The following is a 461373-nucleotide window of genomic DNA, read 5'->3' as shown; positions in this document are numbered from 1 at the left end:
ACTCCCGCACCTGTGCCGACGTCACCTGAGCCAACGAGCGAACCACTTCGAGCGGGTTGTCCAGGCGGTAATTACCGGTCACTGCCACCTGCTCGAGCTTCTTGTCGGTGTTGATGATCCACCCCGGGTAATAACGCCGAAGTTGGGCGAGTACCTCGCCTATGGGGCAATTCTCGAAGATCAAACGGCCCTGGACCCAGGCCAGATCCTTCTGTGGATCAAGCCGCTCACGCGTGCCGAATCCTTTGGGGCCTATGCGTATGCTGTCGCCGGCGTTCAGGCGCACCGTCTTGTCATGGCTGGCGCTGAGGTCGACATTGCCGCGCTGCACCCGCACTTGTGCCTGGCCATCGTGGTAGCTCACGGCGAAGGCACTGTCGAGCACATCGGCACGCACCGGGCCGGCTTGCACCTGCAAGGGTTGCCGACGGCTGGGGGGTACCTCGAAAAACGCCTCGCCTTCGTATAGGCGCGCGCTGCGTTGCCGGGTGTCGATGCGGCTGGAGAAGGCCGAATCGGTGTTGAGCAATACTTTGGAACCGTCTTCCAGCTGCAGGTGTTGCCGTTCGCCGACCTGGGTCAGATGAGCGGCCTGTACGCGCAGCGGCAGGTGGGTGAAATTCAATACGCCTACCACCAGTATTGCGGCGCTAGCCAGTGGTTTCCAATGCCGACGCCAGGCCGGCGGTTGGCGCCGCGTTTGCAGGGCGACGGCGGCCTGGTGAACCGGCGCGCCGTGCCACACCGCGCGGGCCTGCTCAAATGCCGCGGCATGTTCGGGGTCGGCCAGCAGCCAGTCCTCGAATGCCCTTTGCTCGGTGGGGTCGGTGCAGGGCTGGGCGATCAACCAATCGATGGCTTGCTCCATGGCAGGCGTCGGTGGCGCCCGCTCAGGTAGATGCTGCCGACTCACGAATCTTCCTCCAGGCGCTGCGCGACGCCGACGCAGATCGCCATGATCAATTTCAATTCCTTTTGCACGGTGCTTGCCGAGACGTGCAGCTCAAGGGCAATTTCCACATAACTGCTGCCATGCACTCGGCTCAGGATGAAAATCCGCTGCTGGCGCGGCGTCAGTCGGGCCAGGCTCACGGTCAGCCTGGCCAGAAGGCGCTCCGCATGGGCGACCTCGTCCGGACTACTGGCCACTGCTGCAATGCTTTGTAGCACGTCGAGGGGCACATCTTCGACCATGGTTCGCTCGTGCACCCGTCGTGAGCGCAGATAATCCAGGGCCAGATTGCGTGCTGTCTGAAACACGAAGGGTTCGAGGTGCTCGATGCGTCGCTCACCCAAGGCACGATTTACCCTCAGGTAGGTTTCCTGAAGCAGGTCTTCGGCGGTGCTGGGGTTGCGTACCATGCGCTGAAGGGTGCGCAGCAGACTCAAGCGTTGGGAGAGGAAAACGGAATTGAAGCGTGATTGACTCACGGAATTGCCCGACCGGAAAGCAGGAGATGATAATGCTTCTCATCTGCACGCCTGGTCAAGCCACGATCTTTGCAAGAAGTATCGCGGCTGGAGACGGTGCCTACCGTATCCAGCCGCTATGAGGCCTTACTTGGCGTTGATCAGCGCCAGGCAGTTGTCCAGCATGCGGTTCGAAAAGCCCCATTCGTTGTCGTACCAGGCCATCACCTTGACCAGTTTGCCGTTGACCTTGGTGTGGTTGGCATCGAAGATCGACGACAGCGGGTTGTGGTTAAAGTCGGTGGAAACCAGCGGCAGGGTGTTGTAGCCCAGCACCTTGGACTGCTCGGCAGCGGCGTGCATCAGCGCATTGATCTCGTCGCGGCTGGCTTCACGCGACAGGTTCAAGGTCAGGTCGACCAGCGAGACGTTGATCACCGGTACGCGCACGGCCATGCCGGTCAACTTGCCGGCCAGCTCCGGCAGCACCAGGCCAACGGCTTCGGCGGCGCCGGTCTTGCTGGGGATCATCGACTGGGTCGCCGAGCGGGCGCGGTAGGGGTCGCTGTGGTAGACGTCGATCAGGTTCTGGTCGTTGGTGTAGGCGTGGATGGTGGTCATCAGGCCCTGCTCGATGCCCAGCTCGCGGTGCAGCACCTGGGCCACCGGGGCCAGGCAGTTGGTGGTGCACGAGGCGTTGGAGATCACTTCGTGGGACTGGCGCAGCACGTCGTGGTTGACGCCATACACCACGGTGGCATCGGCGCCCTTGGCCGGTGCCGAGATGATCACCTTGCGAGCGCCGGCCGTCAGGTGCGCGGCAGCCTTTTCACGGTCGGTGAACAGGCCGGTGCACTCGAACACCACATCGATGTTCTCGGCCTTCCACGGCAGCTCGGCCGGGTTGCGGATGGCACTGACCGAGATGCGGTCGCCATTCACCGTGAGGCCTTCCTTGTCGTGCTCGACCGTGCCATCGAAGGTGCCGTGCACCGTGTCGTACTTGAGCAGATGGGCGTTGATCGCGCTGTCACCCAAGTCGTTGATGGCGACGACCTGCAGGTCCTGGCGGTAGCCTTGGGTATAGAGTGCCCGCAGGACATTGCGGCCGATGCGGCCAAAACCGTTGATTGCTATGCGAATGGTCATGAGTGATTCCTGTAATCAGATTGGGTGATTCCCCTTGGATCAGGTCCGGGCAAGCAGGTCACGTAATCTGTTTTGTTGTTGGAATTACAAGATTATTCGCATAGAAATAGAAAACAAGCCTTTTTAATGGCAATATTTTGTTCTATCTACAACGAGTGACCGGTACAACCCTTCCTTCACATCGATTCTTGCCTGCAGGGCTTTGAGCCCTGACACGGGTCGTAGTTCGGACAGAGTGTTGCAGAGGTCGCCCCCAAAGCCTGGAGTTCTTCACATGCATCCCCGCGTCCTTGAGGTCACCCAACGGCTGATTGCGCGTAGCCAAGCTACCCGCAAGCACTACCTGCAACTGATCGACAGCGCTGCCAGCGACGGGCCCATGCGCGGCAAGCTGCAATGTGCGAACTTTGCCCACGGCGTAGCGGGGTGCGGCACCGAAGACAAGCACCAACTGCGCATGATGAATGCGACCAACATCGCAATTGTTTCGTCATATAACGACATGCTCTCGGCGCACCAGCCTTACGAAACCTACCCCGAGCAGCTCAAGCAGGCGTTGCGCGAGATCGGCTCGGTCGGCCAGTTCGCGGGCGGCGTGCCGGCCATGTGCGATGGCGTGACCCAGGGCGAGGCCGGCATGGAGCTGAGCCTGGCCAGTCGCGAAACCATCGCCCTGTCCACGGCCGTGGCCTTGTCCCACAACATGTTCGACGGTGCCCTGATGCTCGGCATCTGCGACAAGATCGTCCCGGGCCTGATGATGGGCGCGCTGCGCTTCGGCCATCTGCCGATGGTTTTCGTCCCCGGCGGGCCAATGCCTTCGGGCATCTCCAACAAGGAGAAGGCCGATGTTCGCCAGCGTTATGCCGAGGGCAAGGCGAGCCGTGAAGAATTGCTCGAATCGGAGATGAAGTCCTACCACAGTCCGGGCACCTGTACGTTCTACGGCACGGCCAACACCAACCAGTTGCTCATGGAGGTGCTGGGGCTGCACCTGCCGGGGGCTTCTTTCGTCAATCCCAACACACCGCTACGCGATGCGCTGACCCACGAAGCGGCCCATCAGGTCACACGCCTGACCAAAGCCAACGGCGAGTTCACCCCCATCGGCCGCATCGTCGATGAAAAATCGCTGGTGAATTCGATCGTCGCCCTGCACGCAACGGGCGGCTCGACCAACCACACCCTGCACATGCCGGCGATCGCCATGGCAGCGGGCATCATTCTGACCTGGCAAGACATGGCCGACTTGTCCGAAGTGGTGCCAACCCTGTCCAACGTCTATCCAAACGGCAAGGCTGACATCAACCATTTCCAAGCAGCTGGCGGCATGGCTTTCCTGATTCGCGAGCTGCTCGCAGCAGGCCTGTTGCACGAGGACGTGAACACGGTGGCTGGTCACGGCCTGAGCCGCTATACCCGCGAACCATTTTTGCAAGAAGGTCGGCTGGTGTGGCGCGAAGGTCCCGAGGCGAGCCTCGACGAAACCATCCTGCGCCCCGTGGCGCGACCTTTTTCAGCCGAGGGTGGATTGCGCGTGATGGAAGGCAATCTGGGTCGTGGCGTCATGAAAGTGTCTGCCGTGGCTTTGGAGAACCAGGTAGTGGAAGCGCCTTGCCGCGTGTTCCAGGACCAGCAGGAGCTGGCCGATGCGTTCAAGGCCGGCGAACTGGAGAAGGATTTCGTCGCCGTCATGCGCTTCCAGGGACCGCGCTCCAACGGCATGCCGGAACTGCACAAGATGACGCCTTTTCTCGGCGTGCTGCAGGATCGCGGCTTCAAGGTCGCGCTGGTCACCGACGGGCGCATGTCCGGTGCGTCCGGCAAGATTCCCGCCGCGATCCACGTCAGTCCCGAGGCGGCCAGCGGTGGCCCGTTGGCCTTGGTGCGCGATGGCGATATCATCCGGGTCGACGGTGTCGAAGGTACCTTGCAGGTACGCGTCGATGCCCAGACGCTGGCCAGCCGTACCCCGGCGGTCGGCACCTTGGCCAATGGCGTAGGGTGCGGGCGTGAACTGTTCGGGTTCATGCGCCAAGCCTTCAGCTCGGCCGAGCAAGGCGCCAGTGCCTTCACTTCGGGGTTGGAGATTTTGCGATGACACTCGCCCTTATCGGCGACATCGGCGGTACCAACGCACGTTTCGCCCTCTGGGAAAACGATGCGCTGCATTCGGTTCGGGTCTTCCCCACGGCAGACTACACCAGCCCCGAGCACGCCATCGGCGTCTACATGGCCGACCTCAAGCTGCAGAAGGGCGACATCGGCGCCGCGTGCTTGGCGGTAGCAGGCCCGGTGGACGGTGACGAGTTCCGCTTCACCAACAGCCATTGGCGCCTGAGCCGCAAGGCATTCTGCGCAAGCCTGCAGATCGGGCACCTGCTGCTGATCAATGACTTCACCGCCATGGCGCTGGGCATGACCCGTCTGCAGCCCGATGAGTACCAGTTGGTCTGCGAGGGCGAAGCGGATCCCGCCCGTCCGGCAGTGGTCATCGGTCCGGGCACCGGGCTGGGCGTGGGCACGCTGATCGGCCTGCGCAACGGTTGGATGGCATTGCCGGGTGAGGGCGGCCATGTCGACCTGCCCGTCGGCAGCCCGCGCGAAGCTCAACTGCGCGCGCACATCGAAGCGCAGATCGGTCACGTCAGCGCCGAAACGATTCTCAGCGGCGGTGGATTGTTACGGTTGTATCAAACTGTGTGCGAAGTAGACGGCCATACGCCTTCCTGCACCTCGCCTGCGGAAGTCACCGACGCCGGCCTTGCCGGTGATCCCGTCGCTAGGGAAACCCTGGAGCAATTCTGCCGCTTCCTGGGCAGGGTGGCGGGCAATAACGTGCTGACCGTGGGCGGTCGGGGCGGCGTGTACATCGTCGGTGGCGTGATCCCGCGCTTTCTCGACATCTTCATGCAAAGCGGTTTCGCCGAGAGCTTCGCCGACAAGGGCTGCATGAGCGATTACTTCAAGGGCGTTCCTGTGTGGGTGGTCACGGCCGAGTTCTCCGGGCTGTTGGGCGCAGGCGTGGCCTTGCAACAGGCGCAGGCTTGAGCGTTTAATCAGCCCTTGAAAAAAGCCGGGCGTATCGACCCGGCAATGACAACAAGGACGCCCACGTGAGCACTGTCGGCAAATCGATCCTGCTGGTCGATGACGATCAGGACATCCGCGAACTGCTGGACACCTACCTCAGCCGGGCCGGTTTCGCCGTGCGCACCACGGCCGACGGCGCGGGCTTTCGCGAAGCGCTTGGCGCCGAGGTCGGCACCGACCTGGTGATTCTCGACGTCATGCTGCCCGACGAAGATGGCTTCAGCCTGTGCCGCTGGATCCGCCAGCATCCGCGCATGGCCCAGGTGCCGATCATCATGCTGACCGCCAGCTCCGACGAAGCCGACCGCGTGATCGGCCTCGAACTGGGGGCCGATGACTACCTGGGCAAGCCGTTCAGCCCACGCGAGCTGCAGGCGCGCATCAAGGCGTTGCTGCGACGCAGCCAGTTCGCCAGCGAGCGCAGTGGCGAGGTGCTCGGCTTCGACGACTGGCGGCTGGATACCGTCAGCCACCGCCTGTTTCACACCGACGGCGAGGAGGTGTTCCTCTCAGGTGCCGACTTCGCCTTGCTCAAGCTGTTCCTCGATCATCCCCAGCAGATTCTCGACCGCGACACCATCGGCAACGCCACCCGCGGACGCGAGCCAATGCCGCTGGATCGCATCGTCGACATGGCAGTCAGCCGCCTGCGCCAGCGCCTGCGCGACAATGACAAACCCCCGCGGCTGATCCGCACGGTGCGCGGTAGCGGCTACCTGCTGGCGGCTCACGTTGCGCCTGTTTAAGCCGCGCTCACTGCTGGGTCGCATGCTGTTGCTGACACTGCTGGCGGTGCTCCTGGCGCAGGGCTTGTCCAGCGTCATCTGGCTGTCGCAGCTGCGGGCCACGCAGCTCGAAGGGCTGGTGACCAGCGCCCGCAGCCTGGCCCACTCGATGGCGGCCAGCGTCAGCTATTTCCGTTCGTTGCCACTGGCCTATCGGCCACTGGTACTGGACCAACTGCGCAGCATGGGTGGTACGCGCTTTTTCGTTTCACTCAACGACAAGCCGCTGGGCATGCAACTGCTCGAGCCCACTGCGCGCAAGACTGCGGTGATCGACGCGGTTTCGGTTGTGCTCCGCACCCAACTGGGCAGCGACGCGGACATCTCGGTGGCCTTCGTCAGCCCCGACGATCTGCGCATCTTCAACAGCGGCCTCAAGCTCGACGAGCTACCGCGTTCCTGGGCGCACTACGCCTTGACCCTGGAACCGGTGAACCCACCGGTGCTGGTCACCCAGATTCGCCTGGGGCCCACTGAATGGCTGTACATTGCTTCGCTGTTGCCCGAACCCTATACCACGCTTGAGGAAGAGGGCCTGCCTGCCCAGCAGATCTGGTTCATCGCCCTGACCAGCGGTTTTTTGCTGCTGTTCATTGGCGTGCTCGTGCACTGGCAAAGCCGGCCCCTGAAACGCCTGGCCCGCGCCGCACGCGAGTTGTCGCTGGGCGAGGTGAGCAACGAACCGCCCATGGACGGTGGCGGCAGCGAGGTGATGGAAGTGGCGCGGGCGCTGAATGCCATGCGCGAGCGTATCAGTCGTTACCTGACCGAGCGCAGCCAGCTGTTCAGTGCGATTTCCCACGACTTGCGCACGCCCATCACACGCCTGCGTCTGCGTGTCGAACTGCTCGACGATCCAGCCCTGGAAGCCAAGTTCGGCCGTGACCTGGACGAGCTGGAATTGCTGGTCAAGGGCGCGCTGCAATGCGTCAAAGACACGGACATCCACGAAAATATCGAGCGGGTCGATCTCGATCAGGTGCTCGATTGCCTGGTGGAACCCTATCTGGCGCCGCACGGCAACGGCCGAGTGACCCTGGAAGGCAAGGCGCGCTGGCCCTACGCCGGCAAGCCGCTGGCCATCAAGCGCTGCATCGGCAATTTGATCGACAACGCCCTCAAGTACGGTGACCGCGCGCACCTGTCCATCCACGACGATGCACAGGCCTTCGTGCTGTACGTCGACGATGAGGGTCCAGGCGTACCCGAGCAACGGTTGCAGAAGGTCTTCGAGCCGCACTTCCGCCTGGCCAGCACCCAGCAGGGCTATGGGCTGGGCCTGGGCATCGCGCGCAACATCGCCCACAGCCATGGCGGTGAGGTGACGTTGCAGAATCTCCCGGCCGGCGGCTTGCGGGTGACATTGGTCTTGCCGCGCAAGACGGTCTGAGCGATCTACGTGTTTCTGCACACCGACCGTTCTGGTGATCATGAATGTCACCAGTCCGTGACATTTCCTTATCCCTTCGTTACCTGCACCCCACTTGGCGGTGTTTACACTCTCACGCAACGCAAGCATCAGACTTGCCTCTGCATAACAACAAAAAAGGATGTCCCATGAACTCGCTCTCGCGCCTCGCCATCGTCGTATCCCTCGCCTCCGTGTTCCCGCTCAGTGCCCTGGCTGCCGACTCCAAAGGTTCGGTGGAAGTTGTCCATTGGTGGACGTCAGGCGGTGAAAAAGCAGCGGTCGATGTGCTCAAGGCGCAGGTCGAGAAAGATGGCTTCACCTGGAAAGACGGAGCTGTTGCCGGTGGTGGCGGTGCCACTGCCATGACCGTGCTGAAAAGTCGTGCAGTCGCCGGTAACCCGCCTGGCGTTGCCCAGATCAAAGGCCCGGACATCCAGGAGTGGGCATCCACTGGCCTGCTCGACACCGACGTGCTGGAAGACGTCGCCAAGGCGGAAAAGTGGGACAGTCTGCTCGACAAGAAAGTCTCCGATACCGTGAAGTACGACGGTGATTACGTCGCCGTGCCGGTGAACATTCACCGCGTGAACTGGCTGTGGATCAACCCGGAAGTGTTCAAGAAAGCCGGTATCACCAAGAACCCGACCACCCTCGAAGAATTCTACGCCGCGGGCGACAAGCTCAAGGCTGCGGGCTTCATTCCTCTGGCCCATGGCGGTCAGCCTTGGCAGGACAGCACCGTGTTCGAAGCGGTAGTGCTTTCGGTCATGGGTGTCGATGGTTACAAAAAAGCCCTGGTGGACCTGGACAACGCCGCGCTCACTGGCCCGGAAATGGTCAAGGCGCTGACCGAACTGAAGAAAGTCGCGACCTACATGGACGCCGACGGCAAAGGTCAGGACTGGAACCTGGAAGCGGCCAAAGTCATCAACGGCAAGGCCGGCATGCAGATCATGGGTGACTGGGCCAAGTCCGAATGGACCGCCGCCAAGAAAGTCGCCGGCAAGGACTACGAGTGCGTCGCCTTCCCGGGCACCGACAAAGCGTTCACCTACAACATCGACTCGCTGGCCGTGTTCAAGCAGAAGGACGCAGGCACTGCGGCCGGTCAGCAGGACATCGCCAAAGTCGTGCTGGGTGAGAACTTCCAGAAAGTCTTCAGCATCAACAAAGGCTCGATCCCGGTTCGCAACGACATGTTGAACAACATGGAGCAACTGGGTTTCGATTCCTGCGCACAGACCGCTGCCAAGGACTTCCTGGCGGACGCCAAGTCCGGCGGCCTGCAACCAAGCATGGCGCACAACATGGCGACCACGCTGGCCGTGCAAGGCGCGTTCTTTGATGTCGTGACCAACTACATCAACGACCCGAAAGCCGACCCGGCCGACACTGCCAAGAAACTTGGCGCAGCGGTCAAGTCTTCCAAATAAGCCGTAGCGGCAAGCTGCAAGCTGCAATTCAGAGCACTGCCCTGCTTATCTTGCAGCTTGAAACTTGTAGCGTGTAGCTGCCCTTTTCTTTTTCGATGGATTTCCCCATGAGCTCTGTTGCTGCGTTCAGCAAAGCCTCGCCGTTCGATGCGTTGCAACGCTGGCTGCCAAAACTGGTGCTGGCGCCGAGCATGTTCATCGTGCTGGTGGGCTTCTATGGCTACATCCTGTGGACGTTCGTGCTGTCGTTCACCACTTCGACGTTCCTGCCGACTTACAAGTGGGCGGGCCTTGCGCAGTACGCGCGGTTGTTCGACAACGACCGCTGGTGGGTCGCGAGCAAAAACCTCGCCGTGTTCGGCGGCATGTTCATCGGCATCACTCTGGTGATCGGTGTGTTGCTGGCGGTGTTCCTCGACCAGCGCATCCGTCGCGAAGGCTTTATCCGCACCATTTACCTGTACCCGATGGCACTTTCGATGATCGTCACCGGTACCGCGTGGAAATGGCTGCTCAACCCGGGCATGGGCCTGGACAAATTGCTGCGTGACTGGGGCTGGGAAGGCTTCCGTCTCGACTGGCTGATCGACCCCGATCGCGTGGTCTACTGCCTTGTGATCGCGGCGGTGTGGCAAGCCTCGGGCTTCATCATGGCGATGTTCCTCGCTGGCCTGCGTGGTGTCGATCAATCGATCATTCGTGCCGCGCAGATCGATGGCGCGAGCATGCCGACAATCTATTGGAAGGTGGTGCTGCCAAGTCTGCGTCCGGTGTTCTTCAGTGCGGTGATGATTCTGGCGCACATCGCGATCAAGAGTTTCGACCTGGTCGCGGCGATGACCGCCGGTGGCCCGGGTTATTCCTCTGACCTGCCGGCGATGTTCATGTATTCCTTCACCTTCAGTCGCGGCCAGATGGGCATGGGCTCGGCCAGTGCGATTCTGATGCTCGGTGCGATCCTCGCGATCATCGTGCCTTACCTGTATTCCGAGCTGAGGACCAAGCGCAATGACTGATCTCGCTGCCAAACCCGCCATCAGCCTGAGTCGTATCGCGATCTATGCAGTACTGATCCTCGCCGTATTGCTTTATCTGGTGCCGCTGGTGGTCATGTTGCTGACCAGCTTCAAGACCCCGGAAGACATCAGCACCGGCAACCTGCTGAGCTGGCCGACCGTGGTCAGCGGCATCGGCTGGATCAAGGCCTGGGCCACGGTTGACGGGTATTTCTGGAACTCGATCAAGATCACCGTACCCGCCGTGATCATCTCCACCGCCATCGGGGCACTGAACGGCTACGTGCTGTCGATGTGGCGCTTCCGTGGTTCGCAGTTGTTCTTCGGTCTGCTGTTGTTCGGCTGCTTCCTGCCGTTCCAGACTGTGCTGCTGCCGGCCTCGTTTACGCTCGGCAAGATCGGGCTGGCGAACACTACCACCGGCCTGGTGTTTGTCCACGTGGTTTACGGTCTGGCGTTCACCACGCTGTTTTTCCGTAACTACTACGTGAGCATTCCCGATGCGCTGGTAAAAGCCGCACGTCTGGACGGCGCGGGTTTCTTCACGATTTTCCGCCGCATCATTCTGCCGATGTCGACGCCGATCATCATGGTTTGCCTGATCTGGCAATTCACCCAGATCTGGAACGACTTCCTGTTCGGTGTGGTGTTCTCCAGCGGGGATTCGCAACCGATCACGGTGGCGCTGAACAACCTGGTCAACACCAGCACCGGCGCCAAGGAATACAACGTGGACATGGCGGCGGCGATGATCGCCGGTTTGCCGACCCTGCTGGTCTATGTGGTCGCAGGCAAGTATTTCGTGCGCGGGCTGACAGCCGGCGCCGTCAAGGGGTAATCATGGCTACGCTCGAACTTTGCAACGTCAACAAGACCTACGGTCCCGGCCTGCCGGACACGCTGAAGAACATCGAACTGTCGATCAAGGACGGGGAGTTCCTGATCCTCGTCGGCCCGTCGGGATGCGGCAAGTCGACCCTGATGAACTGCATCGCCGGTCTGGAAAGCATCACTGGCGGCGCGATCATGATTGGTGATCAGGACGTCAGTGGCATGAGCCCGAAGGATCGTGACATCGCCATGGTGTTCCAGTCCTATGCGCTGTACCCGACCATGAGCGTGCGCGAGAACATCGAATTCGGCTTGAAGATCCGCAAGATGGCGCAGTCGGCGATCGATGAAGAAGTCGCTCGCGTGGCCAAGCTGCTGCAGATCGAACACCTGCTGAACCGCAAGCCGGGTCAGCTCTCCGGTGGTCAGCAACAGCGTGTGGCGATGGGCCGTGCCCTGGCACGTCGGCCGAAGATTTATCTGTTCGACGAACCGCTCTCCAACCTCGACGCCAAGCTGCGCGTCGAGATGCGCACTGAAATGAAACTGATGCACCAGCGCCTTAAAACCACCACGGTCTACGTGACCCATGACCAGATCGAAGCGATGACTCTGGGCGACAAAGTGGCGGTGATGAAGGACGGCATCATCCAGCAGTTCGGCACGCCGCAGCAGATCTACAACGATCCGGCCAACCTGTTCGTGGCCAGCTTCATCGGTTCGCCGCCGATGAACTTCATCCCGCTGCGCCTGACCCGTCAGGACGGCCGCCTGGTAGCGCTGCTCGACAGCGGCCAGGCACGTTGCGAGCTGCCGCTGGGCATTGCCGACGCGGGGCTGGAGGATCGCGAGATCATTCTCGGCATCCGCCCCGAACAGATCGCCCTGGCCAGCGAACAGGTCACGGGTTTGCCCACCCTGCGCGCCGAAGTGCAGATCACCGAGCCGACCGGGCCGGACACGCTGGTGTTCGTCACCGTGAACCAGACCAAGGTGTGCTGCCGCATGGCGCCGGACGCTGCGCCGGCCATAGGCGCCACCTTGAACCTGCTGCTGGACCCGAGCAAGGTCCTGATTTTCGATGCGGCCAGCGGTGAGCGCCTCGGCGCTACGCGAACCGTGCAGGAAGCTGCACCCTTGGGCAACGTGACCCAGTTCAAAGGACGCTGAATAGCGATATCGGCGGGCGGCCTGTCGCCTGTCATTGGCAAGACTGTACAACACGTCAATAACAATAAAAGAGGAAGAGGGATGAACAGCAGACTTATCACTAAACCCAGACTGATCGGCCAGTTGTCGATGCTTGGCGCCTTGAGTCTGGCCGGCAGCGTGCATGCCGCTGGGGCCTTTACAGAAGAGTCGCCGTGGATGACCGGTGATTGGGGTGGGGCGCGTACGGAGTTGCTGGAAAAGGGCTACGATTTTTCGCTGGAGTATGTAGGGGAGGTAGGCAGCAATCTCGACGGTGGTTACAACGACGACACCACCGCACGCTACAGCGATCAGTTCGCTCTGGGCGTGAAGATGGACCTGGAAAAGATCCTGGGTTGGAAGGACGCCGAGTTCAAGCTGGCCATCACCGAGCGCAGTGGCCGCAACATCTCCAATGACCGGATCGGCGATCCGCGTGCCGGCACCTTGAGTTCATCCCAGGAAGTCTGGGGCAGGGGCCAGACCTGGCGGCTTACCCAGATGTGGTACAAGCAGGGTTATTTCGACGACAAGCTCAACGTCAAGATCGGCCGCTTCGGCCCTGGCGAAGACTTCAACAGCTTTCCGTGCGACTTCCAGAACCTGGCGTTCTGCGGTTCGCAGGTCGGCAACTGGGTTGGCAATATCTGGTACAACTGGCCGGTCAGCCAGTGGGCCCTGCGTATCAAGTACAACATCACCCCGGAAGTGTATGCGCAGGTAGGCGTGTTCGAGCAGAACCCCTCGTACCTGGAAACCGGCAATGGCTTCAAGCTCAGCGGCAGCGGCACCAAGGGCATGATCCTGCCGGTTGAGCTGGTATGGACGCCCAAGCTCAACGACCTACCAGGCGAGTATCGCCTGGGCTATTACTACAGCACGGCCAAGGCCGACGATGTGTATGAAGATGGCAATGGCCAGGCGGCTGCGGTTTCCGGCGCCAGCTACAAATCCCACAGCAGCAAGCACGGCGCCTGGATCGTCGCCCAGCAGCAGCTGACCAGCCATAACGGCAGCGCCGCGCGTGGCCTGAGCATCTTTGCCAACGCCACCGTGCACGACAAGGACACCAACTTCGTCGACAACTACCAGCAGATCGGCCTGACCTACATGGGGCCCTTCGACGCCCGGCCCAAGGACGACATCGGTGTGGGCATCGCGCGCATCCACGTCAACGACGACGTGCGCAAGAATCGCCGTCTGGTCAACGATCTGAACAACATCGAAGACTACGACAATCCGTCATACCTGCCGATCCAGGACACCGAGTACAACGCCGAGATCTACTACGGCTTCCACGTGACCAACTGGCTGACGGTGCGGCCCAACGTGCAGTACATCAAGCATCCTGGCGGCGTGAACCAGGTGGATGATGCGCTGGTGGCCGGGCTGAAAATCCAGTCCAAGTTCTGATTTGTGGTGTGCTCTTTACGGGCGACTTCGGTCGCCCTTTTTTTTCGACCCAGTAACGGGCGCACCGTAGGAGCGGTCATCGGCCGCGAAAGCCGCGCCGCGGTGAAACTGGCACACTGCGGTGTTCTTTTCGCGGCCGCTGACCGCTCCTACGTGGGATCACGGGCTCATTCATACAATTACCTGCGGTTTGACTGTGGGAGCGGTCATCGGCCGCGAAAGGCTTGCTGCGGTGAATCTGATCCACCGCGGCGTTTTTTCGCGGCCACTGACCGCTCCTACAGATCCAGGTCCTTTACCTGCATTCAGTCCAGGCCATCCCCTGCCGGATAGCGACTCACGTTGAGGCTTTCCTTGATCTTCCTCAGGTGTGGCTGGAAATCCACGCCGCGCCGTAGCGTCATGCCCGTGGCCAACACGTCCAGCACGGTCAGTTGCACGATGCGCGATGTCATCGGCATGTAAATATCCGTGTCTTCGGGCAGGGGTATATTCAGACTCACGCTGCTGGCCTTGGCCAGGGGCGAGCCTGCCGCCGTCAGCCCCAGTACCGATGCACCGTTTTCCCGTGCCAGACGAGCGACTTCAACCAGTTCGCGCGTGCGCCCGGTGTAGGAGATGATCACGAACAGCTCGCCGGTATGGGCAACCGACGCCAACATTCGCTGCATGAGGACATCGGCATGCGCCGACACCGCCAGGTTGAAGCGGAAGAACTTGTGTTGCGCATCGAGCGCGACCGGCGCCGACGCGCCGAGACCGAAGAAGTGGATCTGCCGCGCCTGGATCAACATGTCCACGGCACGGCTGACCAGCGCCGGATCGAGTTGCTGGCAGGCGCTGTCCAACGAAGCGATGGCGCTGCCGAAAATCTTCTGGGTATAGGCAGCAGGATCGTCGTCGGCTTCCACCGCACGACTGACGTAGGCGGCACCGCTGGCCAGGCTTTGCGCCAGTTGCAGCTTGAGCTCGGGGTAGCCACTGACGCCGAAGGAACGACAGAAGCGGTTCACCGTCGGCTCGCTGACCTTGGCGGCCTGCGCCAGGGCGGCAATACTGAAGCGGGTCGCCTGCTGCGGATTGAGCAGAATGACCTCGGCCACCTTGCGCTTGGCCTTGTTCAGCTCATCGAGGCGGCTCTGGATCTGTTCCAGAAGATTTCGCACACGGTCCATGGTATGTCCTTGGGTCTACTGCAGCGCCAGCGAGCGTTTCTGGCCAGGCTGTCTTCACGGGTGGCTTATCCTACTGGGGGGCGCAGTGCGCCACCACCCGTATCTGTCTGAATGGGTAAATGTTGTGGTTATTACTACATTCTGCCTTGAATCGTGCCCTGAAAAAGGGTATTTCTACGTCAACTTGATAGAAGAACAAACATCATGCCCTCAATGACCGCAGGATCATGCACCTTTGCCCTCTTTGGCGCCCTGGGCGACCTGGCATTGCGCAAGCTGTTTCCGGCTCTATATCAACTCGATCGCGCGCAGTTGCTGCACGCCGATACACGCATTCTCGCCTTGGCCCGCGAGCCGGGTGACGAAGCCCACCACCTGGGTGTCATCGAGGCAGGACTGCGCAAGTTCGTCTCCGATGCACAGCTCGAGCCCGATGCGGTGCAGCGTTTTCTCGCGCGCCTGAGCTATGTACACGTGGACTTTCTGGATGCCGACACCTACGTCGCACTGGCCGAGAAAGTCGGTGACGCCGAACAACTGATCGCCTACTTCGCCACACCGGCGGCGGTCTACGGCGCCATCTGCGAAAACCTGCACAAGGTGGGCCTGACCGAGCGCACCCGCGCCGTACTGGAAAAGCCGATCGGCCACGACCTGGAATCCTCGCGCCGGGTCAACGATGCCGTCGCGCAGTACTTCCCGGAAAACCGGGTCTACCGCATCGACCATTATCTGGGCAAGGAGACGGTGCAGAACCTCATTGCCCTGCGCTTCGCCAACAGCCTGTTCGAAACCCAGTGGAACCAGAACTACATTTCCCACGTTGAAATCACCGTGGCGGAAAAAGTGGGTATCGAAGGGCGCTGGGGCTACTTCGACCAGGCCGGCCAGCTGCGCGACATGATCCAGAATCACCTGCTGCAGCTGCTTTGCCTGATCGCCATGGACCCACCGGCCGACCTGTCCGCCGACAGCATTCGCGACGAGAAGGTCAAGGTGCTCAAGGCGCTTGCGCCATTCACCGCCGACGGCTTGACCCAGCAGGTCGTGCGTGGCCAGTACATCGCGGGCTACAGCGAAGGCCGTCCGGTGCCGGGTTACCTGGAAGAAGAAAACTCCAACACCCAGAGTGACACCGAGACCTTCGTCGCGCTGCGCGCCGACATCCGCAACTGGCGCTGGGCCGGCGTGCCGTTCTACCTGCGCACCGGCAAGCGCATGCCTGAAAAGCTGTCGCAGATCGTCATCCACTTCAAGGAACCGCCGCACTATATCTTCGCGCCCGAGCAGCGCCTGCAGATCAGCAACAAGCTGATTATCCGCCTGCAACCGGACGAAGGCATATCGCTGCGCGTGATGACCAAGGAGCAGGGCCTGGACAAGGGCATGCAACTGCGCAGCGGGCCGCTGCAACTGAATTTCTCCGACACCTATCGCAGTGCGCGTATTCCAGACGCGTACGAGCGATTGCTGCTGGAGGTGATGCAGGGCAATCAGAACCTGTTTGTCCGTAAAGATGAAATCGAATATGCGTGGACATGGTGCGATCAGCTCATCGCCGGCTGGAAGAAATCCGGCGATGCTCCCAAGCCGTACGCGGCGGGTTCATGGGGGCCGATGAGCTCGATTGCCCTGATCACACGCGATGGGAGATCCTGGTATGGCGATATCTGATTTGCAGTTCCCCGACGGGGTCAAGGTTCACGACTGCGTGAGCGCGCCGCTGTTGGCCGAAGCACTGGCCGGCAAGGTCGCCGAGCAACTGCGCGAGGCGATCGAGCGCCAGAACGTGGCAACCCTGGTGGTTTCCGGCGGGCGCAGCCCGGTGGCTTTCCTGGAGTGCCTGGCGCGTCAGAGCCTGGACTGGTCACGGGTAGTGATCTCCCTGGCCGACGAGCGTTGGGTGCCCATCGAGCATGCCGACAGCAATGCCGGTCTGCTCAAGCGCCACCTGCTGGTAGGCGCGGTCGAGCAGGCACGTTTCGTCAGCCTGTACCAGACCACCTCGAGCCAAGAGGAAGCTGCCGCAGTGGCCGATGATCTGCTCGGCCAATTGCCGCCGATCGACGTGCTGGTACTGGGCATGGGTGATGACGGGCACACCGCTTCGTTGTTTCCCGATAGTCCCAACCTTGAACAGGCTCTGGCGCTGGACAGCGAGCGCCGCTGCTGGCCGATGCTGGCGCCGAGCGTGCCGCATCAACGCCTGAGCATGAGCCGTGCGTTGCTGGCCTCGGCCCGCTTCAAGGTGCTGTCGGTGCAGGGCGAAAGCAAGTTGACCACGCTGCGCACCGCACTGTCCGGCGACGACGTGGCGCAGATGCCTATCCGCGCCTTCCTGCACTCCGCGCTGGATATTTACTGGTGTCAATGAATCAAGGAACCGCCGCTATGATTACCACCGAACAACAGCAACGCATGGTCGACAAGGTTGCCCGGATCGACGCCTTGGCGGCGCGTGCGCGAATTCTGCCGGTCATCACCATTGCCCGTGAAGAAGACATTCTGCCCCTGGCCGATGCTTTAGCGGCCGGCGGCCTGACTGTGCTGGAAGTGACCCTGCGCTCGGCCTTGGGCCTGAGGGCGATTCAGGTGCTGCGCGAGCAACGCCCTGAACTGCTGGTCGGCGCTGGCACGGTGCTGACCCGCGAAATGCTCGCCGCAACGGAGCAGGCCGGTTCGCAGTTCACCGTCACTCCCGGCGTGACCCAAGACATGCTCGAGGCTGGTGTGGAAAGCTCGTTGCCGTTGCTGCCGGGCATCAGCAGCCCGTCCGAACTGATGATGGGTTATGCGCTGGGCTATCGTCGCTTCAAGCTGTTCCCGGCAGAGGTAAGCGGTGGCGTAGCTGCCATCAAGGCGCTCGGCGGCCCTTTCCCGGAGGTGCGTTTCTGCCCTACGGGCGGTGTCGGCCCGGGCAATATCAACAGCTACATGGCTCAATCCAATGTGATGTGCGTGGGCGGCTCGTGGATGCTCGACAGCCAATGGATTGAGAACCGCGATTGGGCACGTATCCAGGAGTGCAGCGCCCAGGCGCTGGCTTTGCTCGACTGATTCGACTTCGTTAGGCGCTTCACGGTTGTCTTTCAGTGCGCTCGGTCGGCGCACTTTTTTTTGCCTGAAAGAAAGTCGTCAGGCGATTCAGCGCCCATCGGCAATGCGCGGCTTGCCATGTTTGACCCGCAGCGGATCGAGCAGGTCGGACAGGCCGTTGTGATCGATTTCCTGCATCAGCGCCAGCAGGCCGCCCAGCTCCCCCTTGGGAAAGCCTTCGCGGGCGAACCAGTTCAGGTAATGCCCCGGCAGGTCGGCGATTACCCGGCCCTTGTACTTGCCGAAGGGCATGGCAAGCGTCACTAAAGATTCGAGTTTTTCGGGGTTCATGACTGAATATTCACAAGGGTGTGGGTCTGCGAGAACGGCTTGGGGCAAGGTTACATGCATTCTGCACGGTCCCAAAGCCGTCCATCATGCATAAAGACAGCTTCGCAAAATCCCAGTCCACGCTAACTGTTTGAAATATATAATTTTTCTCTGGAATGAAAGCTGGCACGAAGGCTGCTCTATCGACAGCATCCCAACGCGGTTTCCGATTTTCACAGGAATTCAAAAAGATGAATGATTCTGCCAAGACGGTTGTTTCCATCCTGAACAAGCTTATCGAGACCTGCAAGGACGGCGAGGAAGGCTTCAAGACCTGTGCCGAAGACATCAAGAATCCCGAACTCAAGGCGTTGTTCACCAAGCATTCCCAGGAATGCGCCGAAGCGGCTGGTGAACTGCAGGCCGAGGTCATCGCACTGGGTGGTACTCCGGAAGACTCCACCAGCGTGAGCGGTGACCTGCATCGTCGCTGGGTCGACGTCAAATCAATCTTCACCGGCAAGGATGAAGAAGCGGTACTGAACGAAGCCGAACGCGGCGAAGATGTGGCTTTGAAAGCCTACAAGGAAGCCTTGACTGAGGCGCTGCCTGCCAACATCTTCACCATCGTCGAGCGTCAGCTTGCCGGTGTGCAACGCAATCACGATCAGGTCAAAGCCCTGCGCAACATAGCTCGCGCCAGCAGCTGAGCAGTCACGCTGGCGCTGTAAAAAAAACGCCCGCATCGGGCGTTTTTTGTTGGTCGACGTTCAGTGGCTGGCCGGCAATGCGGGCGTTCTGGACCCGTCGGTGCGATGGAACAACCGCTCCAACTGCAGATAGATCACTGGAGTGGTGAACAGCGTCAGCATCTGGCTGATCAGCAGGCCTCCCACCACAGCGATGCCCAGCGGCTGGCGCAGTTCCGCGCCGGCGCCATAGCCGAACATCAGCGGTAATGCGCCCAGCAGTGCCGCCAGTGTGGTCATGATGATCGGGCGGAAGCGCGTCAGGCAGGCCTTGTGAATCGCTTCGCGCGCGTCCAGGCCTTCGCTGCGCTGCGCATGCAGGGCGAAGTCGATCATCAGAATGCCGTTCTTCTTGACGATACCGATCAGCAAGACCAGGCCGATCAAGGCCATTATGGAAAAATCCTGTCCCCAGAGCCATAGCAGCAACAAGGCGCCCAGCCCAGCCGATGGCAGGGTCGAGATGATTGTCAGTGGGTGAACGAAGCTTTCGTACAGCACGCCCAGAATGATGTAGACCGCCACCAGTGCAGCCAGAATCAGCCAGGGCTGGCTGGCCAGCGAACTCTGGAAAGCCTGGGCAGCGCCCTGAAAGCTGCCGGCGATGGAGGCAGGCATGGCCAATTCGGCTTGCGTGCGTTCAAGCAGGACGACGGCCTCGCCCAAGGCCACGCCGGGCGCCAGATTGAACGACAGGTTGGCCGCCGGAAACAGGCCGTCGTGGCTGATCGACAGCGGGCCCTGAGTGGGCGCCTCGACTTTGGCCACGGCCGACAGCGGCACCATTTCGTTGGTCAGGGGAGAGCGCAGATGGAAGTACTGCAAGCTCTGCGCCTTGCCACGCTGGTCCGCCTTGAGTTCGAGGATGACCTTGTACTGGTTGGTCTCGGTCTGGAACTCGTTGATCTGGCGCTGACCGAATGCATCGTACAGCGCCTGGTCGATGTCGCTGGTGGTCAGGCCGAAACGCGACGCCGCGACCCGATCGATGCTGATGTGGGTCACGCTGCCACCCAGCTGCAGGTCGTTGGACAGGTCGCGAAAGGCCGGGTTGGCGCGCAGTCGTTCGGTCAGGCGCTCGGTCCACAGGTTCAGGCTCGGCCCGTCGTTGCTCTTGAGCACGTACTGGTACTGGCTGCGGCTTGGCCCGGCGCTCAGGTTGATGTCCTGTCCGGCGCGCAGGTAAAGCACCACGCCAGGCACCTGGGCGAGCTGGGGCCGCAAGCGGTCGATGAATGCGCTGGCCGACACGTCGCGTTCGCGCTGTTCCTTGAGGCCGATCCAGAATCGCCCGGTAGCGATGGTCTGGTTGCTGCCGGTTACGCCCACGGCGTGGGAATAGGCCCTGACGGCTGGATCTGCGCCGACGATACGGGCCAGCGCAAGGTGTTTTTCCTGCATGTCTTTGTAGGAAATGTCGGCGGCCGCTTCGGTCGTGCCGAGAACGAAGCCGGTGTCCTGCACCGGGAAAAACCCCTTCGGAATGAGCACGTAGCCCGCCACCGACAATGCAACGGTCAAGCCGAACACGGCCAGAGTGATGCCCTGGTGAGCCAGTGCGCGGATCAGACCCTTGTCGTACCAGGCCAGCAGGCGCTCACTGAAGCCTGCGCGTGCGGTGTGTGCGGGTCGGCGCATGAACAGCGCGCACAGCGTCGGTGCCAGGGTCAGGGAAACCACCACCGAAATGAGGATGGTAGAGGTGGCCGTCAGCGCGAACTCCTTGAACAGCCGCCCGACCACGCCGCCCATGAACAGCAGCGGAATGAACGCGGCAATCAGCGAAAAGCTGATCGAGACCACCGTGAAGCTGATCTCGCTGGCGCCCTTGATCGCCGCTTCACGCATGCCATCACCGGCCTCCAGATGGCGATGGATGTTCTCCACCACCACGATTGCGTCGTCGACCACGAAACCGACACTGATGACAATGGCGACCAGGGTCAGGTTGTTCAGGCTGAAACCCATCAGGTACATCGCGGCGAACGTTGCGATCAGCGAAACCCCCAACACACTGGAGACGATCAGCGTGGCCGACAGCTGGCGCAGGAACAGCGCCATGACGGCCACCACCAACAGCACGGCGATCAGCAGCGTCAGTTCGACTTCGTGCAGTGATGCACGGATGGTCTGGGTGCGGTCATTGAGTACGGTGACATCCACGCTTGCCGGCAGCATCTCCTGCAGGCGGGGCATGGCCGCCAGTATGCGGTCGACCGTGTCGACGATGTTCGCACCGGGCTGGCGGAAGATCGTCAGGTTCAATCCTGGCTGGTCACCGGACCAGGATTGCACGTAGGCGTTCTCCGCACCCTTGATCACGGTCGCGACGTCCTTGAGTTGTACCGGGGCACCATCACGGTAGGCCACCACCAGCTGCGCGTACTCTTGGGCTTCGAAGAGCTGGTCGTTGGTGGCCAGTGTCGACACGCTGGTGTCACCGTACAAAGCACCCTTGGCCAGGTTCAGGCTTGTCTGCTGGATAGCACCGCGCAGGTCGGCAAGCGTCAGTTGCAATGCGGCCAGGCGCTCTGGGGCAGCCTGGACACGGATCGCCGGGCGTTGCTGGCCGGTGATGTAGACCTGGCCAACGCCCTCGATCTGGCTCAGTTGCCTGGCCAGCAGGGTTTCGGTGTAGTCGCTCAACACGTGAGTGGGCATTAGCGCCGAACTGACGCTGAGGATCAGCACCGGACTGTCACCCGGATTGACCTTGCGCCAGGTCGGCAGATTCGGCATGTCCTGCGGCAAGCGCCCGGCGGCCGTGTTGATCGCCGCCTGGACCTCTTGGGCGGCGGTGTCGATACTTTTGCTCAGGCTGAACTGCAGGATCAGGTTGGTCGAGCCCAGCGCGCTGCTGGAAGTCATCTGGGTCATGCCGGGAATGGCGCTGAACTGAACTTCCAGCGGCGTGGCCACCGAAGAGGCCATGGTCTGCGGACTGGCGCCGGGCAGTTGCGCGTTGACCTGGATGGTCGGGAAGTCCGCTTCGGGCAGTGGCGCGATCGCCAGTCGGGTGAAAGCCAGGCCCCCGAGCAACACCAGTGCCACTGTCAACAGGACGGAGGCGACCGGATGGTCGATGCACCAGGCGCTGATCGAGCGCCCGTTGCTCATCGCGGGGTCGCTGCGTTGTCTGCCGTTGGCTCGAGTACCTGTACGCGGGCGCCCGGCCTTAGCCGCGATTGCCCGTCACTGACCAGCACGTCACCTGCGGCCACACCGTCTATCAAGCTTTGGGTCGAGGTCTGGTAGCGCACCTGCACCGGGACCTGCTCGACTTTGGCATCCGTCACGCGGTACACGTAATGGCCCTCGATACCACGCTGCACCACGGCCAACGGTACCACCAAGGCGTTGCGTTCGACGCCGACCTGCAAGCCGACACTGACCAGTTGGCCAGGCCACAGGGTATGTCGGCCGTTGTGAAACTCGGCCTTGGCGCGGATGGTCCCGGTGCTTGCGGCAATCTGATTGTCGAGCAGCGTCAGATGACCCTCGCCGACCAGCTTGCCTGTTTCGGTATCGCCATCGATGTAGGCGCGAACCACTGCCGGCTGCGGTCGATCAAGCAAGGACTGCAACGTCGCCAGTTCCTGCTGGGGGAGCGAGAATTCCACGGCGATGGGGTCGATCTGGGTCACCGTGAACAAGCCTTCGGCATCGCTGACACGCAGGAAGTTGCCCGGATCCACACGGCGGATACCGACCCGACCGGTCACCGGAGAGTGAATCTGGGTGTAGGACAACTGCACCTGAGCGGCAGCAATGGCGGCCTGATTGCCTTGCAAGGTCGCGGTGAGCTGCTCGAACAGGGCCTGTTGTTCGTCGAGCAGCTGACGCGAAATGCCGTTGTCGCGGCTCAGGTCCTTGTAGCGGCGCAGATTGACCCCTGCCACCTGCAGCTGCGCCTGGCTCTGACTGGCTTGCGCCCGCGCTTGGGCAAGGCTGGCGCGAATGGCACGATCGTCGATGCTGGCCAGAGCATCACCCTTGTTGACCCACTGGCCTTCCTTCACGGCTACCTGCGCCAGAATCCCATCGACCTGCGCACGCACCGTCACGCTGTGCAGGGAAAGCACCGAGCCGATACCGGTGAGATAACGCGGCACATCGGCCTGCACCACGCTGACCACGCGCACCGGGACGGGCAGTGCCGGCACAGACTTGTTCGCTGCAGTGCGATTGAGCAGCAGCCAGGCCGCGCCAGACACGACGACAAGCAGCAGGCCTGCCAGTAACAGCGGTCGGATGGCTATGCGCATGTGTATCGGACACCGGCAGGAGGAAGAGCTGGCAGTTTGACCTTAGTCGCGCCGCCTTGCCAAGCCCAAGCCCCTGGACGATGGGTCTTGGGCCGCCCATGCCTGCGGCGCAGTGCTGATTCAGAAGGGGAAAAATCGTTCAGCTACAGAGGAAATGCGCCAACGGTGTCTATCGGGCTTTTCCTACAGGGTGCGCTGAATAGACCTATAGCGCCGCCCAGTTGATCACCAGAGACTTTCTTCCTTACAACAAGTCGATAAGTGAAGGAAGGCCAGTGATCGTTATGGACTGTGTGAAGTATGGCAAAGGATTGCTGCTGGCGAGTCTGATTCCCGTGATGCTGGCGTTGCTATACGTCAGCACGCTGCCGGCGGCGATCAAATGCTGCGCGTTTCAATTCGCCCTCGCCCTGGGCATGCTGTTGCTGCTGTCGACGCGCGTGCCCTGGGTGAGGGCGCTGGTGGTCGTGTCGTTCATGCTCAAGTTCGCGGCCCTGGAGGCCCTCGACGAGAGAGCCGGCAACATGCCGTTCATCAGTATTCTCTACGCATTCATCCTGCTGTGACGCTACTTGCCCTGGACCGAGTCCCATTGGGTCACGAACGCCTTGCGGCTCTGTTTGTGGTACAGGCAAAGTTCTGCGCCAGGCTGGTTCTTCATGTGCGCCTGCGGATAGCGGCCTTGAACCAGCACTGCGGTGTAGCCTACGCGGTCTTCGAACTCGGCGGGAGCACTGGCCACTCGGGCCTGTTTCAGCGTGGTGGCTTTCAGGCAGGCACTGGCAACGCGCTTGTCGTGTTCCGCCCAGGCCTGGTCGGTCGATGCCACCGCATGGGTGGTGACGCTGCCAAGTGCAAGCAACAGGGTCAGGTAGGTTTTCATGGTCGTGTTTCCTGCGCCTTGTGAACAGACCGCCATTATGCCCAAGTGGCGTTCATCCGCGTACCTGGATGCACGGCCTGCGCCAGACCACGGCTGTTTCAGTGTGCCTGTTCCTCGACGAAACGCGCTGCCGTGATCAGGCAGCCGGTGAGTTCCGGAGAAGAAAACTTGGTCAACACCGCGTTGGCACCGGCCTGGCGCGCCTTCTCGCTGTTCATCGTGCTGTCCAGCGAGGTGTGCAACAGGACGTAGAGGTCCTTGAAGTCCGGCGTGTCGCGCAACGTGCGGGTCAGCGCATAGCCGTCCATTTCCGACATCTCGATATCCGATACCAGCACATTGATCTGCGCATCGGTGCCCTGCAGCTCCAGCAGGCAATCGATCGCCTCGCGGGCGCTGCGCGCAGTGCGGCATTCGATGCCCAGTGTGCGCAGGGTGATGAGCGACTGCTGCAGCGCCACATGGCTGTCGTCCACAACCAGGATCTTGGCGTTGGCAAGGCAGCGCGCGTCGGCATCGCTCAAGCGTTGAGGGTCGCCCTGCAGCCGTGCCGGGGCGATACCGTGGATGACTTTCTCGATATCCAGCACCTGCACCAAGGCACCGTCTACCTGGGTAACGCCGGTGATGAACGATTTGGTACCCGAGCCGTAGGGCGGCGGGCGGATATCGGTGCTCAGGCAATGGACGATCCGGCTGACAGCCTGCACGTGCAGGCCCTGCTTGGAGCGGCTGACGTCGGTAACGATCAGGCAGCCGCCGGAAGGATCGAGCAAGGGCTGCTCACCGATCGCCCGGCTCAGGTCGATGACGGACAACGCCTGGCCACGCAGGGTTGCCACACCCTTGACGTGCGGGTGCGCTTCAGGGAGCCGGGTCAGGGCAGGGCAGGGGATGATCTCGCTGACCTTGAGCAGGTTGATGGCCATCAACTTGCCGCTGCGCAAGGTGAACAGCAACAGCGAAAGGGAATCTGCGCGGGCGTTCTGGGATGCCATGTGAACCTTCTTGATGGAACCGATGCAGGGCCGCGAACAGCCGGCCCAACGAGTGCGTTGCCTATGTATCGACTCGACGTGCGCAGGCTTTAACGCGATCGTCGCTAGGCCGTGAGCAGGGTCTTAACGCCGGTTTAATCGCCAGGGCATTACTGTAGCAAGGCTCGCAGAAATCTCTGGTTACACCCTATTACCGGAGTTTTCCTACAGTCGTCCGCACGAGTCAGCGTGTAGACTGGCGCGCATCGAAAACCCGCCCGTTTTGGCCTGTGAAGGGAAAGCTGCAATGAACGAAGTCAATTTGCGCCTCAACCGCGAACGCCGTTTCCTGGTGCTGCTGGGGGTGATCTGCCTGGCCCTGATCGGCGGCGCGCTGTACATGCAGATCGTGTTGGGCGAGGCGCCTTGTCCGCTGTGCATCCTGCAACGCTACGCCCTGTTGTTCATCGCCTTGTTCGCGTTCATCGGCGCAGCGATGCGTGGTCGTACCGGCGTGACCGTGTGCGAAGGGCTGGTGGTGCTCAGTGCGGTGGGTGGCATCGCGGCCGCCGGTCGCCATGCGTGGGTGCTGGCCAATCCAGCGGTCAGCTGCGGCATCGACACATTGCAACCCATCGTCGACGGCCTGCCTCTGGCCAACCTGATGCCCAGCGTGTTCCAGGTGCAGGGGTTCTGTTCCACGCCCTATCCACCGGTACTGGGCCTGTCCCTCGCGCAGTGGGCGCTGGTAGCATTCGTGATGACGGCTATTCTTGTACCTCTGGGCATCTATCGCAATCGGACCCGTCGCTGAGTAGCCAAGGCACCTGCGCTCGTCATTATTCGTGCCGGAATTTGATTCCGCGCTCCAGGTGGCATGGCGCAAGTGTGGCAATGTGCCGCCCTTGAATTCGCGATGGCCTTGTAAACACGGGCCTTTGCAAGGGTTTTCCAGGGTGCGACATCGTGTCGCAAGGCTTTGAAAGTGCGTCGGATTGTTGCATAATTTGGAAATACCTGTTGCCGGATTAGTCGTAGTCAATGGGTAATAGGCTCACTACAATCGCGGAAATTTCAGTAGGTCAGTGCCTCAAAAAGGGCAGGTCAGGTGCTCGCATGCACCAATGACAGGCACTTTTCGTACCGTTGGCACTGCCTGGCTGAACCCTTGGGTGGTCCGTGCACTCAAGGGAAAGAGTCTGCAACCCCTTCGGGTTGCGCACGTCATGACAGCTGCACCGCTCCAGACCGGTCTTGTCACCCCGCAGCAACTGCGAGTCTGGCATGTCCGTATTCAATCCCGATATAAATGCTGGCGCTTGGCAGGTCGAAGTGTTGGCTACCAAAACACAATTGCATTGAAGCAAGCTGCTCTAGAGGTCGTGAGATGAGTAAAAAGCGTTACCCCAGACTGTTTGGCATACTGCCCTTTTTAGGCATGCTTTTTCTCGGCGGGTGCAAGTGGACCCTGATCGACTCGAAAGGGCAGGTGGGCATCGACGAACGCAACCTGATCTACATCGCCACCGGGCTGATGTTGCTGGTGGTGATCCCGGTTATCGTCATGGCACTCGCGTTCGCCTGGAAGTACCGTGCCTCGAACAAGGAAGCGACCTACACGCCTGAATGGGCGCACTCCACCAAGATCGAACTGGTGGTGTGGGGCATCCCGTTGCTGATCATCATCGCGCTGGGTTACGTGACCTATGTGTCGACTCATCACCTCGACCCCTACCGTCCGCTGGAATCCGAGCACAAGCCGGTCACAATCCAGGTGGTGGCGCTGGACTGGAAGTGGTTGTTCATCTATCCGGAGCAAGGCATCGCCACGGTTAACAAAATCGTCTTCCCGGCGAATGTACCGGTCAACTTCCGCATCACTTCCGACTCGGTCATGAACTCGTTCTTCATCCCGCAGCTGGGTGGCCAGATCTACGCGATGGCCGGCATGCAGACGCAGCTGCACCTGATCGCCAATGAAAACGGCGAGTTCGACGGCATTTCCGCGAACTACAGTGGTGCAGGTTTCACCGGCATGAAGTTCAAAGCAGTCGCTACGACCCAGGCTGATTTCGATGCGTGGGTCAGTGAAGTGAAGAGCGCGCCTAAGCAGCTCGATGCAGCTACCTACGAAGCGCTGGCCAAACCTAGCGAGAAAAACCCGGTCGAGCTGTATTCCTCGTACGTTCCGAACCTGTTCCAGACCATCATCGACAAGTATGAAGGGATGAATCCAGGCAAAGGCGTCAGCCACGAGGGGAAGCAGGCCTCGAACGAAGGGATGGACATGGGCAAGAATTCAGCTGCTGGGGCAGAGGAGTAAAAGATGTTCGGTAAACTTAGTCTGGAAGCGGTGCCCTTCCACGAGCCGATAGTGATGGTGACACTTGCCGTCGTTGCGTTGCTCGGGGCGGTGGTGTTCGGTCTGATCACCTATCACAAGAAGTGGACGTACCTGTGGACCGAGTGGTTCACGTCGGTCGACCACAAGAAAATCGGCGTCATGTACATTGCCGTTGCCCTGGTCATGCTGTTGCGCGGCTTTGCCGACGCCATCATGATGCGCTCGCAACAGGCTGTGGCCACTGCTGGCTCGACGGGCTTCCTGCCGCCTGAGCACTATGACCAGATCTTCACCGCTCACGGTGTGATCATGATCATCTTCATGGCCATGCCATTCATGATCGGTCTGATGAACATCGTCGTGCCGCTGCAGATTGGCGCACGCGACGTGGCCTTTCCGTTCCTGAACTCGGTCAGCTTCTGGCTGTTCGTGGTCGGCGCGCTGCTGGTCAACATCTCCCTGGGGGTCGGCGAGTTCGGCAAGACGGGTTGGGTCGCGTATCCACCACTTGCGGGCATCCAATACAGTCCCGGAGTCGGTGTCGACTACTACATCTGGGCATTGCAGATATCCGGTCTGGGTACATTGCTGACGGGCGTCAACTTCATCGTTACCATCCTGAAGATGCGTGCGCCCGGCATGACCCTGATGAAAATGCCGGTGTTCACCTGGAACTGCCTGTGCACCGCCGTACTGATCGCTGCATCGTTCCCGATCCTCACCGCCGTACTGTTCATGCTGACGCTTGACCGTTATCTGGGCTTCCACTTCTTCACCAACGAGCTTGGTGGGAACCCGATGATGTACGTCAACCTGTTCTGGGCCTGGGGTCACCCCGAGGTGTACATCCTTATCCTGCCGGCATTCGGTGTGTTCTCGGAGGTCACTTCAACGTTCTGTCGCAAGCGCCTGTTCGGTTACGTATCGCTGGTATGGGCAACCATCGCCATCACCGTGCTGTCGTTCATCGTCTGGCTGCACCACTTCTTCACCATGGGTTCGGGTGCCAACGTCAACGCCTTCTTCGGCATCATGACGATGGTGATCGCGATCCCGACAGGCGTGAAGATCTTCACCTGGCTGTTCACCATGTACCGCGGCCGCATCGAGTTCACCACTCCGATGCTGTGGACCATCGGCTTCATCGTGACCTTCAGCATCGGCGGCATGACCGGCGTTCTGCTGGCGGTGCCTGGTGCCGACTTCGTGCTGCACAACAGTCTGTTCCTGATCGCTCACTTCCATAACGTGATCATCGGCGGTGCGGTATTCGGTTACCTGGCCGGCTTCACCTTCTGGTTCCCGAAAGCCTTCGGCTTCAAGCTCAACGAGCGCCTGGGCAAGTATTCCTTCTGGTGCTGGTTGGTAGGTTTCTACCTGGCGTTCATGCCGCTGTACGTGCTGGGCTTCATGGGCATGACCCGTCGCCTGAACCACACCGACAACCCAGACTGGACGCCGTGGCTGTACGTGGCTTTCGTCGGCGCGCTGTTCGTGGCTGCCGGTATCGGCTTCATGCTGCTGCAACTCTATGTCTCGATCCGCGATCGTCATCTGAACCAGGACGTCTCGGGCGACCCATGGGATGGCCGTACCCTGGAGTGGTCGACTTCGTCGCCACCACCGTTCTACAACTTCGCCGAGCAACCAGTGGTTTCCGATCTGGACGCTTACTGGGGCATGAAGGAACGTGGTGAAGCCACTGCCAACGCTGCGGACTACAAGCAGATCCACATGCCGCGCAACACCGGTATGGGCGTGCTGATGTCGTTCTTCGGTTTGATCCTGGGTTTCGCTGCCATCTGGCACATCTGGTGGGCGGCTGCGATCGGTCTGGCCGGCATGGTCATCACTTTGATCGTGCGCAGCTATGACGATGACATCGACTACTACGTACCGGCTGAAGAAGTCGCTCGTATCGAAGGTGAACGCATGGCTCGCCTGGCAAACGCCGCACGAGTTGATTCTCGTCTGAACTCCACGGTGGAGAAGGCTTAAACAATGTCTAACGCAACCTTAAACGCGGAAGTGGCTCACGAACACGAGCACGGTCACGACGATCATGATCATCACGATTCCGGGGGCATGACTGTCTTCGGTTTCTGGATCTACCTGATGACCGACTGCATCCTGTTCGCGTCGATCTTCGCCGCCTATGCAGTACTGGTTAACAACGTTGCCGGTGGCCCCTCGGGCCACGACATCTTCGAGCTGCCCTTCGTGGCAGCCGAAACCGCACTGCTGCTGTTCAGTTCCATTACCTATGGCTTCGCCATGCTGGCGCTGCACAGCAACGACAAGAGCGGTGTGATGAAGTGGCTGTTCGTCACTTTCCTGCTGGGCGCAGGCTTCATCGCGATGGAAATCTATGAGTTCCACAAGCTGATCGAAGAGGGCTTCGGCCCGCAGCGCAGCGGCTTCCTGACCGGGTTTTTCACCCTGGTCGGTACCCACGGCCTGCACGTGACCAGCGGTTTGATCTGGATGGCGGTACTGATCGCCCAGGTCAAATCCAAAGGCCTGACCGCAACCAACAACACGCGCATGAGCTGCCTCAGCCTGTTCTGGCACTTCCTGGACGTGGTCTGGATCTGCGTGTTCACCGTCGTCTATCTGATGGGAGCTCTGTAAATGGCAAACCCTCATACCACTTCGGCCGGTAGCAGCCACGGTAGCTACAAGTCGTACATGATCGGTTTCGTGCTGTCGGTCATCCTGACCGCGATTCCGTTCGGCCTGGTGATGTTTCCGAGCATGTCCAAGGAAGCTACCCTGTGGATCGTGATGATCTTCGCGGTGATTCAGGTGCTGGTTCACCTGGTGTACTTCCTGCACCTGGACCGCACGTCCGAACAGCGCTGGAACGTGATTGCCTTCGTGTTCTCGGCGTTGATCATCGCGTTCCTGGTTGGCCTGTCGCTGTGGATCATGTTCAGCATCCATCACTTCATGATGGCGAAGTAAGGAACCCGGACATGTCCGTAAAGCACTTTATCCAAATCACCAAACCGGGGATCATTTTCGGTAACGTGCTTTCCGTGGCAGGTGGGTTCTTCCTGGCCTCTCAAGGGCATGTCGACATCGGGCTGTTTCTGGCCACGGTGATCGGTACATCGCTGGTAGTGGCGTCGGGCTGTGCATTCAACAACTGCATCGACCGTGACATCGACGTGAAGATGGAGCGCACCAAGAATCGCGCGTTGGTTCAGGGGCAGATTTCGGTGAAGGTCGCCCTGGTCTTCGCCACGCTACTGGGGGTTGCCGGGATGGTCATGCTGTACGTATTGGCCAACCCGCTGGCTGCCCTGTGTGGCTTGATCGGCTTCGTTATCTACGTGGGCTTCTACAGCCTCTATCTGAAGCGCAAGTCGGTGCACGGCACCCTGGTCGGTAGCCTGTCCGGTGCCATGCCTCCGGTGATTGGTTACGTGGCGGTGAGCAACAGCTTCGATCTGGCGGCATTGACGCTGCTGGTGATGTTCAGCCTGTGGCAGATGCCCCATTCGTACGCGATCGCGATCTTCCGCTTCAACGATTACCTGGCGGCTTCGATTCCGGTACTCCCGGTCAAGCGCGGTATCGTGGTGGCGAAGAAGCACATCCTGATCTACATCCTGGCTTTCCTCCTGGCGACGCTGATGCTGACCCTGGGTGGCTATGCCGGCATGAGCTACCTTGCAGTCGCCGCTGCCATGGGCATGTACTGGTTGTACATGGCCTGGACGGGCTACAAGGCGGTGGATGACAAGGTCTGGGCGCGCAAGCTGTTCGTGTTCTCGATCTTCACCATCACCGCCCTGAGCGTGATGATGTCCCTGGATTTCAAGGCGCCGGGCGAGCTGTTGCTGACCTACGCGCATTGATCCTGCTGCAGCGATAAAAACGCCCCGGACCGAACAGTTCCGGGGCTTTTTTTTGGGGCAAAGGTTGGGGTCCGCAGTGCGGCCTTCGCGGGCAGAGCCCGCTCCCACAGATGGGGGGCGCAGCGCATATTGCGCTTTACATCCCCGCATCGGTCCCGTTATCTTTCGGGCTGGCCACCGCAGTGGCCAACGTCGCTCGGACGGTTCCGGGCGCTTACGTATCCGAGGAAGTCATGGCCGAACCTGTTCGCCCGCGCCGCTTTGCGCGCATCGATCGTCTCCCCCCCTATGTGTTCAATATCACCGCCGAGTTGAAGATGGCTGCGCGTCGGCGCGGCGAAGACATCATCGACCTGAGCATGGGCAATCCCGACGGCGCCACGCCACCCCATATCGTCGACAAGCTGGTGACCGTTGCCCAGCGCGAAGACACTCATGGCTACTCCACCTCCCGCGGTATCCCGCGGCTGCGCCGGGCCATTTCGCGCTGGTACAAGGACCGCTATCAGGTCGATATCGACCCTGAAGACGAAGCCATCGTTACCATTGGCTCGAAAGAGGGCCTGGCGCACCTGATGCTGGCCACGCTCGACCAGGGTGATACCGTGCTGGTGCCCAATCCCAGCTACCCGATCCATATCTACGGTGCGGTGATCGCCGGCGCCCAGGTGCGCTCGGTCCCGCTGGTGCCGGGTGTGGACTTCTTCAACGAGCTGGAGCGGGCGATCCGCGAATCCATTCCCAAGCCGAAGATGATGATTCTGGGCTTCCCGTCCAACCCGACCGCACAGTGTGTGGAGCTGGATTTCTTCGAGCGGGTGGTGGCCCTCGCCAAGCGCTACGACGTGTTGGTGGTGCACGACCTGGCCTATGCCGATATCGTCTACGACGGCTGGAAAGCGCCGTCGATCATGCAAGTGCCTGGCGCCAAGGACATCGCCGTCGAATTCTTCACGCTGTCCAAGAGCTACAACATGGCCGGATGGCGAATCGGCTTCATGGTCGGCAATCCCGAGCTGGTCAATGCTTTGGCACGCATCAAGAGCTATCACGACTACGGCACGTTCACCCCGTTGCAGGTCGCAGCCATCGCTGCGCTCGAAGGTGATCAGCAGTGTGTGAAAGACATCGCCGAGCAGTACCGCCAGCGCCGCAACGTGCTGGTCAAAGGCTTGCACGAACTGGGCTGGATGGTCGAGAACCCCAAGGCGTCGATGTATGTCTGGGCCAAGATTCCCGAGGCCTACGCGCACATGGGCTCGCTCGAGTTCGCCAAGAAGCTGCTGGCCGAAGCCAAGGTCTGCGTCTCGCCCGGCATCGGCTTCGGTGACTATGGCGATGACCATGTACGCTTTGCGCTGATCGAAAACCAGGATCGCATTCGGCAGGCCGTGCGTGGCATCCGCCAGATGTTCCGGGCCGACAAGGGCTGAGGTTCTAGCCTGGCGTGTCGTGCCATTCATACTGCATCTGGCGGGCGGTGATACGCGCCGCATCGGCACCGAGCAGGCGTGCCACCAGATGCAGGCTCATGTCGATGCCGGCCGAAATCCCGGCACTGGTGACCACGCTGCCAGCGTCGACATAGGGCACATTTTCCCGCACATCGAGGTCCGGGTAGCTGTCGCGCAGCTCCTGGATGTCGGCCCAATGGGTGGTGACGCTCTGCCCCTCCAGCAACCCCGCCTTGGCCAGGATCAATGCGCCGCTGCACACCGAAGTGAGCAATCCTGTCGTCGCTGCCATCCGACGTAGCCAGGCGAGCGTGTTCGGGTCGTTGACGGGTTGGTCGATCACGCCCCCCGGCACGATCAGCACATCACAGTGCAGGTCTTCATCGAACTGGGCGTCTGGCTGCACCCGCAGCTCGTAGCGGGCGGTGAGCAATTCGCGACTGGCTGCGACCGTGCTGACCACGAATGGCGCATGCTCACTCAGGCCGTCGCGCAGCGCAACGCGGGTGGCAACGCTGAACACTTCGTAGGGCCCGGCGAAGTCGAGAATCTCGATGCCGGGGTAGAGCAGGATGACGACTTGCAAAGGGCGGTCGAAAATCTGCAGTTCGGGGGGCAAGGCCTTGGACATGGGGTGACTCCAGTCTGGAGCACGCATCATCGAGCTGAACGGTTAAAGGGTAAATGACAGTTACCCCACAGATCTTGCCAAAATGTCGGTATTGCCTTCATCGCTCGTTCGCGCCACGAAGGTTGAAATTGTTTCTCTACGTTGCAATTGCCGAACATCACCTTTTTAAATGGCAACCTGATCCTGGCTTTTGGCCGATTGCGCGTAAACTGATCATTCTTCGCGAGGCGGTCTACCATCACCGCATTCGTCCGCTGTGCCTCTGGCCAGTCACCGGCCAGGCTTCATCTTCACTTTCAGGATCATATCGTCATGACCAAACGGCTCACCAGCGCACTGCTGGCTTGTGTATTGCTCGGCTCCAGCGCCGCCCACGCACAGAAGGCGCCACCACCGGTGCAGTTGTCCCTGCTCGGGTCCGGCGGCGTGGTCAGTGCCATGCAGACCATCGTCGTCGAATACGAAAAAGCCACCGGCATCAAGGTCACCGTGCTGCCTTCGCCTGCCATCGGCGACAACCCGATGGCGATCTCCAGCCGGCTGGAGCGCGGTGAGCGAGCCGATCTGGTGCTCACCGAAGACGCCGCGTTGAACAAACTCATTCAACTGGGTGAAGTGCAACGCGAACCTCGCGTGGATGTCGGCAAGTCTTTCATCGCCATGGCCGTCCGCCAAGGTGAGGCCAAGCCGGACATCGGCAGTGTCGACGCCTTCCGCAAGACCCTGCTCGACGCCCGCTCGCTGGCCTACTCCAACAGCACCAGCGGCCTGTACCTGTCGCACCTGCTGTTTCCGCGCATGAAACTCGCCGAACAGCTTCGCGACAAAAGCAGCCTGGTGGACAGCGAGCCCGTGGGGGCCGTGGTCGCTCGAGGCGATGTTCAGTTGGGTTTCCAGCAGCTGAGCGAACTCAAGGCAGTGCCGGGTATCGACATCGTCGGCCTGATTCCCGATGCGGTGCAGAAGATGACCCTGTATTCAGGTGGTGTCACGCGCACCAGCGCCCACCCTGAAGAGGCCGCTGCCTTGCTGCAGTACCTGAGCACACCGGCAGCCCGTCTCGCCATTCAGGAAAGCGGGCTTACGCCAGTGCACTGAGCCCGCTGGGCGCCAGGAGGGGTCTAGAGAATCTTCACGGTATGAAAGGCCACGGTGTCGTAGGGCACGGTGACCTCCTGCTTGTCCTTGAGCTGGGGGTGGGTGGCAATGATCTCGCGGACTTTCTGGAAAATCGGCTCCTGCTGTTCAGGGGAGAGGGTAGAGATGAAGCTGATGGAGCGTACCCGGTTGAGAATCACGTCTTCCGGCGTGCCGGTGTGAGAATGGGTGAAGTGCTTTTCCACCAGCGGATGCGCGAAGCCCTTGTGCGGGAACATTTCGCGCCACTGTTGGGTGTAGAACCGCGGGCTGTCACCGGCCACCGCGCTGACCACGTCAGCCACCTGACGTACCCAGTCCTCGCGGGTATCGCGCAGGTTCCAGATCATTCCCAAGCGTCCGCCGCGCTTGAGCACCCGGTGGATTTCCTTCATGGCCTCGGGTTTGGCAAACCAGTGGAACGAATGCGCGCAGATCACCGCATCCACTGATTCGTTTTTCAACGGGATCTCTTCGGCAGCACCCTCGAGTATTTTCACGTAGGGCTTGTCGCCCCAGTTGAGTTCCAGCTTCTCGCGCATGGCGGCAACCGGTTCCACCGCGAACACCTCGGCGCCGATGTCGACCAGCCGCGGAATGAACTTGCCAGTGCCCGAGCCCAGGTCGAGCACCGTTGTATGGGGTGGGTCCCATTTGCTGTGCGGCTTGATCTGCATGATCTCGCGCAGCCAGTTGTCCAGTTCCCTGGGGTAATCAGGGCGGCCCTTGTCGAACGAGCTGGCACCCTGCAGATAGCCTTTTACGGCCGTGGTGGGAAGGAAAGTCAGAAGTCTTTCGGTCAAGCTCTTGATGTTCTTGGAGCCACTGCCTTCGTCGAAATTGCTCATGTTCGCCCTCGCACGCTTGCTAGCGCGGTTGTTGTCGCCAGGCTGATTGCACAGCGCAACGCCCAACCAGCCGCGGCGGGCGTTATCAGACAAAGCGTAGCCCAAGGTCGTCGAGGTCACCTTTAATTCGTGCAGGGAGGGGTGAAATGCGGATCAGCGTCTGTGGGAAAGTGTCCGGGCGACCGATGCCTCTGCCTGCCCGTTCAACCACTGACTGAAGACGGCACATTTGGTGCTTTCTTCCGGCAATCGCGGGGACAGCACCACGTACTTCGAACCATCGCAAGTAAAGCCGAAGGGCGCTACCAGTTGCCCGGATGCCAGTTCCTCTTGAACCATCAACAGTGACGCCACGCTTACGCCCAACCCAGCAGTAGCGGCCTGCAGGCACAGGTAGAAATGCTCGTACTCGACCGTTGCCACTTCCCCTGGCACTTTCTTCGCCAGTCGCAGCCACTGCTCCCAGGCAGCCGGTCGTGTGCTGCTGCGCAGCACGTGCACGCCACTCAATCGCCTCACCGATTCCGCCAAGGCGGGTGCGCAAACCGGACCGACCCATTCAGGACACAACGCAGCACTTTCGACTGAATCGTCCCAGCGAAAATCGTCGCGTCGAATGCATGCTGCTGGTCAATCGAGTCAACGTGATGGAGGGCGAGACGTCCATCTACGACAATGACTTGCGGCTGCTGGCAAGGCACTCGATGATCCATTAACTGGAAGCCGCCCTGCTCAACGATGAGCAGGTTCGACACGGCGTCAGCGCCGTCATCCCCATACACCCCGATCGACCTGCCCACCGGGATGTCCTGGTCGTCACTTTCAAGAAACGTTGACGGGACGTGATCATCACTCAGTCGCCACTGTTGTTCATGGGCATGAAATGGCTGGGTGCCGGTTATCTCATCTACCTGGGCGTGCGCTCGTTGCTCAACACCTCCAAGTTGGCATTGGCCAACGTGGGAGGCGGGGCGCCGTCATTGTGGAGCGCGTTTCGGACAGGCTTCTTCACCAATGCCCTCAATCCCAAGACCATGTTGTTTGTGGTAGCCACTTACAGTCAGGTCGTACAGGCGGGCAGTTCGATAATGACGAACTTTGCCTATGGCTTGTTCATGTCGTTCTCGCACTGGGTGTGGTTCAGCATCGTGGCGCTGTTCTTCTCGTCCGGGCCGCTGCGTCGGCGGATGCTGGAGAAACAACACGTTGTCGATCGGGTGATCGGCACCGCCCTCATAGGGTTGGCCGCGTGCCTGGTACTGCCGGGCCTTGGCAGTTGAGCCATTGCACCGCCCCCGCCGCGGCTATTTGTCCGGATGTGTGCGGTGCAATGAGTGTCAAACCGGCTGCAGCTTCTTCTCGAACACCACCACGCCATCCAGATCACGCAGTTGCACGGTCATTTCTCCGCTCTGGCCCTCGATCTGTACTTCGCCGAAAAACTGGAAACCGGCGAACGGTGAGGTGTTCTGGGCCGGCGGTGCTTTCTGGAACACCACCTGCGGACCAAAGGTGGCATCCAGCGGGTTGGGGCCGAAGCTGCCGGCGTTCAGTGGCCCGGCGACGAATTCCCAGAACGGTTCGAAGTCCTGGAAGGCGGCGCGGTCGGGGTGGTAGTGATGCGCGGCGCAGTAGTGTACGTCGGCAGTCAGCCAGACCGTATTGACAACTTTTTGCTGGCGCACGAAGCCGAGCAGCTCGGCGATCTCCAGCTCGCGCCCCTTGGCGGCGCCATCATCGCCGTTGGCGATTGCCTCCCAGCGCCCGACGCCTGGACTCACCTCTCCATCCGGGACACCCAAGCCGATGGGCATATCGGCGGCAATGACTTTCCATTGAGCCTGCGACCCTTTGAGTCCGGACTTCAGCCAGTCCAGTTGCGCCTGTCCAAGAAACGCCGTCCGGGCCTCGGGGCTGGCCGCCAGATTGTCATCGTTGCCACTGCGGTAGCTGCGCATGTCCAATACGAAGATATCCAGCATCGGACCGTAGCTGAGCTTGCGGTAGATACGCCCGCCGTTGTCGGCGCGCTGCAGGCGCATGGGCGCGTACTCGAGCCACGCCTGACGCGCGTTGCCGACCAGATGGCGAATGTCGCGGTTCTGGTAGCGCGCGTCGAGTTGCTTGCTGGGTGACCAGTTGTTGGTCACCTCGTGGTCGTCCCACTGCCAGATCTGCGGCACCTCGGCATTGAAGCGCCGCACGTTTTCATCCATCAGGTTGTAGCGGTAGTTGCCGCGGTACTCGTCCAGAGTTTCCGCCACCTTGCTCTTGGCTTCGGTGGTGATGTTGCGCCATACGCGGCCATTCTCGGTGGTCACCGTGGCTGGCACCGGCCCGTCGGCGTAGATGGTATCGCCGCTGTGGATGAAGAAATCCGGCAGGCGTAGACGCATGGCTTCGTAGATGCGCATGCCGCCGATATCAGGGTTGATACCGAAGCCCTGGCCCACTGTGTCGCCGCTCCACACGAAGCGGATGTCGCGACGCTGCGAAGGCTCGCTGCGCAGATGGCCGAACCACGGCTCGCTGCTGACGCCGGTCTGCGCGTCTTCGAACTGCACGCGATAGAAGATCGCCTGGTCCACCGGCAGGCCGCTGAGTTCGACCCGCGCGGTGAAATCGCTGCCCGCGTCGGCCAGTGGCGATACCGAACGGCGAGGGTTGGTGAACATGCTGCGCGTATCCCATTCCACCACCATGCGTGCCGGGCGGTCGCAGCGGCTCCAGACCATGGCCCTGTCGCCCATCAGGTCGCCGGACTGCACGCCGTCAGTCAGTTGTGGCCGGTCCTTGACCGAGGCGATCACCGCTGGCGCCAGCCCAGGCAACAGAAAGCCTGCCCCCACGGCTTGCACGAGGCGACGGCGCTTGAGATCGAACATGGTCATGGCATAGCCCTTGGAAAGTGAAAGGGCTATGTAAGCGTGGGGATGTGACAGGGGCGTGTCAGCCAGGCACGATAACCTCGCTCGCCGAAGTTGCCTGCAGCGTACGCAGCCCTGTGAGCACGGCGGTCAGCATCAACAGCCCGGCACCGATGGCAACGGCGAATCCGGCGCGAGTACCGAAGTGGTCGATGACCATACCGGCGACTGCCCCACCCATCGCGATGCCGACACTGACCCCTGTACTCAGCCAGGTCAGCCCTTCGGTGATCTTGCCGGGCGGCAGGATTTTCGTGCCGATGTTCATCACCACGATCAGCGTCGGTGCGAACGACATGCCGGTGATGAACAGCAATCCGGTGAGCCAGTACACGTTGGACGCGAAAATCGGCAACGTCGTCGCCACGGCAGTGAATACCGCGCCGATCAGCAACTGAGTTTCGTACGCCAGCCCACTTCTCACTGTCCCGAACGTGATCCCGGCAACCATCGACCCTGCAGCGAACCCCGCGAGAATAAAGCTGGCGGCCGCTGCCCAGCCTTGCTCCTTGGCAAAAGCCACTACCGCCACATCGACCGAGCCGCCGAGCAACCCCAGCGCCAGCATCGCCACCACGATGATCCGCAAGGCAGGAATGCGCAGCGGGGAAGTGGAGGGACCCTTGACCGCCGGCACCGGCGGCGGCTCGGTTTCATGCTGGCGCAGAAAGGCAACCACGCCCACGGCCAACAACACGGCGGCCACCAGCGGGCCAGCTTGTGGAAACAGACCGCTGCTCAAGGCGATGGACAACGGTGGACCGACGATGAAGGTGAACTCCACCAGCACTGTATCCAGGGAGTACGCGGCGTGCAGTTGTGGTTTTCCGCGAAACAGGTAGGCCCAGCGTGCGCGGATCATTGCTCCGAAACTGGGGAGCACCCCCGCGAGGGCGGCCAGCGCGAACAACACCGGCAGCGGCGCATGCCAATGCACGGCGCCAATCAGGGCCAGGAGCATGCCGATACTGAACGCCGCGACGGGCGCCAGCACCCTGCGCTGGCCGCGCTGATCGACCAGCTTTGAAATCATCGGCCCGAGCACGGCGCTGGTCAGGGTAAAAGTACCCGCCACCGCACCTGCGACCCAATAGCGGCCGGTCTCATGCACCAGCATGGTGATGAGGCCCAGCCCGATCATGGTCTGCGGAAGGCGGGCCATGGAACCCGCCAGTAACAGAGCCACGACGCCTGGGGTTGCGAAGAATGTACGGTAGGCATTACTCATGTGAAGGGCGGAACTCCTTGTTCGCGGGGGTGAATCGGGCAGGCAGCTATAGAGCCAGTTGATCGGCCTTGATACCAAATGCTGCGGCAATCTTCTCACGAGTGAGCTTGCGTGGCTTGGCGGAGGTTTCCTGCTGAGCATAGGCCGATTGGGTGATTCCAAGGCGTTGAGAAACTTGCTCCTGGGTTAGATCCAGATACTCACGCCATGCTTTGATCGCGGATGCACCATCAACCATACGACTCACGACTTCGTGGGGAATCAGGCCGTTGCTGGCGTTGTGTTGCGCTACGTATTGGGCGTAGGGAATGACCACAAAGGCTGGCTTCCCGTCCGGGCCATTGATGACCTGAACTTCAGTAGGTGTGTTCATCGCGCTTCTTGACCTCTTGAATGCTGACAATCTCGATGGCACCGTCCCAGTCGAACAGGATGCGATAATTGCCAACGCGCAAACGGTAGCCGTAACCATGTGAAGTCAGAGCTTTGACATTTGTAACGTGTGGCATATTGGCGAGAAGTCCTGCTGCATCGCGAACCTGTTGCTGGTGCCGATGCTGAAGTTTCATGAGCTGTTTCACTGCTTTACGAAACCACGCAACCGAATTGACAGGCATTCTATAAGTCTTTTATAAGTAATATCCATAGATTTACTTATCAAGGACTTGTCCGCAACCTTCGCGTTGTGGCCGCATGTGTAGACCGATGAGAATCATATCGGCCGCTCCAGAAACAGAAGTCGTGCTGCCAGCGCTGTCATCACGCTCGCAAAGCCATAATTGGCCCAGCGCCGAGGCATGCTGTTCAACCGTCCGCGCAGCGTTCCCGCGCACAGTGCGAGCACACTGTGAAAAACCAGGGAGATCAGCATAAGCAGCACACCCAGCATGACCAGTTGAACCGTCACACTGGCGTTGCCGACAGTGACGAATTGCGGCAGAAACACCATGAAGAACAGCAGGCCCTTGGGATTCAGCAAGCTGTTGAGCGTGGCGCGAACGAAGATCTTGCGGATCGAACCCAGGGGGCGGGGTGTGGCGCTTTCGCCAGTCGGCGCCGTCAGCGCTTGCCAGGCCAGCCATAACAGATAGCACGCACCGGCCAGCCGTAACAAGTCGAAGGCAGGCGCCCAACTCATGACGACAGCGCCCATGCCGGCGCTGACCAACAGCGTCAGCAGCAAGTCTGCCAGCGAAATGCCCAGCGCAGCCGCCACCCCGGCTCGCCAGCCGTGGGCCAGCGCGTGGCTGGTGACGAAGGCCATGTTCGGTCCGGGAACGACCAACAGGAGCATCGCGGCGATAACGAACAGGTAGAGGTTGGCTGCATCCGGCATGACGAGCGCTCCTGTGGATTGAGTTCACAGGGTAGGCGCATCGAGCGAGTGGCGTGAGGTACAGTTCAAGAGAAGGTGGGGGCAACAGTGGTCGAGGCGGAGCCTGTCGAGCGATGGATGGGCGCGCAAGTGGCAGCGATTGGGCTGGCGCCTTCGCGGCCACTGGCCGCTCCTACAGGGGAGTGGGGAGAAATCGCAGGCGAAAAAAAAGACCTTCGCGAAGGTCTTTTTTCTGATTTGGTGCCCCGAGGGAGACTCGAACTCCCACTCCTTTCGAAAACGGATTTTGAATCCGCCGCGTCTACCAATTCCGCCATCAGGGCTTACAGGCGGCGAAGTATAGAGATGGCGCGACCACCGGTCAATCAGCTTTCATGGTCAATTTTGCAGATTTTTGCTAGAATTTTCAGCCCTATACAGCCGAACCCTATCATGCGCGTCGCCGATTTCTCTTTCGAGCTTCCTGATTCCCTGATCGCTCGCCATCCGTTGGCGGAGCGCCATGGCAGCCGCCTGTTGGTCCTCGATGGGCCATCCGGCGCGCTGGATCATCGTCAATTCACCGATCTGCCCGGTTTTCTCAGGCCGGGCGACCTGATGGTGTTCAACAATACCCGAGTGATTCCGGCGCGGGTGTTTGGCCAGAAGGCATCGGGCGGCAAGCTGGAAATTCTGGTGGAGCGCGTGCTGGACAGCCATCGCGTGCTGGCCCACGTGCGCTCCAGCAAGTCGCCCAAGCCGGGTTCGAAGATCTTGATCGACGGCGGCGGCGAGGCCGAGATGGTCGCGCGGCACGATGCGCTGTTCGAGCTGCGCTTCAATGAAGAGGTGCTGCCACTGCTCGATCGAGTGGGGCACATGCCGTTGCCGCCTTACATCGACCGTCCCGACGACAGCGCCGACCGCGAGCGCTATCAGACTGTGTACGCCGAGAAGGCCGGCGCGGTGGCGGCGCCGACGGCGGGGCTGCATTTCGACAAGGCGCTGCTGGCGCAGATCGAGGCGATGGGGGTCCAGACCGCGTTCGTGACGCTGCATGTCGGTGCCGGCACTTTCCAGCCGGTGCGGGTCGAGAAGCTCGAAGACCACCACATGCATAAAGAGTGGCTGGAGGTCAGCCAGGACGTGGTCGATGCGGTGCAGGCGTGCAAGGCCCGCGGTGGTCGCGTGGTGGCGGTAGGCACCACCAGCGTGCGCTCGCTGGAAAGCGCGGCGCGTGACGGCGTATTGAAGCCGTTCAGTGGCGATACCGACATCTTCATCTTTCCTGGGCGGCCGTTCCATGTGGTCGATGCCCTGGTCACCAATTTCCATTTGCCGGAGTCCACGCTGTTGATGCTGGTCTCGGCGTTCGCGGGTTATCCCGAAGCCATGGCGGCCTATGCGGCGGCGGTGGCCAACGAGTACCGCTTCTTCAGTTACGGTGATGCCATGTTCATCACCCGCAATCCGGCGCCTCGCGGTCCCAGCGAAGCCGCGCCAGGGGATCAAGCATGAGTCGCACCTGTCGTATGTCGTTCGAACTGCTGGCCACCGATGGCAAGGCCCGTCGTGGCCGCCTGACTTTCCCGCGTGGCGTGGTGGAAACCCCGGCGTTCATGCCGGTGGGCACCTATGGCACGGTCAAGGGCATGTTGCCGCGCGACATCGAGGCGATCGGTGCGCAGATGATTCTGGGCAATACCTTCCACCTGTGGTTGCGCCCGGGCACTGCGGTGATCAAGGCGCACGGTGACCTGCACGATTTCATGCAGTGGAAAGGGCCGATCCTGACCGACTCCGGTGGGTTCCAGGTGTTCAGCCTGGGCGCCATGCGCAAGATCAAGGAGGAGGGCGTTTATTTTGCGTCCCCCGTCGACGGTTCCAAGGTGTTCATGGGCCCGGAAGAGTCGATGCAGGTCCAGCGCGACCTGGGCTCGGACGTAGTGATGATTTTCGACGAGTGCACGCCTTATCCAGCCGATGAGCACACCGCGCGTACTTCCATGGAGTTGTCGCTGCGCTGGGCGCAACGCTCCAAGGACGCACATGGCGAGAGCACCGCGGCGCTGTTCGGCATCGTTCAGGGCGGCATGCACGAGAACCTGCGCATGCGTTCGCTCGAAGGCCTGGACAAGATCGGTTTCGATGGCCTGGCCATCGGCGGCCTGTCCGTGGGCGAGCCCAAGCATGAAATGATCAAGGTGCTCGACTACCTGCCGGGCCTGATGCCGGCTGACAAACCTCGTTACCTTATGGGGGTAGGCAAACCCGAAGACTTGGTCGAGGGTGTGCGCCGCGGCGTCGACATGTTCGACTGCGTGATGCCGACGCGCAATGCGCGCAACGGGCATCTGTTCATCGACACGGGCGTGCTGAAGATCCGCAATGCGTTCCATCGCCACGATGATTCGCCGCTGGACCCTACCTGCGATTGCTATACCTGCCGCAACTTCTCGCGCGCTTATCTGCATCACTTGGACAAGTGTGGCGAAATGCTCGGTAGCATGTTGAATACCATCCACAATTTGCGTCATTACCAGCTGCTGATGGCTGGTTTGCGCGAGGCTATTCAACAGGGTACATTGGCCGCCTTTGTCGATGCCTTCTATGCCAAGCGCGGGCTGCCCGTGCCGCCCTTGGACTGACCGTTTTATAAAGACTTTAAGTCAATAACTTCTAAGTAACTGGAGCGTTGAATGAGCTTTTTGATCCCCGCCGCTTTCGCGGACGCCGCTGCACCGGCTGCTGGCCCTGCCGGCTCTGGCTTCGAGTGGATTTTCCTGGTCGGTTTCCTGGTCATCTTCTACATGATGATCTGGCGTCCGCAGGCCAAGCGTGCCAAGGAACAGAAAAACCTGCTGGGCAACCTGCAGAAAGGTGACGAAGTGGTCACCAGTGGCGGCATCGCCGGCAAGATCAACAAGGTCACCGACGACTTCGTGGTCATCGAAGTGTCCGACACCGTCGAGCTGAAAATCCAGAAGGGCGCCATCGCCGCGACCCTGCCCAAAGGCACGCTCAAAGCGATCTAAGCTGCAGACTTTTACCCATGTCGGGGCGCGCAAGGCGCCCCGCGTCTTGAACGGGCGGCGTGATGCTGAACAAATACCCTCTGTGGAAATATGTACTGATCCTGGCGGTGCTGGCGATCGGTTTTATCTATTCCGCACCTAATCTCTATCCTGATGACGCGGCCATCCAGGTCAGCGGCGCGAGCACTTCGCTGCAGGTCAATCAGGCGGATCTGGATCGCGTCGGCACGGCACTCAATGCCGCCGGCATCCAGGTCAAATCCGCGACCCTGGCCGAAAACGGCAAGGGCGGTCTGCTGCGCCTGACCAAGGCCGAAGACCAGTTGCCGGCCAAGGATGTCGTGCGCAAGGCGCTGGGCGATGACTACGTAGTGGCCCTGAACCTGGCCCCGACCACGCCGCCGTGGTTGCGCAGCCTGGGTGCAAGCCCGATGAAGCTGGGCCTCGACCTGTCCGGTGGCGTGCACTTCCTGCTCGAAGTCGACATGGACAAGGCGCTCGACGCCCGCATGAAAGTCTACGAAGGCGAAGTCAAAACGCTGCTGCGCAAGGAGCGCGTGCGTTACCGCAGCCTGCCGCAGCAGGATGGCGCCATTCAGCTGGGCTTCAGCGACACCGCTACCCGCGACCAGGCACAAGCCCTGATCCGCAAGAGTTTCACCGATTTCGACCTGACTGCCAGCGAGCGCAGCGAGTTGTCGGTGCTGCGCCTGGCCATGACCCAGGCCAAGGTCGCGGAAATCCGCGAATACTCCATCAAGCAGAACCTGACCACGGTGCGTAACCGGGTCAACGAGCTGGGTGTGGCCGAGCCGCTGGTCCAGCGCCAGGGTGCCAACCGCATCGTGGTCGAGCTGCCGGGCGTGCAGGACACTGCCGAAGCCAAGCGTATCCTGGGCAAGACCGCCAACCTCGAGTTCCGTCTCGGTGCCGGTCCGGATGATTCCAAGGCCACCACCGAGACCTTCGAGTTCCGCGAGGGCAACCGTGCTCCCGCGGCAGTCGAGCGTGGCCTGATCATTACCGGTGACCAGGTTACCGATGCCCAGGCCAGCTTCGACGAACACGGCCAGCCACAGGTGAACATCAAGCTCGATGGCCACGGCGGCGACCTCATGAGCCGTGCCACGCGCAGCAACGTTGGCCGCAGCATGGCGGTGATCTTCATCGAGCAGCGCCCGACCACGCGCTACGTCAAGCAGACGGTCAATGGTGTCGAGAAGGACGTTGCGGTACAGACCTTCACCGAAGAGAAGAAGATCATCAGCCTGGCGACCATCCAGTCGCCGCTGGGCAGCCAGTTCCGCATCACCGGCCTCAATGGCCAGGGTGAATCCTCGGAATTGGCGCTGCTGTTGCGTGCCGGTGGTCTGGCTGCACCGATGTACTTCGCCGAAGAACGTACCATCGGCCCGAGCCTGGGCGCCGACAACATTACCAAGGGTGTCGATGCATCGCTGTGGGGCATGCTGTTCGTCTCGCTGTTCATCATCGCCATCTACCGCTTCTTCGGCGTGATCGCCACCGTGGCACTGGCCTTGAACATGGTCATGCTGCTGGCGCTGATGTCGTTGCTGGGGGCAACCCTGACGCTGCCGGGCATTGCCGGTATCGTGCTGACGATGGGTATGGCGGTGGACGCCAACGTGCTGATCTTCTCGCGCATACGCGAGGAAATCGCCAATGGCATGAGCATCCAGCGCGCCATTCACGAAGGTTTCGACCGCGCTTACACCGCGATCATCGACGCCAACCTGACGACGCTGCTGGTCGGCGGCATTCTCTTCGCCATGGGCACCGGCCCGGTCAAGGGCTTCGCCGTCACCATGTCCCTCGGGATCTTTACCTCGATGTTCACGGCCATCATGGTGACCCGCGCAATGGTCAACCTGATCTACGGCGGTCGGGACTTCAAGAAGTTGTGGATTTAAGGGGCTGCCATGTTACGTACCATCAACTTCATGGGCGTTCGCAATATTGCGTTCGCCATCACCGTGCTCCTTACCGTGCTGGCGTTGTTCAGCATGTTTCACAAGGGCATGAACTACGGGCTGGACTTCACCGGCGGTACGCTCATCGAGCTGACCTACGAAAAGCCGGCCGACCTGGGCCTGGTGCGTGAAGAACTGGTGAAAGCCGGTTATCACGATGCCGTGGTGCAGAACTTCGGTGCGACCACCGACCTGCTGGTGCGCATGCCGGGTGAAGACCCGCAATTGGGCAACCAGGTCGCGGCGGCGCTGCAGACGGTCGGTGGCGACAACCCTGCCACGGTCAAGCGTGTCGAGTTCGTCGGCCCACAGGTGGGTGAAGAACTGCGCGACCAGGGCGGCCTCGGCATGTTGCTGGCGCTGGGCGGCGTGCTCATCTATCTGGCGTTCCGCTTCCAGTGGAAGTTCGCAGTCGGCGCGATCCTGTCGTTGATCCACGACGTGATCGTCACCGTGGGCCTACTGTCGTTCTTCCAGATCACCTTCGACCTGACGGTGCTGGCGGCGGTACTGGCCATCATCGGTTACTCGCTCAACGACACCATCGTGGTATTCGACCGGGTTCGCGAGAACTTCAGGGTGATGCGCAAGGCGTCCTTGATCGAGAACATCAACGTGTCCACCACCCAGACGCTGCTGCGAACCGTGGCGACCTCGGTGTCGACCTTGCTGGCCATCGCCGCCCTGATGTTCTTCGGTGGCGACAACCTGTGGGGCTTCTCGCTGGCGCTGTTCATCGGCGTGATGGCCGGTACCTACTCGTCGATCTACATCGCCAACGTGGTACTGATCTGGCTGAACCTGAGCAGCGAGGATCTGATTCCTCCAGTGGCCAAGGACCAGGTCGACGACCGTCCATAAGACGTTCGACTGTCCCGGCGGCAAGGCCCGAAAGGCGCGAGTATTGAACTCGCGCCTTTTTTTATGCTCCAAGGCAGGGAAGCGTGGCTTCGTGCCATGAGTGTAGTCAGGAGGTTCAAAGTGAATAAATCGTTGCTGATTGGTGCAGTGCTCGGTGCAGTCGGTGTTACCGCCGGAGGCGCCGTTGCAACCTACAGCCTCGTGAACAAGGGCCCCGAGTACGCTGACGTATTGGCCGCAGAGCCAATCAAACAGCAGATCAAGACGCCTCGCGAAGTGTGCAAGGACGTCACCGTGACTCGGCAGAAGGCGGTTCAGGACCAGCATCAGATCGTTGGCAGCGTCCTTGGTGCAGTGGCAGGTGGTTTGCTCGGCAACCAGGTCGGCGGTGGCAATGGCAAGAAGATCGCGACCGTGGCCGGCGCCGTTGGCGGTGGCTATGCGGGCAACAAGGTGCAGGAAGGCATGCAAGGCCGTGACACCTACACCACCACCCAGACGCGCTGCAACACCGTCAACGACATCAGCGACAAGGTCGTCGGGTACAACGTGAAGTACCAGCTCGATGGCAAAGTCGGCCAGGTGCGCATGGATCGTGATCCCGGTTCGCAGATCCCTGTGAACAAGCAGGGTCAGTTGATTCTGGGCGAAAATCAGGCTGGGCAGTAAGCCTCTCGTTCTGCCTGGATTGCAGACGCCGCCGCCCCGGGCGGTGTCAGCTCCACACTCGAACAGTACTCCATGAACAGCCGGGTCGCCCGACTTGGCTGGTTGTTGCGCAGGTGCGCCATCACCAAGGTCGAGGCCGGCATGTCGTCTTCGATCTCCAAGTGAGCCAGCAGCTTGCCGTCGTATGTCATCTGCGTACACGGCCGCGTCACCAGCACTGAAAACCCCAGACCTTGCCCTACCATGCAGCGCACCATTTCAATGGAAGGGGAGCTGTAGGCCACAACTGGCGCATAGCCCTTCTCGGTGAAGATATCCATAAAGTAACTACGGCTGGGCACGGCATCGAGCAGGATCATCGGCTCGTGGCTCAGGGCCTGCAAGGTCACGGACGCCTGCTGCGCCAGGGGATGCTCGGCAGGCAACAGGGCGTAGGGTTTGTGCGGTGCGTTGAGGGCCTGTTTGTGTATGGTCGTGCCCAACTCCAGATCATAGAGAAAAGCCAGGTCGAAACGGCCCCGATGAAGGCCATGCATCAGTTCGTGCTGTTCGCCGTCATACAACTGAATGGAAACTTCCGGGTACAGGCTTTTGAATCCGGCCACTAACTTGGGCATGTATAAAGGCGCCGCCGATTCGAAACAGCCAATGGCAATGGTGCCTGAAACATTGCCATTCTCGGCACGTGAATCCTGTTCCAGCTCTTGCGACAGCCTCAGTAACTCCTTGGCCTTTTCATAGATCCGGCCGCCGCCAGCGGTGAGTGAAACACCTTGGGCATGATGGCGGACGAACAAAGGCTGATTGAAGGCTTCTTCCAGGTTCTTGATGGCGACGGAGATCGACGGCTGCGATATATGCAATTGTCTGGAGGCTTCGGCAATACTGTCTTGTTCGACGGCTGCCACGAAGTATTTGAGTTGCCGAAGGGTGAAGTGCATCAAGTTCAGCTCCTCGGCAGCGCCGTTCAGTCAGGCGCCGCCTGAATAGGTTTTGCCTATGTGTGCGAAGACCATGCCAGTGCGCAGCTGAGCCGGGACAACAAAGACTGGCGGGGCCCCCGAGCCCACGCTGCGCCTGACCCCGGCGGCCCGATGAAATGGACTCTTGCAGTGCGGCATTCCGGCGCAGCCAATGAATCAAGGCATGACAGGTGTTTCGCACCAAAAGGTCTCGTACCCGACAGGAACGCAAACAGGTTGCGCTAAAAGCGTGCAGTTGTTTTCAACGCTTTGCAGCAATGCCATCGAATGACGCGAAGGCGCCGCGAATGAAGTTCTCTGGAATGGAGACTGCTTAGGTTTTTCCTATGCAAGGGGCCCGAATTTACTAATTTCGGCACGACCTGGCATCAATCATGATGGTTTCAAGACGGGCAGAACGAGCAACGTTCGAAGTTCAGATCCGACAGGAAGTCACCCATCACTATTGACCTTGCCGAGCGAGCCGACGATGACGTTTGACTGGAAATACATGTTTGGTCTGCTCAGCGATACCGAGTTCTGGATGGCGGCCTGGACCGTGATTCAACTCAGCGTATTGACCTGGGTCATCAGTATCGTGCTGGGCTTTGTTCTGGCCCTGGCGAAGCAGTCCACCCGTCCATTGATCAATCTGCCAGCGCGCGGTTATATCTGGCTGTTTCGCAGTCTGCCGCTGTTGGTGCTGCTGATATTCGTCTACAACCTGCCGCAAGCAATGCCGTCCACATCGGCCGTGCTGGCCAATCCGTTCTGGGCCGGCCTGATCGCGTTGGTGCTCAGTGAAACCGCCTACGTCGCGGAGATCCATCGTGGTGGCCTGCTGTCCATCGCCAAGGGCCAGAGCGAGGCCGCGCGGGCCTTGGGCCTGCGCTTTGCGGGCACGCAATGGCGCATCGTCATTCCCCAGGCGTTGCGGGTGGCACTCCCTTCGCTCACCAATGAATTCATCTCCATCGTCAAGCTCAGCTCGCTGGTGTCGGTGATCTCGTTGACCGAGATCCTCATGGTGGGTCAGCGCCTGTACTCGCAGAATTTTCTGGTCATGGAAACCATGGCCGGGGTGGCGTTCTTCTACGTGCTGATCGTGACCGTGTTCGACTTTCTGCTCAAACGCCTGGAGCGGTATCTGGACGTGACCCAGGCCAAGGCCGCGCGCCTGCCCGATGCCGAAGTCCTGCGCCTGGCCACCGAGTACAAGGCTGCCGTGGCGCAGCCAGGCAGCGGCGCAACTGGCCCCGCGCTGCAGGCGACCAAACTGCACAAGGCCTATAACGACGTCGAAGTACTGGGCGCGGTGAGCTTGCAGATCCAGCCGGGTGAAGTGGTGTCGGTCATCGGCCCTTCGGGCTCGGGCAAGACCACGCTGATTCGCCTGCTCAACGGCCTGGAGCAGATCGACAACGGTGACATCAAGATCAACGGCAAGCCGTTCATTCACCTGGACCGACAGGGCGCGCAGCCGCAGCGCTATGTGGAGCACGCCGAGCATCGCCTGAACATCGGCATGGTGTTCCAGAGCTTCAACCTGTTCCCGCACATGACCGTGCTCAACAACCTGCTCATGGCTCCGCGTTATCACCGCCTGGCGCCGCTGGCCGATCTCCGGCAGCAGGCCTACGCCCTGCTGCATAAGGTCGGCATGCTCGACCATGCCTGGAAGTATCCGCATCAATTGTCCGGCGGCCAACAGCAACGCGTGGCGATTGCCCGTGCACTGATGATGCGCCCGCAGATCATGCTGTTCGACGAACCGACCTCGGCGCTCGACCCGGAGAAGGTCAACGAGGTGTTGCAGGTCATCGAAGCGCTGGCCAGCGAAGGCATCACCATGATCATCGTGACCCACGAAATGAATTTCGCCTTCAAGGTTTCCGACCGCATCGTCTTCATGGAGAAGGGCCGCGTGGTCTGCGATGACAGCCCGCAGGCGCTGCGTAGTGGGCACAACCCGCGGGTGGAAGCGTTCCTCAAAGATGTCTCGTTGGCCTGAATCCAACCTAACTGGTGCGAGTAGCAAACATGATCGAGCAATGGCAGATAGACCGGTTTCATCAAGATGGCTTTCTGGTCGTGGAGGACGTGCTGGCTGCGTCTGAAGTCGCCGCGCTGCAACAGGACTTCGACCAGTGGGTTCAGGACAGCCGCAGCCAGTCCCTGGCCTGGGGTAAAACGCTGGATGGACGACCACGTTTCGATGTGGAAAGCGATCACCGCGCGGACCATCCTTCGCTGCGCCGCGTGGCCTCGCCCACCGAGATTTCGCCGGCGTATCGCCAGGCCGCCTTCGCATCGCGCATGGCCGAGATTGCCGGGCAACTCATCGGCGGTACCGGCACGCGCTTCCACCACAGCAAGATCAACTCCAAGTTGCCGCACACCGCCACCCAGGTGAAATGGCACCAGGATTTCCTGTTCACCCCGCACAGCAACGATGACCTGGTGACGGCGCTGTTGATGGTCAGCGAAGTGACCACGCAGAACGGCCCGCTCAAGGTCATACCCGGCAGCCACACAGGCCCGCTGTGGTCGCACTGGCACGACGAGCGTTTTACCGGCGCGGTGGCCGATGCCGTGGTCGATGAGCACTGCCAGGCGCCGGTGGCGTGCTTCGGTCCGCCCGGTTCGGTGTGCTTCATGCACACCCGTCTGCTGCATGCCTCAAGCCCCAACCACACCGAAGATCCGCGAACCCTGTTCATCAGCGTCTACGCCGCCGAGGACGCTTTGCCGCTGGCCGACAACCCGCTGCCCAGCGAGCACGCCGGGCGCCTGGTGACCGGGCGCGAGAGCGGCCTGGTGCGCAGCACCGATCACCACGTTCGCCTGCCCCAGAAACCCAAGGGTGCATCGTTTTTCGTCCAGCAGGCCGGTACCGACCTGACGACAGCCTGACTCCATTGACTGCGAGGAATACCCCATGAAATTGCCAAGCCTGATCGTCCGTCCCGTTGCCATGGCCGTGTTCGGCGCCGTCCTGGCTGCCAGCTCGTTGAGCGCTTCGGCGTTCCAGCAGCCCGGCAAGATCGTCGCCGGTTCCGACATGACGTTCTTCCCCTACGAGTACATGGAGAAGAACAAACCCGCCGGCTTCGATATCGAATTTCTCGACGGTCTGGCCAAGGTCATGGGCATGACTGCGGAAAACATCGACACGCGCTTTCCCAACCTGATCAGCGGACTGCAGGCCGGACGGTTCGATATCACCAACTCGTCGATGTACATCACCGCCGACCGCTTGAAGGTGATCGACATGGTCCCTTACCTGAAAAGCGGCGAGTCGATTCTTGCGGTGAAGGGCAGTGACTATCAGCCCAAGACACCTGAAGAGTTCTGCGGCCGCAAGATCGGCTCCATGGGTGCCACGTCCTGGTTGCAGCAGTTGCAGAAGCTGTCTGCCGAGTACTGCGTGAAGAACGGTCTGCAACCGATCGCCATCAGCGAGTACGGCACCGATCCACAGGCCACCCAGGCCATGCTGGCGCACGCGGTCGAGGCGCAGATCACTGACGCGGCGGTCGCCCGTGGTGTGGTCGACAAGCTGGGCAATCGCGTGGTGATTTCCTCGCAGACCCTGATCTACCCGGTGCTCAACGGCTTCGGCGTGAAGAAGGGCAACGATGCGGTCAGGAATGCGCTGGTCGAAGGCCTGGAAAAGTACAGCAAGACCCCGGAGTACGCCGCCTTGCTGGCCAAGTACAAGTTCCAGGCGCCGACGGCCGATGACATCGCCACATTGATGCCCAAGCCCTGATATCGCGCATCAAGATCAGCCAACAGTGCCCGTGGATCGTCGCGGGTACGTGCCAACGGAGTGCCCAGCGCCATGGCCCTGAGTTTCGAAGAACAGACGCGCGTCGACCTGGCGGCGACGTTCCGTATCATCGCCCACCTGGGCATGCATGAGGCGGTCGCCAACCATTTCAGTGCGGCCATCAGCGCCGACGGCAAGCAGTTCCTGCTCAACCCCAAATGGGTGCATTTTTCCCGCCTGCGGGCCAGCGATCTGTTGCTGCTCGATGCCGACGATGCCGAAGCCGCGCAGCGCCCGGACGTGGACGCCACCGCCTGGTCGATCCATGGTCAGGTTCATCAGCGTCTACCCGATGCCCGTGTGGTACTGCATCTGCACCCGGTCTACACCACCGCCGTGGCCTGCCTGGCGCAGCCCAGGATCGTGCCGGTCGACCAGAACACGGCGCGCTATTTCAACCGCGTCGCGGTGGATGAACTGTATGGCGGCATGGCCGATACCAGCGCCGAGGGCGCGCGCCTGGCCAGCCTGCTGCAGGACAAGAGTCGGCTGCTGATGGGCAACCATGGTGTCATCGTCACTGCCCCCACGGTGGGCGAAGCGTTCGATGACATCTGGACCCTGGAGCGCGCCTGCCAGATTCTGGTGACAGCCTGGTCGACCGGTCAGCCACTCAAGGTGCTGGCCGACGACGTGGCGGAAAAGACCGCGCGGGACTGGGAGAAGATCAGCGATTTTTCACAGCGCCATTTCGAAGAAATGAAGCACCTGATGATTCAGGCGGATCCCTCGCTGGTGGACTGAGCACCCGACATCCACTGAGCGCTCTGCACAGCCTCGCGGGTGCCGCAGGACGCCGTGCGCCCGGCTTTCGAATTTTCATGAAGACAGCGGCAAGCCTCGACGGCCTGCCGAAGGATGCCAAGATGAACCAACAGATCACCGAAATAGACACCCTGGTAGTGGGTGCTGGCCAGGCCGGGGTGGCCATGAGCGAGCACCTGAGCCGTCTGGGCATCCCTCACCTGGTACTGGAGCGGGCTCGCATCGCCGAAGCCTGGCGCTCGGGCCGCTGGGACTCATTGGTGGCCAACGGCCCGGCCTGGCACGATCGGTTCCCCGGCCTGGAGTTCGACATGGACCCGGACGGCTTCGCCGGCAAGGAGCAGGTCGCCGATTATTTCGAAGCCTATGCGCGCACATTCGACGCGCCGATCAAGACCGGTGTGGAGGTCAAGCGAGTGACGCGCAACGTCGGTCGCGCCGGGTTCACCGTGGAAACCAGCACAGGTACCTATTCGGTCAAGCATCTGGTGTCGGCCACCGGGCCGTTCCAGAAACCGGTCATCCCAGCCATCGCGCCCACTGATTCAACCCTCCACCAGATCCATTCGGCACACTATTTCAACCCTGAGCAATTGCCCGCAGGCGCGGTGCTGGTGGTCGGTGCGGGGTCCTCCGGGGTGCAGATCGCCGAGGAACTGCTGCGCGCAGGGCGCAAGGTCTACCTGTCGGTTGGCCCGCACGATCGGCCACCGCGTGCTTATCGCGGACGGGATTTCTGCTGGTGGCTGGGTGTGCTCGGGCTGTGGGACAGCGAGACCGTGCAGGCGGGCCGCGAGCACGTCACCATTGCCGTCAGTGGCGCGCGTGGCGGGCATACCGTGGACTTTCGTCGGTTGGCGCAAGCCGGGATGGTGCTGGTCGGCCTGACCGAGCGTTTTGCCGATGGCACCGTCACCTTTGCCCAAGACCTGAATGAAAACCTCGACCGGGGTGACGAGAACTATCTGGCCCTGCTCGATGCGGCCGATGCCTATGCCGAGCGCAATGGCCTGGACTTGCCCCTGGAGCCGACTGCCCGCGAGCGCATAGCCGACGCGGCCTGCATCGCCCAGCCGCTGCAGGCGCTGGATCTGGCCAAGGCGGGCGTGTCCACGATCATCTGGGCCACCGGTTACTCGCAAGACTACAGCTGGCTGCAGGTGGACGCCTTCCACGCCAACGGCAAGCCGCGTCACCAGCGTGGTGTGAGCAGCGAGCAGGGCATCTATTTCGTCGGCCTGCCTTGGCTGTCACGGCGCGGTTCTGCCTTCATCTGGGGGGTATGGCACGACGCCCGGCATGTCGCCGACCAGATCGCCACCCAACGCAAATACCGCGCCTACGACGAGTCCAGGTCGGCCGCCGAGATGCCTACCCCAGTGCGCGCCAACGCTTGATCGAGGCTGTTGATCACTACTGTGTGGCGTCCGCTCGACGCACACGCCAAGGAGTTTTGTTCATGGTTACCCATACCCGTATTCGGATGTTCAACACCAAGGATACCTACCCCAATCAGAGCCTGGACAATGACCTGTGCCAAGCTGTGCGGGCCGGCAATACCGTCTATGTGCGTGGCCAGGTGGGCACCGATTTCGACGGCAACCTGGTGGGGCTCGGTGACCCGGCCGCGCAGGCCGAGCAGGCCATGAAAAACGTCAAGCAGTTGTTGGAAGAGGCGGGCAGCGACCTGTCGCACATCGTCAAGACCACCACCTACATCATTGACCCGCGCTATCGCGAGCCGGTCTATCACGTCGTAGGCCGCTGGCTCAAAGGCGTCTTCCCGATTTCCACGGGGCTGGTAGTCTCTGCCCTGGGCCAGCCGCAATGGTTGATGGAAATCGACGTGATCGCCGTTATCCCGGAATGAGGAGTGTTCTGCCATGACCTTTTCCATCGCAGCGCGTTGCGCCGAAACCGGCCAGTTGGGCATCGCCATCAGTTCTTCGAGCATCGCGGTGGGCGCCCGCTGCCCTTGGCTGCTGGCCGGTGTGGGGGCGGTGTCGTCGCAGAACATCACCCTGCCGGCGCTTGGCCCGCAGACGCTTGTGCTGCTCGAACGGCAGGTGACGCCCGCCGAGGCGTTGCAGCAGGTGCTGGGCCGCGACGGTTTCGGTGAGTACCGGCAGATCATCGCCATCGATGCGCAGGGGCGGAGCGCCCATGTCAGTGGTAGCCAGACCTTGGGCATTCACCATGCGCGCAGCGGTGAGCAATGCGTAGCGGCAGGCAACATGCTGGCCGCCACCACGGTGGTCGACGCTGTGGTCGAGGCGTTCGAAAAAGCCTCCGGGCACCTGGCCGAGCGCCTGCTGCAAGCCATGCTGGCCGGTCTGGCCGCCGGTGGCGAAGCCGGGCCGGTGCACTCTGCGGCGCTGAAAGTAGTGGGTGAACTGCCCTGGCCCATCGTCGACCTGCGTGTGGACTGGGCCAAGCACGATCCTTTGGGCGAGTTGCAGCAGCTGTGGCAGGCCTATCGACCGCAGATGCAGGACTATCTCGACCGCGCTCTGAATCCGGCGGTGGCGCCGGGTTACGGCGTGCCGGGAGACGCACGATGAGCGCCAGCCGTGATCTGCTGGCGCAGTTGGTGGCCTTCGACACTACCAGCCGCGAGTCGAACCTGGCGCTGATCGAATTCGTTCAGGGCTACCTGGCAGAGTACGGCGTGAGCAGCGAGCTGATCTACAACGAGGCTCGCAACAAAGCCAATCTGTTCGCCAGTATCGGTCCCGAGGATGTGCCGGGCATCGTCCTGTCAGGCCATACCGATGTGGTGCCGGTAGACGGCCAGGCTTGGACCCATCCGCCGTTTCAGTTGAGCGAAGCGGGCGGCCGGTTGTACGGCCGCGGCACCGCCGACATGAAAGGCTACATCGCCTGCGTGCTGGCGCAGGTACCGGCATGGGTCGAGGCACCACTGCGCAGGCCGCTGCACATCGCGCTGTCCTACGATGAGGAAGTCGGCTGCCTGGGCGTGCGCTCGCTGCTCGAAGCGTTGCGTCATCGGCCAGTGCAGCCAATGTTGTGCGTGATCGGCGAACCGACCGAACTGGCGCCCGTGCTCGGCCACAAGGGCAAGCTGGCGATGCGCTGCGAGGTGGAGGGGCTGGCTTGTCACTCGGCCCATGCGCCCAGCGGGGTCAATGCCATCGAGTACGCCGCGCGGCTGATTGCCGAACTGGGCCGGCTGGGCGATGCGCTGCAAACCCCGGATGCACGCAACGAGCGCTTCGATCCGCCGTTTTCCACGGTGCAGGTGGGGGTGATCGCGGGCGGTACGGCGCTCAACATCGTGCCCCAGCATTGTCGCTTCGATTTCGAGGTGCGCTCGCTGCCCGCCGAGGATCCGCGACAGTTGACCCAGGCCCTGCAACGTTACGCCGAGCACACGCTGCTGCCGGCCATGCGTGCGGTCGGTGGCCAGAGCGCCATTCGCTTCAGCGAGTTGTCCAGCTATCCGGGCCTGGACGTGAGCCATGCCAGCGAGGCCGCTGGCTGGATCGCACGGTTCAGCGGTTCGCGGGCGTTCTCCACAGTGGCGTTCGGCACCGAAGGCGGGCTGTTCGATCAGGCAGGTATCGCCACTGTGGTGTGCGGGCCGGGCAGCATGGCGCAGGGGCACAAGCCCGATGAGTTCGTCAGCGTCGCGCAGTTGGCCGGATGCGACGAGATGTTGGGTCGAATACTGGCCTTTGCCTGCGAAGAATAGCCCCTGTCGGCGTGAATCTCGGGCATGAAAAAAGCACCCATTAGGGTGCTTTTTTTGGTCGCGGCTCTTGTCCCGTCAGGACTCAGCGCTTGAGCGAAGCCGGCAGGTGCGGCTGGATGGCAGTCAGCACCGCCTTGAAGCACTTGGTGTTGCCGGCAACGATGTGGCCGTTTTCCAGGAAGTTGTGACCGCCGGTGAAATCGCTCACCAGACCGCCTGCTTCCTGAATCAGCAGCACGCCCGCAGCCATGTCCCATTCCGACAGGCCCGACTCCCAGAATGCGTCGAAGCGGCCCGCGGCGACGTAGGCCAGATCCAGGCTGGCGGAGCCGGCGCGGCGGATGCCGGCAGTCTGGCCCACCAGGCTGCGGAACATGCCCAGGTAGTTGTCGAGGTTGTCCATCTGGTTGTCGCGGAACGGAAAGCCGGTGCCTAGCAGGGCGCCGTCCAAACTGGTGCGACCGCTGACGCGCAGGCGGCGGCCGTTGAGCTGCGCACCGCGGCCACGGCTGGCGGTGAATTCTTCCTGGCGCACCGGGTCCAGAACCACCGCGTGCTCCAGGCGACCGCGGTATTTGCAGGCGATGCTGACGGCGAAATGCGGGACGCCGCGCAGGAAGTTGGTGGTGCCGTCCAGTGGGTCGATGATCCACAGGTAGTCTTCGCCTTCGCCGCTGCCAGCGTGGAAGCCGGTTTCTTCGCCACGGATACCGTGGGTCGGATAGGCCTTGCGCAGGGCGTCGATGATTTTCTGTTCGGCGGCGCGATCGACTTCGGACACGTAGTCCTTGGCATCTTTCTCGTCGACCTTGATGGTATCCAGGCGCTCGATGGAGCGGAAGATCAATTCACTGGCGCTGCGGGCGGCGCGCAGCGCGATATTCAGCATGGGCTGCATGGACGTTTCACCTAGGTCGTTAAAGAAAGCCGCGCATTCTAGCAGAAAAGTCGTGGACAAGAAGAGGGACATAGCCTTAGTTATAGGCCTTCTGTAATATTTGCCGCCCTTTCCCCGACACAGAGCCCTAGCCGTGCTGGATAACATCCGAGTCGTCCTGGTCAATACCAGCCATCCCGGCAACATCGGTGGAGCGGCGCGCGCCATGAAGAACATGGGCTTGTCGCGGCTGGTACTGGTCGAACCCCGCGATTTCCCCTCGCCCGAAGCCGAGGCGCGCGCTTCGGGTGCCAGTGACGTGCTGGAAAACGCCCAAGTGGTCGCCACCCTGGAAGAGGCGCTGGTGGGCTGCACCGTGGTGCTCGGCACCAGTGCCCGCGACCGCAGCCTGCCCTGGCCTTTGGTGGATCCCCGCGAGTGCGGCGAGAAAGTCATCGACGAAGCGGGGCAGGGCAAGCAGATCGCGCTGGTGTTCGGCCGCGAGCATGCCGGCCTGACCAACGACGAGCTGCAGCGCTGTCATTTCCATGTGCATATCCCGTCCAACCCCGATTTCAGCTCGCTGAACCTGGCGGCGGCGGTGCAGGTGCTCGGCTATGAAGTGCGTATGGCATGGCTGGCGGGAACGCGTCCGTCTGCTGCCATGGAGAAGGCCGAAGAGCTGGCGACCAGCGACGAGATGGAGCGCTTCTATGGCCATCTGCAGGACACGCTGGTCGACATCGCCTTTCTCGACCCGGAAAAACCGCGGCATTTGATGGCGCGCCTGCGCCGGCTGTTTGGCCGCAGCGCCGTGAACAAGTCGGAAATGAGTATTTTGCGCGGCATTCTCACCGAGACCCAGAAGGTCGCTCGGGGCGAGCCGCATAAGCGCAAGGATCAGTAAATGTTCGAACGTCTGCGGGAAGATATCCAAAGTGTTTTTCATCGCGATCCGGCTGCGCGCAATGCGTTCGAGGTATTGACCTGCTACCCCGGCATGCACGCCATTTGGCTGCATCGGGCGGCCCATGCCTTGTGGAAGCGGGATCTGAAATGGCTGGCGCGGGTGGTGTCGAATTTCGGTCGCTGGATGACCGGGGTCGAAATTCATCCCGGCGCCACGGTGGGCCGGCGCTTTTTCATCGACCACGGCATGGGCATCGTGATCGGCGAGACGGCCGAGATCGGCGATGATGTGACGATCTATCAGGGCGTGACCCTGGGCGGCACCAGCTGGAACAAGGGCAAGCGCCATCCGACCCTGGCCGATGGCGTGGTGGTGGGGGCGGGCGCCAAGGTGCTTGGGCCGTTCACGGTCGGCGCCGGGGCCAAGGTCGGCTCCAACGCAGTGGTGACCAAGGAAGTGCCGCCCGGCGCGACCGTCGTGGGGATCCCGGGCAAGATCATCGTCAAGAGCGATGACCAACTCGATGCGCGGCGCAAGGCCATGGCCGAAAAGATCGGCTTCGATGCCTACGGTGTCGGTGGCGAAGACATGCCTGACCCGGTGGCGCGTGCCATCGGCCAGTTGCTCGATCACCTGCATGCGGTGGATGGGCGCCTCGAGGGTATGTGCGGCGCGCTCAACCAGTTGGGCAGCGACTATCGCGCCAAGGACCTGCCGCCCCTGCGTGACGAGGATTTCGAATGCGTGCAGGGCGCGGAGCGCAAGACCAACCCCTGATCCGACGGATCCACCGCGGTGCCCGTTTCGCGGCCGATGACCGCTCCTACGCGCGCCCCGACCCCCTCTGTAGGAGCGGTCCGTGGCCGCGAAAGGCGCACCTCGGTCTATCAGATCCACCGCGGCGCCGGTTTCGCGGCCGATGACCGCTCCTACGCGTGCCCCGCCCCCCTCTGTAGGAGCGGTCCGTGGCCGCGAAAGGCGCACCTCGTTCTATCGGATCCACCGCGGTGCCCGTTTCGCAGCCGATGACCGCTCCTACGCGCGCCCCGACCCCCCTCTGTAGGAGCGGTCCGTGGCCGCGAAGGGCGCACCTCGTTCTATCAGATCCACCGCGGTGCCCGTTTCGCAGCCGATGACCGCTCCTACGCGCGCCCCGACCCCCCTCTGTAGGAGCGGTCCGTGGCCGCGAAGGGCGCACCTCGTTCTATCGGATCCACCGCGGTGCCCGTTTCGCAGCCGATGACCGCTCCTACGCGCGCCCCGACCCCCCTCTGTAGGAGCGGTCCGTGGCCGCGAAGGGCGCACCTCGTTCTATCAGATCCACCGCGGTGCCCGTTTCGCAGCCGATGACCGCTCCCGCGGGGCATGGCGCGCAGCGGGTGCTCCCTCCCGCATCATTAGTCTGCTATCATTGCGCCGCCGTTTTGCACTCAAGTCCTAGTAATTCAGTAGGACTTATAGTTGACAAATTTACTCGGAAATAGGATGATCGAACCTATTCCGAGAACCCGTGGTACTAGCCATGCGACTGACAACTAAAGGCCGATACGCCGTCACTGCCATGCTCGACCTGGCATTGCACGCGCAGCGTGGGCCGGTCTCATTGGCCGACATCTCCGAGCGCCAGGGCATTTCCCTGTCCTACCTGGAGCAACTGTTCGCCAAGCTGCGCCGGGGCAACCTGGTGTCCAGCGTGCGCGGCCCGGGCGGTGGTTACCAGCTTTCCCGCGAAATGGAAGGCATCCAGGTTGCACAGGTCATCGACGCGGTCAACGAATCGGTCGACGCTACCAAATGCCAGGGCCTGGGTGATTGCCACGCCGGAGACACCTGCCTGACCCATCACCTGTGGTGCGACCTCAGCCAGCAGATCCATGAATTTTTGAGCGGCATCAGTCTGTCCGACCTTGTCACTCGCCGTGAAGTGCAAGAAGTCGCCCAGCGCCAGGACCTGCGTCGTTGCAACAGCAACGGCCGCACGCAACGCCTGGACAAGATCGAAACGTCTGCCGTCGAATGAGAAAGCCAGGTTAGCCGCCTGATAGGAGATACCAATGAAGTTGCCGATTTACCTCGATTACTCCGCGACCACGCCAGTGGACCCACGCGTTGCACAGAAGATGATCGAATGCCTGCAGATGGACGGGAACTTCGGTAACCCGGCTTCCCGTTCGCACGTATTCGGCTGGAAGGCCGAAGAGGCCGTTGAAAACGCCCGTCGCCAAGTGGCCGACCTGGTCTGTGCCGACCCACGCGAAATCGTCTGGACCAGCGGTGCCACCGAGTCCGACAACCTCGCGATCAAAGGTGTGGCGCACTTCTACCAGACCAAGGGCAAGCACATCATCACCACCAAGATCGAGCACAAGGCGGTGTTGGACACCACCCGCCAGCTCGAGCGTGAAGGCTTTGACGTTACCTACCTCGAACCCGGCACCGATGGCCTGGTCACCCCGGCCATGATCGAAGCGGTGATGCGCGACGACACCATCCTGGTTTCGGTCATCCACGTGAACAACGAAATCGGCGTGATCAACGACATCGCGGCCATCGGCGAACTGACCCGTTCGCGCGGCGTGCTGTTCCATGTCGACGCTGCGCAGTCCACTGGTAAGGTCGAGATCGACCTGGCCGCGCTCAAGGTCGACCTGATGTCGTTCTCGGCGCACAAGACCTACGGCCCCAAGGGTATCGGCGCGCTGTACGTCAGCCGCAAGCCGCGTGTTCGTCTGGAAGCTGCCATGCACGGCGGTGGTCACGAGCGCGGCATGCGTTCGGGCACCCTGGCCACGCACCAGATCGTCGGCATGGGCGAAGCCTTCCGTATCGCCAAGGAAACCATGGCGGACGAGAACGCACGCATCAAGGCCCTCAGCGACCGCTTCTATCAGCAGGTCGAAAACCTGGAAGAGCTGTACGTCAACGGCAGCCTGACCGCCCGCGTACCGCACAACCTGAACCTGTCCTTCAACTATGTCGAAGGCGAGTCGCTGATCATGGCCCTCAAGGACCTGGCTGTGTCTTCCGGTTCCGCCTGCACCTCGGCCTCGCTCGAGCCCTCGTATGTACTGCGCGCCCTGGGCCGCAACGACGAGCTGGCACACAGCTCCATTCGTTTCACCTTCGGTCGCTTCACCACCGAGGAAGAAGTCGATTACGCTGCGCAGAAAGTCTGCGAGGCCGTCACCAAGCTGCGCGCGTTGTCGCCGCTGTGGGACATGTACAAAGACGGTGTCGATATCTCGAAGATCGAGTGGGCGGCGCACTAAGTAGCTGCCGACAAGAGCGGCTTACCTGATGAGTTTCAGTAAGGATCAATATCATGGCTTACAGTGAAAAGGTCATCGACCACTACGAAAACCCACGTAACGTGGGCAAGATGGACGCCGAAGATGCCGACGTTGGCACTGGCATGGTCGGCGCTCCGGCGTGCGGCGATGTGATGCGTCTGCAAATCCGCGTCAATGAGCAGGGCATCATCGAAGATGCCAAGTTCAAGACCTACGGTTGCGGTTCGGCCATTGCTTCCAGCTCCCTCGCCACCGAGTGGATGAAGGGCAAGACCCTGGACGAAGCCGAAACCATCAAGAACACCCAGCTGGCCGAAGAACTGGCATTGCCGCCGGTGAAGATTCACTGCTCGGTGCTCGCCGAGGACGCCATCAAGGCGGCCGTACGCGACTACAAGCAGAAGAAAGGTCTGCTCTGAGTCAGAGCGAAGCTGGACACAGTCGCAGGTTCGATACAGCGCGGTGCGGGTGACCGCTCGCGCGCAACCGTTTGCAGGTAAGGAGTCACGATGGCCATCAGCATGACAGAAGCCGCCGCCAACCACGTTCGCCGCTCCCTGGCAGGGCGTGGCAAGGGTGACGGCATTCGTTTGGGCGTACGCACCACCGGTTGCTCGGGGTTGGCCTACGTGCTGGAGTTCGTCGATGAAGCCGGCAGCGAAGACAAGGTCTTCGAGAACCATGGCGTCAAGGTGATCATCGATCCCAAGAGCCTGGTCTACCTGGACGGTACCGAGCTCGATTTCGTCAAGGAAGGGTTGAACGAAGGCTTCAAGTTCAACAACCCCAACGTACGCGGCGAATGTGGCTGCGGCGAAAGCTTCAATATCTGAGGCTGACCGTGGGTACTCCTTGTCATTTCGCCCTGTTCGACCTCAAGCCCGGCTTTCGTCTGGACCTCGACCAACTGGCTACCCGCTATCGCGAGTTGGCCCGTGAAGTCCATCCCGATCGCTTCGCCGACGCGTCCGAGCGCGAACAACGCCAGGCGCTTGAAAAGTCGGCAGGTTTGAACGATGCCTACCAGACGCTGAAGGCTGCGCCCAAGCGTGCGCGTTACTTGTTGTCCATCGGTGGGCGAGAAGTACCGCAGGAAGTCACGGTCCACGACCCGGACTTTCTTCTGCAGCAGATGCAGTGGCGCGAAGAGCTCGAAGACCTGCAGGACAGTGCCGACTTGCCCGGTGTGGCTGCCTTCAAGCGTCGGGTCAAGGCCGCGCAGGCTGAACTCGAAGACAGCTTCGCTGCCTGTTGGGATGACGCGGCGCAACGCGAACAGGCCGAACGCCTGATGCGGCGCATGCAGTTTCTCGACAAGCTTTCCTATGAAGTGCGCCAGCTCGAAGAGCGCCTCGACGATTAACCCAGTGTCGCTACGGCCGCACGCCTGAATTCCTGACCTGATAAGCATGGCCCTACTGCAGATCGCCGAACCTGGCCAGAGTCCTCAACCACACCAGCGTCGTCTGGCCGTGGGGATCGACCTGGGCACTACCAATTCGCTGGTCGCTGCGCTGCGCAGCGGTCTATCCGAACCCCTGGCGGACGCAGACGGGCAGGTCATCCTGCCGTCTGCCGTTCGCTACCACGCCGATCGTGTCGAGGTCGGTGCGGCTGCCAAGGCCGCCGCCGCCAGTGACCCCTTCAATACCGTGCTCTCGGTCAAGCGCCTGATGGGCCGTGGCCTGGCCGACGTCAAGCAGCTGGGCGAGCAATTGCCCTACCGCTTCGTCGGTGGCGAGTCGCACATGCCGTTCATCGAGACCGTTCAAGGGCCGAAGAGTCCGGTGGAAGTGTCTGCCGATATCCTCAAGGCCCTGCGTCAGCGGGCTGAAGATGTTCTGGGCGGCGACCTGGTCGGGGCGGTGATCACCGTTCCCGCCTATTTCGATGACGCCCAGCGTCAAGCCACCAAGGACGCCGCGCGTCTGGCCGGTCTGAACGTGCTGCGCCTGCTCAACGAGCCGACGGCCGCTGCCGTCGCCTATGGCCTGGATCAGCACGCCGAAGGGCTGGTGGCGATCTACGACCTGGGTGGCGGCACTTTCGATATCTCCATCCTGCGCCTGACCGGCGGGGTTTTCGAAGTGCTGGCCACCGGCGGCGACAGTGCACTGGGTGGCGACGATTTCGATCATGCCATCGCAGGCTGGGTCGTCGAGCAGGCGGGCGTATCCGCCAACCTCGACCCTGGTGCGCAGCGCCAATTGCTGCAGGCGGCCTGCGCTGCCAAGGAAGCCCTGAGTCAGTCGTACAGCACCACCATCGAATACGGCAGCTGGAGCGCGGAGCTCACTCGCGACGCCTTCCAGGCGCTGATCGAACCCATGGTCGCGCGCAGCCTCAAGGCCTGCCGACGTGCGGTGCGTGACGCCAACATCGAAATCGACGAGATTCTCGCCGTGGTCATGGTCGGTGGCTCCACCCGCGTGCCGCGGGTACGTGAAGCGGTGGGCGAGCTGTTCGGGCGCCAGCCGCTGACCGACATCGACCCCGATCAGGTGGTGGCGATAGGTGCTGCCATCCAGGCCGATACCCTGGCCGGCAACAAGCGCGACGGCGGCGAGCTGTTGCTGCTCGACGTCATCCCGTTGTCACTGGGGTTGGAGACCATGGGCGGGCTGATGGAGAAGGTGATTCCGCGCAACACCACCATTCCCGTTGCGCGTGCCCAGGATTTCACCACCTACAAGGACGGCCAGTCGGCCTTGCTCGTGCATGTGCTGCAGGGTGAGCGCGAATTGATCAGCGACTGCCGGTCGCTGGCCCGCTTCGAGCTGCGTGGCATTCCTGCCATGGTGGCCGGTGCGGCGAAGATCCGCGTGACCTTTCAGGTCGATGCCGATGGCCTGCTCAGCGTGTCCGCCCGCGAGTTGGGCTCGGGCGTCGAGGCGAGCATTCAGGTCAAGCCCTCCTATGGCCTGACCGACGGCGAGATCGCCAAAATGCTCACCGATTCCTTCCAGTACGCCGGTGACGACAAGGTCGCTCGCCAGCTGCGCGAGCACCAGGTCGACGGCGAGCGCCTGCTCGAAGCGGTACAGGCCGCGCTGGACGCCGATGGCGAGCGTCTGCTCGACGACGAAGAGCGCATGGTGATCGGCCTGCAGATGGACGAATTGCGCGCGCGGGTCAAAGGCGACGACGGTCCGGCCATCGAACAGCAGACCAAGCTGCTGTCGCAAGTGACCGATGCCTTCGCTGCGCGTCGCATGAACAATGCCGTGAAAGACGCCCTGTCGGGGCGCAACCTGAATGAAATTGAGGAATAACTGATGCCGAAGGTGACTTTTCTGCCCCACGCCGAGCATTGCCCGGACGGTATGGTGGTCGAAGCTGAAACTGGCCGGTCGCTGCTCGACGTCGCCCACGATCATCACATCGAGATCGAGAGTGCCTGTGGCGGCGTGTGCGCCTGCACCACCTGCCATTGTGTGATCCGTGCCGGTTTCGACACGCTGGAAGAAGCCGACGAGCTGGAAGAGGATTTCCTCGATCGCGCCTGGGGCCTGGAGCCGACGTCGCGCCTGAGTTGCCAGGCCAAGGTCGGCACCCAGGACATCACCGTCGAGATTCCCAAGTACTCGCTCAATCACGCTGCCGAAGCGCCGCACTGACCGAGGAATCGTCATGAGCTATGGTTGGAATGATGTACAGCGGATCGCCGAGGAGCTGGAAGAACAGCATCCGGAACTCGATCCGTACTCGGTTGGCTTCACCCGCCTGCAGCAGATGATCAAGGCGCTGCCGGATTTCGACGACGCCTCCGGTCGCGTCGGCGAGAAGGTGCTCGAAGCGGTGCAGACCCTCTGGGCTGCCGAAAAGGACTGATCGATTTGCAGGTTAGGCAATACCCCGGAACCCGCGTATAATTCGCGGGTTTAATTTTTCGCTTCAATCACTGTTTCTGGAGTTTCACATGGCTGTTCAACGTACTTTATCCATCATCAAGCCCGACGCCGTCGCCAAGAACGTCATCGGCGAGATCACCACTCGTTTCGAAAAAGCCGGCCTGCGCGTCGTTGCCTCGAAACTCAAGCAACTGTCCAAGGCCGAAGCCGAAGGCTTCTACGCCGAGCACAGCGCTCGTGGCTTCTTCGGTGAACTGGTTGCCTTCATGACTTCCGGCCCGGTCGTCGTTCAGGTTCTGGAAGGCGAAAACGCCATCGCTCTGAACCGCGAACTGATGGGTGCTACCAACCCTAAAGAAGCTGCTGCCGGTACCATCCGTGCCGACTTCGCCGAATCCATCGACGCCAACGCCGTCCACGGTTCGGACTCCGAAGCCGCTGCTGCCCGCGAAATCGCATACTTCTTCGCTACTACCGAAGTAACCACTCGCTAAGCTACGGCTCACGAGTGAAGGTGAATCCATGACTGATATGACTGGCAAGACGAACCTGTTGGGGCTGACTCAACCGGAAATGGAACAGTTCTTCGACTCGATCGGGGAGAAGCGCTTTCGTGCCGGTCAGGTCATGAAGTGGATTCACCATTTTGGCGTGGACGATTTCGATGCCATGACCAACGTCGGCAAGGCCCTGCGCGAGAAGCTCAAGGCCTGTGCCGAGATCCGCGGCCCCGAAGTGGTCAGCGAGGACATCTCCACCGACGGCACCCGCAAGTGGGTGGTGCGCGTGGCGTCCGGCAGCTGCGTCGAGACCGTCTACATCCCCCAGGGCAAGCGTGGCACCTTGTGTGTTTCGTCCCAGGCGGGCTGTGCCCTGGATTGCAGTTTCTGCTCCACCGGCAAGCAAGGCTTCAACAGCAACCTCACCGCCGCCGAAGTCATCGGCCAGGTGTGGATTGCCAACAAATCCTTCGGCAGCGTCCCGGCGACCGTCGACCGTGCCATCACCAACGTGGTGATGATGGGCATGGGCGAGCCGCTGCTGAACTTCGACAACGTCATCGCGGCCATGCGCCTGATGATGGATGACCTGGGCTATGGCATCTCCAAACGCCGGGTCACCCTGTCGACCTCGGGCGTGGTACCGATGATCGACGTGCTCGCCGATCACATCGACGTCTCCCTGGCCCTGTCGCTGCACGCGCCCAACGACGCGTTGCGCAACCAGTTGGTGCCGATCAACAAGAAGTACCCGCTCAAGATGCTGCTCGAGTCGTGCCAGCGCTACATGTCGCAACTGGGCGAGAAGCGCGTGCTGACCATCGAATACACCCTGCTCAAGGACGTCAACGACCAGCTCGAGCATGCCGTGGAAATGGTCGAGTTGCTCAAGAACGTGCCCTGCAAGGTCAACCTCATCCCGTTCAACCCGTTCCCGCATTCCGGTTACGAGCGCCCGAGCAACAATGCGATCCGTCGTTTCCAGGATCACCTGCATCAGGCGGGCTTCAACGTTACCGTACGCACCACCCGTGGCGAGGACATCGACGCCGCCTGTGGCCAGTTGGTGGGTCAGGTCATGGACCGCACGCGCCGCAGTGAACGCTACATCGCCGTACGCCAATTAGGCGCTGAGGCCGATATGCCGCAAACTGCCGCGAATCGGAACTGAACGAGAGGAACCCCATGACCCTGCGCGCTGCGCTGCTGATCGTATTCGCCTTGCTGACCGGCTGCGTCACCACGGGCAAGGTCAATCCGATGGACACCAGCAAGGGTCGGGACGAGGCGCGTCAGGCGTATGTGCAACTGGGCCTGGGCTACCTGCAGGAAGGCAGTACCGAACGGGCGAAGATTCCCTTGAAGAAGGCCCTGGAGCTGAACAGCTCCGACGCCGACGCCAATGCCGCACTGGCTTTGGTGTTCCAGGCAGAGATGGAACCGGAGCTCGCCGAGCAGCATTTTCGCAAGGCTTTGAACGCTCGCAGCGATGCCCGTATCCTGAACAACTACGGCAGTTTCCTGTACGAGCAGAAACGCTACAAAGAAGCCTATGAGCTGTTCGAGAAGGCCGCCGCCGATACGCTCTATCCAGAGCGTTCGCGGGTCTTCGAGAACCTCGGTATGACCGCCGTGGCCCTTGGGCAGCGCGAGGTGGCACAGCAGAACCTGGAGAAGGCCCTGCGGCTCAACCGTCAGCAGCCCCGTGCGTTGCTGGAAATGGCCGAGATGTCATACCAGGACATGCATTATGTGCCGGCCAAGGAGTATTTCGACCGGTTCACCCAGTTGAGCGAGCACACCGCGCGCAGCCTGCTGCTCGGCACGCGTCTGGCGAAAGTCTACGAAGACAAGAACAAGGCCGCCAGTTATGGCCTGCAACTCAAACGGCTTTATCCCGGTACGCCGGAATATCAGCAATACCTGTCGGAGCAAAGATGAAAGCGGCGCATCCCGAAGTAGCAGCAGGCTCTCGTGTAAACCCCGGCGATACCTTGCGTCAGGCCCGCGAAAGCAAAGAGTGGTCGTTGCCTGAGGTGGCCGCACGGCTCAATCTCACGCCCACCTCGCTGGCCAACCTGGAAGCGGGCGCGTTCGACAAGCTGCCCGGGCATACCTTTTCCCGTGGCTACATCCGCGCCTATGCCAAGCTCTTGGGCCTGGATCAGGCGGTGCTGGTGCAGGCGTTCGACCAGTACACGGGCACCAATGCGCAAGGCAGCAACGTGCATGGCCTGGGTCGCATCGAAGAGCCTTCGCGTCTGGCCCACAACCTGCTGCGCATCGTCAGCCTGATGCTGGTACTGGCGCTGGTCGGTGGCGGCTTCCTCTGGTGGCAGGACAAGACCACCGCACGGGGCACCGATCCGACCAACGTCGCGCTGGAGCACGTCGAAGTCGAAAGCGCCGATGGCACCACCCAGATCCATCCGCTGGACGAGCCTGAAGACCAGGCGGTCGTGGCTGCGCGCGAAGGCGAGCCGACGGCCTTGAGCCTGACCCAGGGCCAGGCCCCGGTCGACCCGGCCACCACCGGTACGCCTGCCGCCACGCCGGCACAGACGCCAGCGGTGCCGCCTCAGGCGCCTGTGGCCGTTGCCGCGCCAAGCCCGAGCACGGCTGCGAACACCAGTGCTGCCGACCCGGCTGCCGTCCCTGCGCCCGTAGAGGCTCCAGTTGCCGGGCAAGGCCAGGTCGGGATCAATTTCGTCGCCGACTGCTGGACTCAGGTCAGTGATGCCACCGGCAAGGTCCTGTACAGCGGTCTCAAGCGTTCCGGCGAGAATCTTCAGGTCGGCGGCAAGCCGCCGTTCGCCATACGCCTGGGCGTGGCCAATGCCGCCCAGGTGACTTACAACGGTCAAGCGGTGGATGTCGCACCCTTTACCAAGGGCAATACTGCTCGCATGAAGCTGGGGCAATAACATGCACGGTGAATCTCCGATCAAGCGCCGCGAATCGCGCAAAATATGGGTTGGCTCGGTGCCGGTAGGGGGCGATGCGCCCATTGCCGTGCAGAGCATGACCAACACCGATACCAATGACGTCGATGCCACCGTTGGGCAGATCCAGCGTCTGGTCGATGCCGGTGCCGACATCGTGCGCGTGTCGGTGCCCGACATGGACGCCGCCGAGGCGTTTGGCCGCATCAAGCAGCGGGTCAGCGTGCCGCTGGTGGCCGATATCCACTTCGACTACAAGATCGCCCTGCGCGTGGCCGAACTGGGCGTGGACTGCCTGCGTATCAACCCCGGCAACATCGGTCGCGAAGACCGCGTGCGCGCCGTGGTCGATGCCGCTCGCGACCGCGGTATCCCGATCCGTATCGGTGTCAACGCAGGCTCGCTGGAAAAGGACCTGCAGAAGAAGTACGGCGAGCCGACGCCCGAAGCGCTGGTCGAGTCGGCGCTGCGTCACGTCGAGCATCTGGTGCGCCTGGATTTCCACGACTTCAAGGTCAGCGTGAAAGCGTCCGACGTGTTCATGGCCGTCGATGCCTATCGCCTGCTGGCCAAGCAGATCATCCAGCCCTTGCACCTGGGCATCACCGAGGCCGGTGGCCTGCGCTCCGGCACGGTCAAGTCGGCGGTCGGCCTGGGCATGCTGCTAGCCGACGGTATCGGCGACACCATCCGCATTTCGCTGGCAGCCGATCCGGTGGAGGAGGTCAAGGTTGGTTACGACATCCTCAAGTCGTTGCGCCTGCGCTCGCGTGGCATCAACTTCATTGCCTGCCCCAGCTGTTCGCGGCAGAACTTCGACGTGGTCAAGACCATGAACGAACTGGAAGGGCGTCTCGAAGATCTGCTGGTGCCGCTGGACGTCGCGGTCATCGGTTGCGTGGTCAACGGACCGGGCGAGGCCAAGGAGGCCCATGTCGGCCTGACTGGCGGTACGCCGAACCTGATCTACATCGACGGCAAGCCGTCACAGAAACTGACCAATGACAATCTGGTGGATGAGCTCGAGCGGCTGATCCGGCAGAAGGCAGCGGAAAAGGTCGAAGCCGACGCGGCATTGATCATTCGCGGCTAACCCGGATTTCTAAGGATATTTTGTGAGCAAGACTCTGCAAGCCATTCGTGGCATGAACGACATCCTGCCCGAGCAGACGCCACTGTGGCGCTACTTCGAAGGCACCGTGGCCGGTTTGCTGGACGGCTACGGCTACCGCCAGATCCGCATGCCCATCGTCGAGTTCACCGACCTGTTCAAGCGCTCCATCGGCGAAGTCACCGATATCGTCGAAAAAGAGATGTACACCTTCGAGGATCGCAACGGCGATTCCCTCACCCTGCGCCCGGAAGGCACCGCAGCCTGTGTCCGCGCAGTGCTCGAGCATGGCTTGAGCGGTGGTGGCCAGGTGCAGAAGCTCTGGTACATGGGGCCGATGTTCCGCCATGAACGGCCGCAGAAAGGGCGCTATCGCCAGTTCCACCAGATCGGCCTGGAGGTGTTCAATCTCGACGGCCCGGACATCGATGCCGAGCTGATTGTGCTGACCTGGCGGCTGTGGAAGCTGCTGGGCATTCGTGACGCGGTCACCCTGGAACTCAACAGCCTGGGCACCAGCGAAGCGCGCGGTCGCTACCGCGAGGCGCTGGTGGAATTTCTCACCGCGCACCTGGACCAGATCGACGAGGACAGTCAGCGCCGTCTGAAAACCAACCCGCTGCGCGTGCTCGATACCAAGCATCCGGAAACCCAGGCGGTATTGGTCAACGCACCGAAGCTGGCAGATTATCTCGACGACGAGTCGCGCGTGCATTTCGACGGCCTGAAGGCGCGTCTGGACGCCGCCGGCATTCCCTACGTGATCAATCCCAAGCTGGTGCGTGGCCTGGACTACTACAGCAAGACCGTCTTCGAATGGGTCACCGACAAGCTGGGCGCGCAGGGCACTGTCTGTGCCGGCGGCCGCTATGACGGTCTGGTCGAACAGATGGGCGGCAAGCCGACACCTGGCGTGGGCTTTGCGATGGGCATCGAACGCCTGATACTGCTGCTCGAAACCCTGGAACAGGTGCCCGAGTCCATTTCCCGACAGGTCGATGTGTACCTGTGTGCCTTCGGCGAGCAGGCCGAGCTGGCAGGTCTGACCCTGGCCGAGCGGCTGCGCGACGAGGTGCCCGGCCTGCGCCTGATGGTCAATGCCGGCGCTGGCAGCTTCAAGAGCCAGTTCAAGAAAGCCGACAAGAGCGGTGCGTTGCATGCCTTGATCCTGGGGGACGACGAACTGGCCCAACAAGTGGTAGGTTTCAAACCCCTGCGCGGCCAGGGCGAACAACAGAACATTGCCTGGTCGGCATTGGCCGGCCATCTGGCGACCTGCGTTGTGCAGGGCTGAATCAAGCAAGCATCAAGCATTTGCGCGAATAGGAGCATTGGGGTGTCGAGTACCGAAGACGAACAAATGGGCGAACTCAAGGACTGGTGGCAGCGTAACGGCAAGCCCTTGGTGACCGGTGGCCTGCTGGCCCTGGTCATCGTGTTCGGCTGGCAAGCCTGGACCCGATACCAGAGCAACCAGTCGCAGAGCGCTTCCAACCTGTACCAGCAGTTGCTGGAAGCCAGCCTGACCCCGACTGGCAAGCCTGATACCGCCCAAGTGGCGGATCTGGCCGGCAAGCTCAAGAACGAGTTCGGCGGTACTGCCTACGCGCAGTACGCCAGTCTGTTCCTGGCCAAGGCCGCCGTCGATGCTGGCAAGCTCGACGACGCTGCAGCCGAACTCAAGACGGTGGTCGACAAGCCAGCCGACACGACCTTGGGTGAGGTTGCGCGTCAGCGTCTGGCACAGGTCATGGCCGCGCAGAACAAGGCTGAAGAGGCCTTGAAGCTGCTCGACGGCGACACCGACAAGGCCTTCCTGGCGGCCCGCGAAGAGCTCAAGGGCGACCTGCTGGTGCAACTGGGCCGCAGCGACGACGCCTATGCCGCGTATCAAAAAGCCAAGGCTGCGCTGTCCGATGAAGCGGCGGTCGGTGGCCTTCAAATCAAGCTCGACGACCTGGCCAAAGGGGATGCGTGACGTGATCCGTTGGAAACATGCAGCATTGCTGGCCCTGGCCTTGATGGCCGTGGGTTGCAGCAGCAACAGCAAGAAGGAACTGCCACCGGCCGAGCTCACCGACTTCAAGGAAGAAGTGTCCTTGCAGAAGGTCTGGAGCCGCGGGATCGGTGATGGCCAAGGCAAGACCTACAACATGCTCGTGCCGGCCGTCGAGAACGACCGTATCTACGCCGCCGATGTAACTGGCGAAGTGGTCGCGATGAACCGCATGACCGGTGACGTGTTGTGGAAAAAGGATCTGGACCAGCCGGTTTCCGGTGCCGTCGGTGTGGGCTACGGCCTGCTGACCCTGGGCACCTTGCGCGGCGACGTGATTGCACTCGACGCCGACACTGGCGAACAGCGCTGGAAAAAGCGGGTGAACAGCGAAGTGCTGGCGCCACCGGCCAACAACGGCAACGTCGTGGTAGTGCAGACCCAGGACGATCGTCTGATTGGTCTGGACGCCAGCACCGGTGATCAGCGCTGGCTGTACGACAGCACTCCTGCGGTCCTGACCCTGCGTGGCACCGGCGCGCCGCTGGTGACCAACCAGCTGGCGATCGCCGGTCTGTCGACTGGCAAGGTCGTGGCACTCGACATCTCCAACGGCGTGCCGGTCTGGGAAGCGCGGGTTGCCGTGCCGCAGGGCCGTTCCGAGCTGGATCGCGTGGTCGATATCGACGGCGGCCTGCTGCTGTCCGGCGGTACGCTGTATGTGACTACCTACCAGGGCCGCATGGCCGGCCTGGATCTGGAAAGCGGACGCGTGCTGTGGCAGCGCGATGCATCCAGCTACGCAGGTGTCGCGCAGGGCTTCGGCAACGTCTACACCAGCCTGGCCTCGGGAACCGTGGAGGGCGTCGACGAGCGTTCCACCACCGCCCTGTGGAGCAACGACCAGCTGGCCCGTCGTCAGCTGTCGGCGCCCGAAGTGTTTTCCAGCTACATCGCAGTGGGCGACCTGGAAGGTTATGTCCATCTGTTGAGCCAGGTAGACGGTCGTTTCGTCAGCCGCACCCGGGTCGACAGCGATGGCGTGCGGGCTCGCCCGCTGGTCGTCGGTGACATGCTTTATATTTTCGGCAACAGTGGCAAGCTGGAAGCCCTGACCGTCAAGCAGTGATTGACTATGCTTGCTGACACCCGCGGGTGTCGGGAAGCCGCTTCCTTTGAAGCGCCTCGAACTCCGGCCGCTGCCTGCAGCGGCCTTTGTATTTTCTGAATCAACGCAGTGGAGAGCCGCATGGTTCCCGTAATCGCCCTGGTGGGCCGACCCAACGTCGGCAAATCCACCATGTTCAACCGCCTGACCAAGAGCCGTGACGCCATTGTCGGCGACCTGTCTGGTCTTACCCGTGATCGCCAATACGGTGAGGCGCGCTGGCAAGGGCGTTCCTACATTCTGGTCGACACCGGTGGTATTTCCGGTGACGAGCACGGCATGGACGAAAAGATGGCCGAGCAGTCGCTGCTGGCCATCGAAGAAGCCGATGTCGTGATGTTCCTGGTCGACGCGCGCGCCGGTTTCACCGCCGCCGACCAGATGATTGCCGAACACCTGCGCAAGCGTAACAAGCGCTCGTTGCTGGTGGCCAACAAGGTCGACAACGTCGACCCGGAAATGGCCAAGGCCGAATTTGCCCCGTTGGGCATGGGCGACGCGATTCCCGTGGCCGGTGCTCAGGGCCGCGGCCTCAACACCTTGCTCGAGGCCGCCTTGGGCGAGTTTCCACGCGACGATGACGAAGTCGACCTCGAAGCCGATGTGGCCGAAGGCGAGGAAGCCGTGCGCATCCCGGGCCCGAGCGAGAAGGATGGCATCAAGATCGCCATCATCGGTCGGCCCAACGTCGGCAAGTCGACCCTGGTCAACCGCATGCTCGGTGAAGACCGGGTCATCGTCTATGACCAGCCGGGCACTACCCGGGACAGCATCTACATTCCCTTCGAGCGCAACGAAGAGAAATACACGCTGATCGACACGGCCGGTGTGCGCAAGCGCGGCAAGATCCACGAGGAAGTCGAGAAGTTCTCGGTGGTCAAGACGTTGCAGGCGATCAAGGACGCCAACGTGGTTATCTTCGTCATGGACGCCCGCGAAGGTGTGGTCGACCATGACTTGAACCTGCTGGGTTTCGCCCTGGAAACCGGTCGCGCCATCGTCATCGCGCTGAACAAGTGGGATGGCATGCAGCCCAGCGAGCGCGACTATGTGAAGGTCGAGCTGGAGCGGCGGTTGTTCTTCGTCGACTTTGCCGACATCCACTTCATCTCGGCGCTGCACGGCACCGGTGTGGGTAACTTGTATGCGTCGGTGCAGGCTTCGTTCAAGTCGGCGATCACGCGTTGGCCAACCAGCCGCCTGACGCAGATCCTCGAGGATGCGGTGCAGGAGCACCAGCCACCGATGGTCAACAGCCGTCGCATCAAGCTGCGCTACGCGCACTTGGGTGGGGCCAACCCACCGTTGATCGTGATCCACGGCAACCAGGTGGAGCGGGTGCCCAAGTCATATGTGCGTTACCTGGAAAACACCTATCGCCGGGTGCTCAAGCTGGTCGGTACGCCGATCCGTATCGAGTTCAAGGGTGGCGAGAACCCGTACGAGGGTAACAAGAACACCCTCACCGATCGCCAGGTCAACAAGAAGCGCCGCCTGATGTCGCACCACAAGAAGGCCGACAAGAAGCGCCGCGACAAGCGCTGATTGGTCTGACATGCGGCGCAAGCCGCGTCGGCGGTGGATGCGGTCTGCCTGCTACACTGGAGGACGTTTTTCCAGGGAGCGGCACATGATCAGCAGCAAGCTGCCGAATGTCGGCACCACCATCTTCACTACCATGTCGCAACTTGCCACCCAAACCGGCGCATTGAACCTGTCCCAGGGTTTTCCGGATTTCGACGGTCCGCCCGCCTTGCTCGAGGCGGTGGGTCGCCACGTGCTGGCAGGCCACAACCAGTACTCGCCCATGACCGGCCTACCGGCCTTGCGCGAACAGGTGGCGGCAAAGGTCGAGCGTCTGTACCGACGCTGCGTGAACGCCGAAACCGAGATCACCATCACACCCGGTGCAACCCAGGCAATTTTCTGCGCGATCCAGGCGGTCATTCGCCACGGCGATGAAGTCATCGTGTTCGATCCCTGCTACGACAGCTACGAACCCTCGGTCGAGCTGGCTGGCGGCACCTGCGTGCATGTGCAGTTGGATGCCGAGAACTTCACGATCGACTGGCAGCGGTTGAACGATGCGATTACCTCGCGCACCCGCATGATCGTCATCAACTCGCCGCATAATCCCAGCGGTGCCTTGATCAGTGCTGCGGAACTGGACCGATTGGCGGCACTGATCGCCGACCGCGACATCTACATGCTCAGCGACGAAGTCTATGAGCACCTGGTATTCGATGGTGCTGCCCACGCCAGCGTGCTCGCCCATGAACGCTTGTACGAGCGCGCGTTCGTGGTCAGTTCGTTCGGCAAGACCTACCACGTCACAGGTTGGAAAACTGGCTATGTGATCGCACCGCCCGCCCTGACCCGGGAACTGCGCAAGGTGCACCAGTACGTCAGCTTCTGCGGGGTCACGCCGCTGCAATACGCCTTGGCCGACTACATGGCCCAACAGCCGGGACACGTGGACGAGCTGCCGGCTTTCTATCAAGGCAAGCGTGATCTTCTCTGCGACCTGCTGGCGGATTCGCGATTCACGTTTACACCCACGCCTGGTACCTACTTCCAGCTGGTCGACTATGCAGCGATCCGGCCCGACCTGAACGACGTCGACATGGCGCAGTGGCTGACGCGCGAGCACGGGGTGGCGAGCATTCCGGTGTCGGTCTTCTATCGCACTCCGGTAGCGCAACAGCGCCTGATCCGATTGTGTTTCGCCAAACGCGAGGAGACGCTGCGCGAGGCAGCCTACAAACTATGCCGAATCTAAGCGAAGCCACGCCAAATCCAGATGAAGCGACCTTGGCCGCACAGGCTCCCGAGCTCAGGATCGCGTTGGTACAAACCCAGTTGGCCTGGCACGACCGCGAAGCCAATCTCGAGCACTTCGATGCCTTGCTCGAGCAGGCGCGGGGTGCGGATCTGGTGGTTCTGCCGGAGATGTTCACCACCGGGTTCTCGATGGAGTCCAAGAGCCTGTGCGAGCCGAAGAATGGAGTGACCCACGACTGGCTGTTGGCATGGGCCGCCAAGCTCGACGCGGTGGTGACCGGCAGCGTGATCGTTCAGGCTGCCGACGGCAGCTACCGCAATCGCCTGTTGTGGGCGTGCCCGGATGGCCAGATGCTGCATTACGACAAGCGTCATCTGTTTCGCATGGCTGGAGAGCACGAGCACTACAGTGCTGGTGAGCTTCAGGCGGTGTTTTCCGTTAAGGGCTGGCGCGTGCGTCCGTTGATCTGCTACGACCTGCGTTTTCCGGTGTGGAGCCGTGATGCCCAAGGCACCGATCTGCTGCTGTACACGGCCAATTGGCCAGGCGCGCGACGCATGCACTGGAACCGCCTGCTGCCGGCCCGGGCGATCGAGAACCTCTGCTACGTGGCGGCGGTGAACCGCGTGGGCACCGATGGCAAGGGCTTTGCGTACACGGGTGACAGCCAGGTGTTGGACTTCCAGGGCGAATCCTTGCTCTGCGCAGGAGAAGCCGATGGGGTGTTCCACATAGGTCTGAATGCTCAGGCACTGCATGCCTACCGAAGCAAGTTTCCAGCCGATCTGGATGCCGATGAGTTCGAGCTCCGCTAAGCAGGATTCACCGCAGCGACTTATTCGCGGCCAATGACCGCTCCCACGGAGGGCTGCGATCCCTTGTGGGAGCGGTCCGTGGCCGCGAAGGGTTCATGGCGTTATGCCTGACACACTGCGGTGTGTTTTTCGCGGCCGATGACCGCTCCTACGGGGTAGCGCAGGCATAAAAAAACCGGCCCTGAAGGGCCGGTTCTTGTGCGGCTGCCCGTATCAGGCCGCTTTCGCATCCTGCTGGCTCAGCGAGCGGTTCAGGGCGCTGAACAGCGCCTTGAAGCTTGCGGTGGTGATGTTTTCATCCACGCCCACGCCATGCACGGGACGACCACCGGCCACGCGCAGTTCGATGTAGGCAGCAGCCTTGGCGTTGGTACCTGCGCCGATGGCGTGTTCGTTGTAGTCCATGATCTCGACGGCGATTGGCATGGAGGCGACCAGCGCTTCCAGCGCGCCGTTGCCCTTGCCACGCCAGTGTTGGGTTTCTCCGTCACTGTGCACTTCGACGTCCACGGCGCTGTTGCCGTTTTCTTCCTGCAACCGATGACTGATCAGCGCATAAGGGGTGTTGGCCTGCAGATACTCTTTACGCAACAAGGCGTAGATCTGCTGGGCAGTCATCTCGAGGCCCAGGCGGTCGGTTTCACCCTGTACCACCTGGCTGAACTCGATCTGCATGCGGCGCGGCAGGCTGATGCCGTATTCCTGTTCGAGCAGGTAGGTGATACCACCCTTGCCCGACTGACTGTTCACGCGGATGACCGCCTCGTAGCTGCGACCGATGTCGGCCGGGTCGATCGGCAGGTAAGGCACTTCCCACAACGTGCCTTCCTTCTGCTGGGTGAACCCCTTGCGGATGGCATCCTGGTGCGAGCCGGAGAACGCGGTGTGAACCAGATCGCCCACGTACGGATGACGAGGATGCACCGGCAATTGGTTGCACTCTTCGACCACCTTGCGGATACCGTCGATGTCGGAAAAGTCCAGCTCGGGATCGACGCCCTGGGTGTACAGGTTCAAGCCGAGGGTCACCAGGTCGACGTTACCGGTACGTTCGCCGTTGCCGAACAGGCAGCCTTCGACGCGATCCGCACCGGCCATCAGGCCCAGCTCGGTCGCAGCCACGCCGGTGCCACGGTCGTTGTGCGTGTGCAGGCTCAACAGCACGCTGTCGCGGCGGTTGATATGGCGACCGAACCACTCGATCTGGTCGGCGTAGATGTTGGGCGTGGACACCTCTACGGTGGCCGGCAGGTTGAGGATGACCTTGTTCTGCGGGGTGGGATTCCACACCTCGATCACCGCATCGCAGACTTCCTTGGCGAACTCAAGCTCGGTGGCGCTGAAGGTCTCCGGCGAGTACTGGAAGGTCCACTGGGTTTCAGGCTGCTGGGCGGCGTATTTGACGAACAGCTTGGCGGCATTTACCGCGATGTCCTTGACACCCTGCTTGTCCTGGTTGAACACGATCTTGCGGAAAGACGGCGACGTGGCGTTGTACAGGTGAACGATGGCCTTCTTGGCGCCCTTGAGCGATTCGAAGGTACGCGCAATGAGGTCTTCGCGGGCCTGGGTCAACACCTGAATGGTCGTGTCGTCCGGGATGTGGCCCTCTTCGATCAGGCTGCGGACGAAATCGAAATCGGTCTGCGACGCGGAAGGGAAGGACGCTTCGATTTCCTTCACGCCAACGGCGACCAGGGTTTTCCAGAAGCGCAGCTTCTTGGCTGCGTCCATGGGCTCGATCAGCGACTGATTGCCGTCGCGCAGATCGGAGCTGCACCAGATGGGCGCCACGGTGATGGCTTTCGACGGCCAGGTGCGGTCGGGCAGGTCGATCGTCGGGAACGCACGGTACTTCTGCGACGGGTCTTTGAGCATGGACATGGTGGAAATCCTTGGTGAGCAGCCTGGGGAAAGGGCCTGCCGGTCATTCGAAAGGTGAAGGGGCGAGGCGACGCGTTTCAGCCAGGCAGTCGTGCACTGACCAGGCAGAGGCTGCGGTGTTGGCGGAGCTGGATGAGGGTGTGTGCAGTGTTCATGACCTCAACCCTAACCAGTGGGGTGAAAAATGGCAAGGGTGTTGAGAAAAATGGTAGGAGAGTTGGGTATCTTGGAGTAGGCGAGATTTTATTGCTGAATATTTGGAAAGAGGTGACAGAGATTGCGTGGCTTTAAGGGGCGGCGCGATGCGCTGGGTCGACGGTGCGACCTTCGCGGGCAGAGCCCGCTCCCACAGGTCAAGCAGTGCTGAGGGGATTTCCGGTGGATCAAGGCTGGAAGGCGTTGATGAAGATCGCCGGATCGACCCGTGCATCGTTGAGGCTGACATTCCAGTGCATGTGCGGTCCGGTGGCGCGGCCGGTGGAGCCGACCCGGCCGACCACGGCACCGCGCACCAGGCTTTGGCCAACCTTCACGTCGATCTTGGACATGTGACAGAACATGCTGATGAATCCCTGCCCATGGTCGACGAACACGGTGTTGCCATTGAAGAAGTAATCACCCACCAGAATCACCTTGCCATTGGCAGGGGTCTTGATCGGCGTGCCGGCCGGCACCGCGAAATCCAGCCCCGAGTGCGGATTGCGCTCCTCGCCGTTGAAGAACCGCCGCACGCCGAACTTGCTCGACAGCGGTCCGCTGACAGGCTTGTCCAGCAGCAGGTTGCTCGGCGTGCCGGCGCTGAAGCTGCGATAGGCGCGCAGCTGCTCGGCCAGTTCGCCGTCGATGCGTTTGAGGTCGGCCGGGTTGGGGTTCACCTGCCGGGTGTTTTTCAGGGTGATGCGTTGTTCCGGGTACTGTTTGCTACCCACCTGAAAAGCGACAGTGCGCCCGGCCACGCTCAACTGCGCCGCGCCCGGCTTGACCGTCAATGGAATACCAACGATGGCCCGCCAGGTGCCTTGCTCGTTGACCACGAGTACCTGCTTGCCGTCGTAGGTGGCCTTGGGCGCCTGGTTGGCGTTGCCCAGATCGACCACTGCCACGCCGCCGGGCACCGGTTTGTCCAACAGTCGGGTGATGTAGCTGTCCGCCTGGGCGAACGAAGACAGGCACAACAGCAGGGCGACAACGAGAAAACGCGGCATGGATCAATCCAGTAGGGAAAGGGTAACGGGCGTGAGGTGATTGTCCTCGACGCGCACGGCAAGCTCGCCTTCGCCGAGCCTTGCGATCAGGCATTGACCGCGCTGAGTCTGTTCGGCGCTGCGGATGGCCTGGCCCCGCTCATCGAGCAGGATGCTGTAGCCGCGTCCCAGGGTCGCCAATGGGCTGACCACGTGCAGGGTCTGCACCTGGCTCTGCAGCAACAGGCGACGCGCCTTGAGGGTGTCGCGCATGGCCCGCGGCAGACGCTCGGCCAGGCCATCCAGGCGCTGTTTGAGCAGCCGCAGGACTCGGTCCGGGTGCTGCCCCGCCAATCGCGTCTGCAACTGTGCCAGGCGGTGCCCGCGCGCGGTCATCTGCCGCTCGAAGGCACGGCGCATGCGCATGTCCAGGTCATCCAGGCGCTGTGCCTGTTGGCGCAGGCGCTCGCCGGGATGGCGCAGGCGACGAGTCAGTCCTTCCACACGCAGGCGTTCGTGGGCCAGGCGATTGTGCATGCGCAACACCAGGCGCCGCTGCAGGCTGTCGAGTCGGCGCTGCAGGTCGCCGGCATCCGGGGCCAGCAGTTCGGCGGCGGCCGAAGGTGTCGGGGCACGCACGTCGGCCACGAAGTCGCTGATGGACACATCGGTCTCGTGACCCACGGCGCTGACGATCGGCGTCACGCAGGCATCGACGGCGCGCGCCACGGCTTCTTCGTTGAAGCACCAGAGATCCTCCAGCGAACCGCCGCCACGGGCGAGGATGATCGCGTCGAACCCGCGCGCATCGGCCAGGCGCAGGGCGCGGACGATCTGCGCAGTGGCTTCGCGGCCCTGCACGGCGGTCGGGATCAGGGTCAGCTGGATCTGCGGGGCACGGCGACGGAACACGCTGATGATGTCGCGGATTACCGCGCCGGTCGGCGAGCTGACGATCCCGATACGTTGCGGGTGAGCCGGCAGCGCGACCTTGCGTTCGCTGCTGAACAGGCCTTCGGCATCGAGCTTGACCTTGAGCGCATCGAACGCCATGCGCAGCGCGCCGTCGCCGGCGGGCTCCACGGTGTCGAGGATCAGTTGATAGTCGCCACGGCCTTCGAACAGCGAGACCTTGCCACGCACCTTCACCGCTGCGCCGTCCTTGAGGACCTGGCGCACGCGTTGGGCGTTCTGCCTGAACAAGGCGCAACGTACCTGCGCGCCGCTGTCCTTCAGGGTGAAATAGACGTGGCCGGACGCCGGACGCGCCAGGTTGGAGATTTCACCTTCGACCCAGATGTTGCTGAAGACGTCTTCGAGCAATACGCGGGCGCGGCCATTGAGCTGGCTGACGGTGATGACCTCGCGATCGAGGTTCAGGCGGGCGAAGGGGTCTTTGATCATGTTTGGCATCATAGAGACATTCGTCTGCGGATGCACTGGGGGGAGGGGGAGGGAGAAGGCCTCTTCGACAGCGAGCGAAGAGGCCTTGAAGCGTTACAGGAACTGCTCGGCGTAATGACACGCCACTTGCCGCGTATCCACCGGCCGGAACGCCGGGATTTCCGTGCTGCAGCGTTCGGTGGCATACGGGCAACGCTTGTGGAACGCACAGCCCGACGGCGGATTCAACGGGTTGGGCAATTCGCCGACGATCTTGATCTTGGGCTTGAGCGGATCGGGCTTGATGGTCGGCGTTGCCGACAGCAGGGCCTGGGTGTAAGGGTGCAGAGGCCGGGTGTAGATGTCCTCCTTGGGCCCCATTTCCGCCGGCCGGCCCAGGTACATCACCAGCACCTGATCGGCCACGTGACGCACCACCGCCAGGTTGTGCGAGATGAACACGTAGGCCGTGTTGAACTCCTGTTGCAGGTCCATGAACAGGTTCAGCACCTGCGCCTGGATCGACACGTCGAGTGCCGAGGTCGGCTCATCGGCGACCAGCACCTTTGGCTGCAGCATCATGGCACGAGCCAGGGCAATACGTTGGCGCTGACCACCGGAAAACATGTGCGGGTAGCGCTGGTAGTGCTCGGGCCGCAGGCCGACCTGTTGCATCATGGCCTGGACCTTCTCGCGTCGCTCGGCCTTGCTCAGCGAGGTGTTGATCAACAATGGCTCACCCAGCTGATCGCCGATCTTCTGCCGCGGATTGAGCGAGGCATAGGGGCTCTGGAAGACCATCTGCACGTCCTTGCGCAATTGCTTGCGCTCGGCCTTGCTGGCGCCGGCGACTTCCTGGCCGGCGATCTGCAGCGACCCGGACGAAGGCTCTTCGATCAAGGTCAGCGCGCGGGCCAGGGTCGACTTGCCACAGCCCGATTCACCCACCACGGCAAGGGTCTTGCCGGCTTCGAGCTCGAAGGACACGCCATTGAGGGCGCGCACCACGGCATCAGGCTTGAACAGCCCGGCCGAGACGTTGTAGTGGCGAGTCAGGTCGCGGGCGGTCAGTACGACGCTCATTACGCCACCTCCTGATTGAGTGGATAGAAACAGCGCGCCAGGCTCTGGGTTTTCTGATCCAGGGCAGGGCGTTCGGTGCGGCAGTTTTCACGCACGTACGGGCAGCGTGGCGAAAGCAGGCAGCCCTGCGGACGGTCGTAGCGGCCCGGGACGATGCCAGGCAGGGTGGCCAGGCGTTCCGCGCCTTCGCTGTGCTCGGGGATGGCCATCAGCAGCGCTTCGCTGTAGGGATGCGCAGGGATATCGAACAGTTGCGGCACATGGCCCACTTCCACTGCCTGGCCGGCGTACATCACGCACACGCGCTGGGCGGTTTCGGCCACCACGGCCAGGTCATGGGTGATCAGGATCAGGCCCATGTTCTGCTCTTGCTGCAGGTTGAGGAGCAATTCCATGATCTGCGCCTGAATGGTCACATCCAGGGCAGTGGTCGGTTCGTCGGCGATCAGCAGCTTGGGTTCGCCGGCAATCGCCATGGCAATTGCCACGCGCTGGCTCATGCCACCGGACAGTTGATGGGGGTAGGCATCCAGACGGCTTTCGGCCGCAGGAATTTCCACCTTCTTGAGCAGTTCCAGCGCCCGCTGGCGCGCGGCCTTGCCGGACATGCCCAGATGCTGGCGCAAGACCTCCTCGATCTGGAAGCCCACGGTGTAGCTGGGGTTCAGGGCGGTCATCGGATCCTGGAAAATCATCGCCAGGTCCTTGCCGACCACCTTGCGCCGTTGCCGTGCGTTGAGCTTGAGCATGTCGTGGCCGTCGAACAGCAGCGAATCGGCCGTGACGATGCCGGGCGCGTCGATCAGGCCCATCAAGGCCATCATGGTCACCGACTTGCCCGAACCCGACTCGCCGACGATGGCCAGCACTTCGCCCTTGTCCACGCTGAGGTCCAGCCCGTCGACGACCGGCACAGCCTTGGCGTCGCCAAAGCGCACGTTGAGGTTGTTGATATTCAAAAGTGACATGGTCGGCTCCTCAGGCGGCGTTCTTGAGTTTGGGGTCCAGCGCATCGCGCAGCCCGTCGCCCATCAGGTTGATTGCCAGCACGCTGAGCAGAATGGTCAGGCCCGGCAGGCTCACCACCCACCAGGCGCGTTCGATGTAGTCCCGCGCCGAGGCCAGCATGGTCCCCCATTCCGGCGTCGGCGGTTGCACGCCCAGGCCCAGGAAGCCCAGCGCAGCGGCGTCGAGAATCGCCGAGGAGAAACTCAAGGTGGCCTGCACGATCAGCGGCGCCATGCAGTTGGGCAGCACGGTGATGAACATCAGCCGTGGCAGCGTTGCCCCGGCCAGCCGCGCGGCGGTCACGTAGTCGCGGTTCAGTTCACCCATCACCGCAGCGCGGGTCAGGCGCACGTAGGAAGGCAGCGACACCACGGCAATGGCGATCACGGTGTTGATCAGGCCAGGGCCGAGAATGGCGACGATGGCCACTGCCAGCAGCAGCGACGGCAGCGCCAGCATGACGTCCATCAGGCGCATGATCGACGGCCCGAGGATGCGTGGGAAAAAGCCGGCCAGCAGACCCATGAGAATGCCCGGGATCAGCGACATCACCACCGACGACAGGCCGATCAGCAGAGACAGCCGCGAACCCTGGATCAGGCGCGAAAGCAGATCGCGGCCCAGTTCGTCGGTGCCCAGAATGAACTGCCATTGGCCGCCTTCCAGCCATACCGGTGGGGTCAGGAGAAAGTCGCGGTACTGCTCGCTGGGATTGTGCGGTGCCACCCAGGGCGCGAACAGCGCGCAGAAGACGATGATCAGCATGAACACCAGGCCGGCCACGGCGCCCTTGTTCTTGGCAAAAGCCTGCCAGAATTCCTTGTACGGGGAGGGATAGAGCAGGCTCTGATCCACCGCTACCGTTTCGATTTTCGTAGTCATGGATAGGGTCTCAACGCTGATGACGGATGCGTGGGTTGGCCAGGCCGTAGAGGATATCCACGACGAAGTTGACCAGGATCACCAGGCAGGCGATCAACAGGATGCCGTTCTGCACGACAGGGTAGTCACGGGCGCCGATGGCCTCGATCAGCCACTTGCCGATGCCCGGCCAGGAGAAAATGGTTTCGGTCAGTACCGCACCGGCCAGCAGCGTGCCGACCTGCAGGCCGAACACCGTGAGCACCGGAATCAGCGCATTGCGCAGGCCGTGCACGAATACCACACGGGCCGGCGACAGGCCCTTGGCACGCGCCGTGCGCACGTAGTCCTCGCGCAGTACTTCGAGCATCGAGGAACGGGTCATGCGCGCGATCACCGCCAGGGGAATCGTGCCCAGTACGATGGCTGGCAGAATCAGGTGATGCAGGGCATCCCACCAGGCGCCTTCGTCTTCGCTGAACAGCGTGTCGATGAGCATGAAGCCGGTTTTCGGCTCGATGTCGTACAGCAGGTCGATGCGCCCGGAAACCGGCGTCCAGCCCAGGGTCACCGAGAAGAACATGATCAGGATCAGGCCCCACCAGAAGATCGGCATGGAATAGCCGGCCAGGGAGATGCCCATGACCCCGTGGTCGAACAGCGAGCCTCGCTTGAGTGCGGCGATCACCCCGGCGAGCAGGCCCAGAATGCCGGCGAAGATCAGCGCGGCGATGGACAGCTCCAGGGTGGCCGGAAACAGTGCGGTGAACTCGGTCCACACGCTTTCCCGAGTCCGCAGCGACTCGCCCAGGTTGCCCTGGGCAAGGTTGCCGATGTAGTCCAGGTACTGAGCATACAGGGGCTTGTTCAGACCCAGGCGTTCCATCGCCTGTGCGTGCATTTCGGGGTCGACCCGACGCTCGCCCATCATCACTTCGACAGGGTCACCGGGAATCAGGCGTATCAACGCGAAGGTCAATAGCGTGATGCCGAAGAAAGTGGGGATCAGCAATCCCACACGTCGGGCAATAAAACTAAACATCGTGCGTAGTACCTCATCAGCCGGTTAGGCATGCCCCGCGTCCGCCCGGGTGGGCGCCGAAACGGGGCGTCTTTTTCTACTTCACCTGGGTGGTGGCGAAGTTATTATTGGTCATCGGGCTTATGTGGAAGCCTTCGACGTTCTTGCGCATGGCCGAGAACAGGCGTGGATACGCCAGGCTCAACCAGGGTTGCTCTTTGAGAAAAATGACCTGTGCCTGTTCGTAGAACGCCGCGCGCGCTGCCGGTTCAGTGGCTTCGCGAGCCTTGTTCACCAGTGCATCGAACTCCGGGTTGCACCAGCGAGCGGCGTTTTCGCCGTTCTTCGCCGCTTCACACGTCAGGTTCGGGCTGAGAAAGTTGTCCGGGTCGCCGTTGTCGCCGGCCCAACCGTAGAAAGCCAGGTCATGTTCGCCCAGTTTCAGGCGCTTGATCAACTCACCCCACTCCAGCACGCGAATATCCAGTTTGATGCCTACCTTGGCCAGGTCCGCCTGGAGCAGTTGCGCCGCCAGGCTTGAATTGGGGTTGGTCGGGCTGCTGCCATTGCGCGCAAAGATGGTGAACGACGTACCTTCCGGAACGCCGGCTTCCTTGAGCAGCGCCCGGGCCTTGGCCGGATCGTAGGGCAAGTCCTTCAGGGAATGATTGTAGCCCAGCAGGGTGGTCGGGTAGGGGCCTACGCCCGGCGTTGCGTTGCCTTCGCCGAACAGCGTACGCACGAAGGTCTGCTTGTCGAAGGCCATCTGGATGGCCTGGCGCACGCGCACGTCGCTCAGGTACTTGTGGGTGGTGTTGATGGCCACGTAGCTGGTCATCAGGGCGTCCATTTCCGCGACCTTGAGCTGCGGGTCGGTCTTCATGCCAGGCACATCGTCCGGCTTGGGGTACACCGCAAGCTGGCATTCGTTGGCGCGCAGCTTCTGCGCCCGCACGTTGTTGTCCACGGTGATGGCGAAGATCAGCGGGTCGGCCGGTGGCTTGCCGTTGTAATAGTCGGGGTTGGCCTTGTAGCGAACCTGGGCGTCCTTGCTGTAGCGCACGAACACGAAGGGGCCGGTGCCGATCGGCTTGCTGTTCAGCTCGGCGGTCTTGCCGGTCTTGAGCAACTGGTCGGCATATTCGGCGGAGTAGATCGAGGTGAAGCCCATTGCCATGTCGCGCAGGAAGGGCGCCTCCGGGCGCTTGAGCACGAAACGCACGGTCAGCTCGTCGAGCTTGTCGATGCTCTGGATCAACTCACCCATGCCCATCGATTCGAAGTACGGATAGCCCATGGTCGACTTGTCATGCCAGGGGTGGTTGGCATCGAACTGGCGCATAAAGCTCCACAGCACGTCGTCGGCATTCAGGCTGCGGGTCGGCTTGAAGTAGTCCGTGGTATGGAACTTCACGCCCTCGCGCAGGTGGAAAGTGTAGGTCTTGCCGTCTTCGCTGATGTCCCAGCTTCGTGCCAGGCCGGGCTGGATATCGGTGCTGCCCGGCGCGAAGTCGACGAGGCGGTTGAATACCGTTTCGGCTGAGGCATCGGCCGTCACCGCACCGGTGTACTGAACGATATCGAAACCTTCGGGACTCGCTTCGGTGCAGACCACCAGCGGTTTGGCACTGGCGCCCAGGCTCATGCCGAGCAGGGCGGCGGCTACGGCAGCCTTGAGTGATAGCGTTTTCATCGTTGCCCTCGCAATCGCACGTAAGCGTAGCCGCTGCCCGTGATTCGTCGAACCACGGGCAGCGCTCGCCGATCAAAGAATCTGGAACGGAATGGTAGTGACGATGCGCAGCTCGTTGAGGCTGCCATCGACCTGATTGGCGCTGGCGCGGTGGGCACTGTAGGTCGCGCGGATGGTGCTGGCCTTCAATGGCCCACCCTGCACGGCGTACGAGGTGCCGAAGCCGTACTCGTAATGGCTTTCGCCGTCCTGAGCCTGAATGCCGTCATAGCCGCCACCCTTGTAGCGCGTGCCATCGATGCCCCAGCCGCGCGCGGTGTAGACGCTGAACTTGAGCCCCGGTACGCCATAGCTGGCCATGTCCAGCCCGTAGCCGACCTGGAAGGATTTTTCGTTCGGCCCGTTGTAGTCCGAGAACAACGAGTTGGCCAGGAAGATGGCGTTGGTTTCATGCAGATAGTCGAAGTATTCGTCGCCGTTCACTTCCTGGAAGGCCAGGGTCAGGCTGTGCGCCTTGTGCGTCGCGGTCAACGACAGGCTGTAGGTGTCGTTGTCGATGGCGCCCATCTTCGAGCTGCCGGCATCCTTGGTCTTGTAGTAGTTGAAACCGGTGGTCAGGCCCAGCACCGAGGCATCGCCCAGTTCATGGGAAGCGCCGAAGTAGTACTGGTTCCAGACATCCTTGACGTTGGACGCGTACAGGCTGGTGGTCAGGCTTTTCAGCGGCTGGTAATTGAGGCCGAAGATGTTGACCTGGTCGGTGGTTGTGCCGTTGCCGTACTCGGTCCTGAATTTGCTCAGGCTCTGCTCGGTGCGCGGCGAGACCCGGCTGAAGGTGCCGACGTCGAAATCGAGGTTGTCGAACTCGGCGCTGTGCACGCTGACACCCTCGAAGCTGGAGGGCAGGGCACGGTTGCCGATGAAGGCAAGAACGGGTGTGTTCAGCGATTGACGCCCGGCGGTTACTACCGTGTTTGAAACCCGTGCCTTGAGGTTGGCCAGGCCTGCCTTGGTCCATTGGTCGACCACTTCGCCGTCGTGGTCGGTCAGGGTGCGGTTGCCGCCGCCAGCCACGCGGCCTTTGCCTTGCTCCAGAGCCACGGTGTTGTAGGCCGCCACTTCGGTGCTGAAACCTACCGTGCCCTGGGTAAAGCCCGAGGTGTAGTTGACGATGGTGCCCTGCACCCAGGTGTCGCGGCTGCCGGTGCGTTCGGTGGCGCCGTTGCCTTTGTTGATGCCCCAGGTCAGGCCGCGCTTGCCTTTTTCCTTGGCGAACCAGTTGCGCGTCGAGCCGGTCAGGCTCGAGTCCTCGATGAAGCCCTGGGCTTCATCCTGGGCGCTGCTGGTCTTGACGGTGAGAGGGACGAAAGCCTGGCTGACTTCTTCGGCCAGGGCCAGGGGCGTGAAACCGCTCAAGGACAACGTGAGTACTGCTCTCTTGGTGATTTTCAACTGAAGCTCCTTACATTTTTTGGTTTTATTGCCGCTTTATCGAGTGCGGCTTGTGCCCAATCCATGGCGGGTGGTGACAGTTGCAAACGTTTGCTTGCTCTTTTTTGCCAAAAGCTCCCCAAACCCATGGCACTACCATGGGTTCGGGAAGGCTGGGCTTATCTAGTCGCGGACGCTTACGCCGCCGAAATCGTTACGCCCGAATGGGCTGACCTTGAAGCCGTCGACCTTGGCACTGACCGGCTGGTTGACCGTGGAGTGGGCGATCGGGGTGATCGGCACCTGCTGCTTGAGCAGCTGTTGGGCCTGGCGATAGAGCACGCTGCGCTCGTCGCGATCAGTCACGCGCTTGGCCTGCTGCACCAGCTTGTCGTAGTCCTGGTTGCACCACATCGAGTAGTTGTTGCTGCCAATTGCATCGCAGCTGTACAGCGTGCCCAACCAGTTGTCCGGATCACCGTTGTCGCCAGTCCAGCCAATCAGCGAAACGTCGTGTTCGCCGCGCTTGGTACGGTCCAGATACTCACCCCATTCGTAGCTGACGATCTTGACCTTGAGGCCGATCTTGCCCCAGTCGGCCTGCAGCATTTCAGCCATCAGCTTGGCGTTGGGGTTGTACGGCCGCTGCACGGGCATGGCCCAGAGAGTGATCTCGGTGCCGTCCTTGACCCCGGCGGCCTGCAGCATCTGCTTGGCTTTCTCCGGGTCGAAAGGCGCGTCCTTGATGCTCTCGTCGTAGGACCACTGGGTCGGCGGCATGGCATTGACTGCTTTTTGCCCGGCACCCTGGTAGACGGCCTTGAGGATGGCGTCCTTGTTCACCGCCATGTCCATCGCCTGGCGCACTTCCAGCTGGTCGAACGGCTTGTGGCGGACGTTGTAGGTGATGTAGCCCAGGTTGTAGCCGGCCTGCTCCATGACCTTGAGCTTGGGGTCTGCCTTGAGGCCCGCAAGGTCGGCGGGGCGTGGGTAGGCAGTCACCTGGCACTCGTTCTTCTTGAGCTTCTGCATGCGCACCGAAGCATCGGTGTTGATGGCGAAGATCAGTTGGTCGACCTTCACCTGGCTCATGTCCCAGTACTGCGGGTTGGCCTTGTAGCGGATCTGCGAGTCCTTCTGGTAACGCTGGAAGGCGAACGGACCGGTGCCGATCGGCTTCTGGTTGATGTCGCGCATGTTGCCGCTCTTGAGCAGCTGATCGGCGTACTCGGCGGACTGGATGGAGGCGAAGTTCATGGCGATGTTCTGCACGAACGCGGCATCCACGGCGTTGAGGGTGAACACCACGGTGTGGTCGTCGGCTTTCTCGACCTTGGCGATGTTCTTGTCCAGGCTCATGCTGACGAAGTAGGGAAACTCGGTGGGGTAGGCCTTGCGGAACGGCTGGTTGGGATCGAGCATGCGGTTGAAGGTGAACAGCACGTCGTCGGCGTTGAAGTCACGGGTCGGCTTGAACGCCTCGTTGCTGTGGAACTTGACCCCTTCGCGCAGGTGGAAGGTGTAGGTCAGGCCATCCTCTGAGATGTCCCATTTGGTGGCCAGTGCGGGAATGACACTGGTCCCGCCTTTTTCGAATTCGGTCAGGCGGTTGTAGATCGGTTGCGAAGCATCGTTGTCGGTGCCGCTGGTGTACTGGGCGATGTCGAAACCTGCGGGGCTGCCTTCAGAGCAGTACACCAGGCTGTTCGCGGCCTGGCTGAGGCCGACCTGGCCGAGCAGGCCCAGAGCGAGCATGGCGGAGCATAGCTTTGTGTGTCGCATGATAGTCCCTGTCTTGTTGTTTTCCGATCGTGGGTCGCCAGTCCCCTGGCAGGAATAGGACGGCCGTCGCCAAGGAAAGCTAGTTCCATTTGACTAAGGTGTATGTCGGCGTATTCCGGTAGTGCTGTAGGAAAAATCCTGGCGTTCGTGCAAGCGACGTGGACAACGGACCTTTCGGTCCGTCGTCCGCCTGCGTCAGGAGAGATGCCCGGGGTCAGTCCTTCAGGCCTACGCCATAGAACGAGTTCAAACCAAAGGGGCTGATCTTGAAGTCGGTGACCTTGGCGCTCATGGGCTGGTAGACCGTGGAGTGCGCGATCGGGGTGATCGGCACCTGTTCCTTGAGGCGCACCTGAGCCTGCTTGTACAGTTCGGTGCGCTTGGCCTGGTCGGGCGTGGCCTTGGCGGTCTTGATCAACTGGTCGTAGTCCTTGTCGCACCACTTCGAGAAGTTGTTGCCGTTCACCGCGTCGCAGCCGTACAGGGTGCCCAGCCAGTTGTCCGGGTCACCGTTGTCGCCGCTCCAGCCGATGAGCATGGCATCGGTCTCGCCGGCCTTGGCTCGCTTGAGGTACTCACCCCATTCGTAACTGACGATCTTGGCCTTGATACCCACCTTGGCCCAGTCCGATTGCAGCATCTCGGCCATCAGCTTGGCGTTGGGGTTGTAGGGACGCTGCACCGGCATCGCCCACAGGGTGATCTCGGTACCTTCCTTGACGCCAGCCTCCTTGAGCAGCTTCTTGGCCTCTTCCACGTTGTAGCCGGCGTCCTTGATGCTTTCGTCGTAGGACCACTGGGTCGGCGGCATGGCGTTCACTGCCAGCTGGCCGGCGCCCTGGTACACGGCCTCGATGATGCTTTTCTTGTTCACGGCCATGTCCAGCGCCTGGCGGACCTTGAGGTTGCCCAGCGGTTCATGGGTGACGTTGTAGGCGATGTAGCCCAGGTTGAAGCCGGCCTGGTCAGGCATCTGCAGCTTCTTGTCTTCCTTGAGCGGCTTGAGGTCGGCCGGGCGTGGGTAAACGCTGACCTGGCACTCATTCTTCTTGAGTTTCTGCATGCGCACCGATGCATCGGTGGTGATGGCGAAGATCAGGTTGTCGATCTTCACGTCAGCCGGGTTCCAGTAGTCCTTGTTGCCCTTGTAGCGAATCTGCGCGTCTTTCTGGTAGCGGTTGAACACGAACGGGCCAGTGCCGATCGGCTTCTGGTTGATGTCGGCAGCTTTGCCCTGCTTGAGCAACTGGGCGGCGTATTCAGCGGACTGGATCGAGGCGAAGCTCATTGCCATGTTCTGGATGAACGCGGCGTCGACGGTCTTCAAGGTGAAGCGCACGGTGTGCTCGTCGAGCTTCTCGATGTTGGTGATGTTCTCGTCCATGCCCATGTCGGTGAAATACGGGAACTCGGTCGGATAGGCTTTGCGGAACGGCATGTTCTTGTCGATCATGCGGTTGAACGTGAACAGCACGTCGTCGGCGTTGAATTCGCGGGACGGCTTGAAGTAGTCGGTGGTGTGGAACTTGACCCCTTCGCGCAGGTGGAAGGTATAGGTCAGCGCGTCTTCGGAGATGTCCCAGCTCGTCGCCAAGCCAGGAATGACTGCGGTGCCGCCACGCTCGAACTGGCTCAGACGGTTGAAGACGGTTTCTGCAGAAGCGTCGAAATCCGTGCCACTGGTATACAGCGCCGGGTCAAAACCCGCCGGACTGCCTTCGGAGCAGAATACAAGGTTGCTCGCAGCATGGGCGAAAGGGGCGCTGGCAAGCAGGCCGGCCCCGACGATGAACGGAATGACCGCGGTTTTGAGCATGGTGGCCTCAGTTGTTGTCATTTTAAGAATGAGGGCGACCTTGTGGGCCGACCCGGCCGATACTTATGCAGGCGGCATACCCAAATCAACTGTTTGCATCGAATCGGGGTTGAAACGGTGGGACGGGCGTACACGAATGTCGCATCGATATAATTTTTTCGATAGTTGAACGCACGATCAATAACGTTTTGCAGCAGAACGCACGTTTATCGACCCCACTGCACCACGCTGGCGCACTGCAATGGGGCGTTAGGTATCACTGCGAGAGGCTGACACCATAGAAAGGCGTCAGGCCGAAGGGGCTGATGCGGAAGTCCTGCACTTCCTTGCGCATGGGCTGGAACACCGTGGAGTTGGCGATGGGTGTGATCGGTACCTGTTGCTTGAGGATGCGCTGCGCCTGCTGGTACAGCTTCACACGCTCGTCGCGATCGCTGCTCAGCTTGGCCTGCTGGATCAGCTTGTCGTAGGCCGGGTCGCACCATTTGGCGTAGTTGCTGCCCTTGACCGCCGCACAGCTGTAGAGCACGCCGAGCCAGTTGTCAGGGTCGCCGTTGTCGCCGGTCCAGCCGTAGATCATGGTGTCGTGCTCGCCATTCTTGGCGCGCTTGATGTACTCGCCCCATTCGTAACTGACGATGTTGGCCTTGATGCCGACCTTGGCCCAATCGCTCTGGATCATCTGCGCCGACATGCGTGCGTTGGGGTTGGAAGCGCGCTGCACCGTCATGGCCCACAGGTCGATAGTCGTGCCTTCCTTGATCCCCGCCTCCTTGAGCAGCGCGCGGGCCTTGGTGACGTCGTGGGGTGCGTCCTTGATGCTCGTGTCGTACGACCATTGCGCGGGCGGCAGGGCGTTCTGCGCCAGTTGGCCGGCGCTCTGATACACCGCCTTGATGATGGCGGGCTTGTCGATCGCCATGTCCAGTGCCTGACGCACCTTGAGTTGATCGAGCGGCGGATGGGTCACGTTGTAGGCAAGAAAGCCCAGGTTGAAGCCGGGCTGGCTGAGCACACGCAGGTTGGGGTCCTGTTTCATCACCTCGATGTCGGCAGGCCGCGGATAGCCGCTGACCTGGCATTCGCCGGCCTTGAGTTTCTGCAGGCGCACGGCGGCATCGGTGTTGATGGCGAAGATCAGGTTGTCCAGCTTGACGTCTTCGGGCTTCCAGTACGCCTTGTTGGCAACGTAGCGGATCTGCGAATCCTTTTGATAGCGCTTGAACACGAACGGGCCGGTGCCGATCGGTTTTTGATTGATGTCGGCCGCCTTGCCCTGCTTGAGCAGCTGCGCGGCATATTCGGCGGACTGCACCGAGGCGAAACTCATGGCCAGGTTCTGCACGAACGCGGCATCGACCGTGGCGAGGGTGAAGACGACGGTGTGCTCGTCCTGTTTGCTGACCGATTTGATGTTGGTGTTCAGGCCCATGTCGGTGAAATAGGGCGATTCCGAAGGGTAGGCCTTGCGAAAGGGGTGCTCGGGATCGAGCAGGCGCTGGAAGGTGAACAGCACGTCGTCGGCGTTGAAATCGCGGCTGGGCGTGAAGTAGTCGGTGGTGTGGAACTTGACCCCTTCGCGCAGGTGAAAGGTGTAGCTCAGGCCATCTGCCGATACGTCCCAGGAGGTGGCCAGGCCAGGCTCGACTTCGGTGCCGCCGCGCTTGAACTGGGTCAGGCGATTGAAGACGGTTTCCGCCGAAGCGTCGAAATCGGTGCCGCTGGTGTATTGGCTGGGGTCGAAGCCGGCGGGGCTGGCTTCTGAGCAGTACACCAGCGTGCTCGCAGCTTGGGCCATGGGCATCCCGGCACAGAGGGCAGCGGTCAGGAGCAAGGGCTTGAAGGCGGGGATGTGCATGGGGGCCTCGGCAGATGAAGGGTAACAAGGGGTAGAGCCGCCCGATCAAGGGCGGCAGGGCATCAAGGCATCACGACTTCGATAACACCGTCTGCGTTGATGCTGACCTCGCTGGTGCCGGCTTCCACGTCCGGGGTTACCGGGGCAGCGTCGGAACGGGCGGCTTTCATCATCATCGGGGCAGACGCGTAGGGCCGCGGGTAGCCAGCGCTGTTGAGGTTGAGATTGACCACCTTGTAGCTCTTGCCACCCAAGGCGTCGGTGGCCAGTTGAGCACGGGCCTTGAACGCGGCGACGGCTTCCTTGAGCAGGGCGTCTTCGCTCTGCTTGCGGGTCTTGTCGGCGATCGAGAAGTCCATGGCGCCCATTTTCAGATTCTGCAGCAGTTCGCCGGTGAGTTTGGACAGCGCGGGGAAGTCGGCGCTTTCCAGGCGCACTTCCGCGCGCTCGCGCCAGCCGGTGATGGTCTGGCCTTTGTCGTCATAGATCGGGTAGCTGTTGCGGCTGCCCTGGCGCACGATCACGCCCTTGACTTCACGGGCCTGGGCGAGGGCCTTGTTCAAGGTGTCGGTGATGCCGGCGGCGAGCTTGGCCGGGTCGGCGTTCTGCTCTTCGCTGTAGAGGGTCACGAGCATCAGGTCGCGGGGCACTTCCTGGCTGACCTCGGCGCGCAGGGAAATCTGGTTGTAGCGGGCTTCGTCGGCCAGTGCTGGAAGGCTGGCCAACAGGCTCGCACCAAGGACCAAAGCGGCGCTGCGGGTGATGACGGGCATGGAAAACTCCTTGTTGTAGGTGCTGGGTAAGACTGGCCAGGCCGGATGCGGTTCCTGAACGATGCCTGGTTCATGCGTTTCGCGCGGTCATTTGCCGCAGTTTCCGCTGTCGGCGTGTCGAGTTGGTTATACTTGCACCGATCCGCCTGCAGCGCTCACTGGAGAGCAAATGCTCGCCCATCCTATGCCTCTTTCCGCTTCACGCCAGAACCTCTGGCGCCTGACCTTCATCCGCACCCTGGTACTGGCTGCTCAGGCCGGCTCGGTCGGTTTCGCCTACCTGACGCATCTACTGCCTTTACCTTGGCTGGCGCTGAGCACCACCCTGGCGGTGTCCGCCATACTCTGCGCGCTGACCGTCCTGCGCCTGCGCTTCTCGTTGCCGGTCACCGAGCTCGAGTACGCCCTGCAACTGGCCTGCGACCTGCTGATCCACAGCGTCCTGCTGTACTATTCCGGCGGCGGCGCCAACCCGTTCGTGTCCTATTATCTGGTGCCGCTGACGATTGCCGCCGTGACCCTGCCGTGGGTCTACTCCCTGGTGCTCTCAGGCATCGCGCTGGCTTGCTACACCTTCATGCTGGCGCACTTCTACCCCCTCGATACATTGCCGATCGGCCGTGAAAACCTGCAGATCTACGGCATGTGGCTGAGCTTCGCCCTGGCCGCTTCGGTGATTACCTTCTTCGCTGCCAAGATGGCCGAAGAATTGCGGCGCCAGGAGCAGCTGCGTGCCCAGCGCCGCGAAGAGGGCCTGCGTGACCAGCAACTGCTGGCCGTGGCCACCGAGGCGGCGGGCGCTGCCCATGAACTGGGCACGCCGCTGGCCACCATGAGTGTGCTGCTCAAGGAAATGCGCCAGGACCATCCCCAGCCTGAACTGCAGGAAGACCTGCAGGTGCTGCAGGATCAGGTCAAGCTGTGCAAGGAAACCCTCCAGCAACTGGTGCGGGCTGCCGAAGCCAACCGCCGCATGGCCGTGGTCGATCAGCCGGTCACCGCCTGGCTCGACGAAGCCCTCAATCGCTGGCACCTGATGCGCCCCGAGTCCAGCTACCGTTTCCACCGCCTGGGCCAAGGCGAGGTGCCGCACCTGTCGCCGCCTCCGGACCTCACCCAGGCGCTGCTCAACCTGCTCAACAACGCCGCCGATGCCTGCCCCGACAACCTCGAGGTCAAGCTGGACTGGGACAGTGAAGACATCTTCATCGTCATCCGCGACCACGGCGCGGGTGTTCCCCTGGCCATTGCCGAGCAGATCGGCAAACCGTTCTTCACTACCAAGGGCAAGGGCTTCGGCCTTGGCCTGTTCTTGAGCAAGGCCAGCGTGACTCGCGCCGGCGGCTCGGTAAAACTCTATAGTCATGAAGAGGGCGGCACGCTCACCGAGCTGCGCCTGCCCCGTGGCGTCCCAGGAGATGATCGATGACTGATGAAAACCAAGTCGAAGGCGAAGAGCTGCCGCACCTGTTGCTGGTGGACGACGACGCCACGTTTACCCGCGTAATGGCCCGTGCCATGACCCGCCGAGGCTTTCGCGTAAGTACTGCAGGCAGCGCCGAGGAAGGCTTGAAGCTGGCCCAGGACGATGTACCCGACTACGCCGCCCTGGACCTGAAGATGGAAGGCGATTCGGGCCTGGTGCTGCTGCCCAAGCTGCTGGAACTCGATCCGGAAATGCGCGTGGTGATCCTCACCGGCTATTCGAGCATTGCCACGGCGGTGGAGGCGATCAAGCGTGGCGCCTGCAACTACCTGTGCAAGCCCGCCGACGCCGATGACGTGCTGGCGGCGCTGTCGGCCGAACATGCCGACCTCGACACGCTGGTGCCGGAAAATCCGATGTCGGTCGACCGCCTGCAATGGGAGCACATCCAGCGGGTGCTCACCGAGCATGCTGGCAACATTTCTGCCACGGCGCGGGCGTTGGGTATGCATCGGCGTACCCTGCAACGCAAATTGCAGAAACGCCCCGTGCGTCGGTAAATTCGCGTGGAGCGCTCTGGCTGGCGCCCTGCGCCCCCGGGTAGGCGGCATTCGCCCGCCCGCCGGGCCCTGCGGCGGCTCATGCCATGATCGTACAACCCGCTTTAGGCTATGATTGCTTCAATCACCGACCGTTTCGAGAATGACTTTCACTATGGATACTCAGAGCGCCGCCCCACGCGCCCGTCGCAAACCGCGTAGCCTGGCCCAGGAACTGGTGGCCGTGCTGACCCAGCGCATCCTCGATGGTGACCTCAAGCGTGGCGACAAGCTGCCTACCGAGTCGGCCATCATGGAAGAGCAGGGTGTCAGCCGGACCGTGGTGCGTGAAGCCATTTCCCGGCTGCAGGCGGCAGGTCAGGTCGAAACCCGCCACGGCATCGGCACCTTCGTGCTGGATACGCCCAGCCCGAGCGGTTTTCGCATTGATCCGGCGACCATCGTGACCTTGCGCGATGTGCTCGCCGTGCTCGAGCTGCGCATCAGCCTGGAAGTGGAATCCGCCGGGCTGGCCGCCAGCCGCCGCTCGCCCGAGCAACTGGCAGCGATGCGCGCTGCCCTCGATGCGCTGAACGAAAGCGCGGCCCATGCCAGCGATGCCGTGGCGTCCGATTTTCAGTTTCATCTGCAGATTGCCTTGTCCACCGGCAACCGCTATTTCACCGACATCATGACGCACCTGGGCACCAGCATCATTCCTCGCACCCGCCTGAACTCGGCACGTCTGGCACATGACGACCAGCAGCACTACATGACCCGGCTCAGTCGCGAGCACGAGGAAATCTACGACGCCATCGCCCGCCAGGATTCCGATGCCGCGCGCGCCGCCATGCGCCTGCATCTGACCAACAGCCGCGAGCGCTTGCGCCAGGCGCACCAGGAAGCCGAAGCGGGCAGGGGCTGACCGCCCCGTAGCAGCGGCACAAGCCGCGTCGGCGGTTGGCGCGGTGTATCTGGCAGAACACGGTGCCACCGGACGCGGCTTACACCGCTGCTACAGAAACACCGCGCTCCCTGTAGCAGCGGCGCAAGCCGCGTCGGCGATTGGCGCGGTGCATCTGGCAGACCGCAGCGAGGCCGGACGCGGCTTGCACCGCTGCTACAGAAACACCGCAATCCTTGTAGCAGCGGCGCAAGCCGCGTCGGCGGACAAGGTGATCCATCTGATACCACGCAGTGAAGCCTGACGCGGCTTGCGCCGCTGCTACAGGGATTGCGTGTGTCGTGTCGGCGTTCGGTGCGGCATTCTGGACCATCTGAAAATACTTCGTTCCACCTATTGAGGAACTGCTTGAGTAGTTGTACGATGACGTACGACATCAGCCAGCCATGGCTGTTTGGTTGTTCAATTTTCCATGCGACTCAGGGTGTTCAAACAATGAATCCACAAGAACTAAAGTCCATCCTCAATCACGGCCTGCTGTCTTTTCCAGTAACCGATTTCACTGCCCAGGGCGACTTCCATCGCGAAGGCTACATCAAGCGCCTGGAGTGGCTTGCCCCCTACGGCGCCAGCGCCCTGTTCGCCGCCGGCGGCACCGGTGAGTTCTTCTCCCTGGCCGCCAGCGAATACTCGCAAGTGATCAAGACTGCCGTCGACACCTGCGCTACCAGCGTGCCTATCCTCGCCGGCGTCGGCGGTTCCACTCGCCAGGCCATCGAGTATGCACAGGAAGCCGAGCGCCTGGGCGCCAAGGGTCTGCTGCTGCTGCCGCACTACCTGACCGAAGCCAGCCAGGACGGCGTGGCCGCCCACGTCGAGGCCGTGTGCAAATCGGTCAACATCGGCGTCATCGTCTACAACCGCAATGTCTGCCGTCTGAACGCGCCATTGCTGGAACGCCTGGCCGAAAGCTGCCCGAACCTGATCGGCTACAAGGACGGTCTGGGCGATATCGAACTGATGGTTTCGATCCGTCGCCGCCTGGGCGATCGCTTCAGCTACCTGGGCGGCCTGCCGACCGCCGAAGTCTATGCAGCGGCCTACAAGGCTCTGGGTGTGCCGGTGTATTCGTCCGCCGTGTTCAACTTCATTCCCAAGACCGCGATGGACTTCTACCACGCCATCGCCGCTGAAGACCACGTCACCGTGGGCAAGCTGATCGACGACTTCTTCCTGCCTTACCTGGACATTCGCAACCGTAAATCCGGCTACGCGGTCAGCATCGTCAAGGCGGGCGCGAAGATTGCCGGCTACGATGCAGGGCCGGTGCGCACCCCGCTGACCGACTTGACTGGCGAAGAGTACGAAATGCTCGCTGCCCTGATGGACAAGATGGGTCCGCAGTAAGCCTCGAGACCGCGGTGCGGCTTTCGCGGCCGCTGACCGCTCCTACGGGGATCCTGCATACGCTGCGGATCTCTGTGGGAGCGGGGCGGTCGGCGAGCCCTCCGCCCGCGAAGGGGCCCTGCCTGCCATACCCTTCCAGAATTTCCCCGCCTGCCCCCTACATCCTCGCTATCATTGTCGCCTGACTCCAGGCAACAGGTTCCCCGGCATGCTAGCCCTATTTCTGCAGACCCTGAACGTGACCGCTCCGGTGTTCGCCATGCTGTTTCTCGGCTACGGGCTGAGGCGAATCGACTGGATCAACGACAACTTCATCAAGACCGCTTCGGCGCTGGTGTTCAACGTCTGCATGCCGTCGCTACTGTTTCTGGGCATCTACCATGCCGACCTGCGCTCCGCACTCAAGCCGGGCCTGCTGGTGTACTTCGTGGTGGCCACGGTGGGCAGCTTCGCCATCGCCTGGTGGATCGCCACCAAGCGATGCCCGCAAGTGGACCGTGGCGTGTTCACCCAGGGCGCCTTTCGCGGCAACAACGGTGTCATCGGCCTGGCCCTGGCAGGCAGCATGTATGGCGACTACGGCATCTCCCTGGGCTCGATCCTCGCCGGTTTGGTGATCGTGCTCTACAACTCGCTGTCGGTGGTGGTGCTTGCGATCTACAGCCCGAACATCAAGTCCGACCCGCTGAGCATCTGCAAGAGCATCCTGGTCAACCCGTTGATCATCAGCGTGGTCATGGCCGTGCCCTTCGCCTGGTTGCAGGTGCCCATTCCCAATTGGGTCCTGACCTCGGCCGACTACGTCGCGCAGATGAGCCTGCCGCTGGCGCTGATCTGCATCGGCGGGACCCTGTCGCTGGCCGCATTGCGCAGCAGTGGTTCGGTGGCGCTGAGTGCCAGCGCGGTGAAAATGATCCTGCTGCCCATCGTCGGTACCTTCGGTGCCTGGCTGTTGGGCTTTCGCGGGGCGGAACTGGGCATTCTGTTCCTGTATATTGGCGCTCCTTCGGCCTCGGTCGGTTATGTCATGGTGCGGGCCAGCGGCGGCAACTATTCGCTCGCCGCCGCCATCATTGTCATCACCACCCTGGCGGCAGCCATCACCACCAATATCGGAATATTCCTGTTGCAGTGGGGCGGCTGGATCTAGACGCTGCTTGCACACCTGCGAGCATTCACCCGCTAAGGAACCGCAATGGATGATCAATCCACCCCCGAAGGTCTGCATCGGGGTCTGAAAAACAGGCACATCCAGCTCATTGCCCTGGGCGGGGCGATCGGCACCGGCCTGTTCCTGGGCATCGCCCAGACCATCGGCATGGCCGGCCCGTCGGTCATCCTGGGTTACGCCATCGGCGGCCTGATCGCCTTCTTCATCATGCGCCAGCTGGGTGAAATGGTCGTTGAAGAGCCGGTCACCGGTACCTTCAGCCATTTCGCCAACCGCTACTGGAGCGGCCTGGCCGGCTTCATGTCCGGTTGGAACTATTGGGTGCTGTATGTGCTGGTAGGCATGGCCGAGTTGACCGCCGTGGGCATCTACATCAAGTACTGGTGGCCGGACGTGCCGACCTGGGCCTCGGCCGCGGTGTTCTTCGTACTGATCAACGCGATCAACATGTTCCAGGTGAAGATCTACGGCGAGATGGAGTTCTGGTTTTCGCTGATCAAGGTGGCCGCCATCGTCAGCATGATCGGCTTCGGTGCCTGGATGCTGGCCACCGGCAGCGGCGGGCCGGATGCCAGCATCGCCAACCTGTGGCAATACGGCGGCTTCTTCCCCAACGGCATCGGTGGATTGACCCTGGCCATGGCGGTCATCATGTTCTCCTTCGGTGGCCTGGAGCTGGTCGGCATCACCGCCGCCGAAGCCGATGACCCCAGGCGCAGCATCCCAAAGGCCACCAATCAGGTGATCTACCGGATCCTGCTGTTCTACGTGGGCGCCTTGACCATCCTGCTCTCGCTGTATCCGTGGCAGAAAGTGGTCGAGGGTGGCAGCCCGTTCGTGATGATCTTCCATGCGCTGGACAGCAACGTGGTCGCCACCGTGCTCAACGTGGTGGTGCTGACCGCGGCGCTGTCGGTGTACAACAGCTGCGTCTATTGCAACAGCCGCATGCTGTTCGGCCTGGCGGTGCAGGGCGATGCGCCCAAGACCCTGCTCGAAGTCAACCGCCGTGGCGTGCCCATGAAAGCGTTGGGGATTTCCGCCCTGGCAACCGGATTGAGCGTGGTCATCAACTACCTGATGCCGGGCGAAGCATTCGGCCTGCTGATGGCGTTGGCCGTGTCCGCACTGGTCATCAATTGGGGCATCATCAGCATCACTCACCTGAAGTTTCGCAAGGCCATGCGCGCCAACGGTCAGACGACGTTCTTCCCGAGCTGGGGCTACCCGATCACCAACTGGGTGTGCCTGCTGTTCCTGGCAGGCATTCTGGTGATCATGTACATGACGCCGGGAATCCGCATTTCGGTGCTGTTGATTCCCTTGTGGCTTGGGGTGCTCGCCGTGGCCTGGATGTTCAAGAAGCGTCGGGCGGGGTAAGCGGGTTCAGTGCTGTCGACGCCAGGCGCGCAGGGTGCCCCACAGCACCACTGCCGCCAGCACCGGCAGTACGTAGAACAGCATCAGCTCTTCCAGCCTGGCCGCCAATGGCATGCCCGTGGTGAACGCCACCACGTGCAGGCCATACGCCACGTACAACCCCAGCAGCACCAGCCCTTCGATCCGCGTGACCCGGTAGCCGGAGTAGAACAGCGGCAGGCACAGCAGGGTGACGCCAAGCATCACCGGCAGGTCGAAGTCCAGCGCGTTGGGTGAAACGCTCAGGGGCGCGGGTGCCAGCACGGCGGTCAGGCCGAGTACACCGAGCAGGTTGAACAGGTTGCTGCCGATGACGTTGCCCACTGCGATCTCGCGGTGACCACGAAAGGCGGCGACCAACGATGTTGCCAGTTCCGGCAGTGAGGTGCCGACGGCCACGATGGTCAACCCGATCACCCGGTCCGACAAGCCGAAATCGGTGGCCAGCTCCAGCGCCGCTTCCAGCAGCCAGTGGCTGCCCGCGCCCAGCAGCAGCAAGCCTGCGAGCATCATGCCCAGGCACTTGAGCCAGGGCGCAGTGCCTTGGGCTGCCGCCACCCGCCCCGGGTGCCGCGACTGGCGCCACAGTATGCCCAGATAGCCGATCAGCGCCAGAAGCAGGACGCCGCCTTCAAGGCGTCCCAGCTGCTCGTTCAGGGCCAGCCCGAACACCAGCGCACTGGCTGCGATCAGCAGCGGAATATCGAGCCGCAGCAGTTGCCGCGAAACCCGTAGCGGAATGATCAGCGCGGACAGCCCCAGGGTCACCAGCAAACTGAAGATGTTGCTGCCCACCAGGCTGCCAACGGCGATGTCCGGGGTACCAACGAACGTCGCCTGCAGGCTGACGGCCAGCTGGGGCACACTGCTGCCCAGCGCGACCACGCCCAGGCCCACCACCAGCGGCCTGATCTTGAGCGCGGCTGCGAGGCGCACGGCGCCGCGCACCAGCGATTCGGCGCCGGCAATCAGCATCAGCAGTCCTGCGAACAGCTGCAGCAAGGTCGGGCCGGGCAGGGTGGCGAGATCGGGGATAACGGTGGCTCCAGGTCAGTCTTGCAGGGTTTGCACGCGCACTCGGGCCGTACCACTGCGCAGCATGCCCAGTTCTTCGGCAGCGCCTTTTGACACATCGATCAGGCGACCGCGCGAGTGTGGACCGCGATCGTTGATCCGCACCACTACATTGCGCTTGTTGGACAGATTGGTCACCACTACCCGGGTACCGAATGGCAGCTGGCGATGGGCTGCGGTGAGACCGTGCTGATCGAAGCGTTCGCCACTGGCAGTGCGAGCGCCATGGTGGCGTGCGCCGTAGTAGGAAGCGACCCCCTCGCGGTTGTAGCCGCGCGGGTCGATGATACCGTTCTGGCCGGCGCAGCCCGCCAGCACGGCAATCGCACCGACACAGCACACACGCAACGCCTGTAGCAGCGGCGCAAGCCGCGTCGGCGGTATTCGCGGTCCGTTTGCTTCACCGCGTTGAAGCCGGACGCGGCTTGCGCCGCTGCTACAGGGGAGGCGTCGGCGCATCAACCGGCCAGCTTGCTCTTGAGCAGTTCGTTGACCTGCTGCGGGTTGGCCTTGCCCTTGGAGGCTTTCATCGCCTGGCCGACGAAGAATCCGAACATCTTGCCGCGCTTGGCTTCGTCTGCGGCGCGGTACTGTTCGACCTGCTCGGCGTTGGCAGCCAGCACTTCGTCGAGCACCTTCTCGATCGCCCCGCTGTCGGTGACCTGTTTCAGGCCACGCGCCTCGATGATCTGGTCGGCATCGCCTTCACCGTTGGCCATGGCTTCGAAAACCATCTTGGCGATCTTGCCGGAGATGGTGTTGTCCTTGATGCGCTGCAGCATGCCACCCAGTTGTGCGGCGCTGACCGGCGAATCCTCGATTTCCAGCCCCTGCTTGTTCAACAGGCTACCCAACTCGACCATGACCCAGTTGGCGGCCAGCTTGGCATCGGCGCAGCCGGCCACGACCTGCTCGAAGAAGTCCGCCTGCTCGCGGCTCGAGGCCAGCACGCTGGCATCGTAGGCAGACAGGCCGAACTCGCTCTTGAAGCGCTCGCGCTTGGCAGGCGGCAACTCGGGCAGGGTGGCCCGGGTCGTTTCCAGGAACGAATCCTCGATCACCACCGGCAGCAGATCGGGGTCGGGGAAGTAACGGTAGTCGTTGGCCTCCTCCTTGCTGCGCATGGCGCGTGTCTCGTCCTTGTTCGGATCGTACAGGCGGGTCTGCTGGATGACCTTGCCGCCGTCTTCGATCAGTTCGATCTGGCGCGCGATCTCGCTGTTGATGGCGCGCTCGATGAAGCGGAACGAGTTGACGTTCTTGATCTCGCAGCGGGTGCCGAACTCGACCTGGCCCTTGGGCCGGATCGACACGTTGCAGTCACAGCGCAACGAGCCTTCGGCCATGTTGCCGTCACAGATGCCCAGATAACGGACCAGCGAGTGCATGGCCTTGACGTAGGCCACCGCCTCCTTGGCACTGCGCATGTCGGGCTCGGAAACGATTTCCAGCAGCGGCGTACCGGCACGGTTGAGGTCGATGCCGGTGCTGCCGCTGAAGTCCTCGTGCAGGCTCTTGCCGGCGTCTTCTTCCAGGTGCGCGCGTGTCACGCCGATACGCTTGACCGTACCGTCTTCCAGGGTGATGTCCAGGTGGCCCTTGCCGACGATCGGCAGTTCCATCTGGCTGATCTGGTAGCCCTTGGGCAGGTCGGGATAGAAGTAGTTCTTGCGCGCGAACACGTTGTGCTGGCCGATTTCGGCGTCGATCGCCAGGCCGAACATCACGGCCATGCGCACGGCTTCCTGGTTCAGCACCGGCAGTACGCCGGGCATGCCCAGATCGACCAGGCTGGCCTGGGTGTTCGGCTCGGAGCCGAAGGTGGTGGAGCTGCCGGAGAAAATCTTCGACTGGGTGGCGAGCTGGGTATGAATCTCCAGCCCGATCACGACTTCCCATTGCATGATGTTTCTCCTTAGAAGCCTTCAGGCGCGCGAGTGTGCCAGTCGGTGACTTGCTGGTACTGGTGCGCCGCATTGAGCAGGCGGCCTTCCTGGAAGTAGGGGGCCAGCAGCTGCACGCCGACCGGCAGGCCATCGACGAAACCGGCCGGCATCGACAGGCCGGGCAGGCCGGCGAGGTTGGCGGTGATCGTGTAGATGTCTTCGAGGTAGGCGGCAACCGGGTCGGCATTCTTGGCGCCCAGCTTCCAGGCCGGGTTCGGCGTGGTCGGGCTGAGGATCATGTCGACGTCTTCGAAGGCGGCCATGAAATCGTTCTTGATCAAGCGGCGGATCTTCTGCGCCTGCAGGTAATAGGCGTCGTAGTAGCCCGCCGAAAGAGCATAGGCGCCGACCATGATGCGGCGTTGCACTTCCGGGCCGAAACCCTCGGCGCGCGAACGCTTGTACAGGTCGGTGAGATCCTTGGGGTTTTCGCAGCGATAGCCGAAGCGTACGCCGTCGAAGCGCGACAGGTTCGAAGAAGCCTCGGCCGGCGCGATCACATAGTAGGCGGCAATCGCCTGCTGCATGTTCGGCAGGCTGATGTCCTTGATGGTTGCGCCCAGCTTCTGCAGTTGCTCGATGCTGGCGTGAATCAGGTCGGCGATGCGCGGATCGAGGCCGGCGCCGAAATATTCCTTCGGCACGCCGATGCGCAGGCCTTGCAGCGAGCCGCCCAGGGTGGCGCTGTAGTCGGGGACGGGTTCATCGATGCTGGTGGAGTCCTGCGGGTCGAAGCCTGCCATGCCTTGCAGCAACAGGGCGCAGTCCTCGGCGTTGCGCGCCAGCACGCCGGCCTGGTCGAGGCTGGAAGCGTAGGCGATCATGCCCCAGCGTGATACCCGGCCATAGGTCGGCTTGATGCCGGTGAGGTTGGTGAAGGCCGCCGGTTGGCGGATCGAGCCGCCGGTGTCGGTACCTGTTGCCACCGGCAACAAGCGCGCCGCCACGGCCGCCGCCGAGCCACCCGAGGAACCGCCGGGCACGTGGGCCAGGTTCCAGGGGTTTTTCACCGGGCCGTAGTGGCTGTTCTCGTTGGCCGAACCCATGGCGAATTCGTCCATGTTCAGCTTGCCCAGGGTCACCGCGCCCGCTGCATTGAGCTTGGCCACCACGGTGGCGTCATAGGGCGCCTGGAAGTTGTCGAGCATCTTCGACCCGCAGCTGGTGCGGATGCCCTGGGTGCAGAACAGGTCCTTGTGGGCCAGCGGTGCACCCAGCAGGGCACCGCCTTCGCCATTGGCGCGCCGCGCATCGGCGGCCTGCGCCTGGGCGATGGCGTGCTCGGGGGTGATGGTGATGAAGCTGTTGAGCTGAGGATCCAGCTGGGCGATACGCGCCAGCAGGGTACGGGTCAGCTCTTCGGCGGAAAATTTCTTGTCGGCGAGTCCGCGGGCGATCTCGGCCAGTGTCAGTTGATGCATGGCAGGCTCTTTCCCTTTACTCGATGACTTTCGGAACCAGATACAGGCCGTTTTCCACCGCCGGTGCGATGGCCTGGTAGGCGTCGCGCTGGTTGCGTTCGGTCACCTGGTCGGCGCGCAGCCGCTGGCTGGCTTCCAGTGGGTGGGCCAGGGGTTCGATGCCGCTGGTGTCGACCGCTTGCATCTGGTCGACGAGGCCCAGAATGCTGTTCAGTGCTTCGATGGTGCGTGGCATATCGGCTTCATTCAGGCCCAGGCGGGCCAGGTGAGCGATTTTTTCCACGTCGCAGCGTTCAAGCGCCATGGGGATCTCCAGTGGAAAATGAAATACGGCAAAGCCGTGGTTTTGGGGAACACTATCGCACTTCTGTGGTCATATGGCCGCGATCGAGTGCAGGCGTGCCCGGAAAAACAGCCAATTTAACATATTGGCGCCTTGCCCAAAATCCCCGCCGTTGTTAGAGTTTGCCGCACTTTTTTACCCACGCGTTGCCTAGGGTCCTTTTCCCATGTTCAAGAAACTGCGTGGCATGTTTTCCAGCGATCTTTCCATTGACCTGGGCACTGCCAACACCCTTATTTACGTGCGTGAGCGCGGTATTGTCCTGAATGAGCCATCAGTTGTGGCCATTCGGACCCACGGTAATCAGAAAAGTGTCGTTGCGGTCGGTACCGAAGCCAAGCGCATGCTCGGCCGTACCCCCGGCAACATCGCCGCCATTCGCCCGATGAAGGACGGCGTGATCGCCGACTTCAGCGTCTGCGAAAAGATGCTGCAATATTTCATCAACAAGGTGCACGAGAACAGCTTCCTGCAGCCCAGCCCGCGCGTGCTGATCTGTGTGCCTTGCAAATCCACCCAGGTGGAGCGCCGTGCCATCCGTGAATCGGCGCTGGGCGCCGGTGCCCGCGAAGTGTTCCTGATCGAAGAGCCCATGGCGGCCGCCATCGGCGCCGGCCTGCCGGTCGAGGAAGCCCGCGGTTCGATGGTCGTCGACATCGGCGGTGGTACCACCGAAATCGCCTTGATCTCGCTCAATGGCGTGGTCTATGCCGAATCCGTCCGTGTGGGCGGCGACCGCTTCGACGAAGCCATCGTCACCTACGTGCGTCGCAACTACGGCAGCCTGATCGGCGAATCCACCGCCGAGCGCATCAAGCAGGAAATCGGCACTGCCTACCCAGGCGGCGAAGTGCGTGAAGTCGATGTGCGTGGCCGCAACCTCGCCGAAGGCGTTCCACGTGCCTTCACGCTGAACTCCAACGAGGTGCTCGAAGCCCTGCAGGAGTCGCTCGCGACCATCGTGCAGGCCGTCAAGAGCGCGCTTGAACAGTCGCCTCCCGAGCTGGCCTCGGACATCGCCGAACGCGGCCTGGTGCTGACTGGCGGTGGCGCGCTGCTGCGCGACCTCGACAAGCTGCTGGCCCAGGAAACCGGCCTGCCGGTGATCGTCGCCGAAGACCCGCTGACGTGCGTGGCTCGGGGTGGCGGTCGCGCCCTGGAAATGATGGACAAGCACACCATGGATCTGCTCTCCAGCGAATAACTTCGCGGGAAAGATTCCTGGGGTCGTTTACAGGTAGCGTCTTCGATGCTACCTGTATGCGTCCTGTACTTTCGATCCGGGCCGGTTTGCCGTCACATGAATGACCACATGAACATTTGCCTGGGAGGAGCGGCCTATTAAACCGCTTTTCACCAAGGGCCCCTCACTGGGCGTGCGCCTGTTGGTGCTGGTCGTGCTGTCGGTCGCGCTGATGGTCGTCGACGCGCGCTTTACCTTGCTCAAACCCGTGCGCAGCGAAATGTCGCTGGTGCTGATGCGTGCCTATTGGGTCACCGATCTGCCGCAACGCTTGTTCGAAGGCGTTGCCAGCCAGTTCGGCAGCCGCACCGAGCTGCTGGCCGAAAACGAGAAACTCAAGACCGAAGGCCTGTTGCTGCAAGGTCGCCTGCAGAAACTGGCGGCGTTGACCGAGCAGAACGTACGTCTGCGCGAGCTGCTCAACTCTTCGGCGCTGGTGAACGAAAAGGTCGAGGTAGCCGAGTTGATCGGCATGGACCCGAACCCGTTCACCCATCGCATCCTGATCAACAAGGGCGAGCGCGATGGCGTGGTGCTCGGCCAGCCCGTGCTCGACGCCCGTGGGTTGATGGGCCAGGTGGTCGAATTGATGCCCTACACCTCGCGTGTGCTGCTGCTCACCGACACCACCCACAGCATTCCTGTGCAAGTCAACCGCAACGGGCTGCGTGCCATCGCCAGCGGCACGGGCAATCCCGAGCGGCTCGAGCTGCGCCACGTCGCCGACACCGCCGACATCAAGGAAGGCGACCTGCTGGTCAGTTCTGGCCTGGGCCAGCGGTTCCCGGCGGGTTACCCGGTGGCCACGGTCAAGGAAGTCATCCACGATTCCGGTCAGCCCTTCGCCATCGTCCGCGCCGTGCCGACCGCCGCCCTGAACCGCAGCCGCTATCTGCTGCTGGTGTTCAGCGACAGTCGCTCGCCGGAGCAGCGCGCCACCGAAGCCGCGCAAGCCCAGGAGGCGGCCGATCGCCAAGGGGCCGCGCCCCAGGACGGCACCCCGGCGACGCCGGTCCCTGCAGCAACCTCCGCGCCAGCCACTGCTGCGCCCGCTGTGGCACCGGCAACGCCTGCCCACACCACGACGCCGGCAGCCACCACCCCAGCGCGTGCCAGCTCGGCCCCGGCCGCCACCCCTGCGCGCACCCCGCCGGCGACACCTTCGCGCGCTGCGCCGGCCACCACACGGGAGAGGCAATAATGGTTGGTACGCGCTCGCGCAATGGCTGGGTCATCTGGCTGACCTTCGTCGTCGGCCTGCTGCTGTGCGTATCGCCCATGCCGCAGTTCATGGAAGTGCTGCGGCCGTTGTGGCTGGCCCTGCTGCTGGCCTACTGGACGCTCTCGGTGCCGCACAAGGTGGGCATGACCACCGCCTGGATCCTGGGCCTGGCGCAAGACGTGCTGTTCGGCACCCTGCTGGGGCAGAACGCACTCATCCTCAGCCTCATCACCTTCCTCATCCTGTCCCTGGCCCAGCGCATGCGCATCTTTCCAATGTGGCAGCAGAGCCTGGTCATTCTGGTGGTCTTCGGTCTGGCGCAGCTGGTTCAGCTATGGCTGAGCGCGCTGACCGGCAACCGCCAACCCACTCTGGCCCTGCTGTTGCCCGCGCTGATGAGCGCCTTGCTCTGGCCGTGGGTCAGCTACCTGCTGCGTGGCTTGCGCAAGCGCCTGGGCATCAACTGACGGGCCCGCGCGGCCCGACGCGGAGACGCCTTGCATGTCTACCCTGTACCTGGCTTCCAGCTCGCCCAGGCGTCGTGAACTGCTGACGCAGATCGGCGTACCCTTCACCGTGATCAGTGCTGCCATCGACGAAACGCCCAGGCCCGGCGAAGAAAGTCGTGCATACGTGCAGCGCATGGCCGAAGAAAAGGCCCGCGCCGGCTGGCAGTCGCGGCCGCAGCCGGGGGCCGCGCACGTGCTGGGCGCGGACACTGCAGTCATCGCGCACGGACGCATTCTCGGCAAGCCGCGCGACGAAGCCGATGCCTTGGCAATGCTGGCTCTGTTATCCGGCAGCACCCATGAAGTGATCACCACCGCGGCACTGTTCGATGGCACGCAGATGGACATCGGCACGGCTTCGGCACAGGTCACGTTCCGCCCGATCGACGAAGCCGAGGCCCGTGCCTACTGGGCTTCCGGCGAACCGGCGGACAAGGCGGGCGGCTACGGCATCCAGGGGCTGGGCGCAATATTCGTAGAAAAGCTCGAAGGCAGTTATTCTGCCGTCGTCGGCCTGGGTTTGTACGAAACCGCGGCGCTGCTGCAACGCAATGGCATCGCCTGCTGGCAAGTGTCCTGAGAGGGGCCGGCCGGCAGTGCCATCGCCATTACAACAAAAGACACCAGGAACGAGACCCAGCCATGAGCGAAGAGATTCTGATCAACATCACGCCGATGGAATCGCGCGTGGCCGTGGTGGAAAACGGTGTCCTGCAAGAGGTCCACGTCGAGCGTACCCAGCGTCGCGGTATCGTCGGCAATATCTATAAAGGCAAGGTAGTGCGGGTGCTGCCCGGCATGCAGGCCGCCTTCATCGACATCGGCCTGGACCGCGCCGCGTTCATCCATGCGTCGGAAATCTCACTGCGTGAAGGCTCGACCCTGGAAACCATCAGCGCCCTGGTGCATGAAGGGCAAAGCCTGGTGGTGCAGGTCACCAAGGACCCGATCGGCTCCAAAGGCGCGCGCCTGACCACCCAGCTGTCGATCCCGTCGCGCTACCTGGTGTATATGCCGCGCACCCGGCACGTCGGCATCTCCCTGAAGATCGAGGACGAGGGCGAGCGTGAACGCCTGAAGAAGGTGGTGGCCGACTGCGTCGAGAAAGAGGGTATCCAGGAGGTCGGCGGGTTCATCCTGCGCACCGCCGCCGAAGGGGCGGGCGCCGAGGAAATCCTCATGGATATCCGCTATTTGCGGCGCCTGTGGGACCAGATCAACGCGCAGATCCAGACCGTCGGGGCGCCGACCGAAATCTACGAAGACCTGGGTCTGGCGCTGCGTACCCTGCGCGATCTGGTCAACCCGAAGATCGAGAAGATCCGCATCGACTCACGGGAGACCTTCCAGAAGACCACGCAGTTCGTGGCCGAACTGATGCCCGAAATTGCCGACCGCCTGGAGCATTACCCTGGCGAGCGGCCCATCTTCGATCTGTACGGTGTCGAAGACGAGATCCAGCGGGCGCTGGACCGCAAGGTGCCGCTCAAGTCCGGCGGCTATCTGGTCGTCGATCCGGCCGAAGCGATGACCACCATCGACGTCAACACCGGGGCCTTCGTCGGCCACCGCAACCTCGAAGAGACCATCTTCAAGACCAACCTGGAAGCGGCCACCGCCATTGCCCGGCAGCTGCGTCTGCGCAACATCGGTGGCATCATCATCATCGACTTCATCGACATGGAAGATGAAGAGCACCAGCGACAGGTGCTGCGCACGCTGGAAAAGCAGCTCGAACGCGACCATGCCAAGACCAACATCATCGGCATCACCGAGCTGGGCCTGGTGCAGATGACCCGCAAGCGCACCCGCGAAAGTCTGGAACAGGTCCTGTGCGAGCCGTGCATCTGTTGCCAGGGCCGTGGCAAGCTGAAAACCCCGGAAACAGTGTGCTACGAGATTTTCCGCGAGATCCTGCGCGAGGCGCGTGCCTATCAGGCCGTGGGCTATCGTGTGTTGGCCAATCAAAAAGTGGTCGACCGGCTGCTCGATGAAGAATCCGGCAATGTGGCCGAACTGGAAGCGTTCATCGGACGAACCATTCGCTTCCAGGTCGAGTCCATGTATTCCCAGGAACAATATGATGTGGTGCTGCTCTGAAACGGCCAGTGAAACGATTGTCGAGTCCCCAGGCTTCGAGCTTTCAGGCTGACGCTGCCTGTGGCGGGAGCATGCCTGCATGGTCCGCTTGAATGCCGTGCTCGGTGGGGTGACGCGCTGGGCGCTGACGCTGTGTGCGGTACTGCTGGTGTTGCTGGCGCTGTACGTCAGCCTGGGTCGGCAACTGGTGCCCCTGGTGGCCGAATACGACGCGCAGATCGAGGCACGTGCCAGCCAGGCGCTGGGCATGCCGGTGCGCATCGGTAGTCTGGAGGGGCGCTGGAGTCGTCTGGCGCCGGTACTGCTGATTCACGATGTGCAAGTGGGCGAGGGCAGCGATGCGCTGCGCCTGGATCAGGTCAGGGTGGTGCCGGACCTGTGGGGCAGTCTGTTGGCGCGGTCGGTGCGCATTGCCCATCTCGAGCTGGGCGGCGTACAGCTCAGCGCGGTCGAGGACGCCGCCGGCAAGTGGTCGCTCAAGGGTCTGCCGCAGCGGCAGGACCAGGCCTTCGACCTGCAGCGCACCTTGCAGCAGATGCAGCAGGTCGAGCGGCTGTCGGTGCTCGACAGCCAGCTGACCCTGCAACCGTTCGAGCACGACCCACTGACCTTGACCTATGTAGAGCTTAGCCTGCGTACCGGTGAAGAGCACCAGCGCCTGGATCTGCGCCTGCATCTGCCTGACGGTCAGCCGCTGGCGCTGAACGTGCAGGCGCAAGTGCGCGCCGAACGATGGCGCCAGGGCCGCGCCCAGGTATATCTGAACCTGCCGCAAAGCGACTGGGCGCAATGGCTGCCGAGTCGCTATACCCAGGCCTGGAAGCTTGCGCAACTCAAGGCGGGCGGCGAGTTCTGGCTGGACTGGGCGGATGCCGACGTTCAGCGAGCGGTGGTCAAGCTCGAAGCGCCATCGTTCAAAGGTGCCCGTGCCGAGCACAAGCCTTACACCATCGCCGATCTCAAGCTGCAGGCTTGGCTGCAACGCAGCGCCGAAGGCCTCGACGTCAACCTGGGGACTTTGGCCATGACCCTGGATGGCAAACCCTGGCAAACCCAGGTGGCGCTGCAGCAGCGCGTCGCCACGCCCTCGAGCCAGGAGCAGTGGCACATTCAGGCCGACCGTCTCGACCTGACGCCGATCACGCCGTTGCTCGACGCGCTGGTGCCCCTGCCCAAGCAAGTGGCGGCCATCGCCAACGGCCTGAACCTCACTGGGGTGCTGCGCAATGTCTCGCTCGACATTCGACCCAAGGCTACCGGCGCCGATCGCCTTGGCTACGCGGCCAACCTGGAGAACGTCGGCTTCGATGCCTACTACGGCGCACCCGCAGCGGACAACGTCAGCGGCAGTCTGATCGGCGATATCGGCCAGGGTGAGCTGCGCCTGGACAGCGAAAAGTTCATGCTGCACCTGAGCCCGATCTTCGAGAAACCCTGGCATTACCTCAAGGCCAACGCTCGCCTGAATTTCAAGCTCGATGAGCACGCGTTCACCCTGATCGCACCGGCCATCAAGGTCCTGGGCGAAGAGGGCAATATTGCCGCCGACTTTCTCATTCGCCTGCCGTTGCACCACGAGGCCGAACCCTACATGGACCTGCGGGTCGGCCTGGTCGATGGTGATGGTGCCTACACCAGCAAATACCTGCCCAAGGTGCTCAGCCCGTCGATCGACCAGTGGCTGCGTACGGCGATCAAGCGCGGCGCGGTCGATCAGGGCTACTTCCAGTACCAGGGTTCGCTGGCCGGCGCTGCCGAGGCGCATTCGCGCAGTATCACGCTGTTCTTCAAGGTCCACGACGTGACACTGGCGTTCCAGCCCGGTTGGCCGGAGGCACGCAAGGTCGCCGGCAATGTCTATGTCCAGGACGGTGACGTGCGCATCCTGGCCGACCGCGGGCAGATCCTCGACACCAAGGTCAGCGATGTTGCCGTCACTGTGCCCCACGTGCCGCTGGGCGAGGACAGCCACCTGTACGTGAAGGGCAACTTCGACGGTGGTCTGGCCGACGGTTTGAAGATCCTGCAGACCGCGCCCATCGGCACCGCCGATATCTTCGCCGGCTGGCAGGGTGAAGGCCCGCTCAAGGGCAGGCTCGACCTCGACATTCCACTGGTCAAAGGCCATGAGCCCAAAGTCGTGGTGGATTTCAGCACCCGCGCGGCGCGCCTGAAGATCAAGTCCCCGGAGCTTGCGCTCAGCCAGTTGGGCGGGACGTTTCGCTTCGACTTCGACAAGGGCCTGAGCGGCGAGGGCATCACTGCCCAGGCTTTCGATCAGCCGGTAACGGCGCAGATTGCTGCCGAAGGCAAGCCAGGCGCGCCGTTGACGCGCATCGTCGCGCACAGCCAGATCCCGGTGAAGCGCCTGGCCGACTGGTTGCAGGTCAAGCAGGCCGTACCGGCGTCCGGTGATATTGCCTACCAGTTGCAGCTCAAGCTGGGTGCCGACAGCCAGCTTCGCGTCGATTCCGACCTCAAGGGTGTCGACATCGATCTGCCCGCGCCCTTTGGCAAGACACGGGCTGTGGCGCGCCCGACAGTATTCGTGATGAACCTACAGGGTCAGGAGCGCCGATTCGACGTCACCTATGCCGATCTGGCCAGCTTTGCCTATGCAGCCGCGGCCAATGACCTGGCCAGGGGTCGGGGCGAGTTGCTGATCGGCTCGGGTACGCCGCAACTTCCCACCACGCAGGGGCTGCGGGTTCGCGGCGCGTTGCAGGCACTGGATCTGGAACCGTGGCAGCAGCAGGCCGAGCAGTACACCGGCGGTGATCCGAGCGGCGCTGCCAGCCAGCTCGTCAATGCGGTCGACCTGCAGATCGGCACGCTCAAGGGCTTCGGTCAGCAACTCGACCAGGCGCATGTGCAGCTCAACCGCAGCCCCAGTGCCTGGCACCTTGCCCTGGCCAGCCAACAGATCACCGGCAAGGTCGATGTGCCCGATGGCAAGGCGACTCCGATCAACGTCGACCTCGATACCGTGCGCCTGCCGCCGGTCGATCCGAACGCGGTCAAGGCCGACAACCCGGTGGAAGCGCCGGACCCCTTGGCCAATGTCGATCCACGCAAGATACCCGCGGTCAATGTCAGGATCCGCCAGCTGTTGCAGGGCGAAGAGCTGCTCGGCAGCTGGTCGCTGAAACTGCGTCCGACCGCCAAGGGTGTCGCCCTCAACGATCTCGACCTGGGGCTCAAAGGCTTGATGCTGCACGGCGCGGCGACCTGGGAAGGCGCGCCGGGTGCGTCCAGCACGTGGTTCCGCGGGCGCTTGCAAGGCAAGAACCTGGCCGATGTGCTGCAGGCCTGGAAGTTTGCCCCGACCGTGACCAGCGAGTCGTTCCACCTGGACGCCGATGGTCGTTGGCCGGGTTCACCGGCCTGGGTCGGGCTCAAGCGCTTTTCCGGCAACCTGGACGCCACCTTGCGTGATGGCCAGTTCGTCGAGGTCGAGGGGGGCGCCCAGGCCCTGCGCGTGTTCGGCCTGCTCAACTTCAATGCCATCGGTCGTCGCCTGCGTCTGGATTTCTCCGATGTGCTGGGCAAGGGCTTGAGCTACGATCGAGTCAAAGGTCTGCTGGTGGCCAGCGAAGGGGTCTACGTGACACGTACCCCGATCACCCTGCGCGGTCCCTCCACCGACATCGATCTGGACGGTACCCTGGACATGGTCCGCGACGGCGTTAACGCCAAGGTGCAGGTTGCCCTGCCAATTACCAACAGCCTGCCGCTGGCGGCGGTTCTGGTGGGCGCGCCGGTGGTGGGCGGCGCGTTGTTCGTGGTGAACAAGCTGCTGGGCGACCGCGTGGCGCGCTTCGCCAGCGTGCAGTACCGCATCGAGGGTTCCTGGAAGGATCCGCAGATGACCCTGGTCAAGCCATTCGGCGGCTGATCGCGCAGCGACCGTCGCCCGGTATCGGACTGCCGGCCGGGCCCCGGTATTGAAAAAGTGTCCGGGCGGACGCATGTATTGATCATCCGTCACCGACACCCGAATTGCGCGGGCCGCTTCCGGCCACCCGCGCGCAGTCATTTGCGCATTACGCCAAGCGTCCTGCGAGCATTTTCCCACGCAGTACGCCAAGCGTCCTGCGAATAGCGCGGAGTAAATATGAGCCAGATGTTATCCACCGTCAGCGAACACCTGCTGGCACCCGGCGGCCTCACGCTAGACAGTCTGCAGTCGGTGTTGGGCGAGTTGGCCGGCCCCGGCATAGACGCTGCCGATCTGTATTTCCAGGGTCAGATTTCCGAGTCCTGGGCGCTGGAAGACGGCATCGTCAAGGAAGGCAGCTTCAATCTCGATCAGGGCGTGGGCGTGCGTGCTCAATCCGGTGAGAAGACCGGATTTGCCTATAGCAACGCCATCACCCAGGACGCCCTGGTGCAGGCCGCGCGTGCGGCACGCTCGATTTCCCGCGCCGGCCAGAACGGCCGCGTGCAGGCGTTCAGCAGTCCGGTAGTCAGCCAGTTGTACGGTCCTGACAACCCACTGGAAGTGCTGACCCGCGCCGAGAAGGTCGACCTGCTCAAGCGCGTCGACGCCGCCACCCGCGCGCTGGACCCGCGTATCCAGCAAGTCACCGTGAGCATGGCCGGTGTCTGGGAACGAATCCTCGTCGCCGCAGCCGATGGCAGCCTGGCTGCGGACGTGCGTCCACTGGTGCGTTTCAACGTCAGTGTCATCGTCGAGCACAACGGTCGTCGCGAGCGCGGTGGGCACGGTGGCGGTGGTCGCACCGATTACCGTTACTTCCTTGCCGAAGACCGCGCCATGGGCTACGCCCGTGAAGCGCTGCGCCAGGCCTTGGTCAACGTCGAGGCAGTGGCGGCACCGGCCGGTACCATGCCGGTGGTGATGGGCGCGGGTTGGTCCGGCGTGCTGTTGCACGAAGCGGTCGGGCATGGCCTGGAAGGTGATTTCAACCGCAAGGGCAGCTCGGCCTACAGCGGCCGCGTGGGCGAGAAAGTCGCCTCCAGCCTGTGCACCATCGTCGACGATGGCACCCTGGCCGGGCGTCGTGGTTCGCTGAGCGTCGACGACGAAGGCACGCCTACCCAGTGCACCACCCTGATCGAAAACGGCGTGCTCAAGGGCTACATGCAGGACAAGCTCAACGCGCGTCTGATGGGCGTGGCGGCAACCGGCAACGGTCGCCGCGAATCCTATGCGCACCTGCCCATGCCGCGGATGACCAACACCTACATGCTGGCGGGCGAAAGCGACCCGGCCGAAATCATCGCCTCGGTGAAGAAGGGTATCTATTGCGCCAACCTCGGTGGTGGGCAAGTGGACATCACCAGCGGCAAGTTCGTCTTCTCGACCAGCGAAGCCTACCTTATCGAAGACGGCAAGATCACCACGCCGGTCAAGGGCGCCACGCTGATTGGCAACGGCCCGGAGGCGATGAGCAGGGTTTCCATGGTCGGCAACGACCTGTCGCTCGACAGCGGCGTGGGTACCTGCGGCAAGGATGGGCAGTCACTGCCCGTAGGCGTGGGCCAGCCGACCTTGAAGATCGATGCGATCACCGTGGGCGGTACCGGCGCCTGAAAGGGATGACAGGCAGGCCGGGCGGCCTGCCTTCAGGCGTCTCAGCGCAAGCCGCGTTGAGTTTCGTCCAGCTCGCGGATGTACTTGAAGATCTTGCGCGTAGTAGCAGGCGGTTTGTTGTGCGCCGTCTCGTGCTGGGCCTGGCGAACCAGGTTGCGCAGGTGCTGGCGATCGGTTTCCGGGTACTCGGCGAAAAACGCCTCGAGCACCTGGTCCGGGCCGGCTACCAGCCGATCACGCCAGCGCTCCAGGTTGTGGAAGCGTTCGTTGTATTGCCGGGTGGAAGCGTCCACTTGGTCGAGCAGCACCAGAATGGCGTCGATGTCCTGATCGCGCATCAGTTTGCCGATGAACTGGATGTGGCGTTTGCGCGCGATGTTGGCAGTGTGCTTGGAGGCATCGGCCAGCGCCCGGCGCAGGCCATCGGTCAAGGGCAGGCGATTGAGCATGTCCGGCTTGAGCGTGATAAGGCGCTCGCCAAGATCGGTCAGCGCATGCAGCTCGCGTTTGACCTGAGTTTTGCTTTTTCCCTCGTCGAGGGAGTCGTCGTAAGAATCAACCATGGGGGCAGTCCGCAAATAAACGCCGCCATGATAACCAGTCGGGGGCCGCTTGTCTGGCCCGGCCGTAGATCGGCCCGCCCCGAACCCGAATTTGATTGGAGAACACCATGAACGCACCCCAGAGCGTCGGCCCGCAGGCATTGCCAGTCCTGCAGGAGCAAGTGCAGCAGATCATCGATGAAGCCAAGCGTCAGGGGGCCAGCGCCTGTGAGGTGGCCGTGTCGCTGGAGCAGGGCTTGTCCACATCGGTGCGCCAGCGCGAAGTCGAGACCGTCGAATTCAACCGCGACCAAGGTTTCGGCATCACCTTGTACGTCGGTCAGCGCAAAGGCTCGGCCAGCACCTCGGCGAGCGGCCCCCAAGCCATTCGCGAAACCGTCGCTGCAGCCCTGGCGATCGCCAAGCACACCTCCGAGGATGAAAGCTCGGGCTTGGCCGACGCGGCCTTGATGGCCCGCGAGCAGCCCGATTTCGACCTGTATCATGCCTGGGACATCACGCCCGAGCAGGCCATCGAGAAGGCCCTGGCCTGCGAAGCCGCAGCCTTCGATGCCGAGCCCTTGATCAAGAACGCCGACGGCACCACGCTCAACACTCATCAGGGCTGCCGCGTGTATGGCAACAGCCACGGTTTCATCGGCGGCTATGCATCGACGCGGCACAGCTTGAGCTGCGTGATGATTGCCGAGGCCAATGGGCAGATGCAGCGCGACTACTGGTACGACGTAAGTCGCCAGGGCGAGTTGCTGGCTGATGCCGCCTCCATCGGTCAGCGGGCCGCGCAACGCGCTGCCGCTCGCCTGGGCGCACGACCGGTGCCGACCTGCGAGGTGCCGGTATTGTTCTCGGCGGAACTGGCCGGGGGGCTTTTCGGAAATTTCCTCGCAGCGATCTCCGGTGGCAACCTGTACCGCAAATCTTCTTTCCTGGAAGGGGCGATGGGCCAGCGGCTGTTCCCCGAGTGGCTGACCCTGGACGAGCGTCCGCACCTGATGCGCGCCATGGGCAGCGCGGCATTCGACGGCGACGGTCTGGCGACCTATGCCAAGCCGTTCGTGGAGAATGGTGAACTGGTGTCCTACGTGTTGAGCACCTATTCGGGCCGCAAACTGGGCTTGCCCAGCACGGCCAATTCCGGCGGTGTGCACAACCTGTTCGTGACCCATGGCGACGAAGACCAGAACGCGCTGCTGCGGCGCATGGGCCGTGGCTTGCTGGTGACCGAACTGATGGGCCATGGCCTGAACATGGTGACCGGGGACTACTCGCGTGGTGCCGCAGGGTTCTGGGTCGAGAATGGCGAGATCCAGTTTCCGGTCCAGGAAGTGACCATCGCCGGCAACATGCGCGACATGTTCAAGCAGATCGTTGCCGTGGGCAATGATCTGGAACTGCGCAGCAACATCCGCACCGGCTCGGTGCTGATCGAACGCATGACGGTCGCTGGGAGCTGATGTCGATGCCCGGCCCTCCGGGTCGGGCAATCTCCGCTGCGGTACTTGTGTTGATTCTCGATATCAATCAATAATGAAACTCATTCCGGCTATTGGGTGCGCCGATGAGTTCTGCTGTACACGAATCCGCCTATCTAGAGAATTGGCATTGGCTGGGCCTGCAGATTCGCTGCGCGCTGCTGCCCAACGAGCCGCGACTCATCGACCACTACCTGGCCGAGGGGCGCTACCTGGCGCGTTTCACCCCCACCTCCCCGAAATCCGTAGCACACGGCACCTTCCGCCTGCTGCTGGCGACCGCCCTCGACCAGGCGTTGCCCTTGCACTGGCGCAGCCTTTGCCTGGATCAGGCCTGGCGCCCCCTGCGCGACTTGCGTAACTGCGCGGCAGACCCTGCCCACATCCGCCAATGGCAGGACTGCGCCCATCAATTGGCGCGCTGTGAGTTGCTGCCTTCGATCCCACTCACTGATCTGCTGCAAGGATATTGCGATGAGTAACACCCGTATCGAGCGTGACAGCATGGGCGAGCTGCAAGTGCCGGAGGCCGCCCTGTATGGCGCCCAGACCCAGCGTGCAGTCGACAACTTTCCCATCAGCCACCAACGCATGCCGACCCAGTTCATCCGCGCATTGGTTCTGGCCAAGGCGGCGGCGGCCAAGGCCAACGTCGAGCTTGAACAGTTGAGCGCGGCCCAGGGCGATGCCATCGTGCGTGCCTGCGAACAGTTGCTGGCGAGCGACTTCATGCAGCACTTCCCGGTCGACATCTACCAGACCGGCTCGGGCACCAGTTCCAACATGAATGCCAACGAGGTCATCGCAACCCTGGCCAGTCGGATCTTGAACGAGCCGATCAATCCCAACGATCATGTCAATTGTGGTCAGAGCAGCAACGACATCATCCCCACCAGCATTCACGTAAGCGCCGCTCTGGCGTTGCATGAGCACCTGCTGCCTGCGCTGCAGCACCTGGTGCAGGCCATCCAGGCCAAGGCCGAGCAGGTCCATGGGTTCGTCAAGACCGGCCGTACCCATCTGATGGACGCCATGCCGGTGCGCATGAGTCAGGTCCTCAATGGCTGGGCGGCCCAGGTCCAGGCCAATATCGGTCACCTGCAGGCTTTGCAACCAGCCTTGCAGGCCTTGGCACAAGGTGGCACTGCCGTGGGTACCGGGATCAACGCCCATCCCCAGTTCGCCCAGCGCTTCAGCGAGCATTTGGGCGAACTTACCGGCGTCGCCTTCAGGCCCGGTGACAACCTGTTTGCTCTGATCGGTTCGCAAGACACCGCTGTGGCGCTGTCCGGCCAACTCAAGGGCACGGCCGTCACGTTGATGAAAATCGCCAACGACTTGCGCTGGATGAACTCAGGGCCTTTGGCAGGCTTGGGCGAAATCGAGCTTGAAGCCCTGCAACCTGGCTCCTCGATCATGCCGGGCAAGGTCAATCCGGTGATTCCCGAGGCGACTGCCATGGTGGCCGCGCAAGTCATCGGCAATGACGCAGCCATCGTGATAGCCGGTCAGTCGGGCAATTTCGAGCTCAATGTGATGCTGCCGATCATCGCCAACAACCTTCTTTCAAGCATCGAACTGATGGCCAATGCCAGCCGTCTACTGGCTGACAGGGCGATCGCGACGTTCAAGGTCAACGAAGCCAAGCTCAAGGAAGCGTTGGCGCGCAACCCGATTCTGGTGACCGCACTCAACCCGATCATCGGATATCAGCAGGCTGCCCAGATTGCCAAGCTAGCCTACAAGGAGGGTCGGCCTATCATCGATGTGGCACTGGAACACACAGACCTGAGTCGCGAACAGCTCAGCGACCTGCTCGACCCGGAAAAGCTCACTGCCGGCGGTATCTGACCGCCAGGCAACCGCTGGGAGACGTCCGCCATGCAGCACTGGAAACGTATCACGGAGACGGCCAACGCCTGCTTTGTCCGGGGCGAGCTGATCGATGCGCGCGAGCATTACCTGCAGGCCCTGGCGTGGGCTCAGGTGCTGCTCGAGCGTTGGCCGGATGTCGACGAAGCGGTGGCCGCCTGTGTCATCTCCCACCACAACCTGGCCGACCTGCACCTGCAGTTGCATCAACCCGAAGAAAGCGCCGAGTACCTGTGCGCCATTCATGAACGCTTGCTGCGTGCGGCCGAGGATCCTCGGCTGCCGTCTGCACTGCGCGATGCGGCCCTGCGCCACGCCAGCAAGACCTACGCCGAGTTGCTCGGCTTCACTCGCCAGCATGGCGAATACCCCCGTACCCACCGGTTGCTGTGTAGCGCCGCCGAAACCGACGTTGCGCCAGTCGTCACGCAACCCGATAACCTTCCCTACGGAGTTCACTGAAAATGCCTTATACCCTGCCTGCCTTGTCCTATGCCTACGATGCCCTGGAGCCGCACATCGATGCCGCGACCATGGAGATCCACCACACCAAGCACCACCAGACCTACATCACCAACGTCAACGCTGCCATCGAAGGCACCGAATACGCCGAATGGCCCGTGGAAAAGCTGGTTGCCTCGGTCAAGCAGCTGCCGGAGAACCTGCGCGGCGCCGTCACCAACCACGGTGGTGGCCATGCCAACCACAGCCTGTTCTGGGAAGTCATGTCGCCCAATGGTGGCGGCCAGCCGCAGGGCAGCGTTGCCCAGGCCATCGAAACCGAGCTCGGCGGGTTCGATGCGTTCAAGGAAGCATTCACCAAGGCCGCGCTGAGTCGTTTCGGCAGTGGCTGGGCCTGGCTCAGCGTCACGCCGGAAAAGAAGCTGGTGGTGGAAAGCAGCGGCAACCAGGACAGCCCCTTGATGAATGGCAACACGCCGATTCTGGGTCTCGACGTCTGGGAGCACGCCTACTACCTCAAGTACCAGAACCGTCGGCCTGAATACATCAACGCGTTCTACAACGTGGTCGACTGGGCCAACGTCGAGAAGCGCTACCAAGCCGCCGTGAACTGAGCCTCGCGCCATGGGATCGCAGACCTTTGCGCTGGTCAGTGTCCGCCGCTTTCGCCTGGCGCTGGGCACAGTGCTGCTGTTGGCAGGGGCCGCCTTGCTGGTGGGTGAACTGCTGGCCTGGCTCGATCTCGATCCGCGCATCCTGCGCGCGCTCGAAGGTGGTGCCATCTGCGCCCTGGGCACTGCTCTGGGCGCGGTTCCCGTACTGGTCATCCGCAGCATGCCGGTCGCCGTGGCTGATACATTGCTGGGCTTCGGCGCGGGCGTGATGCTGGCGGCCACTGCGTTCTCGCTGATCATTCCCGGCCTGGATGCGGCAGCGGCCATCGGTTTCTCACGCTGGGGCGCTGGTGGCCTGATGAGCCTGGGCATCATGTCCGGAGCGTTCTGCCTGTATCTGGTGGACCGGAGGGTTTCCGGGGTCACACCCGACTATCTGGTGGGCAGCACGCAGCAGCCTGTGATTCCTGCACGTATCTGGATCTTCGTGATCGCCATCATCGCTCACAACATCCCGGAGGGCATGGCCATCGGCGTGTCGGCGGGCGGCGGCATGCACGACGCCGACAGCCTGGCGATGGGCATTGCCCTGCAGGACGTCCCCGAGGGTCTGGTGATCGCACTGGTTCTGGCAGGGGCGGGCATGGCCCGGTACAAGGCCTTCCTGATCGGCGCAGCATCCGGGTTGGTCGAGCCGGTGTTCGCAGTGCTCTGTGCCTGGCTGGTGCGTATGGGCGAGCTGTTGCTACCGCTGGGCCTGGCCTTTGCAGCCGGTGCAATGCTGCTGGTGGTGACTCACGAGATCATTCCGGAATCGCGCAGCAATGGTCATAACAAGTTGGCGAGCCTGGGCCTGTGCCTAGGTTTTTGCCTGATGATGGTCATGGATACTGCGTTATCTTGACCCCTGACCCCAGAGCTCAGAACCTGACGTAGCGCAGTACTGGATTGCCGCTACCGGGTTCTGTCTCTCGACCGCTGGTTCGCTTCACTCGCCTTCGTCGAATTTGTCATTGATCAGTTTGACGATGGCATCCAGCGCCTGCTGATCCTGCTCGCCTTCGGTGTGCAAGTGAATGGTGGTGCCTTTTCCGGCTGCCAACATCATCACACCCATGATGCTCTTGCCATCGACCAGAGCTTCTGGTGTGCGGCCGACGCGTACCTGGCAGGGAAAGCGTCCCGCCACGCCGACGAATTTCGCTGCGGCACGGGCGTGCAGGCCGAGCTTGTTGATGATTTCTACTTGGAGGGCGGGCATTGCGCGGGGGATCCTTTCAGCTGAGGTCGCGATGGCGAACCTGGACGTTCTTGAGCGACTGCTGCAGCAATCGGCCCAGGCGCTCGGTCAAGTATACCGAGCGATGATGCCCGCCTGTACAGCCGATGGCGATGGTGACATAGGCACGACTGCTGGCGGCGAAGCGCGGCAACCATTTGAGCAGGTAGGAGGAGATGTCCTGATACATCTCTTCGACGTCCGGCTGGGCCGCCAGGTATTCGGCGACCGGGGCGTCGAGCCCGGACTGCTCGCGCAGTTCCGGCTTCCAGTAGGGATTGGGCAGGCAGCGCACGTCGAACACCAGGTCGGCGTCTATCGGCATGCCACGCTTGAACCCGAATGACTCCACCAGAAAGGCGGTACCCGGTTCGGGCTTGTTCAGCAGCCGGACCTTGATGGCATCGCGCAGTTGGTAAAGGTTCAGGTTGGTCGTGTTGATCTTGAGATCGGCCAGATCGACGATAGGCCCGAGCAGATCGCTCTCGACGCGGATGGCCTCGGCCAGCGAGCGGCTTTCATTGCTCAGCGGATGCCGGCGACGTGTTTCGGAAAAACGCTTGAGCAGTGTTTCTTCGTCGGCGTCCAGATACAGCACATCGCAATTGATATGCTTGGCACGTACTTCGGCCAGCAGTTGGGGGAAACGCGACAAGTGGCTGGGAAGGTTGCGCGCATCGATCGACACCGCCACCTGCGGCTGCGCCAGCTCGGTATGGATCAGGGCACGCTCGGCCAGTTCGGGCAGCAAGCCTGCCGGCAAATTGTCGATGCAATAGAAACCGTTGTCTTCGAGAACATCCAGGGCAGTGCTCTTGCCTGAGCCTGAGCGGCCACTGACGATGATCAAACGCATGGTTAATGACCGCTCTGCTCGTCCAGTACCACTTGGTACAAGGCTTGATTGCTGGGCGCCGAACGCAGTCTTTCGCGCACTTCCTTGCGATCGAGCATGCTGGCGATCTGGCGAAGCAACTCCAGGTGCGCATCGGTGGCCGCTTCGGGCACCAGAAGCACGAACAGCAGATCCACGGGCGCGCCGTCGATGGCGTCGTAGTCGATCGGGGCGCTGAGGTGGATGAGGGCGCTGACGGGGGTGTCGCACCCCTTGAGGCGACAATGCGGGATGGCAATGCCGTTGCCGAATCCGGTCGAACCCAGTTTTTCACGGGCAATGAGCGCTTCGAACACGGTTTGGGTGTCGAGCGATGGCACTTCACGACCGATCAGGTTGGCGATCTCTTCGAGTGCTTTCTTCTTGCTGCCGCCCGGCACGTTCACGCAGGAACGGCCGGGGGTCAGGATGGTTTCTAGTCGGATCATGGGTGGGGAGTGTCAGCGAGCAGTCGCGCCTTGCAGCAGACTTTGCTGTTTTTCCTTATGCTTTTTGAGTTGGCGATCCAGCTTGTCGGTAAGCAGGTCGATGGCCGCGTACATGTCGTCATGTTCGGCATTGGCGACCACCTCACCACCGGGTATGCGCAGGGTGGCTTCGATTTTCTGTTTGAGCTTCTCGACTTCCATGATCACCTGAACATTGGTGATCTTGTCGAAATGACGTTCGAGACGCTCGAGTTTTTCCCCGATGTAGGTTCGCAGGGGTTCGGTCACATCTAGTTGGTGTCCACTGATGTTGACTTGCATACCGCTTCTCCTTATTGCCATTGCATAAAGAAGCAGGCTTGGGTGCCTGCCACTGGAACGCTGTGGCACATCGCAGGGCTACATCAACCGCTTGCGTTCGCTGGACGGCGCAATCCCTAGGGATTCGCGATACTTGGCGACCGTTCGACGGGCTACCTGGATGCCTTGTGCCTCCAGTAAACCAGCGATCTTGCTGTCACTCAACGGCTTTTTCTGATTTTCGGCCGCAACCAGTTTCTTGATGATCGCGCGGATCGCCGTGGAGGAGCATTCGCCACCTTCCGAGGTACTGACATGGCTCGAGAAAAAGTATTTCAGCTCGTATATGCCACGCGGCGTATGCATGTATTTCTGCGTAGTCACCCTGGAAATGGTCGACTCGTGCATGCCTACCGCCTCGGCGATGTCGTGCAGCACCAGAGGCTTCATGGCCTCGTCGCCATAGTCGAGGAAGCCGCGCTGATGTTCGACGATCTGCGTCGCCACCTTCATCAGGGTTTCGTTGCGGCTCTGCAGGCTCTTGATGAACCAGCGCGCTTCCTGCAGCTGATTGCGCATGAAGGTGTTGTCGGCGCTGGTGTCGGCGCGCCGCACGAAGCCTGCGTACTGCGGATTGACCCGCAGGCGTGGCACGGACTCTTGATTGAGCTCGACCAGCCAGCGGTCGCTGTCCTTGCGCACGATGACATCGGGCACGACGTATTCCGGCTCGCTGGACTCGATCTGCGAGCCGGGCCGCGGGTTGAGGCTCTGCACCAGTTCGATGACCTGGCGCAGCTCGTCTTCCTTGAGCTTCATGCGGCGCATCAACTGGCTGTAGTCGCGCGAGCCGAGCATGTCGATGAAGTCGCTGACCAGGCGCTGGGCTTCGGCCAGCCAGCGGGTCCTGGGCGGCAGCTGGCGCAGTTGCAGCATCAGGCATTCGCTCAGGTTGCGGGCGCCAATGCCGGCGGGCTCGAACTGCTGGATGCGGTGAAGCACCGCTTCGATCTCATCCAGCTCGATGTCCAGTTCAGGATCGAAAGACTCGCAGATTTCCTGCAGCGTCTCGTCCAGGTAACCCTGGTTGTTGATGCAGTCGATGATGGTCACGGCGATCAGCCGATCAGTGTCGGACATGGGCGCCAGGTTCAGCTGCCACAACAGGTGCGTCTGCAGGCTCTCGCCGACCGATGTGCGCGTGGTGAAGTCCCACTCGTCGTCATCGTTGCTTGGCAGGCTGCTGGCGCTGGTCTGGTAGACATCTTCCCAGGCGGTATCCACGGGCAGTTCGCTGGGGATGCGCTCGTTCCAGTCGCCTTCCTCGAGGTTGTCGACCGTGGGCGCGGATTCCTGGAAGCTCGGCTCCTGGATTTCCTGGGGGGGAGTCTGCTCGATCTTGTCGGCCAGCGGGTCGCTGTTGTCGAAGTCGTCGCCTTCTTCCTGGCGTTCGAGCATGGGATTGGATTCCAGCGCTTCCTGAATCTCCTGTTGGAGGTCCAGGGTCGATAGCTGGAGAAGGCGGATGGCCTGTTGCAACTGCGGTGTCATCGTCAGTTGCTGGCCCATACGTAGGACGAGCGATGGTTTCATGGCAGGAACTTAACACCTTGGTCGCCGGCGCGAAGCGCCTTCTACTACGGGTACCGAAATACCCGGCTTATGTCGTAAGCAAATTATATGCCTGAAACCTGAGTGTTTGCCTAGGGCGCCATGAAAATTAATGCCCGCTGGAGGGCGCTGGCGCCCTCGGGCCTTACAAGCGGAACTCGTGGCCCAGATAGACTTCGCGCACCAGATCGTTGGCCAGGATAGTCTGGGCATCGCCCTCGGCGATCAGCTGCCCGTCGTTGACGATGTAGGCCGTTTCGCAGATGTCCAGCGTCTCGCGGACGTTGTGGTCGGTGATCAGTACGCCGATGCCCTTGGTCTTGAGGTGATGGATGATCTGCTTGATGTCGCCGACCGAAATCGGGTCGACACCGGCGAAGGGTTCGTCGAGCAGGATGAACTTGGGCGCGGTGGCCAGTGCCCGGGCGATCTCCACGCGGCGGCGTTCACCCCCCGAAAGGCTCATGCCCAGGTTGTCGCGAATGTGCGTGATGTGGAACTCCTGCAGCAGGCCTTCGAGCTCGGCCAGCCGGGCCGTGGCATCGAGTTCCTTGCGGGTTTCCAGAATGGCCATGATGTTGTCGGCCACCGACAGCTTGCGGAAGATCGAGGCTTCCTGCGGCAGGTAACCGATACCGGAGCGGGCGCGGCCGTGCATCGGCTGGTGGCTGACGTCCAGGTCGTCGATGAGTACGCGGCCCTGATCGGCCTGCACCAGCCCGACAATCATGTAGAAACAGGTGGTCTTGCCTGCGCCGTTGGGGCCCAGCAGGCCGACGATCTGCCCGCTCTCGATGGACAGGCTGACGTCACGGACGACTTGCCGGCTCTTGTAGCTCTTGGCCAGGTGCTGCGCTTTCAGAACTGCCATTACTGGGCCTTCTGCGGTGCGTCGGATTTCTTCTTCGGCTGGATCACCATGTCGATGCGCGGACGAGGCGTGGTGACCTTGCTGCCCGTGGCGCGGCCAGCGTTGACCACCTGGCGCACGGTGTCGTAGACGATCTTCTCGCCTTCGGACGTGTTGCCGTCGTTGATGACCTTGGCCTTGTCGATCAGCACGATACGGTTCTGCGCCGCGAAGTACTGGATGGTCATGCCATAGGCCTGCACGATGGGCTTGTCGGCGGCAGGTTTCTGCTCGTAGTAGGCCAGGTTGCCGACGGCAGTGAACACGTCCACGTCGCCCGTGGCATTGCGGGTGATGGTCACGGTGTTGCCGGTGATCTTCATCGACCCCTGGGTAATGATCACATTGCCCTTGTAGGTCGCCACGCCCTGTTTGTCGTCGAGCTGGGCATCGTCGGACTGGATATGAATGGGCTGATCGCGGTCAGTGGGCAGTGCCCAGGCGCTCGCGCTTCCCAGTGCTGCGCTCAGGCTGAGCAAAAAGGGGAGGGTTTTAACGAGCCTCATACTGTCCTCTTACGTTGGACAGCAAGTTGATCTTGCTGTCATTCAGATACGCTTTCATGCCCTTGGCCGTCGACACGCCACCGGCGCCGTCGATTCTAACGTCTTGGTCGGTCTGCGCATATTGCTTCTGTGGGAAAATGGTCATGCGCGAGCTGGTGATCAGCGTAGCGCGGCTTTTCTGATCGGTACGCGCGATGCGCACCGAATCGATCAGCTCGACTTCGCTGCCATCGGGATTGACTTCGCCACGGTCGCTGGTCACGTGCCATGGATAGACGGTGCCGCGGTACAGCTGCATGTCGGGCTTGGTCAGCAAGGTGACCTGCGACGTCTTGACGTGCTCGACCTTGTCGGCGGTCATGTCGTACTGCACGCCGCCATCGGGCAGGTACTGCCGCGCCTTCGCGTTGATAGCGTAGTAATCGATCTGGCTTTCGTCGACGGCCGCCGTGGGCTGGTCGAGGAAGCGCTCCGGGCTGATGTCCCAGTAGCCGATGGCGGCGAACAGCAGCCCCAGCACACCCAGGATGACGATATTGCGGATTTTCTTGTTCAGCATGTCAGGCCCTACAGGTAGGCGGCGCGGGCCGCTTCGAGATTGCCTTGGGCATCGAGGATCAGCTCGCAGAACTCGCGTGCCGCACCGAAGCCGCCACTGGCCTGGGTCACGCCGTCGGCATGCTGACGCACGAAGGCGTTGGCATTGGCCACTGCCATGCCCAGGCCCACTCGGCGGATCACCGGCAGGTCGGGCAGGTCGTCGCCCAGGTAGGCCACTTGTTCATAGCTCAGGCCGAGTTCGGCGAGCAGTCCGTCGAGCACCACGAGTTTGTCTTCGCGGCCCTGGAAGAGATGCGCGATGCCGAGGTTCCTGGCGCGCCGCTCGACCACCGGGCTCTTGCGGCCGGTGATGATCGCCGTGGTCACGCCGCTGTTGATGAGCATCTTGATGCCCTGGCCATCCAGCGTGCTGAAGCTCTTGAATTCGCTGCCGTCTTCGAGGAAATAAAGACGGCCATCGGTCAGTACGCCGTCGACGTCGAATACGGCCAGCTTGATGGCCTTGCCTCGCTGCAGGAGGTCGTTGCTGCCAGTCTCGGGCATTGCACCATTCTCGGTCATTACATGACTCCCGCGCGCAGCAGGTCGCCAAGGTTGAAGGCGCCTACCGGACAGTCTTGATCGTCAACCACGATCAGTGAGTTGATCTTGTTGTCTTCCATGATCTTCAGCGCTTCGGCAGCCAGCATGTCGGCGCGAGCGGTCTTGCCGTGGGAAGTCATGACGTCTTCGATTCGAGTGCTGTGGACATCGATGGTGCGATCCAATGTGCGTCGCAGATCGCCGTCGGTGAAGATCCCGGCGAGGCGGCCGTCGGCTTCCAGGATCGCGGTCATGCCCAGGCCCTTGCGGGTCATTTCCATCAGCGCATCGCGCAGCAGTGTACCGCGCGCCACTTGTGGCAGCGCGGTGCCGGTGTGCATCACGTGCTCCACCTTGAGCAGCAGGCGTCGGCCCAGTGCTCCGCCGGGATGGGAGAAGGCGAAGTCTTCGGCCGTGAAGCCGCGCGCCTCGAGTAGGGCAATGGCCAGCGCATCGCCCAGCACCAGGGTAGCGGTGGTGGAGGAGGTCGGCGCCAGGTTCAGCGGGCAGGCCTCCTGGGCGACGCGCGCGTCGAGATTGACCTCGGCAGCCTGGGCCAGGGGTGAGTCGGGGTTGCCGGTCATGCTGATCAGCGGAATGCCCATGCGCTTTATCAAAGGCAGCAAAGTGACGATCTCCGCTGTCGAACCGGAGTTGGACAGGGCCAGGATGACGTCCCGGCGAGTGATCATGCCCATGTCGCCATGGCTGGCCTCGGCAGGATGCACGAAGAACGCCGGAGTACCGGTGCTCGCCAGGGTCGCGGCGATCTTGTTGCCGATATGGCCGGACTTGCCCATGCCCAGCACGATCACGCGGCCGTCGCTTTCGAGGATCAATTCGCAGGCGCGCACGAAATCGGCGTCGATATGGGCGAGCAGGCCCTCCACCGCTTCGATTTCGAGACGTATGGTGCGGTGCGCGGATTGGATCAGGTCGCTGGTCTGGCTCATGGCGAAAATCGGTAGGCCCGGTGAAAAGGCGGCGATTATAGCGGGAATGGACGTGCGACTCACCTGCCTATTTCGTCGCCTCGGTAAATCGGCGGTACACCACGCCAATGGATCAATCTTGGGCGGCGCGTGTCTGCAATGCTATAGTTCGCCGCTTGTTCGGCCTGTCCGCGCCAAGTGTCTTCGGTCAGAAGATGAGCGTCCGAGGGTAAGGTTGCACTGCAAGGAGTTTAAATGAGTGCCGATAGCGCCTACGCGGTCGAGCTGAAAGGGGTTTCCTTCAAGCGCGGTGCGCGGAGCATTTTCAACGACGTCGATATCCGCATTCCTCGCGGCAAGGTCACCGGTATCATGGGGCCTTCAGGTAGCGGCAAGACCACGCTCCTGCGTTTGATGGGCGCACAACTGCGGCCCACCGGCGGCGAAGTATGGGTCAATGGCCAGAACCTGCCCAAGCTCTCGCGCAGCGATCTGTTCGACGCGCGCAAGCACATGGGCGTGCTGTTCCAGAGCGGCGCCTTGTTCACCGACCTGGACGTGTTCGAAAACGTGGCTTTCCCGCTGCGGGTGCACACCGACCTGCCCGAGGACATGATCCGCGACATCGTTCTGATGAAACTGCAGGCCGTTGGCCTTCGCGGTGCCATCGAATTGATGCCGGACGAGCTGTCCGGCGGTATGAAGCGCCGCGTCGCGCTGGCCCGTGCCATTGCCATGGACCCGCAGATATTGATGTACGACGAGCCGTTCGTCGGTCAGGACCCGATTGCCATGGGCGTGCTGGTCCGGTTGATCCGCCTGCTCAACGATGCCCTGGGTATCACCAGTATCGTGGTGTCCCACGACCTGGCGGAAACCGCGAGCATCGCCGACTACATCTATGTCGTAGGTGACGGCCAGGTGCTTGGTCACGGTACGCCCGAAGCCTTGATGGGGTCGGACAATCCGCGCGTCCGCCAATTCATGAAAGGCGATCCAGACGGCCCCGTGCCTTTTCATTTTTCCGCGCCCGATTACCGCGCCGATCTGCTGGGGAAGCGTTGATGCGCAAGAAATCAATCATGGAGCGGGTGCGCCTGTTCGGTCGTTCGGCCATCGACATGGTCGGCATCCTGGGGCGTTCCGGGTTGTTCCTGGGCCATGCGCTGGTGGGCCGCGGTGGCATCGGTGGCGGTTTCCAGCTGCTGATCAAGCAATTGTATTCAGTGGGTGTCATGTCCCTGTTGATCATCGTTGTGTCCGGCGTGTTCATCGGCATGGTTCTGGCCCTGCAGGGCTTCAGCATCCTGGCCAAGTACGGTTCGGAACAGGCGGTCGGGCAAATGGTCGCGCTGACACTGCTGCGTGAACTCGGACCGGTGGTCACCGCTCTATTGTTCGCCGGCCGCGCCGGTTCGGCATTGACGGCCGAGATCGGCAACATGAAGTCGACCGAGCAACTGTCGAGTCTGGAGATGATCGGCGTCGACCCGCTCAAGTACATCGTTGCGCCAAGGCTGTGGGCCGGTTTCATTTCCCTGCCGTTGCTGGCGATGATTTTCAGCGTCGTCGGTATCTGGGGTGGCTCCTGGGTTGCCGTCGACTGGCTGGGCGTCTATGAAGGATCGTTCTGGGCCAACATGCAGAACAGCGTGAGCTTCACCGATGATGTGCTCAACGGTGTGATCAAGAGCCTGGTATTCGCTTTCGTCGTCACCTGGATCGCCGTGTTCCAGGGTTATGACTGTGAACCCACGTCCGAGGGCATCAGCCGTGCTACCACCAAGACTGTGGTCTACGCGTCGCTGGCCGTTCTGGGCCTGGACTTTATTCTGACCGCCCTGATGTTTGGAGATTTCTGATGCAAAACCGATCAATGGAAGTCGGAGTTGGCCTGTTTCTTCTGGCCGGCATCCTGGCTTTGCTGCTGTTGGCCTTGCGTGTCAGTGGTCTGTCCACCAGCGCGAACACCGAGAGCTACAAACTTTATGCCTATTTCGACAATATCGCCGGTTTGACTGTCAGAGCGAAGGTGACCATGGCCGGTGTGACCATCGGCAAGGTCACGGCTATCGATCTGGATCGCGACACCTTCACGGGGCGGGTGACCCTGCAGCTGGACAAGAAAGTGGACAATCTGCCCACCGACTCCACTGCTTCCATCCTGACCGCGGGCCTGCTGGGCGAGAAGTACATTGGTATCAGCGTGGGTGGCGAGGAAGCCTTGCTCACCGACGGCGGTACCATCCACGACACCCAGTCGTCCCTGGTGCTCGAAGACCTGATCGGCAAGTTCCTGCTCAACACAGTCAGCAAAGATGCCAAATAAGGAGTTATCCATGTTTTCGATCATGCGACGCAGCCTGCTGGTTCTGGTGGCTCTGCTACCGATGTGGGCCAATGCAGCCCCTGCGGTATCCGCACATCAGGTGGTACAGGGCGTCACCGACCGACTGCTGTCGGATCTGGAAAAGAACCGCGAAACCTACCGCAGCAACCCTCAGGCTTTCTACGACGCGTTGAATTCCATCGTCGGTCCGGTCGTCGATGCCGAGGGCATATCGCGCAGCATCATGACCGTGAAGTACGCGAACCGGGCAACACCGGCGCAGAAAGCGCGCTTCCAGGAAAACTTCAAGCGCAGCCTGATGCAGTTTTATGGCAACGCGTTGCTCGAATACAACAACCAGGGCATCACTGTCGGCCCGGCCAAGGATGAGAGCGGCACTCGTACCAGCGTCGACATGCAGGTCAAGGGCACCGGCGGAGCTGTGTATCCAGTCTCCTACACCCTGGAAAACCTGAACAACGAGTGGAAGGTGCGTAACGTCATCATCAATGGCATCAACATCGGCAAGCTGTTCCGCGACCAGTTCGCCGACAGCATGCAGCGCAACGGCAACGACCTGGACAAGACCATCGATGGTTGGGCAGGCGAAGTTGCCAAGGCCAAGGAAGTCACCGACAAAGCTGCTCCGACGAGCGCCCAGTGATGGATCAGGCTCGCGTCGAACTGGCCGGCGACCAGCTCAGCCTGGCCGGCGTGCTGGACTACCGCTCCGGCGCCGCCCTGCGCAAGCAGGGTCAGGCGTTGATCCAGTCCAGCCCGGCTACGGCGCTGGTCATCGACTGCACCGCAGTCGAGAAATCCAGCAGCGTTGGCTTGTCCCTGCTGCTGGGCTTCATGCGCGATGCCGAAGCAGCGGGCAAGACCGTCCGCGTTCAGGCATTGCCTCACGATATGCGTCAGATCGCTCAGGTCACCGGCATGAGCGAATTCTTTTCACAGATTTGAGCGGCCATCATCGAGGCCCTCTGGCCTGATCCCGTCGATACGGGGTTCGCAGCCGGAGGGCTTTTTTGTATGATGGCCGACCCGCGCGCACAGGGCGCCGATCGAGGTTGAGCATGCAGGCTGTAGAAGTGAAAGGTTTCCTGGAAGCCAAGCTGCCGGGAGTGCAGGTGGAAGTCGAAGGCGAAGGCTGCAATTTCCAGCTGAACGTCATCAGTGACGAGCTGACCGCACTCAGTCCGGTCAAGCGCCAGCAACAGATCTATGCTCATTTGAACCCATGGATCGCCGATGGCAGCATCCATGCGATCACCATGAAATTCTTCAGCAGCGCAGCCTGGGCTGAGCGTTCCTGAGCCATTCCGCGTCGAGACTCCAATGGACAAACTGATTATTACTGGCGGCGTTCGCCTTGATGGCGAAATCCGCATTTCCGGAGCGAAGAACTCCGCTCTGCCGATTCTGGCTGCCACCTTGCTGGCCGATGGGCCGGTGACGGTCGCCAACCTGCCGCACCTGCACGACATCACTACCATGATCGAGCTGTTCGGCCGCATGGGTATCGAGCCGGTGATCGACGAGAAGCTGGCAGTCGAGATCGATCCGCGCACCATCAAGACACTGGTGGCGCCGTACGAGCTGGTCAAGACCATGCGCGCCTCGATCCTGGTGCTGGGCCCGATGGTCGCCCGTTTCGGCGAAGCCGAAGTGGCGCTGCCGGGCGGTTGCGCGATTGGTTCGCGTCCGGTCGACCTGCACATCCGTGGCCTCGAAGCCATGGGTGCGGTCATCGACGTGGAAGCTGGTTACATCAAGGCCAAGGCTCCCGAGGGTGGCCTGCGCGGGGCCAACTTTTTCTTCGATACCGTCAGTGTGACCGGTACCGAGAACATCATGATGGCCGCAGCCCTCGCCAACGGCCGCAGCGTGCTGCAGAACGCTGCGCGCGAGCCGGAAGTGGTCGATCTGGCCAACTTCATCAATGCCATGGGCGGCAATGTCCAGGGCGCCGGCACCGATACCATCACCATCGATGGGGTGAAGCGCCTGCACTCGGCGACCTACAAGGTCATGCCTGATCGCATCGAGACCGGTACCTACCTGGTGGCCGCTGCTTGCACTGGCGGCCGGGTCAAGGTCAAGGACACCGATCCGACCATTCTCGAAGCCGTGCTGGAAAAGCTTCGCGAAGCGGGCGCCGAGATCACCACCGGTGCCGATTGGATCGAATTGAACATGCACGGCAAGCGGCCCAAGGCGGTCAACGTGCGGACCGCGCCGTACCCGGCGTTCCCCACCGACATGCAGGCGCAGTTCATATCGCTCAACGCCATTGCCGAAGGCACCGGCGCGGTCATCGAGACGATCTTCGAAAACCGTTTCATGCACGTCTACGAGATGCACCGCATGGGCGCGCAGATCCAGGTCGAAGGCAACACGGCCATCGTCACCGGTACCGAGAAGCTCAAGGGCGCACCGGTCATGGCAACTGATCTGCGGGCGTCGGCCAGCCTGGTCATTTCGGCTCTGACCGCCGAAGGCGACACCTTGATCGACCGCATCTACCACATTGACCGTGGCTACGAGTGCATCGAAGAAAAACTGCAGATGCTGGGCGCCAAGATCCGTCGCGTACCGGGCTGATGTGCGTGCAGGGCGCAGGGATGCGCCCGGTCGTTGCCAGAAACTTTCCTGTAAGGACTGACGTTTCCCATGTTGACCATTGCGCTGTCCAAAGGCCGCATTCTTGACGATACATTGCCGCTCCTGGCTGAGGCGGGCATCGTGCCCACCGAGAACCCGGACAAGAGCCGCAAGCTGATCATTCCCACGACCCAGGACGATGTGCGCCTGCTGATCGTGCGCGCCACCGATGTGCCGACCTATGTCGAACACGGTGCCGCCGACCTGGGCGTTGCCGGCAAGGACGTTCTGCTCGAATACAGTGGCCAGGGTCTTTACGAACCCCTCGATCTGCAGATTGCCCAGTGCAAGCTCATGACCGCCGGCGCCATCGGCGCGGCCGAGCCCACCGGTCGCCTGCGTGTGGCCACCAAGTTCGTCAACGTTGCCAAGCGCTACTACGCCGAGCAGGGCCGCCAGGTCGATATCATCAAACTGTACGGTTCCATGGAGCTTGCGCCGCTGGTGGGCTTGGCCGACAAGATCATCGACGTGGTCGACACCGGCAATACCCTGCGCGCCAATGGCCTGGAACCTCAGGAACTGATCGCCCACATCAGCTCCCGGCTGGTGGTGAACAAAGCCTCCATGAAAATGCAGCACGCCCGCATCCAGGCGTTGATCGACACCCTGCGCAAGGCAGTGGAGTCGCGACACCGCGGCTGATGCACCTGCGCAGGTCTGCAACCTGCGCCCATCTATCCGCATCATAGCCAAATAACTCAAGTGCCCATGCGGATCGATTGGTAATCTATCGGCGCTTGAGCAATTGCTATTATTTGAGGCCCGCCATGACCGTTTCCACTGCTATTCGCCGACTCGATGCCACTGATCCGGACTTCGCCCGCCATCTGGACCATCTGTTGAGCTGGGAAAGTGTGTCAGATGACTCGGTCAATCAGCGCGTGCTGGACATCATCAAGGCCGTGCGCGAGCGGGGCGACGCCGCGCTGGTCGAATTCACCGAGTGCTTCGATGGCCTGCAGGTCGCCTCGATGGCTGATCTGATCCTGCCGCGCGAGCGACTCGAACTGGCACTTACGCGCATTACCGATGTGCAGCGCAGAGCTCTGGAAACCGCCGCCGAGCGGGTGCGGCTCTACCACGAGAAGCAGAAGCAGGATTCCTGGAGCTACACCGAAGCCGACGGCACGGTGCTCGGCCAGAAGGTTACCCCACTGGACCGCGCCGGCCTGTACGTGCCCGGTGGCAAGGCGTCGTACCCGTCATCGGTGCTGATGAACGCCATTCCAGCGAAAGTGGCGGGCGTTACCGAGGTGGTCATGGTCGTGCCCACGCCGCGGGGCGAGGTCAACGAGCTGGTGTTGGCAGCGGCCTGCATTGCCGGCGTCGACCGCGTGTTCACTATCGGCGGCGCCCAGGCCGTTGCGGCCCTGGCCTATGGCACCGAAAGCGTACCGCGGGTAGACAAGGTCGTCGGCCCGGGCAATATCTACGTGGCGACTGCCAAGCGCCATGTATTCGGTCAGGTCGGCATCGACATGATCGCCGGTCCTTCGGAAATTCTCGTGGTCTGCGACGGTGGTACCGATCCCGACTGGATCGCCATGGACCTGTTCTCCCAGGCCGAACACGACGAAGACGCCCAGGCCATTCTGGTCAGCCCCGATGCCGAGTTCCTCGACAAGGTCGCGGCGAGTATCGACAAGCTGCTGCCGACCATGGAGCGCGCCGAGATCATCAATACCTCGATCAATGGCCGGGGTGCACTGATCAAGGTCCGCGACATGCAGCAGGCCATCGAAGTGGCCAACCGAATTGCTCCGGAACACTTGGAGTTGTCGGTCGAAGACCCGCAGGCCTGGCTGCCGCATATCCGCCATGCGGGTGCCATCTTCATGGGGCGTCACACCAGCGAAGCGCTGGGCGATTACTGCGCCGGACCCAACCACGTGCTGCCGACTTCGGGTACCGCGCGCTTTTCCTCACCCTTGGGTGTCTACGATTTCCAGAAGCGTTCGTCGATCATCTTCTGCTCCGAGCAGGGCGCTTCCGAGCTGGGCAAGACCGCTTCCGTGCTGGCTCGCGGCGAGTCCCTGAGCGCCCATGCCCGCAGCGCCGAATACCGTATCCAACCTGACCTGGTAAAAGGGGAGTGAGCATGAGCAGATTCTGGAGCCCTTTCGTCAAGAACCTGGTGCCCTATGTGCCCGGCGAGCAGCCCAAGGTTGCCAACCTGGTCAAGCTCAACACCAACGAGAACCCCTACGGTCCATCGCCCAAGGCGATCGAGGCCATGCGCGCCGAGCTGGGCGACGCCCTGCGTCTGTACCCGGACCCCAATAGCGACCTGCTCAAGCAAGCCGTCGCGGACTATTACGGGGTGCAAACCAACCAGGTGTTCCTCGGCAACGGCTCGGACGAAGTGCTGGCGCACATCTTCCACGGCCTGTTCCAGCATGACCAGCCGCTGTTGTTCCCGGACATCAGCTACAGCTTCTATCCGGTCTATTGCGGCTTGTACGGTATTCCCTTCGAGGCCGTGCCGCTGGATGAGCAGTTCCAAATCCGTGCGCAGGACTATGCCAGGCCCAACGCCGGGATCATCTTCCCCAACCCGAACGCTCCCACTGGCTGCCTGTTGCCGCTCGAAGCGGTCGAGCAGATCGTCCAGGCCAGCCCGGACTCGGTGGTGGTGGTGGATGAAGCCTACGTCGACTTCGGCGGTGAAACCGCGATCACCCTGGTCGACCGCTATCCGAACCTGCTGGTCACCCAGACCGTGTCCAAATCCCGTTCGCTGGCCGGCCTGCGGGTAGGGCTCGCGGTAGGCCACCCGGATTTGATCGAAGCGTTGGAGCGTATCAAGAACAGCTTCAACTCCTATCCGATCGACCGAGTGGCGGTCGCCGGCGCCGCCGCAGCGTTTGCCGACAAGGCCTACTTCGAAGACACCTGCGCCAAGGTGATCGCCAGTCGCGAAAAACTGGTGCAAGGGCTGAATGAACATGGATTCGAGGTACTGCCCTCGGCAGCCAACTTCATCTTCGCCCGCCACCCCGACCAGGACGCTGCAGCCATAGCCGCCCGCTTGCGCGAGAAGGGCGTGATCGTGCGCCATTTCAAGCAGGAACGCATCGCACAATTCCTGCGCATCAGCATCGGCACGCCAGAACAGAACCAAGTGTTGCTCGACGCGCTGTAAGCCACGCAGGGGCTCTGCGTTGTCCCTGGCCCCCTCCGGAAAGGAGGGGCCATAGGACGGTAACGCGACCTCAGCGATCCGTTTTAATCTGACATCTATCTCCAGCCGACCCCGAAACCGGGATGTCCCACAACCCTACTTCTCCTCTTGCTTCACCGCCGCCGGCGCCGGTGGCGGGCGCAAGCCTACTTCGGCGTTCAAGGTGATTTCCTTGCCCTTGCGCATCACCTGGATGGCGATCCGGTCGCCGGGCTTGGTGCGGGCGACCTGGTTCATCGAGCGGCGACCATCGCCGGCCGGCTCGCCATCGATGCTGAGAATGACATCGCCCAACTGCAGGCCGGCCTTGTACGCCGGGCCGCCCTGAAACACTCCGGCAACGACGATGCCTGGCCGGTCCTTGATGCCGAACGACTCGGCCAGTTCCTCGGTCATCGGCTGCACTTCGATGCCCAGCCAGCCGCGAATCACCTGGCCATGTTCGATGATCGACTTCATCACCTCCAGCGCCAGCTTGGTCGGGATGGCGAAGCCGATGCCCTGCGAACCGCCGGACTTGGAGAAGATGGCCGTGTTGATACCGGTCAGGTTGCCGTTGGCATCCACCAGCGCGCCGCCGGAGTTGCCGGGGTTGATGGCCGCATCGGTCTGGATGAAGTCTTCGTAGGTATTGAGGCCCAGCTGGTTGCGGCCGGTGGCGCTGATGATGCCCATGGTCACGGTCTGGCCGACGCCGAACGGGTTGCCGATGGCCAGCGCGACGTCGCCGATGCGGATGCCGTCGGAGCGTCCGATGGTGATTGCCGGAACGTTCTTCAGATCGATCTTGAGCACCGCCAGGTCCGTTTCCGGATCGCTGCCGATTACCCGGGCCAGGGTCTCCCGGCCGTCTTTCAGGGCCACCACGATCTGGTCGGCGCCGGCGGTCACATGGTTGTTGGTGAGCAGGTAGCCTTCGGGGCTCATGATCACCGCCGAGCCCAGGCTCGACTCCCAGCGCCGCTGCTTGGGCAGGTTGTCGCCGAAGAACCGGCGGAATTGTGGATCTTCGAACAGCGGGTGGGCACCTTTGTTGACCGCCTTGGTGGTGTACAGGTTGGCCACGGCGGGCGCTGCGATGGCTACGGCGTCGGCGTAGGACACCGGACCCTGGATGACGCTGGCGCTTTGCGGCGCCTGCTGCAGGTTGACGTCCTGGCTGGGCAGGCCGACCCATTGCGGAAAGCGCAGGATCACCAGCAGGGCGATCAATATGCCGGTCAACAGTGGCCAACCGAAGAAGCGCAAGGCCTTGAACATGGGAACGATCCTGAAGGGTAGCGGGGGGCTGTTTCTTCGGCGCGCAGGGGCGCCATAATGGCCGGCATTATACGGGCGCTCGCGCCGCGCTGAACTGCCTTTGTGGAGACTTTCATGGCTGTAGCACTGAACACGTTGGTCGAAGAAGCCGACCGTTATCTGGGCAGCACCAAGGTCCAGGATTACTGCCCCAATGGTTTGCAGGTGGAAGGCCGCCCGCAGGTCATGCGTATCGTCAGTGGCGTGACGGCGAGCCAGGCGTTGCTCGATGCCGCAGTGGACGCCAGGGCCGATCTGGTGCTGGTGCACCATGGTTATTTCTGGAAGGGCGAGAACCCCTGCGTGGTGGGCATGAAACAGCGGCGCCTGAAGACTTTGCTCAAGCATGACATCAGCCTGTTGGCCTACCACCTGCCGCTGGATCTGCACGTCGAAGTGGGCAACAACGTGCAGCTGGCGCGGCAGTTGGAAATCACCGTGGAAGGGCCGCTGGATCCGGCGGACAGCCGGGTCGTGGGGCTGATCGGTTCATTGCCCGAGCCAATGCATCCGCGCGACTTCGCCCGTCGCGTGCAGGAAGTGCTGGGCCGCGAACCGTTGCTGATCGAAGGCAGCGAAAAGATCCGCCGCGTGGGCTGGTGCACCGGCGGCGGTCAGGGTTACATCGATCGGGCGATCGCGGCCGGTGTGGACCTGTTCATCAGCGGTGAGGCTTCCGAACAGACCGTTCACAGTGCGCGGGAGAACGACATCAGCTTCATCGCCGCGGGCCATCACGCGACCGAACGCTACGGCGTGCAGGCGCTGGGTGATTACCTGGCACGGCGCTTCGCGCTCGAGCATGTGTTCATCGACTGTCCCAATCCGGTCTGATCATTGGACCGTGGTGCCCGATTCGCGGGCAGAGCCCGCTCCCACACTCTGCCCGCGAGGCGGCCGGAAGTCATGCCGGAACCTCCAAACCGCAAGGCATATTGATATACCCCTTCGATCTAACCACTCCCGATGACCAAACCGGACGCCGTGTTAAAGTGCCCGGCTCGAACACGGCCCGCAGGCCGTCCATAAAGACTGTATTCCGTGAGTAGCCATGGTCGACAAACTGACGCATCTGAAACAGCTGGAGGCGGAAAGCATCCACATCATTCGTGAGGTGGCCGCTGAGTTCGATAACCCGGTGATGTTGTATTCCATCGGCAAGGACTCGGCCGTGATGCTGCATCTGGCGCGCAAGGCGTTCTTCCCGGGCAAGCTGCCGTTCCCGGTGATGCACGTCGACACCCAGTGGAAGTTCCAGGAGATGTACAAGTTCCGCGACCGCATGGTCGAGGAGCTGGGCCTGGACCTGCTGGTACACGTCAACCCCGAAGGTGTGGCGCAGGGCATCAACCCCTTCACCCACGGCAGCTCCAAGCACACCGACATCATGAAGACCCAGGGCCTCAAGCAGGCGCTGGACAAGTATGGCTTCGACGCTGCCTTCGGCGGCGCTCGCCGCGACGAAGAAAAGTCGCGGGCCAAGGAGCGGGTCTACTCGTTCCGTGACAGCAAGCATCGCTGGGACCCTAAGAACCAGCGTCCGGAGTTGTGGAACGTCTACAACGGCAAGGTCAACAAGGGCGAATCGATCCGCGTATTCCCCTTGTCGAACTGGACCGAGCTCGACATCTGGCAGTACATCTACCTGGAAGGCATCCCGATCGTGCCGCTGTACTTCGCCGCCGAACGCGAAGTGATCGAGAAGAACGGCACGCTGATCATGATCGACGACGAGCGCATTCTCGAGCACCTCAGCGAGGAAGAGAAAGCCAGCATCGTCAAGAAGAAGGTGCGTTTCCGTACCCTTGGCTGCTACCCGTTGACGGGCGCGGTGGAGTCCGAGGCGCAGAGCCTCACCGACATCATTCAGGAAATGCTCCTGACGCGAACGTCCGAACGCCAGGGCCGGGTCATCGATCATGATGGCGCCGGTTCCATGGAAGACAAGAAACGTCAGGGCTACTTCTAGAGCAGGGTCAGAACATGTCGCACCAATCCGAATTGATCAGCGAGGACATCCTCGCCTACCTGGCCCAGCACGAACGCAAGGAACTGCTGCGCTTCCTCACCTGTGGCAACGTCGACGACGGCAAGAGCACGCTGATCGGGCGCCTGCTGCACGACTCCAAGATGATCTACGAAGATCACCTGGAAGCCATCACCCGCGACTCGAAGAAATCCGGCACCACAGGCGAAGAAGTCGACCTGGCGTTGCTGGTCGACGGCCTGCAGGCCGAACGCGAGCAGGGCATCACCATCGATGTCGCCTACCGTTATTTTTCCACGGCCAAGCGCAAGTTCATCATCGCCGACACCCCGGGCCATGAGCAGTACACGCGCAACATGGCCACGGGTGCGTCCACCTGCGACCTGGCGATCATCCTCGTCGATGCCCGCTACGGTGTGCAGACCCAGACCCGTCGGCACAGCTACATCGCGTCCCTGCTGGGCATCAAGCACATCGTCGTGGCCATCAACAAGATGGACCTCAAGGGCTTCGATGAGGGCGTGTTCGAGCAGATCAAGGCCGATTACCTGAAGTTTGCCGAAGCCATCAGCCTGCAGCCGACCACTTTGGCCTTCGTGCCGATGTCGGCGCTCAAGGGCGACAACGTGGTCAACCGCAGCGAGCAGTCGCCGTGGTACACCGGCCAGACGCTGATGGAAATCCTCGAAACCGTGGAAGTGGCAGCCGACCGCAACTTCAACGACCTGCGCTTCCCGGTGCAGTACGTCAATCGGCCGAACCTGAACTTCCGCGGCTTCGCCGGTACCCTGGCCAGCGGTATCGTGCACAAGGGTGATGAAGTGGTCGTCCTGCCATCGGGCAAGAGCAGCCGGGTCAAGTCCATCGTCACCTTCGAAGGTGAGCTGGAGCACGCCGGCCCCGGCCAGGCGGTCACCCTGACCATGGAAGACGAGATCGACATCTCCCGCGGCGATCTGCTGGTGCATGCCGCCAACGTGCCGACCGTCTCCGACAGCTTCGAAGCCATGCTGGTATGGATGGCCGAAGAGCCGATGCTGCCCGGCAAGAAATACGACATCAAGCGGGCCACCAGCTATGTGCCGGGCTCGATCGCCAGCATCGTCCACAAGGTCGACGTGAACACCCTGGCCGAAGGGCCGGGCAGTGCGCTGCAGCTCAACGAGATCGGCAAGGTCAAGGTGTCGCTGGACAGCGCCATCGCTCTGGACGGCTACGACAGCAACCGCACCACCGGCGCGTTCATCATCATCGACCGCCTCACCAACGGCACCGTCGGCGCGGGGATGATCATCGCGCCGGCAGCCGTCAGCCAGGGTGGCAAGGCGCACGGTCGTTTCGCTCACGTGACCACCGATGAACGCGCCCAGCGCTTCGGCCAGCAACCGGCGACCGTGCTGTTCAGCGGTCTTTCGGGTGCCGGCAAGAGCACCTTGGCCTACGCCGTGGAGCGCAAGCTGTTCGACATGGGCCGTGCGGTATTCGTGCTCGATGGGCAGAACCTGCGACATGATCTGAACAAGGGGCTGCCACAGGACCGCGCCGGGCGCACCGAGAACTGGCGTCGTGCCGCTCACGTGGCGCGGCAGTTCAACGAAGCGGGCCTGGTGACCCTGGCCGCCTTCGTTGCACCGGATGCTGCCGGCCGCGAGCAGGCACGCGATCTGATCGGTGCCGATCGCCTGGTGACCGTCTACGTTCAGGCCTCGCCTCTGGTCTGTCGCGAACGTGATCCTCAGGGCCTGTACGCCGCCGACCAGGACAACATCCCTGGCGAGTCCTTCCCGTACGATGTGCCGTTGAATGCCGACCTGGTGATCGACACCCAGGCCTCGTCGGTGGATGAGGGCGTCAAGCAGGTGCTCGATCTGCTGCGTAGCCGCGGGGCGATCTAAGCCGCTGCGGGAGCGGGCCGAGTCCGCTCCTGCATAGGGATTCCGGTATTTCGCCTGCCCTATCTGTCTACCCCCCTTCGAGGCCAGAGATGGCGCCTGCTAGGCGCTCATTTTCCTCGAAGGACCCACCCATGTTTGAACTCCTTTCCCTGAGTGGCGAAGTGGCCAGGGCAGCGCCGCTGGCCAGCAGCGTCAGCAAGCATTTCTGCTCTCGCCCCACCTTACGTCAAGTCGCCCGTAACATCCTTGCCAGCGAGCTGGCGACGCGCTACCCCACCCTGACGATGGATGGCGATCAACTGCAGTTGCTCGAGCCTCTGCCAGCTCAAGGTGCCAACGTTGGCCAGGCCACTCGAAACGCCCAGCGCTACCGTCGGCTGGCGCTGGTCGACGTACTGATCGATCGCTACATACATGCCGAGCCCATCCAGTTGGTTCAAGGCTATCACCTGCTCACCCAGGATTCGGCGGGCGCGTCTGCTGCGGCTTTGCCGGTGGCCATGGCGCAGCTGCAGGGCATCGTCAATGAATGGGGGCCCCAGATCATGTGCGCCTACAGCCAGGCGCTGTGTGATTACTGGAGTCAGGTCCAGGCGGACGGCAGCAACCGCTGGCAGTGGCTGACGCAAGCGCTGCAAGCACGCTTGAAGGCCAGCATCGAGCGTGAAAAAGCTGCCGGGCGGCTGGACAGCGAGCAAGAGGCCACCGCCCTGTTGCTGGTGTCGACGCCTACCGCCAGTCAGCGCGCGGAGCATGACGCAGACCCGATCGAAGCCAGCCTGATCCGCGTGCAAGCCATGGGCACACCCTCGCAGCCAAATGCCGAACTGACTCATGCCTTGGTGATCCGCCGTCACCTCAGCGTGCGCGGGCGCGATGAGGTGTTGCTGTACACACCGGTCAATGGCCTGGAAAGCTTCGCCACGTTGCAGGCTCTGGCGCAGGCTTTTGCGGATCACATGGGCCGCGAACTCACTGGCTCGGCCCTGGAACTGGCGCTCTATGCGCCCAGCGGCAATGTCTTCGAAGTCCAGGCACAGGCGATTCTCGAGCAGCAACTCAATGCGCTGCAGACCATGGGTGCCTATTGCCAGCAGCACCGACTGGGTGCCCGAGCGATGACCGAGGGCTGCGAAAGCATCACCAGCCTGTTCGACCTCGATACTGCACAGGAGCGCGCCCGGCTGCAGGCCCTTGACGATGCACTGCCGCAGTGGCTTAGAACGGCCAGTCTGGCGCAGCGTCGCGCCTTTTCCCTGTACCTGGCAACGCTGGCGCTGGTGCGCGAAGAGCAGAGGGGCGCCTCTTTCCTCGACGGCATTCCCACCCTCGCGTGCTTTGCCCAGATGAGGCTGATCGAACAGATAGAGACTGATCACCCTGGTCAGCCGCTGGCCGATCTCGACGATGTCGAGGTGCACATTCTCACTGTGCCCAATGCGCAACTGAGTCTGGTCAATGCCGGTGACATGGCCATGGAAGACCAGCAGATCAGCCTTGTCGAGCTGGCTCTGTTCAACTTGTCGGGCCGGCCCCGCGGGCACCTGTCGGTCAAGCCCCGCGCCGGAGCGGTGCTGCCGGACTGGGCGGACGACACGACCGTCCAGGCGTTGGTCACCCGAGCCGATGCAGGCGGGCGTTACCTGCAGTTGCTGAAACGGCAACTGCTCCAGGATCCTGCGCAGGCTCCACGTCGACAGAAGCTGTTCACTCGCCAACTGGGATGCCAGCTGCCACTGCTGGCTTTGGAAAACAGCATCCGCGGCCAGGAGGGGTTTACCGAGCGCGGATGGCGTTACGTCGAACAGGTCATGAACGGCTTGGGCGATCTTGAAGTCGACGGTCGTCCTATCGGCCTTCGCGGCCTGGGGTTCCTGTCGGCGCCGGGCATGAAGGTCGACGCTGCGTGCAACATGTATGTGTTCGGCGCACTGGACGGCAGTGGGGTGCAGGTGCTCTATCGCCCGCTGTTCAAGCCCTGCCTGAGTGAATACGCCAGCGCCAACGCGCTCATGGAGGCCATCAGCGAACCCGGCGAGCTGCAGCGCAGCGTGCTGGATTGGTTGGACGAAGGCGCTCGGGCGCGCTATGCCAACGGGGGCTTTCGCGAACCCCATCTGGTGCGCTTCGGACAGGGCTCGGACTTTGCCCCGATCAGCACGCCGGCTCCGGCGGCATTGCAACTCATCGACATCGGCATGCCGCTGCTCGATCATCTGTATCGCACGAATGTGCAGGCATTGATCACTCTGGCGGACCGCCAGTCGGTATCCAGCGCTGAAAGTCGCTGGATCGGCTTTCAGGCGCTTGGCTGGACGCTGTTCAACGCCTTGCTGCCCATCCTTCCCGGACCGCTGGCCACGGCGGGCTGGCTGGTCGAGGCAATGGCCGCGATGAACGTCACGCTCACTGCGCAGGCGGCGGGCGATCCTGCGCTGGTCGACGATCAGATGTTCGATCTGCTGTTCAACATTGCCCTGGTCCTGCTGGCGCATGGCGCCAGCCGCGCGCCGGGCGGCCGCGGCCTCGGCCAGCCCTTGGCAGGTGGGCACAACGATGCGCCGGTCCGCAGCACCTGGACCGCGCCGCTCAGTGTCATCGACCCTGCCAACGCTACGCTGAGTTTTTCCTGGGCAAACGCACAGCACCGGCTTGGGCCTGATCAGCTCGAGGCGTTGGCCACCTATCGCACTACGCCGGGGCCGCGCCTGACGTCGCCATTGGCGCATGGCCGCTTTCAGGGTCTGCAGTTGGACGGCGAGCGTTGGTTGCTGTCCCTGGACGGCCATTTCTATGAAGTGACCGCCGAAGAAGAACAGCTGCGTATCGTCGACGCCAAGCGCCCGGAGAGCCCAGGGCCGTGGCTTGCGCGGGATGAAGTGGGGCGCTGGCGCCTGGACCTGCGTCTGCGTTTGCGCGGCGGCGGGCCAAAGCGTCGCATCGCGGCGCTGCGCGCGAGCAATCAGGCGCTGATGGTGGCGTACAACGCTGAAGTGGCAGCGTTCAACCAGAAGCGTGCAGGTTTGCACAAGCGTGTCGATCTGGTGCTTGGCAAGCTCGGCCGTGCGATACAGGCTGGGGATACCGAACGTCTGGCCGGCCTGCGCCAGGCCCTCAGCGAGGCCACCGAAAGCTACCTCGGCGCCCTGCGTAGGGTGCTGCGTGCCAGCAGGAAACTCAGCGAGCTGGACCCCTACGCCGATCGCTCGAAAGAGCAGGCCGGCGCGTTGTTTCAGCTATGCGAGATCGCCCAGGAAGAAATCATCAACCTACGCTACAAAAGCATCGCCTACCGAGAACAGGCAGACGGGTTGCCGTCGAGTCTGGACGCTCCCGAACTCGATGCCACGCAATCCAAAGCGTTCTTCGACTTCGTCGCCGACAGCACCGAGGTGATGGACCAGCAGATACAGCTGAGCAAGGAGCTGGCGGACTGGAAGCGTCAGCTTCAGCGTATGCCGCTGGAAGGTGAAGCGGCGCTGAAAAAACTCAAGGCCAATTGGATAGAGGCGTTGTCGATACAACGCTGGATCGGTCTGCTGGTCGACGGTCTGGCGCTGACCTGCATCCGCAAGATTCCCGGCCTGCAGGAGGCTGAGCGGATCATGCAGTCGGTGGCCGAACCTGTGCGGCTGGCCGCGCAAACCCACGCAGCGCTCGAAGAGAGCGCCAGCTACACCCTCAATGACCGCGTCGAAGTGCTCAACAGTTTGGACTTGCAGTATGAAGGGGCCCAGCAGGCGCTGGCCTTGCACGGCGAGCTGCTGGCAGAGCAGTTGCATCGTCCGGCGTTCGATCGTTTGACGGCCCTGATCGCCGAGCTGCGCGACAATGCCCAGGCGTCACTGGTGCCACTGGTCCGCGAGCAGCTCAGGATGACGCGCAAACAGCGCCAGCAGGTGCGCCATAAAAACCTGTATATGACCCACCGTCGAGGCCTGGTGGTCGGTCAGCGACGGCCCAAGCTCAAACCTTCGGACAGCGATATCATCGATGTTATCGACCCGATCGAGAAAACGGTGGTTGCCTCCTTTGGCAAGGACCTGGCCGAAGGCAACTGGCGCGAGCTCGAGGTGGCGCACGCGCCCAGGCCACGCGCGGTGCCGACGTCCGTCAATGCCGCGGTTCGTCGCGGCAACCGGCTGTTGCAGGGCGCCGGCAGTGCGGTAAAGGAAGCCTGGAAACAGGCCGAAAAAGACTACCTGCCGGGCGAAGTCGAAGACCAGCTCGCTCTTTATGCTCGTCAGTTGAACGAGAGTGCCGACGCCGTCGAACAACAGCTCACCCGCCATAACGCGGTGGACCAGGCCACCAGCCAGCACGCGTCTGCCCACGGCCGCGCGCAGTTGTTCCGCGACAAGGCCGGACAACTCATCAAGGATGGCAGGCTGATTCGTATCCACATGATCAAGCGCCAGCCGCCCACGGCTGCGCGGGTCGACTACCTCTACCGCGAACAGGCGGTGCGCATCAGCCGCGTGGGCGCGCGCAGCAAGCTCAAGCGATCTCCGGGCTATCTGGAGGAGTACCTGATTGCCGATACCACGGGAACGCCGTTGTGGTACGCGCACTTTCACTACCGAGAGCTTCGCTCGCCGCGCGATCAATACACCACGGCGCATCTGAAAACCGTGGAACAGCGCTTCGATGGCGTAGAGCGGCAGAAGGCCGACGAAGCCGCCGGGCGCGAGGTGATCGGCATTCTGCGCCGGGAAATCAAGGCGCCTTTCGACGAGGTGTACCTGAGCCGGTAGAAGCACATTGCCTCGGCACAGGCAAAAAAAAAGCGGGACCTGAAAGCAGGGCCCGCTTCTTGACCGGCGACCGTGAAACTTACTTGCGCTTCAACCCATACTGCTCGTCGAGCATGCCAGGCGAGTTCGCTGCCTTGGGCGCATAGTCGCGAGGCGGCTCGGCATCGCGTGGTGGCGTGAGGCGCTCGCGATGAGGCTGCGGGGCGTCCGAATGCAGGGCGGCGAGCAGGCGCTGGCGGGTCAGCTCGTCCAGGGCCAGACGGTCGGCGCCTTCGGCCAGATGATCCTGCACTTCCTGATAGCTCTGGGTGAGTTTCTTGACCAGGATCGCGGTGCTGTTGAAGTGGGTGACCACTTCGTTCTGGTAGGTGTCGAAACGTTCCTGGATGTCATCGAGCTGACGTTGTGTGCCATTGGGCACGGCGCGGGGTGCCAGACGCGCGACGGCAAAACCGATGATCACACCGACCACCAGGGCCAGGGTTGGCAACAACCAAACTAAGAGCGAGAGTTCCACGAGTCCTTCCTCTATAAACGGCTTTGCTTTACGTTAACGGCTCGGACCTGCGCTGTATACCGCGCGCTTGCGCAATTTCACAGGCCACAATCTTCCAGCTAGACGAGTCGACCCCTCTTGGGGTCACGGAGTTCATCCATTGCTCATCCGCGAAACCGCAGTTTTCATCGACGGCCCGCTGGGCCAACTCGAAGCGTTGTACCTCGACACCGCCGACGCCACCGGCATCGCCTTGATCTGCCATCCCAATCCGGTGCAGGGCGGGACCATGCTCAACAAGGTGGTGTCCACCTTGCAGCGCACTGCCTGCGATGCCGGGCTGCTGACGTTGCGCTTCAACTACCGCGGCGTGGGCGCCAGCGACGGCAGCCATGATATGGGCAGCGGCGAGGTCGACGATGCCTGGGCCGTGGCCCAATGGCTTCGAGCGAAACACCCCGAACTGCCGCTGACGATTCTGGGCTTTTCCTTTGGCGGTTTCGTTGCAGCAACCCTCGCCGGTCGTCTGGAGGCCGGGAACATGGCGGTGGCGCAACTGTTCATGGTGGCCCCGGCGGTGATGCGCTTGACCGAAAGCCTGCCGCAACGGACGACGTTGACCGTGATCCAGCCGGACGCCGACGAAGTGGTTGATCCGCAGTTGGTCTACGACTGGTCCGACAACCTCGATCGCCCCCATGAGCTGCTGAAAGTGGCAGAATGCGGGCACTTTTTCCACGGCAAGCTGACCGACCTCAAGGATCTGCTGCTGCCGCGCCTTTCGAACTGATGCCTGTCCACGGCCCCTGAACAAGAACCGACCCATGACCACTCGTATCCTGACCGGTATCACCACCACCGGCACGCCTCACCTGGGCAACTATGCCGGGGCCATCCGCCCGGCGATCGTTGCCAGTCGTCAGAGTGACGCCGACTCGTTCTATTTCCTGGCCGACTATCATGCCTTGATCAAATGCGATGACCCGCTGCGCATTCAGCGCTCGCGTCTGGAGATCGCGGCCACCTGGCTGGCGTCGGGCCTGGACGTGGAGCGGGTGACGTTCTACCGGCAGTCCGATATTCCGGAAATCCCCGAGCTGACCTGGCTGCTGACCTGCGTCGCTGCCAAGGGCCTGCTCAACCGCGCTCACGCCTACAAGGCCTCGGTCGACCACAACGTGGCAGCTGGGGAAGACCCGGATGCCGGCATTTCCATGGGCTTGTACAGCTATCCGGTACTGATGGCCGCCGACATCCTGATGTTCAACGCACATAAGGTGCCAGTTGGCCGTGACCAGATCCAGCATGTGGAAATGGCCCGTGACATCGGTCAGCGCTTCAACCACCTGTTCGGCAAAGGCCGCGAGTTCTTCGTCATGCCCCAGGCCTTGATCGAGGAGAGCGTTGCCACTCTGCCGGGCCTGGACGGGCGCAAGATGTCCAAGAGCTACGACAACACCATCCCGTTGTTCACCAGCGCCAAGGACATGAAAGACGCCATCTCGCGCATCGTCACCGACTCGCGCGCGCCGGGCGAAGCCAAGGATCCGGACAACTCGCACCTGTTCACCCTGTTTCAGGCGTTCGCAACGCCCGAGCAGAGCGCCGAGTTTCATGCCGCGCTGCGTGAAGGGCTGGGTTGGGGCGAGGCCAAGACGCGCCTGTTCAACCTGCTCGACGCAGAGCTGGGTGAGGCCCGCGAGCGTTATCACCACTTCATCGAACGCCCGGCCGAACTGGAGGACATTCTTCTGGCGGGCGCCGCGAAAGCGCGTGCCGTCGCTACGCCGTTCCTCGGTGAGCTGCGCGAGGCGGTGGGCCTGCGTTCATTCCGCGAGCAGGTCCAGGTGACCACGGCAGGCAAGAAGAAAGCCGCCAAGACCGCACGTTTCGTCAGTTTTCGTGACGACGATGGCAGCTTCCGCTTCCGCCTGCTCGATGCCGGCGGCGAACAACTGCTGCTGTCCCGCAGCTTCCCCGACGGCAAGGCGGCCGGGCAGGTCAGCAAGCAATTGCAACAAGGCGGTGAACTGGACATCCGCAGCGATGCCGAAAGCTTCACGCTGTGGCTGGGCGACACCTGCGTGGCCGACGGTCCGTCGTTCACTACGGCAGAGGCTCGCGATACCGCCGTCCAGGCGTTGCGCCAGGCACTGCAACCTCAAGGGGAGTGATGCGACACCCTGTCGCAAAGCTCATTGCCATTATCCTGGGCCGTCGCTACAGTGACGGCCCGTTTTTGTTGCCTTGCTAACGAATATGACGCCCCTAGAACGATACCAAGCCGATCTCAAACGTCCCGAATTCTTCCACGACGCCGCCCAGGAAAATGCCGTCCGCCACCTGCAGCGTCTGTACGACGACCTGGTCGCTGCCGGCACCAGCAAGCCAGGCGTGTTCGGCAAGCTGTTCGGCAAGAAGGAACCCAAGCTGGTCAAGGGGATTTACTTCTGGGGCGGCGTGGGCCGTGGCAAGACCTACCTGGTCGACACTTTCTTTGATGCCTTGCCGTTCGAGCAGAAAGTGCGCACGCACTTCCACCGGTTCATGAAGCGTGTGCACGAGGAATTGAAAACCCTCAAGGACGTGAAGAATCCGCTGACGGTGATCGCCAAGCGCTTCTCCGACGAGGCGCGGGTGATCTGCTTCGATGAATTCTTCGTTTCCGACATCACCGATGCAATGATTCTCGGCACCTTGATGGAAGAGCTGTTCAAGAACGGCGTGACGCTGGTGGCGACCTCCAACATCGTGCCCGATGGCTTGTACAAGGATGGCCTGCAGCGAGCGCGTTTCCTGCCGGCGATCGCGCTGATCAAGGAACACACCGAGATCGTCAACGTCGACAGCGGCGTCGACTATCGCTTGCGCCATCTCGAACAGGCCGAGCTGTTCCATTCGCCGCTCGATGAGGCCGCTCAGGCCAGCATGCGCGAAAGCTTCAAGGCGTTGACGCACAACAGCACCAAGGTGGTCGAGAACGACCCTTTGATGATCGAGAACCGCGAGATCCGGGCACTGCGCACCTGCGATGACGTGGCCTGGTTCGAATTCCGCGAGTTGTGCGATGGCCCGCGCAGTCAGAACGACTACATCGAGTTGGGCAAGATCTTCAACGCCGTGCTGCTCAGCGGTGTCGAGCAGATGAGCGTGACCACCGACGATATCGCTCGCCGTTTCATCAACATGGTCGACGAGTTCTACGACCGTAACGTGAAGCTGATCATCTCGGCCGAAGTGGAACTCAAGGACCTATACACCGGCGGCCGCCTGAACTTCGAGTTCCAGCGCACCTTGAGCCGGCTGTTGGAGATGCAGTCCCACGAGTTCCTGTCGCGCGCGCACAAGCCCTGATATCGGTGTTGCGCCCTTCGCGGCCACTGACCGCTCCTACAAGATCTCTGCCTGGCACGGACTTGTGTGGGAGCGCCCTTCGCGGCCGCTGACCGCTCCTACAAGATCTCTGCTTGGCACGGACTTGTGTGGGAGCGGTCATCGGCCGCGAAGGGCGCGACGCGGGCGTTCAGGCCTCCTGCATGAATTGCTGGCGATAGCCGTTGGGCGACAGTTCGGTGTGCTGGCGGAACAACCTGGCAAAGAAACTCGCGTCGTCATAGCCCACCTCGTAGCTGATGGTCTTGACGCTCTTGCGGGTACCCGACAACAGCCCCTTGGCGGTTTCGATGCGCAATCGCTGCAGGTAGTGCAGCGGCTTGTCGCCGGTGGCGGCATGGAAGCGGCGCATGAAGTTGCGAATGCTCATGCCGCGCTCACGGGCAACGTCCTCGAAGCGGAATTTCTCGGCGAAATGTTCTTCCAGCCATTGCTGGATATGCAGGATCGGCACGTCTCGATGCAGCTTCTGCCCGCCAAAACCGATGCGCCCTGGGGTATAGGTGCGTTGCACTTCGTACAGCGTATCGCGCGAAACCGCCTGGGCCACGTGGGCGCCACAGAATCGCTCGATCAGATGAATGTACAAGTCACAGGCTGATACCGGTCCGCCGGCGCAGAACAGGTTGTCGGCGTCGGTCAAATGCTTGTCCTGATTGAGCCGAACCTGCGGAAAGCGCTGCTTGAATTCCTCGAAGAAACGCCAGTAGGTGGTTGCCTCCTTGCCATCGAGCAGGCCACTGGCGGCCAGCCAGAACACGCCGCTCGCTTCGCCACACAGCACGGCGCCGCGCGCGTGCTGTGCACATAGCCAAGGCAACACCTGGGGGTAGCGCGCGGCAGCGCTGTCGAAGTCGCCCCAGCAGGCAGGCAGGATGATCAGGTCGGCATCTTCGAGGCCACCGTCCACGGGCAGCATGACCTCACTGAAACTGCGCACCGGTAGCGCGTCCGGGCTGACCAGGCGTGTTTCGAACAGGGCGTGGCGTTCCAGGCCCATCTGCTTGCCATAACGCAGGCTGGCCATGTGGAAGAAGTCCTTGGCCTGCATCAGGGTCGAGGCCATGACCTGGTCGGTGGCCAGAATGCAGACGCGCCGCAGCGCGGGCGTGTGGGGCGTGAAGATCATGATTTTATTCTTGTGGGGTGAAAGCGGTCAGGATATGGCCGAAGCGTCGTCGGGTTCAAGCGAGGTCGAGAATGGGGGATCGGCGTTGATGGTTTCGCGGCCGCTGACCGCTCCTACGCAAGATCCATACGATCCCGTAGGAGCGGCCAGTGGCCGCGAACGGGCCCCCAAAAACAGCAACGATCAAATCAGGGCGCCGGATTCGGCTGCGCCTTATGGATCGCCTCGATACCCGCCAGCACGTCTTCGGACAGCACCAGGTCGATGCTTGCCAGGTTGCTGTCCAGTTGCTCCAGCGAGGTCGCGCCAATGATGTTGCTGGTCACGAACGGCTGCGCGGTGACGAAGGCCAGTGCCATTTGCGCCGGGTCCAGGCCATGCTCGCGGGCCAGCTCTACGTAGCGGGTAGTGGCAGCGACCGCCTGCTCGTTGGCATAGCGGGTAAACCGGCTGAACAGCGCCAGACGACTGCCTGCCGGCCGCGCGCCGTTCTCGAACTTGCCCGAGAGCATGCCGAACGCCAGGGGCGAGTAGGCCAGCAGCCCGCACTGCTCGCGGATTGCAACTTCGGCCAGGCCCACTTCGAATGTACGGTTGAGCAGGTTGTAGGGGTTCTGGATGGACACCGGGCGGGGCAGGGTGCCGCTGTCGGCCAGGCCCAGGAACTTCATCGTGCCCCAGGGCGTTTCGTTGGACAGCCCAACATGCCTGATCTTGCCGGCCTTGACCTGCTCGTCGAGCACCTGCAGGGTTTCCTGCAGTGGGGTATCGAGCTGATCCTGGGTGTGCTGGTAGCCCAGCTTGCCGAAGAAATTGGTGCTGCGCTCCGGCCAGTGCAACTGATAGAGATCGATCCAGTCGGTCTGCAGCCGCTGCAGGCTGGCGTCGAGCGCGGCAACGATATGCTCGCGGTTGAATTTGAGCTGGCCGTCGCGGATATGGCTGATGCCATTGCCGGGGCCGGCGATCTTGCTGGCCAGGATCCAGTCGGACCGGTCGCCCTGGCGCTTGAACCAGTTGCCGATCACCCGCTCGGTGGCCGCATAGGTTTCGGGGCGCGGGGGCACGGGGTACATTTCCGCCGTGTCGATGAAATTGATGCCGGCCGCCTTGGCCCTTTCTATCTGCGCGAAGCCTTGCTCCTCGGTGTTCTGCTCGCCCCAGGTCATGGTGCCCAGGCACAGCGCGCTCACGTTCAGATCGGTACGTCCCAGCTGGCGATAGTGCATCGGTGAATCCTCTTGGCAAAGGAATCATAAAAGCAGGTTGATATTTTTTTCGCAATCTGGATAATTCGGCCCCTCTCTGTGAAGTGGAAGTGATGCCCCGCCTCCCGGAAGAATTTTGCCGTGTATGTGACGCGAAGACCCGAGCCCCCCAAAAGCGTCCTGTGCCCGGCTGCCTTTGACTTGTCAAAGTAAGCACTATTCAGTAAGATCCGCCGTCTCTTTTTGCTGGGCGGCCCCTGAGGCTATAAAGAATGAAAACTTTTACTGCTAAACCGGAAACAGTAAAGCGCGACTGGTTCGTCGTTGATGCTGCTGGTCAGACCCTGGGTCGTCTGGCTACAGAAATCGCGAGCCGTCTGCGTGGCAAGCACAAGCCTGAGTACACTCCTCACGTTGACACCGGCGACTACATCGTCGTCATCAACGCCGAGCAGGTGCGTGTCACTGGTGCCAAGACCACTGACAAGATCTACTACTCCCACTCCGGTTTCCCGGGCGGTATCAAGTCGATCAACTTTGAAAAGCTGATCGCCAAGGCGCCTGAGCGCGTGCTCGAGACCGCGGTCAAGGGCATGCTGCCCAAGAACCCGCTGGGTCGCGACATGTACCGTAAGCTGAAAGTCTATGCGGGCGCTGCTCACCCTCATACTGCTCAGCAGCCCCAAGAACTGAAGTTTTAACGGAATAGTTCATTATGTCGGCGACTCAAAATTACGGCACTGGCCGTCGCAAGACCGCAACCGCTCGCGTTTTCCTGCGTCCGGGCACCGGTAAGATCTCCATCAACAACCGCACTCTGGAAACCTTCTTCGGTCGCGAAACTGCCCGCATGGTAGTTCGTCAACCGCTGGAGCTGACCGAGAACACTGAAAAGTTCGACATCTACGTCACCGTTATCGGTGGTGGTGTCAGCGGTCAGGCCGGTGCGATCCGTCACGGTATCACTCGTGCACTGATGGACTACGACGAAGCACTGCGTCCGGCCCTGCGTAAAGCAGGCTTCGTGACTCGCGATGCTCGTGAAGTTGAACGTAAGAAAGTCGGTCTGCGTAAAGCGCGTAAGCGTCCGCAGTACTCGAAGCGTTAATTCGCGTCTTCGTTCCAGAAAAAACCCGGTTCTCGCGAGCCGGGTTTTTTTTCGCCCGTCAATCCTTGGGAGGCGCTGGTACACTGCCCGCAAGACAATGCAGACGCCTGTTGCAGCAGGCTAAGGTAAACGATGACAGAGGAGCAGGGCGGCGCGTGTGACATCGACCAGGGTCGCCGACGCTTTCTGGTCAGAACCACGGCGCTGGTAGGCGCTGCCGGCGCGGTGGGTGCGGCAGTGCCTTTCGTGGCGTCATGGCAGCCCAGTGCCAAGGCCCGCGCCGCGGCCGCTCCGGTCAAGGTGAACATCGCCAAGATCGAACCGGGGCAGCAGCTGGTCGTGCAGTGGCGCGGCCAACCCGTGTTCATCTGCCGACGCACGCCGCAGATTCTCGAAAGCCTGTCCCGTGACACCGAGCATCTGGCCGATCCCCAATCGCGCGATTCGGATCAGCCGGGCTATGTCGATGCAGCGCTGCGAGCCATCAAACCCGACGTGCTGGTGGTGGTCGGCATCTGCACGCACCTGGGGTGCTCGCCGACCTTTCGTCCCGAGGTCGCCGCCGTCGATCTCGGGCCGGACTGGCAGGGAGGGTATTTTTGCCCGTGCCATGGCTCGCGCTACGATCTGGCCGGACGTGTATACAAGGCGCAGCCCGCGCCCTTGAACCTTGCGGTCCCACCGCACTTTTACGAAAGTGCCGATGTGCTCGTACTGGGTATCGACGGGGAGGGTGCCTGATGCGTGGCCTGCTGCATTGGATCGAGGCGCGTCTGCCGGTGGGCAGGGTATGGCGTGATCATCTGAGCCATTACTACGTCCCGAAGAACCTGAATTTTTTCTATATCTTCGGCTCGCTGGCGCTGTTGATGCTGCTCAATCAGTTGCTTACCGGCATCTGGTTGACCATGAGCTACACCCCCACGGCCGAAGGCGCCTTCGCTTCCATCGAATACATCATGCGCGACGTCGAATACGGCTGGCTCCTGCGCTACCTGCATTCGACCGGCGCGTCTGCATTCTTCATCGTGATCTACCTGCACATGTTTCGCGGGCTGCTGTATGGCTCCTATCAAAAGCCGCGCGAGCTGGTGTGGGTCTTCGGCATGTCGATCTATCTGCTGCTGATGGCGGAAGCGTTCATGGGCTACCTGCTGCCGTGGGGGCAGATGTCCTATTGGGGCGCGCAGGTGATCATTTCCCTGTTCGGGGCGATTCCGATCGTGGGTGCGGACCTGGCCCAATGGATCCGCGGCGACTATCTGGTTTCCGGTGTTACCTTAAACCGCTTCTTCGCGCTGCATGTGGTGGCATTGCCGTTGCTGATCGTCGGACTGGTGGTGCTGCACATTCTGGCATTGCACCAGGTTGGCTCGAACAATCCCGAGGGCATTGATATCAAGCAACGCCTGGATGCCAATGGCAAGCCGTTGGATGGCATTGCCTTCCATCCCTACTACACGGTCAAGGACCTGCTCGGGGTGGCGATCTTTCTCTTTGTGTTCAGCGCCGTGGTGTTCTTCTTTCCGCAGATGGGCGGTTACTTTCTGGAACCTGCCAATTTCGAGCCTGCCGACATGCTCAAGACGCCCGAACATATCGCGCCGGTCTGGTACTTCACTCCGTTCTACGCGATCCTGCGCGCCGTTCCCGACAAGCTCATGGGCGTGCTGGCCATGGCTTTCGCGATTGCCATCCTGTTCGTGCTGCCGTGGCTTGACCGCAGCCCGGTCAAGTCGATGCGCTACAAGGGCTGGTTCAGCCGCACAGCCCTGGCGCTGTTCTGCGTGGCGTTGGTGACGCTGGGCTACGTCGGCATGCACCCGGCCACAGCCACCACTACCTGGGTGGCGCGGGTATGCGTAGTGCTCTACTTCGGCTATTTCCTGGCCATGCCCCTGTACACGCGACGGGAGATCACGCGGCCGGTACCCGATCGGATCCCGCGCCGATGAAAATATGGATTGCAGTCTTGCTGTTGCTGGCTCTGCCGCTGGCCTGGGCGGACCCGGCGACGCCGCTGGTGCGCCCGGTGGCGATAGACGTGTCCGACAAGGCGGCCCTGCGAGACGGTGCGAGCACCTTCGTCGGCTATTGCATGGGCTGCCATGGGGCCAGGTTTCAGCGTTACCAGACGGTGGCCGACGACCTGGGCATACCCTATGAGCAGATGCTGCAGACCTTGGCACCGGCCGGCGCGGCCATTGCCGATCACATGCAGACGCGTCTGCAGCCGGCCGATGCCAAGGCCTGGTTCGGCGCCGAGGTGCCCGACCTGACCCTGGTGGCTCGTGTGCGCGGCACCGATTGGCTGTACGCCTATCTGCAGGGCTTCCACGCCGACGCCAACCGGCCCTGGGGGGTGAACAATATCGTCTACCCCAACGTCGGCATGCCCAATGTGCTGGAAAGCCTGCAGGGGCGTCAGGTGCTCGACTGTGCAGAGCCTGCGGCGCAGCCGTGCACCCGCCTGCGCGTGATACCAGGTACCGGTAGCCTGGACGCGGCGCAATTCGACGACAAGGTCAGGAATCTGGTGGCGTTCCTGGCGTACTCGGCCGAGCCGGTCAAGGCACGGAGCCAACGGATTGGTCTGTACGTATTGCTGTACCTGGCGCTGCTGATCGTTCTCGCTTACTTGCTGAAACGCGAATACTGGAAGGACGTGGGTTGAAAGTGCGGTAAACTGCGCGGCTTGCTTGCGTCTCCTGTGGGTGGCGCTCGTTTTTGCATTCATACATACGCGAGGAGGACCGCCATGGGCGTGACCAATCGGTTGGCCTGTTACTCCGACCCCGCCGACCACTATTCTCATCGGGTGCGCATCGTTCTCGCCGAGAAAGGCGTCAGCGCAGAGATCATCAACGTGGAGGGCGGTCGCCTGCCACCCAGGCTGATCGAAGTGAACCCCTACGGCAGCACGCCGACGCTGGTCGACCGCGATCTGGCCCTGTTCGAATCGACCGTGGTGATGGAATACCTCGACGAACGCTATCCGCATCCGCCGCTGCTGCCGGTGTACCCGGTAGCGCGGGCCAACAGCCGGTTGCTGATCCATCGCATCCAGCGCGACTGGTGTGGCCTGGCCGACCTCATCCTCGACCCGCGCAGCAAGGAAGCCGCCCGCGTTCAGGCGCGCAAGGAACTGCGCGAAAGCCTGACCGGCGTTTCGGCCTTGTTCGCCGACAAGCCCTGCTTTCTCAGCGATGAGCAAAGTCTGGTCGACTGCTGTCTACTGCCGATACTCTGGCGCTTGCCGATCATGGGTATCGAACTGCCGCGGCCTGCCAAGCCGCTGCTCGACTATATGGAACGTCAGTTCGCGCGGGAGGCCTTCAAGGCCAGCCTGTCCGCCGCTGAACGTGAAATGCGCTAGGTTTTGAGGAGCCGTTGATGAACTCCAGTCGTCCCTATTTGATCCGCGCCCTGTACGAGTGGATCGTCGACAATGACTGCACCCCGCACATGCTGGTCAATGCCGAGTATCCCTCGGTCCAGGTCCCGCAAGGTTTCGCCAGCGATGGCCAGATCGTTCTGAACGTGTCACCCAGCGCGGTGCGCAACCTGCACATGGATAACGAGGCGGTCAGTTTCGACGGTCGCTTCGGCGGCGTATCGCACACCCTGTTCGTGCCTTCGGGTGCCATCCTCGGTATCTACGCCAGGGAGAATGGCCAGGGCATGGTCTTCGATCTGGAGTCGCCCGGGTTGGACGAGGAAGAAGCCGAGTTCGAGGATATCATCGAATCCGATGACGACACCCCGCCGCCAGGCAACCCGCCACCGCGGCCATCCGGTCGGCCGAGTCTGAAAGTGGTGAAATGAAAAGGGCGATCCGCAAGGATCGCCTTTTTCATTTGAAGGTGACGGTAAAATTCACCGTCGCGTCGGCGGTACCCCCGGTGGGAGGGTTGTCGCCCACTTGGACGTATCGGGCATTGAACGCCAGGTTCGTGATCCCGTCGCTCACATGGGTGATCTGCACTTCCTCACCGAGTCGAACAGGTGTCATGTCCTGCTTGAGGATCTGTACACCTATCCCGGTTGCGCTGGACTCCGGCCTGAGCCCGACGATACCGGCCGGGCCGTCCAGCAGCGTGGAGCCGCGAGAAGGCTCAAAGCGCACATTGGCATAGTTGCCCTGAAAGTAGTTCCACGGATAGTAGGTGGAGTAATTGCCCTTCACGCAGCTTAGCAGTGGGATCGAGAACTCTTTGACCGGGCCGCCGGAGCCATTCCCGTTGAAATCGCCGACGCTGCCAGACAGCTCGACCTCCAGCGGATTGCTCCCCGTGGCTGGCATCGAGCAGCCGGCAACGATAATGGTTTGATTGAGGGTCAGGGAGGATTGCACGGCGCCGTTGAACAGCACTTGCAGCCCCGGCTGATTCAATGTGTGTGCCCCGGCCGCAATGTCTCCGGTCTTGTAGAGGTAGTAGTACACCCGGGTCTGGTAGCGGTTGGAACAACTGACGGCGGAAAACGGAAAATGAAGCTGGTTGGCGGGTATCTGGGCTCCGCTTGCGTCGCAGTGAAGGCCATCGGATTTGATTGCGGCGAACGCGACGCCCGGCACACCGGTCTGGTACAGGTGCTGACCGATATCGGTCGTCCCGACGCTGCCGCTGTTGGCCGCCGCGATCGCGGGCATGCGCGGCCCCGCGAGCATCTGGGCGACGACCGAGCGGTTGGCGCAGGTATGGTCGCGGGTGCCGTCGTAGTTCACCAGGCCAGAGCCGATCAACGAGCCGACGGGCGCATCGCGCGGGATGAAATAGGTTGAACTGTGCGTGACCATGTCCACCGGCGGCGGGCAGGCCGCATGGGCGACCGTGCAACCCAGCAACCATCCGAGCGGGCTGAGCGACAACTTGACGAAAGGGCTCATGTCGACGCCTCCTGAACGGGTTGGGTCGATTCATCGGAGCGCTCGGCGGTCATCGGTTCGCAGAGCAGTTGGTGGGTGGTGTAGCGGGTGTCAGGCAACGGTTCGGCCTCTGGCAGGCGCAATGCGCACTGTCCGTCCGGCCCGGTTCCCCACGAGGTGGTCAGCAGCGTCTGCTGCTGCGCGACGCCCAGCAGCACTTGTCCGCCAGGGCCAACCACCCCCACCAGCGTGCCATCGGCATCGGTCACCTGGCTGCCGAAGGGCGGCGCCTTGCCGCCCGCCATGAGCAGATGGGCGATGATCTTGCGCGAGCGCGTTGCGTTGAAGCGCGCCTTGATGACCGCACCTCGTCGAGGCACGACCAGCGCCACGCTGTTGTCGATATCGATTTCGGCGCCCAGGTGATCGGTGTTGAGCACGATGCGGTTGGAGCGATAGGGCGTCAGGTAGGGCACCAGTGCATAGCCGTGCCGGTTGGTGCGCATGGTCGGTGTATTCTGCACGCCGACTTCGGCAACGCCGTTCACGTCTACCAGAGCGACGGTATCGCCCAGCACATGGCCCAACTCGATGCCATCGGCATGGGCCAGCAGGGCGCCGGCTGCAGTGGCAGTGATCTGGCGGTAATCAGGACCGGCGGTGAGCGAGGTGCCCAGCATGGCGAAGGGAGCACGGTAGGTCGCCGACGCCGTCGCGCTCCTGTCACCGTTGTCCGAGCGACTCGCGTCCAGGCCATAGCGCCAGCGCTGGTCGTCGGACAGCTGTCCCATCAGGCTGGCGCGATGGCCCACCCCCCCTTGCCCAGTGCTCGAAGCCGAATAAGTGGCGCTGCTGCTGTTCCCCAATGGTGCCGACACGGTCAAGGTAATCTGCGTGTTCTGTCGATAGGCGTCGCTGAGACTGCGGCTGGCGTACATGCCATAGTTGACGCCACGGTAGTAGGTGCTGGCGCCGAATTGAACCTCGCGATCCTGCCGGTTGCTGTTCCAGTAGGTCTGCTGGTGCACACTCATGTGCAGCGAGCCGAATGCCGTGGTCTGGGCCAGGTTGGCTTCAATGCGGTTGCGTTTGCTGCCGCGCGGGGCAGCGGTGGGTGTCTGTTGCCAGACCGCCTCGCCGAAATCGCGGTAGCCTTGGGTGGAATAGCGATAGCCGGCAAAGCGCAACGACGTACCGATGTCGAAAGACTTGCCATAGCGCCAGCCAACGCTGCGCCCCTGGTCCTGACCACCCGCCGGGCGCGCCGTGCGTGCGTCACTGAGGTCCAGTGAAACGGCACCCAGTGCGCCGAGGCTGAGACCCAGTCCGATCTGGCCCGCCTGATAGAAGCTGGCACTCTGCACGCCACCGTAGACGGTCAGGTCACGAGGCAAGCCGTAGGCCAGGGTGGCCTCGACAAAGGACGGCTGTTCGGCACCGTCGGCAGTGTTGTAGCGGCCAAGCGTCAAGCCATGCCGCCAGACACCGGGGCGCAGCATGTTGCTCAAGGTCGCGTAAGGCTGGATGGTACGGCGCTCGCGTCCGTCGGCCTCGGTCACGATGATTTCCAGCTCGCCGCTGCCGCCGGCGGCGGTGAGGTCTTCGATCACGAAGGGGCCGGCCGGTACATAGGTGGTGTACAGCGAGTAGCCGTTCTGGCGCACCTCGACCTTGGCCTGGGTCTCGGCGATGCCTCTGACCACCGGCGCGTAGCCTTGCAGAGAGTCGGGCAGCATGCCGATGTCGCTGGTGAGCTGGATACCTTGGTACGGCAAACTGCTGAAGACATTGCCGGAGGTGAAGTACTCGCCCAGCGTCAGTGTGCCCAAATGCCTGGACAGGTCGCGCTGGGCGAAGGTGCTGCTGCGCTGCCAGCGCCCGGGGCTGTCCTGGCTGCGGCTGAACGAAGAGCTCGAACGCAGGCGCCAGTCGGCGACGTTGACCCCGGCCTGTAGGTAAAGACTGGCTTGGGAACTGGAGCCTGAGCCCTGGCGGTGACCCTGGCTGCCGGCGAACTGATAGTTCAAGGTAGCCGCGTCAATTCCGCTGTCCCATTGCTGCTCGTCGATGAAATCGATGGGAGTGCGCCGCAGGGCAGCCTGGGGAATGTTCAATTCGAGCGTCAAGGTGTCTTCATGCAAGGTCTGCGCTGCGCCGGGGATCGCGACGGCGAGGTCCACGCAGGTGTCGTCCGGCTTGCCCAGCGGCAATGTTCCTGCATCTTGCAGCCACTGCGCAGTCAGGCATGCGCTCAGCTGGCTGCTGCCTTCGAGCTGCTGGAACGTCAAGGTTTGTTTGCCCACGCTCGTACCGTTGAGGTAGACGTTGACGGGGTACTTGCCCGGTGCCCACTGCCGCTGACCCTGCAACGCCTGCAGGCCATGCGGTGTGCGATGTTCGTCGCCGCCCAGGGTGCGGAAGAAGCTCTCATCGAAGCGCTCTTCGCCCGCGTGTGTCAGAGGAACCGATACTGCGCCGATCAACAGTACTGCGGCCTTGATCAGCCGAAAGCGCGCTTGCAGGTTGCATGGGCTCATGGTTGACCGCGCGTCCCGGCCGAGGCTGGCAGGGATCGAGGTGAACCGTCGCTGTCGACCGGCAGTTGAAACTGGATCGGCGTGGAATATCCACCGTAGTCGTTGATGATGGAGAACACCACGCTCAACGGCCGCACGGCGGCGCTGTCGAGGGGGTACAGCCGACTGCTGAACGGCTCGACCATCAATGGCGCAGCGACCTCTTCGCTGTGGTCGAAGGCTATGGCCTTGATGCCGATGAACGACACATGGAACGGCGAAGGATTGTGCACGCGCAGCGCATGCTTGCCGTCCTGCCGCTCCAGCGTCCATCGCAGGCGCTCGCCGCTGTCGTTGGCATTGCCCAGTCCCGGCGGGCGATAGAGCAGCTTGACCCGTGTGCGCAGGGCTACCTTCAGCACGTTCTCGGGAGTGTCGTTAGCGGTGGGTATCTCCTGAACATTGAAATAGAACAGCGATTCTCTGTCCTTGGGCAGGGCGTCGGTGGCCGTCGAGATGATCCTGACGGTCTGCGCCTTGCGGCTGTCCAGGCGAAAAAGCGGAGGCGTGGCGATAAAGGGGGCCAGGCGGGTGTCGTCGTCCGTGGCGTCGTTGACCCACGTCTGAATGGCATAGGCACGGCGGGTGGGGTTGTTGACGATCATTGAGCTCTCGCGCTTGCTGGCGTCGAACACCACGCGCGTGTTGTCCAGTACCACTGCCGCCTGCGCGATGCTGGCAAGGGCTGCGAAGGGAATGATCAGCGCTGTCCATAGCCTGCGTCGGTGTGTTCTGCGGGGGATGTGCATGGCGATGTCGGTTCCGGCACGCGCGAGGCAGGGCCTCGCGCGCAGGGGCAGGTCAGTGGATGTCTACGGTGAAGGCAGCTTTGCCGTTCGCCGGGCCGGCCGTAGCGCCACCCAGCGAGATGTAGTTGGCCGTGAACTCGAGCGGTTGCTTGGGGTTCAGATACTCGGCGGACGCCTGGCTCAGTGGTACTTCAGCGCCCGTGGCATCACGAATCTGAATGGCAACATTGGTGGCGTAGCCGGTCACGCTGCGGTCGATACCCAGCCACTGCGCGCTGGTGCCGGCAGAGCCACTCAGGCCCAGGAAGGTGACCGACGCGGCCTTGCCGGTGAGATCGCACTGGGAGTCGCTGTCATCGATGCGCAGCGAGAAGCGCCCGCCACCGGCTACCGCACCGGCGTTGCTCAGCGCGCTGGTGGGTACGCTCCCCAGATAGGCAACGCCCGGTGCGCCGCCGGAGGTGTCGCCGACTTCGATGACGCAGGTGCTGGTCTTGATCTCGCCACGGAAGTTGATTTCTCCGTCGGCGGCCATGGCGCTGCTGGCCAGCGTGGCCAGGCCGAGTGCGCCGATGAAGGGAATGAGACGAGCGGTTTTCATTGGATTTCCTTTTTGCAATGTGGAGTGTCATCTATCCGTTTGAATGCATGGGTTGAATGACCATGCCTTCGATAGGGAGTCGATTTTCCGCACCCGGCGCAGTCGCGCCTATAGGAAATTTCCTTCGGAAAAATGAAAACGCGGGCAAAAAAAACGGCCCATTCCTGGGCCGCCTTTTGCTGCTCGGGAAGGTCAGTCGATGTACTCGAACAGCTTCACGATCTTCTGCACGCCGGAGACACCCTGCACCAGGTTGGTGGCGCGGGTGGCCTCGGCCTGGGTCAGCAGGCCCAGCAGGTAGACGATGCCGTTCTCGGTCACGACTTTGATGCGCGAGCCGGGGATGGCGCTGTCGGCCAGCATCTGGGTCTTGATCTTGGTGGTCAGCCAGGCGTCGTTGTTGCGTGCCAGCAACGAGGAGGGCGCCAGCACCTGGATCTCGTTGTGGACCTTCTTGACGCGCTGCACTTCGCTGGCGGCCTGCTCGGCCAGGGCCTTGAGGTCGGCACGCGGCGTCTGCCCGGCGAGCAGGACCACACCGTTGTAGCTGGTCACGACCACATGGGAATTCTTGTCCAGATCGATGTTGGCCTTGGCAATGTTCACCGATACCTTGGTTTCGATCAGCGAATCGTCGATCTTGCTGCCCAGGGTCCGGGTGCCGCGGTCATCGTCGATCGGGTTGTCTCGCGTGGCGGTCAGGACCGAGCTGCAGCCGGTGACGCTCAAGGCCAGGCTCAGGGCCACTAGGGCAAGGCGGTTACGCTTCATTCTTCACTCCCGAACAGTTGGCTGTCGATCAAGTCGCAGAGGCAGTGGATCGCCAGCAGGTGAACTTCCTGGATGCGTGCCGTGACATTGGCAGGCACGCGGATCTCGACGTCTTCGGGCAACAGCAGCGAGGCCATGCCGCCCCCGTCGCGGCCGGTCAGGGCCACCACGACCATGTCGCGGTCGTGGGCGGCCTGGATGGCCTGGATGATGTTGGCCGAGTTGCCGCTGGTGGAAATGGCCAGCAAGACGTCGCCCGGCTGGCCCAGCGCGCGGATCTGCTTGGAGAATACCTCGTTGAAGCTGTAGTCGTTGGCGATCGAGGTAATCGTCGAGCTGTCGGTGGTCAGCGCGATGGCAGGCAGGCTGGGGCGTTCGCGTTCGAAGCGGTTGAGCAGCTCGGACGAGAAGTGCTGGGCATCGCCAGCGGAGCCACCGTTGCCGCAAGCAAGCATCTTGCCATCGCTGAGCAAGGCACCCACCATGACCTGGCTGGCTTGTTCGATGTACGGTGCAAGGACTTCCATCGCCTGTTGTTTGGTATCGATACTGGCCTGGAAAAGCTGGCGAATTCGGGATTGCATGTCCATCAAGGTGACCTTAAGTAGGGCGGCTGGTCGGGCAAGACCGCAACGCGGCGGCGGTTCCCGGCACAAGAATGTGCAGCCCGCAAAGCAAAGAGCAAAAACCGGTGGCAAGGGTGTCGTATGTCAGCTGTCGAAGGCATTGCGGATCCAGTTCAGGCGCGTGGCCCGAGTGCCGGTGCCTTCCAGGGCAACCACGTCGAAACGGCATGGATGCTGGGCCCAGCGCGCTTCCTTGATGAGGAAAAACTGTGCGGCCAGCACCAGCTTTTCGCGCTTGCGGGCATCGATGCTGGCCAATGCTCCGCCCCATTGTGCGTGCAGGCGATAGCGGACTTCGACGAATACTACTGTATCGCCATCTAGCATGACCAGATCAAGCTCGCCCCGTTTGCACAGCCAGTTCTGCGCCAGCAGCGTCAAGCCCTGTGCACACAAGTGCTCCAGGGCCTGCTGCTCGGCATCGCGACCCGCCTGCTGGCGGGGACTGAGCGACATTACGGCGTGGTGTTGGGCAGGCGCTGGACCTGGCCACCGACGAACTGCGCCCACGGCAGTTGGCGTTCGATGCGTTGACTGGCGCTCATGCCGAGGTTGCCGGACAGCCCTTCGATGCGGCTATCAGGCAGGGCCTTGAGCTGACCCAGCCGCGCCGCCAGCGTGTAGGCATCGACACCCATGGCGTACAGCCGACCCATGCTGCCATTGGCCTGCGGCCACTGCCGCGTGACTTGCTGGCGCAATGGATTGCTGGTGTCGAGCAGCCAGGGCGTCTCGCAGAAGCGGATGCCGGTCATGTCGTTGTACTGGGCCTGGTCGCCACTGGCGCTGAACACGTGCGAGGTGGCGTAGACAGGCAGGTCGCCGGCGTACTGGAAGTTCAGGGTCGGCTTGATCTGCTGGGCCTGCTGCGGTGTAGCGGCGAGGAAGATGAAATCGATGTCCTGACGACGCGAGGCCTGCGCCTCGGTGCTGCTCTGCAGGCCGCTGCCGGCGTTGCGCACCTTGAGCATGTCGGCAATCTGTTGGGCCAGTTGTACCGGCTGGTCGACGCGTTCGGCAGCAACCAGCGTACCGCCGTTGGCTTCCCAGTCCTGACGGAAGGCATTGAGCACACGGTCGCCCCACTCACCCTTGGGGATCATTGCCGCAGCGCTGTGCAAGCCGTCGGCACGAGCACGGCGGGATACTTCGCGCGCTTCGTCTTCGGCGGCCAGGCCGAATTGGAACAACTGGGGTGGGCCGAGCTGGTTGTTGTCGCTGTAGTTCAACGCCAGGGTTGGCAGGGGCAATTGGGTGCGTGCCGCCAGTTGCTTGACCAGAGGTTTCTCCAGCGGGCCGATCACCAGTTGCACACCTTGCGCCTGCGCCTGGCGGTAGAAGTCGTCGAGCGAGCTCAGGCGCGAGCTGTCGATCACGTCGATCACCGGCGGCTTTTGCCCGGCTTGCTGGGCTTGGTAGTACGCCGCCATGAAGCCTTCGCGCAAGGCGCGGGCCACGCCTGCCAACTGGCCTTCCTGAGGCAGCAGCAGGGCGATCCGGGTCAGCGGCTGGCTGGCCAGGGCCTTGAGTTTGACCAAGGGGGTCGGCAGTTGTCTGGCGGCGGGATGAGCCGCGTGCTGGGCCACCCAGGTATCGATGGCGGCCTGCTGTTGTTCCAGGGTGCCGGCCGATTTGACGGCCAGGGCCAGGCTCAGCCAGCCGGCGAAGTCATCGGTGCCCTGATTTTGCAGCTGCTCGACAGGCAGTGAACCCACCAGTGCCCAGATGGCCTCGTGATTCTGGCCGGCGACCTCGCCACTGAGCAGAGGGGCGACGAACACCCGCTCGCGCGCCGCAGCCAGGATCTGTCCGTCGGCTTCCAGGGCACGGGCGCGAACCAGATGCGCGCGTACCTGCTGATCTGCAGACAGCTCGCCCAAGCGCTGCATGCTCGGATGATCGAGGGCGGCAAGCGCGGCCTTGGCATCGTTGCGGGTCAGTGCGAGTTCTGCGCCCAGGGTGCTGGCCAATATCTGCAGGCCCGGCTTGAGCAGTTCGATTCGGACTTGCTGGAGTATCTGCGTCGCGCGGGCTGGATCGCCCTGGCGAGCAGCCTGATCTGCCGCGCTCAAGCGCAAGGCCGCCGCTTCTTCCGGCGACTTGCTGGCAGTGGCGCGTTCGAGCAACTGCTCGACGGTGGCGTCCGGCGTGCGCGGCAGCTCACCGAGATTGGATGAAGGCGAACTGGCGCACGCAGCCAGCAAGGCGGCGAGGCATAGGGCAGATAGAAGCCGCAGGCAGGCTGTCATGGATATCTTCCTGATTTACTCGATCAATAGACGGGCAAGTGTACCCAAGCATCGGCCGGGGTGCGACGAGGATGGCAAGCCTGCCCTTATATAGGACAAGCAAATGTTTCCCGTCGGCCGTGCCGGATCGCTGGGCGAGCACTGGCTGGCCTGGAGCCTGTACAATGCGGGTTTGGCCGAACGACAAGGTGTGTGCTGTGACTGCTTCGAGCGCTTCTAATTCCACCCCAGGCACACTTTATGTAGTGGCTACGCCGATCGGCAATCTGGACGACATGAGCGCGCGCGCGTTGAAGATCCTGGGCGAAGTAGCGTTGATCGCGGCCGAGGATACGCGCCATTCGGTGCGCCTGATGCAGCACTTCGGGCTGAATACGCCACTGGCCGCCTGCCACGAGCACAACGAGCGGGACGAGGGCAGTCGTTTCATCCAGCGGCTGCTGGCAGGCGACGACATTGCGCTGATTTCCGATGCGGGCACACCGCTGATTTCCGACCCCGGCTATCACCTCGTGCGTCAGGCGCGTGCGGCGGGCGTGCAGGTAGTGCCGGTCCCCGGTCCCTGCGCCTTGATCGCGGCGCTGTCGGCCGCTGGTCTGCCGTCGGACCGTTTCATCTTCGAAGGTTTCCTGCCCGCCAAGACCGCCGGTCGCTGTGCGCGTCTGGAGCAGGTCAGGGAAGAGCCGCGCACCTTGATCTTCTATGAAGCGCCGCACCGCATACTCGAATGCCTGCAGGACATGGAGAAGGTCTTCGGCGGCGAGCGCTCCGCACTGCTGGCGCGCGAATTGACGAAAACCTTTGAAACCCTCAAAGGCCTGCCGCTGTCCGAGTTGCGTGCGTTCGTGGAAGCCGACAGCAACCAGCAGCGCGGTGAGTGTGTGGTACTGGTAGCGGGATGGACTGCGCCGGTCAGTGATGAAGCCGTCAGCACCGAAGTGATGCGCGTTCTGGACCTGCTGCTGGCAGAAATGCCGCTCAAGCGCGCTGCGGCGGTGGCGGCCGAGATCACCGGCGTGCGCAAGAATCTGCTCTATCAGGTGGCCCTGGAAAAGCAGAAGGCCTGAGCTTGATTCGGCTCTAGGTCGATCGGTGCGATAAAAGCTTGTCCTGGCCGATGCATGTCGTTAACCTGCGCGCCGGAGAGTCGATCGGACAGTCGCTGCCTGTTTTTGTTCCGCAACCCAGGTTGCTGGGCAGAGCGGGGGGAGGAAAGTCCGGGCTCCATAGGGCAGAGTGCCAGGTAATGCCTGGGAGGCGCGAGCCTACGGAAAGTGCCACAGAAAATAACCGCCTAAGCGCGCAAGCGCCGGTAAGGGTGAAAAGGTGCGGTAAGAGCGCACCGCACGTCTGGCAACAGTTCGTGGCTAGGTAAACCCCACTCGGAGCAAGACCAAATAGGGTTCCATATGGCGCGGCCCGCGTTGGAACCGGGTAGGTTGCTAGAGGTGTCCAGCGATGGCCATCGTAGAGGAATGACTGTCCTCGACAAAACCCGGCTTACAGATCGACTCTCCACCTTTTTCCTTCGCGTCCCTTCGCTGTCCATTGCGCTGTTTCGCAGAAAAAAACGGCTACCAAACCCCCTTTGGTAATGTCGAAAAAATCTTAGTCTTGAGACTCTACTTTAAGTTCAAGACGCAGATGCTTGAACTCAAACGGCTTTGTTTCTCCCTGACGTGTCTCAAATACCGTCTTCCCTTCATTTTGCGTTCTAAATCTCCGATCTATAAGGCTTTTCCCTACAGACGCGCCTTGACGGTGTGGTGGGGGGGTTCCTATAGTGTGCGCGAGTGGCGGGAAGTGGCGAAAAGTGGGTTTTTCGAGTGTAAAAGTCTGAGTTCAGGGGAAGCGCGACGTGTTTCGTGGAGCAAATCCGATCAACCTCGATGCCAAGGGACGGCTCGCAATGCCGAGTCGGTATCGTGACGAGTTGGATTTCAAATGCTCCGGTCAGCTGATCATCACGGTCGACACCATCGACCCCTGCCTGTGCGTCTACCCAATGGATGAGTGGGAACTCATCGAGGCCAAGCTTCGCGCCTTGCCATCTTTGGTGGAAAGCAACCGGCGCCTGCAGCGTTTGCTGATCGGCAATGCCGTCGACCTCGAGCTCGACGGCAGCGGACGTTTTCTGGTGCCCCCGCGACTGCGCGAGTACGCCCGGCTGGACAAGCACGCGATGCTTGTCGGCCAGCTGAACAAGTTTCAACTGTGGGACGAGGGTGCGTGGAACGCCGTAAGTGCGGCTGACCTTGCAGCTATACAACAACCGGGCGCCATGCCTGAAGAATTGCGTGATTTGATCTTGTGACTATTGATAGCGGCTTCAACCACATCACCGTGCTGCTCGACGAGGCTGTCGAGGCTCTGGCCGTGCGCGACGATGGTTGCTATCTGGACGGCACCTTCGGCCGTGGTGGCCATAGCCGCCTGATCCTGCGCCACCTGGGGGGCGATGGCCGCCTGTTGGGGTTCGACAAGGACCCTCAAGCGATTGCCACGGGGCAAGCGCTGGCGGCCGAAGACGGCCGCTTTGTCATTGTACAGCGCAGCTTTGCCGAGCTTGGCGCCGAAGTGCGCGAGCGCGGCATGCATGGCAAGGTCAGCGGCATCCTGCTCGACCTGGGTGTTTCCTCGCCGCAGCTCGACGATGCCGAGCGTGGCTTCAGCTTCCTGCATGACGGCCCGCTGGACATGCGCATGGACCCTTCGCGTGGCATGAGTGCAGCCCAGTTCATCGCAACCGCTGCAGAAGAAGAAATCGCCCGCGTCTTCAAGGAGTACGGCGAGGAGCGCTTCGCCCGGCGCATGGCGCGTGCGGTCGTGCAGCGTCGCGAAGTGCAGCCGTTCGAGCGTACCGCCGACCTGGCCGAGGTGCTCAAGGTCGCCAACCCTGCCTGGGAGAAGGGCAAGAACCCGGCCACTCGCGCCTTTCAGGGTCTGCGCATTCACGTCAACAATGAACTGGCCGACCTCGAGGCAGGCCTCGAAGCCGCGCTCGATGCGCTGGAAATCGGCGGCCGTCTGGTGGTGATCAGCTTTCATTCCCTGGAAGATCGCATCGTCAAACTGTTCATGCGCAAACTGACCAAAGGCGAAGCCGACAACCTGCCGCGCAACCTGCCGGTGCGTTTCGAAGCCTTCGTGCCCAAGGCCAAGCTGCACGGCAAGGCGCAGTTTGCCTCCGAAACCGAACTCAAGGCCAACCCGCGTTCGCGCAGCGCGGTCATGCGTGTTGCGGAGAAGCTGCGATGAGCAAGCTCCTCAACAAGCCGCTGCCCGGCGGCAGTTTCCTCATGCTGCTGCTGTTCATCGCCGTGCTGGTGTCGGCCATTGGCGTTTCCTACAGCGCACACATCAATCGTCAGTTGCTCAATACGCTGTACGGCGAGCTCAGCGACCGTGACAAGGCGCAGGCCGAGTGGGGTCGCCTGATCCTGGAGCAAAGCACCTGGACCGCGCACAGCCGTATTGAAACCCTGGCTGCCGAACAGCTGAAAATGCGCATCCCGGATGCCGCCGAAATTCGCATGGTGTCGCCATGATGAAGCTCGACGGGGCTCTGTTCCCGTGGCGGTTCCGCCTGATGGTCGGCCTGCTCTTGCTGTTGGTCGCCGGTATCGTTGCGCAGATCGTCTATCTGCAGGTCATCAACCGTGACTTCCTGATCGGTCAGGGCGATGCGCGCAGCATGCGCCACATCCCCATTCCAGCCCACCGCGGCCTGATCACCGACCGCAACGGCGAGCCGTTGGCCGTGAGTACACCGGTGACCACCCTGTGGGCCAATCCCAAGGAAATGCAGCTGTCCAAAGACAAGTGGCCCGAACTGGCGCGGGCGCTTGGGCAGGAGCCCAAGGCTCTGGCCGCGCGTCTCGAGGCACAGGCGAGCAAGGAATTCATCTACCTGGTGCGTGGCCTTACGCCTGAACAAGGCGCCTCGGTGCTCGACCTGAAAACCCCGGGCGTCTATGGCATCGAGGAATTCCGCCGGTTCTATCCGGCCGGCGATGTCACCGCGCACATGGTCGGTTTTACCGACCTCGACGATCACGGCCGTGAAGGCGTCGAGCTGGCCTATGACGAGTGGCTCGCCGGCGTGCCCGGCAAGCGTCAGGTCATCAAGGACCGGCGCGGTCGGCTGATCAAGGACGTGCAGGTGACCAAGAATGCCAAGGCCGGAAAGACCTTGGCATTGTCCATTGACCTGCGCCTGCAATACCTGGCCAGCCGCGAGCTGCGCAACGCCATCAACGAGAACGAAGCCAAGGCCGGCAGCATGGTCATCATGGACGTGAAGACCGGCGAAGTGCTGGCCATGGTCAACCAGCCCACCTACAACCCCAACAACCGCCGCACCATGTTGCCGGCGGCCATGCGCAACCGGGCGATCATCGACGTGTTCGAGCCGGGCTCGACCATGAAGCCGATCTCGATGAGTGCTGCGCTGGAAACCGGCCGCTGGAAACCCACCGACAAGGTGGACGTCTATCCCGGTACCTTGCAGATCGGCCGTTACACCATCAAGGACGTGACCAAGACCGAAGGCCCGGTGCTCGACCTGACCGGCATCCTGATCAACTCCAGTAACGTGGGCATGAGCAAGGTCGCCTTCGACATCGGCGGTGAAAGCATCTACCGCGTGATGTCGGCGGTCGGCCTGGGCCAGTACACCGGCCTGGGCTTCCCGGGCGAGCGCGTCGGCAACCTGCCCAACCATCGCGAATGGCGCAAGGCCGAGACCGCGACGCTGTCCTACGGCTACGGTCTGTCGGTGACGGCGCTGCAGCTGGTGCATGCCTATGCGGCGATTGCCAATAACGGCCGCATCGTGCCGCTGACCATCCTCAAGAGCGACCAGCCGCCGACTGCGGCGCAGGTCATTCCCGAGAAGGTCGCCAAGACCGTGCAGGGCATGCTGCAACAGGTCATCGAAGACACCCGCGGCGTGTACCGCGCACGGGTGCCCTCGTATCACGTGGCCGGCAAATCGGGTACTGCGCGCAAGGCCACCATCGGTTCGCGCGGGTATACCGAGAACGCCTATCGCTCGCTCTTTGCGGGCTTCGGTCCGATGAGCGATCCGCGCTATGCCATCGTGGTGGTGATCGACGAACCCAGCAAGGGCGGTTACTACGGTGGTCTGGTCAGCGCGCCGGTATTCAGCAAGGTAATGTCCGGCACGCTGCGCCTGATGAACGTGCAACCCGACAACCTGCCACCGCCCGTGCCGCTACAGCAGGTGAACGCCGCACCGGCGACCCCATTGATAAAAGGAGGGCGCGGCTGATGACCATGCCCCTGAGCAAGCTTTTTCCCGAAGCCAGCCGCGATCCGCTGATTCGCGAGTTGACCCTGGACAGCCGCAACGTTCGCCCCGGCGACCTGTTCCTGGCTGTGCCTGGAAGCAAGGTCGATGGCCGCGCGCACATCGCCGACGCCCTCAAGCTGGGTGCTGCCGCCGTGGCCTACGAAGTGGATGGCACCATTGTGCTGCCGCTCACCGATGTGCCACTGATTCCCGTGAAAGGCCTGATCGCGCAATTGTCGAGCATCGCCGGGCGTTTCTATGGCGAGCCGAGCCGTCTGGTCAACCTGGTCGGCGTGACCGGCACCAACGGCAAGACCAGCATCACCCAACTGGTCGCCCAGGCACTCGATGCGCTGGGCGAGCACTGCGGCCTGATCGGCACCCTGGGCACCGGTTTCTACGGCGCCCTGCAGAGCGGACGGCTGACCACTCCCGACCCGATCGCCGTGCAGTCCACCCTGTATGACCTGAAGAAGGGCGGTGCCCACGCCGTGGCCATGGAAGTGTCGTCGCATGCGCTCGATCAAGGCCGCGTGGCCGCGCTGGATTTCGACATCGCGGTGCTGAGCAACCTGTCTCGCGACCATCTTGACTACCACGGCAGCATGCAGGCCTATGCAGCGGCCAAGGCGCGACTGTTCGCCTGGCCGGGGCTCAAGTGCCGCGTGCTCAACCTGGACGACGAATTCGGTCGGCAGTTGGCCGAGCAGGAACACGACTCGCGCTTGATCACCTATAGCCTCGCCGACAGCGCCGCGACGCTGTTCTGCCGCGACACTCGCTTCGACGACCATGGCGTGCGTGCCACCCTGGTCACCGCACAGGGTGAATACAGCCTGAACAGCCGCCTGCTCGGCCGCTTCAACCTGAGCAACGTATTGGCGGCGGTGGGCGTGCTGATGGGCATGGCCTGTCCGCTCGACGACATTCTCAAGGTCATGCGTAACGTCGAAGGGCCGGTTGGTCGCATGCAGCGCCTGGGCGGCGGAACCAAGCCGCTGGTGGTGGTCGACTACGCCCATACGCCCGATGCTCTGGAGCAGGTTCTGCAAGCGTTGCGTCCCCATGCCGAGGGCCAGTTGCTGTGCCTGTTCGGCTGCGGCGGTGATCGCGACAGTGGCAAGCGTCCACTGATGGCCGAAGTCGCCGAGCGCCTCGCCGACCGTGTGCTGGTGACCGACGACAATCCTCGTAGCGAAGATCCACTGCGCATCTTCGACGACATTCGTGCCGGCTTCTCCAGTGCCGCCAACGCGACGTTCGTGGCTGGGCGTGGTGCGGCCATCGCTCAATTGATCAACGCGGCATCGCTCAAGGACGTCATCGTGCTGGCCGGCAAGGGCCACGAAGACTATCAAGAGATAAACGGTGAACGTCAGCCGTTCTCCGACCTGCAGCAGGCCGAACTGGCCCTGGCCGCATGGGAGGCCGTCGATGCTTGACGCCATGACCCTCAGCCAACTGGCCGACGCCTTGCAGGGCCACGTGCGCGGCGCCGATGCGCGCTTCGCAGGCGTCAGCATCGACAGCCGTGCCATCGTTGCGCGCGACCTGTTCGTCGCGCTGGCCGGTCCGCGTTTCGATGGCCATGACTATCTCGACGAGGTGGCTGCCAAGGGAGCAGTAGCCGCGTTGGTGCAACGCGAAGTTGCAGGCGCGACGCTGCCCCAGCTGGTGGTGGCCGACACGCGCCTGGCGCTCGGGCAGCTCGGTGCATTGAACCGCGCGGCGTTCACCCGTCCCGTGGCAGCCATCACCGGCTCGAGCGGCAAGACCACGGTCAAGGAAATGCTCGCCAGCATTCTGCGTACGCAAGGTGAGGTGCTGGCCACCCGTGGCAATCTGAACAATGACCTGGGCGCGCCCCTGACGCTGCTCGAGCTGGCGCCACAGCACACGGCAGCGGTGATCGAGCTGGGCGCATCGCGCCTGGGCGAAATCGCCTACACCGTGGGCCTCACGCGTCCACAGGTGGCACTCATTACCAATGCGGGCACTGCCCACGTCGGCGAATTCGGCGGCCCGGAAAAAATCGTCGAAGCCAAGGGCGAGATTCTCGAAGGGCTGGGCGAGGGCGGTACGGCCGTTCTCAATCTCGACGACAAGGCATTTCCGATCTGGCAGGCACGGGCCGGCCAGCATGCCGTGCTGACCTTCTCGCTGGACAACGCCAAGGCTGACTTTCATTCCAGCGCCCGCCACAGCGATGCGCGCGGCTGCCCGTCCTTCACCCTGCACGGGCCTGACGGCGAGGTACCAGTCCAGCTCAACCTGCTCGGTACCCATAACGTGCTCAACGCCCTGGCGGCGGCAGCGGCGGCGCATGCTCTGGGCGTGACGCTGGCCGGCATCCAGGCAGGCTTGAACGCAGTGCAGCCCGTCAAGGGCCGCACCGTGGCGCAGCTCGCCGTCAACGGTGCGCGGGTGATCGACGATACCTACAACGCCAACCCGACCTCGATGTGTGCGGCAATCGATATACTGGCCGGCTTTTGCGGGCGCACCGTTCTGGTTCTGGGCGATATCGGCGAACTGGGCGCCTGGGCCGAAGCGGGCCATCGTCAGGTCGGTGAGTACGCGGTCGGCAAGGTCGACGCGCTGTACGCGGTGGGTCCATTGATGAGCCACGCAGTCGCTGCGTTCGGTGCTCAGGGCCGACACTTTGCCAACCAGGCAGACCTGATCGCGGCGCTGGCCGCCGAGCAGGGTTCCAATACCACTATTTTGATCAAGGGATCACGCAGCGCGGCGATGGAAAACATCGTGGCGGCACTGTGCGGTCCTGGCGGGGAGAAACACTGATGCTGCTGCTGCTGGCGGAATTTCTGCAACAGTTCTACAAAGGCTTCGCGGTCTTTCAGTACCTGACCCTTCGCGGGATTCTGGGCGTACTGACCGCGCTGTCGCTGGCCCTCTGGTTGGGCCCCTGGATGATCCGCACCCTGCAGATTCGTCAGATTGGCCAAGCGGTCCGCAACGATGGCCCACAATCGCACCTGTCCAAATCCGGCACGCCGACCATGGGCGGTGCCCTGATTCTGTCGGCCATCGCCATCAGCACGCTGCTGTGGGCCGACCTGTCCAATCGCTACGTCTGGGTCGTGCTGATCGTCACCCTGCTGTTCGGCGGTATTGGCTGGGTTGACGACTACCGCAAGGTGATCGAGAAAAACTCGCGCGGCCTGCCCAGCCGCTGGAAGTACTTCTGGCAATCGGTATTCGGCCTGGGTGCCGCTGTGTTCCTGTTCATGACCGCGAACAGCCCGGTGGAAACCACCCTGATCATCCCGATGCTCAAGGACGCCAGCATTCCATTGGGTGCCGGCTTCATCGTGCTGACCTACTTTGTCATCGTCGGCTCCAGCAATGCGGTCAACCTCACCGACGGCCTCGACGGCCTGGCGATTCTGCCGACGGTGATGGTCGGCGGCGCGCTGGGGATCTTCTGCTACCTGTCGGGCAACATCAAGTTCGCCGAATACCTGTTGATTCCCTACGTGCCGGGCGCGGGCGAACTGATCGTCTTCTGCGGCGCGCTGATCGGTGCCGGGCTGGGCTTCCTGTGGTTCAACACCTATCCGGCCCAGGTCTTCATGGGTGACGTCGGCGCGCTGGCGCTGGGCGCCGCGCTGGGCACCATCGCGGTGATCGTGCGTCAGGAGATCGTCCTGTTCATCATGGGCGGCATCTTCGTCGTCGAGACGCTGTCGGTGGTGATCCAGGTTGCCTCGTTCAAGCTCACCGGTCGCCGCGTGTTCCGCATGGCACCGATCCATCACCATTTCGAACTCAAGGGCTGGCCCGAACCTCGGGTCATCGTGCGTTTCTGGATCATCACCGTGATTCTGGTGTTGATCGGCCTTGCCACCCTGAAGCTGAGGTAGAACGAGTGTCTCTGATCGCTTCTTCCCACTTCCGCATCGTTGTCGGCCTCGGCAAGAGCGGCATGTCGCTGGTGCGCTTCCTGGCGCGCCAGGGCGTGGCGTTTGCCGTGGCCGATACGCGAGAAGCGCCGCCGGAACTGGCGACGCTGCAGCGTGACTATCCCCAGGTGGAAGTGCGTTGCGGGGAGCTGGACGTGGAGTTTCTGTGCCGCGCCGACGAGCTCTACGTGAGCCCCGGCCTGGCGCTGGCGACACCCGCTCTGCAACAGGCCGCAGCGCGGGGCGTGCACCTGTCCGGCGACATTGACCTGTTCGCCCGTCATGCCAAGGCGCCGATCGTGGCGATCACCGGCTCCAATGCCAAGAGCACCGTGACCACCCTGGTTGGCGAGATGGCGGTTGCGGCTGGCAAGCGCGTGGCCGTGGGCGGCAACCTCGGCGAGCCGGCGCTCGATCTGCTCGCTGACGATGTCGAGCTGTACGTGCTGGAGTTGTCGAGCTTTCAGCTGGAAACCACCCATCAGCTCAATGCCGAAGTGGCCACAGTGCTCAACGTCAGTGAAGACCACATGGATCGCTACAGCGGCCTGCCGTCCTATCACCTGGCCAAGCACCGGATTTTTCGGGGGGCGCGCAAGTTCGTCTTCAATCGCCAGGACGCCCTGAGCCGGCCGCTGATCGGCGAAGGCATGCCGTGCTGGACCTTCGGCTTGAACAAGCCGGATTTCAAGGCCTTCGGTCTGCGCGAGGAAGACGGGCAGAAGTGCCTGGCCTACGAGTTCGAGAACCTGATGCCGGTCAGCGCGCTCAAGGTGCGCGGCGCACACAACCAGGCCAATGCCCTGGCCGCGCTCGCCCTGGGGCACGCGGTGGGTCTGCCGTTCGACGCCATGCTGGCCAGCCTGCGTGAATTCACCGGGCTGACGCACCGTTGCCAGTGGCTGCGCGAGCGCGATGGCGTGGCCTGGTACGACGATTCCAAGGCCACCAACGTCGGCGCCGCCATCGCCGCCATCGAAGGCCTGGGCGCCGATATCGACGGCCAGTTGGTGCTGATCGCCGGGGGCGATGGCAAGGGCGCCGATTTCACCGCGCTGGGCAAGCCGATCCAGCGTCATTGCCGGGCGCTGGTGCTGCTGGGCCGCGATGCCGCGCGCATCGCCGCCGTGACCGGGCCGGGCGTTCAACAAGTCACCGTCGCCTCGATCGAGGAAGCGGTTCAGCGGTGTGCCGAACTGGCGCAGCCCGGCGATGCCGTGCTGCTTTCACCGGCCTGCGCGAGTCTGGACATGTTCAAGAATTACGAAGAGCGCGGGCGTCGGTTCGCCCAGGCAGTGGAGGGCTTGTCATGATCTTTGGTGTCATCAAGCCATTTCCCTCGCCGCTGATCAGTGGTCGCGGTATCGACATCGACTTTGCCATGCTCGCGGGCTGCCTGGCATTGCTCGGCCTGGGCCTGGTGATGATCACCTCGGCCTCCTCGGAAGTGGCCGCGGTCAATTCGGGCAACTCGTTGTCAATGATGATCCGGCACCTGGTCTACCTGGTGATCGGCATCGGTACCTGCATCGTCACCATGATGGTGCCCATCGCCACCTGGCAGCGCCTGGGCGGTACGCTGCTGATCGCCGCCTTCGGCCTGCTGGTCATGGTGCTGTTGCCCGGCATTGGCCGCGAAGTGAACGGTTCGATGCGCTGGATCGGCTTCGGCATGTTCAACGTGCAGCCTTCGGAAATCGCCAAGGTGTTCGTGGTGATCTTCCTGGCCGGCTATCTGGTGCGTCGCCAACAGGAAGTCCGTGACAGCTGGATGGGCTTCTTCAAGCCCTTCTTCGTACTGTTGCCGATGGCCGGTCTGCTGTTGATGGAGCCCGACTTCGGCGCCACGGTGGTGATGATGGGCGCGGCGGCGGCGATGCTGTTCCTCGGCGGCGTGGGCCTGTTCCGCTTCGCCCTGATGGTGGCCCTGGCGGTCGGTGCGGTGTTCGTGCTGGTCCAGGCCCAGCCGTACCGCATGGCGCGCCTGATCACCTTCACCGACCCGTGGAGCGACCAGTTCGGCTCGGGCTATCAATTGACCCAGGCACTGATCGCCTTTGGCCGTGGCCAGTGGTTCGGTGTCGGCCTTGGCAACAGCGTGCAGAAGCAGTTCTACCTGCCCGAGGCGCACACCGACTTCGTGTTCTCGGTGCTGGCCGAGGAGCTGGGGGTGATCGGTTCACTGTGCACCGTGGCCCTGTTCGTGTTCGTCTGTATCCGCGGCATGTACATCGGTTACTGGGCCGAGCGGGCCAAACAGTATTTCGCCGCGTACGTGGCCTATGGGCTGTCGTTCCTGTGGATCGGCCAGTTCCTGATCAACATCGGCGTGAACGTCGGCCTGCTGCCGACCAAGGGTCTGACCTTGCCGTTTCTCAGCTACGGCGGCAGCTCGCTGGTGATCTGCTGTGCCTGTCTGGGGCTGCTGCTGCGCATCGAATGGGAAAGCCGTTCGCACCTGGGCAGCGAAGAGGTCGAGTTCAGCGAGAGCGATTTCGCCGAGGAGACGCCCCATGGCCGGTAAAGGCAACGTGCTGATCATGGCGGGCGGCACCGGGGGCCATGTGTTCCCGGCGCTGGCCTGCGCACGTGAATTCCAGGCGCGCGGTTTCAGCGTGCACTGGCTGGGTACGCCGCGCGGGATCGAGAACGAGCTGGTGCCGGCCAACGGCCTGCCATTGCACCTGATCGATGTCAGCGGCGTGCGCGGCAAGAGCCGGCTGGCCCTGCTCAAGGCGCCGTTTGCCATTTGCAAGGCGGTGTTCCAGGCGCGCCGCATCATTGCCCGGCTGCAGCCGGTGTGCGTGGTCGGCTTCGGTGGTTACCTGACCGGCCCCGGTGGCGTCGCGGCGCGGCTGGCCGGCGTGCCGGTGATCGTGCACGAGCAGAACGCCGTGGCCGGTACCGCCAATCGCCTGCTGGTGCCTTTCGCCAGCCGGGTCTGCGAAGCTTTCCCCGACACCTTCGCCGCCTCGGCCAAGCGTCGGACCACCGGCAACCCGGTGCGTACCGAACTGTTCATGGAAACGCCGCGCCAGGCCCTCATCGGTCGCCAGCCACGGCTGCTGGTACTGGGTGGCAGCCTGGGCGCCGAGCCGCTGAACAAGCTGCTGCCCGAAGCCCTGGCTCAGGTGCCTGCGCAGTACCGGCCAGAGGTGTTCCACCAGGCCGGCAAGCAACACGATGAAATCACCGCCGAGCGTTACCGCACTGCCGGTGTCGAGGCGCAGGTCGCCCCGTTCATCAAGGACATGGCCCAGGCGTATGGCTGGGCCGACCTGGTGGTCTGCCGCGCGGGTGCGTTGACCATCAGCGAGTTGGCGGCCGCCGGCCTGCCGTCGTTGCTGGTGCCGTTGCCCCACGCGATCGACGACCACCAGACTCGCAATGCCGATTATCTGGCTCGCGAAGGCGCTGCCTTCCTGATGCCACAAGCGACAACCGGCGCGGCACAGCTTGCCGAGCGCCTGAAAGAGGTTTTGATGCAACCCGAAAAACTCCTGAGCATGGCGAGCACTGCTCGCCGCCTGGCCAAACCCGATGCCACGCGCAATGTGGTCGACGTCTGCTTGGAGGTGGCCCATGGTTGAGAACCAGAGAGCCATTCCGCAACCGGAAATGCGCCGCATCCGTCGTATCCACTTCGTCGGTATCGGTGGCGTGGGCATGTGCGGCATCGCCGAGGTGCTGTTGAACCTGGGCTACGATGTGTCCGGTTCCGACCTCAAGGCTTCGCCCGTGACCGAGCGACTGACGTCGTTCGGCGCGCAGATTTTCATTGGCCACCGTGCCGAGAACGCCGCCAGTGCCGACGTGCTGGTGGTGTCGAGCGCCGTCAACACCAGCAACCCGGAAGTCGCCACTGCGCTGGAGCGGCGGATTCCAGTGGTGCCACGTGCCGAGATGCTGGCCGAGCTGATGCGTTATCGGCACGGCATCGCCGTGGCCGGGACCCATGGCAAGACCACTACCACCAGCCTGATCGCCTCGGTGTTCGCGGCCGGTGGCCTGGACCCGACATTCGTCATCGGCGGTCGGCTCAATGCGGCCGGTACCAACGCGCAGTTGGGCACCAGCCGCTACCTGATCGCCGAGGCCGACGAGTCCGATGCCAGCTTCCTGCACCTGCAGCCGCTGGTGGCCGTGGTCACCAACATCGACGCCGATCACATGGCGACCTACGGTAACGACTTCAACGTTCTGAAGAAAACCTTCGTCGAGTTCCTGCACAACCTGCCGTTCTACGGACTGGCCGTGGTGTGCCTGGATGACCCGGTAGTGCGCGAGATTCTCCCGCAGATCGCGCGGCCGACCTTGACCTATGGCATCAGCGAAGAAGCCGACGTGCGTGCCATCAATGTGCGTCAGCAAGGCATGCTGACCCACTTCACGGTGCTGCGCCGCGACCGCGAGCCGCTCAACGTGTCGGTCAACATGCCGGGCAACCACAACGTGCTCAACGCCTTGGCGACGATCGCCATTGCCACCGACGAAGGCATCAGCGACAGCGCCATCGTCCAGGGCCTGTCCGGCTTCCAGGGCGTCGGTCGACGTTTCCAGGTGTATGGCGAATTGCCGGTCGAAGGCGGCAGCGTGATGCTGGTCGACGACTACGGTCATCACCCCCGCGAAGTGGCGGCAGTGATCAGCGCCGTGCGCGGTGGCTGGCCCGATAAACGTCTGGTGATGGTATATCAGCCGCATCGTTTCAGCCGCACGCGTGACCTGTACGACGATTTCGTACAGGTGCTTGCCGACGCCAATGTGCTGCTGCTGATGGAAGTCTACCCGGCAGGCGAAGAGCCCATCCCGGGCGCCGACAGCCGTCAGCTTTGCCACAGCATCCGCCAGCGTGGCCAGTTGGACCCTATCTACATCGAACGCGGCGTCGAGCTGGCGCCACTGGTCAAGCCGCTGCTGCGCGCAGGCGACATTCTGCTGTGCCAGGGTGCCGGTGACATCGGTGGTCTCGCCCCGCAGTTGCTCAAAAGCCCGCTGTTCGCGCAGGCCTCGGAGAAATCGCAATGAACATTCTGGATCCCAACACCCTGCGCTCGCAGATCATGCCCAGTGACTTCGGTCGCGTGGCCGTGCTCTACGGCGGCAAGAGCGCCGAGCGCGAGGTGTCGCTGAAATCGGGCGCCGCGTGCCTGCAGGCCTTGCAGAGCGCCGGGGTGGACGCGTTCGGCATCGACGTGGGCGACGATCTGCTGGCCCGCCTGCAAGCGGAGAAGATCGACCGGGCGTTCATCATTCTTCATGGCCGCGGCGGCGAAGACGGCAGCATGCAAGGGTTGCTCGAGTGCCTGGACATCCCCTATACCGGCAGCGGCATCCTTGCCAGCGCGTTGGCGATGGACAAATTGCGCACCAAGCAGGTGTGGCAGAGCCTCGGCTTGCCGACCCCGTCGCACGCCGTGCTGGCCAGCGAGCAGGATTGTATTTTTGCCGCTGGGGAACTGGGCTTCCCTTTGATCGTCAAACCCGCCCATGAAGGTTCAAGCATCGGGATGGCGAAGGTGAACAGCGTCGACGAACTGGTCGTCGCCTGGAAAGCCGCCAGCACCTACGATTCGCAAGTGCTGGTCGAACAATGGATCCAAGGTCCCGAGTTCACCGTCGCGACGCTGCGTGGCCAGATGCTGCCTGCGATTGCGCTGGGCACGCCCCACACGTTCTACGACTACGACGCCAAGTACGTCGCCAACGATACCCAGTACCGCATCCCCTGCGGCCTTGGTCCCGCCAAGGAACAGGAACTCACCGAACTCTGCGCCCGCGCCTGCGATGCCATCGGCATCCAGGGTTGGGGGCGTGTGGATGTGATGCAGGACCAGCAGGGCCGTTTCTGGCTGCTGGAAGTCAACACCGCTCCAGGCATGACCGATCACAGCCTGGTGCCCATGGCGGCGAACGCGGCTGGCCTGGATTTCCAGCAGTTGGTGCTGGCGATTCTGGCCGCCAGTTGCAAGGCGCGAGGTTAAGACCATGCACGGCCCAATGATTCGCCATCAGTCACCCGCCATCGGCCGCAACAAGCCGGTGCCGCGTGGCGCCAGCCGCATGGTGGCCAAGGAGCCACTGTCGGTGCGCCTGCCCAAGGCCAATTTCAGCATCTTCAGAAAGCTGATGTGGCCGGTGCTGTTGGTGGGTCTGGGCTTCGGCACCTACGAAGGTGCCCAGTACCTGATGCCCTACGCCGATCGCCCGATCACCAAGGTGTCGGTACAGGGCGACCTGGCCTACATCAACCAGCAGTCGGTGCAGGAGCGCATCCAGCCTTATGTGGGCATGACGTTCTTCAGCATCGACCTGACCCGCATGCGCACCGAGCTGGAAACCATGCCCTGGATCGCCCATGCCGAAGTGCGTCGGGTGTGGCCTGACCAGGTGGTGATCCGCCTGGAAGAGCAACTGCCGGTCGCGCGCTGGGGCAACGAATCGCTGCTCAACAACCAGGGCCAGGCGTTCGCGCCTCGCGAACTGGGCAACTACGAACACTTGCCGCAGTTGTTCGGCCCGGTACGGGCCCAACAGCAGGTGATGCAGCAATACCAGGTGCTGAGTCAGATGTTGCGTCCACTGGGCTATTCGGTTGCCCGGCTGGAACTGACCGAACGCGGCAGCTGGTTTCTCACCACAGGCGCAGGAAGCGCCGGCCCGGGCATCGAGTTGTTGCTGGGACGTGACCACTTGCTGGAAAAAATGCGCCGCTTTATCGCCATTTACGACAAGACACTCAAAGACCAGATCACGAATATCGCGCGTATCGACCTGCGCTATGCCAACGGCCTGGCCGTGGGCTGGCGTGAACCGAGCGCCCCGACTGCGGACAAGCCCGCCGTCGCGAAGAATTGACAAGAGGCAGGACCATGGCAAACGTTCAAAGCGGCAAAATGATCGTCGGGCTGGACATCGGCACCTCCAAGGTGGTGGCGCTGGTGGGCGAGGTGGCAGCCGACGGTACGCTGGACATCGTCGGGATCGGTACCCACCCCTCGCGCGGCCTGAAGAAGGGCGTGGTGGTGAACATCGAGTCGACCGTGGCGTCGATCCAGCGCGCGGTCGAGGAAGCCCAGCTGATGGCCGGTTGCCGCATTCACTCGGCGTTCGTCGGCGTTGCCGGTAACCACATCCGCAGCCTGAACTCCCATGGTATCGTGGCCATTCGCGACCGCGAGGTCAGCACGGCTGACCTGGAGCGGGTTCTGGACGCGGCCCAGGCCGTGGCGATTCCGGCCGACCAGCGCGTGTTGCACACCCTGCCGCAGGACTACGTGATCGACAACCAGGAGGGCGTTCGCGAACCCCTGGGCATGTCCGGCGTGCGCCTTGAAGCCAAGGTCCATGTAGTGACCTGTGCCGTCAACGCTGCGCAGAACATCGAGAAGTGCGTACGCCGCTGTGGCCTGGAAATCGACGACATCATTCTCGAGCAGCTGGCCTCGGCCTATTCGGTGCTGACCGATGACGAGAAGGAGCTGGGCGTCTGCCTGGTCGACATCGGCGGCGGCACCACCGATATCGCCATCTTCACCGAAGGCGCCATTCGCCACACAGCGGTCATTCCCATCGCGGGCGATCAGGTCACCAACGACATCGCCATGGCCCTGCGCACACCGACGCAGTACGCCGAAGAAATCAAGATCCGTTACGCCTGCGCCCTGGCAAAGCTGGCCGGCGCCGGCGAAACCATCAAGGTGCCCAGTGTCGGCGACCGTCCTCCGCGCGAGCTGTCGCGCCAGGCGCTGGCCGAAGTCGTCGAGCCACGCTACGACGAGCTGTTCACTCTGATTCAGGCCGAACTGCGTCGCAGCGGCTACGAAGACCTCATCCCGGCCGGCATCGTGCTGACCGGTGGTACGGCAAAAATGGAAGGCGCGGTCGAGTTGGCCGAAGAAATCTTCCACATGCCGGTGCGCCTGGGCGTACCGCATAGCGTGCGGGGGCTGAGCGACGTCATCAGCAACCCGATCTATTCCACCGGCGTGGGCCTGCTGATGTATGGCCTGCAGAAACAGTCCGATGGCTTGAACCTGTCAGGTATCAGCAACAGCGGCAATTACAGCGATGACACCAAGGCTCCGGTGCTGGAACGGCTGAAGCGTTGGGTGCAAGGCAATTTCTGATTCAAAACGGCAGTAGCGGTAGGCGCACACAAATAGAGAAAGGAGAGGGCACATGTTCGAACTCGTAGACAACATCCCGCAAAGCCCGGTAATCAAGGTTATCGGTGTCGGCGGTGGCGGCGGCAACGCCGTCAACCACATGGTCAAGAGCAACATCGAAGGCGTTGAGTTCATCTGCGCCAACACCGATGCTCAGGCACTCAAGAACATCGGCGCGCGCACCATCCTGCAACTGGGCACGGGCGTGACCAAGGGCCTGGGCGCAGGCGCGAACCCTGAAGTCGGCCGTCAGGCCGCGATGGAAGACCGCGAGCGTATCGCCGAAGTGCTGCAAGGCACCAACATGGTCTTCATCACCACCGGCATGGGCGGTGGTACCGGTACCGGTGCTGCCCCGATCATCGCCGAAGTGGCCAAGGAAATGGGCATCCTGACTGTTGCGGTCGTGACCCGTCCGTTCCCGTTCGAAGGCCGCAAGCGCATGCAGATCGCCGACGAGGGCATTCGCATGCTGTCCGAAAGCGTCGACTCGTTGATCACCATTCCCAACGAGAAGCTGCTGACCATCCTGGGCAAGGACGCCAGCCTGCTGTCGGCGTTCGCCAAGGCCGACGACGTGCTGGCCGGTGCCGTTCGCGGTATCTCCGACATCATCAAGCGTCCGGGCATGATCAACGTCGACTTCGCCGACGTACGTACCGTGATGAGCGAAATGGGCATGGCGATGATGGGTACTGGTTGCGCCAGTGGCCCGAACCGCGCGCGCGAGGCCACCGAAGCGGCCATTCGCAACCCGCTGCTCGAAGACGTCAACCTGCAGGGCGCTCGCGGCATCCTGGTCAACATCACTGCAGGTCCCGATCTGTCGCTGGGTGAATACTCCGACGTGGGTAGCATCATCGAAGCGTTCGCCTCCGACCACGCGATGGTCAAGGTCGGCACCGTCATCGACCCAGACATGCGCGACGAACTGCACGTGACCGTCGTGGCCACCGGCCTGGGCGCGAAAATCGAAAAGCCTGTGAAGGTCATCGACAACACCATGCAGACCGCAGCGCAGACGCCTCCACCGTCGCAGCAGCCGGCTCGCCAGGACGCACCGTCGGTGAACTACCGCGACCTGGATCGTCCGACCGTGATGCGCAACCAGGCTCACGCCGGTGCTGCCGCCGCGGCCAAGCTGAACCCACAGGATGACCTGGATTATCTGGACATCCCGGCCTTCCTGCGTCGTCAGGCCGATTGATGCAATTTATCAGGGGTATTAGGGTGATTGGTGTTCAGCAAAGGTTCGGTCTGCTATCATCGCCAGCCTTTGTTGATACCAGTTCGCAATTTGCGCTGAAGCGGCCAATGCCATGATTAAACAACGCACCCTGAAGAATATTATCCGTGCCACAGGCGTCGGTCTGCACTCCGGTGAGAAGGTCTACCTGACTTTGAAGCCTGCGCCCGTGGATACCGGCATCGTGTTCTGTCGTGTCGACCTTGACCCGGTCGTGCAGATTCCTGCGCGCGCCCACAATGTCGGCGCCACCACGATGTCCACCACTTTGGTCAATGGCGATGTCAAGGTCGATACCGTAGAGCATCTACTGTCGGCCATGGCGGGCCTGGGAATCGATAACGCCTACGTCGAGCTCTCCGCGTCCGAAGTGCCGATCATGGATGGCAGCGCCGGACCCTTCGTATTCCTGATTCAATCGGCTGGCCTGGAAGAACAGGACGCGCCGAAGAAATTCATCCGCATCCTGCGTGAAGTGACAGTGACGGAGGGCGACAAGCGCGCCACCTTCCTGCCTTTCGAAGGTTTCAAGGTGAGCTTCGAGATAGATTTCGATCATCCTGTCTTCAAGGATCGCACCCAGAGTGCCAGTGTCGACTTCTCCAGCACGTCTTTCGTGAAGGAAGTCAGTCGCGCCCGCACGTTTGGTTTCATGAGCGACCTTGAGTACCTGCGCAAGCACAATCGTGCACTGGGCGGCAGCGTCGAGAACGCTATCGTGGTGGACGAGGCAGGCGTCATGAACGAGGACGGTCTTCGCTACGAAGACGAGTTCGTCAAGCACAAGATCCTCGATGCAATCGGCGATCTCTATCAGCTGGGCAACAGCCTGATTGGCGAATTCCGTGGCTACAAGTCTGGCCATGCACTGAACAACCAGCTTCTGCGTCGTCTGCTCGAGCAGGATGATGCCTGGGAAGTGGTCACGTTCGAAGATGCCAGCACGGTACCGATCTCCTACATGCGGCCAGCTGCGTTGGGTTGATACAACCTCTCTTTTCTGGTTACACATTTATAGGCCACCCCTTGGGTGGCTTTTTTTTGCGTGGCGTTCAGGGAGGGCAGGGCATTGCCGGCGGGTTCAGCGCACGCGCTTGGCGTGGGCTGCGAGACGCTCCAGCGCTGCGCGCAGATTCGGATCGCTGATGCCGTCGGCGGTCGCCTGAATGTTCTCGCCCGCGCTGATGGACAGATCGATGCTGCGCTCGCCGGCCTTGCTTTGCACCGTGGGCGGCTGCACCTTGAACGCGATGCGCGTCAGGCTGGCGAATTCCTCCAGAGCCTGCAGGTCGCGCTGCAGGCGCTTTTGCTGGTAGCGCAGGCGCGTGGCCCAGTGGCCGTCGGTGACGATCAGCAACAGGCTGCCCTCGCGCCACGAGGCAACGTAGCAATGCTCGCGCGCTGCAGGCTGCAGCTGGCTCTCGAGCAGGCGCTGCAGGTGCGACAGGCGCTGGGCATGGCTGAACAAGGCCTTGAGCGGCTTGGCTTCGCGCAGCAGCACCGCTGGTGCCCGGGCGGGCAGGGGGCGAAAGACCATGGGGATACACCTGAGGTTACAGAGTCGGCATCTTAACAGAATCCCTTGCCGTCACCGTTTTACGTGGGTACACCGGCGGGTCTGTGCACGTTCGAATGGATGACATCTGCACCTTGCGGGTTGAAGTTGGCGAAAAAGCCCTTATTGTAAAACCGCCCCGTCACAACGCTGTGCCAGCATCGTGGACATCGCGCCACTTTCCTCTCCATCGTTTCCGGGTAGAATGCTCGTTCGCATGCGGCCATGAGGGCTGCACGGGCGACTCACGGGGCCGCCCTCCATCCCTATGTGTGGAAGATCCTGCCAATATGTTTGCGCCTTTGTTAAAGAAACTTTTTGGAAGCAAGAACGAGCGTGAAGTACGACGCATGCTCAAGACGGTACAAGCCGTCAATGCCTTCGAAGAGCAGATGGTGGCCCTTTCGGACGAGCAGCTGCGCGCCAAGACCGCAGAGTTCAAGGCCCGCCTGGCAAAAGGCGAGACCCTCGACCAGTTGCTGCCAGAAGCGTTCGCCGTCTGCCGCGAAGCCGGCAAGCGCGTCATGGGCATGCGGCACTTCGATGTCCAGCTGATCGGCGGCCTTACCCTGCACGAAGGCATGATCGCCGAAATGCGTACAGGTGAAGGCAAGACCCTGGTGGCGACCCTGGGCGTCTACCTCAATGCGCTGTCCGGCAAGGGCGTGCATGTGGTCACGGTCAACGACTACCTGGCCCGTCGCGACGCCAACTGGATGCGTCCTCTGTACGAGTACCTGGGCCTGACCGTAGGCGTGGTCACGCCGTTCGCGCCGCCGGACGAGAAGCGTCTGGCCTATGCCGCCGACATCACCTACGGCACCAACAACGAATTCGGTTTCGACTATTTGCGCGACAACATGGCGTTCAGCATGGAAGAGAAATTCCAGCGCGAGCTGAATTTCGCCGTGATCGACGAAGTCGACTCCATCCTCATCGACGAAGCCCGCACGCCGCTGATCATTTCCGGCCAGGCCGAGGACAGCTCCAAGCTGTACACCGAAATCAACCGTCTGATCCCGCAGCTCGAGCAGCACATCGAGGAAGTCGAGGGTCAGGTCACCAAGGAAGGCCACTACAGCATCGACGAGAAGACCCGCCAGGTCGAACTCAACGAAGCCGGTCACCAGTACATCGAGGAAATGCTCACCCGCGCCGGTCTGCTGGCCGAGGGCGAGAGCCTTTATTCGGCGCACAACCTGGGCCTGCTGACCCACGTCTATGCCGGCCTGCGCGCGCACAAGCTGTTCAACCGCAACGTCGAGTACATCGTCCAGGACGGCCAGATCCTGCTGGTCGACGAACACACCGGTCGTACCATGCCGGGCCGTCGCCTGTCCGAGGGCCTGCACCAGGCCATCGAGGCCAAGGAAAACCTGAACATCCAGGCCGAAAGCCAGACGCTCGCCTCGACCACGTTCCAGAACTACTTCCGCCTGTACAACAAGCTGTCGGGCATGACCGGTACGGCCGACACCGAAGCGTTCGAATTCGCCCAGATCTACCAGCTCAACGTGATGGTGATCCCGCCGAACAAGCCGCTGGCGCGTAAAGACTTCAACGACCTGGTGTACCTGACCGCGGACGAGAAGTACGCTGCCATCGTCACCGACATCAAGGAAAGCATGGCCCAGGGCCGGCCGGTGCTGGTGGGTACGGCAACCATCGAAACCTCCGAGCACATGTCGCGCCTGCTCAACCAGGAAGGCATCGAGCACAAGGTACTCAACGCCAAGTTCCACGAGAAGGAAGCCGAGATCATCGCGCAGGCCGGTCGTCCAGGTGCGCTGACCATCGCCACCAACATGGCCGGCCGTGGTACCGACATTCTCCTGGGCGGCAACTGGGAAGTCGAAGTGGCTTCCCTAGAGGACCCATCGCCGGAGCAGATCGCGCAGATCAAGGCCGACTGGCAGAAGCGTCACCAGCAGGTGCTCGAATCCGGTGGTCTGCATGTGATCGCCTCCGAGCGTCACGAATCACGCCGCATCGACAACCAGCTGCGTGGCCGCGCCGGTCGCCAGGGTGACGCCGGCTCCAGCCGTTTCTACCTGTCGCTGGAAGACAGCCTGATGCGTATCTTCGCCTCCGACCGGGTGAAGAACTTCATGAAGGCGCTGGGCATGCAGTCCGGTGAAGCCATCGAACATCGCATGGTGACCAACGCCATCGAAAAGGCCCAGCGCAAGGTCGAAGGTCGCAACTTCGATATCCGCAAGCAACTGCTCGAGTTCGACGACGTCGCCAACGAGCAGCGCAAGGTCATCTACCACATGCGCAACAGTCTGCTGGCGTCCGACAACGTCGGTGACACCATTGCCGATTTCCGCCAGGAGGTGCTGGGCCAGCTATTCGCCCAGCACATTCCGCCACAGTCGCTGCCCGAGCAGTGGGACGTGGCCGGGCTGGAAGCGGCGCTGCAGACCGATTTCGGTGTGAGCCTGCCGATCCAGCAGTGGCTCGACGCCGACGACAAGCTGTACGAAGAAACCCTGCGCGAGAAAGTCATGGCCGAGCTGTTGGCGGCCTACACCGAGAAGGAAGACCAGGCCAGCGCCGATGCCCTGCGTACCTTCGAGAAGCAGATTCTGCTGCGTGTGCTCGACGACCTGTGGAAAGATCACTTGTCGACCATGGATCACCTGCGTCACGGTATTCACCTGCGCGGCTACGCCCAGAAGAACCCGAAGCAGGAATACAAGCGCGAGTCGTTCAGCCTGTTCCAGGAGCTGCTGGATTCGATCAAGCGCGACACCATCCGTGTGCTTTCCCACGTTCAGGTGCGCCGCGAAGATCCGGTCGAGGAAGAAGCGCGTCTGCGTCGCGATGCCGAGGAATTGGCTGCGCGCATGCAGTTCGAACACGCTCCGGCTCCAGGCCTGGATCAACCCGAAGCGTTGGTAGAGGGTGCCGAAGTCGTTGCCGCTACAGTGTCGGAGCCGGTGCGCAATGACCAGAAGCTGGGTCGCAACGAACTGTGCTGGTGTGGTTCAGGCAAGAAATTCAAGCATTGCCACGGCAAGATCGACTGATCGCCACACACTGCTTCAAGCAATAGCACGCCGCGACTGACGCCGGCTCCCCGTAGGAGCGGTCAGTGGCCGCGAAACGTACGACACGGTGTGGCAGGTATACCGCGTCGTCTCTTTCGCGGCCGCTGACCGCTCCTACCGCGGATTTCGGTGATCCTATCGCGGCGTTCGTCCATTCAATGGCGGCGTCGACGATACGCCGCACAGTCTTCAAAGGAGTGCTCACATGGCTGTTGGTCTTGGTCCATTGCCCACGCTGCATCCGGTTCCCGGTTTCGAGCTGGGCATTTCCAGCGCCGGCATCAAACGCCCCGGCCGCAAAGACGTGGTGGTGATGCGCTGCGCCGAGGGTTCCAGCGTCGCTGGCGTGTTCACCCTGAATGCGTTCTGTGCGGCACCGGTCATCGTCTCCAGGCAGCGCGTGGGCGGCAACGTGCGTTACCTGCTGACCAACACCGGCAATGCCAACGCCGGTACCGGTGAACCCGGCCTGGCCGCGGCCGAGCGCACGACGGCGCGGCTTGCCGAATTGGCCGGGGTAGACGCCAGCGCCGTGCTGCCGTTTTCCACCGGAGTGATCGGCGAGCCATTGCCCGTGGAAAAGATCGAGGGCGCCTTGCAGGCCGCGCTCGATGACCTGTCGGTCGACAACTGGGCAGCGGCTGCCACTGGCATCATGACCACCGATACCTTGCCCAAAGGCGCCAGCCGCCAGTTCCAGCACGAGGGCGTGACCGTCACCGTGACCGGAATCAGCAAGGGCGCGGGCATGATCCGGCCAAACATGGCGACCATGCTCGGCTACCTTGCCACCGACGCCAAGGTCGCGCCCCACGTACTGCAGGATCTACTGCGCGACGGCGCCAACAAGTCGTTCAACCGCATCACCATCGACGGCGACACTTCGACCAACGACTGCTGCATGCTGGTGGCTACCGGGCAGGCAGCATTGCCAGAGATCAGCGAGGCCAGCGGCCCGTTGTTCGCGGCGCTGAAGCAGGCGGTCTTCGAGGTGTGCATGGAAGTGGCCCAGGCCATCGTGCGCGACGGTGAAGGGGCGACCAAGTTCGTCACCGTCCAGGTCAACGGCGGCGGCAACCACCAGGAGTGCCTGGATGTGGCCTACACCGTGGCTCACTCGCCGCTGATCAAGACCGCATTGTTCGCCTCCGATCCGAACTGGGGCCGCATCCTGGCGGCCGTCGGCCGCGCAGGCGTGGCGGAACTGGATGTCAGCAAGATTGATGTGTTTCTGGGCGAGGTGTGCATTGCCAGCCGTGGCGCACGTGCGACCACCTACACCGAAGAGCAGGGCTCGGCGGTGATGGCACAGGCAGAGATCGGCATTCGTATCGAGCTGGGCCGCGGCGATTGCAGCGAGACCATCTGGACCACCGACCTGTCCCACGAATATGTGAAGATCAACGCCGAATACCGTACCTGAAGGCCAGGCCCGGGTGTGCTCGATGGTGCACCTGGGCGTTGGCAGCTCAGTGCGGCCTGGAGAATGCGTGAAACGAGTGCATGTAGCCGCTGCGGTGATCCGTGGCGCAGATAACCGTATCCTGATTGCCCGGCGTGCCGATGCCCAGCACCAGGGCGGCTTGTGGGAGTTTCCCGGCGGCAAGGTCGAGGCAGGCGAGACAGTGCAGACAGCGCTGGCGCGGGAGTTGCGTGAAGAACTGGGGATCGAGGTCGGCCAGGCGCGGCCATTGATCAAGGTGCATCACGACTATGCCGACAAGCAGGTGCTGCTGGATGTGTGGGAGGTGACCGAGTTCACTGGCCAGCCGCATGGCGTCGAAGGTCAGCCCGTGGCCTGGGTCAAGGCACGCGAGCTGCCGGGCTATGAGTTCCCGGCGGCCAACCGTCCCATCGTCGCGGCAGCGAGTCTGCCGGGTGAATATCTCATCACTCCGGATGGGCTGGATAACCCGACCTTGTTGCGCGGGATGCAGAAGGCGATTGCCGGTGGCATCAAGCTGCTGCAGCTGCGCGCACCCAATGGCTACGATCCGCAGTACCGCGACCTGGCGGTGGATGCCGTGGGGTTGTGCGCAGGCAAGGCCCAGTTGATGCTCAAGGGGCCGCTGGAATGGCTGGGCGATTTCCCTTCGGCCGGGTGGCACCTGACGTCTGCGCAGCTGCGCAAGTACGCCAGCAAGGGCCGGCCGTTTCCGCTAGAGCGTTGGCTGGCGGCCTCCTGTCACGACGCCGAGGAGCTGGCGCTGGCGCAGCAGATGGGTGTGGATTTCGTCACGCTGTCGCCGGTGCAACCGACCCTTACTCATCCCGATGCCCAGCCGTTGGGATGGGATCGGGCGCATGGTTTGATCGAGGGTTTCAACCAGCCGGTGTTCCTGTTGGGCGGGCTCGGTCCGCAGGATCAGTCGAAGGCTTGGGAGATCGGCGCGCAGGGCGTCGCAGGCATCCGCGCGTTCTGGCCAAGCCTGTAGCCACCCTGGCCCCTGTAGCAGCGGCGCAAGCCGCGTCAGCGGTCCCTCAAGATCCATTGCCTGACGCGGTACTGGCAACCTGCGGCCTGCGCCATTCTCACGGCTTGGCAGGCTGCCAAAGGATCTCGGCAATAGCCTGACGTCGAGCGATGATCCGCGCCGCCACGAACAGCAGATCCGAAAGCCGATTGATGTACGCCAGGCTCACCACCGACAACGGCTCCACGGCATTGAGCTGCTGACAGCGACGTTCGGCACTACGCGCCAGGCTACGGCACACATGGGCCTGGGCGATCAGCATCGAACCGCCTGGCAGGATGAAATTCTCCAGCGCGCCGACTTCGTCGTTCCAGGTATCGATGGCCGTTTCCAGGCGCTCCACTTCGCCAGCATCGAGTGCCTGGTACGCGGGCATGGCCAACTCGCCACCCAGATCGAACAGCCGATGCTGGCAGGGCGCAAGCACCTCACTCACCTCGTTCAGGCGAGCATCCTCCGTCAGTCCCGCCAGCAGCACGCCCAACTGACTGTTCAAGGTGTCCACTTCACCGATGGCCTCCACGCGCGGGTGGTCCTTGGGTACCCGACGTCCATCGCCAAGCCCGGTTTCGCCCTGGTCGCCGGTGCGCGTGTAAATCTTCGTCAGGCGAAAGCCCATGCTCATATCTCCGTGGTGGTGAGGGGCAGCGGGTTGCCGGCCAACGGCAGGCGCAGGGTGAAGCAGGTGCCCTGGCCAGGGCTGGATTGCACTTCCATCTGGCCCTTGTGATTGTTGGTGATGATGAAGTAGGACACCGACAGGCCCAAGCCGGTGCCCTGGCCGATTTCCTTGGTGGTGAAGAAGGGCTCGAACGTACGCTTGCGCACGCTTTCGGGCATGCCTACGCCGTTGTCCTCGACCTGGATTTCCGCCCACGGCGGGCTCAGCCGTGTGCGCAGGATGATGCGTCCCGGCTCGTGCTCGTCGTTGCGCTGATGAATGGCCTGCGCCGCGTTTTTCAGCAGGTTGAGCAGCACTTGCTCCAGCTCGTTGGCGGTGCCCGGTACCGGCCCCAGCGCGGGGTCGAACTGGCGCACGATGTTTTGCCCCTTGAAGTCGAAACCGATCGCCAGATCAAAGTCGTTGCCGGCGATCTCCACCGCCTGGTCGATCAGGGCGGGCAGGTCGCACGGTGCCATTTCCCGGGTGCTGCGGCGGCTGAAGCTGAGCATGTGGGTGACGATCTTCGCGGCCCGTGCACCGGCCTGTTGAATGCCGTCGAGCAGCTGCGGGATTTCCCGCCCTTGCAAGTAGGCGTTCACCGCTGCCAGATCGACACCGGCGTCGCTGGCCTGTTCGAGGTTCTTCGACAGGTCTGCCGACAGGCGGCGCCTGACGTTCTGCACGTTGTGCAGAATCGCGCCCAAGGGGTTGTTGATTTCGTGGGCCATGCCGGCGGCCAGTCCCCCCACCGAGAGCATCTTTTCCGACTGCACCATCATCTCTTCCAGGGACAGGCGCTGGGTGATGTCGTCGATGCGGATCACCACGCCGCGACCGGCACCGCCCATCAGCGGATAGAAGGTCAGCGCGTAATGATGTGGGGTGTCGTCCTTGATCCAGGTGACCCGTTCGATCTTGGCCACCGTGTGCTGTTCGACCGTGGTCTTGAGCTGCGGCAGGAACGGTTTGAGCGGGGCGAATGCGAGGAAGATCGGTTGATTGAGCGCCTCGTCCAGCGGCGTTCCGGAAAGTGCGCTGGCTTCCTGGTTCCATTGGGTGACGTACAGCTGCTCGTCCAGGGCAATGAGTGCCGAAGGCATGGAGTCGATGATGCTGTTGAGGTAATTCTGAAAACCGGTGAGCTTCTTTTCGATCTTGCTGCGCACCTGGACTTCGAGTTCGAGCTTGCGGTTGGTGTGGCGAGTTTCTTCGGCCAGCCCCTGGGCCTGGTCATAGGCGGCCTGGGACTCGTCGCGGGCACGCTTGAGTTGCTGTTCGCGAGCCTCGATGCGCGAGAGCATGGTGTTGAAGGCCTCCGCCAGGCTGCCGATCTCGTCGTGATTGCCGCGCCCGGCACGCAGGGCGTAGTTTTCTTCGCGGGTGACCTGACGCGACAGCTCTTCCAAGCGGTAGATGGGCTGGGTGATCAGGCGTTTGATCTGCCGCGCGATGATCATCCACAACAGCACGCTGAACACCAGAATGCCGAGGCTGGCAGTCAGGGTGCCGGTGTAAAACGCCACGGGCAATTCGCTGCTGGCCACCAGCAGCAGATGGCCGGCATCGGGGAGAGGCACCAACTGGGTGCTGCGGAATTCAGTGGAGCGCCAGGCTTCGATGCTGGCGAAGCGGGCTGGCATCTTCAGCCGGTCGCCGTGCTGCAGCTGGGCCAGACGCTCGCCCTGGGCGTCGTAGATGGCGGCGGCGCGCAGCGGCGAATAGCTGTTGAGCTCTTCGAGCAGCGCTTCGGCGTCCTGCGGCGAGCGTACTGCCCGCTGCGCAAGGCCAGGGTTGGCCAGCAGTCGGCCGATGGTCTGCAGGGCCTGGGGCGCCATGCTCTCCTGGGAAATCCAGTAGGCGGCACTGATGAACGTGAGATTGGCGACCAGCAGCACCGTGGTCAACAGCACCAGCAGGGCGGCCAGCAGTTTCTGGCCAACCGGCAGGTTTTCAAGTCTCTGGCGCAAGGGCATTGGGGGGATCGCTTCCACGACAGGGCAGAGCGTCAGTGTAGCAAACCTGCCTTGCAAATCCCGCGGTTCGCCGGACACAACGCGGCGCCTGTTTCGCGGCCGATGACCGCTCCCACGGGGTACCGCGGGCCTATGTGGGAGCGGTCCGTGGCCGCGAAGGGCGCGCTGCGGTATGCCTGATTCACCGCAGCGCTTGTTTCGCGGCCGATGACCGCTCCTACGGGGTACCGCGGGCCTATGTGGGAGCGGTCCGTGGCCGCGAAAGGCGCGCTGCGGTATGCCTGATTCACCGCGGCGCCTGTTTCGCGGCCGATGACCGCTCCTACGGGGTACCGCGGGCTTATGTGGGAGCGGTCCGTGGCCGCGAAAGGCGCGCTGCGGTATGCCTGATTCACCGCGGCGCCTGGTTCGCGGCCGATGACCGCTCCTACGGAGATCGTGCGCCCCACCGTAGGAGCGGTCCGTGGCCGCGAAGGGCGCGCTGCGGTATGCCTGATTCACCGCGGCGCCTGGTTCGCGGCCGATGACCGCTCCCACGGGGTACCGCGGGCCTATGTAGGAGCGGTCCGTGGCCGCGAAGGGCGCGCTGCGGTATGCCTGATTCACCGCGGCGCCTGGTTCGCGGCCGATGACCGCTCCCACGGGGTACCGCGGGCTTATGTGGGAGCGGTCCGTGGCCGCGAAGGGTGCGGTCTCAGGGTTTGTTCAAGGCCCGCACCAGTCGCGCCTGCAGCGCTTGCAGATGTGGCACCTCGCAGTGCCGCTCCAGCGCGGCTTGGCAGGCGTAGCCCAGCAGATAGTCGATCTCGGTGCGGCGACCCTGTTCGACGTCCTGGTACATCGAAGAGTAATTGGCAGCGGTCGCCTGGATGACCCTTTGTACCTCCTGGTGCAGGCCCAGTGCCGCGTCCGCCTGCCCACAGGCGCCCAGCAGCCGTGCCAGCTCGGCGCAGAGGGTCGCCACTTCGTCGTGATGATCCGCCAGCCCGCCATTGCGGCAGCCGTACAGCACGGTCAGCGGATTGATTGCGCAATTGAGCGCCAACTTGCGCCACAGGCGCGAATGGACATTGGCTGTCCATTGATGAGCGATGCCGGCACGCTCCAGATCGGCAAGCAAGGCTGTGGGTTCGGCAAGTCCCACTGGGCCGGCATCGCCCAGCCAGGTAAAGCCCTGCCCAGCGAAAACCGCCTGGAAATCAGCGGGCCGATACGCGCCCTCGGTGCTCGAGGCATAGATGCAACGCGCCTGCGGCAGCATTTCGGCCACCGCCTGCTGACTGCCCATGCCATTCTGCAGAAGGATCACTTCGGCGCCGGGTGCCAGCCGCGCGGCGACACTGGCAATGGCCGCTTGCGCATCGTAGGCCTTGCACGCCAGCAACAGGCGGGCGATCGGGCCGTCGGCGGCCACGTCTGTGGCCGGCAGGCAGTGAAGGCTGGCCTGGCCGTCTTCGATCAAGCGCAAGCCGCCGGCTTCGCGGTAGGCCTGCAGGCGTGCGGCATTGCGCAGCAGCAGGTGCACCGGCAAGCCCGCGCGGGCCAGGCGGCACGCCCACAACGTACCCAAGCTACCCGCGCCCAGCACATGCCAGGATCCGGCTGCCGATGGTTCTGCGACGACCCGCGCAGGTTCGTCGGCAGGCGCATTACTAAAGGGGAGGTGGCGCATGTCAGGCTCGTGTGGAAAGTGATGACCCACGCCTGAATTCAAGCGGTGGGGTGGCATTTCACGTTGCCGGCTCCCTTATAATGAGCGGGCATTTCAATCGTCAAGCCAGGCGTGCTCCTTCTTTCAACGAGCCGCCGATCAATTCTGGAGGAAACACATGCCCTCGTTCGACGTAGTGTCCGAGTTGGACAAGCACGAAGTCACCAACGCGGTCGACAACGCCATCAAGGAGCTGGATCGCCGTTACGATCTCAAGGGAAAAGGCAGTTTCGCATTCAAGGAGCTGACGGTCACCCTGACCGCCGAAGCCGAGTACCAGCTGGAAGCCATGATCGAGATTCTCAAGCTGACACTGGTCAAGCGCAAGATCGACGTGCAATGCCTCGAGGTCAAGGATGCCTACGCCTCAGGCAAGGAAATGAAACAGGAAGCGGTCCTGCGCGAAGGGATCGAGAAAGAACTGGCGAAGAAGATCGTCGCTCACGTCAAGGATGCCAAGCTCAAGGTGCAGGCCGCCATCCAGGGTGAGCAGGTGCGCATCACCGGCAAGAAGCGTGATGACTTGCAGGAGGCAATCGCTGCCCTGCGCGCGAAGGAATTCGGCATGCCGCTGCAGTTCAACAACTTTCGCGATTGATGAAGAACGGCGGGCCGGGCTGAACCTTGCCAGACGACCGGCGTCGGAGCATCAGTGCGGCGGGAGCCTCTGGCGCCGGGTTGGCCGAGGCCTTACAGGCCACGGGGCCGGTGCGCCAGCCTCGGTCTTTCCAGGTTGCCGCACGCTTTTCTTGAACGAAGCTTGAACGAAGGTGGTAGGAGAACCCCATGGATTTGAACGCGGAAGTCAATCATCTGGTCCAGGCCTCGCAGGCCTGGATTCCGATGGTCATGCAGTACGGCAGCAAGGTGATCCTCGCTTTGGTGGTGCTGTGCGTGGGTTGGTGGCTGATCAACCGAGTCACTGCCAACCTGCAGAAACTGCTGGCCCTGCGTCACATCGATCTGGCGCTGCAGAACTTCATCGGCACGATAGCCAACATCATTCTCAAGATCCTGCTGATGGTCAGCGTGGCCTCGATGATCGGCATCGAGACGACCTCGTTCGTTGCTGCCATCGGTGGTGCGACCCTGGCCATCGGCCTGGCCCTGCAAGGCAGCCTGGCGAACTTCGCCGGCGGCGTGCTGATTCTGCTGTTCCGGCCCTTTCGCATCGGCGACTGGATCGAAGCACAGGGCGTCAGCGGCACGGTCGACTCCATCCAGATCTTCCATACCGTATTGCGTACCGGCGACAACCGCACGGTGATCCTGCCCAACGGCAACCTGTCCAACGGCATCATCACCAACACCAACCGTCAGCCTACGCGCAAGATCACCTTCGATATCGGCGTGGACTACGACGCCGATCTGCAAAAGGCCCGCGAGATCCTGCTGGACCTGGCCAAGGACCCACGCGTGTTGCAGACCCCGGCACCCGAGGCCGTCGTGGCGGCGTTGGGCGACAGCTCGATCACCGTGTCCCTGCGGGCCTGGGTCAACACCGGCGACTTCGGCGGGGTGACCAATATGCTCAACGGCGAGATCCGCGATCGCTTGCGTGCCGAAGGCATCGACATTCCGTTCCCGCAGCGCGTGATTCGGGTGATGCAGGAAGGCGAAGCCAAGTAGGTTCGCAGCCTGCAACGAAAAAGCCCCGGTCATCATGGCCGGGGCTTTTTTTGTCAGGCGTCTTCTTCGTCGGGTCCGTCGCGCGCGATGCGCGCGTTCTCCTGCTTCCAGTGCAGGGCGATCAGCAGCAGGGTCGGCACACCGAGCAGGGCAGTGATGAGGAAGAAGTTGTGGTAGCCGAACTTTTCGACCATGACCCCTGAGTAGCCCCCGATCAGGCGCGGCAGCAAGAGCATGATCGAACTCAGCAGGGCGTATTGGGTTGCCGAGAACTTGAGGTTGGTCAGGCTCGACAGGTAAGCGACGAAGGCCGAGGTGGCCAGCCCGGAACTGAAGTTGTCCAGCGAGATGGTCAGCACCAGCATCTGCAGATTGGGCCCCATGTCGGCCAGCATCAGGAACAGCAGGTTGGTCCCCGCCGAGGTGATGCCACCGATGAAGAGGATGGGCAGGATGCCGAAGCGCACGATCAGCAGACCGCCGAAGCCGGCGCCGAGCAGGGTCATGATCAGGCCGAAGATCTTGCTGACGCTGGCGATCTGGTCCTTGGTGAAGCCCTGGTCGATGTAGAAGACGTTGGCCATGACACCCATCACTGTATCGGACATCCTGTAGGTCGCGATCAGGCCCAGCAACAACAATGCCTGCCAGCGGTAGCGCAGGATGAAGTCGTTGATCGGCGTGAGCACAGGTGCCAACCCGCGGCGACCGACCGAAGACAGGCACAGCGCAGTCAGAATGATATAGAGCAGCGCACGCAGAAATGCCCGGTCCTCGAGCAGCAGGTCGATCAGGCTCTGCGTGCCGAACAGTACGCTGGCAAAATCGGTGTTGTACAACTGGGTGAACATCGCCGGTACCGACACCAGCAGCACGATCAGTACGAACACCGACATCAGTTGGTGGCTGAAGCCGTAGCGCGCTGCCGACAATTGCGTGCGCAGCGCTACCGAGGGTTCGCGCATGATCAGGGTTGTGATCAGCGCCGGCACCATCAGAACACCGAACAGCAGGTAGGTATTGGCCCAGGCCTGGTGCAGATAGGCGAACCCGGTGGAACCGAAGCCTTCGGCGAAATACAGTGCACCGGCGGTGGCCAGCAGCGCGGCCACGCGGTAGCCGGCCATGTAGCTGGCGGCGAGGGCGGCCTGACGCTGGTCCTCGGCGATTTCCAGGCGGTAGGCGTCTACCGCGATGTCCTGAGTGGCCGAGGCGAACGCGACCACCACGGCAATTGCGATCAACCACGACAGATGCTTCTGCGGATCGCAGAAACTCATGCCCACCAGGCCGAGAATCACCAGTGCCTGGGCCAGCACCAGCCAGGAGCGACGCCGACCCAGCTTTCCGAGCAGCGGCAGCCGCCACTGGTCGAGCAGCGGCGACCATACCCATTTGAAGGCATAGGCCAGGCCGATGAGGCTGGCATAACCGATGGTTTCACGGGCGACGCCCGCTTCACGCAACCACACCGAAAGGGTTGAAAACACCAGCATGTACGGCAGGCCGGCAGCGAAACCGAGCAGCAGAAGCACAACGGTGGAAGGGCTGGCATAAGCGGCGAGCGCGGCGCGCCAGGTTTTACGGGGCATGGGCTGGAATCTGCCTCAGTTTGCGAAACAAAGCGCGCACTCTAACCGCATGCCTGCTCCGGACGCCAGCCATGGCGTGCCATATCCACGCGATTCTTCATGATCAGCACGCCTTCGCCCCGCAGGCGTGCGCGTTGTTCGGCCCCGCTGCACGTGCCTGCCGCGAGGCTCAGCCGCCCACCGGCGGCGACCACGCGGTGCCAGGGCAGGCGGGTACCGTCCGGCAGTTGACTCAGCGTGCGCCCGACCCAACGGGCTGCGCGCCCGAGCATGGCCAGTTCGGCCAGCTGCCCATAGGTCACCACTTTGCCCTCCGGGACCTGGGCCAGCACGGTGTACAGCGCCGTGCGGCGAACGGTCGCAGCATCGTCCGGGGTATTTTGCAGTTGAGAATTGAACTCGTCTGTCATCTGGGGGTCTGTCCTTGCTCGGATCTTATCCTACCGAATAATGCCGCATTTCCTACACTTCAGAGCACCCAGAATCCGCCTATGTTGCCTAGAACCCTGCTGTGCCTTGCCTTGGCTTCCACCTCCACCGTGACGTTTGCCGATACTGTCTGGTTGAAGAACGGCGACCGTATCTCCGGCAAGATTACCGTGTTCGACGGTGGCAAGTTGATGGTGAAGACTGAATACGGCGGTTCGATTCCTCTGGACTGGAAACAGATCAAGACCATGGAAAGCGACCAGGAATTGCTGGTCAAGCAGGATGACTATATCGGCGAGAAAACCAAGTCGTTCAAGGCCGCCGAGGACGGCAAGGTCATCCTGCAGAACGGTGACGCGCCCAAGACCGTCGAGCTGGCCAGCATCCAGCAGATCATCAAGCCCAAGCCTGTAGTGACTGATCTGCAGATCAAGGGCAATGTCGACCTGGGCCTGGACTACAAGCGCGCCGAAACCGATACCGACGACTACAACGTCGCCTTCAAGACCACCGCCAGGCACGGCAAGTGGCGTCACATCGGCTCTGGCGAGTACAACCGCGAGTCCCAGGACAGCATCGTCACCACCGACAACTTCGACCTCGAATACTCCCTCGACCGCTTCCTCACCGATCAGTGGTTCTGGCAGGGCCGGGTGGACTACAAGCGTGACAAGATCGAGGACCTGGAGCGTCAGCGCACCGTGGGTACCGGTCCGGGCTACCAGTTCTGGGACGACGAGCTGGGTGCTTTCTCCCTTGGCGGCTTGATCAACCGCACCGACTACCAGTATGCCGACGGCGACAAGGACAACTTCTATTCGCTGGCCATGAAGTGGGACTACAACCGCTACCTGATCGGCAAGACGGTCGAGTTCTTCACCCGTGGCGAACTCGGCAAGCCAATCGGCAACGTCGCCGACTACAGTCTGGATGCCGAAATGGGGCTGCGCTACAAGGTCACCGAATGGGCGTCGCTGAACCTCAAGGCCGAGAAGGACCTGGTCAGCGGCACCAGCGGCGCGGACCTCGACACCACCCGCTACACCGCAGGTTTCGGTGTCGCCTGGTAACATTGCAATACGCCGATACATGTCCGTGAGGCCCGCCTGGCGCGGGTTTCGCGGGGATGGACGAAGCGACCGATTGTTCACCTCCTTGAATTAACGATTTATTGACGTCATCTAGGGTCTACTGGAAGGCATTCTTCCGTAGAGGAAACCATTTGATGCGCGCTTTTCTATTGCTGTTCCTGTTGTTCCCCGTGCTGGAACTGTATGTCTTCTTCAAGGTGAGCACCGCGATCGGGTTCTTTCCCGCGCTGCTGCTGATCATTGCCGGCTCGGCATTGGGTGTGCTGGTCATGCGCGTCGCCGGGCTGGCCACGGTCCTGCGTACCCGGGCCAGCCTGCAGCGTGGCGAGTTGCCCGCCGAGCAGATGTTCAATGGCCTGGTCACCGCGGTCGGCGGCGTGCTGCTGATCGTGCCCGGCTTCATCAGCGATTTGCTGGCCGTGCTGTGCCTGCTGCCCTTCACTCGGCACTTCCTGATTCGCAAGGTGCGCGAGCGTGCCCAGGCGCAGGCCATGCGCCAGCGCGCGTTCGCCGACGACATGCCGCCACCGGGTGGCCCGGCTCAGGCGTACCGTGCTCACGTCATCGAAGGCGAGGTGATCGAAGGCGAAGTGGTCGGTCGCGACACGCCGCGTCCGGACCGCTGAAAACCTGCTGCAACGTCTCGACGGCGCCCTCGGGCGCCGTTTCTTTTGCAGGTTCGCCTGCAAATTTTTTCGCCCCAGCCCTTGTAATCGCCCGCGCCGACCTCATGTATGGGTCACCGCAAGGTTTGTGGCATTTGCGCCACACATGTTCCCGCGTCTTGCGGTGCAAGACGCGACCGGTTACGCCGGAAGATCCACACCGCCGGTACACGCCGGCCGATGAAAACCATAATTAGGAGAGATCGACAATGAAGCTTCGTCCTCTGCATGACCGCGTCGTTATCCGTCGCAGCGAAGAAGAGTCCAAAACCGCTGGCGGTATCGTTCTGCCAGGTTCGGCCGCTGAAAAACCCAACCGTGGCGAAATCGTCGCAGTGGGCACCGGCAAGATCCTGGATAGCGGCGAAGTGCGTGCGCTGGCCGTCAAAGTGGGTGACAAGGTGGTATTCGGGCCTTACTCGGGCAGCAACACCGTCAAGGTCGACGGTGAAGACCTGCTGGTGATGAGCGAGAGCGAGATCCTCGCCGTCGTCGAAGGCTGAAACCACTGAACTCCCGTTACTACCCAGTATTCAAGGAAATCGATCATGGCTGCTAAAGAAGTTAAATTCGGCGACTCCGCCCGCAAGAAAATGCTGACTGGTGTCAACGTCCTGGCTGACGCGGTAAAAGCGACCCTGGGCCCGAAAGGCCGTAACGTGATCATCGAGAAGAGCTTCGGCGCTCCGACCATCACCAAGGACGGCGTTTCCGTTGCCAAGGAAATCGAGCTCGAAGACCGTTTCGAAAACATGGGCGCGCAGCTGGTCAAAGACGTTGCCTCCCGTGCCAACGATGACGCAGGCGACGGCACCACTACCGCTACCGTTCTGGCCCAGGCCATCGTCAACGAAGGCTACAAGGCCGTCGCTGCCGGCATGAACCCGATGGACCTCAAGCGCGGCATCGACAAGGCGACCATCGCCGTCGTTGCAGAGCTGAAGAACCTGTCCAAGCCATGCGCTGATACCAAGGCCATCGCTCAGGTGGGTACTATCTCCGCCAACTCCGACAGCTCCATCGGCGACATCATTGCCGAAGCCATGGAAAAAGTCGGTAAAGAAGGCGTGATCACCGTTGAAGAAGGCAGCGGCCTGGAAAACGAACTGTCGGTTGTAGAAGGCATGCAGTTCGACCGTGGCTACCTGTCCCCGTACTTCGTCAACAAGCCTGAAACCATGGTCGCCGAGCTGGACAGCCCGCTGATCCTGCTGGTCGACAAGAAAATCTCCAACATCCGCGAAATGCTGCCGGTGCTGGAAGCTGTTGCCAAGGCGGGCCGCCCGCTGCTGATCGTTTCCGAAGACGTCGAAGGCGAAGCCCTGGCGACTCTGGTCGTGAACAACATGCGCGGTATCGTCAAAGTCGCCGCCGTCAAGGCGCCGGGCTTCGGTGACCGTCGCAAGTCCATGCTGCAGGACATCGCCGTATTGACTGGCGGTACCGTCATCTCCGAAGAGATCGGCCTGAGCCTGGAAAGTGCCACCCTGGAAAACCTGGGTAGCGCCAAGCGCGTGACCATTTCCAAGGAAAACACCATCATCGTCGACGGTGCTGGCGTTGAAGGCGACATCCAGTCCCGTATCAACCAGATCCGTGCCCAGGTTGCCGAAACTTCCTCGGACTACGACCGTGAAAAACTGCAGGAGCGTCTGGCCAAGCTGTCCGGCGGCGTTGCAGTGATCAAGGTTGGCGCTGGCTCCGAAGTTGAAATGAAAGAGAAGAAAGCCCGCGTTGAAGACGCCCTGCACGCAACCCGTGCAGCCGTCGAAGAAGGCGTGGTACCTGGCGGTGGCGTAGCGCTGATCCGTGCTCTGGAAGCGCTGACCAACCTGACCGGCGACAACGCCGACCAGAACGTAGGCATCGCTGTGCTGCGTCGCGCAGTCGAAGCACCGCTGCGCCAGATCGCTGCCAACTCCGGCGACGAGCCAAGCGTCGTGGTCAACGAAGTCAAGAACGGCCAAGGTAACTACGGTTACAACGCTGCAACTGGCGTCTACGGCGACATGATCGAAATGGGCATCCTGGATCCTACCAAGGTGACCCGTTCGGCATTGCAGGCAGCCGCTTCCATCGGTGGCCTGATCCTGACTACCGAAGCAGCCATTGCCGACAAGCCGAAAGCCGAAGGCTCGGCTGGCGGCGGTATGCCAGACATGGGTGGCATGGGTGGCATGGGCGGCATGATGTAAGCGAGCCCTGCGCTCTACCTGTCTTCAGGTAAGAAAAACCCCGGCCAGCGATGGCCGGGGTTTTTTTATGCCTGCCCAGCCTATAAGCTGCGCGAGCCCCGCCGGGGCGACAGCAGCACACGGAGACCTGCCCATGCGAATCCTACTGGTTGAAGACAACCGCGACATCCTGGCCAACCTGGCCGATTACCTGGGTATGAAGGGCTACACCGTCGACTGCGCCCAGGACGGCCTGTCCGGACTGCACCTGGCGGCGACCGAGCACTACGACCTCATCGTGCTCGACATCATGCTCCCGGGCATCGACGGCTATACGCTGTGCAAGCGCCTGCGCGAAGACGCCCGACGCGATACACCGGTGATCATGCTCACCGCCCGCGACCAACTGGACGATCGCCTGCAGGGCTTTCGTTCCGGTGCCGACGACTACCTTCTCAAGCCGTTCGCCCTGTCGGAACTGGCGGCACGCATCGAAGCGGTCCTGCGCCGCGCTCAGGGCGGCGGTCGTCGCTCGCTGCAGGTGGGCGATCTGATCTACGACCTCGACACCCTCGAAGTCACCCGCGAAGGCCGTCTGCTCAAGCTCAACCCGGTAGGCCTCAAACTGCTCGCCGTGCTGATGCAGAAGAGCCCCCACGTGCTGCGCCGCGAAGTGCTCGAAGAAGCCTTGTGGGGCGACGACTGCCCCGACAGCGACAGCCTGCGCAGCCACGTCCACCAGCTGCGCCAGGTGATCGACAAGCCGTTCGAGAAACCTTTGCTGCATACCGTGCACGGCGTCGGTTACCGTCTTGCCGAAGGCCGTGATGGAGTTTAAGCAGAGCCTTGCGCAACGCATCATCATCGCGTTTGCCTTGATGAGTGCCTTGGTCGCCGGAGCGTTCGCGGTCGGTATCGTGGCCACCGTGCACCTGGTGGAAGAGCGGTTGATATCCGCAGGCCTGGGCGGCGATCTGCAGCGCCTGTTGCTGATGGACAACGCTGCCGATTGGAGCCATCGCCCCGAACCCGATCAGCTGTTCTACTACGACGACGGTCCGGGCGACTTCGAGCTGACTGCCGACGTAAGGCATCTGCCACGTGGCTTCCACGAAGTGTTTCGCGGCAACCTGTCCTACCACGCGATGGTCGAAATAGTCGACGGTCGTCGTTACGCCTTGCTGCAGGATCAGAGCGATTTTGAGGAGCGCGAACGGGTGCTGTTCGCCGTGGTGCTGGTGGGCTTCGTGCTCAGCCTGGCCCTGGCGATCTTTCTTGGCTGGGTTCTGGCACGCAAGGTCATGGCGCCTGTGGTGCGCTTGGCCCGTCAGGTGCGCCATCGTGACCAGATCCTCGGCCTGGCGCCGCCACTGGCACCGGACTACACGGCCGACGAAGTTGGCGAGCTGGCCGTGGCCTTCGATGCCACCCTTGGCCGCCTGCGCGATGCCTTGACCCGCGAGCGGCTGTTCACCAGCGACGTGAGCCATGAACTGCGCACGCCGTTGATGGTGCTGGCCAGCTCCTGTGAGCTGCTGCTGGAAAATCCGGCGCTGCCGGAACGCTCGCGTGCACAGGTGCTGCGCATCGCCCGAGCCTGCGAAGACATGCGTGACCTGGTGCAGACCTTCCTGATGCTGGCGCGTGCCCAACGTGACGACAGCGGCCGAGTCACTCCGGCCACTTTGGGGCAGGTGGCCGAAGCGCTGCTGACCCAGTGGCGGCCAGCCATCGAAAAGAAAGGCCTGACGCTTGAGTTCGTCGCTGGCGCGCCCTTGGCGCAGACCTACAACGGTACCTTTCTACACGCCGTGATGGGCAACCTGCTGCGCAATGCCCTGCACTACACCGATCAGGGCTTCATTCGTCTGACGCTGGGAGCGAGCAGCTTCCATGTGGAAGACAGCGGTGTGGGGATTCCCGAGGCCCAGCGCGAGGCCATGTTCCAGCCGTTCGTGCGTGGCCCCGAGAAACGCGGAGAAGGGCTGGGACTGGGGTTGTCGTTGGTCCAGCGGATCTGCGAGGACCAGGGTTGGCAGGTCCGTCTGGAGCCTGTCGAGCCTCATGGCTGTCGCTTCACCGTTGAGCTCGGCCTTGGCAAGCAACCCATGGCGTGATGCTTGCGTCGCACCCCAGGGGCAATTATTGTAGGAAATATCCTGTATCACCTCGGAAATTTCTGACAAATTTTTCACAATGACATGACCTAGCCATGACGGTTGGATGAATAAGGTGTGCGCCACTGTCCTGGAGGCGTGCCCATGTCCGATCCCGTGAAGCTGGAATTTTCCGATAAGTACGATCGCGCCCACGCGCAGAAGTACTTCGACAAACATCGCAACAGTTTTGCTCGACGCATGTCGCACAGGCGCGACGAACAACTGGCCCGCAAGGCCCTGGCCCTGGTCGGCGAACCCGGATTGGTGCTGGACCTGCCGTGCGGCGCCGGTCGTTTCTGGCCGCTCCTGGCAGAGAAGCAGAACCGGGTGATCATCGGTGCGGACAACTCGGCGGCCATGGTGGAAACCGCCTGCGCTTCACAGCCGGCGCACATCGTGGGACGGGTGCAACCGCTGCAGACCTCGGCATTCGATGTCGCCCTGCCGGACAATTCGGTAGACAGCATTTTCTGCATGCGGTTGCTGCACCACATCGGTGAAGCCGAGCACCGCATGACGATTCTCAGGCAGTTTCATCGGGTGACGCGTGACAGCGTGGTGTTGTCGCTGTGGGTCGATGGCAACTTCAAGGCCTGGAAGCGTGAGCGGGCCGAGCAGCGTCGACGCCTGCACAACGAGCAGGATGGGTATCAGAACCGCTTCGTGTTGCCGGCGGCAACGGTTGAAGCGGAGTTCATCCAGGCCGGCTTCCGTATCCAGGAACGCCTGGATTTTTTGCCGATGTACGCCATGTGGCGAGTATACGTTCTACGTAAGGGGTAAGCAGGATGGCGGTTGAGGGCATGACGGCAGGTGCGGCGAGTGGGGATGCCGGCTTCGATCACTACTGGCAGCAGCAGGGTGCCTGGGTGGAAGAGCCCAATGTCAGGCGCGGCGGCGAAAGCGGCGTGCAACGCCTGTTCGCGGCCGACGGGCAGATGATCTACGTCAAGCGTCAGGTCGGGCATATCTACCGCAGCTGGCTGCACCCGTTCGGTCGTCCCACGGTGCTGCGCGAACGTGATGCGTTGACCGCGCTCTACCAGCTCGACGTCAATGTGCCGAAGATGATTTTCTGCGGCACCCAGCGCGACGAGAACAACCAGTGGCGCGCACTGCTGGTGACCCGTTCACTGGACGGTTTCGAGGAGTACGAGCACTGGCTGCAGGGCGGGGGTCGCGAACGCCATGGCGAAGCGGTCCACGAGCAGATTCTGCAGAGCCTGGCGACCAATCTGGCGCGCATGCACCGCGGACGCTGGCAGCACAGTTGCATCTATATCAAGCATGTGTTCGTGCGCGTGACAGGCGAGGGCAGCAATGCACGCGGTGAGGTAGCACTGCTGGATCTGGAGAAGTGCCGCCAACGCATGACCGCCCAGCAAGCTGCCTCCCACGACATGAAACAGCTGCGTCGCCATTCGTCGTTCAGTGCGCCAGACTGGCAGAAGTTGATCTACCTTTATGAAGCGGCATTCGGCAGCTCCATCAAAGGTTTAGCATGATGAAACTAGAAATGGCACGAGGTTTGTTTCTGGTGGCAGCCCTGGGGGTGGCCACTGCGGCAGCGGCGGCGTGGGAACAACCTCGCTCGGCCATTGTCAGTACCGCCCACGGCGAGGGCAATTGCCCGTTGCCGCGGTCGCAGAAAGCGCACATCGCAGTGACCCCGGACAAGGACTTCATCCTGTTCATGCTGGGCCTGAGCCAAGGCGTGCGCACCCAAGGCTGAATTTTCGAGCCAGTCCACTGGCTCACCTCGCATTGGCTCAAGCCAGGTACAGGTGGTTGTCCCAAAGCCCCGACGGCAATTGCAGCGGTGTGCCCACCAGTTGCGCAGCGCGGCAGTCGTAATGTCGGCAACGGCCTTGCCCCGAGGTCACCACGAAACCGTCGTCCACTGCCCCCACGCCCGCGCAATCGGGCAAGGTGCCGTCATGCCTGACTGCACCGCTGTCCATGTCCCAGATGAAGAAACGGTTGGCCCTTGGCGCAGTCAGCGCCACCAGTCTCAGTTCGCTGTGCACCGCAACGCTGGCCGTGTAGTGCCCCATGGATTGCAATTGCGCCACTGACACGGGAAAGGCCTCGAAGGGCTGGCCGGGACGCTTGACTGCCAACAGCGGTGCGCTTTCATGGGTGGGCCCCATGAATTGCTGGCAGGCGAAGACGGTATCGTCGCTGCCAATGGCCAGGTGCCGCACGCTGTTCATCGGCTGCTCCAGGCACTCCTTGCTCAGCAGGGTGCCATCGCGCTGCATCATCACCAGGCTCGGCTGCATGGCATCCAGATTCATCTCGATCCGGCTTTCGGCTTCGGTACGAATACCGCCGTTGGCCACTACCAGGGTTTCTCCGTCCGGCATCCAGGAAACCTGGTGTGGGCCGATGCCATGGGTGGACAGTTCGCCACTGTGCACCAGGCGGGCGTCGACGAAGCGGTAGACCCCCAGCACGCCACGGCCTGGATCGGTGGTGTCGTTCTCGGTGGCGTACAGCCACTCACCGTCCTTGTGCACCACTGCGTGGCCGTAGAAGTGCCGGTCGGCCTGGGATACCAAGGTCTGCAGCAACACGCCGTCGCGTAGATCGATCAGGTAGCTTTCGGTGCCGGGACGGCGAGCCACGAACAGCGCCACGGGCAGCGTTGGGTGCGCGACGATGTCATGGCAGCGTTGGCCTACCTGCGTGGCGAACACTTCACGGCCGTCCAGCCGATAACCCACGGCGTAATGGCCGCCATCGGCATCATCGCGGGCAGACAACAGCAACGATTCGCGCTGCGGATGCCGGGCCAGCGTCCAGCTGCCCAGGGTCAGCGCCTTGAGCAGTACGTGGGTCAGCTTCTGCGCCGAGCGTGCAATCATCGTCAGTCACCGTCGTTGGCATTGAAGCCCAGCTGGATGTTCAGGGCGCGGGCCAGTTCGCCTTCGTGCAGGCGGTGGACCACGTTGAGGCTGTCGTAGAGGGTGTTGAGGAACTGTTTGCCGGCATCGTCGCCGAGCAGTTCGCCGAGGTTGCGGGTGTTGCCGTCGAGCAATTTCATGGACGCGGCGTAGGCGGCGTCGATCTTGTCGGCCAGCGGTTTCTGCTCGCTGGGCAACAGGCCGCGCAGACCCTTGCCGTCGACGCCGACCCAGACGGTCTGCGCGGCCGCCAGGCTTGCCCGCACGCTGTGCATCGATTGCGCGCTGCGCCAGGCCTCGGCCTGGTAGGGCTGGGCAATACCCTTGCTGAGGCGGCCCATGGGCGCGCCGAGCTTTTTCTTCAAGGTGTCGAGTGCGGTGACCTGAGCACGCAGCACGTCGGCAATGGCTTCGTGGGAGTCGGCATAGCGCTGGTTGGGAAACTTGGTCATCTGCGCAAGCATGCCGTCGGCGCTGTTCCAGCTGGCGAGGATTTCTTCGGCCAGCGCTTTCTGGCGTTCGCCAATGGCGCTGAGCAGTGGGCAGTAACGCGCTTTCTGCGCGGCGTCGGCAATTTCCGGCTTGCTGTCGAACAGGATGTACTCGTAGGCCGACAGCCCCTGCACCACCACACTGGCCTTGGCCAGACCCTGTGCGTCGATGGGTTGCTCGGCATTGGCCAACTGCTCGACCTGACGGCCGACCAGGTTCTTCTTGTCCGGCCAGAACTGCACCGACCAGGCTTTGTTGCCCTCGGCCAGAGGGCCGATCAGCAACGGTTGCAGCTCGGCCCAGGCTCTTTGTGCCTTGAGAAAGTCGGCGCGCGCGGCATCCAGTGGCTGCGTGCCCTGGCAGAACGCCAGGGCGCTGGCAGCCAGTTGCCGATCAGCCTCGACCCAGCGGCTATACGTCGGCAGGATGACCTGCTTGGCGATGGCCGCACTGGTAACGGCTTGCCGGTCTTGCGGCGAGCAGGCACCCAGTGCCAGGGCGGCGAGGCCGGTGAAGAGCAGCTTGGGACGGAACATGTAGGCTCCTGAAACGTGTGTTCATCTAGAGAGAGTTCAAGAACGCCAGCAGGGCAGCGCGCTGCTGGGCGTCGAATTGCAATACCTGTCGCCTGGCTGCTTCAGCTTCGCCGCCATGCCACAGCACGGCTTCGAGCAGGTTGCGCGCGCGACCGTCGTGGAGAAACTGGCTATGCCCGCTGACCGTTTCGCTCAGGCCGATGCCCCACAGCGGCGGCGTCCGCCAGTCCTGTGCGCCGGCCTTGAACTCGCTGCGCCCGTCGGCCAGGCCGGGGCCCATGTCGTGCAGCAGCAGGTCGGTGTAGGGGCGAATCACCTGGCTGCGCAATTCGGGCTCCGCCGCGTCGCTGGCCGTGGTGTATTGCGCCACATGGCAACCCTGGCAGCCGGCCTGATAGAACAGATTCTTGCCGGCCAGTACCTGCGGCGAGTCGACGTCGCGACGCGCAGGCACACCCAGGTTGCGGGTGTAGAACAGCACCAGGCGCAGAATGTTATCACTGACTTCAGGTTCGCCGCCCGGGCCATTGCCGTTGACCGCTCGACGACATTCGGTTTGCGCCGCCGTACAGTCATCGAAGGGACGCAGCGAGGTGGTCAGCCCCATGTCGCCGGAAAAGGCGTGGACATTCTGCTGATTCAGATTGGGCTGTCCGGCTTTCCAGCCGAAGCGGCCAGGCACGCTGCGGCCCTGGGCGTCGTCCCATACCTGGTTGGGCCGACCCTTGATCGGCCCGGCGCTGTCGGCCTGGTTGCGGGCATTGGCGAGGATGTCCGTTTCGCTGATGGCCTCGAGCAGGCCCAGGCCGATCATCGGTGGTGCAACCCGCGCAGAGAAACGCGTGTCGGGATGCAGCGCACCGTAGCCCAGCTGGCTGATCTGCAACTGCGGCTGACGCAGCTCGACCAGAGTGCCGTCCTTGAAGCGCACCGGCATGCTTTGATAGGTGACCCTCACCTTGCCTTCGGACACATGGCCGGGGATGGCCATGTCCTGCAATTGCGTGCCATAGACAGGCTCGGGCACCACGCCCAGGCGTTCGATCTCGCGCAGGTAGTGCGGGCTGTCGGGCAGCGATAGCCGAACCAGCATGGAGACAGCGCTGAGTGCGTTGTCTTCGGGCGGATGGCCACGGCCATCCTTGATGTGGCAGTTCTGGCAGGCATTGGTATTGAACAGCGGCCCCAGGCCGTCACGCGCCGTGGTGGTAGACGGTGCGATGACCCAGGGGCTGCGGAAGAAACTGTTGCCCACGCTGAAGTCCAGGCGCCGGAGCGGCGACAGGTTGGCCGAGGGCATGGAGTAGGCGTTGACATCGAATTTGCGCACGGTGGCCTGGCCTGCGCTCTGTGCTTCGCCCGGCTCTGCCTGGGTGAAACGCGGGGCGTCGTCGCACCCGACCAGGCCGCAGGCCAGGAGCAGGAAGACGATACGGAGCAGGGATGGGCGCATGGGTGAAAAGCTGTGCTGAAGGAAGCGGATGTTCGGCCGACGCGCGGGGCTGCAACTGGTGTCGGCGTAGCCTTCTCCAGTGCAGCCCCGGTTGAATCAGAACTCGTGATCGGCAGTGTCCGGGTTCAGATCGGTGATGCCCAGTTTGCCGGCGGCCTGTTCGATTGCGCCGGTCTGCTTGACCAGGGCGGCGATGGCATCGCGCACCACCTGCTGGCCGGCGGCGTTGTCGGCGCTGATCAGCTGGTCGAAGTGCTCGCCCTTGTTGGCGCGGTCGACGATGGCCTGCATCTTCGCTTCGGTGTCGGCCAGATCGGCCTTGAGCGCGGTATCGGCAGCCGGGTCGGCCTTGGCCACCAGTGAGGACAGGCTGGCGCCGGTCAGCTTGGTGCCGTCGGTACGGGTGTACTCGCCCAGGTACACGTTGCGGATGCCCTTGGCATTGTAGAACGCGGAATTGTGCGTGTTGTCGCTGAAGCAGTCGTGCTCGTCTTCCGGCGAGTTGGCTTCGAGTGCGACCTTCATGCGTTCGCCGGCCAGTTCGCCGAGCGACAGGCTGCCCATGCCGAAAAGCATCTTGCGCAGGCCGCTGTCGACCGGTTCACCGACCAGCGTGGCGCGGTAGTTGTCGGCCACGTTGGGCTTCCAGTTGGCGAGCATCTCTTCGAGGTCGCTGACCAGCAGGTCGGTGACAGCCTTGAGGTAGGCGCGCCGGCGATCGTTGTGGCCGCCGGTGGCGCCTGCGCCGTCCAGGTAGTCGGAGGCAGGGCGGTTGCCGGCGCCAGGGCCGGTACCGTTGAGATCCTGGCCCCAGAGCAGGAATTCGATGGCGTGGTAGCCAGTGGCGACGTTGGCTTCCGAGCCGCCCAGTTCGTTCAGGCTGGCGAGCTTCTCGGGAGTGATTTCGCTGACGTCGACCTTGTCTTCACCGACCTGGATTTCCTTGTTGGCGATGATGTTGGCGGTTGCGCCGGGGTTGCCCAGAGCGTGCTCGTAACTCTTGTCGGTGTAGTCGATCAGGCCTTCGTCCAGCGGCCAGGCGTTGACCTGGCCTTCCCAATCGTCGATCAGGGTGTTGCCGAAGCGAAAGGTCTCGGTCTGCAGATAGGCCGGACGGGAGGCTACCCACGCGTCGCGGGCGGCCTTGAGCGTAGCGTCACTGGGCGCAGCGAGGAAGGCGTCCACGGCTTTCTGCAGCGTCTGGGCAGTGCTCAGCGCGTCTTCGAAGGTGGCGTGCACGATGTCGGCGTAATGGGCGACCACGGCCTTGGCAGCCGCTTCGTCCAATGTCCCGGAGGCCGTGGGCACCGCAGCTGGGGCCGCCGGGGCGGATGCAGCCGGGGCTGGGGTCTGGGCAGCGGTGGTGGTTTGCTTGTCCTTGCTGTCGCAGCCGGCAAGAGCGATGGCGATGGCCAGCAGACTGGCGGTGGCCAGGGGCGTACGAATCATGGCGAAATCCTGCGTCAAGAGTGGCGAGCGGGCGCGCCAACGGCGCGCAAAACTGCGCCATAATGCGAAAGATTTGCATTTTCTGTAAAGGGTTAATGTGAAAAAACCTTCAGGCTGGCACGTTTGCCGCTAGGTTTGCGACGGTGTCCGCGCCAGGCTGGTACGGCTGCGCTCGGATTGCTTGAGCAGGGCCGTCAGTTCGCGAGCAGCCAGCGGCTTGCTGTACAGGTAGCCTTGGCCTTCGTGACAGCCTTGAGCGACGATGTACGCTTCCTGCTCCAGGGTTTCCACGCCTTCGGCAATCACCTGCATGTTCAGGCTCTTGCCCAACTGGATAATCGCCCGAACGATGGTCGCGTCGTCCTCGTCGTTGAGCACGTCCTGCACGAAGCTCTTGTCGATCTTGATCTTGTCCAGAGGCAGCGACTTCAGGTAACTGAGCGAAGAATAGCCCGTGCCGAAGTCGTCGATGGCAATCAGCGCACCCGAGCGTCGCAGACTCAGCAGGTGCTGCGCTGCGGTGCTGATGTCTTCCATCAGGCCGGTTTCGGTCACTTCCAGTTCGAGGCTGCGCGGTGGTAGACGGTACATTTGCAGGATGTTGCTCACGACCCGCGGCAATTCGTTGTGGTGCAGCTGTACCGTCGACAGATTGACCGCCATGCGCAGGCCGCTGAAGCCCTGGTCGTGCCATTCGCGCAGTTGGCTGCAGGCCTCGTTGAGCACCCACTCGCCGATGGCAATGATGCTGCGGTTCTGCTCGGCCAGCGGAATGAACTGATCGGGCGGCACCAGGCCGTGCTCGGGATGCTGCCACCTCAGCAGCGCCTCGACGCCGACGATCCGGTGGTCGCGGTAGCTGATCTGCGGCTGATACACGAGATGCAGCTGATTGCGTACCAGTGCCTCGCGCAGGTCTTTCTCCAGCTCGCGACGCCGGCGCATCTCGGTGTCGACGCTGGCAATGTAGAACTGGTAGCGATTGCGCGAGCGGACCTTGGCCAGGGTCATGGTCTGCTCGGCTTTCTGCAGCAGGTTTTCGGTGCTGTCGCCGTCTTCGGGAAACAGGGTGATGCCGATGGTGGCGCGCAGGCGAATGGAGTGCGGGTCGAGCGGGAAGGCGGCATCGAGGTCGTCGAGGATGCGCTGAGCCAGTTCCGCCGCCTCGTAGGGTTGTTCGATGTCGGCCTGGACCAGCGCGAACTGATCGCCGCCCAGGCGTGCCAGGGTGCCGAACCTGCCGCTGTGGGCCCGCAGGCGATCGGCCAGGGCGCGCAGCAACTGGTCACCGGTCTGGTAGCCGAACTGCTCGTTGATGCCCTTGAAGTCGTCGAGGCCGACGCACAGCACCGCCACCCGTCGCTGCAGGCGGTGGGCGTCGAGCAGGACCTTGTCCAGTTGCTGCTGCAATTGCACACGGTTGGCCAGACCGGTCAGGAAATCATGCTGGGCCATGTGCAGCATGCTGTCTTCGGCTTCGTGGCGCAGTTGGGTATTGCGCTCGATGGAGGCCAGGAGCTGGTTGGCGGTGTTCACCCACAGGCCCAGCTCGTTGTGTTCATGGCCGCGCGGCAATGGCAATTGGTACTCGCCGGGGCGGTCGGGATTGATCTGCAGGAGGTGTTTGATGATCCGCGACAACGGCTTGGTCAGCAGCCAGTGATAGATCAGGTACAGCAACAAGCCCAGGGCGAGCGCGCGCAAGGTGCCGGAGATGAAGATGATCACCGAGCTGACGATGAAATCCTCGCCATAGGTGGCGGTGTCCAGGGTGATGTGCAGGTCGCCGTAGTATTCGCTGTAGGGCCCGCGGCCGATCAGGCGGGTACTGAAGCTGCGCTCCTGGCCCAGGATGCGATCGGTCAGCCAGCGGCTGGTCAGGTTCTGCAGCGGGCGCGAACGTTCGGCGAGCATCGGTTCGTCGGGATGGCCGATGGAAGCCTGGCGCACGGCATCGTCCTGGAACAACCCTTCGATGACCTGCATGCCCATTTCCCGGTCCAGGCTGTAGACCGCCTGGGTCGACGGATCGCGGAACATGGCCAGGATCCGCTCGGCATCGGCGGAGATGGCCTGTCGGGTCTTGTAGCCATCGAAGACGATCTGCGCACAGCTGAGCACCATGCCCACGACCAGTGCCGACATCAGTACCACGCGAAGCAACTTGACGGACAAGCTGTTCCTGACTTCCAGCTTCAATGGCAATTCCTTGTTTCGAACGCTTGGCATCAAGATGCCATGAGTATTGGCAACTTACCGTGAGCCGTAAAGCCACAAATGTACACGAGCCATACCGATGGTCTTGAATACCGGGGGACGCGTTAGTGTATCGGCCGACCTGAACGCATTCTTGAGCGGCAATGTAGCAACAAGGTAAACGAGGCGGGCCTTCGGCGTTTGCCGGCGGGCACAAAAAAGCCCGGCGCAAAGGCCGGGCTTTTCAAGCACGCTGTGGCTCAGGCCGTGAATGCCTTGCCTTCGTACTGCTGGGCAACGAAGTCCCAGTTCACCAGGTTCCAGAACGCCTCGACGTACTTGGGACGGACGTTGCGGTAGTCGATGTAGTAGGCGTGTTCCCAGACATCGCAGGTCAGCAGCGGGGTATCGCCATTGGTCAGCGGGTTGCCGGCGCCGATGGTGCTGGCCAGGGCCAGGGAGCCATCAGCCTTCTTCACCAGCCAGCCCCAGCCGGAACCGAAGGTGCCGACCGACGTCTTGGTGAATTCTTCCTTGAAGGTGTCGAACGAGCCGAATGCGGTGTTGATCGCTTCGGCCAAGGCACCGGTAGGCTGGCCGCCGGCGTTGGGCGCCAGGCAGTTCCAGTAGAAAGTGTGGTTCCAGACCTGGGCGGCGTTGTTGAAGATGCCACCGGAAGACGACTTGACGATCTCTTCGAGGGTCTTGCCTTCGAACTCGGTGCCGGGCACCAGGTTGTTCAGGTTCACGACATAGGTGTTGTGGTGCTTGTCGTGGTGATACTCCAGGGTTTCCTTGGAGATGTGCGGCTGCAGGGCATCGTGGGCGTAGGGCAGCGGCGGCAATTCGAAAGCCATGGTGATTCTCCTAATCAGGTCTGTTGCGGTTTGCGCAAGGCCGATCACGGGCGGCCTGAGAAACGTCGGCGAGTTTTTACTCTTTGCGACGCAGTGCCGGATCATAGCATCGGCATAGTGGCTTAACCACGCAACAACTGTGTGGAATAGAGGTTCCAGAGCCTTTGCGCGGCCAGACTGACGGTTTCAGGCAAACACCAGCTGTGCCGCCACGGCGAACATCATGACCGCCACCATCAGATCGAGCAGGCGCCAGGTGTTGGGCCGTGCCAGCCAGGGTGCCAGCCACGCCGCAGCCAGCGCCAGGCCGAAGAACCACAGCAGCGATGCGCTGGTGGCGCCGGCGACATAGGCGGCAGGCACGCTTTGCTGAGCGCCGAGCGAGCCGATCAGCAGGACTGTGTCCAGATACACGTGGGGGTTGAGCAGGGTCACCGCCAGCGCGCTGAGCAGCACCGCCTTGCGCGAGCGCAACCCGGCGGTGCCGGCCTGTTCCAGGCTCTGCCGCGAGCAGGCACGGCGCAGGGCCTTGACGCCGTACCAGAGCAGAAACAACGCGCCGCCCCAGCGTGCCACCGCCAGCAAGGTCGGATTGTGCGCCAGGACCGTGGCCAGGCCGAACACACCCGCAGCCACCAGCAGCGCATCGCATACCACGCACAGCAGCGCCACGGGCAGGTGATGCTCACGGCGCAGGCTCTGCGCCAGAACGAAAGCGTTCTGCGTGCCGATCGCCATGATCAGGCCGAACGCGACCAGCAAACCGTTCAAATAACTCTGCCACATCGCTGTATCTCCCATTGGATACTGGCCATTGTGAGTGACGGTGCGCTATAAGAAAAAGCAATAGTGCTGATCACTCATTAGGAAATCTGATGTTCGATTACAAGTTGCTCGCCGCGCTGGCCGCCGTCGTGGAGCAGGCAGGCTTCGAGCGCGCTGCGCAGGTGCTGGGCTTGTCGCAGTCGGCCGTGTCGCAGCGGATCAAGCTGCTCGAGGCGCGGGTGGGTCAGCCCGTGCTGATTCGCGCTACGCCGCCGGCACCCACCGATATCGGCCGGCGCCTGCTCAACCACGTGCAGCAGGTGCGATTGCTCGAACGTGACCTGCAGGGTCAGGTGCCGGCGCTGGACGAACAGGGCATGCCCGAGCGCCTGCGCATTGCCTTGAACGCCGACAGCCTGGGCACTTGGTGGGCCGGTGCGGTCGCAGATTTCTGCATTCGTGAGCAGTTGCTGCTGGACCACGTGGTGGAGGATCAGGACGTCGGGCTCAAGCGCATGCGCGCCGGTGAAGTGGCCGCGTGCCTGTGTGCCAGCGAGCGGCCCCTGGCCGGGGCGCGCAGTCTGTTGCTGGGGGCTATGCGCTATCGTGCGCTGGCCAGCCCCGGCTTCATGGCTAGGCATTTTCCCACAGGCTTCGAACCTGCCCATCTGCCCCGCACGCCCGCGCTGGTGTTCGGCCCCGACGACTATCTGCAGCATCGCTTTCTGGCGTCGCTGGGGCTGGCGGAAGGTTTTCTCCATCACCTGTGCCCGTCGTCGGAAGGGTTCAACCGGTTGGCCAAGGCCGGGATGGGCTGGGGCATGGTCCCGGAGCTGCAGGTCGAGGACGCACTGGCCGATGGCAGCCTGATCGAGATCATCACCGGTCATCCGGTGGATGTACCGTTGTACTGGCATCACTGGCGCAACGGCGGGCAACTGCTCGAGCGCCTCACCCGGCATCTGCGCGAGGGCGCGGGAAGCTGGTTGGTGCCGCTGTGAGCCCTGCGTGCGTCTACCGCTAGCGGCCCGGTCGCCCACAGCCAGGGTGCCGGGTAGCGAGTGACCTCGAAGAACGCTGCAGGACCTTCCCGAGGTCGTACGGCGGCAACACATTGAACGATGCACAGCGGAGCAATTCATGAAGATTCTGGTTACCGGCGCAAGCGGCTTCATCGGCGGACGCTTCACGCGCCTGGCGTTGGAGCAGGGGCTTGAAGTGCGCATCAACGGTCGCCGGGCCGAAGGGGTGGAGCATCTGGTACGACGCGGCGCCCAGTTCATGCAAGGTGACCTGCTCGACCCCGACCTGGCCAAGCGCCTGTGCATCGGCGTCGACGCCGTGGTCCATTGCGCCGGTGCGGCAGGTACCTGGGGTCGCGCTCAGCTGTTCCAGCAGGCCAATGTCGAGGTCACCGAGAACGTCGTCGAGGCCTGTCTCAAGGAGCACGTGCAGCGGCTGGTGTACCTGTCTTCGGCAGCGGTCTGTTTCGACGGTCGCAGCCACCTGGCGGTCAAGGAAGAGCAGGTACCGGGACGTCTGCGCGGGCATGCCGCGCAGAGCAAATGGCTGGCCGAGCGCAAGGTGCTCGGCGCTGCCGAGTTCGGTCTGGAAACCGTTGTGCTGCGAGCACATCGGGTGACCGGTGCGGGTGACGGGCAGCAATTCGCGCGGTTGATCGAGATGCAGCGCAAGAATCGCCTACGGATCATCGGCGACGGCTTGAACAAGGTCGATTTCACCAGCGTGCAGAACCTCAACCAGGCACTGCTGGGTGCTCTGACGGCGGGCGATACCGCACTCAATCAGGTCTACAACATCAGCAATGGCGCGCCGATTCCGTTATGGGACGTGATCAACTACGTGATGCGTCAGCTGGAGTTGCCCCAGGTGCGGCGCTACCGCGACTTCGGTCTGGCCCACGGCACCGCTGCGGCCTGCGAAGCGGCCTGCCTGCTCTGGCCCGGCCAACCCCGACCGCGCCTGTCGCGTCTGGAAGTGCAGGCCCTGCACGAGCATTTCACCCTGGATATCAATCGTGCCCGGCATTATCTGGGCTACGACCCACGCACTTCCTTGTGGGCATCGCTGGATGAATTCTGTGGCTGGTGGCGGGCCCAGGTCACGCCCGGCGGTTGAGCCAATCGCCCGGGTGGTCGGCCAGTGCCCGTCGTTGCAAGGGTATACTCGCGGTCCTGGCCATTACCCGTGACACAAAGGTTTCTCACATGCGCAAAGATGCTCCCGACGACTTCGACGACAATCTGCCCAGCCTGCGCGGCGATACCCGCGACGACCACGAGTTTGCCCCAGTGGGCGGCGGGCGCGATCGCGAGGCGCTGTACTCGCGCAACATGCCGGTGGTGCGCGTCAAGGCGCCCAGCACGGGTGCGCTGTGGGCACTGATCGGTGCGTTGTTCATCGCCCTGGGCGGCCTGGGCTGGTGGAGTTTCCAGCAGATCAACCTGATGGAGCAGCAGTTGGTCGCGACTCAGGAGAGTTTTGCGCGCATCAGCGAAGAAGCGGCGGGGCGCCTGCAGGACATCAGCGGCAAAGTGGCCAACACCCAGTCCACTGCCGTATCAGGTAGCGAAGCGATGCGGGCCGAAATCAAGCAGTTGCAGGACCAGCTGGCGCAACAGACTCAGCAACAAAGTGGTGTGGCCGGCCAGCAGAGCACGCTGCAGACTCGTCTGGAACAGGCGGCGTCCCAGGTGGCTGCGCAGCAGACGCTCAACGAGCAATTGCAGGCGCAGTTGAAGGCCATGGCGGCCGAGCTTGTGACGTTGAAGCAGGCGCAGCCGGACACCGGCAAGCTGCAGGCACGTCTGGATAGCGTGGACGGCGAGTTGGCCGCATTGAAGAAGAGCAATCCAGGCGCACAGCTCGAGCGCCTGGAGCAGGACCTCATCGTGCTCAAGAGCGAGCAGGACAATCGCCCGGCGGCCACCAGTGGGCCGAGCGTCAGCGAGTTCGATGCCTTTCGCGGGCAGGCCACGCGCAGCCTGAACACGCTGCAGAATCAGGTGCAGAACCTGCAGCAGCAGATCAGCCAGCTGCGTCGCTGAACGGCCGGGCACGCCAGGTGGCGGCCCGGCCTGGCGCTTACATGCGCGGGTAGTCCAGATAGCCGGCAGCGCCCTTGGCGTAGAACGTTTCAGGGTGCGGCTCGTTCAACGGTGCGTCGGCCTGCAGGCGCTCCGGCAGGTCAGGGTTGGCGATGTACGGCACGCCGAAGGCCACGGCGTCGGCGATGCCATTGGCCAGGGCGGCGTTGGCCGACGCCTTGTCGAAGCGCTCGTTGACGATGTACGGACCGCCAAACGCATCACGCAATTGCGCGGCCAGGCTGTCCTCGCCTTCTTTCTCGCGGGCACAGATGAACGCGATGCCGCGCTTGCCCAGTTCGCGTGCAACATAGGTGAAGGTCTCGGCACGGTTGGCGTCGCCCATGTCATGCAAGTCGGCACGTGGCGAGAGGTGCATGCCGACACGGTCGGCGCCCCAGACGTCGATGGCCGCATCGGTCACTTCCAGCAGCAGCCGTGCACGGTTTTCCAGCGAGCCGCCGTAGGCGTCGGTGCGCTGGTTGGTGCTGCTCTGCAGGAACTGGTCGAGCAGATAACCATTGGCGCCGTGGATTTCCACGCCATCGAAGCCCGCAGCCTTGGCGTTCTCCGCGCCCACGCGATAAGCCTCGACGATGTCGGCAATTTCAGCGGTTTCCAGCGCCCGTGGGGTTTCGAAACCAGTGATTGGACGCACCAGGCTGACGTGGCCGTCGGCGGCGATTGCGCTGGGGGCTACCGGCAACTCGCCGTCCAGGTATTGCGAATGCGAGATCCGGCCCACGTGCCACAGCTGCAACATGATCCGCCCACCGGCAGCGTGCACGGCCTGGGTGACATTGGCCCAGCCGCGAACCTGATCGTTGGACCAGATCCCAGGGGTGTCCGGGTAGCCGACGCCCATGGGCGTCACCGAGGTCGCTTCGCTGAGGATCAGCCCGGCGCTGGCGCGTTGCACATAGTAGTCGGCCATCATCTGGTTGGGCACGCGGCCCTCGTCGGCGCGGCAACGGGTCAGCGGTGCCATGATGATGCGGTTCGGCAGTTCCAGTGCGCCGAGCTTGATCGGGTCGAAAAGTGTAGTCATGAAGAACAGCCTCTATCAGTGAGTGGCGGGTGCCAGGTCCGGCGTCCGGGTCTGGCGAAAAGTGATCAGGGTGACGATCAGGGCAAGCACGGCCAGCGCTGCTGCGGCCAGTGGCACGCTGGTCAGGCCGAGGCCGCCGGCGATGACGGCGCCGCCGATCCAGGCGCCCAGGGCATTGCCGACGTTGAAGGCACTGATGTTCAGGGTCGACACCAGGTTGGGCGCAGACTTGCCGAAGGTCACCACGTTGATCTGCAGCGCAGGCACGGCGGCGAATGCCGCGGCGGCCCAGAGAAATAACGTGATTTCGGTCGGGACGACGGCCACTGCGGTCCAGCTCAGCGCGGTGGACACCACGGCCATGGCCGCGAAGACCCCGATCAGGGTGGCACCCAGGCGTCGATCGGCCAGCTTGCCGCCGATGATGTTGCCCACGGTCAGGCCCAGGCCGATCAGCAGCAGGGTGTAGGTGACCCCGCGCGGGGAGATGCCGGTGACGTCACCCAGCAACGGCGCGATGTAGGTGAACAGGGTGAACATGGACGCGGCGAACAGCGCCGTCATGCTCAGCGACAGCCAGATCCCGGCGCCCTTGAGGGCCGACAGTTCGGCGACCATGTCCAGCTTGGCTTCGTCGCGATTGCCTGGCAGAAAACGCAGCAGACCGATCAGCGCGACAACGCCGATCAGCGTCACCACCCAGAAGGTCGAACGCCAGCCCGCGGCCTGGCCCAATGCGGTGCCCAGCGGCACGCCAAGCACGTTGGCCAGGGTCAGGCCGGTGAACATCAAGGCCACTGCCGAGGCGCGCTTGTTGGGTGCTACCAGCCCGGCCGCTACCACCGAGCCGATGCCGAAAAAGGCACCGTGGGACAGCGCGGTGACCACGCGAGCGAACATCAGCACGTTGTAGTCGCTGGCGATGGCGCAGAGCAGGTTGCCGACGATGAAAATGCCCATCAGCACCACCAGCGCCGCCTTTCGCGGCAGGCATGCGGTGGCCAGGGCCATGAACGGCGCGCCGATGGCCACGCCCAGGGCGTAGCCGGTGACCAGCCAGCCGGCGCTGGGAATGCTGACGCCCAGGTCGCCCGCCACATCAGGCAGCAGGCCCATGATGACGAACTCGGTGGTGCCGATGGCGAAGGAACTCAGCGCCAGAATCAGCAGGGGTAAGGGCATGGGAAAATCCTTGTCAGAGCTGTGCGCTCATTTGCGCGAGAAACGCCTGGATGACGTCCTCGTTGCGTTTGAAAAAGTGCCACTGGCCAACCTTCTTGCTGCTGATCAGGCCGGCCCGTTGCAGGGTGGCCAGATGCGCCGAGACGGTCGACTGCGAGAGGCCGCAGCGTTGGTCGATCTGCCCGGCACATACACCGTTTTCGGTGCTGTGGTGCTGATCGGGAAACTGCCCCTGGGGATCCTTGAGCCACGCCAGGATTTCCCTGCGCACGGGGTGGGAGAGGGCTTTTATTATTTCGTCGAGATCGAGGGACATGACGTACTCGGCTTATATCGGGACGAGGCGAAATATATATCTGTATTTCGCGATATACAAATATGAATGTGTGCTAACCAGTGGCCGTTCGATCATATCGGGTTATAACGATACAGCCGCAATGGTGCTAAGCTGCGCGGCATGAACTACCTGGCACACCTTCATCTCGGCGGTCCTGCACCTGAGCAACTGCTCGGCAGTCTCTATGGCGATTTCGTCAAGGGCCCGCTGGCAGGGCGCTTCAGCGCACCCATGGAGGCCGGCATTCGACTGCATCGGCAGATCGATGCATTCACCGACAGTCACCCGCTGGTACTGCGCGCCATCGGCCGCTTCCCGGCGCAGCGACGGCGCTATGCCGGCATCATCGTCGATGTGTTCTTCGATCACTGCCTGGCGCTGCACTGGGCGGATTATTCCCGGCAGCCGCTGGCGGCGTGTACNAGCCGCTGGCGGCGTTTACCGACCATGTCTATCAGGCGTTGGCAGCCGAAGCAGAGCTGCCGGGGCGGCTGGCGGCCATGGCGCCGCACATGATCGCCGAGGATTGGTTGGGGTCGTACCGGGATTTCCAGATCATCGAGCGGGTGCTGCAGGGGATTTCCCGGCGTTTGTCCAAGCCTGAAGGGCTGGTTGGAGGGTTCGAGGAAGTACAAGCCTTGTACGCGCCGCTGACCGAGGATTTCCGCGCGTTCTATCCGGTGGTGCAGGGGTTTGCGCGGGATAATCACTGACCGCGCCGACACCTTCGCGGCCACTGATCACTCCCACCACATGCTGCGGTTTGTTTGTGGGAGCGGTTCGTGGCCGCGAAAGGGTCGACTCAATCTCCCAGACTCACGCCGCCCGCCGCACCTCCTCAACCTCCCCGAACAACGCGAACCGTACTGCCTCCTGAGCCTCGTAGGCCAGCGCCGCGCGTTCCTTGCCCAGGCTGGCGATCGGCGCCAGCACCTGAATCAATACCTGCCCGCGAGGCTGAGCAAAAATGCGCAGCAAGTGCGACAACAGATCGTCATCGCCCACAAACGGCGCGATCGGATCCAGCTCGCCATCACGCTGATAGCGGATCGCGATCGGCTGCACCGGCACGCCGGCGTCGATGGCGCTGGACATCAGCCGCCCATGGAACGTACGCAGGCTGTGGCCATCGGTAGTCGTGCCCTCGGGGAAGATCATCAGGTCCAGATCGTTGCGCAGGTGCTGGGTCATCTGCCGCCGGATCAACTGGCTGTCGCCCGCGCCGCGGCGGATGAACAACGTGCCGGCCTTGAGTGCCAGCCAGCCGGCCACCGGCCAGGTGCGAACTTCGGCCTTGGACAGGAACGAAAGCGGCGCCAGCATGCCGAGCAGGGGAATGTCGGTCCAGGAGACATGGTTGCCGACCCACAGCATGGGCTTGCGCGGCAACTCGCCCTGCACGGTCACCTCGAACGGCAGCGCGTTGCTCAGGCGCACCATGAACCAGCGCGACCAACGCTGGCGACGGCCCATGCAGTCGGGCACGCGCAGGCGTTCCAGCAGGCTGAACATCGCCGCCAGCGCCAGGCCCAGGCCAATCACCCAGAGCAGTCGCAGGATGCGCGCGTACACGCGCCAGCGCGGCATCACACGGCCGCCTTGAAGTGGCGGGCGTAGCGCGGGCAGAGATCGTCGCGCTTTAGCAGGATGAACACGTCGGCAACCTGGAAATCCGGGTCCCAGCACGGCTCGCCGCAGATCTTCGCCCCCAGGCGCATGTAGGCCTTGAGCAGCGGCGGCATCTCGGCAATGACGTTGCCTGGAATGTCCAGGCTGGGCAGCGGCGTCTTTGGCTCGGCGCGCAGGTGTTCGGTGCACAGGTAGCGCTCGCGCAGGCGCTGCATGATTGCCTTGGCCTGAATGCCGCCGTCCTGCATCGGAATGCTGGCACAGCCCATCAGGTAGTCGTAGCCACCCTCGTTGAGCACTTCCGCCAGCTCGCCCCACAGAACTGCGATGGTGCCACCATTGCGGTAGGCCGGCGCGACGCAGGTACGACCGATTTCCAGGATCGAGCCTTGCAGGTGCCGCAAGCCATGCAGGCTGAACTCTTCTTCGCTGTAGAAGCGCCCCAGCCGGTCGGCAGCGCGGTGGTCGAGCAGGCGTGTGGTTGCCACCAGTCGCCCGGTGGCCAGGTCGCGCACCCCGATGTGCTGGCAATGGGCATCGTAGTCGTCGACGTCCAGACCCTGCTCGGCGCTCTTGAGTTTGGCGTTGAGCTCTGTGCTGAAGACGGCGAAGCGCAGGGCCTGGGCCTCGTGCAGAGCTTGCGGGCCGACAAGTCGTTCGGCGTGCAGACGGCGTTCGGTACGGGTGTCGCCAGAGCGTGCGATCTGAGTCATTGCAAGTCTCCAAAAGCCGGCCGGTGAGTGCGGCAGGTCGATTTTGCTAGGCATGGCCAGCCTAGGAAGACCCGGTGTCATCACCATGAAGCTTTGGTGATGCTTGCGTGACAGCCCTCGGCTGCCACATGCCACACAACTCTTGCAGCGAACGGCTGTCATACCCGCACTGCACACTCGCTCCAACCTCGATCACGAGCCTTCCCCGCATGCCGCGTCTGCTTATCCTGTCGATCTCCCTGCTGTGCGCGTTACCGGTGTGTGCGCAGAATTGGCCGTCCGAGCACTGGGGCCAGGCACTGGCACCGGCGTCGCCGGCCATTGCCGCCCTTGAGCAGTACGCGTTCGTCGCCCGCGATGACGTCGTGCGCCAAGGCGTGCGCACCGATGCGTTGCTGGTGGTGCGCGACGGCGAGATCGTCTACGAGCGCTACGCCGGCCCCGGTGCTGCCGACCGTGTGCATGCCACCTGGTCGATCAGCAAGAGCCTGCTGGCCACGGTAATGGGCGTGGCCTATGGCGAAGGGCGTTTCGCCCTGCAGGATGCCGCCGCCGACTACTTCCAGCCCCTCGCCCAGCACCGCGACATACGCGTGCAAGACCTGTTTCACTGGGCGTCGGGGCTGGACTGGCAGGAAGACTACGAATATGCGCCGCTCAATTCTTCGGTGGTGGCGATGCTCTACACCCGTGGTCATCGCGACATGGCCAGCTATGCCGCCAGCCACGGGCGTGCCTACGCGCCCGGCGAACATTTCCGCTACTCCAGTGGCGACAGCAATCTGCTCGCCGCAGCGCTGCGCAACATGGTCGGCCTGCACGAGTACCCGGACTATCCCTGGCAGGCCTTGTTCACCCCTCTGGGTATCGACCAGGCGGTGTGGGAAACCGATGCCAGCGGCACATTCGTCGCCTCGTCCTATGCCTACCTGACCGCGCGCGATCTGGCCCGCGTGGGCCTGCTGATGCAGCGCGACGGCCAATGGCGTGGCCGGCAATTGCTGCCGCAGGCGTGGGTGGCCTTCAACCGCGCGCCGTTCGCGCCAAGTCAGGACGTTGCAGGAGAACCCGCTGCGGGTGCTCATTGGTGGCTCAACAGCAATATGGCCTGGCCCCACGCCCCGCGCAGCACGATGGCGGCGCTGGGGCACTGGGGGCAGGCCCTGTACGTGCTGCCCGAGCAACGCCTGGTGGTGGTGCGCTATGCCGACGACCGCGATGGCAGCTTCAGCCATGATGCGCTATTGCAGCGGATCATGGCCGCCTTCGCCGCACCAGGTGGCCAATGAGCACTGGCAAGCGCGCCTGGGCGGCGCTCGGCCTGTTGCTCTCGCTGGCAGCGGCGACCTGGCTGTGGCACGAACGCACGCAGTTGCTGGCCTTTCCCGACATCCTCAGCGCCTTTTCGGCAAAGGAATACTGTTCGTGCCGCTATGTGCTGCAAAACAGTGCCGACTACTGTCAGAGCTACATCAAGCAGTATCTTCCGCTCAGCAGCCTGAGCGAAGACGCTGGCCAGCGGCGGGTTCTGGCCAGCGGCCTGGGGCGCAGCAATACGGCGGCCTGGGTTGGGCCACGGCAAGGCTGCCGCTTGATTCCCGGGAGCGACGGATGAACCGGCCCGAACCTGGTCTGCCTGCACCCGCCACCGATGTCTCCATCCACCTGGTTACAGGACTGCCCATGCGTGAATCGAACGGCTTGCAAGCGACCCTATCTGTCATGCAGGGGCGCTGACATGGGCGGGCCGGTGTTTCCGTGGCGCGAGAGCAGCGAATTCGAGTTGCTGATCGACGGGCCGCAGTTCTTCCCGCGCATGCTCGAGCGCATCGGCCAGGCCGAGCACGCGATCGATCTGGAACTGTACCTGGTGGAGGCAGGCGCCTGTGCCCAGGCCGTGGTCCAGGCACTGCACGCGGCGGCCGCACGGGGCGTGCATGTACGCTGCCTGTTCGACCACTACGGCTCGCTGGCCTTCACCGCAGAACTGCGCGCGCACTTGACCGACGTTGGGGTGGAGCTGCGTTTCTACAACCCGATCAGTTGGCGCCGGGGCGTGCGCAACCTCTACCGCGACCATCGCAAACTGTTGCTGGTGGACCAGCAATGGGCGATGGTCGGCGGCACTGGTGTCACCGACGAGTTCTGGCAGCCAAATGAAAGTGTCAGCGAATGGCATGAGGTGATGGTGGCCATGACGGGCACCTTGGTCGCTGACTGGCAGATGCTGTTCGACCGCCAATGGCGCGCCAACCTCAGGCGCACCGCGTGGCGTCCGCCGACCCACTTTGGCCTGGCACGCGTACCGCCCATGCCCGACGGCGGCCAGGGGCTGGGTCGGGTTGCCTACGCCGATGCCCGGCAACATCGCGACATCCTGCAGTCGCTGGTGCGCGCACTGAACAGCGGGCAGCGTCGCATCTGGCTGGCGACACCGTATTTTCTGCCCACCTGGAAGGTGCGCCGCTCGCTGCGCCGCGCCGCCAGTCGTGGCATTGACGTCAGACTGTTGCTCACCGGCCCGCGCACCGACCACCCATCGGTGCGGTACGCCGGGCACAACTATTACCCGAAGTTGCTCAAGGCAGGGGTCAAGATCTACGAGTACCAGCCCTGTTTTCTGCACTTGAAAATGGTCTTGATCGACGACTGGGTCAGCGTGGGCTCGTGCAACTTCGACCATTGGAACCTGCGCTTCAATCTGGAAGCCAACCTCGAAGCGCTGGACCCCAGCCTGACCGAGGCGGTGCAGCGCAGCTTCATCACCGACTTCGCCGCCAGCCATGAAGTCAGCCTGACCGACTGGCGCCGTCGACCGTTCTGGGGGCGCGTCCAGCAACGCATTTTCGGCTGGATGGATCGCCTGAGCGTGGCAGTGTTTCGGCGCCGGGGCTGACGCTGCCCGACAACCGTGGCCTCATGCGGGGCAGGGCTCTACACTGTTGCGCTACTGCGCACAGGACACTTCAGTGACTTCCAGCATTTTCTGGTACGACTACGAAACCACCGGTATCAATCCGCGGTGTGATCGGCCCTTGCAGGTTGCCGGCATCCGCACCGATGCAGACCTCAACGAGATCGCGCCGCCGGTCAATCTGTACTGCCAGCCCAGTGACGACATTCTGCCGCATCCGGCAGCCTGCATGATCACCGGCATCACTCCGGAGCGCCTCGCCGATCGCGGCCTGAGCGAGGCCGATTTCATGACCCGGGTCCACGCGCAGTTGGCGATGCCCGGTACCTGCGGGGCCGGCTACAACAGCTTGCGCTTCGATGATGAAATGACCCGCTACAGCCTCTATCGCAATTTCTTCGACCCTTACGGTCGCGAGTGGCAAGGTGGCAACAGCCGTTGGGACTTGATCGACGTGGTCCGCGCTGCCTATGCGCTGCGCCCCGAGGGCATCCACTGGCCGCAGGTAGACGGACGGGCGAGCATGCGCCTGGAGTTGCTCACGGCCGCCAACGGCATTGACCATGGCCAGGCGCATGACGCCTTGTCCGACGTTCGTGCCACCATTGCCCTGGCACGCTTGATCCGTCAGCGCCAACCCCGGCTCTACGACTGGCTGTTCCAATTGCGTGGCAAACAACGGGTGCAGGAAAACATCCAGTTGTTGCAGCCTCTGGTACATGTTTCCGGGCAATTCGGCGCAGCGCGACGCTATGCCGCAGTGGTGATGCCGTTGGCTTGGCATCCAAAGAATCGCAATGCCTTGATTGTCTATGACTTGGCTCACGATCCGCAGCCGTTGATCGAGCAAAGTATCGAAATATTGCAAGAGCGTCTCTACAAACGCTGGCAGGACCTGGCTGAAGGCGAGGCGCCATTGCCTTTGAAACTTCTGCACATCAATCGCTGCCCGGTAATAGCCCCGCTCGGCGTATTGCGTGAGGAGGATTGGCAACGCCTGAATCTCGACAAACCGCTCTATCAAGCTCGGGCAATGCGCTTGTGCGACGCTCAACCGCAATGGCAATACAAATTGCCGCCGTTGTATCAAGCGCAAGCGTTTTCCGAGAGTGTCGATCCGGAACAACAGTTGTACGACGGGTTCATCGGTGACCGTGACCGGTTATTGTGCGAACGGATTCGTACATTGGATCCAGAACAGTTGGCCACTGCGCAATGGATATTCGATGACGAGCGACTGCCTGAACTGTTGTTTCGCTACAGGGCGCGCAACTTTCCGCATACCCTGAATCCTCTTGAAACACAGCGTTGGTTGCAATTCTGTCAACAGCGCTTGAGTGATCGACAATTGGGCGCGCCCAATACTTTGCAAGGCTTCAATGTCGCGCTGGCCGAATGCATGGCCAAGGCCGACCCGCTGCAGACCCAGGTGTTGCGTCACTGGCAGGCCTACGCACAGGCACTGGCGGTGCGCCTGGGCCTACAGCCGACTTGAATTGAAGTCGCGGCCATAAAAAACGCCAGTCACAGGACTGGCGTTTTTTTATCTACAGGCTGTGATCTACAGGCTGCGATGCAAACGATGTAACGATCAGCCGAGGAAACTGGCCCAGCTCTCGACCACATCACCACCCCATTTGGCTTTCCATTCTTTCAGGGTCTTGTGGTTGCCACCCTTGGTTTCGATGACTTCACCGTTGTGCGGGTTCTTGTATTGTTTGACCTTGCGCGCGCGCTTGGTACCGGTAACTTTGCCAGTGGTGGGGCGCGGTGCCTTGTTCAACTTGGCTTCCGGATCCAGCAGGGCAATGATGTCGCGCAGCGATTTCTGGTATTCGCCCATCAGGGTGCGCAGTTTGCCTTCGAATTCCAGTTCGGTCTGCAATTTGTCGTCTTCGGACAGATTCTTCAAGCGTGCCTGGAGCTCTTTGATGGCTTCTTCGGTCGCGCGATATTCGTTGATCAGGGACATGGTCATACCTCGGTAATGCAAGTGTCAGTGGAAACAGTGTCGTGATAATAAGCATCCCCCGAAGCCAAGTAAACATTTAACGCAAACACTGCGTTGATGCCGGCGTCGCCTGTAACATCCAGGTGAATGATTTTTCATGTCATTACCGGCGAGCTCTATTTAATACCTGTGAACGCATCGACAGTGCGCTGGCGGTTCGCCGCGTCAAGCGCGGCGGGTTTGCGCCAGGCTTGAAAGGCTGCAATCAATACTGCAGGTTTGCCCGTCAGCCGCTAGAATGGCGCCCTTTGCGAAGTTTCTGGAGTTTGAATACATGCGCACTTTTCGGCTGGTGACCGCTTGCCCGGACCGCGTTGGCATCGTTGCCAAAGTCAGCCATTTCCTGGCGTCCCACAATGGCTGGATCACCGAATCGAACCACCACTCCGATGACCAGAACGGTTGGTTCTTCATGCGCCACGAAATTCGTGCCGACACCCTGCCGTTCGACATCGACGCCTTCCGCGAAGCCTTCGCGCCCATCGCCGAAGAGTTCGGCATGGAATGGCGGGTCACCGACACCGCACAGAAGAAGCGCGTGGTGCTCATGGCCAGCCGCGAATCCCACTGCCTGGCCGACCTGCTGCACCGCTGGCACAGCAACGAACTGGACTGCGACATCGCCTGCGTGGTGTCCAACCACGACGACCTGCGCAGCATGGTCGAATGGCACGGCATTCCCTACTACCACGTACCGGTCGACCCCCAGGACAAGCAGCCGGCGTTCGCCGAAGTCTCGCGCCTGGTCGATCAGCACCAGGCCGACGTGGTAGTACTGGCGCGCTACATGCAGATTCTGCCGCCGCAGTTGTGCCAGGCCTATGCCGGCAAGATCATCAACATCCATCACAGCTTCCTGCCGTCTTTCGTCGGCGCCAAGCCTTATCACCAGGCCTCGCTGCGCGGCGTGAAGCTGATCGGTGCCACCTGTCACTATGTCACCGAAGAGCTGGACGCCGGCCCGATCATCGAGCAGGACGTGGTACGCGTCAGCCACAGCGACAGCATCGACGACATGGTGCGCTTCGGTCGCGATGTCGAGAAGATGGTCCTGGCCCGTGGCCTGCGCTATCACCTGGAAGACCGTGTGATGGTGCACGGCAACAAGACCGTGGTGTTCAGCTGAGCATGGGCGAGCCGCGCGACAAGGCCAGTGCCAAGCCGTTGCCGGTGCTCGGTGCGGGCTGTGCGAGCCGCTACGATCCCGAGGCACTGAGCGAGGAGCACGGCACCGATTTTCCGGGTGCCGAGGCGTTGTGGGCGCAGCAGTTGCGGGAACAGCAGCAGGCCAAGCCTGCCAGCGACGTCGACACGCCCGCTGCGGTCAAGCCTGGCGGGCCCGCAGCAGCTTGTTGAGCAAGGGCTTGCCCAGCAGCGCGACGAATACCGGGCCGCCGGCGATCAGGTAGAAGTAGTAGGTGACCAGCCGCCAGATCAGAATCGCGGCGGCAGCGGTCGACTTGCCCACCATGGGCGCCAGCAGAGCAGCCGAGGCCAGCTCGGCGGCGCCCGCACCGCCGGGCAACAGGCTGAACTGGCCGGCGCTCAGGGCCAGCATCTGGATCAGGAAGCTCCATGCCCAGTCCACCTCACTGCCCAACCCCTGCAAAGTGAAATACAGCACGCTGTAGCGCAGCGTCCAGTGCACGCAGGTCAAGGCGAACACCTGGGCAAGCACGCGGCGCGGCAGGCGGAAGTTGTCAGCGAAGGCGTCGAGAAAATGCAGCAGCTTGCGCGCCCAGCGCCGTCGTGTGGCGGGCTTGATGCGCAGCAGTTGCAGGAGCCGCCCGTTGATCTTGATCACCGGGCGGTGATAGCGCGCCAGTACTGCGCATGCTATCAACGCGCCCGTCATCAGAATCCCACTGGCCAGCAGCATGCTTTCCAGTGCCTGGCTGAGGTTGTGAAACAGCGCGTAGACCAGAATGCACAGCAGGGCGAAGAAGAAGAACATCAGGTCGTTGAGCTGGTCCATGGCGAACACGGCACTGGTCTTGGCCGCGCCGATGCCCTGGCGTCCCAGCAAGGCCAGCAGGGTCAGTGGTGCGCCGCTGCCGCCTGGGGTCGCGCAATAGGCGAACTCGGCCGCCATCACTACGGCAACCGTCTTCAGCCGACCGATGCGTGCCGCCTGCTCGGCCAGCAGCAAGCGCAGGCGCATGGCATTCACCACCCAGCCGACGCAGATCATGCCGAACATGCCCAGCAGCAGGAGCAGCGAGAACCCGCGCAGGCGCTGGAGCATTTCGCTGCCGCCCATGAGCACGGGAATCAGCACGGCTACGACGATGATCAGAACCAGCCACAGCATTCGACTCATGGTTGGCGATTCGTCGCGAGGTTCGCGGGAGGGGAAAGGCGAGTGCATTGCATAGAAGAGTCCGTGTGGGCCGGCGTCGGGCCGTCGTGGGCGAGATGATAGCCGCGTCGCAGCGATTCGTCAGCGACTTGGATTCACCCAGGATTTTTTCCTGCACACTGGCCGATTTGGCATTACGCTGGGCCATGCTTCATTGAATAACAGCAGAGGTGCAAGATGACGGATGCCCGACACGTATTGTTCGGTGCCGATTCCAGCGGTGAGCCAGTGGGCCTGGACCTGCGCCTGGCCAACCGCCACGGTTTGATCGCCGGCGCCACCGGCACCGGCAAGACGGTCACCCTGCAGCGCCTAGCGGAGGCTTTCAGCGAGGCCGGGGTGGCGGTCTTTGCCGCCGATATCAAAGGCGATCTGTGCGGCCTCGGCGCCAGCGGCAATCCGCAGGGCAAGATCGCCGAGCGGATTGCGCAGATGCCATGGCTGGATTACCGCGCTCAGGCCTGTCCGGTCACCCTCTGGGACATCCATGGGCAATCCGGCCATCCGTTGCGTACCACGCTGAGCGAAATGGGACCGCTGCTGCTGGGCAGCTTGCTGGAACTCACCGACAGCCAACAGTCCGCGCTGTACGCCGCCTTCAAGGTAGCCGACCGCGAAGGCTTGCTGCTGCTCGACCTCAAGGATCTCAAGGCGCTGCTCAACCACCTCCGGGACAACCCAGAGCTGCTCGGTGACGACAGCGCGCTGATGACCACGGGCTCGAGCCAGGCCCTGTTGCGCCGCCTTGCCACGCTGGAGCAGCAGGGCGCCGAAGCGCTGTTCGGTGAGCCGGCGTTGCGCCTGGAAGACATTCTGCACCCCGACGCCGACGGCCGTGGTCGCATCCATTTGCTCGACGCCAGCCGCCTGGTGCACGAGGCGCCGAAAGTCTACGCCACGTTCCTGCTGTGGCTGCTGGCCGAGCTGTTCGAGCAGTTGCCCGAGCGCGGCGATGCCGACAAGCCGTTGCTGGCGCTGTTTTTCGACGAAGCCCATTTGTTGTTCAACGGCACACCCAAAGCCCTGCAGGATCGCCTGGGGCAAGTGGTGCGACTGATCCGCTCCAAGGGCGTCGGCGTGTACTTCGTCACCCAGTCCCCCAGCGACCTGCCCGATGCGGTACTGGCCCAGCTCGGCCTGCGCATCCAGCACGGTCTGCGGGCGTTCACCGCTCGAGAGCAGAAAGCGCTCAAGGCGGTTGCCGAAGGTTTCCGCCCCAACCCCGAGTTCGACACCCTGGCGGTGCTCACCGAACTGGGCACTGGCGAGGCCTTGGTCGGAACGCTGGAAGAGAAAGGCACCCCGGCGATGGTCCGGCGCGTCTCGATCGCGCCGCCGCAGTCGCGTATCGGTCCGCTGACGGACACCGAGCGTGCCGCCGTGGTCCGCGGCTCTGCACTGGCCGGGCGCTACGATCAGCCAGTGGATCGCGAGTCCGCCTATGAACTGCTGACCGCGCGCAAACTGGCGCCCGCCGCCGACCCCGTACAGCCGCCCGCGCCAAGCCTGGCCGACAAGGCCGGTGAGTTTCTCAGTGGCGCTGCGGGACAGGCATTGAAGTCGGCGATGCGCCAGGCTGCCAACCAGTTCGGTCGCCAGTTGGTCCGCGGCCTGATGGGGTCTTTGCTGGGCGGCAGCAAGCGCAAATAGCGTTCAGTGTTTTCCCACCCATGCAAAAAGGCGCCCGCGGGCGCCTTTTCTGCAACTGTCGCTCAGTACCTAGCCGACCAGTTGGCTCGCCAACCAGAACAGCCCGGCCGCCAGGCCCATGGAGGCGGGCAGAGTCAACACCCATGCCAGCATGATCGTGCGGACCGTGCCACCTTGCAGCCCACTCTTGTTGGCTACCATGGTGCCGGCCACGCCTGAAGACAGGATATGCGTGGTCGACACGGGCAGGCTGAACACGTTGGCCGCGCCGATGGCGCAAGCGGTAACGATCTGCGCCGACATGCCCTGGGCGTAGGTCATGCCCTGCTTGCCGATTTTTTCGCCGATGGTCAGCACTACGCGTTTCCAGCCGACCATGGTGCCGGTGCCCAAGGCCAGGGCCACCGCCAGGATTACCCAGAACGGCGAATATTCGGTAGTGGCGGTCAGGTCTTTGCGCAGCTTCTCGAGATCGGATTTCTCGCGAGGTTCCAGCGCTGGCAGCTTGCCAACCTTTTTCGCCGTGTCATCCAGGCAGAGCAGGTAGCGACGCACTTCGATGCGACGTTCGGCTGCCAGCGAATGGTAGTCGGCAACACCTTCAAGCGTGCTCAGCAGCGCTGCGATGGTAGGTTCGGTCTGCTGCGGGTTGCAGCTGAATTTCTCCGGCAGATCGCCTTGCTGAGCCTTGCCCAACGCCAGGAACTCACCGAGGGTGGCCTGGTTGCGCTGGTAGAACTGGCTCAGGTGCTGGGTAGCGTCGCGAGTCCGCTCGATCTGGTAAGTGGTCGAGTTCAAGTCAAGTACGAATTGCTGCGGGACTATACCGATCAATACCAGCATGATCAGGCCGATGCCCTTTTGGCCATCGTTGGAGCCGTGCACGAAACTCACCGCCATGGCCGACAACACCAGCACCAGCCGATTCCAGAACGGCGGATGCTTCTTGTCGTCCAGCTTGCGACGCTGCTCGGGAGTCTTGTGCATCTTGGACGCCGGACGCCACCATTTCAGGCCGATCAGCACCAGGGCCGCGGCCACGAAGCCGGCAATGGGCGAGAACACCAGCGAGGCGCCGATATCGATTGCCTTCTGCCAGTTGACGCCATCGCCCAAGGGGATGTCGTTGATCAAGGCATTGGCCAGGCCCACGCCCAGGATCGAGCCGATCAGGGTGTGCGAGCTCGAGGCCGGAATGCCGAAATACCAGGTGCCCAGGTTCCAGGTAATGGCCGCGGCCAGCAGCGAGAACACCATGGCCAGGCCATGTCCGGTGTTGACGTTGATCAGCAACTCCACCGGTAGCAGGTGGACGATCGCGTAGGCCACGCCGACGCCGCCCAGCAGAACGCCGAGGAAGTTGAAGATACCGGACAGGAACACGGCCAGATGCGGCGGCATCGCTTTGGTGTAGATGACTGTGGCCACCGCGTTGGCGGTGTCATGAAAGCCGTTGATGAATTCGAAGGTGAGGACAAACGCCAGCGCTAAGAACAGGCTGACCAACACCCACGCATCCAGTGCGCTGAATAATTCGATCATGAAGGTTTTGTGACCGGGCCATTGAGGGGGCGCGATTATGCCAGAAATCGACGCGTTATGACCCCCCAGGCGCTGACCGGTGGGTCCGCTTTTCCAGTGCGCGGCAGGTAGTGGCAGAGGCTGGCGCCTTTGTAGCAAGTACCTCAGCCCCGAAAATTCGGGCTATCACTCAAGCGAAGGGTCTTGCACATTGCCTGGAATCATTCAAACGGGCGTATGAAATCTGTCGTCGAATGACGCATTTTTGAAGGCAATTGACGTGGCCTGCCGTGTACGGCACATCGGCCACGTCAGTGTCAGGCGTTGTGTTGCTGCAGGTCTTTTTCGATCTTCTGGATCTCTTCCTGAAACGCCAGGTCGACAATACTGGCGCGTTTGCGCCAAGGCTTGCGTTCGGGTTCCGGCTGAGCGGCGTAGGTGGTGATCTCGCCGCCATAGACTTCCTTGTAACGTTGTTCCTGGCGCTCCAGTTGCGCGCGCAGTTCGTCTTTCGTCACATTCATTACTCTGATAATTGGAAAGTTGAAACCCGCGGATAGGGCTTCATAAGCAACATGCCGGTCGGCGACCGCATTGTAGCGGCTCGCGGAGTCAACGGGACACGTAGGCCTGTCATCGAATGTGTATCGCGTCACTCGACACACATTGAGAAAGCGTAAACAGCGATAAGTTTCAGAACTGCCCACGAAGCGCCCGTGCCGCAGGTTTGCGATTATCGCCCGGTGGTTCGATAATCGCCCTCGATCGGTTCCGAAGAATCCCGAGGGCAGTACGATGAACGAACACACTCCACCGGCAGGCTCGACAGCGCCTCAGCGAACGGCTTTCAGCTCTCTGGCTCCGCCGATCGTCGCATCGCCGGCCAAGCGCATCCAGGCGTTTACCGGCGATCCCGACTTCATGACCTCGTTGGCCCGTGGGCTTGCGGTGGTTCAGGCGTTCCAGGAGCGCAAGCGACACCTGACCATTGCGCAGATCAGCCACCGCACCGAAATTCCGCGCGCCGCTGTAAGGCGCTGCCTGCATACGCTGATCAAGTTGGGCTACGCCACCACCGATGGGCGCACCTACTCGCTGCTGCCCAAGGTCCTGACCCTGGGGCATGCCTACCTGTCATCCACGCCCCTGGCGGTGTCGGCGCAACCGTACCTGGATCGCATGAGCGAGCAGTTGCACGAAGCCTGCAACATGGCCACCCTCGAAGGCGACGACATTCTCTACATCGCGCGCTCGGCCACGACCCAACGGCTGATCTCCGTGGACCTGTCGGTGGGCGGCCGGCTGCCGGCGTATTGCACCTCCATGGGCCGCATATTGCTCGCCGCGCTCGACGACGCCTCTTTGCACGAATACCTGCAGCACACCGACCTTGCACCCAAGACCAGCCGTACCTTGACCAGCAAGGTGACCCTGCTCGAATGCCTGGAGCGGGTCCGCCAGCAGGGGTGGTGCATCGTCGATCAGGAGCTGGAGCAGGGCCTGCGCTCGATTGCTGTGCCGGTGTACGACGCGTCGGGGCAGGTGCTGGCCGCGCTCAACGTCAGCACCCACGCCGGGCGGGTGACGCGGGCGGAACTGGAGCAACGCTTCCTGCCGATCATGCTGGCGGCAAGTCGCGACTTGAGTGCGCAACTGTTCGCTTGAACCGTCGTGGCCAGCGTAGGCATTGCAGTGTGCGGTGACCGCACACATCTGCAGGCGTCCGATTGACCGGGCCGGGGCGGGCTGACTAATGTCCATCGCATCGACTGCTCAGGCATGTGTCGATGTGCCCGTCTTTCCCCAATAACTACAATGACAAGAACAATAATGAACAGACCTGCCAACGCTGCAGGGGTGTGCCTGGATGTGCAGACCCTGATCAACGACCGACCGCTGTCGCGCTACCAATGGCGTGTGGTCATCCTGTGTTTCCTGATCGTCTTCCTGGATGGCCTGGACACCGCCGCCATGGGCTTCATCGCGCCCGCGCTGTCGCAGGAGTGGGGCATCGACCGGGCCAGCCTGGGGCCGGTGATGAGTGCCGCGCTGATTGGCATGGTGTTCGGCGCGCTGGGCTCCGGGCCCTTGGCCGACCGCTTCGGGCGCAAGCTGGTGCTGGTTGGGGCGGTGCTGGTGTTTGGCGGGTTCAGCCTGGCATCGGCCTACAGCAGCGACGTCGATCAACTGCTGATCCTGCGCTTTCTCACCGGCTTGGGGCTGGGCGCGGGTATGCCCAACGCCACAACGCTGTTGTCCGAATACACCCCTGAACGCTTTCGCTCGCTGCTGGTGACCAGCATGTTCTGCGGTTTCAACCTGGGCATGGCCGGTGGCGGGTTCATGTCCGCCAAGCTGATTCCTGCCTTCGGTTGGCACAGCCTGCTGTTGCTCGGCGGGGTGCTGCCGCTGCTGCTGGCAGTGGTGTTGATGGTCTGGCTGCCCGAGTCGGCGCGGTACCTGGTGGTACGCAACAAAAGCGTGGAAAAAATCCGTCGCACCCTTGCACCGATCGACCCGGACCAAGTGGCGCGGGCCGAGCGTTTCAGCGTTCCCGAGCAGAAAACCGTCAAGGCGAGCAACGTCCTGGCGGTGATCTTTTCGGGCACCTACCGTGCCGGCACCCTGCTGCTGTGGCTGACTTACTTCATGGGTCTGGTGATCGTCTACCTGTTGACTAGCTGGCTGCCGACGCTGATGCGCGACAGCGGCGCGAGCCTCGAGCAGGCCGCCTTCATCGGCGCGCTGTTCCAGTTCGGCGGCGTACTGAGTGCCGTGGGCGTGGGCTGGGCGATGGACCGTTTCAACCCGCACAAGGTCATCGCCACGTTCTACCTGCTGGCTGGCGTATTCGCCTACGCGGTAGGGCAAAGCCTGGGCAACATCACAGTGCTGGCGACGCTGGTGCTGATCGCCGGGATGTGCGTCAACGGCGCGCAGTCGGCGATGCCGTCACTGGCCGCGCGGTTCTACCCGACGCAGGGGCGCGCCACCGGTGTGTCGTGGATGCTGGGCATCGGCCGTTTCGGCGCGATCCTGGGCGCCTGGATGGGCGCGACACTGCTTGGCCTGGGCTGGGATTTCGAACAGGTACTGACGGCGCTGGTGGTCCCCGCCGTGCTGGCCACCGTGGCCTTGTTGATCAAGAGTCGGGTCAGTCACGCCGACGCTACCTGAAGCACGCCGCTGTATTGTTCGATTATCGAACGAATAGTCGATAATCGGATTGTTCGTGAGAGGCTGGCGTCCTAACCTGTACGCCAGCTTCATTCAAACAAGATGGCTCACAGTATCGAGGAGTCCTGCCCACATGGCTGCAATCCTGTCGCTTACCGATGCGGTGAAGCAATTCGTCAACGATGGCGACACCATCGCGCTCGAAGGCTTCACCCACCTGATTCCAACCGCTGCAGGTCACGAGATCATTCGTCAAGGCAAGAAAGACCTGACGCTGGTCCGCATGACCCCCGACCTGATCTACGATCAGTTGATCGGCGCCGGTTGCGCTCGCAAATTGATCTTCTCGTGGGGCGGCAACCCCGGTGTCGGTTCGCTGCATCGGCTGCGCGATGCCGTCGAGAAGCAGTGGCCGCAAGTGCTGGAGATCGAAGAACACAGCCATGCCGACCTCGCCAACGCCTATGTGGCGGGTGCCTCGGGGCTTCCATTCGCGGTCCTGCGGGCCTACGCCGGTTCCGATCTGCCCAAGGTCAACCCGCTGATCAAGACGGTTACCTGCCCCTTCACCGGCGAAGTGCTGGCAGCGGTGCCGTCGGTGCGCCCCGACGTCACGGTGATCCATGCGCAGAAAGCCGACCGCAAGGGCAACGTACTGCTGTGGGGCATCCTCGGCGTGCAGAAGGAGGCCGCCTTGGCCGCCAAGCGCTGCATCGTCACGGTGGAAGAAATCGTCGACGACCTGCAGGCCCCCATGAACGCCTGCGTACTGCCAACCTGGGCACTGACTGCGGTCTGCCACGTACCGGGCGGGGCACATCCGTCCTACGCCCATGGTTACACCGAGCGCGACAACGTGTTCTACCAGGCCTGGGACCCCATTGCGCGAGACCGGCAGACGTTTACCGCCTGGATCGACACCTACATCCGCGGCACACAGGACTTCAGCGAATACCGGGCCAAACTGGCCAGCGCAGCGCAGGTGACCCCATGACTTATTCCACCAATGAAATGATGACCGTCGCCGCGGCGCGGCGCCTGCGCAACGGCGCGGTCTGCTTCGTCGGCATCGGCTTGCCGTCCAAGGCCGCCAACCTGGCCCGTCTGACCTCCTCGCCGGACGTGGTGCTGATCTACGAATCCGGTCCGATTGGCGCTAAACCCACTGTGCTGCCCTTGTCCATCGGCGATGGCGAACTGGCGGAAACTGCCGACACGGTGGTACCGACGGGTGAGATCTTTCGCTACTGGCTGCAGGGTGGGCGTATCGATGTCGGCTTCCTCGGCGCCGCCCAGGTCGACCGTTTCGGCAACATCAACACCACGGTGGTGGGCGACTACCACCAGCCCAAGGTACGCCTGCCAGGCGCTGGCGGCGCGCCGGAAATCGCAGGTTCCGCCAAGAGCGTGTTGATCATCCTCAAGCAGTCGCACCGCAGCTTCGTCGAGAAGCTCGATTTCGTCACCTCGGTGGGCCACGGTGACGGCGGCGACTCACGTAAGCGCCTGGGTCTGCCGGGACAGGGGCCGGTGGGGATCATCACCGACCTGTGCATCATGGAGCCTGAAGCCGGTTCCAACGAATTCGTGGTCACCTCCATTCACCCCGGCGTGACCCGCGAGCAGATCAGCGCGGCCACTGGCTGGCCGGTCCGCTTCGCCGACGACGTGCAGACCACGGCCGAACCCGACGCCACCGAACTGGACGCCCTGCGCGCGTTGGAGGCCCGCACCGCGGCCGCCCACGGCCAGGCACCGGGAGAAGCATGATGCGCGACGTATTCATTTGCGATGCTGTGCGTACACCGATTGGCCGCTTCGGCGGCAGCCTGGCCAACGTTCGCGCCGACGACCTTGCCGCCGTACCGCTCAAGGCGTTGCTCGAGCGCAACCCGACGGTGGATTGGGCGCAGGTCGACGAAGTGTTCATGGGCTGCGCCAACCAGGCCGGCGAAGACAACCGCAACGTTGCGCGCATGGCACTGCTGCTGGCCGGTTTGCCCGAGGGCGTACCCGGCGTGACCCTCAACCGCTTGTGCGCCTCGGGCATGGACGCAGTGGGCACAGCGTTCCGCGCCATCGCCAGTGGTGAAATGGAGCTGGCGATTGCTGGTGGCGTTGAATCGATGTCACGCGCACCCTTCGTCATGGGCAAGGCCGATGCCGGGTTCTCCCGCAACATGAAGCTGGAAGACACCACCATTGGTTGGCGCTTCATCAATCCTCTGATGAAGGCCCAGTACGGCGTCGATGCGATGCCGCAGACGGCGGATAACGTGGCCGACGATTGCCAGGTCTCCCGTGAGGACCAGGATGCCTTCGCCGTGCGCAGCCAGCAGCGCACCGCTGCCGCACAGGCTGCGGGTTTCTTCGCCGAAGAAATCGTGCCGGTACGTATTCCCGGCAAGAAGGGCGAAACCGTGGTCGAGCAGGACGAGCATCCACGTGCCGATACCACCTTGGAAACCCTTGCCAGGCTCAAGCCGGTCAACGGCGCCGACAAGACCGTAACGGCGGGCAACGCTTCGGGTGTCAACGACGGCGCCGCCGCCATGATTCTCGCCAGTGCCGAGGCAGTGCAGAAGCATGGCCTGACGGCGCGTGGCCGGGTGCTGGGCATGGCCAGTGCCGGCGTAGCACCGCGGGTCATGGGCGTCGGTCCGGTTCCGGCGGTGCGCAAATTGCTCGAACGCCTGAACCTGACCGTCGAGGACTTCGACGTGATCGAGCTCAACGAGGCGTTCGCCAGCCAGGGCCTGGCCGTGCTGCGCGAGCTGGGGCTGGCGGACGACGCTGCGCAGGTCAATCCCAACGGTGGGGCGATTGCCTTGGGCCACCCGCTGGGCATGAGCGGCGCGCGGCTGGTGCTGACCGCGCTGCACCAGTTGGAAAAAAGTGGCGGCAAGCGCGGGCTGGCGACAATGTGCGTGGGGGTAGGGCAGGGGCTGGCGTTGGCGATCGAGCGGGTTTGATAGCCTTCACCGGCCTCTTCGCGGGCAGAGGGCTCGCCGCCCGCCCGCTCCCACAAGAACATTTGATCTATGTGGGAGAGGGCTTTTCTGTGGGAGCGGGGCGGGCGGCGAGCCCTCTGCCCGCGAAGAGGCCATCAAGCCATCCTCCATGTATCAAGCAGCCACCTGACTTGTGCCTGGGGTTGTAACAGGTTATGTCTAGCCTTTACCGACCTCAATGAGAACTAAAACATGACAACAGTTCATTACACCGGTGAGGAGCGCAAGAAGCGCATATTTGCCATCGTCGGCGCTTCATCGGGCAACCTGGTGGAGTGGTTCGACTTTTATGTCTACGCCTTCTGCGCCATCTATTTCGCGCCAGCCTTCTTTCCTTCCGACGATCCAACTGTGCAGCTGGTCAACACCGCCGGGGTGTTCGCCGCGGGCTTTCTGATGCGGCCGATCGGTGGTTGGTTGTTCGGCCGCGTGGCCGACAAGCATGGCCGCAAGAACTCCATGATGATCTCGGTACTGATGATGTGCGCCGGCTCGCTGGTGATCGCCTGCCTGCCGACCTACGCCACCATCGGCGTCTGGGCGCCGATCATCCTGCTGCTGGCCCGGCTGTTCCAGGGGTTGTCGGTAGGCGGTGAATACGGCACCACGGCGACCTACATGTCTGAAGTTGCCCTGCGTGGTCAGCGTGGTTTCTTCGCGTCGTTCCAGTACGTGACGTTGATCGGCGGGCAACTGCTGGCCGTGCTGACCGTGGTCATTCTTCAGCAGTTTCTCGACGAGCAGGAACTGCGGGCCTGGGGCTGGCGCATTCCGTTTTTCGTCGGTGCCGTGGCTGCGATCATCTCGCTGTTGTTGCGCCGTACACTGAAGGAAACCAGCACCGCCGAAACACGCAACGACAAGGACGCCGGTAGCATCGCCGGGTTGTTCAAGAACCACAGCGCGGCCTTCATCACCGTATTGGGTTACACCGCCGGCGGCTCGCTGATTTTCTACACCTTCACCACCTACATGCAGAAATACCTGGTCAACACGGCGGGCATGCACGCCAAGACTGCCAGCCTGATCATGACCGGCGCGCTGTTCCTGTACATGTGCATGCAGCCGCTGTTCGGCATGCTCGCCGACCGCATCGGCCGGCGCACCTCGATGCTCTGGTTCGCCGGGCTCGGCACCTTGTGCACCCTGCCGATCCTCATGGCATTGAAAACCGTCACCAGCCCGTTCCTGGCCTTCGTGCTGATCACCCTGGCCCTGGCCATCGTCAGCTTCTACACCTCGATCAGTGGCCTGGTCAAAGCCGAGATGTTCCCGCCGCAAGTGCGCGCCCTGGGCGTCGGCCTGGCCTACGCGGTGGCCAACGCGGTGTTTGGCGGATCGGCGGAATTCGTCGCCTTGAACCTGAAGAACATGGGCAACGAAAATGCCTTCTACTGGTACGTCACGGTGATGATGGCCATCGCCTTCCTGTTCAGCCTGCGTCTGCCCAAGCAGCCCAAGTACCTGCATACCGACCATTAAGCCCAGGGGCGCGCCATCGCTGGCGCGCCCTTGCAGGGGAGTTCCATGAACCAACCGCCGAACAATCAGTTGTTCGATGTCTATTTCACCGCCCCGGCCATGCGCCAGATCTTCTGCGACCACGGCCGGGTGCAGGGCATGCTCGATTTCGAAGCCGCGCTGGCTCGTGCCCAGGCCCGGGTCGGCGTGATCCCCGGCACGGCAGTCGCCCCCATAGAGGCCGCGTGCAAGGCCCAGCTATACGACTTCCAGGCCTTGGCGCAGGCCATTGCCAGCGCTGGTAATTCAGCCATTCCCTTGGTCAAGATGCTCGGCAAGGCCATCGCCGCCAGCGATGCCGATGCCGAACGTTACGTGCATCTGGGGGCGACCAGTCAGGATGTGATGGACACCGGTCTGGTCCTGCAGCTGTTGGCGGCAGCCGATCTGATCGAAGCCGACCTGCAACGTCTGAGCGAGGCGCTTAGCCAGCAGGCCCGTCGCCATGCCGCCACGGTCATGCCCGGACGCACCTGGCTGCAACACGCCACGCCCGTCACCCTGGGCATGAAGATCGCTGGCTGGCTCGGCGCCCTGACCCGCAGCCGGCAACGCCTGCGCGAGCTCAGGCCGCGGTTGGCCTGCCTGCAGTTCGGCGGTGCCTCGGGGACCCTGGCCGCCCTCGGCGAAAAGGCAATGCCGGTGGCTCAAGCCCTGGCCGAGGAATTGCACCTGAACCTGCCCGACCAGCCCTGGCATACCCAGCGCGACCGGCTGGTGGAGCTGGCCTCAGTGCTTGGTCTGTTGGCCGGCAGCCTGGGCAAGCTGGGCCGGGACATCAGCCTGCTGATGCAGACCGAGGCGGCGGAAGTGTTCGAGCCGTCCGCACCGGGCAAGGGCGGGTCCTCGACCATGCCGCACAAGCGCAACCCGGTCGGTGCGGCGGTGCTCATCGGCGCCGCCACCCGGGTGCCGGGCCTGCTGGCCACGCTGTTCAGCGCCATGCCGCAGGAACACGAGCGCAGCCTGGGGCTGTGGCATGCCGAATGGGAGACCCTGCCGGAGATCTGTTGCCTGGTGTCCGGCGCGCTGCAGCAGGCCCTGGCCATTGCCGATGGCATGCAGGTCGACGCTGAGCGCATGTTGGCAAACCTGGACCTGACCCAGGGCCTGGTGCTGGCCGAAGCCGTCAGCATTGTGCTGGCCCAGCGGATCGGTCGTGACCGCGCCCATCATGTGCTGGAACAGTGCTGCAAGCAGGCCGTCGCCCAGGGCCGGCATCTGCGCGCGGTGCTCGGCGACGAGCCGCAGGTCACCGAGCACTTGGACGCCAATGAACTGGACCGTCTGCTGGACCCTTCGCACTACCTGGGCCAGGCCCAGGTCTGGGTCGAACGGGCGGTGGCCGAACACGATCTTTTGAATGCGTGAGGAGATGAGCGTGGCACAGGTACAACTCGCCGACGGCGAACTCGATTACAGTCTGGAAGGCCCCAAGGACAAGCCCGTACTGGTGCTGTCCAACTCGCTGGGCACCGACCGGCACATGTGGGACGGCCAGGTGGCCGCCTTCACCGAACATTTCCAGGTGCTGCGCTACGACACCCGCGGCCATGGCCGATCCCTGGTGACCCCGGGCACCTACACCATCGAACAGCTGGGTGGCGACGTGCTCGCGCTGCTCGATGCCCTGCAACTGGACAAGGTGCACTTCTGCGGCCTGTCCATGGGCGGCTTGATCGGCCAATGGCTGGGGATCAACGCTGGCGAGCGCCTGCACAAGCTGGTGATCTGCAACACGGCGGCGAAAATCGGTACCCAGGACGTCTGGAACCCTCGGATCGAAATGGTTCTTGGGCAGGGCGAGGCGGCCATGCAGTCGTTGCGCGACGCCTCCATCGCGCGCTGGTTCACCCCGGCGTTCGCCGACGCCAACCCGGACGAAACCCGGCGCGTCACCGACATGCTCGCCGCCACCTCGCCCCAAGGCTACGCCGCCAACTGCGCCGCCGTGCGCGACGCCGATTTCCGCGAGCAGTTGGGCGCTATCCAGGTGCCGCTACTGGTGATCGCTGGCACCGAGGACGCTGTAACCACGCCTGCCGACGCGCAATTCATCGTCGAGCAGGTGGCCGGTGCGCAGTACGCCGAGTTTGCCGCGGCGCACCTGTCCAACGTCGAAATCGGTGCGCCGTTCAGCCACCGGGTCATCGAATTTCTATTGCGCTGAAGGAGCACGCCCGTGGACGAAAAAGAACGCTACAACGAAGGGTTGAAGGTCAGGCGAGCGGTGTTGGGCGAGGCGCACGTGGAGCGCAGCCTGAACAACCTGACCGAGTTCAACAGCGAGTTCCAGGAGATGATCACCCGCCATGCGTGGGGCGATATCTGGACCCGTCCGGGCCTGCCGCGGCACACCCGCAGCCTGGTCACCATCGCCATGCTGATCGGCATGAACCGCAACGAGGAGCTCAAGCTGCACTTGCGTGCGGCTGCCAGCAATGGCGTTACCCGTGAAGAGATCAAGGAGGTGTTGATGCAGAGTGCCATCTATTGTGGCATTCCCGCGGCCAACGCAACGTTTCACCTAGCCGAATCGGTCTGGGATGAGCTGGGTGTCGAATCGCGCCAGTGACGCCCGAGCGGGCCGGTGCGGGCGGCATGCCCGTCACCGGCGCGAGGGTTACAGAATGCTCAACGGATAGCTGACGATCACGCGGTTTTCGTCGAACTCGCTGGTGCTGTAGTCACGACGCATGGTCGAGTTGCGCCAGCGCATGTTCAGGCTCTTGAAGGTGCCCGACTGCACGGTGTAGGCCAGCTCGGTTTCGCGGCCCCATTCCTTGCCGTCGGTGACGGTGGCGGTGTGCACGTTGTCGCCACTGATGTAGCGGTTCATCAGGGTCAGCCCCGGTACACCGACGCCGGCGAAGTTGAAGTCATGGCGCAACTGCCAGGATTTCTCCTTGGCGTTCTCGTAGCTGGAGTTGTAGCTGTCGTTGGCCAGGGTGCCGCCACTGGTGCCGTTGACGCGCATCCAGCCATTGTCGCCGGTGACTTTCTGCAAACCGACATAGAAGGTGTTGCTGCCGTACTTGGCCGATAGCAGCGCCGACCAGGTCTTGTTGTCCAGATCGCCGGCGCGTGCGCTGCCGTCCTCCTTGCCATGGAAGAAGCCCAGGTTGGCACCCAGGGTCCAGTCGCCCAAGGGCTGGCTGTGGAGAATCTGCAGGTACTGCTGCTGGTAGATGTCCTTGAGCTCGGCGTTCCACAGGCCGACCAAGGTGTTCTTGTTGTTGAAGGTGTATTCGCCACCGACGAAGTTGAAGCGGTCGGAGGTGATGCCGGCGCGCCCCTGCAGGAACATGTCCTCCATGCTGGCATCGTTGCGCGGGCTGTTCTTGCGGAACTGACCGCCGTACAGGGTCAGGCCGTCGATTTCCTGAGAGGTGACCTGTCCGCCCTGGAAAGTCTGCGGCAGCGAGCGCCCGTCATCCGAGCGCAGGATAGGCAGCACCGGCATCCATTCGCCGACCTTGAGCACGGTCTTGGATATCTTGGCCTTGGCGGCCACACCCAGCCGACCGAAATCGTCGGCCGGGTCATTGCCGTCATGCACAGGCAACAACTGCGTGCCATAGGTACCACGGCCACCATCGAGCTTGACCGAGTACATGCCCAGCACGTCCACACCGAACCCGACCATGCCTTGGGTATAGCCGGACTTGGCGTCGAGAATGAAGCTCTGGGTCCATTCCTCGGACTTGCTCTGAGGGAAAGCCGGGTTGGTGTGATTGCGGTTGAAGTAGAAGTTGCGCAGGTTCAGACCTACCTTGGCGTCTTCCAGGAAGCCGGATTCGGCTGCAAGGGAGGGCAGGGCGGCCGTGGCAACGGTCAACGCGATCAGGTTGGGCAACAGACGGGGTGAACGACGGAAGTGCTGGCGCATGGGGGTAAACCTATTGTTATTGATTTTATGATTGACGCACGCTTGTACGAGCTGGTCATGCATGTTTCCAAGTGTTGCGCGGATGGTGCGTTGGGGTAGCGCCCGATTCAACCGACCACACAGGAATACGTGCGATAACCGAACACTAACTAACTGGTTAATAACAAGTCAGTTATCTGGTCATCAGACCACTATTGCTCAAGATTGAACTTTCGGCCAGTCCCGTGTGACATTTTCTTCAGGGGCTAGCGGCGTCGACACGTAGTTACCGCCTGCCTGGCATAAAAAAACCACCGCAGGCGGTGGTTTTTCTTGCAACGTTGCGCTTCAGCTTTTCGGAGCCTGCGCCGGCTGGGCCAACTGGGCCTGGCCCGTACGCTCATACCAGCCGCCACCCAAAGCCTTGTACAGATTGACTTCGCTGGTCAGTTGCGAAAGCCGGTCGGTGATCAGCGATTGCTGGGCACTGAACAGCGAGCGCTGCGCATCGAGGAAGGTCAGGTTGCTGTCGATGCCGATCCGATAGCGACGTTCAGCCAAGCGGTAGTAATCCTGGTTGGCCTGCACCGAGTCACGCTGGGCCTGCAACTGCTCGTTGTAGGTCTTGCGCGCCGCCAGGCCGTCGGACACTTCCTGGAAGGCCGTTTGAATGACCTTCTCGTAATTGGCCACGTTGATGTCTTTCTGGATCTTCGAATAGTCCAGGCTTGCACGCAGCGCACCGGCGTTGAAGATCGGCAGGCTGATGCTGGGCGAGAACAACCAGCTGCCGGAGCCGGCGTCGAACAGACCGGACAGCTGGCGGCTCGACGTGCCGGCGTTGGCGGTCAGGCTGATGCTGGGGAAGAATGCCGCGCGAGCCGCGCCGATGTTGGCGTTGGCGGCCAGCAAGGCGTGCTCGGCTTCAAGGATGTCCGGGCGCCGGGTCAGCAGCTGGGACGGCATGCCTGCAGGTACTTCGCTGAGCAGGTCGGCATCCAGGCCACGGCCCTCGGGCAGGTCCACCGGAATGCGCGTGCCCAGCAGCATGGTCAGGCTGTTGCGGTCCTGGGCCACCTGGCGCTGGTAACGGGCCAGGCTGACACGTGCGGTTTCCACCGCAGTGCGCGCCTGGCTCAGGTCCAGGGCCGAGGACACGCCCACTTCGGTGCTGCGGCTGGTCAGCTTGAGGCTCTGTTCGAAGGCGCCCAGGGTGTCCTGGGTCAGCTTCAGCAGCGCCTGGTCGGCTTGCCAGGTCAGGTAGGCATTGGCCACGTTGGCCACCAGGCTGATCTGGGTGGAACGACGTGCCTCTTCGCTGGACAGGTAGGTTTGCAGCGCCTGTTCGTTGAGGCTGCGAATGCGGCCCCACAGGTCCAGTTCATAGGCGCTGACGCCCAAGGTCACCCCGTACTGGCTGGAGATGCCCGACTCGCCAAGTTGTGACAGGTCGGCCGGCGTGCGCTGACGCGTACCGGTGCCGTCGGCGTTGATGGCCGGGAACAGATCGGCGCGCTGGATGCGGTACTGCGCCCGGTAGGCCTCGATGTTCAGGGCCGCCACGCGCAGGTCGCGGTTGTTCTGCAGCGCCACCTGCACCAGGCGCTCGAGCGCCGGGTCGGTGAAGAACTGCCGCCAGCCTTGTTCGGCCGCAGCCACTTCGGCCGCATCGGCGGGCGCGTAGGCCTCGCCTTGCGGGAACTGCTCGGCCACTGGCAGGGCAGGCTGCTGGTACTCGGGGATCATCGAGCAGCCGCCGAGCACGAAGGCGGCGACAGCGATGGATATCAGTGACTTGCTCATTGGCCAGCCTCTTCGTGTGTAATGGCTTTGTCGTTGCCCTTGTCTTTCTCGTGTTCCTTGTCGTATTTGCTCTTGAACATCGACGACACGGCCACGTAGAACATCGGCACCCAGAAGATTGCCAGGACGGTGGCGGTGATCATACCGCCGATCACCCCGGTACCGATGGCATGTTGGCTGCCTGAACCTGCGCCGCTGGAAATCGCCAGCGGAACAACGCCGAGGATGAACGCCAGGGACGTCATGATGATCGGCCGCAGACGCATGCGGCACGCCTCGGCTGCTGCATCGACCAGGCTCTTGCCCTGTTCGTGCAGTTCCTTGGCGAACTCGACGATCAGAATGGCGTTCTTCGCCGCCAACCCCACCGTCACCAGCAGGCCCACCTGGAAGAACACGTCGTTGGACAAGCCGCGCATACTGGTGGCGATCAACGCACCGATGACACCGAGCGGCACCACCAGAAGCACTGCGATCGGGATCGACCAGCTTTCATACAGGGCTGCCAGACAGAGGAACACGAACAGCAGCGAGATCGCATAGAGCGCTGGGGCCTGAGAGCCGGACAGACGTTCTTCGTACGACAGACCGGTGAACGAATAGCCGATGCCATCCGGCAGCTTCTTCGCCAGCGCCTCGACCTCGGCCATGGCGTCACCCGAGCTGTAGCCCGGTGCCGGCGTACCCAGGATTTCCATCGCCGCGACGCCGTTGTAGCGCGACAGTTTGGGCGAACCGTAGATCCACTCGCCGGTAGCGATGGCCGACAGCGGAACCATGGTGCCGGAGTCGTTGCGTACGTACCACTTGTTCAAGTCTTCGGGGGTCATCCGCGCTGCCGCTTCGCCCTGTACATAGACTTTCTTCACCCGACCACGGTCGATGAAGTCGTTGACGTAGCTACCGCCCAAAGCGATGGATAGGGTCTGGTTGATGGTCGACAAGGTGATGCCCAAGGCACTGGCCTTCTCGTCATCCACGGTGAGCTGGTACTGCGGCTCGTCGTTCAGACCGTTGGGACGCACGCCAGCCAGGATCTTGCTCTGGGCGGCCATGCCGAGGAACTGGTTGCGTGCCTCGAGCAGTTTTTCGTGGCCAACCCCACCCTGATCCTGCAGGTAGAAGTCGAAGCCCGAGGCGTTACCCAGTTCCAATACCGAAGGCGGGACAACAGCGAACACCATGGCATCGCGGAAGCTGGCGAAATGTTTCTGCGCACGCTCGGCGATCTTGAACACGGTCGTCTCGGCGTCGCGCTCACCCCAGGGTTTGAGCATGACGAACGCCAGGCCCGAACTCTGGCCACGACCGGCGAAGTTGAAGCCGTTGACACTGAATACCGACTTCACACCGGCGCCTTCGCCATTTTCCCCGTCGAGCAGGAAGGTGCGCATCTCGTCGATGACCTTCTGCGTCCGCTCGGCCGAGGAGCCTGCAGGCGTCTGCACCTGGGCGAAAATCACGCCCTGGTCTTCTTCCGGCAGGAACGCCGAAGGGATGCGGGTGAACAGGAAGATCATGCCAGCGAAAATGATCAGATAAACGATGAACGCCGGCAGCTTGTGCGTGACCATGCGCTTCACGCCGTTTTCGTAGCTGACCACGCTGCGGTCGAAGGTTCGGTTGAACCAGCCGAAGAACCCGCGCTTGGGCTGGCCGTGCTTTTCCGGATCGATCGGCTTGAGCATGGTGGCGCACAATGCCGGGGTGAAGATCAGCGCGACCAGTACCGACAGCGCCATGGCCGAAACGATGGTGATCGAGAACTGTTTGTAGATCACACCGGTGGAGCCGCCGAAGAAGGCCATCGGCAGCAATACCGCCGAGAGCACCATGGCGATACCGACCAGCGCGCCCTGGATCTGCTCCATGGACTTCTTGGTCGCCTCCTTGGGCGACAAGTGCTCCTCGGCCATGACCCGCTCGACGTTCTCCACCACCACGATCGCATCGTCCACCAATAGTCCGATGGCCAGGATCATGCCGAACATGGTCAAGGTATTGATGGTGAAACCGAACGCGGCGAGGATGCCGAAAGTGCCGAGCAGTACCACCGGTACCGTCATGGTCGTGATGACCGTGGCGCGGAAGTTCTGCAGGAACAGGTACATCACCAGGAACACCAGCACGATCGCTTCGATCAGCGTGTGCACAACGCCGGAAATCGACTCGGTCACGGTCGGCGTGGTGTCGTACGGGTAAACCACTTTCATGCCAGGCGGAAAGAACGGCTCCAGGTTGGCCACGGTGGCACGAATCGCCTTGGCCGTGTCCAGCGCGTTGGCGCCCGAGGCCAGCTTGATCGCCATGCCCGAGGCCGGCTTGCCGTTGAACTGGGCGTCGATGCTGTAGCTCTGGCCGCCCAAAGCGATGCGCGCGACGTCCTTGAGACGTACCTGCGAACCGTCAGCGTCGACCTTGAGCAGAATGTTGCCGAACTGCTCGGCGGTCTGCAGGCGGGTCTTGCCGATGATGGTGGCGTTGAGCTGGGTGCCAGGCACGGCTGGCAAGCCGCCGAGCTGACCGGTGGCGATCTGCACGTTCTGCGCGCTGATCGCGGCGCTGATTTCTACCGGTGTCAGTTGATACTTGTTCAACTTGGCCGGGTCCAGCCAGATGCGCATGGCGTACTGCGAACCGAACACCTGGAAGTCGCCCACGCCCGAGGTCCGCGAGATCGGGTCCTGGATGTTGGAAACGATGTAGTTGGACAAGTCTTCCCGGGTCAACGTGTCGTCTTCGGCCACCAGGCCGATCACCAACAGGAAGTTTTTCACCGACTTGGTCACGCGCAGGCCCTGTTGCTGCACTTCCTGCGGCAACAGTGGGGTGGCCAGGTTGAGCTTGTTCTGCACCTGCACCTGGGCAATGTCGGGGTTGGTGCCCTGGTTGAAGGTCACGCTGATGGTCATGCTGCCGTCGGAGTTGCTTTCCGAGGAAACGTAACGCAGGTTGTCGATACCGTTGAGCTGCTGCTCGATGATCTGTACCACGGTGTCCTGCACGGTCTGTGCGGACGCACCTGGGTAGGTGACCTGGATGTCGATGGCGGTCGGCGCGATGGCCGGGTATTGGTTGATGGGCAGCTTGAGAATGGCCAGCCCACCCACCAGCATGATCACCAGGGCAAGAACCCAGGCGAAAATGGGGCGGTCGATAAAGAATTTAGACATCGATCATTCACCTTTGCCGTTGGCGGCAGGGGCGGACTGTTCAGGAGTCAGGTTGCCAGCATCCTTGACGGTCACATCGGCACCTGGCTTGACGTATTGCAGACCTTCGGTGATCAAGCGATCGCCAGCGTTCAGGCCTTTCTCGATCACCCAATAGGCGCCATCGGTGCGATTGGCCACCAGTTGACGCTGCTCGACCTTGTTGTCCTTGTTGACGATCAAGGCGGTCGGGGTGCCCTTCAGGTCGCGCGTCACACCTTGCTGAGGTGCCAGGATGGCTTCGCTGCGCACACCGGCCTGCAGCTTGGCATGCACGAACATGCCGGGCAGCAGCACGTGTTCCGGGTTGGGGAACACGGCGCGCAGAGTCACCGAGCCGGTAGCCTGATCGACCGAGACTTCGGAGAACTCCAGCTTGCCGGTCTGGGCGTACTCGCTGCCATCTTCCAAGGTCAGCTTGACCGAGGCGGCGTTGTCGCCGGCCTTTTGCAGCTTGCCGCTGTCGAGGTCGCGTCGCAGCCTGAGCATTTCGGCGGACGACTGCGTCACGTCGACGTAGATCGGGTCCAGTTGCTGGATGGTCGCCAGGGCGTTGGTCTGGCCATTGGTCACCAGTGCGCCTTCGGTCACGTCGGAACGGCCGATGCGGCCCGAGATCGGCGCCATCACCTTGGTGTAGCGCAAGTCGATCTGCGCGCTCTTCACCGACGCCTCTGCCTGCAGCTGCTGGGAGCGGGCATTGTCGTATTCCTGGCGGCTGACGGCCTGCTCGTCGATCAACTGTTTGTAGCGCCCTGCCAGTGACTTGGCCGACTCCAGCGTCGCCTGGGAGCTGCCCAGCGTCGCCTCGTATACCGACGGGTCGATCTGGTAGAGCTGCTGCCCGGCCTTGACCTCGGTACCTTCCTTGAACAGACGCTTGAGGATGATCCCGTTGACCTGCGGCCGCACTTCGGCCACGCGGTACGCGGTGGTCCGACCCGGCAGTTCGCTGGTCAAGGTATAGGGTTGGGTTTTCAGGGTAACCACGCCGACCTGAGGAGCTTGCTGAGCCTGTTGCGGGGCTGCTTCTTCCTTCTTGTCACAGCCGCTGAGCAGGGTGGCCAGGGCGACGGCGGATACCAGAGCGGTAACAACTGGCTTGAATTGCATGAAGATCCTCGGGTCGTGAGCGCGGGGGAGGGCTCAAGAATAGTGGAAAGGTAAAAAAATGTTACGACTGGATTAATAGCTTACTAACGAATATACTTACATTCGTGGTTGTTTGTAAACAACTTGATGGCCTGATGCCCGCGACGTTGCGGCGCACCCATCGACATTCGGGACAAGCCCAGCACAAAAGGGATTTCCGGCCTGAGCACGCGCTGCGTTACGCATTGCGCGTGCATTGAAGATTGAGGTTCTACTGCCATGGTTCGCCGTACCAAAGAGGAAGCCCAGGAAACCCGCAGCCAGATTCTCGAGGCGGCCGAGCAGGCGTTCTACGAGCGTGGCGTGGCACGCACGACCCTGGCCGACATCGCGACCCTGGCAGGCGTGACGCGCGGCGCCATCTATTGGCACTTCAGCAACAAGGCCGATCTGGTGCAGGCCATGCTCGACAGCCTGCAGGAGCCGCTCGAGGAGCTTGCCCAGGCCAGCGAAAGCGAGGACGAGCCCGACCCGCTGGGTTGCATGCGTCAGTTGCTGATCCGCCTCTTTCAGCAGATTGCCGTGGACCCCAAGACCCGCCGCCTCAACGAAATTCTGCACCATAAATGCGAGTTCACCGATGAAATGTGTGACATGCGCCGCCAGCGCCAGTCGGTCAGCATCGACTGCAATGTGCGCATCGAGCGGTCGTTGCGCAACGCGGTGAACCGCGAGCAGTTGCCGCGCGATCTGGATACCGTCAGGGCGGCCATCGCCTTGCACGCCTATATAGATGGCATGATTGGCCAATGGTTGCTCGTCCCCGACAGTTTCGATCTGTACCAGGAGGCGGAGCGTTGGGTGGACCTGAGCCTGCAGACGCTGAGCCTGACACCGGCGTTGCGCAAATAAAGTTCTGAATCAAGTTGTAACAGCGCCCTTGCTCGCGCCATCATCGACCCGACACCATCCAGCCGCTGCCCGAATACCTGCGTGCGGCGGACAGGTCACGGCCGGTACCCTTTCATCATCCTGTTGCGAGCGTGTGAATGAGCGTGCAAAACCCGTTGCTCTCTGGGACCAACCAGCCGCTGCGCGGTATCGCGCTGATTTGTCTGGCAACGTTGCTGTTCGCCAGCCACGATGCTTTGTCCAAGTACCTCTCCGGGCTGTTCCCCATCGTCGTGGTGGTATGGGCGCGCTACGTGGTGCACACCCTGTTGATGCTGGTCATATTCGTGCCGCAGACCGGGCTGTCCACGGTAATCCGCACCAAGCGGCCGGGGCTGCAGCTGTTGCGCGCGCTGTGCCTGATCGCCACCAGCCTGTTCTTCACCACCAGCCTGCGCTACATACCGCTGGCCGAAGCCACGGCGGTCAACTTCCTGGCGCCGCTGCTGGTGACGGCGCTGTCGGTGCCGCTGCTCAAGGAAGTGGTGACCCGTGCGCAATGGGCGGCGGTGATCACCGGTTTCATTGGTGTGCTTATCGTGATCCGCCCCGGCGGTGCCCTGTTCACGCCGGCCATTCTGCTGCCGTTGATATCGGCGTTCTTCTTCGGCCTGTACCAATTGCTGACGCGCAAGCTCAGCAGCATCGACAGCCCGACCACCAGCAATTTTCTCGCCGGTATCTTCAATACGCTGATCATGAGCGCTGCGTTGCCGTTCTTCTGGCAGGCGCCGGGGTGGATCGATGCATTGTTCATGGTCGGCCTGGGCACCTGCGGGATGCTCGGGCATCTGTTGCTGACCCAGGCCTTTCGCCATGCCGCGCCGGCGCTGCTGGCACCGTTCAGTTACGGGCAGATCCTCTTCGCCGGGATGTACGGCTACCTGATCTTCGACCACACCCCTGACATCTTCGGGGTGGTGGGCATCAGCGTCATCTGTCTCAGCGGCCTGGCCGTAGCCTGGGCCCAACGCAAGAAGCGCCCGGCTGTCTGATCGGGCCCCTTCGCGGGTAGAACCTGCTCCCACAGTTCCCGCGAAGAGGCCAGGCCTGCCTTGCGCACAAGCTACTTCTCACCATGCCCACGGCCGCGCAATTCCAGGTTAGGCAGCGCCAATGCCACCGCCAGTCCCAGCAGCGAAATACCGGCACTGGCCCACAGCAGGTGCTGGAAGGTCTGCGCCAGTTCCATGCGCAAGGCATCGCGGGCGGGGCCTGCCGTAGCGTTGAGCCCGGTCAGCAGCACGTTGTCGGTCATTACCTCTAGCCCATGGCCGTTCAAGGCACCGTCCGCCAGTTGCACACCGTGCAGCATGGCCAACAGCAGCGCCGACAAACAAGCCACTCCAACAGCGCCGCCCAACGAACGAAACAAGGCCAGGGTACTGGTGGCCACACCGATGTCCCTGGCCTGCACCGAGTTCTGCGCGCCCACCAGCGAGGTGGGAAACTGCAGGCCGCAGGCGAAGCCCGTCAACAGCATGAAGGTCACGCTGAGCGGCAGATTGTCCGGCGGACTGAACGCCATGCCCAGAATGCCCAGCGGAGCGAGCAACGCCCCGGTCAGAATGATCGGTTTGTAGCGCCCGGTCTGCGACGTGCGACGCCCGCCCAGGAAAGCCCCGATCGGCAGCCCCAGCGCGAGCGGCAGCAGGTACAGCGCCGCCTGGTCCGCGCCCGCTCCGGTGACGGTCTGGAAGCGCAGGGGCATCATCACGCTCAAGCCGATGGCCTGGAAGCTGGTGAAGAACACCGTGCACCAGCACAGCACCGCTGCGCGGTTGGCAAACAGATGCATCGGCAGCAGCGGTTCGCGAAAGCGTCGTTCATGCCAGACAAAGCCCAGCAGCGCTGCCGCGGCAATCACCAGCAGGGCCCAGACCTGCGTGTCGTCCACTCCATGTCCTTGGCCGATGCGGGTGATGCTCATGAGCAAGGTGCTCAAGCCGATGATCATCAGCGCCGTCCCCAGGTAATCGATGATCGGCGTACGCTGCGGTATGGGCAGCCCCGCCAGCTTGCGGTGGGCGTACCAGCACGCGAACGCGCCCAGCGGCAGGTTGATCAAAAACACCCAGCGCCACGACAGGTACTGGGTCATGTAGCCGCCCAGGACCGGGCCCAGCACACTGGCGGCAGCGTACATGCTGCTGAAATAGCCCTGGTATCGGCCACGTTCGCGCGGTGGCACGACATCGCCGATGATCGCCTGGCTGACCGAAACCATGCCGCCGGCGCCGACGCCCTGCAGCAGGCGGGCCAGCACCAGTTGCTCCATGCTCTGCGCCATGCCGCAGAACAGCGACGCCAGGGTAAACAATCCCGTGCCGATCAGGATCATGCGTCGGCGTCCGTACAGGTCTCCCAGCTTGCCGTAGATCGGCGTGGCCACGGTCATGGCCACCATGTACCCGGAGATCACCCACGCCAGGCGGTCGACGTCGTTGAACTGGGCCGAGATCGCCGGCAGCGAGACCGCGACGATGGTCTGGTCCAGGGCCCCCAGGAAAATGGCCAGCATCAAGGCCACCAGAATGCTCTTGATGGCCGGTGGGGAGTGGCTGAGATCGGTCACAGGTAGGCCTGCAAAAAGACGCCCAGGCAAGATGGCCGCGGGCTGCTGTCTTCGAGTGTACTTGATAGCTAGCTATCGGTTCTATCGGTGACCTCGGGTTTTTTGCAAACCCTGCCGGCTTGACATCAGAGGCTGATGCGCAGGCGCGCCAGGTCACGCACCGGCGGTGCGCCGAAATGCCGGCTGTATTCGCGGCTGAACTGCGAAGGACTCTCGTAGCCCACGCGATACCCGGCGGCCGACGCATCGAGATCTTCGCTGAGCATCAGTCGACGAGCCTCTTGCAGGCGCAGCTGTTTCTGGTACTGCAGCGGGCTCATGGACGTCACGGCCTTGAAGCGGTGGTGCAGGGTCGACACGCTCAGGTTGACCTCGCGAGCCAGGTCTTCGATGCGCAGGCTGCGCTGAAAATGCCGATTGATCCAGGCGATGGCCTGGCTGACCCGGTGGGTCTGGCTGTGCGCTACGGCGATTTCATACAAGCGGTGACCCTGTTGTCCGCCCAGCAGGCGATAGAGGATCTCCCGCCGCACCAGTGGTGCCAGCACGGCAATGTCCTTCGGTGTTTCCAGCAGCCGCACCAGGCGCAGCACGGCGTCGAGAAACGCGGTGTCCATCTGCTCCACGTACAGGCCGCGCTGGGTCGAACGCGAAGGCACGCCCAGCGGCCCGGCGTCGGCGATCACTGCGTTGATTTCGTCGGGGTCGATGTCCAGCCGCAAAGACAGACTCGGGTCGCCGGGGCTGGCATCCAGGATCCGTCCCGAGATCGGCATGGCCACCGACACCACCATGAAATTCAGCGGGTCGTAGATATAGCGCTCTTCCCCCAGGCGCACCTCCTTGCTGCCATGGGCAAGGATGCACAGCGCCGGTTGCACCAACGCAGGGAACGACTGCACGCATTCTTCATAGCGCACCAGATGCAAGCCGCTGATCGCGGTGCCATGGCAGCCGGGTGCCTGCGCGCCGCGGGCAATGCGTTCGGCAAGTTCGCAGCGGCTTCGTTCCAGGGCAGGGTGCAGGGGCAGGGCAGCAGGTGCGGCGGGTTTCATGCAGGCTCCATGATCTGTGCATCACATGACTAAGAGGATAATCCGCGCTTAATGCCAAGGGTAGACGATAGCTGCAGGATGCTTGCCCAATCCTGCCAAGTTGCCTGTGGGTCTTGTCCGAACCAGTGCGCGCATCCTGCGTGTGGGCATGAAAACCGCCACACAAGGCCCCATGGATTGATCGAAACTGCAACCCTGCAGGATCGGGCAAGACCTTGACAGGAAACGGCTAACCCCTGTGGTCCGGGGTTGCGTAACGTTGTCGCTGCAACCTTGTTCACCGCAGACCGTTCAATCAGGGAGAGTCGAGCATGAACTCATTATCTACCGTCAGTCACTGTGCCTTGGTCACCGCCCGGCACGGGCATTCCGAACAGGTCGGGCTGGGCTTGTCGGCACTGGTGCGGCCTGCGCTGGGAATGCCGGGCTGCCTGCATTTTGCAGTCCAGCGCAGCCACGGCGACGAGCGATTGTGGCAAGTGGCCGGCGTCTGGCGCGATCACGCCGCGATGACGGCCTGGTTCAAGTCGCCCGGGATGCAGGTGTTCTCCGACCTGGTCCAGGGCCTGCTGGTCACCAGCCTCGATCTGCACACTTTCGAGGATGCCGCGATCGAACAGGCCAGCGCGGCCTGAGCTGCGTACAATCGTGGCTTTTGCATAGCTGCGAGGTACGTCATGGCACGCAAGGTATTCGAACATCACGAAGCGGTTTCAGCGGTAGTGCCGAATGAGGGCAGTTACCGTGCCGCCATCGCCATCAAAGCCCTGCAGGGCGGTGGTGCGCCGCAGTTTCACAAGGTGCTCGACGGCCAGTCGTTCGGCACTGCGCACGAGGCCGATAGCGCCGCCGCCGAGGTGTTGTCGACACTGGTCAATGTCGACGACGACGGCGAACCCGTCTTCGACCTTACTTGACCTGTGGCCGGTGCATCCTGAACAGTGCCTGCGGACCGATCTCGAAGTAATCGGCCGGACCGCCACCGCGCAGGATCGGACCGGCAGCCGCCGTGTCGTAGACCCCGTCCTTGAGCAATGACTTGGCGATGTGCACCGCCACCACTTCACCCAGGATCAGCCAGGTGGGCACTTCCTGCTGGTCGACGCCCTTGAGCTGAATGATCTGGGTCACCTTGCATTCGAACGACACCGGCGCTGCGAGCACCCGCGGTACGCTGACGATTGTCGACGGTGCATGGTGCAGACCACTGAGTTCGAACTCGTCGACTTCGGGGCCGACTGCGGCGCAGCTCTGGTTCATCTGCTCGGCCAGAGCTCGGGTAGACAGGTTCCAGACGAATTCGCCGGTCTGTTCGATGTTGTTCAGGCTGTCCTTGCGTCCCACACTGGCGAAACCGATGATCGGCGGCGTGTAGTTGAAGGCGTTGAAGAAGCTGTACGGCGCCAGGTTCAGGCGACCTTCACGGTCGTGGGAAGAGATCCAGCCAATGGGCCGCGGGCCGACGATGGCGTTGAACGGATCGTGCGGCAAACCATGGCCCTTGGCCGGCTCGTAGTAGTAGGTGTCATCCGACATCAGGGGCAATCCTCAGCGTTCAGGTGCCCCCAGTGTGCGTCGGCCATGGCGGCCAGTGCAACTGCCCCCGCCTTGGCGGCGGAGGCATGCTGAGCTTCAGTCCGTTTCGATCCGTGAGTGCGTCTTGGTGTCCTTCATGAACACGTACACCAGCAGCGAGCAGGCGATGCAGGCGGTCACGTACCAGTAGTAACCGGTTTCCATGCCGATCTGCTTGAACCACAGGGCGATCAGTTCGGCGGTTCCACCGAAGATCGATACGGTCAGTGCATACGGCAGGCCCACGCCTAGCGCGCGGATCTCGGTGGGGAACAGCTCTGCCTTCACCACGGCATTGATCGAGGTATAGCCGCTGACGATGATCAGTGCCGCCATGATCAGGAAGAACGCACCCCACCAGGTTTGAATGGTGTGCAGCGTGGTCAGGATGGGAACGGTACACACCGTGCCCAGTACCCCGAATGCGATCAGGATGGGGCGTCGGCCGATCTTGTCGGAGAGGGCGCCGACCACCGGTTGCAGGCACATGAACAGAAACAGCGTGGCCGCCGAGATGGCCGTCGAGTCCGCCTTGCTGAAGCCCACCGTGTTGACCAGGTATTTCTGCATGTAGGTAGTGTAGGTATAGAAGGCCAGGGTACCGCCCATGGTCAGGCCGACCACGGTCAGCAGTTCCTTGGGATGGCGCAGCAGGGTGCGCATCGTGCTTTCCTTGGATTCCTTTTTCTGGGTGAAGGAGTCGGTCTCTTCCATGCCACGGCGCAACCACAGCGCCACCACTGCGCACAGAGCGCCGATCACGAACGGTACACGCCAGCCCCAACTGAGCAGCTGTTCTTCGGTGAGAGTCTGCTGCAGCACGATCAGCACCGCCAGCGCGATCAACTGGCCAGAGATCAGGGTCACGTACTGGAAGCTGGAGAAGAAGCCGCGCCGTTCCTTGGTGGCCATCTCGCTCAGGTAGGTGGCGGACGTACCGTACTCGCCACCGACCGAGAGGCCCTGCATCAGCCGCGCCAGTACCAGCAGCACAGGCGCCCAGATGCCGATGGTCTCGTAGCTCGGCGTCAGCGCAATGACCAGCGAGCCAAAGCACATCAGCAGCACCGAAGCCATCAGCGCTGCCTTGCGGCCCTTGCGGTCGGCGTACAGGCCCATCAGCCAGCCGCCGATGGGCCGCATCAGAAAGCCGACGGCGAAGATCGCGGCGGTGTTGAGCAGTTGCGCGTTGAGGCTGTCCTTGGGAAAGAATACCTGGGCGAAATACAGCGAGAATGCCGCGTAGACGTACCAGTCGTACCATTCGACCATGTTGCCGACCGAGCCACTGAAGATCGACTTGACGCGGCTGGCGGTGGTGCGAGGCGGGGCGGTTGCAGCGGTTGCCCCGGCGGGCAGGGTGTTGGAGTTATCCATGATGGATCCTTCTCATTATTGTTGGTAGCGCGTTGGTTCGCGCTTGCCAAGGCAATAGCAGGAGCCGTGCCAGCCGCTGCATCCCCGCTTTCAGAGGGGCACGCGCAAAAAACCGGCGGATTCTTGCCGATGCGAGAAGTGGAGTGAGCGGATTCTTGCCTAGTCGCGAAAATCTTCACGGGCCAGGCCGTGACGCTGCATCTTTTCGTTGAGGGTGCGCCGGGGCAGTTGCAGTTCCTCCATCACCGATTTGATGTCGCCCCGGTGACGCGCAAGCGCGGCGCGCAGGCACTGGGCTTCGAAGGCTTCCTGTTGTGCCGCCAGGGACAGCCGGGCGCTGGCCGTTTCAGCCGCAGGCGCGGCCAGCCCCAGCACATGGCGTTCGGCAGCATTGGCCAGCTCGCGGACATTGCCCGGCCAGTCGTGGCTGAGCAATTGGGCCAGTTGGGCCGAATTGACCGGCGGCGCCTGTCGCGCCAGACGCTTCGCGGTTGCCGCGGTGAAGTGATCGAACAGCCGCACGATGTCTTCGCGTCGCTCGCGCAATGGCGGCAGGCGCAGTTCGGCGACATTCAGCCGATAGGCCAGGTCTTCGCGAAACAGCCCGGCCCGTGCCTGCTCCAGCAGGTCGGGCTTGCTCGCCGCGACCAGCCGCAGGTCCACCGCAATGCTCTGGTTGGAGCCCAGGCGCTCGAGCTTCTGCTCCTGCAGCACACGCAGCAGCTTGGCCTGTTGAGCCATGGGCAGGCTTTCCACTTCGTCGAGAAACAGGGTCCCGCCGTGGGCGTACTCCAATTTGCCGATACGCTTGCCCTGGGCGCCGGTGAACGCACCGCTCTCGTGGCCGAACAGTTCGGCCTCGAACAATGCCTCGGGAATGGCGGCACAGTTGAGCGCAACGAACGGTTTGCCAGCCCGTGGGCCGAAGTCGTGCAGGCAGCGCGCAACCAGCTCCTTGCCACTGCCGGTTTCGCCACGAATCACCACGTTGACCGGCAACTGCGCCAGATCCAGTACCTGGCGCCGCAGCTGCGCGATGGCCGGCGCAGCACCGAGCAGGGTCGCCTGCAGTTGCTCGCTGAAATCGGCCCGGCTGTGCAGGCGACGGTTTTCCAGAACCAGCCGACGCTTGTCCTGGGCGCGCTGCAGGCTGGTCAACAGGCTTTGCGGGCTGAAAGGCTTCTCGAGAAAATCGTAGGCACCCTCGCGCATGGCCTGCACCGCCATCGGCACGTCACCGTGCCCGGTCAACAGAATCACCGGCAACTCGGGGTCGCGAGCCTGGACCTGTGCGAGCAGGCCGAGCCCGCCCATGCCCGGCATGCGCACATCGCTGAGTATGACCCCGGCGAAGTCTGCCGGCAGCTGCGCCAGGCAGTCTTCGGCCTGGCTGAAACGCTGCACCGAAAAGCCGCTGAGGCCCAGCCATTGTTCAACGGCGTCGCGAATGCTCGCTTCGTCGTCGATGACCATCACTTGATTGCTCATGCAGGCTCCGTATCGATGGGCAGGGCAAGGGTGAAACGTGCGCCGCGTGCCAGATTTTCCGCGCTCAACTGGCCGCCATGTTCGTGGGCGATAGCCAGGGAAACGGCCAACCCCAGGCCGAGGCCTTCGCCGATGGGTTTGGTGGTGAAGAACGGGTCGAACAAGTGTTCGATGTGCTCGCTGGCAATGCCGCCACCGCTGTCGGCAATATCCAGCTGCCACTGCTCGCCATGAAGCTGCAGGCTGATATGCATATCCTTCGCCGGCAGACCGGTCATGGCGTCCAGCGCATTGCGCAACAGGTTGATCAGCACCTGTTCGAGGCGAATCACGTCGCCGCGAACATAAGCCGGCCGCCGGACCTGCAAGTGCAGGCGTACATCCGCCGCCTGCAGAGGCGTTTCCAGCAATTGCAGGGCCTGGTCGAGCACCTGCGCCAGGTCGAGTCGTTCACGCACGCCGGCCGGGCTCTTGCGCGCGAAGGTCTTCAAATGGGTGGTCAAGGCCGCCATGCGTATCAACATCTGTTCCAGCGGTGCCAGGGCCTGGCGCGCCGCGTCGATGCGATCCTGATCGAGCAACAGCCGCAGGCTCGCCAGCTGCATGCGCTGCGCAGTAAGCGGCTGGCTGATCTCGTGGGCCAGGGCCGCCGACATCTGCCCCAATGCCGCCAGTTTGGCCGCCTGGACCAAGCCCTCCTGGGCATCGCGCAACTCCCGGGTGCGTGCCCTCACCAGAGATTCCAGCTGCTCGCGACCACGCTGGCGCAGGGCGGCCAGGCGCCGCCGCTGATTCAGCCAGAGGCCGCCGAAGACCAGGCTCAACCACAGGCCGGCCGCTGCCAGCGCGGCATTGCGGCTGTCCTCGGTACTCGCCATGGGAGGCTTGAGCAAGTGCAGGGTCCAGCCTTCGCTGGCCATCGGCAACGATGCCCACAGGTAGTCGGCCGTGCCTTGAGGGCCGTTGACACGCACCTGCCGGGCCGCTCCATCGAGGTTGCCCAGCACCTGGTGGTCCAGCGGCTGCAAGGCTTGATCGTGATACTGACGGGTACGCTGCAGTTCGGCGCGGTCGGCCTCGCTCAAGGGGTGCAAGGTGCGGTACCGCCATCCCGGTCGGTTGGCGATGAACACCACCCCGCGCGCGTCGCTGACCAGCAGGGTATCGGGCCCCTGCGCCCATTCCTGTTCCAGTTCGGGCAGCTCGAGCTTGACCACCATGGCACCGAGAAAGCCGTCCCGAGCGTCCTTGATCGCGCTGGACAAGAAGTAGCCGGGAATGCCGCTGGTCACGCCTACCGCATAGAAACGCCCGCTGCCCTGGCTGATCGATTGGCTGAAATAGGGGCGGAAGGCGTAGTTGTGGCCTACATAGCTGGTCGGCAGACGCCAGTTGCTGGCCGCCACCGCCAGGCCCTGGCGGTCGAGCAGTTCCAGGGTCGATGACCGCGCCGCCGCGTTGATGCGTTCAAGTTTGCGGTTGAGCATGTTCTGAGTGGCGGGATCGATAGGCTCGCGCAGCGACTGCTGCAGTTCGGGGTCCAGCGCCAGTACGGCAGGCAGGGTGCGATAGCGCTCGATCAGGGTGTGCAGGCCGTTGGCGTACAGCGCCAATTGGCCATTGCTGCGCGCCGCCTCTTCATTCTGTGCCAGCTGCTGTGCGTGGCGGCCTGCCCAGACGCCGGACAGCAACGTGCCGGCCACGATGACCAGCACGATGACGGCCAGGCGCAGGGCGCGCGAACCGATCACGGGCGCTATCTAACCGTTGCCGGCCTACAACAGCTCGAAATTCGCCTCTTTGACGTCCTCGGAGTCCAGCCCGATCATCACGGTGAATTGCCCGGCCTCGGCAGCCCGAACCAGTTGCTGGTTATAGAACTTCAAATCACCCTCGACGATATCGAATGTCAGGGTCTGGCTTTCGCCCGGCTTGAGCATCACCTTGCGGAAATGCTTGAGCTCCTTGACCGGTCGGGCCATGGAAGCAGCGACATCGCGCAGGTACAGCTGAACCACGGTCTCGCCGGCGACCTTGCCGACGTTGCGCACGTTGATGCTGGCTGTCACCTTGCCGTCGCGGCTCAGGCGCTTGCTCGACAGGCTGACGTCCGACAGGCTGAAATCGGTGTAGCTCAAACCGTAGCCGAAGGGGTACAACGGGCCCTGCTCGCTGTCGAAATACTGCGAGGTGTAGTTGCCTGGATGCCCCGGCGTGAACGGTCGACCGATGCTCAAGTGGCTGTAGTACAGCGGCACCTGGCCAACCGAGCGTGGGAAAGTGACCGGCAGTTTGCCGGACGGGTTGTAGTCGCCGAACAACACGTCGGCAATGGCATTGCCGCCTTCGGTGCCGCTGTACCAGGTTTCCAGCACGGCATCGGCCTGGCGCTGTTGTTCGCCAATGGTCAGCGGGCGGCCATTCATGAGCACCAGCACCAGCGGCTTGCCCGTGGCGCGCAGCGCGGTGATCAGGGCCTGCTGGGTACGCGGCAGGTCGAGGGCGACACGGCTGGCCGATTCATGGGTCATGGCGCGCCATTCGCCCACTGCGGCAACGATCACATCGGCATCGCGTGCGGCTGCCAGCGCTTCGTCGATCAAGGCCTGGCCGGAGCGTGGATCGATCGCCTGCTTGATGTGCTCGGGGTTGAAATGGGCGATGAAGTCCAGCGTCGCACGGTCATCGGTCAGATTCGCGCCCTTGGCGTAAGTCACTTTGGCAGGGTCGGCCACGGCATTGCGCAGCCCGCTGAGCAATGTCACTGATTGCCCGGCGACGCCGGCCGCCGACCAACTGCCGAGCATGTCGTCCGGCGCGTCCGCCAGGGGGCCGACCAAGGCAATACGGGCGTCCTTTTTCAACGGCAGCGTGTGCTTCTGGTTCTTCAGCAAGACCAAGGTCTTGCGCGCTACATCACGCGCTTCGGCGCGATGCAGGCGGCTTTCCGCATTGACATCGGCCGGGTCGTCCTGGGCCTTGCCTATGCGCAGGTACGGGTTGGCGAACAGGCCCATGTCGTACTTGGCACCAAGCACCTCGCGCACCGCATTATCGATGTCGGTCTGGCCGATCTGGCCGCTTTTGAGCAGCCCCGGCAGGTATTCGCCGTAGGCCTGGTCGTTCATGCTCATGTCGATGCCGGCCTTGATGGCCAGCTTGGCCGCCTCGCGGTCGTCTTTGGCCACGCCATGCCTGATCAGTTCGTGGATGGCGCCGTGGTCACTGATGGTGACGCCCTTGAACCCCCACTGCTTGCGCAACACATCCTGCATCAACCAGGTGTTGGAGGTCGCCGGCACACCGTTGATGGAATTCAAGGCGACCATCATGCCACCCGCGCCCGCTTCGACCGTGGCGCGATAGGGGGGCAGGTAGTCCTGGACCATGCGTTGCGGGCTCATGTCGACGGTGTTGTAGTCGCGACCGCCCTCGATCGCGCCGTACAGGGCGAAGTGCTTGGCGCTGGCCATCATTCGATCCGGGTTGGCCGGGCTGGGGCCCTGTATGTTCTCCACCATCACCCGGGCGATCTTCGACACCAGGTGGGTGTCTTCGCCAAACCCCTCGCTGATGCGGCCCCAGCGCGGATCGCGGGAAATGTCGACCATCGGCCCGAAGGTCATGTCGATACCGTCGGCCGCTGCCTCGGCTGTCGAGGTCCTGGCACTCAGTGCAATGGCGTCCATGTCCCAGCTCGCGGCCAGGCCCAGGCTGATCGGAAACTGCGTCCGGTGACCGTGGATCACGTCGTAGGCGAAAAACATGGGAATCTTCAGGCGACTGCGCTGCGCGGCATCCTGCATGGGCCTGTTGTCGGCGCGAGTGACCGAATTGAAAGTGCCGCCGATGCGCCCTGCGGCGATCTCCGCCTCGATGCGCTGGTGAGTCATTTCCCCACCGATGGCGATCAGGCGCAGTTGGCCGATCTTCTCGTCCAGGGTCATGCGTGCGAGCAGGTCGGCAACGAATGCATCCTTGTTTTGCGGACCTTGGGAAGGGCTATCGGCATACGCGGTTTGCAAGGCCAGGCCGACGACGACACCCAGCAGACACAGCTTGTTCATTGAGTTCTTCTCTCTGGCCTACCGCAGGGATGCCGCAGCCGATTACGGGTGACAGTGTTTTTATAGTTTGCCGGAGGTGTTTTAACGTATCGGAGCGCTTCAATCCAGTCGGGTGCCGGGATTGATACAAATGCATCCGCGCAAGCGGCATCCAATCAAATCCCCCAAGTCGATCCACAGCCACTAAAATGCCCGCCTGAATAGACCCGAGATCCGTTTCGCCATGCCCGTCACCGACCCCCGCGCCGAATTCCTTGCCCTGCTCGACACCAGCCTGGCGCAGAACGCTTTCATCAAGCTGGTGCTGGCTCGCTATGTCGGCCAGGAGCCGGACCTGCAGCGGCTGATCGTCAAGTTGGCGACCATCAAGGGCGAAGCGTGCCTGTCGTTCGTGTACCGCTACAAGACGCGTGACATCACCAAGAACTTCAGCCAGGTCGATGGCCAGCAGTTCATTGCCGACGCCTTGCCCGACACCTTCAAGAACGCCCATCTGCTGACCTTGACCGACGAATTGCAGCTCGAATTCAGCAAGAAGAACAAGGCCAGCCTGCACCGCAACAAGCAACAGCAGGAGCGGGCCGCGCCGGAGTTGGGTCACGATCGGGAAAAGAAGCGCTACCTGGAGCTGAGCCGGCCGTTTCTGCAGGACCTGGGTGTGACCGACAGGCAGCAGCAGTTGATCCCGGCGATGTCGCGCAAGTGGAAACAGATCAACAAGTTCATCGAGGTGTTTTCCCACGCCTTCGCTTCGTCGGTGCTGGCCAGGACGGATGCGCCCGTACGGGTCGCCGATTTCGGCTCGGGCAAGGGCTACCTGACGTTTGCCATCCATGACTATCTGGCCAACTCGCTGCAGCGTCAGGCCCAGGTCACGGGCGTCGAACTGCGTCCGGACATGGTCGAGTTGTGCAACGCGGCTGCCACCTCCTTGGAACATCCGGGGCTGGTGTTCGAGTGCGGCGACGTGCGTTCGGTGGTGCCCAGCGAGATCGACGTGATGATCGCCCTGCATGCCTGCGACATCGCCACCGACTACGCCATTCACACCGGTATCCGCTGTGGCGCGGCGATCATCATGTGCTCACCGTGCTGCCACAAGGAAATCCGCCTGCAGATTCAGAGCCCGGGCCTGCTCAAGCCCATGCTGCAATATGGCCTGCATCTGGGCCAGCAGGCCGAGATGGTCACCGACAGCCTGCGCGCGCTGTTGCTGGACGCCTGCGGCTACGAGACCAAGGTGTTCGAGTTCATTTCCCTGGAGCACACCAACAAGAACAAGATGATTCTGGCGGTCAAGCGCGACACGTCCGGGCCGTCCGCCGAAGCGCTGGTCAAGATCGAGGAACTGAAAGCCTTCTACGGCATCCGCGAACAGCGTCTGCAGACCCTGCTGCAGGAAGACGGCCTGCTGGGCTAGGCGCTGTGAGGCATCGGGACTACAAGTCGCCGGCATTGTTACCCATCCTTGGCGAGCGCCACCATGAGCGCTCAAGCCAAGGGTTGGAGTTCGCAGTGACGCTCGACATCAAGCTGACGCCGCGCGAGCAGGAAGTGCTCGTCTGGAGTGGCAGAGGCAAATCCTCGTGGGAAATCTCGCGCATACTGGCCTGCTCCGAGGCCACGGTGAATTTCCATTTCGCCAATATTCGTCGCAAATTCGCCGTGGGCTCACGCAGCGTGGCCGTGCTGCTGGCACTGGAGAAAGGGTTGATATCGCTGTGGTGAGCGCTTGGTTGCGCTCGAGTCTTCAACGTTTCTTCTTCAACGCCGCAGGCACGGCCACGTTCAATTGCGCACTGCCCAGGCCATGGCTGGTCGCGTCGAAGAAATACAGTGTCTTGCCGTAGCCGGCGAACAGTTCTTCGAAGCGCTGTTTCTGGCTGATGATCCAGGCATCGCTGAGCGGGAAGATCGACACATACAGGGTCTGTGCAGGCGCCAGACGCAGCGCCTGAAGGATGTGCGCATCGTCGCTGTCCAGGTTGTGGCCGAAGATGCACAGCGTGCCGTCTTGCCGGCTCAACTCGCCGTGGCACCAGCTCAGGTAGTCCGAATCACGGATGGTGCGCAGCTTCTGCGCACTGGGGCCTTCGTTGACCAGCAACGGCACATCGCCAGGCGTGTTGATCGCAAACCCGTCGAGCAAGGCTTCGCCCTCGGCGGTACGTTGGCGGGTCGTGCCGTCGCTGTTCTTGATCAGGTGCAGACCGCCGTGCAGGTACAGCACGCGGCAGCCTGTGGCGGCGGTCTGGCGAATATCGAAACCGGTGTCCACGTCCATTAGCTCGGCAAAACCCTGCGGGTCGTGCTGCACGGCCCAGGGGCAGAGCAGGTCATAGTTGCTGCTGTACACCGTATCGAACGCGCGCAGTGCAAGGTTGAGCGCGGTCAGGCGCTGTTCATCGAGCAGGCGAAAGGGAATGTGCACGCTGCGCACCGCATGGATCAACGCTTCCTTGATCGCATAGTAGCGATTGAGCGGGGCGGTGGAACTGATCGCCAGGGCGGCATTGACCCGAACGGTGCTGTTGAGCACCGCCAGCACCTGCTCGAAGCTGTGGGTCTGCAGCGATTTGAACAACGCCAGGTCGGTCAGGCTCAAGGGTTTGTTGCGCACCTTTTGCGCGCGCTCGAACAACCCATCGTAGGCGAAGCCGCGCCATACCGCGCGGCTGGCGCCGTTGCCCAGCAACAGGCTTTGTGCAGGCTGACGGGTATGCAGGGTTTGCCAATCGCCGAGGTGGGCGTCGAAGGTGTCATGTGCCATGGTGATGATTCGTTCTACTCGTGTCTTGGGCAAGGGCGCGACTCTATCACGCCATGTCCTGTCATCCGACGCCGTCTATGCTGGGTCGGTTCACCGGCATCAAGCCGCGCCGTTTTCGATCATCCGTGGAAGGACTACACATGTTGGCACACCTGTACAAAACGCTCTGCCTCACTGCTGCCATGGGCGCAGCTGCCTCGGCCCATGGGCAAACCCCCGAACAATTGGCCCGCGCCGCCGACATTCCCCACCCTGCGGTCATTGCCCATCGGGGGGCTTCGTTCGATGCGCCGGAATCGACGCTGCCGGCCTACCTGCTGGCCCGTGACCTGGGCGCCGACTATCTGGAACTCGATGTGCAGCGCACTCGCGACGGGCAACTGATCGCACTGCACGACGATACCTTGCTGCGCACCACCGACATCGCCAGCAAGTTTCCCGAGCGCAAGGACAAGCCGGCCAGCGACTTCACCCTGGCGGAGCTGAAAACCCTGGATGCCGGTAGCTGGTTCAACGCAGCGCACCCCGAGCGCGCCCGTGACAGTTACAAAGGCTTGAAGATTCTCACCCTGGATGAGGTACTCGACGTGGCGCAAGGCGGTACGCACACGCCTGGGGTGTACATCGAAACCAAGGTACCGCAGCAGTTTCCTGGTATCGAGCATGACCTCAAGGCCAAACTCGAGCAGCGTGGCTGGCTCGACGGTCAGCACCGGGTCGTGTTGCAGACGTTCGAAAAGGGCAGCCTGGAACTGCTGGCCAAGGAAATGCCGCAGGTACCCAAGGTGCTGCTGCTATGGGTCGGCGAGGGCAGCATCGAAGCCGAATCCAAGGTGACGTTCGCAGCGTCCGGCATCAAGGACAAAGCGGCTTACTACGCTCAGCAACGACCCCGCGACCGTGCCGAGTTCGAGCGCTGGCTGGACATTGCCAAAGCCAACGGTGCGGTGGGCACCGGCCCTTCGGCCGCTTTGAGCGAGGGAGGAGAGCAGAGCTACATGGACCTGGTCCAGCCGTGGATGAACAAGCTGACCCACGACAAAGGCCTGTTGGTGCACGTGTATACAGTGGACGAGGCGGTCGACTTCAAGAAGGTCAGTGACGCAGGCGTGGATGGCATCTTCACCAACCGGACCAGCGAATTGCTGAAGTTCTACAAACGTCCCGCCGCTGAGTCCGTGATCGAGGTTCTTCAACGCAACGGTTACTGACCTGCAGAAACGCCAACGGCGCGATTCCGGTGACTTTGCAATTGCGCTTGGCAATTTAAAGGACGGAGTTCGCGCCGCTGCAGAGGGTGCGGTGGGCTTATTTGCCGGCGCCGCTGCCGTTGCCGCCACTGTTGCCCGAGCTGCCATCGCCTTTGGTCGCGCCCATCGGGGTAGGGCCACCGTCGGTGGTGCCGGCGTCTGCGCCTTGGCTCATGGAACCGGTCTTGCCGTCAATACCGGTGGCGTTGCCATTGTCGGGCGATTTGTCGGTGCCTGGAATGACCTGCTTGCCCGATGGTGCTTCCGGCGTGGCAGTAGGGTTGCTGTCATTGGATGCCGCAATCGCCGCGAACGACGAGGCCGACAGAAGACCGGCCAGAGCCAGCGAGGCAAGCTTTTTGCTAATCATCATGGTGCATCTCCGCAGTGATTGGGGGTACAAGCATTGGGCCAGCGTCTTGCGCGCAAGGTGCCGTCGAGGCGACGAGCGGCACGTCGCCGTGGCACCTCTTCTCAGCGGTACTGGCGATGAAATCCCGGTGGATGGCTTCGGGCCGAATCAATGGAAATCGGCTGCCCGCGCTTCAGCCAGGCATCCAGGGTCTGGCCAAAGGTGTGATCACTGCAGTCGCGCAGCAGCATCAGTGGAATGTCCAGATGGCGCGCCACCGCTCGCGCGCTGTTACGCTCCTGGTGCTGGAACACCTCGACCTCGGTCGGCGAAGCGTGGCTGGCCGGCAACCGCTTCAACACCGTCCACGGATCGCTCTCCAGCAACACAATCGCCCCCAGGGAAAGCCGCTCGAACGCTGTCAGATCAATGCCCGGTGACCGCGGTCGCTTGCCCATCAACGCAGCGTTTCCCTCCAGCAGCAGTGACTTGCCGCTGGCGGCAATACTGGTGACAGCCAGTTCGAGCGCCTGGCGGTTGCGGTCTCGATTGGTCGCGTAGCGATCATCGCTCCATTTCACACAGGCCAGCACCTGCCTGACCAAGCCCGCCACACTGCTGTGCAACACGCCCCGACGGTGCGCGTAATGCTCGCAATGCCAGGTTTTTCCCACGCCATGAATACCGGCTACCAGGATGATCATGATGGATGTCCTTATCAAGTAAGAGGGTATTACTTGAAAGGATGGGTAACTGGACCGTCAACGTAAGTGTCAGAAATTTCTTCGCAATGTAGGGTAGTTGTCTGATTGAGTTGGGGTAACTCGCTGTTTGATCGAGAAATGAGGGGCACTGGCTGGGAGAGCTTCGCAAGGTTGCGGGCAACGAATCTGTGCTGATAACTGCGCCGTGTCTGCATCTTGTTTATCTGTATAGCTGGTGCTAATGGAACGGTTTGCACACTATGCGCTGCAGCAAAGCTGGTATCTGCTTTGAAACCCGCGAGCTGTTGCGGATATCCCTCATATGAAGCATTCAACCCACCACCAGGCCTGCTACGTGAGATGACAAAGTGTTCGAACTGACCAGCTATGCGAGCCTTTTCATCGTCGCGTTCGGTGCCGCCACGCTGCTGCCTTTGCAATCCGAAGCGGTATTGGTGGGCATGCTTGTTTCGCAACACTACGCAACGGTGTCGCTCGTACTGATCGCCACGGCGGGCAACGTGCTGGGTTCTGTCGTGAACTGGTACCTGGGCCGCTCTATCGAGCGTTTTCGGCACTGCCGTTGGTTTCCCATCAGTGAGCGCCACTTGGATAAAGCACAGAATGCCTACCTGCGCTACGGACACTGGGCACTCTTGTTCAGCTGGGTGCCAGTCATTGGTGACCCCATCACTATGATCGCTGGCGTCATGCGTGAGCCGCTCTGGCGTTTTCTGATCGTGGTCACGCTGGCCAAGGCGTTCCGCTATCTGGCACTGACCGCGATCACGCTTGGCTGGGCGATATGAATGCCTTCAGTCGAGCGCCTGGGAAAGGCGAATTAAATACATCCCAGTCAACGAGTATCAGATGGGTAGGATCGGCATCAGCCTTTGCTGTGTTTATCCGATGTTGGCGCAATGGCAACACCCCTCGGCCCCGCGACGCCCCAGATAGCGAGTCCGACAAGAGGCAATACAAAGATCAGCACCGTCCAGCCCAGCTTCGTGCCGGAGCTTTTGGTGCTTCGCCAGACACTGGTCAGTACCCAAGCGTCCAGCAACAGAACGATCACGGCGGACGCCGCCCAGAAAATCGAGGTTTCCATGGTTTATCACTCTTGAGGAATCACCTACAGGAGAGGGATACCGGTCTGCGCAAGTTCCCGATCATTTCCAGCTGGCGATTGACCGTACGCTTCCGTGCTCGATTTGCATGATGTAGGGGGTGGCGAATCGGCGCCTGTGCATTGGCTGATGATATCCATGAACTGTCGAAGCAGATGGCCCAAGAGTAGTTACGCCGGAGGCGGTGTTCTGCGGAGTATGGCGTTCGGCGTTCGGCGGATAAGAGGCTGAGCGGGGAGAGGGGGGGGAAATCAAAATACTGATCTGCTTCGCTACCCGACTTAGGGCTGAACGAAAAAACCGGCATCCCGCGAGAAATGCCGGTTTTCTTGTTTCCAGCGGATCACCTGAATAGTCAGACGATGAAGTTCACCAACCGGTTAGGTACTACGATCATCCTTCCAGCCCCTTCCAGATGTTTGCTTAACACCGCATGGGACAGCGCCTGGGCACGTATCGTGTCATGGTCGGCGTCGGCCTGGATCAGAATTTCCCCACGCAGCCTGCCATTGACCTGCACCATCATCTTCATTTCGTCCCGCTTCAGGGCGTTGCTATCCGGGGTCGCAGATCGCTCAAAGGAGCGCGAGGGGGCCGCCGCTCGGCCCCTAGTTGCGAAATCAAGGTGGAGCTGTAGGCAGCGCACTGGGGAAGATTGGCGTCTGACTATGCTTCACTTTGCCACTGCAACGTGCAACATCTTGCCAAGTGCCCTCCTCACATCGCTGTTGCTTTGCTCTGTAACGGCCCCTGGGTACTGATCGAACATATGAGGTACGCCGGGGTAGACGTGCATCTCCACCGGAACGCCGGATCGTGACAATTTCAGACCAAACTCTACGTCTTCTTCCAAAAACAGATCCAGCGCGCCAACACCGATGAAGCTTGGTGGAAGGCCCTCAAGATGCGGAGCGAGCGAGGGAGACAATAAATACGCTCGTTCATCATTGGCGTCGTATTCACCTTGCATGCACTGCCAACAGAAATGATTCGCTGCTCGCGACCAACTCACCCTGCCCGTCGACGGGTTATTCATGAGCGATGATGCAGAGCCCGTTCGATGATCAAGCATGGGGTAAATCATGACCAGACCTGCAGCCTTGCGTTGCTCCCTGTCTCTTGCCAACAGCGCCAAAGCGGCAGCGAGCCCGCCCCCTGCGCTGTGGCCCATGATGACTACTTTATGCTCGTCTATCCCTTGAGAAAGTGAGTTGAGATAGATCCAGGTCAGTGCCCTGTAGCAATCCTCGAGGGGCGCCGGAAAAGGATGTTCCGGCGCCAGGCGATAGTCGACTGCAACCACGACGACCTGAAGATCGGCGGCAAGGTCGGCCAGATAGCCGTCCGCCATCTCCGGACAACCCAGAACAAAGCCACCCCCGTGGATGTACAGGATGGCCGGCAATGGTGGGTTCTGGGTCGTTTCGGATCTTGGTCGATGAATGCGCAAACGCACAGGTGGACAGTCGGCATCACTCTCAGTCCATTGTTGCTGACCTTGGGCCGTGTCGGCTGAGGGATAGTCGTTGTGGATATCATCCCGGATGCTTGCAAGGGTTTCTCGAGTCCACTGCCTGGAGGGCTCGGTCAGGAAGAATTCATAGGACGGATCAAGGAGCCTATCTGTGTCCATCAGGCCGTTCCTTCTTTGAATCGGGGGCATACAGCCCCCGAGAAATGAGTCAAAGCCAGCTCTTGATCCGAGCGCATACGGCTCGAGTGGAAATGCCATAACGGTCGTGCAGTGTAGGCAGAGCGCCAGCGTCGAGAAAGGCGTCGGGCAGTGCAATTTGCCGGAATGCGGGCGTCACACCATTGCGCAGCAGGGCAGTCGCCACTGCTTCACCCAGACCACCGATGATCGAATGGTTCTCTGCCGACACGACCAGCCTGCCTGGCTTTCGAGCTTCCGCCAGAATCGTTTGTTCGTCCAACGGCTTGATGGTGGGTACGTGAAGTACCGCCACATCAATACCATCGGCTTGAAGCGCCTTGGCCGCCTCCAGAGCTCGCATGGTCATCAAGCCGGTCGAGACGATCAGAACGTCATTGCCTGTGCGCAGGGTCTTGGCTTTTCCAATCTCGAAGGTGTAGCCATATTCATCCAAAACCAGTGGAACGTTACCGCGCAGCAAACGCATGTACACCGGGCCGTTGTGAGCGGCAATGGCGGGAACGGCTTGCTCGATTTCAAGTGCATCGCAGGGATCGACAATCATCAGGTTCGGCATCGCGCGGAAGATGGCCAGATCATCGGTGGCTTGATGGCTCGGGCCATAACCGGTCGTTAAACCTGGCAACCCGCAGACGATCTTGACGTTGAGATTCTCTTCGGCGATTGCCATGCAGATGAAATCATAGGCACGGCGTGAGGCAAACACTGCATAGGTAGTGGCAAAGGGAACAAAGCCTTCGCGCGCCATGCCTGCAGCGGCACTCATCAGCAGTTGCTCAGCCATGCCCATCTGGTAGAACCGGTCAGGATGCGCCTGCGCGAAGATATGCAGATCGGTGTATTTGGCCAGGTCGGCGGAGAGCCCAACGATATCAGGCCGGTCTGCAGCGAGGGCCGCCAGGGCGTGGCCAAAAGGGGCCGATCGGGTTGCCTGACCTTCAGAAGCAATCGACGCAATCATTGCAGAGGTGGTGAGTTTCTTCTTGGCGGCCACTGGAGCCTGGGCAGTGTCGTTCTTCAAGTCGTTCATACAGTGTCTCCTTCTTCGAGGTGGTTCAAGGCCAGGTTCCACTCATGCTCATCCACGCGAATGAAATGGGCCTTCTCCCGAGTTTCCAGAAACGGCACGCCTCTACCCATTTTGGTATCGCAGATGATCACTCGCGGTTGAGCTTGCGAATGACTGCGTGCGGCATCGAAAGCCTCGACTAACGCGTCCAGATCATTGCCATCCACTCGCTGCGTGAACCAACCAAACGCCTGCCAACGGTCAACGATGGGTTCGAACGCCAGAACTTCGCTGGAGCGGCCATCCGCTTGTTGGTTGTTGACATCCACAATGGCGATCAGATTATCGAGCTTCCAGTGAGAGGCTGACATCACCGCTTCCCAGGTCGACCCTTCGTTCAGTTCGCCGTCGGACAGCAGGTTGTAGATGAACGAGTCAGAACCTTTACGTTTGAGCCCCAGGCACGCACCGACGGCAATGCCCAGACCCTGGCCCAGCGAGCCGCCTGTGATCTCCATTCCAGGGGTGTAGGTTGCCATCCCGGACATCGGCAGGCGGCTGTCATCGGAGCCGTAGGTTTCGAGCTCGTCTAGCGGGATGATTTCCGCTTCGATCAGTGCCGCATACAGCGCAATGGCATAGTGGCCAATGGAGAGATAGAAGCGGTCACGTTGTTCCCATTCGGGGTCGTGGGGCTTGTAGTTCAACGCGTGAAAGTAGGCCACAGCGAGCAAGTCAGCCGCTCCCAATGCCTGACCGACGTAGCCTTGACCTTGAACCTGGCCCATGCGCAGCGCATGACGACGGATATTGAGGGCGCGTTGTGCCAGTGATGTTTCAGAAACCTTGGATGAAATAGCAGTCATTGCATGTACTCCGTTGACTCAACGATTGACCGAAGCGGCGGGGATTCGCAGTACCAGGCAAGCACCCATGCACAGCACGCCGGTGATGAGGTACATCCCTATCGCGCTTGATCCGGTCGTGGTGGTGATCCAGCCAATCAGGTAGGGCGAGCAGAAGCCGGCGAGGTTGGCGAAGCTGTTGATGCCGGCGATTCCCGCAGCGGCAGAAACCCCGCCCAGCAGTGTGGTCGGTAGCATCCAGAACAAGGAGGAGGCAGACAGAACCCCTGCCGCCGCCAGGCAGAGACTCAGGACAGAGACGACCAGGTTTCCACCGAAGATGGCTGCCAACGTAAGGCCCAAGGCCCCTGCGATCATGGGTGCAATCAAGTGCCACCGACGTTCGCGGTGCTTGTCGCCACTTCGGCCCATCAACAGCATTGCCACGATTGCGCACATGTAAGGCAAGCTGGTGACCAAGCCAATGTGCAGGGGGTCGGAAACCCCGGCATTGCGGATCAAGGTAGGTAGCCAGAAGGTGATCGCGTACTGACCCATCACGACACAAAAGTAGATGCACGCCAGCATCCACAGGCGACGGTCGCGCAAAAAATCACGTACCGAACCGTGAGTGACCTTACGACTGTTGTCCTCCGCCAGTTCCTTGTTCACAAGCTCCTTTTCTTCATCGGTGAGCCAAGTGGCCTGGTGTACGCCATCCTTCAGATACGCCAGTACGAAAAAGCCAACAATGACCGTAGGTATCGCTTCGATGACGAACATCCACTGCCAGCCGGCCCATCCATGAAAGCCTGCAAACTTGGCCATGATCAAGCCGGAAAGAGGTCCGCCGATCATTCCTGAAAGTGGAATCGCAATGAACCAGAGCACGGTCATCTTGGCTCGGCGATACGAGGGAAACCAGTAGGTGAGGTAAAGCAGCAACCCCGGCGCCAAGCCTGCTTCAGCAATGCCCAAGAGGAAGCGCAGCAAATAGAATTGCCAGGCCGTTTCCACAAAAGCGAAGAGGGCAGAGATGATGCCCCACGAGATCATGATGCGGGCGATCCATCGACGCGCCCCAACTTTGTGAAGAATCAGATTGCTGGGAACTTCGCAGAGAAAGTAGCCAAGAAAGAACATGCCGGCACCGAGGCCGTACACAGTTTCACTGAGCGACAAGTCGCTCATCATTTGCAGTTTGGCGAAGCCTACGTTCACACGATCCAGATACGCACACAGATAACAGAGCATCAAGAAAGGCATCAGCCGCCAGGCGGTTTTGCGATAAGCGTTCGAGCGCACGGTCGAAACCGCTTCGAGCGTCATGGAAGTCATCATGATTGTCCGATCTCTTGTTTTTATAGACGGCCAGGCGCAGTTGCCCAGCGTGCCATCGATCTAGAACAACACGGGTCAGTGTCGACCCGGTTACCTGTCCTCAGTGGATCAGCATGCCGCCATTGACATCCAGCGTGATGCCGGTGAGGTATGAAGACAGATCGCTTCCAAGGAACAGCGCAGCGTTGGCGACATCTTGAGCCGCGCCGAGGCGACCTAGCGGGATGCCATCGATAATCGCGTGACGACACTCGTCCTGCATCAAGCCCCCAGTGATATCGGTGTGAATCAAGCCGGGAGCAATGGAGTTGACGCGAATGTTGTCCGGCCCGAATTCTCTGGCCATCGCTTTGCCAAGGCCCAATACCCCCGCCTTGGCCGCGCTGTAGTGCGGCCCGCCGAATATGCCGCCGCCGCGTTGAGCCGATACCGACGACATGCAGACGATGCTTCCGCAGGCCTGACTCTTCATGAACGGAATGACGGCTTGAGACATGAGCAAAGTGCCGCGCAAACTTACATCCAACACTCTGTCGTAGTCGGAAGGGCTGATGTCAAGGGTCTTGATCGGCTGGGTGATGCCCGCGTTGTTGACCAGAATGTCTATTCGACCGAAGCGCGCGATGACCTTGTCGACCGCTTGTTTAACTTGATGTTGGTCTGCGACGTTGGCGGCCACTCCCAGATGGCCTTCACCCAACGCCGAAGCGGCGTCGCGCGCGGCAGATTCATCGAGGTCCAGGATGACGACATGGGCACCCTGCTGGGCGAACGTGATGGCAGTGGCTCGACCGATTCCGCGTTCTGATGCAGCACCGGTGATGATTGCAACTTTGCCTTGAAGAAGCATGGAGGAATTCCTGTGATTGTTTTTATGATTCGATTCGAAAATCGATGGTTCAGGGTGTTCCTCGCACGCGCATCCAGCAATATTGCAAGCCTCACTGCTAGCTGAGGAAAATTCACTTCTCGTCACCAGACACGCAGGATGATTGAATAAGACTCGCCCAGAAAATCTCAACAATAAGAGCCGAGTACTTATGCGCGTTCACGACAGTGCGCCCCGGGACCTGCCACCGCTGAGGGCCATTCAAGCCTTCGAGCAAACGGCCCGCTTTGGCAATCTCGCCAGGGCAGCCGAAGTATTGAATCTGACACCCTCAGCTGTCAGCCATCAGTTGGCGAATCTGGAAGCGATGATCGGCCGCCAGCTTTTCGTGCGCGCTGCCCGTGGCGTCACCCTCACCCCGGTGGGCGAGCAGTACCTCAAGGATATTTCCGGTTTGCTGCACAGCCTCGAGGTGGCGACCGAAAGAGCCGCCAGTGACGTGAGTCTCGACTGCCTGCGACTGCACTCGTCTCCAAGCTTCGGCCTGCTTTGGCTGATGCCGCGCCTGGAAGCATTCCGCGTGAGTCACCCCGATATCCAGATCAACCTGTCGTGTTCCTACGAGTCACTGCACTTCAGCCGGGACAAGATCGACGTCGACATACGTCATGGCCTGCCCAACTGGCCCAGCTATGAAGTGCGAACGGTGCGCAACGAAGCCTTTGCGGTGCTGGCTTCTCCACAGTTGTTGGCAAAACGTCCAGTCGCAAGCGCTGGTGACTTGCTGAACAAGGAACTGATCCTCTCGGAAGCGACGCTGCTCCAATGGCCCGAATGGTTCGCACAGCACGGCCTGGCCCGCCCCGAGCATCCCTATGCGTTGAGCTTCGATCGTTCCTACATGACATTGGAGGCTGCAAGCCACGGCCTTGGTTTTGCACTGGAAAGTACGCTGCTGGCACAGAAATATCTCTCGTCGGGCGCACTTGTGGAAGTTGCGCCTGAATCGTTGAGTGCCGCTGTTGCTGCTCACCACTTGGTGTTTCCCAAAGCCCATTCGTCCTTTCCCAGGGTCAGGCGGTTTCTGACGTGGATGGAGGGGGAGATGGGGCATCGGTTTGTGTTTTGAGACTTCGTTTGTGAGTGGCGGATTGAGAGTGGCGTAGGCGGCGTAGAGTGGTCTGGTTCAGTGAACTGGAGCTGAGCAGAGTGGGACGCGCAATGCGCTAATAGGCTTCGCAGTGGGGGATTGTGAGGTTTGGAGGGTCATGAAAACTGGAGCGGGTAGAGGGAATCGAACCCTCAACTAAAGCTTGGGAAGCTTTCGTTTTACCACTAAACTATACCCGCATGACGCGTTGTTTCCGTGCCGCTGGCAGTTCATTGCGAACTCGATTGCCAGCTTGACGACCTCGGTGCGCTGCGTCTTTCGACACCTGCTCCGGGCGGCTGACTTTGTACCAGAAGTGCCTGGCAATTTGAAGCGATAATTTTTGTTTCTCTGCGCGATCCCTCTCAAACCAAACCGATCTCCTCTGCGCTCAAGCTGCGGTACTGGCCGGGTCGCAGGCTGTCATCGAGCATCAGCGCGCCGATGCGCTCGCGGTGCAGCGTGAGCACCTTGTTCTGGAAGTGCCCGAACATCCGCTTCACCTGGTGGTAACGCCCTTCGACGATGCTCAGGCGCGCCAGGCGCGGGCCGAGGATGTCGAGGTGGGCGGGCAGGGTGGTGAGGTCTTCGAAGGCGAAGTAGATGCCCCTGGCGAACGTCTCGACGTAATGGGGTTCGATGACCTGCTCGGTTTCGACCAAGTACACCTTGGGCAGCTTGGTGGCCGGGTGGGTCAGGCGGCGTGACCATTGCCCATCGTTGGTCAGGATCATCAGTCCGGTGGTGTTGAAATCCAGTCGCCCGGCGATGTGCAACTGGTGCTTGTCGGGCACCTCGAGCAGGTCAAGAACGGTGCGATGCTGCGGATCCTGCGTGGCGCTGACGCAACCAGGCGGTTTGTGCAGCATCAGGTAGCGAGCAGGATAGCCGGCCTGCAACAACGCCTGGTCAAGCCGTACTTCGCTGAACTCTGAGACAGCGTGCAGCGGGTCGCGGACCACGCTGCCATCCACCTGTACCCGTCCTGCGATCAAGGCCAGGCGCACCTGCTGCCGGTTGAAACGTTCGAAATTGGAAAGGAATCTGTCCAGACGCATCGCTGCGCTATGCCCCCGATTCAGACAGTTGCTCATTCACCCGAGCGCAGCGCGGACACAAGCAGGCGGCGTTGCGCAGATGCTCGGGCAAAGCCCGCAGCACGGCGGGGTCGATTCTGACCGTGTAGCACCAGCACGGCTGCGCGGCCGTCTTGGCATCGGCCAATGTGCAGTCGTTGCGGCCGCCGCAGGCTGGGCAAAGGCGGCTGTCGGTCAGCGCGAGCGTGGTCATGAGCGATCCGTGAAGGTATGAACGTGGCATTCTACTTCAGCGCCCTGCAGGTCGGCGAAAAGCGTCAACGCAGAACGCTTTGTATCAATTTATTGCCGAGTGAAATGCAGTATCTTTCCTGCTGTCTGAGTTATGCCCAGAACCACCGTTCCGGGTAACGACCAGTCGTGCTGGTTCGATCCCTCTCGCGGTCCAGGAGGCCGCTTATGTCCCCTAGAGCTCTTTTGATCGTGGTATTGGGCTTGTTGACAAGTGCCTGTGTGCCCTATGGAGGGGGAGGTTACTACCGCACCGAAGTCTATTCCGTGGACAGCTCGCCGAGAGGCGGCTACTACCCCTACAGCCAGCCCTATGGTAGCGGTTACTACGTGACGCCGGCGCCGCGCTACTACGAGGGGCCGCGCTACTTTTCTTCGCCACGGTATTACGCGGTGCCGCCACCGCGCTACTACGGTCCGCCGGCGCCGCACTACCGGCCGGGGTTCAGGCCAGGACGCGGACCCGACCCACGTTGGCGCGACGGGCCGGCGCGGCATTACGGCCAGGATTGGAACCGGGGTCGAGGCTCCGACCGCGGCCCGGGCCGTGGCGGTCGACACTAGCCAGCAACGGCGCCCTCAGGGCGCCGTTTTCGTTTTTCACCTGCATTCAGTAATCGCAAAGGTCGGCCAACGGATGACGGCCTTCCCAGGCCTTGCTGAAATGCGCCTCGACCACCGCCTGCGGTACATGGTCGACGTCGGGCCAATGCCAGTGTGGCTGGTTGTCCTTGTCGATCAGGCGCGCACGCACGCCTTCGCTGAATTCGGGATGACGGCAGCAGTTCAGGCTCAGGCTGTATTCCATCTGGAACACCTGAGCCAGCGACAAGTGGCGGGCGCGGGCCAATTGCGCCCAGATCAAGTGCGCTGTCAGTGGACAGCCCTTGGCAAGGTTGCCTGCGGCCTTGGCCAGCAAGGGGTCGTCGTGCCGTTGCCATTGCACCAGTGCATGCCAGGCCCCCGGCGCATCGCTGACGTCCAGCTGGGCGTCGATGGCGGCCCGCCGCGGCAGCCATTGCGCTGCTGGGGCACTGTCGCGCGCATCGTGTTCGAGGGCCTTGAGCAAGCTGTTCAACTGCATGGCTGTCTGCTCCTGCCAGTTCAGCTGCAGCAGGCCGTCGAGCAGGTCCTCGTATTGGTCGTCGCGCATGCAGCGGTCGGCCAGGCCCAGGTCGAGGGCATCGCGGGCGTTGATCTGCGCGCCGGTCATGCCCAGAAACAGACCGAGCTTGCCGGGCATGCGCGAGAGGAATCCGCTGGCGCCGACATCCGGGTACAGGCCGATGGTGATTTCGGGCATGGCCAGGCGGCTGCTCGGCGTGACGATGCGAATGCTCGACGCCTGCAGCAAGCCCATGCCACCGCCCAGTACGTAGCCGTGCCCCCAGCAGATCACTGGTTTGGGGTAGGTGTGCAGGCGGTAGTCGAAGCGGTATTCGGCGGCGAAGAAACGCGCTGCCAGCGGCGGCACTTCGCCGGGGTGGGCGCGGCAGGCCTGGACCAGGCTGCGTACGTCGCCACCGGCGCAAAAGGCTTTCTCGCCTTCGCCGCGCAGCACCACACAGACTACCCGGTCATCCTGCGCCCACTCATCGAATTTTCCCGCGAGCGCTTCGAGCATCGGCAAGGTCAGAGCATTGAGGGTTTTCTCCGCATTGAGGGAGGCGACGCCGATCCGCGCGCCATTGCCGGCGCTGAGTTCTTCGAAATTCAAATCCATCCTGACCTCGCATCAAAAGGGGCGGTCGCTGCGCAGCGATGACCGCGAAGGGCCGGTGTAGGGTTGCAGTGCGCTATCCAGTCTGGATTTGACATTCCGTGTCCGCATTCCTACCGTCCGCCCACTGATTTCCGGTGCCTACTGTTTTCGGGGTGCCTGCTTCTTTTTGGGGAACATATGAGCACAGACGACCGCATCAAACTCGAGCCTAGCTGGAAAGCTGCACTGCGTGAGGAATTCGACAAGCCTTACATGGCCCAGTTGCGCGAATTCCTGCGTCAGGAGCACGCGCTGGGCAAAGAAATCTATCCGCCCGGGCCGATGATCTTCAACGCGCTCAACACCACGCCGTTGGATCAGGTGAAAGTCGTGATTCTCGGTCAGGACCCCTACCACGGTCCGGGCCAGGCGCATGGCTTGTGTTTCTCGGTGCAGCCGGGCATCCCCACGCCGCCTTCGCTGGTGAACATCTACAAGGAGCTCAAGCGCGACCTCAACATCGACATCCCCAAGCATGGCTATCTGCAGAGCTGGGCGGAGCAGGGTGTATTGCTGCTCAACACCACCATGACGGTGGAGAGGGCAAACGCCGCCGCCCATGCCAAGAAAGGCTGGCAGCCGTTCACCGACCGCATCATCGAAGTGGTCAGCGAGCAACAGTCCAGCGTGGTGTTCATGCTGTGGGGCGCGCATGCGCAGAGCAAGCAGAAGCTGATCGACAACAGCAAGCACCTGCTGCTGACCTCTGTGCACCCCTCGCCGCTGTCGGCGCACAAGGGCTTCATCGGCAACGGCCACTTCAGCCGCGCCAACAAATTTCTCGAGCAGAACGGTCTGACCGCCATCGACTGGCGCCTGCCCTAAGGCACCGGCCGACGCTTCTGCCACTGGCGAAACAGCGGTTCAGCCAGAAACAGCACGAACAGCAGGCGCATTACCTGCATCGCTGTCACCAGCGGTACCGACAGCTGCAGCACCTCGGCGGTCAGGCTCATCTCGGCAATGCCACCGGGCATCATGCCCAGGGTCAGCGAGCGCAGGTCGAGGTTGGTCAGGGCACTCAGGGCCAGTGCGCAGCCGCCGGCAATGGCCATGGTCAGAGCGGTGCTGACCAGCGTACGCGCGAGAAACGATGGCGCGCGGCGGAAAAACGCGCGATTGAAGTGACAGCCCAGTCCGCTGCCGATCAGCCACTGGCCGATCTGGCTGCCACCGTCCGGCAGGCCGATGTGCAGATCGAAGCTTACGCTCATGGCAGCGCTGACCAGCAGGGGGCCGAACAGCCAGGGGTTGGGCTGGTCCAGTCGCTGCCAGATCCAGGCCGCCACCCCGGCGAGGGGGAAGATCAACGCCAGCCAGGCCCAGTCGACGCCGCCTTCATGGCTGATGGGTGTGCCGTCGCCCATCAGGAATTTGAACAGCGCCGGCACGCACAGCACCACTGCCAGCACCCGCAGGCTCTGCCCTGCGGCGACGCGGCTGAGGTCGGCGCCGTTGCGCGCGCCCAGGTTGACCATTTCGCCGGAACCGCCGGGCATGCTGGAAAAAAAAGCCGTGGCCCGGTCCTCACCGGTGCGCAGCATCAGCCACACGCCCACGGCACTGGAAACGCTGGTGATCAGCGCTCCGAAAAAAATCAGGCCGAAATGGCCGCCGACCTGCTCCATCACCAAGGGGGTGAAGTGCAGGCCAATCCCTATGCCGACAATCCACTGGCCCAGCTTGCGGCCATTGGGTATTTCCGCCAATTGCCAGGGTGTCAGGCAGCGCACCAGGATGATCGCCAGCAACGAGCCGATCATCCAGGGCAGCGGCCAGCCGATCAGGCTGGCGAGGTAGCCGCCAGCCAGACCGACAAAGGGTGTACCCCACCAGCTGTGCAGGAACCGATCAAACATCGGCAGCGGCACGACGCATGGCAGCGCGCTTGCGCCAGATACGAACCACCGGCAGCAGCAGCATCAGAATGGTCAGGATCCAGACACCTGCGGTGATCGGGCTGCCCCAGAGAATCTGCAGCTCACCGTTGGAAATCGACAGCGCGCGACGCAGGTTCTGCTCCATCAGGCCGCCCAGGATGAAACCGAGCAGGACGGGCGACAGCGGGAAATCCAGCTTGCGCAGGATGTAGCCGAAGATGCCGATACCGATCATCAGGAACAGGTCGAAGGTGGTCGCGTGGACCGCGTAGACGCCGATGCCGGTGATGATGGCGATGACCGGTACCAGTGCCCAGTTCGGCACGGCGAGGATCTTGGTGAAGATGCGGATCATCGGGATGTTCAGGATCACCAGCATGATGTTGGCAATGAACAGCGAGGCGATCAGGCCCCAGACGATGTCCGGTTGCTGTTGGAACAGCAGCGGGCCTGGAGTGATGTTGTACAGCGACAGGGCGCCGATCATCACTGCAGTGGTACCCGAACCCGGTACGCCAAGGGTCAGCATCGGTACCAAAGCGCCGCAGGCGGTGGCGCCAATGGCGGTTTCCGGCGCGGCCAGGCCACGCTTGTCACCTTGGCCGAACTTGCCGCTGGCACCCGCCAGGCGCTTCTCGGTGGTGTAGGCCACGGCGCTGGCCAGGGTGGCGCCTGCACCAGGCAATACGCCCATGATGAAGCCCAGCACGCCGCAGCGGATGTTCACCCAGAACACCGAAGCGGCTTCCTTGAGGTTGAACATCATGCGCCCGGTGGCCGTGACGGCCACGCTGCCGTGGTGAGTCTTTTCCAGCAGCAGGAGGATTTCACTGATCGAGAAAAGGCCCAGCACCAGCACCACGAATTGGATACCGTCGGCCAGATGGATGTTGTCGCCGGTGAACCGGTACACGCCGCTGTTGGCGTCGATGCCGACACTGGACAGGAACAGGCCGATCAGCGCCGCGATGAACGTCTTCAACGGCCTGTCGCCGGCCATGCCGCCCAGGCAGACGATGGCGAACACCATCAGCACGAAGTATTCCGCAGGGCCGAAGGCAATCGCCCATTTGGCCAGGATCGGGGCAAACATGACCATGCCGCAGGTGGCGATGAATGCACCGATGAACGAGCTCCACGCGGACAACGACAGCGCAACGCCGGCCAGACCCTGGCGGGCCATCGGGTAGCCGTCCAGAGTGGTCATCACGGTCGATGCTTCGCCAGGGATGTTGAGCAGGATCGAGCTGATGCGACCGCCGTATTCGCAGCCCAGGTACACCGCCGCCAGCAGGATCAGTGCCGATTCCGGCGGCAGGCCCAGGGCGAAGGCGATCGGGATGAGCAGGGCGACACCGTTGATCGGTCCCAGGCCCGGCAGCAGGCCGACCACGGTGCCGATCAGGGTGCCCGACAGAGCGGTGATCAGGTTGTAAGGGGTCAGTGCAACGCCGAAGCCCTGACCCAGGTAGCCAAGAGTATCCATGTCAGTTCTCCAGAACGCTGAGCAGGCCCAGGGGCAGCGGCACGTCCATGACTTTATCGAAGAGCACGTACAGGCCGATGCTCATCAAGGTGATGATGATCACGCTGGGCACTGCGCGGCCGCCGTACAGCAGGGCCATCGGAATGCCGATCAGGATGCTGCTGAGAATGAAGCCCAGGGGTTCGAACATCCCGGCGAACACCAGCAACAGGCCGATGCACATGGCGATCTTCTTCAGGGTCGGACGGTCCAGCGGCGGTTCTTCCTCGCTGTGCACGATCGGAGTGGGACGAAACACCAGGTACAGCAAGGCCAGGCTCATCAGGCCCAGCATCAGCAACGGGTAGGCGCGTGGGCCTACCGGCTCATAGGAAAAGGGTGCCTGGTAGGGCCAGGCCATCAGTGCCAGACCGGCACAGACAAGCAGCAACAGCAGGGCGAAAAGCCGTTGAACGATCATGATCATGGTCATGTTCCTTCGTGAAGGAGGACGATGGTGGTGTCGGCAGGGAAGCCTTCGCGGGCAGAGATCCGCTCTCACAGTGGACGTGTCTATCCAACCCTGTGGGAGCGGGTCTCTGCCCGCGAATGGCCCCCCGCGGACCCAGGCCGATTACTGAACCAGCCCGAATTCCTTGGCCAGGGTCTTGTACTCGGCGACCTGTTTCTTCACGTAGGTGTCCAGCTCCTGCCCGGTCATGGCGAACGGGAACAGCTCGCGCTGGTCGCGCAGCTTGGCGAATTCTTCGGATGCCAGCAGTTTGTCGAACGCCGCTTTCCACCAGTCGTATTCGGCGTCGGTCACCTTCGGCCCCAGGTAGAAGCCGCGCACCACAGGCCAGACGATGTCGTAGCCCTGCTCCTTGGCAGTGGGGATGTCCTTCATTTCCGGCTCGTCCAGACGCTTGTCGGAGAACACCGCGAGCAGGCGCATGTCACCGCTGAGGATGTGCGGCATGGAGTCGGAGATGTCCGTGCTGCCGACCTGGATGTGGCCGCCGAGCAGGGCCGTGGCGATTTCGCCGCCACCTTCCAGGGCGACATAGCGCAGGTCACGCGGGTTGATCCCGGCGGCCTTGGCGATCAGCGCGGTCTGCATCCAGTCCTGGCTGCCGACGGTGCCGCCTGAGCCGATCACGACTTTGCTCGGGTCAGCCTTGAGTGCCTTGACCAGGTCATCCAGGGTCTTGTAGGGCGAGTCGCTCTTGACCGCGATGGCACCATAGCTGGTGCCTACCGCGGCCAGCCAGCGTACGGCGCTTTCGTCGAAACGGCCGAACTTGCCTTGCGCCAGGTTGAGCAGCGAGCCGCTGGACCATGCCACCAGGGTGCCTGCGTCGGCTGGACGCTGGGCGACCACCGCGTTGTAGGCCACCGCGCCGACGCCGCCGGGCATGTAGGTGACGCGCATGGGTTTGGACAGCAGTTTCTCGTTGACCAGTGCGCTTTGGGCAAGTTTGCAGGTCAGGTCGAAGCCACCGCCAGGCGAGGCTGGGGCAATGCATTCAGGACGTTTGGGTTCTTCCTGGGCAAGCAGCGGGGCACTGATGAACAGGCAGCTGACAGCCAGGGCAAGCGGACGCATGGCGCGGATCATGGGTATTTCTCCATTGTTGTTCTTGTTATCGAAAACGTATCGTGACGTTTGCGTGGCAGGTCTCTACGGACTCGCCTTGCTGAAACCTTATGTTGCGAACCTTTCACCAAGCTTTCAGTGGCGGTCAATCTGCCAAGACTGCTTCACAGTCCGGCACGGGCCTGTAAACTCGGGCACATAAAGCGGTTGATGAGCCTTTCGCAGCTGGCGCTGACAGCAGCGAATACCGTACTACGGCAACATCATCCCGACATAGAAAAGATTGGCCGTGAGGAATACCGATGCGTGTCCTGCTTGTAGAAGATCACCTGCAGTTGGCCGAAAGTGTCGCCCAGGCGCTGAAGGCCACCGGCTTGACCGTCGATGTGCTGCACGACGGGGTGGCGGCAGATCTGGCCCTGGCCAGCGAGGAATACGCCGCCGCGATACTCGATGTCGGCCTGCCCAGGCTCGATGGTTTCGAGGTGCTGGCGCGCCTGCGAGCGCGAGGCAAGAACCTGCCGGTGCTGATGCTCACGGCGCGCAGCGACGTCAAGGACCGCGTCCATGGCTTGAACCTGGGCGCCGACGACTACCTGGCCAAACCGTTCGAACTCACCGAGCTGGAAGCCCGGGTCAAGGCCCTGCTGCGGCGCACCGTACTCGGTGGCGAGCGCCAGCAGCGCTGTGGTCCGCTGGCCTATGACCTGGATACGCGACGCTTCACCCTGGGCAAGGAGCTGCTGACCCTGACCTCGCGCGAACAGGCCGTGCTCGAGGCGCTGATTGCCCGTCCGGGTCGGGTGATGAGCAAGGAGCAGTTGGCGGCCCAGGTATTCGGCCTGGACGAGGAGGCCAGCGCCGACGCCATCGAGATCTATGTGCACCGCCTGCGCAAGAAGCTCGACAAACAACCGATCGCCATCGTCACCTTCCGCGGTCTGGGCTACCTGCTGGAAAGCCGCGATGCGTGAAGTCAGCAGCCTGCGTTGGCGGCTGCTGTGGAACCTCGCCATGCTGCTGGTCTTCCTCATGCTGGCCAGCGGCTTGAGTGCCTACTGGAATGGCCGCGAAGCAGCCGACACGGCTTATGACCGGACCCTGCTGGCCTCGGCGCGCACCATCGCCGCCGGGCTTTCCCAGCGCGACGGCACGCTCAGTGCCGACGTGCCCTACGTGGCCCTGGATACCTTCGCCTACGACAGCGCCGGGCGCATCTACTATCAGGTCAACGACATCGACCACAAGCTGATCTCCGGCTACGAAAACCTGCCGGCGCCGCCGCGCGGCACCCCGCGCACGGACGACTACCCGGCCCTGGCCACATTCTACAGCGGCCGTTATCTGGGGCAGGACGTACGCGTGGTGAGCCTGCTCAAGGCGGTCAGCGAACCAAACATGATCGGCATGGCGGAGATTCGCGTGGCCGAGACCGAAGAGGCGCGGGTGTCGATGGCGCGCAGCCTGATGGCCGACACCTTGTTGCGCCTGGGCATGCTCGGCGGCGGCGCCTTGTTGCTGGTGTGGGTCACGGTCAGCGCTGCCCTGCGGCCCCTGGAGCGCCTGCGCGACGAAGTCGAAGACCGTCAGCCCGACGACCTGCGCCCTCTGCCGCTGGTCGAGGTCCAGCGCGAACTGTGGCCACTGGTGCAGGCCCTCAACCATTTCACCGAGCGCCTGCGTGTCCAGTTCGAACGTCAGGCGCAGTTCATTGCCGATGCTGCCCACGAGCTGCGCACGCCGCTGGCAGCGCTCAAGGCGAGGGTGGAGTTGGGCCTGCGCGCCGAACAGCCGGAAGTCTGGCGCACCACCCTGCAGCAGGCGGTGGAAGGTACCGACAAACTCACCCACCTGGCCAATCAGTTACTGTCGCTGGCCCGCGTCGAGAACGGCGCGCGGGCCATTGCCGAGGGCGGCGCCCAGCGCCTGGACCTGAGCCAGCTGGCCCGCGAACTGGGCATGGCCATGGCCCCTCTGGCCCATGGACGAGGTGTGGCGCTGGCGCTGGAGGCCGACGAGCCCATCTGGCTGCGCGGCGAGCCGACGCTGCTCAACGAGCTGCTCAGCAACCTGGTGGACAACGCCCTCGCGCATACCCCAGCCGGCGGCAACGTCATTCTGCGCGTGCTGGCCCCCGGAGTGCTTGAGGTCGAGGACGACGGGCCAGGCATTCCGGCGGACGAACGCGATCGAGTCTTCGAGCGCTTCTACCGGCGCAATGCGCAGAGCAGCGGAACCGGGTTGGGGCTGGCCATCGTCGGTGAAATCTGCCGCGCACACATGGCGCGCATCAGCCTGCACGATGGCGCCAGGGGCGGCTTGAAGGTGCGCGTCGACTTCGCGCTCTAGTTCAGCAGCGACTGTGCCTGCAGCAGATCGCTGGCCAGCAGCACCGGGCTTTGCTTGATTTCCAGGCGTTGATACGCCGGATGCTCGACCAGGGTCGGCAGGCCCGTATTGTGCGGCAGGCGCAACAGCGTGACGATCATCACCAGATCGCCATAATCGGTTTCCGTGTTATGCCGGTTCAGGTCCAGGAACTGACCGGGCACCTGCGCGAGCATGGCTGGAAAGTCCCACTTGTGCAGAATGTGGTCGCCTATCTGCGGATGGATATGCTCGATCACATGGGTGAGGCTCACCGGGTCCGCGAGCAGCTCGTTGTGCTCCTGGGCATAGGTCAGGATCGGCAATACGCCGATCTGGTGCACCAGGCCGGCGAGGGCGGCGCGGTCGGGCTTGAGCGTGGTGAATCGTCGCGCCAGCTCGGTGCACATGCCGGCCACCTCCAGGCTGGTCCGCCAGGCCTCGCGCATGCGGCTCTGCACAGCAGGCGCGCGGGCGTGGAAGATCTGTTCGATGACCAGGCCGATGGCCAGGTTGCTGCTGTAGTTGACGCCCAGTCGATTGATCGCCGTACGCACGTCGGTGACCTCGAAACTGGCGCGCAGCAGTGGGCTGTTGACTACCTTGAGCAAGCGCGCCGACAACGCTGCGTCCTGAGCGATGACCTGACTCAGACGATTGACGCTGACGTTGTCGTCCTCGGCCGCTTCACGAATTTTCAGGGCGACTTCCGGCATGGTCGGCAAGACCAGCTCGTCACGGTCGATGGCGGCCAGCAAATCCCTTTGTACTGTATCGGCCAGCTGGTTCATTCGACGCCTCGGCATAGCGGGAGAGGGGTGCGCAGGCCCTGCGGCGGGCGATGTCAGCGCTGTATTTCACGGTCTCGATCAAGTGTATAGGGCAAGGTGAGAAGTGCCAGCGCAGGACCTTCGAGACTGCCCAGATGAATGCGACCATCCTCGACCGCGTTGTCCTGCAATACGACCAGAGCCTCGTAGCCCTCGGCCGTCGGTGCGGCCAGGGCAATCTCGCCGATGGCGCTGCCATGCACCGGCGAGAACAGCGCAGTACCCGGTTCCGGGCGTGTCGGGCCGGCCAGTTGCGCGTGGTAGAGGCGTCGCTTGAGTTTGCCCAGGTACTGCATGCGCGCCACGATTTCCTGGCCGGTGTAGCAACCCTTCTTGAAACTCACGCCGCCCACCGCCTGCAGGTTGAGCATCTGCGGGATGAACAGCTCGCGAGTCGGCTCCAGCACCTGGCCGATGCCGGCGCGTATCTGCCCCAGCAGCCAGTCGTCGAGCGAGCCCTGGGCCAGCTGTTCGGCCAGCCGGGCGGCCAGATTCTCGGCCTGCTCGGCAGGCGCCCACAGCTCGGCCCGCGCCGGCGACACGCGCACCGCGATCAGCGCGCCGTGACGTACCACGGCATCGGTGTCCAGGGGCAGGTCCAGGCCCAGCGCGTTCAGCGCGCCATCGCCATGCTGCACGCCGAAGCGCACCCAGGCGTCGCTCTCGTCGGTGAGCTTGGACTTGGAGAACACCGCGTACTTCTTCAGGTCCGCCAATTGTGCTTCGAGCAGGCCGCGGGCCATGGCCAGAACACAGCCATCGCCCTGCAAAAGAATGCGAAAGCTGGACTGCATGCGGCCTTTCTGCGTGCAGCGCGCGCCGAGACTGGCCGTGTGCTCGTCCAGGTAGTTGAGGTTGCAGGTGAGCTGGCCCTGCAGGAACTTGCCGGCGTCCGAGCCGCGAACGGCAAGGACGCCCTCGTGGGTCAGGGTGCAGAACATAGCGCTATCGGACATGGGTCATCGCTGAGTTGAAGGGACTGGACATCATCATAGAGCCCCGCGCCGGGGGAATGCTATCCCCGCCGCCCTGACACCCCACCGACGCCTCTGTATACTGCGCGCCTATTCAAGGAGCCCCCCATGGTCGAAAACGTTGAACTCAACCGGCTTTACTGGCACAGCCGCCGCGGCATGCTGGAGCTGGACGTGTTGCTGGTGCCTTTCGTCAAGGAAGTCTATCCCCACTTGAATCAGGTGGATCGCGACGTCTACGTACGCCTGCTCGAATGCGAAGATCAGGACATGTTCGGCTGGTTCATGGAGCGCAACGAGTCCGATGACCCCGAGTTGCAACGCATGGTTCGGATGATCCTGGATCGTGTCCAGCCCAAGTAACCGCTTCGAATGCCGTTGGCAGCCCTCGCGGCGGCTGCTGGCCGTCTACGTGCTGGCGCAGGCCACGGCGTGGCTGGCAAACCTGCTGATGGATGCACCTATCCTCGTGCACCTGGCGGCCGCCGCGCTGTGCATCGTGCATGCGCTTCACGTATTGCCGCGGCACGTGTTGCTCGTCAGCCCCCACGCCGTGACCGGCCTGCGCCGCGACCGCAGTGGCTGGGCAGTATGGACCGTGGCGGATGGCTGGCAAGCGGCGCAGCTGCGCCCCGACAGCATGGCGCTGCCGCAGGTGGTCGTGCTGCGCTTCCGTCTGGTTGGTCAGCGACGGGTGCGCAGCGCCTGTGTCTTGCCTGACTGCCTGGATGCAGACACCCATCGACGCCTGCGCCTGCGCCTCAAGTTCAGTCGGCGAAGGTGGGCGGTTCCAGGATAGTGTCGTGCGCCTCTGGCAGCAGGTCTGGATAGTCGAGCGTGTAGTGCAGGCCTCGGCTTTCCTTGCGCTGCATGGCTGAAGCGATCATCAGCTCGGCCACCTGCGCCAGGTTGCGCAGTTCGATCAGGTCGCGGCTCACCTTATAGTTGCTGTAGAACTCGTCGATCTCGTCGAGCAGCAGGCGCACTCGGTGCTGTGCGCGCTGCAGGCGCTTGGTGGTGCGCACGATGCCCACGTAGTCCCACATGAAGCGCCGCAGCTCGTCCCAGTTGTGGGCGATGATCACGTCCTCGTCCGAATCGGTCACCTGGCTGGCGTCCCACTGCGGCAACGCTCCGGGCATTGCGACATCGGCCAGGCACGAAACGATGTGCTCGGCGGCGGAGCGCGCGTAGACGATGCACTCGAGCAGTGAATTGCTGGCCATGCGGTTGGCGCCGTGCAGGCCAGTGCAACTGGTTTCGCCAATGGCATACAGACAGGGGACGTCGGTGCGGCCGTGCCGGTCCACCTGCACGCCGCCACAGGTGTAGTGGGCGGCTGGCACCACCGGAATCGGCTGGCGGGTGATGTCGATGCCGAACGTGAGGCAGCGTTGATACACCGTCGGGAAATGGCTGCGGATGAAGTCCGCCGGTTTGTGGCTGATGTCCAGGTACACACACTCGGCGCCCAGCCGCTTCATTTCGTGGTCGATGGCGCGTGCCACGATATCGCGCGGGGCAAGCTCGGCGCGCGAGTCGAAGCGGGGCATGAAACGCTCGCCGTTGGCCAGCTTGAGCAGGGCGCCCTCGCCACGCAGCGCTTCGGTGATGAGAAAGCTCTTGGCCTGGGGGTGATACAGGCAGGTCGGGTGGAACTGGTTGAATTCCAGATTGGCGACCCGGCAGCCCGCGCGCCATGCCATGGCAATGCCATCGCCGCAGGCACCGTCGGGGTTGCTGGTGTACAGGTAGACCTTGGCGGCGCCACCGGTTGCCAGTACGGTGAAGCGCGCCGCGTGAGTGTTCACCGCGCCGCTGCGATGATCCAGCACGTAGGCACCGAGACAGCGGTCCTCCACGCGGCCCAGGCGCCGTTCGGTAATCAGGTCGATGGCCGCGCACTGCTCCATGAGTTCGATGTTGGGCCGCAGGCGCGCCGCTGCCAACAGCGTGTCGAACATCGCCGCGCCGGTGGCATCCGCCGCATGAATGATGCGGCGCTGGCTGTGCCCGCCTTCACGGGTCAGGTGAAAGGGGAAGCCGGTGTGCTCGGGATCCGATTCGTGTTCACGGGTAAACGGCACGCCCAACTCGACCAACCACTGAATCGCCGTCCGGCTGTGCTCTACGGTGAAGCGCACTCCCTCTTCATCGCATAGGCCGGCGCCCGCTTCGAGAGTGTCCTGTACGTGAGCCTCGACGGTATCGGTGTCGGCCAGTACGGCCGCCACGCCGCCTTGTGCCCAAGGCGTCGAGCCATCGCCGAGCCCGCCCTTGCTGATGACCGCAATGCGCAGCGTGTCGGGCAACGCCAGTGCAAGGCTCAAGCCTGCGGCTCCGCTACCGATCACCAGAACATCGTGTTGCAGTTGCTTGCCCATTCGAAGGTCGTCCGCAGGTCGAAATTGAAGTTGCGTGAAGCGCTATCCAGTGTGCCGTTCGTGCCTGTTGTGCACGTCCCGCTGGTATATCCAAGGGGGTAGCGGCACAATAGCGGCACCTTCGACGCACGGCATCCAGCATTTCCCGCTGGTACAGCGCGGCATTTATAGCAGCCGTATCAACGCTTGCGCTATGTGCACAGACAGCTCGACCAGGGCAGCTAAAGCTGAATCACTTCAGTTTTGGGAGCTAACAAGCCGTGCGTGTAGGCCTAAACCTTCGTTTTTGTGGGAACTTTCCAAGAAACCCCGCAATCAATAGAAGGTTGCCTATAAGAAGGAAACAGTGTCGATCAATGGTTGCACCAGCAATGCCTGGATGCGGCGATCGGCGGAAAGATTATCGGCGCAGCCCGGCATGTTCGGGCTGCGCTTTCCGTGCAGGCTTGATCCGGGCCTGCGGGAAACTTGCCTGGAGGGGAGAACTTTTGCGAATAGCCCGAGTCTATGGTTGCAAGCCTGAACGATGGCCTGAGCAGCGCTCCTTCCGGACCCATGAGGAGTGTTCATGCTAACCCAGGAAGAGGATCGGCAGCTGGTCGAGCGTGTACAACGCGGTGATCGGCGAGCGTTTGATCTGTTGGTGCTGAAGTATCAGCACAAGATTCTCGGGTTGATCGTGCGGTTCGTGCACGACACCCATGAAGCCCAGGACGTGGCGCAGGAAGCCTTTATCAAGGCTTACCGCGCGTTGGGCAATTTTCGCGGGGACAGCGCGTTCTACACGTGGCTGTACCGCATCGCCATCAACACGGCGAAGAACTATCTGGTGTCCCGCGGACGCAGGCCACCAGACAGCGACGTAAGTTCCGAGGACGCGGAGTTCTATGACGGCGATCATGGCCTGAAGGATCTCGAGTCACCGGAACGTTCATTGCTGCGCGATGAGATCGAAGGCACCGTCCATCGAACCATTCAGCAGTTGCCCGAAGACCTGCGCACGGCGTTGACCCTGCGTGAGTTCGACGGCTTGAGTTACGAAGACATTGCCAGTGTCATGCAGTGTCCGGTGGGGACCGTGCGGTCGCGGATTTTTCGTGCCCGGGAAGCCATCGACAAAGCCCTGCAGCCGTTGTTGCAGGAATCCTGAGACAGCGGCGATAGCCAAGAGAGGAACGCCATGAGTCGTGAAGCCCTGCAGGAATCGCTGTCCGCAGTGATGGATAACGAAGCGGACGAATTGGAACTGCGTCGGGTACTGACCGCATTGGACGATGCCGAAACCCGTGCCACCTGGGCACGCTTTCAGGTCGCCCGTGCCGTCATGCACAAGGATCTTCTGGATCCGCGCCTGGATCTGTCGGCTGCAGTATCAGCAGCCATTGCCGAAGATGTTGCGCCTGCAGCAGCTGCTCGCGGCCCATGGCGCAGCCTCGGTCGTCTGGCCGTGGCTGCTTCGGTGACGGTCGCAGTGCTGGCAGGTGTACGCCTGTACAATCAGGACGACATTACCGGTGCCGAACTGGCGCAGCAGCAGCCTGCACTGCAGGCACCGTCGACGCCGATGGTACAAGGTCCGGCCGTTCTGGCAGGCTACACGCCTGACAGTTCCGACGCTCCAGGGCCCATGGCCAATGGCGTGCTGAAGGGTGAGGAAGGCTTGAACGACCAGCGTCTGCCGGGCTACCTGCGTCAGCACTCGCAAGAAGCGGCTGCCAAGGGTTCCGAAAGCGCTCTGCCCTATGCCCGCTCCGCGAGCATGGAAAACCGTTAATCCCGATCATGCGTGCGGCTCTATTCCTGCCATTTCTCCTTGGCTTGGCCGCACCGGTCGCTGCGGCTCCTGATGCAGCGCAGTGGCTTGAAAGCATGACGCGCGCCGAGCGCACGCAGAATTTCGAAGGTACGTTCGTTTACGAACGCGACGGCGACTTCTCCACCTATCAGGTTTGGCACCGTGCCGGCGACGGCGGGGTGCACGAGCGTGTGCTCAAGCTCGACGGTGTTGCTTCCGAACGTGTCCAGGTCGGTGGTCGTACGTCCTGTGCGACGGGCAATCCAATGCTCAGCGTGGGGCAAGGGCCTGCCGGCCACGATGGCGTTGTCGATCCGCTCAAACTGATGTCGTGGTACGAGCTGCGCGTTGCCGGAGCATCCAGGGTCGCCGGGCGCGATGCGGTGGTGGTGACTCTGGTTCCCAAGGATCGCGATCGCTATGCCTTCGAAATGCATCTGGATACACGCACCGGCCTGTTGCTCAAGTCTCTGCTGATCGACGCACAGGGGCGATTGCTCGAACGCTTGCAGTACACGCGTCTGGAACCAGGAGCGCCCGCGTCGGCTGACTTGAAAGCGACACCAAATTGTAAGCCTGTATTGCATACCGTCGCCGGGCCCGCACCACGCGACGTGTCCGCTTGGCGCTCCAAATGGATTCCGGCTGGCTTCGAACTGGCCCAGACTGGTCTGCGCAAATCCTCTGCGAGCAATGCCAGTGTGACCAGCCTGCTGTATGCCGATGGCCTTGCGCATTTTTCTGTATTTCTCGAACCGCTCAATGGCGCTTCGGCGCGTGATACCCGCGTACAGCTTGGCCCGACGGCGGCCGTGTCGCGGCGACTGAAGACTGCAGACGGAGAAATGATGATCACGGTGGTGGGTGAAATTCCGCTGGGCACCGCAGAGCGAATAGCCCTGTCGATGCAACGGCAGGATGGTCAAGCTCGCCGTTGAACGGTGCGCGCCTGGAGGTGTTGCCATGCCTGGTGACACTCCTTCATGTTCGATTAATCGTCGCAACGTAACGTGAAAGCTGTTTCATGCAGGTTGCAAACCGCCGGTTTTTTTCTTATAGGTCTGTGCTTCGGGGGCGAGTCATTTCTGCAGTCACAGGCTCGCTGCCGTGCGCCACAGCAAAACGCGGGATTGCCAGAGGGCTGAATCCTGGTTTTGTCGGTCGCACAACCCTATTGCTCAACCACGCTCGTTACGAACGGGAGCCGTATGTCGATAACACGTTTCAACCCCTTTCTTTCACTGTTCGCGGCAGTGCTGATGCTGGGCAACGTTGCCAGCGTCCAAGCTGAAGCGTTGCCTGATTTCACCACGCTGGTCGAGCAGGCTTCGCCCGCCGTGGTGAACATCAGTACCACGCAGAAGCTGCCGGATCGCGGGGTGGCTGCGAGCCAGATGCCAGATCTGGAAGGCTTGCCGCCGATGTTTCGCGAGTTCTTCGAACGCAACATGCCGCGCGGTGGGCCGCGGTCCCCGCAACGCGGAGATCGTCAGCGCGAAGCGCAGTCACTGGGCTCGGGCTTCATCGTGTCGGCTGATGGCTATGTGCTCACCAACAATCACGTGATTGCCGACGCCGACGAAATCATCGTGCGTTTGTCCGATCGCAGTGAGCTGAAGGCCAAGCTGGTCGGCACCGATCCACGCACCGACGTGGCGCTGTTGAAAATCGACGGCAAGAACCTGCCCACGGTCAAGCTGGGCGATTCGGCCAAGTTGAAAGTAGGCGAGTGGGTATTGGCCATCGGTTCGCCGTTCGGCTTCGACCATTCCGTCACCAAGGGTATCGTCAGTGCCAAGGGCCGGACGCTGCCCAATGACGCCTACGTACCGTTCATTCAAACGGATGTGGCTATCAACCCGGGCAACTCGGGTGGCCCGCTGTTCAACATGAACGGTGAAGTGGTGGGTATCAACTCGCAGATATTCACCCGTTCCGGCGGCTTCATGGGCTTGTCCTTCGCCATCCCGATCGACGTCGCCCTGGACGTTTCGGACCAGCTCAAGAAGGACGGCAAGGTCAGTCGCGGCTGGCTGGGTGTGGTCATTCAAGAGGTCAACAAGGACCTGGCCGAGTCGTTCGGCCTGGACAAGCCGGCCGGTGCACTGGTTGCACAGGTGCTCGAAGAGGGCCCTGCAGCCAAGGGCGGCCTGCAGGTGGGTGATGTGATCCTGAGCATGAATGGCCAGCCGATCGATATGTCGGCCGACCTGCCGCATCTGGTCGGGGGACTCAAGGCCGGAGCCAAGGCCAGCCTGGAAGTGATTCGGGAAGGCAAGCGCCGTACGGTCGACGTAACCGTCGGTGCGATGCCGGATGACGATCAGGACCTGGATGCAGGTGCCAAGGCCCAGACCGAGCGCAGCAGCAATCGTTTGGGTGTGTCGGTGGCAGAGCTGACCACCGAGCAGAAAAAGGCACTGGAGCTCAAGGGCGGTGTGGTCATCAAGGAAGTGCAGGACGGTCCGGCGGCGCTGATCGGCCTGCAGCCCGGCGACGTCATCACGCACCTGAACAACCAGGCCATCGAGTCGTCGAAGCAGTTCGCCGATATCGCCAAGGGCCTGCCGAAGAATCGTTCGGTGTCCATGCGCGTGCTGCGTCAGGGCAGGGCGAGCTTCATCACCTTCAAGCTGGCTGAGTAAGCAGGTTGGGTGTGTGAGCGAGAGGCGGCCTTCGGGTCGCCTTTTTTGTGAGCGGTGGTGTGGCCCTCTGCCCGCGAAGACGTCCGGACAACCACCCCTCGACCCACCGCTCCCACACCCCAACGTAATTCAGGTACAATTCCCGGCTATTTTTCGTTGGGCGTCCGGCCCGCAGCCTTTTTGAGTGTTGACCCGTGAGTGATTTGAGTCATATCCGCAATTTCTCCATCATCGCCCACATCGATCACGGCAAGTCGACCCTCGCCGATCGGTTCATCCAGATGTGCGGCGGCCTGGCCGACCGTGAAATGGAGGCCCAGGTGCTGGACTCCATGGACCTGGAGCGTGAGCGCGGGATCACCATCAAGGCGCACAGCGTTACGCTGCACTACAAGGCGCAGGACGGCAAAACCTATCAGCTGAACTTCATCGACACCCCGGGCCACGTCGACTTCACCTACGAAGTCAGCCGTTCTCTGGCGGCCTGCGAAGGTGCGCTGCTGGTGGTGGATGCGGGGCAGGGCGTCGAAGCCCAGTCCGTGGCCAACTGTTACACGGCCATCGAGCAAGGCCTGGAAGTGATGCCGGTGCTGAACAAGATGGACCTGCCCCAGGCCGACCCGGACAAGGTCAAGGACGAGATCGAGAAGATCATCGGCATCGACGCCACCGACGCCGTGGCCTGCAGCGCCAAGAGCGGCATGGGCGTGATCGACGTGCTCGAGCGCCTGGTGCAGACCATTCCAGCCCCTACCGGCGATATCGAAGCACCGTTGCAGGCGTTGATCATCGACTCCTGGTTCGACAACTACCTGGGTGTTGTCTCGCTGGTACGCGTGCGCCATGGCCGGGTGAAGAAGGGCGACAAGATTCTGGTCAAGTCCACCGGCAAGGTGCACCTGGTCGACAGCGTCGGCGTCTTCACGCCCAAGCACACCGCCACCGCCGACCTCAAGGCGGGCGAGGTGGGCTTCATCATCGGCAGCATCAAGGACATTCACGGCGCGCCGGTCGGCGACACCCTGACTCTGAGCAGCACGCCCGATGTCGCCGTACTGCCGGGCTTCAAGCGCATTCAGCCGCAGGTCTACGCCGGGCTGTTCCCGGTTAGCTCGGAAGACTTCGAGGATTTCCGCGACGCCCTGCAGAAGCTGACCCTCAACGATTCCTCGCTGCAATACCTGCCGGAAAGCTCCGACGCCCTGGGCTTCGGTTTCCGCTGCGGGTTCCTCGGCATGCTGCACATGGAGATCATCCAGGAGCGCCTGGAGCGCGAGTACGACCTGGACCTGATCACCACCGCGCCGAGCGTGATCTTCGAAGTGGTCATGAAGACCGGTGAAACCATTTATGTCGACAACCCGTCGAAGCTTCCGGATGCGTCATCCGTCGAAGACTTCCGCGAGCCGATCGTGTCGGCGACGATTCTTGTGCCTCAAGAGCACCTGGGCAACGTCATTACCCTGTGCATCGAGAAGCGCGGCGTGCAGCGCGACATGCAATTCCTCGGCAGCCAGGTTCAGGTTCGCTACGACCTGCCGATGAATGAAGTGGTGCTGGACTTCTTCGACCGCCTGAAATCCACCAGCCGTGGCTATGCCTCGCTGGACTACCATTTCGAGCGTTACCAGTCGGCCAACCTGGTCAAGCTGGATGTGTTGATCAACGGTGACAAGGTCGACGCCCTGGCGCTGATCGTGCACCGAGACAACGCGGCCTACAAGGGCCGTGCATTGACCGAAAAAATGAAGGAGCTGATCCCTCGGCAGATGTTCGATGTGGCAATCCAGGCCGCCATTGGCGGACAGGTCATTGCCCGGACCACTGTCAAGGCGCTCAGAAAGAACGTACTGGCCAAGTGCTACGGTGGCGACGTGAGTCGTAAACGCAAGCTGTTGGAGAAACAGAAGGCCGGTAAGAAACGCATGAAGCAGGTCGGCAACGTGGAAATTCCACAGGAAGCCTTCCTTGCTGTGCTCAGGTTGGAATAGTCGAGTCCTATGTCACTAAATTTCCCGCTGTTGCTGGTCATCGCCGTAGCCGTTTGCGGTCTGCTGGCCTTGCTTGATCTGGTCGTCCTGGCGCCGCGACGACGGGCTGCGATCGCCACCTACGAGGGCAGCGTCAGCCAGCCCGAGCCGGCGGTGGTCGAGCGCCTGGACAAGGAACCGTTGCTGGTCGAGTACGGCAAGTCGTTCTTTCCGGTGTTGTTCATCGTGCTGGTATTGCGCTCGTTTCTGGTCGAGCCGTTCCAGATTCCTTCGGGCTCGATGATCCCGACTCTGGAAGTGGGCGATTTCATCCTCGTGAACAAGTTCTCCTATGGCATTCGCCTGCCGGTGGTGGACAAGAAGGTCATCGAGGTCAACGATCCCAAGCGCGGCGACGTCATGGTGTTCCGCTACCCCAGCGATCCCAACGTCAATTACATCAAGCGCGTGATCGGCTTGCCGGGCGACCAGATTCGCTACACCTCGGACAAGCAGCTGTACGTCAACGGCGAATTGATCGCCCGGCAACTGGTCGGCAGCGAGCCGGGCAGCCTGGGCAGCGCCGAGTTGTACAAGGAAAAGCTGGGCGAAGTCGAGCACGTGATTCGCCAGGAGATGTCTCGCTATCGCGCGCCGCCCGACAGCCAGTGGACGGTGCCTGCCGGGCACTACTTCATGATGGGCGACAACCGCGACAACTCGAACGACAGCCGCTACTGGGACGATCCGTCGATTCCCAAGGAGCTGCTGGGCATGGTCCCCGACCAGAACATCGTCGGCAAGGCCTTTGCCATCTGGATGAGCTGGCCCGAACCCAAGCTCAGCCACCTGCCCAACTTCTCGCGAGTCGGGCTGATCAAGTAGCGCCGCCGGCGCCGTCCACGGACGGCGCCGATCGTTTTCCGAGGTGTCCAGCATGAACGCAGTGAAGTCTCAGCAAGGCATGTCCATCGTTGGCTGGTTGCTGACTTTGGCGGTGATCGCGTTCGTGGCCAGCACGGCTTTCAAGCTGGTGCCGCACTACATGGACTACCGGACGCTGAGCCAGGCCATCGAGTCGGCGGGCGCGGACAAGTCCACCCGGGTCGATACGGTGGGTGAATTCTATGGCCACGTCAGCCGGGCCATGCAGGTCAACAATATTCAGGATCTGGATTTGAACAAGGTTTTAAGCATCACCGAGGCGGGCAACGCATTCAAGGCGCACCTCAAGTACGAAAAGCGTGAGCCACTGATCCAGAATTTGGACGTGGTGGTGAAGTTCGATCGTGAGTTCAGCGTGGTCAAGCCGTGACCGCTTCCCTGGGCCGCCTCGAACGCCAGCTGGGCTACACTTTCAAGGACCAGGACCTGATGGTGCTGGCGCTGACTCATCGCAGCTTCGCCGGGCGAAATAACGAGCGCCTCGAGTTTCTCGGCGACGCCATCCTCAATTTCGTCGCTGGCGAGGCGCTTTTCGAGCGCTTTCCGCAAGCCCGTGAAGGCCAGCTTTCACGCTTGCGCGCACGCCTGGTCAAGGGTGAAACCCTGGCCATACTGGCCCGCGGCTTCGATCTAGGCGATTACCTGCGCCTGGGCTCGGGCGAATTGAAGAGTGGTGGTTTCCGCCGCGAATCGATTCTGGCCGATGCCCTCGAAGCACTGATCGGGGCCATCTACCTGGACACCGGCATGGATGCAGCGCGTGATCGCGTGCTGGCCTGGCTGGAAGGGCAGTTCGAAGGGCTGACGCTGGTCGATACCAACAAAGATCCCAAGACCCGCCTGCAGGAGTTCCTGCAGTCGCGCGGTGCTGAGCTGCCGCGCTATGAAGTGGTGGATATCCAGGGCGACCCACACTGCCGACAGTTCTTCGTCGAGTGTGAAGTCGTCCTTCTGAATGAGAAAAGCCGGGGCCAGGGCGTCAGCCGTCGCATCGCCGAACAGGTGGCCGCCGCGTCTGCCCTGATCGCTCTGGGCGTGGAGAATGGCAATGACTGATGCACCCGTTACCCGTTGTGGCTATGTAGCCATCGTCGGCCGCCCGAATGTCGGCAAGTCGACGTTGCTCAACCACATTCTGGGGCAGAAGCTGGCGATCACGTCGCGCAAGCCGCAGACCACTCGCCACAACATGCTGGGCATCAAGACCGAGGGCGAGATCCAGGCCGTCTATGTCGACACCCCGGGCATGCACAAGGGCAATGAAAAAGCCCTCAACCGCTACATGAACAAGACCGCCTCGGCAGCGTTGAAAGACGTCGACGTGGTGATCTTCGTGGTCGACCGCACCAAGTGGACGGACGAAGATCAACTGGTTCTGGAGCGAGTGCAGTACGTCCAGGGGCCGGTGATCCTGGCCATCAACAAGACCGACCGCATCGAGGACAAGGCTGAGCTGATGCCGCACCTGGCGTGGCTGCAGGAGCAGCTGCCGAACGCCGAGATCGTGCCGATTTCCGCGCAGCACGGGCACAACCTGGAAGCGCTGGAAAAAGTCATTGCCGGGCATCTGCCGGAGAATGAGCACTTCTTCCCCGAAGACCAGATCACCGACCGCAGCAGCCGCTTCCTGGCCGCCGAACTGGTGCGCGAGAAGATCATGCGCCAGCTGGGTGCCGAGCTGCCGTACCAGATCACCGTCGAGATCGAGGAATTCAAGCAGCAGGGCAAGACGCTGCATATCCATGCCTTGATCCTCGTCGAGCGTGATGGCCAGAAGAAAATCATCATTGGCGACAAGGGCGAGCGTATCAAGCGCATCGGCATGGAAGCGCGCAAGGACATGGAGGTGCTGTTCGACTCCAAGGTCATGCTCAATCTGTGGGTGAAGGTGAAGGGCGGCTGGTCCGATGACGAGCGGGCGTTGCGTTCGCTGGGGTATAACGACCAGTAATTTCACATCGCGGACGACACCCTGTAGCAGCGGCGCAAGCCGCGTCAAAGGGCGCAGCAGATCTTCTGTTGGTTCGCGAGGGTTCGTGACGCGGCTTGCGCCGCTGCTACAGGTTTGCGTAAGCCATGTCCAATACCCCAACGCCACAACCCGCCTACGTCCTGCACTCGCGTGCCTATCGCGAAACCAGTGCCCTCGTCGATTTCCTCACCCCCCAGGGCCGCCTGCGCGCCGTGTTGCGTAACGCGCGCGGCAAGGCGGGCACCCTGGCGCGTCCGTTCGTGCCGCTGGAGGTCGAGTTTCGCGGCAAGGGCGAACTCAAGAACGTTTCGCGCATGGAGTCCGCTGGGGTGGCGGTGTGGATGCTCGGTGACGCGCTGTTCAGCGGCCTGTACCTCAACGAGCTGATCATCCGTCTGTTGCCCAGTGAAGACCCCCACCCCCAGCTGTTCGATCATTATGCTGCCACCCTTCAGGCACTCGGCGCAGGGCGGGCGCTGGAGCCTTTGCTGCGCTCCTTCGAGTGGCGTCTGCTGGATCAGCTGGGGTATGGCTTCGCGTTGGACGTCGACGTCAATGGTGAGCCTGTGGCGGTCGATGGCTTGTACCGCTTGCTGGTGGATGCTGGCCTGGAACGGGTCGAGCTGTTGCAGCCAGGGCTGTTCCAGGGCGCCGAGTTGCTGGCAATGGCCCAGGCCAGTTGGGAAACACCCGGTGCGCTGGCCGCAGCCAAGCGCCTGATGCGCCAGGCCCTGGCGGTGCACCTGGGCGGCCGCCCGCTGGTCAGCCGCGAGCTGTTTCGCAAGCCCTGACCAACACGTATGCTGTGGGCCTGGATTTATCGGAGAGTTCTCGTGAATACCTGTAACCGCATTCTGCTGGGCGTCAACATCGACCACGTGGCGACCCTGCGTCAGGCCCGTGGCACGCGCTATCCCGATCCGGTCAAGGCCGCGCTCGACGCCGAGGAAGCCGGAGCCGACGGCATCACTGTGCACCTGCGTGAAGACCGCCGGCACATCCAGCCGCGCGACGTGCTGCTGCTCAAGGACGTGTTGCAGACGCGGATGAATTTTGAAATGGGCGTCACCGAGGCCATGCTGACCTTTGCCGAGCAGATTCGCCCGGCTCACGTCTGCCTGGTGCCCGAAACCCGCGAGGAGCTGACCACCGAGGGTGGTCTGGACGTCGCCGGTCAGGAAGCCAAGATCAAGGCCGCAGTCGAGCGGTTGAGCAAGCTGGGCTGCGAGGTGTCGCTGTTCATCGATGCCGACGAGCGCCAGATCGAGGCTTCGAAGCGCATCGGTGCGCCGGCGATCGAACTGCATACCGGCCGCTACGCCGACGCCCAGACCCCGACCGATGTCGCCGGTGAACTGCAGCGCATCGTCGATGGCGTAGGCTTCGGTCTGGGCCACGGGCTGATCGTCAATGCCGGCCATGGTCTGCACTATCACAACGTCGAGCCGGTGGCCGCGATTCGCGGGGTCAACGAGCTGAACATCGGTCACGCGCTGGTGGCCCACGCGTTGTTCGTGGGCTTCAAGGCCGCGGTGGCAGAGATGAAGGCGTTGATTCAGGCGGCAAGCAAGCGCTAGTCGCACAGTGGTTGCAGATAGTCTTCCACCAGCCTCGCCCAGCACGCGGCGCCCAAGGGAATCACGGCGTCGTTGAAGTCATAGTGGTCGTTGTGCACCGAGCAGCCATTGAACGACCCAGTGCCGTTCCCCAGGACGAAATAGCAGCCTGGACGCTGATTCAGCATCCAGGCGAAGTCTTCGCTGCCCATCAGGCGCACCGGCATCTGTTCCAGCACATTGTCCGCACCCAGCACCGCGCAGGCTGCGGCATGCATACGTGCGGTTTCTTCGGGCGCATTGACCAGCACGGGTGCCAGCAACCGGTATTCGATGGCTGCGGTCACGCCGAAGCTGGCTGCCTGCCCCTGAACGATTTCGCGGATACGCTGCTCTACCTTCTCGCGTACGGCAGGCGTTGCGGTACGCACACCCAGCATCAAGGTGGCGGTCTCTGGAATGATGTTGTAGACGGTGCCGGCGCGGACTTTACCGACACTCACCACCGCAGCGTCGCTGGTCGAAAGGTTGCGCGAAACGACGGTTTGCAATGCGCTGATGATGCCTGCCAGAGCTGGTATCGGATCAATGGCGCGTTCCGGCATGGCTCCATGGCCACCTCGGCCTGTCAGGGTAATCCGCACTTCTTCCGAAGACGCCATGAAGGCGCCGGGCTGAACCACGGCCACGCCGACCGGCAAGCCGGGCATGTTGTGAAAGGCATAGACGGCGTCGCACGCAAACCTGTCGAACAGACCTGCATCCAGCATCATCCGCGCGCCCGTCAATCCTTCCTCGTCAGGCTGGAAAATCAAGTTCAAGGTGCCGTCGAATCGACCCTGGGTCGCCAAGTGCTCTGCCGCCGCCAGCAGGGTGGCGGTGTGGCCATCGTGCCCGCAGGCATGCATGCGACCCGGCCGCTCGCTCGCCCACGGCAGGCCGTTGCGCTCCATGATGGGCAATGCATCCATGTCCGCTCGGATGCCCAACGTACGTGCTGATCGCCCGCGCCTGAGTACGCCCACGACGCCTTTACCCACGTCGGTATGGACTTCATAACCCCATGCGACGAGCCGCTCGGCCACTATTGCCGCCGTGCGACAGGTGTCGGTTCCCAGCTCGGGGTGGCGGTGAATGTCCTGGCGCAGTGCCGCAAACCGTATGGCAGTGTCGAGCAGGTGCGGGTGAACCGTGGGCTCGCTCATGGGCATTTTCCTCTGTGTTGCAGTGTATTGAACGGTCAGTCGCGGCCGGGGTGCTCTGGCAGCAGACGCAGGGCGCACAGGCTGAGCGCCACAGTGGCCACCAGGTACAGCGCCGGGGTCAATGGGTTGCCGGTGACGTTGATCAGCCATGTCACCAGCAGCGGAGAAAATCCGCCGAACAGCGTCACGCTGACGCTGTAGATGATCGACATTCCGGTCACCCGCTGTTGCCGGGGGAATGCTTCGAGCAGCATGGCCATGCTCGGCGCCAGTCCGATTGCCATCGGCAGAATCAACAGGATGATGGCCACGATGCAAAGCAGAATGTTCGCGTGGCTCAAGAGCATGAATGCCGGGTAAACCGTCAGCAGTGCCATCCAGGAAATTCCATAAAGCAACGGTTTGCGACGGATGAAACCGTCGGCATAACGGCCGGCGATCGGCGTGATCACGACGAGCAGGGCGCTGGCCAGGCCGACCAGCGCAAACCCCAGGCTCTGCGGGCGGCCAAGTGTCTGGGTCAGGTAGGTGGGCATGTAATAGACCACCATGTACATGGTCACGGTGGTCGCCGACATCCAGGCAATACCCAGCAGCAGGGTGCGACTCTGCCCCTTGAGCAATTGCCCCAGCGAGGGTGTATCGGCGGTGGCGGTATGGGTTTCATCCAGGTGCTGACGGATGAACCAGCCGACCGGGCCGATCAGCAGCCCGATCACGAAGGGGACTCGCCAGCCCCAATCGAGCAACGACTCCTCGCTGAGACTACTGGTCAGCAGCAAGCCCGTGCCCGCACCCAGTAGTGCCGCAGCGCCTTGACTGGCGCCCTGCCAACTGACCACGAAGCAACGGTTGTCGGTTCGGCCCGACTCCATCATGAACGCCGATGCGCAACCCACTTCACCGCCAACCGAGAGCCCCTGCAGCAGCCTGGCGATCACCAGCAAGACACTGGCACTGATGCCGATACTGGCGTAGGTCGGTGTAAAGGCAATGATTCCGGTACCCACCGTCATCAGGGCAATGGTCAGCGACAGCGCAGCCTTGCGTCCTCGGCGGTCGGCGACTCGACCGATGAGCAACGCACCCAAGGGCCGCATGACGAAGCCGACGGCGAACGTCGCCAGAGACATGAGCAGCGAGGCCATGGGTGAAGAGCCAGGAAAGAACAACTGTCCGATGATGACGGCGAAAAAGCTGTACACCGTGAAGTCATAGATCTCCAGGCCATTACCCAGAGAAGACGCGATGATGACCCGGCGCATCTTGTTTGGCTGCGGCGCGGTCGTTGCATCGCTGGCGGTGAGAAGGGAGTCGCTGGCAAGAGTGCTCTTCATGGCTGAGGCCTGTACCCGGAATCGTGGTGCGGGCCAGTGTCGGGGATGGGCTCACCCACTGCACATCACATTTAATCAAGGGCTTATGGGTTGGTTTCGATGGGGTTGGCTGTCGATATCGAGGCCAGGGGCGAATGGGGAAGGACTGACCCAGAACAATCCGAATGAGTGACACGGGATGGGAATGTCAGTAACCATCGGAGGTCGTTACGAAGGTGTTCAGGCCGTCTGGTCAATTAGATAAAGGCTCTGGCACGGGCATCGAGCGATATCGAGTGACATCGATTGCACGCGTTGCAATGGGTTGAGCATCGCTCAAGTCCGGGGGTCGAAAAAAGTCTTTTTGGACGCTCGCCGGGTGTGGTTTTGGCACTGATGGCCGTTCATGCAAAGTTCGCCTGCAGTTGACTGAACAGCACACTCGCGGTCCTGGTCAGGTAGGCCTGGTTCACACACACGACATTGACCGAGAAATCGGGAACCGACTCCTGCAGTTGCAGGGTGTGCAGGTACTGGCCCATGTCAGTCATGCCGGCCCAGCACGGTCCGAGCGCGCTTTCGCTCACCACCATCACTGCATCGCTTTCGATCAGCATCTTCAGCGCCAGATTCATTGCGGTGCACTCGAACACCTTTGGCGGGCGGCCAAGCGCACTTGCGGTGAACAGTTGATTGAACTGAGACTGGCTGTCTGCGAGCGGGTCGACACTGATCCATTGGGCCTGCTGCAACAGCCGCAGCGATTTGACATTACGTAGCGGGTGATCCTTGCGCACTGCCACACTGCCGGGAATGCGACACAGCGGCTGCCAGTCCAGCCCTACGGCATGGCTCGGCACTTGGGAAGTCAGGGCAAAATCCAGCAGGCCATCGCGCAGATGCTGCAGCAACTGGGCAGGGCGCATCTCCAGCACCTTCAGCGCGGCGTTTGGACAGGTTTGCTGGAAACGCAGAAGGGTCTGTTGCAGCGGCGGCAGCAAGGCCGTGACGGGCGTCACCCCCAGAGTGACTTCACTCACCGTCAGACCCTTCATGTCTTCGATTTCCTGACGCGCTCGCCGTACGCTTTCCAGGGCCTGGCGGGCGTGGGTCAGCATGCGCTGGCCATGCTCGGTGAGGCTCATGCCTTTGTTGGACCGAACCAGAAGCGTCACCCCCAGTTCATGTTCCAGTTCCTTCATCGCCCGGCTCAATGCAGATTGCGTGAGGTGCAGTACGTGCGAGGCGTCTTGCAGGCTCCCGGTTTCATGAATACAGACCAGTGCGCGCAGTTGATGCAATTTCATTGTGGGTTGATCTCCCTGACCTGCTCAGATGATCAACCGCACATTGAAGGGAAATCAAGGCGAAAACGGCAGCACACGTTTGTGATGCGTCTGGTCGTACGCCTTGACGATAATCGCGTAGGCTTCGTCGCCCACCGGCTCGCCGTGCAGGAACGCATCGATCTGCTGGTAGCTCACGCCATGGGCGTCTTCGTCCGGCTTGCCGGGCCGCAGTTCTTCGAGGTCGGCCGTTGGCACTTTCATCACCAGATTGTCCGGTGCCCCGAGGCGGCGAGCGATGGCGCGCACCTGGTTTTTCACCAGCCCGCTGAGCGGCGCGAGGTCGCACGCCCCGTCACCGAATTTGGTGAAGAAGCCCATGACGGCCTCGGCGGCGTGGTCGGTGCCGATCACCAGGCCATTGTTGGCATTGGCAATGGTGTACTGCGCGACCATGCGGATCCGCGCCTTGACGTTGCCCATGACGAAGTCGCGGCGAGCGTCGCTCAGCTCATGCAGCTGGGTAGTCTGCTGAGCCAGGCCCTGCACGGCACTGGCGATGTTGACGGTTTCTTCGACATCCGCCTTGATGAAGCGCAACGAGGCGGCGGCGTCGTCCTCGTCGTGCTGGACGTTGTAGGGCAGGCGCACTGCGATGAATCGGTAGTCGGTTTCACCCGTGCCCTCGCGCAGTTCTTCGATGGCCAGCTGTGCCAGGCGTCCGGCCGTGAGCGAATCGACCCCGCCGCTGATGCCCAGCACCAGGACCTTCAAGCCGGCCGTGGTCAGGCACTGCTTGATGAACGCCTTGCGGCGTTCTATTTCCTGGTCGATGGCGTGGTCGTCGGCGAACGGGGGGACCACGGCCAGGGCGGCGGCGATCTCGCTTTGGCGGTTGCTCATGGGCGGACTCCTTGAAGGTGGGGTTCGAGCGGGGAGGATTGAAAGCTTACATCGAAATGGCCGGCGCTACCGGCCGAGCTTTCGAATCACTTCTTATGCTTCTTGACCCATGTCTCCATCTGATCGATTTCCGCCTGCTGGGCCTTGATGATGTTCTCGGCCAGCTTGCGCATTTCCGCATCCTTGCCGTATTTCAACTCGATCTTGGCCATGTCCAGTGCGGCCTTGTGGTGGGCCAGCATGCCTTTGGCGAACGCCACGTCGGCGTCGGTTTCCATGCCGCCTTCGTGCATGGATTTCTGCATGGTCTCCATGCTCATCATGTATTCGTGCTGCATCGGCGTCATCTCGCTGTTGCTGTGCGACATTTCGGCGGCAAAGGCTGGGGCGGCCATACAGGCCAGAAGCAAGGCGGCAATGGTTTTCATGGTGGTGACCATCCGGAAGTGGGTTCGATGGGTTGACGGGTAACCGTTGGGAAGGTTCCGCCTACGGTGTTTCGGGATGTGCGAACAGCGTCCAGGCGCCGAGCACAAAAAAGCCCGCTTCACGTTACCGTGAGGCGGGCTTCAGGGTCTAGCGGTCGTAGGCTGACGAATTCTATTCTCGTCGTAACCGTGCCTCTGCAATGACCGGCGATCGCTGAAGCCTGAATCATCAAGTCTTGGCACTGGGCAGTTGTGCAAGCGCGCAGAGTGTGTTCATATCTGTATATTCGGTTATCCACATATTAAGGTTGATTGCTTATGAACCTTCCACCACACACCTTTTTCAAGTGCCTCGGGGACGAAACCCGCGCTCGGATCATGCTCATGCTTTCGGCTGAGGGTGAGCTGTGCGTGTGCGAGTTGATCTGGGCACTGGAGGACAACCAGTCCAAGGTTTCGAGGCACCTGGCCCAGCTGCGTGCCTGCGGATTACTCGCGGATCGCAGGCAGGGTCAGTGGGTTTACTACCGCCTGCATCCCGAACTTGAACAGTGGGCGCTGGATGTTCTGACCGTCACTACACAGGCCCACCAGTCCTGGGTTAACGACCATCAAGGGCGGCTGGCTTCCATGGAAGACAGACCCGTGCGCCAAGCCTCCTGCTGCTGACCTCCTGATCTGGAACACACCCATGCTCATCGCTGCGTCGATTTTCGTAGTTACGCTCGTGCTCGTTATCTGGCAACCAAGGGGCTTAGGCGTCGGCTGGAGCGCAGCAGCGGGTGCCGTTCTGGCATTGTTGACCGGCGTGGTGAGCCTGGGGGATGTGCCGGTTGTATGGCACATCGTCTGGAACGCTACCGCGACCTTCATTGCCGTGATCATCATCAGTTTGCTGCTCGATGAAGCGGGGTTCTTCAAATGGGCGGCGCTACATGTGGCTCGTTGGGGTCAGGGCAAAGGTGGACGCCTGTTTGCGCTGATGATCCTGCTCGGTGCAGCCGTTTCGGCACTGTTCGCCAATGATGGAGCCGCACTGATTCTGACCCCGATCGTCATCGCGATGCTGACGGCGCTGCGCTTTAGTCCAGCATCGACTTTAGCGTTCGTGATGGCCGCAGGCTTTATCGCGGATACCGCCAGTCTGCCCATGGTGGTGTCCAATCTGGTCAACATCGTTTCGGCAGACTTTTTTGGCGTGGGTTTCGGTAAGTATGCATCGGTGATGTGGCCAGTAAACCTGGTAGCGGTGGCCGCGACGCTGTTCATGCTCTGGATGTTCTATCGCAAGGATATTCCCGCCCAATACGACGTGGATCAGCTTGAGGTTCCAGAGTCGGTGATTCGTGATCGGTCGACCTTCATTGCTGGCTGGTGGGTACTTGGCCTGCTGCTGGTTGGTCTGTTCGCACTGGAGCCGTTAGGTATCCCCATCAGCGCCGTTGCTGCTGCGTGTGCGATGATCCTGCTGGTCATTGCAGGTAAAGGCCACATCATCTCCACGAGAAAGGTCATCAAGCACGCGCCTTGGCAAATTGTCGTGTTTTCGCTGGGCATGTATCTCGTGGTCTATGGCCTGCGTAATGCCGGCCTAACCGACTCGCTCTCGGGGCTGCTGAACATATTTGCCGAGCATGGCCTATGGGCCGCTACCTTGGGCACCGGTATCACCGCTGCGCTGTTGTCCTCGATCATGAACAACATGCCGAGTGTGCTTATCGGCGCTCTGTCCATTCAGGGCAGCGACGCTACGGGACTGGTACGTGAGGCCATGATCTACGCCAACGTCATCGGTTGCGATCTCGGCCCCAAGATCACGCCAATCGGAAGCCTGGCCACGTTGCTGTGGCTGCATGTGCTGGCGCAGAAGAATATCCGCATTACCTGGGGCTACTACTTCAAAGTCGGCAGCATCCTCACCCTTCCTATCTTGCTTGTAACGCTGGTGGCACTGGCGTTGCGGCTGAGCACCCCTGTCTAGGAGAAACTCATGAAAGTGCTATTTATGTGTACGGCAAACAGCTGCCGGAGCGTTCTCTCGGAGGGGGTGTTCAACCACTTGGCCCCGAGCGGTTTTACTGCCGTCAGTTCGGGCAGCTTCCCGAGCGGACAGCTGAATCTGCGTGCCGTTAGCACGCTGCAAGCGCTCGGTATCGGCACAACAGATCTCTACAGCAAAGGCTCAGAGGTTTTTTCGGACTCACCACCGGATGTGGTGATCACCGTGTGTGATAAGGCTGGAGGCGAACCATGCCCGGTCTATTTTGGGCCTGCTGTCAAAAGCCGCTGGGGTCTTGCCGATCCTTCCGATGTTGAAGGAACAGACAGCGAAATCCAGGCCGCATTTGACGCAACCGTCGTCCAGATTAAAAGGCGTTTCGAGGCATTCTTCAGTCTGGATCATTCGACGCTTACACCGCAGGAACTGAAGCGCGAACTAGATCGAATAGGTGAACTGTAATGGACGAATTCTCCTCGGAAAGCAGTCTAGATCTACCTAACCTGGATCAGTCGCTAATCGACGTCGCCACACTGGATCGCCTGCAAGGCAACGAGCAACAGACGCACAAGCCACGCATCTTGTTGCTGTATGGCTCAACCCGTGAGCGCTCTTTCAGCAGGCTACTGACCCAAGAGGCCGCGCGCATCCTGACTCTAATGGGAGCCGAGGCCTTCATCTTTGATCCCTCGGGCTTGCCTCTCCCTGATGACGCTCCGGAAGACCATCCAAAGGTTAAAGAGTTGCGGGATCTGGTTCTGTGGTCAGAGGGACAGGTATGGTGTTCGCCAGAGCGTCACGGTGCAATGTCTGCTGTATTCAAAGCCCAGATCGACTGGATTCCTCTCACGATGGGCGCTGTCCGGCCTAGCCAGGGCAAGACGCTCGCCGTCATGCAGGTCTGCGGGGGATCACAGTCCTTCAACACGGTAAACCAGTTGCGGATCCTCGGGCGCTGGATGCGGATGATCACCATCCCAAACCAGTCTTCAGTACCCAAGGCCTTCCTGGAGTTCGACGACGTAGGGCGTATGAAGCCATCTGCCTATTACGACCGTGTTGTGGACGTGATGGAGGAACTGGTGAAGTTCACGCTGATGGTTCGGGGCCGGGAAACGTATCTGGTAGATCGCTACTCGGAGCGCAAGGAAAGCGCCGAGGCACTCTCGAAACGAGTCAATCAAAGATCGATTTGAGCCACCAAGGGGATAAAGGATGAGCAACACTATTGTAAGGATTGCGCAGGTTTCGGACGCTCAAGCCATCCAAGCAATCTACGCACCGATGGTTGAGAGTACTGCGATTTCGTTCGAGATTGAGCCTCCTTCAGTCGAAGAAATGGCCATGCGAATTGAGTCGACTTTGCCGACTTACCCGTACTTGGTTGCGGTGCGAGACGGCTAGGTCATCGGCTATGCATATGCCAGTCAGCACCGTGCTCGTGAAGCCTATCGCTGGTCGGTCGACGTCACCCTTTATATATCGCCAGAAGCGCACCGTAGCGGTGTCGGTCGGGCACTGTATGACGTGTTGCTGCCGACATTGAAGAGGCAAGGTTTTCACGCAGCTTATGCCGGGATTGCTCTGCCCAATGGTAGCAGCGTAGGGCTGCACGAAGCCTTTGGCTTCGCTCACATCGGCACGTATCCAGAAGTAGGGTTCAAGCATGGCGCCTGGCATGACGTCGGGTATTGGCGAATTGCGCTGGATGTGAGGAGTCCCCCCAAACCGCTCGTGTCTTTCACTAAGAGCAGTCCGAAACACTAAATGGGCGCACTTCCTGATCGACCAGCACGGTCATCGGAAAGTCGTCTAATTCAGTGAAAGATCTGATGGGGAAAGTGAGCAATGTATACGATCCCGACCTATGAGCTAGATAGGGCGGCAAGTATAGAGAGGGTGTACGAGAAGTGGACTCTCCAACCCCTTGTATCTAGTGGGGTTGGAGATTTAGCTAAGTATACGTTTAAAACTTATGAACCCTACTGACAGGCTTCGCAATCCGGCTCGTCAATAGCACACGCCTTGGGCACCGGCGCCGGGCCTGCTGGCGCGGCCTGCATCGGGGCGCTGTTGCCGCCGCTCGACACTGCATTGAGGTTGCTGGTGCTGATGGTCGACTTCTCGGTGCTGGTCGCGGCCAGGGCACGGAGGTAGTAGGTGGTCTTCAGGCCACGGTACCAGGCCATGCGGTAGGTCACGTCGAGCTTCTTGCCCGAAGCGCCGGCGATGTACAGGTTCAGCGACTGGGCCTGGTCGATCCACTTCTGGCGACGGCTGGCTGCATCGACGATCCACTTGGTGTCCACTTCGAACGCGGTCGCATAGAGGTCTTTCAATTCCTGCGGGATGCGCTCGATCTGCTGCACCGAACCATCGTAGTACTTCAGGTCGTTGATCATGACCGAGTCCCACAGGCCGCGCGCTTTCAGGTCGCGAACCAGGTAGGGGTTGATCACGGTGAATTCGCCCGACAGGTTCGATTTCACGTACAGGTTCTGGTAGGTCGGTTCGATCGACTGCGATACGCCGGTGATGTTGGCGATGGTCGCGGTCGGCGCGATGGCCATGATGTTCGAGTTGCGAATGCCTTTCTGCACGCGGGCACGGACCGGCGCCCAGTCCAGCGATTCGTTGAGGTCGACATCGATGTACTTCTGGCCACGGGCCTCGATCAGGATCTGTTGCGAATCCAGCGGCAGGATGCCCTTGGACCACAGCGAGCCCTGGAACGTCTCGTAGGCGCCACGCTCGTCGGCGAGGTCGCAGGACGCCTGGATGGCGTAGTAGCTGACTGCTTCCATCGACTTGTCGGCGAACTCAACGGCGGCATCGGAACCGTACGGGATGTGCTGTTTGTACAGCGCATCCTGGAAGCCCATGATGCCCAGGCCGACCGGGCGGTGCTTGAAGTTGGAGTTGCGCGCCTGCGGCACCGAGTAGTAGTTGATGTCGATCACGTTGTCGAGCATGCGCACGGCGGTGTTGATGGTGCGCTCGAGCTTGGCGGTGTCCAGCTTGCCGTCGGCAATGTGGTTCGGCAGGTTGATCGAGCCCAGGTTGCAGACTGCGATTTCATCCTTGTTGGTGTTCAGGGTGATCTCGGTGCACAGGTTCGAACTGTGGACCACGCCCACGTGCTGCTGCGGCGAGCGCAGGTTGCACGGGTCCTTGAAGGTCAGCCATGGGTGACCGGTTTCGAACAGCATCGAGAGCATCTTGCGCCACAGGTCTTTGGCCTGGACGGTCTTGAACACCTTGATCTTGTTGTACTCGGTCAGCGCTTCGTAGTACTCGTAGCGCTCCTCGAAGGCCTTGCCGGTCAGGTCGTGCAGGTCCGGCACTTCGTTGGGCGAGAACAGGGTCCACTTGCCGTCGTCGAAGACGCGCTTCATGAACAGGTCGGGAATCCAGTTGGCGGTGTTCATGTCGTGGGTACGACGACGGTCATCACCGGTGTTCTTGCGCAGCTCGATGAATTCTTCGATGTCCAGGTGCCAGGTTTCCAGGTACGCACAGACCGCGCCCTTGCGCTTGCCGCCCTGGTTCACTGCCACGGCGGTGTCGTTGACTACCTTCAGGAAAGGTACGACGCCCTGGGATTTACCGTTGGTGCCCTTGATGTACGAGCCCAGCGCGCGCACGGGCGTCCAGTCGTTGCCCAGGCCGCCGGCGAATTTGGACAGCATGGCGTTGTCGTGGATCGCGCCGTAGATGCCCGACAGGTCGTCCGGTACGGTGGTCAGGTAGCAGCTCGACAGCTGCGGACGCAAGGTGCCGGCGTTGAACAGGGTCGGGGTCGAGGCCATGTAGTCGAACGACGACAACAGGTTGTAGAACTCGATCGCACGGTCTTCCTTGTTCTTCTCTTCGATCGCCAGGCCCATGGCCACACGCATGAAGAAGATCTGCGGCAGTTCGAAACGCACGCCATCCTTGTGGATGAAGTAACGGTCGTACAGGGTCTGCAGGCCCAGGTAGGTGAATTGCTGGTCGCGCTCGTGGTTGATCGCCCGGCCCAGTTTTTCCAGGTCGAAGGTGGCCAGCACGGGGTTCAGCAGTTCGAACTCGATACCCTTGGCGATGTAGGAAGGCAGCGCTTTGGCGTACAGGTCGACCATCTCGTGGTGAGTGGCGCTTTCGGCCACTTCCAGAAAGCTCAGGCCTTCGGCGCGCAGGGTGTCCATCAGCAGGCGGGCGGTGACGAACGAGTAGTTCGGCTCGCGCTCGACCAGGGTACGCGAGGTCATCACCAGAGCGGTGTTGACGTCGGTGAGGGCCACGCCGTCGTACAGGTTCTTCAGGGTTTCTTTCTGGATCAGGCCGCCGTCGACTTCGGCCAGGCCTTCGCACGCTTCGTTGATGATGGTGTTCAGGCGACCCATATCCAGCGGCGCCAGGCTGCCGTCGGCCTTGGTGATGCGGATGCTGGGGTGCGCTTCGACCGGTGCATCGGCGGGCGTACGGGTGGCGCGCTCCTTGGAGCGCTCGTTGCGGTAGATCACGTAGTCGCGCGCGACCTTCTGCTCGCCAGCGCGCATCAGGGCCAGTTCGACCTGGTCCTGGATCTCTTCGATGTGGATGGTGCCACCCGATGGCATGCGCCGCTTGAAGGTGGCGGTGACCTGTTCGGTCAGGCGCGCGACGGTGTCGTGGATGCGCGACGAGGCGGCGGCGTTGCCGCCTTCAACTGCAAGGAACGCCTTGGTGATGGCCACGGTGATCTTGTCGTCGGTATAGCCGACCACGGTACCGTTGCGCTTGATCACGCGCAGTTGGCCTGGAGCGGTCGCGGCCAGATCCAGATTGGCATCGGTGGCCTGCGGCGCCTTGGCCGGCGAGTTCTCGCGAGTTGTGTCGGTTTGCATGGGGTGAGTATCTCCACGTTCAAAAATTCGAGCGGACGCCAATCATTGGGTCCGTCACCAAAGAGCTGTCAGCGGAAGGCCGAGGCCTTCAACGCTTGGATGTAGGAAAGAGCTGGAAATGCTGCCGTCCGCAGGCAGCGGTAGGCGGGGAATTCTTTAGTGCAAAACAAGGAAAAAGCACACTGCAGGGGCTTGAGTTCAGGCTTTGACTTATGCTTGGATTTTTTCGGCCAAACCCTACATGTAGTGGTTTTGCGCGCCGGGGATACAAGATAATGCGGTCTGGGGGTCATTGCAAGGTGCCAGACTGTGGATAACATGTGGGTATTGTGTGGGTGACGGCGCCAGCCCGCGCCGTGTCTGGACTGGAGACAAATGACCGTTTGTCCCCAGACTTTTGCTGAACGTCGCCACAGGCCCAGTAGACAACTGACGCTCACCGGGCTTGGCGAGCGACGCTATCGCTTCCTGGCTCGACAGGTTGGCGACATGCCTCCCTGCGAGCAGTGTCCGCCGGGCTAGCGGCGGCAGGTATCAAGCGCTGGCAGCGCGCATCGCCAACACCTCCTCGGCCGTGTCGTTCTCGTCCTCGCTGACCCCGTACCACGGCGTGTAGCGCTGGCGGCGCAACCAGCCCGCTGCGGTCCAGGTTTCCGTCGGCCGTCCCAACGCGTCATAGCACTGCAGGTCATGGTAGCTGTGCTCGGCATCGCGATGGCTGGCGTCGTCGATATAGCGATCACTGTTGGCGAAGTACGGCCGGTACAGGCGAATCACCTGTCCCTTGGTGTCGTACTCCACGCGCTGGCTGACCCGCCAGCGCGGATCGGCATGGGCATCGTCGGCCAGCAGCATGCCGTCATCGTCCACCTGGTGAGCCATGCCGGGCTCGACCCGCTGCTTGCTTTGCAGGTTGCGCCCGAAGCCGTCGAAACTCTCGATGCTCATGCGTACCTGGCGCTCGGGGTCGCCGGGGTAGCGATCGGCCTGGAACACGGCCACGCGCACCGGCTGGCGAGGATAGCTGGCCAGTGGCGCCAGGGTCTCGGCGACCGCGTCGGCCAGCAGGCCCTGCTGCCATCCCTGGCGAGCGGAGGCACGCAACTGCCCACTCAGGGTGACGCGACCGGCCATTACCTGCTCGCCCAGCGCGTAGCTGTCAGTCACACCAACGGCGGGCAGCTCGCCCATCCAGGTATCGCTTTCATGGATATAGGCCATGGCCCAGTCGCCCAGGCCGGCGGCGTTGTCGGCAATCGCTTCGGCAATGCTGCCGGCCATGGTCTGGCCCTGCAACGGTGCAAAGCCCACCGGCTCGCCCATCTCGGTGCCGAAGAAGCTGCTCAGCGACAGGCGTCCGAAGGCGTCATAGCTGGCTTGCTGGCGATTGTCGTTGGGGTCGACCACGTCCACTGGCTGCAAGTGCCGGTAGTCGTACAGCGCCTGGGTGGTGCAGCCATCGGCGGCAATCACCTTCACCGGCAGCAATTGGTAGGCATCGTATTGCACCCGTGTTTCACCCACCGCCGGGCTCTGCCGATAGGCCTGGACCTTGTAGAACGCCTGGGCATCACCGTAGGTGGCATACCCCTGGCGCACCGACCACAGCACGCGGTCCGGCTCTTCTGGCAGAAACGCCGGCATGGGTTGATAACCCAGTTCCACCAGCTTGGCGTCCAGCGCCTGCGGTTCCAATACCTCTGCATAGGCTTGCAGCGCCGCGTCGTCCAGCTCGGCCGCCTCGGCGAAGTCGGGCAGGGCGACGAAGCTGGCGTTGCCGTCGCTGCACCCTTGGTAACGTTGCATACTCAAGGCGGTCAGGGTCCGGGGCGCCGTATTGCCCAGCAAACCATCGTCACGCAGCAGCGCTTCGTAGCTGAGCTGGGCCAGTGTCACGTCGGCCTTGGGCAGCGACCAGGCATTGCCACGCGCTCGGTAGGGCAGGTGCAAACGCCAGTACTGCGGGTCATCGGCCAAGTGAATGGCTTGAGCGCGGCTTTCGCTGAAGTAATAGCGATGCTGGGCCGGGTCGAATGCGTCTCGCCACCAGGTCCGCTCGTGTTCATCGCTGTAGGGTGGGGTGTCGATCTCGTGCTTGCGCCGGGCATAGGCGATGCTGACTGCGTGGGTCACTGCGCCGAACGCATCGGCGCGCAATTGCACGGCGTGGCTGCATTGCGGGTCGTCGGCGATACGCTCGTACTGATAGCTCAGGGTTTCCAGCGTCATGGGCAGCAGGGTGGCGTAACGCTGCTGGGCGCTGCGCGGCTGCAGCAGGCGCAGGGCAGGGCGCTGTACCTGCACCGAATAGGGCACCGCCGCGCAGGCTTGACCATCCAGGCCGAACACTTCGGTGCGCAGCACCTGACCGCTGAGCGCCCGGGCCATGTCATGGCGCAAGGCTTCGTCCCGCTCCGTGACGATGTTGTCATTACCGGTCTGGGCGTCGTGGCGCAGCAGCAGGATCGGGCCCAGCGTTCTCGCCTGCGGGTCATGCTCGGCGATGCCACGCAGGACTTCGTCCACTGCTCGGCCAGTGTGGTACCAAGTCTTGGTCAGCAGGGTTGGCGAGGTCGACTCGGCACTGGCCGACGCAGCTTCGGAGTCCGTGGCGATCACCAGGCCGAAACCACGCATCTCGCGCTCGCGGCCATCGTAATGGCCGCGGCGATACTGCACGCGCTGGCTCAAGGTATTGCCGGTGATCTCGTCGTGCTGGGTTTGGCACACGACTACGTGTACCGCAAACGGCAGCTCGGCAACCGGCGCGAATCCTGCGGCCAGTTGTTCGGCTTTTTCATCCAGCCATTCCTGTGCCGAACTGCGGTAGCGGGCCTGGGTGTCGGCGCCCATGTTGTTGTTCGAACCCACCAGCAGGTAGGGCTTGCGGCCCGAGGTGAAATCCAGCCGCCAATGCTGCCCCGGCAGGTGCGGCACGCTGATCACCAGGCTCGAACAGCCCAGCCCTTGCAGGTCGGCGACACTGACAAGCCAGGTGTTGTCGTAACGCAGGCCCTGGGGCCAGGCCTGCAGTACCGGTTCGGCGAAGCCGTTGCCGCTCTGGTTCAGGAACACCTGCGCATGCTCGCTGCTCAGGTAGATCAGGTCCGCGGCGCCGGAGCCATCCAGGTCGGCCAGGCGTACCCGCGACGCATCGAACTCACCGAAGGCAAACGGCAGGCTGGCCATCTTGAAGCTTTTGCCGAACATGCCGCGGCCCAGGTTGGGCCAGCAGCGCAGCTCGTCGTGACGAATACGGATCAAGTGTTGCTGACCGCTGCCCAATACGTCGCTGAACGCCACCAACTCATGCTGGCTGTTGCTGGCCAATGGCAGCGCGTCGTCGGCGTGGGCAACGTCACGGGGCAGGGCAAAGCCTTTGTCGCGGGCGCTGGGGTACAGCCGCACGCTGCGGCTGCCGATCATCGCGAAGTCGCGCAAGCCATCGCCAACGAGGTCGGCCATCTGCCCTTCGGCATTGAAGAACTCCAATGGAAAGGCATCGAACGGATGGAAATTGGACCAGGCCCGATCGTTGCCCAAGGTGAAGAAGCCGCTGTAGCCAGGCTGGGCGACGATCCAGTCCAGGCGGCCGTCGCCTGTCAGGTCACTGAGGAACTGGCGCGCGGGTTTGCGCGCATCGGCTACCGGTTGCTTGGGCAGTTGTTGCCACGCTGCGTAGACCACGGCATCGGGGTCTTGCTGGGCGGGGTCGCGTACCGGTTCCCGGTAGAGCCAGCTGTTGTCCTGGCGGTAAAGCACGCCAGGCAGGCCCTCGCCGTAGAGGTCGACCAGCTGATAGGCCTGGCCATCATCGAGGCCCTGCATCGGCTCGAACTCGCGGTAACGGGCGTCTTCGAAGCTGAAGTGCTCGTAGCGAAATTCCAGCGGCGGCTGCTCGACCATCTCGGTGCTTTCACAGGCCTGAGCGATGGCGGCCGTGAGCAGGCTGTAGCCGTGACACTGGCGATATTCCAGCCACAAGCGGTTGACCAGCACGGGCGCGCCGCCCAGTTCGTCGAACCGATGGAACATCAGCACCTGATGGCATCGGCGCAATGTGCGCAGTTCGAAACCGTAGGCGAAGTTGGCAATGGGGTCGGGCCGCAGCGGCCAAGGCTGGCTGGCGGCATAGGTGGGGACGCTGCCTTGCTCGAAGGCGCGTTCGCCATAGTCCAGCACCAGATCGAAATGCCAATGCTCTGGCAGGCTGTTTTCATCCCACAGGTAAAGCGCTGCATGGGCACTGAGGTTGCCGTAACGCACGCGGCTCAAGTAGCGCTGGGCGCTGTGATCGCGTTCATCGTCTTCGGGAAGGCCGATACCGTCTTCGGCGCGGTACTCGTAGAGGATGTGATCGCCGCTGGGTGTTACCGACTCTTCCAGCAGCCATTCGCCGACCTGCTGCGGCGCGTGGGCTGGGAAGACGCGTGCACGGGCACGTTTGCCATAAAGATGCAGACCGCCATCGCCGCCATGCACCAGCCAGAAGCCGGCGTCGGCATCGTCCAGCTGCCAGCGTTCGATACGCGCGAAGCTGCCTTCGACCCTGGGGAAGTGACGAGTCACTCGATAACTGGCCCCCAGCGCCTGGCCACGAAAGGTATGGACGGTGGTGCTGACGATGGCGCCCTGGGCATTGCGCTCGGGCAGCAGGACATCGCCGCCCGGGCCGACCATCTCGTCGTCGGCGGTGTACGCCGGCACGCCTTTTTGCGTGCGCCGGGCGATGCTCTCGCGGCTCAGGCCCCAGCCCATGCCGCAGGGGCCGTTACCGGCGCCGCTGCTGTAGCTCAGGCCCAGTTGTGGGGTGGCGCCGCGTCCTGCTGACAGCGGCAGCGCGATGCTGAACGAAGCAGCGCCGCTGGCGCCCACCGAGCCCCAGCCCTTGCCGATGCTCTGGATGGCGCCGCCACCCTTGGGAAGTGAAGGCGTGTTGATCGCCAGTGGGGTGTCGTGGTGTGTATTCATGAGTAGGTATCACTGAAAATGGCACAGAGACCGGGCGCCAGGCCCGGTCGTTGAATGCTGAGTCGCCTTTGTCGCGGGCAGAGGGCTCTGCCCGCGAAGGCGGTCGCCCGACCTACGCCGACTTGGCGGTGTAGCTCACTCGCACGATCACATCGCTCAACGCCGCCAACAGCTCGGGTGTGGAACGGGTGAAGCGCAGGTTCCAGGTCGATACCGCCCCGGTGCCCTCGAACGGCAGGTAGCGCTCGTCGTCGAAGTTCAGGGTGAACATGCCATCGTCATCGACCCCGCTGGACAGGGCGATCTGCTGGCTGGCACGCATGTTTTCCCAGACGTTGGCGCCCACTGTGTCGCCCATTTCGACCTTGCTGTAGGTCTGGGTAAGCATGGCCGCCAGGTCTTCGTACGGGCCAAGCACTGCGGGCAAGGTCACGCTCACACGCTTGATGCGGCGCAGGTACTGGCCTGGGTAGTCGCGGTCGAACAGGTCTTGGTCCAGACTGATCTGCAACCCGCTGGGCTTGCCCAGATCCTCGACAATCGTTGCCCATTTTCTGTCGTCGGTTTCCTGCAGGCTGCGCACCGATACGGTCTTGGTGATTTCCAGCGAGCGCGCATTGCGCTGCAGGTAAGCCGCTTCCATTTTCATCAGGTTGAGCTTGAGCGACTCACCAGCGGTGAGGCCGCGGTAGCTGTCCTTCCAGGCTCCCGGCTGAATGAAGCGGGTCTTCAGGTCGGCGATCTCGTACTGCCAGCAGGCTTCGGCCGCCAGGCACAGCGACAGGGTGGTGTCGTAGGCCTGGTAGTAGAACGTGGCGAACTGGCCGTTGAGCCACTGGTAGAGCTGGGCATTGGTGAAGCGCTTGTTGAGGAACTGGAAGGTGGTAGCCGCTTGGTCAACCATCAGCTCGGTCTGACGCAGTTGCTCGGCAGTGACCTTGGCCTGCTCGTCGTGCACTGCCAGCTGCGCATCGATCTGCTCGATCTCGCGCTGGGCCTGCTCTTCGGCGTGCATCCATTCCTGATGGCGACGACGGTATTGCTCGGTGCGGTCCAGGGCTTCAGCCGCGCCATGGAAAGCAGTGGCCATGCCCTGGGCCACGGCGGTGGCAATGCCGGTGACGCCTTCCAGGCGCCAGCCGCCCGTGGTGGCGCCGACGATTGCGCCACCGGCCATGCCAGCGATCACGCCGCCCACTGCACCGACCTGGTTGGGCGCTACCTTGAGGCCCTCGCCGATAGCCTGGGAGACGAAGCCCACCCCTTCGGCGACTCGACCTTGCAGGTGCAAGGCGCCGGCAGACACTTCCCCGGCGCTCACGACTTCAGAAGCCATGGTGGCGTAATGGCTCAAACGGTTTTCAGCGATTGCACGGCTGGCCAACAGCGCCTTGCGCCCTTCGGCCTCCACACCCTGCACCAGTTGCTGCAAAACGATAGCCTGCTTGGCCATGTCCCAGGCTTGCTGCTGTTGCATTTCCTGCAGTTGAGCGTTGTCCTTGCGTTCGAGCAACGAGAGCAGGGTAGTGCCGAACTGGATCAGGTTTTCTACTGCAGCGCTGGCACGGTTGTGCATGACGCTGAAGCGGTAGTGCGGGATTTCCTGGCCCAGCAAGCGACCCGCGCCACCACCGGCGGCACCGGTGCCGAATGCCGACATCAAGGCACGCGGATCCAGCGGCGCAGCGAACAGCGGCAGTTGCAACGGCTTGCCGTCCAGGGTGCGGTTGTGGCGCAGGTTGCGCAGGCGCGCTTCGGCGGTGTCCCAGTTCTGCACCAGCTCGCGGTTCAGCGCTACACGGAAATGCGGGCTGTCCAGTTCCGGCACGGTCGCGTCAGTACTGAACGGCATCAGCGCGAGCGGTGGTTGCTGAAAGATGACCAAAGAACGGCCATCGTTTTCGGCGGCGCTCTCGGCGACCTGGCGCTCTTGTTCGATCAAGCGCTGTTCGAAAGCCCGCAGGTTCAGGTTGACGGAGTCGGCCAAGGTCCTCAGGGTTAGCGGGCTCCAGCCACTGACCAGGCGCTTGTCCGGGCGTGGCCCGAGCAAATCCAGCACGCGCACGTACCAAAGCTTCGCTTCGTTCAAGGCATCCGGGTTCAGCTGGCGGTACGCCGCATCACCGCGGTCCAGCAGGTTCTTGATGAAGTGGCTGTACACCGCCTTGCGGTAATGCACGGGGTTGTCGCTGGCAATGCCGTCGGGGTCGATCGGAGCGCGGGTCGAGCGCTCGCGGCTCAGCTCGTCCACCAGGGGCCGCACGTTCCAGTAGTCCGGCCGGCCGCTGCTGTCGCTGCGGCGGCCGGGGTCGAAGATGAAGCTGAGCCAGTATTCGGCTTCGCTGAACTGTTGCTCGGTGTTCAGGCGGTGGCTGATGAGGAATGGCAGGTGGAAAAACAGTTCCCAGAAGTACAGGCCATTGGCGCCTTTGAAGTCCATCATGGGCTGTTCGCCGACGCCGCCCAGTGCAGGCTCTCTAAGCGTCTGGGTGTCCCACGACAGCAGATTTTCCAGCGCAACGTTGGCCCGCTCGATCAAATTTCGAGCGAAGAGGGTATTCATTCGGATCGGTTTACGATCGGCATTGTTCTGATCGTTCTTGACGATGGTCGAGCCGGTAAAGTCAATGAACTCAGCGGTACCCAAAGTGGGGTTGGTACTGAGCGATACTTTAGGTGATCTTAATGTGGAACCTGCGCTTATAACCTCCAGCTCTATCTTGGTGGCTTTCGCACAGTGGCCGAGGCCCTTTAGGCTCGTACCTGCCCGACTCATCACATAGACGCCGTGAATGATGGTGAATTCCTTTTGCGCACCGGGCCATTCGACCGCCCAATCAGGACGCAATGTTTCTGGGTTGATGTTGATCCTGATTGTTTGAGAATGCTGGTTGGGATAAAGGACCTCATAAGCTGGACCCAGCTTGAGATTCACTTTCTGTGCCATGCTATCAGGGGTAGGTACGCTCATCGAGGCCGGGCGCGCAATGTACTGCGCGAAGGAAAGGTCGTTGTGGGCCAGAGTACCCTCTGTGCCATAGGTCTGGCCTGTTGAAAATCGCACTGCATTCATCACGAAACGATCGCTATGCGTAGCTTTCAGTTGGCGAATGAGTGACATGTTCACCCTCTTGCCACGCAAGTTGGCACTGCCACCGCTGGCGTTGAAGCTCACCGTCGGGATGTTGACGGCATCTTGAATGAAGTTGTCGATCGGCACAGCTGAACCCATGACTCCCAATTGCCCCCAAAAAATCGTCTTGATAAATCCGCTGGTGGCCGAGACGGTGGACCCTTCTGCAAGCGTCACCCAATCCGCACCATCGTCCGGGGGGAGTTTGAGCGTGAATACGTAGTTGTTGGTCCCTACGGCGCTGAAGGTCAGGTTGGTCGATCCCTCGAAGACATGGTCTATATGAGTGGTCAAGCTGATCTGCCGACTGGCCTCGTTGTAGGTGATCTCTGTCCCATTGGCGATTTGCTTGATACGAGGCTGCCAACCGGCATAGTTCCAACCGTTCAGGCCGACGCTCTGTGGATGCGGTGAAGTCGTGCTGCTGGGCTGCTTAAGGCGAACCGATGCGGCCGATACGGGGAATTGGAATCTGCCTTTGTTGGCATCGGCGAACAGCACCCCGGTGCGCATCACTAACGTTCTGTTGGCGCCTGGATCCGAGGCATCTGTGTTGTCCACCAGGCCGCGCTGCGGAAACATGGGCAGGCTGTTGAAGTTCTTGTCGATCTTCAACGTCTTCAGCATTTTATACGTGTCCCTGCCGCCATCAGCAGAACTGGCATCCCGTGTGTACCCGCTGTACAAAGCAAGTAACAGCGCGTCCGGGTTGGTGGAGTTATCAACCACAGCGATGCTTTCAACGACGACTTTGCCTTCGCTGTCGGTAATGGCAGCCAAGGGCGCGTGGATTTCGATGTAGCACTGAGGCGCGCTCCAGCTGTCATCGTATTTCTTGTAGGTCAGGTGAAGCCGGAGTTTGGATGCCACTGCGGGTTTGGCGACGCCCAACGTTCTGGGGGGATAGGTGCCATTCTGAGGCGACTCGGTTTCCAGCGTGCCTGTGGATGAGGCGTCCACGGTGTCGGCCAATTCCACCCATACCACGAACAGTCGATTGTTGAAGTACACCGGCCGGATAGTTTTCTCGATCGCGTTGTCGGAAATTGGCAGATTGGCCCGCTTCCAATCCGACCATGCGCCAGGACTTGGGTTATCGACCTTCGGCCCTTGGGTTCCGCGGACGTAGGTGCGTTCGGCCATGTTCACCGACCGCCAATAGTAGGCCCCCTCCGCGCGGGACTTGCCGATGAAGTAGTAGGTGGACTCCTTGAAATCCGTGCCGGCGATGTAGCCGTTGATGATGCTCAGGTTTGCCACTTCCTCGAAGCTGGCAAGGTAGTTCTGCACGGCCTCCTGAGTGGTGTCCACGCTAATACGGTTCTGGTTGATGTCATTTTCCAGCTGCTGGAAATACGCCGACTTTTTCATCCGCAGCGACGGATCAATGTACAGCGACGGGTACCAGGCCAACTGCTGGTTGGCCGCCCACAGCGGGTACTGGCTGCGCTGATCGCGCCATTCGCTGAGCAGTGCTTCGCTGAAGCGTACGTCGTCGTAGCCCGGCTCCATGCCCAGCATGGCGCCGTTTACGTACTGCTGAACGCTGGCGATGGCGCTGGCCACCGGGCTGGTTTCCACGGCCTGGGTGACCTGGGTGTCCAGCAGCAGATATTCGTAGAGGTCGTTTTCGGTTTTCAGTTTGCTGGTCAGGCCAAGTTCGGCCAGCTTGGCATCATTGGGTACGACTTCGCCCAGGTAGTAGGCCACGAGGGCGTCGCGAAAGCTTTCGTTGAGTGTGGCTGCGATGGTCATGCAATGAGTTCCGTTATTGAGGATGTATGAATGGGTGTCAGGCCCGGCCCCTTCGCGGGCAGAGGGCTCAGCCGCCCGCCCCGTTCCCACAAGGGGGCTGCGGTGCAGCGAAGATCCTTGTGGGAGCGGGGTGCCCGCGAAGAGGCCGGCCTGGACACCCAGTGACTCAGCGGTTTACAGCCGCCATGGCAGCCTGCCCCACCGCCTGCCAGTCAGCCTCGGGGCTGTCGGCATTCAGGGTGCAGGCTTTGAGCAGGGTCGCGGCGTCGAGGCCGGTCTCCAGCGAAAGGGCCTGTGCGCGGCGCACCCAGTCGATATGGGCAACGGTCTTGGCGGTTTGCTGGGGCAGCAGCGCGGTGAGCACCGCCACTTCGCTTTCGCTCCAGCCCAACAAGCTGGCCAGGGCGGCGTTGCAGGTTTGCGACTGGACCGCCAGTTGGCGTTTGCCGGGGCGTTTGGAGACCTGTGCATTGGCCTGCTGCAAGTAGCCGAGCAGGCGCTCTTCGGGCTGGCCCAGGGTGTTGAACAAGGTGTTGTAGGCCTTGAGCGACTGCAGGTTTTTCAAGGTCAGCGGCCATAGGCTGCCGTCACCTAGCCAGGACGGGTTCACGACGAAGTGGCGCAGCGCGGTGGCGCCCACATTCGCCCAGCTGATGGCGCGGGCGCAGGTGCTGACCGTGGTTAGATTGGCCACTACGAGGTCGATTGCTGCCTCATCCTGCTCGGCATCCACGGGCCATGCCAGGTTGACGCGTTCGAGCAATTGATAGGGCGAAACCTGCGCGCACCGGCTGACCCACAGGGCCAATTCGGGAATCAGGCCGGTATGTTCCTGCAACAGGCCTTCAACCAGGCGTTGCTGGCGACTCAAGGCGCTGAACAAGTAGTCTGTCAGCGTCGTCACGGTGGCGGCCACTGCGTCGGCAGCCGGGCCCACCGCATTGACCAGAGTGCTGACCTTGGCCATGAGTTGTTCGCGATCAGTATCAGTCACTGTCATCGACAGGGCTTTGACCAGGCCCGCGGTATCGACGATAGCCTGTTCCCCGCGCGCTAGTTCAGCGTGCCAATCGATGGGTGCGCCGTCAGCTTTGCCTGGCAAGCCCAATCCAGCCACGGCCGTTGGCGTGACGGCTGTACCGCGGCTGTCGTTGGCCAGTCGTTGCAGGCGCTCGACCAGCGGCGATGCGGGAGCAGGGGTACCGTCTGCATCCATCAAGGCGCGCAGCCCAGTCACCGTCGTTTTGTGAGTGTTCAGCCAGTGAACGGCCTCATCCAGCTCCATCAGGATGTCGAGGATGTCCTTGTTGTTGGAATCCAGAGGTTTCAACTGGCCATTGGCAAGTGAGCGGTGATACGGGTTACCCCCCAGCAATGAGATAAGTGCCAGGCATTCGTCGACCGAGAGCCCGAACATCCCTGCGATGCGGGCTTGTCGGTACAGCGATGACACCACCGGTAACGAGCGCGACAGCGGACGCGTCGGGGTGATCGTATGGGCGGCGATGGCGGCGAATGTCTCGGGCGATACGCCGAGTCCTGCGCACAACTGATTCACGGTGGTTTGTTGAGCGGGCTCCGTGCTGGTATGGCTGAAGGTAACTTGATCCAGCACCAGTGGGGCGCCGAACAACACTGGACTGTTGAATATCCGATCGAACAAGGGTATGCGGGCACCGCAGGCAAACGGCGTGATGTCGTGAACGAACGCGGCAAACTCTTCGGCACCGATGGCGTAGTGTCGGTTGAAGTAACGATACGCACCGAGGACGCGCAGGGTGTTCTGGTTGGTATTGAGGCCGTGGTTTCTGTCACCTTCCGCACGCATGGCCGAGACGATCAGCGTATCCAGTTCGGCGAAAGGCAGGCCTGTCCAGCGCTGCAAACGCACCATGCGTTGCAGGCGATCGAGGCGATCGGGCGACGTGTGCAGCAGGCGAACCGTGGCTTGCCCGGTAGTGCTCGGGTGCAGATTGATGGCATTGGCAAACAGGTGATGCCTGTCCGTCTGCTCGGCATCCAGGCCGCCGTTGCCGTTGATGAAGCAGGCCCCGTAGTTCATCGGACCGGGGGATCGACGTTCGATCCGTATATTGGCCAGGCTGTGCTTCATGGGGCAATTGGGGGACAGCTTCGGGTAGGCGCCTTTTTGACACAGAAGTGCTTCCAGTTGGTCTGCATCCAGCTCGGTTTTGCCGCACAATGTGTTGAATGACGCCAGCGACATGCCCCGAGCTTCCGGTTCCGCAGTCCCCAGGTGATCCTTCATGAACTGCGCTTCTGACTCGCTCAAGGGGCAGCTACCCACTCCGTTCTGGCGAGTGTAGAGATCCAGCCGCCACTGACGGGCCAGGTAGTTGCCGCGATCTGTCTCGACTCTTACATTGATCAGCAGGCGCGCCCGGAAATCCCCTGAAAGGTCCACGCCGGGATTCTCTGCCGGATCAAAATACAAGGCCATGCAGTGGCCCTGATTGGAATTGCTGTGGGAATTGATGTTGGAGTTCAGGAGTTTTCTCTGTGCGGCACTTGTTCCGAGATAGAGGACATAGGCTTGCAGCTTGAGAGTCTTGCTCTCGGTGCCGTTGCTGAAGACTACTGTCAGTGTTGTCTGTCCATCCTTTTTGGCAACGGGGGTTTCTGCCTGAGGTGTGCAATTCAATAATCCGGGTTGAGTTGGCAACAACAAAGAAACATTGTGGTTAGCCCACATGTAGGTGGTGCTGAACACCGGAGACATCCACAAGCGGGAGGCCTCTTGAGTGCGATCCAACTCTTCCATGGAAATATTGAACGTGGCGAAGTCCAGCGGCTGGGTCAACAGCTGTTGCTGGCGAGGGCTGAGCCCAGACATCAACGGCAGGGCCGCTGAGTTGATCTGAGCAAGGGGGCTGTCGACAGCCGACGCACCGGCCAGGCTCAACGCATGATTGATCTCCCCCAGCCCCGGCTTCTTCCCACCCAGCGCCAAGCTCACCTGCTGATGCGCAAAGTGATACGGAAACACGAACGGATGTTTCTTATCCGCCAGCAACTGATCAATCGGGCGCGTGTCGCCTTTCACCCTTTGATATTCGGCAATGCCCTGGCTCAACACGTTATTCACCAGGTCCAGCATCGGCACGCTTTGGTAGGTGCTCTGCTCATCGATCACCAGTGTGTCCAGATCGGGCCGGCGCACGGCCAGCGGGATGCGCTTGGGCGACGTGGACGCGCCTTCGATTTTCTCGGCGGCAAAGCGGCGCAGCGAGCCCAGGTAGGCCACTGGCCCATCCATGGCTTCGATGGCGCCCACCTTGCAGAACTGGTCCCAGTTCTCCTTGAACAGGTTTGGGTAGCTCGGGCCGATGTCGACCAGTGCGCGCACGCCGGTCTGCGGGGCGATCAGTGGCAGGTCGCGGCCTGAGGACACGACGTCTTCGCGGTAGGAACGGGCGATCTGGGTGGCGTAGCACATGGCATTGTCGTAGGCCAGGTCGCCATCGGCATCGCTGAGGGTGCGCAGCTGACGGGTGAATTCGGCCTTGGGCTGGCGGATGATGTCGAACACCGAGCTCATGCCCATTGCCGGCATCGCGTCCGCAAAGCTCATTTGGTCCAACGCGCGAGTGTGCGGGGTGGCCGGTACCAGGTTGTCGAACAACGGGTTCGGCGTGGTGTTCGGTTGCACCGGTAGCAGGTTATCGGCAGGCGGTTCGTTGTCGTGTTCAGAAACCAGATCTGGACGTTCAGGGGTGGTCATCAGGTATCTCGCTCATCGGAGTAATCAGAGGCCGACTTTTTAGCGGGCATGCCGAGAGCGGGGTATCCACAGAACTGATAGGTAGGCAAAGCCAGACAACGCCGCTATGGTCGCGGGATGCGGCTCGCAAAAGCAAAAAGCCCGGCACTGGGCCGGGCTTTTCAACGTAACGCAACGACCGTTACTGCACTTCCACCGCCAGGCTTTCGGCGATCCTGGCTTGCCAGATGGCCGGCCCGGTGATGTGCACCGACTCACCCTTGCTATCGACGGCCACGGTGACCGGCATGTCCTTCACGTCGAACTCGTAGATGGCTTCCATGCCCAGTTCTTCGAAGGCCACGACGCGCGACTTCTTGATGGCCTGAGCCACCAGGTAGGCGGCGCCACCGACGGCCATCAGGTACACGGCCTTGTGGTCCTTGATCGCCTCGATGGCGGTAGGGCCACGCTCGGACTTGCCGATCATGCCCAGCAGGCCGGTCTGGTCGAGGATCTGCCGGGTGAACTTGTCCATCCGCGTGGCGGTGGTCGGGCCCGCTGGGCCGACCACTTCTTCGCGTACGGGGTCGACCGGGCCGACGTAGTAGATGAAACGGCCCTTGAGGTCCACCGGCAGGGTCTCACCCCTGTTCAGCATCTCGACCATGCGCTTGTGCGCAGCATCGCGGCCGGTGAGCATCTTGCCGTTGAGCAGGATGGTCTCGCCGGGCTGCCAGCTTTGCACCTCTTCAGGCGTCAGCGTGTCGAGGTTCACGCGGCGAGCCGACGGGCCGGCTTCCCAGACGATTTCCGGGTAGGCGTCCAGGTCCGGCGCTTCCAACTCTGCCGGGCCGGAGCCGTCGAGCACGAAGTGGGCGTGGCGAGTGGCGGCGCAGTTGGGGATCATGCACACCGGCAGCGAGGCGGCGTGGGTCGGGTAGTCCATGATCTTGACGTCGAGCACGGTGGTCAGGCCGCCCAGTCCCTGGGCACCGATGCCCAGCTGGTTGACCTTGTCGAACAGCTCCAGACGGATCTCCTCGATACGGTTCTGCGGGCCGCGGGCCTTGAGTTCGTGGATGTCGATGGACTCCATCAACACTTCCTTGGCCATTACCGCAGCCTTTTCGGCCGTGCCGCCGATACCGATGCCGAGCATGCCGGGTGGGCACCAGCCGGCACCCATGGTCGGCACGGTCTTGAGCACCCAGTCGACGATCGAGTCGGACGGGTTGAGCATGGCCATCTTCGACTTGTTCTCGGAGCCACCGCCCTTGGCCGCCACGTCCACTTCCACGGTGTTGCCGGGAACGATGGAGTAGTGGATCACGGCCGGGGTGTTGTCCTTGGTGTTTCGGCGAGCGCCTGCCGGGTCGGCCAGGATGGAGGCGCGCAGCACGTTTTCCGGCAGGTTATAGGCGCGCCGCACGCCCTCGTTGATCATGTCGTCCAGGCCCATGGTGGCGCCGTCCCAACGTACATCCATGCCTACGCGCACGAATACGGTGACGATGCCGGTGTCCTGGCAGATCGGCCGGTGGCCGGTGGCGCACATGCGCGAGTTGATCAGGATCTGGGCGATGGAGTCGCGCGCCGCCGGGGATTCTTCACGCAGGTAGGCCTGGTGCATGGCCTGGATGAAATCCACGGGGTGGTAATAGGAAATGAATTGCAGGGCGTCGGCGACGCTCTGAATCAGGTCGTCTTGTTTGATCACGGTCATGGGGCGCGCTCCTCTTGTTGGGGAACATTCGTTGAAAAAGCGGGTCAGGTCTTGCCTGGCGCATGGCTTTCGAGGTGCGTCAACTTGTAGCAGGTCGGCGCGAAAAAGGCGCGGCAGTATAGCGCGGCTGGATCGAGCTGACACTCTGGATTGGCGGGTTGGCGTGGTGTCCAGGCGGATACGCCGTTGGTCCGGTAGCCAGTAGACTTCGTCGAGCAATCCAAAATTGAATAGTTATTTCACCCCTTGGCCATTACTATGGCATCACGCCTTTGCACTATTACGGTGCAATCAGGGGAGGGATTCCCATTCAGCACAGCGAGCCTGCGAGTGACCGAGTCCACCCTGCAACATCTACTGATCAAGCGTTTCTCACTGGCCGCCGGCACTTACGCTTTGGTAGTGGCGCTGGTGTGGGTGGCGGTCCTGACGCAGTATTGCCGTGTGTCCCTGGTGACGGCGGTAAGCACTACCTGCCTGGTTGCGATCAGCCAGGGCGCGCTGTACTGGGTTTTCCGCAGCGGTGCCAATCAACGCTTTAGCGATCCCAGCCTTACCGAGTTTCAGGTGCTGCTTGCCGTGGCCTGGCACACTTGGTTGATCGGCAACCTTGAAGTGGCGCGCGGCACTTTCATGGTGGTGTATGTGTTGATCCTGCTGTTCGGTGTTTTCCACCTGCCGCGTCTAGCTTTCGTGCGCTGTGCGCTGGTGGTGTTCGTCGCTTTCGGCGGGGTCAACCTGTGGGAAGCCTACCGCATGGCCTTGCCGGACCCGGGCCTGGCCACCCTGCAAATCTGCGCCATGCTGGTAGTGCTGCTGTGGTTGTGCATGTATGCAAGCTATGTACAGACCTCGCGCCAACGCATGCGCCAACGCCGTTATGCCTTGCAGGCCCACCAGGACACCCTGCGGGGCATGATGCGCCAGCTCGAAGACCTGGTCGCCACCGATGAGCTGACAGGCTTGTTCAACCGTCGACACTTCCTGCGCCTGGCCTCGCGCGAACTGGCCACACTCAAGCCCGGTGTCGAGCATGGCCTGGCGCTGATCGACCTCGATCATTTCAAGCGCATAAACGATATTTACGGCCACGCGGCCGGTGACCAGGTGCTGCAGGCGTTTGCGGCCTTGACCCAAAACTGCCTGCGCGACGGCGACGTACTGGCGCGGTACGGCGGTGAAGAATTCGTGCTGCTCATGCCCGAAGTCGACGCAGACCAGCTGGTGCGTTGTTGCGAGCGGCTGCGCAGCGCCTTTGCCGACGCCGATCCGCAAGGGCTGGGCGCAGCCAATCTGAGCCTGTCGGTGGGCATGACGATGCTGGTGCCGGGCGACGACTTGGACGACGCGTTGCAGCGTGCCGACCAGGCGCTTTATCGCGCCAAGGGCGAAGGCCGCAATCGCTGCGCGGCGGCGTGGGACATGGCCGATGCCTGAGCTGGACGTCGGTGGCAAGCGCTGGACGGTGGCGGCAGGCAGCAATCTGCTCGACGCACTCAACCAGGCCGGCCTGCAGGTGCCCTTCAGTTGTCGCGCCGGCAGTTGCCACGCTTGCCTGGTGCGCTGCGTTGGCGGCGAACCACAGGACCGCAAGCCCGATGCCTTGAATTCCACCAAGCGTGAGCAGGGCTGGCGCCTGGCCTGTCAGTGTCACGTTGTCGAGGATTTGCAGGTGGCGGTGTTCGATCCACAGGGCGACGGTGTGACGGCGCAAGTGATCGGCTGTGACTGGCCTTCGACGAACGTGCTGCGCCTGCGGCTACGGGCGGAACGGCCGCTGCGCTATCACGCTGGCCAGCATATGGTGCTGTGGACGACCGCACCCGACGGTGGGCAAATCGCGCGGCCCTATTCCATTGCGAGCATCGCCCAGGCCGATGACTTTCTGGAGTTTCATCTGGACTGTCGACGCGCCGGTGCCTTCATCGACCAGGCTCGTCGTTTCAAGGTTGGCGATGCCCTGCAGCTGGGCGAGGTGCGCGGTGGAGCCTTGCACTACGACCCTGAATGGCAGGCTCGGCCATTGTGGTTGTTCGCCGCCGGTACGGGTCTGGCACCCTTGTGGGCGGTACTGCGCGAGGCGTTGCGGCAAGATCATCACGGCCCCATCCGGTTGTTGCACATGGCCAACGAGCATTACCTGGATGAACCTCTGCGCGCACTTGCCCAGCTTCATCCCAATCTTGCGGTAGAGCAGTTTCCGGCAGGCGAGCCACCGCCGTTGCGCCTGCTGTCGCGCCAGACCATCGCCCTGGTGTGTGGCTCGCCGATCAGCGTGGAAGAGTTTTCCCGACGGCTGTTCCTGGCGGGTTTGCCCAGAAGTCAGCTTTACAGCGATGTTTTCGTCGGCCGCGGCTGAGGCGATGACCGTCCCCTGTAGGAGCGGTCATCGGCCGCGAAAAGAGCCCCAGGCTATACCTGACCTACCGCAGCGCACCCTTCGCGGCCACAGACCGCTCCTACAGAAATGCAAAAGGCCCCGAGGTGTTCACCCCGGGGCCTTTGGTCTTTCAACGATCAATCATCAATCGACCAACTGATCACCCACGTGCAGGATCTTCATCCCGTTCGTGCCACCCGTTTGCGCGTAGCTATCACCCTTGGTCAGGATGACCCAGTCGCCCTGTTGCACGATGCCCATCTCGAGCAGCTTGTCGATGGCAGCCTTGCTCACTTCGCTCGGCGGCAGAACGGCCGGATCGAAGTCCACCGGGTAGACCCCGCGGAACATCGCGGCACGGGCTTGGGTAGCCCGCTGTGGCGAGAAGGCGAAGATCGGCACCGAAGAACGCAGGCGCGACATGATCAGCGAGGTGTAGCCGGTTTCCGTGAGCGCGATGATTGCCTTCACGCCCGGGAAATGGTTCGCGGTGTACATGGCGGCCAGCGCGATGCTTTCGTCGCACCGCTGGAACTGCGTGTACAGACGATGGCTGGACTTCTTGCTGGTCGGATGCTTTTCCGCGCCGACGATGATCCGCGCCATGGCCTGCACGGCTTCGATCGGGTAGGAGCCGGCAGCACTTTCGGCAGACAGCATCACGGCGTCGGTGTAGTCGAGCACGGCGTTGGCCACGTCGGACACTTCGGCGCGAGTCGGCATCGGGTTCTGGATCATCGACTCCATCATCTGGGTCGCCACGATCACCGCCTTGTTGTTGCGGCGAGCGTGCTGGATGATCTTTTTCTGAATGCCGATCAGCTCGGCGTCGCCGATCTCCACACCCAGGTCACCGCGCGCCACCATGACAGCGTCGCTGGCGCGGATCAGACCGTCGAGGGTCTCGTCGTCGGCGACTGCTTCGGCGCGTTCGATCTTGGCCACCAGCCAGGCGGTGCCGCCCGACTCGTCGCGCAACTGGCGCGCGTATTCCATGTCCGACGCATCACGCGGGAAAGACACGGCCAGATAGTCCAGGTCCATCTCGGCGGCAAGCTTGATGTCCGCCTTGTCTTTCTCGGTCAGGGCCGGCGCGGTCAGGCCACCACCGCGGCGGTTGATGCCCTTGTGGTCGGACAGCGGACCGCCGATCAGTACCGAGCAGTGCAGCGAGTCGGCGGTGGCGGTTTCCACGCGCATGACCACGCGGCCATCGTCGAGCAACAGTTCGTCGCCCACGCCGCAATCCTTGACCAGGTCCGGGTAGTCGATACCCACGACCTCCTGGTTGCCGTCGGTGAGCGGGTGACTGGTAGAGAAGGTGAAGCGGTCGCCGACCTTCAGTTCGATGCGTTTGTTGGCGAACTTGGCGATGCGGATCTTCGGACCTTGCAGGTCGCCGAGCAGGGCGACGTGACGCCCCAGACGCGCAGCGATCTCGCGGATCAGACGGGCGCGAGCCTTGTGCTCATCCGGTGTACCGTGGGAAAAGTTCAGGCGAGCGACATCCAGACCGGCCTTGATCAGTTGTTCGATCACTTCCGGCGAGTTGGAGGCGGGGCCCAGGGTGGCAACGATTTTGGTACGGCGAACGGTCATGCACTGACTCCTTTATTGAAGCGCTGCCAAAGGCTACTCCTCAATTGCGCTGTAGTCATCGTTCCTCTGCACAACATGAAGAGGAATTGGCCGGGAGGATTCGCGTACACCGGCATCCAACCCTTGGGTATTGAAGATTCCCGGCAACGGGTCGATAAACCCTGATACCCCCCTGCGGCAGGAGAATCCCATGCGCGCGCTTGTATTGATTGCCCTGGCCATCGCCGTGTCAGGCTGCACCCGCTGGTCGATGGACCAGCACTTGAACAGCGCCTACCGCGCCTACGACGACGGCAACTGCGAGAAGGTCGTGCTGGAACTGTCCCAGGTCGACCGCAAGAGCCGGTCGCGACCCTATGTGCAACCGGAAGTCTCGATGCTGCGCGGCCAGTGCCTGGAGCGCCAGAAGCTATACGTCGACGCCGCCCAGACCTACCAGTACATCATCAACCGCTATCCTTCCAGCGAGTATGCCTACCGCGCCCAGGCGCGTCTGCAGACACTCGATCAACTGGGCCACGTGCGTCCGGGTGTGCCCGCGCAGCCACGGCCGGCGGCATTCTGAGGTAAATTTCCTGTACCCTGAAACGGCCTTGCAGAAGGCCTGGGCTACGCTGGACGAGTAGACCTACGAAACGACAGAGGATGAGCACGACACATATGCCGGATATCTACAGCAGGCCCATCATGTACACCGAGCGTCGGATCGAGCGGCATCAACTGCCGTACTACCTCAAGGTCTACAACCGTCACACCGGTCGTGCCATGGGCTACATGGGCAACGTTTCGGATGTAGGGCTGATGTTGATCAGCGAGCTGCCGCTGCTGGTCGGGCCGGTGTTCGAGCTGCAGGTGAAAATCCCGTCGGTCGAAGGCGAGCCCAAGCTCATAGACCTTTCCGCTCATTGCCTGTGGTGTCATGAAGACGCCACGCCGGGGCACTACGATTCAGGCTTCGAACTGCAGGGCCAGGCGCCCACCGAGTTTCTCAAGCTGGTCGACGCCCTGCGCCACTATTTCACCTTCCATCCCCATGGCACGTCGGCCTGAGGGGCTTTCGCGGTTCAGGTGCGCGGCTGACTCAGGCTTCGATAACGCATCAGCAACTCCGCCGCGATCTCCCCAGGCCATGCGTCCACGACATTGACGCTGCCTGCGGCCAGCCGATCGTGCAGGCGCTGACGCAACAGCAGGTGTTGCATCGCGCCACAGTAGAGCAGAGCGTCGCGGTGGGTGCGGACCGGCTGTTGACGCAGCCGCTCGAGCCCCTCATCGCGCAGGCTGGCCAGCAACACCGGGTGGTGCGATGTGACCCTGCTCAGTGCATGGGGCAGCGTCGACTCGATGCCGGCATGAAAGCCGGTCACCATCACCGCCAGCGCGCAGTCGTACCCCTCGCCGTGCAAGACATCCATGATCGCGGCAGGATCGCCGGTTACCGAGCAGGGCTCGAGTTGCGCGAGCGCTTCACCCATGCGCTGCAACTGCTCGGCGCCGGATCGAGGCATCAGGTACACGGGCGGTTCGCTGGAAGATACGTACAGGCCGACGGCGAATCCGTCAGCCAGTACCGCCTCGCCCAGTTGCAGGCACGCGTGCATGGCATGCTTCAGGTCGCTGGAATGCGCCCCTCGGTGACCGGACCAGGCGCCGCACTCGAGGAGGATCATCACCGCTCGGCCGGCCGGCCCCCCTGACGGCTCGACCGCCCCCACTGCAGCACCGATCGAATGGCCGGTACGTGCTGCGGCTGAAATCGGGCCCAGGCTGTCACGCAGGCTCTGCAGTTGCGCCACGGTACCGGTGAACACTCGAGCGGGCATCCGCCGACCGCGCACGGGCATCAGCGCGGCACCAATGCTGCGGGTCGATTGCTGCGAAAGTTGAGCCAGCACCTGCCATTGCTCGGCTACCGCGAGCGTCTCGAAGCCCGGATGATGCAGGCAGGCACGCTGCAACAGGTCGCGCTGCAGGGCGCCCAGTACTTCCCCCGGCCCCAACTCGCGCAGGGACCGACGTCCCTGCTCACGAACGACCCGCAGCTGACCCCGGTCCAGCAGGGTCGGCGCACGATGTGGACGCTGTCGCGTCCTGATCCACCACAGGCCCGGCACGGCTGCCAGCAGCAGCGCGGCAAATACCCACGGCGCGTATCGCCGGCGCGGCTCAGGCACCGGCTCGAACAGCCAGGTCACCTCGCTGCCCTGATTCAGGTACCACAGCAACCAGGCGTTGTCGTAGCGTTGGATCTGCTCGTCGGTCCACAACCGCGCGTCGCTGACCAGCGTGATGAGGCCCTCGCCGTAGGTCATCTGCATCAAATGCGTGGCGCCGTTGCTGTTGGCCCAGGACTGAACCTTGCCGGTCGGGTCATCGAGATGGCGTTGCGTGTCGAAACCCATGTAGGCCGGCGCCGATTCGTCTTCCAGATAAAGCTTGGTCAGCGAGGGGTAGTCGTCGCCCGCGGCCGGCGGCAATTGCGGCAACTGCGAGCTCGACTGCACGCGAATCTGCAGACGGTCGAGCAGCGCATCCCCGCTGCTGGCATTGGCCTCGTTCCACAAGGCGTCGGCGACCGCCAGCACGCGGCCGCCACGCTGCACCCAGCCCAGCAGTCGGTCGACTTGCTGGGCCGACATCGGCGTCTTCCGGTCCAGCAGCATCAAGCTGTGGCCGCGTGCAGGCAGCGTATCCAGTTCGTCCCAAGAGGTTGTCGTATGGCTGGCCAGCCCTTGTCCCTGCAGGAAGTCCTGGGCGCGTTGATAGGGCGTAGTCACCGACGGATGCGAGGCGAGAATTCGGGCGATGGAGTGCCGGGAGTCCTGGCTGTTCAGCGTCTGATCCAGCAGGCGCGGGCTGTCGAGATCAACGGCGGCGGTCAGACTGACCCACAGCCCCAGCGCGATGAGCAAGGCCGCAGGACGCCGAGCGCGCAGCCATCGGGGTGGCCTCAACGGACCGCCACCAGGCTCAACAGATGTCCATCGAGCCAGGCGAACTGCCCGTCGATTTCGAATCCACTGCCGAACTGCGGCGACAGGTCGATCAGCAGGCGCAAGCGTGCCTGTCCCTGGGCAGACCAATGCAGCACTTCGGCATGTTCGAAATAGAAGCGCTTGCCTACCAGCGGATACAGCGCCTTGAACAAGCTTTCCTTGAGCGAGAACGTCAGGGTCACCACTGTGTCCACCTGGTTGGGGTCCATCCGGGCCTGTTCGGCCGGGGTCAGTATTTCCGCGCGCAGCCGTTCGGCGCGTGCCGGTGGCAGCAGACTCTCGATATCCAGGCCCAGGCCCTGGCAGTGATCGCGGCTGGCGACCACGGCCACGGCGCGACCGCTGCCATGGGTAATCGATCCTACGGTCTGTGCTGGCCAGATTGGCGCGCGGTCGGCACCGATCACCGGTACCTGCGCTTCGCCGGTGAGGGCCAGCAGTGCGCCGCGTGCACAGACACGTCCAGCCAGATACTCGGCCTGCCGCTTGGCCACCGAACGCTGGATCGACGCAGGCGGCACGATGCCGCACCGCGCGAAATCCTCGGTGGTGAACGCACTGTGATCGAAACGGTTGCTGAACAACTGTGCGCCGGGCACGCACTCAGGCAATGGCCAGTGCTGGCGCAGATCGCTCAGGCAAGCGGGGAGGGCTGTATTCATGTGCGCATTCTGCCCAGCCTCGTCGTGCAAGGGAATGACGATCATTGCACGCGCGTTTCACCGCTGAACACCAGGGTCTGGCGGCATCGCCGGCACAGGTAGCGGCGGCCTCTGCTGACCATGCCGTGGCGCTGGGCCGAAAAGGCGAAGTCGCTGTCGGGGCAGGGGCATTTGTAGAGGTAACGGATGACCTGGCGACGTTTCACCGCATAGCTGTGGCAACGGTGCGGTGTCAGCTCGTAGACACCGCGCATGATCAGTTGCCATTCCTCGCCATGGGGCGCGATACGGTCGCCGAACAACTGATGGGCGACCAGGTGTGCGACCTCGTGGGGCACGGTCTGGTGGAGGAAGTCCTCGCTGTTCTCGCGGTAGAGCTGTGGGTTGAAGCGCAGCAGGTTTTCATGCAGGTGCGCGACGCCGGCTTTCTGCCCGCGCAGCTTGGTGCTGACCACCGGGCGCCGAAAAGGCCGTTTGAAAAACAGTTCCGCCTGGCGGAAACAGGCTTCGACGCGTTGATTGAGTTGCTCGGGCATTCTTTGACACACTCCAGGTGCACCGATTATGCCGCAACGTTCAGGCATTGCCGAGCCACCCGTCGGTGCCACGCGCAGGGATCGCCTGCAGCGGCGGTACACCCAACGCACCAAAGCGCGTAAAATGCCCGGCTTTTGTCACACACCTCGCGGATCCTGTTGCCATGGGCACTCTTTCGGTCAACCAGAACAAACTGCAGAAACGCCTTCGCCGGCTGGCGGGTGAAGCCGTCGCCGACTACAACATGATCGAAGACGGCGACAAGGTCATGGTCTGTCTTTCGGGAGGCAAGGACAGCTACACGATGCTCGACGTGCTCCTGCACCTGCAGAAGGTGGCGCCCATCGCGTTCAGCATCGTGGCCGTGAACATGGACCAGAAGCAGCCCGGTTTCCCTGAGCACGTATTGCCTGCCTACCTGGAACAACTGGGCGTGGAGTACCACATCGTCGAGAAGGACACCTATTCGGTGGTCAAGGAGCTGATCCCGGAAGGCAAGACCACCTGCTCGCTTTGCTCGCGCCTGCGTCGCGGTACCCTGTACAACTTCGCCGACCAGATCGGCGCGACCAAGATGGCTTTGGGGCACCACCGCGACGATATCGTCGAGACGTTCTTCCTCAACATGTTCTTCAACGGCTCGCTCAAGGCCATGCCGCCCAAACTGCTTGCCGACGATGGGCGCAACGTGGTGATTCGGCCGCTGGCTTACTGCCACGAGAAGGACATCCAGGCCTACTCCAACTTCAAGCAGTTCCCGATCATTCCCTGCAATCTGTGTGGTTCCCAGGAAAACCTGCAGCGCCAGGTGGTCAAGGACATGCTGGTGGATTGGGAGCGCAAGACGCCTGGCCGGACCGACAGCATCTTCCGCAGCCTGCAGAACGTGATGCCATCGCAGCTGGCCGATCGCAACCTGTTCGACTTCCACAACCTGCGAATCGACGACAGCGCGCCGGTGCGGATCGCCAATGTGGTGAACCTATGACACCGCGGCGCCCCTTTCGCGGCCGATGACCGCTCCTACGGGAGATCTGGATCGCCGTAGGAGCGGTCAGTGGCCGCGAAAGCCTAGACCCCCTGTAGGAGCGGTCATCGGCCGCGAAGGGCGCCCCGCTATTTCTCGCCAGCCGCCCCCGGCGTGATCACCTGCACACTCAATCTCGGCGTCGCCAGGTCCAGCCCGGCCTCGTCCATCTGCCGCTTGAGTGCCAGGTTGAAGGCCCGCGACACCTCCCACTGCTTGATCGGCCCGGTCTTGAATCGCGCCCGCAGGATCGCCGTGCCCGACTCGAAGCTTTCCACGCCCTGAAACTCCAGCGGCGACCAGATATCGCGCCGATGCAACGGGTCGCTGCGCATCTTCTGGCCCACTTCGCGCATCATCTTGATGGCGTCGTCGATGCCCATGCTGTACGGCACCGCCACGCGAAAGATGGCATAGCCGAATTCCCGCGAGTAGTTCTTGATGCTCTTGATTTCACTGAACGGAATGGTGTGCACGATGCCGTCGATGTCGCGCAGGCGCACGGTACGGATGGTCAGGCCCTCGACGGTGCCCAAGTGCCCGCCGACATCCACATAATCGTCGATGGCCAATGAGTCCTCGATGATGATGAACAGCCCGGTGATCAGATCCGCCACCAGCGACTGCGCACCGAAACCGATCGCCAGGCCGATCACGCCCGCACCGGCCAGCAGCGGCGTCACGTTCATGCCCATGTTGGCCAGGGCAATGATCGCGGCAATGATGAAAATGGTCACGAACAGCACATTGCGGATCAACGGCATCATGGTCTGCGCGCGCGCATTGGCCATGCCCTTGCGCGAGCGCGTGAGGGCATGGTGGATACCGGTGTCTGCCAGAATCCACACCAGCCAGGCGAAGATCAGGGTGCCCACCAGGCTGGCCAGGCGCACCGAGATCTCGTGGCCATCGCCTTCGGTGAAGCCGATCAGCGACATGCCCCATACGCGCAGGCCCAGATCGATGAAAACCACCCAGATCAGCAGGTGCATCAAGGTGTAGGCAAAGTGACTCAAGCGCTCTGAATACAAGGCATGACGCCGTGGGCCCTTGGGCGGGCGCAGGGCGTGACGACGGATCAGGCCATTGATGACCATGCACAGGATCAACAGCACCGCGCACATCAACGACTGGCGCAGAGCCGTGCTGGTGTCGCCAGCCGAGAAGAACGTGGCGAACAGCGAGATGCCCACCAACACCAGCGCCGGCAGGTACCAGAAGCTGCCGAGGATCTCGATGGTGTCGCTCAAGGCTCGCCGGGTCAGGCGTCGCGACAGCGGCTGGTTGCGGATCAGGTGGGCAATGGGTCGGCGAAAGCGCAGGATGAACAGCCCGGTCGACAGTGCCGCCAGCACATTGGCCAGGGTCGCCGCGCTGTGTGCCAGGTGCTGGCCAAGCGCGGCGACCATTCGTGGATCGCTCAGCGCCTCGCCGAAGGCGGCGAAACTGCCGATCAGCCACAGCGGCCGAAACGCACGGTGACGCAGGATGTTCAGCGCGCGGTGTCGATGCGGCCCGTCGAGCAGGGAAAACGCGATCACGCAAATCGCGGAAAACAGTGTGCCGACCACCAGCGCGTAGGCCATCACCATCGCCAGGCTCTTGCCCAATGAAGAGGGCAGGGCGTAGCCCACATACACGGTGATGACCAGCGCCACCAGCCAGGGACCGAGCTTGCGCAAGGCAAAGCGCAGCAGGTCGAGGGTACGCGGATGCTGCGGCAACTCTTCCGACAGACCGAAGCGAACACGCACGCGATGGCCAATCCAGATCAGGCTGTAGGCAAGCAGGCTCCACACCAGAATGATCAGCAGAAACGCGCCGATGATCGGCGGCCATTCGGCCATCGGCAGGGCCAGCGCCTGCAGTTCCTCATGGGCCAGGGCGACTTCCGCGCCCCAACGCTGGAACGGGCTGTTATCGCCGGAAAACTGCTGGTCGACGTGCGCCAAGGCACTGCCGATCATGCCCAGCACGCCCTGCTCGGCGGCGGGTTGGGCTTGCCGGGTACTGTCCCGCAGCTTTTTCAGGTCGCTCAAGAGTTTGGTGCGTTGCTGGTCGTTTTCCAGGGTCTGGATCACCTGATCCAGGGACTGACCCAAGGGTTGGGCTGGTTGCTCGGCGGGTTTCTCCGAACTCCCCCCCAGCAACCCAGGCAAAGCAACGGCTTGGGCGGTGATCGGCAGTAGCAACAGGACTGCAAGCGCCAAGCGCAGGAAAAGGGCCATCAGTGGAATCACCTGTAGATCGGTGTTTGGGTGGTCCGCCCTGGGCCCGCCGAGGGCCGGCCACGAAGAATGGAACCGTGAGCGTCCCCCGCGTGCGTGCAGCTAGGGCAGCTCGTTGCTGGCGTAGAACGCCCCGAGCACCTTGACCAGATGCGCCAGGTCATGGCTGCCGGCAAGCTCGCGAATCGAATGCATGGCAAACGTCGGCAGGCCGATGTCGACGGTCCTGACCCCCAGGTGGCTGGCGGTGATCGGACCGATGGTCGAGCCGCAACCCATGTCGCTGCGTACCACGAAGCTCTGCACCGGCACTTCCACCGCCATGCACAGGTGGCGGAAAAACCCCGCCGTCTCGCTGTTGGTGGCGTAGCGCTGGTTGCTGTTGACCTTGATCACCGGCCCGGCATTGAGCTTGGGCCCGTGGTTGGCGTCGTGCTTGTCGGCATAGTTGGGGTGTACACCATGGGCATTGTCGGCCGACACCAGCAGCGAGCGCTGGATGCTGCGCACATACTCGTCGCCCTCGGGCAACAGCCGCTGCAGGACTTGTTCGAGCATTGGCCCGTCGGCGCCGCAGGCAGAGCTGGAGCCAATTTCTTCGTGGTCGGTGCACACCAGCACGCAGCTTTCATCGCCCTGGACATCGAGCAGGGCCTGCAGGCCTGCATAACAGGACAGTAGATTGTCGAGCCGCGCGCCGGCGATGAAATCGCCGTGCAGGCCGATCACCGCGGCGCTTTGCGTGTCGTAGAAACTGAGTTCGTAATCGAGCACCACGTCGGCGTTCAGCCCGTGTTCGCGTGCCAATTGCTCGGTCAGCAGCGCGCGGAAATCGACCCGCTCGTCGCCGGCCACCTGGGCCAGCACCGGCGGCAGTTCGTTCTGTGCGTTGATTGCCCAGCCTAGGTTGGCCTCGCGATTGAGATGAATGGCCAGATTGGGCACCACGGCAATCGGCAGGCGGAAGTCGATCAGCTGGCTCTCGACCCTGCCGTCACGGCGAAAGGTGACCCGGCCGGCCAGCGACAGATCGCGGTCGAACCAGGGCGCCAGCAGCGCACCGCCATAGACTTCGACGCCCAACTGGAAGAAGCCCTGGCGCTGCAATTCAGGTTGCGGCTTCACGCGCAGGCAGGGACTGTCGGTGTGAGCGCCCACCAGGCGCAGCCCGTTGATCAGCGGTGAATGCTTGCCGAGCTTGACGGCGATGATCGAAGAGTCATTGCGCGTCACGTAGTAGCGCCCACCGGGCACCGTGTTCCAGCTTTCGCGCTCGTCCAGCCGCTGGTAACCGGCTGCCTCGAGGCGGCGAGCCAGCGTCGCAGTGGCGTGGAATGGGGTAGGGGAGGCCTTGAGAAAATCGATCAGGCCTTGGTTCAAAGCTTCACGCATAGAAAACTCCAGACAGCAATGCCAGCGAGTTTACCCGATTGCCCACCCATATGGCTGCTGCTCCCACACAGGACCTGGCATACCGGTAGGAGCAGTCATCGGCCGCAAACGCCTCGCCGCTGTTCAGAAGGGTGCGGCGCACTCGAATTTCATTCGCTCACCCGTCACTGGATGAGTAAACGCCAGCATGCTGGCATGCAGGCAGAGCCGCTCGTGTGCCTGCAGCGCCTCGGGGTGGGCATACAGCCGGTCACCCAGCAGCGGATGACCGATCGACAACAGGTGCACGCGCAATTGGTGCGAGCGCCCGGTGATCGGCGTCAGCTCCACGCGACACCAGTCCCCGCAGCGCTCCAGCACCTTCCAGAACGTCAGCGCATGCTTGCCGTGCTCGTGATCCACCACATGCCGTGGCTTGGTGGGCGGATCGTAGCGCAGCGGCAGATCGACACTGCCACTGTCCAGCGCAGGCTGGCCCCAGGCCAGGGCGGTATAGGCCTTTTCCGTCTCGCGATCGTGGAACTGACGGGACAGCTCGCGATGGCTGTCGGCATCGCGTGCCAGAAGGATGATGCCGCTGGTTTCCCAGTCCAGGCGATGCACGATGCGCGCCTCGGGAAAGCCGTTTTCCTGCAGGCGGGTGATCAGGCAGTCCTTGTTGTCGTCGGCGCGCCCGGGCACCGACAGCAACAGGGTCGGCTTGTCGATGACCAGCACGGCGGCGTCCTGGTGGATGATGCGAATGTTCGACAACGGCATGAAAGGTCTATCTCTCAGAAACGCCAACGGCGGCGCGTCGACCCTTTTCAGCAAAGGGCCGGCGAGCCGCCGTGGAGCCGAGCGCGAGGCTCAGCGGTCAGGCAGGGTAATGTTCAATTCCAGAATCGAGCAGCTACCCTGATTCTCGAGTGCAACCTGTACCTGGTCGCTCTCGATATTCACATACTTGCGAATCACTTCCACCAGCTCTTTCTGCAGAGCCGGCAGGTAGTCAGGGGTAGTGCGTTGGCCGCGTTCATGCGCCACGATGATCTGTAGACGCTCTTTCGCGACCGACGCGGTGTTGCCTTTCTTGCGGTCACGAAAGAAGTCGAAAATATTCATTAGCGACCTCCAAACAGGCGCTCGACCCAGTTCTTCTTCTTGAAATCAAGGAAGCGGTGGGGCTTTTCCTTGCCCAGCAAACGGTCGACGGCATCGCTGTACGCCTGGCCGGCGTCGCTCTGGTCGTCGAAAATCACCGGCGTACCCGAGTTGGACGCCTTGAGCACCGCTTCGGATTCCGGAATCACGCCCAGCAAGCGGATCGCCAGGATTTCCTCGACGTCTTCCACGCCCAGCATCTCGCCACGGCTGACGCGCTCGGGGCTGTAGCGGGTGATCAGCAGGTGTTCCTTGATCGGATCCTCGCCGTTCTCGGCGCGTCGCGACTTGCTCGCCAACAGGCCAAGCATGCGGTCCGAGTCGCGTACCGAGGACACTTCCGGGTTGGTCACCACGATCGCCTCATCGGCGAAATACATCGCCAGGTGAGCACCTTTCTCGATGCCTGCCGGGGAGTCGCACAGAATGTAGTCGTGGGTCTTGGACAGCTCGGTGATGATCTTCTCGACGCCTTCCTTGGTCAGGGCGTCCTTGTCGCGCGTCTGGCTGGCAGCCAGGATGAAGAGGTTCTCGACGCGCTTGTCCTTGATCAGGGCCTGCTGCAGGGTCGCTTCACCGTTCACCACGTTGACGAAGTCGTACACCACGCGGCGTTCGCAGCCCATGATGAGGTCAAGGTTACGCAGGCCGACGTCGAAGTCGATGATGACGGTTTTGTGGCCGCGCAGTGCGAGGCCGGTGCCGATGGCGGCGCTGGTGGTGGTCTTGCCCACACCACCCTTGCCGGATGTAACCACTAGAATCTTGGCCAAGGTGTATCACCCCTACTTAAAAAGGGACTGTTAATCCCCGAAAAAACATGACTTCAAAACATCGGCGGACTACATGAGCCTGCGGTACCTGAAGCGTACCGCTCGACAACCGCGCTATTTGAAAGTTGCGCTGAAAATGGCGGCAGTATCCGTTAAAGACGGGTGATGTTCAACACATCCCCCGATAAGCTCACCTGAACGGGCGCACCCCACAACGGGTCGCGACGCAGGTCTTCGGAGACCTTGTACTGCCCGGCGATGGAAAGCAGTTCGGCGCCCAGCTGCTGACAGAAGATCCGCGCCTTGCGGTCGCCCTTGATGCCCGCCAGGGCGCGGCCACGCATCGGGCCGTAGACATGGATGTTGCCATCGGCCAGCAGTTCGGCACCCGAGCTCACCGAGCTGATCACCACCAGGTCACAGCCCTGAGCGTAGATCTGCTGGCCGCCACGGATCGGCGTGGTGATCACGCGAGTCGGCTGGATCAAGGGCTCTGGAGGCTTTTCCGGAGGCTTCTCGGGCTTGCGCTCTTCGACTTCCAGCGGTCGTTCGCGGGCACCTGAGGGTGGCAGTACCGGCAAGTCGATGGCGATTGCCGCCGCGATGTCTTCGATGCGGCTGGCACGCAGCGCCAGGGTCCGCAGGCCATGATGACGGCAGATGCGCATCAGGCCCGGCAGGTCGATGCTGCCCTGATTGGCGGGCAGTTTGTCCAGCGCCAGCACCAGCGGCGTGTTGCTGAAGAAGTTCGGGGCCTGTGCGACCTTGGCCGCCAACTGGCGGTCGAGGCCGGCAAGATCGTTCTTCGCCAACTCGAGCACGGTGATGGCGAGCATGCTGCCCTTGAGTTGGAACACAGGTTCCTGGTCTAGCTGATCGGTCTGGCTCATGGTCGGCAAAACGCGCCTTGTAACTAAAAAAAGTGCCGAGACTTATAGCGAGAACCACCTTCCCCTGCAAGCCGCGACGCAGCGACGTGTGGTCAACCCATGTAGAATGCCCCGCCTTGTTGCCTGTTCGGAATCGTCAATGGACCGCCCGCGTTTTCGCCGATCTTTTCTTCATCCGCGCTTCTGGCCCCTGTGGCTGGGGCTCGGCGCGTTGTGGCTGGTCGTGCAATTGCCGTATCGCGCCTTGCTCCGGCTGGGTCGCTGGCTGGGGATGGGCATGTACCGCGTGGCCAGCGAACGTCGACGTGTGGCGGCGCGCAACCTTGAGTTGTGCTTCCCGCAGATGCCGCCCGTCGAAAGAAAACGCCTGCTCAAGGAAAACTTCGCGTCCACCGGCATTGCATTCTTCGAGATGGCCATGAGCTGGTGGTGGCCACAGGCGCGTCTGGCCAGGCTGGCGCACATCGAGGGGCTCGAACACCTGCAGGCGGCGCAACGCGAGGGCGAGGGCGCGATTCTGATGGCGCTGCATTTCACCACCCTGGAGATCGGTGCGGCGTTGTTGGGCCAACGTCACACCATCGACGGCATGTACCGCGAGCATCGCAATGCGCTGTTCGATTTCGTCCAGCGCCAGGGCCGCGAACGGCACAATCCCGATTCGCTGGCAGTCGAACGCGAGGACGTGCGCGGGATGATCAAACTGCTGCGCAAGGGCCGCGCGATCTGGTATGCACCCGATCAGGACTACGGCGCCAAGCAGAGCATCTTCGTGCCGTTGTTCGGCATCGAGGCGGCCACGGTGACGGCCACCACGCATTTTGCCCGGCTGGGCAAGGCACGGGTCATCCCGTTCACGCAACGGCGGCTTGAAGATGGTTCTGGCTATCGGCTGGTCTTGCATCCACCGCTGCAGGGGTTCCCCGGCGAGAGCGAAGCGGCCGATGCCTTGCGCATCAACCAGTGGGTGGAGCAGGCCGTGACCGAATGCCCCGAGCAGTACCTGTGGGCCCATCGGCGCTTCAAGTCACGGCCGGTCGGCGCACCGAAGCTGTACGAGAAGCGCTGAGCGGGGTGGGGTAGACCAATCTGCATCGATCCCGCTCTCCCAATCGCCTGCTGCGCAGCTCTTGTGGGAGCGGGTTCTAGCCGCGAAGGGGCGCGTGCGCGATGCGTTTACTCGGCGATCTGCAGCTTGCGCGACTCGGTGTACACGTAACGCACCTTCTCGTACTCGAACGGCGAGTTCAGCTGACCGTAGCGGAAGCTGTTGCTGTAGCGCCGATCCACGGCACGCAATGCCCACAACTCTGGATGATTGCTGCTGACCTCGGACACATTGAGGAAGTTGATCTGGTTCTCGACGGCAAAATCGAACACCAGGCCGGTGGTGTCGCGCAGGTTGGACGGCCCCAGGATCGGCAAGATCAGATAGGCACCGTTCGGCACCCCGTAGAAGCCCAGGGTCTGACCGAAGTCTTCGGCCTGCTTCTGCAGGCCGAACCAGGTGGCTGGATCCCACAGGCCCGCCACACCCAGCGTCGTGTTCACCAGCAACCGTCCGGACGTATCCAGAGCACGCTTGCCCTTGAACTGCAGCAGGCTGTTGACCAGGCTCGGCACTTCGCCCAGGTTGCTGAAGAAGTTGCTCACCCCGGTGCGCAGGAACGACGGCGTGATGTACGTATAACCGTTGACGACCGGCAGGAATACCCACTCGTCGAAGCGATAGTTGAAGTGATACAGGCGACGGTTCAGGTTTTCCAGCGGGTCGTAGACGTTCAACGCCGTGAGCGTGGAGCGCTCGAACTCGCGCTGGTCCAGGCCCGGGTTGAACTTGAGTACCTGCAACGGTTGCTTGAAGCCGTCGCTGTCGACCTTCTGTACGGTGCTGTCGTCGGCCTGGGCAACGCCTGCGCACAGCAGCGTTGCCATCAACAGGAATGTTCTAGCCACGGAAGAACTCCAGCATAGCGTCGCTGTTGACGCGGTAATTGAGGTTGCCGCAATGGCCGCCATAAGGGTAAACGGTCAGGCGATCGCCAAAGGTCTTGCGCAGGAAGCCCAGATCGCCAAGGCCCAGGATCACATCGTCGGCGTTGTGCATCACGCTGATCTTGGTGCTGTTCTGCAGATAGTCCTTGATGCCATACAGGCTCACCTGATCCACCAACTGCAGCAGGCTGCCACCGTCGGTGCGGGCGCGCCACATCGGAATCACCTGTTCGGTCAGGTAGCAGTCGAAGTCACACTGCAGCGCCCGGCGCAGGAACGGCGTGAGGCTGGTGCCTTCGCTGATCGGATACTTGGGTGGCGTGATCAGCCCGCGGCGGTTGATCAGGTCGGAGGTGAAGGCGATGTCGGCAGCCGAGAATCGGAACGAGGTGCCGATCAGCATGGCCATCTGCTCGTTGGAAAGGTGCTGCTTGGACTGCTGGAAATCGTAGAGCAGCGCGTCGTTGAGGTCGATATAGCCCTTCTGCTGGAAGTAGCGCGTCAGCTTGTTGAGGACCAGCTCGTAAAACGTCGTGCTGTTGTTGATGCCCTTGACCTGGGTCTGCACCAACTTGTCGAGGTTGGTGATCGAGGTGTACAGATTGACCGGCGGGTTGAGCAGCAGCACTTTCTTGAAGTTGAAACTGCGGCGGGTTTCATCCAATTGGCTGACGAACGCGGCGTCCAGCGCACCGAGGCTGTAGCCGGTCAGGTAGAAATCGGTGATCGGCAACTTCGGATGCTGGGCGCGCACGCCCTGCATGACCCGGTACAGGTCCTCGGCATCTTCGCGGGTCACGCCCGGAGTGGCGAAGCGCGACGCGGCGCTGATGAAGTCGAAGCTGGTAGGTGAGGACAGCTGCACCACGTGGTACCCGGCCTGGTAGTACAGCTTTTTCAGGTATTCGTTGAGCGAACTGCTGTAGGGCGCACCGGTGCCGGCAATCAGGAAGATCAGTGGCGCGGCATGGTCCTGCTGGGCCAGGCGATAACGCAGCTTCTTCACGGCCCAGAAATTGTCCGGCAGGATGAACTCCCGCTCAGGGCGCACGTTGAGGCTGTAGTCGGCCTGATCGATGTCTTCGTCCAGGGGCAGCTTGGGCCGCAGCTCCGGCGGTGTCGAAGCGATCGTGGCCTCGAACGGGTTGGTGAGCGGATAGCCATAGGTGGCGGGGTCGATATCCTTCGCCAACGCGGACGCACTCATGATGAGGCCGCCAAGCAGGGCAGCGAAGCGCAATGATCGGAGCATGACGGAGTCCCTAGAGGAGAATGCTGTGTTGACGTTCGAGGCTAGGACAAGCGCACTGGTGGCAAGTTGCCAAGCCGCTGGGTTTTTAACACAACAACTCGTCCTGACCGGCGGCAAGATACACTGAATTCACCCCTCGATGCGCGTGCTCCGACCTGCTGCACGCCACAGTGAGCAGCGCTACCGACGTTGCTTGCGCCGCCGCCACTGGCGACTGACCCACCAGCGCCAGTAAAGCATCGTCAGGAAGTATGCCAAGGCACCCAATACCACGCCCGTCACCACCGACCCGAGCAGGAACGGCTGCCACAGCGTGGACATCTGGCTCATCACCCAGTCCCAGCTGTACGAGTCGGGTAGCTGCCGCGGTGGCTGACCCAGCAACCACGACCCCACCTTGTACGTGCAGTAGAACACCGGTGGCATGGTGATCGGGTTGGTCAGCCACACCAGGCTGACCGCGATGGGCATGTTGCCGCGCACCACGATCGCCAAGGCTGCCGCCAGCAGCATCTGCAGGGGGATGGGCATGAACGCGGCGAACAGGCCGACGGCCATCGCCCGTGCCACGGAATGACGGTTCAGGTGCCAGAGGTTGGCGTCATGCAGGAGGCGACCGAGGAATCGCAGCGACTTGTGTTCACGAATCGTCTCTGGGTCCGGCATGTAGCGCTTGAACAGGCGACGCGGCATAGCGGTCTCGCACGTATCTGTCTGGATGTGTCCGGCAGTATGCACAAGTTGCCTGAAGTCCGAGCTCAGACTTTGTGACATTTGATAAGGCGCGACGCTGCCCGTTTGCCCTTAGCCTTGGCCGGCGGTTTTTCCAGGGAGGAAGGTATGCGCACAGCGATGTTGGCGCTGGCGACAGGGATGGTGTGTCTGCGCTGGCTGCCGGCGCTTCCGTCACTGGGCTGGCTGGTGGGCATGAGCGCAGGTGCGGTGTTGCTGCTGGCAGTGCGCCGCTGGTATTGCGGGCTGTTCCTGCTGGGTCTGTGCTGGGCCTGCCTGCACGCGCATTGGGCGACGAACGGCCAGTTGTTGGCGGCGCTGGACGGACGAACCCTGTGGCTCGAAGGGGAAGTGGTGGGCCTGCCAGCAACCAACGGCAACACGGTGCGCTTCGAACTGGCCGGGGCCTGGTCGCGCCGCGCGCAGCTGCCATCGCACCTGCGCCTGGCCTGGTATGGCGGCCCGCGGGTCGCCAGCGGCGAGCGTTGGCGGCTGGCCGTGAAGCTCAAGCGGCCGCGGGCATTGGTCAACCCGGGCGGTTTCGACGCCCAGGCCTGGGCCCTGGCCAAGGGCATCGGTGCCACCGGCAGCGTCAAGGCCGGCCAGCGCGTGCGTGGCGCCCGTCTGGCCTGGCGCGATGGCGTGCGTCAGCGGCTGCTGGCGGTCGACAGCCAGCAACAGGGCGGCATACTCGCCGCCTTGCTGCTGGGCGACGGTTCGGGCGTGTCACGCCAGCAGTGGGAGGTTCTACAGGCCACGGGGACCGTGCATCTGTTGGTCATCTCCGGCCAGCACGTCGGCCTGCTTGCGGGGTTGCTGTATGGGCTGGTCGCCCTGTTGGCAAAACTCGGCGTCTGGCCGGCGCGCTGGCCCTGGTTGCCCTGTGCCTGCGCATTGGCGTTCAGCGGCGCGTTGGCCTACGGGCTGTTGGCCGGCTTCCAGGTGCCGGTACGCCGGGCCTGCATCATGATCGGCCTGGTGCTGTTGTGGCGGCTGCGCTTTCGCCATCTGGGCGTATGGTGGCCGCTGCTGCTGGCATTCACCATGGTCTTGCTGGTCGACCCGCTGGTCAGCTTGCAACCCGGATTCTGGTTGTCGTTTTGCGCGGTGGCCGTACTGCTGCTGACGTTTTCCGGGCGTCTGGGTGGTTGGCGCTGGTGGCAGGCCTGGACCCGCGCGCAGTGCTGTGTGGCTGTCGGTCTGCTGCCGGTAATGGTGGCCCTGGCGTTGCCGGTGAGCGTCAGCGGGCCGCTGGTGAACCTGCTGGCCGTCCCCTGGATCAGTCTGCTGGTCCTGCCGGTGGCCATGGCCGGTGCCGTGCTGTTGCCTGTGCCCTGGCTGGGCGAAACCTTGCTGTGGCTGGCCGGGGGCGCATTGCGATGGCTGTTCGAATGGCTGGCCTGGACAGCCGAGTGGGGACCCTCCTGGCTACCGCCGGGGCTCTCGCCTGGGGTATGGCTGGTGCTGGCGATCGGCGTCTTGCTGCTGTTGCTGCCGGCCGGTATCCCGTTGCGCTGGCTGGGGGTGCCGATGGCCGGGCTGCTGTTGTTCAGCCCGCGTCAGGCACCGCCCGTGGGCCTAGCAGACATCTGGGTGCTGGATGTCGGCCAGGGGCTGGGTGTGCTCGTGCGCACGGCCCAGCACCAATTGCTCTACGACACCGGTCCCGGACTGGGCGAAATCGACGCCGGCGCCAGCGTAGTGGTGCCCAGTCTGGTCGCACTGGGTGTACGGCGCCTGGATGCGATGATCATCAGTCACGCCCACCTCGATCATTCCGGTGGTGCTGGCACCGTACGGCGACGCCTGCCGATTGCCCAGACCCTGGCCGGTGAGCCCGACCTTTTGCCCGCCGCGTGGCAGGCACAGCCTTGCGAGCCTGGTCGCAGTTGGGAGTGGGACGCGGTGAAGTTCGTCTTGTGGCGCTGGCCGTCGGCAGTGCCCGGCAATCCCGCCTCGTGCGTACTCTGGGTGGAAGCCAATGGCGAGCGCCTGTTGCTCAGCGGCGACATCGACGCGGCGGCCGAAGAAGCCCTGGTCGCGAGCGGTTTGCCAGTTCAGGCGCACTGGTTGCAGGTGCCACACCATGGCAGCCGGACGTCATCGAGCAAGCCATTCCTGGACGCGGTGCGCCCCCGGGCGGCGTTGATCTCGCGGGGCCATGGCAATACCTTCGGCCATCCCCATCCATCCGTGCTGGCGCGTTTCAAGGCATTGGGCATCGCTGCCCACGACACAGCCGAAGACGGCGCGTTGCGTGTGCGCCTGGGTACCTTCGGCCCGGTACAGCGGCAGCGCTCCCTGCGCCGTTTCTGGCGCGAGGCACCGGCCGACCCCTGAGCTTTCCAACGGTCATCGCACGCTTCGACCCGCCTCACCCCTATGGTAGAGTGGCGAACTTTTTCGAGGGGATCGTACCTGTGTGGGAATTGGTTAAGTCTGGCGGCTGGATGATGTTGCCAATCATAGTGAGCTCCATCGTCGCCCTGGCCATCATCGCCGAGCGTTTGTGGACCTTGCGTGCCAGCCGAGTTGCACCTGCCCATCTGGTCGGACAGGTCTGGCGCTGGAAGAAAGACAAGCAACTGAGCAAGGAGAAGCTCAAGGAGTTGCGTGCCCATTCGCCGCTTGGCGAGATCCTCGCGGCTGGTCTGGCCAACTCGCGCCACGGCCGCGAAATCATGAAGGAAAGCATCGAGGAGGCGGCCAGCCGGGTCATCCACGAGCTGGAACGCTACATCAGTACGCTGGGCACCATCGCCGCCATGGCGCCGCTGCTGGGTCTGCTGGGCACCGTGATCGGCATGATCGAGATCTTCGGCTCGTTTACCGGAGGCGCCGTCAGCGGCAACCCCGGTGTCATGGCAGGCGGTATTTCCAAAGCGCTGGTCACTACGGCGTCAGGTCTCATCGTCGCGATCCCGGCGCTGTTCTTCCATCGCCTGCTGCAACGCCGCATCGACGAGCTGGTGGTCGGCATGGAGCAGGAAGCCATCAAACTGGTGGAAGTAGTGCAGGGTGATCGCGAGGTCGACCTGGCCGAGGAAAAAGCGTGAAGTTTCGTCGCCGCAGTCGGGAAAACATCGAGCTCAACCTGATCTCGCTGATAGACGTCGTGTTCGTGCTGCTGCTGTTCTTCGTCATCACCACCACGTTCACCCGCGAAACCCAGCTGCGTGTCGAGCTGCCCGAGGCGGTGAACGGCGCGCCGGAACAATCCAGCAACCTCAAGCGCATCGACATCGCCATCAGCGCCGAAGGCGTCTATGCGGTGAACAACCAGTTGCTGCCCAAAAGCGACTTGCCGACCCTGCTCGACGCGCTGCGTACCGCATCGGCCGGAGACAGCTCGCTGCCACTGTCGATCAGCGCCGACGGCAAGACGCCGCATCAAGCCGTCATCAGCGCGATGGACGCGGCCGGCAAGCTGGGTTTCAGCCAGATCAGCATGATCACCGTCGAGGCGCAGGCGAATCCCTGATGAGTCTCGCCGACCGATTGTCCGCTGCCTGGTATGCCGGTCATCGTGCACTGTGGCTGTTGCGTCCGCTGGAATGCCTGTACCGCAGCGTCGTGGCGCGCAAACGGCGGCGATTCGAGGCCGGGCAGGGCGAGATCTACCGCGCCCCGGTGCCGGTGCTGGTGGTCGGCAACATCACCGTCGGTGGCACCGGCAAGACACCGATGATTCTCTGGCTGATCGAGCACTGCCAGGCCCGCGGCCTGCGGGTTGGCGTGGTCAGCCGCGGCTACGGCGCCAGGCCACCGAGCCTGCCATGGCGGGTCCGCGCCGATCAGGAGGCTGCCCAGACGGGCGATGAGCCGCTGCTGATCGTGCGGCGCAGCGGCGTGCCGCTGGTGATCGACCCCGACCGTGGCCGCGCCGTACGTGCACTGCTCGAAGCCGAGCCCGTGGACCTCGTGCTCAGCGACGATGGCTTGCAACACTACCGCCTGGCGCGCGACATCGAACTGGTGCTGATCGACGCGGCGCGGGGGCTGGGCAATGGCCGCTGCCTGCCTGCCGGTCCGTTGCGCGAGCCCGCCGAGCGCTTGCAGTCGGTCGATGCCGTGCTGTTCAACGGTGCCGCTGATGATTCGCCGCGTGGCTACGGCCTGACCCTGCAAGCCCGAGCGTTGATCAACGTGCGCAGCGGCGAGCGCCGGCCATTGAGCCACTTCCCGCCAGGGCAGGCAGTGCACGCCGTGGCCGGGATCGGCAACCCGCAACGTTTCTTCGACACCCTGCAGGCGCTACACTGGCAGCCTGTCGCTCACCCTTTCGCCGATCATGCCCGGTTCACGCCCCAGGCCCTGTGTTTCGAACCACCGTTGCCAGTGGTCATGACCGAAAAAGATGCCGTGAAGTGCCGCGAGTTCGCCGCTGCGGATTGGTGGTACCTGGCCGTCGACGCCCAGCCTTCGCCCCATTTCATCGGTTGGCTCGACCAGCGTCTGACCAGCCTTTTGCCCTGATCCCCTTGCCTTGAAGGATTTTTCCATGGACACCAAACTGCTCGATATCCTCGCTTGCCCGATCACCAAGGGCCCGCTCAAGCTCAGCGCCGACAAGCGCGAGTTGATCAGCAAGGGCGCCGGCCTGGCCTATCCCATTCGCGACGGCATTCCCGTGATGCTGGAAACCGAAGCGCGGACCCTGACCGACGACGAGCGCCTGGATAAATGAGCACGGCCTTCACCGTGGTGATACCCGCGCGGTACCAGTCGACTCGCCTGCCGGGCAAACCACTGCAGATGATCGCAGGCAAACCGATGATCCAGCATGTCTGGGAACAGGCCTGCAAGAGCACGGCAACGCGAGTCGTGGTTGCCACCGATGATGTGCGCATCGAGTCCGCCTGCCGAGCGTTCGGCGCGGAGGTGGTGATGACCCGGCCCGATCACGAGTCCGGTACCGACCGTTTGGCCGAGGTATGCCAGGCTTTGGGTCTGGATGCCGAGTCCATCGTGGTCAACGTGCAGGGCGATGAGCCGTTGATTCCGCCCGTAGTCATCGACCAGGTGGCGGCCAATCTCGCTGCCAGCCACGAGGCCGCCATGGCAACCCTGGCCGAGCCGATCACGGACGTGGAGGCGTTGTTCAACCCCAACGTGGTCAAGGTGGTCACTGACCTGAACGGCCTGGCGTTGACCTTCAGCCGAGCACCGCTGCCGTGGGCACGCGACGATTTCGCCAACGATCGCGATGCCCTGCCGGCCGAGGTGCCCTACCGTCGTCATATCGGTATCTATGCCTACCGTGCCGGCTTCCTCCAGGATTTCGTGCAATGGGGCCCTTGCTGGCTGGAAAACACCGAGCGTCTCGAGCAGTTGCGTGCGCTCTGGCACGGGGTACGCATCCATGTGGCCGATGCCGTGCAGGCGCCGCCCGCCGGTGTCGACACCGCGCAAGACCTGGAGCGCGTGCGGCGCCTGCTGGAGGCTTGATGGCAGCCCATGGCAACGTTCCGCCAGTTGAGTCCATGAGTCTGGACATTCGCGCCAACCAGTCGCTCAAGCCCTACAACACCTTCGGTATCGAGGTGAAGGCAGCGTTTCTGGTCTCGGTACATGACGATGCCGAGCTGATCCAGGCACTGGCCTGGGCCAAGGCGAGCGGCCTGCGTGCGCTGGTGATCGGTGGTGGCAGCAATCTGTTGCTGACCGCCGACCTCTCCGACGTGCTGGTGGTGCGCATGGCCAACCGGGGCGTGCGCGTGCTCGCAGAGGCCGGTGATCAGGTGGTGCTGGAAGCCGAAGCCGGCGAGCCGTGGCACCCTTTCGTATTGCAGACGCTTGAACAAGGTCTGGCAGGTCTGGAAAACCTCAGCCTGATTCCCGGAACCGTGGGTGCAGCGCCCATGCAGAACATCGGTGCCTACGGTGTCGAGATCAAGGACGTGTTCGTCGGCCTCACTGCGCTTGACCGGGACACGTTGCAGAAACGCGACTTCAGCGCCGCCGAGTGCGCGTTCGGTTATCGCGACAGCCTGTTCAAGCGCCAGCCCGGCCGCTGGGTGATCCTGCGCGTGCGCTTCACGCTTTCACGTTCGGCGCCGGTGCATCTGGACTACGGCCCGGTGCGTCAGCGGCTGGCCGAACAGGGGATCCAGCATCCGACGCCCACCGACGTCAGCGCCGCCATCTGCAGCATCCGGCGAGAAAAGCTTCCCGACCCTGCCGAGCTGGGCAATGCCGGCAGCTTCTTCAAGAACCCGGTCGTCCCCGCCGCGGTGCTGGACGCCATTCGCCGCGAGCATCCCGATGTGGTCGCCTATCCCCAGGCCGATGGCCTGTACAAACTGGCGGCGGGTTGGCTGATCGAGCGCGCCGGCTGGAGGGGCCATCGCGAGGGCGACGCCGGCGTGCACCGCTTGCAGTCACTGGTGCTGGTCAATCACGGCAATGCATCGGGCAAGCAGCTGCATGCCCTGGCCCAGCGGATCCAGGACGATATCCAGTCACGCTTCGGTGTGGCGCTGGAGATGGAACCCAATCTGTATTGAGCGTCTGTACGGCGCATCGTGACTATCGGAGCCTACCGCCATGTCAGCCATCACCGCCCCCTGCGCCTTGATTCTCGCTGCAGGGCAAGGGCGCCGTTTTCAGGAAGCCGCAGGGCAGGGTGCTGACAAACTGCTTGCACCCTGCAGCGGGTTGGACGGCATCGAGCGCAGCGTCGTCGAACAGGTCCTGCACAACCTCGGTGACACGGTCGAGCGCCGTGTGCTGGTCACCCGTGCGCACAAGAAGCAAGTGATACAGCTGGCCGAAGCCTACGGCTATGAGGTGGTATTGCTCGACTCCGCAGGCATGGGCGACAGCCTGCGCACGGGGGTCGAAGCCAGCCTGGATGCCGATGGCTGGTTGGTGTGTCTGGGCGACATGCCCTTCGTGAGCCCTGGAGCATTCGCCAGGGTTCGCCAGTGCATGGCACCGGAGCGCATCAGCATTGCCCATGGCGCTCGTGGTCACGGGCACCCGGTAGGCTTCGGCCGCACCTTTCGCGAGCAGTTGCTGTCGCTGCAGGGCGATCAGGGTGCTCGACGACTGTTCGCCGAGGCGCACATGCACCTGGTGGTGTGCGACGACTCAGGGATCTACCGCGACGTGGATCGGCCAGACGACCTCGTCGGGTAACAGGTCGGCGAACAAATTGCAGGCAACAAAAAAGGCCACTTTTTCAAGTGGCCTTCTTCGTTGTTTGGTTGCGGGAGCCGGATTTGAACCGACGACCTTCGGGTTATGAGCCCGACGAGCTACCAGACTGCTCCATCCCGCGTCTGTGTGGGCTATTCTACAGCGCAGCGCCTGCTTGTCAAACCCTGATTTCAAGAAAACTCTTTTCCATCAATCGCTTAGCCTTGCCGATTGCGCTACGAGCCAGGCGGGACGGGGCTTTCAGGGGGATTGGGTCGGTTTGTCGATAAGCAAAAGAATGTGCACCGGGCTTTGGCCATGGCGCTTATCGCTGTGAGTGAGATAATACCGTTGTTTTTGTACGATCTTTTACCAGCTTGGTAGCCCGCCCCGACCATGACGCAGCGCAAGATCATCCATGTCGACTGTGACTGCTTCTATGCCGCCATCGAAATGCGTGACGACCCCCGGCTGGCTGGCAAGCCACTGGCCGTCGGCGGCTCGGCGGAGCGCCGCGGGGTGATCGCCACCTGCAACTATGAAGCCCGCGCCTATGGCGTGCGTTCAGCCATGAGCTCGCGGCACGCGATAAAACTGTGCCCCGACCTGACCATCGTCAAACCGCGCATGGATGCCTATAAAGAAGCGTCGCGGGAGATTCAGGGGATTTTTCGCGAGTACACCGACCTGATCGAGCCGCTGTCGCTGGACGAGGCCTACCTCGACGTTTCCGACTGCCCGCATTTTTCCGGCAGCGCCACGCGAATTGCCCAGGACATCCGACGCAAGGTCTCCAAGCGCCTGCACATCACCGTTTCGGCGGGGGTGGCGCCGAACAAGTTCCTCGCCAAGATCGCCAGCGACTGGCGCAAGCCAGACGGCCTGTTCGTCATTACCCCGGCGCAGATCGAAGACTTCGTCGCCGCCTTGCCGGTCACCAAGCTACACGGCGTAGGCAAGGTCACCGCTGACAAGCTGGCCCGCCTCGGCATCGACAGCTGCCTTGAGCTGCGCGAATGGACCAAGCTGGCGCTGGTGCGCGAATTCGGCAGCTTTGGCGAGCGCCTCTACAGCTTGGCACGCGGCATCGACGAGCGTGTGGTGCAGAACGACAGTCGGCGACAGTCCATCAGCGTGGAAAACACCTACGAGGCGGACCTGCCGGATCTGGCCAGTTGCCTGGACAAGCTCCCAGAATTGATGCAGACCCTGGCCGAGCGCATCGACCGGATCGACAGCAGCTATCGTCCGGGCAAGCCTTTCGTCAAAGTGAAGTTTCACGACTTTACCCAGACCACCCTGGAACAGGCAGGGGCGGGCAGGGATCTGGACAGCTACCGGCAGCTGCTGGGTCAGGCCTTCGCCCGTGGCGGCAAGCCGGTGCGCCTGTTGGGCATCGGCGTACGCCTGCTGGACCTGCGTGGGGCCCACGAGCAGCTGGAGCTGTTCAGCGACAGCTGACCGGCTGGCTCAGGTCCCGGGATCGGCGACCAGTCGGCCGGTATCCCGGCGCAGCGACTTGAGGAAATCCTGCTGCAATTCGGGATCGTTGCGGGTCAGTTCGATCAGGCTCTGTTCCAGTTCGCTGGCTTCGTCTTCCAGGCCCAGTTCGGCCAGGCGCTTGACCCGATACACCCACTGACCGACCTCGTCACCTTCCAGGTCATCGAAGATCAGCGTGTGCGCTTCGGCCAGTTTGCCGCGCAGGTCCGGGCTCACCGGCAGCAGGGCGCTGGCCCGAGTCTGGCTTTCCTCATCCACCACACTCAGTTGCAGGCGTGTGACGTGGGTCAGATCCTGTTCCGCAAACGGGTTGTCGAGCAGGTTGATGCGCAACACACCGTTGGCATCGGTTTCCAGGTCATAGGTCTTGCGGCCGGTGCCTACTTGTACCGGGCGTTCACTCCATGGCGTGCTGTCGTGCTCCACGCGCCTGTCGGTCTGCACCTCGTCGATACCGGCAAGGTTCTGCTCGGCACGGCCGTTGGACTGCACGTTCATGAACGGATTGAGTCCGGCGAAACCATAGCTGACCCAGTCCTTGGTCACGCTGTCGGGCAGGCTGCCAAAGGTCGCCACGTTCACCACGTTGGCGCCGACGCCGGCTACCACGGCCACTGCCCCTAGTGGAATCTCGTAGACTTCACGCCAGGGTTGATAGGGAGTGTAGCGGTCGTAGTGACGTGTGGTCTCGAACGCCGTGACCTCGAAATCCTTGAATTCACGAATGCGCACGCGGCGTTGCGGCGTCTGCAGCACCTCTGGCTTGCCCAGGTCGATCTGCACGCTGTGTTCGAGCAGCTTGCGCTCGATGCGCTCTTCGTGTTCGTTGCGCTGCGACATCTGGTTGGCACAGCCACTGACCAGCAGGGTGCTGCACAGGGCAGCACCACCGAAGGCCAAGGTAGTTCGCTTGAACATGGTTTCTCGAATCTGTCAGCGGCGCACGCGAGCCTGGATGAAAGACAGGACGTCATCGACAGGCAAGGCCTGTGCGGCGTCCTCGGTACGGCTCTTGTATTCCAGGTTGCCTTCGGCCAGGCCACGGTCGCTGATGACGATCCGATGGGGAATGCCGATCAGCTCCATGTCGGCGAACTTGATCCCGGGGCTGGTTTTCTTGTCGCGATCGTCCAGCAGCACTTCGAAGCCCGCTTCGGTCAGTTCCGCGTACAGCCGGTCGGTGGCTTCGCGCACTTGCTCGGTTTCGTAGCGTAGCGGCACCAGGGCGACCTGGAAGGGCGCCAGGGTATCGCTCCAGATGATGCCGCCAGCATCGTTGTTCTGCTCGATGGCAGCAGCCACCACACGCGACACACCGATGCCGTAGCAGCCCATGGCCAAGGTCACCGGCTTGCCGTTCTCACCCAATACCTGGCACTTCATGGCTTCGCTGTACTTGGTGCCCAGCTGGAAGATATGACCCACCTCGATACCGCGCTTGATGGTCAGCGTGCCCTGGCCATCCGGGCTGGTGTCACCGTCGACCACGTTGCGCAGATCGGCAATTTCTGGCAGCGGCAGATCACGCTCCCAGTTGACGCCGAAGTAATGCTTGTCGTCGATGTTGGCGCCCACGGCGAAGTCGCTCATGAAAGCCACCGAGCGATCGATGATGCAGGTCAGGGGCAGGTTCATCGGGCCCAGGGAGCCTGCGCCCGCGCCGATGGCATCACGCAGTTCGGCCTCGCTGGCCATGACCAGCGGATTGGCAACCAGCGGTTGGTTGGCGGCCTTGATCTCGTTCAGCTCGTGATCGCCACGGATGATCAGGGCAATCAGTTTGCCTTCTTCGGCGGCGTGGACCACCAGCGTCTTCACGGTCTTCTCGATCGGCAGGCCGAAGTTTTCCACCAGTTGGGCGATGGTCTTGGCGTTGGGCGTGTCGACCAGGCGCAGTTCCTCGAGTGCGGCGCCACGCTCGGTTTCGCGCGGAATCGCCTCGGCCTTCTCGATGTTGGCCGCGTAGTCGGACGTATCGCTGAACACGATGTCGTCTTCACCCGACTCTGCCAGCACATGGAATTCGTGGGAGCCGGCGCCGCCGATGGAGCCGTTGTCGGCTTCCACCGCACGAAACTTCAGGCCCAGGCGAGTGAAGATGTTGCTGTAGGCCAGGTGCATGCGGTCATAGGTGGCCTGCAGCGAAGGCTGGTCGGCGTGGAAGGAGTACGCATCCTTCATGATGAACTCGCGACCGCGCATCAGGCCGAAGCGCGGACGGATCTCGTCACGGAACTTGGTCTGGATCTGGTAGAGATTGATGGGCAACTGCTTGTAGCTGTTGAGCTCGTTGCGCATCAGGTCGGTAATGACTTCTTCGTGGGTGGGGCCGGCGCAGAAGTCACGGTCGTGGCGGTCTTTGAGGCGCAGCAGCTCGGGACCGTACTGCTCCCAGCGCCCCGACTCCTGCCACAGTTCGGCCGGCTGGATGCCGGGCATCAGCACTTCGAGAGCACCGGCGGCGTCCATTTCCTCGCGCACGATCCGCTCAACCTTGCGCATCACCCGAAGACCCATCGGCAACCATGTGTACAGGCCCGAAGCGAGCTTGCGGATCATGCCGGCACGCAGCATCAGCTGATGGCTGATCACGACCGCATCGGAAGGGGTTTCTTTCTGTGTGGCGAGCAGATATTGACTGGTGCGCATGGTTGACCGTTGTCTTCGCGAAATTTTATCGAGGTCTGGCATTGTACGGGGGTGATTGGGCGACGTACAGGCGTAGGGCCGGGCTTTGCCGGGCGCCGCCGTTCAGACGCAGAAAAGCCCGGCAGGGCCGGGCTTTTCGAGGTGAAGCGACCTGCTGGGCTGTTACATGATGCTCAGAGGGTACTCGACGATGAAGCGCAGGTCGTTGTTCGACGGACCGTAGTCAGCATCGTAGGCGTTGTTGGCGCGGTAGATGGCGCTACGCAGGCGGAAGGACATGTCCTTGATCGGGCCTTGCTGAACCACGTACTTGGTTTCGAAGTCCCACTCGTGCTCTTTGCCTTCTTCGCCGTTGCTGGCTTCGATGTTGTCGCCAGTGATGTAGCGAGTCATGAAGCTCAGGCCGGGTACGCCGTAGGTTGCCATGTTGATGTCGTAGCGAACCTGCCACGATTTCTCTTCGGCGCCGACGAAGTCGGAGTACTGAACGGAGTTGTTCAGGAACACGGTGCCGCCGCCGTCCACGCCGTAGGCGTAGCCGGTGTCGCCGGAACTGCGCTGATAGCCCAGGGTGAACTTGTGCGCGCCCAGGCTATAGGCAACCGCGGTGCTCCAGATCTTGTTGTCGACGTCGCCGCCCAGATCTTCGCCCTGGCTCTTGGTGCGATAGGCGTTGAAGTCGAAGTTGAGCGACTGCAGGTCGTCGATCGGCAGGGTGTAGTTCAGGTTGACGTACTGACGCTTCCAGTAATCTTCCACGTCGGACGCAGCGACCGTACCGGTGAAGTTCTTGGTGAAGGCGTAGGTGGCGCCGGCGATGTCGGCGGACTTCAGGCCCAGGGAGTCGTGACCCATGCCGGTCTGCGCACTCATCGAGGTGAAGCGACCGATGTTCAGGGTCAGGTTGTCGATTTCGTTGCTGGTGATCGAAGTGCCGGTGGCGACTTCAGGCAACAGACGGCCGTCGTCGGTCGCGAAGACCGGGCTGGCAACGATCTGCTGGCCGTATTTGAGTACGGTATTGGAGAAGCGGAACTTGACGGCTGCGCCGCCCTTGGTCTGGCTGTGTTCCAGGTTGCCTTCGTCGTCGGCTGCGAACAGGCCGTTGCTGCGGCGACCGGTACCGCCGTCCAGGCGCACCGAACCGAAGCCCATTGCATCGACACCGGCACCGATGGTGCCCTGGGTGAAGCCCGACTCGTAGAACATCTGGGCGCCAAGGCCAGTGTCTTCACGATAGCCCTTGTCGCTGCCAGCGGTAGGGTTGCCTGCGCCGTGCTTGTAGTCACGGTTCATGTACAGGGCACGCAGCTTGAGGTTCAAGGTGCTGTCTTCCACAAAACCCTTGGACTCGTCCTGGGCTGAGGCCAAAGCCAACTGCGAGGTGCCGGCTGTTACAGCCAGTGCGATCATGCTCCACTTCATCACGCGCATCGTGATTTGCTCCTTTGGTTTTTTAAGAAGAGTAACCACTGCCTCACCTGTTTTTTTATCTGAGGCAGTTCTTTCTTTTTATGACGGCGCGGAACGTATACCACGCCGGTCATGTTGGCGATACTTCAAGTCCGCTGTTGCATGTCCACGCTTACAACCACACTTGGGTTGCATTAATGTACTGGCGTCGCTTCATTGATTCACTGTTTCCGTTTGTTCCGGTTTCGTCTTCCCACGTCCCCGGTGACCATGCTGGGATGAATGCAACAAGCGTGCACAAACGTGCCACCAGTTCACATATTTTTCACTTTTCTTCCAGTGGTTCGGCCAAGCCCACGTAAAACCGGCTCATCGAGCCATTCCTGCTTCCCCGGTAACGATCCGCTGCATGCGAGTGAATCCTGTTTCGCGGTGCAAACGTTACCGCTGGGTGACACGAGTGGGTAGATTACGAGGTCTTCATGCACCGAGACCTTCCCTGGTGGACCTTTTTGGTGCGAAAGGTGACGTCCTGAATGGCAAGGCTAGCCCAGCGACAGGAATTGGCAACGCCGCGCCTGCGTAAAGAAGTACCGCTTGTCAGGCAGTTACACGCGGTATCGCATAAAGCGGGTGAACTGCTGCGAAAAAGTGGTCTGTACGGTTCGGTGCTGCGGGCGATCCTGGGGCGGGCGGCACCAAAACCGTGCCTCGCTTCGGGCACGGCCCCAGGTGCGCCGCCTTCCGGCGTGTCGAGTAAATAGTGACTCACCCGGAAAAAACCGATCAGGCACGCTATCCTTGGCGCTCGATGATTCGCGGCCATGCCTCGATCACCCATTCCTTCCTGTGGAGAACGCCCGTGTTCAGCCTGGATGCCCGACTTGCCGGAGACGCTCATGTCATCGGTGATTTCGCACTTTGTCGCCTGCTGCTCAGTAATGACGCCAGGTATCCCTGGTTCATCCTGGTGCCGCGACGTCCGGATATCACCGAGGTCTTCGAACTCGATGACGCAGACCGTGAAGTGCTGTGGAGCGAAACCAATGCATTGGCGAAGTTGCTTCACCAGGAATATGGCGCCGACAAGATCAATGTCGCCACATTGGGCAATGTCGTGAGCCAACTGCATATGCACGTGATCGTTCGCTATCGCACGGACGCTGCCTGGCCTGCCCCTGTGTGGGGCAAGCTGCCCGCGATGCCCTACACCGCCGAGCAACTGGCGACGGTTCGCCAGAGGCTGGCAGGCGCGCTGGGCACCGATTTCGTTTTCACGGAGGGCAGGGCATGAGTCTGGAAGATCGCGTGATGGAACTGGAGACACGTCTGGCGTTTCAGGATGACACCCTGTCTTCGCTCAGCGACGAACTGATCCTGCAGCAGCGGGCGATCGAGCGCCTGCAGATGCAGCTCGCCGCGCTGCTCAAGCGTCAGGAGGAAATGGTCGGTCAGTTCGAAACGGCTACGCAGGAGGCGCCACCGCCGCATTACTGAAACCTTTTTTGCGGCAATGAAAAACGCGGGCAGTGCCCGCGTTTTTTTATTGCTGCAGTGGAGTCAGCGACGCGGCGATGCCGCAATCACGTCTTCGGCCTGCAGTCCTTTGTCGCGGTTCATGACCGAGAACTCGACCCGTTGGCCTTCGACCAGCACACGATGGCCTTCGCCACGAATGGCGCGAAAATGCACAAAGATGTCGTCGCCCGAATCACGCGAAATGAAGCCGAAGCCCTTCGACGTATTGAACCACTTGACGGTGCCGGTATCGCGGTTGGTCATGTCGTACTGCACGGCGCTGGGTGCGGGTAACGCGCGGTAGAAACTGATCGACAGGTGCGCCAGGCACGCGAGCAGTGCGCACAGCAGACCTGGCAGGATGCCGATGGCCGGCAGCGGCACCAGCAATGTCAGGGTCTGGGTGATCACCGAGGCAACCAGCAGCACACTGACCAGATTTTGCAACAGATGACGTGGGCCTTTGTTCCAGCGCGGTATCACCGGAGCCAAAAGCAGGTTGAGCAGACCGAACAGCGCCAGGTAGATTGCGTCGGGTTGTTGCAGGTACGGCGCTACATCGGCCCGCAGGCTTGGTATGAACGACAGCAGCACGGCCGCTGCGCCCGTCAGGAGGTGGACGATTTTCAACATTTGATTGGCTCACTCTAAGATCAGGCATCAGGAAGAGCTGATACCGCAACAAGCACAGCGTTGGGGTGACAATAATTGCCGAGCATCTGCAGGGATCAGCCTATGCGCCACGGCTTGATTAATTGCCCCGGCTCACGCGGCCTATTTAACAGCAAAGCCCGACCCTTCTCAAATCGGCCAGAGTGCCGCTCGGCGCCGTCGAGCGGATAGCCTGCGCAACTTGCCCCAGGCAAGGGCTGCGTGGGCCGAAGGGTCTTGGTAAAGTGGGCGTCCACTCGTGGTGGTATACATTCATCGTCATCAAGGACATTACATGGCAATCGATATCGGCATCAGCGAAGAAGATCGCAAATCGATCGTGGACGGCCTGTCCCGTCTGCTCTCCGACACCTACGTCCTGTACCTCAAGACGCACAACTTCCACTGGAACGTCACCGGCCCGGCTTTCCGTACCCTGCACCTGATGTTCGAAGAGCAGTACACCGAACTGGCGCTGGCCGTGGACTCCATTGCCGAGCGCATCCGCGCCCTCGGCTTTCCCGCGCCCGGCGCCTATTCGGTGTATGCCCGTCTGTCTTCGATCAAGGAAGAGGAAGGGGTGCCTTCGGCCCAGGACATGATCAAGCAACTGGTCGAAGGTCAGGAAGCCGTCACCCGTACGGCCCGCGGCATCTTTCCGCTGCTGGACAAGGTCAGCGACGAGCCAACCGCCGACCTGCTGACCCAGCGCATGCAGGTGCACGAGAAGACTGCCTGGATGTTGCGTTCGCTGCTCGAAGGTTGATCCCTGGCGATACGGCGGCGCCTTCGCCAGCGCGACGTCCGCCGTGTCGATCCAGCCTTTCGCCGCGTACTGCGCGCGTTGCTGCGGCGGTTCCCTCCTACCCAACGACGCCGCGCTTCGTACGTATGCACTTCCCTATTCCTCTGTCGTCATCGTTCGCCGATACGCTTCCATAGATCCGTCAGCACACCTCCAGGGTTGGAGGGGCGATCATCTAGGAAGCACTGATCCATGGAACGGAACCTCGTCGTCACCCGCGCACGCCAGCTCGACCGATCGAGCAAGCTTGTCATCGATCCCTATTCGGAAAATTTCGACATGGGCCTGGCCAGGCCCGTCTCGCGCTCGGTGCGCCTGAACGGTTTCGCCACCTGCCTGCGCCTGGAGCGGGTCTACTGGGAAATTCTGGAACGCATTGCCCTGGTCAATGAATGCACGGTTAACGCGCTGCTTTCCTACGTCGACCGCGAGGTCCACCTACGCCATGGCGGCGTCAAGAATTTCAGTGGATTGGTACGGGTAGTCTGCGTCACCTACTTGATGGGGCGTGATCGAACGTCGTCTGTTACCTTGGACGGCTGCGCAGCGTCGATTAACCGGATATAATCCCGCGTTTCGCCCTGGCGCCGCTTGCGCCGCGGTCATTTGGTTGCCGAGACACTACCCATGCCGATGTACGACTATCAATGTGCTTCCTGCGGTCATCAGATGGAAGTCATTCAGAAGATCAGCGCCGAGCCTTTGACCGATTGCCCAGCCTGCCAGGCGCCGCAACTGAAAAAGGTGCTTTCCATGCCGGGCTTCCGCCTCAGCGGCACCGGCTGGTACGAAACCGATTTCAAGACCGGCAACAAGAAGAATCTGGCAGGCGGCGACAAGGCCGAGTGAGTCGTCCGGCTCCCGCCCGCTCCAGCACGATGTCCAGGGTGCCGCGTGTCAGCTACACGCCGTCATCGAATCATGAATTACGAGAAGTGAAACCACTACTATGATGCGCAGCCACTATTGCGGCCAACTGAACGAGACCCTGGAAGGTCAGGAAATCACCCTGTGCGGCTGGGTCCATCGCCGTCGCGACCATGGCGGGGTGATCTTCCTCGACATTCGGGATCGTGAAGGCATGGCCCAGGTGGTCTTCGACCCCGATCGCGCCGACAGCTTCGCCGCCGCCGATCGCGTGCGCAGCGAGTACGTGGTCAAGGTCACCGGCAAGGTCCGTGCGCGGCCCGCCGGCGCAGTCAATCCAAACATGGCGTCTGGCGCCATCGAAGTGCTGGGCTACGAGCTCGAAGTGCTGAACGAAGCCGAGACCCCGCCGTTTCCGCTCAACGAATACTCCGACGTGGGCGAGGAAACGCGCCTGCGCTACCGCTTCATCGACCTGCGCCGTCCCGAGATGGCCGAGAAACTGCGCCTGCGCTCGCGCATCACCACCAGCATTCGCCGCTATCTCGACGAAAACGGCTTCCTCGACGTCGAAACGCCGATCCTGACCCGTGCCACGCCTGAAGGCGCACGCGACTACCTGGTACCCAGCCGTACCCACCCCGGCAGCTTCTTCGCCCTGCCGCAGTCGCCGCAGCTGTTCAAGCAGTTGCTGATGGTGGCCGGTTTCGACCGTTACTACCAGATCGCCAAGTGCTTCCGCGATGAAGACCTGCGTGCCGATCGTCAGCCCGAGTTCACTCAGATCGACATCGAGACAAGTTTCCTCGACGAGAGCGAAATCATCGGCATCACCGAAACCATGGTGCGCAAGCTGTTCAAGGAAGTGCTGGACGTCGAGTTCGGCGATTTCCCGCACATGACCTTCGAAGAAGCCATGCGCCGCTACGGCTCGGACAAGCCCGACCTGCGCAACCCGATGGAACTGGTCGACGTCGCCGATCAGCTCAAGGACGTCGAGTTCAAGGTCTTCAGTGGCCCGGCCAACGATGCCAAGTGCCGCGTTGCAGCACTGCGCGTTCCGGGCGGGGCGAGCATGCCGCGCAAGCAGATCGACGACTACACCAAGTTCGTCGGCATCTACGGTGCCAAGGGCCTGGCCTACATCAAGGTCAACGAGCGCGCCAAGGGCGTCGAGGGCCTGCAGTCGCCGATCGTCAAGAACATCCCGGAAGCCAACCTCAATGTGATCCTCGATCGCGTTGGCGCGGTCGATGGCGACATCGTGTTCTTCGGCGCCGACAAGGCCAAGATCGTCAGCGAAGCACTGGGTGCACTGCGCATCAAGCTGGGCAACGATCTCGACTTGCTGACCTGCGAATGGGCACCGATGTGGGTCGTCGACTTCCCGATGTTCGAAGAGAACGACGACGGCAGCTTCAGCGCGCTGCACCATCCGTTCACCGCGCCCAAGTGCACGCCGGCCGAGCTGGAAGCCAATCCGGCCACTGCGCTGTCGCGCGCCTATGACATGGTGCTCAACGGTACCGAGCTGGGTGGCGGTTCGATCCGTATCCACCGCAAGGACATGCAACAGGCCGTGTTCCGCCTGCTCGGTATCGAGGCGGCGGAACAGGAAGAGAAGTTCGGCTTCCTGCTCGACGCGCTGAAATACGGTGCACCACCCCATGGTGGCCTGGCCTTCGGCCTGGACCGTCTGGTCATGCTGATGACCGGTGCGCAGTCGATTCGTGAAGTCATCGCCTTCCCGAAAACCCAGAGCGCCGCCGACGTCATGACCCAGGCCCCTGGCGTGGTCGATGCCAAGGCGCTGCGCGAATTGCACATTCGCCTGCGCGAACAGCCCAAGGCCGAGTAACTGCAGACAGGGCGCATCTTCGGATGCGCCCTTGCGTTGGGCGATGGAAAAACCTTGCCGGGGGCAGGGGTCGTTTGGGTAACACACAGAAATCGGAGTTGCGTTATGGCTGGTCATTCCAAGTGGGCGAACATCAAGCACCGCAAAGAGCGCCAGGATGCCAAGAGGGGCAAGATCTTCACCAAGTGGATTCGTGAGCTGACCGTGGCAGCCCGGCAGGGCGGTGGTGAGCCGGGGTCCAATCCGCGCTTGCGGCTGGCTCTGGACAAGGCGCTGAGCGCCAACATGAGCCGTGACATCATTGATCGCGCGATTGCGCGGGGCACCGGGGCGGCCGGCAGCGACGACGTGGTCGAGCTGAGCTACGAGGGCTACGGACCTGGTGGCGTCGCCGTGCTGGTCGAATGCATGACCGACAACCGCAACCGGACCGCTGCCGCCGTGCGCCATGCGTTCAGCAAATGCGGCGGCAATCTGGGTACCGATGGTTCGGTCGCGTATCTGTTCGAGCGCAAGGGTCAGTTGTCCTTCGCCCCGGGCGTCGATGAGGATGCATTGATGGAGGCGGCCATGGAGGCCGATGCCGACGACATCGTCACCCATGGCGACGGATCGATGGACGTGTTCACCTCGTTCGCCAGTTTCTACTCGGTGGGCAATGCGCTGCAGGCAGCCGGTTTCAGTGCCGATGAAGCGGAGATCGTCATGGCGCCGACGACCAGTGCCGAACTCGATGCGGAAGGTGCCGAGAAGGTACTGAAGCTGATCGACATGCTCGAGGACCTTGATGACGTGCAGAACGTCTATTCCAATGCCGAAATATCCGACGCCGTGATGGAGCAGCTTGGCTGATCGGCCAGCGTGTTTCATCGAAGCCATGCTTTACCAGTGTCGGCCTCTTCACGGGTAGATGGCGTCAGCCGTGTTTCTCACTACTGCAGGCTTTATGACATTAATTCTTGGAATCGACCCAGGCTCGCGCATCACCGGGTTTGGCGTCGTGCGTGAAACCGGCCGCGGGTGCGAATACGTGGCTTCGGGTTGTATTCGTACCGGCGGCGGACTGCTGCATGATCGTCTGCAGATCGTTTTTCGTGGGGTGCGTGAGGTGATCCAGACCTACGGTCCGGTGACCATGGGCATCGAGCGGGTGTTCATGGCCCGCAACGCCGACTCGGCCCTGAAACTGGGCCAGGCGCGTGGCGCTGCCATCGTCGCGGCGGCGGAGGAGGGGCTGGAGATCGCCGAGTACAGTGCCACTCAGGTCAAGCAGGCCATCGTCGGCACCGGCGCGGCCAACAAGGAACAGGTACAGATGATGGTCATGCACCTGCTCAAACTGACCCAGAAACCCCAGATCGATGCCTCCGACGCCCTGGCCATCGCACTCACCCACGCGCACACCCGATCCAGCCTCATGCCCCACGGCCTGAGCGCCGCCCGCAGTCGCGGTGGGCGTCTGCGCCTGTAGCGGCTTACATCGTTTCAAACTTTTTTGCTTGCAGCTCACCTCAGTCCTGTAATGATGGCCCTTGAACTGGCCCGCATGAACAGGGCGTGACTGCGCCTTCCGACAAAGGATTCATACGTGATTGGACGCCTGCGCGGTACCTTGGCTGAAAAGCAGCCGCCGCACCTGATTCTCGACGTCAACGGGCTGGGCTATGAGCTCGAAGTGCCGATGACCACGCTCTATCGCTTGCCGCCGGTCGGCGAAACCGTGACCCTGCACACCCATCTGGTGGTGCGCGAAGACGCTCAGTTACTCTATGGCTTCTATGAAAAGCGCGAGCGCGAGCTGTTCCGTGAGCTGATCCGCCTAAACGGCGTCGGCCCCAAACTGGCACTGGCACTGATGTCGGGGTTGGACGTCGATGAACTGGTGCGCTGCGTGCAGGCCCAGGACACCTCGGCGCTGGTGAAGATACCCGGCGTGGGCAAGAAGACCGCCGAGCGGCTTCTGGTCGAACTCAAGGATCGCTTCAAGGCCTGGCAGACCACGCCGAGCATGTTCGAGCTGGTGCCGAGCGGGCCGCAGGGGCCGGCACCGGTCAACAGCGCCGAAGCCGATGCCGTCAGTGCGCTCATCTCGCTGGGCTACAAGCCCCAGGAAGCCAGTCGCGCCGTGGCGGCCATCGACGCCAAGGGTCTGAGCAGCGAAGAATTGATCCGCCGCTCGTTGAAGGGAATGATCTAAGTGATCGAAGCCGACCGTCTGATCGCCGCCACCGGCCGCGATCGAGAAGAAGTACAGGACCGGGCCATCCGCCCGCTCAGCCTGGCCGACTACATTGGCCAGCCCACCGTGCGCGAGCAGATGGAGCTGTTCATCCAGGCCGCGCGCGGGCGCAGTGAATCCCTGGATCACACCTTGATCTTCGGCCCGCCCGGATTGGGCAAGACGACCCTGGCCAATATCATTGCCCAGGAAATGGGCGTGTCGATCAAGAGCACCTCGGGGCCGGTACTGGAACGGCCGGGCGATCTGGCTGCCTTGCTCACCAACCTGGAACCCCACGATGTGCTGTTCATCGACGAGATCCATCGGTTGTCGCCCATCGTCGAGGAAGTCCTGTATCCGGCCATGGAGGATTTCCAGCTCGACATCATGATCGGCGAAGGTCCTGCGGCACGTTCCATCAAGCTCGATCTGCCACCGTTCACCCTGGTTGGGGCCACCACCAGGGCGGGCATGCTGACCAATCCACTGCGCGACCGCTTCGGCATCGTCCAGCGCCTGGAGTTCTACAGCACCGCGGACCTGGCAACCATCGTCAGTCGCTCGGGCAATATCCTCAACCTGGAGATCGAAGACGAAGGTGCCTTCGAGATCGCCCGCCGCGCCCGCGGTACGCCGCGAATCGCCAATCGCCTGCTGCGCCGCGTGCGCGACTTCGCCCAGGTGCGTGGCAGAGGGCACATCACCAAGCCCATCGCCGACCTGGCGCTGAACATGCTCGACGTCGACGAGCGTGGCTTCGACCACCAGGATCGCCGGCTGCTGCTGACCATGATCGAGAAGTTCGACGGTGGCCCGGTGGGCGTCGACAGTCTTGCCGCAGCGATCAGCGAAGAGCGCCACACCATCGAGGACGTCCTGGAGCCTTACCTCATTCAGCAGGGCTACATCATGCGTACTCCGCGTGGCCGGGTCGTGACTCGCCACGCCTACCTGCATTTCGGTCTGAACATTCCCAACCGGCTGGGCGACATGCCGGGCAGCGATGCCATGTCCGAAGAAATCGACGCATGAAAGGCGCATCGCACGGCGACCTAATTCGGCTTTGCGTGGTCCTAGGGGCTGACGCAGCTTTTGCATGGGCTTTGCCTGCACACGCGACGAAAAAACAGTTGCCTGGGCGGATTGGCAACCTGAGGAGTAAGCACTAGAGTATGCGCGCGCAAAACGGGGTTCAGGCGTTCGCCCATCCGTGTCGGGTCTATTACGAAGACACCGATGCCGGCGGCGTCGTCTACTACGTCAATTACCTGAAATTCATGGAGCGGGCTCGTACCGAGCACCTGCGTGCGCTGGGTTTCGTCCAGTCGCAGCTGGCAGGTGAGAACCTGCTGTTCGTCGTGCATTCGGCAGAGGCGCGCTACCATGCGCCGGCGCGGTTGGACGACGAGCTGACGGTGACCGCCGAAATAACCGAATTGAATCGCGCCAGCCTGCGTTTCAAACAGCAGGTCTGGCGTGTGACGGATACAACGCTGCTCTGCGAAGGGCAGTTCATGGTGGCCTGTGTGCGCGCCGATAACTTCAGACCCCGGGCCATTCCCCCAGCCTTGCGTGCGGCCCTTGCCGACGCGGGCGGCCTGGGCAAACAATCCAATGCAGGAGATTAAGCGTGGAAGCTAACGTCGTCGACCATACCTCCATGTGGAGTTTGGTCAGCAATGCCAGTGTCGTGGTGCAGTTGGTAATGCTTATTCTGGTGGCCGCCTCGGTCACCTCGTGGGTCATGATCTTTCAGCGCAGCTCGATGCTGCGCGCCGGTCGTCGTGCCCTGGACAGCTTCGAGGAACGCTTCTGGTCGGGTATCGACCTATCCAAGCTGTACCGTCAGGCTGGCAGCAATCCCGACCCTGATTCGGGTGTCGAGCAGATTTTCCGTGCTGGCTTCAAGGAGTTTTCCCGCCTGCGCCAGCAGCAGGGCGTCGATCCCGATGCCGTGATGGAAGGCGTGGGCCGTGCCATGCGCGTGGCGATTTCCCGTGAGGAAGAGAAGCTCGAACAGGGTCTGCCATTCCTGGCAACCGTCGGTTCCACCAGCCCCTACGTGGGTCTGTTCGGTACCGTATGGGGCATCATGAACTCGTTCCGCGGCCTGGCATCGGCCCAACAGGCGACTCTGGCCACCGTTGCGCCAGGTATTGCCGAAGCACTGATTGCCACGGCCATCGGCCTGTTCGCAGCGATTCCGGCCGTCATCGCCTACAACCGTTTCGCTGCCCGCAGCGAAACCCTGATCAACCGTTACTACACGTTCGCTGACGAGTTCCAGGCCATCCTGCACCGTAAAGTGCACACCAGCGAAGAGTGAGCAGGGATAACCCAATGACTCGAGGTCGTCGCCCAAAACGCAAGCCGGTCGCCGAGATGAACGTGGTGCCCTACATCGACGTGATGTTGGTACTGCTGGTCATCTTCATGGTTACCGCTCCGATGATCAACCAAGGTGTGAAGGTCGATCTGCCCAAGGTTTCCAGCGAAGCGTTGCCGCAGGACAACAACACTCAGGTGCTCACCATTTCCATCAAGGCCGACAAGACCTACTACTGGAACGTCGGCAAGGAAGTAGACACTGAAAAGCAGCAGGACAAGGCCATGACGCTGGCGCAGATGACCCAGGCCGCCACCGCGATCATCAACCAGGGCAATGCCAGCGGCAAGAAGACCCAGGTCTTCATTCGCGGTGACAAGACCGTGGATTACGGGGCGGTCATGGGCGCCATGGGTGGTTTGCAGCAGGCAGGTGTCGGTAACGTTGGCTTGATTACCGAGGCCCCCTGATGCGAAAGCGAGAGCATTCAGCCTCGGAAAGCTTCTTCTGGCCCACGGTCTGGGCGGTAGCCCTGCACGTGCTGATCTTCGGGATGCTGTTCGTCAGTTTCGCCATGACGCCCGAACTGCCTGAAGCGCGACCCATCGTGCAGGCTACGCTCTATCAGCTCAAGTCCAAGAGCCAGGCCACTACCCAGACCAACCAGAAACTGGCAGGCGAGGCGAAGAAGTCTGCGGCGCGGCAGACCGAAGTCGAGCAGATGGAGACCAAGAAGCTGGAACAGGAAGCCATCAAGGCTGCGGAACAAAAGAAAGAGGAAACCGCTCAAAAGGCCGAAGCGGCGAAGAGGGCCGACGAAGCCAAGAAGGCCGATGCTGCCGCCAAGGCGGAAGCTGCCTCTGCAGCAGCCGCCAAGGCTGAGGCGGCCAAGGCCGAAGCTGCTGAAAAAGCTGCCGAAGCCAAGAAGAGCGAGCTGGCCGACATCGCCAAGAAGAAGGCCGAGCAGGAAGAGGCCAAGAAGGAAGCAGCCGAGGACGCCAAGAAGAAGGCTGCCGAGGACGCCAAGAAAAAGGCCGCCGAAGACGCCAAGAAGAAAGCCGAAGACGACGCCAAGAAGGCCACTGCGGCCGAGGACGCGAAGAAGAAAGCCGCCGAGGACGCGAAGAAGAAGGCTGCGGCCGATGCCGCGAAGAAGAAAGCTCAGGATGCAGCTCGCAAGGCGGCGGAGGACAAGAAGGCGCAGGCACTGGCCGATCTGCTTTCCGACAAGCCCGAACGCCAGCAGGCACTCGCCGACGAGCAGGGGGATGAAGTCGCAGGCAACTTCGACGATCTGATCCGCTCGCGAGCAGCCGAAGGGTGGGCGCGTCCGCCTTCGGCACGCAAGAACATGACCGTGGTATTGCAGATCAACATGTTGCCCGATGGCACCGTTACCAATGTCAGCGTTTCACGCTCCAGCGGCGATGGTCCCTTCGACAGTTCGGCGGTTGCCGCGGTCAAGAACATTGGCCGTTTAACGGAAATGCAGGGTTTGAAACCAGCTGACTTCAACCCCTATCGTTCCTTCAAGATGACATTTACACCTGAGGATCTTGCCTTGTGATTAACCTTCTTCGAGGACTGCTCGTCGTCCTTTGCTGCGCAGCCGGTATGGCCTCTGCGGACGAAAAGAACATTCTGGTCACCAGCGGTGCCGACCGGGCCACGCCGATTGCCGTCGTGCCGTTCGGTTTCCAGGGCGGCAGCGTATTGCCTGACAACATCGCCGAGATTGTCGGCAACGACCTGCGCAACTCGGGCTACTACGCACCCATTCCACCGCAGAACATGATCAGCCAGCCGTCCCAGGCCAGCGAAGTCATCTACCGCGACTGGCAGGCGCTGGGTGCCCAGTACGTCATGGTCGGCAGCATCACGCCGGCCGGTGGCCGCTTGCAGGTGCAATACGCGCTGCTCAACGTCAACACGCAGCAACAAGTGTTGACCGGCAGCGTTTCCGGCACCACCGACCAGCTGCGGGACATGGCTCACTTCATCTCCGACCAGTCGTTCGAGAAGCTGACCGGGATCAAGGGTGCGTTCTCCACGCGCATGCTCTACGTGACTGCCGAGCGGGCCGGCACCAACGCCACTCGCTACACCCTGCAGCGTTCGGACTACGACGGCGCACGTGCGGTGACCCTGTTGCAGTCGCGCGAGCCGATCCTGTCGCCGCGCTACTCGCCCAACGGCCGCAACATCGCCTATGTATCGTTCGAACAGCGCCGTCCGCGGATCTTCCTGCAGAACGTCGACACCGGTCGCCGCGAGCAGTTGACCAACTTCGAAGGCCTCAACGGCGCACCGGCGTTCTCGCCGGACGGCAATCGCCTGGCACTGGTGCTGTCCAAGGACGGCAACCCGGAGATCTACGTGATGAACCTGGCGTCGCGCGCGCTAACCCGCGTGACCAACAGCCCGGCCATCGACACCGAACCCTTCTGGGGCAAGGACGGTTCGACCCTGTACTTCACCTCGGACCGTGGCGGCAAGCCGCAGATCTACAAGACCAGCACATCCGGTGGCGCCAATGCCGAGCGTGTGACGTTCGTGGGCAACTACAATGCCAACCCGAAACTTTCGGCTGACGAAAAGACCCTTGTAATGATCCATCGGCAAGATGGTTTCACCAATTTCAAGGTGGCGGCGCAGGACCTGGAGCGCGGAAGCGTAAAGATCCTCACAGATTCAACTCTTGATGAGTCGCCTACTGTTGCGCCCAACGGCACCATGGTAATCTACGCCACCCGCCAGCAGGGCCGGGGAGTCTTGATGCTCGTGTCGCTAAACGGCCGCGTGAGGCTCCCGCTTCCTACCGCTCAAGGCGAAGTCAGAGAACCGTCCTGGTCCCCTTACCTGAACTGACGCGGCGTAATACGTTGTACTTAACACATTGGGGTTCATTAGGAGTTTCACGATGGAAATGCTGAAGTTTGGTAAGTTCGCTGCGCTGGCCCTGGCCTTGTCCGTAGCTGTAGGTTGCTCGTCCAAAGGCGGCGAAGATGCTGGTCAAGGCGGCGCTGCTGTCGACCCTAACGCTGGTTACGGCGCAAACACCGGTGCCGTTGACGGTTCCCTGAGCGAAGAAGCTGCTCTGCGCGCAATCACCACCTTCTACTTCGAATACGACAGCTCGGACCTGAAGCCAGAAGCCATGCGCGCTCTGGACGTTCATGCCAAGGACCTGAAAGCCAACGGCGCTCGCGTCGTCCTGGAAGGTAACACCGACGAGCGTGGTACTCGCGAGTACAACCTGGCACTGGGCGAGCGTCGTGCCAAGGCCGTTCAGCGTTACCTGGTACTGCAGGGCGTTTCGCCAGCTCAGCTGGAACTGGTTTCCTACGGTGAAGAGCGTCCAGTGGCTACTGGCAACGACGAGCAGTCGTGGGCTCAGAACCGTCGCGTCGAACTGCGTAAGTAATTCGTCATGCGAACGTGCCGTCGTGCTGTAACTGTTCTGGCTTTCGCCCTGCCTGTAATGGCTTGGGGCGCGGTGCCTGTGGTCGATAGCAACAACAATGGAGGCTACGGTAACAGTGGCGCCGTTGGTGGCAGCTATCCGCCCTCAGGTTACGGTACGAACGGCGCCTCGGCCGGGACAGTCGCGCAAGCGCCTGTCTCGGCTCAGGGCGAGCTGTTCATGCAACTGCAGCAAATGCAGGAAGACATCGCACGTCTGCGAGGTCAGGTCGAAGTCCAGCAGAACGATATCCAGCGCCTGAAACAGGAAGGGCTCGAGCGGTATCAGGAACTCGATCGTCGGATTGGCTCGGGGGTTGCACCTGCACCCGCTGCCCAACCGGATAATTCTTCAGCCAGCGGCGCCTCGAGCGGCGCTGGTGCTTCATCGGCTGCCGGCCAGTCGTCCGCAGGCGCCGAGCCTGGCGATCCGGCCAAGGAGAAGCTGTATTACGATGCAGCCTTCGACCTGATCAAGGCCAAGGATTTCGACAAGGCGAGCCAGGCCTTCGCCGCGTTCCTGCGCAAATACCCGAACAGCCAGTATGCGGGCAACGCCCAGTACTGGCTGGGCGAGGTCAACCTTGCCAAGGGTGACCTGCAGGGCGCAGGCCAGGCTTTCGCCAAGGTCAGCCAGCTCTATCCGAAGCACAACAAAGTGCCGGATTCGCTCTACAAGCTGGCCGACGTCGAGCGCCGCCTGGGCCACACTGACCGGGTCAAGGGCATTCTGCAGCAGGTAGTCACCCAATATCCGGGTACGTCCGCTGCGCAATTGGCGCAGAAAGACCTGCAAAGATTGTGAAGCTTGCCGTGTGATTCGAAGAAACCCGCGCCTGTCGCGGGTTTTTTCGTTAGAATTTGCCGCCATTTTATGAACACGCTTCCTGAGGCTACGCGATCGCGGGCCGCCTGAAGTGCCCAACGGAGGCGGTCAGCCTGTTTCGCTGTCACGCCCGTGGACCCTATGCAAGACACACTACGTATTACCGAAGTCTTCTACTCGTTGCAGGGTGAGACGCGGACCGCTGGCTTGCCCACGGTTTTCGTACGCCTGACCGGCTGCCCTTTGCGCTGCCAATATTGCGACAGCGCGTATGCGTTCAGCGGGGGAACCCAACGCACGCTCGATTCGATCATGGAACAGGTGGCCAGCTACAAGCCTCGCTATGTATGTGTTACCGGAGGTGAACCATTGGCTCAGCCCAATGCCATCCCGTTGATGCAGCGCCTTTGCGATGCCGGCTATGAAGTTTCCGTGGAAACCAGCGGCGCGCTCGACATCAGCGCAGTCGATACTCGGGTCAGTCGCGTGCTCGACCTGAAGACACCAGGTTCCCTCGAAGTCCATCGAAACCGTTACGAGAACATCGAGCTGCTGACCCGCAACGACCAGGTGAAGTTTGTCCTGTGCTCGCGCGAGGACTATGACTGGGCCGTTTCCAAGCTGATTCAGTACGGGCTGGACGGTCGTGCCGGCGAAGTGTTGTTCTCGCCGAGCAAGGATCAACTGCGCGCTACCGATCTGGCCGACTGGATCGTGGCCGACAACCTGCCGGTGCGCCTGCAGATGCAGCTGCACAAACTTCTTTGGAACGACGAACCGGGGCGCTGACATGAACCATACCCAACACGAGAAAAAGGCAGTCATTCTGCTTTCCGGCGGCCTGGATTCCGCCACTGTCGTGGCGATGGCCAAGTCCCAGGGCTACGCCTGCTATACCATGAGCTTCGACTATGGCCAGCGCCATCGGGCCGAGCTCGATGCCGCAGCACGCGTGGCTCAGGACCTGGGCGTGATACAGCACAAGGTCATAGGGCTCGACCTGGATGGCATGGGTGGCTCGGCACTGACCGACACCTCGATCGACGTTCCGGAAACCCTGGGTGAGGGTATTCCGGTCACCTACGTTCCAGCCCGCAACACGGTGTTTCTGTCATTGGCCCTGGGCTGGGCCGAGGTGCTCGAAGCGCGTGACATCTTCATCGGCGTCAATGCGGTGGACTATTCGGGCTATCCGGATTGTCGGCCCGAGTTCATCGAGGCCTTCGAGCGCCTGGCCAACCTCGCTACCAAGGCGGGTGTGGAGGGCAATGGCTTCACCATACAGGCGCCGCTGCAGAACATGAGTAAGGCCGATATCGTCAAGGCAGGCGTGGCGCTGGGTGTCGACTATGGCTTGACGGTATCGTGCTACCAGGCCGATGACCAAGGTCAGGCCTGTGGCAAGTGTGACAGCTGCCGCCTGCGCGCCGAAGGCTTCGCCACGGCAGGCGTGAGTGACCCCACGCGCTATTTTTGATTTATTTTCTGTAGGGTGTTGAATTACCGAAAGAATTCGGTATTATACGCCCCACGAAACGGGTCGTTAGCTCAGTTGGTAGAGCAGTTGGCTTTTAACCAATTGGTCGTAGGTTCGAATCCCACACGACCCACCATTTCGAAACCCGCAGCTTGCAAAGGCTGCGGGTTTTTTTATGCCCGCGATTCGGTGGTTGTGGCTGCACCGCCTATAAGGCTTTGCTAACGGCTGGTTTCTCTGTAGCCTGCGCCAGCCCTGAAAAACCTCACGAAAGCCAGGGCATATACTCCCAGGCCTTCGCCGGCCCGGCCTATACTCGACTTTCGCGCATCAGCGCCCGCAGGTCTTGCCCCATGACGCAGATATCCGAACGCCTTCTGGTCCAGGCTCACCTGGATGCCAAGCAGCCCCGGCCACTGACACCGGAACAGGAGGCCGACTACCGTGCCGCCATCGCCGCCGAGCTGAAGGCTCAGGACGCGGTTCTGGTTGCCCATTACTACTGCGATCCGGTGATCCAGGCATTGGCAGAGGAAACCGGTGGCTGTGTTTCCGATTCGCTGGAAATGGCGCGCTTTGGCAATCAGCACCCGGCGCGAACGGTGCTGGTGGCAGGCGTCAGGTTCATGGGTGAAACGGCAAAGATCCTCAACCCGGAAAAGCGGGTGCTCATGCCGACCCTGGAAGCGACCTGTTCGCTGGACCTGGGCTGTCCGGTGGATGCGTTCTCGGCATTCTGCGACCAGCATCCCGAACGCACCGTGGTGGTCTATGCCAATACCTCGGCTGCCGTGAAAGCACGTGCCGATTGGGTGGTGACCTCGAGTTGCGCGCTTGAGATCGTCGAAAGCCTTATGGACAACGGCGAGAAGATCATCTGGGCGCCCGACAAGCACCTGGGCAACTATATCCAGACCCACACTGGCGCGGACATGTTGATGTGGGACGGTGCCTGCATCGTTCACGAAGAGTTCAAGGCGCGGCAGTTGGCCGACATGCGTGCGCTGTATCCCGACGCGGCGATTCTGGTGCATCCCGAGTCGCCGGCCGAGGTGATCGCCCTGGCGGACGCCGTGGGTTCGACCAGTCAGTTGATTGCCGCTGCCCGCACCTTGCCGCAGCAGACCCTGATCGTAGCCACCGACCGCGGTATCTTCTACAAGATGCAGCAGGCCGTGCCCGACAAGACGCTGATCGAGGCCCCTACGGCCGGCAATGGTGCCGCCTGTCGCAGTTGTGCGCATTGCCCGTGGATGGCCATGAACACCCTGGAGCGCACCTTGCAGTGCCTGCGCGAGGGCAGCAACGAAATCACCGTGGATGCAGCGCTGATTCCCCAGGCCATCCGGCCGCTCAAGCGCATGCTGGACTTTACCCAGGCCGCGCGCCTGAAGCTGGCCGGCAACGCCTGATCAGAGGCCTTTGCCCAGCGCGACCACGGGCCGTTCGGACTTCGCCAGCTCGAGCTTCGGCAGCTCCGGGCGCGGACGGCCCAGTCGCTTGTTCAGTTCCAGCCATTCGGCCAGGGCCAGCATCAGGCCCGCGCCCACCAGCGCACTGGCGATCTGCATCGCGAGCTGGTCGTCGGCCAAGGCATTGGCCATGTCGGCCAACGGTGCCAGCACCACGCTGAGGCAGAAGACCTCGAGCGAATAACGTCCCATCAGCGCAACCTTGCGTGCCAGCAGATGATTCACCCACTCGCCCTGGGGTACCAGCTTGGCCACGCAGTAGGCCAGGGCCACGAAATGCAAAAGGCGTGACGGCGAGAGGTTGGTCTTGTCGATGGGGTAGAGCAGTTCGCCAAACCAGCCGGGTACCAGCGCCTCGTGCAGTACCGGCCAGCGCCAGCCCAGGGCGACCAGGGCGCTGAATGTCACCAGTGCAGCGCACGCGAGAAACAGCGGCTGGCGGCCCAACGGGCGAGCCGCCGCGACTGGCGCGCGAGCCGAATGCAGCGCCGTGGCGCCACCCAGCACGAACAGCATCTGCCAGGCCAGGGGATTGAAGTACCACAGGCCGTTGTCGTGAGCCGGAATGTTCCAGCCCAGCCACTGCACCGCCAGGTACAGCAGCAATGACAGACCGATGGCCTGCGTCGGTCGCTTGATCAGCAGTGGCAGGACGATCGGCAGGCCGAGCAGCAATACGATGTACAGCGGCAGAGGGTCCATCAGGTTGGGTTTGAAGCGCAGCAGCAGTTCGTCGACCATGGCCTGTTGCGGGTTGGAAATGAAATAGGTGAGGTTCATTTCCTGGATCATGTCGCGCGTTTCGACGTGATTGTTGGCGACGAAGATAATGCCCATCAGCACCGCCAGGAGGAAAATGTGCACCACGTACAACACCCAGGCGCGGCGCAGTATGCGTACGGTGGCGACCAGGTAGCCGTCGCGCAGCGCGATCTTGCCGTAGGCCAGCACGGCCGCATAGCCGGCGAGGAACACGAACACTTCTGCGGCGTCGCTGAATCCGAAGTTGCGCAGCGTGAAGTTGGCCAAGGGGTTTTGCGGTATGTGATCCCAAAAAATGAAGATCAACGCCAAACCCCGATAGAAATCGATCCGATGGTCTCGATCGTTAGTCATGGCGACAGGCTCTTGCGAAAAGAAAGGATGTAGTAGGGAGTGAACGCCGGGGTTGCGGTTCCGCGTCGGCGGCCATTATCGATCAGCGGCGCGGAGGTTGGCGGGTTTCGCAATGAATTGCAAAAGTTTGGCTATTACGGAATGTCACAAGGCCGACTTGATGCAGTCCTTGTGGCTGCGGTGCAAGCCGCGTCCGCCATTACCGCGTTCGTTCAGGCACACCGCATGCACCATGACGCGGCTTGCGCCGCTGCTACAGGGATGGGTGGATCAGTTGCCGGCGCATTTCCGTGGTTTCTTCGCTCCAGTAGACCGGTTTGCCTGCGATCAATGCCGCCACGGGCAGCCCGTCGCGGTATAGCACGCGGTTGCCGGGTAGCGCTGGCACGGTTTTCTGAATCTGCAGGGGGGCGGCTCCGGGCAATGGCAGCAGGGTGCCGACCAGATTCAACGGGTCGCTGGCCGTGATCGATACCAGGGTGCCGTCGACCGGTCGCTTGCGCACCTCGCGCAGGGCTGGAATGGCCTCGGGCAGGGCGAACTGTTCACCGGACAAACCATCGATGAAACGCCCCCCGCGGACCTGCCCACGCGCCTCCAGGCGCTGCAGTGCGCGCAACAGGTCGCGCCAGCTGGGCAGCCAGTCGGCTTCGCGTTGCAGCAGACGCCAGAACACCACGCCGTAGCGGCGCAGCAGGACCAGTGCGATCTGTTCCACGGCTTCATCGGGCGCGCGATCGGGCGCCTGCAGCAGGGCCCAGCGTCCGGCATCGTCCATGCCGCCGATGAACGCACCGCGACCGCGGCGACTGCTGCGGGCCTGGCGCTTGCCAGCCGGGGTGATCAGTGCGCGCAGTCCGGCGAAGCTGTCGGCGTTCACGCGACCTGCGGCGACCAGCTCCTGCAAGGCGTTCTCGGCTTCCGTGCGCAACAGGCGTGTCTGGTGGACCAGATCATCGAAAAACATGGCGCCTTGCGCGACCAGAGTCTGTTCGACCTTCTGTGCACGCATGGACAGTTCCAGCGGCTGGACTGTCGAAGCCAGGCTGCGCCACAAAGGCAGGCGCGCGCGCGGCAGCAGCACGATCGGCGTATTGCGCAGGGTCGCGCCCTTGCCGCTGCTCGCCAGCCGCGCCCAGACCGTCTTGCCGCTGCGGCTGGCGCGGTCCAGCCACGACGGATCGTATCCGCGCAGACGAGCCGGCAGCAGGTCGTTTTCCCAGGCGCTGGCCGGCGCGCTGTAGCCTTCGAGCTGGTCGAGCAGTCGGCTCATTGCCGCTTCGCCTTGCAGGCGCGTAGCGGGCGCAAGGCACTGCCAGTCGAGGAGGAAGCGCATGAACACCTGCAGGCTGACCGGTTCGATCTCACGCCGCAGACGCTTCACCGTATACCGATGGATGCGCGCCAGCAGGTGCCGTTCGCACCACTGGGTTTCCTCGATGTGGGCGAGAAAGCGGCCACGCATGACGTAGCCCTGGGTTTCCAGGGCGAGCAGGGCTTGTTCGACGAGTGCCGGATGCAAGTTCAGTGGGGCGGCAATCTCACCCAGTCGCTGCGGGCCGAACCCGCTCAAGCGGGCGCGGATCAGTTCCAGTGTCGCTTCTTGCTTCGTCCACATCTGCGCCAGGTGTGCCGGCATCTGTAGTGCCGGCGACAGCTCGGCGCTCCCATAGATGGCTTGCAGGCAGGCCACTCGTTCCAGGGCCAGCCACACGTGGCCGCCGTCGCCCAGGGGCAGGCGCGCTGCGCGACCTGTACGGGCCAGGGCCTTCAACAGCGGTAGCTCGCTGGCCCCAACCTCGCGTTCAGCCCACGCACCCAGGCTCATCAACGCCTCATGCATTTCGTCGCTGCTGACAGGGGAGGGCCATGCCTCGGCGGCCACCGCCTTGATGGCATCCTCGTCCAGTTCGCCCATGTCGTCTGCCGTGCGGGGTTCGCCCCAGCGCCTGTTGAGTACCGCTTGGGTACGTCGTTCTTCCAGCGGTGCGTCGTCGAGAAACGCATAGGGCCTGGCATTGAGGATCGCTGCCGCCAGCGGCGAAGGGCGGGGCAGATCACGCTGGATGAGGCTGATCCGACCGGTTTCGATGCGCCGCAGCACGGCCAGCCAGCCTTCGCTGTCCATGGCGTCGTGCAGGCAATCGTCGAGGGTTTGCGTAACCAGCGGGTGATCGGGAATCTCCCGCTCGCCGACGATGTTCTCCAGGCAGGCGATCTGGTCCGGGAATACCGTGGCAATCAGGTCCTCGCTTTTCATTCGCTGGAGCTGTGGGGCGACCTTGCGTCCGCCGCTGTAGCGGGGAAGGGCCAGGGCCGTGGCGGCGTTCCAGCGCCAGCGCACGCCGAACAGCGGCGCGTCGAGCAGCGCCTGGGTCAATATCGATTCGGCGCTGTTGCTGTGCAGGTAGTGCCAGACATCCTCCAAGGCGAAGCTGTGGCTGGTCGACAGCGACAGCACGATGGCGTCTTCGCTGGCCGCTGCTTGCAGTTCGAAATTGAACGTGCGACAGAAGCGCTTGCGCAGGGCCAGACCCCAGGCCCGGTTGATGCGGCTGCCGAATGGCGTGTGGATAACCAGCTGCGTCGCGCCCGAGGCATCGAAGAAACGCTCCATGATCAACGTGTCCTGAGAGGGCAGCGCGCCAAGCGCCTCGCGCGTGCGCGCCAGATAGTCGAGCAATTGCTCGGCGCTGTCCCGTCCCAGGCCGAGCGCGTCTTGCAACCAGGGCAGCACGGGCTCGGGTAGCCCGTCACCGAGCGCCAGGCGCTGGTCTATCGAGGCCTGCAAGCGCGCCACGCCGACAGACAGCTCGGCGCTGCGTCCGGGCATTTCCCCCAGCCAGAAGGGGATGTTCGGGGCCTGACCGTGGGCATCTTCGACCCGCACCTTGCCGCCTTCGATGCGCAGGATGCGGTAGGAGCGATTGCCCAGCTGGAAGATGTCGCCGGCCAGGCTTTCCACGGCAAAATCCTCGTTGACGCTGCCGATGCTCAACGCCTGGGGCTCCAGCAGTACCGCGTAGTCGGCGTTGTCCGCAATGGCGCCTCCGCTGGTGACCGCAGTCAACTTGCTGCCGCGCCGGCCGCGCAGGCTCTGGGTAAGTGCATCACGGTGCAGATAGGCGGCGCGCACGCCCTGACGCCCGCTGTAACCTTCGGCCAGCATGCGCAGCAACGCTTCATAGCGCGTGGCGTCCAAGGCCGCATAGGGCGTCGCCTGGCGGAACATCTGCAGCAACGCCTGCTCCGGCCATTCCTGGCAGCTGACCTCGGCGATGATCTGCTGGGCCAATACGTCCAGCGGCGCCTGGGGAATGCGCAGGATATCCAGTTCGCCGCGGCGCACGCAGTCCAGCAACGCCACGCATTCGATAAGGTCGTCCCGAGAGGTTGCAAACAGGCGGCCTTTGGGAATGCCGCCGACGTGGTGGCCGGAACGACCTACCCGTTGCAGAAACGCTGAAATGGAGCCGGGCGAGCCGATCTGGCAGACCAGGTCGACGTTACCGATATCGATGCCCAACTCCAGCGAGGCGGTGGCGACCAGCACTTGCAGATCGCCACGCTTGAGCCGTTGTTCGGCATCCAGACGCTGTTCCTTTGCCAGGCTGCCGTGGTGGGCCGCCACCTGCTCGCGTCCGAGCCGCTCGCTCAGATGGCGCGCCAAACGCTCGGCCAGGCGCCGGGTATTGACGAAAACCAGGGTGGTCCGATGCGCCTGGGCAAGCTCGGCCAGGCGGTTGTAGACCAACTCCCAGACGTCATTGGGCATGACCGCCGCAAGCGGCACCGCAGGCACTTCGATGGCCAGGTCGCGGGGGCGGGCATGACCGATGTCGACGATGGAACACAGCCGCTGCGCCCCGACCAGGAACTGCGCCACCTGAGCGATCGGCTTTTGCGTGGCGGACAGGCCGATACGTCGCAGTGGCTTGCTGCACAGTGCCTGCAGGCGCTCCAGGCTCAAGGACAGATGGCTGCCGCGCTTGCTGCCGGCCACTGCATGGATCTCATCGACGATAACCGTGTCGACATCCGTGAGCATGCGGCGGCCGGAGTCGGATCCGAGCAGCACATAGAGCGATTCGGGCGTGGTGACCAGGATGTGCGGAGGGTGCCGGCGCATGGCGGCACGCTCTTTCTGCGGCGTATCTCCGGTACGTACCCCGGCGACGATGGTCAGCGCAGGCAGATCCATGTCGGCCAGTTGCTCGGCTATGCCCTGCAGCGGGCGTTGCAGGTTCAGCTGGATGTCGTTGGACAAGGCCTTGAGCGGTGAGACGTACAGCACCAGGGTGCGTCGCGGCAGCTCGCCTCCTTGCGCGAGCCCCAGTTGCACCAGCTCGTCGAGAACGGCCAGGAAGGCCGTCAGGGTCTTGCCCGAGCCCGTGGGTGCGGCGATCAGGGTCGAGTGCCCTTGCTGGATCAACGGCCAGGCCTGGGCCTGAGCGGGGGTGACGGCAGCAAATTGCCGGCGGAACCAAGCGCTTACCGCCGGATGGAAGTTGGCCAGTGCCGAATCGAGCTGTGCAGGTAGGTTCATGATCTATTGATGGGGAACGTACAGCGAAGTTGCAACCGGCATGGGGCCGAAAGTGCATTGCCGCCACCCACAAAAAAGGGCGACTCGCGTCGCCCTCGATCACGCCTGTTGCATTCAACCGCGACGGCGCAGCGCTTCGATACGGTCTTCCAGCGGCGGGTGGGTCATGAGCAGGCCGGCCAGGCCATGCTTGAGGCCACCGTTGATGCCGAAGGCGTTCAGCGAGTCGGGCATCTGCACGGGAACGCCTTGCTCGGAGCGCAGGCGCTGCAGCGCACCGATCATCGCGTTTGTGCCGGCCAGTCGAGCACCGGCTTCGTCGGCGCGGAATTCGCGGCGACGCGAGAACCACATGACGATGACACTGGCCAGGATGCCCAGCACCAGCTCGGCGACGATGGTCGCGATGTAGTAGGCGATGCCCTGGCCTTGCTCGTTCTTGAAGATCACCTTGTCGACGAAGTTGCCGATGATTCGGGCGAAGAACATCACGAAGGTGTTCACCACGCCCTGCACCAGCGCCAGGGTGACCATGTCGCCGTTGGCAACGTGGCCGATCTCGTGGGCCAGCACCGCCTTGACCTCATCGGGCGAGAAACGCTCGAGCAGGCCCTGGCTGACGGCCACCAGCGCGTCGTTCTTGTTCCAGCCGGTGGCGAAGGCGTTGGCCTCGTACGCCGGGAAGATGCCGACCTCGGGCATCTTGATGCCTGCCTCGCGCGACAGCTCCTCGACGGTCTGCAGCAGCCATTGTTCGTGACGGGTGCGCGGTTGGGTGATGATCTGCGTGCCGGTGCTCATCTTCGCCATCCACTTGGAGATGAACAGCGAGAACAGCGAGCCGGCGAAGCCGAACACGGCGCAGAAGATCAGCAGCTGATTGAGGTTCAGATCCACCCCGTTGGCCGCCATGAACCCATTGAAGCCAAACAGGCTCAGGGTAATGCTGGCAATCAGCACAACCGCAAGGTTAGTGGCCAGAAACAGCAAGATGCGCATCATGGTTGTAACGTTCTCCTGACGGATAGAAGTGTTGCGTATGCGCTATATAAGGCCCGAGCCCGGTCGATTCAACCGGGGGACTATTTCAAACTGTGTATGTGCGCACGGACACTTGAATACGTTCGGTTTTTACTGGCGATAATTCTTCAGGAAGCGACCGATGCGACCGATGGCCTGCTCGAGGTCGTCGACGCGCGGCAGCGTCACCACCCGGAAATGGTCCGGGTTGGGCCAGTTGAACGCAGTGCCCTGGACCACCAGCAGCTTTTCCGACAACAGCAGGTCGAGCACGAACTTCTCGTCGTTGAGGATCGGGCAGACCTTGGGATCGATGCGCGGGAAGGCGTAAAGCGCGCCCATGGGCTTGACGCAACTGACGCCGGGGATGTCGTTGAGCAGCTCCCAGGTGCGGTTGCGCTGCTCCAGCAGGCGACCGTTGGGCAGGACCAGGTCGTTGATGCTCTGGTAGCCGCCCAGCGCGGTCTGGATTGCGTGCTGGCTTGGCACGTTGGCGCACAGGCGCATGTTGGCGAGGATGTCGATGCCTTCGATGTAGCTCTGGGCGTTGTGCTTGGGTCCCGAGATGGCGATCCAGCCGGAGCGGAAACCGGCCACGCGGTAGGATTTGGACAGGCCGTTGAAGGTCAGGCACAACAGGTCCGGGGCCAGCGAGGCGGTACAGATGTGTACGGCATCGTCGTAGAGGATCTTGTCGTAGATCTCATCGGAGAACACCACCAGATCGTGCTGGCGAGCGATTTCCAGCATGCCCAGCAGCACTTCCCTGGAATACACGGCGCCGGTGGGGTTGTTCGGATTGATGATCACCATGGCCTTGGTGTTGGGGGTGATCTTGGCCTTGATGTCGTCCAGGTCTGGCCACCAGTTGGCCTGCTCGTCGCACAGGTAGTGCACGGCATGGCCGCCGGCGAGGCTGACCGAGGCTGTCCAGAGTGGGTAGTCGGGGGCCGGGATCAGCACTTCGTCGCCGTTGTTGAGCAAGGCCTGCAGCGACATGACGATCAGCTCGGAGACGCCGTTACCCAGGTAGATGTCCTCGATGCCGACCCCTTCCACCTGTTTCTGCTGGTAGTACTGCATGACCGCCTTGCGCGCACTGAACAAGCCCTTGGAGTCGCTGTAGCCCTGGGCGGTGGGCAGGTTGCGGATGACATCCTGAAGGATTTCCACGGGGGCCTCGAAACCGAACGGCGCCGGGTTGCCGATGTTCAGCTTGAGGATGCGGTGGCCTTCCTCTTCCAGGCGCTTGGCGTGCTTGAGCACCGGCCCGCGGATGTCATAGCAGACGTTGGCGAGCTTGTTCGATTTGCTGTACTGCATGGTGAGGTCCCGAAAGATGGCAAGGCCCGCGCCGGCCCTGATGATGAAAAAAACGAATCGCTGCAACGCGGGTGACAGATTGCTGTCCAAAGGCGCAATCATACGTGCCGCCTGATCGTTGCAAAAGATACAGATCGGGCTTTTTGAACTGCCGAGGTGTACCGATGGGCAAGCTCACTCGAAGCGAAGAAGAATGGAAGAAAATGCTCGATCCCGAGCAGTACAACGTCTGTCGCCTGAGCGCGACCGAGCGGCCCTTCACGGGCAAGTACAACGACTTCAAGGGTGACGGCATCTTCACCTGCGTCGGCTGCGAAGAGCCGTTGTTCGACTCGCGCAGCAAATTCGATTCCGGCTGCGGCTGGCCGAGTTTCTCCGCACCGATCGGCGAGCAGGCGATGGTCGAGATCCGCGATACCACCCACGGCATGGTCCGTACCGAGGTCAAGTGCGCCACCTGCGACTCGCACCTGGGTCACGTGTTTCCCGACGGCCCGGCCCCGACCGGCCTGCGCTACTGCATCAATTCGGTGTGCCTGGACTTCCAGCCGCGAGCCGACCAGCCGGCATGACCTCTGACAAGAAAGCGACCATGAGCAAAGACCTTCTTTCCATCCCGTGCATCACTCTGGACGGCCAGCACAAGACCATCGGCGATTTTGCCGGCAAGGTCCTGCTGGTGGTCAACACGGCCAGCCAGTGTGGCTTTACGCCACAGTACAAGGGGTTGGAGGAGCTGTGGCAGACGTATCGCAAGCAGGGCCTGGTGGTGCTGGGATTCCCCTGCAACCAGTTCGGCAATCAGGAGCCCGGCGATACCCTGGACATCGTGCAGTTCTGCGAGAAGAACTTCGGCGTGAGCTTCCCGATGTTTCGCAAGATCGACGTCAATGGCGACCTGACCCATCCGCTGTTCGTGCAGCTGAAGAAGCGCGCACCGGGGCTGTTCGGGTCGGAGAAGGTGAAATGGAACTTCACCAAGTTTCTGGTGGCGGCCGACGGCAGTGTCAAACGCTTCGCACCGCTGACCAAACCCGCCGCGCTGGCCCACGAGATCGAACTGGCGCTGCGCTGAACCTGGAAATAGCGCTGCGCTGAACCTGGTTGCTATTCAGGTACCCACTGGTCGATCAGCATGACCAGTTCTTCTCGGCGGAACGGCTTGGCCAGATAGTCGCTCATGCCCGCCGCGCGGCAGCGCTCGCGTTCTTCGGGCATGGCATTGGCTGTCAGCGCCACGATCGGCAGCTGCGGCCAGCGCCCGCTTCGACGAATCTGCCGACTGGCTTCGTAGCCATCCATGACCGGCATGTTGCAGTCCATCAGCACCAGGTCGAACTCGTGCTTTTCCAACTCGCCGAGTGCCTCGCCGCCGTGCGCGGCCACGGTGACCTCGCACCCCAGCTTGCTCAGCATGCCTTTGGCCACCAGCTGATTCACCGGGTTGTCCTCCACCAGCAGGATGCGTGCACGCCGTTGCGCGCTGCGTCGGTTGGCCAGGTGGTCGAGCGCGGTGGGTTCGTCACCCACCAGGCTGCGCCGCAACGCCTGATACAGCGCATTGCGTGCCAGCGGCCGGGCTTGTTGCTGCAACGGCATCAGCGCGTTGGCCTGCTCGGTGGGCAGGAAATTGCCGTAGGCGGTCACCAGCAGAATCGGTGCCTGGATACCGGGACGCAGGCCGAACAGGCAGTCCAGGCTGTCGGTGACGACCAGGTCTGGGGTGATGCCGGTGAGGTCCGCGCCCAGGTCGTAGCGCTGATAATCGATGCCCCATAGCGGCAGCAGATCGTGCAACAGTTCTGCCAGGCCGCTGCCGGCGTGCCCGACCAGCAACACCTGGCCACGCAGCAACGGCGGAACGTAGGCCGGACTGTGCGCCATGAGCGGCAGGTCGGCATAGAACTGGCTACCGAAGCCGGCTTCCGAGCTGATGCTCAAGCGGCCCTGCATGGCTTCGCAAAGATTGTTGGTCAGCGCCAGGCCCAGGCCGGTGCCGCCGAACTGGCGGGTGATGCCGGCACCGGCCTGGGTGAAGGGCTGGAAAATCTTGACCTGCGCTTCCTGGGCGATCCCGATCCCGGTGTCACTGACTTCGATGCGCACGCCACCCGGGCGGGTGTAGAGGCGCACGTCGACACGGCCGAAGCGGGTGAACTTCAGCGCATTGGACAACAGGTTGCTGACGATCTGCCGTACCCGGGTCGGGTCGCCCAGGACCAGCGCGGGAAAATGCGGATCAATCAGGCAGGTCAGCTCGACGCTGGGCGCCGCGTTTTGCGACAGCAGGTTGGCGGTGTCTTCGATCAGCGCGCCCAGATCGAAGGGGATGCGCTCCAGCTCCAACTGCCCGGCGTCGAACTTGGACAGGTCGAGGATATCGTTGAGCAACTCGACCAGCACCTTGCCCGAATCGTGCGCGATGGACAGCTGCTGACGCTGCTCGGCGTTGAGGGGGCTGTCCAGCGACAGCGCAATCATGCCCAGCAGGCCGTTGAGCGGGGTACGAATCTCATGACTCATGTTGGCCAGGAACGAAGCGCGCGCCTGGGCCATGTCCAGCGCCGTGCGGCGGGCCTTTTCCAATTCTTCGTTGGACATGCTCAGTCGGGTGTTGCTGGCCTTGAGCTCGGTGGTCCGCGCCGACACGATGTTTTCCAGCTCGCCCAGGTACTCGGTCAAGCGATTCTCGGCACTGCGCCGCTGCTGGATCTCCGTGGCCATGCTGATGAACTGCTGGTTGGCGACCTTCACCAGCACGCCGATCTCGTCGTGCTCGTGGCCCGGCGGGTAGTCCAGGCGCGCGGGCTTGGGCTGGTGCGGATCGCTGCTGCTCAAGGCGCGGATGACCCGGTTGAGGGGCTTGGTCAGCATCAGGTAGAAAAAGCCCAGCAGCATGCCGGTGAGCAGCGCCGTGCGCAGGAAGCCGCTGGCCAGGGTGATTTCGGCGCGGCGCAGGAAGCGGTTGCCGATGGCGAAGGTGTCGACGCTCAATTGCAGGGTGCCGAGGCGATCGTTGGGCATGTGCGACAGAAACAGGGGGTCTTCGTACTGGCGCTGGGCGTCGAAAAGTATGTCACTGAGGAAGCGGTAGCTGCTTTCCAGGCGCGGTCGCTGCACGCTGGCCAGCACATTGCCGTTGTTGTCCGTCAGCCGCGCGCCGGTGATCGACTCCGACTGCAGCAGGCCCAGGGTGAGTTCCTTGGCGAGTTCGGCATCGATGTTGTAGGCGATGCGCGAGGCCGGGTTGTGGCTGATTTCGAGCAGCGAGCGCATCTGCCGATCGATGGCTTCGTTGACATTGGAATAATCGATGCCGATCTGGATAACACTGAGCAAAGCCCCCAGAATGAAGCCGACCAGTACCGTCAGGCGTGCTTGTTTATAGGACAGCCGCTGGGTGAATTTTATATCCATGGGTACTGGGCCAATTTCCATTCCGTGCGCAGGGCCAAAGCATGGACCATGTGTGTGCGCCGCAGCGCGCGACGGCATGTCCGCCTTGCCGAACCTTTTACACGCAACTTGCCTTGAGGAAAAGTCGTGGACTCTCGTTTGAATGCCTTTCTTGAGCGCGCCGAATCCGTGCTGGCGCGGCTCGAGCCGTTGCTGCCCGCGCTTCGCAGCGAAATCGACTGGAATCAGTGCCTGGCGGCACGCTGGCAGCGTGAAGGCCGCAGCGGCTACCTGTTGCCGCTTGAGGTCAGCCTGGACATGCGCCTGAGCGACCTCATCGGTGTCGACCAGCAGCGCCAGCAGTTGGCGCGCAATACCCAGCAGTTCCTCGACGGCCATCCGGCCAACCACGCGCTGTTGTGGGGGTCGCGTGGCACCGGCAAATCATCGCTGGTGCGGGCGCTGCTTGCCGAGCACGCGGCTGCGGGGCTGCGCCTGATCGAGATCGAGCGCGACCACCTGGCCGACCTGCCGCGGGTGGTCGAGCAGTTGCAGAAACTGCCGCAGCGTTTCGTGCTGTTTTGCGACGACCTATCGTTCGAGGCGGGCGAGGGCGACTACCGGGTGCTCAAGAGCGTGCTCGACGGCTCCCTCGAGCAGGCACCTGACAACGTCCTGCTCTACGCCACGTCCAACCGCCGTCATCTGGTTCCCGAGCATCAGAGCGACAACGAGAACTGGTCCCGGGTCGACGGCGAGTTGCACCCCAGCGAAGCGGTCGAAGACAAGATCGCCCTGTCCGACCGGTTTGGCCTGTGGCTGTCGTTCTATCCGTTCACCCAGGAGCACTTCCTGCGTGTGGTGGAGCACTGGATCGGCGAACTCGCTCGCGACAGCGGCCTGCAATGGTCGCGTGACGAGCAACTGGATATCCTTGCCGTGCGCTGGGCGACCGGACGGGGTAACCGCAACGGCCGCTGCGCCTATCAATTCGCCCGTTACTGGGTAGGCCTCAAACTGCTGGAGCAACAAGCATGATCGATTTGCACGCCGCAGGCGCGGGGCTGGAAGGCTACCGCATGCTGTGCGCTCAACTGCAATCGCTGTTGGCCGACGAGCGTGATTTCGTCGCCAATGCGGCGCAATTCTCGGCGTTTCTGTTCAACCAGGTCGACGACCTGAACTGGGCGGGCTTCTACCTCAACCGCAACGAGGAGCTGGTACTCGGGCCCTTCCAGGGGCAGGTGGCGTGCGTGCGCATTGCGTTTGGCCGTGGCGTGTGTGGGGCCGCTGCGGCGACCCGGCAGACCCAGCGGGTCGAGGACGTGCATGCGTTCCCCGGGCACATCGCCTGCGACAGCGCATCGAACAGCGAGCTGGTGATTCCACTGGTCAAGGACGGCGCGTTGATCGGAGTGCTGGATCTGGACAGTCCGCGCACTGCACGCTTCAGCGAAGCCGACCAGCAAGGCCTGGAGCAACTGGCGGCGATCTTCCTCGAAGCGACCGACTGCAGCCGCTACTGAAGCGCCAGCGTGTTCAGTCGTAGTTGGTCTTCTTCTGGAACGGGTCTTCCTTCTCGTCGGCCTTCAAGCCGTCGGTGAGTTCGTTGACTTCGTTCCCGGTCGGCTCCATCTGGCTGAGCACCATGGCATTGGTGCGCTTGAGCATTTTCTGCAAGTACTCCAGCTGTTCCTGATAAAGCGCAGCGTCGGGTTGCCCCTTGAGGTATTGCACACCCCGCTCGAATGCCAGGCGAGCGCGGCCCGGCTGGCCTTCTCCCAGCAGTTGCTGGCCCAGGTTGTTGAAGAATTCGATGTGCAGCAGGACCAGAATGCTGCGGATCTCGCGCGCCCAGTGCTTGGTCTCGGCCGCGTTGAGAAAGCCCTCCTGGGCGGCACGCGTGACCTGCGCATGCAAGGCTTCGAGCAGAAAGCGGACTTCCTTGGCCTGGTCTTCGGTCAAGATCGGGAAGGGCGGATTGCCGATTGCAATGTCATCGCCCTTGGCGATCTCACCTTGCAACTCTTCAAGGCGCGTCTTGAGCGGCGCGTTCTGCCTGTCGAGCAGCAACAGGCGCTGGCTGATGTTCAGTTCGAGCCGGGTAAGCAGTTGCTTGAGGGCAGGGGTCATCAGTTGACCGGGGAACGTCTCGCCAATGCGGCCGCAGCGGCGCAGGCGGTCGGTGAGCTCGAGCTTGTCGCGCGCCTTCGCCAGCTTGTTGCTCTCGACCATGTTGTTGAGCAGGCCGATGACGATAAGGATGGCGATCCCCGTTACGATGAACAGGGTGATCATGAGTGGAGTCACCGGGACGCTCTCGAGGTTGAGTGAGGTTGAAGTGTAGGGCCGGTCTGCCGACACCGATAGCACAACACGCTGCAACGCATTCATAGAGACACCCGCGTTGCCTCTCGCAACTATGGCGTTGTGCTATTACCGGTGTCAAAAGCTTATTCATGTCCACTTGTCTCGCTGCTTCATCGAGCATGGCCGGATGACCTGCAAAGCACGGTGAAGTCATTGATTTAAATAAATTTATAACAGGGGGTTGACGACCCTCGAAAGCATCCATAGAATGCGCGCCACTTGCAGCGTAAAGCACACAGCGAAGCGCGGCAGGGAGTGAAGTTGTAGCGTGTCCCCTTCGTCTAGTGGCCTAGGACACCGCCCTTTCACGGCGGTAACAGGGGTTCGGGTCCCCTAGGGGACGCCATTGCGGGAATAGCTCAGTTGGTAGAGCACGACCTTGCCAAGGTCGGGGTCGCGAGTTCGAGTCTCGTTTCCCGCTCCAGTTTAAGCAGTGTGGCCTTAGGGCGGCACTGAGTGAAACCAGCATCCTGTCTTCGGACATGGGTCTGGGCGCCGGAATACACACCATGTGTTCCGGTCAGCGTGTCCCCTTCGTCTAGTGGCCTAGGACACCGCCCTTTCACGGCGGTAACAGGGGTTCGAGTCCCCTAGGGGACGCCATTGCGGGAATAGCTCAGTTGGTAGAGCACGACCTTGCCAAGGTCGGGGTCGCGAGTTCGAGTCTCGTTTCCCGCTCCAAATTCAATGAAAACGCCGCTCAGAAATGAGCGGCGTTTTTGTTCGTGTGTGATTTATGAGTCATGCACCGTGGCGTGTCTTTCGCGGCCGATGACCGCTCCTGCGCAGTAGCGCGCCGAGCGTAGGAGCGGTCAGCGGCCGCGAAGGGTTCAGCGCGATTTATCCGGATCAGCCCGGCGCCGATGGGGAATGTCGTCGTCGGCAATCAATACCCGTTCCATTGCCCGCGGGAAATCACCGTAGTTGTACACCGGGTAATGCAATGCCCCACGGTTGTCCCAGAACGCTACATCTCCGGGTTGCCACTTGAAACGCACCTGGTACTCGGGGTTGCTCACTTCCTTGAGCAACAGGCCGACGATCTCGCGGCTCTCCTCCAGTGACAGACCCAGAATTTGCGGTGACATCGAAAAGTTGATGAACAGCGCATCTTCGCCCGTCTCTGGATGCGTACGCACCAGTGGGTGCGCGAGGATTGGGTAGTTGTAGCCGACCTTGTCCAGCGCGGGTTTGAAGTTGTGGGTGACGAAGGCATTGTCGATCCGCTCGCGCAGGGCCGCCGGCAGGCTGCGGTACACCAAACCGGTGTCGGCCCAGAGCGTATCGCCACCGCACTCGGGCAGTGACACCGCTCGCAGCACCGCACCGAAGGTCGGCTTGAGCATCCAGCTGGTATCGGTATGCCAGCGGCCCTTGCGCGCATCGCCATAACGGTCACGGGCTTCACTTCCCAGAATCAGGTGGGCATTGGGACGCTCGTGGTCCTGCTTCTGGGTAGTCGGATGCTGGTACAGCTCGCCGAACTGACGGGCGAACGCCAGTTGCTGGGCGGTATCGATGTGCTGGTCACGGAAGAACAACACTTTGTGCTTGAGCAGCAAGGCACGTATTTCATCACGGGCGTGCGCGTCGAGTGGGCGCCGCAGATCCACGCCCTCGATCTGCGCGCCGATGGTCGGCTCCAGCGCAGTGGCGCGGATCGCCGTGGCAGGGCGCGGTATTTTTTCGGCAAACATGGCAGATGTCCTTTGCAATCGAGTGCCGGAGCCCACGGCCACGGCGGGTGGGGAAAGGGAATTCAGGCCACTTCTTCGGCGCGGCGCGGGGTTGCGTTGCGATTGGCCGGCACCTCCAGGCCGAGGTTGGCGCGCAGGGTCAGGCCGGGGTACTCGGTGCGCAGCAGGCCGCGTTGCTGAAGAATCGGCACCACGTAGCGGGTGAAGTATTCGAGGCCGTCGGGCAACAGCGAGTTGATGATGAAGCCATCGGCGGCGTGGCCTTCGAACCAGGCTTGCACGGCGTCGGCGACTTCTTCGGGCAGGCCGACAAAATCCCGGTCGGGCTTGGCGAAGCGCAGCGCCACTTGGCGCAATGTCAGGTTCTCTTCACGGGCAACGTGCTTGATACGCTCGGACGTACCCTTGTGGCTGTTGGCGCCCAGGTCGCCCAGATCGGGGAAGGCCGCGTCCAGATCGTGGCCGGTGAAGTTGTAGTCGTTGAACGGACGGCCGAGGGCGACGATGGCGTCTTCGATGCCCACCAGGTCTGCAGCTTCCTGATAGCGGCGCTCGACCTCGTCGCGGTCACGGCCCACGATCGGGCTGATGCCGGGCAGGATGAATAGTTTTTCCGGGTTGCGACCAGCCTTGGCCGCACGTTGCTTGAGGTCCTGGTAATAGGCATGCGATTCGGTGAACGACTCGTGTCGGCAGAAGATCGCATCGGCGTTCTGCGCGGCGAAGTTGCGGCCGTCCTCGGAAACACCGGCCTGGAAAATCACCGGTTGACCCTGGCGCGAGCGGGCGATGTTCAGCGGTCCCTTGACCTGGAAGAATTCGCCCTGGTGGTTCAGCGCGTGCAGCTTGCTGCGGTCGAAAAACTCGCCGGTGGCCTTGTTGCGGGTGAAGGCGTCGTCTTCCCAGGAATCCCACAGCCCCTTGACCACATCCACGTGCTCTCTGGCGATCTGGTAGCGCACGGCATGGGGCGGATGCTCGGCCTTGCTGAAATTGTCGGCGGTGCCGGACAGCCAGGAGGTGACCACGTTCCAGCCGGCGCGGCCGCCACTGATGTGGTCAAGCGACGCGAGCTGCCGCGCCACTTGGTAGGGTTCGGTGTAGCTGACCGTGATGGTGGCGACCAGACCGATGTGCTCGGTGGTGGCAGCCAGCGCCGAGAGGAGGGTCAGGGGCTCGAAGCGATTGAGGTAATGCGGGCTCGAGCGTTCGTGGATATGCAGGCTGTCGGCGATGAAGGCGAAGTCGAAACGGGCGTCTTCGGCCAGGCGGGCCTGCTGTTGGTAGTAGCGCAGGTTGGTACTGGCGTCGGCCAGTGCCTGCGGATGGCGCCACTCGCCCCAGCCGTGCCCCACACCGTGGATCATGGCGCCCAGTTTCAGTTGTCGTGTGCTCATGGAAATCTCCTGTTATGGCGCGCTGGCCAGCGGGGTCTGGGTGGGTGCGCGGAAGTCGTTGAAGTGCTTGTCGAAGCCTGGGGCAACCTTGACCGGCTGGGCCAGCACGCCTTCCTCCAGATAGATGTCGGCGGTTTGCTGCAGGTCGGCGATCACCGCGTCGGTGATCTCGGCGCGGGTGTAGCGGGTCTCGTTGACCGAGGCCAGGTGCACCGCCAAGGGCAGGCGGGTGACTTGGGCCTGGGCTGCGGCGAACTCGTCGTGGTGGGTGTTGGCCCATTGGTAGGCGCGTTCCAGGCGCACGACGAAATCCTCGACCTGCGCTCGCTTGGTTTCAGTGGCTTGCTGGGTGGCGACCAGGTAGGTGTTGTTGGTCAACAGGTCGGTGCCCTTGCGCAGGATGCGGGCGTTGCCCTGGTTCAGCGCAATGGTGGTGTAGGGGTCCCAGGTCGACCAGGCGTCGGCATCGCCGGACTGCAGGGCGCCTTGGGCGTCGCTGGGCAGCAGGTTGACGAAGGTGATGTCGGCGGTCTTCAAGCCTGCGTCGCGCAGCGCCTTGATCACAAGGAAGTGCCCGATGGAGCCACGGTTGGTGACGACGCGCTTGCCCTTGAGGTCGGCGACCGATTGCAGGGGCGAGTCCTTGGGCACCAGGATGGACGTGGTGTAGCGGCCTTCGAAATGGGTGATGCTGACGGCCTTGAGCGGCGCACCGGAACCCAGCGCGAAGACGTAGGGCGCGTCGCCCAGATAGCCCACGTCCACCGCGCCGGCGTTCAGCGCTTCGCCCAGCGGCGCGGCGGCGGCGAATTCCGAGAACTCGATGGGGTAGGGAACGTTCTTGAGCTCACCGGCGGCGGTGAGCAGCAGCTTCAGGGTGGATTTCTGATTGGCAACGCGCAGCGGTTCGAGCTTGTCGGCCCAGGCCATGGGCCCGGTGGCCAGCAGCCCCACGGCCAGGACGAAAGTAAGGACACGGGAACGGGTCATGGACAGCGACTCCTGAAGATGGATTGAATTACCTCCACCAGGCGAGGGGTCGGTCTGCATTCAAGCTAAAGCTCTAACGAGGCGCTGTGAAATGACATTTAGTTCTATGGTAATTATTCTTTTTATGAATTCTCATGTCGATTGAATATGCGTGGCTAGCATATTCCAGTGTGGGCGTCTCGCGTAGGAGCAGTCCGTGGCCGCGAAGGGGCGCTGTGGTGAGTCAGGCAGACCGCGATGTCTTCTTCGCGGCCGATGACCGCTCCTACGTGGATTGCGCGGAGTATTGTAGGAGCGNCCCTAGGGGACGCCACGATTACCCGCTCTGCGGGACTTATAAGGCTCATTCGATTATTGAATGAGCCTTTTGTTTTTCTGCCCTCGCCATATCCGCCTGTTCCTAATTCCTCAGGAGCGCCCATGCACTGGGATCGGCCCGACCCCTTCGTCATTGCCCTCACAGTCCAGCCCGAAGACATCGACGGCCTGGGGCATGCCAACAACGCCGTGTACGTAACCTGGCTCGAGCGCTGTGCCTGGCAGCATTCACAGCATTTGGGTCTGGATCTTGCGACCTATCGACAACTGGACCGCGCCATGGCTGTGGTTCGTCATGAAATCGACTACCTGGCCAGCGCCCATGAAGGCGATGAGCTGGAATTGGGTACCTGGATACTCGACTGGGACCGGCGCTTGAAGATGACTCGCCAGTTCCAACTGCTGCGCCCACGCGACGGTGCGGTCCTGCTCAGGGCCCGCACTACCTTCGTATGCATCGAGCTGTCCAGCGGCAAGCCCAAACGCATGCCGCCGCAGTTCCTGGAAGGGTACGGCTCAGCGATAGCTATCGAGCCTTAGAACCTTCAGGCCTCACGGCCACCGGGTTCGAGCGCTACCGTCGATGTGCAGGCTTTCTGCTAGAATCCGCTCCCTTTCCCGCCCCTGCCCGAGAAACACCTCATGCAATTAGCCTTGGCGCCCATGGAAGGGTTGGTCGACGATATTTTGCGCGACGTTCTGACCCAGGTCGGCGGCATCGACTGGTGCGTCACCGAGTTCATCCGCGTCAACGAGCGCGTGCTCACCGCCGCCTACTATCACAAGTTCGGCCCCGAGCTGCTCACCGGTGCCAAGACCCGTGCCGGGGTGCCGCTGCGCGTGCAACTGCTTGGCTCCGACCCCTCGGCCCTCGCCGACAACGCTGCGTTCGCCTGTACCCTCGGCGCGCCGGTGATCGATCTGAATTTCGGCTGCCCGGCCAAGACGGTGAACAAATCCCGCGGTGGCGCGGTGCTGCTCAAGGAGCCCGAGTTGCTTCACCGCATCCTGCGCGAAGTGCGCGCCACGGTACCTGCGCACATTCCCGTGACGGCCAAGATGCGCCTGGGTTTCGACACCCCGGACAGCGCCATCGAATGCGCCACCGCCTTGGCCGAAGGTGGCGCCGATATGCTGGTGGTGCACGCGCGGACCAAAGTCGATGGCTACAAGCCGCCGGCGCACTGGGAATGGGTCGCCAAGGTTCAGGACGTGGTGAAGGTGCCGGTCTATGCCAATGGCGACATCTGGACCGTCGCTGACTGGCGGCGCTGCCGCGAGGTCAGCGGCGCCAAGGACTTCATGCTCGGTCGTGGCCTGGTGTCCAGGCCCGACCTGGCTCGGCAGATCGCTGCGGCCCATCAGGGCATCGAGCTGCCCGACATGACCTGGTCCGAGCTGTTGCCACTGATCCGCGAGTTCTGGCGCCAGGCCCGTGAGCAACTCACACCGCGCCAGGCGCCGGGCCGGCTCAAGCAGTGGCTGGCCATGCTGACTCGCACCTACCCCGAAGCAACCGAGCTGTTCACCCTCGTGCGTCGCGAACAGGATTGCGATGCCGTGGAGCGCCTGCTGCAGCCAGGCTAGCGAGCCGCCTGACCGCCCGACAACATACTCGGGTCGCTGAAATTTTTTGCCTAGGAGCTCTTGAAAGCGTTTGGGTGGTCCCTATCTATGGGTTACGCGATGCCGAATTCGGGTCGCGGAGACAACCACTCGCTGAGATTCAGGAGAAACACATGGCTACTGCATTTTCCCTTGCTCCACTGTTCCGCCACTCCGTGGGCTTCGATCGTTTCAACGACCTGTTCGAGTCTGCCGCACGCAACGAGTCGGCCAGCAGCTACCCACCCTACAACGTCGAAAAGCATGCCGATGATCAGTACCGTATCGTCATCGCCGCCGCAGGTTTCCAGGAAGAAGACCTGGAGCTGCAGGTCGAGAAGGGCGTACTGACCGTCAGTGGTGGCAAGCGCGATGCCGATACCAGTGCAGTGACCTACCTGCACCAGGGCATCGCGCAGCGCGCGTTCAAGCTGTCGTTCCGCCTGGCCGACCACATCGAGGTCAAGGCTGCAGCGTTGAACAACGGGCTGCTCAATATCGACCTGCTGCGTGTCGTGCCAGAAGAGGCCAAGGCCAAGCGGATTCCCATCAACGGATCCGCGCAGACTCGTCTGCAGTAACGCTTGAAGCCGTAGAAGAAAGGGCGCCTGGTGGGGCGCCCTTTTTTATTGCCTGAAATTTCTTCGGGTTGTCAGGCCTGTCGGCGCGTGCCGGCCAGCACCGGCACACTGCCTGCTGCAGGAAACAACACCAGATGATCAGCGGCGACCTGAATGCCAACCTCGGTGCCTGGCGGGTAATCCAGGTGGCTGGGGAATACGGCCTCGAGCTGGCTTCCGGTTGGCAGCTGCAGGCGATACAAAGTGGCGGCACCCTGGAAGCTCTTGCCGACGATGCGCCCTTTGAGAGGGCTGTCGGGCGCGTGGACGATGTCATCGGGACGCAGGAGCACGTCAACCGCACTACCGGTCGGCCAGGTGTAGGCACGATTGCCGCGCAGTGCGCCCAGCTCCGTGGTCACCGTGTCCGGATCCTGCATCTGGCCGCGAATGAAATAGCCCTGGCCGATGAAGCTGGCCACGAACGGCGTGGCGGGTTCGTGGTACAGATTGTAGGGGGTATCCCACTGCTCGAGCCGACCCTCTTTGAATACGCCAACGTGGTCACTGACGGCAAAAGCCTCTTCCTGGTCGTGGGTCACCAGGATGGCACTGGTGCCGCGACGCTTGAGAATGTCCCGTACTTCATGGCTCAGGCGACGGCGCAGCTCGACGTCGAGGTTGGAGAAGGGTTCGTCCAGCAACAGCAGCTGCGGCTCCGGCGCCAATGCTCGGGCCAACGCGACACGTTGTTGCTGGCCACCCGACAGTTCGTGGGGATAGCGCGCGTCCAGGCCGCCCAGATTGACCAGTTCGAGCATGTCGCCGATCACCTGGGCCTGCCGCGGGTGCTTGCGAATGCCGAAAGCGATGTTCTGCGCCACGGTCAGATGAGGAAACAGCGCGTAGTCTTGAAAGACCATGCCGATCCGGCGTTTCTCTGGGGCCAGGGTGTGCCCGGGCTTGGAAATGACCCCGCCATCGAGGGTGATCTCGCCCTCATGAACCGGCTCGAACCCGGCAATGGCGCGCAGGGTCGTGGTCTTGCCGCATCCGGAAGAGCCGAGCAGGCAGCCGATATCGCCGGCATTCAGGTGCAGATTGAGGTTCTGCACCACGCGTTGGTCGCCATAGCCGCAGGCTAGGTTGCGCAGTTCGAGCAGCAGTGCGGTGCTCATTCAGGGCGGTATCCGGGAGCGACCAGGAATTCCAGCAGCGCTTTCTGCGCATGCAGGCGGTTCTCGGCCTGGTCCCAGGCCACAGCGCGTGGGTCGTCGAGTACGTCGTGGCTGATCTCCTCGCCGCGATGCGCAGGTAAACAGTGCATGAACAGCGCATCGTCAGCCGCCAGGTCCAGCAGCTCCCGGTTGACCTGATAAGGCTTGAAAAGCTTCAGGCGGCGGGCGGTTTCCTCTTCCTGGCCCATGGAGGTCCAGACATCGGTGCTGACCAGGTGGGCGCCACGCACGGCTTCGCGCGGATCACGGACCACGCTGACGCGGTCCGGGGCCATGGCGAGGAAACGAGGGTCGGGCTCGAAGCCCTCCGGGCAGGCAATGCGCAGTTGGAAGTCGAACTGGATGGCCGCTTCTATATAGCTGTGGCACATGTTGTTGCCATCGCCTATCCAGGCCACTGTCTTGCCTTGAATGGCACCACGGTGTTCGAGAAACGTCTGCATGTCGGCCAGCAGCTGGCACGGATGCAGGTCATCGGACAGGCCGTTGATCACCGGTACCCGCGAGTTGGCGGCGAACTCGGTGAGGGTCTGATGGGCGTAGGTGCGGATCATCACCGCATCGAGCATGCGCGACATGACGATGGCGCAGTCGCCGATGGACTCGCCCCGGCCCAGCTGCGTATCGCGCGGGGACAGGAAAATCGCCTGGCCACCGAGTTGGATCATGCCCGCTTCGAAGGACAGGCGGGTACGCGTCGACGACTTCTCGAAGATCATGCCCAGTACGCGGTTCTTCAAGGGTTCGAAAAGCACGCTGCGCTGACGCAGGTCCTTGAGCTCGATGCCTCGACGAATGATGCTGATTAGCTCTTCGGGCGTGCAATCCATAAGGGAGAGAAAGTGCCTTGCGCTCATCATTGACTACCTTTTGCAACGGACCGCAGGTACTCGAAAACAGGTTTTTCGGAAAAACGAGTGAGACCTGCGGCGAAAGCCGCACGGGGCGACGAAATAAGGGAAGGCGCCATCCTATAAGGAACTGTCGCCTTTTACCAACAGCCACTGCAGTTTTAACTGGGGCCAACAAGTTTCGGCGGGTTTCGATAGCTGGATGTTTCGCCCGACCATCTGACGTTTCCTAAACATCGGGCGTAGGTTATAAATGCGTCTTGAGAAACACACGGAGTTTGCGGAATGGAATCGAAAGAACAACAACTGCTGGAGCTGCTCGGCCTGACCGCGCGGACCCTGACCCACCTGACGGCGTCCATGACCTCGATGTCGTTCGAGCTGCTGCGCAGTTCCGACGAGGTCACACGCTCGGCCGGCAAGCACATGATCGATCGCATGGCGACCATCAGCACCGGCCTGGATGACCACTGGCGCCTCATCGGCGAACTGACCGGGGTGCATGTTGCCCAGGAAGAAGTCGAAACGGTCCTGGAAATCCAGCTGCAGGCACTGCCGCCTTCGCTGCCACTGAACTAGTTCGGCGCCCCGGCTACGCCTTCGCTCTGAGCGACGGTCAGCGCAAGAGCCCGAGCGTAGCGCTCGGCTTTCCGTTACAATGCCTCACCGTGCCGACGACTGAGTCGGATAGACAAGCCGAGCGAGGTGCTCCATGGATATTATCGAAACGATCAAAGAGCAGATTGCCAACAATACAATCCTGCTTTACATGAAAGGCTCGCCGAATGCGCCCCAGTGCGGCTTCTCGGCCAAGGCTTCGCAGGCGATCATGGCCTGTGGCGAGAAGTTCGCCTACGTCGACATCCTGCAGAACCCGGAAATCCGCGCAAATCTGCCCAAGTACGCCAACTGGCCGACCTTCCCGCAGCTGTGGGTAGCCGGTGAATTGGTAGGCGGTAGCGACATCGTGGCTGAAATGGCCCTCAATGGTGAATTGCAGAAGCTGGTCAAGGACGCTTCGGACAAGGCCGCGCAGCCCAAAGCCGACGCCTGATCCGGTTGCTGGCTGGCCTTGGCGCCAGCCAGCCATGAAAAAGCCCCGCCTGTTCACACAGTGCGGGGCTTTTTCTTGGTGTCACGCCAGGGTTGCGAAGACTCAGCTTTCCTCGCCCATGCTCGACTGCAGGTAGTTCTCGATCCCGACCTTGTCGATCAGGCTCAGTTGAGTCTCCAGCCAGTCGATCTGCTCTTCCTTGCCTTCGAGGATGTCTTCGAGCATTTCGCGGCTACCGAAGTCGCCAGCGGTTTCGCAATGAGCGATGGCGCCTTTCAGATCGCCCAGACCCTTGTATTCGATCTTGAGATCGCAGGCGAGCATCTCACCGGCGTGTTCACCGATCAGAATCTTGCCCAGTTCCTGCAGGTTCGGGATGCCCTCGAGGAAGAGAACGCGCTTGATCAACTTGTCGGCGTACTTCATCGCGTCGATCGACGCCTTGTATTCGTGCTTGCCCAGCTTGTTCAGGCCCCAGTCCTCGTACATGCGAGCATGCAGGAAATACTGGTTGATGGCGACCAGCTCGTTTCCGAGGATCCTGTTGAGATGCTGGATGACGCTGATATCGCCTTTCATGATCAGAGAGCCTGCGCGGGTATAGGAGTAATGGCGTGAAGTTTGGCCTCAGGAACTAAGCATGTCAAACCTAAGTTATTGAATACTATATGAAAATTAATCGGAATAAGAATGACTGAGTTCCGCGTTTGTGGCTAAGTTGTTGTATTCCAGACATAAAAAAACCGGGCAGGGCCCGGTTTCTTCAAAGACGGTGGTTTTACGCGGGTGTAAATTCCACCGGATAGGGCAGGGCAGAGGCTTGAGCGGTCTGGATTTGAGTCAGGGTATCGCGTACCACTTCCTTGGCAAGGCAGGCACATTTACCGCACTGCGTGGCTACGCCTAGGGTTTCACGCACGTCACGAAAGCTGCAGCAGCCCTCGTAGATCGCATCGCGAATCTGGCCATCGGTGACACCCTGGCAAAGACAGACATACATACGTAAGAACCGCCGCTGTGTTGGTTTCAGTGCGGACGATCCTAATGTTAATGAGAATGCTTGTCAAAGCAACTCGCGACTACGTTTGGCACAAGCGATGAACGGTTGCCGCAGGGGCCGTCGATCATTTTCGACGTTCCCTGCTGCACCAGTTCAATCGTTGAAATCCTGCCAGCCGCCCATCTGTTTCCAGCGGTTGACGATGCCGCAGAACAGCTCGGCAGTCTTCTCGGTGTCGTAGCGCGCGGAATGAGCTTCGCGACCATCGAAGTCGATGTCGGCAGCCTGGCACGCCTTGGCCAGGACGGTCTGACCGTAGGCGAGCCCCGCCAGGGTCGCGGTGTCGAAGCTGGAAAAGGGATGGAACGGGTTGCGCTTCATCTCGGTGCGCGCGACTGCGGCATTGAGAAAGCCAAGGTCGAAACTGCTGTTGTGGCCCACCAGGATCGCGCGCTTGCAACCGTTGGCCTTCAGCGCCTTGCGAATGCCGCGGAAGATATCGGTCAACGCTGTCTCTTCACTGACGGCCATGCGCAGGGGGTGATCCAGCTTGATGCCAGTGAACTCCAGCGCAGCGGCCTCGACGTTGGCCCCCTCGAACGGTTCGACGCGGAAGAAGTAGGTGTGATCGGCAAACACGAAGCCTTTCTCGTCCATGCCTATGGTCGTAGCGGCAATTTCCAGCAGGGCGTCGGTGGCGCAGTTGAAGCCGCCCGTTTCCACGTCCACGACTACCGGCAGGTAGCCGCGAAAACGTGCGGCCATGGGGTGGCGCGAGCCTGTGCCCGAACCGCCCGTGTCTTCGTCGTCGTAGTTGTCTTCACTCACGCATCTTTCTCCAGCAGGCGCCAGCGCAGTTTTTCACCGGCGCGCAGCGGGATGACTACCTGCTCGCCGAATGGCAGGCTGGTTGGGGCGGTCCACTCGTCGCGGACCAGGGTAATGGTGTCGGTGTTGCGCGGCAGGCCGTAGAAATCCGGGCCATGCAGGCTGGCGAAGCCTTCGAGCTTGTCCAGTGCGTCACGTTGCTCGAACGCCTCGGCGTACAACTCGATGCCGGCGTAGGCGCTGTAGCAGCCGGCGCAGCCACAGGCGGCTTCCTTGGCATGCTGCGCATGGGGAGCCGAATCGGTGCCCAGGAAGAACTTGGCGCTGCCGCTGGTGGCGGCGTCGAGCAAGGCAACCTGGTGTGTATTGCGCTTGAGGATCGGCAGGCAATAGAAGTGCGGCCGGATTCCGCCTACCAGCATGTGGTTGCGGTTGTACAGCAGGTGCTGCGGGGTGATGGTCGCGGCGACATTGGCCGGCGCGGCCTTGACGAACTCGGCGGCCTCGGCCGTGGTGATGTGCTCGAACACCACCTTGAGCGCGGGGAAACGCTCCACCAATCGACGCATGTGTTCGTCGATGAAGATCTTCTCGCGGTCGAACACGTCGACATCACCGCGGGTGACCTCGCCGTGGATCAGCAGGGGCATCCCGGCATCGCTGAGGGCTTCGAGCGCCTCGGTGATGTTGTCCAGGCTGGTCACTCCGGAATCGGAGTTGGTAGTGGCACCTGCCGGGTACATCTTGGCCGCCTTGACGAAGCCACTGGCCTTGGCGGCGCGAATGTCGGCAGCGCTGGTGCGGTCGGTCAGGTACAAGGTCATCAGCGGTTCGAAGGCGCTGCCTGCGGGGCGTGCGGCAAGGATGCGCTGGCGATAGGCATCGGCTTCGGCGGCAGTGCGCACCGGCGGTACCAGGTTGGGCATGACGATGGCTCGGGCGAAGATTCGCGATACATCGGCCACGGTATGCGGCAGCACGGCACCATCACGAAGATGAATGTGCCAGTCGTCGGGACGCAGAAGGGTCAGGCGGTCGGACATTGGGGATTCCAGGCGGTTCGAACTCGTCGCGGATGCTACCGGAAAACGCCGTGCACGGCATCCGCTATCAAGTTTTGCAGGCCATGTCCGATACCTTGGAAGTACCCCGTTCGAACCCGTGGAGCCTGTCGTGCGCCAGCGTTATATTGCCCTGCTCAGTGTGTTTGCCAGCCTTCCGGCCCTGGCGATGAATTTCCAGACCCGTCTGGAGAACGTCGAGTGGAAGGTCGCGGGTGACCAGTTCGAGTGCCGACTGGGTCAGCCGGTGAGCAATTTCGGTTCGGCCGAGTTCGTACGCCGTGCAGGCGAGCAGGCTGTGTTCCGCCTGACCTCCGCCAGCCGTCTGCTGGGTACGGGCTCTGCCACGCTGATTGCGGCTGCGGCACCGTGGCAGCCGGGTCGCGGCGACATCAATCTGGGCAGCGTGCGCCTGGACCATGGCGAAGCCCTGCTCACCAGCTCGCAAAGCCAGGCCAGTGGCTTGATCAATGGCCTGCTGGAGGGCCGCATGACCCTGGTACGCAGCCAGTCCGGCGGCGGCCAGCCGGTCGAGATCCGCTTGCTGTCGGCGCGCTTCGGCCAGGCCTTCGGCGAGTACCAGGCCTGTGCGGCAAAGCTGCTGCCGATGAACTATGACCAGATCCGCCTGAGTGAAGTGGGCTTTCCCCGCAACCTCGAACTCGATGCGGCAGCGAAGGCGCGCCTGGACAAGCTGCTGACCTTCATGAAGGCCGATCCGAGCGTCAATCACGTGCAACTCGACGGGCATTCGGACAACAGCGGCAACCGGCTGGTCAATCGCGACCTGTCCAGGCGTCGGGCCATGGCCGTGCAGGAATACCTGCTCGCCCATGGCTTGAACGACAGCCAGATCACCGTGCGCTTTCATGGCGAAAGCTACCCGCTGGTGACCAACAACACGGCGGCCAATCGGGCGCGCAACCGCCGCGTGAGCATCGAGTTGACCCGCGCCGAGGCGGCGCCGAGCGTGACGCCCGCCGCCGACTCACCCGCCGTTCTGGCCACGGAAAAACCGCCCGCCAAGCCCTTGTGACTGTCGCCTGTTCAACCAAAGCTGTCGCGCCCCTGTAAATTCGCAGCCTTGGGCGGTAGAATCGACGGCTTTCCGTAGAACCCCGTGGAGTGATGGCATGGCGGACGTAAACAAGGTCGTTCTGGCGTATTCCGGCGGCCTGGACACTTCGGTGATCCTCAAGTGGCTGCAGGATACTTATAACTGTGAAGTGGTGACCTTCACTGCCGACCTGGGTCAGGGCGAAGAGGTCGAACCGGCCCGCGCCAAGGCGCAGGCCATGGGCGTGAAAGAAATCTACATCGACGATCTGCGCGAAGAATTCGTGCGCGACTTCGTGTTCCCGATGTTCCGCGCCAATACCGTTTACGAAGGCGAGTACCTGCTGGGTACGTCCATCGCTCGTCCGCTGATCGCCAAGCGCCTGATCGAAATCGCCAATGAAACCGGTGCCGACGCCATTTCCCATGGCGCTACCGGCAAAGGCAACGATCAGGTGCGTTTCGAGCTGGGTGCCTATGCACTCAAGCCCGGCGTCAAGGTCATCGCACCATGGCGTGAATGGGATCTGCTCTCCCGTGAAAAGCTGATGGACTACGCCGAAAAGCACAACATTCCGATCGAGCGCCACGGCAAGAAGAAATCGCCGTACTCGATGGACGCCAACCTGCTGCACATTTCCTACGAAGGCGGCGTGCTGGAAGACACCTGGACCGAGCACGAAGAAGACATGTGGCGTTGGACCGTCTCGCCGGAGAACGCCCCGGACACCCCACAGTACCTGGAGCTGACCTTCCGCAATGGTGACATCGTCGCGCTGGACGGCGTCGACATGACCCCCGCGACCGTGCTGGCGACGCTGAACCGCATCGGCGGCGAGCACGGCATCGGCCGCCTGGATATCGTCGAAAACCGCTACGTCGGGATGAAGTCCCGCGGTTGCTACGAAACTCCGGGCGGTACCATCATGTTGCGCGCCCACCGCGCGATCGAATCCATCACCCTGGATCGCGAAGTGGCCCACCTCAAGGACGAGCTGATGCCCAAGTACGCCAGCTTGATCTACACCGGCTACTGGTGGAGTCCGGAACGTCTGATGCTGCAACAGATGATCGACGCCTCGCAGGTCAACGTGAACGGTGTGGTCCGACTCAAGCTGTACAAGGGCAATGTAATCGTTACCGGCCGCAAGTCCGACGACTCGCTGTTCGACGCCAACATCGCGACCTTCGAGGAAGATGGCGGCGCCTACAATCAGGCTGATGCCGCAGGCTTCATCAAGCTCAACGCGCTGCGCATGCGTATTGCCGCAAACAAGGGCCGCACGCTGTTCTGATACAGCGCACTGCTCTGATACCGCGCACTGCTCTTAAACAGAGTGCCCCGACACGCGTAAGGCGTGCCTGAAACCCCGGTCCCGACCGGGGTTTTTTTATCCGTCAGCCCAGCAGCACCGTCCACTTCAGGCGGCCGGGCTGCAGCGCCGCCACGTGGCAACGCAGCCCGCTCAGACGCGCAACCAGTGCACCGGGTAACGGTGGTGGCGCCGCCTGGCCTACCAGTACGATCAGTAGCGGTCGGATGTGCTTACGCGTTTCCAGAACGTCGGCCAGCCGTTCCAGATGTGCTGCCATGCGGGCGCGTGTCTGCAAAGTGCTGGTATCGATGATGTGCAAATCGTTGTGCGCCAGGCGTACCCGGTTATCGGCTCGGTATTTGTAAGCGTCCACTTCGATGTCGAGGCTTTCGAGAAAGTACGCTGAACTCTCGAAGTCCGAGGGTGAGTAAAGTGCACGTCGATTGAAGTTGAGCGTTGCAAAGAAAAGTATAGCCAGGAAAGTTGGGAAACCTACCAGGAACCATATATAGATCGTCTGACTGGTTTCGTCGAGGAATGGCAGGCTCGCCAGGGCTGATGCCTCGACCATGGCCGTGAACAGCGCGATGACGCCCAGCGGGTTGGGACGGGTGATCTTTTTGTTAGCCACGTGTGCCTCGCAGGGCCGGGGTCCGGCCGGTAGTTGCTTGGCCAACGATAGTATTAGGCTGGCCGGGCCGCGCAGGATGCATAGTTATCTGCCTGCCGGTGTCGTGGTGCTCGTGGGCGTGCGGCGCTGCGCGGGGCCGCCGGGGCTCTGGCCCGAGGCTTCTCGTGTGGAGCGGGGATGATTGATGTCCGGTATTTATCCTGCAACAGCTTGGCGAGTTCCGGGCACACGGCTCAATTGAAGAGGCAGGTCAATTATGCAATGCTCCTGTTCCTTGGTTTTATAAGCAGAGCTCGATGCAGCCAAGCACTGTACAGAAATTTTCACCGACTTAATATGTAGGAATATTCGTCTGGTGTTGTAGGAAGTGTCTTAGTTATTGCCTGCTCAGATTGTCTATCGTCCAAGGCGGCAGTTGTCTGAGGTAATGTGCGAGCTCTAGAATTCGAACAGCGAAAATTGGATTTTCCCATGAATAAAGTGCTGATCGTGGACGACCATCCGGTCATCCGCCTCGCCGTGCGGTTGCTGATGGAGCGCCATGGCTACGAGGTGGTGGCCGAGACCGACAACGGTGTCGACGCGTTGCAACTGGCTCGTGACCACGCACCGGACATCGTCATTCTCGACATCGGTATTCCCAAGCTCGACGGCCTGGAAGTCATCGGTCGGCTTACGGTCAGCGAGCCTCAGCTCAAGGTCCTGGTGCTGACCTCCCAGGCACCGGGGCATTTCTCCATGCGTTGCATGCAGGCAGGTGCGGCGGGTTATGTGTGCAAACAGCAGGACCTCACCGAGCTGCTCAGTGCGATCAAGGCCGTGTTGTCTGGCTACAGTTATTTCCCCAACCAGGCGTTGCACTCGGTGCGGGCGAGCCTGGGCAATGCCTCGGAAGCCGACATGGTGGATCGCCTGTCCGGGCGAGAAATGATGGTGTTGCAGCAGTTGGCCAAAGGCAAGTCGAACAAGCAGATCGCCGACGGCATGTTTCTCAGCAACAAGACCGTGAGTACCTACAAGACTCGCCTGCTGCAGAAACTCAATGCCCGCTCGCTCGTCGACCTGATCGAATTGGCCCAGCGCAACGGTCTGGCTTGAGGGGCGGCAGAATACCGTGCGCAACGTGCGCTAGAGATCGAAGTCGTAGTCGGCCAGCTGGCGCTGCAACCGCCGTTCTTCGAGCAGGTTGTCGATCGTGCGCCGCTTGCTCAGATTGCTCTTGGCAGGTTCGACGACAGGCTCCGTCTCATCATCGTCCACACCGATGATGTCGTCTTCCGTTTCCAGCGGTTCTTTTTCGGTACTCATGAAGTCAGCTCCAGGCATGTGCAGCCGTTGGCGGACCTTATAGCGACATTCTAAGACGGCGTAAAAAAGATTTTCTCAATCGAGCGGCAAGGTTCTACAGATCGTCTCAATCGTCGCTGGTCTTGTGCTTGTATTCACACAGGTCTTCGATACGACAACTGCCACAGCGGGGCTTTCGCGCCTGACAAACGTAGCGCCCGTGCAGGATCAGCCAATGGTGGGAGTCGAGCAGGTACGCGCGGGGCACGAACTTCATCAGTTTCTGCTCGACCTCGACCACGTTTTTCCCCGGCGCGATCCCGGTGCGGTTGCTGACACGAAATATGTGGGTGTCGACGGCCATGGTCAGCTGCCGAAACGCCGTGTTGAGCACCACGTTGGCGGTCTTGCGTCCAACGCCGGGCAGCGCTTCCAGCGCTTCGCGAGTCTGCGGCACCTGGCCGTCGTGCCGTTCCACGAGCAGGCGGCAGGTCTCGATGACGTTGCGCGCCTTGCTGTTGTACAGGCCGATGGTCTTGATGTAGCTCGACAGCCCTTCGACGCCGAGCGCATGCATCGCCTGGGGAGTCGGTGCGACGGGGAACAATTTTGCGGTGGCCTTGTTCACGCCAACGTCAGTGGATTTTGCAGAAAGAATGACCGCGATCAGCAACTCGAAGGCAGACCCATAGGCCAGCTCCGTCTTGGGCTCTGGATTGTCTTCATGCAGCCGACGGAAGATTTCCTGGCGTTTCGTCGCGTTCATCGGGCGGATAGATCCTTGGCAGGCGGGGCTAGAGTGGTTGCAGTGCAGCGAGATGACGTTCGGCCGCCTCATGCTCGCGGCCCAGGGCGTCGAGTATGAGGTAGTGCTCGAATGTCGGTGGGGTCACGAAAGCCTTTCGGGTTTTCACCAATTGTGCGCGAGTCATGGCCACGGCGATCTTTGCCTGTTTCAGGGCGGTGTCGCCGTCGCTGGCCTTGGCTGCCTTCGCTGCCTTGATCCGTTCGATTGCCGACAGGGCTGGGGGCACAGGCAGCGCAACGGTCGACGAGCGCGCAGGCGTTGGCGATCGCTTGGCCTGGCGTGCAGTTTCGAGCCGCTGCAGGCGTCCGTTTCGAGCTTCAAAACGTTGTCTGGCGTGATCGCGCTTGCGCAGCCGAGCGCGTTGCTGCTCGGGGCTGCATGAAGGATCGCCCGCCAGCGACGTGAACGGCGATGTCGGCGCCGGATGCATCTCGATGCAGTCGACGGGGCAGGGCGCCACGCACAGGTCGCAACCGGTGCATTCGTCGGCCAGTACGCTGTGCATCAACTTTGCCGCGCCGAGAATGGCGTCCACCGGGCAGGCCTGAATGCATTTGGTACAGCCGATGCATTCCGCTTCGCGTATGTAGGCGATCTGGGCGGGTGCCGCACCGCGTTCCGGGTCCAGCGGCAGCACCGGCAATTGCAGCAGCTTCGCCAGGGCGGCGATGGTCGCATCGCCCCCCGGCGGGCAACGGTTGATCGGTTCACCGGCTGCGATACCGACTGCGTAGGGCTTGCAGCCGGCATGGCCACATTTGCCGCATTGAGTCTGCGGCAGCAATGCGTCGATGCGTTGGATCAGGGTCATGGGCCGGCCGGAGAGCGGAAGTGGGCAGGTTGCAAGGATGGAGTCGGCAGCAGCCTTGCCCGTCGCCTTGCGCTGAAGATGACGGGCAGGGTGCGTGAGCCGCGAACCTATTTGATGCGCTGGCCCGGCTTGGCGCCGCTGTCGGGGCTGAGCAGGTAGATCTCTTCGCCGCCAGGGCCCGCAGCCATGACCATGCCCTCGGAGATGCCGAAGCGCATCTTGCGAGGCTTGAGGTTGGCAATCATCATGGTCAATCGACCTTCCAGTGCAGCCGGGTCCGGATAGGCGCTCTTGATCCCGGAGAAGACGTTGCGCTGTTCATCGCCGATGTCGAGGGTCAGGCGCAGCAGTTTGTCCGCGCCTTCCACCGCTTCGGCCTTGAGGATCAGCGCGACACGCAGGTCGACCGCAGCGAAGGCGTCGAAGTCGATCTCGGCGGCCAGCGGCTCCTTGGTCAGCTCACCGTTGCCAGTGGCGGGCGCAGGCGCGACAGGGTCCTTGGCAGCGGCGAGGTCTTGCTTGGAAGCCTCGGTCATCGCCTGCACCTTAACCGGGTCGATACGGGTCATCAACGCCTGGAACGGGTTGAGCTGATGGTCGGCGAGCCAGGTGGCGTGGTCGTTCCAGCTCAGGGGTTCGACGTTAAGGAAGCGTTCGGCTTCACGGGCCAGCTCCGGCAACACCGGCTTGAGGAAGATGATCAGCTGACGGAACAGGTTGATGCCCACCGCACAGACGGCCTGCACCTCGTCGCCGCGACCTTCCTGCTTGGCCAGCGACCAGGGTGCTTTCTCGGCGATCCAGGCATTGGCGCGGTCGGCCAATGCCATGATTTCGCGCATGGCGCGGGCGAAGTCACGCACTTCATAGGCTTCGGCAATGCTCGGCGTCGCGTCGAGGAACGCCTGGGTCAGCTCCGGCGCGGCATTGGCGGCAACCAGTACGCCGTCGTTGCCCTTGTGGACGAAACCGGCGCAGCGGCTGGCGATGTTGACCACCTTGCCCACCAGGTCGGAGTTGACCTTCTGCACGAAGTCGTCGAGGTTGACGTCCAGGTCGTCCACGCCGCGGCCCAGCTTCGATGCGAAGTAGTAGCGCAGGTATTCGGGCGCCAGATGATCCAGGTAGGTACGGGCCTTGATGAACGTACCACGTGACTTGGACATCTTCTCGCCGTTGACCGTGAGGAAACCGTGCACGTTCAGCGCGGTGGGCTTGCGGTAGCCGGCGCCTTCGAGCATGGCGGGCCAGAACAGCGCATGGAAATTGATGATGTCCTTGCCGATGAAATGGTACAGCTCGGCCGTCGAATCCTTGCCCCAGTACGCGTCGAAGTCGAGTTCGGGGCGGCGGGCGCAAAGGTTCTTGAAGCTGGCCATATAGCCGATCGGCGCATCCAGCCATACGTAGAAGTACTTGCCCGGCTCACCGGGAATCTCGAAGCCGAAATAGGGTGCGTCGCGGGAAATGTCCCACTCCTGCAACCCGGCATCCAGCCACTCGGCGATCTTGTTGGCCACGGCGTCCTGCAAGGTGCCGCTGCGGGTCCAGCCTTCGAGCATCTGCTGGAAGTCTGGCAGCTTGAAGAAGAAGTGCTGGGAATCCTTGAGTACGGGCGTGGCGCCCGAGATCGCCGATTTTGGATCGAGGAGCTCGGTGGGTGCATAGGTAGCGCCGCACTTTTCACAATTGTCGCCGTACTGGTCGGTTGCCGCGCACTTGGGGCAGGTGCCCTTGATGAAGCGGTCGGCCAGGAACATCTGCTTCTGCGGGTCGAAGTACTGAGTGATCGAACGCTGGGCAATGTGACCGGCCTCGCGCAGTTTCAGGTAGATCTCGCTCGACAGCTCGCGGTTTTCTTCGCAGTGGGTGGAGTGGAAATTGTCGAAGTCCACCAGGAAGTCGGCGAAATCGGCGCTGTGCTCGGCCTTGACGTTGGCGATCAGCTGTTCAGGCGTGATGCCTTCCTTTTCCGCCCGCAGCATGATGGCCGAGCCATGGGCGTCATCTGCACAGACATAGACGCACTGATTGCCGCGATGCTTCTGGAAGCGCACCCACATATCGGTCTGGATGTACTCCAGCATGTGGCCAAGGTGGATGGAACCGTTGGCATAGGGCAGGGCGCTGGTGACGAGAATCTTGCGTGGCTCGGACATGGGGCTCGGCTACTGGAAGTGAAACGAAGACCGAACACTATAAAGGGGCCAAGGGATTTTTTCACCTGTTGTCAGGGGCCGGGGCGTAGCGCCCGACAACCAAGGCGTGGCGCTGCGGCCCCTGCCATTGCGACAAAACGTCTCAAGTTGCCGAAGTGGCGGCCGACAACCTGGGATTAGGAGACTTCCCTCATGATTCCGCCCCTGATTCCGATCAGCGTCGTGCCGGTGACTTCGCAACTGGACCCGGTCAAGTCCACGCCCAGCATTGCGCCGGTCGCGCCGGCTCAGCTGGGTTCGAATGAAACCGCCATCGACCTGCGCCATCACGATGCCGACCAGACGGCGCTGCTCCTGCGCGAGGAGCAGCGGCGGCGCCAGCGCGAAGGCCGGCAGCAGGACCCCGACGAGCACGCACCGGTGCCGGGCGACTCGCTCAACGCCGACAACACCGTCCCGGTGGCGCCCTTGGTCGAGGACCCGCCGCGCCAGGGGCTGTGGGTCGACATCCAGGTCTAGTCAGGGCTGTTCGCGCGCTGCATCATGAACGATCCTTTCCGACAGCCGACTCGACACTGCCATGAGCCAAGACGACAACCTGATCGATTTCGCCAGCGAACGCGGCAAGCGTATCCATGACCTCAAGGACAAGCGCCTCAACGAGATGCGTCAGGCATTCGAGCAGGCGCTGCCCCTGGATCCGGCCAAGTCCAGGAAAAAAGCGAAGAAGCCGAAGAAGCGCTGAGACCCGTCAGCCGATGCTGATGGGTGGCGGGCTGACCAGGGTCACGGTCTGCTGCTTGCGTGGCGCAAGAATTTCCGCCTCGCCGTCGACCACGAGTTCGTCGCGCTGATTGAACACGCGAGTGGCAATGCGGACGCGGAACTTGGGCAGTTTTTCAAGGATTTCCAGGCGCACGGTCAGGGTGTCGCCCAATTTCACCGGCTTCTGGAAGCTCATCTGCTGGCCCAGATAGATGGTGCCGGGCCCTGGCAGTTCGCAGGCCACTGCGGCGCTGATCAGCGCACCGCTGAACATGCCATGGGCGATGCGCTCCTTGAACATGCTGTTGGCGGCGAATTCCGCGTCCAGGTGCACGGGGTTGTGATCGCCCGACATGGCGGCGAACAGCTGGATGTCGCGTTCCTGCACGGTCTTGCTGAAGCTGGCGGTCTGGCCAACCTCGAGCGCTTCGTACGGGGTATTGGTGACTTGGGTCATGGGCGGTGGGTCCTTGGCTTGGCGACGGTCATGGCCGCGTCAAATAGATTCACGATGTTAACAGCGGGGTCGTGCGCATTTGCGTCGGTGGCGGCAGCTGCTAACGTCGGCAGCATACCGCAGGCGCAATGGCCGGGCGGGCTTCGAATCAGAGGACAATAATAATGCATCCTGATTTCTGGAACGACAAGCGCCCACCGGGTGTGCCCCACACCCTTCCTGTCGATGAGTTCACGTCCATTGTCGATGTGTTCGACCGTTCCTGCAGCACCTTTGCCGATCGCCCGGCATTCAGCAACATGGGCGTGACCCTGACCTATGCCGAGCTCGACCGGCACTGCAGCGCGTTTGCCAGTTGGCTGCAGCAGCACACCGACCTGGTACCGGGTGATCGCATCGCTGTGCAGTTGCCCAACGTCCTGCAGTACCCGATCGCAGTGTTCGGCGCACTGCGCGCAGGCTTGGTCGTGGTCAACACCAACCCTTTATATACCGTGCGTGAAATGCGCCATCAGTTCTGTGATTCCGGCGCCCGGGCGCTGGTCTACCTCAACCTGTTTGGGGACAAGGTCGAGCAGGTGCTGCAGGAAACACAGCTGGAATACCTGATCGAAGCTCGTCTGGGCGATCTGATGCCCGCTGCCAAGGGATGGCTGGTCAACACGCTGGTGAGCAAGGTCAAGAAGCGCGTGCCGGCGTACCATTTGCCCCAGGCAATCGCGTTCAAAACGGTTCTGGCGCAGGGGGCGGGCTCGTCGCCACGCCGGGTAGCGCCCACGCTCGAAGACCTCGCGGTGCTGCAGTACACCGGCGGCACCACTGGCCTGGCCAAGGGCGCCATGCTCACTCATGGCAATCTGGTCGCCAACATGCAGCAGGTACGGGCCTGTTTCCATCAGCTCGACGAGCAGGGGCAGACCATCCTGCAGCAAGGCCATGAGGTGATGATCGCGCCCCTGCCGCTGTACCACGTGTATGCGTTCACTGCGAACTGCCTGTGCATGATGGTCACCGGCAACCATAACGTGCTGATCACCAACCCGCGCGATATCGGCGCTTTCATCAAGGAACTGAAAAAGTGGCAGTTCACCGCGCTGCTGGGCCTGAACACCCTGTTCGTGGCGTTGATGGAGCACCCGCAGTTCCGTTCGCTGGACTTCTCCCGCCTGAAGGTGACCAACTCCGGTGGCACGGCACTGGTCAAGGCCACGGCCGAGCGCTGGGAGAGCCTGACCGGCTGCCGCATCGTCGAAGGCTATGGGCTGACCGAGACATCGCCGGTGGCGTGTACCAACCCCTATGGTCTGCGCGCGCGCATCGGCAGCGTGGGCATTCCGGTGGTCGGCACGGCGCTGAAGGTGATCGACGAGCAGGGCGACGTGTTGCCGCTGGGCGAGCGCGGTGAGTTGTGCATCCAGGGGCCTCAGGTAATGCGCGGCTACTGGCAGCAGCCCGAGGCAACCGCCCAGGCACTGGACGCGCAAGGCTGGTTCAAGACCGGCGACATCGCTGTGATTGATCCCGACGGCTACGTGCGCATTGTCGACCGCAAGAAAGACCTGATCATCGTTTCCGGTTTCAACGTCTATCCCAACGAGATCGAGGACGTGGTCATGGCTCACCCGCAAGTGGCCAATTGCGCGGCTATCGGCGTGGCAGACGAGCGTTCCGGCGAGGCGGTCAAGCTGTTCGTCGTGGCTCGGGATCCGCAACTGAGCACGGCCGAACTCATGGCCTACTGCAAGGCCAATTTCACCGGCTACAAGTTGCCCCGCGAAATTGTCCTGCGCGATGCCCTGCCGATGACGCCCGTAGGCAAGATCCTGCGGCGTGAACTGCGCAACGAGTGACGCGCCATGAGGGCGTCTGGGCTCGATGGCATGGGTCATTCAGTGCGCAGGTCTGTGGGCTTGCGCCCTGCGAAAGCCCGTGTGACCGAAACTGACAATCTGGTCACAATGGTTACCGGCGAGCCACCTTCGGCCTCTAGTCGCCTCATGGCAAAGCTGCTACTCTCGGCGCGCTTTTCGGCATTCGGACCCGTATCGGTCGTGCTGACATATCAATAATAATCGCATCGAATGCGGTGAAGATTCGCTGGCGCTGGAGGAGTGGGCTTCCATGATCGAAAATTTCTGGAAGGATAAGTATCCGGCTGGAATCGCGGCGGATATCGATCCAGACATGTACCCCAATATCCAGGCGGTGCTCAAGCAGTCCTGCCAGCGCTTCGCCGACAAGCCAGCGTTCACCAACCTGGGCAAGACCCTCAGCTACGGCGAGCTCTATGAGCTGTCCGGTGCGTTTGCCGCGTACCTGCAGCAGCACACCGACCTGGTACCGGGTGATCGCATCGCGGTGCAGCTGCCCAACGTCCTGCAGTATCCGGTGGCGGTCTTCGGCGCGATTCGCGCAGGCCTGGTGGTGGTCAATACCAACCCGCTGTACACCGCGCGGGAAATGGAGCACCAGTTCAAGGACTCCGGCGCCAAGGCCCTGGTCTGTCTGGCCAACATGGCGCACCTGGCTGAAAAGGTCGTGCCCAAAACGGCCGTGCGGCACGTCATTGTCACCGAGGTCGCCGACCTGCTGCCGCCGCTCAAGCGCCTGCTGGTCAACAGTGTGATCAGGTATGTGAAGAAAATGGTCCCGGCCTATCACCTGCCGCGCGCGGTGAAGTTCAACGACGTGTTGAGCAAGGGCCGCGGCCAGACCGTCACCGAGGCCAATCCGGCCAGCTCGGAAGTGGCCGTGCTGCAATATACCGGCGGCACCACCGGGGTGGCCAAGGGGGCGATGCTCACCCACCGCAACCTGGTCGCCAACATGCTGCAGTGCAAGGCCTTGATGGGCGCCAACCTCGATGAAGGTTGCGAAGTGCTGATCACGCCGCTGCCGCTCTACCACATCTATGCCTTCACCTTTCATTGCATGGCAATGATGCTGATCGGTAACCACAACGTGCTGATCAGCAATCCGCGCGATCTGCAGGCGATGGTCAAGGAGCTTTCCAAGTGGAAGTTCAGCGGCTTCGTCGGCCTCAACACGCTGTTCGTGGCCCTGTGCAACAACGATGCGTTCCGCAAGCTCGACTTCTCGGCCCTGAAAGTCACCCTGTCGGGGGGCATGGCCCTGCAACTGGCGGCCGCCGAACGCTGGAAGGAAGTGACCGGCTGCGCCATCTGCGAAGGCTACGGCATGACCGAGACCAGCCCAGTGGCCACGGTCAATCCCAACCAGCGCATCCAGATCGGCACGATCGGCATTCCGGTGCCGTCCACCCTGGCCAAGATCATCAACGATGCAGGTGAAGAGCTGCCGTTGGGGGAAATCGGCGAGTTGTGCATCAAGGGGCCGCAGGTCATGAAGGGCTACTGGCAGCGCCAGGACGCCACGGCCGAGATCCTCGATGCGCAGGGCTGGCTGAAGACCGGCGACATCGCGTTGATCCAGCCCGACGGCTACATGCGCATCGTCGATCGCAAGAAGGACATGATCCTGGTCTCGGGTTTCAACGTGTATCCCAACGAGCTCGAGGATGTCCTCGCGACCCTGCCCGGCGTGCTGCAGTGCGCCGCCATCGGCATACCGGACGAGAAGTCCGGGGAGTCGATCAAGATGTTCGTCGTGGTCAAGCCCGGGGTTACCCTGACCCGGGACAAGGTCATGGAACACATGCGTGCCAACGTTACCGGCTACAAGGTGCCGCGCACGGTGGAATTTCGCGACGTGCTGCCCACCACCAACGTGGGCAAGATCCTGCGTCGCGAACTGCGCGACGAAGAACTGAAGAAACTGGGCATCAAAAAATCGGCTTGATCGCTGCCCAGATCCGGGGGCTGCCGACACAACCCCCGCAAATCTGCGACAATTGCGGGGTGTAACCTTCGACGTACCCCACCAAGACCTCTGCGTACCTGATGACCGACCAAACCGCTTCGATTGACCAGCTGCTGAAAAACCTCGACCAGGCCATGATCGGCGACCGTCACCGTCTGCGCCGGCAGTTGCACGAACTGCGCAAGCGTCCTGACGAGGCGAAGCTTGGCCAGTGGGTCGAGAAAGTCCAGGCCTCGTTCGCCCGCGTCGAGGCACGGCGGCGCAGCGTGCCAAGCGTGCGCTACGACGACAGCCTGCCGATTGCCGCCAAGCGCGACGAGATCAAGAAAATCCTCGCCGAGCACCAGGTGCTGATCATTGCCGGCGAAACCGGTTCGGGCAAGACCACCCAGCTACCCAAGATTTGCCTGGAAATGGGTCGCGGCCAGCACGGCCTGATCGCCCACACCCAGCCGCGTCGGATTGCCGCGCGCAGCGTGGCCAGTCGGGTCGCAGAAGAACTGGCCACGCCGTTGGGCGGGTTGGTCGGCTATCAAGTGCGCTTCGAGGACCAGAGCGATGCCAATACCCTGGTCAAGCTGATGACCGATGGCATCCTCCTGGCCGAGACCCAGCACGACCGCTTCCTCGAACGCTACGACACCATCATCGTCGACGAAGCGCACGAGCGCAGTCTCAACATCGATTTTCTGCTGGGGTACCTGAAGACCCTGCTGCCACGGCGTCCCGACCTCAAGGTCATCATCACTTCGGCCACCATCGACCTGCAGCGTTTCTCCGAGCACTTCGACGACGCGCCGATCATCGAGGTGTCCGGGCGGACCTTCCCGGTGGACACCTGGTATCGGCCGCTCACCGCCGAGCAGGACGAGGAAGGCAATCAGATCGAGAACGACCTGACCGTCGACCAGGCGATTCTGGCGACGCTCGACGAGATCGCCGCTTTCGAGCGCAGCGAGCGCAAGACGCCGGGCGACGTGCTGGTGTTCCTGCCCGGCGAACGCGAGATTCGCGATGCCGCCGACATGCTGCGCAAGGCGCAACTGCGGCACACGGAAATCCTGCCGCTGTACGCGCGGCTGTCGCCGGCCGAGCAGCAGCGTATCTTTCAGTCCCATCCCGGGCGGCGCGTGGTCCTGGCCACCAACGTGGCGGAAACGTCGCTGACCGTGCCGGGCATTCGCTACGTGATCGACAGCGGCACCGCGCGCATCAGTCGCTACAGCTACCGTGCCAAGGTCCAGCGCCTGCCGATCGAGGCGGTGTCCCAGGCCAGCGCCAACCAGCGCAAGGGTCGCTGTGGCCGGGTCGAGCCGGGTATCTGTATCCGCCTGTACAGCGAAGAGGACTTTCTCTCGCGCCCCGAATTCACCGATCCGGAAATCCTGCGCACCAACCTGGCGGCGGTGATTCTGCAGATGCTGCACCTGCGCCTGGGCGAAATCGACCAGTTCCCGTTCATCGAGCCCCCCGATGGCAAGGCCATCAGCGATGGCTTCAACCTGCTGCAGGAGCTGTCTGCGGTCAACCGCGAGAACCAGCTCACGCCCATGGGTCGCCAGCTGGCCCGGTTGCCGATCGACCCGCGGCTGGGCCGCATGCTGCTCGAGGGTGCGCGCCAGGGCAGCCTGCAGGAAGTCTTGATCATTGCCAGCGTGCTCTCGGTGCAGGACCCGCGCGAGCGTCCGCCCGAGCGCCAGCAGGCGGCCGACCAGGCCCATGTGCAATGGAAGGACGCCGATTCGGATTTCGCCGCGCTGGTCAATCTGTGGCGCGGTTTCGAAACCCAACGCCAGGAGTTGGGCGCAAGCGCGTTGCGCAACTGGTGCCGCAAACAGTTCCTCAATTACCTGCGCCTGCGCGAATGGCGCGATGCGCATCGGCAACTGAGCCTGATCTGCCGTGACTTGCAGCTGGAGGTGAACAAGGACGCTGCGGACTATCCCAGGTTTCACAAGGCGGTGTTGTCCGGTCTGCTCAGCCAGATCGGCCAGAAGACCGAAGACGGCGACTACCTGGGCGCACGCCAGCGTCGCTTCTGGGTCCACCCGTCCTCGGGCATGGGGCGCAAGAAGCCTCAGTGGCTGATGGCCGCCGAGCTGGTCGAAACGACCAAGCTGTACGCGCGCATGGTCGCCAAGATCGAGCCCGACTGGATCGAACCGCTGGCCGGACACCTGATCAAGAAGAACCATTTCGAACCGCACTGGGAAAAGAAGCGCGGCCAGGTGGTGGCGTTCGAGCAGATCACGCTCTACGGCATGATCGTGGTCGGCCGGCGCCCGGTGCATTTCGGCCCCATCGACCCGGTAGCGTCACGCGAGCTGTTCATTCGCGAAGGCCTGGTGCGTGGCGAGATCCACTCGCGAGCCAAGTGCCTGACGGCCAATCGCCTGCTGCTCGAGCAACTCGACGAGCTGGAGGCCAAGGCCCGGCGTCGCGACATTCTGGCCGATGAAGAAACCCTCTACGGCTTCTATGAAGCGCGCCTTCCTGCCGAGATTCATCAGACCGCCACCTTCGACAGCTGGTACAAGGTCAACAGCCAGAAACAGCCCGATCTACTGATCATGCGCGAAGAGGACGTACTGGCCCGCGAGGCGAGCGAAGTCACTGCGGCGCAGTACCCGGATACCCTGCGGCTGGGCGACCTGAGCCTGCAGCTGAGCTACCACTTCGAGCCCAATCATCCGCGCGATGGCGTGACGTTGTGCGTGCCCGCGCCGCTGCTGCCCGCTTTGCCGGGTGAGCGTCTGGAATGGCTGGTGCCGGGCTTGCTGGAAGCCAAGTGCATCTCGCTGGTGCGCAACCTGCCCAAGGCCTTGCGCAAGAACTTCGTGCCGGTGCCGGACTTCGTTCGTGCAGCGCTCGCACGTCTGACGTTCGGCGCAGGCTCGCTGCCCCAGGCGCTGGGGAGCGAATTGCTGCGCATGACCGGCGCGCGCGTCAGCGACGAGGCGTGGGCCGAGGCGGCCCAGCAGGTCGACAGCCATCTGCGCATGAACATCGAAGTGCTCGACGGCCAGGGCAAGTTTCTGGGTGAAGGGCGTGACCTGGCCGAGTTGACCGCGCGCTTCGCCGAGGCCAGCAGCGCCGCGTTGGCCGTGCCGAGCACGGCCAAGAGCCAGCAACCGGTGCAAGCCAAGGCGTTCGCCAAGGTCGAGCAGACCACCCAGCAGAACATTGCCGGGCTGTCGATGACGGTGTATCCCGCATTGGTCGAAGAGGGTGGTACGGTCAAGGAAGGGCGCTTCTCGACGGCGGCCGAAGCCGAGTATCAGCATCGCCGCGCCTTGCAGCGCTTGTTGCTGCAGCAATTGGCCGAGCCTGCCAAGTTTCTGCGTGGCAAGTTGCCGGGCCAGACCGAGCTGGGCCTGTTGTACCGCGAACTGGGCCGTGTCGAAGCGCTGGTCGAGGATATTCTGCTGGCCAGCCTCGACAGCTGCGTGCTCGAGGGCGAGGCCAGCCTGCCGCGCGACGGTGTGGCACTGGCAGCACTGGCCGAACGCAAGCGTGGTGCCTGGACGGAGCATGCCGAGCGTCTTGCGCGCCTGACCCTGGATATTCTGAAGTTGTGGCACGGCCTGCAGAAGCGCTTCAAGGGCAAGATCGATCTGACCCATGCCGTGGCGTTGAACGATATCAAGCAGCAACTAAGCAATCTGGTCTATCCCGGTTTCGTGCGTGACACCCCCGCGGCGTGGCTGAAGGAAATGCCGCGCCTGCTCAAGGCTGTCGAGCTACGCTTGGAGAAGCTGCCGAGCCAGGTGCAGAAAGACCGGGTCTGGAGCGGCGAGCTGTCCGGTCTCTGGAGCCAGTACCAGGCGCGCCTGAACAAGCATGGCCAGGAAGGCAAGCGTGATCCACAGTTGGCGGCTTACCGCTGGCTGCTAGAGGAATATCGAGTGTCGCTGTTCGCGCAGCAGTTGGGCACCAAGGTGCCGGTATCGGACAAGCGCTTGAGCAAGCAATGGAGCGCAGTGGACGCCTGAATCAGCCCCGGTCGATTGACCTGGGCCTGCGTGGCGTCCATGTGAATGAGTTGCCCCTAACAATAGAGGAACGAGCGTGCATAACGTCGTCATCAGCGGCACCGGCCTGTACACGCCGGCCCAGAGCATCTCCAACGAAGAGCTGGTCGAGTCTTTCAACCGCTACGTCGAAGCATTCAATGCAGAAAATGCCGCCGCCATCGAGCGTGGCGACGAGCAGGCGCTGGCGCCTTCCAGCGCTGCTTTCATCGAGAAGGCCAGCGGCATCAAGAGCCGCTTCGTCATGGACAAGGCGGGAATTCTCGATCCGCAGCGGATGAAGCCGCAGCTGCCCGAGCGCAGCAATGACGAGCAGTCGATTCTGTGCCAGATGGCGGTCGCTGCGGCGGAGCAGGCGCTGCAACGGGCCGGTCGCACCGCCGCCGATGTCGACGCGGTGATCGTTGCCTGTTCCAACCTGCAACGTCCCTATCCGGCGGTGGCCATCGAGGTGCAGCAGGCACTGGGTATTCAGGGTTTCGGCTTCGACATGAACGTGGCCTGCTCCTCGGCCACCTTCGGTATTCAGCAGGCAAGCAACAGCGTGCAGCTGGGGCAGGCGCGCGCGGTACTGGTGGTGAGCCCGGAGATCTGCACCGGGCACCTGAATTTCCGCGACCGCGACAGCCACTTCATCTTCGGCGATGCAGCAACGGCCGTGCTCGTGGAACGTGCGGACCTGGCCACTTCGGCGAACCAGTTCGACATCGTCAGCACCCGTCTGCAGACGCAGTTCTCCAACAATATTCGCAACAACTTCGGTTTCCTCAATCGGGCCGAAGCGTTGGGGGCAGGAGGCGACGACAAGCTGTTCGTGCAGGAAGGCCGCAAGGTGTTCAAGGAAGTCTGCCCAATGGTGGCCGAACTGATCGCCGCCCATCTGGCGCAGAACGACATTGCCGTGCAAAGCGTCAGGCGCTTCTGGCTGCATCAGGCCAACCTGAGCATGAATCACTTGATCGTGAAGAGGCTGCTCGGCCGCGACGCCAGCGTCGACGAGGCGCCGGTGATTCTCGACCGGTATGCCAATACCAGTTCGGCAGGATCGGTGATTGCCTTGCACACCCATCAGGATGATCTGGCACCAGGCTCGCTCGGGGTGTTGAGCTCGTTCGGTGCAGGCTACTCCATCGGCAGCGTGATTCTGCGCAAGCGCTGATCGACGACCGCCATGCCAATGAAAAAGGCGCCACCTGCGATGAACTCGCGGGTGACGCCTTTTTCATTGCGGCGATGGGGACTTAGAACTTGGCTTCCAGGTCCAGTTGCAGGGTGTTCACGTCGGCATCGGTGCGGGTTCGGCTGGCGACGTCGGATTCGGCCAGGAAGTAGGTGGCACCGACGGCGAAGTTCTTGTCGATTTCGTAGCCCAGCTTGACCTTGTGGCCGCGCGAGCCGGTGAAGCCGTTGGCGAAGTCGGAGTCGGTGAAAGCCCCGACCACGGCGTTGCGCTGCACGTCGCGGTAGTTGTAGTCCAGGCCAAAGCCGGCGAACTTGGTCTTGAAGCCGGTCAGCCAGGCAGTGTCCTGCTTGCCGACCAGGGCGGTGGCTTCGGCATCACCGTTGACCACGTACTGGCCATAGATCGACAGCGGCAACGGCAGGCCGGTGATGTCCAGTTGACCGAAGCCTTCGTACAGGGTGAATTCGGTCGAGGCGTTGCCGTTGACGGCCAGCACGGCGGCAGCGTTGGTGGCGTTGTCATTGTCGTAGGAATAGACACTGCCGCCCAGGGTCATCTTGACGTTGTCGCCCAGCGCAAAGCGCGCGCCAGCCTGACCGGTGTACATGCGCAGGTCGTGTTCGAACTGACGACCTTCGCCGTCGATGTTGTCGGTCAGTACGTAGTAGCCCGTGCTGCCGAACAGCTCAGCGCCGCCCAGGGGCAGCTTGTAGGTGGCGGCCACACCTTCCGGGTTGATGTCGCCGTCCCAGATCACGTCGCCCATGCTGACCCAAGGCTGGGCCATCTTGCCGCCGATCAGATGCAGGTCCTTGATGGCAGTAGGGTGCCAGTCCAGGTAGGCCTGGTCGAGCCAGATGGATTTCTTGCTGAAGGCGCCGTCCAGGCTCTGGTTGGTGGAGCGAGCGTCCGCGCTGCTGCCGGTAGCGACGCGGATGCCGGCGTCGACCTGCGGGTTGATCTCACTGTAGACCCCGATGCGGGCGCGGATGCGCTGGCGGTCCTGGTTGCGGTCGCCGTTGGAACCATCACGTTCGCCATCGACGTTGATGCTTTCGTGGCGCAGGCGCACGTCGCCCTTGATCTGCGTCTTTGCAGCCCAGGCGACTTTCTGGTCGAACGCGCTCATCTTCTTCGATTGTTCGGCGGCAGCCACTTGCTGGGCCTGTTTCTCACCGTCGAGCTCGGTCTTCAATTCGGCGTATTGCGCAGCGTTGATCGAGCCGTTGGCGCGCAGCATGTCGAGCAGCTTGGCATCGACTGCGGCACTGGCCTGGGTGCTGATGGCCATCAGGACAGTGGCGCTCAGGCTGACCTTGGTGAGTGTTGAAACACGACGCATGACATTCTCCCTATCGCAAAAAAGGCCGGCAAGCGCCGAGCCTGAAAGTACTTCCGGACGCGCCTGGCAGACGGCGTGGCTGACCCCGGAAAACTGGCGCAAGTATTGCGAGGGGTGATGACAAAACGATGTCAGAACAATGGCTTGGCGATGACACTGAAATGACTGAATGGCTTGATCCAGAGCCTTCTCTGAATGATGGCACTGTATTGGCGGGTGACCGCGGCGAGAGCCTGCGCGATACTGGGCAGCACGTCCCGTCAATTGGAGCCCTACCGATGCCGCTGCATGTAGCTGCCAGCTTGTCCGCCATCGACGCCGCGCAGTGGGACGCCCTGTTGCCTGAACCGCAGCCATTCCTGCGGCATGCTTTTCTCAGTGCGCTGGAGGACAGCGGCAGCCTTGGCGAGCGCTCGGGCTGGGCCCCCGAGCATCTGTTGCAGATCGAAGACGGGCAGCTAGTGGCGGCCTTGCCCAGCTACCGCAAGTGGCATTCCTATGGGGAGTACGTGTTCGATCACGGCTGGGCCGACGCCTGCGAACGTGCCGGTATCGACTATTACCCCAAGCTGCTTAGCGCCGTGCCCTTCAGTCCGGTGAGCGGCCCGCGATTGCTTGCCCGCCGCCCTCGGGATGGGGTGGAGTTGCTGCGCTGTGTGCCGGGCTATCTGGAGCTGGAAGGCCTCAGTGGTGCCCACGTCAATTTCACCAATGCCTCCCTCGATGAACTGCTGAAGGCCGAGCAGGGCTGGATGGAGCGGCTGGGTTGCCAGTATCACTGGCACAACCGAGGCTATCGCGACTTTGATGATTTTCTCGACGCACTGAGCTCGCGCAAGCGCAAACAGATGCGCAAGGAGCGCGAGCAGGTGCGGGCCCAAGGTATCGAGTTCGAGTGGCGCGAAGGCGCGCAGGTGAGTGAAGCCGAATGGGATTTCGTCTATGCGTGCTATGCCAATACGTACCTGGTACGTGGGCGTTCGCCGTACCTGACCCGGGATTTTTTCAGCCTTTTGGCCGAACGGATGCCCGAGGCGATACGTCTGGTGCTGGCGACTCATGAGCGGCGCCCGGTGGCCATGGCCTTCAGCCTGGTAGGCGGGGACAGTTTCTACGGGCGTTATTGGGGCTGCCTGGCCGAGTATGACCGCTTGCACTTCGAAACCTGCTTCTATCAGGGCATGGACTATGCCATCGCCCACGGCATCAAGCGTTTCGATGCGGGGGCGCAAGGCGAACACAAGTTGATTCGGGGTTTCGAGCCGGTGATCACTCGTTCATGGCACTACCTGCGTCATCCTGGGCTGCGCGATGCGGTGGAAAATTTTCTGCAGGCCGAGCGGGCAGGGGTCCTGACCTACGCCGAGCAGGCACGGGAAGCCTTGCCCTACCGGCAGGTCTGAATATTCCCTGGGTGTGCCTGATGCATCGCGGCGAGCCTTTCGCGGCCGATGACCGCTCCTACAGAGGTGTGGGTGAGGTCCACTGTAGGAGCGGTCCGTGGCCGCGAAAAGATCGCCCCCATGTAACTGACGGATCGCGGCGAGCCTTTCGCGGCCGATGACCGCTCCCACAGGGGTGTGACATGCGGTCAACTGTGGGAGCGGTCCGTGGCCGCGAAGGGCGCACTGAGGTGTGTCTGGTAGACCGCAGTGTTGCCTTCGCGGGCGGAGCCCGCTCCCACAAGGGGTGATCAGTCCATGCCTACGAAGCCACCGGTCTGGTGGTGCCATAGCCTTGCATACAGGCCATGCTGCGCCAGCAGCTCGGTATGGCTGCCGATTTCCACCACTTTGCCTTTCTGCAGCACTACCAGGCGATCCATCTTGGCGATGGTGGACAGACGGTGAGCAATCGCAATCACGGTCTTGCCTTTCATCAGGGTTTCCAGGCTTTCCTGAATTGCTGCCTCGACCTCGGAATCGAGCGCCGAAGTCGCTTCGTCCATGATCAGGATCGGCGCATTCTTCAGCAAAACACGGGCGATCGAGATGCGCTGGCGCTGGCCACCGGACAGTTTCACGCCGCGTTCGCCGACATGAGCGTCGAAACCACGTCGGCCTTCGCTGTCGGACAGCAGCGGCAGAAAGTCATCGGCGCGGGCCTTGCGTACCGCTTCCCAGACCTGCTCCTCGGTGGCATTGGGCTTGCCGTAACGCAGGTTGTCGAGGATCGAGCGGTGCAGCAGAGAAGTGTCCTGAGTGATCAAGCCGATCTGTTCGCGCAGACTCTCCTGGGTCACCTCGGCGATGTCCTGGCCATCGATCAGGATGCGGCCGCTGGGCAGGTCGTACAGACGCAGCAGCAGGTTGACCAACGTCGATTTACCCGCCCCTGAGGGGCCGATCAGGCCGATCTTCTCACCCGGACGGATATCCAGGGTCAAGCCCTCGATGATGCTGTCGCCCTTGGGGTAATGGAAATGCACGTCTTCGAAGCGCACATTGCCGCGGTCGACCTTGAGCCGTGGAGCGCCATTTTTGTCGGTCACGCTGACAGGTTGGGCAATGGTCTGCAGGCCATCCTGCACCATGCCGATGTTTTCGAAGATGCCGTTGACCACCCACATGATCCAGCCGGACATGTTGACGATACGGATCACCAGGCCGGTTGCCAGGGCAATCGCGCCTACCGAGATGAGCGACTGAGTCCACAGCCACAGGGCCAGCCCGGTAGTGGCGACGATCAGCAGGCCATTGATGGTGGTGATGGCGAAGTCCATGGCAGTGATCACGCGGCTTGCCAGTTGGGTTTTCTCGGTCTGCTCGCTGATCGCATCACGTGCGTACTGCTGCTCCATACTGGTATGGGCGAACAGCTTGAGAGTGGCGATGTTGGAGTAGCCATCGACAATGCGCCCCATCAGTTTCGAGCGTGCGTCGGAGGACACCACCGAGCGTTCCTTGACCCGTGGAACGAAGTAATACAGCGCGATCACATAGGCGACGATCCACAGGATCAGGGGAATCATCAGCCGCCAGTCGGCTTCGGCGAACAGCACCAGCGCGCTGATCGCGTAGATCAATACATGCCACAGGGCGTCGACTGCGGCGACCGCCGAGTCGCGCAACGAGTTGCCGGTCTGCATGATGCGTTGGGCAATGCGCCCGGCGAAGTCGCTGTGGAAGAAGTTCATGCTCTGCTTGAGCACGTAGTTGTGGTTCTGCCAGCGAATCAGGCTGGTCATGCCGGGGCTGATCGCCTGATGTACCAGAAGATCGTGCAGGCCGATGAAAATAGGCCTGAACACCAGTGCGACCACCACCATCCAGGTCAGCTCCAGCGCATTGTCGCTGAAGAAGTGCACGTTGGGTGTGCCCTGGGCCATGTCGATGATGCGACTGAGGTAGCGGAACAGGGCGACTTCGATCAATGCGCCGATCAAACCCACCACCAACAGGGTGGCGAAGCTGGGCCATACCTGCTTGAGGTAGTAGATGTAGAAGGCCAGGACTTTGTTGGGGGGCGTTTCCGTAGGCGCTTCGCGGAAGATATCGATCCATTGTTCGAAGCGGCGATAAATGCTCAAGCGTGCTCTCCTGTGCGGGTTGACGGTCCTGGCCGGGGCCGGCGGTGCGTGCGGTTCAGTCCACGCGTTTCGCCGATTTGATCATCACCGGATCACTGGGCACGTTCTGCATGCCGCCTTTGGTGATCGTTGGAGCGTTGGCGATGTTGTCGACCACTTCCATGCCCTTGACCACTTTGCCGAAGACCGCATAGCCAAAATCGCGGCCACCATGGTCGAGAAAGTCGTTGTCCTTCTGGTTGATGAAGAACTGGCTGGTGGCCGAGTCCTTTACTTGAGTGCGCGCCATCGCGAGGGTTCCCCGGACGTTGTGCAAACCGTTGTCGGCCTCGTTCTTGATCGGACCCTGGGTTGCCTTTTCACGCATGTCGGCGGTGAAGCCGCCCGCCTGGACCATGAAACCTGGGATCACGCGGTGGAATAGGGTGTTGTTGTAGTGACCCTTATCGACGTAGGCGAGGAAGTTCGCGGTACTGATCGGTGCCTTGGCAGCGTCCAGCTCGACTTCGATCGGGCCCATGCTGGTATCGAGCAACACGTGCGGGTGCTGAGCGTCGGCAGCCAGCAGGTGGCTCGCCAGGGAGAGAGAACAGGCGGCCAGAAGGATTTTTTTCAGCATGGATACGAAGTCCTTGAAGAGGGGAGGCAAATGCTTTGAGCCAAAAGCGGCGCAAGCGTTCGGGGCAATGTGTGGCAAGCGTGCCGCCAAAGGACGGTGAGGGCGAGCCGCAGGGGTAAAATGAATGTTACCTAATGTTCACAGCGCGAAGTGTTCACAGCGCGCAGTTCAGGCGTCTTCGCTCAGGACCGTCTGCTCCATGGCCAGGATCGGCACGTCCAACGGCGCGGTGTCGAAGGTGCGTAGCAGTTCGACGAGAATCTGCGTGGCCGGGCCCAGCGGCTTGTCTTTGTTCGAATACAGATAGAAAGTGGGGTGCCGACTGCCGCCCTGTTCCAGGGGCAGGGCGGCGAGGGTGCCCTCGCGCAGTTCGCGTTCGATCATGTGCCGCGGCAACCAGGCGAAGCCCAGGCCACTGCCGACGAAGCTGGCGGCGGTGGCCAGGCTGCCGACGGTCCAGCGCTGCTCCGCGCCCAGCCAGCCGACGTCGCGCGGTTGCTGGCGGCCCGAGTCACGGATCACCACCTGCATGTGGCCCTGCAGGTCCTGCACGCTCAACGCCCGGCCCGTGGTCAACAGGGCGTGTTCGGGGTGCGCAACCGCGATGAACTCGATGGCGCTCATTTCGTTGCCCAGGTAGCCCGGAATGCTGTAGCTGCTGATCGCCAGGTCGGCGACGCCTTCCTGCAGCACTTCCTCGACCCCCGACAGCACTTCTTCGCGCAACCGCACTCGACAGCCGCGGCTCTGCGGCATGAACGCGGTCAGGGCACGAATCAGCCGTGCATTGGGGTAGGCCGCGTCGACCACCAGGCGCACTTCGGCTTCCCAGCCCTGCTCCATGTGGTGCGCCAGGTCTTCCAGCTGGCTGGCCTGCTTGACCAGTTGCCGGGAGCGGCGCAACAGCACGCCACCGGCGTCGGTGAGCACGGCCTTGCGCCCGTCGATGCGCAACAGGGGCACGCCGAGCTGGTCTTGCATGCGGGCCACGGTGTAGCTGATCGAAGACTGCGAGCGGTGCAGGGCTTCGGCCGCCTGGGCGAAGCCGCCATGGTCGACCACGGCCTGCAGGGTTCGCCATTGATCAAGGGTGACGCGGGGCGCTTTCATCTTCGACTCCTGGTGTCCTGAGCTGGCAGCCCGCCCGAGGGTGTAGCGATCTGTCTCGATGCGACACAGGGTAGAGGAATGATCGGACAAGACAACTTATTTGATGTGTCGTGACAGGTATCCAGGCCTCTTCAATCGAGCCCACGCTTGCTTCACTGGCCTGACCTGCCCCAGATGCGCTAAGGTCCGCGCCTCGCAAATTCGGGACGCACCATGCAATACCTTCTGATCGTCACCCTCATCCAGGCCTTCTCGTTCAGCTTGATCGGCGAATACCTCGCCGGGCATGTCGACAGCTATTTTGCCGTCCTCGCCCGGGTCCTGCTCGCTGGGCTGGTGTTCCTGCCGCTGACCCGCTGGCGCCAGGTCGAACCGCGCTTTCTGCGCGCCATGCTGCTGATCGGCGCGCTGCAGTTCGGCATTACCTACGTCTGCCTGTACCTCAGTTTTCGCGTACTGAGCGTGCCGGAAGTGCTGCTGTTCACCATTCTGACGCCTGTGCATGTGACCTTGATCGAGGATGCGCTGAATCGTCGCTTCAACCGCTGGGCGCTGGTGGCGGCCCTGGTCGCGGTGGCAGGTGCCGCGGTGATCCGCTTCGACCGCGTCAGCCCGGACTTTTTCATCGGTTTTCTGCTGCTGCAGGTCGCCAACTTCACCTATGCTGCCGGCCAGGTGCTGTACAAGCATCTGCTCGCGCGCCACCCCAGCGACCAGCCGCAATACCGGCGTTTCGGCTATTTCTACGTGGGTGCCTTACTGGTGGTGCTTCCGGCATTCCTGCTGTTCGGCAACCCCGACCACCTGCCGCAGGCGCCCTTGCAGTGGGGCGTGCTGGCGTTTCTCGGGCTGGTGTCGACGGCGCTCGGCATGTATTGGTGGAACAAGGGCGCAAGCCTCGTGCCGGGGGCGACGCTGGCGGTGATGAACAATCTCCACGTACCGGTCGGTTTGCTGCTCAACCTGTTGATCTGGAATCAGGACGAACCACTGGGACGGCTGTTCCTGGGCGGTGGGGTAATCCTTTTCTCGGTGTGGTTGAGCCGTCTGGGCGTGCGTGACAGCAAGGGGCGAGCATGATGAAAACAGGATCCATGGAAACATCCACAGGCAGCTGGGCCAGCGTCATCGCGCTGGCACTGGCGGCATTCATCTTTAATACCACGGAGTTCGCGCCGGTCGGGCTGCTGACTTCGATCGGTCTGAGCTTCGCCATGCCGACGGCGCAGGTGGGGCTGATGTTGACGGTGTATGCCTGGGTGGTGTCGCTGATGTCGCTGCCAATCATGCTGCTCACCCGCAATATCGAACGTCGCCGGTTGCTGATCGGGGTGTTCATGCTGTTCGTGGTCAGCCATGTGGTCTCCAGTGTCGCCTGGAGCTACGGAGTGTTGCTGGCCAGTCGCATCGGGATCGCCTTTGCCCACGCCCTGTTCTGGTCGATCACGGCATCGCTGGCGGTGCGGCTGGCGCCACCGGGCAAGCATACTCAGGCGCTGGGGCTGCTGGCCACCGGCACGTGCCTGGCCATGGTGCTGGGCGTTCCATTGGGCCGGGTGGTGGGAGAAGCACTCGGCTGGCGCACCACGTTCGTCGGGATCGGTGTGGTGGCGACGGCGGTGGGGTTGTGGCTGGCAAAAAGCCTGCCGGCGCTGCCGAGTCAGAACTCGGGTTCGTTGCGCAGCCTGCCCATGTTGCTCAAGCGTCCAGTGCTGGTCGCGCTGTATGTGACCACGGCGCTGGTGATCACCGCGCAATACACGGCCTACAGCTACATCGAACCGTTCGTGCAGGCGGCGGCAGGCATGAGCGGGGAGATGACCACGACCCTGCTGTTGCTGTTCGGCGGTGCAGGGGTGATCGGCTCGCTGGTGTTCAGCCGCTACAGCGGTCGCTATCCGCGTAGCTTCATGGTGGTGTCGATCGCCCTGCTGGGCCTGTGCCTGATGCTGCTGTTGCCGCTGGCGCGCCACGCCACCTACCTGAGTGCAGTGAGCGTGGTCTGGGGCATTTCGATCATGTGCTTCAGCCTGGCGATGCAGTCCAAGGTGCTCGAACTGGCGCCGGATGCCACGGACGTGGCCATGGCGCTGCATTCGGGTATCTATAACGTCGGCATTGGCGGTGGGGCGTTGCTGGGCAGTGTGGTGATCACCCAGCTGGGGGTGGCGAATATTGGCAGCGTTGGTGCGCTGATGGCGGGGGCGGGCTTGCTGCTGTGCTGGCACACGACGTATCGGCGCAGTCATCCTGCGCCGACCTCTGAGTGAGTCCTGTGTCATACCGCGTCGATCGCTGACGCGGCTTGCACCGCTGCTACAGGGGAGCGCGATGTTTCTGGGGGAACGCGTTCAGGCCGGATGCAGGGGAATGTGATGTTTCTGGGGGAACGCGTTCAGGCCGGATGCAGGGGAATGCGATGTTTCTGGGGTAACGCGTTGAGACCGGATGCAGGGGAATGCGGGGTTTTGGGGGGAACGCGTTGAGGCCGGATGCAGGGGAATGCGGTCTCTGTAGCAGCGGCGCGAGCCGCGTCGGCGGCGCATGCGGTTTGCCTGGGTGACCGCGCTGTGGGCGGATACAGCGTCAAACGCAGAAGTAACGGTTCCGCTTCCATCCCTTTTTAAAATACAATCGATCTCATTTACATCTTATAGGGTGCCGATGATGGTCGATCTGGCGGGGGCTGACGTTCGGGCGTTCGAAACGCTCTACCGTGACAATCGCAGCTGGCTGGAGCAATGGCTCGGTCGGCGCCTGGGCAGTGCCTGGGATGCAGCCGACCTCAGCCAGGACACGTTCATCCGGGTCCTGGCCAGCCCCCAGTTGGTTGCCGACCTGCAGGAACCTCGCGCCTATCTCAAGACCGTCGGAAAACGCCTGCTGGTCAATTTCTACAAACAGCGCAGCCTTGAGCAAGCCTATCTGGATGCCCTTGCTACCTTGCCTGCATACGTCGCACCCTCGCCCGAGCAGCGCTGGCAGGTGCTGGAAACCCTGCACGCGCTGGATCAGTTGCTCGATGGCCTGCCCACCGCGGTTCGCCGAGCCTTTCTGCTCAGCCAGCTGGAGGGGTTGGGGTACCGGGAAATCGCCGAGCGGTTGCAGGTCAGCGAGCGCAGCGTCAAGCGCTACATGGCCCAGGCCTACGAGCACTGCCTGTTGGCTGAACTGTGCTGAGCCGCGAGCCCAGCGACGAAGCGCGCCGGGTCGCCCGGTCGGCGGCACGCTGGTGGGTGTGCATCGAGTCTGGCGCGGTCAGCGAGCAGGACCTCGCCCGCCTGCAACGCTGGCGTGAAGCCAGCGACGCCCATGAGTCGGCCTGGCGCCGGGTATCGGCGCTCAAGGGTCGCTTCCAGATTCTGCCGCCGGCGCTGGCCATGTCCACTCTGGATCGTCCAGCGCCAGGCCGTCGCGACATGCTCAAGGGTTTGCTGGGCTTGGCCGTGGTGGCGCCCGCTGGCTGGTGGCTGACGCGCGAGCTGCCCCTCGACGCCTGGCGCGCCGATGAGGCCACCGGGACCGGCGAGCGACGTCGACTGACATTGGCCGATGGCAGCGTGTTGCATATCAACACCTCGACGGCGGTCGATATCGACGCGGAACGACGGCAACTCACGCTGCAGCGCGGAGAAGTCATGTTGCGCCTGGCCGATGCGACACCGTTCGGCATCCGCACGGCACTCGCCGACGTGAGACTCGATCAAGGTGAAATCAATGTGTGCGAAGCCAGCGGCATCTGCCGGCTGTCGGTGCTTGCCGGGCAGGCAGAGGTTCGGCCCACTGGCTTTGCGCCGCTCACCTTGTACGCGGGGCAAAAAATACAGTTATCCAACGCAGGACCTGGCCCTATCACCGGTTTCGACCCGCGCCAACCGGGTTGGCGCGAAGGCGTGATCGTTGCCCTCAACCAGCCCCTGGGAGAGTTTCTGCGCGAGCTGGACCGTTATCGCTCCGGTATTCTGCGCTGGCAGCCCGAACTGGAAGCCCTGCGGGTCACCGGCAGTTTTCGCCTGGACGATCCGGATCAGGTGCTGAATCTGCTCGCCGTCAGCCTGCCGCTGCGCGTGCAGTGGCGCACGCGCTATTGGGCCACCTTGGTGCCCCAGGAAAAATCCGCGTAGCGCCTGTCCCCTTTTGCGCGCTCGCTTGTCATGGAAGGGTAAGCACACTCAAAGAGCCTTCAGCCATGCCCGCACGGCCCCCTCGTTCGTTTCCCCGGTCCATCCGCAAGCCACCGACCCACTATGCGCGTGCGCTGCATCTCAGCGTGCTGCTCGGCCTGGCGCCGATGCCGTTGCAGATGGCCCTTGCCGATGGCAGCGCTCGCGTCTACAGCGTGCCGCAGGGCGATCTCGCCGCTTCCTTGACACGCTTTGCCAGCCAGGCCGGTGTCAGCCTGTCGGTAGTCCCCGCGTTGGTCGACGGTAAGCGCAGCGCCGGGCTGACCGGTGAGTACAGCGTGGAAAGCGGCTTCGCCCAGTTGCTTGCCGGTAGCGGTCTGCGCCTGCAGGCGGCAGGGCAGAATGCCTACATCCTGGTGGCCGCGCCCCAAGGCTCGGACGTCGTGGAGATCACGCCCACCACGGTGACCGGTGCCGCGCAAGGCAGCGTTGCGGGCGATCCGTATGCCGGTGGGCAGGTGGCGCGGCGTGGCTCGCAAGGCCTTTTAGGTGCGCGAGACTTCATGGACACGCCGTTCAGCATGACCACCTACACCAGCGAGACCAGCAAGAACCAGCAGGCCCGCACCTTGGGCGATCTGGTGGCCAGCGACCCGGCAGTGCGTACCACCAACCCGGCAGGCGGGCGTTTCGAACAGTTCACCATTCGTGGCTTCAGCCTGTTCAATAGCGATGTGTCGTACAACGGGTTGTACGGAATACTGCCCACGTATTCCATCGACATGGAAATGGCCGACCGAGTGGACATCCTCCGCGGGCCGAGCCAGTTGATCAATGGCATTTCCCCGCGGGGCAGTGTCGGTGGCGGCATCAACGTGGTACCCAAGCGCGCCACCGATACGCCGATCAGCGAGTTCACCGCCAGCTACGCTTCCGACAACCAGGCTGGCGGCGCGGTGGATATCGGCCGACGCTTTGGTGAAGATGACCGCTTTGGTGTCCGCCTCAATGCGGTGAAGCAGGCGGGCGATACCACGTGGGACGAGCAGAGCGTGGACCGCGAGATGGCCGTGATCGGGTTGGATTTTCGCGGCGAGCGGCTGCGGCTTTCCACCGACCTGGGCCATACCGAACGCGATACCGATGCGCCTCAGGAGCGTGTCCAGGTCGGTGTCAACGCGCGCGTGCCGGGTGCCAACCATGTGCGCGACAACTATGCGCAACGCTGGAGCAAGGCGCGCACCGAGGACACGTTCGGGGCGTTCAATGGCGAATACGATTTGAATGATTCGACCCTGCTGTACGGCAGCATCGGTGCCCGCGAAAGCAACCACGATTTCCTCCGGCACAACGTATCGGTCACCAACGATGCCGGCGACTTCGAGGTACTGCCTCGCGACTTCACCCGGGACGAGAGCGTGCGCACGGCCACGGTGGGCGTCCGCAACTGGTTCCAGACCGGCCCGGTCAGTCATGAAGTGAACCTGGCCGCCAGTCATTTCTACATGGACTTCACTAATGGCGGCGCGCGCTACGCCAGGGGGCGCAGCAACCTTTACAACCCTATAGCCACACCAACGCCGACCAACCCCACGCGGCAGGACGCGAAGGTCTATACCGAGAACCGGTTCGACGGCGTGGCGCTGTCCGACACCCTCGGTTTCTTCGACGATCGGCTGTTGCTGACCCTGGGCGGACGCTGGCAGCGGGTCAAGGTGGACGACTGGAGCGACGGGGTGAAAGGCGATACGGGCTATGACGAGGAAAAGTTCTCGCCGTCGGCGGGGGTGCTCTACAAGCTCAGCGACGAGCTGTCGCTGTACGCCAACTACCTGGAAGGTCTGAGCCAGGGCAAGATCGCACCTTCCACCTCGATCAACGAAGACGAGATATTTCCGCCTTTCATCAGCCGTCAGGTGGAGGTGGGCGCCAAGTATGATCTGGGCAGCCTGGCTATCACCGCTGCGGCATTTCGCATCAAGCAGCCGGCGTACGAAACCAACGCCGTCACCCGTACCTTCGGGCCCAATGGCAAACGTGAGAACAACGGCGTGGAATTGAGCGTGTTCGGTGAGCCGCTCACGGGCGTGCGCCTGCTGGGTGGGGTGATGTACATCGACAGTGAGCTGAGCGGTACCACTGCAGGTGCCTTCGATGGCAACCGGGCACCGGCCACGCCCGAGCTCAATGTCAACCTGGGTGCGGAGTGGGATGTGCCGGCGTTGCCGGGTTTGACGCTCAGCGGGCGCGGGATCTACTCCAGCGCGCAGTACCTGGATCAGGCCAACAGCAAGGAAATCGACAGCTGGGAACGGTTCGACGTGGGTGCGCGTTACGCGTTCAAGGTGCAGGGCAAGGCCGTCACGCTGCGCGCCAATGTCGAGAACGTACTGGACAAGCGCTACTGGGCGTCGGCCGGTGCCTCGGACGACAGCGAACCTGGACTGACCTTGGCCACCCCGAGAACCTACCTGGTCTCCGCCACCGTTGGCTTCTGACTGTCTGTGGGACTGGCCATCTGTAGGAGTGGGCGCTGCGGTGTGTCAGGCTTTACGCGGTGAGGCCTTCGCGGCCGATGACCGCTCCCCAGGTTGAACACGGACCTTGTGGGAGCGGGCTCTGCCCGCGAAGAGGGCGCTGCAGTGTGTCAGGCGTAATGCGGTGAGGCCTTCGCGGCCGATGACCGCTCCCACAGGTTGAACACGGACCTTGTGGGAGCGGGCTCTGCCCGCAAGAGGGCGCTGCGGTGTGTCAGGCTTTACGCGGTGAAGCCTTCGCGGCCGATGACCGCTCCTACAGGTTGAACACGGATCTTGTGGGAGCGGGCTCTGCCCGCGAAGAGGGCGCTGCGGTGTGTCAGGCTTTACGCGGTGAGGCCTTCGCGGCCGATGACCGCTCCCACAGGTTGAACACGGACCTTGTGGGAGCGGGCTCTGCCCGCGAAGAGGGCGCTGCGGTGTGTCAGGCTTTACGCGGTGAGGCCTTCGCGGCCGATGACCGCTCCCACAGGTTGAACACGGACCTTGTGGGAGCGGGCTCTGCCCGCGAAGAGGGCGCTGCGGTGTGTCAGGCTTTACTCGGTGAGGCCTTCGCGGCCGATGACCGCTCCCACAGGTTGGACGCGGACCCTTGTGGGAGCGGGCTCTGCCGCGAAGAGGGCGCTGCGGTGTGTCAGGCTTTACGCGGTGAAGCCTTCGCGGCCTATGACCGCTCCCACAGGTTGAACGCGGACCCTGTGGGAGCGGGCGCTGCGGTGTGTCGGCTTAAACTTTGAAGCGTCCGACCAGGCCCTTAAGGTGGCCGGAAATGTCCGTCAGCCGCCCCGATCCCGACTGTGCGGTGTGCGCGTAGCCTTCAACCAGTTGGGCATCGGCATGGATCTGCGCAATGTGCCGGTTGATTTCCTCGGCCACCTGATGCTGTTCCTCTGCAGCCGTGGCGATCTGGTTGTTCTGGTCGCGGATCGAGTCGACCGACGTGCGGATCCTGTCGAAGCTGTCACGTGCCTGCTGGATGCATTCGACGCTGTCCTGGGACACCTGCAGGCTGCCCTGCATTTGCTGGGTGATGACCTGGGTCCGGCGCGCAAGATTGCCCAACAGGCCATCGATTTCTCCCGTCGAGTCGGCGGTACGACGCGCCAACGCCCGCACCTCGTCGGCGACCACGGCGAAACCACGACCCTGGTCGCCGGCCCGCGCTGCCTCGATAGCGGCGTTCAGGGCCAGCAGGTTGGTCTGCTCGGCGATGGAACGAATGGTGCCCAGAATGCTGTTGATGTTCTTGCTGTCCTGCTGCAGCAGATGCATGGTTTCGGTCGACTGCTGCAGTTCCGAGCTCAGTTTGAGCACGCAGGTAGTCGCCTCGCCAATGCGCTGCTGGCCGTCGCTGACCTGTTGATAGCCAGCGTCTGCGCTGGTGGCGGCTTCGCCGCAGGAACGCGCCACTTCGTTGGCCGTCGCGACCATTTCGTTGAATGCCGTGCTGACCAGCTCCACCGCTTCGCGCTGGCGCCCAGCCACCTCATCCATATTGCGCGCGACCTCGCGCGTGTCGGCGGCCGCCACCTGCAGGTCGGACGATGCGGTGCCGATACGTTGCACCAGTTGGGCAATCATCCCGATGAACTGGTTGAACCATCCCGCCAGAGCCGCCGTTTCGTCCTTGCCCTGAACCTTGAGCTGACGCGTCAGGTCGCCTTCACCTTCGGCAATTTCCTGCAGGCCGTTGGCGACGCCCCGGATCGGCCGCACGATGACGCCGGCGAAGCTTGCACCGACGATAGCGAACACCACGGCCAGGGCTGCCGCGATAGCCGCGATCAGCCACGTCAGGTTCGATGCCCGGGCCATCACCTCTTCACGCTCGATCAGGCCGATGAAGCGCCAGCCCAGCCCGGCCGAGCTGACGATGTTGGCCATGTAGACCTTGCCGTCGATCTCGATCTGGGTCGAACCATCGCCATGCCTGGCCAGCTCGGCATAGTTGCTGCCCAGCTCGGCCAACGGTTTGAAGTTGTGCTGTGCATCGCTGGGGTCCACCAGAACGTTGCCGTTGGCTTCGATCAGCATCAGGTAGCCACTGTTGCCCAGCTTGATGTTTTTCACCAGCTCGGTCATCTGCTTGAGCGACACATCCAGGCCGACCACCCCGACCACCTTGCCCACAGCGTCGGTGACGCTGTGCACCGTACCGATCAACGACACATCATCGGCCGCCCAATAGTAGGCGTCCGTACGCACGGTGGTGCCGGGCGCGGCCATCGCCGCCTTGTACCAGGGCCGCTGGCGCGGGTCGTAGTTGGCGATCTTCGGATCGTTGGGCCAACTGGCGTAGCCGCCATCACTGAGCCCCAGGGACAGGTAGGCCGTGCTCGGATGGCTCTTGGCGAAGCCGTCGAAGATCTCCAGCAGGCGTTGATTGTTTTCAGTCAGGGGGATCTGTGGGGCGTCTGCGCCCGAGTAGTTCTTCAGATTCGTGGCGGCGACGATGCGAGGATCCTTGGCCAGGTACTCCACGTTCTGGCTGATGCCATCGAAGAATTGCTTCATGCCATTGTCGATCTGACGGATCTCCCGGCCGCTGCTGTCGACGAAGTCGGCCCTGGCGGCTTCGCGCAAGTTGAAGACGACGAGTACGGCGACCACGATCACCGGCAGGCAGGCGATGATCGCGAACCCCCAGGTCAATTTTTGCTTGATGTTCATGGCGTATTCCGCTGGTTTTATAGGTGTTGGTCGGCAGAAGGGAAGGCGGTGTACGGCGTGCAGTCTCGGGAATTGTTCTTCGCATCGCTTTCAACCTATCGGCGACGAAAGGTCAAGCTGAACCGCGTCCATCGCGCGCCGGACAGGCGGTCGCATCGGTACGCAAAACGGTGATGGGCTGGCAGGCGGCTCGCGGTACTTTTTCGGTCGCGCAGAGTCTACACAGTGACTTTTCTGACAGAGCTTTCGCGCATGCTTACCGTATCTCGTCTTCCACTGTTCGCCTTCGCGCTGGCCGCGGTCATCCAGCCAAGCGTGGCGGCACCGCGCAGCGTGCCTTCCATTGACACCGAAGACGCCGCACTGGGCAGTGTCGAGATCGGCGAGGAATCAGGCCGCTTTCACCCGCAACTGAGTGTGGATGTGCGCAATGGCGATTTCGCCCGCGGCAACTACGATGATGACGCGGCGAGCCTGGGTCGCGTGCCGTTGCATGCCCAGGCCGGTTTTGCCCTCGACCTGCACCAGGCTGTCGACGGTCGTGCCAATGCCTGGCTGGTGTTCAGCACCAGCAACGGTTTTCATGATCCATCGAGCGATGAAACGGCAAGCCCGCGGCGCTGGTACGAAAGCAACAACCTGCTGGGCCTGGTGGTATCGCCGGTCGAAGGGCTGAGGCTAGGGGTTGTCTATACGGTAAAGACCAGCCCGAACGATGTCGCCGACACCACCCAGGAGGCAAGCTTTACTCTGGCCTACCAGGCTGAGTCGGGGTTTGGCGCATGGCGGCCGGGCTTGGCGGTCACCAGCCGTACGCAAGGGGACAGTGGCCTGTATACCCAAGGCAGTGTGGAGCCGGGCGTGGACCTGAGCGATGCCGGTCTGCGCTTGAGTTTTCCCAGCACGGTCGGCATCGGCTGGAATGGATTCTATGGTCCCGATTCCGGCGACCGGCTCTATGCCCGCACCGGACTGGCGCTCGAGCAGCCTTTCAAATGGGGGGAGACCCGTTGGAGTGCCCGCGCCGAGGCCTTGGCAATCTACCGCGATGGCACCCTGCGCGAACTCAGTGGCCCGGACGGCGAAACCGACAGCGTGGTGCCTCAGGTGACCATGAGCCTGTCCATGGCGTACTGACAATTACCTGTGGGAGCGGTCATCGGCTGCGAAGGCTGCAGCGCGAGCTACCTGACACAGAGCGGCGCCTTTTCGCGGCCACGGACCGCTTCCACAGGATATAGGCTCACCTGTGGGAGCGGTCATCGGCCGCGAAAGCTTCACCGCGCAATATCTGTAAGAGCCCGAAACTCCAGTTCGGCGGCCAAGACACACCTTGATTCAGAATCCCCACTTCGGCAAAAAATGGTAACGGTATGATCTGGCGCATTCCCATTCCTTGCAGAGGTTTCCATGCAGTCCAGACTGATCGTTTACCCGGCCGTCGTCGCGCTGACCCTACTTCTCGCTGGCTGTGACGCGGCCGAGACCGCGGCGAACAAAGTCATCGAAACCTCCAAGACGCAGTTGGTCGAAGCGGCGCGCGACACCTTCAGCGAATCGGCCAAGCAGATCAACGAGACGATCGACAAGGCGCAGCAGAGCGCCAAGCCGTGGATGCAGAACAGCGACGACAAGGCTGAAACTCAACACTCTGCAGCCGAACGAGAGAACAAGGCCAAGTCCGAGGGTTGAATCCGGCCCGCGCTTGCACACCTCAACATGCGTCAGTCCGGAAGATCAGCAAGCAGGGCACACTACTCGCTGCGGCCGACACGGCTAGATCTTGAAGCTGTCCACCAACTGCTTCAAACGGCTGGCTTGCTGGGAAAGCGCATCGCAATTTCGCAGGGTTTCGGTGAGATTGGTTACGCCCTGCTGATTCAGCATGTTGATTTGGCTGATGTCCACATTGAGCGCCTCCACCACTGAAGTCTGCTCCTCGGTCGCCGCAGCAACGGATTGGTTCATGCCGTCGATCTCGCCGATTCGCTGGGTCACGATGGCCAGACGATCCCCGGCCTGGTTGGCCACCGTCATGCTTTCCTGACTCGACGCCTGGCTGGTATTCATCGTCACCACCGCTTCGCGCGAACCCACTTGAAGCGCCGTGATCATCTTGTGAATCTCTTCGGCAGACTCCTGGGTGCGGTGCGCCAGGTTTCGCACCTCATCGGCCACGACTGCAAAACCACGGCCCGCTTCACCTGCCCGCGCCGCCTCGATGGCAGCGTTCAAGGCCAACAGATTGGTCTGTTGGGAAATACCCTTGATCACGTCGAGGATGTGGCCGATGTTGTCGGTACCCGCGTTCAGGGTTTCGATCTGCTCGCACGACAGGCTTATCTTCTCGGATAACGTACTGATGGCCTCGATGGTGCGCGTCATCACCTGGCGACCATCGTCAGCCTGACCGCTGGCATCGCTGGCCTGACGCGACGCTTGTGCGGCGTTGCGCGCAATCTCCTGAGCTGCAGCGCCCAGTTCGTTGATTGCAGCTGCAACGCTTTCGGTGCGAGCGCTTTGCTCGTCGGAGCCTGCGATCGATTGGTTGGAAGAGTGCATGACCCGTTGGGCCAGCGCATGCACTTCACGGGTGGCCGAGGACACCTCGCCGATGGACGCATGAATACGCTCGACGAACTGGTTGAACGAGGTCCCGAGTTCACCGAATTCATCACGGCTTTCAACGACCAGACGACGCGTCAGATCGCCTTCGCCCTGCGCAATGTCACGCATCGCCCGACCCATGGTCACCAATGGACGCATCAATACGTTGATGAGCAGGGTCAGCAGCAAGGCAATGGCGAGCACGGCAACGACCATGGCGATCACGGCCGACGTACGGAACTGGCGCAGTGGGGCGTAGGCCTTGTCCTTGTCGATCGACAGACCCACGTACCAGTCTGCCGAAGGCAGCCCTGTGACCGGCGTGAACGACAGTAGCCTCGACTGGCCACCGAGGGTGACCTCCTGCAGATTCTTCTCGATTCGTGGCGTTCTGCCGGAGTAGATGTCTTTCAGGTTTTTCATGACCTGACCCTTGTCCGGCGACACCAACACCTGACCGTCTGCGCTGACGAGAAACGCCTCGCCGATCCCGCCAAAATCCACCGAGTTGATGATCTGCACCAACGTGTCCAGGCTCAGGTCGCCGCCGACCACACCCATCAATTGACCTTGGCGTTTGACAGGCGCTGCCACCGTGACGACCAGGCCACCTACCGATGCCAGGTAGGGCGGCGTCAGCATGACTTGATCCGCTGTCACCGCAGCTTTGTACCAAGGCCGCTGACGCGGATCGTACCCATCAGGCATCTTGGTGTCGGGACGTTGGATGAAGGTGCCGTCTGCCTCACCCATGTAGGTGAATTGAAAGTTGGTGGTGATCACGGGCTGGTCCAGCAGGCCCGGGTAGTCCGCCTTGTCGCCCTGATAGGCGATGTTCTGGCGCAGGTTTTCAATCACCAGAATCCGGCCGCTGAGCCAGTTCTTGACGCTGCTCGCGGTCAGCTCGCCCGACTGCTTGACCGATGCGCTGAGGTTCTGCTGGATGGCGCTGCGCTGCAGGTAGCCGTTGTAGAGCGTGAACAGTGCGAACGCCAGGATGACGATGCTGCACCCGGCGATCAGGATTTTATGGCTGAATTTCAAGTTCATGGACGCTAGAGGTTCCGGGGCATGAGGGAGCGAAAGCCGGGCGCAGTGCTGGGGATGCAGCAGCGCTGTCAGGCAGCAGGTCGGACTGGGGGCGAGCACCGGATGGCGGCAATCGAGTTGCGCCGACAACCGTCGTCTTCAGCGTTTCGGCTGCGGGCGCGCGAACATGAGAACTGATCGTGGTTTTCCGCCACATGGTCATCGGCCGAGGAGGGCGCGCTGTGCGGTGCCTGATACACCGCGGCGGCCCATTCGCGGCCACAGACCGCTCCCACAAAAAACCTGGCCCTCCTGTGGGATACCTGGCCCAACTGTGAGAAATCTGGCCCACCTATGGGATACCTGGTCCACCTGTGAGAATGCTGGCCCACCTGTAGGAGCGGTCAGCGGCCGCGAAGGGCACACCGCGCGGTGCGTGATACACCGCGGCGGCTCATTCGCGGGCAGAGCTCGCTCCCACAGGGGCTGCGGCATCCCGTAGGAGCGGTCAATGGCCGCGAAGGGCGCACCGCGTGGTACCTGACACACCGCGGCGCTTGTTTCGCGGCCACGGACCGCTCCTACGAAGGGAGTTGCTTTCAGTGCGGACCGGTCACTGCGGTCAACCCACCGCGCAGATCGGCGCCGCTGGGCTTCTGGTAGACGCTCAACCCAAACTCGGGCAGCACGGCCAGCAGGTAATCGAAGATATCGCCCTGAATCCGCTCGTACTCGGCCCAGGCCGTGGTGCGCGTGAAGCAGTAGATTTCCAGCGGTACGCCCTCGGCGGTGGCTTCCATCTGGCGCACCATGCAGGTCATGTTCGGCTGGATGTCCGGGTGGGCGTTGAGGTACGCCAGCGCATAGGCGCGGAAAGTCCCCAGGTTGGTCATGCGCCGCTGGTTGGCGGACAGTTCCGCGACCTCGCCCTGCGCCGCGTTCCACGCCTTGAGTTCGGCCTGCTTGCTGCTGACGTAGCCACTGAGCAGGCGAATCTGGGTCAGGCGCAATTGCTCCTGTTCGTCGAGAAAGCGTATGCCGCTGGCGTCGATGTGCAGACTGCGCTTGATGCGCCGTCCGCCGGACTGCTGCATGCCGCGCCAGTTCTTGAACGACTCGCTCATCAGGCGCCAGGGGGGGATGGAGACGATGGTCTTGTCGATATTTCCTCCGGACAGCGGGCAGTCACAGTGAATGCGAACGGTCATATGGCTTACGCTTGGCATCTACCCTAAAACCGCGCGTCATTGGCTAATTGATCAGCCCCACCGCCTCGACGATCGAATTCCCAAGCTGATATCATCCTGTAATCGAAAAGGACGCGCCTATGTGCGCTGCGTCTCGCTAAGCAAGGATAGCCAATGCATAAAGTCGTAAGACCCACCACTCCACCCGAATTCCTTTCTTCTCCTGCTGTTAAAAACGCAAAGAAAAGTATTCTGGTGTACTTGCGTCTTGATCCAAGCGCGCGTTCGCAGCGACGAGACAACATCAACGAAAAGCTCTTTTTTGACAGATCTCTTATTGCATCGCTCCGAAATGTGTTTCATGGCAAATGTGCATTCTGTGAAAGCTATGCAGACAAGGATGGCCGATTAGTACACTTGCGACCCATGCGGTTTGTCTATGACGGTGCAAAGGCAAACCGTGATTACTATCTGTGGCTGGCCTTCGAGTGGCGCAATTTGTTTTACGCTTGCGCGCATTGCGCGAAAGCTAAGCAAGAACACTTTCCAGTGCGTGGCATAAGAGCGCCTTACTTAGCGTCATTTGAAGACGCTCAGAAATACGAAGACTCGCTTCTCATTGATCCGACCTCTGATGAGCCCAGTAAAGATCTTGATTTCTTGTACAACGGCCTAGTCATCGGGAAGACCATTCACGGTACCACCAGCATCGAGTTGCTGAAGCTCAATCGCTCAGAATTGGTCGTCGCGCGCAGAGATCGCATCCATCTCATGTGCGACACGCTGCTGTACGCGCCCCCTTCAGCGCTCTCTCGCATGTTTGCTGCAGATTCCGAGCACGTAGGCGCATTGCAGAGCATTATTCAAAAAATCGCGAAACAGTGGACGCAAAGCCCGAGCCAAGTACGCGGCGCGGGCTCGAGCTTAATCAAGCGCTTCATTAATGCTCTCCTGAATGCGTCCCCTGAGGAACGGTTGCAGATACGGGGCATCTTGGAAGTTATTCGCAATGACGCACGCGATGTATTCACGGGAGTCGTGAGGACTTACATCAACGATGATGAGCTTGCTAAAGCTTACTGGCCGAAGCTGAGGGAGGGAGAAATATCCTCAATACAGATCTCCAACTTTAAGGCTTTGGAGAGCCTGACCGTGACCATGCAGCCTGGCCGACGTGAGAGCAGCAGCTGGCCATGCCTGATGATTTTAGGAGAAAACTCAACAGGCAAATCCAGTATTCTCTGCGCGATAGCACTCGCGTTGATTGGTCGCAAAGAAGCAGCGAAGCTTCGAAAATACGTTCCACCTCTCGTCCACAGCGCTGATACCGATCATCACGACCAATCCGAAAACAGGCCGGTTGAAGTGAAGATCGGTTTTCATTACTCGGAGCACGTAGCCTCATTTGGATATGAACCGGAACGGCGCAGCATCACTGGTTCAGACAGCCCTTCGACGATTGTCATAGGCTATGGGCCAAGACGATTTTTTGATCATCGAATGCAAGACCTTCCGAGCGGAGCCGCAGCGCGCGTTCGAACTTTGTTCAATCCGTTAGCTACGATCCCCTACCCTGGCACTTGGCTCTCGGAACAAACCGGCCCAACCTTCGATACCATCGCTGCTGCATTGCGGATCGTGCTTGCGCTGGATGACAAGGACGAACTGATTCGCCATGGATACGATTTGGCGGTTCGCGCAAATGGCCGCACCACGACTATACATTCTCTAAGCGAAGGCTACCGCTCGGTTTTTGTCATGACTGTCGACATAATCCGTGAGCTTTTGGATCACTGGGATAACCTTGAACTGGCGCAAGCCGTAGTCTTGATCGACGAGATTGAAACCCACCTGCACCCCCGATGGAAAATGCAAGTGATGACCTCATTGCGGCGCGTTTTCCCTCGCGTTCAATTCATTGTCACGACTCATGACCCGCTTTGCCTGCGAGGGATGGATGATGCGGAAGTCATGGTGCTGAGACGCGATGCCAACAACATCATCAATCCCGTAGAAAACTTGCCAAGTATCAAAACGATGACTGCCGAGCAGCTTTTTACTTCCGATTATTTTGGTCTCAGCAGCACCACAGATCCGTCAACAGCGATTGAATTTGCCCGATTGGCAGGCGATGTGGTGCGTCGATCGCAGCAAGGCGAAGTACACGTCACACCGGCGAAGGAAACGACAGATCTAATCGACCGTCTAGTCATCGGTGATAGCGTAAGCGAACAGGTTATCCAGGAAGCGCTCATGAAATACCTAGAGCAGAGAGAGTTAGCGAAAGGTGATGTCCTCCCGCAGCTGCGTGAGGAAGCCGTAGACGCTGTCCTCCAGGTGTTGACCGAAGGGCGGAATTGATCTAATGCGCTATGTCGATCGCAGTACTGAGCCGGAGCCTCCATGCTTAAAAGACCCGAGCAACGCCGTCAAGGCAGAAAAGCTAGGCGCCATTAGCTACTACACACTCTCCGCGAGAATTCCTGGCAAAAAATTAGCCAGCTATAACTTCAGCGCATACGGTGAGTTTGAAGTCAAATCGTCGTTGCGAAGATTGTTTAAGAACAAATGCGCATATTGTGAAGGCCCACTGACTGGCGATATGGACGTCGAACATTTTCGCCCTAAAGGCGGTGTGACCGAAGACGATCAGCACGACGGTTACTGGTGGCTTACACACTCGTGGAGCAATCTGCTTGCGTCTTGCCCGCATTGCAATCAGAGCAGAAGGTGTCACCTCGTTCCACAGCATGCAACTGTCGCTGATTTTCTTAAGCTCCAATCGACACAGGCCACTGCGTCCTATGGCAAGGCAAATCAATTTCCGATACAAGGCCAGCGAGCTACCTATACGGCTCAAGACCTCACGGTCGAACGGGCGCTTCTAATTGATCCGACAGCAGAAAATCCCGAGCTTTACTTTAAATGGTCTAGAGAAGGTCACTACAGTGTCGCGCTTCCAACCGCCATCAATCTCTGGTCGCAATCGCGGGGACTTGCCGCCATCGACGTGTTTGCACTCAACAGACTCTATCTTGTGCATGACCGCACCGTACGTCTCAACGAGATGCGCACACAGGCCGAGCTGATTCTCGGACTGCTGGAAAAGGATATGCGCGATGGTGGAAACCAGGCGTGTGTCGATGAGGCAATCGTCCGCGTCCGGGAGCTCAAAAGCGCCTATGGCCCTCGAACGTGGTATACCGCGATGGTCAAAGCCTTTGTCGAAGAATTTACCGCAGCTCTGCGAGAACGCGTGATCACTCCTGCGCCTATGATCGTCATGAATGATTTCTTGCCAACAGGGCAAGACAGTGACGACGCAGTGCCCGATGCGGAAGTGGTGTAAGCCCGGCCAACCACGTTTCGCATCGAGTTAACGATAACGATATGAAGAGGTCGTTAGGCACCTACGCCGGATCGCAGATCAACTCAGCGCTCTCAAGCGCGAACGAAGGGTCAAGCACCAGGCTGGGGGCTTCGCGCTTGAATTCGGAGGTGAAGGTACGTCGTTGTCTGTTCATCTAACACCTCTGTGTGGCGAGCATTTTCGCCTAACAAGGTTTCCGGGGTTAGTAGGCCACTACATGTCAGCGTGACAACACGCTGTCGTGATAGCTATAACGATCGCAGTGGAACAGCTCATTTCCCCGGCCCTACGTTGCTAAAGCGCCATCGGAATGGGCATCACATCTCGTCAGAAATACCGTTTTATCCAGCTATCCCACGGCAGAGCAATCAACACAGCACAGTCGCGTTCACCCACTCGGCCTATCAAGCGCAACTCAGGTTGTGATCCCCTCCCTTCCAGTTAACCTCCCCACCGTCGCTGCATATTCAGTGACCCAGGCTTGGCGGCCTGAGAGATACGGCGTAAAGCGCCGCCTCACCCATCGCGGCTTTTTTATGCCCGCGATGTCGTGTTATGGCGAGTTGCGCAGGGACCTCTTCGGAGGTGCCGGTTCGTATCCCGGTCCGCCAACCTTGTGCAATTCGCCACCCTTCCTGCTTGGCGGCAGAGGGTGTCGATTCCTCACTCGATACGGATCATCACACCATGACTACTCTGCATAACTGCAAAACCTTGGGTATCACTTCGTTCGCCCGGTGCGGCGACGGCTCGCACACGTTGTTTCTGGTCAACTCCAATGTCCCCGCCGATGTGGCGCTCGAATATGCAGCGATGCTGCAAGCGAGCGTTAATCAGGCGCTGCTGGAGGCAGTGGAGGGGGATTCGGGAACTGCGCTGCTGTGGCCGGCTTTGTATTTAGGCGAGATGGCAAAGGCGGTCATCGATGATCTGGCTGAGGGGGCGAAAGCGGTGGGCTAGGCTTGAGGCTATCGCTTTCAGGCTTTCGTCAGGAATGTCTGAATCCTGAGGGGATAAGCATGGCTCAATGTCGGAGGCGGCTCATTCGCGGGCAGAGCCCGCTCCCACAGGGGCTGCGGCATCCCGTAGGAGCGGTCATCGGCCGCGAAGGGCGCACCGCGTGGTACCTGAAACAACGCGGAGCTTGCTTCGCGGCCACGGACCGCTCCTACGAAGGGAGTTGCTTTCAGTGCGGACCGGTCACCGCCACCAACCCACCGCGCAGATCGGCGCCGCTGGGCTTCTGGTAAACGCTCAACCCAAACTCCGGCAGCACGGCCAGCAGGTAATCGAAGATATCGCCCTGAATCCGCTCGTACTCGGCCCAGGCCGTGGTGCGCGTGAAGCAGTAGATTTCCAGCGGCACGCCCTCGGCGGTGGCTTCCATCTGGCGGACCATGCAGGTCATGTTCGGCTGGATGTCCGGGTGGGCGTTGAGGTACGCCAGCGCATAGGCGCGGAAAGTCCCCAGGTTGGTCATGCGCCGCTGGTTGGCGGACAGTTCCGCGACCTCGCCCTGCGCCGCGTTCCACGCCTTGAGTTCGGCCTGCTTGCTACTGACGTAGCCACTGAGCAGGCGAATCTGGGTCAGGCGCACTTGCTCCTGTTCGTCGAGAAAGCGTATGCCGCTGGCGTCGATGTGCAGGCTGCGCTTGATGCGCCGGCCGCCGGACTGCTGCATGCCGCGCCAGTTCTTGAACGACTCGCTCATCAGCCGCCAGGTGGGAATGGAGACGATGGTCTTGTCGAAATTCTGGATCTTCACCGTGTGCAGGGTGATGTCGACGACGTCGCCGTCGGCGCCCACCTGTGGCATCTCGATCCAGTCGCCGACGCGCAGCATGTCGTTGCTGGTCAACTGCACGCTGGCCACGAACGACAGCAGGGTGTCTTTGTAGACCAGCAGGATGACGGCCGACATGGCACCCAGCCCGGACAGCAGCAACAGCGGCGAGCGGTCGATCAACGTGGCTACGATGATGATGGCACCGAAGATGTACAGGATCATCTTGGCCAGTTGCACGTAGCCCTTGATCGAGCGCGTACGGGCGTGTTCGGTGCGCGCATAGATGTCGATCAGTGCATTGAGCAGGGCCCCCAGGGCCAGCACCAGGAACAGGATGGTGAAGCCCAGCGCAATGTTGCCGATGACGTGCTTGCTGTTGTCGCTCAGCACCGGGATCAGCCCCAGGCTGAATTGCACCACCAGCGACGGCGTCATCTGCGCCAGGCGATGGAAGACCTTGTTGTGCAGAAAGTCGTTGAGCCAGTGCAGCGACGGTCGGCGACTGAGCAGCTTGACCGCGTGCAGGGTAAGGAAGCGCGCCAATCGGCCCAGGGCGAAGGCGGCGATCAGCAGCAGGAACAGTGACACACCGGCCTGCAGGACCGGCTGGTCGTCCAGGCCAGTGATGAACGTGACGGTTTGGTGCCAGAGCGATTCGATGTTCATGGGGTGGCGTGCAGCTCCCGGATTGAAAAGGGGCGGGGATTAAAGCCCATCGAGTGGGGCAATCGCCACGCCTGGAAAGATTTGCACGCAATTTACCGACTTACGGGTAAAGAAATTCGGCTAATCGTGCGCAAACCGGTACCCTATGCAGTCGAATTTATGTACTCCGTCGAGGTAACACCCGTGTTTTCCCAATTCGCCCTGCATGAACGCCTGCTCAAAGCCGTCGCCGAGCTGAAATTTGTCGAGCCGACGCCGGTGCAGCTGGCCGCCATTCCCCTGGCATTGCAAGGGCGCGACCTGCGGGTGACGGCGCAAACCGGCAGCGGCAAGACTGCCGCATTCGTCCTGCCGATTCTCAACCGCCTGATGGGCCCGGCCAAGGTGCGCGTCGACATTCGCGTGGTGATCCTGTTGCCCACCCGCGAACTGGCCCAGCAAACCTTGAAGGAAGTGGAGCGTTTCAGCCAGTTCACCTTCATCAAGGCGGGCCTGATCACCGGCGGTGAAGACTTCAAGGTGCAGGCCGCCATGCTGCGCAAGGTCCCGGATATCCTTATCGGCACCCCTGGCCGCCTGCTGGAGCAGCTCAACGCCGGCAACCTGGACCTCAAGAAGGTCGAGGTGCTGGTGCTCGACGAAGCCGATCGCATGCTCGACATGGGCTTCTCCGAAGACGTGACGCGCCTGAGCGACGAGTGCGGCCAGCGTGAACAGACCCTGCTGTTTTCGGCCACCACCGGCGGTGCCGGGCTGCGTGACATGATCGGCAAGGTGTTGAAGGACCCCGAGCATCTGCTGATCAACAACGTCAGCCAACTGGCCGAAGGCACTCGCCAGCAGATCGTCACCGCCGACCACAATGTGCACAAAGAGCAGATCCTGAACTGGCTGCTGGCCAACGAGACGTACCAGAAGGCAATCGTTTTCACCAACACCCGGGCCATGGCCGACCGTATCTACGGGCGTCTGGTGGCGCAGGAATACAAGGCGTTCGTGCTGCACGGCGACAAGGACCAGAAGGACCGCAAGCTGGCCATCGATCGCCTCAAGCAGGGCGGCGTGAAGATCCTCGTGGCCACCGACGTAGCGGCCCGCGGCCTGGATGTCGACGGCCTGGATCTGGTGGTCAACTTCGACATGCCACGCAGCGGCGATGACTACGTGCACCGCATTGGCCGTACTGGCCGCGCTGGCAACGAGGGCCTGGCGATTTCCCTGATCTGCCACGGTGACTGGAACCTGATGTCCAGCATCGAGCGCTACCTCAAGCAGACCTTCGAGCGCCGCGTGATCAAGGAGGTCAAGGGGACCTACGGCGGACCGAAGAAGGTCAAGGCGTCGGGCAAGGCGGTCGGCGTGAAGAAGAAAAAGACCGACAAGGACAAGAAGGGCGACAAGAAAAGCGTTGCCAAGGGCCCGACCAAGCGCAAGAGCGTCAACCGTCCCAAGGCCGATGCACCGGCGCTGGTAAGCCAGGACGGGCTGGCGCCGCTCAAGCGTCGCAAGCCGGCTGTCAGCGAGTAACCTGCGCCAGTCAGGTCGGCCTCCCCCCCCCCGGAGGCCAGACCTGCCAAAACACCCCGCAAAGCCGTCTTCGCGCAACTCCCCCGCACCCACCCGGTCCCATGCCTGGCAAGCCCTTTCACTCATGTGTTGGAGGTTCTTCCGGATGACCACTTACGACTGGCAGTTGATCGAGCGGCTTTTGCACGAAGTGCAGAACGGCGCCAATCAGGATTTCACTGCGCACCGCTATGCCCAGGACCACGCCGATGCAACCGCCGCGCAGGGCGACACGCCTGCTGCCGTCGACCAGCTGCAAACCCAGGCGAGCGACTATGAAAAACTGTTGTTGGCGCGCGGGTTCATCGAGCAGCGTCCCGACAGCGAAGGTGGCACGGGCCGCAATTTCCAGTTGACGCTGCGTGGCTCCAGCCTGCTGAGCCTGCTCGACAGCAGCATCCCCGACAACGATCACGGGCTGGAAGTGCTCGACGAGCAGGACGATGCGCTGGATCCGGCTACCTTCGACGAGTTGGCCAGTAAACCGCAGATTGTTTGAGCCTTAGGTATGGGTTGAAACCGTGTTGCTCCCTTCGCGGCCGATGACCGCTCCTACAGGGGGGTGATGCGGTGTGCGTATGTGGGAGCGGTCAGTGGCCGCGAAGCAGGCGACGCGGTGTGTCAGGTGAATCGCATCAGGCCCTTCGCGGCCGGTGACCGCTCCTACAGGGGGGGGGGCGGTGTGCCGATTTAGGAACGATCAGTGGCCGCGAAAGTCTTGTGACGCGTGGCTTGTTACACTGGCGCTTCCTCTTTGCCTGAAGGCATCGTCATGTCGTGGTCAATTCGTCGATGAGCATCGAACGCCGTCAACCCGATGGGTTCGCACTCAAGGTCATGCTCGGGTTGTGCCTGATCTGGGGTATCCAGCAAGTCACCATAAAATGGGCCGCGCCTGATATCGCCCCGGTGATGCAGGCGGCCATGCGCTCGGGCATTTCCGCGGTCCTGGTGGCCGCACTGATGTGCTGGCGCGGGGGCTGGGCGCACATGCCCTACACCTGGCGGGCCGGGCTGCTGGCCGGTTCGCTGTTCGGTCTGGAGTTCTTGTTCATTGCCGAGGGTCTGAAATTGACCTCGGCCGCGCATATGTCGGTGTTTCTCTACACCGCCCCGGTCTTCACTGCGCTTGGCCTGCATGCGCTGCTACCCGCAGAGCGCCTGCGGCCCCTGCAATGGCTCGGCATCGCCTTGGCGTTCAGCGGTATCGCCTTCGCTTTTGCCGGTGGAATTTCCTGGCAACATCTGGACCGGCGCATGCTGCTGGGTGATGCGCTGGGCTTGATGGCGGGCTTGTGCTGGGGCGCGACCACGGTGGTGGTGCGCACCTCGCGACTCTCCGAAGCACCCGTTACGCTGACGCTGTTCTATCAGTTGATCGTCTGCGTGGTCGGGTTGTTGATCATCGCTCTGGCTACGGGCCAGTTCACTCAGGTCAGCTTTACCCCGGTCGGCATTGCCAGCGTACTGTTCCAGGGGGTGGTGGTGTCTTTCGCCAGCTTCCTGATCTGGTTTTGGCTGCTGCGCCGCTACCTGGCGTCAAACCTGGCCGTGTTCTCGTTCATGACCCCGGTGTTCGGCGTAACGTTCGGTGTGCTGTTGCTGGGTGAACCGCTGAGCGTGAATTTCATCCTGGGCGCGCTGCTCGTGCTGCTGGGCATTACCTTGGTCAGCGCCGAACAGTGGGTGCGCCGACGGTTGAGAACGTGGATAAGGTAATGAATTACTTGTCTGTCAGATGATCAATACGTAGGACTGCGACTTTTCGACACAAGTGCGTGAATGCATCCTACGTCGCTTAGCGCTATGATCGAATACAAGCGACGGACCATGACCGTCGTTCGGGCTTTTCCCTGAAGGGGGGCGATATGAACGGTAACTTGTACAACTGGCTCCATGATCTGGCTGTCGCACTGGGGCTGGTGCCGCCGCCACCACAGCCTGTGCCCATTCCGGCCGACAACCACCGGCCTCGGCAGCGTCCCCGGCGCTGAGTCCTCTGGGCCCGCCGCGCGCCATGCAAAACGCCCCTTACGGGGCGTTTTTCGTTGCTGACAGCGCTCAAGCCGCTTGGGTGTTGGCCCGGCTGGCGTCGACTTTCGCCAGGTACGCATCCAGGCGAGCCGAGGCCGCCTCGTCGACGAACAGCCCCAGCTTGCTGCGACGCCACAACACGTCGTCGCTGCGAGTGGCCCATTCCTGCTCGTACAGATAATCGACTTCGCGGCTGAACAGCCCCGTGCCCAGTTCCTCGCCCAGATCGGCCACCGACTGTGCACCTTCGATCAAGCGCCAGCTGCGGCTGCCGTAGCTGACCGCCCAACGCTCGGCCAGACCGTTTGGCAGCCAGGGGGCTTTCACCCGCATATCCTGCGCCAGGACCTGCGGTGTGGTCATGTCTTCGCCGCCGGGCAGGGCACTGGTCGCCGTCCAGCTACCACGCATCTGCGCGAAAAATGGCTTCAACTGGGCCATGGCCGACTCGGCCAGTTTGCGGTACGTGGTCAACTTGCCGCCGAACACCGAAAGGATTGGCGCCTCGCCCTGGCCGCCGCTGAGCGACAGGGTGTAGTCGCGGGTAATGGCCGATGGATTGTCCGATTCGTCGTTGCACAGTGGGCGAACACCGGAATACGTGCGTACCACGTCGCTGCGGCTGACCTGCTTCTTGAAGTGGGCGTTCACCACCTTGAGGATGTAGTCGGCCTCGGCGTCGGTGATCTCCACCTTGGACGGGTCGCCTGTGTATTCCCGGTCGGTAGTGCCCAGAATGGTGAAGCGATCCAGGTACGGGATGGTGAACACGATGCGCTGGTCTTCGTTCTGCAGGATGTGCGCCTGCTCGCCTTCGTACAGGCGTGGCACGATCAGGTGGCTGCCCTGGATCAGGCGGATGCCATATGGGGACTGCAACTGCAGGTCGTCACGAATGAACTTCGCTACCCAGGGCCCGGCGGCGTTGACCAGTGCGCGCGCCTTCAGGGTGAACGTGCTGCCGTCCTCGCGCTGCAGATTGACCTGCCACATACCATCTACACGCTTCGCGTCGACACAGCGGGTGCGCGTGTGGATGTGCGCGCCTTTTTCCCGCGCTGCCATGGCGTTGAGTACCACCAGACGGGCATCGTCGACCCAGCAGTCGGAATATTCGAAACCGCGGGTGATTTCCGGCTTCAACGCACTGTCGGCGCCAAAACGCAGGCTGCGCGAGCCTGGCAGCTTTTCGCGCTTGCCCAGGTTGTCATAGAGAAACAGCCCGGCGCGGATCATCCAGGCAGGGCGCAGATGGGGCCGGTGCGGCAGGACAAAACGCATCGGCTTGACGATGTGCGGGGCCTTGGCCAGCAGCACCTCGCGCTCGGCCAAGGCCTCACGGACCAGACGGAATTCGTGATGTTCCAGATAACGCAGGCCGCCGTGGATCAGCTTGCTGCTGGCCGACGAAGTGTGGCTGGCCAGGTCATCCTTCTCGCAGAGAAACACGGAAAGCCCACGCCCGGCAGCGTCGGCGGCAATCCCCACGCCATTGATGCCACCACCGATCACGGCGACGTCGTAGATTTCAGCCAGCGGTTGGCGGGGCAAGGTCGAATGGGGCATGGCAGCCTCCTGCGTTTATCAAGGAGCGTTCGAATGAGTGCTTTGAATTCGAACATCAATGTTCAATTCCGAAAATACTAGCCCAATACGAAGGGGTTAGCCAGTCGAAGATGATTGAAATTGTTGATCGAAGGCGACCAAAGCGAAGAAATACGAACATATGACGCTAATGCGGCATAACGTTGGCGTTGCCAGGCGGGGGGGGGTGCAAGGCAGGGCGGCTTGCGCCGCTGCCACAGGGTCAGACGATCTCGAGGCGGATCTTGTGTTGTTGCAGCAATTGCAGCAAGGCGGGCACGGGTGGCTGATCGGTGACCAGGCAGTCGATCAGGCTGATCGGGCCCAGGCGGACCATGGCATTGCGGCCGAACTTGCTCGAGTCTGCGGCCAGAATGACCTGGCGCGCATTGGCGATGATCGCCTGGCTGACGCGAACCTCTTGATAGTCGAAGTCCAGCAGGCTGCCGTCTTCGTCGATGCCGCTGATACCGACCAGGGCGAAGTCGACCTTGAACTGGGTGATGAAGTCGATACTGGCCTGGCCCACCACACCGCCGTCACGACGTACGTTGCCGCCGGCCAGCAGCACATCGAAGTCGTCCTTGCCACTGAGGATCGAGGCCACGTGCAGGTTGTTGGTGATGATCTTCAGGTGGCTGTGGTTGAGCAGGGCGCGGGCGATGGATTCGGTGGTGGTGCCGATGTTGATGAACAGCGAGGCGTGGTCGGGGATCTGGGCGGCGATCGCCTCGGCGATGCGCTGCTTTTCGTCGCGCATCTGGTCGGCACGCATGGCGTAGGCCGTGTTCTCGATGCTTGAATCATAGGCGGCGCCACCGTGGTAACGGCGCAGCAGGTTGACCTCGGCCAGCTGGTTGATGTCACGCCGGATGGTTTGCGGCGTGACGACGAACAGTTGGGCCATTTCCTCGATGCTGACATAGCCGCGTTCGCGTACCAGTTCGAGGATCTGCTGTTGGCGGGGAGGCAGGTTCATGGGGCTTCCTTTGGCTGCCATGCAAAAGCATGCATGATGCCGCAGGAACCGGCCCCATCGCCAGAAGTGATTCCATGGACTGCAATTGCACAGGCCGGAATTGCCCGGCCCGTGCGCTTACCTGATCACTGCTCTTCGTGCGGTTCCCAGTCACGGGTGCGTTCGACGGCCTTCTTCCAGCCGGCGTAGAGCTTTTCCTTGCCGGTTTCGTCGAGCAGAGGCTCGAAGGTGCGTTCGATCACGGCCTTGCCGCGCAATTCATCCAGGCTGCTCCAGAAGCCGCACGCCAGACCCGCCAGGTAGGCAGCGCCCAGCGCCGTGGTTTCGCGCATCTGCGGACGCTCCACCGGTGTGCCGAGAATGTCGGCCTGGAACTGCATGAGGAAGTTGTTGGCCACCGCGCCGCCATCCACGCGCAGGGCGCTCAGGCGCTCGCCGGAATCCTGTTGCATGGCGTCGAGCACGTCGCGGGTCTGGTAGGCAATCGACTCAAGCGCCGCGCGAATGATGTGGTCGACGCGCACGCCGCGGGTCAGGCCGAACAGCGCGCCACGGGCATAGGGGTCCCAGTAGGGCGCGCCCAGGCCGGTGAATGCCGGGACCAGATAGACACCGTTGGTGTTCTTCACCTTGCTGGCGAAATATTCGGTGTCGTAGGCGTCGTTGACGATCTTCAGTTC

At 62.2% G+C, this 461373-nt stretch carries 420 protein-coding genes, 8 tRNA genes, 1 other RNA gene and 6 pseudogenes (2 of these 435 only partly in view); 259 read left to right on the top strand and 176 right to left on the bottom strand.

Features of this window, described 5'->3' with window-relative positions; genetic code table 11:
* From IFT57_RS04855 to gap, 3 genes are all read right to left on the bottom strand, one after another.
* Window positions 1-868, bottom strand: partial view of a FecR family protein gene (locus IFT57_RS04855; RefSeq protein ID WP_192150908.1) — the 5' portion only. The gene continues 26 nt to the left of window position 1, outside the view; only the first 868 of its 894 coding nucleotides appear in the window; its start codon is at window positions 866-868; its stop codon lies off the left edge, out of view.
* A gap of 41 nt (window positions 869-909) precedes the next feature.
* A complete protein-coding gene (locus IFT57_RS04850; RefSeq protein WP_192150745.1) occupies window positions 910-1431 on the bottom strand; it encodes a sigma-70 family RNA polymerase sigma factor in 522 nt (173 codons plus the stop codon).
* A 126-nt stretch (window positions 1432-1557) separates the two neighbouring features.
* Complete coding sequence (gap, locus tag IFT57_RS04845; RefSeq protein WP_122713527.1) at window positions 1558-2559, bottom strand: type I glyceraldehyde-3-phosphate dehydrogenase; 1002 nt, start codon at window positions 2557-2559, stop codon at window positions 1558-1560.
* A gap of 274 nt (window positions 2560-2833) precedes the next feature.
* On the opposite strand from gap, the gene edd reads away from it, so the two are divergent.
* From edd to IFT57_RS04800, 9 genes are all read left to right on the top strand, one after another.
* On the top strand, window positions 2834-4660 hold the full coding sequence (edd, locus tag IFT57_RS04840) for a phosphogluconate dehydratase (RefSeq protein ID WP_122796065.1): 1827 nt from the start codon (window positions 2834-2836) through the stop codon (window positions 4658-4660).
* A complete protein-coding gene (locus tag IFT57_RS04835) occupies window positions 4657-5610 on the top strand; it encodes a glucokinase (RefSeq protein WP_122796064.1) in 954 nt (317 codons plus the stop codon). Before edd ends, IFT57_RS04835 begins: the two co-directional genes overlap by 4 nt.
* 65 nt (window positions 5611-5675) lie before the next feature.
* The gene (locus IFT57_RS04830; protein WP_122796063.1) at window positions 5676-6398 is read left to right on the top strand and encodes a response regulator; all 723 of its coding nucleotides are present in this window, start codon (window positions 5676-5678) and stop codon (window positions 6396-6398) included.
* A gap of 22 nt (window positions 6399-6420) precedes the next feature.
* Window positions 6421-7827: an ATP-binding protein gene (locus IFT57_RS04825; RefSeq protein ID WP_192150906.1), complete on the top strand. Its 1407-nt coding sequence runs from the start codon at window positions 6421-6423 to the stop codon at window positions 7825-7827.
* Between the two features lie 167 nt (window positions 7828-7994).
* Window positions 7995-9281: an ABC transporter substrate-binding protein gene (locus IFT57_RS04820; RefSeq protein ID WP_192150743.1), complete on the top strand. Its 1287-nt coding sequence runs from the start codon at window positions 7995-7997 to the stop codon at window positions 9279-9281.
* A 107-nt stretch (window positions 9282-9388) separates the two neighbouring features.
* Window positions 9389-10297 carry a carbohydrate ABC transporter permease gene (locus IFT57_RS04815; RefSeq protein ID WP_049861849.1) on the top strand — a complete coding sequence of 303 codons (909 nt, stop codon included), beginning with the start codon at window positions 9389-9391 and terminating at the stop codon, window positions 10295-10297.
* Window positions 10290-11135 carry a carbohydrate ABC transporter permease gene (locus tag IFT57_RS04810; RefSeq protein WP_192150741.1) on the top strand — a complete coding sequence of 282 codons (846 nt, stop codon included), beginning with the start codon at window positions 10290-10292 and terminating at the stop codon, window positions 11133-11135. The genes IFT57_RS04815 and IFT57_RS04810 overlap by 8 nt, the downstream gene beginning before the upstream one ends.
* A 2-nt stretch (window positions 11136-11137) precedes the next feature.
* Window positions 11138-12298 carry an ABC transporter ATP-binding protein gene (locus IFT57_RS04805; RefSeq protein ID WP_192150739.1) on the top strand — a complete coding sequence of 387 codons (1161 nt, stop codon included), beginning with the start codon at window positions 11138-11140 and terminating at the stop codon, window positions 12296-12298.
* A 129-nt stretch (window positions 12299-12427) separates the two neighbouring features.
* The gene (locus IFT57_RS04800; protein WP_244646990.1) at window positions 12428-13732 is read left to right on the top strand and encodes a carbohydrate porin; all 1305 of its coding nucleotides are present in this window, start codon (window positions 12428-12430) and stop codon (window positions 13730-13732) included.
* A gap of 305 nt (window positions 13733-14037) precedes the next feature.
* On the opposite strand, the gene hexR is transcribed toward IFT57_RS04800, so the two are convergent.
* A complete protein-coding gene (gene hexR / locus IFT57_RS04795; RefSeq protein WP_192150904.1) occupies window positions 14038-14898 on the bottom strand; it encodes a DNA-binding transcriptional regulator HexR in 861 nt (286 codons plus the stop codon).
* Window positions 14899-15111: 213 nt separating this feature from the next.
* Here hexR and zwf point away from each other — a divergent pair, with 213 nt between their 5' ends.
* Genes zwf through IFT57_RS04780 form a run of 3 tightly spaced genes read left to right on the top strand, consistent with a single transcriptional unit; the run spans window position 15112 to window position 17964 of the window.
* Window positions 15112-16581 (top strand): glucose-6-phosphate dehydrogenase, encoded by a 1470-nt coding sequence (gene zwf / locus IFT57_RS04790; RefSeq protein WP_122796057.1) that lies wholly within the window; start codon window positions 15112-15114, stop codon window positions 16579-16581.
* A complete protein-coding gene (gene pgl / locus IFT57_RS04785) occupies window positions 16568-17281 on the top strand; it encodes a 6-phosphogluconolactonase (protein WP_192150737.1) in 714 nt (237 codons plus the stop codon). Before zwf ends, pgl begins: the two co-directional genes overlap by 14 nt.
* Window positions 17278-17964: a bifunctional 4-hydroxy-2-oxoglutarate aldolase/2-dehydro-3-deoxy-phosphogluconate aldolase gene (locus IFT57_RS04780; RefSeq protein ID WP_185794099.1), complete on the top strand. Its 687-nt coding sequence runs from the start codon at window positions 17278-17280 to the stop codon at window positions 17962-17964. The genes pgl and IFT57_RS04780 overlap by 4 nt, the downstream gene beginning before the upstream one ends.
* An 87-nt stretch (window positions 17965-18051) precedes the next feature.
* Here the strand turns inward: IFT57_RS04780 and IFT57_RS04775 are convergent, their stop codons facing one another.
* The gene (locus IFT57_RS04775) at window positions 18052-18294 is read right to left on the bottom strand and encodes a DUF3820 family protein (protein ID WP_192050521.1); all 243 of its coding nucleotides are present in this window, start codon (window positions 18292-18294) and stop codon (window positions 18052-18054) included.
* A 230-nt stretch (window positions 18295-18524) separates the two neighbouring features.
* On the opposite strand from IFT57_RS04775, the gene IFT57_RS04770 reads away from it, so the two are divergent.
* Window positions 18525-18983, top strand: coding sequence for a ferritin-like domain-containing protein (locus tag IFT57_RS04770; protein ID WP_122479594.1), 459 nt, complete (start codon window positions 18525-18527; stop codon window positions 18981-18983).
* A 60-nt stretch (window positions 18984-19043) separates the two neighbouring features.
* Here the strand turns inward: IFT57_RS04770 and IFT57_RS04765 are convergent, their stop codons facing one another.
* The gene (locus IFT57_RS04765) at window positions 19044-22139 is read right to left on the bottom strand and encodes a multidrug efflux RND transporter permease subunit (protein ID WP_192150735.1); all 3096 of its coding nucleotides are present in this window, start codon (window positions 22137-22139) and stop codon (window positions 19044-19046) included.
* Window positions 22136-23287, bottom strand: a complete 1152-nt coding sequence (locus tag IFT57_RS04760) for an efflux RND transporter periplasmic adaptor subunit (RefSeq protein ID WP_192050527.1) — start codon at window positions 23285-23287, stop codon at window positions 22136-22138. The genes IFT57_RS04765 and IFT57_RS04760 overlap by 4 nt, the downstream gene beginning before the upstream one ends.
* A 275-nt stretch (window positions 23288-23562) precedes the next feature.
* Here IFT57_RS04760 and IFT57_RS04755 point away from each other — a divergent pair, with 275 nt between their 5' ends.
* The gene (locus tag IFT57_RS04755) at window positions 23563-23853 is read left to right on the top strand and encodes a hypothetical protein (RefSeq protein WP_192050529.1); all 291 of its coding nucleotides are present in this window, start codon (window positions 23563-23565) and stop codon (window positions 23851-23853) included.
* A 2-nt stretch (window positions 23854-23855) separates the two neighbouring features.
* Here IFT57_RS04755 and IFT57_RS04750 read toward each other — a convergent pair whose 3' ends face one another.
* Window positions 23856-24170: a hypothetical protein gene (locus tag IFT57_RS04750; protein WP_192050531.1), complete on the bottom strand. Its 315-nt coding sequence runs from the start codon at window positions 24168-24170 to the stop codon at window positions 23856-23858.
* Window positions 24171-24268: 98 nt separating this feature from the next.
* Window positions 24269-25168: a chemotaxis protein gene (locus IFT57_RS04745; RefSeq protein ID WP_192150733.1), complete on the bottom strand. Its 900-nt coding sequence runs from the start codon at window positions 25166-25168 to the stop codon at window positions 24269-24271.
* Between the two features lie 286 nt (window positions 25169-25454).
* On the opposite strand from IFT57_RS04745, the gene IFT57_RS04740 reads away from it, so the two are divergent.
* From IFT57_RS04740 to alaC, 7 genes are all read left to right on the top strand, one after another.
* Window positions 25455-25961, top strand: a complete 507-nt coding sequence (locus tag IFT57_RS04740; protein WP_122713511.1) for a disulfide bond formation protein B — start codon at window positions 25455-25457, stop codon at window positions 25959-25961.
* 573 nt (window positions 25962-26534) lie between these two features.
* On the top strand, window positions 26535-27470 hold the full coding sequence (cyoA, locus tag IFT57_RS04735) for a ubiquinol oxidase subunit II (protein ID WP_122479587.1): 936 nt from the start codon (window positions 26535-26537) through the stop codon (window positions 27468-27470).
* A 3-nt stretch (window positions 27471-27473) separates the two neighbouring features.
* On the top strand, window positions 27474-29489 hold the full coding sequence (gene cyoB, locus IFT57_RS04730) for a cytochrome o ubiquinol oxidase subunit I (RefSeq protein ID WP_122479586.1): 2016 nt from the start codon (window positions 27474-27476) through the stop codon (window positions 29487-29489).
* A gap of 3 nt (window positions 29490-29492) precedes the next feature.
* Entirely contained in the window at window positions 29493-30122 is a 630-nt protein-coding gene (locus tag IFT57_RS04725; protein WP_122479585.1) for a cytochrome o ubiquinol oxidase subunit III, read from the top strand.
* Window positions 30123-30455 carry a cytochrome o ubiquinol oxidase subunit IV gene (cyoD, locus tag IFT57_RS04720; protein ID WP_122479584.1) on the top strand — a complete coding sequence of 111 codons (333 nt, stop codon included), beginning with the start codon at window positions 30123-30125 and terminating at the stop codon, window positions 30453-30455.
* Window positions 30456-30466: 11 nt separating this feature from the next.
* Complete coding sequence (gene cyoE, locus IFT57_RS04715; protein WP_192150731.1) at window positions 30467-31354, top strand: heme o synthase; 888 nt, start codon at window positions 30467-30469, stop codon at window positions 31352-31354.
* 233 nt (window positions 31355-31587) lie between these two features.
* Complete coding sequence (gene alaC, locus IFT57_RS04710; protein ID WP_122713509.1) at window positions 31588-32787, top strand: alanine transaminase; 1200 nt, start codon at window positions 31588-31590, stop codon at window positions 32785-32787.
* 4 nt (window positions 32788-32791) lie between these two features.
* On the opposite strand, the gene IFT57_RS04705 is transcribed toward alaC, so the two are convergent.
* On the bottom strand, window positions 32792-33439 hold the full coding sequence (locus IFT57_RS04705) for a DJ-1/PfpI family protein (protein ID WP_192150729.1): 648 nt from the start codon (window positions 33437-33439) through the stop codon (window positions 32792-32794).
* Between the two features lie 312 nt (window positions 33440-33751).
* On the opposite strand from IFT57_RS04705, the gene IFT57_RS04700 reads away from it, so the two are divergent.
* On the top strand, window positions 33752-34537 hold the full coding sequence (locus IFT57_RS04700; RefSeq protein WP_122713507.1) for a substrate-binding domain-containing protein: 786 nt from the start codon (window positions 33752-33754) through the stop codon (window positions 34535-34537).
* Window positions 34538-34560: 23 nt separating this feature from the next.
* Here the strand turns inward: IFT57_RS04700 and IFT57_RS04695 are convergent, their stop codons facing one another.
* Together IFT57_RS04695 and IFT57_RS04690 are read right to left on the bottom strand one after the other, a co-directional pair.
* Window positions 34561-35424, bottom strand: a complete 864-nt coding sequence (locus IFT57_RS04695) for a class I SAM-dependent methyltransferase (protein WP_192150727.1) — start codon at window positions 35422-35424, stop codon at window positions 34561-34563.
* A 153-nt stretch (window positions 35425-35577) separates the two neighbouring features.
* Complete coding sequence (locus tag IFT57_RS04690; protein ID WP_192150902.1) at window positions 35578-36042, bottom strand: LysR substrate-binding domain-containing protein; 465 nt, start codon at window positions 36040-36042, stop codon at window positions 35578-35580.
* 98 nt (window positions 36043-36140) lie between these two features.
* On the opposite strand from IFT57_RS04690, the gene IFT57_RS27235 reads away from it, so the two are divergent.
* Complete coding sequence (locus tag IFT57_RS27235) at window positions 36141-36260, top strand: 2OG-Fe dioxygenase family protein (protein WP_192150900.1); 120 nt, start codon at window positions 36141-36143, stop codon at window positions 36258-36260.
* 6 nt (window positions 36261-36266) lie between these two features.
* Window positions 36267-36704 (top strand): annotated as a pseudogene (locus IFT57_RS04680) (LysE family translocator); the annotation flags it as partial.
* A gap of 57 nt (window positions 36705-36761) precedes the next feature.
* On the opposite strand, the gene IFT57_RS04675 reads toward IFT57_RS04680, so the two are convergent.
* The 6 genes from IFT57_RS04675 to IFT57_RS04650 all read right to left on the bottom strand — a co-directional run bounded on the left by IFT57_RS04675 (window position 36762) and on the right by IFT57_RS04650 (window position 41238).
* On the bottom strand, window positions 36762-38315 hold the full coding sequence (locus IFT57_RS04675) for an alkaline phosphatase D family protein (RefSeq protein ID WP_192150725.1): 1554 nt from the start codon (window positions 38313-38315) through the stop codon (window positions 36762-36764).
* A 58-nt stretch (window positions 38316-38373) separates the two neighbouring features.
* Complete coding sequence (locus IFT57_RS04670; protein ID WP_192150723.1) at window positions 38374-39579, bottom strand: MFS transporter; 1206 nt, start codon at window positions 39577-39579, stop codon at window positions 38374-38376.
* A 46-nt stretch (window positions 39580-39625) separates the two neighbouring features.
* Window positions 39626-39952 (bottom strand): helix-turn-helix domain-containing protein, encoded by a 327-nt coding sequence (locus tag IFT57_RS04665; RefSeq protein WP_192150721.1) that lies wholly within the window; start codon window positions 39950-39952, stop codon window positions 39626-39628.
* The gene (locus tag IFT57_RS04660; RefSeq protein WP_192150719.1) at window positions 39936-40196 is read right to left on the bottom strand and encodes a type II toxin-antitoxin system RelE family toxin; all 261 of its coding nucleotides are present in this window, start codon (window positions 40194-40196) and stop codon (window positions 39936-39938) included. The genes IFT57_RS04665 and IFT57_RS04660 overlap by 17 nt, the downstream gene beginning before the upstream one ends.
* A 95-nt stretch (window positions 40197-40291) precedes the next feature.
* Window positions 40292-40915 (bottom strand): LysE family translocator, encoded by a 624-nt coding sequence (locus IFT57_RS04655; RefSeq protein WP_192150717.1) that lies wholly within the window; start codon window positions 40913-40915, stop codon window positions 40292-40294.
* A gap of 238 nt (window positions 40916-41153) precedes the next feature.
* Window positions 41154-41238, bottom strand: a tRNA-Leu gene (locus IFT57_RS04650).
* A 109-nt stretch (window positions 41239-41347) separates the two neighbouring features.
* Between IFT57_RS04650 and queA the strand changes: the two genes are divergently transcribed.
* From queA to IFT57_RS04620, 6 genes are all read left to right on the top strand, one after another.
* Window positions 41348-42412 carry a tRNA preQ1(34) S-adenosylmethionine ribosyltransferase-isomerase QueA gene (gene queA / locus IFT57_RS04645; protein WP_192150715.1) on the top strand — a complete coding sequence of 355 codons (1065 nt, stop codon included), beginning with the start codon at window positions 41348-41350 and terminating at the stop codon, window positions 42410-42412.
* 14 nt (window positions 42413-42426) lie between these two features.
* A complete protein-coding gene (tgt, locus tag IFT57_RS04640) occupies window positions 42427-43542 on the top strand; it encodes a tRNA guanosine(34) transglycosylase Tgt (protein WP_163007623.1) in 1116 nt (371 codons plus the stop codon).
* Window positions 43543-43593: 51 nt separating this feature from the next.
* Window positions 43594-43929 (top strand): preprotein translocase subunit YajC, encoded by a 336-nt coding sequence (gene yajC, locus IFT57_RS04635; protein ID WP_122479568.1) that lies wholly within the window; start codon window positions 43594-43596, stop codon window positions 43927-43929.
* 62 nt (window positions 43930-43991) lie between these two features.
* The gene (gene secD / locus IFT57_RS04630; RefSeq protein WP_122713501.1) at window positions 43992-45860 is read left to right on the top strand and encodes a protein translocase subunit SecD; all 1869 of its coding nucleotides are present in this window, start codon (window positions 43992-43994) and stop codon (window positions 45858-45860) included.
* Window positions 45861-45869: 9 nt separating this feature from the next.
* Window positions 45870-46781, top strand: coding sequence for a protein translocase subunit SecF (gene secF, locus IFT57_RS04625; protein ID WP_122479566.1), 912 nt, complete (start codon window positions 45870-45872; stop codon window positions 46779-46781).
* A gap of 120 nt (window positions 46782-46901) precedes the next feature.
* Entirely contained in the window at window positions 46902-47450 is a 549-nt protein-coding gene (locus tag IFT57_RS04620) for a glycine zipper 2TM domain-containing protein (protein ID WP_122713500.1), read from the top strand.
* On the opposite strand, the gene IFT57_RS04615 is transcribed toward IFT57_RS04620, so the two are convergent.
* Window positions 47435-48394 carry a LysR family transcriptional regulator gene (locus IFT57_RS04615; protein ID WP_122713499.1) on the bottom strand — a complete coding sequence of 320 codons (960 nt, stop codon included), beginning with the start codon at window positions 48392-48394 and terminating at the stop codon, window positions 47435-47437. The genes IFT57_RS04620 and IFT57_RS04615 overlap by 16 nt on opposite strands.
* Before the next feature lie 508 nt (window positions 48395-48902).
* Between IFT57_RS04615 and IFT57_RS04610 the strand changes: the two genes are divergently transcribed.
* From IFT57_RS04610 to argE, 8 genes are all read left to right on the top strand, one after another.
* Entirely contained in the window at window positions 48903-50423 is a 1521-nt protein-coding gene (locus IFT57_RS04610) for an amino acid ABC transporter permease/ATP-binding protein (RefSeq protein ID WP_192150713.1), read from the top strand.
* A 29-nt stretch (window positions 50424-50452) separates the two neighbouring features.
* Window positions 50453-51325, top strand: a complete 873-nt coding sequence (locus tag IFT57_RS04605; protein ID WP_192150711.1) for a phytanoyl-CoA dioxygenase family protein — start codon at window positions 50453-50455, stop codon at window positions 51323-51325.
* A 25-nt stretch (window positions 51326-51350) separates the two neighbouring features.
* Window positions 51351-52184, top strand: a complete 834-nt coding sequence (locus IFT57_RS04600; RefSeq protein WP_192150709.1) for a transporter substrate-binding domain-containing protein — start codon at window positions 51351-51353, stop codon at window positions 52182-52184.
* 72 nt (window positions 52185-52256) lie between these two features.
* Window positions 52257-52988 carry a class II aldolase and adducin N-terminal domain-containing protein gene (locus IFT57_RS04595; RefSeq protein WP_122713496.1) on the top strand — a complete coding sequence of 244 codons (732 nt, stop codon included), beginning with the start codon at window positions 52257-52259 and terminating at the stop codon, window positions 52986-52988.
* A gap of 122 nt (window positions 52989-53110) precedes the next feature.
* Entirely contained in the window at window positions 53111-54406 is a 1296-nt protein-coding gene (locus tag IFT57_RS04590) for a flavin-containing monooxygenase (protein ID WP_192150707.1), read from the top strand.
* A gap of 62 nt (window positions 54407-54468) precedes the next feature.
* Window positions 54469-54879: a RidA family protein gene (locus IFT57_RS04585; protein WP_122713495.1), complete on the top strand. Its 411-nt coding sequence runs from the start codon at window positions 54469-54471 to the stop codon at window positions 54877-54879.
* A 13-nt stretch (window positions 54880-54892) separates the two neighbouring features.
* The gene (locus tag IFT57_RS04580; RefSeq protein ID WP_192150705.1) at window positions 54893-55570 is read left to right on the top strand and encodes a DUF1028 domain-containing protein; all 678 of its coding nucleotides are present in this window, start codon (window positions 54893-54895) and stop codon (window positions 55568-55570) included.
* Window positions 55567-56721 carry an acetylornithine deacetylase gene (gene argE / locus IFT57_RS04575; RefSeq protein WP_192150703.1) on the top strand — a complete coding sequence of 385 codons (1155 nt, stop codon included), beginning with the start codon at window positions 55567-55569 and terminating at the stop codon, window positions 56719-56721. Before IFT57_RS04580 ends, argE begins: the two co-directional genes overlap by 4 nt.
* Before the next feature lie 82 nt (window positions 56722-56803).
* On the opposite strand, the gene suhB is transcribed toward argE, so the two are convergent.
* Complete coding sequence (gene suhB / locus IFT57_RS04570; protein WP_122479557.1) at window positions 56804-57619, bottom strand: type III secretion system regulator SuhB; 816 nt, start codon at window positions 57617-57619, stop codon at window positions 56804-56806.
* Between the two features lie 133 nt (window positions 57620-57752).
* Between suhB and trmJ the strand changes: the two genes are divergently transcribed.
* From trmJ to IFT57_RS04465, 21 genes are all read left to right on the top strand, one after another.
* On the top strand, window positions 57753-58505 hold the full coding sequence (gene trmJ / locus IFT57_RS04565) for a tRNA (cytosine(32)/uridine(32)-2'-O)-methyltransferase TrmJ (RefSeq protein WP_192150700.1): 753 nt from the start codon (window positions 57753-57755) through the stop codon (window positions 58503-58505).
* On the top strand, window positions 58506-59285 hold the full coding sequence (gene cysE, locus IFT57_RS04560; RefSeq protein ID WP_192150698.1) for a serine O-acetyltransferase: 780 nt from the start codon (window positions 58506-58508) through the stop codon (window positions 59283-59285).
* 745 nt (window positions 59286-60030) lie between these two features.
* On the top strand, window positions 60031-60528 hold the full coding sequence (gene iscR, locus IFT57_RS04555) for a Fe-S cluster assembly transcriptional regulator IscR (protein ID WP_122479554.1): 498 nt from the start codon (window positions 60031-60033) through the stop codon (window positions 60526-60528).
* 34 nt (window positions 60529-60562) lie between these two features.
* Window positions 60563-61777, top strand: a complete 1215-nt coding sequence (locus IFT57_RS04550) for an IscS subfamily cysteine desulfurase (protein ID WP_192150696.1) — start codon at window positions 60563-60565, stop codon at window positions 61775-61777.
* Between the two features lie 53 nt (window positions 61778-61830).
* A complete protein-coding gene (gene iscU / locus IFT57_RS04545; RefSeq protein ID WP_043186545.1) occupies window positions 61831-62217 on the top strand; it encodes a Fe-S cluster assembly scaffold IscU in 387 nt (128 codons plus the stop codon).
* Between the two features lie 90 nt (window positions 62218-62307).
* Window positions 62308-62631, top strand: coding sequence for an iron-sulfur cluster assembly protein IscA (gene iscA, locus IFT57_RS04540; protein WP_122479552.1), 324 nt, complete (start codon window positions 62308-62310; stop codon window positions 62629-62631).
* Window positions 62632-62639: 8 nt separating this feature from the next.
* Window positions 62640-63161, top strand: a complete 522-nt coding sequence (gene hscB, locus IFT57_RS04535) for a co-chaperone HscB (RefSeq protein ID WP_122796030.1) — start codon at window positions 62640-62642, stop codon at window positions 63159-63161.
* A 46-nt stretch (window positions 63162-63207) separates the two neighbouring features.
* A complete protein-coding gene (gene hscA / locus IFT57_RS04530) occupies window positions 63208-65070 on the top strand; it encodes a Fe-S protein assembly chaperone HscA (protein ID WP_192150695.1) in 1863 nt (620 codons plus the stop codon).
* 3 nt (window positions 65071-65073) lie between these two features.
* Window positions 65074-65415: an ISC system 2Fe-2S type ferredoxin gene (gene fdx, locus IFT57_RS04525; protein WP_122479549.1), complete on the top strand. Its 342-nt coding sequence runs from the start codon at window positions 65074-65076 to the stop codon at window positions 65413-65415.
* 13 nt (window positions 65416-65428) lie between these two features.
* Complete coding sequence (gene iscX, locus IFT57_RS04520) at window positions 65429-65629, top strand: Fe-S cluster assembly protein IscX (protein ID WP_122796028.1); 201 nt, start codon at window positions 65429-65431, stop codon at window positions 65627-65629.
* Between the two features lie 88 nt (window positions 65630-65717).
* A complete protein-coding gene (gene ndk / locus IFT57_RS04515; RefSeq protein WP_192150693.1) occupies window positions 65718-66143 on the top strand; it encodes a nucleoside-diphosphate kinase in 426 nt (141 codons plus the stop codon).
* 28 nt (window positions 66144-66171) lie between these two features.
* A complete protein-coding gene (gene rlmN, locus IFT57_RS04510; RefSeq protein ID WP_122479547.1) occupies window positions 66172-67320 on the top strand; it encodes a 23S rRNA (adenine(2503)-C(2))-methyltransferase RlmN in 1149 nt (382 codons plus the stop codon).
* Window positions 67321-67334: 14 nt separating this feature from the next.
* A complete protein-coding gene (gene pilW / locus IFT57_RS04505; RefSeq protein WP_043186565.1) occupies window positions 67335-68090 on the top strand; it encodes a type IV pilus biogenesis/stability protein PilW in 756 nt (251 codons plus the stop codon).
* Window positions 68087-69073 carry a RodZ domain-containing protein gene (locus IFT57_RS04500; protein WP_192150691.1) on the top strand — a complete coding sequence of 329 codons (987 nt, stop codon included), beginning with the start codon at window positions 68087-68089 and terminating at the stop codon, window positions 69071-69073. The genes pilW and IFT57_RS04500 overlap by 4 nt, the downstream gene beginning before the upstream one ends.
* Window position 69074: 1 nt before the next feature.
* Complete coding sequence (gene ispG, locus IFT57_RS04495; RefSeq protein ID WP_122713484.1) at window positions 69075-70184, top strand: flavodoxin-dependent (E)-4-hydroxy-3-methylbut-2-enyl-diphosphate synthase; 1110 nt, start codon at window positions 69075-69077, stop codon at window positions 70182-70184.
* Window positions 70185-70206: 22 nt separating this feature from the next.
* Window positions 70207-71496, top strand: coding sequence for a histidine--tRNA ligase (hisS, locus tag IFT57_RS04490; RefSeq protein ID WP_122796026.1), 1290 nt, complete (start codon window positions 70207-70209; stop codon window positions 71494-71496).
* Between the two features lie 42 nt (window positions 71497-71538).
* The gene (locus tag IFT57_RS04485) at window positions 71539-72180 is read left to right on the top strand and encodes a tetratricopeptide repeat protein (RefSeq protein ID WP_122713482.1); all 642 of its coding nucleotides are present in this window, start codon (window positions 71539-71541) and stop codon (window positions 72178-72180) included.
* Complete coding sequence (bamB, locus tag IFT57_RS04480) at window positions 72173-73327, top strand: outer membrane protein assembly factor BamB (protein WP_199868688.1); 1155 nt, start codon at window positions 72173-72175, stop codon at window positions 73325-73327. The genes IFT57_RS04485 and bamB overlap by 8 nt, the downstream gene beginning before the upstream one ends.
* Window positions 73328-73447: 120 nt before the next feature.
* Window positions 73448-74911: a ribosome biogenesis GTPase Der gene (gene der / locus IFT57_RS04475; RefSeq protein WP_122479541.1), complete on the top strand. Its 1464-nt coding sequence runs from the start codon at window positions 73448-73450 to the stop codon at window positions 74909-74911.
* Between the two features lie 85 nt (window positions 74912-74996).
* Entirely contained in the window at window positions 74997-76145 is a 1149-nt protein-coding gene (locus IFT57_RS04470) for a pyridoxal phosphate-dependent aminotransferase (protein WP_192150687.1), read from the top strand.
* Window positions 76133-76963 (top strand): amidohydrolase, encoded by an 831-nt coding sequence (locus tag IFT57_RS04465; protein WP_192150685.1) that lies wholly within the window; start codon window positions 76133-76135, stop codon window positions 76961-76963. Before IFT57_RS04470 ends, IFT57_RS04465 begins: the two co-directional genes overlap by 13 nt.
* A 213-nt stretch (window positions 76964-77176) precedes the next feature.
* Here the strand turns inward: IFT57_RS04465 and leuA are convergent, their stop codons facing one another.
* The 13 genes from leuA to IFT57_RS04400 all read right to left on the bottom strand — a co-directional run bounded on the left by leuA (window position 77177) and on the right by IFT57_RS04400 (window position 94740).
* On the bottom strand, window positions 77177-78847 hold the full coding sequence (gene leuA, locus IFT57_RS04460; RefSeq protein ID WP_192150683.1) for a 2-isopropylmalate synthase: 1671 nt from the start codon (window positions 78845-78847) through the stop codon (window positions 77177-77179).
* Window positions 78848-79230: 383 nt separating this feature from the next.
* A complete protein-coding gene (locus IFT57_RS04455; RefSeq protein ID WP_192150681.1) occupies window positions 79231-80052 on the bottom strand; it encodes a M23 family metallopeptidase in 822 nt (273 codons plus the stop codon).
* A 3-nt stretch (window positions 80053-80055) separates the two neighbouring features.
* Window positions 80056-81435 (bottom strand): exodeoxyribonuclease VII large subunit, encoded by a 1380-nt coding sequence (gene xseA / locus IFT57_RS04450; protein WP_122479737.1) that lies wholly within the window; start codon window positions 81433-81435, stop codon window positions 80056-80058.
* A 93-nt stretch (window positions 81436-81528) separates the two neighbouring features.
* Entirely contained in the window at window positions 81529-82497 is a 969-nt protein-coding gene (locus IFT57_RS04445; protein WP_122479535.1) for a peptide ABC transporter ATP-binding protein, read from the bottom strand.
* Window positions 82497-83465 (bottom strand): ABC transporter ATP-binding protein, encoded by a 969-nt coding sequence (locus tag IFT57_RS04440; protein ID WP_122479534.1) that lies wholly within the window; start codon window positions 83463-83465, stop codon window positions 82497-82499. The genes IFT57_RS04445 and IFT57_RS04440 overlap by 1 nt, the downstream gene beginning before the upstream one ends.
* 10 nt (window positions 83466-83475) lie before the next feature.
* Window positions 83476-84387: an ABC transporter permease subunit gene (locus tag IFT57_RS04435; protein WP_049861914.1), complete on the bottom strand. Its 912-nt coding sequence runs from the start codon at window positions 84385-84387 to the stop codon at window positions 83476-83478.
* Between the two features lie 10 nt (window positions 84388-84397).
* Window positions 84398-85408 carry an ABC transporter permease subunit gene (locus IFT57_RS04430; protein ID WP_122479533.1) on the bottom strand — a complete coding sequence of 337 codons (1011 nt, stop codon included), beginning with the start codon at window positions 85406-85408 and terminating at the stop codon, window positions 84398-84400.
* A gap of 76 nt (window positions 85409-85484) precedes the next feature.
* Window positions 85485-87080, bottom strand: coding sequence for an ABC transporter substrate-binding protein (locus tag IFT57_RS04425; RefSeq protein WP_192150679.1), 1596 nt, complete (start codon window positions 87078-87080; stop codon window positions 85485-85487).
* A 72-nt stretch (window positions 87081-87152) separates the two neighbouring features.
* A complete protein-coding gene (locus IFT57_RS04420) occupies window positions 87153-88532 on the bottom strand; it encodes an OprD family porin (RefSeq protein ID WP_192150677.1) in 1380 nt (459 codons plus the stop codon).
* 162 nt (window positions 88533-88694) lie between these two features.
* On the bottom strand, window positions 88695-90293 hold the full coding sequence (locus tag IFT57_RS04415; protein WP_192150675.1) for an ABC transporter substrate-binding protein: 1599 nt from the start codon (window positions 90291-90293) through the stop codon (window positions 88695-88697).
* Window positions 90294-90507: 214 nt separating this feature from the next.
* The gene (locus IFT57_RS04410) at window positions 90508-92109 is read right to left on the bottom strand and encodes an ABC transporter substrate-binding protein (protein ID WP_192150673.1); all 1602 of its coding nucleotides are present in this window, start codon (window positions 92107-92109) and stop codon (window positions 90508-90510) included.
* Window positions 92110-92365: 256 nt separating this feature from the next.
* Window positions 92366-93967, bottom strand: coding sequence for an ABC transporter substrate-binding protein (locus IFT57_RS04405; protein ID WP_192150671.1), 1602 nt, complete (start codon window positions 93965-93967; stop codon window positions 92366-92368).
* Between the two features lie 62 nt (window positions 93968-94029).
* A complete protein-coding gene (locus IFT57_RS04400) occupies window positions 94030-94740 on the bottom strand; it encodes an SIMPL domain-containing protein (RefSeq protein ID WP_122479527.1) in 711 nt (236 codons plus the stop codon).
* 169 nt (window positions 94741-94909) lie between these two features.
* Here IFT57_RS04400 and IFT57_RS04395 point away from each other — a divergent pair, with 169 nt between their 5' ends.
* From IFT57_RS04395 to IFT57_RS04370, 6 genes are all read left to right on the top strand, one after another.
* Window positions 94910-96169 (top strand): ATP-binding protein, encoded by a 1260-nt coding sequence (locus tag IFT57_RS04395; protein WP_122479526.1) that lies wholly within the window; start codon window positions 94910-94912, stop codon window positions 96167-96169.
* Entirely contained in the window at window positions 96166-96726 is a 561-nt protein-coding gene (locus tag IFT57_RS04390) for a response regulator transcription factor (protein ID WP_122479525.1), read from the top strand. The genes IFT57_RS04395 and IFT57_RS04390 overlap by 4 nt, the downstream gene beginning before the upstream one ends.
* Before the next feature lie 154 nt (window positions 96727-96880).
* Window positions 96881-97630, top strand: a complete 750-nt coding sequence (locus IFT57_RS04385; RefSeq protein WP_122479524.1) for a FadR/GntR family transcriptional regulator — start codon at window positions 96881-96883, stop codon at window positions 97628-97630.
* A gap of 474 nt (window positions 97631-98104) precedes the next feature.
* On the top strand, window positions 98105-99016 hold the full coding sequence (kdgD, locus tag IFT57_RS04380) for a 5-dehydro-4-deoxyglucarate dehydratase (RefSeq protein WP_192150669.1): 912 nt from the start codon (window positions 98105-98107) through the stop codon (window positions 99014-99016).
* Between the two features lie 208 nt (window positions 99017-99224).
* Complete coding sequence (locus IFT57_RS04375) at window positions 99225-100166, top strand: AEC family transporter (protein WP_122713467.1); 942 nt, start codon at window positions 99225-99227, stop codon at window positions 100164-100166.
* 45 nt (window positions 100167-100211) lie between these two features.
* Window positions 100212-101567: an amino acid permease gene (locus IFT57_RS04370; RefSeq protein ID WP_192150667.1), complete on the top strand. Its 1356-nt coding sequence runs from the start codon at window positions 100212-100214 to the stop codon at window positions 101565-101567.
* Window positions 101568-101573: 6 nt separating this feature from the next.
* Here the strand turns inward: IFT57_RS04370 and IFT57_RS04365 are convergent, their stop codons facing one another.
* From IFT57_RS04365 to gatC, 5 genes are all read right to left on the bottom strand, one after another.
* A complete protein-coding gene (locus IFT57_RS04365) occupies window positions 101574-102608 on the bottom strand; it encodes a calcium/sodium antiporter (protein ID WP_192150665.1) in 1035 nt (344 codons plus the stop codon).
* A gap of 48 nt (window positions 102609-102656) precedes the next feature.
* Entirely contained in the window at window positions 102657-103028 is a 372-nt protein-coding gene (locus IFT57_RS04360; RefSeq protein ID WP_446731180.1) for a septal ring lytic transglycosylase RlpA family protein, read from the bottom strand.
* Between the two features lie 110 nt (window positions 103029-103138).
* A complete protein-coding gene (gatB, locus tag IFT57_RS04355) occupies window positions 103139-104584 on the bottom strand; it encodes an Asp-tRNA(Asn)/Glu-tRNA(Gln) amidotransferase subunit GatB (protein ID WP_122713464.1) in 1446 nt (481 codons plus the stop codon).
* Window positions 104585-104595: 11 nt separating this feature from the next.
* Window positions 104596-106047: an Asp-tRNA(Asn)/Glu-tRNA(Gln) amidotransferase subunit GatA gene (gene gatA / locus IFT57_RS04350; RefSeq protein ID WP_192150661.1), complete on the bottom strand. Its 1452-nt coding sequence runs from the start codon at window positions 106045-106047 to the stop codon at window positions 104596-104598.
* 16 nt (window positions 106048-106063) lie between these two features.
* Entirely contained in the window at window positions 106064-106351 is a 288-nt protein-coding gene (gene gatC, locus IFT57_RS04345; protein WP_122713462.1) for an Asp-tRNA(Asn)/Glu-tRNA(Gln) amidotransferase subunit GatC, read from the bottom strand.
* Window positions 106352-106556: 205 nt separating this feature from the next.
* Between gatC and mreB the strand changes: the two genes are divergently transcribed.
* From mreB to tldD, 7 genes are all read left to right on the top strand, one after another.
* Complete coding sequence (gene mreB, locus IFT57_RS04340) at window positions 106557-107594, top strand: rod shape-determining protein MreB (RefSeq protein ID WP_008371426.1); 1038 nt, start codon at window positions 106557-106559, stop codon at window positions 107592-107594.
* A gap of 166 nt (window positions 107595-107760) precedes the next feature.
* Window positions 107761-108834 (top strand): rod shape-determining protein MreC, encoded by a 1074-nt coding sequence (gene mreC, locus IFT57_RS04335; protein WP_199868777.1) that lies wholly within the window; start codon window positions 107761-107763, stop codon window positions 108832-108834.
* A complete protein-coding gene (mreD, locus tag IFT57_RS04330; protein ID WP_122479515.1) occupies window positions 108834-109322 on the top strand; it encodes a rod shape-determining protein MreD in 489 nt (162 codons plus the stop codon). The genes mreC and mreD overlap by 1 nt, the downstream gene beginning before the upstream one ends.
* A 34-nt stretch (window positions 109323-109356) precedes the next feature.
* Window positions 109357-109944, top strand: a complete 588-nt coding sequence (locus tag IFT57_RS04325; protein WP_192150659.1) for a Maf family protein — start codon at window positions 109357-109359, stop codon at window positions 109942-109944.
* Between the two features lie 62 nt (window positions 109945-110006).
* Window positions 110007-111464, top strand: a complete 1458-nt coding sequence (gene rng / locus IFT57_RS04320) for a ribonuclease G (protein ID WP_122713459.1) — start codon at window positions 110007-110009, stop codon at window positions 111462-111464.
* A 79-nt stretch (window positions 111465-111543) separates the two neighbouring features.
* On the top strand, window positions 111544-115359 hold the full coding sequence (locus IFT57_RS04315; RefSeq protein WP_192150657.1) for a YhdP family protein: 3816 nt from the start codon (window positions 111544-111546) through the stop codon (window positions 115357-115359).
* Between the two features lie 219 nt (window positions 115360-115578).
* Window positions 115579-117021, top strand: a complete 1443-nt coding sequence (tldD, locus tag IFT57_RS04310; protein ID WP_122479511.1) for a metalloprotease TldD — start codon at window positions 115579-115581, stop codon at window positions 117019-117021.
* A 41-nt stretch (window positions 117022-117062) separates the two neighbouring features.
* On the opposite strand, the gene yjgA is transcribed toward tldD, so the two are convergent.
* Window positions 117063-117584: a ribosome biogenesis factor YjgA gene (gene yjgA, locus IFT57_RS04305; RefSeq protein WP_122479510.1), complete on the bottom strand. Its 522-nt coding sequence runs from the start codon at window positions 117582-117584 to the stop codon at window positions 117063-117065.
* Window positions 117585-117691: 107 nt separating this feature from the next.
* On the opposite strand from yjgA, the gene pmbA reads away from it, so the two are divergent.
* The 6 genes from pmbA (at window position 117692) to IFT57_RS04275 (ending at window position 122908) form a co-directional block, all read left to right on the top strand.
* Window positions 117692-119038 (top strand): metalloprotease PmbA, encoded by a 1347-nt coding sequence (pmbA, locus tag IFT57_RS04300; protein ID WP_122713457.1) that lies wholly within the window; start codon window positions 117692-117694, stop codon window positions 119036-119038.
* Between the two features lie 104 nt (window positions 119039-119142).
* Window positions 119143-119538 (top strand): FagA protein, encoded by a 396-nt coding sequence (locus tag IFT57_RS04295; RefSeq protein WP_122713456.1) that lies wholly within the window; start codon window positions 119143-119145, stop codon window positions 119536-119538.
* A complete protein-coding gene (locus IFT57_RS04290; protein WP_192150656.1) occupies window positions 119531-120907 on the top strand; it encodes a class II fumarate hydratase in 1377 nt (458 codons plus the stop codon). Before IFT57_RS04295 ends, IFT57_RS04290 begins: the two co-directional genes overlap by 8 nt.
* 30 nt (window positions 120908-120937) lie before the next feature.
* Window positions 120938-121390 (top strand): hypothetical protein, encoded by a 453-nt coding sequence (locus IFT57_RS04285; protein ID WP_192150654.1) that lies wholly within the window; start codon window positions 120938-120940, stop codon window positions 121388-121390.
* A 2-nt stretch (window positions 121391-121392) separates the two neighbouring features.
* Window positions 121393-122004: a superoxide dismutase gene (locus tag IFT57_RS04280; protein ID WP_122479506.1), complete on the top strand. Its 612-nt coding sequence runs from the start codon at window positions 121393-121395 to the stop codon at window positions 122002-122004.
* 10 nt (window positions 122005-122014) lie between these two features.
* Entirely contained in the window at window positions 122015-122908 is an 894-nt protein-coding gene (locus IFT57_RS04275; protein WP_192150652.1) for a ZIP family metal transporter, read from the top strand.
* Between the two features lie 84 nt (window positions 122909-122992).
* Here IFT57_RS04275 and IFT57_RS04270 read toward each other — a convergent pair whose 3' ends face one another.
* The 10 genes from IFT57_RS04270 to IFT57_RS04225 form a co-directional block, all read right to left on the bottom strand.
* Window positions 122993-123265 carry an HPr family phosphocarrier protein gene (locus IFT57_RS04270; protein WP_122479504.1) on the bottom strand — a complete coding sequence of 91 codons (273 nt, stop codon included), beginning with the start codon at window positions 123263-123265 and terminating at the stop codon, window positions 122993-122995.
* 16 nt (window positions 123266-123281) lie between these two features.
* The gene (rapZ, locus tag IFT57_RS04265) at window positions 123282-124139 is read right to left on the bottom strand and encodes an RNase adapter RapZ (protein WP_122479503.1); all 858 of its coding nucleotides are present in this window, start codon (window positions 124137-124139) and stop codon (window positions 123282-123284) included.
* A gap of 2 nt (window positions 124140-124141) precedes the next feature.
* Window positions 124142-124606, bottom strand: coding sequence for a PTS IIA-like nitrogen regulatory protein PtsN (gene ptsN, locus IFT57_RS04260; RefSeq protein ID WP_192150650.1), 465 nt, complete (start codon window positions 124604-124606; stop codon window positions 124142-124144).
* A 12-nt stretch (window positions 124607-124618) separates the two neighbouring features.
* The gene (hpf, locus tag IFT57_RS04255; RefSeq protein ID WP_049860579.1) at window positions 124619-124927 is read right to left on the bottom strand and encodes a ribosome hibernation-promoting factor, HPF/YfiA family; all 309 of its coding nucleotides are present in this window, start codon (window positions 124925-124927) and stop codon (window positions 124619-124621) included.
* A 78-nt stretch (window positions 124928-125005) separates the two neighbouring features.
* Complete coding sequence (locus IFT57_RS04250; RefSeq protein WP_192150648.1) at window positions 125006-126499, bottom strand: RNA polymerase factor sigma-54; 1494 nt, start codon at window positions 126497-126499, stop codon at window positions 125006-125008.
* A gap of 163 nt (window positions 126500-126662) precedes the next feature.
* Entirely contained in the window at window positions 126663-127388 is a 726-nt protein-coding gene (gene lptB, locus IFT57_RS04245; RefSeq protein WP_043186715.1) for an LPS export ABC transporter ATP-binding protein, read from the bottom strand.
* On the bottom strand, window positions 127388-127933 hold the full coding sequence (gene lptA / locus IFT57_RS04240) for a lipopolysaccharide transport periplasmic protein LptA (RefSeq protein ID WP_043186718.1): 546 nt from the start codon (window positions 127931-127933) through the stop codon (window positions 127388-127390). Before lptA ends, lptB begins: the two co-directional genes overlap by 1 nt.
* A complete protein-coding gene (gene lptC / locus IFT57_RS04235; protein ID WP_192150646.1) occupies window positions 127920-128492 on the bottom strand; it encodes an LPS export ABC transporter periplasmic protein LptC in 573 nt (190 codons plus the stop codon). The genes lptA and lptC overlap by 14 nt, the downstream gene beginning before the upstream one ends.
* An 8-nt stretch (window positions 128493-128500) precedes the next feature.
* On the bottom strand, window positions 128501-129037 hold the full coding sequence (locus IFT57_RS04230; protein WP_122713626.1) for a KdsC family phosphatase: 537 nt from the start codon (window positions 129035-129037) through the stop codon (window positions 128501-128503).
* 17 nt (window positions 129038-129054) lie between these two features.
* A complete protein-coding gene (locus IFT57_RS04225) occupies window positions 129055-130029 on the bottom strand; it encodes a KpsF/GutQ family sugar-phosphate isomerase (protein ID WP_122713449.1) in 975 nt (324 codons plus the stop codon).
* Between the two features lie 234 nt (window positions 130030-130263).
* On the opposite strand from IFT57_RS04225, the gene IFT57_RS04220 reads away from it, so the two are divergent.
* The 10 genes from IFT57_RS04220 (at window position 130264) to hisC (ending at window position 138149) form a co-directional block, all read left to right on the top strand.
* Window positions 130264-131073: an ATP-binding cassette domain-containing protein gene (locus tag IFT57_RS04220; RefSeq protein WP_043186728.1), complete on the top strand. Its 810-nt coding sequence runs from the start codon at window positions 130264-130266 to the stop codon at window positions 131071-131073.
* Window positions 131073-131870 carry a lipid asymmetry maintenance ABC transporter permease subunit MlaE gene (mlaE, locus tag IFT57_RS04215; RefSeq protein WP_043186730.1) on the top strand — a complete coding sequence of 266 codons (798 nt, stop codon included), beginning with the start codon at window positions 131073-131075 and terminating at the stop codon, window positions 131868-131870. The genes IFT57_RS04220 and mlaE overlap by 1 nt, the downstream gene beginning before the upstream one ends.
* Entirely contained in the window at window positions 131870-132337 is a 468-nt protein-coding gene (mlaD, locus tag IFT57_RS04210) for an outer membrane lipid asymmetry maintenance protein MlaD (protein WP_043186734.1), read from the top strand. Before mlaE ends, mlaD begins: the two co-directional genes overlap by 1 nt.
* Window positions 132338-132347: 10 nt before the next feature.
* The gene (locus IFT57_RS04205; RefSeq protein ID WP_122713447.1) at window positions 132348-133001 is read left to right on the top strand and encodes an MlaC/ttg2D family ABC transporter substrate-binding protein; all 654 of its coding nucleotides are present in this window, start codon (window positions 132348-132350) and stop codon (window positions 132999-133001) included.
* Window positions 133001-133303 carry an STAS domain-containing protein gene (locus IFT57_RS04200; RefSeq protein WP_122713625.1) on the top strand — a complete coding sequence of 101 codons (303 nt, stop codon included), beginning with the start codon at window positions 133001-133003 and terminating at the stop codon, window positions 133301-133303. The genes IFT57_RS04205 and IFT57_RS04200 overlap by 1 nt, the downstream gene beginning before the upstream one ends.
* Window positions 133304-133416: 113 nt before the next feature.
* A complete protein-coding gene (locus tag IFT57_RS04195) occupies window positions 133417-133656 on the top strand; it encodes a BolA family protein (protein ID WP_122713446.1) in 240 nt (79 codons plus the stop codon).
* Window positions 133657-133678: 22 nt separating this feature from the next.
* Complete coding sequence (gene murA, locus IFT57_RS04190) at window positions 133679-134944, top strand: UDP-N-acetylglucosamine 1-carboxyvinyltransferase (RefSeq protein ID WP_122479496.1); 1266 nt, start codon at window positions 133679-133681, stop codon at window positions 134942-134944.
* Window positions 134945-135013: 69 nt separating this feature from the next.
* Window positions 135014-135649, top strand: coding sequence for an ATP phosphoribosyltransferase (hisG, locus tag IFT57_RS04185; RefSeq protein ID WP_043186752.1), 636 nt, complete (start codon window positions 135014-135016; stop codon window positions 135647-135649).
* A gap of 125 nt (window positions 135650-135774) precedes the next feature.
* Window positions 135775-137103 (top strand): histidinol dehydrogenase, encoded by a 1329-nt coding sequence (gene hisD, locus IFT57_RS04180; RefSeq protein ID WP_192150644.1) that lies wholly within the window; start codon window positions 135775-135777, stop codon window positions 137101-137103.
* Between the two features lie 2 nt (window positions 137104-137105).
* Complete coding sequence (hisC, locus tag IFT57_RS04175) at window positions 137106-138149, top strand: histidinol-phosphate transaminase (protein WP_192150642.1); 1044 nt, start codon at window positions 137106-137108, stop codon at window positions 138147-138149.
* A gap of 135 nt (window positions 138150-138284) precedes the next feature.
* Here hisC and algW read toward each other — a convergent pair whose 3' ends face one another.
* Window positions 138285-139448, bottom strand: coding sequence for a Do family serine endopeptidase AlgW (algW, locus tag IFT57_RS04170; protein WP_122800303.1), 1164 nt, complete (start codon window positions 139446-139448; stop codon window positions 138285-138287).
* A 114-nt stretch (window positions 139449-139562) separates the two neighbouring features.
* Between algW and IFT57_RS04165 the strand changes: the two genes are divergently transcribed.
* From IFT57_RS04165 to IFT57_RS04150, 4 genes are all read left to right on the top strand, one after another.
* On the top strand, window positions 139563-140321 hold the full coding sequence (locus tag IFT57_RS04165) for a Nif3-like dinuclear metal center hexameric protein (protein WP_192150640.1): 759 nt from the start codon (window positions 139563-139565) through the stop codon (window positions 140319-140321).
* Window positions 140322-140538: 217 nt separating this feature from the next.
* Entirely contained in the window at window positions 140539-141456 is a 918-nt protein-coding gene (cysD, locus tag IFT57_RS04160; protein WP_122479489.1) for a sulfate adenylyltransferase subunit CysD, read from the top strand.
* A 14-nt stretch (window positions 141457-141470) separates the two neighbouring features.
* Window positions 141471-143369: a sulfate adenylyltransferase subunit CysN gene (gene cysN / locus IFT57_RS04155; RefSeq protein ID WP_122713439.1), complete on the top strand. Its 1899-nt coding sequence runs from the start codon at window positions 141471-141473 to the stop codon at window positions 143367-143369.
* A 131-nt stretch (window positions 143370-143500) separates the two neighbouring features.
* Window positions 143501-148123: a hypothetical protein gene (locus tag IFT57_RS04150; protein ID WP_192150636.1), complete on the top strand. Its 4623-nt coding sequence runs from the start codon at window positions 143501-143503 to the stop codon at window positions 148121-148123.
* Between the two features lie 79 nt (window positions 148124-148202).
* On the opposite strand, the gene IFT57_RS04145 is transcribed toward IFT57_RS04150, so the two are convergent.
* Window positions 148203-148640, bottom strand: a complete 438-nt coding sequence (locus tag IFT57_RS04145) for a ZapG family protein (RefSeq protein ID WP_192150634.1) — start codon at window positions 148638-148640, stop codon at window positions 148203-148205.
* 139 nt (window positions 148641-148779) lie between these two features.
* Between IFT57_RS04145 and IFT57_RS04140 the strand changes: the two genes are divergently transcribed.
* The 3 genes from IFT57_RS04140 to zapE all read left to right on the top strand — a co-directional run bounded on the left by IFT57_RS04140 (window position 148780) and on the right by zapE (window position 151973).
* Window positions 148780-149409: an alpha/beta hydrolase gene (locus IFT57_RS04140; protein WP_192150632.1), complete on the top strand. Its 630-nt coding sequence runs from the start codon at window positions 148780-148782 to the stop codon at window positions 149407-149409.
* A gap of 34 nt (window positions 149410-149443) precedes the next feature.
* Window positions 149444-150793: a tryptophan--tRNA ligase gene (locus tag IFT57_RS04135; protein ID WP_122713435.1), complete on the top strand. Its 1350-nt coding sequence runs from the start codon at window positions 149444-149446 to the stop codon at window positions 150791-150793.
* A gap of 85 nt (window positions 150794-150878) precedes the next feature.
* A complete protein-coding gene (gene zapE / locus IFT57_RS04130) occupies window positions 150879-151973 on the top strand; it encodes a cell division protein ZapE (protein WP_122479484.1) in 1095 nt (364 codons plus the stop codon).
* A gap of 169 nt (window positions 151974-152142) precedes the next feature.
* Here the strand turns inward: zapE and IFT57_RS04125 are convergent, their stop codons facing one another.
* Window positions 152143-153039 (bottom strand): GlxA family transcriptional regulator, encoded by an 897-nt coding sequence (locus IFT57_RS04125; RefSeq protein WP_192150895.1) that lies wholly within the window; start codon window positions 153037-153039, stop codon window positions 152143-152145.
* 290 nt (window positions 153040-153329) lie between these two features.
* Window positions 153330-154370: an NADP(H)-dependent aldo-keto reductase gene (locus tag IFT57_RS04120; RefSeq protein WP_192150630.1), complete on the bottom strand. Its 1041-nt coding sequence runs from the start codon at window positions 154368-154370 to the stop codon at window positions 153330-153332.
* 251 nt (window positions 154371-154621) lie between these two features.
* On the opposite strand from IFT57_RS04120, the gene rplM reads away from it, so the two are divergent.
* From rplM to IFT57_RS04085, 7 genes are all read left to right on the top strand, one after another.
* The gene (gene rplM / locus IFT57_RS04115; protein ID WP_043186791.1) at window positions 154622-155050 is read left to right on the top strand and encodes a 50S ribosomal protein L13; all 429 of its coding nucleotides are present in this window, start codon (window positions 154622-154624) and stop codon (window positions 155048-155050) included.
* A gap of 14 nt (window positions 155051-155064) precedes the next feature.
* The gene (gene rpsI, locus IFT57_RS04110) at window positions 155065-155457 is read left to right on the top strand and encodes a 30S ribosomal protein S9 (protein ID WP_122479481.1); all 393 of its coding nucleotides are present in this window, start codon (window positions 155065-155067) and stop codon (window positions 155455-155457) included.
* A gap of 132 nt (window positions 155458-155589) precedes the next feature.
* Entirely contained in the window at window positions 155590-156198 is a 609-nt protein-coding gene (gene petA, locus IFT57_RS04105) for a ubiquinol-cytochrome c reductase iron-sulfur subunit (RefSeq protein WP_192150628.1), read from the top strand.
* Window positions 156198-157412: a cytochrome b gene (locus IFT57_RS04100; protein ID WP_244657237.1), complete on the top strand. Its 1215-nt coding sequence runs from the start codon at window positions 156198-156200 to the stop codon at window positions 157410-157412. Before petA ends, IFT57_RS04100 begins: the two co-directional genes overlap by 1 nt.
* Window positions 157409-158131: a cytochrome c1 gene (locus tag IFT57_RS04095; protein ID WP_192150627.1), complete on the top strand. Its 723-nt coding sequence runs from the start codon at window positions 157409-157411 to the stop codon at window positions 158129-158131. The genes IFT57_RS04100 and IFT57_RS04095 overlap by 4 nt, the downstream gene beginning before the upstream one ends.
* Before the next feature lie 84 nt (window positions 158132-158215).
* On the top strand, window positions 158216-158833 hold the full coding sequence (locus IFT57_RS04090; protein WP_049860608.1) for a glutathione S-transferase N-terminal domain-containing protein: 618 nt from the start codon (window positions 158216-158218) through the stop codon (window positions 158831-158833).
* Between the two features lie 17 nt (window positions 158834-158850).
* Window positions 158851-159282 carry a ClpXP protease specificity-enhancing factor gene (locus IFT57_RS04085; protein ID WP_192050665.1) on the top strand — a complete coding sequence of 144 codons (432 nt, stop codon included), beginning with the start codon at window positions 158851-158853 and terminating at the stop codon, window positions 159280-159282.
* A gap of 28 nt (window positions 159283-159310) precedes the next feature.
* On the opposite strand, the gene IFT57_RS04080 is transcribed toward IFT57_RS04085, so the two are convergent.
* From IFT57_RS04080 to IFT57_RS04045, 8 genes are all read right to left on the bottom strand, one after another.
* Window positions 159311-160345: a fimbrial protein gene (locus IFT57_RS04080; RefSeq protein ID WP_192150626.1), complete on the bottom strand. Its 1035-nt coding sequence runs from the start codon at window positions 160343-160345 to the stop codon at window positions 159311-159313.
* On the bottom strand, window positions 160342-162861 hold the full coding sequence (locus IFT57_RS04075) for a fimbria/pilus outer membrane usher protein (protein ID WP_192150625.1): 2520 nt from the start codon (window positions 162859-162861) through the stop codon (window positions 160342-160344). The genes IFT57_RS04080 and IFT57_RS04075 overlap by 4 nt, the downstream gene beginning before the upstream one ends.
* On the bottom strand, window positions 162858-163649 hold the full coding sequence (locus IFT57_RS04070) for a fimbrial biogenesis chaperone (RefSeq protein ID WP_192150624.1): 792 nt from the start codon (window positions 163647-163649) through the stop codon (window positions 162858-162860). Before IFT57_RS04070 ends, IFT57_RS04075 begins: the two co-directional genes overlap by 4 nt.
* A gap of 52 nt (window positions 163650-163701) precedes the next feature.
* Window positions 163702-164250 (bottom strand): fimbrial protein, encoded by a 549-nt coding sequence (locus IFT57_RS04065; protein WP_122795977.1) that lies wholly within the window; start codon window positions 164248-164250, stop codon window positions 163702-163704.
* 192 nt (window positions 164251-164442) lie between these two features.
* Window positions 164443-165021: a BON domain-containing protein gene (locus IFT57_RS04060; RefSeq protein ID WP_122479478.1), complete on the bottom strand. Its 579-nt coding sequence runs from the start codon at window positions 165019-165021 to the stop codon at window positions 164443-164445.
* Complete coding sequence (locus tag IFT57_RS04055) at window positions 165018-165611, bottom strand: phosphoheptose isomerase (protein WP_192150622.1); 594 nt, start codon at window positions 165609-165611, stop codon at window positions 165018-165020. The genes IFT57_RS04060 and IFT57_RS04055 overlap by 4 nt, the downstream gene beginning before the upstream one ends.
* 120 nt (window positions 165612-165731) lie before the next feature.
* Window positions 165732-166103: a YraN family protein gene (locus IFT57_RS04050; protein ID WP_192150620.1), complete on the bottom strand. Its 372-nt coding sequence runs from the start codon at window positions 166101-166103 to the stop codon at window positions 165732-165734.
* Window positions 166103-167896 (bottom strand): penicillin-binding protein activator, encoded by a 1794-nt coding sequence (locus IFT57_RS04045; RefSeq protein ID WP_192150618.1) that lies wholly within the window; start codon window positions 167894-167896, stop codon window positions 166103-166105. The genes IFT57_RS04050 and IFT57_RS04045 overlap by 1 nt, the downstream gene beginning before the upstream one ends.
* A gap of 164 nt (window positions 167897-168060) precedes the next feature.
* Between IFT57_RS04045 and rsmI the strand changes: the two genes are divergently transcribed.
* The 18 genes from rsmI to lpxC all read left to right on the top strand — a co-directional run bounded on the left by rsmI (window position 168061) and on the right by lpxC (window position 187532).
* Window positions 168061-168963 (top strand): 16S rRNA (cytidine(1402)-2'-O)-methyltransferase, encoded by a 903-nt coding sequence (rsmI, locus tag IFT57_RS04040; protein ID WP_122795974.1) that lies wholly within the window; start codon window positions 168061-168063, stop codon window positions 168961-168963.
* Between the two features lie 76 nt (window positions 168964-169039).
* An RNA gene (gene rnpB, locus IFT57_RS04035) (RNase P RNA component class A) lies at window positions 169040-169415 on the top strand.
* A 339-nt stretch (window positions 169416-169754) separates the two neighbouring features.
* The gene (gene mraZ / locus IFT57_RS04030) at window positions 169755-170210 is read left to right on the top strand and encodes a division/cell wall cluster transcriptional repressor MraZ (protein WP_192150615.1); all 456 of its coding nucleotides are present in this window, start codon (window positions 169755-169757) and stop codon (window positions 170208-170210) included.
* Complete coding sequence (rsmH, locus tag IFT57_RS04025) at window positions 170207-171154, top strand: 16S rRNA (cytosine(1402)-N(4))-methyltransferase RsmH (protein ID WP_446731179.1); 948 nt, start codon at window positions 170207-170209, stop codon at window positions 171152-171154. Before mraZ ends, rsmH begins: the two co-directional genes overlap by 4 nt.
* On the top strand, window positions 171151-171444 hold the full coding sequence (gene ftsL / locus IFT57_RS04020; protein WP_122479472.1) for a cell division protein FtsL: 294 nt from the start codon (window positions 171151-171153) through the stop codon (window positions 171442-171444). Before rsmH ends, ftsL begins: the two co-directional genes overlap by 4 nt.
* The gene (locus IFT57_RS04015) at window positions 171444-173189 is read left to right on the top strand and encodes a peptidoglycan D,D-transpeptidase FtsI family protein (RefSeq protein ID WP_192150891.1); all 1746 of its coding nucleotides are present in this window, start codon (window positions 171444-171446) and stop codon (window positions 173187-173189) included. Before ftsL ends, IFT57_RS04015 begins: the two co-directional genes overlap by 1 nt.
* Complete coding sequence (locus IFT57_RS04010) at window positions 173189-174652, top strand: UDP-N-acetylmuramoyl-L-alanyl-D-glutamate--2,6-diaminopimelate ligase (RefSeq protein WP_192150613.1); 1464 nt, start codon at window positions 173189-173191, stop codon at window positions 174650-174652. Before IFT57_RS04015 ends, IFT57_RS04010 begins: the two co-directional genes overlap by 1 nt.
* Window positions 174645-176012: a UDP-N-acetylmuramoyl-tripeptide--D-alanyl-D-alanine ligase gene (locus IFT57_RS04005; protein ID WP_192150611.1), complete on the top strand. Its 1368-nt coding sequence runs from the start codon at window positions 174645-174647 to the stop codon at window positions 176010-176012. Before IFT57_RS04010 ends, IFT57_RS04005 begins: the two co-directional genes overlap by 8 nt.
* Window positions 176012-177094 carry a phospho-N-acetylmuramoyl-pentapeptide-transferase gene (gene mraY, locus IFT57_RS04000; RefSeq protein WP_122713418.1) on the top strand — a complete coding sequence of 361 codons (1083 nt, stop codon included), beginning with the start codon at window positions 176012-176014 and terminating at the stop codon, window positions 177092-177094. The genes IFT57_RS04005 and mraY overlap by 1 nt, the downstream gene beginning before the upstream one ends.
* Before the next feature lie 5 nt (window positions 177095-177099).
* Window positions 177100-178446 carry a UDP-N-acetylmuramoyl-L-alanine--D-glutamate ligase gene (murD, locus tag IFT57_RS03995; RefSeq protein ID WP_192150609.1) on the top strand — a complete coding sequence of 449 codons (1347 nt, stop codon included), beginning with the start codon at window positions 177100-177102 and terminating at the stop codon, window positions 178444-178446.
* Window positions 178443-179657: a putative lipid II flippase FtsW gene (gene ftsW, locus IFT57_RS03990; protein ID WP_122479466.1), complete on the top strand. Its 1215-nt coding sequence runs from the start codon at window positions 178443-178445 to the stop codon at window positions 179655-179657. Before murD ends, ftsW begins: the two co-directional genes overlap by 4 nt.
* Window positions 179647-180723 carry an undecaprenyldiphospho-muramoylpentapeptide beta-N-acetylglucosaminyltransferase gene (murG, locus tag IFT57_RS03985; RefSeq protein WP_122713416.1) on the top strand — a complete coding sequence of 359 codons (1077 nt, stop codon included), beginning with the start codon at window positions 179647-179649 and terminating at the stop codon, window positions 180721-180723. The genes ftsW and murG overlap by 11 nt, the downstream gene beginning before the upstream one ends.
* A complete protein-coding gene (gene murC, locus IFT57_RS03980) occupies window positions 180716-182161 on the top strand; it encodes a UDP-N-acetylmuramate--L-alanine ligase (RefSeq protein WP_122713415.1) in 1446 nt (481 codons plus the stop codon). The genes murG and murC overlap by 8 nt, the downstream gene beginning before the upstream one ends.
* Complete coding sequence (locus tag IFT57_RS03975; protein WP_192150607.1) at window positions 182158-183117, top strand: D-alanine--D-alanine ligase; 960 nt, start codon at window positions 182158-182160, stop codon at window positions 183115-183117. The genes murC and IFT57_RS03975 overlap by 4 nt, the downstream gene beginning before the upstream one ends.
* A gap of 4 nt (window positions 183118-183121) precedes the next feature.
* On the top strand, window positions 183122-183991 hold the full coding sequence (locus IFT57_RS03970; RefSeq protein WP_122479462.1) for a cell division protein FtsQ/DivIB: 870 nt from the start codon (window positions 183122-183124) through the stop codon (window positions 183989-183991).
* A gap of 14 nt (window positions 183992-184005) precedes the next feature.
* Window positions 184006-185262 carry a cell division protein FtsA gene (gene ftsA / locus IFT57_RS03965; RefSeq protein WP_122479461.1) on the top strand — a complete coding sequence of 419 codons (1257 nt, stop codon included), beginning with the start codon at window positions 184006-184008 and terminating at the stop codon, window positions 185260-185262.
* 52 nt (window positions 185263-185314) lie between these two features.
* A complete protein-coding gene (ftsZ, locus tag IFT57_RS03960) occupies window positions 185315-186508 on the top strand; it encodes a cell division protein FtsZ (protein WP_049860625.1) in 1194 nt (397 codons plus the stop codon).
* A gap of 112 nt (window positions 186509-186620) precedes the next feature.
* Window positions 186621-187532, top strand: a complete 912-nt coding sequence (gene lpxC / locus IFT57_RS03955; protein WP_043186858.1) for a UDP-3-O-acyl-N-acetylglucosamine deacetylase — start codon at window positions 186621-186623, stop codon at window positions 187530-187532.
* A 96-nt stretch (window positions 187533-187628) separates the two neighbouring features.
* On the opposite strand, the gene IFT57_RS03950 is transcribed toward lpxC, so the two are convergent.
* Complete coding sequence (locus tag IFT57_RS03950; protein WP_122713413.1) at window positions 187629-188084, bottom strand: DUF721 domain-containing protein; 456 nt, start codon at window positions 188082-188084, stop codon at window positions 187629-187631.
* Between the two features lie 308 nt (window positions 188085-188392).
* Here IFT57_RS03950 and secA point away from each other — a divergent pair, with 308 nt between their 5' ends.
* The 3 genes from secA (at window position 188393) to IFT57_RS03935 (ending at window position 193590) form a co-directional block, all read left to right on the top strand.
* Complete coding sequence (secA, locus tag IFT57_RS03945) at window positions 188393-191134, top strand: preprotein translocase subunit SecA (protein ID WP_122713412.1); 2742 nt, start codon at window positions 188393-188395, stop codon at window positions 191132-191134.
* 226 nt (window positions 191135-191360) lie between these two features.
* Entirely contained in the window at window positions 191361-192578 is a 1218-nt protein-coding gene (gene argJ / locus IFT57_RS03940; RefSeq protein ID WP_192150605.1) for a bifunctional glutamate N-acetyltransferase/amino-acid acetyltransferase ArgJ, read from the top strand.
* 67 nt (window positions 192579-192645) lie between these two features.
* Window positions 192646-193590, top strand: coding sequence for a Nudix family hydrolase (locus IFT57_RS03935; protein WP_192150603.1), 945 nt, complete (start codon window positions 192646-192648; stop codon window positions 193588-193590).
* A 97-nt stretch (window positions 193591-193687) separates the two neighbouring features.
* On the opposite strand, the gene IFT57_RS03930 is transcribed toward IFT57_RS03935, so the two are convergent.
* From IFT57_RS03930 to IFT57_RS03920, 3 genes are all read right to left on the bottom strand, one after another.
* The gene (locus IFT57_RS03930; RefSeq protein ID WP_122713409.1) at window positions 193688-194248 is read right to left on the bottom strand and encodes a cob(I)yrinic acid a,c-diamide adenosyltransferase; all 561 of its coding nucleotides are present in this window, start codon (window positions 194246-194248) and stop codon (window positions 193688-193690) included.
* A gap of 2 nt (window positions 194249-194250) precedes the next feature.
* Entirely contained in the window at window positions 194251-196266 is a 2016-nt protein-coding gene (locus IFT57_RS03925) for an ATP-binding protein (protein WP_192150601.1), read from the bottom strand.
* Between the two features lie 694 nt (window positions 196267-196960).
* Window positions 196961-197938, bottom strand: coding sequence for a putative 2-dehydropantoate 2-reductase (locus tag IFT57_RS03920; RefSeq protein ID WP_192150595.1), 978 nt, complete (start codon window positions 197936-197938; stop codon window positions 196961-196963).
* A gap of 157 nt (window positions 197939-198095) precedes the next feature.
* Between IFT57_RS03920 and IFT57_RS03915 the strand changes: the two genes are divergently transcribed.
* Together IFT57_RS03915 and IFT57_RS03910 are read left to right on the top strand one after the other, a co-directional pair.
* Window positions 198096-198575 (top strand): YajQ family cyclic di-GMP-binding protein, encoded by a 480-nt coding sequence (locus IFT57_RS03915; protein ID WP_192150593.1) that lies wholly within the window; start codon window positions 198096-198098, stop codon window positions 198573-198575.
* Window positions 198576-198763: 188 nt separating this feature from the next.
* The gene (locus IFT57_RS03910) at window positions 198764-199606 is read left to right on the top strand and encodes a mechanosensitive ion channel family protein (RefSeq protein WP_122713406.1); all 843 of its coding nucleotides are present in this window, start codon (window positions 198764-198766) and stop codon (window positions 199604-199606) included.
* 53 nt (window positions 199607-199659) lie between these two features.
* On the opposite strand, the gene IFT57_RS03905 is transcribed toward IFT57_RS03910, so the two are convergent.
* Together IFT57_RS03905 and IFT57_RS03900 are read right to left on the bottom strand one after the other, a co-directional pair.
* On the bottom strand, window positions 199660-201198 hold the full coding sequence (locus IFT57_RS03905; protein ID WP_192150591.1) for an AmpG family muropeptide MFS transporter: 1539 nt from the start codon (window positions 201196-201198) through the stop codon (window positions 199660-199662).
* 41 nt (window positions 201199-201239) lie between these two features.
* On the bottom strand, window positions 201240-201608 hold the full coding sequence (locus tag IFT57_RS03900) for an MGMT family protein (RefSeq protein ID WP_192050701.1): 369 nt from the start codon (window positions 201606-201608) through the stop codon (window positions 201240-201242).
* 81 nt (window positions 201609-201689) lie between these two features.
* On the opposite strand from IFT57_RS03900, the gene IFT57_RS03895 reads away from it, so the two are divergent.
* The 9 genes from IFT57_RS03895 (at window position 201690) to IFT57_RS03855 (ending at window position 209448) form a co-directional block, all read left to right on the top strand.
* Window positions 201690-202697 carry a DUF481 domain-containing protein gene (locus IFT57_RS03895; RefSeq protein WP_192050703.1) on the top strand — a complete coding sequence of 336 codons (1008 nt, stop codon included), beginning with the start codon at window positions 201690-201692 and terminating at the stop codon, window positions 202695-202697.
* Window positions 202698-202852: 155 nt separating this feature from the next.
* Window positions 202853-203344: an FxsA family protein gene (locus IFT57_RS03890; RefSeq protein WP_192150589.1), complete on the top strand. Its 492-nt coding sequence runs from the start codon at window positions 202853-202855 to the stop codon at window positions 203342-203344.
* Window positions 203345-203592: 248 nt separating this feature from the next.
* Window positions 203593-203886, top strand: coding sequence for a co-chaperone GroES (locus IFT57_RS03885; protein ID WP_122713401.1), 294 nt, complete (start codon window positions 203593-203595; stop codon window positions 203884-203886).
* A 45-nt stretch (window positions 203887-203931) separates the two neighbouring features.
* Window positions 203932-205578, top strand: coding sequence for a chaperonin GroEL (gene groL / locus IFT57_RS03880; protein ID WP_122797148.1), 1647 nt, complete (start codon window positions 203932-203934; stop codon window positions 205576-205578).
* A 133-nt stretch (window positions 205579-205711) separates the two neighbouring features.
* Entirely contained in the window at window positions 205712-206395 is a 684-nt protein-coding gene (colR, locus tag IFT57_RS03875; RefSeq protein WP_122479445.1) for a two-component system response regulator ColR, read from the top strand.
* On the top strand, window positions 206385-207674 hold the full coding sequence (locus tag IFT57_RS03870) for a sensor histidine kinase (RefSeq protein ID WP_122797149.1): 1290 nt from the start codon (window positions 206385-206387) through the stop codon (window positions 207672-207674). Before colR ends, IFT57_RS03870 begins: the two co-directional genes overlap by 11 nt.
* A 144-nt stretch (window positions 207675-207818) precedes the next feature.
* Window positions 207819-208499: a class I SAM-dependent methyltransferase gene (locus IFT57_RS03865; protein WP_122713399.1), complete on the top strand. Its 681-nt coding sequence runs from the start codon at window positions 207819-207821 to the stop codon at window positions 208497-208499.
* Window positions 208500-208504: 5 nt separating this feature from the next.
* A complete protein-coding gene (locus IFT57_RS03860; RefSeq protein WP_122797150.1) occupies window positions 208505-209221 on the top strand; it encodes a lipopolysaccharide kinase InaA family protein in 717 nt (238 codons plus the stop codon).
* Entirely contained in the window at window positions 209221-209448 is a 228-nt protein-coding gene (locus tag IFT57_RS03855; RefSeq protein WP_122713397.1) for a hypothetical protein, read from the top strand. The genes IFT57_RS03860 and IFT57_RS03855 overlap by 1 nt, the downstream gene beginning before the upstream one ends.
* A 37-nt stretch (window positions 209449-209485) precedes the next feature.
* Here IFT57_RS03855 and IFT57_RS03850 read toward each other — a convergent pair whose 3' ends face one another.
* The 7 genes from IFT57_RS03850 to IFT57_RS03820 form a co-directional block, all read right to left on the bottom strand.
* Entirely contained in the window at window positions 209486-210583 is a 1098-nt protein-coding gene (locus IFT57_RS03850) for a DUF1513 domain-containing protein (protein ID WP_192150587.1), read from the bottom strand.
* A 2-nt stretch (window positions 210584-210585) separates the two neighbouring features.
* Window positions 210586-211650, bottom strand: a complete 1065-nt coding sequence (locus IFT57_RS03845) for an imelysin family protein (protein WP_122713395.1) — start codon at window positions 211648-211650, stop codon at window positions 210586-210588.
* A gap of 25 nt (window positions 211651-211675) precedes the next feature.
* Window positions 211676-213103, bottom strand: a complete 1428-nt coding sequence (locus IFT57_RS03840) for a di-heme oxidoreductase family protein (RefSeq protein ID WP_192150585.1) — start codon at window positions 213101-213103, stop codon at window positions 211676-211678.
* Window positions 213104-213199: 96 nt separating this feature from the next.
* Complete coding sequence (locus IFT57_RS03835) at window positions 213200-214552, bottom strand: imelysin family protein (protein WP_122800484.1); 1353 nt, start codon at window positions 214550-214552, stop codon at window positions 213200-213202.
* Window positions 214553-214681: 129 nt separating this feature from the next.
* Window positions 214682-216751 (bottom strand): putative bifunctional diguanylate cyclase/phosphodiesterase, encoded by a 2070-nt coding sequence (locus IFT57_RS03830; protein WP_122797154.1) that lies wholly within the window; start codon window positions 216749-216751, stop codon window positions 214682-214684.
* A gap of 257 nt (window positions 216752-217008) precedes the next feature.
* On the bottom strand, window positions 217009-217605 hold the full coding sequence (locus IFT57_RS03825) for a superoxide dismutase (RefSeq protein WP_122713391.1): 597 nt from the start codon (window positions 217603-217605) through the stop codon (window positions 217009-217011).
* A 186-nt stretch (window positions 217606-217791) separates the two neighbouring features.
* On the bottom strand, window positions 217792-218391 hold the full coding sequence (locus tag IFT57_RS03820; protein WP_122797155.1) for a LysE/ArgO family amino acid transporter: 600 nt from the start codon (window positions 218389-218391) through the stop codon (window positions 217792-217794).
* Window positions 218392-218480: 89 nt separating this feature from the next.
* Here IFT57_RS03820 and IFT57_RS03815 point away from each other — a divergent pair, with 89 nt between their 5' ends.
* The 3 genes from IFT57_RS03815 to IFT57_RS03805 all read left to right on the top strand — a co-directional run bounded on the left by IFT57_RS03815 (window position 218481) and on the right by IFT57_RS03805 (window position 221438).
* Entirely contained in the window at window positions 218481-219371 is an 891-nt protein-coding gene (locus tag IFT57_RS03815; RefSeq protein ID WP_192150583.1) for a LysR family transcriptional regulator ArgP, read from the top strand.
* Between the two features lie 139 nt (window positions 219372-219510).
* Window positions 219511-220509 carry an NAD-dependent epimerase/dehydratase family protein gene (locus IFT57_RS03810; protein ID WP_192150581.1) on the top strand — a complete coding sequence of 333 codons (999 nt, stop codon included), beginning with the start codon at window positions 219511-219513 and terminating at the stop codon, window positions 220507-220509.
* Between the two features lie 89 nt (window positions 220510-220598).
* Entirely contained in the window at window positions 220599-221438 is an 840-nt protein-coding gene (locus IFT57_RS03805; RefSeq protein ID WP_192150579.1) for an ATPase, read from the top strand.
* A 37-nt stretch (window positions 221439-221475) separates the two neighbouring features.
* On the opposite strand, the gene IFT57_RS03800 is transcribed toward IFT57_RS03805, so the two are convergent.
* Genes IFT57_RS03800 through IFT57_RS03790 form a run of 3 tightly spaced genes read right to left on the bottom strand, consistent with a single transcriptional unit; the run spans window position 221476 to window position 224023 of the window.
* Window positions 221476-222525 (bottom strand): alkene reductase, encoded by a 1050-nt coding sequence (locus tag IFT57_RS03800; protein ID WP_122797159.1) that lies wholly within the window; start codon window positions 222523-222525, stop codon window positions 221476-221478.
* 15 nt (window positions 222526-222540) lie between these two features.
* A complete protein-coding gene (locus IFT57_RS03795; protein ID WP_192150577.1) occupies window positions 222541-223707 on the bottom strand; it encodes an MFS transporter in 1167 nt (388 codons plus the stop codon).
* A gap of 13 nt (window positions 223708-223720) precedes the next feature.
* Window positions 223721-224023, bottom strand: a complete 303-nt coding sequence (locus tag IFT57_RS03790) for an ArsR/SmtB family transcription factor (protein ID WP_043186925.1) — start codon at window positions 224021-224023, stop codon at window positions 223721-223723.
* Between the two features lie 141 nt (window positions 224024-224164).
* Here IFT57_RS03790 and IFT57_RS26920 point away from each other — a divergent pair.
* Window positions 224165-224466: pseudogene (locus tag IFT57_RS26920) on the top strand (acyl carrier protein phosphodiesterase); the annotation flags it as partial.
* Between the two features lies 1 nt (window position 224467).
* On the top strand, window positions 224468-224757 hold a 290-nt coding region (locus tag IFT57_RS26915; RefSeq protein ID WP_244657234.1), incomplete at its 5' end, for an acyl carrier protein phosphodiesterase.
* A 103-nt stretch (window positions 224758-224860) separates the two neighbouring features.
* Here the strand turns inward: IFT57_RS26915 and IFT57_RS03780 are convergent.
* Both IFT57_RS03780 and olsB read right to left on the bottom strand, forming a co-directional pair.
* On the bottom strand, window positions 224861-225631 hold the full coding sequence (locus IFT57_RS03780) for a lysophospholipid acyltransferase family protein (RefSeq protein WP_192150575.1): 771 nt from the start codon (window positions 225629-225631) through the stop codon (window positions 224861-224863).
* Window positions 225631-226386 carry an L-ornithine N(alpha)-acyltransferase gene (olsB, locus tag IFT57_RS03775; protein WP_192150573.1) on the bottom strand — a complete coding sequence of 252 codons (756 nt, stop codon included), beginning with the start codon at window positions 226384-226386 and terminating at the stop codon, window positions 225631-225633. Before olsB ends, IFT57_RS03780 begins: the two co-directional genes overlap by 1 nt.
* Before the next feature lie 209 nt (window positions 226387-226595).
* Here olsB and IFT57_RS03770 point away from each other — a divergent pair, with 209 nt between their 5' ends.
* From IFT57_RS03770 to sbcB, 4 genes are all read left to right on the top strand, one after another.
* The gene (locus IFT57_RS03770) at window positions 226596-227675 is read left to right on the top strand and encodes a serine hydrolase domain-containing protein (RefSeq protein WP_192150571.1); all 1080 of its coding nucleotides are present in this window, start codon (window positions 226596-226598) and stop codon (window positions 227673-227675) included.
* A complete protein-coding gene (locus tag IFT57_RS03765) occupies window positions 227672-228001 on the top strand; it encodes an amidase (protein WP_122479425.1) in 330 nt (109 codons plus the stop codon). Before IFT57_RS03770 ends, IFT57_RS03765 begins: the two co-directional genes overlap by 4 nt.
* A gap of 123 nt (window positions 228002-228124) precedes the next feature.
* Entirely contained in the window at window positions 228125-229282 is a 1158-nt protein-coding gene (locus tag IFT57_RS03760) for a phospholipase D-like domain-containing protein (protein WP_192150889.1), read from the top strand.
* A 73-nt stretch (window positions 229283-229355) separates the two neighbouring features.
* Complete coding sequence (gene sbcB, locus IFT57_RS03755) at window positions 229356-230795, top strand: exodeoxyribonuclease I (RefSeq protein WP_192150569.1); 1440 nt, start codon at window positions 229356-229358, stop codon at window positions 230793-230795.
* A gap of 96 nt (window positions 230796-230891) precedes the next feature.
* Here the strand turns inward: sbcB and mvaT are convergent, their stop codons facing one another.
* Window positions 230892-231272, bottom strand: a complete 381-nt coding sequence (gene mvaT, locus IFT57_RS03750; protein ID WP_122713621.1) for a histone-like nucleoid-structuring protein MvaT — start codon at window positions 231270-231272, stop codon at window positions 230892-230894.
* A gap of 313 nt (window positions 231273-231585) precedes the next feature.
* Here mvaT and purU point away from each other — a divergent pair, with 313 nt between their 5' ends.
* Both purU and IFT57_RS03740 read left to right on the top strand, forming a co-directional pair.
* Window positions 231586-232437, top strand: coding sequence for a formyltetrahydrofolate deformylase (gene purU, locus IFT57_RS03745; RefSeq protein WP_122713377.1), 852 nt, complete (start codon window positions 231586-231588; stop codon window positions 232435-232437).
* 2 nt (window positions 232438-232439) lie between these two features.
* A complete protein-coding gene (locus IFT57_RS03740) occupies window positions 232440-232667 on the top strand; it encodes a hypothetical protein (RefSeq protein ID WP_192150567.1) in 228 nt (75 codons plus the stop codon).
* Here IFT57_RS03740 and IFT57_RS03735 read toward each other — a convergent pair.
* A complete protein-coding gene (locus tag IFT57_RS03735; RefSeq protein ID WP_192150565.1) occupies window positions 232636-233631 on the bottom strand; it encodes a lysylphosphatidylglycerol synthase transmembrane domain-containing protein in 996 nt (331 codons plus the stop codon). The two genes, IFT57_RS03740 and IFT57_RS03735, sit on opposite strands and share 32 nt — an antisense overlap.
* 216 nt (window positions 233632-233847) lie before the next feature.
* Between IFT57_RS03735 and IFT57_RS03730 the strand changes: the two genes are divergently transcribed.
* A complete protein-coding gene (locus IFT57_RS03730) occupies window positions 233848-235320 on the top strand; it encodes a helicase HerA-like domain-containing protein (protein WP_192150563.1) in 1473 nt (490 codons plus the stop codon).
* Window positions 235321-235389: 69 nt separating this feature from the next.
* On the opposite strand, the gene IFT57_RS03725 is transcribed toward IFT57_RS03730, so the two are convergent.
* Both IFT57_RS03725 and IFT57_RS03720 read right to left on the bottom strand, forming a co-directional pair.
* Window positions 235390-236862 (bottom strand): inorganic phosphate transporter, encoded by a 1473-nt coding sequence (locus IFT57_RS03725; RefSeq protein WP_192150561.1) that lies wholly within the window; start codon window positions 236860-236862, stop codon window positions 235390-235392.
* A gap of 296 nt (window positions 236863-237158) precedes the next feature.
* Window positions 237159-237359: a hypothetical protein gene (locus tag IFT57_RS03720; protein ID WP_122797170.1), complete on the bottom strand. Its 201-nt coding sequence runs from the start codon at window positions 237357-237359 to the stop codon at window positions 237159-237161.
* Between the two features lie 277 nt (window positions 237360-237636).
* Between IFT57_RS03720 and pcaR the strand changes: the two genes are divergently transcribed.
* The 9 genes from pcaR to pcaC all read left to right on the top strand — a co-directional run bounded on the left by pcaR (window position 237637) and on the right by pcaC (window position 247125).
* Window positions 237637-238506 carry a pca regulon transcriptional regulator PcaR gene (gene pcaR, locus IFT57_RS03715; RefSeq protein WP_122479417.1) on the top strand — a complete coding sequence of 290 codons (870 nt, stop codon included), beginning with the start codon at window positions 237637-237639 and terminating at the stop codon, window positions 238504-238506.
* A 165-nt stretch (window positions 238507-238671) separates the two neighbouring features.
* A complete protein-coding gene (locus IFT57_RS03710; RefSeq protein WP_192150559.1) occupies window positions 238672-240018 on the top strand; it encodes an MFS transporter in 1347 nt (448 codons plus the stop codon).
* A 133-nt stretch (window positions 240019-240151) separates the two neighbouring features.
* Window positions 240152-241012, top strand: a complete 861-nt coding sequence (locus IFT57_RS03705; protein WP_192150557.1) for a CoA transferase subunit A — start codon at window positions 240152-240154, stop codon at window positions 241010-241012.
* Complete coding sequence (locus IFT57_RS03700; RefSeq protein WP_192150555.1) at window positions 241009-241788, top strand: CoA-transferase subunit beta; 780 nt, start codon at window positions 241009-241011, stop codon at window positions 241786-241788. Before IFT57_RS03705 ends, IFT57_RS03700 begins: the two co-directional genes overlap by 4 nt.
* Window positions 241785-242990: a 3-oxoadipyl-CoA thiolase gene (gene pcaF, locus IFT57_RS03695; protein WP_192150553.1), complete on the top strand. Its 1206-nt coding sequence runs from the start codon at window positions 241785-241787 to the stop codon at window positions 242988-242990. Before IFT57_RS03700 ends, pcaF begins: the two co-directional genes overlap by 4 nt.
* 231 nt (window positions 242991-243221) lie before the next feature.
* The gene (locus IFT57_RS03690) at window positions 243222-244511 is read left to right on the top strand and encodes an MFS family transporter (protein WP_122479412.1); all 1290 of its coding nucleotides are present in this window, start codon (window positions 243222-243224) and stop codon (window positions 244509-244511) included.
* Window positions 244512-244556: 45 nt separating this feature from the next.
* Window positions 244557-245921, top strand: coding sequence for a 3-carboxy-cis,cis-muconate cycloisomerase (locus tag IFT57_RS03685; RefSeq protein WP_192150551.1), 1365 nt, complete (start codon window positions 244557-244559; stop codon window positions 245919-245921).
* Between the two features lie 10 nt (window positions 245922-245931).
* Window positions 245932-246720 carry a 3-oxoadipate enol-lactonase gene (gene pcaD / locus IFT57_RS03680; RefSeq protein ID WP_192150550.1) on the top strand — a complete coding sequence of 263 codons (789 nt, stop codon included), beginning with the start codon at window positions 245932-245934 and terminating at the stop codon, window positions 246718-246720.
* 12 nt (window positions 246721-246732) lie between these two features.
* A complete protein-coding gene (gene pcaC / locus IFT57_RS03675; protein ID WP_192150548.1) occupies window positions 246733-247125 on the top strand; it encodes a 4-carboxymuconolactone decarboxylase in 393 nt (130 codons plus the stop codon).
* Window positions 247126-247173: 48 nt separating this feature from the next.
* Here the strand turns inward: pcaC and IFT57_RS03670 are convergent, their stop codons facing one another.
* From IFT57_RS03670 to IFT57_RS03655, 4 genes are all read right to left on the bottom strand, one after another.
* On the bottom strand, window positions 247174-248439 hold the full coding sequence (locus IFT57_RS03670) for an OprD family porin (RefSeq protein ID WP_122797175.1): 1266 nt from the start codon (window positions 248437-248439) through the stop codon (window positions 247174-247176).
* A gap of 327 nt (window positions 248440-248766) precedes the next feature.
* A complete protein-coding gene (locus IFT57_RS03665; RefSeq protein ID WP_122713362.1) occupies window positions 248767-250221 on the bottom strand; it encodes an AdeC/AdeK/OprM family multidrug efflux complex outer membrane factor in 1455 nt (484 codons plus the stop codon).
* Window positions 250218-253394: an efflux RND transporter permease subunit gene (locus IFT57_RS03660; protein ID WP_122479407.1), complete on the bottom strand. Its 3177-nt coding sequence runs from the start codon at window positions 253392-253394 to the stop codon at window positions 250218-250220. The genes IFT57_RS03665 and IFT57_RS03660 overlap by 4 nt, the downstream gene beginning before the upstream one ends.
* 3 nt (window positions 253395-253397) lie before the next feature.
* Entirely contained in the window at window positions 253398-254546 is a 1149-nt protein-coding gene (locus IFT57_RS03655; protein ID WP_192053656.1) for an efflux RND transporter periplasmic adaptor subunit, read from the bottom strand.
* A 258-nt stretch (window positions 254547-254804) separates the two neighbouring features.
* Here IFT57_RS03655 and IFT57_RS03650 point away from each other — a divergent pair, with 258 nt between their 5' ends.
* The gene (locus tag IFT57_RS03650; RefSeq protein WP_192150547.1) at window positions 254805-255437 is read left to right on the top strand and encodes a TetR family transcriptional regulator; all 633 of its coding nucleotides are present in this window, start codon (window positions 254805-254807) and stop codon (window positions 255435-255437) included.
* 137 nt (window positions 255438-255574) lie between these two features.
* Window positions 255575-256471 (top strand): DMT family transporter, encoded by an 897-nt coding sequence (locus IFT57_RS03645; protein ID WP_122713361.1) that lies wholly within the window; start codon window positions 255575-255577, stop codon window positions 256469-256471.
* A 71-nt stretch (window positions 256472-256542) separates the two neighbouring features.
* Here the strand turns inward: IFT57_RS03645 and IFT57_RS03640 are convergent, their stop codons facing one another.
* Window positions 256543-258051, bottom strand: coding sequence for an MDR family MFS transporter (locus IFT57_RS03640; RefSeq protein WP_342030329.1), 1509 nt, complete (start codon window positions 258049-258051; stop codon window positions 256543-256545).
* A 125-nt stretch (window positions 258052-258176) separates the two neighbouring features.
* Entirely contained in the window at window positions 258177-259106 is a 930-nt protein-coding gene (locus IFT57_RS03635; protein ID WP_122479402.1) for an AraC family transcriptional regulator, read from the bottom strand.
* 311 nt (window positions 259107-259417) lie between these two features.
* Between IFT57_RS03635 and IFT57_RS03630 the strand changes: the two genes are divergently transcribed.
* On the top strand, window positions 259418-259741 hold the full coding sequence (locus IFT57_RS03630) for a putative quinol monooxygenase (protein WP_192053660.1): 324 nt from the start codon (window positions 259418-259420) through the stop codon (window positions 259739-259741).
* A 42-nt stretch (window positions 259742-259783) separates the two neighbouring features.
* Complete coding sequence (locus IFT57_RS03625; protein WP_192150546.1) at window positions 259784-260023, top strand: hypothetical protein; 240 nt, start codon at window positions 259784-259786, stop codon at window positions 260021-260023.
* Here IFT57_RS03625 and IFT57_RS03620 read toward each other — a convergent pair.
* From IFT57_RS03620 to bglX, 5 genes are all read right to left on the bottom strand, one after another.
* Complete coding sequence (locus tag IFT57_RS03620; protein WP_192150545.1) at window positions 260016-260642, bottom strand: flavin reductase family protein; 627 nt, start codon at window positions 260640-260642, stop codon at window positions 260016-260018. The genes IFT57_RS03625 and IFT57_RS03620 overlap by 8 nt on opposite strands.
* A 96-nt stretch (window positions 260643-260738) precedes the next feature.
* Window positions 260739-262058 (bottom strand): MFS transporter, encoded by a 1320-nt coding sequence (locus tag IFT57_RS03615; protein WP_122713356.1) that lies wholly within the window; start codon window positions 262056-262058, stop codon window positions 260739-260741.
* 159 nt (window positions 262059-262217) lie between these two features.
* On the bottom strand, window positions 262218-263546 hold the full coding sequence (locus IFT57_RS03610; protein WP_192150544.1) for a sigma-54-dependent transcriptional regulator: 1329 nt from the start codon (window positions 263544-263546) through the stop codon (window positions 262218-262220).
* A complete protein-coding gene (locus tag IFT57_RS03605) occupies window positions 263543-265297 on the bottom strand; it encodes an ATP-binding protein (RefSeq protein ID WP_446731178.1) in 1755 nt (584 codons plus the stop codon). Before IFT57_RS03605 ends, IFT57_RS03610 begins: the two co-directional genes overlap by 4 nt.
* A gap of 24 nt (window positions 265298-265321) precedes the next feature.
* Complete coding sequence (bglX, locus tag IFT57_RS03600) at window positions 265322-267613, bottom strand: beta-glucosidase BglX (protein WP_192150543.1); 2292 nt, start codon at window positions 267611-267613, stop codon at window positions 265322-265324.
* 223 nt (window positions 267614-267836) lie between these two features.
* On the opposite strand from bglX, the gene IFT57_RS03595 reads away from it, so the two are divergent.
* Window positions 267837-269033, top strand: a complete 1197-nt coding sequence (locus IFT57_RS03595; RefSeq protein WP_192150542.1) for a class I SAM-dependent methyltransferase — start codon at window positions 267837-267839, stop codon at window positions 269031-269033.
* Between the two features lie 95 nt (window positions 269034-269128).
* A complete protein-coding gene (locus tag IFT57_RS27090; RefSeq protein ID WP_277305613.1) occupies window positions 269129-269341 on the top strand; it encodes a response regulator transcription factor in 213 nt (70 codons plus the stop codon).
* 22 nt (window positions 269342-269363) lie between these two features.
* On the opposite strand, the gene IFT57_RS03585 is transcribed toward IFT57_RS27090, so the two are convergent.
* The gene (locus IFT57_RS03585; protein ID WP_192150541.1) at window positions 269364-270383 is read right to left on the bottom strand and encodes a DUF4917 family protein; all 1020 of its coding nucleotides are present in this window, start codon (window positions 270381-270383) and stop codon (window positions 269364-269366) included.
* A 140-nt stretch (window positions 270384-270523) separates the two neighbouring features.
* Here IFT57_RS03585 and IFT57_RS03580 point away from each other — a divergent pair, with 140 nt between their 5' ends.
* Window positions 270524-271594: a glycerophosphodiester phosphodiesterase gene (locus IFT57_RS03580; RefSeq protein WP_192150539.1), complete on the top strand. Its 1071-nt coding sequence runs from the start codon at window positions 270524-270526 to the stop codon at window positions 271592-271594.
* Window positions 271595-271691: 97 nt separating this feature from the next.
* On the opposite strand, the gene IFT57_RS03575 is transcribed toward IFT57_RS03580, so the two are convergent.
* Both IFT57_RS03575 and IFT57_RS03570 read right to left on the bottom strand, forming a co-directional pair.
* The gene (locus IFT57_RS03575) at window positions 271692-272006 is read right to left on the bottom strand and encodes a hypothetical protein (protein ID WP_122479390.1); all 315 of its coding nucleotides are present in this window, start codon (window positions 272004-272006) and stop codon (window positions 271692-271694) included.
* A gap of 101 nt (window positions 272007-272107) precedes the next feature.
* Entirely contained in the window at window positions 272108-272689 is a 582-nt protein-coding gene (locus tag IFT57_RS03570) for an AAA family ATPase (protein ID WP_192150537.1), read from the bottom strand.
* 368 nt (window positions 272690-273057) lie between these two features.
* Here IFT57_RS03570 and IFT57_RS03565 point away from each other — a divergent pair, with 368 nt between their 5' ends.
* Window positions 273058-273498: a VTT domain-containing protein gene (locus IFT57_RS03565; protein WP_192150535.1), complete on the top strand. Its 441-nt coding sequence runs from the start codon at window positions 273058-273060 to the stop codon at window positions 273496-273498.
* A gap of 77 nt (window positions 273499-273575) precedes the next feature.
* On the opposite strand, the gene IFT57_RS03560 is transcribed toward IFT57_RS03565, so the two are convergent.
* The 7 genes from IFT57_RS03560 to IFT57_RS03530 form a co-directional block, all read right to left on the bottom strand.
* Window positions 273576-273797: a PLDc N-terminal domain-containing protein gene (locus IFT57_RS03560; RefSeq protein ID WP_122797192.1), complete on the bottom strand. Its 222-nt coding sequence runs from the start codon at window positions 273795-273797 to the stop codon at window positions 273576-273578.
* A gap of 374 nt (window positions 273798-274171) precedes the next feature.
* The gene (locus IFT57_RS03555) at window positions 274172-274348 is read right to left on the bottom strand and encodes a hypothetical protein (protein ID WP_244657233.1); all 177 of its coding nucleotides are present in this window, start codon (window positions 274346-274348) and stop codon (window positions 274172-274174) included.
* A gap of 141 nt (window positions 274349-274489) precedes the next feature.
* A complete protein-coding gene (locus tag IFT57_RS03550) occupies window positions 274490-275449 on the bottom strand; it encodes an alpha/beta hydrolase (protein WP_192150533.1) in 960 nt (319 codons plus the stop codon).
* A 49-nt stretch (window positions 275450-275498) separates the two neighbouring features.
* Window positions 275499-276521: a transketolase family protein gene (locus IFT57_RS03545; protein WP_192150879.1), complete on the bottom strand. Its 1023-nt coding sequence runs from the start codon at window positions 276519-276521 to the stop codon at window positions 275499-275501.
* Window positions 276518-277366, bottom strand: a complete 849-nt coding sequence (locus IFT57_RS03540; RefSeq protein WP_192150531.1) for a transketolase — start codon at window positions 277364-277366, stop codon at window positions 276518-276520. Before IFT57_RS03540 ends, IFT57_RS03545 begins: the two co-directional genes overlap by 4 nt.
* Before the next feature lie 18 nt (window positions 277367-277384).
* A complete protein-coding gene (locus IFT57_RS03535) occupies window positions 277385-278686 on the bottom strand; it encodes an MFS transporter (protein WP_192150529.1) in 1302 nt (433 codons plus the stop codon).
* Between the two features lie 100 nt (window positions 278687-278786).
* On the bottom strand, window positions 278787-279536 hold the full coding sequence (locus tag IFT57_RS03530; protein WP_192150527.1) for an SDR family NAD(P)-dependent oxidoreductase: 750 nt from the start codon (window positions 279534-279536) through the stop codon (window positions 278787-278789).
* A gap of 190 nt (window positions 279537-279726) precedes the next feature.
* On the opposite strand from IFT57_RS03530, the gene IFT57_RS03525 reads away from it, so the two are divergent.
* On the top strand, window positions 279727-280644 hold the full coding sequence (locus IFT57_RS03525) for a LysR substrate-binding domain-containing protein (RefSeq protein WP_122797197.1): 918 nt from the start codon (window positions 279727-279729) through the stop codon (window positions 280642-280644).
* Between the two features lie 147 nt (window positions 280645-280791).
* Here IFT57_RS03525 and IFT57_RS03520 read toward each other — a convergent pair.
* The 3 genes from IFT57_RS03520 to IFT57_RS03510 form a co-directional block, all read right to left on the bottom strand.
* A tRNA-Gly gene (locus IFT57_RS03520) sits at window positions 280792-280865 on the bottom strand.
* A 165-nt stretch (window positions 280866-281030) separates the two neighbouring features.
* Window positions 281031-281723, bottom strand: coding sequence for a pseudouridine synthase (locus tag IFT57_RS03515; RefSeq protein ID WP_192150525.1), 693 nt, complete (start codon window positions 281721-281723; stop codon window positions 281031-281033).
* Window positions 281724-281730: 7 nt separating this feature from the next.
* Window positions 281731-281940, bottom strand: a complete 210-nt coding sequence (locus IFT57_RS03510; protein WP_122797467.1) for a cysteine-rich CWC family protein — start codon at window positions 281938-281940, stop codon at window positions 281731-281733.
* A 221-nt stretch (window positions 281941-282161) separates the two neighbouring features.
* Between IFT57_RS03510 and IFT57_RS03505 the strand changes: the two genes are divergently transcribed.
* The gene (locus IFT57_RS03505; RefSeq protein WP_192050790.1) at window positions 282162-282557 is read left to right on the top strand and encodes a hypothetical protein; all 396 of its coding nucleotides are present in this window, start codon (window positions 282162-282164) and stop codon (window positions 282555-282557) included.
* Between the two features lie 46 nt (window positions 282558-282603).
* Here the strand turns inward: IFT57_RS03505 and IFT57_RS03500 are convergent, their stop codons facing one another.
* Window positions 282604-283716: an enoyl-CoA hydratase/isomerase family protein gene (locus IFT57_RS03500; protein ID WP_192150522.1), complete on the bottom strand. Its 1113-nt coding sequence runs from the start codon at window positions 283714-283716 to the stop codon at window positions 282604-282606.
* Between the two features lie 177 nt (window positions 283717-283893).
* On the opposite strand from IFT57_RS03500, the gene ung reads away from it, so the two are divergent.
* Window positions 283894-284580, top strand: coding sequence for a uracil-DNA glycosylase (gene ung, locus IFT57_RS03495; protein ID WP_192150520.1), 687 nt, complete (start codon window positions 283894-283896; stop codon window positions 284578-284580).
* Here the strand turns inward: ung and IFT57_RS03490 are convergent.
* The 4 genes from IFT57_RS03490 to IFT57_RS03475 form a co-directional block, all read right to left on the bottom strand.
* On the bottom strand, window positions 284577-285614 hold the full coding sequence (locus IFT57_RS03490; protein WP_122713619.1) for an AbrB family transcriptional regulator: 1038 nt from the start codon (window positions 285612-285614) through the stop codon (window positions 284577-284579). The two genes, ung and IFT57_RS03490, sit on opposite strands and share 4 nt — an antisense overlap.
* Window positions 285607-287121 carry a tripartite tricarboxylate transporter permease gene (locus tag IFT57_RS03485; protein ID WP_122479373.1) on the bottom strand — a complete coding sequence of 505 codons (1515 nt, stop codon included), beginning with the start codon at window positions 287119-287121 and terminating at the stop codon, window positions 285607-285609. The genes IFT57_RS03490 and IFT57_RS03485 overlap by 8 nt, the downstream gene beginning before the upstream one ends.
* A 1-nt stretch (window position 287122) precedes the next feature.
* Window positions 287123-287581 (bottom strand): tripartite tricarboxylate transporter TctB family protein, encoded by a 459-nt coding sequence (locus IFT57_RS03480; protein WP_056845167.1) that lies wholly within the window; start codon window positions 287579-287581, stop codon window positions 287123-287125.
* Between the two features lie 153 nt (window positions 287582-287734).
* Window positions 287735-288718 carry a Bug family tripartite tricarboxylate transporter substrate binding protein gene (locus IFT57_RS03475; RefSeq protein WP_122713340.1) on the bottom strand — a complete coding sequence of 328 codons (984 nt, stop codon included), beginning with the start codon at window positions 288716-288718 and terminating at the stop codon, window positions 287735-287737.
* A 281-nt stretch (window positions 288719-288999) separates the two neighbouring features.
* Between IFT57_RS03475 and IFT57_RS03470 the strand changes: the two genes are divergently transcribed.
* Both IFT57_RS03470 and IFT57_RS03465 read left to right on the top strand, forming a co-directional pair.
* On the top strand, window positions 289000-289671 hold the full coding sequence (locus IFT57_RS03470; protein WP_049860714.1) for a response regulator: 672 nt from the start codon (window positions 289000-289002) through the stop codon (window positions 289669-289671).
* Window positions 289664-291046 (top strand): sensor histidine kinase, encoded by a 1383-nt coding sequence (locus tag IFT57_RS03465; RefSeq protein WP_122797202.1) that lies wholly within the window; start codon window positions 289664-289666, stop codon window positions 291044-291046. The genes IFT57_RS03470 and IFT57_RS03465 overlap by 8 nt, the downstream gene beginning before the upstream one ends.
* Here the strand turns inward: IFT57_RS03465 and IFT57_RS03460 are convergent.
* Window positions 291043-291855 carry an HDOD domain-containing protein gene (locus IFT57_RS03460; protein WP_192150518.1) on the bottom strand — a complete coding sequence of 271 codons (813 nt, stop codon included), beginning with the start codon at window positions 291853-291855 and terminating at the stop codon, window positions 291043-291045. The genes IFT57_RS03465 and IFT57_RS03460 overlap by 4 nt on opposite strands.
* A gap of 53 nt (window positions 291856-291908) precedes the next feature.
* Complete coding sequence (gene ygfZ / locus IFT57_RS03455) at window positions 291909-292850, bottom strand: CAF17-like 4Fe-4S cluster assembly/insertion protein YgfZ (RefSeq protein ID WP_192150516.1); 942 nt, start codon at window positions 292848-292850, stop codon at window positions 291909-291911.
* Between the two features lie 126 nt (window positions 292851-292976).
* Between ygfZ and IFT57_RS03450 the strand changes: the two genes are divergently transcribed.
* Together IFT57_RS03450 and IFT57_RS03445 are read left to right on the top strand one after the other, a co-directional pair.
* Window positions 292977-293231, top strand: a complete 255-nt coding sequence (locus tag IFT57_RS03450) for an FAD assembly factor SdhE (protein WP_122479368.1) — start codon at window positions 292977-292979, stop codon at window positions 293229-293231.
* The gene (locus IFT57_RS03445) at window positions 293215-293667 is read left to right on the top strand and encodes a protein YgfX (RefSeq protein ID WP_192150514.1); all 453 of its coding nucleotides are present in this window, start codon (window positions 293215-293217) and stop codon (window positions 293665-293667) included. The genes IFT57_RS03450 and IFT57_RS03445 overlap by 17 nt, the downstream gene beginning before the upstream one ends.
* Here the strand turns inward: IFT57_RS03445 and nadB are convergent.
* Window positions 293636-295252, bottom strand: a complete 1617-nt coding sequence (gene nadB / locus IFT57_RS03440; protein ID WP_192150512.1) for an L-aspartate oxidase — start codon at window positions 295250-295252, stop codon at window positions 293636-293638. The two genes, IFT57_RS03445 and nadB, sit on opposite strands and share 32 nt — an antisense overlap.
* Before the next feature lie 568 nt (window positions 295253-295820).
* Between nadB and rpoE the strand changes: the two genes are divergently transcribed.
* From rpoE to pdxJ, 11 genes are all read left to right on the top strand, one after another.
* Window positions 295821-296402, top strand: coding sequence for an RNA polymerase sigma factor RpoE (gene rpoE, locus IFT57_RS03435; protein WP_192150510.1), 582 nt, complete (start codon window positions 295821-295823; stop codon window positions 296400-296402).
* A gap of 30 nt (window positions 296403-296432) precedes the next feature.
* Window positions 296433-297026: a sigma-E factor negative regulatory protein gene (locus IFT57_RS03430; protein WP_122797207.1), complete on the top strand. Its 594-nt coding sequence runs from the start codon at window positions 296433-296435 to the stop codon at window positions 297024-297026.
* An 8-nt stretch (window positions 297027-297034) separates the two neighbouring features.
* Window positions 297035-297985 carry a MucB/RseB C-terminal domain-containing protein gene (locus tag IFT57_RS03425; RefSeq protein ID WP_192150508.1) on the top strand — a complete coding sequence of 317 codons (951 nt, stop codon included), beginning with the start codon at window positions 297035-297037 and terminating at the stop codon, window positions 297983-297985.
* A gap of 321 nt (window positions 297986-298306) precedes the next feature.
* Complete coding sequence (locus tag IFT57_RS03420) at window positions 298307-299692, top strand: DegQ family serine endoprotease (protein ID WP_244651019.1); 1386 nt, start codon at window positions 298307-298309, stop codon at window positions 299690-299692.
* 194 nt (window positions 299693-299886) lie between these two features.
* Window positions 299887-301683, top strand: a complete 1797-nt coding sequence (gene lepA / locus IFT57_RS03415; protein WP_122479362.1) for a translation elongation factor 4 — start codon at window positions 299887-299889, stop codon at window positions 301681-301683.
* 9 nt (window positions 301684-301692) lie between these two features.
* The gene (gene lepB / locus IFT57_RS03410) at window positions 301693-302547 is read left to right on the top strand and encodes a signal peptidase I (RefSeq protein ID WP_122713331.1); all 855 of its coding nucleotides are present in this window, start codon (window positions 301693-301695) and stop codon (window positions 302545-302547) included.
* Window positions 302548-302599: 52 nt separating this feature from the next.
* Window positions 302600-302977, top strand: coding sequence for a DUF4845 domain-containing protein (locus IFT57_RS03405; protein WP_122713330.1), 378 nt, complete (start codon window positions 302600-302602; stop codon window positions 302975-302977).
* On the top strand, window positions 302974-303663 hold the full coding sequence (gene rnc / locus IFT57_RS03400; protein WP_122479360.1) for a ribonuclease III: 690 nt from the start codon (window positions 302974-302976) through the stop codon (window positions 303661-303663). Before IFT57_RS03405 ends, rnc begins: the two co-directional genes overlap by 4 nt.
* Complete coding sequence (gene era / locus IFT57_RS03395; protein ID WP_122797209.1) at window positions 303656-304558, top strand: GTPase Era; 903 nt, start codon at window positions 303656-303658, stop codon at window positions 304556-304558. Before rnc ends, era begins: the two co-directional genes overlap by 8 nt.
* Window positions 304559-304683: 125 nt before the next feature.
* Window positions 304684-305370, top strand: coding sequence for a DNA repair protein RecO (gene recO, locus IFT57_RS03390; RefSeq protein ID WP_192150506.1), 687 nt, complete (start codon window positions 304684-304686; stop codon window positions 305368-305370).
* A 42-nt stretch (window positions 305371-305412) separates the two neighbouring features.
* Window positions 305413-306156 carry a pyridoxine 5'-phosphate synthase gene (pdxJ, locus tag IFT57_RS03385; protein WP_342030328.1) on the top strand — a complete coding sequence of 248 codons (744 nt, stop codon included), beginning with the start codon at window positions 305413-305415 and terminating at the stop codon, window positions 306154-306156.
* On the opposite strand, the gene IFT57_RS03380 is transcribed toward pdxJ, so the two are convergent.
* From IFT57_RS03380 to copM, 5 genes are all read right to left on the bottom strand, one after another.
* Entirely contained in the window at window positions 306153-307340 is a 1188-nt protein-coding gene (locus IFT57_RS03380) for a M20 aminoacylase family protein (RefSeq protein ID WP_192150502.1), read from the bottom strand. The genes pdxJ and IFT57_RS03380 overlap by 4 nt on opposite strands.
* 35 nt (window positions 307341-307375) lie before the next feature.
* Complete coding sequence (locus IFT57_RS03375; RefSeq protein ID WP_192150500.1) at window positions 307376-308677, bottom strand: MFS transporter; 1302 nt, start codon at window positions 308675-308677, stop codon at window positions 307376-307378.
* 383 nt (window positions 308678-309060) lie between these two features.
* Window positions 309061-309963, bottom strand: coding sequence for a LysR family transcriptional regulator (locus tag IFT57_RS03370; RefSeq protein ID WP_192150498.1), 903 nt, complete (start codon window positions 309961-309963; stop codon window positions 309061-309063).
* A 54-nt stretch (window positions 309964-310017) separates the two neighbouring features.
* Window positions 310018-310845 (bottom strand): ammonia-dependent NAD(+) synthetase, encoded by an 828-nt coding sequence (gene nadE / locus IFT57_RS03365; RefSeq protein ID WP_192150496.1) that lies wholly within the window; start codon window positions 310843-310845, stop codon window positions 310018-310020.
* A gap of 86 nt (window positions 310846-310931) precedes the next feature.
* Window positions 310932-311273: a CopM family metallochaperone gene (copM, locus tag IFT57_RS03360; protein WP_122797468.1), complete on the bottom strand. Its 342-nt coding sequence runs from the start codon at window positions 311271-311273 to the stop codon at window positions 310932-310934.
* Window positions 311274-311591: 318 nt separating this feature from the next.
* Between copM and IFT57_RS03355 the strand changes: the two genes are divergently transcribed.
* The 5 genes and pseudogenes from IFT57_RS03355 (at window position 311592) to IFT57_RS03335 (ending at window position 315039) form a co-directional block, all read left to right on the top strand.
* Complete coding sequence (locus IFT57_RS03355; protein WP_192150494.1) at window positions 311592-311942, top strand: metalloregulator ArsR/SmtB family transcription factor; 351 nt, start codon at window positions 311592-311594, stop codon at window positions 311940-311942.
* A 22-nt stretch (window positions 311943-311964) separates the two neighbouring features.
* A complete protein-coding gene (locus IFT57_RS03350) occupies window positions 311965-313254 on the top strand; it encodes an arsenic transporter (protein ID WP_192150492.1) in 1290 nt (429 codons plus the stop codon).
* 9 nt (window positions 313255-313263) lie between these two features.
* Window positions 313264-313734 carry an arsenate reductase ArsC gene (locus IFT57_RS03345; protein ID WP_192150490.1) on the top strand — a complete coding sequence of 157 codons (471 nt, stop codon included), beginning with the start codon at window positions 313264-313266 and terminating at the stop codon, window positions 313732-313734.
* Entirely contained in the window at window positions 313734-314468 is a 735-nt protein-coding gene (gene arsH / locus IFT57_RS03340; RefSeq protein WP_192150488.1) for an arsenical resistance protein ArsH, read from the top strand. Before IFT57_RS03345 ends, arsH begins: the two co-directional genes overlap by 1 nt.
* 19 nt (window positions 314469-314487) lie before the next feature.
* A pseudogene (locus tag IFT57_RS03335) lies at window positions 314488-315039 on the top strand (arsinothricin resistance N-acetyltransferase ArsN1 family B).
* A gap of 215 nt (window positions 315040-315254) precedes the next feature.
* Here IFT57_RS03335 and IFT57_RS03330 read toward each other — a convergent pair.
* The 5 genes from IFT57_RS03330 to IFT57_RS03310 all read right to left on the bottom strand — a co-directional run bounded on the left by IFT57_RS03330 (window position 315255) and on the right by IFT57_RS03310 (window position 333446).
* Window positions 315255-318140 carry a ribonucleoside-diphosphate reductase subunit alpha gene (locus IFT57_RS03330; protein ID WP_122797220.1) on the bottom strand — a complete coding sequence of 962 codons (2886 nt, stop codon included), beginning with the start codon at window positions 318138-318140 and terminating at the stop codon, window positions 315255-315257.
* 534 nt (window positions 318141-318674) lie between these two features.
* Window positions 318675-323111, bottom strand: coding sequence for a SpvB/TcaC N-terminal domain-containing protein (locus tag IFT57_RS03325; protein WP_192150483.1), 4437 nt, complete (start codon window positions 323109-323111; stop codon window positions 318675-318677).
* A gap of 112 nt (window positions 323112-323223) precedes the next feature.
* Entirely contained in the window at window positions 323224-327999 is a 4776-nt protein-coding gene (locus tag IFT57_RS03320; RefSeq protein WP_192150482.1) for a Tc toxin subunit A-related protein, read from the bottom strand.
* 166 nt (window positions 328000-328165) lie between these two features.
* Window positions 328166-331741 (bottom strand): Tc toxin subunit A, encoded by a 3576-nt coding sequence (locus IFT57_RS03315; protein ID WP_192150481.1) that lies wholly within the window; start codon window positions 331739-331741, stop codon window positions 328166-328168.
* Window positions 331742-331922: 181 nt separating this feature from the next.
* Window positions 331923-333446 carry a fumarate hydratase gene (locus IFT57_RS03310; protein ID WP_192049922.1) on the bottom strand — a complete coding sequence of 508 codons (1524 nt, stop codon included), beginning with the start codon at window positions 333444-333446 and terminating at the stop codon, window positions 331923-331925.
* A gap of 330 nt (window positions 333447-333776) precedes the next feature.
* On the opposite strand from IFT57_RS03310, the gene IFT57_RS03305 reads away from it, so the two are divergent.
* The gene (locus IFT57_RS03305) at window positions 333777-334883 is read left to right on the top strand and encodes a diguanylate cyclase domain-containing protein (RefSeq protein ID WP_192150480.1); all 1107 of its coding nucleotides are present in this window, start codon (window positions 333777-333779) and stop codon (window positions 334881-334883) included.
* On the top strand, window positions 334876-335805 hold the full coding sequence (locus IFT57_RS03300; RefSeq protein WP_192150479.1) for an iron-sulfur-binding ferredoxin reductase: 930 nt from the start codon (window positions 334876-334878) through the stop codon (window positions 335803-335805). The genes IFT57_RS03305 and IFT57_RS03300 overlap by 8 nt, the downstream gene beginning before the upstream one ends.
* 165 nt (window positions 335806-335970) lie before the next feature.
* Here the strand turns inward: IFT57_RS03300 and pyk are convergent, their stop codons facing one another.
* Window positions 335971-337425 carry a pyruvate kinase gene (gene pyk / locus IFT57_RS03295; protein ID WP_192150477.1) on the bottom strand — a complete coding sequence of 485 codons (1455 nt, stop codon included), beginning with the start codon at window positions 337423-337425 and terminating at the stop codon, window positions 335971-335973.
* 190 nt (window positions 337426-337615) lie between these two features.
* On the opposite strand from pyk, the gene IFT57_RS03290 reads away from it, so the two are divergent.
* Window positions 337616-337990, top strand: coding sequence for a tetratricopeptide repeat protein (locus IFT57_RS03290; protein WP_056843377.1), 375 nt, complete (start codon window positions 337616-337618; stop codon window positions 337988-337990).
* A gap of 122 nt (window positions 337991-338112) precedes the next feature.
* Window positions 338113-338475 carry a PilZ domain-containing protein gene (locus IFT57_RS03285; RefSeq protein ID WP_122797469.1) on the top strand — a complete coding sequence of 121 codons (363 nt, stop codon included), beginning with the start codon at window positions 338113-338115 and terminating at the stop codon, window positions 338473-338475.
* A gap of 14 nt (window positions 338476-338489) precedes the next feature.
* On the opposite strand, the gene IFT57_RS03280 is transcribed toward IFT57_RS03285, so the two are convergent.
* From IFT57_RS03280 to IFT57_RS03270, 3 genes are read right to left on the bottom strand one after another with little or no spacing between them, the layout of a single operon-like run.
* Complete coding sequence (locus IFT57_RS03280; RefSeq protein WP_192150475.1) at window positions 338490-340379, bottom strand: DUF4350 domain-containing protein; 1890 nt, start codon at window positions 340377-340379, stop codon at window positions 338490-338492.
* Window positions 340376-341083 (bottom strand): 4'-phosphopantetheinyl transferase family protein, encoded by a 708-nt coding sequence (locus IFT57_RS03275; RefSeq protein ID WP_192150473.1) that lies wholly within the window; start codon window positions 341081-341083, stop codon window positions 340376-340378. Before IFT57_RS03275 ends, IFT57_RS03280 begins: the two co-directional genes overlap by 4 nt.
* Window positions 341084-341124: 41 nt before the next feature.
* Window positions 341125-341619 carry a SprT family zinc-dependent metalloprotease gene (locus IFT57_RS03270; RefSeq protein ID WP_122713313.1) on the bottom strand — a complete coding sequence of 165 codons (495 nt, stop codon included), beginning with the start codon at window positions 341617-341619 and terminating at the stop codon, window positions 341125-341127.
* Between the two features lie 164 nt (window positions 341620-341783).
* Between IFT57_RS03270 and ttcA the strand changes: the two genes are divergently transcribed.
* Window positions 341784-342608, top strand: coding sequence for a tRNA 2-thiocytidine(32) synthetase TtcA (ttcA, locus tag IFT57_RS03265; protein ID WP_122713312.1), 825 nt, complete (start codon window positions 341784-341786; stop codon window positions 342606-342608).
* A gap of 128 nt (window positions 342609-342736) precedes the next feature.
* On the opposite strand, the gene IFT57_RS03260 is transcribed toward ttcA, so the two are convergent.
* The 6 genes from IFT57_RS03260 to minC all read right to left on the bottom strand — a co-directional run bounded on the left by IFT57_RS03260 (window position 342737) and on the right by minC (window position 349073).
* Window positions 342737-344875, bottom strand: coding sequence for a mechanosensitive ion channel family protein (locus IFT57_RS03260; RefSeq protein ID WP_122797231.1), 2139 nt, complete (start codon window positions 344873-344875; stop codon window positions 342737-342739).
* A gap of 102 nt (window positions 344876-344977) precedes the next feature.
* Window positions 344978-346267 carry a M18 family aminopeptidase gene (locus IFT57_RS03255; RefSeq protein WP_192150471.1) on the bottom strand — a complete coding sequence of 430 codons (1290 nt, stop codon included), beginning with the start codon at window positions 346265-346267 and terminating at the stop codon, window positions 344978-344980.
* A gap of 123 nt (window positions 346268-346390) precedes the next feature.
* Window positions 346391-347026 (bottom strand): RluA family pseudouridine synthase, encoded by a 636-nt coding sequence (locus tag IFT57_RS03250; RefSeq protein WP_122797233.1) that lies wholly within the window; start codon window positions 347024-347026, stop codon window positions 346391-346393.
* A 90-nt stretch (window positions 347027-347116) separates the two neighbouring features.
* Window positions 347117-347371 (bottom strand): cell division topological specificity factor MinE, encoded by a 255-nt coding sequence (gene minE, locus IFT57_RS03245; protein ID WP_122479337.1) that lies wholly within the window; start codon window positions 347369-347371, stop codon window positions 347117-347119.
* A complete protein-coding gene (gene minD, locus IFT57_RS03240) occupies window positions 347371-348183 on the bottom strand; it encodes a septum site-determining protein MinD (RefSeq protein ID WP_122479336.1) in 813 nt (270 codons plus the stop codon). Before minD ends, minE begins: the two co-directional genes overlap by 1 nt.
* A 152-nt stretch (window positions 348184-348335) precedes the next feature.
* Entirely contained in the window at window positions 348336-349073 is a 738-nt protein-coding gene (gene minC, locus IFT57_RS03235) for a septum site-determining protein MinC (protein ID WP_122479335.1), read from the bottom strand.
* 139 nt (window positions 349074-349212) lie between these two features.
* On the opposite strand from minC, the gene IFT57_RS03230 reads away from it, so the two are divergent.
* The gene (locus tag IFT57_RS03230) at window positions 349213-350142 is read left to right on the top strand and encodes a lipid A biosynthesis lauroyl acyltransferase (RefSeq protein WP_122479334.1); all 930 of its coding nucleotides are present in this window, start codon (window positions 349213-349215) and stop codon (window positions 350140-350142) included.
* A 107-nt stretch (window positions 350143-350249) separates the two neighbouring features.
* Here the strand turns inward: IFT57_RS03230 and IFT57_RS03225 are convergent, their stop codons facing one another.
* From IFT57_RS03225 to IFT57_RS03215, 3 genes are all read right to left on the bottom strand, one after another.
* Window positions 350250-351029 carry an MlaA family lipoprotein gene (locus IFT57_RS03225; RefSeq protein WP_122713308.1) on the bottom strand — a complete coding sequence of 260 codons (780 nt, stop codon included), beginning with the start codon at window positions 351027-351029 and terminating at the stop codon, window positions 350250-350252.
* Entirely contained in the window at window positions 351022-352320 is a 1299-nt protein-coding gene (locus IFT57_RS03220; RefSeq protein ID WP_192150469.1) for a serine/threonine protein kinase, read from the bottom strand. The genes IFT57_RS03225 and IFT57_RS03220 overlap by 8 nt, the downstream gene beginning before the upstream one ends.
* 180 nt (window positions 352321-352500) lie before the next feature.
* Window positions 352501-353013: a DUF2062 domain-containing protein gene (locus IFT57_RS03215; protein WP_122713307.1), complete on the bottom strand. Its 513-nt coding sequence runs from the start codon at window positions 353011-353013 to the stop codon at window positions 352501-352503.
* Between the two features lie 147 nt (window positions 353014-353160).
* On the opposite strand from IFT57_RS03215, the gene IFT57_RS03210 reads away from it, so the two are divergent.
* The 8 genes from IFT57_RS03210 to IFT57_RS03175 all read left to right on the top strand — a co-directional run bounded on the left by IFT57_RS03210 (window position 353161) and on the right by IFT57_RS03175 (window position 360192).
* Window positions 353161-355392: a DNA internalization-related competence protein ComEC/Rec2 gene (locus tag IFT57_RS03210; RefSeq protein WP_192150467.1), complete on the top strand. Its 2232-nt coding sequence runs from the start codon at window positions 353161-353163 to the stop codon at window positions 355390-355392.
* An 80-nt stretch (window positions 355393-355472) separates the two neighbouring features.
* Window positions 355473-356108: a MotA/TolQ/ExbB proton channel family protein gene (locus IFT57_RS03205; protein WP_163007608.1), complete on the top strand. Its 636-nt coding sequence runs from the start codon at window positions 355473-355475 to the stop codon at window positions 356106-356108.
* Window positions 356105-356533, top strand: a complete 429-nt coding sequence (locus IFT57_RS03200) for a biopolymer transporter ExbD (protein ID WP_122713305.1) — start codon at window positions 356105-356107, stop codon at window positions 356531-356533. Before IFT57_RS03205 ends, IFT57_RS03200 begins: the two co-directional genes overlap by 4 nt.
* A complete protein-coding gene (gene lpxK, locus IFT57_RS03195) occupies window positions 356533-357528 on the top strand; it encodes a tetraacyldisaccharide 4'-kinase (RefSeq protein ID WP_192150465.1) in 996 nt (331 codons plus the stop codon). The genes IFT57_RS03200 and lpxK overlap by 1 nt, the downstream gene beginning before the upstream one ends.
* 25 nt (window positions 357529-357553) lie before the next feature.
* Window positions 357554-357739, top strand: a complete 186-nt coding sequence (locus IFT57_RS03190; protein WP_122479326.1) for a Trm112 family protein — start codon at window positions 357554-357556, stop codon at window positions 357737-357739.
* Window positions 357736-358500 (top strand): 3-deoxy-manno-octulosonate cytidylyltransferase, encoded by a 765-nt coding sequence (gene kdsB / locus IFT57_RS03185; protein ID WP_192150463.1) that lies wholly within the window; start codon window positions 357736-357738, stop codon window positions 358498-358500. Before IFT57_RS03190 ends, kdsB begins: the two co-directional genes overlap by 4 nt.
* A gap of 35 nt (window positions 358501-358535) precedes the next feature.
* Entirely contained in the window at window positions 358536-359558 is a 1023-nt protein-coding gene (gene murB / locus IFT57_RS03180; protein ID WP_192150877.1) for a UDP-N-acetylmuramate dehydrogenase, read from the top strand.
* A 40-nt stretch (window positions 359559-359598) separates the two neighbouring features.
* Window positions 359599-360192, top strand: coding sequence for a nucleotidyltransferase family protein (locus tag IFT57_RS03175; protein ID WP_192150461.1), 594 nt, complete (start codon window positions 359599-359601; stop codon window positions 360190-360192).
* A 65-nt stretch (window positions 360193-360257) separates the two neighbouring features.
* Here IFT57_RS03175 and IFT57_RS03170 read toward each other — a convergent pair.
* A tRNA-Met gene (locus IFT57_RS03170) sits at window positions 360258-360334 on the bottom strand.
* Between the two features lie 254 nt (window positions 360335-360588).
* Between IFT57_RS03170 and dinB the strand changes: the two genes are divergently transcribed.
* On the top strand, window positions 360589-361653 hold the full coding sequence (gene dinB, locus IFT57_RS03165) for a DNA polymerase IV (protein ID WP_192150459.1): 1065 nt from the start codon (window positions 360589-360591) through the stop codon (window positions 361651-361653).
* Window positions 361654-361662: 9 nt separating this feature from the next.
* Here the strand turns inward: dinB and IFT57_RS03160 are convergent, their stop codons facing one another.
* The 3 genes from IFT57_RS03160 to IFT57_RS03150 form a co-directional block, all read right to left on the bottom strand.
* Complete coding sequence (locus tag IFT57_RS03160; RefSeq protein WP_192150457.1) at window positions 361663-362613, bottom strand: hypothetical protein; 951 nt, start codon at window positions 362611-362613, stop codon at window positions 361663-361665.
* Window positions 362614-362628: 15 nt separating this feature from the next.
* Window positions 362629-364344: a proline--tRNA ligase gene (locus IFT57_RS03155; RefSeq protein WP_122713299.1), complete on the bottom strand. Its 1716-nt coding sequence runs from the start codon at window positions 364342-364344 to the stop codon at window positions 362629-362631.
* 162 nt (window positions 364345-364506) lie between these two features.
* On the bottom strand, window positions 364507-365778 hold the full coding sequence (locus IFT57_RS03150) for an OprD family porin (RefSeq protein WP_122479320.1): 1272 nt from the start codon (window positions 365776-365778) through the stop codon (window positions 364507-364509).
* Window positions 365779-366619: 841 nt separating this feature from the next.
* Here IFT57_RS03150 and IFT57_RS03145 point away from each other — a divergent pair.
* Both IFT57_RS03145 and IFT57_RS03140 read left to right on the top strand, forming a co-directional pair.
* Entirely contained in the window at window positions 366620-367051 is a 432-nt protein-coding gene (locus IFT57_RS03145) for an HIT domain-containing protein (RefSeq protein ID WP_192150875.1), read from the top strand.
* Window positions 367048-367254 carry a SlyX family protein gene (locus IFT57_RS03140; RefSeq protein ID WP_049861523.1) on the top strand — a complete coding sequence of 69 codons (207 nt, stop codon included), beginning with the start codon at window positions 367048-367050 and terminating at the stop codon, window positions 367252-367254. Before IFT57_RS03145 ends, IFT57_RS03140 begins: the two co-directional genes overlap by 4 nt.
* A gap of 63 nt (window positions 367255-367317) precedes the next feature.
* Here the strand turns inward: IFT57_RS03140 and IFT57_RS27085 are convergent, their stop codons facing one another.
* Window positions 367318-367908 (bottom strand): cold-shock protein, encoded by a 591-nt coding sequence (locus IFT57_RS27085; RefSeq protein ID WP_192150455.1) that lies wholly within the window; start codon window positions 367906-367908, stop codon window positions 367318-367320.
* A 313-nt stretch (window positions 367909-368221) separates the two neighbouring features.
* Here IFT57_RS27085 and IFT57_RS03130 point away from each other — a divergent pair, with 313 nt between their 5' ends.
* From IFT57_RS03130 to nadA, 19 genes are all read left to right on the top strand, one after another.
* On the top strand, window positions 368222-368692 hold the full coding sequence (locus IFT57_RS03130; protein ID WP_090356750.1) for a Dps family protein: 471 nt from the start codon (window positions 368222-368224) through the stop codon (window positions 368690-368692).
* Between the two features lie 231 nt (window positions 368693-368923).
* Window positions 368924-369298, top strand: a complete 375-nt coding sequence (locus IFT57_RS03125; RefSeq protein ID WP_192049883.1) for a ribbon-helix-helix domain-containing protein — start codon at window positions 368924-368926, stop codon at window positions 369296-369298.
* Between the two features lie 60 nt (window positions 369299-369358).
* The gene (locus IFT57_RS03120) at window positions 369359-369580 is read left to right on the top strand and encodes an FmdB family zinc ribbon protein (RefSeq protein WP_122479318.1); all 222 of its coding nucleotides are present in this window, start codon (window positions 369359-369361) and stop codon (window positions 369578-369580) included.
* Between the two features lie 100 nt (window positions 369581-369680).
* Window positions 369681-371456 carry an aspartate--tRNA ligase gene (aspS, locus tag IFT57_RS03115; RefSeq protein WP_192049881.1) on the top strand — a complete coding sequence of 592 codons (1776 nt, stop codon included), beginning with the start codon at window positions 369681-369683 and terminating at the stop codon, window positions 371454-371456.
* A 105-nt stretch (window positions 371457-371561) separates the two neighbouring features.
* Entirely contained in the window at window positions 371562-372308 is a 747-nt protein-coding gene (locus IFT57_RS03110) for a YebC/PmpR family DNA-binding transcriptional regulator (protein ID WP_192150453.1), read from the top strand.
* 94 nt (window positions 372309-372402) lie between these two features.
* A complete protein-coding gene (gene ruvC / locus IFT57_RS03105) occupies window positions 372403-372927 on the top strand; it encodes a crossover junction endodeoxyribonuclease RuvC (protein ID WP_122479315.1) in 525 nt (174 codons plus the stop codon).
* A 117-nt stretch (window positions 372928-373044) separates the two neighbouring features.
* Window positions 373045-373653: a Holliday junction branch migration protein RuvA gene (gene ruvA / locus IFT57_RS03100; protein ID WP_043187187.1), complete on the top strand. Its 609-nt coding sequence runs from the start codon at window positions 373045-373047 to the stop codon at window positions 373651-373653.
* The gene (gene ruvB, locus IFT57_RS03095) at window positions 373654-374709 is read left to right on the top strand and encodes a Holliday junction branch migration DNA helicase RuvB (protein ID WP_192150451.1); all 1056 of its coding nucleotides are present in this window, start codon (window positions 373654-373656) and stop codon (window positions 374707-374709) included.
* A gap of 140 nt (window positions 374710-374849) precedes the next feature.
* Window positions 374850-375305, top strand: coding sequence for a tol-pal system-associated acyl-CoA thioesterase (gene ybgC, locus IFT57_RS03090; protein ID WP_192150449.1), 456 nt, complete (start codon window positions 374850-374852; stop codon window positions 375303-375305).
* A 2-nt stretch (window positions 375306-375307) separates the two neighbouring features.
* The gene (tolQ, locus tag IFT57_RS03085; protein WP_122479311.1) at window positions 375308-376003 is read left to right on the top strand and encodes a protein TolQ; all 696 of its coding nucleotides are present in this window, start codon (window positions 375308-375310) and stop codon (window positions 376001-376003) included.
* A gap of 14 nt (window positions 376004-376017) precedes the next feature.
* The gene (tolR, locus tag IFT57_RS03080; protein WP_122479310.1) at window positions 376018-376473 is read left to right on the top strand and encodes a protein TolR; all 456 of its coding nucleotides are present in this window, start codon (window positions 376018-376020) and stop codon (window positions 376471-376473) included.
* Entirely contained in the window at window positions 376473-377570 is a 1098-nt protein-coding gene (gene tolA, locus IFT57_RS03075; protein WP_446731177.1) for a cell envelope integrity protein TolA, read from the top strand. The genes tolR and tolA overlap by 1 nt, the downstream gene beginning before the upstream one ends.
* A gap of 47 nt (window positions 377571-377617) precedes the next feature.
* On the top strand, window positions 377618-378871 hold the full coding sequence (gene tolB, locus IFT57_RS03070; protein WP_197975749.1) for a Tol-Pal system beta propeller repeat protein TolB: 1254 nt from the start codon (window positions 377618-377620) through the stop codon (window positions 378869-378871).
* A gap of 52 nt (window positions 378872-378923) precedes the next feature.
* Window positions 378924-379427 (top strand): peptidoglycan-associated lipoprotein Pal, encoded by a 504-nt coding sequence (gene pal, locus IFT57_RS03065; RefSeq protein WP_043187198.1) that lies wholly within the window; start codon window positions 378924-378926, stop codon window positions 379425-379427.
* 6 nt (window positions 379428-379433) lie between these two features.
* The gene (gene ybgF, locus IFT57_RS03060) at window positions 379434-380270 is read left to right on the top strand and encodes a tol-pal system protein YbgF (protein ID WP_122713291.1); all 837 of its coding nucleotides are present in this window, start codon (window positions 379434-379436) and stop codon (window positions 380268-380270) included.
* Window positions 380271-380432: 162 nt separating this feature from the next.
* On the top strand, window positions 380433-381080 hold the full coding sequence (gene queE, locus IFT57_RS03055) for a 7-carboxy-7-deazaguanine synthase QueE (RefSeq protein ID WP_122713290.1): 648 nt from the start codon (window positions 380433-380435) through the stop codon (window positions 381078-381080).
* A 1-nt stretch (window position 381081) separates the two neighbouring features.
* Window positions 381082-381768, top strand: a complete 687-nt coding sequence (gene queC / locus IFT57_RS03050; RefSeq protein ID WP_192150447.1) for a 7-cyano-7-deazaguanine synthase QueC — start codon at window positions 381082-381084, stop codon at window positions 381766-381768.
* 60 nt (window positions 381769-381828) lie between these two features.
* Window positions 381829-381904, top strand: a tRNA-Lys gene (locus IFT57_RS03045).
* 217 nt (window positions 381905-382121) lie between these two features.
* The gene (gene nadA / locus IFT57_RS03040; RefSeq protein ID WP_192150443.1) at window positions 382122-383180 is read left to right on the top strand and encodes a quinolinate synthase NadA; all 1059 of its coding nucleotides are present in this window, start codon (window positions 382122-382124) and stop codon (window positions 383178-383180) included.
* On the opposite strand, the gene IFT57_RS03035 is transcribed toward nadA, so the two are convergent.
* The 4 genes from IFT57_RS03035 to IFT57_RS03020 form a co-directional block, all read right to left on the bottom strand.
* Window positions 383181-384356, bottom strand: coding sequence for an OpgC family protein (locus IFT57_RS03035; protein WP_192150441.1), 1176 nt, complete (start codon window positions 384354-384356; stop codon window positions 383181-383183).
* Window positions 384357-384609: 253 nt separating this feature from the next.
* Window positions 384610-388902, bottom strand: coding sequence for a DEAD/DEAH box helicase (locus tag IFT57_RS03030; RefSeq protein ID WP_192150439.1), 4293 nt, complete (start codon window positions 388900-388902; stop codon window positions 384610-384612).
* Between the two features lie 114 nt (window positions 388903-389016).
* Complete coding sequence (gene htpX, locus IFT57_RS03025) at window positions 389017-389904, bottom strand: protease HtpX (RefSeq protein WP_043187206.1); 888 nt, start codon at window positions 389902-389904, stop codon at window positions 389017-389019.
* Window positions 389905-390033: 129 nt separating this feature from the next.
* A complete protein-coding gene (locus tag IFT57_RS03020) occupies window positions 390034-391245 on the bottom strand; it encodes a pyridoxal phosphate-dependent aminotransferase (RefSeq protein ID WP_192150871.1) in 1212 nt (403 codons plus the stop codon).
* Window positions 391246-391409: 164 nt separating this feature from the next.
* Between IFT57_RS03020 and msrB the strand changes: the two genes are divergently transcribed.
* Window positions 391410-391817 (top strand): peptide-methionine (R)-S-oxide reductase MsrB, encoded by a 408-nt coding sequence (gene msrB / locus IFT57_RS03015; RefSeq protein WP_122479301.1) that lies wholly within the window; start codon window positions 391410-391412, stop codon window positions 391815-391817.
* Window positions 391818-391837: 20 nt separating this feature from the next.
* The gene (locus tag IFT57_RS03010; RefSeq protein ID WP_192150437.1) at window positions 391838-392320 is read left to right on the top strand and encodes a glutathione peroxidase; all 483 of its coding nucleotides are present in this window, start codon (window positions 391838-391840) and stop codon (window positions 392318-392320) included.
* 32 nt (window positions 392321-392352) lie between these two features.
* Here the strand turns inward: IFT57_RS03010 and IFT57_RS03005 are convergent, their stop codons facing one another.
* Window positions 392353-394662 (bottom strand): response regulator, encoded by a 2310-nt coding sequence (locus IFT57_RS03005; RefSeq protein ID WP_122713284.1) that lies wholly within the window; start codon window positions 394660-394662, stop codon window positions 392353-392355.
* A 126-nt stretch (window positions 394663-394788) separates the two neighbouring features.
* Between IFT57_RS03005 and IFT57_RS03000 the strand changes: the two genes are divergently transcribed.
* On the top strand, window positions 394789-395679 hold the full coding sequence (locus tag IFT57_RS03000) for a DUF815 domain-containing protein (protein WP_122713283.1): 891 nt from the start codon (window positions 394789-394791) through the stop codon (window positions 395677-395679).
* Window positions 395676-396167, top strand: coding sequence for a GAF domain-containing protein (locus IFT57_RS02995; protein WP_192136941.1), 492 nt, complete (start codon window positions 395676-395678; stop codon window positions 396165-396167). The genes IFT57_RS03000 and IFT57_RS02995 overlap by 4 nt, the downstream gene beginning before the upstream one ends.
* Window positions 396168-396180: 13 nt before the next feature.
* On the opposite strand, the gene IFT57_RS02990 is transcribed toward IFT57_RS02995, so the two are convergent.
* Window positions 396181-396951 carry a hypothetical protein gene (locus tag IFT57_RS02990; protein WP_122713281.1) on the bottom strand — a complete coding sequence of 257 codons (771 nt, stop codon included), beginning with the start codon at window positions 396949-396951 and terminating at the stop codon, window positions 396181-396183.
* Between the two features lie 330 nt (window positions 396952-397281).
* Between IFT57_RS02990 and IFT57_RS02985 the strand changes: the two genes are divergently transcribed.
* The 4 genes from IFT57_RS02985 to IFT57_RS02970 all read left to right on the top strand — a co-directional run bounded on the left by IFT57_RS02985 (window position 397282) and on the right by IFT57_RS02970 (window position 397692).
* A tRNA-Glu gene (locus IFT57_RS02985) sits at window positions 397282-397357 on the top strand.
* 2 nt (window positions 397358-397359) lie between these two features.
* Window positions 397360-397435: transfer RNA gene (locus IFT57_RS02980), tRNA-Gly, on the top strand.
* A gap of 103 nt (window positions 397436-397538) precedes the next feature.
* Window positions 397539-397614: transfer RNA gene (locus tag IFT57_RS02975), tRNA-Glu, on the top strand.
* Between the two features lie 2 nt (window positions 397615-397616).
* Window positions 397617-397692, top strand: a tRNA-Gly gene (locus tag IFT57_RS02970).
* A 149-nt stretch (window positions 397693-397841) separates the two neighbouring features.
* Here IFT57_RS02970 and IFT57_RS02965 read toward each other — a convergent pair.
* The 3 genes from IFT57_RS02965 to IFT57_RS02955 form a co-directional block, all read right to left on the bottom strand.
* Window positions 397842-398708, bottom strand: coding sequence for a TauD/TfdA dioxygenase family protein (locus tag IFT57_RS02965; RefSeq protein WP_122797250.1), 867 nt, complete (start codon window positions 398706-398708; stop codon window positions 397842-397844).
* Window positions 398709-398770: 62 nt separating this feature from the next.
* The gene (locus tag IFT57_RS02960) at window positions 398771-400105 is read right to left on the bottom strand and encodes an LLM class flavin-dependent oxidoreductase (RefSeq protein ID WP_192150435.1); all 1335 of its coding nucleotides are present in this window, start codon (window positions 400103-400105) and stop codon (window positions 398771-398773) included.
* A gap of 12 nt (window positions 400106-400117) precedes the next feature.
* Window positions 400118-401095, bottom strand: coding sequence for an ABC transporter substrate-binding protein (locus IFT57_RS02955; protein ID WP_192150433.1), 978 nt, complete (start codon window positions 401093-401095; stop codon window positions 400118-400120).
* A gap of 420 nt (window positions 401096-401515) precedes the next feature.
* Between IFT57_RS02955 and IFT57_RS02950 the strand changes: the two genes are divergently transcribed.
* The 3 genes from IFT57_RS02950 to IFT57_RS02940 all read left to right on the top strand — a co-directional run bounded on the left by IFT57_RS02950 (window position 401516) and on the right by IFT57_RS02940 (window position 403599).
* On the top strand, window positions 401516-401953 hold the full coding sequence (locus IFT57_RS02950; RefSeq protein ID WP_122797280.1) for an acyl-CoA thioesterase: 438 nt from the start codon (window positions 401516-401518) through the stop codon (window positions 401951-401953).
* A 102-nt stretch (window positions 401954-402055) separates the two neighbouring features.
* Window positions 402056-403000, top strand: coding sequence for a tRNA dihydrouridine synthase (locus tag IFT57_RS02945; RefSeq protein WP_192150432.1), 945 nt, complete (start codon window positions 402056-402058; stop codon window positions 402998-403000).
* A 152-nt stretch (window positions 403001-403152) separates the two neighbouring features.
* On the top strand, window positions 403153-403599 hold the full coding sequence (locus tag IFT57_RS02940) for an Hsp20 family protein (RefSeq protein ID WP_122713242.1): 447 nt from the start codon (window positions 403153-403155) through the stop codon (window positions 403597-403599).
* A gap of 71 nt (window positions 403600-403670) precedes the next feature.
* On the opposite strand, the gene IFT57_RS02935 is transcribed toward IFT57_RS02940, so the two are convergent.
* Both IFT57_RS02935 and argF read right to left on the bottom strand, forming a co-directional pair.
* Window positions 403671-404756 (bottom strand): ABC transporter ATP-binding protein, encoded by a 1086-nt coding sequence (locus IFT57_RS02935; RefSeq protein WP_192150431.1) that lies wholly within the window; start codon window positions 404754-404756, stop codon window positions 403671-403673.
* Complete coding sequence (gene argF, locus IFT57_RS02930; RefSeq protein ID WP_122479250.1) at window positions 404753-405673, bottom strand: ornithine carbamoyltransferase; 921 nt, start codon at window positions 405671-405673, stop codon at window positions 404753-404755. Before argF ends, IFT57_RS02935 begins: the two co-directional genes overlap by 4 nt.
* A 279-nt stretch (window positions 405674-405952) precedes the next feature.
* Here argF and IFT57_RS02925 point away from each other — a divergent pair, with 279 nt between their 5' ends.
* A complete protein-coding gene (locus tag IFT57_RS02925) occupies window positions 405953-406246 on the top strand; it encodes a hypothetical protein (protein ID WP_122479249.1) in 294 nt (97 codons plus the stop codon).
* Between the two features lie 133 nt (window positions 406247-406379).
* On the top strand, window positions 406380-406721 hold the full coding sequence (gene grxD, locus IFT57_RS02920) for a Grx4 family monothiol glutaredoxin (RefSeq protein WP_192150429.1): 342 nt from the start codon (window positions 406380-406382) through the stop codon (window positions 406719-406721).
* Between the two features lie 102 nt (window positions 406722-406823).
* Here grxD and bfr read toward each other — a convergent pair whose 3' ends face one another.
* From bfr to pyrC, 4 genes are all read right to left on the bottom strand, one after another.
* Window positions 406824-407300, bottom strand: a complete 477-nt coding sequence (gene bfr / locus IFT57_RS02915; RefSeq protein ID WP_122713240.1) for a bacterioferritin — start codon at window positions 407298-407300, stop codon at window positions 406824-406826.
* Between the two features lie 199 nt (window positions 407301-407499).
* Window positions 407500-407721 carry a bacterioferritin-associated ferredoxin gene (locus IFT57_RS02910; RefSeq protein ID WP_122713239.1) on the bottom strand — a complete coding sequence of 74 codons (222 nt, stop codon included), beginning with the start codon at window positions 407719-407721 and terminating at the stop codon, window positions 407500-407502.
* A gap of 153 nt (window positions 407722-407874) precedes the next feature.
* On the bottom strand, window positions 407875-408549 hold the full coding sequence (gene rnt, locus IFT57_RS02905; protein WP_122479246.1) for a ribonuclease T: 675 nt from the start codon (window positions 408547-408549) through the stop codon (window positions 407875-407877).
* Entirely contained in the window at window positions 408546-409592 is a 1047-nt protein-coding gene (pyrC, locus tag IFT57_RS02900; RefSeq protein ID WP_122797283.1) for a dihydroorotase, read from the bottom strand. The genes rnt and pyrC overlap by 4 nt, the downstream gene beginning before the upstream one ends.
* 130 nt (window positions 409593-409722) lie before the next feature.
* Here pyrC and IFT57_RS02895 point away from each other — a divergent pair, with 130 nt between their 5' ends.
* A complete protein-coding gene (locus IFT57_RS02895; protein WP_192150427.1) occupies window positions 409723-410646 on the top strand; it encodes an OmpA family protein in 924 nt (307 codons plus the stop codon).
* Window positions 410647-410743: 97 nt separating this feature from the next.
* Complete coding sequence (locus IFT57_RS02890) at window positions 410744-411961, top strand: argininosuccinate synthase (RefSeq protein ID WP_122479243.1); 1218 nt, start codon at window positions 410744-410746, stop codon at window positions 411959-411961.
* Window positions 411962-412064: 103 nt separating this feature from the next.
* Here IFT57_RS02890 and IFT57_RS02885 read toward each other — a convergent pair whose 3' ends face one another.
* On the bottom strand, window positions 412065-412613 hold the full coding sequence (locus IFT57_RS02885; protein ID WP_122797285.1) for a hypothetical protein: 549 nt from the start codon (window positions 412611-412613) through the stop codon (window positions 412065-412067).
* Between the two features lie 471 nt (window positions 412614-413084).
* On the opposite strand from IFT57_RS02885, the gene IFT57_RS02880 reads away from it, so the two are divergent.
* Entirely contained in the window at window positions 413085-413711 is a 627-nt protein-coding gene (locus IFT57_RS02880) for a response regulator transcription factor (RefSeq protein ID WP_122479241.1), read from the top strand.
* Between the two features lie 30 nt (window positions 413712-413741).
* On the opposite strand, the gene IFT57_RS02875 is transcribed toward IFT57_RS02880, so the two are convergent.
* The 4 genes and pseudogenes from IFT57_RS02875 to metG all read right to left on the bottom strand — a co-directional run bounded on the left by IFT57_RS02875 (window position 413742) and on the right by metG (window position 417678).
* On the bottom strand, window positions 413742-413921 hold the full coding sequence (locus IFT57_RS02875; protein WP_192150425.1) for a PA3496 family putative envelope integrity protein: 180 nt from the start codon (window positions 413919-413921) through the stop codon (window positions 413742-413744).
* A gap of 106 nt (window positions 413922-414027) precedes the next feature.
* Window positions 414028-414666, bottom strand: a complete 639-nt coding sequence (gene nth, locus IFT57_RS02870; RefSeq protein WP_192150423.1) for an endonuclease III — start codon at window positions 414664-414666, stop codon at window positions 414028-414030.
* A 37-nt stretch (window positions 414667-414703) separates the two neighbouring features.
* Window positions 414704-415519 (bottom strand): annotated as a pseudogene (locus tag IFT57_RS02865) (RnfABCDGE type electron transport complex subunit B); the annotation flags it as partial.
* A gap of 107 nt (window positions 415520-415626) precedes the next feature.
* Complete coding sequence (gene metG, locus IFT57_RS02860) at window positions 415627-417678, bottom strand: methionine--tRNA ligase (RefSeq protein WP_192150419.1); 2052 nt, start codon at window positions 417676-417678, stop codon at window positions 415627-415629.
* Window positions 417679-417870: 192 nt separating this feature from the next.
* Between metG and IFT57_RS02855 the strand changes: the two genes are divergently transcribed.
* Entirely contained in the window at window positions 417871-418197 is a 327-nt protein-coding gene (locus IFT57_RS02855) for an aspartate-semialdehyde dehydrogenase (protein WP_192150416.1), read from the top strand.
* Window positions 418198-418258: 61 nt separating this feature from the next.
* Window positions 418259-418423 carry a hypothetical protein gene (locus IFT57_RS02850; protein ID WP_192049779.1) on the top strand — a complete coding sequence of 55 codons (165 nt, stop codon included), beginning with the start codon at window positions 418259-418261 and terminating at the stop codon, window positions 418421-418423.
* A gap of 6 nt (window positions 418424-418429) precedes the next feature.
* Here IFT57_RS02850 and IFT57_RS02845 read toward each other — a convergent pair whose 3' ends face one another.
* Window positions 418430-418900, bottom strand: coding sequence for a MaoC family dehydratase (locus tag IFT57_RS02845; RefSeq protein ID WP_122713230.1), 471 nt, complete (start codon window positions 418898-418900; stop codon window positions 418430-418432).
* A 164-nt stretch (window positions 418901-419064) separates the two neighbouring features.
* Between IFT57_RS02845 and fadD2 the strand changes: the two genes are divergently transcribed.
* The 4 genes from fadD2 to IFT57_RS02825 all read left to right on the top strand — a co-directional run bounded on the left by fadD2 (window position 419065) and on the right by IFT57_RS02825 (window position 427930).
* Window positions 419065-420750 carry a long-chain-fatty-acid--CoA ligase FadD2 gene (gene fadD2 / locus IFT57_RS02840; RefSeq protein ID WP_192150414.1) on the top strand — a complete coding sequence of 562 codons (1686 nt, stop codon included), beginning with the start codon at window positions 419065-419067 and terminating at the stop codon, window positions 420748-420750.
* Window positions 420751-421021: 271 nt separating this feature from the next.
* Window positions 421022-422719, top strand: a complete 1698-nt coding sequence (fadD1, locus tag IFT57_RS02835; RefSeq protein WP_192150412.1) for a long-chain-fatty-acid--CoA ligase FadD1 — start codon at window positions 421022-421024, stop codon at window positions 422717-422719.
* 101 nt (window positions 422720-422820) lie between these two features.
* Window positions 422821-426732 (top strand): ATP-dependent RNA helicase HrpA, encoded by a 3912-nt coding sequence (hrpA, locus tag IFT57_RS02830; RefSeq protein WP_192150410.1) that lies wholly within the window; start codon window positions 422821-422823, stop codon window positions 426730-426732.
* Between the two features lie 76 nt (window positions 426733-426808).
* A complete protein-coding gene (locus IFT57_RS02825) occupies window positions 426809-427930 on the top strand; it encodes a beta-ketoacyl-ACP synthase III (protein ID WP_192150408.1) in 1122 nt (373 codons plus the stop codon).
* Between the two features lie 82 nt (window positions 427931-428012).
* Here IFT57_RS02825 and IFT57_RS02820 read toward each other — a convergent pair whose 3' ends face one another.
* Window positions 428013-429296, bottom strand: coding sequence for a putative porin (locus IFT57_RS02820; protein ID WP_192150406.1), 1284 nt, complete (start codon window positions 429294-429296; stop codon window positions 428013-428015).
* Between the two features lie 278 nt (window positions 429297-429574).
* On the opposite strand from IFT57_RS02820, the gene IFT57_RS02815 reads away from it, so the two are divergent.
* A complete protein-coding gene (locus IFT57_RS02815; RefSeq protein WP_192150404.1) occupies window positions 429575-430699 on the top strand; it encodes a GNAT family N-acetyltransferase in 1125 nt (374 codons plus the stop codon).
* Window positions 430700-430989: 290 nt separating this feature from the next.
* On the opposite strand, the gene IFT57_RS02810 is transcribed toward IFT57_RS02815, so the two are convergent.
* The 3 genes from IFT57_RS02810 to IFT57_RS02800 form a co-directional block, all read right to left on the bottom strand.
* Window positions 430990-432819, bottom strand: coding sequence for an ATP-binding cassette domain-containing protein (locus IFT57_RS02810; protein WP_192150869.1), 1830 nt, complete (start codon window positions 432817-432819; stop codon window positions 430990-430992).
* A gap of 61 nt (window positions 432820-432880) precedes the next feature.
* Complete coding sequence (locus IFT57_RS02805) at window positions 432881-433444, bottom strand: peptidylprolyl isomerase (protein WP_192150402.1); 564 nt, start codon at window positions 433442-433444, stop codon at window positions 432881-432883.
* Window positions 433445-433612: 168 nt separating this feature from the next.
* Complete coding sequence (locus IFT57_RS02800) at window positions 433613-434554, bottom strand: LysR family transcriptional regulator (RefSeq protein ID WP_192049763.1); 942 nt, start codon at window positions 434552-434554, stop codon at window positions 433613-433615.
* A gap of 213 nt (window positions 434555-434767) precedes the next feature.
* On the opposite strand from IFT57_RS02800, the gene IFT57_RS02795 reads away from it, so the two are divergent.
* The 5 genes from IFT57_RS02795 to IFT57_RS02775 all read left to right on the top strand — a co-directional run bounded on the left by IFT57_RS02795 (window position 434768) and on the right by IFT57_RS02775 (window position 441176).
* A complete protein-coding gene (locus tag IFT57_RS02795; protein ID WP_192150400.1) occupies window positions 434768-435634 on the top strand; it encodes a carboxylate/amino acid/amine transporter in 867 nt (288 codons plus the stop codon).
* Between the two features lie 14 nt (window positions 435635-435648).
* Complete coding sequence (locus IFT57_RS02790; protein ID WP_192150398.1) at window positions 435649-436824, top strand: sugar transporter; 1176 nt, start codon at window positions 435649-435651, stop codon at window positions 436822-436824.
* A 397-nt stretch (window positions 436825-437221) separates the two neighbouring features.
* Window positions 437222-437734 (top strand): sigma-70 family RNA polymerase sigma factor, encoded by a 513-nt coding sequence (locus IFT57_RS02785; protein WP_192150396.1) that lies wholly within the window; start codon window positions 437222-437224, stop codon window positions 437732-437734.
* Entirely contained in the window at window positions 437728-438678 is a 951-nt protein-coding gene (locus tag IFT57_RS02780; RefSeq protein WP_342030327.1) for a FecR domain-containing protein, read from the top strand. The genes IFT57_RS02785 and IFT57_RS02780 overlap by 7 nt, the downstream gene beginning before the upstream one ends.
* Window positions 438679-438845: 167 nt before the next feature.
* Window positions 438846-441176 (top strand): TonB-dependent receptor, encoded by a 2331-nt coding sequence (locus tag IFT57_RS02775; protein WP_244657255.1) that lies wholly within the window; start codon window positions 438846-438848, stop codon window positions 441174-441176.
* A 765-nt stretch (window positions 441177-441941) separates the two neighbouring features.
* On the opposite strand, the gene IFT57_RS02770 is transcribed toward IFT57_RS02775, so the two are convergent.
* Window positions 441942-443885 carry a methyl-accepting chemotaxis protein gene (locus IFT57_RS02770; protein WP_192150393.1) on the bottom strand — a complete coding sequence of 648 codons (1944 nt, stop codon included), beginning with the start codon at window positions 443883-443885 and terminating at the stop codon, window positions 441942-441944.
* A gap of 252 nt (window positions 443886-444137) precedes the next feature.
* Between IFT57_RS02770 and IFT57_RS02765 the strand changes: the two genes are divergently transcribed.
* Both IFT57_RS02765 and IFT57_RS02760 read left to right on the top strand, forming a co-directional pair.
* Complete coding sequence (locus tag IFT57_RS02765; RefSeq protein WP_244657232.1) at window positions 444138-445022, top strand: hypothetical protein; 885 nt, start codon at window positions 444138-444140, stop codon at window positions 445020-445022.
* 273 nt (window positions 445023-445295) lie between these two features.
* The gene (locus IFT57_RS02760; RefSeq protein ID WP_192150391.1) at window positions 445296-445577 is read left to right on the top strand and encodes a hypothetical protein; all 282 of its coding nucleotides are present in this window, start codon (window positions 445296-445298) and stop codon (window positions 445575-445577) included.
* 84 nt (window positions 445578-445661) lie between these two features.
* Here IFT57_RS02760 and IFT57_RS27230 read toward each other — a convergent pair whose 3' ends face one another.
* The 3 genes and pseudogenes from IFT57_RS27230 to IFT57_RS02750 form a co-directional block, all read right to left on the bottom strand.
* Window positions 445662-446447: a methyl-accepting chemotaxis protein gene (locus IFT57_RS27230; protein ID WP_446730838.1), complete on the bottom strand. Its 786-nt coding sequence runs from the start codon at window positions 446445-446447 to the stop codon at window positions 445662-445664.
* Window positions 446448-446516: 69 nt separating this feature from the next.
* A pseudogene (locus IFT57_RS27225) lies at window positions 446517-447542 on the bottom strand (HAMP domain-containing protein); the annotation flags it as partial.
* Between the two features lie 578 nt (window positions 447543-448120).
* Window positions 448121-448687, bottom strand: a pseudogene (locus tag IFT57_RS02750) (mechanosensitive ion channel family protein); the annotation flags it as partial.
* A 195-nt stretch (window positions 448688-448882) separates the two neighbouring features.
* Between IFT57_RS02750 and IFT57_RS02745 the strand changes: the two are divergent.
* The 3 genes from IFT57_RS02745 (at window position 448883) to IFT57_RS02735 (ending at window position 453038) form a co-directional block, all read left to right on the top strand.
* On the top strand, window positions 448883-451069 hold the full coding sequence (locus IFT57_RS02745; RefSeq protein ID WP_192150387.1) for an AAA family ATPase: 2187 nt from the start codon (window positions 448883-448885) through the stop codon (window positions 451067-451069).
* A gap of 4 nt (window positions 451070-451073) precedes the next feature.
* The gene (locus IFT57_RS02740; RefSeq protein WP_192150385.1) at window positions 451074-452057 is read left to right on the top strand and encodes a hypothetical protein; all 984 of its coding nucleotides are present in this window, start codon (window positions 451074-451076) and stop codon (window positions 452055-452057) included.
* 708 nt (window positions 452058-452765) lie between these two features.
* Window positions 452766-453038 (top strand): DUF3077 domain-containing protein, encoded by a 273-nt coding sequence (locus IFT57_RS02735; RefSeq protein ID WP_192150383.1) that lies wholly within the window; start codon window positions 452766-452768, stop codon window positions 453036-453038.
* A 226-nt stretch (window positions 453039-453264) separates the two neighbouring features.
* Here IFT57_RS02735 and IFT57_RS02730 read toward each other — a convergent pair whose 3' ends face one another.
* Window positions 453265-454530, bottom strand: coding sequence for a mechanosensitive ion channel family protein (locus IFT57_RS02730; RefSeq protein ID WP_192150381.1), 1266 nt, complete (start codon window positions 454528-454530; stop codon window positions 453265-453267).
* A 183-nt stretch (window positions 454531-454713) separates the two neighbouring features.
* Between IFT57_RS02730 and IFT57_RS02725 the strand changes: the two genes are divergently transcribed.
* The 4 genes from IFT57_RS02725 (at window position 454714) to IFT57_RS27150 (ending at window position 458090) form a co-directional block, all read left to right on the top strand.
* A complete protein-coding gene (locus tag IFT57_RS02725) occupies window positions 454714-456057 on the top strand; it encodes a DEAD/DEAH box helicase (RefSeq protein WP_163007604.1) in 1344 nt (447 codons plus the stop codon).
* A 145-nt stretch (window positions 456058-456202) separates the two neighbouring features.
* Window positions 456203-456595: a transcriptional regulator gene (locus IFT57_RS02720; protein ID WP_192150379.1), complete on the top strand. Its 393-nt coding sequence runs from the start codon at window positions 456203-456205 to the stop codon at window positions 456593-456595.
* 293 nt (window positions 456596-456888) lie between these two features.
* Complete coding sequence (locus tag IFT57_RS02715) at window positions 456889-457815, top strand: DMT family transporter (protein ID WP_192150377.1); 927 nt, start codon at window positions 456889-456891, stop codon at window positions 457813-457815.
* Between the two features lie 149 nt (window positions 457816-457964).
* Window positions 457965-458090 carry a PA1414 family protein gene (locus tag IFT57_RS27150; RefSeq protein WP_286916280.1) on the top strand — a complete coding sequence of 42 codons (126 nt, stop codon included), beginning with the start codon at window positions 457965-457967 and terminating at the stop codon, window positions 458088-458090.
* 67 nt (window positions 458091-458157) lie between these two features.
* Here the strand turns inward: IFT57_RS27150 and glpD are convergent, their stop codons facing one another.
* The 3 genes from glpD to glpK form a co-directional block, all read right to left on the bottom strand.
* Window positions 458158-459696 carry a glycerol-3-phosphate dehydrogenase gene (glpD, locus tag IFT57_RS02710; protein ID WP_192150375.1) on the bottom strand — a complete coding sequence of 513 codons (1539 nt, stop codon included), beginning with the start codon at window positions 459694-459696 and terminating at the stop codon, window positions 458158-458160.
* 241 nt (window positions 459697-459937) lie between these two features.
* Complete coding sequence (locus tag IFT57_RS02705) at window positions 459938-460693, bottom strand: DeoR/GlpR family transcriptional regulator (protein WP_043187404.1); 756 nt, start codon at window positions 460691-460693, stop codon at window positions 459938-459940.
* Window positions 460694-460818: 125 nt separating this feature from the next.
* Window positions 460819-461373 carry the 3' end of a glycerol kinase GlpK gene (gene glpK, locus IFT57_RS02700; RefSeq protein WP_122713609.1) on the bottom strand. 948 nt of this gene lie beyond the right edge of the window, so the window shows 555 of its 1503 coding nt (coding positions 949-1503); the start codon falls outside the window, past its right edge — the gene reads right to left on this strand; it ends in the stop codon at window positions 460819-460821.

The organism is Pseudomonas sp. CFBP 13719 (assembly GCF_014842095.1).
In the GTDB taxonomy this organism is placed as follows: Bacteria; Pseudomonadota; Gammaproteobacteria; order Pseudomonadales; family Pseudomonadaceae; genus Aquipseudomonas.
The sequence above is the reverse complement of the archived record's forward strand: the minus strand, read 5'-3'. Positions and strand labels throughout refer to the sequence as shown.

Coding starts and splice junctions, on each gene's coding strand:
- IFT57_RS02745 (WP_192150387.1), top strand. CDS start 448,883: ATGCATAAAGTCGTAAGACCCACCACTCCACCCGAATTCCTTTCTTCT.
- IFT57_RS04095 (WP_192150627.1), top strand. CDS start 157,409: ATGAAAATATGGATTGCAGTCTTGCTGTTGCTGGCTCTGCCGCTGGCC.
- IFT57_RS03610 (WP_192150544.1), bottom strand. CDS start 263,546: ATGAGCAATCAAGTGATGGTCATCGACGACGAAGCGAGCATTCGCGAC.
- IFT57_RS04425 (WP_192150679.1), bottom strand. CDS start 87,080: ATGAAAACGCTATCACTCAAGGCTGCCGTAGCCGCCGCCCTGCTCGGC.
- bfr (WP_122713240.1), bottom strand. CDS start 407,300: ATGAAAGGCGATATCAGCGTCATCCAGCATCTCAACAGGATCCTCGGA.
- IFT57_RS04700 (WP_122713507.1), top strand. CDS start 33,752: ATGACCAAACGGCTCACCAGCGCACTGCTGGCTTGTGTATTGCTCGGC.
- cyoA (WP_122479587.1), top strand. CDS start 26,535: ATGAGTAAAAAGCGTTACCCCAGACTGTTTGGCATACTGCCCTTTTTA.
- IFT57_RS03290 (WP_056843377.1), top strand. CDS start 337,616: ATGCGCGCGCTTGTATTGATTGCCCTGGCCATCGCCGTGTCAGGCTGC.
- zapE (WP_122479484.1), top strand. CDS start 150,879: ATGACGCCCCTAGAACGATACCAAGCCGATCTCAAACGTCCCGAATTC.
- lptB (WP_043186715.1), bottom strand. CDS start 127,388: ATGGCAGTTCTGAAAGCGCAGCACCTGGCCAAGAGCTACAAGAGCCGG.
- minC (WP_122479335.1), bottom strand. CDS start 349,073: ATGAGCCAGACCGATCAGCTAGACCAGGAACCTGTGTTCCAACTCAAG.
- IFT57_RS03915 (WP_192150593.1), top strand. CDS start 198,096: ATGCCCTCGTTCGACGTAGTGTCCGAGTTGGACAAGCACGAAGTCACC.
- IFT57_RS03215 (WP_122713307.1), bottom strand. CDS start 353,013: ATGCCGCGTCGCCTGTTCAAGCGCTACATGCCGGACCCAGAGACGATT.
- IFT57_RS03485 (WP_122479373.1), bottom strand. CDS start 287,121: ATGGATACTCTTGGCTACCTGGGTCAGGGCTTCGGCGTTGCACTGACC.
- IFT57_RS04590 (WP_192150707.1), top strand. CDS start 53,111: ATGAACCAACAGATCACCGAAATAGACACCCTGGTAGTGGGTGCTGGC.
- petA (WP_192150628.1), top strand. CDS start 155,590: ATGACAGAGGAGCAGGGCGGCGCGTGTGACATCGACCAGGGTCGCCGA.
- rlmN (WP_122479547.1), top strand. CDS start 66,172: ATGACTGATATGACTGGCAAGACGAACCTGTTGGGGCTGACTCAACCG.
- IFT57_RS04410 (WP_192150673.1), bottom strand. CDS start 92,109: ATGCTCAAAACCGCGGTCATTCCGTTCATCGTCGGGGCCGGCCTGCTT.
- IFT57_RS03865 (WP_122713399.1), top strand. CDS start 207,819: ATGTCCGATCCCGTGAAGCTGGAATTTTCCGATAAGTACGATCGCGCC.
- secF (WP_122479566.1), top strand. CDS start 45,870: ATGTTACGTACCATCAACTTCATGGGCGTTCGCAATATTGCGTTCGCC.
- ndk (WP_192150693.1), top strand. CDS start 65,718: ATGGCTGTTCAACGTACTTTATCCATCATCAAGCCCGACGCCGTCGCC.
- IFT57_RS02770 (WP_192150393.1), bottom strand. CDS start 443,885: ATGAACATCAAGCAAAAATTGACCTGGGGGTTCGCGATCATCGCCTGC.
- arsH (WP_192150488.1), top strand. CDS start 313,734: ATGGACGAATTCTCCTCGGAAAGCAGTCTAGATCTACCTAACCTGGAT.
- IFT57_RS02965 (WP_122797250.1), bottom strand. CDS start 398,708: ATGTTTGCCGAAAAAATACCGCGCCCTGCCACGGCGATCCGCGCCACT.
- IFT57_RS02790 (WP_192150398.1), top strand. CDS start 435,649: ATGGAAACATCCACAGGCAGCTGGGCCAGCGTCATCGCGCTGGCACTG.
- IFT57_RS02940 (WP_122713242.1), top strand. CDS start 403,153: ATGGCTACTGCATTTTCCCTTGCTCCACTGTTCCGCCACTCCGTGGGC.
- IFT57_RS04010 (WP_192150613.1), top strand. CDS start 173,189: ATGACCATGCCCCTGAGCAAGCTTTTTCCCGAAGCCAGCCGCGATCCG.
- IFT57_RS03795 (WP_192150577.1), bottom strand. CDS start 223,707: ATGCCCTTACCCCTGCTGATTCTGGCGCTGAGTTCCTTCGCCATCGGC.
- ispG (WP_122713484.1), top strand. CDS start 69,075: ATGCACGGTGAATCTCCGATCAAGCGCCGCGAATCGCGCAAAATATGG.
- IFT57_RS04050 (WP_192150620.1), bottom strand. CDS start 166,103: ATGTCGCTCAGTCCCCGCCAGCAGGCGGGTCGCGATGCCGAGCAGCAG.
- IFT57_RS03870 (WP_122797149.1), top strand. CDS start 206,385: ATGGAGTTTAAGCAGAGCCTTGCGCAACGCATCATCATCGCGTTTGCC.
- IFT57_RS03220 (WP_192150469.1), bottom strand. CDS start 352,320: ATGCTCCGATCATTGCGCTTCGCTGCCCTGCTTGGCGGCCTCATCATG.
- IFT57_RS04325 (WP_192150659.1), top strand. CDS start 109,357: ATGTCTACCCTGTACCTGGCTTCCAGCTCGCCCAGGCGTCGTGAACTG.
- IFT57_RS04375 (WP_122713467.1), top strand. CDS start 99,225: ATGCTAGCCCTATTTCTGCAGACCCTGAACGTGACCGCTCCGGTGTTC.
- der (WP_122479541.1), top strand. CDS start 73,448: ATGGTTCCCGTAATCGCCCTGGTGGGCCGACCCAACGTCGGCAAATCC.
- tolR (WP_122479310.1), top strand. CDS start 376,018: ATGACTCGAGGTCGTCGCCCAAAACGCAAGCCGGTCGCCGAGATGAAC.
- IFT57_RS04725 (WP_122479585.1), top strand. CDS start 29,493: ATGTCTAACGCAACCTTAAACGCGGAAGTGGCTCACGAACACGAGCAC.
- mreD (WP_122479515.1), top strand. CDS start 108,834: ATGGTTGGTACGCGCTCGCGCAATGGCTGGGTCATCTGGCTGACCTTC.
- IFT57_RS02945 (WP_192150432.1), top strand. CDS start 402,056: ATGCAATTAGCCTTGGCGCCCATGGAAGGGTTGGTCGACGATATTTTG.
- nadB (WP_192150512.1), bottom strand. CDS start 295,252: ATGGGCAAGCAACTGCAACACGATGTTCTGGTGATCGGTAGCGGAGCC.
- IFT57_RS27150 (WP_286916280.1), top strand. CDS start 457,965: ATGAACGGTAACTTGTACAACTGGCTCCATGATCTGGCTGTCGCACTG.
- IFT57_RS04600 (WP_192150709.1), top strand. CDS start 51,351: ATGAAATTGCCAAGCCTGATCGTCCGTCCCGTTGCCATGGCCGTGTTC.
- fadD2 (WP_192150414.1), top strand. CDS start 419,065: ATGCATCCTGATTTCTGGAACGACAAGCGCCCACCGGGTGTGCCCCAC.
- IFT57_RS03110 (WP_192150453.1), top strand. CDS start 371,562: ATGGCTGGTCATTCCAAGTGGGCGAACATCAAGCACCGCAAAGAGCGC.
- IFT57_RS04065 (WP_122795977.1), bottom strand. CDS start 164,250: ATGAAAACCGCTCGTCTCATTCCCTTCATCGGCGCACTCGGCCTGGCC.
- gatB (WP_122713464.1), bottom strand. CDS start 104,584: ATGCAATGGGAAGTCGTGATCGGGCTGGAGATTCATACCCAGCTCGCC.
- IFT57_RS04580 (WP_192150705.1), top strand. CDS start 54,893: ATGACCTTTTCCATCGCAGCGCGTTGCGCCGAAACCGGCCAGTTGGGC.
- pal (WP_043187198.1), top strand. CDS start 378,924: ATGGAAATGCTGAAGTTTGGTAAGTTCGCTGCGCTGGCCCTGGCCTTG.
- IFT57_RS03660 (WP_122479407.1), bottom strand. CDS start 253,394: ATGTCTAAATTCTTTATCGACCGCCCCATTTTCGCCTGGGTTCTTGCC.
- IFT57_RS03315 (WP_192150481.1), bottom strand. CDS start 331,741: ATGACCACCCCTGAACGTCCAGATCTGGTTTCTGAACACGACAACGAA.
- IFT57_RS04660 (WP_192150719.1), bottom strand. CDS start 40,196: ATGCCTGTCAATTCGGTTGCGTGGTTTCGTAAAGCAGTGAAACAGCTC.
- era (WP_122797209.1), top strand. CDS start 303,656: ATGACTGATGCACCCGTTACCCGTTGTGGCTATGTAGCCATCGTCGGC.
- rpsI (WP_122479481.1), top strand. CDS start 155,065: ATGTCGGCGACTCAAAATTACGGCACTGGCCGTCGCAAGACCGCAACC.
- IFT57_RS04055 (WP_192150622.1), bottom strand. CDS start 165,611: ATGGACATGCAATCCCGAATTCGCCAGCTTTTCCAGGCCAGTATCGAT.
- IFT57_RS04455 (WP_192150681.1), bottom strand. CDS start 80,052: ATGCCGCGTTTTCTCGTTGTCGCCCTGCTGTTGTGCCTGTCTTCGTTC.
- htpX (WP_043187206.1), bottom strand. CDS start 389,904: ATGATGCGCATCTTGCTGTTTCTGGCCACTAACCTTGCGGTTGTGCTG.
- IFT57_RS03705 (WP_192150557.1), top strand. CDS start 240,152: ATGGCTGCAATCCTGTCGCTTACCGATGCGGTGAAGCAATTCGTCAAC.
- IFT57_RS03035 (WP_192150441.1), bottom strand. CDS start 384,356: ATGACTAACGATCGAGACCATCGGATCGATTTCTATCGGGGTTTGGCG.
- iscA (WP_122479552.1), top strand. CDS start 62,308: ATGGCCATCAGCATGACAGAAGCCGCCGCCAACCACGTTCGCCGCTCC.
- IFT57_RS03300 (WP_192150479.1), top strand. CDS start 334,876: ATGCCTGAGCTGGACGTCGGTGGCAAGCGCTGGACGGTGGCGGCAGGC.
- msrB (WP_122479301.1), top strand. CDS start 391,410: ATGGGCAAGCTCACTCGAAGCGAAGAAGAATGGAAGAAAATGCTCGAT.
- lepB (WP_122713331.1), top strand. CDS start 301,693: ATGTCACTAAATTTCCCGCTGTTGCTGGTCATCGCCGTAGCCGTTTGC.
- gatC (WP_122713462.1), bottom strand. CDS start 106,351: ATGGCGCTTGAACGCTGCGACGTGGAAAAAATCGCTCACCTGGCCCGC.
- lptA (WP_043186718.1), bottom strand. CDS start 127,933: ATGAGGCTCGTTAAAACCCTCCCCTTTTTGCTCAGCCTGAGCGCAGCA.
- IFT57_RS04675 (WP_192150725.1), bottom strand. CDS start 38,315: ATGACCATGTTCGATCTCAAGCGCCGTCGCCTCGTGCAAGCCGTGGGG.
- ftsA (WP_122479461.1), top strand. CDS start 184,006: ATGGCAAACGTTCAAAGCGGCAAAATGATCGTCGGGCTGGACATCGGC.
- ftsL (WP_122479472.1), top strand. CDS start 171,151: ATGAGCAAGCTCCTCAACAAGCCGCTGCCCGGCGGCAGTTTCCTCATG.
- IFT57_RS03645 (WP_122713361.1), top strand. CDS start 255,575: ATGAGCGTGCAAAACCCGTTGCTCTCTGGGACCAACCAGCCGCTGCGC.
- IFT57_RS03905 (WP_192150591.1), bottom strand. CDS start 201,198: ATGCCCCGTAAAACCTGGCGCGCCGCGCTCGCCGCTTATGCCAGCCCT.
- queA (WP_192150715.1), top strand. CDS start 41,348: ATGCGCGTCGCCGATTTCTCTTTCGAGCTTCCTGATTCCCTGATCGCT.
- IFT57_RS03585 (WP_192150541.1), bottom strand. CDS start 270,383: ATGGCACATGACACCTTCGACGCCCACCTCGGCGATTGGCAAACCCTG.
- IFT57_RS04075 (WP_192150625.1), bottom strand. CDS start 162,861: ATGAGCCCATGCAACCTGCAAGCGCGCTTTCGGCTGATCAAGGCCGCA.
- IFT57_RS02820 (WP_192150406.1), bottom strand. CDS start 429,296: ATGCGTCGTGTTTCAACACTCACCAAGGTCAGCCTGAGCGCCACTGTC.
- IFT57_RS03760 (WP_192150889.1), top strand. CDS start 228,125: ATGGGCGGGCCGGTGTTTCCGTGGCGCGAGAGCAGCGAATTCGAGTTG.
- mlaE (WP_043186730.1), top strand. CDS start 131,073: ATGCGCAAGAAATCAATCATGGAGCGGGTGCGCCTGTTCGGTCGTTCG.
- IFT57_RS27230 (WP_446730838.1), bottom strand. CDS start 446,447: ATGCACTCTTCCAACCAATCGATCGCAGGCTCCGACGAGCAAAGCGCT.
- IFT57_RS04655 (WP_192150717.1), bottom strand. CDS start 40,915: ATGCCGGATGCAGCCAACCTCTACCTGTTCGTTATCGCCGCGATGCTC.
- IFT57_RS04765 (WP_192150735.1), bottom strand. CDS start 22,139: ATGAGCAACGGGCGCTCGATCAGCGCCTGGTGCATCGACCATCCGGTC.
- IFT57_RS03490 (WP_122713619.1), bottom strand. CDS start 285,614: ATGTTTGATCGGTTCCTGCACAGCTGGTGGGGTACACCCTTTGTCGGT.
- IFT57_RS03910 (WP_122713406.1), top strand. CDS start 198,764: ATGGATTTGAACGCGGAAGTCAATCATCTGGTCCAGGCCTCGCAGGCC.
- IFT57_RS03615 (WP_122713356.1), bottom strand. CDS start 262,058: ATGGATAACTCCAACACCCTGCCCGCCGGGGCAACCGCTGCAACCGCC.
- fdx (WP_122479549.1), top strand. CDS start 65,074: ATGCCGAAGGTGACTTTTCTGCCCCACGCCGAGCATTGCCCGGACGGT.
- lpxK (WP_192150465.1), top strand. CDS start 356,533: ATGAGTCTCGCCGACCGATTGTCCGCTGCCTGGTATGCCGGTCATCGT.
- IFT57_RS04045 (WP_192150618.1), bottom strand. CDS start 167,896: ATGACAGCCTGCCTGCGGCTTCTATCTGCCCTATGCCTCGCCGCCTTG.
- IFT57_RS03890 (WP_192150589.1), top strand. CDS start 202,853: ATGCGCGCTTTTCTATTGCTGTTCCTGTTGTTCCCCGTGCTGGAACTG.
- IFT57_RS03620 (WP_192150545.1), bottom strand. CDS start 260,642: ATGTCGGATGACACCTACTACTACGAGCCGGCCAAGGGCCATGGTTTG.
- IFT57_RS04220 (WP_043186728.1), top strand. CDS start 130,264: ATGAGTGCCGATAGCGCCTACGCGGTCGAGCTGAAAGGGGTTTCCTTC.
- edd (WP_122796065.1), top strand. CDS start 2,834: ATGCATCCCCGCGTCCTTGAGGTCACCCAACGGCTGATTGCGCGTAGC.
- IFT57_RS04085 (WP_192050665.1), top strand. CDS start 158,851: ATGAACTCCAGTCGTCCCTATTTGATCCGCGCCCTGTACGAGTGGATC.
- IFT57_RS04605 (WP_192150711.1), top strand. CDS start 50,453: ATGATCGAGCAATGGCAGATAGACCGGTTTCATCAAGATGGCTTTCTG.
- mvaT (WP_122713621.1), bottom strand. CDS start 231,272: ATGTCCCTGATCAACGAATATCGCGCGACCGAAGAAGCCATCAAAGAG.
- IFT57_RS02740 (WP_192150385.1), top strand. CDS start 451,074: ATGCGCTATGTCGATCGCAGTACTGAGCCGGAGCCTCCATGCTTAAAA.
- argF (WP_122479250.1), bottom strand. CDS start 405,673: ATGAGCGCAAGGCACTTTCTCTCCCTTATGGATTGCACGCCCGAAGAG.
- IFT57_RS03780 (WP_192150575.1), bottom strand. CDS start 225,631: ATGCCGCGCTGGCGCGTGTACGCGCGCATCCTGCGACTGCTCTGGGTG.
- pilW (WP_043186565.1), top strand. CDS start 67,335: ATGACCCTGCGCGCTGCGCTGCTGATCGTATTCGCCTTGCTGACCGGC.
- ybgF (WP_122713291.1), top strand. CDS start 379,434: ATGCGAACGTGCCGTCGTGCTGTAACTGTTCTGGCTTTCGCCCTGCCT.
- IFT57_RS03480 (WP_056845167.1), bottom strand. CDS start 287,581: ATGATCGTTCAACGGCTTTTCGCCCTGCTGTTGCTGCTTGTCTGTGCC.
- iscR (WP_122479554.1), top strand. CDS start 60,031: ATGCGACTGACAACTAAAGGCCGATACGCCGTCACTGCCATGCTCGAC.
- IFT57_RS03825 (WP_122713391.1), bottom strand. CDS start 217,605: ATGGCTTTCGAATTGCCGCCGCTGCCCTACGCCCACGATGCCCTGCAG.
- IFT57_RS03790 (WP_043186925.1), bottom strand. CDS start 224,023: ATGTCCCTCGATCTCGACGAAATAATAAAAGCCCTCTCCCACCCCGTG.
- IFT57_RS04200 (WP_122713625.1), top strand. CDS start 133,001: ATGGATCAGGCTCGCGTCGAACTGGCCGGCGACCAGCTCAGCCTGGCC.
- IFT57_RS04405 (WP_192150671.1), bottom strand. CDS start 93,967: ATGCACATCCCCGCCTTCAAGCCCTTGCTCCTGACCGCTGCCCTCTGT.
- cyoE (WP_192150731.1), top strand. CDS start 30,467: ATGTCCGTAAAGCACTTTATCCAAATCACCAAACCGGGGATCATTTTC.
- IFT57_RS02995 (WP_192136941.1), top strand. CDS start 395,676: ATGATCGATTTGCACGCCGCAGGCGCGGGGCTGGAAGGCTACCGCATG.
- IFT57_RS27085 (WP_192150455.1), bottom strand. CDS start 367,908: ATGTTGAAAATCGTCCACCTCCTGACGGGCGCAGCGGCCGTGCTGCTG.
- IFT57_RS03210 (WP_192150467.1), top strand. CDS start 353,161: ATGCGCACAGCGATGTTGGCGCTGGCGACAGGGATGGTGTGTCTGCGC.
- IFT57_RS03030 (WP_192150439.1), bottom strand. CDS start 388,902: ATGAACCTACCTGCACAGCTCGATTCGGCACTGGCCAACTTCCATCCG.
- IFT57_RS03470 (WP_049860714.1), top strand. CDS start 289,000: ATGCGTGTCCTGCTTGTAGAAGATCACCTGCAGTTGGCCGAAAGTGTC.
- IFT57_RS03375 (WP_192150500.1), bottom strand. CDS start 308,677: ATGAAGAGCACTCTTGCCAGCGACTCCCTTCTCACCGCCAGCGATGCA.
- nadE (WP_192150496.1), bottom strand. CDS start 310,845: ATGAGCAACCGCCAAAGCGAGATCGCCGCCGCCCTGGCCGTGGTCCCC.
- xseA (WP_122479737.1), bottom strand. CDS start 81,435: ATGATCAAAGACCCCTTCGCCCGCCTGAACCTCGATCGCGAGGTCATC.
- IFT57_RS03735 (WP_192150565.1), bottom strand. CDS start 233,631: ATGAGTCGAATGCTGTGGCTGGTTCTGATCATCGTCGTAGCCGTGCTG.
- hisC (WP_192150642.1), top strand. CDS start 137,106: ATGAGCAGATTCTGGAGCCCTTTCGTCAAGAACCTGGTGCCCTATGTG.
- IFT57_RS03845 (WP_122713395.1), bottom strand. CDS start 211,650: ATGTTCCGTCCCAAGCTGCTCTTCACCGGCCTCGCCGCCCTGGCACTG.
- ptsN (WP_192150650.1), bottom strand. CDS start 124,606: ATGATCCGACTAGAAACCATCCTGACCCCCGGCCGTTCCTGCGTGAAC.
- IFT57_RS03155 (WP_122713299.1), bottom strand. CDS start 364,344: ATGCGCACCAGTCAATATCTGCTCGCCACACAGAAAGAAACCCCTTCC.
- IFT57_RS04705 (WP_192150729.1), bottom strand. CDS start 33,439: ATGTCCAAGGCCTTGCCCCCCGAACTGCAGATTTTCGACCGCCCTTTG.
- IFT57_RS04825 (WP_192150906.1), top strand. CDS start 6,421: ATGCTGTTGCTGACACTGCTGGCGGTGCTCCTGGCGCAGGGCTTGTCC.
- IFT57_RS04500 (WP_192150691.1), top strand. CDS start 68,087: ATGAAAGCGGCGCATCCCGAAGTAGCAGCAGGCTCTCGTGTAAACCCC.
- IFT57_RS04315 (WP_192150657.1), top strand. CDS start 111,544: ATGGTCCGCTTGAATGCCGTGCTCGGTGGGGTGACGCGCTGGGCGCTG.
- IFT57_RS03655 (WP_192053656.1), bottom strand. CDS start 254,546: ATGCAATTCAAGCCAGTTGTTACCGCTCTGGTATCCGCCGTCGCCCTG.
- IFT57_RS04770 (WP_122479594.1), top strand. CDS start 18,525: ATGAATGATTCTGCCAAGACGGTTGTTTCCATCCTGAACAAGCTTATC.
- ung (WP_192150520.1), top strand. CDS start 283,894: ATGAGCACAGACGACCGCATCAAACTCGAGCCTAGCTGGAAAGCTGCA.
- rapZ (WP_122479503.1), bottom strand. CDS start 124,139: ATGCGTTTGATCATCGTCAGTGGCCGCTCAGGCTCAGGCAAGAGCACT.
- IFT57_RS03800 (WP_122797159.1), bottom strand. CDS start 222,525: ATGACTACACTTTTCGACCCGATCAAGCTCGGCGCACTGGAACTGCCG.
- IFT57_RS04390 (WP_122479525.1), top strand. CDS start 96,166: ATGACTGATGAAAACCAAGTCGAAGGCGAAGAGCTGCCGCACCTGTTG.
- IFT57_RS03885 (WP_122713401.1), top strand. CDS start 203,593: ATGAAGCTTCGTCCTCTGCATGACCGCGTCGTTATCCGTCGCAGCGAA.
- IFT57_RS04740 (WP_122713511.1), top strand. CDS start 25,455: ATGAACGAAGTCAATTTGCGCCTCAACCGCGAACGCCGTTTCCTGGTG.
- ftsZ (WP_049860625.1), top strand. CDS start 185,315: ATGTTCGAACTCGTAGACAACATCCCGCAAAGCCCGGTAATCAAGGTT.
- yjgA (WP_122479510.1), bottom strand. CDS start 117,584: ATGGTTGATTCTTACGACGACTCCCTCGACGAGGGAAAAAGCAAAACT.
- IFT57_RS04290 (WP_192150656.1), top strand. CDS start 119,531: ATGAGTAACACCCGTATCGAGCGTGACAGCATGGGCGAGCTGCAAGTG.
- IFT57_RS03765 (WP_122479425.1), top strand. CDS start 227,672: ATGAGCACTGGCAAGCGCGCCTGGGCGGCGCTCGGCCTGTTGCTCTCG.
- IFT57_RS03020 (WP_192150871.1), bottom strand. CDS start 391,245: ATGCAGTACAGCAAATCGAACAAGCTCGCCAACGTCTGCTATGACATC.
- IFT57_RS02845 (WP_122713230.1), bottom strand. CDS start 418,900: ATGACCCAAGTCACCAATACCCCGTACGAAGCGCTCGAGGTTGGCCAG.
- argJ (WP_192150605.1), top strand. CDS start 191,361: ATGGCTGTTGGTCTTGGTCCATTGCCCACGCTGCATCCGGTTCCCGGT.
- minE (WP_122479337.1), bottom strand. CDS start 347,371: ATGAATATTTTCGACTTCTTTCGTGACCGCAAGAAAGGCAACACCGCG.
- IFT57_RS04205 (WP_122713447.1), top strand. CDS start 132,348: ATGTTTTCGATCATGCGACGCAGCCTGCTGGTTCTGGTGGCTCTGCTA.
- IFT57_RS03540 (WP_192150531.1), bottom strand. CDS start 277,366: ATGACTGCTATTTCATCCAAGGTTTCTGAAACATCACTGGCACAACGC.
- rpoE (WP_192150510.1), top strand. CDS start 295,821: ATGCTAACCCAGGAAGAGGATCGGCAGCTGGTCGAGCGTGTACAACGC.
- ruvC (WP_122479315.1), top strand. CDS start 372,403: ATGACATTAATTCTTGGAATCGACCCAGGCTCGCGCATCACCGGGTTT.
- IFT57_RS04810 (WP_192150741.1), top strand. CDS start 10,290: ATGACTGATCTCGCTGCCAAACCCGCCATCAGCCTGAGTCGTATCGCG.
- IFT57_RS04080 (WP_192150626.1), bottom strand. CDS start 160,345: ATGAGCCCTTTCGTCAAGTTGTCGCTCAGCCCGCTCGGATGGTTGCTG.
- iscU (WP_043186545.1), top strand. CDS start 61,831: ATGGCTTACAGTGAAAAGGTCATCGACCACTACGAAAACCCACGTAAC.
- IFT57_RS03270 (WP_122713313.1), bottom strand. CDS start 341,619: ATGCCCGAGCAACTCAATCAACGCGTCGAAGCCTGTTTCCGCCAGGCG.
- IFT57_RS04750 (WP_192050531.1), bottom strand. CDS start 24,170: ATGAAAACCTACCTGACCCTGTTGCTTGCACTTGGCAGCGTCACCACC.
- IFT57_RS03855 (WP_122713397.1), top strand. CDS start 209,221: ATGAAACTAGAAATGGCACGAGGTTTGTTTCTGGTGGCAGCCCTGGGG.
- IFT57_RS03530 (WP_192150527.1), bottom strand. CDS start 279,536: ATGCTTCTTCAAGGCAAAGTTGCAATCATCACCGGTGCTGCATCAGAA.
- IFT57_RS03850 (WP_192150587.1), bottom strand. CDS start 210,583: ATGATTGCACGCTCGGCGCAGAAGCTGACCCACGTACTGCTCAAGGCG.
- IFT57_RS03820 (WP_122797155.1), bottom strand. CDS start 218,391: ATGTGGCAGAGTTATTTGAACGGTTTGCTGGTCGCGTTCGGCCTGATC.
- IFT57_RS03450 (WP_122479368.1), top strand. CDS start 292,977: ATGGTCGAAAACGTTGAACTCAACCGGCTTTACTGGCACAGCCGCCGC.
- purU (WP_122713377.1), top strand. CDS start 231,586: ATGCGCACTTTTCGGCTGGTGACCGCTTGCCCGGACCGCGTTGGCATC.
- ybgC (WP_192150449.1), top strand. CDS start 374,850: ATGCGCGCGCAAAACGGGGTTCAGGCGTTCGCCCATCCGTGTCGGGTC.
- IFT57_RS02735 (WP_192150383.1), top strand. CDS start 452,766: ATGACTACTCTGCATAACTGCAAAACCTTGGGTATCACTTCGTTCGCC.
- IFT57_RS04780 (WP_185794099.1), top strand. CDS start 17,278: ATGAATCAAGGAACCGCCGCTATGATTACCACCGAACAACAGCAACGC.
- IFT57_RS03250 (WP_122797233.1), bottom strand. CDS start 347,026: ATGCCGTTGTCGAACATTCGCATCATCCACCAGGACGCCGCCGTGCTG.
- IFT57_RS03630 (WP_192053660.1), top strand. CDS start 259,418: ATGAACTCATTATCTACCGTCAGTCACTGTGCCTTGGTCACCGCCCGG.
- IFT57_RS03950 (WP_122713413.1), bottom strand. CDS start 188,084: ATGGTCTTTCGCCCCCTGCCCGCCCGGGCACCAGCGGTGCTGCTGCGC.
- IFT57_RS03130 (WP_090356750.1), top strand. CDS start 368,222: ATGGCAATCGATATCGGCATCAGCGAAGAAGATCGCAAATCGATCGTG.
- hrpA (WP_192150410.1), top strand. CDS start 422,821: ATGACCGACCAAACCGCTTCGATTGACCAGCTGCTGAAAAACCTCGAC.
- IFT57_RS03230 (WP_122479334.1), top strand. CDS start 349,213: ATGGACCGCCCGCGTTTTCGCCGATCTTTTCTTCATCCGCGCTTCTGG.
- IFT57_RS04550 (WP_192150696.1), top strand. CDS start 60,563: ATGAAGTTGCCGATTTACCTCGATTACTCCGCGACCACGCCAGTGGAC.
- bglX (WP_192150543.1), bottom strand. CDS start 267,613: ATGAACAAGCTGTGTCTGCTGGGTGTCGTCGTCGGCCTGGCCTTGCAA.
- IFT57_RS03770 (WP_192150571.1), top strand. CDS start 226,596: ATGCCGCGTCTGCTTATCCTGTCGATCTCCCTGCTGTGCGCGTTACCG.
- IFT57_RS03430 (WP_122797207.1), top strand. CDS start 296,433: ATGAGTCGTGAAGCCCTGCAGGAATCGCTGTCCGCAGTGATGGATAAC.
- IFT57_RS03725 (WP_192150561.1), bottom strand. CDS start 236,862: ATGATCGAATTATTCAGCGCACTGGATGCGTGGGTGTTGGTCAGCCTG.
- IFT57_RS04275 (WP_192150652.1), top strand. CDS start 122,015: ATGGGATCGCAGACCTTTGCGCTGGTCAGTGTCCGCCGCTTTCGCCTG.
- IFT57_RS02850 (WP_192049779.1), top strand. CDS start 418,259: ATGAGCCAAGACGACAACCTGATCGATTTCGCCAGCGAACGCGGCAAG.
- ygfZ (WP_192150516.1), bottom strand. CDS start 292,850: ATGTCCGATAGCGCTATGTTCTGCACCCTGACCCACGAGGGCGTCCTT.
- IFT57_RS03840 (WP_192150585.1), bottom strand. CDS start 213,103: ATGCGCCCATCCCTGCTCCGTATCGTCTTCCTGCTCCTGGCCTGCGGC.
- IFT57_RS02950 (WP_122797280.1), top strand. CDS start 401,516: ATGCACTGGGATCGGCCCGACCCCTTCGTCATTGCCCTCACAGTCCAG.
- IFT57_RS04015 (WP_192150891.1), top strand. CDS start 171,444: ATGAAGCTCGACGGGGCTCTGTTCCCGTGGCGGTTCCGCCTGATGGTC.
- IFT57_RS02795 (WP_192150400.1), top strand. CDS start 434,768: ATGCAATACCTTCTGATCGTCACCCTCATCCAGGCCTTCTCGTTCAGC.
- IFT57_RS03625 (WP_192150546.1), top strand. CDS start 259,784: ATGGCACGCAAGGTATTCGAACATCACGAAGCGGTTTCAGCGGTAGTG.
- IFT57_RS03860 (WP_122797150.1), top strand. CDS start 208,505: ATGGCGGTTGAGGGCATGACGGCAGGTGCGGCGAGTGGGGATGCCGGC.
- IFT57_RS04370 (WP_192150667.1), top strand. CDS start 100,212: ATGGATGATCAATCCACCCCCGAAGGTCTGCATCGGGGTCTGAAAAAC.
- IFT57_RS02760 (WP_192150391.1), top strand. CDS start 445,296: ATGCAGTCCAGACTGATCGTTTACCCGGCCGTCGTCGCGCTGACCCTA.
- IFT57_RS04090 (WP_049860608.1), top strand. CDS start 158,216: ATGGGCGTGACCAATCGGTTGGCCTGTTACTCCGACCCCGCCGACCAC.
- IFT57_RS03805 (WP_192150579.1), top strand. CDS start 220,599: ATGCGCAAAGATGCTCCCGACGACTTCGACGACAATCTGCCCAGCCTG.
- IFT57_RS04415 (WP_192150675.1), bottom strand. CDS start 90,293: ATGCGACACACAAAGCTATGCTCCGCCATGCTCGCTCTGGGCCTGCTC.
- IFT57_RS04250 (WP_192150648.1), bottom strand. CDS start 126,499: ATGAAACCATCGCTCGTCCTACGTATGGGCCAGCAACTGACGATGACA.
- IFT57_RS03125 (WP_192049883.1), top strand. CDS start 368,924: ATGGAACGGAACCTCGTCGTCACCCGCGCACGCCAGCTCGACCGATCG.
- IFT57_RS03160 (WP_192150457.1), bottom strand. CDS start 362,613: ATGTTCAAGCGAACTACCTTGGCCTTCGGTGGTGCTGCCCTGTGCAGC.
- tgt (WP_163007623.1), top strand. CDS start 42,427: ATGTCGTTCGAACTGCTGGCCACCGATGGCAAGGCCCGTCGTGGCCGC.
- tldD (WP_122479511.1), top strand. CDS start 115,579: ATGAGCCAGATGTTATCCACCGTCAGCGAACACCTGCTGGCACCCGGC.
- IFT57_RS03380 (WP_192150502.1), bottom strand. CDS start 307,340: ATGAGCGAGCCCACGGTTCACCCGCACCTGCTCGACACTGCCATACGG.
- IFT57_RS04135 (WP_122713435.1), top strand. CDS start 149,444: ATGACCACTCGTATCCTGACCGGTATCACCACCACCGGCACGCCTCAC.
- IFT57_RS04665 (WP_192150721.1), bottom strand. CDS start 39,952: ATGAACACACCTACTGAAGTTCAGGTCATCAATGGCCCGGACGGGAAG.
- IFT57_RS02890 (WP_122479243.1), top strand. CDS start 410,744: ATGGCGGACGTAAACAAGGTCGTTCTGGCGTATTCCGGCGGCCTGGAC.
- pgl (WP_192150737.1), top strand. CDS start 16,568: ATGGCGATATCTGATTTGCAGTTCCCCGACGGGGTCAAGGTTCACGAC.
- IFT57_RS03460 (WP_192150518.1), bottom strand. CDS start 291,855: ATGAACCAGCTGGCCGATACAGTACAAAGGGATTTGCTGGCCGCCATC.
- IFT57_RS03920 (WP_192150595.1), bottom strand. CDS start 197,938: ATGCGCCACCTCCCCTTTAGTAATGCGCCTGCCGACGAACCTGCGCGG.
- mraY (WP_122713418.1), top strand. CDS start 176,012: ATGCTGCTGCTGCTGGCGGAATTTCTGCAACAGTTCTACAAAGGCTTC.
- IFT57_RS02815 (WP_192150404.1), top strand. CDS start 429,575: ATGCCGCTGCATGTAGCTGCCAGCTTGTCCGCCATCGACGCCGCGCAG.
- grxD (WP_192150429.1), top strand. CDS start 406,380: ATGGATATTATCGAAACGATCAAAGAGCAGATTGCCAACAATACAATC.
- IFT57_RS03700 (WP_192150555.1), top strand. CDS start 241,009: ATGACTTATTCCACCAATGAAATGATGACCGTCGCCGCGGCGCGGCGC.
- ftsW (WP_122479466.1), top strand. CDS start 178,443: ATGATCTTTGGTGTCATCAAGCCATTTCCCTCGCCGCTGATCAGTGGT.
- IFT57_RS03330 (WP_122797220.1), bottom strand. CDS start 318,140: ATGCAAACCGACACAACTCGCGAGAACTCGCCGGCCAAGGCGCCGCAG.
- recO (WP_192150506.1), top strand. CDS start 304,684: ATGTCCAATACCCCAACGCCACAACCCGCCTACGTCCTGCACTCGCGT.
- mreB (WP_008371426.1), top strand. CDS start 106,557: ATGTTCAAGAAACTGCGTGGCATGTTTTCCAGCGATCTTTCCATTGAC.
- IFT57_RS03535 (WP_192150529.1), bottom strand. CDS start 278,686: ATGATGACTTCCATGACGCTCGAAGCGGTTTCGACCGTGCGCTCGAAC.
- metG (WP_192150419.1), bottom strand. CDS start 417,678: ATGTCCGAGCCACGCAAGATTCTCGTCACCAGCGCCCTGCCCTATGCC.
- IFT57_RS03555 (WP_244657233.1), bottom strand. CDS start 274,348: ATGAAGATGATGGTGCAGGTCAATGGCAGGCTGCGTGGGGAAATTCTG.
- IFT57_RS03010 (WP_192150437.1), top strand. CDS start 391,838: ATGAGCAAAGACCTTCTTTCCATCCCGTGCATCACTCTGGACGGCCAG.
- IFT57_RS03690 (WP_122479412.1), top strand. CDS start 243,222: ATGACAACAGTTCATTACACCGGTGAGGAGCGCAAGAAGCGCATATTT.
- IFT57_RS04165 (WP_192150640.1), top strand. CDS start 139,563: ATGGCTGTAGCACTGAACACGTTGGTCGAAGAAGCCGACCGTTATCTG.
- hpf (WP_049860579.1), bottom strand. CDS start 124,927: ATGCAAGTCAACATCAGTGGACACCAACTAGATGTGACCGAACCCCTG.
- hisG (WP_043186752.1), top strand. CDS start 135,014: ATGTTGACCATTGCGCTGTCCAAAGGCCGCATTCTTGACGATACATTG.
- IFT57_RS04060 (WP_122479478.1), bottom strand. CDS start 165,021: ATGAAGCGTAACCGCCTTGCCCTAGTGGCCCTGAGCCTGGCCTTGAGC.
- IFT57_RS03730 (WP_192150563.1), top strand. CDS start 233,848: ATGACGGATGCCCGACACGTATTGTTCGGTGCCGATTCCAGCGGTGAG.
- IFT57_RS03835 (WP_122800484.1), bottom strand. CDS start 214,552: ATGATTCGTACGCCCCTGGCCACCGCCAGTCTGCTGGCCATCGCCATC.
- IFT57_RS03975 (WP_192150607.1), top strand. CDS start 182,158: ATGAACATTCTGGATCCCAACACCCTGCGCTCGCAGATCATGCCCAGT.
- IFT57_RS03505 (WP_192050790.1), top strand. CDS start 282,162: ATGTCCCCTAGAGCTCTTTTGATCGTGGTATTGGGCTTGTTGACAAGT.
- kdsB (WP_192150463.1), top strand. CDS start 357,736: ATGAGCACGGCCTTCACCGTGGTGATACCCGCGCGGTACCAGTCGACT.
- IFT57_RS04285 (WP_192150654.1), top strand. CDS start 120,938: ATGCAGCACTGGAAACGTATCACGGAGACGGCCAACGCCTGCTTTGTC.
- IFT57_RS03350 (WP_192150492.1), top strand. CDS start 311,965: ATGCTCATCGCTGCGTCGATTTTCGTAGTTACGCTCGTGCTCGTTATC.
- colR (WP_122479445.1), top strand. CDS start 205,712: ATGCGAATCCTACTGGTTGAAGACAACCGCGACATCCTGGCCAACCTG.
- queE (WP_122713290.1), top strand. CDS start 380,433: ATGCAAGACACACTACGTATTACCGAAGTCTTCTACTCGTTGCAGGGT.
- mlaD (WP_043186734.1), top strand. CDS start 131,870: ATGCAAAACCGATCAATGGAAGTCGGAGTTGGCCTGTTTCTTCTGGCC.
- cyoB (WP_122479586.1), top strand. CDS start 27,474: ATGTTCGGTAAACTTAGTCTGGAAGCGGTGCCCTTCCACGAGCCGATA.
- IFT57_RS03345 (WP_192150490.1), top strand. CDS start 313,264: ATGAAAGTGCTATTTATGTGTACGGCAAACAGCTGCCGGAGCGTTCTC.
- rng (WP_122713459.1), top strand. CDS start 110,007: ATGAGCGAAGAGATTCTGATCAACATCACGCCGATGGAATCGCGCGTG.
- cyoD (WP_122479584.1), top strand. CDS start 30,123: ATGGCAAACCCTCATACCACTTCGGCCGGTAGCAGCCACGGTAGCTAC.
- IFT57_RS04270 (WP_122479504.1), bottom strand. CDS start 123,265: ATGCCCGCCCTCCAAGTAGAAATCATCAACAAGCTCGGCCTGCACGCC.
- IFT57_RS02785 (WP_192150396.1), top strand. CDS start 437,222: ATGGTCGATCTGGCGGGGGCTGACGTTCGGGCGTTCGAAACGCTCTAC.
- IFT57_RS03970 (WP_122479462.1), top strand. CDS start 183,122: ATGCACGGCCCAATGATTCGCCATCAGTCACCCGCCATCGGCCGCAAC.
- IFT57_RS03425 (WP_192150508.1), top strand. CDS start 297,035: ATGCGTGCGGCTCTATTCCTGCCATTTCTCCTTGGCTTGGCCGCACCG.
- IFT57_RS04470 (WP_192150687.1), top strand. CDS start 74,997: ATGATCAGCAGCAAGCTGCCGAATGTCGGCACCACCATCTTCACTACC.
- IFT57_RS04800 (WP_244646990.1), top strand. CDS start 12,428: ATGCTTGGCGCCTTGAGTCTGGCCGGCAGCGTGCATGCCGCTGGGGCC.
- groL (WP_122797148.1), top strand. CDS start 203,932: ATGGCTGCTAAAGAAGTTAAATTCGGCGACTCCGCCCGCAAGAAAATG.
- IFT57_RS04230 (WP_122713626.1), bottom strand. CDS start 129,037: ATGCCCGAGACTGGCAGCAACGACCTCCTGCAGCGAGGCAAGGCCATC.
- secA (WP_122713412.1), top strand. CDS start 188,393: ATGTTTGCGCCTTTGTTAAAGAAACTTTTTGGAAGCAAGAACGAGCGT.
- lpxC (WP_043186858.1), top strand. CDS start 186,621: ATGATTAAACAACGCACCCTGAAGAATATTATCCGTGCCACAGGCGTC.
- hscA (WP_192150695.1), top strand. CDS start 63,208: ATGGCCCTACTGCAGATCGCCGAACCTGGCCAGAGTCCTCAACCACAC.
- IFT57_RS04195 (WP_122713446.1), top strand. CDS start 133,417: ATGCAGGCTGTAGAAGTGAAAGGTTTCCTGGAAGCCAAGCTGCCGGGA.
- IFT57_RS03355 (WP_192150494.1), top strand. CDS start 311,592: ATGAACCTTCCACCACACACCTTTTTCAAGTGCCTCGGGGACGAAACC.
- ttcA (WP_122713312.1), top strand. CDS start 341,784: ATGGGCACTCTTTCGGTCAACCAGAACAAACTGCAGAAACGCCTTCGC.
- IFT57_RS02715 (WP_192150377.1), top strand. CDS start 456,889: ATGAGCATCGAACGCCGTCAACCCGATGGGTTCGCACTCAAGGTCATG.
- IFT57_RS03005 (WP_122713284.1), bottom strand. CDS start 394,662: ATGGATATAAAATTCACCCAGCGGCTGTCCTATAAACAAGCACGCCTG.
- IFT57_RS03140 (WP_049861523.1), top strand. CDS start 367,048: ATGAGTCTGGAAGATCGCGTGATGGAACTGGAGACACGTCTGGCGTTT.
- leuA (WP_192150683.1), bottom strand. CDS start 78,847: ATGTCCATGCTCAAAGACCCGTCGCAGAAGTACCGTGCGTTCCCGACG.
- IFT57_RS02925 (WP_122479249.1), top strand. CDS start 405,953: ATGGAATCGAAAGAACAACAACTGCTGGAGCTGCTCGGCCTGACCGCG.
- IFT57_RS04775 (WP_192050521.1), bottom strand. CDS start 18,294: ATGAACCCCGAAAAACTCGAATCTTTAGTGACGCTTGCCATGCCCTTC.
- IFT57_RS03120 (WP_122479318.1), top strand. CDS start 369,359: ATGCCGATGTACGACTATCAATGTGCTTCCTGCGGTCATCAGATGGAA.
- IFT57_RS03320 (WP_192150482.1), bottom strand. CDS start 327,999: ATGACCATCGCAGCCACACTCAACGAAAGCTTTCGCGACGCCCTCGTG.
- IFT57_RS03650 (WP_192150547.1), top strand. CDS start 254,805: ATGGTTCGCCGTACCAAAGAGGAAGCCCAGGAAACCCGCAGCCAGATT.
- pcaR (WP_122479417.1), top strand. CDS start 237,637: ATGAACGAACACACTCCACCGGCAGGCTCGACAGCGCCTCAGCGAACG.
- IFT57_RS03370 (WP_192150498.1), bottom strand. CDS start 309,963: ATGAAATTGCATCAACTGCGCGCACTGGTCTGTATTCATGAAACCGGG.
- tolB (WP_197975749.1), top strand. CDS start 377,618: ATGGCCTCTGCGGACGAAAAGAACATTCTGGTCACCAGCGGTGCCGAC.
- IFT57_RS03895 (WP_192050703.1), top strand. CDS start 201,690: ATGTTGCCTAGAACCCTGCTGTGCCTTGCCTTGGCTTCCACCTCCACC.
- IFT57_RS04430 (WP_122479533.1), bottom strand. CDS start 85,408: ATGTTTAGTTTTATTGCCCGACGTGTGGGATTGCTGATCCCCACTTTC.
- IFT57_RS03815 (WP_192150583.1), top strand. CDS start 218,481: ATGTTCGATTACAAGTTGCTCGCCGCGCTGGCCGCCGTCGTGGAGCAG.
- IFT57_RS04435 (WP_049861914.1), bottom strand. CDS start 84,387: ATGACTACGAAAATCGAAACGGTAGCGGTGGATCAGAGCCTGCTCTAT.
- IFT57_RS03325 (WP_192150483.1), bottom strand. CDS start 323,111: ATGAATACACACCACGACACCCCACTGGCGATCAACACGCCTTCACTT.
- IFT57_RS02720 (WP_192150379.1), top strand. CDS start 456,203: ATGACCACTTACGACTGGCAGTTGATCGAGCGGCTTTTGCACGAAGTG.
- IFT57_RS03570 (WP_192150537.1), bottom strand. CDS start 272,689: ATGATCATCCTGGTAGCCGGTATTCATGGCGTGGGAAAAACCTGGCAT.
- IFT57_RS04100 (WP_244657237.1), top strand. CDS start 156,198: ATGCGTGGCCTGCTGCATTGGATCGAGGCGCGTCTGCCGGTGGGCAGG.
- IFT57_RS03665 (WP_122713362.1), bottom strand. CDS start 250,221: ATGAGCAAGTCACTGATATCCATCGCTGTCGCCGCCTTCGTGCTCGGC.
- IFT57_RS04150 (WP_192150636.1), top strand. CDS start 143,501: ATGTTTGAACTCCTTTCCCTGAGTGGCGAAGTGGCCAGGGCAGCGCCG.
- IFT57_RS03595 (WP_192150542.1), top strand. CDS start 267,837: ATGCCCGTCACCGACCCCCGCGCCGAATTCCTTGCCCTGCTCGACACC.
- IFT57_RS04610 (WP_192150713.1), top strand. CDS start 48,903: ATGACGTTTGACTGGAAATACATGTTTGGTCTGCTCAGCGATACCGAG.
- pmbA (WP_122713457.1), top strand. CDS start 117,692: ATGAACGCACCCCAGAGCGTCGGCCCGCAGGCATTGCCAGTCCTGCAG.
- IFT57_RS04280 (WP_122479506.1), top strand. CDS start 121,393: ATGCCTTATACCCTGCCTGCCTTGTCCTATGCCTACGATGCCCTGGAG.
- IFT57_RS02775 (WP_244657255.1), top strand. CDS start 438,846: ATGCCGTTGCAGATGGCCCTTGCCGATGGCAGCGCTCGCGTCTACAGC.
- fadD1 (WP_192150412.1), top strand. CDS start 421,022: ATGATCGAAAATTTCTGGAAGGATAAGTATCCGGCTGGAATCGCGGCG.
- cysD (WP_122479489.1), top strand. CDS start 140,539: ATGGTCGACAAACTGACGCATCTGAAACAGCTGGAGGCGGAAAGCATC.
- secD (WP_122713501.1), top strand. CDS start 43,992: ATGCTGAACAAATACCCTCTGTGGAAATATGTACTGATCCTGGCGGTG.
- IFT57_RS04585 (WP_122713495.1), top strand. CDS start 54,469: ATGGTTACCCATACCCGTATTCGGATGTTCAACACCAAGGATACCTAC.
- IFT57_RS03810 (WP_192150581.1), top strand. CDS start 219,511: ATGAAGATTCTGGTTACCGGCGCAAGCGGCTTCATCGGCGGACGCTTC.
- IFT57_RS03150 (WP_122479320.1), bottom strand. CDS start 365,778: ATGCGCGTGATGAAGTGGAGCATGATCGCACTGGCTGTAACAGCCGGC.
- algW (WP_122800303.1), bottom strand. CDS start 139,448: ATGTTCAAGGCCTTGCGCTTCTTCGGTTGGCCACTGTTGACCGGCATA.
- dinB (WP_192150459.1), top strand. CDS start 360,589: ATGACGCAGCGCAAGATCATCCATGTCGACTGTGACTGCTTCTATGCC.
- rsmI (WP_122795974.1), top strand. CDS start 168,061: ATGCGGGTTTGGCCGAACGACAAGGTGTGTGCTGTGACTGCTTCGAGC.
- IFT57_RS03575 (WP_122479390.1), bottom strand. CDS start 272,006: ATGATGATTAGCAAAAAGCTTGCCTCGCTGGCTCTGGCCGGTCTTCTG.
- kdgD (WP_192150669.1), top strand. CDS start 98,105: ATGAATCCACAAGAACTAAAGTCCATCCTCAATCACGGCCTGCTGTCT.
- yajC (WP_122479568.1), top strand. CDS start 43,594: ATGAGCTTTTTGATCCCCGCCGCTTTCGCGGACGCCGCTGCACCGGCT.
- IFT57_RS04395 (WP_122479526.1), top strand. CDS start 94,910: ATGCTCGCCCATCCTATGCCTCTTTCCGCTTCACGCCAGAACCTCTGG.
- cysN (WP_122713439.1), top strand. CDS start 141,471: ATGTCGCACCAATCCGAATTGATCAGCGAGGACATCCTCGCCTACCTG.
- suhB (WP_122479557.1), bottom strand. CDS start 57,619: ATGCAGCCCATGCTGAATATCGCGCTGCGCGCCGCCCGCAGCGCCAGT.
- IFT57_RS03515 (WP_192150525.1), bottom strand. CDS start 281,723: ATGCGTCTGGACAGATTCCTTTCCAATTTCGAACGTTTCAACCGGCAG.
- IFT57_RS04445 (WP_122479535.1), bottom strand. CDS start 82,497: ATGAGCGTCGTACTGACCGCCCGCGACCTGACTCGCCACTACAACGTC.
- IFT57_RS04745 (WP_192150733.1), bottom strand. CDS start 25,168: ATGGCATCCCAGAACGCCCGCGCAGATTCCCTTTCGCTGTTGCTGTTC.
- aspS (WP_192049881.1), top strand. CDS start 369,681: ATGATGCGCAGCCACTATTGCGGCCAACTGAACGAGACCCTGGAAGGT.
- IFT57_RS02910 (WP_122713239.1), bottom strand. CDS start 407,721: ATGTATGTCTGTCTTTGCCAGGGTGTCACCGATGGCCAGATTCGCGAT.
- IFT57_RS02935 (WP_192150431.1), bottom strand. CDS start 404,756: ATGAGCACCGCACTGCTGCTCGAACTGCGCAACCTAGCCTGCGGCTAT.
- IFT57_RS02855 (WP_192150416.1), top strand. CDS start 417,871: ATGATTCCGCCCCTGATTCCGATCAGCGTCGTGCCGGTGACTTCGCAA.
- nadA (WP_192150443.1), top strand. CDS start 382,122: ATGACGCAGATATCCGAACGCCTTCTGGTCCAGGCTCACCTGGATGCC.
- argE (WP_192150703.1), top strand. CDS start 55,567: ATGAGCGCCAGCCGTGATCTGCTGGCGCAGTTGGTGGCCTTCGACACT.
- IFT57_RS04120 (WP_192150630.1), bottom strand. CDS start 154,370: ATGCACTATCGCCAGCTGGGACGTACCGATCTGAACGTGAGCGCGCTG.
- IFT57_RS02730 (WP_192150381.1), bottom strand. CDS start 454,530: ATGAACATCGAATCGCTCTGGCACCAAACCGTCACGTTCATCACTGGC.
- hisD (WP_192150644.1), top strand. CDS start 135,775: ATGACCGTTTCCACTGCTATTCGCCGACTCGATGCCACTGATCCGGAC.
- IFT57_RS03420 (WP_244651019.1), top strand. CDS start 298,307: ATGCTGGGCAACGTTGCCAGCGTCCAAGCTGAAGCGTTGCCTGATTTC.
- IFT57_RS03900 (WP_192050701.1), bottom strand. CDS start 201,608: ATGACAGACGAGTTCAATTCTCAACTGCAAAATACCCCGGACGATGCT.
- IFT57_RS03275 (WP_192150473.1), bottom strand. CDS start 341,083: ATGAATACAGCCCTCCCCGCTTGCCTGAGCGATCTGCGCCAGCACTGG.
- murB (WP_192150877.1), top strand. CDS start 358,536: ATGAGTCTGGACATTCGCGCCAACCAGTCGCTCAAGCCCTACAACACC.
- IFT57_RS04835 (WP_122796064.1), top strand. CDS start 4,657: ATGACACTCGCCCTTATCGGCGACATCGGCGGTACCAACGCACGTTTC.
- IFT57_RS03255 (WP_192150471.1), bottom strand. CDS start 346,267: ATGCGTGAAGCTTTGAACCAAGGCCTGATCGATTTTCTCAAGGCCTCC.
- IFT57_RS04595 (WP_122713496.1), top strand. CDS start 52,257: ATGGCCCTGAGTTTCGAAGAACAGACGCGCGTCGACCTGGCGGCGACG.
- bamB (WP_199868688.1), top strand. CDS start 72,173: ATGCGTGACGTGATCCGTTGGAAACATGCAGCATTGCTGGCCCTGGCC.
- IFT57_RS04815 (WP_049861849.1), top strand. CDS start 9,389: ATGAGCTCTGTTGCTGCGTTCAGCAAAGCCTCGCCGTTCGATGCGTTG.
- pyrC (WP_122797283.1), bottom strand. CDS start 409,592: ATGTCCGACCGCCTGACCCTTCTGCGTCCCGACGACTGGCACATTCAT.
- IFT57_RS03685 (WP_192150551.1), top strand. CDS start 244,557: ATGAACCAACCGCCGAACAATCAGTTGTTCGATGTCTATTTCACCGCC.
- queC (WP_192150447.1), top strand. CDS start 381,082: ATGAACCATACCCAACACGAGAAAAAGGCAGTCATTCTGCTTTCCGGC.
- IFT57_RS04760 (WP_192050527.1), bottom strand. CDS start 23,287: ATGCGCATAGCCATCCGACCGCTGTTACTGGCAGGCCTGCTGCTTGTC.
- gatA (WP_192150661.1), bottom strand. CDS start 106,047: ATGCATCAACTGACACTGGCCGAGATCGCCCGCGGACTCGCCGACAAG.
- IFT57_RS04385 (WP_122479524.1), top strand. CDS start 96,881: ATGGATACTCAGAGCGCCGCCCCACGCGCCCGTCGCAAACCGCGTAGC.
- cysE (WP_192150698.1), top strand. CDS start 58,506: ATGTTCGAACGTCTGCGGGAAGATATCCAAAGTGTTTTTCATCGCGAT.
- IFT57_RS03580 (WP_192150539.1), top strand. CDS start 270,524: ATGTTGGCACACCTGTACAAAACGCTCTGCCTCACTGCTGCCATGGGC.
- IFT57_RS02765 (WP_244657232.1), top strand. CDS start 444,138: ATGCTTACCGTATCTCGTCTTCCACTGTTCGCCTTCGCGCTGGCCGCG.
- IFT57_RS04225 (WP_122713449.1), bottom strand. CDS start 130,029: ATGAGCCAGACCAGCGACCTGATCCAATCCGCGCACCGCACCATACGT.
- IFT57_RS03465 (WP_122797202.1), top strand. CDS start 289,664: ATGCGTGAAGTCAGCAGCCTGCGTTGGCGGCTGCTGTGGAACCTCGCC.
- IFT57_RS03190 (WP_122479326.1), top strand. CDS start 357,554: ATGGACACCAAACTGCTCGATATCCTCGCTTGCCCGATCACCAAGGGC.
- nth (WP_192150423.1), bottom strand. CDS start 414,666: ATGAACGCGACGAAACGCCAGGAAATCTTCCGTCGGCTGCATGAAGAC.
- murC (WP_122713415.1), top strand. CDS start 180,716: ATGGTTGAGAACCAGAGAGCCATTCCGCAACCGGAAATGCGCCGCATC.
- iscX (WP_122796028.1), top strand. CDS start 65,429: ATGAGCTATGGTTGGAATGATGTACAGCGGATCGCCGAGGAGCTGGAA.
- IFT57_RS02800 (WP_192049763.1), bottom strand. CDS start 434,554: ATGAAAGCGCCCCGCGTCACCCTTGATCAATGGCGAACCCTGCAGGCC.
- pyk (WP_192150477.1), bottom strand. CDS start 337,425: ATGACCGTTCGCCGTACCAAAATCGTTGCCACCCTGGGCCCCGCCTCC.
- IFT57_RS03635 (WP_122479402.1), bottom strand. CDS start 259,106: ATGAAACCCGCCGCACCTGCTGCCCTGCCCCTGCACCCTGCCCTGGAA.
- IFT57_RS04465 (WP_192150685.1), top strand. CDS start 76,133: ATGCCGAATCTAAGCGAAGCCACGCCAAATCCAGATGAAGCGACCTTG.
- IFT57_RS03285 (WP_122797469.1), top strand. CDS start 338,113: ATGTACACCGAGCGTCGGATCGAGCGGCATCAACTGCCGTACTACCTC.
- IFT57_RS02875 (WP_192150425.1), bottom strand. CDS start 413,921: ATGAGTACCGAAAAAGAACCGCTGGAAACGGAAGACGACATCATCGGT.
- IFT57_RS02955 (WP_192150433.1), bottom strand. CDS start 401,095: ATGACCCGTTCCCGTGTCCTTACTTTCGTCCTGGCCGTGGGGCTGCTG.
- rplM (WP_043186791.1), top strand. CDS start 154,622: ATGAAAACTTTTACTGCTAAACCGGAAACAGTAAAGCGCGACTGGTTC.
- IFT57_RS04805 (WP_192150739.1), top strand. CDS start 11,138: ATGGCTACGCTCGAACTTTGCAACGTCAACAAGACCTACGGTCCCGGC.
- tolA (WP_446731177.1), top strand. CDS start 376,473: ATGCGAAAGCGAGAGCATTCAGCCTCGGAAAGCTTCTTCTGGCCCACG.
- pcaF (WP_192150553.1), top strand. CDS start 241,785: ATGATGCGCGACGTATTCATTTGCGATGCTGTGCGTACACCGATTGGC.
- IFT57_RS03175 (WP_192150461.1), top strand. CDS start 359,599: ATGTCAGCCATCACCGCCCCCTGCGCCTTGATTCTCGCTGCAGGGCAA.
- IFT57_RS04670 (WP_192150723.1), bottom strand. CDS start 39,579: ATGAGTAATGCCTACCGTACATTCTTCGCAACCCCAGGCGTCGTGGCT.
- murG (WP_122713416.1), top strand. CDS start 179,647: ATGGCCGGTAAAGGCAACGTGCTGATCATGGCGGGCGGCACCGGGGGC.
- IFT57_RS04125 (WP_192150895.1), bottom strand. CDS start 153,039: ATGGCCAGCCTGCGTTATGGCAAGCAGATGGGCCTGGAACGCCACGCC.
- olsB (WP_192150573.1), bottom strand. CDS start 226,386: ATGACTCAGATCGCACGCTCTGGCGACACCCGTACCGAACGCCGTCTG.
- IFT57_RS03545 (WP_192150879.1), bottom strand. CDS start 276,521: ATGAACGACTTGAAGAACGACACTGCCCAGGCTCCAGTGGCCGCCAAG.
- IFT57_RS03550 (WP_192150533.1), bottom strand. CDS start 275,449: ATGGACACAGATAGGCTCCTTGATCCGTCCTATGAATTCTTCCTGACC.
- IFT57_RS02880 (WP_122479241.1), top strand. CDS start 413,085: ATGAATAAAGTGCTGATCGTGGACGACCATCCGGTCATCCGCCTCGCC.
- IFT57_RS04440 (WP_122479534.1), bottom strand. CDS start 83,465: ATGTCACTTTTGAATATCAACAACCTCAACGTGCGCTTTGGCGACGCC.
- IFT57_RS04295 (WP_122713456.1), top strand. CDS start 119,143: ATGAGTTCTGCTGTACACGAATCCGCCTATCTAGAGAATTGGCATTGG.
- IFT57_RS03405 (WP_122713330.1), top strand. CDS start 302,600: ATGAACGCAGTGAAGTCTCAGCAAGGCATGTCCATCGTTGGCTGGTTG.
- IFT57_RS03475 (WP_122713340.1), bottom strand. CDS start 288,718: ATGATCCGCGCCATGCGTCCGCTTGCCCTGGCTGTCAGCTGCCTGTTC.
- IFT57_RS03710 (WP_192150559.1), top strand. CDS start 238,672: ATGAACAGACCTGCCAACGCTGCAGGGGTGTGCCTGGATGTGCAGACC.
- IFT57_RS04005 (WP_192150611.1), top strand. CDS start 174,645: ATGCTTGACGCCATGACCCTCAGCCAACTGGCCGACGCCTTGCAGGGC.
- alaC (WP_122713509.1), top strand. CDS start 31,588: ATGGCCGAACCTGTTCGCCCGCGCCGCTTTGCGCGCATCGATCGTCTC.
- IFT57_RS04400 (WP_122479527.1), bottom strand. CDS start 94,740: ATGCCCGTCATCACCCGCAGCGCCGCTTTGGTCCTTGGTGCGAGCCTG.
- IFT57_RS03500 (WP_192150522.1), bottom strand. CDS start 283,716: ATGGATTTGAATTTCGAAGAACTCAGCGCCGGCAATGGCGCGCGGATC.
- zwf (WP_122796057.1), top strand. CDS start 15,112: ATGCCCTCAATGACCGCAGGATCATGCACCTTTGCCCTCTTTGGCGCC.
- gap (WP_122713527.1), bottom strand. CDS start 2,559: ATGACCATTCGCATAGCAATCAACGGTTTTGGCCGCATCGGCCGCAAT.
- IFT57_RS04695 (WP_192150727.1), bottom strand. CDS start 35,424: ATGAGCAATTTCGACGAAGGCAGTGGCTCCAAGAACATCAAGAGCTTG.
- IFT57_RS03925 (WP_192150601.1), bottom strand. CDS start 196,266: ATGCCCTTGCGCCAGAGACTTGAAAACCTGCCGGTTGGCCAGAAACTG.
- IFT57_RS03525 (WP_122797197.1), top strand. CDS start 279,727: ATGCGCGTTCACGACAGTGCGCCCCGGGACCTGCCACCGCTGAGGGCC.
- murA (WP_122479496.1), top strand. CDS start 133,679: ATGGACAAACTGATTATTACTGGCGGCGTTCGCCTTGATGGCGAAATC.
- IFT57_RS04070 (WP_192150624.1), bottom strand. CDS start 163,649: ATGCACATCCCCCGCAGAACACACCGACGCAGGCTATGGACAGCGCTG.
- IFT57_RS03560 (WP_122797192.1), bottom strand. CDS start 273,797: ATGGAAACCTCGATTTTCTGGGCGGCGTCCGCCGTGATCGTTCTGTTG.
- IFT57_RS03740 (WP_192150567.1), top strand. CDS start 232,440: ATGGGCGAGCCGCGCGACAAGGCCAGTGCCAAGCCGTTGCCGGTGCTC.
- IFT57_RS03310 (WP_192049922.1), bottom strand. CDS start 333,446: ATGACCGTGATCAAACAAGACGACCTGATTCAGAGCGTCGCCGACGCC.
- IFT57_RS02705 (WP_043187404.1), bottom strand. CDS start 460,693: ATGAACCTGCCTCCCCGCCAACAGCAGATCCTCGAACTGGTACGCGAA.
- IFT57_RS04820 (WP_192150743.1), top strand. CDS start 7,995: ATGAACTCGCTCTCGCGCCTCGCCATCGTCGTATCCCTCGCCTCCGTG.
- glpD (WP_192150375.1), bottom strand. CDS start 459,696: ATGCCCCATTCGACCTTGCCCCGCCAACCGCTGGCTGAAATCTACGAC.
- lptC (WP_192150646.1), bottom strand. CDS start 128,492: ATGCTGAACAAGAAAATCCGCAATATCGTCATCCTGGGTGTGCTGGGG.
- copM (WP_122797468.1), bottom strand. CDS start 311,273: ATGAAAACCATTGCCGCCTTGCTTCTGGCCTGTATGGCCGCCCCAGCC.
- IFT57_RS02805 (WP_192150402.1), bottom strand. CDS start 433,444: ATGCTGAAAAAAATCCTTCTGGCCGCCTGTTCTCTCTCCCTGGCGAGC.
- IFT57_RS02960 (WP_192150435.1), bottom strand. CDS start 400,105: ATGAGCACACGACAACTGAAACTGGGCGCCATGATCCACGGTGTGGGG.
- IFT57_RS03260 (WP_122797231.1), bottom strand. CDS start 344,875: ATGGCCCTTTTCCTGCGCTTGGCGCTTGCAGTCCTGTTGCTACTGCCG.
- IFT57_RS03930 (WP_122713409.1), bottom strand. CDS start 194,248: ATGGGCTTTCGCCTGACGAAGATTTACACGCGCACCGGCGACCAGGGC.
- IFT57_RS03670 (WP_122797175.1), bottom strand. CDS start 248,439: ATGCGCCAGCACTTCCGTCGTTCACCCCGTCTGTTGCCCAACCTGATC.